The 448,381-nt window shown below is 68.0% G+C and carries 443 protein-coding genes and 4 tRNA genes (2 of these 447 only partly in view); 216 read left to right on the top strand and 231 right to left on the bottom strand.

Going from position 1 to position 448,381, the window contains the following annotated elements:
- A protein-coding gene (locus tag GO308_RS11440; protein WP_240885511.1) for an FAD-dependent monooxygenase crosses the window boundary here: on the top strand, window positions 1–515 show its 3' portion. The gene continues 703 nt to the left of window position 1, outside the view; 515 of the gene's 1,218 nt are visible here — the last part of the coding sequence; its start codon lies beyond the left edge, outside the window; the stop codon is at window positions 513–515.
- Between the two features lie 509 nt (window positions 516–1,024).
- Here GO308_RS11440 and GO308_RS11435 read toward each other — a convergent pair.
- From GO308_RS11435 to GO308_RS11425, 3 genes are read right to left on the bottom strand one after another with little or no spacing between them, the layout of a single operon-like run.
- On the bottom strand, window positions 1,025–1,228 hold the full coding sequence (locus GO308_RS11435) for a Trm112 family protein (RefSeq protein ID WP_240885510.1): 204 nt from the start codon (window positions 1,226–1,228) through the stop codon (window positions 1,025–1,027).
- Entirely contained in the window at window positions 1,225–1,833 is a 609-nt protein-coding gene (locus GO308_RS11430; protein WP_066477209.1) for an LON peptidase substrate-binding domain-containing protein, read from the bottom strand. Before GO308_RS11430 ends, GO308_RS11435 begins: the two co-directional genes overlap by 4 nt.
- Window positions 1,830–2,726, bottom strand: a complete 897-nt coding sequence (locus GO308_RS11425) for a tetratricopeptide repeat protein (protein WP_066477207.1) — start codon at window positions 2,724–2,726, stop codon at window positions 1,830–1,832. The genes GO308_RS11430 and GO308_RS11425 overlap by 4 nt, the downstream gene beginning before the upstream one ends.
- A gap of 198 nt (window positions 2,727–2,924) precedes the next feature.
- On the opposite strand from GO308_RS11425, the gene GO308_RS11420 reads away from it, so the two are divergent.
- A tRNA-Gly gene (locus GO308_RS11420) sits at window positions 2,925–2,999 on the top strand.
- 122 nt (window positions 3,000–3,121) lie between these two features.
- On the opposite strand, the gene GO308_RS11415 is transcribed toward GO308_RS11420, so the two are convergent.
- From GO308_RS11415 to GO308_RS11385, 7 genes are read right to left on the bottom strand one after another with little or no spacing between them, the layout of a single operon-like run.
- On the bottom strand, window positions 3,122–4,456 hold the full coding sequence (locus tag GO308_RS11415) for a sugar porter family MFS transporter (protein WP_240885509.1): 1,335 nt from the start codon (window positions 4,454–4,456) through the stop codon (window positions 3,122–3,124).
- Entirely contained in the window at window positions 4,453–5,523 is a 1,071-nt protein-coding gene (locus tag GO308_RS11410) for an SGNH/GDSL hydrolase family protein (protein WP_240885508.1), read from the bottom strand. The genes GO308_RS11415 and GO308_RS11410 overlap by 4 nt, the downstream gene beginning before the upstream one ends.
- On the bottom strand, window positions 5,520–8,978 hold the full coding sequence (locus GO308_RS11405) for a glycoside hydrolase family 2 protein (protein ID WP_240885507.1): 3,459 nt from the start codon (window positions 8,976–8,978) through the stop codon (window positions 5,520–5,522). The genes GO308_RS11410 and GO308_RS11405 overlap by 4 nt, the downstream gene beginning before the upstream one ends.
- 48 nt (window positions 8,979–9,026) lie before the next feature.
- Window positions 9,027–9,884 (bottom strand): SMP-30/gluconolactonase/LRE family protein, encoded by an 858-nt coding sequence (locus tag GO308_RS11400; protein ID WP_240885506.1) that lies wholly within the window; start codon window positions 9,882–9,884, stop codon window positions 9,027–9,029.
- On the bottom strand, window positions 9,881–11,098 hold the full coding sequence (locus tag GO308_RS11395; protein ID WP_240885505.1) for an MFS transporter: 1,218 nt from the start codon (window positions 11,096–11,098) through the stop codon (window positions 9,881–9,883). Before GO308_RS11395 ends, GO308_RS11400 begins: the two co-directional genes overlap by 4 nt.
- Window positions 11,099–11,121: 23 nt before the next feature.
- Window positions 11,122–12,312 carry an enolase C-terminal domain-like protein gene (locus GO308_RS11390; protein WP_240885504.1) on the bottom strand — a complete coding sequence of 397 codons (1,191 nt, stop codon included), beginning with the start codon at window positions 12,310–12,312 and terminating at the stop codon, window positions 11,122–11,124.
- A 16-nt stretch (window positions 12,313–12,328) separates the two neighbouring features.
- Entirely contained in the window at window positions 12,329–13,072 is a 744-nt protein-coding gene (locus GO308_RS11385; RefSeq protein ID WP_240885503.1) for an SDR family oxidoreductase, read from the bottom strand.
- A gap of 134 nt (window positions 13,073–13,206) precedes the next feature.
- Between GO308_RS11385 and GO308_RS11380 the strand changes: the two genes are divergently transcribed.
- Entirely contained in the window at window positions 13,207–14,619 is a 1,413-nt protein-coding gene (locus GO308_RS11380) for an endo-1,4-beta-xylanase (RefSeq protein WP_240885502.1), read from the top strand.
- Between the two features lie 70 nt (window positions 14,620–14,689).
- On the opposite strand, the gene GO308_RS11375 is transcribed toward GO308_RS11380, so the two are convergent.
- Window positions 14,690–15,430, bottom strand: a complete 741-nt coding sequence (locus GO308_RS11375) for an RraA family protein (protein WP_066477180.1) — start codon at window positions 15,428–15,430, stop codon at window positions 14,690–14,692.
- A gap of 152 nt (window positions 15,431–15,582) precedes the next feature.
- Here GO308_RS11375 and GO308_RS11370 point away from each other — a divergent pair, with 152 nt between their 5' ends.
- The 6 genes from GO308_RS11370 to GO308_RS11345 all read left to right on the top strand — a co-directional run bounded on the left by GO308_RS11370 (window position 15,583) and on the right by GO308_RS11345 (window position 24,937).
- Complete coding sequence (locus GO308_RS11370) at window positions 15,583–16,395, top strand: IclR family transcriptional regulator (RefSeq protein WP_240885501.1); 813 nt, start codon at window positions 15,583–15,585, stop codon at window positions 16,393–16,395.
- A 136-nt stretch (window positions 16,396–16,531) separates the two neighbouring features.
- Window positions 16,532–19,252: a TonB-dependent receptor gene (locus tag GO308_RS11365; protein WP_240885500.1), complete on the top strand. Its 2,721-nt coding sequence runs from the start codon at window positions 16,532–16,534 to the stop codon at window positions 19,250–19,252.
- A gap of 55 nt (window positions 19,253–19,307) precedes the next feature.
- Window positions 19,308–21,110: a glycoside hydrolase family 55 protein gene (locus GO308_RS11360; RefSeq protein WP_240885499.1), complete on the top strand. Its 1,803-nt coding sequence runs from the start codon at window positions 19,308–19,310 to the stop codon at window positions 21,108–21,110.
- Between the two features lie 90 nt (window positions 21,111–21,200).
- Window positions 21,201–23,012 carry a hypothetical protein gene (locus GO308_RS11355; RefSeq protein WP_156454293.1) on the top strand — a complete coding sequence of 604 codons (1,812 nt, stop codon included), beginning with the start codon at window positions 21,201–21,203 and terminating at the stop codon, window positions 23,010–23,012.
- Window positions 23,013–23,033: 21 nt separating this feature from the next.
- Complete coding sequence (locus tag GO308_RS11350; RefSeq protein ID WP_240885498.1) at window positions 23,034–24,128, top strand: hypothetical protein; 1,095 nt, start codon at window positions 23,034–23,036, stop codon at window positions 24,126–24,128.
- Window positions 24,129–24,229: 101 nt separating this feature from the next.
- Window positions 24,230–24,937, top strand: coding sequence for an RraA family protein (locus GO308_RS11345; RefSeq protein ID WP_240885497.1), 708 nt, complete (start codon window positions 24,230–24,232; stop codon window positions 24,935–24,937).
- On the opposite strand, the gene GO308_RS11340 is transcribed toward GO308_RS11345, so the two are convergent.
- Window positions 24,934–25,656, bottom strand: coding sequence for a FadR/GntR family transcriptional regulator (locus GO308_RS11340; RefSeq protein ID WP_066544126.1), 723 nt, complete (start codon window positions 25,654–25,656; stop codon window positions 24,934–24,936). The genes GO308_RS11345 and GO308_RS11340 overlap by 4 nt on opposite strands.
- A 131-nt stretch (window positions 25,657–25,787) precedes the next feature.
- On the opposite strand from GO308_RS11340, the gene GO308_RS11335 reads away from it, so the two are divergent.
- From GO308_RS11335 to GO308_RS11320, 4 genes are all read left to right on the top strand, one after another.
- Window positions 25,788–28,439, top strand: a complete 2,652-nt coding sequence (locus GO308_RS11335) for a TonB-dependent receptor (RefSeq protein ID WP_240885496.1) — start codon at window positions 25,788–25,790, stop codon at window positions 28,437–28,439.
- A gap of 100 nt (window positions 28,440–28,539) precedes the next feature.
- The gene (locus GO308_RS11330; protein WP_240885495.1) at window positions 28,540–30,156 is read left to right on the top strand and encodes a hypothetical protein; all 1,617 of its coding nucleotides are present in this window, start codon (window positions 28,540–28,542) and stop codon (window positions 30,154–30,156) included.
- Window positions 30,157–30,173: 17 nt separating this feature from the next.
- On the top strand, window positions 30,174–30,695 hold the full coding sequence (locus tag GO308_RS11325) for a hypothetical protein (RefSeq protein WP_240885494.1): 522 nt from the start codon (window positions 30,174–30,176) through the stop codon (window positions 30,693–30,695).
- A gap of 88 nt (window positions 30,696–30,783) precedes the next feature.
- A complete protein-coding gene (locus GO308_RS11320; protein ID WP_240885493.1) occupies window positions 30,784–33,009 on the top strand; it encodes an alpha-galactosidase in 2,226 nt (741 codons plus the stop codon).
- An 84-nt stretch (window positions 33,010–33,093) separates the two neighbouring features.
- Here GO308_RS11320 and GO308_RS11315 read toward each other — a convergent pair.
- Together GO308_RS11315 and GO308_RS11310 are read right to left on the bottom strand one after the other, a co-directional pair.
- Window positions 33,094–33,168: transfer RNA gene (locus GO308_RS11315), tRNA-Val, on the bottom strand.
- A gap of 163 nt (window positions 33,169–33,331) precedes the next feature.
- Window positions 33,332–33,709, bottom strand: coding sequence for a response regulator (locus GO308_RS11310; protein WP_066550626.1), 378 nt, complete (start codon window positions 33,707–33,709; stop codon window positions 33,332–33,334).
- Between the two features lie 98 nt (window positions 33,710–33,807).
- On the opposite strand from GO308_RS11310, the gene GO308_RS11305 reads away from it, so the two are divergent.
- The gene (locus GO308_RS11305) at window positions 33,808–34,665 is read left to right on the top strand and encodes an N-formylglutamate amidohydrolase (protein WP_240885492.1); all 858 of its coding nucleotides are present in this window, start codon (window positions 33,808–33,810) and stop codon (window positions 34,663–34,665) included.
- Between the two features lie 234 nt (window positions 34,666–34,899).
- Here GO308_RS11305 and GO308_RS11300 read toward each other — a convergent pair whose 3' ends face one another.
- Both GO308_RS11300 and GO308_RS11295 read right to left on the bottom strand, forming a co-directional pair.
- Window positions 34,900–35,673, bottom strand: coding sequence for a SapC family protein (locus GO308_RS11300; RefSeq protein ID WP_066477337.1), 774 nt, complete (start codon window positions 35,671–35,673; stop codon window positions 34,900–34,902).
- Window positions 35,674–35,708: 35 nt separating this feature from the next.
- Window positions 35,709–37,187 (bottom strand): FAD-binding oxidoreductase, encoded by a 1,479-nt coding sequence (locus GO308_RS11295; RefSeq protein ID WP_240885491.1) that lies wholly within the window; start codon window positions 37,185–37,187, stop codon window positions 35,709–35,711.
- A gap of 79 nt (window positions 37,188–37,266) precedes the next feature.
- Here GO308_RS11295 and GO308_RS11290 point away from each other — a divergent pair, with 79 nt between their 5' ends.
- The 3 genes from GO308_RS11290 (at window position 37,267) to GO308_RS11280 (ending at window position 39,528) form a co-directional block, all read left to right on the top strand.
- The gene (locus GO308_RS11290; protein WP_240885490.1) at window positions 37,267–37,758 is read left to right on the top strand and encodes a hypothetical protein; all 492 of its coding nucleotides are present in this window, start codon (window positions 37,267–37,269) and stop codon (window positions 37,756–37,758) included.
- Between the two features lie 118 nt (window positions 37,759–37,876).
- Window positions 37,877–39,322, top strand: coding sequence for a DEAD/DEAH box helicase (locus GO308_RS11285; RefSeq protein ID WP_240885489.1), 1,446 nt, complete (start codon window positions 37,877–37,879; stop codon window positions 39,320–39,322).
- 8 nt (window positions 39,323–39,330) lie between these two features.
- Window positions 39,331–39,528, top strand: coding sequence for a DUF1289 domain-containing protein (locus GO308_RS11280; RefSeq protein ID WP_066477138.1), 198 nt, complete (start codon window positions 39,331–39,333; stop codon window positions 39,526–39,528).
- A gap of 169 nt (window positions 39,529–39,697) precedes the next feature.
- Here GO308_RS11280 and GO308_RS11275 read toward each other — a convergent pair whose 3' ends face one another.
- The 6 genes from GO308_RS11275 to hisS form a co-directional block, all read right to left on the bottom strand.
- A complete protein-coding gene (locus tag GO308_RS11275; protein ID WP_240885488.1) occupies window positions 39,698–41,206 on the bottom strand; it encodes a hypothetical protein in 1,509 nt (502 codons plus the stop codon).
- A gap of 10 nt (window positions 41,207–41,216) precedes the next feature.
- Entirely contained in the window at window positions 41,217–42,653 is a 1,437-nt protein-coding gene (locus tag GO308_RS11270) for a DUF4139 domain-containing protein (RefSeq protein WP_240885487.1), read from the bottom strand.
- Between the two features lie 158 nt (window positions 42,654–42,811).
- Entirely contained in the window at window positions 42,812–43,546 is a 735-nt protein-coding gene (locus tag GO308_RS11265) for a DUF4167 domain-containing protein (protein WP_346769087.1), read from the bottom strand.
- A gap of 266 nt (window positions 43,547–43,812) precedes the next feature.
- Window positions 43,813–44,622, bottom strand: coding sequence for a peptide chain release factor N(5)-glutamine methyltransferase (gene prmC, locus GO308_RS11260; RefSeq protein WP_240885815.1), 810 nt, complete (start codon window positions 44,620–44,622; stop codon window positions 43,813–43,815).
- Entirely contained in the window at window positions 44,622–45,698 is a 1,077-nt protein-coding gene (gene prfA / locus GO308_RS11255) for a peptide chain release factor 1 (protein WP_066477127.1), read from the bottom strand. The genes prmC and prfA overlap by 1 nt, the downstream gene beginning before the upstream one ends.
- Complete coding sequence (hisS, locus tag GO308_RS11250) at window positions 45,695–46,942, bottom strand: histidine--tRNA ligase (protein WP_240885485.1); 1,248 nt, start codon at window positions 46,940–46,942, stop codon at window positions 45,695–45,697. The genes prfA and hisS overlap by 4 nt, the downstream gene beginning before the upstream one ends.
- Window positions 46,943–47,027: 85 nt before the next feature.
- Between hisS and pcaF the strand changes: the two genes are divergently transcribed.
- On the top strand, window positions 47,028–48,230 hold the full coding sequence (gene pcaF / locus GO308_RS11245; protein ID WP_240885484.1) for a 3-oxoadipyl-CoA thiolase: 1,203 nt from the start codon (window positions 47,028–47,030) through the stop codon (window positions 48,228–48,230).
- Between the two features lie 19 nt (window positions 48,231–48,249).
- On the opposite strand, the gene GO308_RS11240 is transcribed toward pcaF, so the two are convergent.
- On the bottom strand, window positions 48,250–48,927 hold the full coding sequence (locus GO308_RS11240) for a peroxiredoxin-like family protein (RefSeq protein WP_240885483.1): 678 nt from the start codon (window positions 48,925–48,927) through the stop codon (window positions 48,250–48,252).
- Between the two features lie 272 nt (window positions 48,928–49,199).
- On the opposite strand from GO308_RS11240, the gene GO308_RS11235 reads away from it, so the two are divergent.
- Window positions 49,200–50,087 (top strand): LysR family transcriptional regulator, encoded by an 888-nt coding sequence (locus tag GO308_RS11235; RefSeq protein WP_240885482.1) that lies wholly within the window; start codon window positions 49,200–49,202, stop codon window positions 50,085–50,087.
- An 11-nt stretch (window positions 50,088–50,098) separates the two neighbouring features.
- Here the strand turns inward: GO308_RS11235 and GO308_RS18720 are convergent, their stop codons facing one another.
- From GO308_RS18720 to GO308_RS11215, 4 genes are all read right to left on the bottom strand, one after another.
- A complete protein-coding gene (locus GO308_RS18720; protein WP_240885481.1) occupies window positions 50,099–50,947 on the bottom strand; it encodes a DMT family transporter in 849 nt (282 codons plus the stop codon).
- The gene (locus GO308_RS11225) at window positions 50,944–52,026 is read right to left on the bottom strand and encodes an alkene reductase (RefSeq protein WP_240885480.1); all 1,083 of its coding nucleotides are present in this window, start codon (window positions 52,024–52,026) and stop codon (window positions 50,944–50,946) included. Before GO308_RS11225 ends, GO308_RS18720 begins: the two co-directional genes overlap by 4 nt.
- A 5-nt stretch (window positions 52,027–52,031) precedes the next feature.
- Entirely contained in the window at window positions 52,032–53,006 is a 975-nt protein-coding gene (locus GO308_RS11220; RefSeq protein ID WP_240885479.1) for a DMT family transporter, read from the bottom strand.
- A gap of 66 nt (window positions 53,007–53,072) precedes the next feature.
- Complete coding sequence (locus tag GO308_RS11215; protein ID WP_240885478.1) at window positions 53,073–53,624, bottom strand: carboxymuconolactone decarboxylase family protein; 552 nt, start codon at window positions 53,622–53,624, stop codon at window positions 53,073–53,075.
- Window positions 53,625–53,857: 233 nt separating this feature from the next.
- Between GO308_RS11215 and GO308_RS11210 the strand changes: the two genes are divergently transcribed.
- Window positions 53,858–55,021 (top strand): acyltransferase, encoded by a 1,164-nt coding sequence (locus tag GO308_RS11210; RefSeq protein ID WP_240885477.1) that lies wholly within the window; start codon window positions 53,858–53,860, stop codon window positions 55,019–55,021.
- A gap of 69 nt (window positions 55,022–55,090) precedes the next feature.
- Here GO308_RS11210 and GO308_RS11205 read toward each other — a convergent pair whose 3' ends face one another.
- The 6 genes from GO308_RS11205 to GO308_RS11180 are packed head-to-tail and all read right to left on the bottom strand — an operon-like array spanning window position 55,091 to window position 60,390.
- Window positions 55,091–55,786: a response regulator transcription factor gene (locus tag GO308_RS11205; protein WP_240885476.1), complete on the bottom strand. Its 696-nt coding sequence runs from the start codon at window positions 55,784–55,786 to the stop codon at window positions 55,091–55,093.
- A gap of 10 nt (window positions 55,787–55,796) precedes the next feature.
- Entirely contained in the window at window positions 55,797–56,378 is a 582-nt protein-coding gene (kdpC, locus tag GO308_RS11200) for a potassium-transporting ATPase subunit KdpC (RefSeq protein ID WP_066483128.1), read from the bottom strand.
- A gap of 11 nt (window positions 56,379–56,389) precedes the next feature.
- Complete coding sequence (kdpB, locus tag GO308_RS11195) at window positions 56,390–58,414, bottom strand: potassium-transporting ATPase subunit KdpB (RefSeq protein WP_240885475.1); 2,025 nt, start codon at window positions 58,412–58,414, stop codon at window positions 56,390–56,392.
- A 10-nt stretch (window positions 58,415–58,424) separates the two neighbouring features.
- A complete protein-coding gene (gene kdpA, locus GO308_RS11190) occupies window positions 58,425–60,128 on the bottom strand; it encodes a potassium-transporting ATPase subunit KdpA (RefSeq protein ID WP_240885474.1) in 1,704 nt (567 codons plus the stop codon).
- Window positions 60,129–60,138: 10 nt separating this feature from the next.
- Window positions 60,139–60,240, bottom strand: coding sequence for a K(+)-transporting ATPase subunit F (gene kdpF, locus GO308_RS11185; RefSeq protein WP_066547786.1), 102 nt, complete (start codon window positions 60,238–60,240; stop codon window positions 60,139–60,141).
- Window positions 60,241–60,243: 3 nt separating this feature from the next.
- Entirely contained in the window at window positions 60,244–60,390 is a 147-nt protein-coding gene (locus GO308_RS11180; RefSeq protein ID WP_156454170.1) for a hypothetical protein, read from the bottom strand.
- A 100-nt stretch (window positions 60,391–60,490) separates the two neighbouring features.
- Here GO308_RS11180 and GO308_RS11175 point away from each other — a divergent pair, with 100 nt between their 5' ends.
- A complete protein-coding gene (locus tag GO308_RS11175) occupies window positions 60,491–63,166 on the top strand; it encodes a sensor histidine kinase KdpD (protein WP_240885473.1) in 2,676 nt (891 codons plus the stop codon).
- Window positions 63,167–63,515: 349 nt separating this feature from the next.
- Here GO308_RS11175 and GO308_RS11170 read toward each other — a convergent pair whose 3' ends face one another.
- From GO308_RS11170 to GO308_RS11120, 11 genes are all read right to left on the bottom strand, one after another.
- The gene (locus GO308_RS11170; RefSeq protein WP_240885472.1) at window positions 63,516–65,111 is read right to left on the bottom strand and encodes an AMP-binding protein; all 1,596 of its coding nucleotides are present in this window, start codon (window positions 65,109–65,111) and stop codon (window positions 63,516–63,518) included.
- Window positions 65,095–66,288, bottom strand: a complete 1,194-nt coding sequence (locus GO308_RS11165) for an acyl-CoA dehydrogenase family protein (RefSeq protein ID WP_240885471.1) — start codon at window positions 66,286–66,288, stop codon at window positions 65,095–65,097. The genes GO308_RS11170 and GO308_RS11165 overlap by 17 nt, the downstream gene beginning before the upstream one ends.
- The gene (locus tag GO308_RS11160) at window positions 66,285–67,055 is read right to left on the bottom strand and encodes an SDR family NAD(P)-dependent oxidoreductase (protein WP_066547778.1); all 771 of its coding nucleotides are present in this window, start codon (window positions 67,053–67,055) and stop codon (window positions 66,285–66,287) included. The genes GO308_RS11165 and GO308_RS11160 overlap by 4 nt, the downstream gene beginning before the upstream one ends.
- A gap of 1 nt (window position 67,056) precedes the next feature.
- Window positions 67,057–68,316 carry a thiolase family protein gene (locus tag GO308_RS11155; protein ID WP_240885470.1) on the bottom strand — a complete coding sequence of 420 codons (1,260 nt, stop codon included), beginning with the start codon at window positions 68,314–68,316 and terminating at the stop codon, window positions 67,057–67,059.
- Complete coding sequence (locus GO308_RS11150; RefSeq protein WP_240885469.1) at window positions 68,313–69,119, bottom strand: enoyl-CoA hydratase-related protein; 807 nt, start codon at window positions 69,117–69,119, stop codon at window positions 68,313–68,315. Before GO308_RS11150 ends, GO308_RS11155 begins: the two co-directional genes overlap by 4 nt.
- Window positions 69,120–69,252: 133 nt before the next feature.
- A complete protein-coding gene (locus GO308_RS11145; protein ID WP_240885468.1) occupies window positions 69,253–69,630 on the bottom strand; it encodes an MAPEG family protein in 378 nt (125 codons plus the stop codon).
- 7 nt (window positions 69,631–69,637) lie between these two features.
- Entirely contained in the window at window positions 69,638–70,099 is a 462-nt protein-coding gene (locus GO308_RS11140; protein WP_066483148.1) for a hypothetical protein, read from the bottom strand.
- A 90-nt stretch (window positions 70,100–70,189) separates the two neighbouring features.
- A complete protein-coding gene (locus GO308_RS11135) occupies window positions 70,190–71,296 on the bottom strand; it encodes an NAD(P)-dependent alcohol dehydrogenase (RefSeq protein ID WP_240885467.1) in 1,107 nt (368 codons plus the stop codon).
- An 18-nt stretch (window positions 71,297–71,314) separates the two neighbouring features.
- Entirely contained in the window at window positions 71,315–72,772 is a 1,458-nt protein-coding gene (locus GO308_RS11130) for an aldehyde dehydrogenase family protein (RefSeq protein WP_240885466.1), read from the bottom strand.
- 30 nt (window positions 72,773–72,802) lie between these two features.
- Window positions 72,803–75,463 (bottom strand): TonB-dependent receptor, encoded by a 2,661-nt coding sequence (locus tag GO308_RS11125; RefSeq protein ID WP_240885465.1) that lies wholly within the window; start codon window positions 75,461–75,463, stop codon window positions 72,803–72,805.
- A gap of 298 nt (window positions 75,464–75,761) precedes the next feature.
- Entirely contained in the window at window positions 75,762–76,379 is a 618-nt protein-coding gene (locus GO308_RS11120) for a TetR/AcrR family transcriptional regulator (RefSeq protein ID WP_066547752.1), read from the bottom strand.
- Between the two features lie 295 nt (window positions 76,380–76,674).
- Between GO308_RS11120 and GO308_RS11115 the strand changes: the two genes are divergently transcribed.
- The 7 genes from GO308_RS11115 (at window position 76,675) to GO308_RS11085 (ending at window position 83,723) form a co-directional block, all read left to right on the top strand.
- The gene (locus GO308_RS11115; RefSeq protein WP_240885464.1) at window positions 76,675–77,346 is read left to right on the top strand and encodes a Crp/Fnr family transcriptional regulator; all 672 of its coding nucleotides are present in this window, start codon (window positions 76,675–76,677) and stop codon (window positions 77,344–77,346) included.
- A 132-nt stretch (window positions 77,347–77,478) separates the two neighbouring features.
- Window positions 77,479–79,023: an AMP-binding protein gene (locus GO308_RS11110; RefSeq protein ID WP_240885463.1), complete on the top strand. Its 1,545-nt coding sequence runs from the start codon at window positions 77,479–77,481 to the stop codon at window positions 79,021–79,023.
- Between the two features lie 31 nt (window positions 79,024–79,054).
- Window positions 79,055–79,840: an enoyl-CoA hydratase/isomerase family protein gene (locus tag GO308_RS11105; protein ID WP_240885462.1), complete on the top strand. Its 786-nt coding sequence runs from the start codon at window positions 79,055–79,057 to the stop codon at window positions 79,838–79,840.
- Window positions 79,841–79,859: 19 nt separating this feature from the next.
- On the top strand, window positions 79,860–81,653 hold the full coding sequence (locus tag GO308_RS11100) for an acyl-CoA dehydrogenase family protein (protein ID WP_240885461.1): 1,794 nt from the start codon (window positions 79,860–79,862) through the stop codon (window positions 81,651–81,653).
- Entirely contained in the window at window positions 81,650–82,426 is a 777-nt protein-coding gene (locus tag GO308_RS11095) for an SDR family oxidoreductase (RefSeq protein ID WP_066671593.1), read from the top strand. The genes GO308_RS11100 and GO308_RS11095 overlap by 4 nt, the downstream gene beginning before the upstream one ends.
- A 41-nt stretch (window positions 82,427–82,467) precedes the next feature.
- A complete protein-coding gene (locus GO308_RS11090; protein WP_240885460.1) occupies window positions 82,468–83,364 on the top strand; it encodes a haloalkane dehalogenase in 897 nt (298 codons plus the stop codon).
- A 56-nt stretch (window positions 83,365–83,420) separates the two neighbouring features.
- Window positions 83,421–83,723: a hypothetical protein gene (locus GO308_RS11085; protein ID WP_156437854.1), complete on the top strand. Its 303-nt coding sequence runs from the start codon at window positions 83,421–83,423 to the stop codon at window positions 83,721–83,723.
- A gap of 36 nt (window positions 83,724–83,759) precedes the next feature.
- On the opposite strand, the gene GO308_RS11080 is transcribed toward GO308_RS11085, so the two are convergent.
- Both GO308_RS11080 and GO308_RS11075 read right to left on the bottom strand, forming a co-directional pair.
- Complete coding sequence (locus tag GO308_RS11080; RefSeq protein WP_066483172.1) at window positions 83,760–84,449, bottom strand: tRNA (guanine(46)-N(7))-methyltransferase TrmB; 690 nt, start codon at window positions 84,447–84,449, stop codon at window positions 83,760–83,762.
- A 75-nt stretch (window positions 84,450–84,524) separates the two neighbouring features.
- The gene (locus GO308_RS11075; RefSeq protein ID WP_240885459.1) at window positions 84,525–84,872 is read right to left on the bottom strand and encodes a hypothetical protein; all 348 of its coding nucleotides are present in this window, start codon (window positions 84,870–84,872) and stop codon (window positions 84,525–84,527) included.
- A 136-nt stretch (window positions 84,873–85,008) separates the two neighbouring features.
- Between GO308_RS11075 and GO308_RS11070 the strand changes: the two genes are divergently transcribed.
- Window positions 85,009–85,617 carry a TetR/AcrR family transcriptional regulator gene (locus GO308_RS11070; protein ID WP_066547692.1) on the top strand — a complete coding sequence of 203 codons (609 nt, stop codon included), beginning with the start codon at window positions 85,009–85,011 and terminating at the stop codon, window positions 85,615–85,617.
- A 52-nt stretch (window positions 85,618–85,669) separates the two neighbouring features.
- On the opposite strand, the gene GO308_RS11065 is transcribed toward GO308_RS11070, so the two are convergent.
- From GO308_RS11065 to lnt, 3 genes are all read right to left on the bottom strand, one after another.
- The gene (locus tag GO308_RS11065) at window positions 85,670–86,785 is read right to left on the bottom strand and encodes a hypothetical protein (protein WP_240885458.1); all 1,116 of its coding nucleotides are present in this window, start codon (window positions 86,783–86,785) and stop codon (window positions 85,670–85,672) included.
- A 104-nt stretch (window positions 86,786–86,889) separates the two neighbouring features.
- Window positions 86,890–88,074, bottom strand: a complete 1,185-nt coding sequence (gene metK / locus GO308_RS11060) for a methionine adenosyltransferase (RefSeq protein ID WP_066547696.1) — start codon at window positions 88,072–88,074, stop codon at window positions 86,890–86,892.
- Between the two features lie 84 nt (window positions 88,075–88,158).
- Window positions 88,159–89,700, bottom strand: a complete 1,542-nt coding sequence (gene lnt, locus GO308_RS11055; protein ID WP_240885457.1) for an apolipoprotein N-acyltransferase — start codon at window positions 89,698–89,700, stop codon at window positions 88,159–88,161.
- Between the two features lie 51 nt (window positions 89,701–89,751).
- Between lnt and GO308_RS11050 the strand changes: the two genes are divergently transcribed.
- Both GO308_RS11050 and GO308_RS11045 read left to right on the top strand, forming a co-directional pair.
- Window positions 89,752–90,168 (top strand): VOC family protein, encoded by a 417-nt coding sequence (locus tag GO308_RS11050; protein ID WP_066547700.1) that lies wholly within the window; start codon window positions 89,752–89,754, stop codon window positions 90,166–90,168.
- Window positions 90,169–90,186: 18 nt separating this feature from the next.
- A complete protein-coding gene (locus GO308_RS11045) occupies window positions 90,187–90,489 on the top strand; it encodes a polyhydroxyalkanoic acid system family protein (RefSeq protein WP_066483184.1) in 303 nt (100 codons plus the stop codon).
- Window positions 90,490–90,623: 134 nt separating this feature from the next.
- Here the strand turns inward: GO308_RS11045 and GO308_RS11040 are convergent, their stop codons facing one another.
- On the bottom strand, window positions 90,624–91,949 hold the full coding sequence (locus GO308_RS11040; RefSeq protein WP_066483675.1) for a sorbosone dehydrogenase family protein: 1,326 nt from the start codon (window positions 91,947–91,949) through the stop codon (window positions 90,624–90,626).
- Window positions 91,950–92,340: 391 nt separating this feature from the next.
- On the opposite strand from GO308_RS11040, the gene GO308_RS11035 reads away from it, so the two are divergent.
- Window positions 92,341–92,664, top strand: a complete 324-nt coding sequence (locus tag GO308_RS11035; protein WP_066483190.1) for a PilZ domain-containing protein — start codon at window positions 92,341–92,343, stop codon at window positions 92,662–92,664.
- 6 nt (window positions 92,665–92,670) lie between these two features.
- On the opposite strand, the gene GO308_RS11030 is transcribed toward GO308_RS11035, so the two are convergent.
- Both GO308_RS11030 and ybeY read right to left on the bottom strand, forming a co-directional pair.
- Window positions 92,671–93,594, bottom strand: a complete 924-nt coding sequence (locus GO308_RS11030; RefSeq protein ID WP_066483192.1) for a hemolysin family protein — start codon at window positions 93,592–93,594, stop codon at window positions 92,671–92,673.
- An 8-nt stretch (window positions 93,595–93,602) separates the two neighbouring features.
- Entirely contained in the window at window positions 93,603–94,130 is a 528-nt protein-coding gene (ybeY, locus tag GO308_RS11025) for an rRNA maturation RNase YbeY (RefSeq protein ID WP_240885456.1), read from the bottom strand.
- Between the two features lie 168 nt (window positions 94,131–94,298).
- On the opposite strand from ybeY, the gene GO308_RS11020 reads away from it, so the two are divergent.
- Window positions 94,299–97,721 carry an AAA family ATPase gene (locus GO308_RS11020; RefSeq protein ID WP_240885455.1) on the top strand — a complete coding sequence of 1,141 codons (3,423 nt, stop codon included), beginning with the start codon at window positions 94,299–94,301 and terminating at the stop codon, window positions 97,719–97,721.
- A 117-nt stretch (window positions 97,722–97,838) separates the two neighbouring features.
- On the opposite strand, the gene GO308_RS11015 is transcribed toward GO308_RS11020, so the two are convergent.
- From GO308_RS11015 to recF, 6 genes are all read right to left on the bottom strand, one after another.
- On the bottom strand, window positions 97,839–99,071 hold the full coding sequence (locus GO308_RS11015) for a cyclopropane-fatty-acyl-phospholipid synthase family protein (protein WP_066547181.1): 1,233 nt from the start codon (window positions 99,069–99,071) through the stop codon (window positions 97,839–97,841).
- Between the two features lie 48 nt (window positions 99,072–99,119).
- Window positions 99,120–99,887 (bottom strand): molybdopterin-dependent oxidoreductase, encoded by a 768-nt coding sequence (locus GO308_RS11010; RefSeq protein WP_240885454.1) that lies wholly within the window; start codon window positions 99,885–99,887, stop codon window positions 99,120–99,122.
- A complete protein-coding gene (locus GO308_RS11005; protein WP_240885453.1) occupies window positions 99,884–100,606 on the bottom strand; it encodes a cytochrome b/b6 domain-containing protein in 723 nt (240 codons plus the stop codon). Before GO308_RS11005 ends, GO308_RS11010 begins: the two co-directional genes overlap by 4 nt.
- Window positions 100,607–100,761: 155 nt before the next feature.
- Complete coding sequence (locus GO308_RS11000) at window positions 100,762–101,538, bottom strand: sulfite exporter TauE/SafE family protein (protein WP_240885452.1); 777 nt, start codon at window positions 101,536–101,538, stop codon at window positions 100,762–100,764.
- Window positions 101,539–101,729: 191 nt separating this feature from the next.
- Window positions 101,730–103,082 carry a DEAD/DEAH box helicase gene (locus GO308_RS10995; RefSeq protein WP_240885451.1) on the bottom strand — a complete coding sequence of 451 codons (1,353 nt, stop codon included), beginning with the start codon at window positions 103,080–103,082 and terminating at the stop codon, window positions 101,730–101,732.
- Between the two features lie 186 nt (window positions 103,083–103,268).
- Window positions 103,269–104,342: a DNA replication/repair protein RecF gene (gene recF / locus GO308_RS10990; protein ID WP_240885450.1), complete on the bottom strand. Its 1,074-nt coding sequence runs from the start codon at window positions 104,340–104,342 to the stop codon at window positions 103,269–103,271.
- Window positions 104,343–104,534: 192 nt separating this feature from the next.
- On the opposite strand from recF, the gene GO308_RS10985 reads away from it, so the two are divergent.
- Entirely contained in the window at window positions 104,535–104,894 is a 360-nt protein-coding gene (locus GO308_RS10985) for a hypothetical protein (protein ID WP_066544024.1), read from the top strand.
- 43 nt (window positions 104,895–104,937) lie between these two features.
- On the opposite strand, the gene GO308_RS10980 is transcribed toward GO308_RS10985, so the two are convergent.
- Window positions 104,938–105,603 carry a cytochrome c family protein gene (locus GO308_RS10980; RefSeq protein WP_240885449.1) on the bottom strand — a complete coding sequence of 222 codons (666 nt, stop codon included), beginning with the start codon at window positions 105,601–105,603 and terminating at the stop codon, window positions 104,938–104,940.
- A gap of 117 nt (window positions 105,604–105,720) precedes the next feature.
- Between GO308_RS10980 and GO308_RS10975 the strand changes: the two genes are divergently transcribed.
- The gene (locus GO308_RS10975) at window positions 105,721–106,635 is read left to right on the top strand and encodes a prephenate dehydratase (RefSeq protein ID WP_066483224.1); all 915 of its coding nucleotides are present in this window, start codon (window positions 105,721–105,723) and stop codon (window positions 106,633–106,635) included.
- 259 nt (window positions 106,636–106,894) lie between these two features.
- Window positions 106,895–108,748 carry a CocE/NonD family hydrolase gene (locus GO308_RS10970; RefSeq protein ID WP_240885448.1) on the top strand — a complete coding sequence of 618 codons (1,854 nt, stop codon included), beginning with the start codon at window positions 106,895–106,897 and terminating at the stop codon, window positions 108,746–108,748.
- Between the two features lie 31 nt (window positions 108,749–108,779).
- On the opposite strand, the gene GO308_RS10965 is transcribed toward GO308_RS10970, so the two are convergent.
- The 6 genes from GO308_RS10965 to GO308_RS10940 are packed head-to-tail and all read right to left on the bottom strand — an operon-like array spanning window position 108,780 to window position 114,527.
- The gene (locus GO308_RS10965; RefSeq protein ID WP_066670352.1) at window positions 108,780–109,694 is read right to left on the bottom strand and encodes a ParB/RepB/Spo0J family partition protein; all 915 of its coding nucleotides are present in this window, start codon (window positions 109,692–109,694) and stop codon (window positions 108,780–108,782) included.
- A complete protein-coding gene (locus GO308_RS10960; protein WP_066483230.1) occupies window positions 109,691–110,470 on the bottom strand; it encodes a ParA family protein in 780 nt (259 codons plus the stop codon). The genes GO308_RS10965 and GO308_RS10960 overlap by 4 nt, the downstream gene beginning before the upstream one ends.
- Complete coding sequence (rsmG, locus tag GO308_RS10955) at window positions 110,461–111,081, bottom strand: 16S rRNA (guanine(527)-N(7))-methyltransferase RsmG (RefSeq protein ID WP_240885447.1); 621 nt, start codon at window positions 111,079–111,081, stop codon at window positions 110,461–110,463. The genes GO308_RS10960 and rsmG overlap by 10 nt, the downstream gene beginning before the upstream one ends.
- A complete protein-coding gene (mnmG, locus tag GO308_RS10950; RefSeq protein WP_240885446.1) occupies window positions 111,078–112,919 on the bottom strand; it encodes a tRNA uridine-5-carboxymethylaminomethyl(34) synthesis enzyme MnmG in 1,842 nt (613 codons plus the stop codon). Before mnmG ends, rsmG begins: the two co-directional genes overlap by 4 nt.
- Window positions 112,920–112,979: 60 nt before the next feature.
- Window positions 112,980–114,281, bottom strand: coding sequence for a tRNA uridine-5-carboxymethylaminomethyl(34) synthesis GTPase MnmE (gene mnmE, locus GO308_RS10945; protein WP_240885445.1), 1,302 nt, complete (start codon window positions 114,279–114,281; stop codon window positions 112,980–112,982).
- Between the two features lie 15 nt (window positions 114,282–114,296).
- Complete coding sequence (locus tag GO308_RS10940) at window positions 114,297–114,527, bottom strand: DUF6489 family protein (protein WP_066483677.1); 231 nt, start codon at window positions 114,525–114,527, stop codon at window positions 114,297–114,299.
- Between the two features lie 105 nt (window positions 114,528–114,632).
- Between GO308_RS10940 and GO308_RS10935 the strand changes: the two genes are divergently transcribed.
- Entirely contained in the window at window positions 114,633–115,331 is a 699-nt protein-coding gene (locus tag GO308_RS10935; RefSeq protein WP_240885444.1) for a dienelactone hydrolase family protein, read from the top strand.
- A 45-nt stretch (window positions 115,332–115,376) separates the two neighbouring features.
- Here GO308_RS10935 and GO308_RS10930 read toward each other — a convergent pair whose 3' ends face one another.
- From GO308_RS10930 to hemE, 4 genes are all read right to left on the bottom strand, one after another.
- Window positions 115,377–116,105 carry a TerC family protein gene (locus GO308_RS10930; RefSeq protein WP_240885443.1) on the bottom strand — a complete coding sequence of 243 codons (729 nt, stop codon included), beginning with the start codon at window positions 116,103–116,105 and terminating at the stop codon, window positions 115,377–115,379.
- 95 nt (window positions 116,106–116,200) lie between these two features.
- A complete protein-coding gene (rho, locus tag GO308_RS10925; RefSeq protein ID WP_066483245.1) occupies window positions 116,201–117,457 on the bottom strand; it encodes a transcription termination factor Rho in 1,257 nt (418 codons plus the stop codon).
- Window positions 117,458–117,645: 188 nt separating this feature from the next.
- Complete coding sequence (locus GO308_RS10920) at window positions 117,646–118,101, bottom strand: CopD family protein (protein WP_066483248.1); 456 nt, start codon at window positions 118,099–118,101, stop codon at window positions 117,646–117,648.
- Window positions 118,098–119,135, bottom strand: coding sequence for a uroporphyrinogen decarboxylase (gene hemE / locus GO308_RS10915; protein ID WP_240885442.1), 1,038 nt, complete (start codon window positions 119,133–119,135; stop codon window positions 118,098–118,100). Before hemE ends, GO308_RS10920 begins: the two co-directional genes overlap by 4 nt.
- A 314-nt stretch (window positions 119,136–119,449) precedes the next feature.
- On the opposite strand from hemE, the gene GO308_RS10910 reads away from it, so the two are divergent.
- From GO308_RS10910 to GO308_RS10860, 11 genes are all read left to right on the top strand, one after another.
- On the top strand, window positions 119,450–120,256 hold the full coding sequence (locus tag GO308_RS10910; RefSeq protein ID WP_066483254.1) for a pyruvate, water dikinase regulatory protein: 807 nt from the start codon (window positions 119,450–119,452) through the stop codon (window positions 120,254–120,256).
- Window positions 120,256–120,846 (top strand): nucleoside triphosphate pyrophosphatase, encoded by a 591-nt coding sequence (locus GO308_RS10905; RefSeq protein WP_082731173.1) that lies wholly within the window; start codon window positions 120,256–120,258, stop codon window positions 120,844–120,846. The genes GO308_RS10910 and GO308_RS10905 overlap by 1 nt, the downstream gene beginning before the upstream one ends.
- On the top strand, window positions 120,843–121,652 hold the full coding sequence (locus tag GO308_RS10900; RefSeq protein WP_240885441.1) for a shikimate dehydrogenase: 810 nt from the start codon (window positions 120,843–120,845) through the stop codon (window positions 121,650–121,652). The genes GO308_RS10905 and GO308_RS10900 overlap by 4 nt, the downstream gene beginning before the upstream one ends.
- Window positions 121,649–122,254: a dephospho-CoA kinase gene (gene coaE, locus GO308_RS10895; protein ID WP_240885440.1), complete on the top strand. Its 606-nt coding sequence runs from the start codon at window positions 121,649–121,651 to the stop codon at window positions 122,252–122,254. Before GO308_RS10900 ends, coaE begins: the two co-directional genes overlap by 4 nt.
- A gap of 7 nt (window positions 122,255–122,261) precedes the next feature.
- A complete protein-coding gene (gene dnaQ, locus GO308_RS10890; RefSeq protein ID WP_066670325.1) occupies window positions 122,262–122,948 on the top strand; it encodes a DNA polymerase III subunit epsilon in 687 nt (228 codons plus the stop codon).
- Window positions 122,949–123,007: 59 nt separating this feature from the next.
- A complete protein-coding gene (gene raiA / locus GO308_RS10885; protein WP_066483261.1) occupies window positions 123,008–123,616 on the top strand; it encodes a ribosome-associated translation inhibitor RaiA in 609 nt (202 codons plus the stop codon).
- Window positions 123,613–124,119, top strand: coding sequence for a PTS IIA-like nitrogen regulatory protein PtsN (gene ptsN, locus GO308_RS10880; protein WP_240885439.1), 507 nt, complete (start codon window positions 123,613–123,615; stop codon window positions 124,117–124,119). Before raiA ends, ptsN begins: the two co-directional genes overlap by 4 nt.
- The gene (locus GO308_RS10875; RefSeq protein ID WP_066483264.1) at window positions 124,100–124,573 is read left to right on the top strand and encodes a PaaI family thioesterase; all 474 of its coding nucleotides are present in this window, start codon (window positions 124,100–124,102) and stop codon (window positions 124,571–124,573) included. The genes ptsN and GO308_RS10875 overlap by 20 nt, the downstream gene beginning before the upstream one ends.
- Window positions 124,570–124,911 (top strand): DUF1491 family protein, encoded by a 342-nt coding sequence (locus GO308_RS10870; RefSeq protein ID WP_240885438.1) that lies wholly within the window; start codon window positions 124,570–124,572, stop codon window positions 124,909–124,911. The genes GO308_RS10875 and GO308_RS10870 overlap by 4 nt, the downstream gene beginning before the upstream one ends.
- Window positions 124,912–125,064: 153 nt before the next feature.
- Window positions 125,065–125,697 (top strand): cell wall hydrolase, encoded by a 633-nt coding sequence (locus GO308_RS10865; protein WP_066549392.1) that lies wholly within the window; start codon window positions 125,065–125,067, stop codon window positions 125,695–125,697.
- 52 nt (window positions 125,698–125,749) lie between these two features.
- Window positions 125,750–126,244, top strand: a complete 495-nt coding sequence (locus GO308_RS10860) for an MmcB family DNA repair protein (protein ID WP_066483268.1) — start codon at window positions 125,750–125,752, stop codon at window positions 126,242–126,244.
- A 32-nt stretch (window positions 126,245–126,276) separates the two neighbouring features.
- On the opposite strand, the gene GO308_RS10855 is transcribed toward GO308_RS10860, so the two are convergent.
- Entirely contained in the window at window positions 126,277–126,879 is a 603-nt protein-coding gene (locus GO308_RS10855; RefSeq protein ID WP_066483270.1) for an ankyrin repeat domain-containing protein, read from the bottom strand.
- A gap of 76 nt (window positions 126,880–126,955) precedes the next feature.
- On the opposite strand from GO308_RS10855, the gene GO308_RS10850 reads away from it, so the two are divergent.
- From GO308_RS10850 to GO308_RS10840, 3 genes are read left to right on the top strand one after another with little or no spacing between them, the layout of a single operon-like run.
- Window positions 126,956–127,546, top strand: coding sequence for an SCO family protein (locus tag GO308_RS10850; RefSeq protein ID WP_240885437.1), 591 nt, complete (start codon window positions 126,956–126,958; stop codon window positions 127,544–127,546).
- Window positions 127,534–127,983: a YcgN family cysteine cluster protein gene (locus GO308_RS10845; RefSeq protein WP_066549389.1), complete on the top strand. Its 450-nt coding sequence runs from the start codon at window positions 127,534–127,536 to the stop codon at window positions 127,981–127,983. Before GO308_RS10850 ends, GO308_RS10845 begins: the two co-directional genes overlap by 13 nt.
- Before the next feature lie 17 nt (window positions 127,984–128,000).
- A complete protein-coding gene (locus tag GO308_RS10840) occupies window positions 128,001–128,666 on the top strand; it encodes a SprT family zinc-dependent metalloprotease (RefSeq protein WP_240885814.1) in 666 nt (221 codons plus the stop codon).
- On the opposite strand, the gene GO308_RS10835 is transcribed toward GO308_RS10840, so the two are convergent.
- From GO308_RS10835 to GO308_RS10825, 3 genes are read right to left on the bottom strand one after another with little or no spacing between them, the layout of a single operon-like run.
- Entirely contained in the window at window positions 128,642–130,873 is a 2,232-nt protein-coding gene (locus GO308_RS10835; protein WP_240885436.1) for a PBP1A family penicillin-binding protein, read from the bottom strand. The genes GO308_RS10840 and GO308_RS10835 overlap by 25 nt on opposite strands.
- Before the next feature lie 43 nt (window positions 130,874–130,916).
- Window positions 130,917–131,336, bottom strand: a complete 420-nt coding sequence (gene msrB / locus GO308_RS10830) for a peptide-methionine (R)-S-oxide reductase MsrB (RefSeq protein ID WP_066483277.1) — start codon at window positions 131,334–131,336, stop codon at window positions 130,917–130,919.
- Between the two features lie 32 nt (window positions 131,337–131,368).
- Window positions 131,369–131,944 carry a methyltransferase gene (locus GO308_RS10825; RefSeq protein ID WP_240885435.1) on the bottom strand — a complete coding sequence of 192 codons (576 nt, stop codon included), beginning with the start codon at window positions 131,942–131,944 and terminating at the stop codon, window positions 131,369–131,371.
- Between the two features lie 233 nt (window positions 131,945–132,177).
- Here GO308_RS10825 and GO308_RS10820 point away from each other — a divergent pair, with 233 nt between their 5' ends.
- Entirely contained in the window at window positions 132,178–132,501 is a 324-nt protein-coding gene (locus GO308_RS10820) for an antibiotic biosynthesis monooxygenase (protein ID WP_240885434.1), read from the top strand.
- Between the two features lie 3 nt (window positions 132,502–132,504).
- A complete protein-coding gene (locus GO308_RS10815; RefSeq protein WP_240885433.1) occupies window positions 132,505–133,809 on the top strand; it encodes an MFS transporter in 1,305 nt (434 codons plus the stop codon).
- Here the strand turns inward: GO308_RS10815 and GO308_RS10810 are convergent.
- Window positions 133,766–136,054, bottom strand: coding sequence for a CDC48 family AAA ATPase (locus GO308_RS10810; RefSeq protein WP_240885432.1), 2,289 nt, complete (start codon window positions 136,052–136,054; stop codon window positions 133,766–133,768). The genes GO308_RS10815 and GO308_RS10810 overlap by 44 nt on opposite strands.
- Window positions 136,055–136,337: 283 nt before the next feature.
- Here GO308_RS10810 and GO308_RS10805 point away from each other — a divergent pair, with 283 nt between their 5' ends.
- The gene (locus tag GO308_RS10805; RefSeq protein ID WP_066483293.1) at window positions 136,338–137,228 is read left to right on the top strand and encodes a LysR substrate-binding domain-containing protein; all 891 of its coding nucleotides are present in this window, start codon (window positions 136,338–136,340) and stop codon (window positions 137,226–137,228) included.
- 227 nt (window positions 137,229–137,455) lie between these two features.
- Here GO308_RS10805 and GO308_RS10800 read toward each other — a convergent pair whose 3' ends face one another.
- On the bottom strand, window positions 137,456–137,908 hold the full coding sequence (locus GO308_RS10800; RefSeq protein WP_066483296.1) for a peptidylprolyl isomerase: 453 nt from the start codon (window positions 137,906–137,908) through the stop codon (window positions 137,456–137,458).
- A gap of 150 nt (window positions 137,909–138,058) precedes the next feature.
- On the opposite strand from GO308_RS10800, the gene mgtE reads away from it, so the two are divergent.
- The 3 genes from mgtE to GO308_RS10785 all read left to right on the top strand — a co-directional run bounded on the left by mgtE (window position 138,059) and on the right by GO308_RS10785 (window position 140,854).
- Window positions 138,059–139,462 (top strand): magnesium transporter, encoded by a 1,404-nt coding sequence (mgtE, locus tag GO308_RS10795; protein ID WP_240885431.1) that lies wholly within the window; start codon window positions 138,059–138,061, stop codon window positions 139,460–139,462.
- A 53-nt stretch (window positions 139,463–139,515) separates the two neighbouring features.
- A complete protein-coding gene (locus GO308_RS10790; protein ID WP_240885430.1) occupies window positions 139,516–139,917 on the top strand; it encodes a DUF1489 domain-containing protein in 402 nt (133 codons plus the stop codon).
- Window positions 139,918–140,020: 103 nt separating this feature from the next.
- Window positions 140,021–140,854 (top strand): TonB family protein, encoded by an 834-nt coding sequence (locus GO308_RS10785; protein WP_240885429.1) that lies wholly within the window; start codon window positions 140,021–140,023, stop codon window positions 140,852–140,854.
- Here the strand turns inward: GO308_RS10785 and rlmN are convergent.
- From rlmN to GO308_RS10770, 3 genes are all read right to left on the bottom strand, one after another.
- Complete coding sequence (gene rlmN, locus GO308_RS10780; RefSeq protein ID WP_082731672.1) at window positions 140,844–142,031, bottom strand: 23S rRNA (adenine(2503)-C(2))-methyltransferase RlmN; 1,188 nt, start codon at window positions 142,029–142,031, stop codon at window positions 140,844–140,846. The two genes, GO308_RS10785 and rlmN, sit on opposite strands and share 11 nt — an antisense overlap.
- Before the next feature lie 93 nt (window positions 142,032–142,124).
- Window positions 142,125–142,646: a hypothetical protein gene (locus GO308_RS10775; RefSeq protein ID WP_240885428.1), complete on the bottom strand. Its 522-nt coding sequence runs from the start codon at window positions 142,644–142,646 to the stop codon at window positions 142,125–142,127.
- Window positions 142,643–143,308, bottom strand: a complete 666-nt coding sequence (locus GO308_RS10770; protein ID WP_066672226.1) for a histidine phosphatase family protein — start codon at window positions 143,306–143,308, stop codon at window positions 142,643–142,645. Before GO308_RS10770 ends, GO308_RS10775 begins: the two co-directional genes overlap by 4 nt.
- A 126-nt stretch (window positions 143,309–143,434) precedes the next feature.
- Here GO308_RS10770 and GO308_RS10765 point away from each other — a divergent pair, with 126 nt between their 5' ends.
- Together GO308_RS10765 and dnaN are read left to right on the top strand one after the other, a co-directional pair.
- Window positions 143,435–144,094 carry an outer membrane beta-barrel protein gene (locus GO308_RS10765; protein ID WP_240885427.1) on the top strand — a complete coding sequence of 220 codons (660 nt, stop codon included), beginning with the start codon at window positions 143,435–143,437 and terminating at the stop codon, window positions 144,092–144,094.
- Between the two features lie 185 nt (window positions 144,095–144,279).
- On the top strand, window positions 144,280–145,404 hold the full coding sequence (gene dnaN, locus GO308_RS10760) for a DNA polymerase III subunit beta (protein WP_066483312.1): 1,125 nt from the start codon (window positions 144,280–144,282) through the stop codon (window positions 145,402–145,404).
- Window positions 145,405–145,623: 219 nt separating this feature from the next.
- Here the strand turns inward: dnaN and GO308_RS10755 are convergent, their stop codons facing one another.
- Both GO308_RS10755 and GO308_RS10750 read right to left on the bottom strand, forming a co-directional pair.
- Window positions 145,624–146,283 (bottom strand): hypothetical protein, encoded by a 660-nt coding sequence (locus GO308_RS10755; protein ID WP_240885426.1) that lies wholly within the window; start codon window positions 146,281–146,283, stop codon window positions 145,624–145,626.
- Window positions 146,276–146,494, bottom strand: a complete 219-nt coding sequence (locus tag GO308_RS10750; RefSeq protein ID WP_240885813.1) for a helix-turn-helix transcriptional regulator — start codon at window positions 146,492–146,494, stop codon at window positions 146,276–146,278. Before GO308_RS10750 ends, GO308_RS10755 begins: the two co-directional genes overlap by 8 nt.
- A 164-nt stretch (window positions 146,495–146,658) precedes the next feature.
- Here GO308_RS10750 and GO308_RS10745 point away from each other — a divergent pair, with 164 nt between their 5' ends.
- Window positions 146,659–147,417, top strand: coding sequence for a Coq4 family protein (locus GO308_RS10745; RefSeq protein ID WP_240885425.1), 759 nt, complete (start codon window positions 146,659–146,661; stop codon window positions 147,415–147,417).
- 33 nt (window positions 147,418–147,450) lie between these two features.
- Here GO308_RS10745 and GO308_RS10740 read toward each other — a convergent pair whose 3' ends face one another.
- From GO308_RS10740 to GO308_RS10730, 3 genes are read right to left on the bottom strand one after another with little or no spacing between them, the layout of a single operon-like run.
- Window positions 147,451–147,816, bottom strand: coding sequence for a VOC family protein (locus GO308_RS10740; RefSeq protein WP_240885424.1), 366 nt, complete (start codon window positions 147,814–147,816; stop codon window positions 147,451–147,453).
- Between the two features lie 55 nt (window positions 147,817–147,871).
- Window positions 147,872–148,756, bottom strand: coding sequence for an LOG family protein (locus GO308_RS10735; RefSeq protein ID WP_066483323.1), 885 nt, complete (start codon window positions 148,754–148,756; stop codon window positions 147,872–147,874).
- A 42-nt stretch (window positions 148,757–148,798) separates the two neighbouring features.
- Window positions 148,799–149,488, bottom strand: a complete 690-nt coding sequence (locus GO308_RS10730) for an extensin family protein (RefSeq protein WP_240885423.1) — start codon at window positions 149,486–149,488, stop codon at window positions 148,799–148,801.
- Window positions 149,489–149,998: 510 nt separating this feature from the next.
- On the opposite strand from GO308_RS10730, the gene GO308_RS10725 reads away from it, so the two are divergent.
- The 4 genes from GO308_RS10725 to GO308_RS10710 all read left to right on the top strand — a co-directional run bounded on the left by GO308_RS10725 (window position 149,999) and on the right by GO308_RS10710 (window position 154,406).
- Window positions 149,999–151,156, top strand: coding sequence for a phosphoserine transaminase (locus tag GO308_RS10725; RefSeq protein WP_240885422.1), 1,158 nt, complete (start codon window positions 149,999–150,001; stop codon window positions 151,154–151,156).
- Between the two features lie 128 nt (window positions 151,157–151,284).
- Window positions 151,285–152,862: a phosphoglycerate dehydrogenase gene (gene serA / locus GO308_RS10720; protein WP_240885421.1), complete on the top strand. Its 1,578-nt coding sequence runs from the start codon at window positions 151,285–151,287 to the stop codon at window positions 152,860–152,862.
- Window positions 152,863–152,913: 51 nt separating this feature from the next.
- Window positions 152,914–153,312: an endonuclease domain-containing protein gene (locus GO308_RS10715; protein ID WP_346769086.1), complete on the top strand. Its 399-nt coding sequence runs from the start codon at window positions 152,914–152,916 to the stop codon at window positions 153,310–153,312.
- Window positions 153,309–154,406 (top strand): ATP phosphoribosyltransferase regulatory subunit, encoded by a 1,098-nt coding sequence (locus GO308_RS10710; protein WP_066546457.1) that lies wholly within the window; start codon window positions 153,309–153,311, stop codon window positions 154,404–154,406. The genes GO308_RS10715 and GO308_RS10710 overlap by 4 nt, the downstream gene beginning before the upstream one ends.
- 225 nt (window positions 154,407–154,631) lie before the next feature.
- Here the strand turns inward: GO308_RS10710 and GO308_RS10705 are convergent, their stop codons facing one another.
- Window positions 154,632–155,657 carry a nitronate monooxygenase gene (locus tag GO308_RS10705; RefSeq protein ID WP_240885420.1) on the bottom strand — a complete coding sequence of 342 codons (1,026 nt, stop codon included), beginning with the start codon at window positions 155,655–155,657 and terminating at the stop codon, window positions 154,632–154,634.
- A gap of 58 nt (window positions 155,658–155,715) precedes the next feature.
- Window positions 155,716–158,655: a M16 family metallopeptidase gene (locus GO308_RS10700; RefSeq protein ID WP_240885419.1), complete on the bottom strand. Its 2,940-nt coding sequence runs from the start codon at window positions 158,653–158,655 to the stop codon at window positions 155,716–155,718.
- A 142-nt stretch (window positions 158,656–158,797) separates the two neighbouring features.
- Here GO308_RS10700 and GO308_RS10695 point away from each other — a divergent pair, with 142 nt between their 5' ends.
- From GO308_RS10695 to GO308_RS10645, 11 genes are all read left to right on the top strand, one after another.
- Entirely contained in the window at window positions 158,798–159,655 is an 858-nt protein-coding gene (locus GO308_RS10695) for an aspartyl/asparaginyl beta-hydroxylase domain-containing protein (protein ID WP_240885418.1), read from the top strand.
- A gap of 54 nt (window positions 159,656–159,709) precedes the next feature.
- Window positions 159,710–160,285: a NifU family protein gene (locus tag GO308_RS10690; protein ID WP_066483696.1), complete on the top strand. Its 576-nt coding sequence runs from the start codon at window positions 159,710–159,712 to the stop codon at window positions 160,283–160,285.
- Window positions 160,286–160,332: 47 nt separating this feature from the next.
- Window positions 160,333–160,932 (top strand): malonic semialdehyde reductase, encoded by a 600-nt coding sequence (locus GO308_RS10685; RefSeq protein ID WP_066483334.1) that lies wholly within the window; start codon window positions 160,333–160,335, stop codon window positions 160,930–160,932.
- Window positions 160,933–160,942: 10 nt separating this feature from the next.
- A complete protein-coding gene (gene tsaB, locus GO308_RS10680; RefSeq protein ID WP_066483337.1) occupies window positions 160,943–161,563 on the top strand; it encodes a tRNA (adenosine(37)-N6)-threonylcarbamoyltransferase complex dimerization subunit type 1 TsaB in 621 nt (206 codons plus the stop codon).
- The gene (locus tag GO308_RS10675) at window positions 161,560–162,042 is read left to right on the top strand and encodes a GNAT family N-acetyltransferase (RefSeq protein WP_066483347.1); all 483 of its coding nucleotides are present in this window, start codon (window positions 161,560–161,562) and stop codon (window positions 162,040–162,042) included. Before tsaB ends, GO308_RS10675 begins: the two co-directional genes overlap by 4 nt.
- A 104-nt stretch (window positions 162,043–162,146) precedes the next feature.
- Window positions 162,147–162,560, top strand: coding sequence for a MucR family transcriptional regulator (locus GO308_RS10670; protein ID WP_066483349.1), 414 nt, complete (start codon window positions 162,147–162,149; stop codon window positions 162,558–162,560).
- 83 nt (window positions 162,561–162,643) lie between these two features.
- Entirely contained in the window at window positions 162,644–163,066 is a 423-nt protein-coding gene (locus GO308_RS10665) for a Fur family transcriptional regulator (protein WP_066483351.1), read from the top strand.
- Window positions 163,067–163,160: 94 nt separating this feature from the next.
- Complete coding sequence (locus GO308_RS10660; protein WP_240885811.1) at window positions 163,161–163,949, top strand: lysophospholipid acyltransferase family protein; 789 nt, start codon at window positions 163,161–163,163, stop codon at window positions 163,947–163,949.
- Window positions 163,950–164,065: 116 nt separating this feature from the next.
- A complete protein-coding gene (gene miaB, locus GO308_RS10655) occupies window positions 164,066–165,379 on the top strand; it encodes a tRNA (N6-isopentenyl adenosine(37)-C2)-methylthiotransferase MiaB (protein WP_240885417.1) in 1,314 nt (437 codons plus the stop codon).
- A 103-nt stretch (window positions 165,380–165,482) separates the two neighbouring features.
- A complete protein-coding gene (locus tag GO308_RS10650; protein ID WP_066483352.1) occupies window positions 165,483–166,550 on the top strand; it encodes an NAD(P)-dependent alcohol dehydrogenase in 1,068 nt (355 codons plus the stop codon).
- Window positions 166,551–166,641: 91 nt separating this feature from the next.
- Window positions 166,642–167,649: a PhoH family protein gene (locus tag GO308_RS10645; RefSeq protein ID WP_066483355.1), complete on the top strand. Its 1,008-nt coding sequence runs from the start codon at window positions 166,642–166,644 to the stop codon at window positions 167,647–167,649.
- A gap of 57 nt (window positions 167,650–167,706) precedes the next feature.
- Here GO308_RS10645 and GO308_RS10640 read toward each other — a convergent pair whose 3' ends face one another.
- The 3 genes from GO308_RS10640 to GO308_RS10630 are packed head-to-tail and all read right to left on the bottom strand — an operon-like array spanning window position 167,707 to window position 169,711.
- On the bottom strand, window positions 167,707–168,429 hold the full coding sequence (locus GO308_RS10640) for a thioredoxin domain-containing protein (RefSeq protein ID WP_066483358.1): 723 nt from the start codon (window positions 168,427–168,429) through the stop codon (window positions 167,707–167,709).
- A gap of 41 nt (window positions 168,430–168,470) precedes the next feature.
- Window positions 168,471–169,175, bottom strand: a complete 705-nt coding sequence (locus GO308_RS10635; RefSeq protein ID WP_066550979.1) for a thioredoxin domain-containing protein — start codon at window positions 169,173–169,175, stop codon at window positions 168,471–168,473.
- Window positions 169,175–169,711 (bottom strand): DUF721 domain-containing protein, encoded by a 537-nt coding sequence (locus tag GO308_RS10630; RefSeq protein WP_240885416.1) that lies wholly within the window; start codon window positions 169,709–169,711, stop codon window positions 169,175–169,177. Before GO308_RS10630 ends, GO308_RS10635 begins: the two co-directional genes overlap by 1 nt.
- Window positions 169,712–169,737: 26 nt before the next feature.
- Between GO308_RS10630 and mutY the strand changes: the two genes are divergently transcribed.
- From mutY to GO308_RS10605, 5 genes are all read left to right on the top strand, one after another.
- Window positions 169,738–170,784: an A/G-specific adenine glycosylase gene (gene mutY / locus GO308_RS10625; protein ID WP_156454308.1), complete on the top strand. Its 1,047-nt coding sequence runs from the start codon at window positions 169,738–169,740 to the stop codon at window positions 170,782–170,784.
- Complete coding sequence (locus GO308_RS10620) at window positions 170,781–172,100, top strand: serine hydrolase domain-containing protein (protein ID WP_066483374.1); 1,320 nt, start codon at window positions 170,781–170,783, stop codon at window positions 172,098–172,100. The genes mutY and GO308_RS10620 overlap by 4 nt, the downstream gene beginning before the upstream one ends.
- A gap of 3 nt (window positions 172,101–172,103) precedes the next feature.
- On the top strand, window positions 172,104–172,970 hold the full coding sequence (nudC, locus tag GO308_RS10615) for an NAD(+) diphosphatase (RefSeq protein ID WP_066673370.1): 867 nt from the start codon (window positions 172,104–172,106) through the stop codon (window positions 172,968–172,970).
- A gap of 180 nt (window positions 172,971–173,150) precedes the next feature.
- A complete protein-coding gene (locus GO308_RS10610; RefSeq protein WP_240885415.1) occupies window positions 173,151–174,227 on the top strand; it encodes a sterol desaturase family protein in 1,077 nt (358 codons plus the stop codon).
- Complete coding sequence (locus GO308_RS10605; RefSeq protein WP_240885414.1) at window positions 174,161–175,744, top strand: GMC family oxidoreductase N-terminal domain-containing protein; 1,584 nt, start codon at window positions 174,161–174,163, stop codon at window positions 175,742–175,744. The genes GO308_RS10610 and GO308_RS10605 overlap by 67 nt, the downstream gene beginning before the upstream one ends.
- A gap of 128 nt (window positions 175,745–175,872) precedes the next feature.
- Here GO308_RS10605 and GO308_RS10600 read toward each other — a convergent pair whose 3' ends face one another.
- The 4 genes from GO308_RS10600 to GO308_RS10585 form a co-directional block, all read right to left on the bottom strand.
- The gene (locus GO308_RS10600; protein WP_240885413.1) at window positions 175,873–177,297 is read right to left on the bottom strand and encodes an ammonium transporter; all 1,425 of its coding nucleotides are present in this window, start codon (window positions 177,295–177,297) and stop codon (window positions 175,873–175,875) included.
- A 14-nt stretch (window positions 177,298–177,311) separates the two neighbouring features.
- Entirely contained in the window at window positions 177,312–177,650 is a 339-nt protein-coding gene (locus tag GO308_RS10595; protein WP_066483382.1) for a P-II family nitrogen regulator, read from the bottom strand.
- 162 nt (window positions 177,651–177,812) lie between these two features.
- Window positions 177,813–178,127, bottom strand: coding sequence for a DUF2007 domain-containing protein (locus tag GO308_RS18715; protein WP_346769085.1), 315 nt, complete (start codon window positions 178,125–178,127; stop codon window positions 177,813–177,815).
- Window positions 178,124–178,690 carry a pyridoxamine 5'-phosphate oxidase family protein gene (locus GO308_RS10585; RefSeq protein WP_240885412.1) on the bottom strand — a complete coding sequence of 189 codons (567 nt, stop codon included), beginning with the start codon at window positions 178,688–178,690 and terminating at the stop codon, window positions 178,124–178,126. The genes GO308_RS18715 and GO308_RS10585 overlap by 4 nt, the downstream gene beginning before the upstream one ends.
- Window positions 178,691–178,759: 69 nt before the next feature.
- Between GO308_RS10585 and GO308_RS10580 the strand changes: the two genes are divergently transcribed.
- Both GO308_RS10580 and GO308_RS10575 read left to right on the top strand, forming a co-directional pair.
- Entirely contained in the window at window positions 178,760–179,005 is a 246-nt protein-coding gene (locus GO308_RS10580; protein WP_066483389.1) for a type II toxin-antitoxin system CcdA family antitoxin, read from the top strand.
- Window positions 179,005–179,301 carry a CcdB family protein gene (locus GO308_RS10575; RefSeq protein ID WP_240885411.1) on the top strand — a complete coding sequence of 99 codons (297 nt, stop codon included), beginning with the start codon at window positions 179,005–179,007 and terminating at the stop codon, window positions 179,299–179,301. The genes GO308_RS10580 and GO308_RS10575 overlap by 1 nt, the downstream gene beginning before the upstream one ends.
- A 4-nt stretch (window positions 179,302–179,305) precedes the next feature.
- Here GO308_RS10575 and tldD read toward each other — a convergent pair whose 3' ends face one another.
- Together tldD and GO308_RS10565 are read right to left on the bottom strand one after the other, a co-directional pair.
- Window positions 179,306–180,733 carry a metalloprotease TldD gene (gene tldD, locus GO308_RS10570; protein WP_066483393.1) on the bottom strand — a complete coding sequence of 476 codons (1,428 nt, stop codon included), beginning with the start codon at window positions 180,731–180,733 and terminating at the stop codon, window positions 179,306–179,308.
- A 58-nt stretch (window positions 180,734–180,791) separates the two neighbouring features.
- Window positions 180,792–181,019, bottom strand: a complete 228-nt coding sequence (locus GO308_RS10565) for a zinc-finger domain-containing protein (RefSeq protein ID WP_240885410.1) — start codon at window positions 181,017–181,019, stop codon at window positions 180,792–180,794.
- Between the two features lie 91 nt (window positions 181,020–181,110).
- On the opposite strand from GO308_RS10565, the gene GO308_RS10560 reads away from it, so the two are divergent.
- The 5 genes from GO308_RS10560 to GO308_RS10540 all read left to right on the top strand — a co-directional run bounded on the left by GO308_RS10560 (window position 181,111) and on the right by GO308_RS10540 (window position 186,265).
- Window positions 181,111–182,034 carry an ABC transporter ATP-binding protein gene (locus GO308_RS10560; protein WP_066549415.1) on the top strand — a complete coding sequence of 308 codons (924 nt, stop codon included), beginning with the start codon at window positions 181,111–181,113 and terminating at the stop codon, window positions 182,032–182,034.
- 37 nt (window positions 182,035–182,071) lie between these two features.
- Window positions 182,072–182,410 carry a hypothetical protein gene (locus tag GO308_RS10555; RefSeq protein ID WP_240885409.1) on the top strand — a complete coding sequence of 113 codons (339 nt, stop codon included), beginning with the start codon at window positions 182,072–182,074 and terminating at the stop codon, window positions 182,408–182,410.
- Window positions 182,411–182,520: 110 nt separating this feature from the next.
- Complete coding sequence (gene lepB / locus GO308_RS10550; protein ID WP_240885408.1) at window positions 182,521–183,348, top strand: signal peptidase I; 828 nt, start codon at window positions 182,521–182,523, stop codon at window positions 183,346–183,348.
- Window positions 183,349–183,428: 80 nt separating this feature from the next.
- Entirely contained in the window at window positions 183,429–185,021 is a 1,593-nt protein-coding gene (nadB, locus tag GO308_RS10545; RefSeq protein ID WP_240885407.1) for an L-aspartate oxidase, read from the top strand.
- A 140-nt stretch (window positions 185,022–185,161) separates the two neighbouring features.
- Window positions 185,162–186,265 (top strand): serine hydrolase, encoded by a 1,104-nt coding sequence (locus GO308_RS10540; RefSeq protein WP_066549420.1) that lies wholly within the window; start codon window positions 185,162–185,164, stop codon window positions 186,263–186,265.
- A gap of 33 nt (window positions 186,266–186,298) precedes the next feature.
- Here the strand turns inward: GO308_RS10540 and GO308_RS10535 are convergent, their stop codons facing one another.
- Window positions 186,299–186,571 carry a metal-sensitive transcriptional regulator gene (locus GO308_RS10535; RefSeq protein ID WP_066483404.1) on the bottom strand — a complete coding sequence of 91 codons (273 nt, stop codon included), beginning with the start codon at window positions 186,569–186,571 and terminating at the stop codon, window positions 186,299–186,301.
- A gap of 65 nt (window positions 186,572–186,636) precedes the next feature.
- On the opposite strand from GO308_RS10535, the gene GO308_RS10530 reads away from it, so the two are divergent.
- Together GO308_RS10530 and GO308_RS10525 are read left to right on the top strand one after the other, a co-directional pair.
- Window positions 186,637–188,496 (top strand): copper resistance system multicopper oxidase, encoded by a 1,860-nt coding sequence (locus GO308_RS10530; RefSeq protein WP_240885406.1) that lies wholly within the window; start codon window positions 186,637–186,639, stop codon window positions 188,494–188,496.
- Complete coding sequence (locus GO308_RS10525; RefSeq protein WP_240885405.1) at window positions 188,493–189,494, top strand: copper resistance protein B; 1,002 nt, start codon at window positions 188,493–188,495, stop codon at window positions 189,492–189,494. The genes GO308_RS10530 and GO308_RS10525 overlap by 4 nt, the downstream gene beginning before the upstream one ends.
- Here the strand turns inward: GO308_RS10525 and GO308_RS10520 are convergent.
- On the bottom strand, window positions 189,491–190,996 hold the full coding sequence (locus GO308_RS10520) for a tryptophan halogenase family protein (RefSeq protein ID WP_240885404.1): 1,506 nt from the start codon (window positions 190,994–190,996) through the stop codon (window positions 189,491–189,493). The two genes, GO308_RS10525 and GO308_RS10520, sit on opposite strands and share 4 nt — an antisense overlap.
- A gap of 250 nt (window positions 190,997–191,246) precedes the next feature.
- Here GO308_RS10520 and GO308_RS10515 point away from each other — a divergent pair, with 250 nt between their 5' ends.
- From GO308_RS10515 to GO308_RS10500, 4 genes are all read left to right on the top strand, one after another.
- Window positions 191,247–194,417, top strand: coding sequence for a TonB-dependent receptor (locus GO308_RS10515; RefSeq protein WP_240885403.1), 3,171 nt, complete (start codon window positions 191,247–191,249; stop codon window positions 194,415–194,417).
- A gap of 121 nt (window positions 194,418–194,538) precedes the next feature.
- The gene (locus tag GO308_RS10510) at window positions 194,539–195,510 is read left to right on the top strand and encodes a glycoside hydrolase family 16 protein (RefSeq protein ID WP_240885402.1); all 972 of its coding nucleotides are present in this window, start codon (window positions 194,539–194,541) and stop codon (window positions 195,508–195,510) included.
- Between the two features lie 6 nt (window positions 195,511–195,516).
- Window positions 195,517–196,578 carry a LacI family DNA-binding transcriptional regulator gene (locus GO308_RS10505; protein ID WP_240885401.1) on the top strand — a complete coding sequence of 354 codons (1,062 nt, stop codon included), beginning with the start codon at window positions 195,517–195,519 and terminating at the stop codon, window positions 196,576–196,578.
- Window positions 196,565–197,800: an MFS transporter gene (locus tag GO308_RS10500; protein WP_240885400.1), complete on the top strand. Its 1,236-nt coding sequence runs from the start codon at window positions 196,565–196,567 to the stop codon at window positions 197,798–197,800. Before GO308_RS10505 ends, GO308_RS10500 begins: the two co-directional genes overlap by 14 nt.
- Here the strand turns inward: GO308_RS10500 and GO308_RS10495 are convergent.
- The 3 genes from GO308_RS10495 to rpiB all read right to left on the bottom strand — a co-directional run bounded on the left by GO308_RS10495 (window position 197,779) and on the right by rpiB (window position 202,083).
- The gene (locus GO308_RS10495) at window positions 197,779–199,056 is read right to left on the bottom strand and encodes a sugar MFS transporter (protein ID WP_066483417.1); all 1,278 of its coding nucleotides are present in this window, start codon (window positions 199,054–199,056) and stop codon (window positions 197,779–197,781) included. The two genes, GO308_RS10500 and GO308_RS10495, sit on opposite strands and share 22 nt — an antisense overlap.
- 3 nt (window positions 199,057–199,059) lie before the next feature.
- A complete protein-coding gene (locus GO308_RS10490) occupies window positions 199,060–201,531 on the bottom strand; it encodes a glycoside hydrolase family 3 N-terminal domain-containing protein (RefSeq protein WP_346769084.1) in 2,472 nt (823 codons plus the stop codon).
- A 108-nt stretch (window positions 201,532–201,639) separates the two neighbouring features.
- Window positions 201,640–202,083 (bottom strand): ribose 5-phosphate isomerase B, encoded by a 444-nt coding sequence (gene rpiB, locus GO308_RS10485; RefSeq protein WP_240885399.1) that lies wholly within the window; start codon window positions 202,081–202,083, stop codon window positions 201,640–201,642.
- Window positions 202,084–202,175: 92 nt separating this feature from the next.
- On the opposite strand from rpiB, the gene GO308_RS10480 reads away from it, so the two are divergent.
- The 3 genes from GO308_RS10480 (at window position 202,176) to GO308_RS10470 (ending at window position 204,747) form a co-directional block, all read left to right on the top strand.
- Window positions 202,176–202,643, top strand: a complete 468-nt coding sequence (locus GO308_RS10480) for a hypothetical protein (RefSeq protein ID WP_156454245.1) — start codon at window positions 202,176–202,178, stop codon at window positions 202,641–202,643.
- 209 nt (window positions 202,644–202,852) lie between these two features.
- Window positions 202,853–204,088, top strand: coding sequence for a DUF3419 family protein (locus GO308_RS10475; protein WP_066483424.1), 1,236 nt, complete (start codon window positions 202,853–202,855; stop codon window positions 204,086–204,088).
- The gene (locus tag GO308_RS10470; protein WP_240885398.1) at window positions 204,085–204,747 is read left to right on the top strand and encodes a class I SAM-dependent methyltransferase; all 663 of its coding nucleotides are present in this window, start codon (window positions 204,085–204,087) and stop codon (window positions 204,745–204,747) included. The genes GO308_RS10475 and GO308_RS10470 overlap by 4 nt, the downstream gene beginning before the upstream one ends.
- A gap of 17 nt (window positions 204,748–204,764) precedes the next feature.
- Here GO308_RS10470 and GO308_RS10465 read toward each other — a convergent pair whose 3' ends face one another.
- Together GO308_RS10465 and hemA are read right to left on the bottom strand one after the other, a co-directional pair.
- Complete coding sequence (locus GO308_RS10465; protein ID WP_240885397.1) at window positions 204,765–205,922, bottom strand: endonuclease/exonuclease/phosphatase family protein; 1,158 nt, start codon at window positions 205,920–205,922, stop codon at window positions 204,765–204,767.
- Between the two features lie 60 nt (window positions 205,923–205,982).
- Window positions 205,983–207,197: a 5-aminolevulinate synthase gene (gene hemA / locus GO308_RS10460; protein WP_156437868.1), complete on the bottom strand. Its 1,215-nt coding sequence runs from the start codon at window positions 207,195–207,197 to the stop codon at window positions 205,983–205,985.
- Between the two features lie 265 nt (window positions 207,198–207,462).
- On the opposite strand from hemA, the gene GO308_RS10455 reads away from it, so the two are divergent.
- Window positions 207,463–207,639 (top strand): hypothetical protein, encoded by a 177-nt coding sequence (locus GO308_RS10455; protein WP_156437861.1) that lies wholly within the window; start codon window positions 207,463–207,465, stop codon window positions 207,637–207,639.
- A gap of 23 nt (window positions 207,640–207,662) precedes the next feature.
- Here GO308_RS10455 and murI read toward each other — a convergent pair whose 3' ends face one another.
- Window positions 207,663–208,481, bottom strand: coding sequence for a glutamate racemase (gene murI / locus GO308_RS10450; protein ID WP_240885396.1), 819 nt, complete (start codon window positions 208,479–208,481; stop codon window positions 207,663–207,665).
- A gap of 81 nt (window positions 208,482–208,562) precedes the next feature.
- Here murI and plsY point away from each other — a divergent pair, with 81 nt between their 5' ends.
- Entirely contained in the window at window positions 208,563–209,171 is a 609-nt protein-coding gene (plsY, locus tag GO308_RS10445) for a glycerol-3-phosphate 1-O-acyltransferase PlsY (RefSeq protein ID WP_240885395.1), read from the top strand.
- Window positions 209,164–210,252 carry a DNA-processing protein DprA gene (gene dprA, locus GO308_RS10440; RefSeq protein WP_240885394.1) on the top strand — a complete coding sequence of 363 codons (1,089 nt, stop codon included), beginning with the start codon at window positions 209,164–209,166 and terminating at the stop codon, window positions 210,250–210,252. Before plsY ends, dprA begins: the two co-directional genes overlap by 8 nt.
- 6 nt (window positions 210,253–210,258) lie before the next feature.
- Here dprA and GO308_RS10435 read toward each other — a convergent pair whose 3' ends face one another.
- Window positions 210,259–210,693: a hemerythrin domain-containing protein gene (locus GO308_RS10435; RefSeq protein WP_066549258.1), complete on the bottom strand. Its 435-nt coding sequence runs from the start codon at window positions 210,691–210,693 to the stop codon at window positions 210,259–210,261.
- Window positions 210,694–210,864: 171 nt separating this feature from the next.
- On the opposite strand from GO308_RS10435, the gene topA reads away from it, so the two are divergent.
- Window positions 210,865–213,432 (top strand): type I DNA topoisomerase, encoded by a 2,568-nt coding sequence (topA, locus tag GO308_RS10430; protein ID WP_240885393.1) that lies wholly within the window; start codon window positions 210,865–210,867, stop codon window positions 213,430–213,432.
- Between the two features lie 44 nt (window positions 213,433–213,476).
- Here topA and GO308_RS10425 read toward each other — a convergent pair whose 3' ends face one another.
- The gene (locus GO308_RS10425) at window positions 213,477–213,773 is read right to left on the bottom strand and encodes a sel1 repeat family protein (protein WP_066549260.1); all 297 of its coding nucleotides are present in this window, start codon (window positions 213,771–213,773) and stop codon (window positions 213,477–213,479) included.
- Between the two features lie 68 nt (window positions 213,774–213,841).
- Window positions 213,842–214,690 (bottom strand): pantoate--beta-alanine ligase, encoded by an 849-nt coding sequence (panC, locus tag GO308_RS10420; RefSeq protein WP_240885392.1) that lies wholly within the window; start codon window positions 214,688–214,690, stop codon window positions 213,842–213,844.
- A 128-nt stretch (window positions 214,691–214,818) separates the two neighbouring features.
- Here panC and GO308_RS10415 point away from each other — a divergent pair, with 128 nt between their 5' ends.
- Genes GO308_RS10415 through GO308_RS10400 form a run of 4 tightly spaced genes read left to right on the top strand, consistent with a single transcriptional unit; the run spans window position 214,819 to window position 218,098 of the window.
- The gene (locus GO308_RS10415; protein WP_066483455.1) at window positions 214,819–215,592 is read left to right on the top strand and encodes a division plane positioning ATPase MipZ; all 774 of its coding nucleotides are present in this window, start codon (window positions 214,819–214,821) and stop codon (window positions 215,590–215,592) included.
- Window positions 215,592–215,852: a J domain-containing protein gene (locus tag GO308_RS10410; RefSeq protein ID WP_066483458.1), complete on the top strand. Its 261-nt coding sequence runs from the start codon at window positions 215,592–215,594 to the stop codon at window positions 215,850–215,852. The genes GO308_RS10415 and GO308_RS10410 overlap by 1 nt, the downstream gene beginning before the upstream one ends.
- A 50-nt stretch (window positions 215,853–215,902) precedes the next feature.
- Entirely contained in the window at window positions 215,903–217,285 is a 1,383-nt protein-coding gene (locus GO308_RS10405; RefSeq protein ID WP_240885391.1) for a phosphomannomutase/phosphoglucomutase, read from the top strand.
- 57 nt (window positions 217,286–217,342) lie between these two features.
- Window positions 217,343–218,098, top strand: a complete 756-nt coding sequence (locus GO308_RS10400) for an exonuclease domain-containing protein (protein ID WP_066483462.1) — start codon at window positions 217,343–217,345, stop codon at window positions 218,096–218,098.
- A gap of 81 nt (window positions 218,099–218,179) precedes the next feature.
- Here GO308_RS10400 and GO308_RS10395 read toward each other — a convergent pair whose 3' ends face one another.
- Genes GO308_RS10395 through GO308_RS10385 form a run of 3 tightly spaced genes read right to left on the bottom strand, consistent with a single transcriptional unit; the run spans window position 218,180 to window position 219,784 of the window.
- On the bottom strand, window positions 218,180–219,109 hold the full coding sequence (locus GO308_RS10395; RefSeq protein ID WP_240885390.1) for a TraB/GumN family protein: 930 nt from the start codon (window positions 219,107–219,109) through the stop codon (window positions 218,180–218,182).
- Window positions 219,110–219,147: 38 nt separating this feature from the next.
- Complete coding sequence (locus tag GO308_RS10390) at window positions 219,148–219,582, bottom strand: hypothetical protein (RefSeq protein ID WP_066483464.1); 435 nt, start codon at window positions 219,580–219,582, stop codon at window positions 219,148–219,150.
- Window positions 219,575–219,784 carry a helix-turn-helix transcriptional regulator gene (locus tag GO308_RS10385; RefSeq protein ID WP_066483466.1) on the bottom strand — a complete coding sequence of 70 codons (210 nt, stop codon included), beginning with the start codon at window positions 219,782–219,784 and terminating at the stop codon, window positions 219,575–219,577. Before GO308_RS10385 ends, GO308_RS10390 begins: the two co-directional genes overlap by 8 nt.
- A gap of 237 nt (window positions 219,785–220,021) precedes the next feature.
- Here GO308_RS10385 and GO308_RS10380 point away from each other — a divergent pair, with 237 nt between their 5' ends.
- Window positions 220,022–221,257, top strand: coding sequence for a bifunctional alpha/beta hydrolase/OsmC family protein (locus GO308_RS10380; RefSeq protein ID WP_066672953.1), 1,236 nt, complete (start codon window positions 220,022–220,024; stop codon window positions 221,255–221,257).
- A gap of 68 nt (window positions 221,258–221,325) precedes the next feature.
- Window positions 221,326–222,024: a hypothetical protein gene (locus GO308_RS10375; RefSeq protein ID WP_066483471.1), complete on the top strand. Its 699-nt coding sequence runs from the start codon at window positions 221,326–221,328 to the stop codon at window positions 222,022–222,024.
- A 10-nt stretch (window positions 222,025–222,034) separates the two neighbouring features.
- On the opposite strand, the gene GO308_RS10370 is transcribed toward GO308_RS10375, so the two are convergent.
- On the bottom strand, window positions 222,035–222,352 hold the full coding sequence (locus tag GO308_RS10370) for a hypothetical protein (RefSeq protein WP_066483473.1): 318 nt from the start codon (window positions 222,350–222,352) through the stop codon (window positions 222,035–222,037).
- A 24-nt stretch (window positions 222,353–222,376) separates the two neighbouring features.
- Between GO308_RS10370 and GO308_RS10365 the strand changes: the two genes are divergently transcribed.
- Window positions 222,377–223,468 carry a serine hydrolase gene (locus GO308_RS10365; RefSeq protein WP_240885389.1) on the top strand — a complete coding sequence of 364 codons (1,092 nt, stop codon included), beginning with the start codon at window positions 222,377–222,379 and terminating at the stop codon, window positions 223,466–223,468.
- A 39-nt stretch (window positions 223,469–223,507) separates the two neighbouring features.
- Here the strand turns inward: GO308_RS10365 and GO308_RS10360 are convergent, their stop codons facing one another.
- From GO308_RS10360 to pdxH, 3 genes are read right to left on the bottom strand one after another with little or no spacing between them, the layout of a single operon-like run.
- Complete coding sequence (locus GO308_RS10360; RefSeq protein WP_240885388.1) at window positions 223,508–224,311, bottom strand: PhzF family phenazine biosynthesis protein; 804 nt, start codon at window positions 224,309–224,311, stop codon at window positions 223,508–223,510.
- Window positions 224,311–225,252 (bottom strand): cation diffusion facilitator family transporter, encoded by a 942-nt coding sequence (locus GO308_RS10355; protein ID WP_066483475.1) that lies wholly within the window; start codon window positions 225,250–225,252, stop codon window positions 224,311–224,313. Before GO308_RS10355 ends, GO308_RS10360 begins: the two co-directional genes overlap by 1 nt.
- Complete coding sequence (gene pdxH, locus GO308_RS10350; protein ID WP_066483478.1) at window positions 225,249–225,833, bottom strand: pyridoxamine 5'-phosphate oxidase; 585 nt, start codon at window positions 225,831–225,833, stop codon at window positions 225,249–225,251. The genes GO308_RS10355 and pdxH overlap by 4 nt, the downstream gene beginning before the upstream one ends.
- A gap of 178 nt (window positions 225,834–226,011) precedes the next feature.
- On the opposite strand from pdxH, the gene GO308_RS10345 reads away from it, so the two are divergent.
- The 9 genes from GO308_RS10345 to GO308_RS10305 all read left to right on the top strand — a co-directional run bounded on the left by GO308_RS10345 (window position 226,012) and on the right by GO308_RS10305 (window position 234,265).
- A complete protein-coding gene (locus GO308_RS10345; protein WP_066483479.1) occupies window positions 226,012–228,495 on the top strand; it encodes a circularly permuted type 2 ATP-grasp protein in 2,484 nt (827 codons plus the stop codon).
- Window positions 228,496–228,499: 4 nt separating this feature from the next.
- On the top strand, window positions 228,500–229,387 hold the full coding sequence (locus GO308_RS10340) for a transglutaminase family protein (RefSeq protein WP_066483480.1): 888 nt from the start codon (window positions 228,500–228,502) through the stop codon (window positions 229,385–229,387).
- 108 nt (window positions 229,388–229,495) lie between these two features.
- Entirely contained in the window at window positions 229,496–230,434 is a 939-nt protein-coding gene (locus tag GO308_RS10335) for a J domain-containing protein (RefSeq protein WP_240885387.1), read from the top strand.
- 49 nt (window positions 230,435–230,483) lie between these two features.
- Window positions 230,484–231,347, top strand: coding sequence for a YihY/virulence factor BrkB family protein (locus GO308_RS10330; protein ID WP_066483484.1), 864 nt, complete (start codon window positions 230,484–230,486; stop codon window positions 231,345–231,347).
- On the top strand, window positions 231,344–232,147 hold the full coding sequence (gene fabI, locus GO308_RS10325) for an enoyl-ACP reductase FabI (RefSeq protein ID WP_346769083.1): 804 nt from the start codon (window positions 231,344–231,346) through the stop codon (window positions 232,145–232,147). Before GO308_RS10330 ends, fabI begins: the two co-directional genes overlap by 4 nt.
- Window positions 232,147–232,548 (top strand): hypothetical protein, encoded by a 402-nt coding sequence (locus GO308_RS10320; RefSeq protein ID WP_066483486.1) that lies wholly within the window; start codon window positions 232,147–232,149, stop codon window positions 232,546–232,548. The genes fabI and GO308_RS10320 overlap by 1 nt, the downstream gene beginning before the upstream one ends.
- Complete coding sequence (aroC, locus tag GO308_RS10315; protein WP_240885386.1) at window positions 232,545–233,615, top strand: chorismate synthase; 1,071 nt, start codon at window positions 232,545–232,547, stop codon at window positions 233,613–233,615. The genes GO308_RS10320 and aroC overlap by 4 nt, the downstream gene beginning before the upstream one ends.
- Window positions 233,616–233,769: 154 nt before the next feature.
- The gene (locus tag GO308_RS10310) at window positions 233,770–234,042 is read left to right on the top strand and encodes a hypothetical protein (protein WP_240885385.1); all 273 of its coding nucleotides are present in this window, start codon (window positions 233,770–233,772) and stop codon (window positions 234,040–234,042) included.
- A gap of 136 nt (window positions 234,043–234,178) precedes the next feature.
- Window positions 234,179–234,265: transfer RNA gene (locus tag GO308_RS10305), tRNA-Leu, on the top strand.
- A gap of 47 nt (window positions 234,266–234,312) precedes the next feature.
- Here the strand turns inward: GO308_RS10305 and GO308_RS18620 are convergent.
- Window positions 234,313–234,441 (bottom strand): hypothetical protein, encoded by a 129-nt coding sequence (locus GO308_RS18620; RefSeq protein WP_276616522.1) that lies wholly within the window; start codon window positions 234,439–234,441, stop codon window positions 234,313–234,315.
- Between the two features lie 98 nt (window positions 234,442–234,539).
- On the opposite strand from GO308_RS18620, the gene GO308_RS10300 reads away from it, so the two are divergent.
- Window positions 234,540–234,614 (top strand) — tRNA-Thr (locus GO308_RS10300).
- Window positions 234,615–234,627: 13 nt separating this feature from the next.
- On the opposite strand, the gene GO308_RS10295 is transcribed toward GO308_RS10300, so the two are convergent.
- A complete protein-coding gene (locus GO308_RS10295) occupies window positions 234,628–237,831 on the bottom strand; it encodes an amidohydrolase family protein (RefSeq protein WP_240885384.1) in 3,204 nt (1,067 codons plus the stop codon).
- 301 nt (window positions 237,832–238,132) lie between these two features.
- Between GO308_RS10295 and GO308_RS10290 the strand changes: the two genes are divergently transcribed.
- Entirely contained in the window at window positions 238,133–239,317 is a 1,185-nt protein-coding gene (locus GO308_RS10290; protein ID WP_240885383.1) for a hypothetical protein, read from the top strand.
- A gap of 55 nt (window positions 239,318–239,372) precedes the next feature.
- Here the strand turns inward: GO308_RS10290 and metW are convergent, their stop codons facing one another.
- A complete protein-coding gene (gene metW, locus GO308_RS10285; protein WP_066544436.1) occupies window positions 239,373–239,963 on the bottom strand; it encodes a methionine biosynthesis protein MetW in 591 nt (196 codons plus the stop codon).
- Window positions 239,960–241,078 (bottom strand): homoserine O-acetyltransferase, encoded by a 1,119-nt coding sequence (locus GO308_RS10280; RefSeq protein ID WP_066551264.1) that lies wholly within the window; start codon window positions 241,076–241,078, stop codon window positions 239,960–239,962. Before GO308_RS10280 ends, metW begins: the two co-directional genes overlap by 4 nt.
- 345 nt (window positions 241,079–241,423) lie before the next feature.
- Here GO308_RS10280 and hisC point away from each other — a divergent pair, with 345 nt between their 5' ends.
- Together hisC and GO308_RS10270 are read left to right on the top strand one after the other, a co-directional pair.
- A complete protein-coding gene (gene hisC, locus GO308_RS10275; protein WP_240885382.1) occupies window positions 241,424–242,518 on the top strand; it encodes a histidinol-phosphate transaminase in 1,095 nt (364 codons plus the stop codon).
- Window positions 242,518–243,426: a prephenate/arogenate dehydrogenase family protein gene (locus tag GO308_RS10270; protein WP_240885381.1), complete on the top strand. Its 909-nt coding sequence runs from the start codon at window positions 242,518–242,520 to the stop codon at window positions 243,424–243,426. The genes hisC and GO308_RS10270 overlap by 1 nt, the downstream gene beginning before the upstream one ends.
- 6 nt (window positions 243,427–243,432) lie before the next feature.
- Here GO308_RS10270 and GO308_RS10265 read toward each other — a convergent pair whose 3' ends face one another.
- The 5 genes from GO308_RS10265 to ftsE form a co-directional block, all read right to left on the bottom strand.
- Entirely contained in the window at window positions 243,433–243,825 is a 393-nt protein-coding gene (locus tag GO308_RS10265) for a hypothetical protein (protein ID WP_066483504.1), read from the bottom strand.
- A 61-nt stretch (window positions 243,826–243,886) separates the two neighbouring features.
- On the bottom strand, window positions 243,887–244,612 hold the full coding sequence (locus tag GO308_RS10260) for a lysophospholipid acyltransferase family protein (RefSeq protein WP_066483506.1): 726 nt from the start codon (window positions 244,610–244,612) through the stop codon (window positions 243,887–243,889).
- Complete coding sequence (locus GO308_RS10255; RefSeq protein WP_197419036.1) at window positions 244,609–245,142, bottom strand: YdcF family protein; 534 nt, start codon at window positions 245,140–245,142, stop codon at window positions 244,609–244,611. The genes GO308_RS10260 and GO308_RS10255 overlap by 4 nt, the downstream gene beginning before the upstream one ends.
- A complete protein-coding gene (locus GO308_RS10250; RefSeq protein WP_240885380.1) occupies window positions 245,142–246,035 on the bottom strand; it encodes an FtsX-like permease family protein in 894 nt (297 codons plus the stop codon). Before GO308_RS10250 ends, GO308_RS10255 begins: the two co-directional genes overlap by 1 nt.
- Window positions 246,032–246,739 carry a cell division ATP-binding protein FtsE gene (ftsE, locus tag GO308_RS10245; protein WP_066483513.1) on the bottom strand — a complete coding sequence of 236 codons (708 nt, stop codon included), beginning with the start codon at window positions 246,737–246,739 and terminating at the stop codon, window positions 246,032–246,034. The genes GO308_RS10250 and ftsE overlap by 4 nt, the downstream gene beginning before the upstream one ends.
- A 164-nt stretch (window positions 246,740–246,903) precedes the next feature.
- On the opposite strand from ftsE, the gene GO308_RS10240 reads away from it, so the two are divergent.
- On the top strand, window positions 246,904–247,644 hold the full coding sequence (locus GO308_RS10240) for a zinc-ribbon domain-containing protein (RefSeq protein ID WP_066483515.1): 741 nt from the start codon (window positions 246,904–246,906) through the stop codon (window positions 247,642–247,644).
- Between the two features lie 148 nt (window positions 247,645–247,792).
- Here GO308_RS10240 and pyrC read toward each other — a convergent pair whose 3' ends face one another.
- Complete coding sequence (pyrC, locus tag GO308_RS10235; RefSeq protein WP_066483516.1) at window positions 247,793–248,827, bottom strand: dihydroorotase; 1,035 nt, start codon at window positions 248,825–248,827, stop codon at window positions 247,793–247,795.
- Window positions 248,828–248,913: 86 nt separating this feature from the next.
- Here pyrC and GO308_RS10230 point away from each other — a divergent pair, with 86 nt between their 5' ends.
- The 3 genes from GO308_RS10230 to GO308_RS10220 all read left to right on the top strand — a co-directional run bounded on the left by GO308_RS10230 (window position 248,914) and on the right by GO308_RS10220 (window position 252,344).
- On the top strand, window positions 248,914–249,702 hold the full coding sequence (locus tag GO308_RS10230) for a folate-binding protein (protein ID WP_240885379.1): 789 nt from the start codon (window positions 248,914–248,916) through the stop codon (window positions 249,700–249,702).
- Window positions 249,703–249,740: 38 nt separating this feature from the next.
- Entirely contained in the window at window positions 249,741–251,534 is a 1,794-nt protein-coding gene (locus GO308_RS10225; protein WP_240885378.1) for an aminopeptidase P family protein, read from the top strand.
- Between the two features lie 84 nt (window positions 251,535–251,618).
- Window positions 251,619–252,344: a CPBP family intramembrane glutamic endopeptidase gene (locus tag GO308_RS10220; RefSeq protein WP_240885377.1), complete on the top strand. Its 726-nt coding sequence runs from the start codon at window positions 251,619–251,621 to the stop codon at window positions 252,342–252,344.
- On the opposite strand, the gene GO308_RS10215 is transcribed toward GO308_RS10220, so the two are convergent.
- The 5 genes from GO308_RS10215 to GO308_RS10195 all read right to left on the bottom strand — a co-directional run bounded on the left by GO308_RS10215 (window position 252,326) and on the right by GO308_RS10195 (window position 259,200).
- Window positions 252,326–253,087 carry an ABC transporter permease gene (locus GO308_RS10215; RefSeq protein WP_066551243.1) on the bottom strand — a complete coding sequence of 254 codons (762 nt, stop codon included), beginning with the start codon at window positions 253,085–253,087 and terminating at the stop codon, window positions 252,326–252,328. The genes GO308_RS10220 and GO308_RS10215 overlap by 19 nt on opposite strands.
- Window positions 253,084–254,022: an ABC transporter ATP-binding protein gene (locus GO308_RS10210; protein WP_240885376.1), complete on the bottom strand. Its 939-nt coding sequence runs from the start codon at window positions 254,020–254,022 to the stop codon at window positions 253,084–253,086. Before GO308_RS10210 ends, GO308_RS10215 begins: the two co-directional genes overlap by 4 nt.
- 223 nt (window positions 254,023–254,245) lie before the next feature.
- Window positions 254,246–254,992: a DsbA family protein gene (locus tag GO308_RS10205; RefSeq protein ID WP_066483528.1), complete on the bottom strand. Its 747-nt coding sequence runs from the start codon at window positions 254,990–254,992 to the stop codon at window positions 254,246–254,248.
- 20 nt (window positions 254,993–255,012) lie between these two features.
- The gene (locus tag GO308_RS10200; protein ID WP_082731156.1) at window positions 255,013–256,371 is read right to left on the bottom strand and encodes a M48 family metalloprotease; all 1,359 of its coding nucleotides are present in this window, start codon (window positions 256,369–256,371) and stop codon (window positions 255,013–255,015) included.
- A gap of 120 nt (window positions 256,372–256,491) precedes the next feature.
- Window positions 256,492–259,200: an Rne/Rng family ribonuclease gene (locus GO308_RS10195; RefSeq protein ID WP_240885375.1), complete on the bottom strand. Its 2,709-nt coding sequence runs from the start codon at window positions 259,198–259,200 to the stop codon at window positions 256,492–256,494.
- 429 nt (window positions 259,201–259,629) lie between these two features.
- Between GO308_RS10195 and GO308_RS10190 the strand changes: the two genes are divergently transcribed.
- The 10 genes from GO308_RS10190 to GO308_RS10145 all read left to right on the top strand — a co-directional run bounded on the left by GO308_RS10190 (window position 259,630) and on the right by GO308_RS10145 (window position 272,077).
- Window positions 259,630–260,715 (top strand): N-acetylmuramoyl-L-alanine amidase, encoded by a 1,086-nt coding sequence (locus tag GO308_RS10190; protein WP_240885374.1) that lies wholly within the window; start codon window positions 259,630–259,632, stop codon window positions 260,713–260,715.
- A 69-nt stretch (window positions 260,716–260,784) separates the two neighbouring features.
- The gene (locus GO308_RS10185) at window positions 260,785–263,301 is read left to right on the top strand and encodes a PBP1A family penicillin-binding protein (protein ID WP_240885373.1); all 2,517 of its coding nucleotides are present in this window, start codon (window positions 260,785–260,787) and stop codon (window positions 263,299–263,301) included.
- A gap of 71 nt (window positions 263,302–263,372) precedes the next feature.
- Window positions 263,373–264,500: a peptide chain release factor 2 gene (gene prfB / locus GO308_RS10180; protein WP_066483534.1), complete on the top strand. Its 1,128-nt coding sequence runs from the start codon at window positions 263,373–263,375 to the stop codon at window positions 264,498–264,500.
- 67 nt (window positions 264,501–264,567) lie between these two features.
- The gene (locus GO308_RS10175) at window positions 264,568–265,275 is read left to right on the top strand and encodes a methyltransferase domain-containing protein (protein ID WP_231726042.1); all 708 of its coding nucleotides are present in this window, start codon (window positions 264,568–264,570) and stop codon (window positions 265,273–265,275) included.
- A 143-nt stretch (window positions 265,276–265,418) separates the two neighbouring features.
- Entirely contained in the window at window positions 265,419–266,213 is a 795-nt protein-coding gene (locus GO308_RS10170) for a thymidylate synthase (RefSeq protein ID WP_240885372.1), read from the top strand.
- Window positions 266,210–266,704: a dihydrofolate reductase gene (locus GO308_RS10165; RefSeq protein WP_240885371.1), complete on the top strand. Its 495-nt coding sequence runs from the start codon at window positions 266,210–266,212 to the stop codon at window positions 266,702–266,704. Before GO308_RS10170 ends, GO308_RS10165 begins: the two co-directional genes overlap by 4 nt.
- Before the next feature lie 52 nt (window positions 266,705–266,756).
- Entirely contained in the window at window positions 266,757–267,686 is a 930-nt protein-coding gene (locus tag GO308_RS10160; RefSeq protein ID WP_240885370.1) for a bifunctional riboflavin kinase/FAD synthetase, read from the top strand.
- Between the two features lie 314 nt (window positions 267,687–268,000).
- Window positions 268,001–271,123, top strand: coding sequence for an isoleucine--tRNA ligase (ileS, locus tag GO308_RS10155; protein ID WP_240885369.1), 3,123 nt, complete (start codon window positions 268,001–268,003; stop codon window positions 271,121–271,123).
- Window positions 271,123–271,656: a signal peptidase II gene (gene lspA, locus GO308_RS10150; protein WP_066550827.1), complete on the top strand. Its 534-nt coding sequence runs from the start codon at window positions 271,123–271,125 to the stop codon at window positions 271,654–271,656. Before ileS ends, lspA begins: the two co-directional genes overlap by 1 nt.
- Window positions 271,649–272,077: a DUF3035 domain-containing protein gene (locus tag GO308_RS10145; RefSeq protein WP_066550828.1), complete on the top strand. Its 429-nt coding sequence runs from the start codon at window positions 271,649–271,651 to the stop codon at window positions 272,075–272,077. Before lspA ends, GO308_RS10145 begins: the two co-directional genes overlap by 8 nt.
- A 66-nt stretch (window positions 272,078–272,143) precedes the next feature.
- On the opposite strand, the gene GO308_RS10140 is transcribed toward GO308_RS10145, so the two are convergent.
- The 4 genes from GO308_RS10140 to GO308_RS10125 all read right to left on the bottom strand — a co-directional run bounded on the left by GO308_RS10140 (window position 272,144) and on the right by GO308_RS10125 (window position 274,592).
- Window positions 272,144–272,992 (bottom strand): TorF family putative porin, encoded by an 849-nt coding sequence (locus GO308_RS10140; RefSeq protein WP_240885368.1) that lies wholly within the window; start codon window positions 272,990–272,992, stop codon window positions 272,144–272,146.
- Window positions 272,993–273,199: 207 nt separating this feature from the next.
- The gene (locus GO308_RS10135; protein ID WP_240885367.1) at window positions 273,200–273,664 is read right to left on the bottom strand and encodes a RidA family protein; all 465 of its coding nucleotides are present in this window, start codon (window positions 273,662–273,664) and stop codon (window positions 273,200–273,202) included.
- Between the two features lie 32 nt (window positions 273,665–273,696).
- The gene (locus tag GO308_RS10130) at window positions 273,697–274,320 is read right to left on the bottom strand and encodes a hypothetical protein (protein ID WP_066483552.1); all 624 of its coding nucleotides are present in this window, start codon (window positions 274,318–274,320) and stop codon (window positions 273,697–273,699) included.
- Window positions 274,305–274,592, bottom strand: coding sequence for a DUF3572 domain-containing protein (locus tag GO308_RS10125; protein WP_240885366.1), 288 nt, complete (start codon window positions 274,590–274,592; stop codon window positions 274,305–274,307). Before GO308_RS10125 ends, GO308_RS10130 begins: the two co-directional genes overlap by 16 nt.
- A gap of 40 nt (window positions 274,593–274,632) precedes the next feature.
- Between GO308_RS10125 and GO308_RS10120 the strand changes: the two genes are divergently transcribed.
- The 3 genes from GO308_RS10120 (at window position 274,633) to GO308_RS10110 (ending at window position 276,107) form a co-directional block, all read left to right on the top strand.
- Entirely contained in the window at window positions 274,633–274,995 is a 363-nt protein-coding gene (locus tag GO308_RS10120) for a response regulator (RefSeq protein WP_066483554.1), read from the top strand.
- Between the two features lie 84 nt (window positions 274,996–275,079).
- Entirely contained in the window at window positions 275,080–275,526 is a 447-nt protein-coding gene (locus GO308_RS10115) for a DUF4442 domain-containing protein (protein ID WP_197417071.1), read from the top strand.
- Window positions 275,523–276,107, top strand: a complete 585-nt coding sequence (locus tag GO308_RS10110; protein ID WP_066483556.1) for a TetR/AcrR family transcriptional regulator — start codon at window positions 275,523–275,525, stop codon at window positions 276,105–276,107. The genes GO308_RS10115 and GO308_RS10110 overlap by 4 nt, the downstream gene beginning before the upstream one ends.
- Window positions 276,108–276,125: 18 nt before the next feature.
- On the opposite strand, the gene rpmG is transcribed toward GO308_RS10110, so the two are convergent.
- Window positions 276,126–276,293 carry a 50S ribosomal protein L33 gene (gene rpmG / locus GO308_RS10105; protein ID WP_066483558.1) on the bottom strand — a complete coding sequence of 56 codons (168 nt, stop codon included), beginning with the start codon at window positions 276,291–276,293 and terminating at the stop codon, window positions 276,126–276,128.
- 301 nt (window positions 276,294–276,594) lie between these two features.
- On the opposite strand from rpmG, the gene GO308_RS10100 reads away from it, so the two are divergent.
- Both GO308_RS10100 and GO308_RS10095 read left to right on the top strand, forming a co-directional pair.
- Window positions 276,595–277,092 carry a DNA starvation/stationary phase protection protein gene (locus tag GO308_RS10100; protein WP_066483561.1) on the top strand — a complete coding sequence of 166 codons (498 nt, stop codon included), beginning with the start codon at window positions 276,595–276,597 and terminating at the stop codon, window positions 277,090–277,092.
- A gap of 31 nt (window positions 277,093–277,123) precedes the next feature.
- Complete coding sequence (locus GO308_RS10095; protein WP_240885807.1) at window positions 277,124–278,716, top strand: cisplatin damage response ATP-dependent DNA ligase; 1,593 nt, start codon at window positions 277,124–277,126, stop codon at window positions 278,714–278,716.
- A gap of 15 nt (window positions 278,717–278,731) precedes the next feature.
- Here GO308_RS10095 and GO308_RS10090 read toward each other — a convergent pair whose 3' ends face one another.
- Window positions 278,732–279,613 carry a glutaminyl-peptide cyclotransferase gene (locus GO308_RS10090; RefSeq protein ID WP_240885365.1) on the bottom strand — a complete coding sequence of 294 codons (882 nt, stop codon included), beginning with the start codon at window positions 279,611–279,613 and terminating at the stop codon, window positions 278,732–278,734.
- 30 nt (window positions 279,614–279,643) lie between these two features.
- Complete coding sequence (locus GO308_RS18615; RefSeq protein ID WP_276616520.1) at window positions 279,644–280,429, bottom strand: cold-shock protein; 786 nt, start codon at window positions 280,427–280,429, stop codon at window positions 279,644–279,646.
- Between the two features lie 204 nt (window positions 280,430–280,633).
- On the opposite strand from GO308_RS18615, the gene GO308_RS10075 reads away from it, so the two are divergent.
- The 8 genes from GO308_RS10075 to GO308_RS10040 all read left to right on the top strand — a co-directional run bounded on the left by GO308_RS10075 (window position 280,634) and on the right by GO308_RS10040 (window position 286,544).
- The gene (locus tag GO308_RS10075) at window positions 280,634–281,437 is read left to right on the top strand and encodes a TerC family protein (protein WP_066483720.1); all 804 of its coding nucleotides are present in this window, start codon (window positions 280,634–280,636) and stop codon (window positions 281,435–281,437) included.
- A gap of 60 nt (window positions 281,438–281,497) precedes the next feature.
- Window positions 281,498–282,118, top strand: coding sequence for a ribonuclease D (locus GO308_RS10070; protein ID WP_240885364.1), 621 nt, complete (start codon window positions 281,498–281,500; stop codon window positions 282,116–282,118).
- On the top strand, window positions 282,111–282,755 hold the full coding sequence (gene lptC / locus GO308_RS10065) for an LPS export ABC transporter periplasmic protein LptC (RefSeq protein WP_066550845.1): 645 nt from the start codon (window positions 282,111–282,113) through the stop codon (window positions 282,753–282,755). Before GO308_RS10070 ends, lptC begins: the two co-directional genes overlap by 8 nt.
- Before the next feature lie 77 nt (window positions 282,756–282,832).
- On the top strand, window positions 282,833–283,312 hold the full coding sequence (locus GO308_RS10060; RefSeq protein WP_231726045.1) for an LptA/OstA family protein: 480 nt from the start codon (window positions 282,833–282,835) through the stop codon (window positions 283,310–283,312).
- 140 nt (window positions 283,313–283,452) lie between these two features.
- Window positions 283,453–284,232, top strand: a complete 780-nt coding sequence (gene lptB / locus GO308_RS10055; protein WP_066483570.1) for an LPS export ABC transporter ATP-binding protein — start codon at window positions 283,453–283,455, stop codon at window positions 284,230–284,232.
- Between the two features lie 103 nt (window positions 284,233–284,335).
- The gene (gene rpoN, locus GO308_RS10050; RefSeq protein WP_066550852.1) at window positions 284,336–285,877 is read left to right on the top strand and encodes an RNA polymerase factor sigma-54; all 1,542 of its coding nucleotides are present in this window, start codon (window positions 284,336–284,338) and stop codon (window positions 285,875–285,877) included.
- A 58-nt stretch (window positions 285,878–285,935) separates the two neighbouring features.
- Window positions 285,936–286,049: an entericidin A/B family lipoprotein gene (locus GO308_RS10045; RefSeq protein WP_066483573.1), complete on the top strand. Its 114-nt coding sequence runs from the start codon at window positions 285,936–285,938 to the stop codon at window positions 286,047–286,049.
- Window positions 286,050–286,172: 123 nt separating this feature from the next.
- Window positions 286,173–286,544: a hypothetical protein gene (locus GO308_RS10040; protein WP_156437863.1), complete on the top strand. Its 372-nt coding sequence runs from the start codon at window positions 286,173–286,175 to the stop codon at window positions 286,542–286,544.
- Between the two features lie 8 nt (window positions 286,545–286,552).
- Here the strand turns inward: GO308_RS10040 and GO308_RS10035 are convergent, their stop codons facing one another.
- Window positions 286,553–287,545, bottom strand: coding sequence for a ligase-associated DNA damage response exonuclease (locus GO308_RS10035; RefSeq protein ID WP_066550858.1), 993 nt, complete (start codon window positions 287,543–287,545; stop codon window positions 286,553–286,555).
- Between the two features lie 29 nt (window positions 287,546–287,574).
- On the opposite strand from GO308_RS10035, the gene GO308_RS10030 reads away from it, so the two are divergent.
- The 3 genes from GO308_RS10030 to pdeM all read left to right on the top strand — a co-directional run bounded on the left by GO308_RS10030 (window position 287,575) and on the right by pdeM (window position 291,815).
- A complete protein-coding gene (locus tag GO308_RS10030; RefSeq protein ID WP_276616539.1) occupies window positions 287,575–290,028 on the top strand; it encodes a ligase-associated DNA damage response DEXH box helicase in 2,454 nt (817 codons plus the stop codon).
- Window positions 290,029–290,079: 51 nt separating this feature from the next.
- Window positions 290,080–291,090, top strand: a complete 1,011-nt coding sequence (locus tag GO308_RS10025; RefSeq protein ID WP_066483581.1) for an aspartyl protease family protein — start codon at window positions 290,080–290,082, stop codon at window positions 291,088–291,090.
- 62 nt (window positions 291,091–291,152) lie between these two features.
- The gene (gene pdeM, locus GO308_RS10020; RefSeq protein WP_240885363.1) at window positions 291,153–291,815 is read left to right on the top strand and encodes a ligase-associated DNA damage response endonuclease PdeM; all 663 of its coding nucleotides are present in this window, start codon (window positions 291,153–291,155) and stop codon (window positions 291,813–291,815) included.
- 12 nt (window positions 291,816–291,827) lie between these two features.
- Here the strand turns inward: pdeM and GO308_RS10015 are convergent, their stop codons facing one another.
- The 5 genes from GO308_RS10015 to GO308_RS09995 form a co-directional block, all read right to left on the bottom strand.
- Window positions 291,828–292,571: a head GIN domain-containing protein gene (locus GO308_RS10015; RefSeq protein WP_240885362.1), complete on the bottom strand. Its 744-nt coding sequence runs from the start codon at window positions 292,569–292,571 to the stop codon at window positions 291,828–291,830.
- A gap of 118 nt (window positions 292,572–292,689) precedes the next feature.
- Window positions 292,690–293,223, bottom strand: coding sequence for a CarD family transcriptional regulator (locus tag GO308_RS10010; protein ID WP_066483588.1), 534 nt, complete (start codon window positions 293,221–293,223; stop codon window positions 292,690–292,692).
- A gap of 271 nt (window positions 293,224–293,494) precedes the next feature.
- Window positions 293,495–293,836: a ferredoxin FdxA gene (fdxA, locus tag GO308_RS10005; RefSeq protein ID WP_066483589.1), complete on the bottom strand. Its 342-nt coding sequence runs from the start codon at window positions 293,834–293,836 to the stop codon at window positions 293,495–293,497.
- Window positions 293,837–293,872: 36 nt separating this feature from the next.
- A complete protein-coding gene (locus GO308_RS10000) occupies window positions 293,873–294,178 on the bottom strand; it encodes a S4 domain-containing protein (protein WP_231726035.1) in 306 nt (101 codons plus the stop codon).
- On the bottom strand, window positions 294,171–296,747 hold the full coding sequence (locus tag GO308_RS09995; RefSeq protein ID WP_240885361.1) for a helicase-related protein: 2,577 nt from the start codon (window positions 296,745–296,747) through the stop codon (window positions 294,171–294,173). The genes GO308_RS10000 and GO308_RS09995 overlap by 8 nt, the downstream gene beginning before the upstream one ends.
- A gap of 221 nt (window positions 296,748–296,968) precedes the next feature.
- On the opposite strand from GO308_RS09995, the gene GO308_RS09990 reads away from it, so the two are divergent.
- A complete protein-coding gene (locus GO308_RS09990) occupies window positions 296,969–298,525 on the top strand; it encodes a M23 family metallopeptidase (RefSeq protein WP_240885360.1) in 1,557 nt (518 codons plus the stop codon).
- A gap of 93 nt (window positions 298,526–298,618) precedes the next feature.
- On the opposite strand, the gene GO308_RS09985 is transcribed toward GO308_RS09990, so the two are convergent.
- The 30 genes from GO308_RS09985 to GO308_RS09845 all read right to left on the bottom strand — a co-directional run bounded on the left by GO308_RS09985 (window position 298,619) and on the right by GO308_RS09845 (window position 320,059).
- Window positions 298,619–300,292, bottom strand: coding sequence for an ATP-binding protein (locus GO308_RS09985; protein ID WP_082731151.1), 1,674 nt, complete (start codon window positions 300,290–300,292; stop codon window positions 298,619–298,621).
- Window positions 300,293–300,357: 65 nt separating this feature from the next.
- A complete protein-coding gene (locus GO308_RS09980) occupies window positions 300,358–301,125 on the bottom strand; it encodes a TIGR02186 family protein (RefSeq protein WP_066483594.1) in 768 nt (255 codons plus the stop codon).
- Window positions 301,125–302,039 (bottom strand): sulfite exporter TauE/SafE family protein, encoded by a 915-nt coding sequence (locus GO308_RS09975; protein WP_066483595.1) that lies wholly within the window; start codon window positions 302,037–302,039, stop codon window positions 301,125–301,127. Before GO308_RS09975 ends, GO308_RS09980 begins: the two co-directional genes overlap by 1 nt.
- 88 nt (window positions 302,040–302,127) lie before the next feature.
- On the bottom strand, window positions 302,128–303,261 hold the full coding sequence (locus GO308_RS09970) for a hypothetical protein (protein ID WP_240885359.1): 1,134 nt from the start codon (window positions 303,259–303,261) through the stop codon (window positions 302,128–302,130).
- Between the two features lie 301 nt (window positions 303,262–303,562).
- Window positions 303,563–304,492 carry a DNA adenine methylase gene (locus GO308_RS09965; RefSeq protein WP_240885358.1) on the bottom strand — a complete coding sequence of 310 codons (930 nt, stop codon included), beginning with the start codon at window positions 304,490–304,492 and terminating at the stop codon, window positions 303,563–303,565.
- 194 nt (window positions 304,493–304,686) lie between these two features.
- Window positions 304,687–305,922: a phage minor head protein gene (locus GO308_RS09960; RefSeq protein WP_240885357.1), complete on the bottom strand. Its 1,236-nt coding sequence runs from the start codon at window positions 305,920–305,922 to the stop codon at window positions 304,687–304,689.
- Window positions 305,923–306,096: 174 nt separating this feature from the next.
- Window positions 306,097–306,813: a hypothetical protein gene (locus GO308_RS09955; protein ID WP_240885356.1), complete on the bottom strand. Its 717-nt coding sequence runs from the start codon at window positions 306,811–306,813 to the stop codon at window positions 306,097–306,099.
- Entirely contained in the window at window positions 306,810–307,097 is a 288-nt protein-coding gene (locus GO308_RS09950) for a hypothetical protein (RefSeq protein WP_240885355.1), read from the bottom strand. The genes GO308_RS09955 and GO308_RS09950 overlap by 4 nt, the downstream gene beginning before the upstream one ends.
- The gene (locus tag GO308_RS09945) at window positions 307,094–307,384 is read right to left on the bottom strand and encodes a hypothetical protein (protein ID WP_240885354.1); all 291 of its coding nucleotides are present in this window, start codon (window positions 307,382–307,384) and stop codon (window positions 307,094–307,096) included. The genes GO308_RS09950 and GO308_RS09945 overlap by 4 nt, the downstream gene beginning before the upstream one ends.
- Window positions 307,385–307,395: 11 nt before the next feature.
- Window positions 307,396–309,462, bottom strand: coding sequence for a DUF935 family protein (locus GO308_RS09940; protein WP_240885353.1), 2,067 nt, complete (start codon window positions 309,460–309,462; stop codon window positions 307,396–307,398).
- Window positions 309,462–311,021 (bottom strand): terminase family protein, encoded by a 1,560-nt coding sequence (locus GO308_RS09935; RefSeq protein WP_240885352.1) that lies wholly within the window; start codon window positions 311,019–311,021, stop codon window positions 309,462–309,464. The genes GO308_RS09940 and GO308_RS09935 overlap by 1 nt, the downstream gene beginning before the upstream one ends.
- Window positions 311,021–311,347: a hypothetical protein gene (locus GO308_RS09930; protein ID WP_240885351.1), complete on the bottom strand. Its 327-nt coding sequence runs from the start codon at window positions 311,345–311,347 to the stop codon at window positions 311,021–311,023. Before GO308_RS09930 ends, GO308_RS09935 begins: the two co-directional genes overlap by 1 nt.
- Window positions 311,348–311,376: 29 nt before the next feature.
- Window positions 311,377–311,907, bottom strand: coding sequence for a phage protein Gp27 family protein (locus tag GO308_RS09925; protein WP_240885350.1), 531 nt, complete (start codon window positions 311,905–311,907; stop codon window positions 311,377–311,379).
- Between the two features lies 1 nt (window position 311,908).
- On the bottom strand, window positions 311,909–312,199 hold the full coding sequence (locus tag GO308_RS09920; RefSeq protein ID WP_240885349.1) for a hypothetical protein: 291 nt from the start codon (window positions 312,197–312,199) through the stop codon (window positions 311,909–311,911).
- Window positions 312,196–312,594 carry a hypothetical protein gene (locus GO308_RS09915; RefSeq protein ID WP_240885348.1) on the bottom strand — a complete coding sequence of 133 codons (399 nt, stop codon included), beginning with the start codon at window positions 312,592–312,594 and terminating at the stop codon, window positions 312,196–312,198. The genes GO308_RS09920 and GO308_RS09915 overlap by 4 nt, the downstream gene beginning before the upstream one ends.
- 80 nt (window positions 312,595–312,674) lie before the next feature.
- Window positions 312,675–313,220 (bottom strand): hypothetical protein, encoded by a 546-nt coding sequence (locus GO308_RS09910; protein WP_240885347.1) that lies wholly within the window; start codon window positions 313,218–313,220, stop codon window positions 312,675–312,677.
- Complete coding sequence (locus GO308_RS09905; protein ID WP_240885346.1) at window positions 313,217–313,900, bottom strand: regulatory protein GemA; 684 nt, start codon at window positions 313,898–313,900, stop codon at window positions 313,217–313,219. Before GO308_RS09905 ends, GO308_RS09910 begins: the two co-directional genes overlap by 4 nt.
- Complete coding sequence (locus GO308_RS09900) at window positions 313,893–314,204, bottom strand: MarR family transcriptional regulator (RefSeq protein ID WP_066673017.1); 312 nt, start codon at window positions 314,202–314,204, stop codon at window positions 313,893–313,895. Before GO308_RS09900 ends, GO308_RS09905 begins: the two co-directional genes overlap by 8 nt.
- The gene (locus GO308_RS09895; RefSeq protein ID WP_066673016.1) at window positions 314,201–314,458 is read right to left on the bottom strand and encodes a hypothetical protein; all 258 of its coding nucleotides are present in this window, start codon (window positions 314,456–314,458) and stop codon (window positions 314,201–314,203) included. Before GO308_RS09895 ends, GO308_RS09900 begins: the two co-directional genes overlap by 4 nt.
- 20 nt (window positions 314,459–314,478) lie before the next feature.
- The gene (locus GO308_RS09890) at window positions 314,479–314,742 is read right to left on the bottom strand and encodes a helix-turn-helix domain-containing protein (protein WP_240885345.1); all 264 of its coding nucleotides are present in this window, start codon (window positions 314,740–314,742) and stop codon (window positions 314,479–314,481) included.
- Window positions 314,739–315,005, bottom strand: coding sequence for a hypothetical protein (locus GO308_RS09885; protein WP_240885344.1), 267 nt, complete (start codon window positions 315,003–315,005; stop codon window positions 314,739–314,741). Before GO308_RS09885 ends, GO308_RS09890 begins: the two co-directional genes overlap by 4 nt.
- Window positions 315,002–315,580, bottom strand: a complete 579-nt coding sequence (locus GO308_RS09880; RefSeq protein WP_240885343.1) for a host-nuclease inhibitor Gam family protein — start codon at window positions 315,578–315,580, stop codon at window positions 315,002–315,004. Before GO308_RS09880 ends, GO308_RS09885 begins: the two co-directional genes overlap by 4 nt.
- Before the next feature lie 13 nt (window positions 315,581–315,593).
- Entirely contained in the window at window positions 315,594–315,800 is a 207-nt protein-coding gene (locus tag GO308_RS09875) for a hypothetical protein (protein WP_240885342.1), read from the bottom strand.
- Window positions 315,797–316,135, bottom strand: coding sequence for a helix-turn-helix transcriptional regulator (locus GO308_RS09870; protein ID WP_240885341.1), 339 nt, complete (start codon window positions 316,133–316,135; stop codon window positions 315,797–315,799). Before GO308_RS09870 ends, GO308_RS09875 begins: the two co-directional genes overlap by 4 nt.
- Window positions 316,136–316,197: 62 nt before the next feature.
- Window positions 316,198–316,827 carry a hypothetical protein gene (locus GO308_RS09865; RefSeq protein ID WP_240885340.1) on the bottom strand — a complete coding sequence of 210 codons (630 nt, stop codon included), beginning with the start codon at window positions 316,825–316,827 and terminating at the stop codon, window positions 316,198–316,200.
- 2 nt (window positions 316,828–316,829) lie between these two features.
- Window positions 316,830–317,585, bottom strand: coding sequence for an ATP-binding protein (locus tag GO308_RS09860; protein WP_066673006.1), 756 nt, complete (start codon window positions 317,583–317,585; stop codon window positions 316,830–316,832).
- A complete protein-coding gene (locus GO308_RS09855; protein WP_240885339.1) occupies window positions 317,582–319,453 on the bottom strand; it encodes a DDE-type integrase/transposase/recombinase in 1,872 nt (623 codons plus the stop codon). The genes GO308_RS09860 and GO308_RS09855 overlap by 4 nt, the downstream gene beginning before the upstream one ends.
- Before the next feature lie 47 nt (window positions 319,454–319,500).
- Complete coding sequence (locus tag GO308_RS18610; RefSeq protein ID WP_276616518.1) at window positions 319,501–319,623, bottom strand: hypothetical protein; 123 nt, start codon at window positions 319,621–319,623, stop codon at window positions 319,501–319,503.
- Window positions 319,620–319,799, bottom strand: a complete 180-nt coding sequence (locus tag GO308_RS09850; protein WP_240885338.1) for a hypothetical protein — start codon at window positions 319,797–319,799, stop codon at window positions 319,620–319,622. The genes GO308_RS18610 and GO308_RS09850 overlap by 4 nt, the downstream gene beginning before the upstream one ends.
- Window positions 319,796–320,059: a helix-turn-helix domain-containing protein gene (locus tag GO308_RS09845; protein ID WP_240885337.1), complete on the bottom strand. Its 264-nt coding sequence runs from the start codon at window positions 320,057–320,059 to the stop codon at window positions 319,796–319,798. Before GO308_RS09845 ends, GO308_RS09850 begins: the two co-directional genes overlap by 4 nt.
- Window positions 320,060–320,139: 80 nt before the next feature.
- Here GO308_RS09845 and GO308_RS09840 point away from each other — a divergent pair, with 80 nt between their 5' ends.
- Both GO308_RS09840 and GO308_RS09835 read left to right on the top strand, forming a co-directional pair.
- Entirely contained in the window at window positions 320,140–320,811 is a 672-nt protein-coding gene (locus tag GO308_RS09840) for a S24 family peptidase (protein WP_240885336.1), read from the top strand.
- Window positions 320,808–321,332, top strand: a complete 525-nt coding sequence (locus GO308_RS09835) for a phage head morphogenesis protein (protein ID WP_240885335.1) — start codon at window positions 320,808–320,810, stop codon at window positions 321,330–321,332. The genes GO308_RS09840 and GO308_RS09835 overlap by 4 nt, the downstream gene beginning before the upstream one ends.
- 180 nt (window positions 321,333–321,512) lie before the next feature.
- On the opposite strand, the gene GO308_RS09830 is transcribed toward GO308_RS09835, so the two are convergent.
- From GO308_RS09830 to GO308_RS09815, 4 genes are read right to left on the bottom strand one after another with little or no spacing between them, the layout of a single operon-like run.
- On the bottom strand, window positions 321,513–321,776 hold the full coding sequence (locus GO308_RS09830; protein WP_240885334.1) for a hypothetical protein: 264 nt from the start codon (window positions 321,774–321,776) through the stop codon (window positions 321,513–321,515).
- Window positions 321,773–322,447 carry a DUF2786 domain-containing protein gene (locus GO308_RS09825; RefSeq protein ID WP_240885333.1) on the bottom strand — a complete coding sequence of 225 codons (675 nt, stop codon included), beginning with the start codon at window positions 322,445–322,447 and terminating at the stop codon, window positions 321,773–321,775. The genes GO308_RS09830 and GO308_RS09825 overlap by 4 nt, the downstream gene beginning before the upstream one ends.
- Before the next feature lie 13 nt (window positions 322,448–322,460).
- Window positions 322,461–322,646 carry a hypothetical protein gene (locus GO308_RS09820; protein ID WP_240885332.1) on the bottom strand — a complete coding sequence of 62 codons (186 nt, stop codon included), beginning with the start codon at window positions 322,644–322,646 and terminating at the stop codon, window positions 322,461–322,463.
- Between the two features lies 1 nt (window position 322,647).
- Window positions 322,648–323,082: a hypothetical protein gene (locus tag GO308_RS09815; protein ID WP_240885331.1), complete on the bottom strand. Its 435-nt coding sequence runs from the start codon at window positions 323,080–323,082 to the stop codon at window positions 322,648–322,650.
- 313 nt (window positions 323,083–323,395) lie between these two features.
- Here GO308_RS09815 and GO308_RS09810 point away from each other — a divergent pair, with 313 nt between their 5' ends.
- Complete coding sequence (locus GO308_RS09810; protein ID WP_240885330.1) at window positions 323,396–323,824, top strand: hypothetical protein; 429 nt, start codon at window positions 323,396–323,398, stop codon at window positions 323,822–323,824.
- Here the strand turns inward: GO308_RS09810 and GO308_RS09805 are convergent.
- Genes GO308_RS09805 through GO308_RS09795 form a run of 3 tightly spaced genes read right to left on the bottom strand, consistent with a single transcriptional unit; the run spans window position 323,815 to window position 326,162 of the window.
- Complete coding sequence (locus GO308_RS09805; RefSeq protein ID WP_240885329.1) at window positions 323,815–324,366, bottom strand: hypothetical protein; 552 nt, start codon at window positions 324,364–324,366, stop codon at window positions 323,815–323,817. The two genes, GO308_RS09810 and GO308_RS09805, sit on opposite strands and share 10 nt — an antisense overlap.
- Window positions 324,366–325,898: a hypothetical protein gene (locus GO308_RS09800; protein WP_240885328.1), complete on the bottom strand. Its 1,533-nt coding sequence runs from the start codon at window positions 325,896–325,898 to the stop codon at window positions 324,366–324,368. Before GO308_RS09800 ends, GO308_RS09805 begins: the two co-directional genes overlap by 1 nt.
- Window positions 325,899–326,162: a hypothetical protein gene (locus GO308_RS09795; protein ID WP_240885327.1), complete on the bottom strand. Its 264-nt coding sequence runs from the start codon at window positions 326,160–326,162 to the stop codon at window positions 325,899–325,901. It lies immediately after the preceding gene.
- A 137-nt stretch (window positions 326,163–326,299) separates the two neighbouring features.
- On the opposite strand from GO308_RS09795, the gene GO308_RS09790 reads away from it, so the two are divergent.
- The 19 genes from GO308_RS09790 (at window position 326,300) to GO308_RS09700 (ending at window position 342,363) form a co-directional block, all read left to right on the top strand.
- On the top strand, window positions 326,300–327,265 hold the full coding sequence (locus tag GO308_RS09790; protein WP_240885326.1) for a hypothetical protein: 966 nt from the start codon (window positions 326,300–326,302) through the stop codon (window positions 327,263–327,265).
- Window positions 327,266–327,305: 40 nt separating this feature from the next.
- Complete coding sequence (locus tag GO308_RS09785) at window positions 327,306–327,644, top strand: DUF2190 family protein (RefSeq protein WP_240885325.1); 339 nt, start codon at window positions 327,306–327,308, stop codon at window positions 327,642–327,644.
- A gap of 103 nt (window positions 327,645–327,747) precedes the next feature.
- Window positions 327,748–328,689 (top strand): hypothetical protein, encoded by a 942-nt coding sequence (locus GO308_RS09780; RefSeq protein WP_240885324.1) that lies wholly within the window; start codon window positions 327,748–327,750, stop codon window positions 328,687–328,689.
- Between the two features lie 127 nt (window positions 328,690–328,816).
- On the top strand, window positions 328,817–329,038 hold the full coding sequence (locus GO308_RS09775) for a hypothetical protein (protein WP_240885323.1): 222 nt from the start codon (window positions 328,817–328,819) through the stop codon (window positions 329,036–329,038).
- Window positions 329,038–329,757 carry a DUF1320 domain-containing protein gene (locus GO308_RS09770; protein WP_240885322.1) on the top strand — a complete coding sequence of 240 codons (720 nt, stop codon included), beginning with the start codon at window positions 329,038–329,040 and terminating at the stop codon, window positions 329,755–329,757. The genes GO308_RS09775 and GO308_RS09770 overlap by 1 nt, the downstream gene beginning before the upstream one ends.
- Window positions 329,757–330,290, top strand: a complete 534-nt coding sequence (locus GO308_RS09765; protein ID WP_240885321.1) for a phage virion morphogenesis protein — start codon at window positions 329,757–329,759, stop codon at window positions 330,288–330,290. Before GO308_RS09770 ends, GO308_RS09765 begins: the two co-directional genes overlap by 1 nt.
- Complete coding sequence (locus GO308_RS09760; protein WP_240885320.1) at window positions 330,287–330,697, top strand: hypothetical protein; 411 nt, start codon at window positions 330,287–330,289, stop codon at window positions 330,695–330,697. Before GO308_RS09765 ends, GO308_RS09760 begins: the two co-directional genes overlap by 4 nt.
- A gap of 4 nt (window positions 330,698–330,701) precedes the next feature.
- On the top strand, window positions 330,702–330,944 hold the full coding sequence (locus GO308_RS09755; protein WP_240885319.1) for a hypothetical protein: 243 nt from the start codon (window positions 330,702–330,704) through the stop codon (window positions 330,942–330,944).
- Window positions 330,937–331,875, top strand: coding sequence for a phage tail tube protein (locus GO308_RS09750; RefSeq protein ID WP_240885318.1), 939 nt, complete (start codon window positions 330,937–330,939; stop codon window positions 331,873–331,875). The genes GO308_RS09755 and GO308_RS09750 overlap by 8 nt, the downstream gene beginning before the upstream one ends.
- A 58-nt stretch (window positions 331,876–331,933) precedes the next feature.
- Window positions 331,934–332,356, top strand: coding sequence for a histidine kinase (locus tag GO308_RS09745; protein ID WP_240885317.1), 423 nt, complete (start codon window positions 331,934–331,936; stop codon window positions 332,354–332,356).
- A gap of 59 nt (window positions 332,357–332,415) precedes the next feature.
- A complete protein-coding gene (locus GO308_RS09740; protein WP_240885316.1) occupies window positions 332,416–332,703 on the top strand; it encodes a DUF1799 domain-containing protein in 288 nt (95 codons plus the stop codon).
- Window positions 332,700–336,086: a hypothetical protein gene (locus tag GO308_RS09735; RefSeq protein ID WP_240885315.1), complete on the top strand. Its 3,387-nt coding sequence runs from the start codon at window positions 332,700–332,702 to the stop codon at window positions 336,084–336,086. The genes GO308_RS09740 and GO308_RS09735 overlap by 4 nt, the downstream gene beginning before the upstream one ends.
- Window positions 336,083–339,343: a hypothetical protein gene (locus GO308_RS09730; protein ID WP_240885314.1), complete on the top strand. Its 3,261-nt coding sequence runs from the start codon at window positions 336,083–336,085 to the stop codon at window positions 339,341–339,343. Before GO308_RS09735 ends, GO308_RS09730 begins: the two co-directional genes overlap by 4 nt.
- 16 nt (window positions 339,344–339,359) lie before the next feature.
- Window positions 339,360–339,812 (top strand): hypothetical protein, encoded by a 453-nt coding sequence (locus tag GO308_RS09725; RefSeq protein WP_066483611.1) that lies wholly within the window; start codon window positions 339,360–339,362, stop codon window positions 339,810–339,812.
- Window positions 339,809–340,168 carry a hypothetical protein gene (locus tag GO308_RS09720; RefSeq protein WP_240885313.1) on the top strand — a complete coding sequence of 120 codons (360 nt, stop codon included), beginning with the start codon at window positions 339,809–339,811 and terminating at the stop codon, window positions 340,166–340,168. Before GO308_RS09725 ends, GO308_RS09720 begins: the two co-directional genes overlap by 4 nt.
- The gene (locus tag GO308_RS09715; RefSeq protein ID WP_240885312.1) at window positions 340,165–340,905 is read left to right on the top strand and encodes a hypothetical protein; all 741 of its coding nucleotides are present in this window, start codon (window positions 340,165–340,167) and stop codon (window positions 340,903–340,905) included. Before GO308_RS09720 ends, GO308_RS09715 begins: the two co-directional genes overlap by 4 nt.
- Window positions 340,906–340,962: 57 nt before the next feature.
- Complete coding sequence (locus GO308_RS09710; protein WP_240885311.1) at window positions 340,963–341,601, top strand: glycoside hydrolase family protein; 639 nt, start codon at window positions 340,963–340,965, stop codon at window positions 341,599–341,601.
- Window positions 341,598–342,089 carry a hypothetical protein gene (locus GO308_RS09705; RefSeq protein ID WP_066672993.1) on the top strand — a complete coding sequence of 164 codons (492 nt, stop codon included), beginning with the start codon at window positions 341,598–341,600 and terminating at the stop codon, window positions 342,087–342,089. The genes GO308_RS09710 and GO308_RS09705 overlap by 4 nt, the downstream gene beginning before the upstream one ends.
- Window positions 342,064–342,363 (top strand): hypothetical protein, encoded by a 300-nt coding sequence (locus GO308_RS09700; RefSeq protein WP_240885310.1) that lies wholly within the window; start codon window positions 342,064–342,066, stop codon window positions 342,361–342,363. Before GO308_RS09705 ends, GO308_RS09700 begins: the two co-directional genes overlap by 26 nt.
- Window positions 342,364–342,990: 627 nt before the next feature.
- Here the strand turns inward: GO308_RS09700 and GO308_RS09695 are convergent.
- The 3 genes from GO308_RS09695 to bamE form a co-directional block, all read right to left on the bottom strand.
- On the bottom strand, window positions 342,991–344,385 hold the full coding sequence (locus GO308_RS09695) for a glycosyl transferase family protein (RefSeq protein WP_276616517.1): 1,395 nt from the start codon (window positions 344,383–344,385) through the stop codon (window positions 342,991–342,993).
- A gap of 275 nt (window positions 344,386–344,660) precedes the next feature.
- Complete coding sequence (locus GO308_RS09690) at window positions 344,661–345,170, bottom strand: RcnB family protein (protein WP_066483630.1); 510 nt, start codon at window positions 345,168–345,170, stop codon at window positions 344,661–344,663.
- 119 nt (window positions 345,171–345,289) lie between these two features.
- Window positions 345,290–345,775 carry an outer membrane protein assembly factor BamE gene (bamE, locus tag GO308_RS09685; protein ID WP_066483631.1) on the bottom strand — a complete coding sequence of 162 codons (486 nt, stop codon included), beginning with the start codon at window positions 345,773–345,775 and terminating at the stop codon, window positions 345,290–345,292.
- A gap of 133 nt (window positions 345,776–345,908) precedes the next feature.
- Between bamE and GO308_RS09680 the strand changes: the two genes are divergently transcribed.
- Together GO308_RS09680 and GO308_RS09675 are read left to right on the top strand one after the other, a co-directional pair.
- On the top strand, window positions 345,909–346,424 hold the full coding sequence (locus GO308_RS09680; protein WP_066483632.1) for a ubiquinol-cytochrome C chaperone family protein: 516 nt from the start codon (window positions 345,909–345,911) through the stop codon (window positions 346,422–346,424).
- Window positions 346,421–346,960: a YceD family protein gene (locus GO308_RS09675; protein ID WP_240885309.1), complete on the top strand. Its 540-nt coding sequence runs from the start codon at window positions 346,421–346,423 to the stop codon at window positions 346,958–346,960. The genes GO308_RS09680 and GO308_RS09675 overlap by 4 nt, the downstream gene beginning before the upstream one ends.
- Here GO308_RS09675 and GO308_RS09670 read toward each other — a convergent pair.
- Window positions 346,957–347,625, bottom strand: a complete 669-nt coding sequence (locus GO308_RS09670; protein ID WP_240885308.1) for a TetR/AcrR family transcriptional regulator — start codon at window positions 347,623–347,625, stop codon at window positions 346,957–346,959. The genes GO308_RS09675 and GO308_RS09670 overlap by 4 nt on opposite strands.
- Window positions 347,626–347,783: 158 nt before the next feature.
- Here GO308_RS09670 and GO308_RS09665 point away from each other — a divergent pair, with 158 nt between their 5' ends.
- The gene (locus tag GO308_RS09665) at window positions 347,784–350,117 is read left to right on the top strand and encodes a TonB-dependent receptor (protein ID WP_240885307.1); all 2,334 of its coding nucleotides are present in this window, start codon (window positions 347,784–347,786) and stop codon (window positions 350,115–350,117) included.
- A 153-nt stretch (window positions 350,118–350,270) separates the two neighbouring features.
- On the top strand, window positions 350,271–351,488 hold the full coding sequence (locus GO308_RS09660) for an MFS transporter (protein ID WP_066483727.1): 1,218 nt from the start codon (window positions 350,271–350,273) through the stop codon (window positions 351,486–351,488).
- A gap of 261 nt (window positions 351,489–351,749) precedes the next feature.
- Here the strand turns inward: GO308_RS09660 and GO308_RS09655 are convergent, their stop codons facing one another.
- From GO308_RS09655 to GO308_RS09620, 8 genes are all read right to left on the bottom strand, one after another.
- Entirely contained in the window at window positions 351,750–353,321 is a 1,572-nt protein-coding gene (locus GO308_RS09655) for a peptide chain release factor 3 (RefSeq protein WP_240885306.1), read from the bottom strand.
- Between the two features lie 170 nt (window positions 353,322–353,491).
- Window positions 353,492–354,364: an aldose 1-epimerase family protein gene (locus tag GO308_RS09650; protein ID WP_240885305.1), complete on the bottom strand. Its 873-nt coding sequence runs from the start codon at window positions 354,362–354,364 to the stop codon at window positions 353,492–353,494.
- A gap of 11 nt (window positions 354,365–354,375) precedes the next feature.
- Window positions 354,376–356,754 carry a phenylalanine--tRNA ligase subunit beta gene (gene pheT, locus GO308_RS09645; RefSeq protein WP_240885304.1) on the bottom strand — a complete coding sequence of 793 codons (2,379 nt, stop codon included), beginning with the start codon at window positions 356,752–356,754 and terminating at the stop codon, window positions 354,376–354,378.
- A gap of 124 nt (window positions 356,755–356,878) precedes the next feature.
- On the bottom strand, window positions 356,879–358,048 hold the full coding sequence (gene pheS, locus GO308_RS09640; protein ID WP_240885804.1) for a phenylalanine--tRNA ligase subunit alpha: 1,170 nt from the start codon (window positions 358,046–358,048) through the stop codon (window positions 356,879–356,881).
- Window positions 358,048–358,383 carry a GIY-YIG nuclease family protein gene (locus GO308_RS09635; protein WP_240885303.1) on the bottom strand — a complete coding sequence of 112 codons (336 nt, stop codon included), beginning with the start codon at window positions 358,381–358,383 and terminating at the stop codon, window positions 358,048–358,050. Before GO308_RS09635 ends, pheS begins: the two co-directional genes overlap by 1 nt.
- Window positions 358,384–358,867: 484 nt before the next feature.
- Window positions 358,868–359,233 (bottom strand): 50S ribosomal protein L20, encoded by a 366-nt coding sequence (gene rplT, locus GO308_RS09630; protein WP_066483645.1) that lies wholly within the window; start codon window positions 359,231–359,233, stop codon window positions 358,868–358,870.
- 14 nt (window positions 359,234–359,247) lie between these two features.
- A complete protein-coding gene (gene rpmI / locus GO308_RS09625; protein ID WP_066483647.1) occupies window positions 359,248–359,451 on the bottom strand; it encodes a 50S ribosomal protein L35 in 204 nt (67 codons plus the stop codon).
- Window positions 359,452–359,583: 132 nt separating this feature from the next.
- Complete coding sequence (locus tag GO308_RS09620) at window positions 359,584–360,576, bottom strand: aldo/keto reductase (RefSeq protein WP_240885302.1); 993 nt, start codon at window positions 360,574–360,576, stop codon at window positions 359,584–359,586.
- Window positions 360,577–360,672: 96 nt separating this feature from the next.
- Between GO308_RS09620 and GO308_RS09615 the strand changes: the two genes are divergently transcribed.
- Entirely contained in the window at window positions 360,673–361,575 is a 903-nt protein-coding gene (locus GO308_RS09615) for a LysR family transcriptional regulator (RefSeq protein ID WP_066673248.1), read from the top strand.
- 157 nt (window positions 361,576–361,732) lie between these two features.
- Here GO308_RS09615 and groL read toward each other — a convergent pair whose 3' ends face one another.
- From groL to GO308_RS09600, 3 genes are all read right to left on the bottom strand, one after another.
- Entirely contained in the window at window positions 361,733–363,367 is a 1,635-nt protein-coding gene (gene groL, locus GO308_RS09610; RefSeq protein WP_066483655.1) for a chaperonin GroEL, read from the bottom strand.
- 62 nt (window positions 363,368–363,429) lie between these two features.
- Window positions 363,430–363,717 carry a co-chaperone GroES gene (gene groES, locus GO308_RS09605; RefSeq protein WP_066483657.1) on the bottom strand — a complete coding sequence of 96 codons (288 nt, stop codon included), beginning with the start codon at window positions 363,715–363,717 and terminating at the stop codon, window positions 363,430–363,432.
- Between the two features lie 93 nt (window positions 363,718–363,810).
- On the bottom strand, window positions 363,811–365,253 hold the full coding sequence (locus GO308_RS09600; RefSeq protein WP_240885301.1) for an MATE family efflux transporter: 1,443 nt from the start codon (window positions 365,251–365,253) through the stop codon (window positions 363,811–363,813).
- A gap of 140 nt (window positions 365,254–365,393) precedes the next feature.
- On the opposite strand from GO308_RS09600, the gene sppA reads away from it, so the two are divergent.
- The 3 genes from sppA to GO308_RS09585 are packed head-to-tail and all read left to right on the top strand — an operon-like array spanning window position 365,394 to window position 368,568.
- Window positions 365,394–367,280, top strand: coding sequence for a signal peptide peptidase SppA (gene sppA / locus GO308_RS09595; RefSeq protein WP_066483661.1), 1,887 nt, complete (start codon window positions 365,394–365,396; stop codon window positions 367,278–367,280).
- A complete protein-coding gene (locus GO308_RS09590) occupies window positions 367,280–367,843 on the top strand; it encodes a GNAT family N-acetyltransferase (RefSeq protein ID WP_240885300.1) in 564 nt (187 codons plus the stop codon). The genes sppA and GO308_RS09590 overlap by 1 nt, the downstream gene beginning before the upstream one ends.
- Before the next feature lie 41 nt (window positions 367,844–367,884).
- Window positions 367,885–368,568 (top strand): DUF2490 domain-containing protein, encoded by a 684-nt coding sequence (locus GO308_RS09585; protein ID WP_240885299.1) that lies wholly within the window; start codon window positions 367,885–367,887, stop codon window positions 368,566–368,568.
- On the opposite strand, the gene GO308_RS09580 is transcribed toward GO308_RS09585, so the two are convergent.
- On the bottom strand, window positions 368,569–369,198 hold the full coding sequence (locus GO308_RS09580) for a trimeric intracellular cation channel family protein (RefSeq protein WP_066483666.1): 630 nt from the start codon (window positions 369,196–369,198) through the stop codon (window positions 368,569–368,571).
- An 89-nt stretch (window positions 369,199–369,287) separates the two neighbouring features.
- Between GO308_RS09580 and GO308_RS09575 the strand changes: the two genes are divergently transcribed.
- Entirely contained in the window at window positions 369,288–369,704 is a 417-nt protein-coding gene (locus GO308_RS09575) for a hypothetical protein (RefSeq protein WP_240885298.1), read from the top strand.
- Here GO308_RS09575 and GO308_RS09570 read toward each other — a convergent pair.
- The 11 genes from GO308_RS09570 to GO308_RS09520 form a co-directional block, all read right to left on the bottom strand.
- Window positions 369,691–370,293, bottom strand: coding sequence for a PepSY domain-containing protein (locus tag GO308_RS09570; protein ID WP_082731828.1), 603 nt, complete (start codon window positions 370,291–370,293; stop codon window positions 369,691–369,693). The genes GO308_RS09575 and GO308_RS09570 overlap by 14 nt on opposite strands.
- Window positions 370,294–370,403: 110 nt before the next feature.
- Complete coding sequence (gene lpdA / locus GO308_RS09565) at window positions 370,404–371,798, bottom strand: dihydrolipoyl dehydrogenase (RefSeq protein WP_240885297.1); 1,395 nt, start codon at window positions 371,796–371,798, stop codon at window positions 370,404–370,406.
- Window positions 371,799–371,844: 46 nt separating this feature from the next.
- Window positions 371,845–373,095 (bottom strand): 2-oxoglutarate dehydrogenase complex dihydrolipoyllysine-residue succinyltransferase, encoded by a 1,251-nt coding sequence (gene odhB / locus GO308_RS09560; RefSeq protein ID WP_240885296.1) that lies wholly within the window; start codon window positions 373,093–373,095, stop codon window positions 371,845–371,847.
- Between the two features lie 105 nt (window positions 373,096–373,200).
- Window positions 373,201–376,134, bottom strand: coding sequence for a 2-oxoglutarate dehydrogenase E1 component (locus tag GO308_RS09555; RefSeq protein ID WP_240885295.1), 2,934 nt, complete (start codon window positions 376,132–376,134; stop codon window positions 373,201–373,203).
- Window positions 376,135–376,330: 196 nt separating this feature from the next.
- Entirely contained in the window at window positions 376,331–377,221 is an 891-nt protein-coding gene (gene sucD / locus GO308_RS09550; protein WP_066483055.1) for a succinate--CoA ligase subunit alpha, read from the bottom strand.
- A 99-nt stretch (window positions 377,222–377,320) separates the two neighbouring features.
- The gene (mdh, locus tag GO308_RS09545) at window positions 377,321–378,283 is read right to left on the bottom strand and encodes a malate dehydrogenase (protein ID WP_066547905.1); all 963 of its coding nucleotides are present in this window, start codon (window positions 378,281–378,283) and stop codon (window positions 377,321–377,323) included.
- Window positions 378,284–378,427: 144 nt separating this feature from the next.
- On the bottom strand, window positions 378,428–379,246 hold the full coding sequence (locus GO308_RS09540) for a shikimate 5-dehydrogenase (protein WP_240885294.1): 819 nt from the start codon (window positions 379,244–379,246) through the stop codon (window positions 378,428–378,430).
- A 226-nt stretch (window positions 379,247–379,472) separates the two neighbouring features.
- Window positions 379,473–380,579: a cell division protein ZapE gene (gene zapE / locus GO308_RS09535; protein WP_066483049.1), complete on the bottom strand. Its 1,107-nt coding sequence runs from the start codon at window positions 380,577–380,579 to the stop codon at window positions 379,473–379,475.
- Entirely contained in the window at window positions 380,576–381,034 is a 459-nt protein-coding gene (locus GO308_RS09530; RefSeq protein WP_066483111.1) for a PaaI family thioesterase, read from the bottom strand. The genes zapE and GO308_RS09530 overlap by 4 nt, the downstream gene beginning before the upstream one ends.
- Window positions 381,035–381,044: 10 nt before the next feature.
- A complete protein-coding gene (locus GO308_RS09525; protein WP_066483046.1) occupies window positions 381,045–381,830 on the bottom strand; it encodes a succinate dehydrogenase iron-sulfur subunit in 786 nt (261 codons plus the stop codon).
- A gap of 144 nt (window positions 381,831–381,974) precedes the next feature.
- Window positions 381,975–382,352, bottom strand: coding sequence for a helix-turn-helix domain-containing protein (locus GO308_RS09520; RefSeq protein ID WP_240885293.1), 378 nt, complete (start codon window positions 382,350–382,352; stop codon window positions 381,975–381,977).
- Window positions 382,353–382,437: 85 nt separating this feature from the next.
- Between GO308_RS09520 and GO308_RS09515 the strand changes: the two genes are divergently transcribed.
- Window positions 382,438–383,439 carry an NAD(P)-dependent alcohol dehydrogenase gene (locus tag GO308_RS09515; RefSeq protein WP_240885292.1) on the top strand — a complete coding sequence of 334 codons (1,002 nt, stop codon included), beginning with the start codon at window positions 382,438–382,440 and terminating at the stop codon, window positions 383,437–383,439.
- A gap of 159 nt (window positions 383,440–383,598) precedes the next feature.
- Window positions 383,599–384,339 (top strand): SDR family oxidoreductase, encoded by a 741-nt coding sequence (locus GO308_RS09510; RefSeq protein WP_240885291.1) that lies wholly within the window; start codon window positions 383,599–383,601, stop codon window positions 384,337–384,339.
- A 30-nt stretch (window positions 384,340–384,369) separates the two neighbouring features.
- Here GO308_RS09510 and GO308_RS09505 read toward each other — a convergent pair whose 3' ends face one another.
- From GO308_RS09505 to GO308_RS09495, 3 genes are all read right to left on the bottom strand, one after another.
- The gene (locus GO308_RS09505) at window positions 384,370–384,954 is read right to left on the bottom strand and encodes a peptidase S14 (RefSeq protein ID WP_066483037.1); all 585 of its coding nucleotides are present in this window, start codon (window positions 384,952–384,954) and stop codon (window positions 384,370–384,372) included.
- A gap of 76 nt (window positions 384,955–385,030) precedes the next feature.
- Window positions 385,031–386,062, bottom strand: coding sequence for a C13 family peptidase (locus tag GO308_RS09500; RefSeq protein ID WP_240885290.1), 1,032 nt, complete (start codon window positions 386,060–386,062; stop codon window positions 385,031–385,033).
- 71 nt (window positions 386,063–386,133) lie between these two features.
- Window positions 386,134–387,150 (bottom strand): alpha/beta hydrolase, encoded by a 1,017-nt coding sequence (locus GO308_RS09495; RefSeq protein ID WP_240885289.1) that lies wholly within the window; start codon window positions 387,148–387,150, stop codon window positions 386,134–386,136.
- Between the two features lie 74 nt (window positions 387,151–387,224).
- Here GO308_RS09495 and GO308_RS09490 point away from each other — a divergent pair, with 74 nt between their 5' ends.
- The gene (locus GO308_RS09490) at window positions 387,225–387,500 is read left to right on the top strand and encodes a BrnT family toxin (protein WP_066483034.1); all 276 of its coding nucleotides are present in this window, start codon (window positions 387,225–387,227) and stop codon (window positions 387,498–387,500) included.
- Complete coding sequence (locus tag GO308_RS09485) at window positions 387,475–387,720, top strand: hypothetical protein (protein WP_197417157.1); 246 nt, start codon at window positions 387,475–387,477, stop codon at window positions 387,718–387,720. The genes GO308_RS09490 and GO308_RS09485 overlap by 26 nt, the downstream gene beginning before the upstream one ends.
- 50 nt (window positions 387,721–387,770) lie before the next feature.
- On the opposite strand, the gene sdhA is transcribed toward GO308_RS09485, so the two are convergent.
- The 3 genes from sdhA to sdhC are packed head-to-tail and all read right to left on the bottom strand — an operon-like array spanning window position 387,771 to window position 390,377.
- Window positions 387,771–389,573: a succinate dehydrogenase flavoprotein subunit gene (sdhA, locus tag GO308_RS09480; protein ID WP_066547878.1), complete on the bottom strand. Its 1,803-nt coding sequence runs from the start codon at window positions 389,571–389,573 to the stop codon at window positions 387,771–387,773.
- Window positions 389,570–389,959, bottom strand: a complete 390-nt coding sequence (gene sdhD, locus GO308_RS09475; RefSeq protein ID WP_066547875.1) for a succinate dehydrogenase, hydrophobic membrane anchor protein — start codon at window positions 389,957–389,959, stop codon at window positions 389,570–389,572. The genes sdhA and sdhD overlap by 4 nt, the downstream gene beginning before the upstream one ends.
- Before the next feature lies 1 nt (window position 389,960).
- A complete protein-coding gene (gene sdhC / locus GO308_RS09470) occupies window positions 389,961–390,377 on the bottom strand; it encodes a succinate dehydrogenase, cytochrome b556 subunit (protein ID WP_066483022.1) in 417 nt (138 codons plus the stop codon).
- A 257-nt stretch (window positions 390,378–390,634) separates the two neighbouring features.
- Here sdhC and GO308_RS09465 point away from each other — a divergent pair, with 257 nt between their 5' ends.
- The 5 genes from GO308_RS09465 to GO308_RS09445 are packed head-to-tail and all read left to right on the top strand — an operon-like array spanning window position 390,635 to window position 395,909.
- Complete coding sequence (locus GO308_RS09465; protein WP_082730854.1) at window positions 390,635–391,903, top strand: methyl-accepting chemotaxis protein; 1,269 nt, start codon at window positions 390,635–390,637, stop codon at window positions 391,901–391,903.
- Window positions 391,904–391,916: 13 nt separating this feature from the next.
- Window positions 391,917–393,293: a methyl-accepting chemotaxis protein gene (locus GO308_RS09460; RefSeq protein ID WP_240885288.1), complete on the top strand. Its 1,377-nt coding sequence runs from the start codon at window positions 391,917–391,919 to the stop codon at window positions 393,291–393,293.
- Window positions 393,294–393,335: 42 nt separating this feature from the next.
- Window positions 393,336–394,037 carry an SDR family oxidoreductase gene (locus tag GO308_RS09455; protein WP_240885287.1) on the top strand — a complete coding sequence of 234 codons (702 nt, stop codon included), beginning with the start codon at window positions 393,336–393,338 and terminating at the stop codon, window positions 394,035–394,037.
- Window positions 394,027–394,944: a subclass B3 metallo-beta-lactamase gene (gene bla, locus GO308_RS09450; RefSeq protein ID WP_240885286.1), complete on the top strand. Its 918-nt coding sequence runs from the start codon at window positions 394,027–394,029 to the stop codon at window positions 394,942–394,944. The genes GO308_RS09455 and bla overlap by 11 nt, the downstream gene beginning before the upstream one ends.
- Window positions 394,941–395,909 (top strand): 50S ribosomal protein L11 methyltransferase, encoded by a 969-nt coding sequence (locus GO308_RS09445; RefSeq protein ID WP_066483097.1) that lies wholly within the window; start codon window positions 394,941–394,943, stop codon window positions 395,907–395,909. The genes bla and GO308_RS09445 overlap by 4 nt, the downstream gene beginning before the upstream one ends.
- 108 nt (window positions 395,910–396,017) lie before the next feature.
- Here GO308_RS09445 and phhA read toward each other — a convergent pair whose 3' ends face one another.
- Window positions 396,018–396,890: a phenylalanine 4-monooxygenase gene (gene phhA, locus GO308_RS09440; RefSeq protein WP_066673218.1), complete on the bottom strand. Its 873-nt coding sequence runs from the start codon at window positions 396,888–396,890 to the stop codon at window positions 396,018–396,020.
- Window positions 396,891–396,914: 24 nt separating this feature from the next.
- Here phhA and GO308_RS09435 point away from each other — a divergent pair, with 24 nt between their 5' ends.
- A complete protein-coding gene (locus tag GO308_RS09435) occupies window positions 396,915–397,577 on the top strand; it encodes a TIGR02117 family protein (RefSeq protein WP_240885285.1) in 663 nt (220 codons plus the stop codon).
- A complete protein-coding gene (locus GO308_RS09430) occupies window positions 397,568–398,260 on the top strand; it encodes an alpha/beta fold hydrolase (protein WP_231726131.1) in 693 nt (230 codons plus the stop codon). The genes GO308_RS09435 and GO308_RS09430 overlap by 10 nt, the downstream gene beginning before the upstream one ends.
- A 27-nt stretch (window positions 398,261–398,287) precedes the next feature.
- Here the strand turns inward: GO308_RS09430 and pepN are convergent, their stop codons facing one another.
- Window positions 398,288–400,891, bottom strand: coding sequence for an aminopeptidase N (pepN, locus tag GO308_RS09425; RefSeq protein WP_240885284.1), 2,604 nt, complete (start codon window positions 400,889–400,891; stop codon window positions 398,288–398,290).
- 127 nt (window positions 400,892–401,018) lie between these two features.
- Between pepN and GO308_RS09420 the strand changes: the two genes are divergently transcribed.
- The gene (locus GO308_RS09420) at window positions 401,019–402,674 is read left to right on the top strand and encodes a M28 family metallopeptidase (protein WP_240885283.1); all 1,656 of its coding nucleotides are present in this window, start codon (window positions 401,019–401,021) and stop codon (window positions 402,672–402,674) included.
- 21 nt (window positions 402,675–402,695) lie between these two features.
- The gene (locus GO308_RS09415) at window positions 402,696–403,535 is read left to right on the top strand and encodes an NAD(P)-dependent oxidoreductase (RefSeq protein WP_240885282.1); all 840 of its coding nucleotides are present in this window, start codon (window positions 402,696–402,698) and stop codon (window positions 403,533–403,535) included.
- Here GO308_RS09415 and GO308_RS09410 read toward each other — a convergent pair.
- The 4 genes from GO308_RS09410 to GO308_RS09395 all read right to left on the bottom strand — a co-directional run bounded on the left by GO308_RS09410 (window position 403,445) and on the right by GO308_RS09395 (window position 408,298).
- Window positions 403,445–404,377 carry an EamA family transporter gene (locus GO308_RS09410; protein WP_066483005.1) on the bottom strand — a complete coding sequence of 311 codons (933 nt, stop codon included), beginning with the start codon at window positions 404,375–404,377 and terminating at the stop codon, window positions 403,445–403,447. The genes GO308_RS09415 and GO308_RS09410 overlap by 91 nt on opposite strands.
- Complete coding sequence (locus tag GO308_RS09405; RefSeq protein WP_066483003.1) at window positions 404,374–405,375, bottom strand: beta-eliminating lyase-related protein; 1,002 nt, start codon at window positions 405,373–405,375, stop codon at window positions 404,374–404,376. The genes GO308_RS09410 and GO308_RS09405 overlap by 4 nt, the downstream gene beginning before the upstream one ends.
- 51 nt (window positions 405,376–405,426) lie before the next feature.
- Window positions 405,427–407,616 carry a PBP1A family penicillin-binding protein gene (locus tag GO308_RS09400; RefSeq protein WP_240885281.1) on the bottom strand — a complete coding sequence of 730 codons (2,190 nt, stop codon included), beginning with the start codon at window positions 407,614–407,616 and terminating at the stop codon, window positions 405,427–405,429.
- Window positions 407,617–407,731: 115 nt separating this feature from the next.
- The gene (locus GO308_RS09395) at window positions 407,732–408,298 is read right to left on the bottom strand and encodes an HNH endonuclease (RefSeq protein ID WP_066482995.1); all 567 of its coding nucleotides are present in this window, start codon (window positions 408,296–408,298) and stop codon (window positions 407,732–407,734) included.
- A gap of 102 nt (window positions 408,299–408,400) precedes the next feature.
- Here GO308_RS09395 and gluQRS point away from each other — a divergent pair, with 102 nt between their 5' ends.
- From gluQRS to egtD, 5 genes are all read left to right on the top strand, one after another.
- Window positions 408,401–409,276, top strand: a complete 876-nt coding sequence (gluQRS, locus tag GO308_RS09390; protein WP_240885280.1) for a tRNA glutamyl-Q(34) synthetase GluQRS — start codon at window positions 408,401–408,403, stop codon at window positions 409,274–409,276.
- Between the two features lie 9 nt (window positions 409,277–409,285).
- A complete protein-coding gene (locus GO308_RS09385) occupies window positions 409,286–409,513 on the top strand; it encodes a twin transmembrane helix small protein (protein ID WP_066482991.1) in 228 nt (75 codons plus the stop codon).
- 15 nt (window positions 409,514–409,528) lie between these two features.
- Entirely contained in the window at window positions 409,529–410,095 is a 567-nt protein-coding gene (locus tag GO308_RS09380; RefSeq protein ID WP_066482988.1) for a cob(I)yrinic acid a,c-diamide adenosyltransferase, read from the top strand.
- A gap of 72 nt (window positions 410,096–410,167) precedes the next feature.
- The gene (gene egtB, locus GO308_RS09375) at window positions 410,168–411,424 is read left to right on the top strand and encodes an ergothioneine biosynthesis protein EgtB (RefSeq protein WP_240885279.1); all 1,257 of its coding nucleotides are present in this window, start codon (window positions 410,168–410,170) and stop codon (window positions 411,422–411,424) included.
- Between the two features lies 1 nt (window position 411,425).
- A complete protein-coding gene (egtD, locus tag GO308_RS09370; RefSeq protein ID WP_240885278.1) occupies window positions 411,426–412,403 on the top strand; it encodes an L-histidine N(alpha)-methyltransferase in 978 nt (325 codons plus the stop codon).
- Window positions 412,404–412,433: 30 nt separating this feature from the next.
- Here the strand turns inward: egtD and GO308_RS09365 are convergent, their stop codons facing one another.
- Window positions 412,434–413,423, bottom strand: a complete 990-nt coding sequence (locus GO308_RS09365) for a DUF1176 domain-containing protein (protein ID WP_240885277.1) — start codon at window positions 413,421–413,423, stop codon at window positions 412,434–412,436.
- A gap of 68 nt (window positions 413,424–413,491) precedes the next feature.
- Here GO308_RS09365 and GO308_RS09360 point away from each other — a divergent pair, with 68 nt between their 5' ends.
- Window positions 413,492–414,361, top strand: coding sequence for a 3-hydroxyacyl-CoA dehydrogenase NAD-binding domain-containing protein (locus tag GO308_RS09360; RefSeq protein ID WP_066482980.1), 870 nt, complete (start codon window positions 413,492–413,494; stop codon window positions 414,359–414,361).
- An 18-nt stretch (window positions 414,362–414,379) separates the two neighbouring features.
- Here the strand turns inward: GO308_RS09360 and GO308_RS09355 are convergent, their stop codons facing one another.
- The 3 genes from GO308_RS09355 to GO308_RS09345 all read right to left on the bottom strand — a co-directional run bounded on the left by GO308_RS09355 (window position 414,380) and on the right by GO308_RS09345 (window position 416,916).
- Entirely contained in the window at window positions 414,380–415,648 is a 1,269-nt protein-coding gene (locus GO308_RS09355; protein ID WP_066483086.1) for a nucleoside transporter C-terminal domain-containing protein, read from the bottom strand.
- A gap of 106 nt (window positions 415,649–415,754) precedes the next feature.
- Window positions 415,755–416,120 carry a bleomycin resistance protein gene (locus GO308_RS09350; protein ID WP_066673208.1) on the bottom strand — a complete coding sequence of 122 codons (366 nt, stop codon included), beginning with the start codon at window positions 416,118–416,120 and terminating at the stop codon, window positions 415,755–415,757.
- Window positions 416,121–416,130: 10 nt separating this feature from the next.
- Entirely contained in the window at window positions 416,131–416,916 is a 786-nt protein-coding gene (locus GO308_RS09345; protein ID WP_240885276.1) for an SDR family oxidoreductase, read from the bottom strand.
- A 52-nt stretch (window positions 416,917–416,968) separates the two neighbouring features.
- Between GO308_RS09345 and GO308_RS09340 the strand changes: the two genes are divergently transcribed.
- Genes GO308_RS09340 through GO308_RS09330 form a run of 3 tightly spaced genes read left to right on the top strand, consistent with a single transcriptional unit; the run spans window position 416,969 to window position 420,245 of the window.
- A complete protein-coding gene (locus tag GO308_RS09340; protein ID WP_240885275.1) occupies window positions 416,969–417,754 on the top strand; it encodes an ATP-binding cassette domain-containing protein in 786 nt (261 codons plus the stop codon).
- Complete coding sequence (locus GO308_RS09335; RefSeq protein WP_240885274.1) at window positions 417,751–419,274, top strand: ABC transporter permease/substrate-binding protein; 1,524 nt, start codon at window positions 417,751–417,753, stop codon at window positions 419,272–419,274. The genes GO308_RS09340 and GO308_RS09335 overlap by 4 nt, the downstream gene beginning before the upstream one ends.
- Complete coding sequence (locus GO308_RS09330; RefSeq protein ID WP_240885273.1) at window positions 419,247–420,245, top strand: M15 family metallopeptidase; 999 nt, start codon at window positions 419,247–419,249, stop codon at window positions 420,243–420,245. Before GO308_RS09335 ends, GO308_RS09330 begins: the two co-directional genes overlap by 28 nt.
- A 24-nt stretch (window positions 420,246–420,269) precedes the next feature.
- Here GO308_RS09330 and GO308_RS09325 read toward each other — a convergent pair whose 3' ends face one another.
- The gene (locus tag GO308_RS09325; protein WP_240885803.1) at window positions 420,270–422,282 is read right to left on the bottom strand and encodes a protein-disulfide reductase DsbD domain-containing protein; all 2,013 of its coding nucleotides are present in this window, start codon (window positions 422,280–422,282) and stop codon (window positions 420,270–420,272) included.
- A 164-nt stretch (window positions 422,283–422,446) separates the two neighbouring features.
- Between GO308_RS09325 and GO308_RS09320 the strand changes: the two genes are divergently transcribed.
- Together GO308_RS09320 and GO308_RS09315 are read left to right on the top strand one after the other, a co-directional pair.
- Window positions 422,447–424,153 carry an alkaline phosphatase family protein gene (locus GO308_RS09320; protein ID WP_240885272.1) on the top strand — a complete coding sequence of 569 codons (1,707 nt, stop codon included), beginning with the start codon at window positions 422,447–422,449 and terminating at the stop codon, window positions 424,151–424,153.
- Window positions 424,154–424,310: 157 nt separating this feature from the next.
- A complete protein-coding gene (locus GO308_RS09315) occupies window positions 424,311–425,264 on the top strand; it encodes a beta-lactamase family protein (protein WP_240885271.1) in 954 nt (317 codons plus the stop codon).
- On the opposite strand, the gene GO308_RS09310 is transcribed toward GO308_RS09315, so the two are convergent.
- The gene (locus GO308_RS09310; protein WP_066546042.1) at window positions 425,261–426,199 is read right to left on the bottom strand and encodes a right-handed parallel beta-helix repeat-containing protein; all 939 of its coding nucleotides are present in this window, start codon (window positions 426,197–426,199) and stop codon (window positions 425,261–425,263) included. The two genes, GO308_RS09315 and GO308_RS09310, sit on opposite strands and share 4 nt — an antisense overlap.
- Before the next feature lie 259 nt (window positions 426,200–426,458).
- Here GO308_RS09310 and GO308_RS09305 point away from each other — a divergent pair, with 259 nt between their 5' ends.
- A complete protein-coding gene (locus GO308_RS09305; RefSeq protein ID WP_066673203.1) occupies window positions 426,459–427,724 on the top strand; it encodes a methyl-accepting chemotaxis protein in 1,266 nt (421 codons plus the stop codon).
- 17 nt (window positions 427,725–427,741) lie between these two features.
- Here the strand turns inward: GO308_RS09305 and GO308_RS09300 are convergent, their stop codons facing one another.
- The 3 genes from GO308_RS09300 to GO308_RS09290 are packed head-to-tail and all read right to left on the bottom strand — an operon-like array spanning window position 427,742 to window position 432,037.
- Window positions 427,742–428,017, bottom strand: coding sequence for a hypothetical protein (locus GO308_RS09300; RefSeq protein WP_066482963.1), 276 nt, complete (start codon window positions 428,015–428,017; stop codon window positions 427,742–427,744).
- Window position 428,018: 1 nt separating this feature from the next.
- Entirely contained in the window at window positions 428,019–430,436 is a 2,418-nt protein-coding gene (locus tag GO308_RS09295; protein ID WP_240885270.1) for a DUF2309 domain-containing protein, read from the bottom strand.
- Between the two features lie 23 nt (window positions 430,437–430,459).
- Complete coding sequence (locus tag GO308_RS09290) at window positions 430,460–432,037, bottom strand: proton-conducting transporter membrane subunit (protein ID WP_240885269.1); 1,578 nt, start codon at window positions 432,035–432,037, stop codon at window positions 430,460–430,462.
- Window positions 432,038–432,134: 97 nt separating this feature from the next.
- Here GO308_RS09290 and GO308_RS09285 point away from each other — a divergent pair, with 97 nt between their 5' ends.
- From GO308_RS09285 to nagA, 8 genes are all read left to right on the top strand, one after another.
- Window positions 432,135–433,004 (top strand): LysR family transcriptional regulator, encoded by an 870-nt coding sequence (locus tag GO308_RS09285; RefSeq protein WP_066482958.1) that lies wholly within the window; start codon window positions 432,135–432,137, stop codon window positions 433,002–433,004.
- A 71-nt stretch (window positions 433,005–433,075) separates the two neighbouring features.
- Window positions 433,076–435,817 (top strand): TonB-dependent receptor plug domain-containing protein, encoded by a 2,742-nt coding sequence (locus GO308_RS09280; protein ID WP_240885268.1) that lies wholly within the window; start codon window positions 433,076–433,078, stop codon window positions 435,815–435,817.
- Between the two features lie 54 nt (window positions 435,818–435,871).
- Window positions 435,872–437,437, top strand: coding sequence for a sodium:solute symporter (locus tag GO308_RS09275; RefSeq protein ID WP_240885267.1), 1,566 nt, complete (start codon window positions 435,872–435,874; stop codon window positions 437,435–437,437).
- Window positions 437,430–438,329, top strand: a complete 900-nt coding sequence (locus tag GO308_RS09270; RefSeq protein WP_240885266.1) for an N-acetylmuramic acid 6-phosphate etherase — start codon at window positions 437,430–437,432, stop codon at window positions 438,327–438,329. Before GO308_RS09275 ends, GO308_RS09270 begins: the two co-directional genes overlap by 8 nt.
- Window positions 438,326–439,066, top strand: coding sequence for a GntR family transcriptional regulator (locus GO308_RS09265; protein ID WP_066546010.1), 741 nt, complete (start codon window positions 438,326–438,328; stop codon window positions 439,064–439,066). Before GO308_RS09270 ends, GO308_RS09265 begins: the two co-directional genes overlap by 4 nt.
- The gene (locus GO308_RS09260; RefSeq protein WP_240885265.1) at window positions 439,063–440,142 is read left to right on the top strand and encodes a heparan-alpha-glucosaminide N-acetyltransferase domain-containing protein; all 1,080 of its coding nucleotides are present in this window, start codon (window positions 439,063–439,065) and stop codon (window positions 440,140–440,142) included. Before GO308_RS09265 ends, GO308_RS09260 begins: the two co-directional genes overlap by 4 nt.
- A 63-nt stretch (window positions 440,143–440,205) precedes the next feature.
- Window positions 440,206–441,228, top strand: a complete 1,023-nt coding sequence (locus GO308_RS09255; protein ID WP_240885264.1) for an SIS domain-containing protein — start codon at window positions 440,206–440,208, stop codon at window positions 441,226–441,228.
- Window positions 441,225–442,367, top strand: coding sequence for an N-acetylglucosamine-6-phosphate deacetylase (gene nagA, locus GO308_RS09250; RefSeq protein ID WP_240885263.1), 1,143 nt, complete (start codon window positions 441,225–441,227; stop codon window positions 442,365–442,367). Before GO308_RS09255 ends, nagA begins: the two co-directional genes overlap by 4 nt.
- 48 nt (window positions 442,368–442,415) lie before the next feature.
- Here nagA and GO308_RS09245 read toward each other — a convergent pair whose 3' ends face one another.
- From GO308_RS09245 to GO308_RS09220, 6 genes are all read right to left on the bottom strand, one after another.
- A complete protein-coding gene (locus tag GO308_RS09245; protein ID WP_066482941.1) occupies window positions 442,416–443,291 on the bottom strand; it encodes a BadF/BadG/BcrA/BcrD ATPase family protein in 876 nt (291 codons plus the stop codon).
- Between the two features lie 114 nt (window positions 443,292–443,405).
- The gene (locus tag GO308_RS09240; protein WP_240885262.1) at window positions 443,406–444,125 is read right to left on the bottom strand and encodes an FCD domain-containing protein; all 720 of its coding nucleotides are present in this window, start codon (window positions 444,123–444,125) and stop codon (window positions 443,406–443,408) included.
- 28 nt (window positions 444,126–444,153) lie between these two features.
- A complete protein-coding gene (locus GO308_RS09235; protein ID WP_240885261.1) occupies window positions 444,154–444,798 on the bottom strand; it encodes a 2-dehydro-3-deoxy-6-phosphogalactonate aldolase in 645 nt (214 codons plus the stop codon).
- Complete coding sequence (locus GO308_RS09230; RefSeq protein WP_240885260.1) at window positions 444,798–445,709, bottom strand: 2-dehydro-3-deoxygalactonokinase; 912 nt, start codon at window positions 445,707–445,709, stop codon at window positions 444,798–444,800. Before GO308_RS09230 ends, GO308_RS09235 begins: the two co-directional genes overlap by 1 nt.
- Window positions 445,706–446,578 carry an SMP-30/gluconolactonase/LRE family protein gene (locus GO308_RS09225; protein WP_066482931.1) on the bottom strand — a complete coding sequence of 291 codons (873 nt, stop codon included), beginning with the start codon at window positions 446,576–446,578 and terminating at the stop codon, window positions 445,706–445,708. The genes GO308_RS09230 and GO308_RS09225 overlap by 4 nt, the downstream gene beginning before the upstream one ends.
- Entirely contained in the window at window positions 446,575–447,495 is a 921-nt protein-coding gene (locus tag GO308_RS09220) for a Gfo/Idh/MocA family oxidoreductase (protein WP_066673194.1), read from the bottom strand. The genes GO308_RS09225 and GO308_RS09220 overlap by 4 nt, the downstream gene beginning before the upstream one ends.
- 95 nt (window positions 447,496–447,590) lie before the next feature.
- Here GO308_RS09220 and GO308_RS09215 point away from each other — a divergent pair, with 95 nt between their 5' ends.
- Window positions 447,591–448,381, top strand: partial view of an IlvD/Edd family dehydratase gene (locus GO308_RS09215; RefSeq protein WP_240885259.1) — the start only. Its footprint extends 1,009 nt past the window's final position; only the first 791 of its 1,800 coding nucleotides appear in the window; the start codon lies at window positions 447,591–447,593; its stop codon lies off the right edge, out of view.

Raw genomic sequence — 448,381 nt, 5'->3', positions numbered from 1 at the left:
CCGGCATGTTCAAGCTGTCCGACCGCGCCTGGCTGGCCGAAGCCGAGAAGCGCATGGGCGGCGTGCTCGGCCGGCTCGACCGGCTGGCGCCGCGGTCGAGCTATCCGCTCGGCTTTCACCATACCGCGCGCCTGACCGCAGAGCGGCTGGCGCTGGTGGGCGACGCCGGCCACGGCATCCACCCGATCGCGGGCCAGGGCGTCAATCTGGGCTTTCGCGATGCCGCGGCACTGGTCGAGGTGCTGGTGGAGGGCATGCGCATCGGCCTGGACCCCGGCGATGCCGAGCTGCTCAAGCGGTATGAACGCTGGCGCAGCCTCGACACCTTCATGGTCGCGCTCGCCACCGACAGCCTCAACCGCATCTATGGCGTACCGGGCCGCGCGGCGTCGGCGATCCGCCGGTTCGGCATGTCCGCGATCCAGCGCATGCCGCCGGTCAAGCAGCGGCTGATGGCCGAAGCCCGCGGCGAATCGGGCGCGCTGCCGCGGCTTTTGCAGGGCATGAACGTCTGAACGCCACACGTCGCGGCGGGCGAAGTTGCGGAAGTTGCGGGCTGTGCGATGTTCGTTCGGGGTGCGCGCAGAGCGTGGGCGCGCTTCGACTTCGATCGGAGCGAACGTGGATCCATTGACGCCGAAGGATCGCTGGGCCGGGGCATTGCGACGGGTCTGGCTGACGACGGGCGAGTAGGACAGCCTTTCACGGGCAGGATGACGGCTGATTAAGGCGCGCTCCAGAGAGTCTGTGTGGCCGCACCGATTTGGTTGCCGAAAGCCCGGAATTTCCCGTCACCCCGGCCCTGTGCCGGGGTCTACCGCGCCGCGAGGCGCCGTCGCGCGCCAGTTGGAGCCGAACCAATGCGCGGTGCAAGGGAAGCGCGCCGATCGTGGACCGTGCGGGTCGCACGGTGGACCCCGGCACGAGGCCGGGATGACGACTAGAAAGGTGGCTGGGCCTTCCGATCATTCCCGTTCCCGGTCAGCCGCTCGGGATGAGCGGGACCGGAAAACAGGATCGCACGCTAATCCCCCAGGGCCCGCGCTTCCTCGACCAGCATCACCGGCACGCCATGGTGGATCGGGAAAGCGAGGCCCGCGGCGTCGGACACCAGTTCGTCGCGCGCGGCATCGTGGCGCAGCGGGGTGCGGGTCACCGGGCAGACCAGGATCGACAGCAGCCAGGGATCAAGCGGCGCATCCGTCCCCGGCGCGGCGCCCCCGTTCATTGCAGCGTCGCGGCGCCGTCGTCGCCGTAACGACCGAAGAACTGCATGAGCTGGACGATCAGCTCGGCGCGCGCCGACAGCGAGTGGGCCTCCAGCAGTGCCTGTTTCGACGCGATGTCGAATGGTGCGATCTGGGCAATGCCGTTGACCAGTGCCTCGTCGTCGAGCCGCCCGACCGCTTCCCAGTCGACCGCATAGCCCTGGGCCTCCGCGAATCGGCGCGATTCGAGCTCGAGCGACGACCGCTCGCCCAGCGCCAGCGATTCATCGGCACCGACCGGCTCCAGCTCGGCCTCGACCTGGCGAAAGGGGGTCGCAACGTCGAGCTCGCGCAGGATGCGGAAGCGCGCGGTGCCCTGGAGCACGATGTCGTAGCGGCCGTCGGCCAGCGCCTCGACATCGATGATCTGGCCGAGGCAGCCGACCTCGAACAGCGGCGGCGGCTCGCCCGGTCCGCGCGGCTGGACCATCCCGATGCGCCGGTCGCGGGCGAGCGCGTCGCTGACCAGCGCGCGATAGCGCGGTTCGAAGATATGCAGCGGCAGGTGCATGCGCGGGAACAGGAGCGCGCCGCCCAGCGGAAAGACCGAGATGCGCTGGCTCATCCGAACAGGATCGCCGACAGGCGACGGCGCTGGGCGGAAACCCACGGATCCTCGAGCCCGACGACTTCGAACAGCTTGAGCAGCCGCTGGCGGGCGGCGCCATCATTCCATTCGCGCTCGGCAGCGATGATCGCGAGCAACGTGTCGGCCGCGGCCTCGCGGTCGCCCGCCGCCATGTAACCGCCGGCCAGTTCATAACGCAGCGCGAGATCGTCGGGCGCGGCCGCCGAACGCCGGGCGAGCGCGGCAAGGTCGTCGACCGGCTGCGCCTCACGCGCCAGCGACAATGCGGCACGCGCGCGATCGACCTCGGGTGCCCTGGCGGCTTCGTCGGGAAGCTCGGCGAGCGCGGCCTCCGCCTCATCGAACCGGCCGAGCAGCACCAGCGCGCGCGCCCGGCCCGATGCGACCGCGGGGTCGGCGGGTGCCATGTCGGCGATCTGGTCGAAGATCGCGAGCGCACGTTCGCCGTCGCCGCCGGCCAGCACATCCTCCCCCATCGCGATCAGCGGCTCGATCTCGGCCTCGACCGACGCGGCCTCGCTTTGCACGGGCAGCTGGCGCAGCAGCTGGTCAAGCATCGCCTTCAGCTGCGATTCGGTGCGCGCGGGCGTCAGGTCGGCGACGAGCTGGCCCTGGAACATCGCATAGACGGTCGGAATCGAGCGGATCTGGAATTGCGCGGCGATGAACTGGTTCTTGTCGGTATCGATCTTGGCGAGCACGACGCCCTTGCCGGCATAGTCGGCGGCGACCTTCTCCAGCACGGGGGCGAGCGCCTTGCACGGCCCGCACCATTCCGCCCAGAAATCGATGATGACGAGTTGCGTCATCGACGGTTCGACGACGTCGCGGCGGAAATTCTCGACCGCCTCGCGTTCGGCGGCGGACATGCCCAGCGTAGCCAAGAGACACTCCCTTGCGGATGATTGCGGTGAATTGCGGCAACGCCCCATGTGGGCGCATCGCCGCGCCAAGCCAAGCCCTTTTGCCGAATCGCACCGGGGGGTTGCGGACCCCGGCGACCGATGCTAGAGGCCGCCGCCTTGACGGAGCCGGTCGGCCACGCCACCGGACACCCAAGCGCCAGAGCGGGCGTAGCTCAGGGGTAGAGCACAACCTTGCCAAGGTTGGGGTCGAGGGTTCGAATCCCTTCGCCCGCTCCAGGATTTTTCATGACTTGTCGGATAAAGTCTTGCCCGCCCGGGCGCGGCCACCCGCGTGCCGGTCGGCGCATTGGTGCACGGCGGATTGCGGTGCCTGGCCGGGCAGCAGCGCCCGGCCGCGGTCACGCCCCCTGATCGATCGTCCGGCCCTTGGTTTCCGGAAACAGGCGCGCGACGAGCAGCGACTGGAGCAGCATGAAGCCGGCAAAGGCGAAGAAGGGCGCGGCGGCCGAGGCGGCGGCGATCGGCGGATAGACCCAGGCGATCAGCGCGTTGAGCAGCCAGTGCGTCCCCGCACCCAGCGCCGCACCCTGGGCGCGCACCGGTTGCGGGAAGATTTCGGACAGATAGACCCAGATCACCGCGCCCTGGCTGAGCCCGAACGACAGGATGAACAGGACCAGCGACGGCAGCAGCAGCGCCGGGCCGAGCCACCCGGCCTGGACGAGGCCGGTCAGCAGCAGCGCCACCGCGCAGCCCAGCCCGCCTGCGACGAGCAGCGCCTTGCGCCCCGCCCGGTCGATCAGCGCCATGCCGAGCAGCGTGGCGACCAGGTTGCACAGCCCGATCGCCACCGCCTGACGATCGGCCGACAGGCTGCTGAATCCCGCCGCGGTGAAGACGTCGTTCAGATAATAGAGGATCGCGTTGATCCCCGAGAGCTGGTTGAAGCTGGCGAGCCCGATCGCGAGCAGGATCGGGCGGCGATGCCGCCGGAAGCTCAACGGCTCGCGCGCCGGGCTCGCCGGCGCGTCCTGCCGGGTGGCGATCTCGATACCGAGGCGTGCGGCATGGGCATGCCCCTCCTCGACCCGGCCGCGGCCGATCAGCCAGCGCGGGCTGGTCGGCATCACCAGGGTCATCGCCAGCAGCAATGCCGCGGGGGCGACCGCGACCCCGAGCTTCCACCGCCAGACCGTCTCGGCCCCCGTCTGCGCCAGCAGCGCGTTCGACGCGTAGGCGGCAAGGATGCCGATGACGATGCAGAGCTGAAATGTCCCGACCAGCCGGCCGCGCAGCCGAGCGGGCGCCAGTTCGCTGATATAGACCGGTGCCAGCACCGAGGACGCGCCGATGGCGAGCCCGCCGATCAGGCGGGCGGCGGCAAAGGTGCGCTCGTCCCCCGCCAGGGCGGACGCAAGCGCGGAACCGAGATAGAGCAGCGCGGTGACCGCAAGCATCGCCCGGCTGCCGAAGCGATCGCCCAGCGGGCCGGCGACGAACGCGCCGACCAGCGTACCCCACAGCGCGATCGACACCGCGAACCCCAGCGCCGCGGGCGTCAGCTCGAACACGCGCACAAGGTCCTTGGTCACCCCGGCGATGACCGCGGTGTCGAAGCCGAACAGCAGTCCCGAAATCGCGGCGGCGGCGATGCCGAGCTTCACGCGCAGCGATATTGGCCCGGCCGGCGCCGCATCGGTCGGGGCAGCGGGGTGGACGGGATCGACAATCATGAATCGCCTTTCAGCGCGAGGGCGGTGGTGACGACCGTTTCGGCAAGCGCCTGATGGTCGCTAGCGGACGGATGGCGGTTGCAGCCGGCGAGCGTGAGGTCCGGAAAGCGCACGACGGCCCGCCGCAACGGGCGAAGCGCCTCGGCGATCTGGTCGACATCGGCCGCGAAGCGGGGACCGGCCATCAGGATGAAGCGCGCGCGGGGATGGGCGGCGTGCAGCCGTCCGACGAACGCGACATAACGCGCGCGATAGGCGCGGCGCAGGGCGGCCTCGTCGGCCCACGCCTCCCCCGCGCGCAGCGGGGTCGAGAAATCGTTGGTGCCCAGATTGACGACGATGAGCGCGGGGGAGGGTCGCGGCGCACCACGGTCGCCGGCCACGCCGGGCACAGCCCGGTCGTACAGGTCGGGCATCGCTTGAAACGGATGCCCGCCGTCGTAATTGCGCACCATGCCGCGACCGGAGACCGCGACGATGCGATAATCCATGTCGAGCCGGGCGGCGGCGAGCGGACCGAAGGCCAGGCCGGTGTCGGTGGCGGCGAACACCTCGGCATCGTTGCAGCGCGCCTGTTCCAGCCGGTTGCCGTAGCCGACGGTGAACGAATCGCCGATGAATTCCACGACCGGGCGGGCGGCGCGCGGCGCCAGCGGCACCGTCGCGCCGCTTGCGAAGAACCCGCCGAACCGCGAGCCCGCGCCGCGCGCTTCGGTAACCTGTTCCAGCCGGATGACGTGATCGCCCGCCGGCAAGCCGCGCAGCCGCGCGACATGCCGCCCGGGGGCCTTCAGCAGCCCGACCTCGGCCCCGTCGACGCGCAGGCGCAGCCACTGCGTCGGCGCGTCGACTCGGAGGTCGATCGCCGTGCCGCGAAAGCGCCCCTCGAACCACGCCCCCGGCCAGCCAAAGGCGCGCCAGCCGGCAGCGTCGGCCCGCTCGCCCCCGATCGCATATGCGGGGACAGCGCGGCCGGGCGCATCGGCACCGCCGAGAAGCAGCGCGGCGAAGGCCAGCGACAGCGCGGCCCTGCCGAGCGCGCGATCAGGCCCCCGCGCGCCGGTCATTGCTCGCCCGGACGGGTCGTGCCGTCGGTTCGCGCGGGAAGCGACAGGTCGACGGCCGCATCGGCCACGTTCCAGCCCCGGACGCGAACCGCGGCGGGCGGCGCGCCGCTTTCGGGCCAGGCGATGCCGACCGTCCGCGTCTCGCCCGGAAACAGGGTCAGGTAATTGTCGTCATAATAGGCGGGCAGGATCCGCCCGCCATCGGCATCGACGAGCGTCAGCTTTACCTGGAGCGCGGGAACGGTCGACTCGTTGCGGATCGCCACGACGGCCCGCGCCGCGCCGGGCGCGGGCGGCGGCGCATCGAACGACAGGTGCGCGCGCGGCATGTCGTTGAGCGATCGAAGCGCCGCATCGGAGCCAGTGCGCCAGTAATCGTTGCGCGACACGATCCGCGGATCCCCGGCCCGTCGCAGTTCGAGGCGAACCAGCTCCACCTCGCCCGCCGCGAGCTTCGGCAGCGTGGCGTCGGCGAGCGGCCGGGTCGCCGACGCGGGGACGTCGGTCGCGAACTGGCGCTCCGACAACGGCCGCCCGTCGAGGCCCAAGCGCCGGACGGTCACCTGTGCCCCCGCAAGCGCAGTCGGCAGGCTGTTGACGACCGCCACCGCATCCTCGGGCTGGTTCAGCTGGACATGGACGGGCTCCGCCGCCGACTTGATCGCGTAGAAGCTGGCGTGCGTATCATAGTCATGGCTCAGCATCTGCCACTCGGTGCTCGGCCACGCCGGCTGGGTCATCCACAGGAGCCGCCCGGAATTGCGGGTGAACAGGCGCGCGTTCATCCCCTCGAAAATCGCGCGATGCGATTCGAAGTTGAGCAGCTGGGCCTTGCGCTCGAAGTCCTCGAGATCGGCGGGCGCGCCCAGCCGCTCGGTCATCGCGGCCATGAAGCCCGCGACGCTGCCGCCCCGCGCACTATGCCAGTCGTGATAGGCCCAGCTGTCGTTCGGCGGCCACTGGTCGGCCGCGGGCACCATCGCCCGGAACGCCTCCAGCGTCGGGAAGGAGGGGGTGCCGACCTCGGTCGAGAAGCCCTGTGCGAGATCGGTGAAATAGCGTTCCGGGCGCTGATAGTCCCACGGGCCGCTGTCCGCCATGTTCACCGAACGCGAGTTGCCGGTGTAATATCGCGTGCCGTCGATCGTGCGGACCAGCGCCTCGAGCCCCTCGTTCAGGACCGGCGGCGGCACGCCTTCGTTGCGGCCTAGCCACAGGACGATCGACGGATGATGGCGAAAGCGGCGGATCGTATCTTCCGCATTGGCCAGGAACAGCGCGGCGTCGCCGGGTTCGCCGTTATAATCCTGGGTGGAGATCCAGAAATCGTTGACGACCATGAGGCCATATTCGTCGGCGAGCGCGAACAGCGCCTCTTCCGTATTCTGCCCCACCCAGTTGCGGATCGTGTTGAGGTTGGCGTCGCGGTGCAGCCGGACATAGGGCTCGAGCCGCGCGCGATCGACCCGCTTCATCAGGTCGTCCATGCCCCAGTTCCCGCCCCGTACCGGGATTCGCACGCCGTTGACCCGCAGGATGAGATGCGGCGCGATGCCGTCCGCGGGCAACGCGCGCACCGCGGGCGACATCGCCGCATCGGGGCGCAACGACGCCGCCCAGCCGCCCGCGACCTTTCGGATGCCGCCATGACTGACATCGACGACGGCGCGATGATCGGCGCGCGTCGGGTGGAAGAGCACGCGCTGCAGCGCGCCGTCCGGCGCGACCAGCGACAGTTCGTACCCTACCTCGCGGATCCCGAAGCGGAGCTGCTTGCGATCGCTGCGCGTCGAACCGGCGGGCGTCACCGCGACCGTCAGGTCGTGCAGGGTCGGCGCGCCGAAGCCGTTCGGCCACCACAGCGCGGGGTTGCGGATGCGCAGCGCGGGATGCGATGCCGGCGTCAGCGTCACGACCTGGTGTCCCGGCGCGACGGTGACGTCGGCCTCGATCCGCACGGTGCCCGCCTGCACCTGCAGCTGCGCCGGCACCGGCGAGGCGGTACGGTTTTCCAGCGGGACCTCGACCGTCAGCTCGGCGACGCTGTTGTCGGGGAGCGGCAGGACGGTGCTGACGCTGGGATCGCCGATCGCGACGGGGCCCTGCGCCGCGATCACCACATTCTGCCAGATGCCGGTATTGCGGTCGCGAACCGTGGGAATCCAGTCCCACCCTTCGCTGGCGACGAAAGTCGGCCCGTCGATCGTCATCGCCCCGCCATTTTCGCCTGGGCCGGCCAGGACCGACTCCTCGTGCGGCAAACCGGGATGCGGTGGCGGCGAGATCCGGACCGCGAGCGCGTTGCGCCCCGCGCGTAGCACATCCGAGACATCGAACTGCCCGCGCCGGAACGCGCCCTTCACGGTGCCGAGCCGCACCCCGTTGAGCCAGATTTCGGCGGCGTAGTTGATTCCGTTGAAGGTGAGCGTCCTGAACGCCCCGCCGGTCAATGCCGACGCGTCGAATTCGGTGCGATACCAATAGTCCTGCCGCGCGAGATGCTCGGGAATGGCGAGGTTGTTGAGGCCGATCGTCGGGTCGGGATAGATGCCCGCCGCGACCATCGCGGTCAGGACGGTGCCGGGCACCTGTGCGGGAATCCAGCCCCCCGCGTCGAACCCGACGCGTGCGATCGACGCCCCGCCGGCGGCGACATCGGGTGCAGGACGCAGCCTCCAGCCGTCCAGCTCCCACCGGTCGTCGCCGAGCGCGCGGATCGCCCCGCGCGCATCCGTGGCGGTGGCCGCAACACGCGTTACGGCGGGCGCCGGCGGCGCGCCGGCCGGTCGGGTCGCGGGCGGCTGGGGCACGGTCTGACCCATTTGCTGCCGGGTCTGGAGGGGCCAGGCGGGGCTGCCCGATTCATATTGCCAGTCCTCGTCGGGCGCTGCGGTTTGCGCCGGCGCCGTGGCGGGTTCGCGGACACCACCGTGCAGGCTGAGCTGCGCCAGCCGCCCGGCAAAGCCCGAACCGTCGCGCGCGCGCGGGGCCGCCTGGATCACGCCGCTGATCGGCACCGACGCGCCGATCACGGCCGCCTCGCGCCCGTCGACGTGGAGCCGGACCGAATGGCCATCCGACGCGAGCGCCAGCGCGTGCCAGTGCCCCGGCCGCACCCTGGCGCCGGACCGGTGCAGCGTGTCGCCGATGCGCACGCCGAATACCGTACCGTCGATCACGATCGCGGCCGCCGGCGATGGCGACGCGCCCGGCAGGCGCACGACGGTGGCGTCATTCGCGCCCGGCGCTTCGGCGCGAAGCTGCATTGTGAGCGTCCACGCCGCCAGCGGGGCGATCGCGGGCGCGGGCTGCGTCTCGATCCCGTCCGACGCCGGCGGAAAGCGGAGGTTGAACGGTCCGGCGACAACCCCGTCCGGCGCGCCGGAAGCGGGAATTGCGGTGCCCGCCAATGCCAGCGCCAAGAGCATCACCGTCAGCCGTGCACCCATCAACATTGTCCTGATCCCTGGTCGAAAGTCGCGGTGTGGCGGGCCCGGGCGGCGCTAGCCGGCATAGCGGTTCGCCGGGACGCCGCGAACGCCGGGGTCGGCACGGAAGATCGCGCCCGCCAGCGGCTCGTCGGGGCGGTCCTTGGCCGCGGTCGTGATGTAGAGCTGGTCGAGATCGGCCCCGCCGAACGCGCAGTTGGTCACCCGCGACGCCGGCACCTCGATCGATCGCATCAGCCCGCCCGACGGATCGAAGCGGCTGACCCGGCCGCCATCCCAGTGGCACACCCACAGACAGTCGTCGGCATCGACGGTCATGCCGTCCGGTTTTCCCCAGCTCGGGTCGAAAGCGATGTGGACGGCGCAGGACGCGATCCGCTGCGGACCGTCCAGCCGCAGCCGATAGACGAGGCCCAGCGGCGAGTCGGCATGGTACAGTAGCTGGCCGTCGCGACTGATCGCGGGGCCGTTGGGCACGGTATACCCCGTGTCGACCCGGACCGCATCCCCCGCCGGATCGAAGCGATACAGCGCGCCGACGGGACGGTCCGCGGCGATGCGCATCGTCCCTGCCCAGATGTTGCCGTGCGCGTCGGCGCAGGCGTCGTTCAGCCGCATCTCCGGTTCATCGAGGCCGAACGCAGCGAGCGGCGTGCACCGGAACGGGTCGAGATCGATCACATGGACCCCCGACTGCAGTCCCGCGACGAAGCCGGGCGTGCCCTGGCGTTCGATCACCCAGCCGATCATTTCGGGCACATCCCAGGACGCGAGCGGGGGCGACGACGCGGCGCGCCAGCGGTTGAGCCGCCGCCCGAGGATGTCGACCCAGTAGAAGGCGTCGTCACGCGCGGACCACCAGGCGCCCTCGCCCAGCAGGCTGCGCACCTCGCCCGAGACGACCTCGATCATCGGGACAGCCCCCGCCAGCGGTGCGCGCGCCAGGCAAAGAAGGCGACGCCGGCAAAGCCGATCACGGGCACTACGAAGGCGCTCGCGATGCCGCCGCGATCGGCGAGCATACCGGCAATCAGCGGCAGGAACGCGCCGCCGGTGATCCCCATGACCAGCAGGCCCGACACCGCCGCGCGCGGTGCCGTCGCGCGTTCCAGCGCCAGGGTGAACACGGCGGGAAAGGTGATCGAGGTGAACAGGCCGATGGTCAGCGTCACATAACCGACCCATGCGCCCTCGAGCGTCAACGGGATGAGGCACAGCGCCGCGGCGGTCCCGGCGGTCGCTGTCAACAGCGCGCCGACCGGCACGCGCGTCATCACCGCGCTGCCGACGAAGCGGCCCGTCATCCGCCCGATCCCGTAGAGCGCGAGCAGCTTGCCCGCCGCTTCATGGCTGATGCCCAGGATCACGGGTTCGGACAGGAAATTGATGAGCAGGCTGAGGATCGAGATTTCCGCGCCGACATAGAGGAAGATCGCGGCCGAGCCCGCCAGCGACCAGCGGTCGCCGATCGCCGCGGTCGGGGGGGCCGACCCCCGGGGCGATGCGGCGGCACCGTCGATGATCCGCCGGCTCAGCCAGGCGCCGAGGATCAGGCCGGCGACGACGATCCCGAGCGCGCCGAACAGCGTCTCGATCTTGGCCAGCGACGCGGCGCGGCCGCCCCCGGTGTCGCCGCCCGCCGCGAACATGCCGCCTTCGAGCAGGATGAGCGCGCCGATATAGGGCCCGGCGATCGAGCCCATCGAGTTGAACGCCTGAACCAGCGTCAGCCGGAAATGCGACCGTTCGGGCGCACCGAGCCCGGCGACCAGGGGATTGGCCGCGACCTGGAGCAGGGTGACGCCGCTGGCGATCACGAACAGCGCCGCCAGCACCGCGGGATAGCTGTCGCCACGGCTGGCCAGCGCCATGCCGACGCAGCCCGCGAGCATCGCCGACAGCGCCACCGCGATCGCCGCGGCGTAGCCGATGCGCGCCAGCAGCGCCGCCGCCGGCAGCGAGATCAGCGCATAGGCGATGAAGAAGGCGAACTGGGTGGTGACCGCCTCGAGATAGGTCAGATCGAAGATTGACCGGACCGACGGGATGAGCGTGTCGACCGTCGACGTCGCGAAGCCCCAGATGAAGAACAGCGTGGCCACCAGCGCAAACGCCAAGGCGACCATGCCCTGCCCCCGCGGCATCATGGTCAGAGCGCGCCGACCATCGGCATCCAGTCCGGCCGCTTCGGATCGACGTGGAAGCGGGCGTAATAGTCGCCGACCTGTTCGTAATAGCGCTCGTAATGCGCCATCTTGTCCTCATCGAGCGTGACGCCCAGGCCTGGACCGGTGGGCACGCGGATCGCGCCGTCCGCATACCGCATCGGCCCGCCCTCGATGATGTCGTCGGTCAGGTAATGATAATGCGCATCGCCGGCGAAGCGCATTTCGGGGATGGTCGACGCGGTATGGATCATCGCCGCCAGCTCGATGCCGAACTCCGCGCCCGAATGCATCGCGACGCCGAGGTTGAAGGTCCGGCACACCGCCGCCAGCTCCTTCACGCCGCGTGGCCCCTCCCAATAATGGATGTCGGTCAGCACGATATCGACCGCGCCCAGCCGGATCGCCGGACCCAGATCGTCGAACTTGGCGGGATACATGTTGGTGGCGATCGGCATCCGCACCGCGCGGCGCACGGCGGCATTGCCCTCCAGCCCCCAGGCCGGATCCTCGAAATACTCGATGCCGAGCGGTTCCAGCCGCTGGCCGATCCGGGTCGCGGTCGCGACGGACCAGACGCCGTTGGGATCGATGCGCAGCCCGAAGTCGGGACCGAGCCGTTCGCGGCACAGCTCGAGCACGCGCGCTTCCTCACCGGGGTCCATCACGCCGGCCTTGAGCTTCATCGCGCGCACGCCCAGCGTCTCGGCCAGTTCCTCGCAGTGATCGGCAAGGTCCTCGGCACGCGTGTCGTCGCCGCCGCCCGGCCGGTCATAGCGCCAGAACAGATAGGCGATGAAGGGAACGGCGTCGCGGACCGATCCGCCGAGCAGGTCGGACAGCGGCCGCCCCAGCACCTTGCCCTGAATGTCGAGGCAGGCCATCTCGATGGCCGCATAAAGCCGGGCGTTCGACATGTAATAGATGTTGCGCAGCACCTTGAGCTTGATCGTTTCCAGCTGGAACGGATCCATGCCGATGATGCGCGGCGCAAGCTTGGTCAGCGCGCTGCGCTGGTCGCCGCCGCCGACCTCGCCCAGGCCCACCACGCCCTCGTCGGTGAAGATTTCGAGGATGGTCCGCATCAGGTAACCGGGGTGGACGCCGGTGTTGTGGCGGAGCATGCAATTCATCGGAATCGCCACGCAACGGACGCGGATGTCGGTGATCTTCATACAAGGTTCCTGTCGGTCAGAAGCTCATCAGGCCGTCGACGAAGATCGTCTGGCCGTTGATATAGGCCCCGGCGTCGCCGGCGAGCATCAACGCGGCGCCGGTCATGTCGTCGGGCGTGCCGAACCGCCCCGCCGGAATGGCGGCAAGGACACGGTCGGCATATGCGCGATCGGCCAGCACCGACGCGGTTCGCGGCGTCAGCGTCGCACCGGGCGCGATGATGTTGGCGGTGATCCCGTCGCCCGCGACCTGCCGCGCGATGTTGCGGACGGCATTGGCGAGCGCGGCCTTGCTGGCGGCATAGGCCAGCATGTCGGGATGCGGCTTCACCTGCTGGACGCTGCCGATCGCGATGATCCGGCCCCAGCCGCGCGCAGCCATGGCCGGCAACACTCCGGTCATCAGCTCGACGCCCGCCCAGAGGTTGATCGCCATCTGGCGCTCCGCCTCGACACGGTCGAACGCGACCAGCGGCCGGCGCATTTCGGCCGAGGCGCAATGTACCAGCAAGTCGGGATCGCCCAGCACCGCACGCGTCTGGTTGAGCAGCCCGATGGCCGCGCCCGGATTGGCGAGATCGGCGGCGAGGATCGGGACGCCGGGCAAGCGCGCCGCGGCGGCGTCGCACGCGGCGGGATCGTCAAGGCCGTGAATCGCGACCCGCCACCCCGCGCCAACCAGCGCCGCGGCGATTGCCAGGCCAATGCCCTGGGTCCCCCCGGTAACCAGGGCGGCCCGGCATTCTGCACCCCCGCTCAATACCCTCTCCTCATGAATTATGCTCTTAGCTTGTCAAAAGAGAATTTGAGCGTCAACTATTCATATACGAAAGCATGGCGTTAGTATCACATATCCGATATGTTGGTGCGGAACAAGCACTGGAGTTGGGCAGGATGACAATCGAGGCGATCGCGATGGACAGGCGCGCGATGATGGCGCTGATGGGCGGGGGAATGGCCGGCGGGGGGCTGGTCGCGCCCGGCATCGCGGCCGCGCCGGAAAGCACATCACCCGAAGCCTGGACGCGCCTGTGGAGCGACCCTGAGGTCGAGCGACGGATCGCCGACGGCATCCGGGCCAACCGGATGGGCAACATCCGGCTGCAGTTGCGCGATCGTGCCGGGAGACCTGTCCAGGGGCGGGTCCGGGTCAGGCAGACGCGCCACCAGTTCAACTTCGGGGCGAACGGCTTCATGGTCGGCGGCTTTGCCGACCCTGCGCGCAATGCAGCGTGGGAAGCGGCCTTTGCCCGGCTGTTCAACATCGTCACGGTGCCCTTTTACTGGCGCGATTTCGAACCGACGCCGGGAGCGTACCGCATCGACGAGACAAGCGCCCCCCTGTATCGCCGCCCGCCGGCCGAGCGGGTGCTGGCATTCGCCGAACGCTGGGGCCTGCGCACCAAGGGGCACGTCCTGGTGTGGAACCAGCCCGACCTGTCGATCCCGGCCTATTGGCCGCGCGACGACGCCGAGCGGATTGCGCTGATCGAACGGCGGGCACGGATGCTCGCCGATCGCTTCGGCGGCCGGATCGGCGTGTGGGACGTCGTCAACGAGGTGCTGCACAGCAGCCGGCGCTTCCCGGCCGATGCGATGCCGCCCGACTATCCGGCGATCGCGCTCGATGCGGCCGACACTGCATTTCCCGACGATACGACGCTGCTGGTCAACGAAGCGACGCCCGAGGCATGGGACGAGATCGGTGGCGATGGCACGCCCTATTATCTGTTGCTGCGCAGCCTGATCGCGCGCGGCAAGCGGGTCGACGCGGTCGGGCTGCAGATGCATTACTTCGCCGAAGCCGAGGTTGCCGACAGCCTGGCGGGGAAGCTGCGCACGCCGCGCCAGCTCTTTGCCGCGCTCGACCTCTATGCGCGGCTCGAGCGGCCGCTGCATGTCACGGAGATCACCATTCCCACCCTGCCGCAGTTCGGCGGGGCCGAAATGCAGGCGGCGTGGACGCGCAATCTGTATCGCCTGTGGTTCTCGCATCCGAAGGTCGAGGCGATCACGTGGTGGAACCTGGCAGACGGCACCGCCTATGCCGGCGAGGACCGCTGGAACGGCGGGCTGCTCGAAAAGGACAGCCTGCGGCCGAAGCCCGCCTATCTGGCGCTCGACCGGCTGATCAACACCGAATGGAAAAGCGACGTGCGCGCCACGACCGATGCCGCCGGTCAGGCCGACATGCGGCTGTTCCACGGCGACTACCGGATCGAGGTGGAGACGAACGCCGGCGGATGGGTCGATGCGCGCGCACTCGCGCCCGGAGAAGACGCCAACTGGCTCGTATCGCTGCCATGACCCCGCCTCCACCGGCGGGGGGAGCAATGCCGCCGGACGACGCCCCGGGGGGAGCCCCGGGGCCGCCGCATCAGAAATAGCCGCCGCGTGCGGTAATCTGTTCGACGCTATCGCCGTTCTCGACCCAGTCGAAAATCTGCTCCTCCGACCGGCGCAGTGCCTCCGAGCGTTCCAGCACGGCCACCGCCTGGGCACGGGGCACCACGACGACGCCGTCGATATCGCCCAGCACGACGTCGCCGGGCTTGATCAGCACGTCGCCGATCTTGATCGGGATCTGATAATGGGTGATCTGGCACCGGCCGAGCGACCCGTTGGGGCTGCGATAGCGGTAGAAGACCGGAAAATCCTTTTGCAGCACCTGGTGCGTGTCGCGAATGCCCCCGTCGACGCAGGCGGCCCGGACGCCCAGGCCGCTGGCGGTCGCAGTCATCACCCCGCCCCACAGCGTCGCGCGCTCGTCGCCCGACGAATCCCACAGGATGAACGCGTCCGGGGTCAGCGCCGACAGCATTTCGGTGCGGGTTTCCATCTCGCCGGTAATCTTGACGTTGGGCGCGCTCTTGACGGTGAACGCGATGCCGGCGACGGTCTTTTCGGGCCGCAAGGGAATGAGCGCACCGGGCAACGCCTGGTCGAGCATGAGCATTTCGCGCAGCACGTCGCTGACCAGGCCGGTGTAAAGTTTCTCATACCGAGCCAGCAGTTCGGTCTGGTCGACCGAGAGCGGATCGGCGGACACCCCTTCGCGCTGTTCGATCAGCGCGTCGATGTCCATCATCGCCGCTTCGCGGCGCAACTGCTCACTCATATCCCCTCCGCAGAGAAATGTTCACCAATGAAGTTGCGCGATTGATGTTCCAGTAATGAACTGATGTCAATCGAGTTATAATGGTGACGGGGCAGCCGCTTGCGTGTCGGGTTCAGATGCTGAATATGCCGCGATCAGCGAAGGGCCTGAGCATGCTGAACGAGACCATGAACGCGGATGGAAGCGATCAAGACCGGGGAAAGTCCGTCCACCGCATTCCGGTCATCGACAAGATGCTGGATATTCTGGACCTGTTGCACGGGTCCGAAGAGGGGGAAAGCATCGGCGCGATCTGTGACGCGACGGGCGTCCCGCGATCGACCGTATACCGCATTCTCAACACGCTTGCCGCCCGCGGCATCGTCGGCAAGCTCGCGGACGGGCGCTTTCGCCTCGGTTTTCGGCTGATCACGCTGGCCCAGGGCGTCCGGCGCGACATGAGTCGGGCGGACTTGCTGAAGGCGGCGCATCCGGTGCTTGCGGAACTCGCCGCGCAGACGGGCGAGACGTGCAAGCTCAGCGTCGTGAGCGATGATCGCGCCGAGGTCGTCGACGTCGTGCAAAGCAGCCGCGATATGGCGCCGACGTCGCGGGTCGGCAGCACCTTTGCCATGCATGCAGGTGCGGCCTCGAAGCTGCTGCTCGCCTTTGCGCCGCCGGCACTGGTCGAGCGTGTCCTTTCGGGCGAGCTGGAGCGCTTCACCGCAGCGACCATGGCCGATCCCGCGGTCATCCGCGCGGCGCTCGCGGACATCCGGGCGGAGGGCATCAGCCGCGATCGCGGCGAATGGAATGTGGCCGTCCACGCGCTGGCAGCCCCGGTATTCGGGTTCGACGGCGCGGCGATCGCCGCAATCAGCGTGACCTATTTCGCGCAGCCCGACAGCATGGCGCAGGAGCGGCGACTCATGCCCTTGCTGATCGCCGCATCCCAGAATCTGTCGAAATCGCTCGGCGCGCTCTGAACTTTATTATTTGTGTTCAAATAGGAATGAATAAGGACTTGAGGTCCAAAACAGAACCGCATATGACCTCCACCCATATTGGAACGATCGGTGAGATTCGGCGTAAGCCGGACCGCCGCGATAGGGGAGGAAAAATATGCGAACGGTCCGTACGCGCCTGATTCGACTCGCGCCCAGCCTGCTGGCGATGTCGACGGCAAGCCTGTTCTGGTCGGCATCGGCAGCCGCGCAGGATACACCCGACCAGACCAATGAGGCACCGCCCGCGGAATCCGACGACATCGTCGTCACCGGCATCCGCGCCAGCATCGCCGATGCGCTGAACACCAAGCGCAACGCCGCCAACATCCTGGACAGCATCTCGGCGCAGGATATCGGCAAGCTGCCCGACCAGAACGTGTCCGAAACGCTGAGCCGCATTCCGGGCGTCCAGATCACCCGGCTGGAGGGCGAGGGATCGCGGATCAACGTGCGCGGCATCGACCTGAACCGCACGCTCCTGAACGGCCGCAACTTCATCGGCGCGTCGTCGAACGGCGACCCCAATCTGAACGACTTTCCGTCAGAAATCCTGGCGTCGGTCGACGTGATCAAATCACCGTCGGCTGACATCATCGAGGGCTGGCTGGGTGCGGCGATCAATCTCAAGACCCGCCGCCCGCTCGACCTGAAGGACATGCTGTTCGCCGGGCGGATCAACGGATCCTATGGCGACCAGTCGGAGCGGTTCGGTGCCAAGGGCGCGCTCGCGGTCGGTGGCCAGCTGCTCGACGGGCGGTTGGGCGTGCTGGTCAGCACCACCGGGTCGGTGTTCAACGGCCGCACCTATGGGCTGTTCACCCGCGGCTATTCACAGGTCAACGGCCTGACCGCCACCGGTCCGGGCGCGAGCGCACCGCGGCTGTTCCGCCCGAACCGGATCGAGACCTATGATCTGCGCTACCAGATGGAGCGGTTCGGCCTCAACGGCACAGTCCAGTTCCGGCCGATCGATTCGCTGACCTTCACCTACGACGGCTTCTATTCGCGGTCGGAAACCGACCGCACGCGCAACGCCAACCAGATCCTGTTCACCAATAACCTGACCAATGTCGTCGCGCTCGCCGACGGCACGATCGACCAGGCGACGGTGAACGGCGTGACGATCCGCCCGATCATCTTCAGCGGCCCCAGCCTGACCGAAACCAACGCGCACCAGCTGAACGTCAATTTCGAATCTGGTCCGCTGACGCTGAACGTCAACGGCAGCATCTCGCTCGGCGACGCCGATGGCGCGAACGACGGCACGTCGGGCAGCGCCAACTATTATGCCGGCAACGACTTCGTCGTCGTGCTGCGCCAGGCCGCGGGCCAGACCGCGAGCGTCACCTATGACTGGTCGACCGCCGACGCGCCGATGCCCAACTACAACATCTCGTCGAACTTTGACGTCACCAACCCGCGCAACTTCGAGGGCTTCACCGTCGTCGACAATAATTACCTGACGACCAACCGCGGGCGCGATGTCGATTTCGACGCCACCTATGAAGTCGACTGGGGCTTCATCAAATCGTTCAAGGTCGGCGGACGCTACGAGCGCCAGACGCTCGAGCAGCGCGTCGTCGGCCGGACGCATACCCCGGCGGAGCTGGCGGCGGGCGACCCGACGCCGGGCGACACGCTGCGCGGCAACGAAATTGCGGGCCTCGCCTATAACGGCCAGTCCAACACGCTGTTCGAGGGATATGACGGCGCTTTTCCCCGCACGATCCTGGTCGGCAGCTTCGACATCAACGCCTTTGTCGCGCGCTTCGGCCGCAACCGCACCGCCCAGGACCTGGCGCTCGAGCAGCAGACGCTGTTCGACGTCGAGCAGGATACCTATGCCGGCTTCGCGATGACGACGTTCGGCGGCGAGATCGCGGGGATCGAGCTCAACGGCAATGCCGGCGTCCGCTATGTCCGCAGCGAGCGGTTGTCGCGGGGGTTCAGCCTGGTCAACGCGACGACCACCCTGCCGGTGGAGCAGGGCGCGACCTTCAACAACTGGCTCCCCTCGGCCAACCTGTCGGCCCGGTTCACGCCTGACTTCCAGGTCCGCCTTGCCGCCGCGAAGGTGATCGCCCGCCCGCCGCTGTCGCTCACCGGCGTGGGCATTTCGTTCAACCCGACATCGAACACCGGCAGCGCGGGTAACCCGCTGCTCGATCCCTATGCCGCGACGCAGTACGACCTGTCGGCGGAATGGTATTTCGCCAAGGCCAGCCTGTTGTCGGTCGCGCTGTTCAAGAAGGACGTGTCCGCCTTTACCCGCACCATCCAGGTCGAGGAGGATCATCCGGAGATCATCGCGCCGGGCACGACCAACTCGCTCTACATCATCAGCCGGCCCGCCAACGGCAGCGACGGCAAGATCGAGGGCGTGGAGTTCAACTATTTCCACGCCTTCACCTTCCTGCCCGCGCCGCTCGACGGGCTCGGGCTCAACCTCAGCTACACCTACGCCAACGGCTCGACCCCCAATATCGACGAGTTCAGCGGCGAACGGCTGTCGTTGCCCAACCTGTCGAAGCACAGCTACAATCTCGTCGGCTATTACGAACGCGACGGGGTCAACCTGCGTGTCGCATATAATTATCGCAGCAAGTTCCTGTCCGTGCAGCAATCGGCATCGCAGGGGGGCAGCGTGTTCCAGAACGATTACGGCCAGCTCGACGCCTCGGCCTCGTACAAGATCTCGCCCAACTTCACGCTGACGGTCGACGCGATCAACCTGACCCGATCGACCCGCACCCTGTTCATCGGCACCGAGAACAGGCTGGCGACGGCATGGCGCGACGACCGGCGCTTCTATTTCGGCGCATCCTTCAACTTCTGACCTCTCTCCCACTTGGAGCCCGCTTCGGCGGGCTCTTTTTTTACAGGAGTTCACGATGAAGCACGCGCATTCGCTCGGCGCCGTTGTCGGCGGGACCTGCCTCCTGGCGCTCGGTGCGCTCGCGTTTACGGCGAGCGCACCGTCGGGCACGCTCACCAGTCCGCAGCCGGAGGCCGCCGCTCCGCTGGCCCTGCCGACCTTCGCAAACCAGGTCACTTCGCTCATCCGGTCGGCGCTCTATCCCGACAGCTGGCTGCCGGTGGGCGAAGGCGGCAGCAAGGACGCGGCCGGCCGCTTCCTCCAGGACTTTTCCTATGCGGGCTACGCCAATGGCGACAAGCCGATCCCGACGGGCTTCGGCAACAACCGCATGGTCAACGCGGTCACGCAATATGGCGCTGACAACACATATAACGCGACGACCAACCCCAATTCGGTCGACGCCACCAACGCGATCCAGGCCGCGATCAACGCGATCTGCACCCAGGGCGGCGGCACCGTCTTCCTGCCGGCGGGCACCTATCGCATCCGGCCGCAGGGGACGAACACCGCCGCGCTGAACCTGAATTGCAACAACCTGATCCTGCGCGGCGCGGTCGATGCCCAGGGCAGGCCGGCGACGTTCCTGTTCAACGACCTGGCCAATATGCGCGCGCGGCGGGTCATCTTCGTCGGCACGGTCGACGACCGGTTCATCTGGTACACGTCGCAGGTGTCCACCCCGACGCCGGTGACCCAGGCGGTGACCGATCCGACGCGGATCATCACCGTCGGCAGCACCAGCGCCTTTCAGGTCGGCGCGCCGATCGTCATCCGCACCGACACGACCGAGGCGTTCAAGGCGCAGCATGGCATGACCGCGGGCATCAACGGTTGCACCGCCAATGGCTGCTGGTGGGACGGATCGGGCCAGGGCCTGCTCTATTACCGCACGGTACAGGCGATCCTGTCGGGCAACCGCATCCGCCTCGACGCGCCGATCCGCTACCTGCTCAATCCCGATCCCAGCACGGGCAACAACCCGCGCGCCTATCGCACGACGCCGGCGACCTATAATGTCGGGATCGAGAACATCGCGATCGGAATGCGGGAAAATCCCAATCCGGGCCTGACCGATTCGGTGATCAACACGCCCGGCACCGCCGCGTACGAGACGAGCGGCGCGCAGGCGATCCGCTTTGCCGGGGCCAAGGACAGCTGGGTCCGCAACGTCCACAGTTTCCGGCCCGCGGTGAACACCCAGAATTTCCACCTGTCCTCGATCGGCATCGCGCTGTCTGCGTCGACGCGGGGCATCTCGGTGCTCAACAGCTCGATGTCTTTCCCGCAGAACCGCCTGGGCGGCGGCAACGGCTATCTGATGGTCGTTGCCGGTCAGGATCACCTGATCCGCGACAGCGTGACCGAAGGGGGCCGGCACAATTTCCAGATCACCGACATGAGCGCGTCGGGCAACGTCATCCTGGGCGGCAGCACGATCAATTCGGAGGGCACCAACGACTTCCACGTCGCCTTGTCGCACGCCAACCTGATCGACGGCGTGACCACGATCGGCAACAGCTGGCAGACGATCAACCGCGGCTCGACGAGCAACGGCGCGGGCATCACCGGCACCCAGAATGTGTTCTGGAACGTGATCAAGGGCGACACCGCCAGCGGTATCTTCATCCAGTCGGAGCAGTTCGCGTGGGGCTACATCATCGGCACGCGGGGCAACACCGCGTCGGTCGATGTGGGGGGGCCGACGATCTCGGCACCTTCGGACTGGGTGGAGGCGCTCAACAACGGCGTCAACCTGGCCCCCACCTCGCTCTACCTCGACCAGAAGGCAAAGCGTGACGCCAATCCGAACTACTGAACCCCTGCCATTGGCAAGCCGTCACCTATCGGATATCTTAAGTCTGATACCGGCGTGCACAAAGCACGTGCGGGCACTGGGAGAGGCGAGATGGCAAGACGATATGTGGCGTTGGTGCTAGGCGGGCTGGCGCTGGCCGGCGCGGCGCTGGCGAGTAGCAGTGGGTGGCTCGGAACAGCGACAACCTCCGCGGGTGCCGTGCGGCTGCCGGCGACCGGAGACGGGCTTTCGGCCCTGTCGACGGTCGCCGCCCAGTCGGCCAGCACCGTTCGCAGCGTGCTCTATCCCGCCAACTGGCTTCCGCTCTATGAGGGCGGGAACAAGGATTCGTCCGGCCGTTTCCTTCAGGACTTCTCATACGCCGGCTATGCGATGGGCGACGCGCCGATCCCGACCAGCTTCAACAACGGCCATCAGGTGAACGTCGTCACCCAGTTCGGGGCCGACAATAGCTATAGCGCGAACAGCAACCCCAATGCTGCCGACGCCACAACCCCGATCCAGAACGCGATCAATGCGGTCTGCGCGGCGGGCGGGGGCGTCGTGTTCCTGCCCGGCGGCGGCTATCGCATCCGCCCGGTCGGCACCGCGCCCTATGCGCTGCGGCTGCCGTGCAGCAACGTGATCCTGCGCGGCCAGACCAACGCATCCGGCACGCCCCAGGCCTACGTCTTCAACGACGATCCGGTGATGCGCGCCAAGCGCATGATCGATATGGGGCCGACCGACAATCGCGACATCTGGTTCACCGACCAGGCGACGACGCCCGTCGCGGTCACCAGCGCGACCAACGATCCGACGCGCACGATCACCGTCGCATCGACCGCGGGGCTGGCGGTCGGCCAGTCGATCATCGTGCGGACCGATTTGACCCCGGCGTTCCGCGATCTGCACGGCATGGGGCCAAACCAGAACGGCTGCAACGCCAATGGCTGCTGGGGGTCGGCGAACTGGGCGCAGGGCCAGGTGGCGATGCGGCGGATCGAGGCGATCCTGCCCGGCAACCAGCTGCGCCTCGACATCCCGGTGCGCTACATCCTCAATCCCGATGCGACGACCGGCAACAACCCGCGCATCTACCGGACCGGCACGGTATCGACCAATGTCGGGATCGAGAACCTGTATCTCGCGATGCGCGAGAACACCCAGCCCGGCCTGACCGATGCGGACATCAACACCCGCGGCACCGCCGCCTATGAAACGAGCAACGCGGTGATGATCCGGGTGACCGGGGTGATGGACGGGTGGATCCGCAATGTCCGCACGTTCAAGCCGCAGGCGAACGCAACCTATCACATCCAGTCGCTGGGCATCGCGATCACGCGGTCGGCGCGCGGCATTTCGGTGCTCGACTGCTCGATTTCGTTTCCACAGAATCGGCTGGGCAGCGGCAACGGCTATCTGTTCTTTGTGTCGGCGCAGGAGAATTTGATCCGCAACGCCTATGCCGAGGGCGGGCGGCACAATTTCCAGATGTCTGACTTGACCGCATCGGGCAACGTGCTCCTGGGCGGCGCGTCGATCAACCCGGTTTCGGTTTCAGACTATCACGGCAGCCTGGCGCACGCCAATCTGGTCGACGGCATGCGCATCGTCGGTCCGGGCTGGGAAAGCCAGAACCGCGGCACCACCAGCAACGGCGGGGGCGTGACGGGAACCCAGAATGTCTTCTGGAACCTGATCAAGGACGATTTGGGGACGAACGTGTTCGTGCGTTCTCACCAGTTCGGGTTCGGCTATGTCATCGGGACGCGGGGCAATACGGCCAGCCTCAACCTGAACGGCGCGGCGTTCCTCGCCCCGGCCGACTTTGCCGAGCTGATCAACCAGGGCGCCACGCTCGAGCCGCAGTCGCTGTATCTCGACCAGAAGGCGCGGCGTGACGCCAGCCCCAGTTACTGAACGACGAAGGAGTAGGCGGAAATGAACCGGCGAGACATTTTGACGGGTGCAATGGCCTTGCCGGTCGTTCCGGGGATCATCGCCGGGACGGCGCGCGCCGCCCCCGGCGATGACCATGGGCTGTTCTTTCACGGCATGAACTATGGCTATCTCGCCAAGCAGGGCTATTTCCGCGCCAAGGGCGCGGCCGATGTCGATGCGATGGCCGATATCGGGGTCAAGTGGGTATCGCTGATCGTCATGCTGATGCAGGACACGATCGGCAGCCTGCGGATGTACCGCGATTTCACCTACACCGCCGACGACCTTGAGCTCGCCGCGGTGATCGACCGTTTCCACAAGCGCGGGATCAAGGTGCTGCTCAAGCCGCTGCTCGACATCCAGGACAGCAGCTGGCGCGGGCGGATCAATTTCCCGCCGCTCGACGACCAGCAGATCCTGGGGCGGACCAACAACTACTGGCCGACCTGGTTCGCCAGCATGAACGAGGCGATGCTCTACTATGCGCGCATGGCGACGATGCTGGATGTCGAGGCGTTCGCGGTCGGTGCCGAGCTGGTCGGCACCTATCCGCAGACCGACCTGTGGCGGCAGACCGTGGCCAAGGTGCGCGACGTCTATCGCGGGCCGCTGTGCGTCGCGGCGCATCAGGATTCGATGAAGGATCCGGCGGTGCAGGCATGGATGCGCGAGGTCGATTATGTCGGCCTGAGCTTCTACCCCGACCTGCCCGAGCCCGAATCGCCGACGCCGGACGACGTGGTCCGCGTCCTGTCCCCGCTGCGGGCGCAGTATCGCGAAATCGCGACCGCGATCGGCAAGCCGCTGTTCTGGTCGGAGGCCGGCATCCGGTCGGTCAAGGGCGGGATGAAGTCGACGGGCCAGTATCGCAACGCCGCCCCCTATGACGGCATGGTCCAGGCCAATTATCTGGAGGGCATGTTCCGCACCTTCTGGAACGAGCCGTGGTGGGCGGGTTGCCAGCTGTGGAAATGGGACGAGCAGCAGCAGCGCCCGCATTACGCCCAACCCGGCGGCGACACGGGTTTCACCGTGCAGGGCAAACCCGCGGAAGCCGTCATTCGGCGCTGGTCGACGGTCGGTCGCGCACGCTGAGCCCATCCGCTCGGCATCCTGCATCCTTCACCGCCTGCTCCGGCTTGAATGCCAATAACATATCCGATATGTGATTGGTAATATGCGCGAGGGGAGTGAAAATGACAGGCGTGCGGGATGACGGGCAATCGATGGATGTAGCGGCGGTCGAGGACCTGCGTGTCCGCTATATCCGGCTTTACGGTGGCGCGATCTATGATGTGCTCGACGAAATGGGGTATCCCAACCAGGTGCTAGCGACCGACCTGGTGCCGATCGAGCCCGGATCGGTGGTCGTCGGCCCCGCCTTCACCATCCAGGGCGTGTCCGACCCGATGGGCGACGAAGAGCTGAGCCAGCGTCGCATCCGGCTGTTCAGCGAGATGCGTTACCCGTGCGTCGACGTGCGCGACTGCGGCTTCGACGTCCGGGTCGCCCATTATGGCGAGATGAACGCGACGCTTGGCGTGAAGCACGGCGCGGTGGGCGCGATCGTCGACGGCGGCGTCCGCGATGTCCGCCTGCTCCGCGAAATGGGGTTCCCGGTCTTCGCGCGCTATCGTTCGCCGGTCGAGGCGAAGAAGCGGTGGTCCTATTATCGCTGGCAGGTGCCGATCACGCTGCGCGGGGCGATGAGCGCGACGGTGACCGTGCATCCGGGCGATTTCATGTTCGCCGATCAGGACGGCGTCCTTGCGATCCCGAAGGCCCTGACGGTCGCAGTGCTGGAAGCTGCCGAACGTCTGGCGGGACTGGAGAATTCGGCGCGGACCGAATTCGCGGAAAATCCGGATACCGAGGCGGTATACCAGAAATACGGACGCCTCTAGCGCCCCGATCGTTCCGCCATGATCGCCTCGATCACGGGGCGGGTGGCGGCGAAATGATCGCGCATCGCCGCTTCGGCCGCCGCCGGGTCGCGCGCGGCGATCGCGGTTGCGACGGCGCGGTGACGTTCGATCGTCCGGTCGTCGCGCACCTTGATCTGGGCATGCAGCGTCGAGATCACCTCGCGCATCGAATCCGACAGCGCGTTGATCATGAACGCGATCAGCGAATTGTGCGACGCGCGCGCGATCAGCTGATGAAATTCGAGGTCGAGCGCCACCCACCGGTCATGGTCGGCCAGCGCACCCTCCATCTGCGCCAGCACCTGCTTGAGCCGGTCGATCTCCTCATCGGTGATGTACTCCGCTGCGCGCACCGCGGCATGGGTTTCGATCGCGCGGCGCAGGTCGACCGCCTCGTTCAGCCCGTCGGGATTGATGTGCATCGCAAAGCGCAGCATCTGACGCACGGGTTCGGGCGCCAGCTCGCCGATCGTGCTGGCCTTGCCCTGGCGGATCTCGACGATGCCGAGCGCCGCGAGCTTGCGCACCGCTTCGCGAACCACGGGCTTGCTGACCCCCATCGCGCGACAGATGTCGCCTTCCGAAGGCAGGGTGTCGCCCGGCATCATCGCGCCCGCGATGATCTGCTGGGTCAGGCGCTGGGCGACAATGTCGGACAGAAGCGCTTTGTCCGGATTGATCCGTTCCATTTCAAGCATTTTTGGCCTCGCCCACGTCATCGGTCGCCCATCTCACATATGAGATAAGAATCCGACAGGGCAAGCATTGACCGACGACAAGCTTTAACATATCAGATAGGTTATAAGCATAATCGTCGGGGAGAGGATTGATGATGAGAGGTTCGGTTCGTGTTGCCATGGGCCTGATGGCGAGCTCGGCGCTGTGGCAGATGCCCGCGCTGGCGCAGGATGCGCCCCCGGCCGAGCCGGCGGCCCAGCCGGAAACGCAGGACGAGATCGTCGTGGTCGGGCTGCGCCGCTCGATCGCCGAGGCGATCGAGACCAAACGCAATGCCGTCGCGATCGTCGATTCGATTTCCGCCCAGGATATCGGCAAGCTGCCCGACCAGAATGTCGTCGAAACGCTGAGCCGCATTCCCGGCGTGCAGATCACCCGCCGCAACGGCGAGGGCCAGAATTTCACCATTCGCGGCATCTCGCTCAACACCGTCCTCGTCAACGACCGGCCCTTTGTCGGGCCGACGCCGGACAGCTCGGCCGCGCTCGACGTGCTGAGCCCCGACATCATTGCCGCGATCGACGTGTTCAAATCGCCGACCGCCGACCAGATCGAGGGTGGCCTGGGCGGCACCGTCAATCTGCGCACCAAAAGGCCGCTCGACCTGCCCGCCGGCACCTTCGCGCTGCGCGCCCAGGGGCAATATGCCGACATCGCCGAGAAATACGGCTTTCGCGGGTCGGCGCTGGCGTCGACCCGGCTGTTCGACGACCGGGTCGGCGTGCTGTTCAACGTCGCGTTCCAGAAGATCTACAACGAGCAGCAGACGCAGGAGCTGTCCAACTATGTGCTGACCGGCGGCGTCGACGGCAATGGCGACGGCGTCAACGATCCCGGGCTGTACCGCCCGGCCCGGTTCGCGATGATCCGCCTGCCGCGCCGTGCCGATCGCCTGACGATCGGCGGCGCGGTGCAGTATCGCCCGGTCGAAACGCTCGAGGTGAACATCGAGGGCACGTACAACCAGTTCGACGCGTTCGCCGGCGCGCAGCGGTTCCAGACGCTGCTGAACGATAACGACGTCGGTGCCCGCGTGGGGACGGGCAACACGGTCACTTCCGGCCGGTTCGCCGGCATCATCCAGCGGCCGCTGATCTATTACGAACAGGACCGCTCCGAACTCTACGTACTGGGCGGCAACGTGACTTGGACGCCCGACAACTGGCGCATCTCGGCTGACGTTTCGCTGAGCTCGGGCACGTCGCCGGTCACCGGCAACAGCGCGACGCCGATCGTCGTCCCGCGCGCCGGGCGGACCGTCGACGTGACCTATGACCTGCTGTCGCCGACCGACGTGCCTTCCTATGCGCTGACCGGCAATTTCGACGTCAACGATCCGACCAACTACCAGCTGTCGGGCCTGGTCGACGGCTTCAACACCATCGACAACGATGCCAAGGCGGCGCGCGTCGACCTGGTGCGCGATATCGGCGCAGGGCTGCTCAAGGCGGTGGCGGTCGGCTATCGCTATGAGGATCGCGGCTTCAACACCGAGCGATTTGATGCGCCGCTGACGCTCGCCGGCGCGGTCGCCATCGCCGACACCAATCGCGACGGCATCGTCACCGCCAACGAGATTCCCGGACTTCGCTACACCGGGCTCGGCGACACCAACCTGCTCGAGGGGCTGAGCGGGCTGTTCCCGAACAACTTCCTGGGCGGGTCGGTCGACCTGGCGGCGCTGCGCGCCGGGTTCGGCTATACGCCGCAGCGTTCGGTGGGCCAGAGCAACAATGTCCAGCAGCGCACCCATGCCCTGTATGGCCGCGTCGACCTGGACGGCACGCTGTTCGGCATCGACATTCGCGGCAATGCAGGCGTCCGCTGGATCAGCACCAACCGCGAGGCGCTGGGCTTCACCGCCAACCAGGGCGGCTTCCTGCCGATCCGGTACGACCGCAGCTATGACGAGTTCCTGCCGAGCGCGACGCTGATCTTCGAGTTGCGCGATGACCTCCTGCTCCGCGTCGCGGGCGCGCGCGTGCTCGCCACGCCGCCGCTCAGCGACCTGGCGCCCGGGGTCAACATCAACATCGTCAACCTGACCGGGACGGGGGGCAATCCGCTGCTCAACCCGTATCAGGCCGACCAGGCGGACGTGTCGCTCGAATGGTATTTCGGGCGCGCCAACCTGCTCGCGGTCACCGCCTTTACCAAGAGCGTCAAGTCCTTCACCTCGCTGGTTTCGACGGTCGAGACGATCGACGGGTTCATCAACGCCAACGGCACCGGCAACACGTTTCTGATCACCCGGCCCCAGAACGGCTCGGACGGGCGGGTACGCGGCGTCGAGTTCAACTATCAGCACCAGCTGAGCTTCCTGCCCGCGCCGTTCGACGGGCTGGGCGTGCAGGCCAATTATACCTATGCCAGCAGCCGGACGCCGATCGTCGACCCGCTGACCCGGCGAACCCTGCCGCTGCCGCTCCTGTCCAAGCACAGCTTCAGCCTCATCGGCTATTACGAAAAGGGCCCGGTCACCGCGCGCCTCGCCTATACCCAGCGCAGCGGCTACCTCCTCAACGTCCAGTCCGTTGCCGCCGGCGGCAGCCGCTATATCGACGACCAGAACCAGCTCGACGGGTCGTTCCAGCTCGACCTGCGCCGCGGCCTCCGGCTGACCTTCGATGCCCAGAACCTGCTGAAGCGGCCCGAAATCCGTTACGACGGCATCGCGGCGCGGCGGGTCACGACGATCCTCGACGATCGCCGCTACTTTCTGGGATTTGCCTTTAGTTTGTGATGCGATGCCCGGAATGAACTTCTGAGATTGATCTCAAATCGGAACTGTCATAACGATCCGTTCAAATAGAGCGGCATTCCGCCGCCGACAGGAGGCGAGGATGATGAAACGGATCGCGGCAATGCTGTGCCTGTTGCTGGCCGGACTGGGCATGAGCTGGTCCGGCGGCGCGAACGCCCAGATCAGCTATGGCGAGGTGCCGACCGACTATCTGCCCACCTTTGGCGGCTGGAACCCGCGTTCGACCTTCAGCAGCACCTATTGGACGGTGCGTGACGTCACCAACGCATCGCTGGTCGGTGCGGCGAATGTCATCGTCCCCAACGACGGCAGCGACGTCGCCGACCGGATCATGGCCATTGCCGCCTCCAGCCCCAACCCGATGGTGATCTATTTCCCCGCCGGCCAGTATGAGCTGAAAAAGTCGGTGACGATCAGCCGGTCGAACATCGTCATCCGCGGTGCGGGCAAGGGGCTGACGACCTTCGTCATCTCCGCGCCCAGCAGTGCCAATGCCCAGTTCACGCTGTTGGGCGGCGGCTTTTCGACCGAAATCGGTACCATCACCAACGTGCCGATGCGCGGCGACGACTATATGATCGCCGCCGACGTGTCGGGCATCGCGGTGAACGACATCCTGCGCGTCTATGACAATTCGCGGTCGAACGGCTTTAGCGGCCACAACTGGCAACAGTTCCTGCGCGTTACCGCGATCGACCCGGCGACGCGCCGCGTCACCTTCGCCAGCCGGCTTGGGCTCAATTACAACGGCACCGCGACCGTTCCCGGCCAGCCGCGTTTCGTCAAAGTGAATATGATCCAGAATGTGGCGTTCGAGAATTTCACGATCACGCGGACCCGCAATGCCGCCGCGGGAACTCATAATCTGTTCATCCGCTACGCCTGGAACGCGCATGTCCGCGGCACGGAGGTCAAGAACCTTGTGTCCGGCGGGATTTCACTTGGCTCCGTCTACAACGCGCTCGTCACCGACAACGACGTTCACAATTCGGTGGATCCGGTCGCCGGCTATGGGGACGGGGGCAAGGCCTATGGCATCAACGTCGGCGCCGTGTCGATCTGCGAGGTGTCGAACAACAAGCTGTGGAACCTGCGCCACCACATCATCCTGCACATCGGCACCAATTTCTGCGTCGTGGCATATAACAGCGCGGAGCCGGGCTATTTCGGCACCTCGGGCGACCTCGACATGCATGGCTATACCGCGCACAACAACCTGTATGAGGGCAACCAGGGCGCGGTGCTGATCTTTGACGGGCGGTCGGACACCGGGATGCTGGAGACGCAGGGCCTCTACAACACCATGTACCGCAACCAGCTGCGCCGGCCCGGGATCAACGGTGCAAACGGCATCGCGCTCCAGGGGCCGGCATCCTCCGGCAACTTCACGCATTTCGGGATCACCATTGTCGGCAACGACCAGATCGACACCAAGATCGATTACACCTCCACCGGATCGCAGGGTCCGTACAACGGTGCCAATATCGTGAAGAAGGTTGGCGCCAACCGGCTAGGCGAAACCGTCGTGACGCCCGATGTCGAAATCGATCCCAACGGCACCTTCCCGGCATCGCTCTATGCGCCGGGCAAGCCGGCTTATCTGGGGAGCAAGCCTTGGCCGCTGTTCGGTCCGGGCGTGGCCGACTGGGGCCGGAACAACATGCTGCCCGCGGCTGACCGGCCGCAGACCCCCTGAGCCGACACCACGACGCCATGGCCGGTCGCCCACGACGCGGCCAACCGCGGTGGCGCTGGATCCTGGCCGGCGTCGTCTTCTCCGGGCTGGTCGGCGCTGCGGTCTGGACAGGAAACGACTGGGGCGACGACGCGCCGGGCCGGGTGATTACCGGCCCGGCCGTGCCGCCACCCCCGCCGCGGGTCGTGCCGGACGCCGTGGTGCAGCCGCTGGCCGCGGTCGAGCCCCCTTCCCTGCCGCTGACCGAGCCGCCGCTGGCCGTCGATGCGCGCGTCGTGCTGCCGGGCGACGAACGCCTGGCCTTCGAGCTTGTCGCCATCACGCAGGCCGGCGACCCCGGCCGCATCCGCTATCGCCTGAACGGCGGCACGACGCGCGACGCCGGGCGCGGCGATCCGATCGGCGCGGGTTTCCGCGTGCTGGCCATCGACCCGGCGTCGGTTACGATCAGCAATGGGCGCGCCGGCTTTGAAGTGCGCCCGCCCGGCGTGACATTGACCCAGGAAGACAATGTCCCCGATGCTGGCGTGCCGTTCTGAACATGGCAGCCAGGGGGTAGTTCGACGCATGGTCCGACGCATTTGGGGGGAGCGGGTGCAAGGGGTTGCGCGCCGGATTGGCGGCCATGTGGCGGTACTGCTGGTCGCGGCATTTGCATCGGCTTTTTGGCCGGCGACGACGTCGGCCCGGATCAGCGTCGGCGATGACGGGCGCAGCTTTCGCCTCGATGGCGGCGGGGTCACCTATGCCTTTGGGGTGACGGGCGATGGCGCGGTCCAGCACATCTATTGGGGACCGGCGCTGCGCCGCGACGACCGGCTCGCGCCCCGGGCGCTGACCAACCTGTCCGGGCTCGATCCGGTCAGCTCGATCGCGCCGCTCGAGTTTCCCGCCTGGGGCGGGCGTCTGTACACCGAACCGGCGGTGAAGATCGCCTGGCCCGACGGGGTGCGCGATCTGGTCCTGCGCTATCACGCGCACCGGGTGGAGGGCGGCCGGCTGATCGTCGAACTGCGCGACATCGATCGCCCGGTCAGTGTCAGCCTGTCCTACCGGATCGATGAGGACACGGGCATCGTGACCCGATCCGCCAGCCTGCGCAACGCGGGGCGGACGCCGCTGCGTGTCGACCAGTTCGCCGCCGCCGCCTGGACGCTGCCGCAGGGCGACGATTACCGGCTCCATTCGCTGTCGGGCCGCTGGGGCGCCGAATGGCAGCGTCAGCTGCGCGCGGTGAGCGGCGGCACGACCGTGCTGGAAAGCCGCCGGGGGGTGACGAGCAACCAGGCCAATCCCTGGTTCGCGATCGACCGCGCGGGGTCGGCGAGCGAGAGCGGCGGGCCCGTATGGTTCGGCGCGCTGGCGTGGAGCGGGTCGTGGCGCATCAGCGTGGACCGCAACGCGATGGGCGATGTGCGCGTCGTCGGCGGATTCAACCCGTTCGATTTCGGGTACCGGCTCCAACCCGGCGAGACCCTGGCCTCGCCCGACTTTCATGGCGGCTATTCGGCGGACGGCATGGGCGGCGCCTCGCGGCTGCTGCACCGGTTCCAGCGCCGCCATGTCCTGCCCGGCGGGCCGGACGCGCGGCCCCGCCCGGTCCTCTACAACAGCTGGGAAGCCACCCAGTTCGCAGTGTCCGCCGACCAGCAGGTTGCGCTCGCCGAGCGCGCCGCCCGGCTGGGCGTCGAGCGGTTCGTGATGGACGATGGCTGGTTCGGCGCGCGCAACAGCGACAAGGCGGGGCTGGGCGACTGGGTCGTCAACCCGGCCAAGTTTCCGGCCGGCCTCGACCCGCTGATCGCGCGGGTCCGGGCGCTGGGGATGGATTTCGGCCTGTGGGTCGAACCCGAAATGGTCAACCCCGACAGCGACCTGTATCGCGCGCATCCCGACTGGGTCATCGCCATGCCCGGACGGCCGCGCACCGAATCGCGCAACCAGCTGATCCTCAACCTGGCGCGCGCGGATGTGCGCCAGCACCTGCTCGATGCGATCGACGCGCTGGTCAGCCGGCACGACATCGCGTTCCTCAAATGGGACCATAATCGCCACTGGTCCGAGCCGGGCTGGATCGGCGCCCCGCCCGAAGACCAGCAGCGGCTGTATGTCGACTATGTTCACGGCCTCTACTGGATCCTGGCCGAGCTGAAGCGGCGGCACCCCAAGCTCGAGATCGAAAGCTGTGCGGGCGGCGGCGGGCGGGTCGACCTGGGCATCCTGCGCTTTGCCGACGGGGTGTGGCCGTCGGACAATACCGACCCGTTCGACCGCCTGTTCATCCAGGACGGCTTTACCCAGGCCTATGCCCCCCAGATCATGACCGCCTGGGTGACCGAAAGTCCGCACTGGGCCAACGACCGCCGCACCAGCCTGGCGTTCCGGTTCCTGTCCGCGATGCAGGGCGCGCTCGGCATCGGCGTCGACCTGCGCAAATGGACGGAAGCGGAAGCGGCCGAGGCGGCGAAGTGGGTCGCCGCCTATAAGAGCGTGCGCGCGACCATCCAGCACGGCGACCTGTTCCGCCTGGAGCGCCCCGCCCCCGAAAGCACGCGGTCCGCCGTCGCCTATCGCAGCGCGGACGGCAAACAGATGGTCGTGCTCGCCTATCTCCATCGCAGTTCCAGGCTGGAGCCGCTGGCGAACGTGCGCGCCGCCGGCCTGGTACCGGACCGGCTTTACCGGCTCAGCCGGCTCGGCGCGGATGCCGGCACCGCGGCGACGGTGCGGAGCGGCGCCTATTGGATGAACATCGGCTGGGAAGGGCCGATGCGGGGGGATTATGTCGCTCAGGGCTGGGTGCTCGACCAGATCGCGGACAGCACCGACGCGACCGGCCGTGCCGCGCCCTGACGCCCGGCCGCCCCGGAAATCACGCACATCAGCGCCGGATATCAAAAACCCCGCCGTCTCTTGCCGAGAAAGCGGGGTTTTCGATGGTGGGCGTGGCAAGGATTGAACTTGCGACCCCTGCGATGTCAACACAGTGCTCTACCACTGAGCTACACGCCCGCCGGGGAGTGAGGCCCATAACGGGCCGCGTGCGCGCTGGCAAGACGCTTGGCGCGATTCGGTGCGACGGCGCCGCCACGCCGCGGTCGTACGCCAGACTCGTTTTCAGCTTTGCGAAATCAGTGCCGGTAAAGCGCCTGGCTCAGCCCGGCTGAAACAGCCCCTAGTTGCGCGACGGAATGCTCTCGCGTTCGAACATCCGGTCGACCTCCATCACCAAATCGCGCAGGTGGAACGGCTTGGACAGGACGCGCGCCTGCGGCAGCGTCTGGCCCGCGCGCAGCGTTACCGCGGCAAAGCCGGTGATGAACATGACGCGCATCGCCGGCACGATTTCCGACGCGCGCTGGGCGAGTTCGATCCCGTCCATTTCGGGCATGACGATGTCGGTGAGCAGCAGGTCGAACGGCTCGCTTTCGATCAGCGGCAGCGCGGCGGTGCCGCGATCGACCGCGGTCACCGCATAGCCCGAGCGTTCGAGCGCCCGCGTCAGATATTCGCGCATGGCGGTATCGTCTTCCGCCAGCAAGATTCGGATCATCGTCAACCTCCGCGACCGCACCGTTTATGCGGCAACCGGTAAAGATTTTCCAGACGCGCCCGATTGTCGGTCGACGGACCAGTCCCTATTCCGGACCAGTGGCCAGTCCAGCGGCGATTCCCTCGTTCGATATCATCGGTCCGGCGGAGCCGGCGACCCCGGTCATCGTGTCGGTGCCCCATGCCGGGCGCGATTACCCCCCGGCGCTGACCGCGGCGCTGCGCGTGCCCGTCGACGCCATCCGCGCGCTGGAGGACCGGCATGTCGACGCCGTCGCGCGCGCCGCGCGCGGTACGGAAACGATGCTGATCCAGCGCAGGCCGCGCGCGTGGATCGACCTGAACCGTGCCGAGCGCGACCGTGATCCCCGCGTCGAGGCCGGCGGCGCGAGCGCGCTTGCAATGCTGTCGGCCAAGGCGAAGAGCGGGCTGGGACTGATCCCGCGCCGGGTGAGCCCGGTCGGCGACATCTGGAAATGGCCGATCGAGGCCGACGATGTCCGCGACCGGATCGCGCGCGACCATCGGCCCTATCACGCGATGCTGACGCGGCTGCTGGCCGCGGCGCGGGCGCGGTTCGGCGTCGCGGTGCTGATCGACCTCCATTCCATGCCGCCGCTCGCGCCCCCGCATCACCTGACCCGGCTGGTCATCGGCGACCGGTTCGGCACGTCGGCGGGCGCGCGCATCGTCGCGCAGGTGGAGGGTGCGGCGGCCGGCCATGGCATGCGCGCGGCGCTCAACGCGCCCTATGCCGGCGGGCACATCCTGGACCGGCACGGCGATCCCGCACGCGGCATCCACGCGATCCAGATCGAGCTCGACCGGCGGCTGTATCTCGATCCCGCGCTCGACCGCCCCGACCCCGAGGGTGTCGCGGCCAGCGCGCGGCTGGTCCGCCGGCTGATCGACGCGATCGGCGACGCGATCACCGTCCTGCCCGCCGCCGCCGAGTAGCGGGCGCGACGCACATAAAAAACCACCTCGTGCACGAAGCACGAGGTGGCCAAGGTTCAGGGAGGAGACACATCCGAGGATGTGCCGCACGGGCCCGCGAAAGGGGGGAACGCGGGCGCGCCGTGCCTGATCTACATAAGGAAGACGTCCCGCGCTTTCAAGCGGCGGGCTGTCGAAAATCGCAAGAAGGCAACAACCCGCCGGGCTGTGCCTTCCCGCAAATCACATTCCGGCTCAGGCGTTTACGGTAATTCCGGGCACTTTGCCCTGCCGCGCCTGGCGCTCGAACAGGTCGCGCATCAGCCCCATCGAGAACAGATGGGCATGGATGAGCGGCAGCATCCCGTTCTGGACGATCTTGCGCAGCTGGTCGCCGCGCAGCTCGGCCAGCTTCTTTTCGTCGACCATCTGGAAGCCGCGATAGATGAACGGCTGGGGTGCGCCGTCCGGCTGGATCGAGATTTCGCCGTCGATCAGCAGCTTGAGGTCGCGCAGCTCCTTCATGAACAACGCGGTGCGCTGGCCGGCCTGCTCGAACTGCTCGTTGAACTGCAGGATGCCCTTGGTCAGCTCGCTCGGCTCGCCATCGACGAACAGCGGCTCGCCGTCGTCGAACGATCCGATCGTGTCCGACGTCGGATCGAAGCACAGCGACAATTCGTCGCTGTCGGGGCGCAGCCGGGCGAGGAGATAGGGATAACGGCGGATATAGGCCGGGATGTACAGCCCGTCGTCGAGCAGCTTGCCGGTCTCGTCGAAAAAGACGTTGACCCCCTCGTTGAGGCCCATCAGGCCGAGCGGAACGCCGTCGTCACCGATCGAGAACACGATCGGCATCCGGCGCTGGACCATCGGGAATTCCTCGACCGTGACCGGCACCGCGTGCGCATTGACCAGGAACGGCGCCAGCCGCGCCGCGCGCACGCGGTAATCGGCGTGCGACTGGCTCGAAAGCGGTTCGAGCTGGTTGTAGAACAAGGGAAGCTGCTGCTGCGGCGCGCTGGCCATCATCGTCTCCTGATTTGGGGAAATTTGCAGCGCGTCTATGGCGTCGCATCGCCGGGCGCAAGCGCGACGAGCTTGCCCGGATTGAACAGGCCGAGCGGGTCGAGCGCCCGCTTGATCGCGGTCAGCGCCGCGATGCGCCCGGGCGGGGCCAGCCGGGCGAGTTCGTCGCGCTTCATCTGGCCGATGCCGTGCTCGGCGGAAATCGTGCCGCCCGCCGCCGTCACCAGATCATGGACGAAGGCGGTGATGACCGGCGCGTCGTCGCGATACCAGGCGGTGGCATCGACGCCGGCCGGGGCGCGGACGTGGAAATGGACATTGCCGTCGCCCAGATGACCAAAGGCGGTCGCATGCGTGCCGGGAAAGCGCGCCTCCGCCGCGCGCGCGGCGTCGATCATGAAACCGGGCATCGCATCGACCGCGACCGCGATGTCGTGCTGGACGGCCGGGCCGGCGCGGCGTTCGGCGTCGGACAGCGAATCGCGCAGCCGCCAGAACGCGTCCGCCTGCGCCTCGCTCGCCGCGATGACGGCGTCGTCCACCATGCCGTCGGCGATCGCGGCGGCGAGCATAGGTTCGATCAGCGCGGCCGGGCCGTCGGGCGACGCGCCGGCGGGGGCGACCGCCTCGATCAACACGTGCCAGGGGTGGCGACCCGCCAGCGGCGCGCGCGCGCCGGGCAGCTGCGCGAGCACCCGGTCGAGCGAGTCGCCGGGAATGATCTCGAAGCTCTCGACCGCGTCGCCCGCGCGCTCGATCCGGCGCAGCAGTTGCAGCGCGGCAGCCGGCGATGCCAGTCCCGCCCAGGCGACCGCGCGCGCGCCGATCGCCGGCACCAGGCGGAGCGTGGCGGCGGTGACGATGCCCAGCGTTCCCTCCGCGCCGATCAGCAACTGGTTGAGGTCGTAGCCGCGATTGTCCTTTCTGAGCGCGGCGAGGCCGTCATGCACCTGGCCGTCGGGCAGCACGGCCTCCACCCCCGCCACCAGCTGGCGCATCGTGCCGTGGCGCAGCACCTGGGTGCCGCCGGCATTGGTCGAGACGAGCCCGCCGATCGTCGCGCTGCCCCGCGCGCCCAGCGTCAACGGAAAGCGGCGACCGACGCCGCCGGCGGCGTCGTGCAGCGTCGCCAGGATGACGCCGGCCTCCGCGACCGCCAGCCCCGCCTCGCCCGAGATCTGGCGGATCCGGTCCATCCGGCGCAGCGACACGATCAGGGCCGATCCGTCGGACGGCGGCGTTGCCCCCCCGACCATCGACGTATTGCCGCCCTGGGGCACCAGCGCGACCCGGTGGTGCGCAGCCAGCCGGACGATCGCCGCGACCTCGTTCGTGTCGGCGGGACTGAGCAGCGCCGCGGCGCGCCCGTGCCAGCGGCCGCGCCAGTCGGTCGTCCACGGCGCGATCTCGCCGGGATCGGTGGTCACCGCGCGTGCGCCGAGCATGGCCCGCACGTCGGCGATCAGCGCGCGCTGGGCCGGCGTCGCCGCCGGATCGGGCAGGGTCGCGTCCATTGCGGGACGGCGCTATCATGCAACGTCGCTTGCGGCCAGTTCATCGCGGGTTAAATTCGCCAACCACAATAGGGTGAAGATGGCACGGCCTTTGACATATCTGACGCTGCTCGCCGCCGCCGCCTGTCCCAGCCCGGTGCCCGCGCAGGTCGCGCCCCCTGCCGATCAGCCCCGTAACGACACCGGTCGGGTGGTGACGCGCACGATGCGCGTGCAGCAGCGGATCATCATTCGCGTGCCCCGCGCACCGGTGACGCCGGCGGCAATGGCGGGATCGACCGCGCTGCCGCCGATGAACTGGGTCGAGCAGCGGTCGGCCAAATGCGTGCCGCTCGCGCGGCTGGCGGCGGCAACGATTTCACAGAGCGGCAGCATCGACCTGTTGCTGACCGGCGGCAGCCGGCTGCGCGCGCGGCTGGAAAGCGAATGCCCGGCGCTCGATTTCTACTCGGGCGTCTATCTGAAGGGCACGAGCGACGGACAGATCTGTGCCCAGCGCGACACGATCCGGTCGCGTTCGGGCGGCCAGTGTCGCATCACCGCGCTGCGCGCGCTGGTGCCGGGACGCTGAAACTGCGCCCGCCGACCGGGCCTGTCGGGGGCCGCGCGCTTGACAAATGCGGCCAAATCCGCGAGCGCCGGGGGCTGAACGCAGGCCCAATACCGGACGCCCGTTCCCCGGAAACTCCATGACCTTTGCCGATCTCGGCCTCTCCGACGAACTGCTGCGGGCTGTAACCGAATCCGGCTATAGCGAGCCGACCCCGATTCAGGCGAGCGCGATCCCGTCCGTGCTGATGATGCGCGACCTGATCGGCATCGCCCAGACCGGCACCGGCAAGACCGCCAGCTTCGTGCTGCCGATGATCGACATCCTCGCGCATGGCCGCAGCCGCGCGCGGATGCCGCGCTCGCTGATCCTCGAGCCGACGCGCGAACTTGCCGCGCAGGTCGCCGAGAATTTCGAGAAGTACGGCAAGTATCACAAGCTTTCGATGGCGCTGCTGATCGGCGGCGTGTCGATGGGCGATCAGGTCAAGGCGCTGGAAAAGGGCGTCGACGTGCTGATCGCCACGCCGGGGCGGCTGATGGACCTGTTCGGGCGCGGCAACATCCTGCTGACCGGATGTTCGCTGCTGGTGATCGACGAGGCCGACCGGATGCTCGACATGGGGTTCATCCCCGATATCGAGGAAATCTGCACCAAGCTGCCCAAGCAGCGCCAGACGCTGCTGTTTTCCGCGACGATGCCGCCGCCGATCAAGAAGCTGGCCGACAAATTCCTCGACAACCCCAAGACGATCGAGGTGTCGCGCCCGGCATCGACCAACCTCAACATCGCCCAGCGCGTCGTGCCGGTGAAGGCCGACCAGAAGAAGGACGTGCTGCGCCACCTGCTCCGCGAGGAGGACGTCCGCACCGCGATCATCTTCTGCAACCGCAAGACGATGGTGCGCGAGCTCAACAAGGCGTTGCAGCGCCAGGGGTTCCGATCGGCGGAAATCCACGGCGACATGGACCAGTCGGCACGGCTCGCCGAGCTCGACCGGTTCAAGAAAGGTGACGTCAACATCCTGGTCGCCTCCGACGTCGCCGCGCGCGGGCTCGACATCAAGGGCGTGAGTCACGTCTTCAACTATGACGCGCCGTGGCATCCCGACGATTACGTCCATCGCATCGGCCGCACCGGCCGCGCGGGCGCGACCGGCACCGCCTATACCTTCGTCACCAGCGACGATGCCGAGAACATCGCCAATATCGAGAAGCTGACCGGCCAGCAGATCGAGCGCGTCAAGTTCAGCGCGCTGACCGGGCGCGATACCAGCGATGCGCCAGCGCCCGCGGTCGAAGATGCCGAAGACAAGCCGGCCAAGCGCCGGACACGCGGCAGCAAGGGACGGGGCAAGGACAAGGCGGTCGAGCCGCGCGAAACCGCATCCGAAACGGTGGTGGCCGCGCCGGCACCGCCCGCGCCGTCCCGTCGCCCGGCACCGTTCAGCGCGCCCGAGGCCGAACGCGCCGCCGACAAGTCGCCACGTCGCGACATCCGCCGCGAGGCCAATCGGGTCGACGGACCCGACGAAGGCTGGAACGGCCCGGTGCCGGCGTTCCTGGACGTGACGCTCGCGCGCTGAACGTCGGCATGGTCCCCCAGCCGGACTCTCGGGATTTCATCGCCAGTCCCTGTATCAACGTCTGCCGCATCGACGACGCGACCGGATGGTGCGCCGGCTGTGGCCGCACACTGACCGAGATCGCGGGCTGGGTACGGTCCGACCCGGCGGCGCGGCGCGCGATCCTGGCTGAGCTGCCCGCGCGGCTGGCGATGCTGGGAAGTTGATCCAATAAGCGACGCATCATTGCTCGTCTCGCATTCCGCGTCACCCCGGACTTGATCCGGGGTCTCCTTGCCTGCTCTGACGCGAGAAGCAGCGGGGCCCCGGGTCAAGCCCGGGGTGACGGGGAAATGGGGTAAGCGTGCCCCCGAATGCCGACGTGCGGTCTGATGGTCAGCGTGCGGTGACGCGATAGCTGAGCGCGCGAGTCGCGTTGCCGGGCACCTCGACGATCCAGATGGCATCGCCATCCTTGCGCCCGAGCCGGGCCGACGTCCGTGACAGCGCATCGTCCCCGATCCGAAAACGGGCTTCGACCCGGACCGGATCGGGCGTCGCATTGCGCAGGGTCAGGCGATGGTCGGTCCAGTCGCCGTCCGACCTCACCGCCTCGACCTCCTGTGTCACCTGCGTTGCCGGGGCGACGCCGATCTCGACGGGTTCGCCCACCGCCTTGTCCTCGACGCTGCCCTCCCCCAGCAGCAGCCGGCGCGTGCCCTCGGTCGCGAACACCGCGACCTGACCGGCGGGCAGCGCGACGCCAAGTCCCCGGTCGGTGCGATTCTGCACGCGCAGCATCGTCATCGGTGCGGATGCGCCACCGCCGAACACGTCAATCGCGACATAGCGTTCGACCGGCACCGCCGACTTTTCCAGCAGCGCGACCTGCTTCTGCGCGTTGGCGGCGACGGTCGTGGCGAAGGGGACCCGATAGAATTTGAGGTCGCCCAGCTCCTCCTGAACCACCTTACGGCTCACCCGGTTGGCCGTGACGACGATTTCCTGCGCATAATCGGCGATCGGCGGCGCCGCGACTGGCAGCGGCAGAGGCGGCGACGGCGGCGGAGGCGGGGGCGGCGGCGCCACGCCGCAGGTGATCTGCAGGGGCGCGGCGGCGGCTTCGCGATAGGGGCGACGATCCTCGCGGTTCACCCGACCCGCGACCACGCCGGTCTCGGCGGCCACGAAGCTGGTCGGATCGCCGCTCGCCAGCGTCACCCAGGCGGTGAGGTCGAGGCTGCGGCCATCGGGGGCGAGGGTCGCGACATAATCCGCCTGCCAGTCGAACCCCCAGGCGAGATAGGACAGGCCGATCGTCACGCGCTGTGCCACGGGCGAGTCGAGTTCCACCGACAGGGTCGGGCGCGCGGACAGGCCCGGCAGCACGCCGTCATAGACGATGTCGTCGTCGGTCGGCCCGCAGTCCGCGGCGAAAAAGCCATCGCGCGTCTGGACGATCGCCGCGCCGTCCGGCCCCGACCGGATGATCGCCGGCTCCTCGACCACCCGGCCCGATTTCAGATGTGTGCGCCGGATCGTCACCGGCCGGCCGAGCGCGCGGGCATAGAGGCTGCGCGGCGACAACAGGTCGGCATCGAGATTCTTTTCGCGCACCCCGCCAGGCAACCCGGTCAGGATCGCGCTTTCGGCGAACATGCCGCCCGCCACCCCTTCGAAACGCACCACTGCGCGCCCGGCGGGCAGGTCGATCGTGCGGCGTTCGGTGATCAGCGCGTAACCGGCCAGCCAGTTTGCGTCGATCGGCTGGTCCGCACCTCGGTCGGGCGCACGATAGACGGTCACCTGCACGCCATCCGGCGCGGGCGAGGTCATCACCTGCTGCGCCGCCGCGGGCAGCACGGTGGCGACCAGCGCCGCCATCGCCAGGATACGCCGCATCATCGCCGGCCGGTCAGTAGCGCGTGTCGAAGGTCGCGGTCACGCTCGCCTCGCCATTGGCGGGCACCTCGACGCGCCAGCGCACGCGGTCGGCATCGACGCGTTCGCTCTTCTGGCTTTCGCTCAGGATGCGGCTGTCGTCCCAATAGCTGTCGAGCCCCGCCTGTTCGAGCTCGACCACCGACGCTTGCGCGCGCGCATTGGTCAGCGTGTAACGCATCGTCGTGCGCCAGCGGTCGCGCCCGATCCGCTCGCGCGTTTCGACCGTGGGCTTGACCTTCACGTCGAACGCCTCGCCGGTCTTGAGCGCCAGCGCCGATCCCATCGGGGTGTGGCCGATGCCGTTCTCGCCGATGAACTGCGGCGCGCCGCGCTGGTCGCGCATATAGACGCGGACCGTGCCGGCGGGCATCGCATCGCCCAGCCCCCCCTGGCGCGAAGTGGAAAAGCGCAGCACCGTGTCGACGCTGCGCGCGTCGTCGCTGCTGCCCAGCCAGTCGTTGCGGAAATAATAGGCCTTGGCCGCGGGCGCGCCGGCGACGTCGAGGAAGCTGACCTGTTTCTGCTGCGCCTGCGCGATCGTCGTGCGCCCGGCGATCGGATAGACGTAGAAGTCGCCCAGCCGCTCGCGATCAGCGGTTTCGGTGCCCGGCCGGTTGCCGGGCGGCGGCGGCGGCGGGGATGGCGGGCGCGAATAGCGCCGCACCGGTTGCGCCTCGCCGACCGCGCCGGCGACGAGCAGCGTCCTGGCATCGACAAAGCTGGTGCCGCTATTGTTGGTCAGCGTCACCCATCCCTGGACGTCGATCTTGCCCGCCTGTTCATCGAACAGCGCGACATAATCGGCCTTCCAGCCAAAGCCGCGCGAGAGATAGGTGAGCGTGCCGGGCCGCGTGCCCGCGCTGTCGGCGTCGAGCGTCACCGACAGGGTCGGCCGCGCACGCAGGCCGGCGGGCAGCGCGGGGAAGACGATGCGCTGCTGGCCGGGATTGAGCACTTCGATCCGGCGGCCGATCTGGACGACGATGCCGCCATTATTGGCGAGCACGCGCGCGGTTTCGCTGGTTTCCGCGCCCGTCGCGGGATTGGTGCGCACCAGCGTCACGTCCTGCCCGACCGCCTTTTGCAGCAGGCGCTGCGGGCTGAGCAGGTCGTAATCGAAATTCTGTTCGACGATGCTGACGCCGTCGGCGGCGAAGGTCACGGTTTCCGGGCGGATCGCGGCGGAGACATCGGCGAACTCCTGGGCAGAGACGCCGCGCGGCAGGTTGAGCTGTCGCCGGTCCTGAATCAGCGCGAGATCGTTGTTGTAGATGGTGACCGCAACGTCACCCTGCGCGCCCTTGTCGATCGGTGCGCCATTGCCCGGGACCTGCTGAGCGGCCGCCGCGCCCGCCGCGGCGATGCATCCGGCAACCGTCCAGATCACCGTCGAAACCCGCTGCCGCATCGCCATCCTCCTTTTGCACCCGCCGCCAGGATGGCGGGTCGGATCGCCACATGCCACGGAAATCATTGCGGCAACATGACTGACGCCCGGCTGGAACGACAACGGCCGATGCCCAGGGGGCACCGGCCGTCACGCTATTTAATCAAGCGGACCAGGGTTCAGGCGACCGCGTCTTCCTCCGCAGTGCGCGTGCGGCGGCGGCGGCGCGGCTTGGCCTCGTCCGCATCGTCGGCGCGCGCATCGACGGGCTCCGCGCCGAGCGAGGGCGGCAGCCGGTCGGCTTCGATCCCGGCCGGTGCCGCATCGCTCATCTCGACCGCCGGCATTTCGCGGCGGGGGCGACGGCCGCGGCGCGGCGCTTCGGCATCACCGGCGGCGGGGGCTTCGCCCCGTGCGCCCTCATCGACGCCGTGACCTGCGCCATTGCCGTTGAAGCGGGCGGGACGATCCTCGCGCACCTGACGGTCCTCGCGCGGCTGGCGCTCCTCACGCGGCTGGCGTTCGGCGCGTTGCGCGCGCGCGGGCTGCCGCGACGATTCGCGCTCCTCGTCCTGGCCGTCGCCGTCGAATTCGATGTCGTCATCCTCATCGTCGAAGGACGAATTGTCGTCGCGCTCCTCGCGGCCACGACGATTTTCCTCGAAGCGCGAGCGCGATTCGTTGAGCACGCGGAAATAGTGATCGGCGAACTGGAGATAATATTCGGCGTTGACCCGGTCGCCCTGCATCTGTGCATCGCGCGCCAGATTCTTGTATTTTTCCAGCAACTGCGCGGCGTTGCCCCGGGCACGATTGTCGATGCGGTTGCCGTTGTCGGGACGATTGGGGTTCCCGCCACCCTGCGAGCGTTGCCCGCCACGACCGCGACGGCGGCCGGCCTGACGATTGTTCATCAAGATAATCTGGTCCTGTCCTAAAGCCTGTTCGCTGATCCACTCGATCCAGGATTGCGTGGTTCGTCACGAGACGCGGCGGCGAGCCGACGCGATCCGCTAGCCATGGCCGCCGGACTGCAGCGACTGTCATGACGTGGGGTGGAGCGGCGATCATTTCGTTCAACCGCCGACAGCCGGCGTGGTCGAAACTCGTTAGCCCCGCCCCTGCTCTAGCCGGGCGCGCACCGATCGCCAAGTGAAATATGGTATTGGCCGCAACCGTTTCAACGCACGATCACCGCGCGCGGTCGCCCGGCCAGGTCGTGGCGCAGCGCGGCCGCCAGCCCCGTCGCGCGCACCAGCGCGGTCACCGCGTCCGCCTGGCGATGTCCGATCTCGAGCGCGGCCATCCCGCCGGGCGCGATCAGGCGCGGCAGTTCGGGGACGATCCGCCGATAGGCATCGAGCCCGTCCGGTCCGGCGAACAGCGCCTCGCGCGGCTCGTGCGCGCGGACCTGATCGGGCAGCGGCTCGTCCACCCCGATATAGGGCGGGTTGGCGAGCACGAGGTCGAACCGGTCGTCAATGCCCTCCGCCCAGTCGCCCCAGCCGAAGCGGGCGCGGCCAGACATCCCCAGCATCGCCGCGTTACGGCGCGCATAGTCCAATGCGACGTCCGACGTGTCGCGACCGAATCCGACCGCATCGGGCCATTGGGCAAGTGCGGCGAGCAGCAGCGTCCCGGGTCCGGTGCCCAGATCGAGCACGCGTGCGGGTGCCGCAGCGCCGAAATGGTCGACCGCCGCCTCGATCAGCGTTTCGCTGTCCGGGCGCGGGATCAGCACGCCCGGCCCGACCGCCAGCGTGATCGTCCAGAAATCGCGCGATCCGGTCAGATAGGCGACCGGCTCGTGCGCCAGTCGACGCTCGACCAACTCGGCAAAGCCCGCGGGTTCGGGCGCGTCGAGATGGCGCAGCAGCAGATCCTGCCGCGCGCAGCCCAGCGCGTGGGCCATCAGCAGTTCGGCATCGAGCCGGGGTGTGTCGCTGACCGATGCCAGCCGCGCCGTCGCCGCGTTCAGCGCCGCGCGGATCACGCCGCGTCGAGCTGCGCCAGCCGCTCGGCCTCGTCCTCGGCGATCAGCGCGTCGAGCAGCTCGTCCATCTCGCCCTGCAGGATTTCGGGCAGGCGGTGCAGCGTCAGGTTGATGCGGTGATCGGTCACGCGGCCCTGGGGGAAATTATAGGTGCGGATGCGTTCCGACCGGTCGCCCGATCCGACCATCGACTTGCGCGCGCCCGCCCGCGCGCTCGCCAGCCGCTCGCGCTCCGCCTCGTACAGGCGGGTGCGCAGGACCTTCAGCGCCTTTGCCTTGTTCTTGTGCTGCGACTTCTCGTCCTGCTGGATCACGACCAGCCCGGTCGGAAGATGGGTGATGCGCACCGCCGAATCGGTGGTGTTGACCGACTGCCCGCCCGGCCCCGACGACCGGTAGACGTCGATGCGCAGATCCTTGTCGTCGATCTGGACGTCGACATCCTCCGCCTCGGGCAGCACCGCGACGGTCGCGGCACTGGTGTGGATGCGCCCGCCGCTTTCGGTGACCGGCACGCGCTGGACGCGGTGAACGCCGCTTTCGAACTTCAGCCGGGCGAACACGCCCTGGCCGGTGACCGACGCGACGATTTCCTTGTAGCCGCCGGCTTCGGACGCGCTGGCGGAGATCAGCTCGACCCGCCAGGCGCGGGCGTCGGCGTAACGCTGGTACATGCGGAACAGGTCGCCGGCGAACAGCGCGGCTTCGTCGCCGCCGGTGCCGGCGCGGATTTCCAGCATCGCGGGGCGTTCGTCGGCGGCGTCGCGCGGCAGCAGCGCGAGTGCCAGGTGCCGCTCCGCCGTCTCCAGCGCGACGCGGTTGGCGTGCAGCTCGTCGGCCGCCATCGCGCGCAGCTCCTCATCGCCGTCGCGCGTCATCGCCTCCAGCGACCGCGCCTCGGCGCGCAGCCGCCGCACCGCGCCCGCGGCGGTCGCGACCGGCTCCAGCTCGGCATATTCCTTGGACACCGCGACGAAGCGTTCGCCCGCCAGGTCGCCGGTCGCCATCAGCGCCTGCAACTCATCGCGCCGCGCCTCGATCGCGGCGATGCGGTCGGGGGGGATGCGGGTCATTGCGCGTTCATTATCCCCGCGATGATCGCGCGGATTGGCGCAACTTCTTCGTGGGCCAGTTTGGTGTTGAACGAGTAGCTTGGATTGCCGCCGTCACGCCGAAGGCTGATCAGGATGCGTCCGTTCAATCGCGCGGCCTTGTCGAACCGCTTGCGGGGAGACCCCGATGTTACCGCCTCGGCAGAGTAACCCGCATCGCGAACCTTCCGAAGAAGTGTCGGCATAATCGTCAGCAGCGTGTCGTCCTCGAGCGCGATCACAAGGTCATTTGATGCGCTCTCCGGCTCCGCAATCAGCATAGCCAGCCGTTCGACCCCGGCCGCCCAGCCGACGCCCGGTGTGCTCGGGCCCCCCAGGCTCTCGATCAGCCCGTCATAGCGCCCGCCGGCCAGCACCGTGCCCTGCGCGCCCAGCCGGTCGGTGACGAACTCGAACGCGGTGTGGCGGTAGTAATCGAGCCCGCGCACCAGCCGGGCGTTGCGGGTCCAGGCGACGCCCGCCGCGTCCAGTCCCGCCGTCACCGCGCCGAAGAAATCGGCCGCCGCCCCCGTCAGGAACTGGTCGATGTCGGGCGCGCTGTCCGCGATCGGGCGGTCGCGCGGGTCCTTGCTGTCGAGGATGCGCAGCGGGTTCTTGTCGAGCCGCGCCAGGCTGTCCTCCGACAAGTCCGCGCGGTGGCTCTGAAAATGCTCGACCAGTGCCGCGCGCCATGCGTCGCGCGTCTCGGCGTCGCCCAGCGTGTTGAGCTGCAATGTCACGCCGTCGCTGATCCCCAGCGTGCGCAGCAACTGGTCGGCGAACGCCAGCAATTCGGTATCGGCGGCGGGTTCAGCCGCGCCGATCACTTCGGCGTCGATCTGGTGGAACTGGCGGAACCGGCCCTTTTGCGGGCGCTCGTAGCGGAACACCGGGCCCGACGTGGCGAGTTTCAGCGGCGCATATTGCTGCCACCCCTCGGTCAGATAGGCGCGCGCGATGCCGGCGGTGAACTCCGGCCGCAGCGTGATCGAATCGCCGCCGCGATCCTCGAAGGTATACATTTCCTTCGACACGACATCGGTGGTCTCGCCCAGCGAGCGTGCGAAAACCGCGGTCGATTCGAACACCGGAATGTCGACGCGCTGAAAGCAATAGAGCGCGCGCACGCGCTCGAACGCGGCGAGCACCGTTGCGAAGCGGCGCTGCTCGGGTCCGAAAATGTCCTGAGTGCCGCGAATACGGCCCGGGGTCTGTATCTTCGCCATTTGCGCGCGTTCCTTAATTGCGTCAGGGGACAAACGCCAGTGGCGGCGGTGTGAAACCGCAATCGATATTAAGGGGCTTTCGACCATGACCGACGCGCTGATCTGTGACGCGGTGCGCACCCCGATCGGGCGCTATGGCGGCGCGCTGGCCGGCGTGCGCCCCGACGATCTGGCCGCGGTGCCGATCGCGGCGCTGGCGGCGCGCAATCCGGGGCTCGACTGGCGCGCGGTCGACGACGTGATCCTGGGCTGCGCCAACCAGGCGGGGGAGGACAATCGCAACGTCGCGCGCATGGCCGCGTTGCTTGCGGGCGTCGGCACCGATGTGCCGGGCACGACGATCAACCGGCTGTGCGGATCGGGGATGGACGCGGTCGCGATGGCGGCGCGCACGATTCGCGCGGGCGACGGGGAACTGATCGTCGCGGGCGGGGTCGAGAGCATGACCCGCGCGCCCTTCGTGATGGGCAAGGCGGACAGCGCCTTTTCCCGCAGCGCCGACATCCATGACACGACGATCGGCTGGCGCTTCGTCAATGCGCGGATGAAGGCCGAATTCGGGATCGACTCGATGCCCGAGACGGCGGAGAACGTCGCCGCCGAGTTCGGGGTCAGCCGTGAGGACCAGGATCGGTTCGCGGTCGAAAGCCAGCGCCGCGCCGCCGCCGCGCAAGCCTCGGGTCGTCTCGCCGCCGAGATCGTCCCCGTCACCATTCCCCAGCGCAAGGGCGACGCGGTGATCGTCGACCGCGACGAGCATCCGCGCGAAACCAGCCTGGAGGCGCTCGCCCGGTTAAGGCCGATCGTGCGCGCCGATGGCACCGTCACCGCGGGCAACGCGTCGGGCGTCAATGACGGCGCGGCGGCGCTGATCGTCGCCAGCGAGGCAGCGGCCGCGCGTCACGGCCTGACCCCGCGCGCGCGCATCCTGGGCTGCGCAGTCGCGGGCGTGCCGCCGCGCATCATGGGGATCGGCCCGGCGCCGGCATCGCGCAAGCTGCTCGACCGGCTGGGGCTGGCGATCGGCGACATCGACGTGATCGAACTGAACGAAGCCTTTGCCGCACAGGGGCTGGCGGTGCTGCGCCAGCTGGGCGTCGCGGACGATGCGGCCCATGTGAACCCCAATGGCGGCGCGATCGCGCTCGGCCATCCGCTCGGCATGTCGGGCGCGCGCCTCGTGCTGACCGCGACCGAGGAACTGCATCGTCGCGGTGCCCGCCGGGCGCTGTGCACCATGTGCATCGGCGTCGGCCAGGGCATCGCAATGGTGATCGAGCGGGTCTGACACCCCCGCCCGATGCGGGTCAGGCCAGCGCCGGGGCGGCGGCACGGCGGATCGCCGGCAGCATGTCGGCGGGTTCGGGGCGCCGGGTATAGTCGGGATTGACCTCGGCATAGGTGATGATCCCGTCGCTGCCGATCACGAAGCGCGCGGGCATCGGCAGCGTCCAGCTGTCATCGCCGTTGAACGCGGGCAGCTGGTTACCGAGCGACTTGTAGAGATCGACCAGATAATCGGGCAGCGCGAAACGCAGGCCGAACGCGGCGGCGACGTCGTTGTGCGGGTCCGACAGGATCGGGAAATCGAGCGCATTCTCGCGCACCGACTTGCGGCTGTTGACGCGGGTCTGGGGCGAAATCGCGACCAGGCCGGCCCCAGCCGCCTGAAACGCGGGCAGCGCATCCTGAAGCGCCTGCAACTCCATGTTGCAATAGGGGCACCACACGCCGCGATAGAAGCTGAGGACCAGCGGGCCGCGCGCCAGCAGCGCGGCCGACGACACCGCTGTGCCGTCGGGTGCGGCAAGCGTGAAGTCGGGCGCGCGGTCGCCCGCCCTGCGGGCGCGTCCCGCCGCGCCCGAAGCGATCAGCTCGGCGGTCGCACGCGCCATGATCGGATGGATATGGGCGGGCGCGTTGAACGGCGGCCTGCCGGATTTGAAATCGGCCTTGAAGGCGTCGAGGCGGTCCTGAAGCGTCATGTCATGGTTCCCTGGGGTAAGGCGAAAGCGAAGGTCAGCGTCGAAAGGCGTGGCGCGCGAGCGGTGCGGCGGCGACCATGATCGCGGTGGCGAGGCTGCCGGTGACCTGCAGCGTGAACATCGCGTCCCGAACCATCTGTCGCAGCATCATCGTCGCTCCTGCCGGCGTGCCGACGGGCGATCCGCCGGCTTGGTGAAAGACGGATGCGCGATTGCGGCGCGACAGGGCAGCCGGGTTGGGGCAATAGTATTCATTCCAAGGGGGAATGGTGATGGACCGATTCCAGGCAATGACCACGTTCATCCGCGTCGTCGACACCGGCTCGTTCTCGGCGGCGGCGCGACAGACCAATGTCGGCCAGCCGGCCGTGTCGAAGCTGATCGCTCAGCTCGAGGACCGGCTCGGCGTCCGGCTGATCACGCGCACCACGCGCGGGCTGTCGCCGACCGAGGCCGGGCAGCGTTACTACGAACGCGCCCGCCGCGCGCTGGAGGAAGCCGACGAGGCCGAACTCGCCGCGCGCGGGGCCGGGCGGGGCCTGAGCGGACGGCTGCGCATCTCGGCGGCGACGACCTTTGCCCGAATCCACGTGGTGCCCCGGCTGCCCGCATTCCTGACCGAACATCCCGAACTCGATCTGGAGGTCGTCATGGACGATCGGGTGATCGACATGGTCGAGGAAGGGATCGACGTGTCGCTGCGCATGGGCGAGCTGCCCGATTCGACCGCCACCGCGCGGAAAATCGCGACGGGCCGGCGGTCGCTGCTCGCCACCCCGGCCTATCTGGCGCGGGCCGGCGCGCCGCAAAGCCCGGCCGATGTCGCCGATCACAATGCGGTCGTGTACACGCATTACGACACGCACCACTGGACCTTTCGCAACGCCGCCGGCGGCGAGGCGTCGGTCAAGGTCGGCGGGCGGCTGCACGTGACCGCGGCAGAGGGGCTGCGCGCCGCGGTGCTCGCCGATATCGGCATCGCGGTCGCGTCCGACTGGATGTTCGCGCCCGAACTGGCGAGCGGCCACGTCGTGCGCCTGCTGGACGGCTGGGCATTGCCGCCGATCGACCTGTGGGCGGTGTTCCCGACCGGCCGGCTGGCGAGCGCGAAAGCGCGGACCTTTGCCGATTTCATCACCGCGGCAATGCGCGAAGCCTGACCCGGGCGGGCTCAGGCGCGACGAAGCGTCGCCGCGATGCCACCGAGGATCAGCGCCGCCGCAACCGCGAGCCGCACCGTCAGCGGCTCGCCGAGCAGCACCGCGGCGGCGAGCGCCGCGACGACCGGCGTCGCCAGCTGGGCCGCACCGACGGTCGCGTGGGGCAGGCGCGGGACCACACGATACCACGCGACGTAACCGAGGCCGGACGCGAATGCGCCCGAGGCGATGGCGAGCGCAACGCCGCCAAAGGCCGGGGCGGGACCGGCATCGAGCAGCGGCAACGGCGCCGCCACCAGCGCGGCGACCAGGAAGTTACCCGCCGTCCGCCGCGCGGGATCCGCTGCCGACCGGCCCAGCACGGAATAGAGCCCCCACGCAATGCCCGCGACGACCATGCCGAGCATTGCCAGCACCGGCCCGGCTTCCGCACGGCCGCCGATCAGGACGACGACCCCGGTCATGGCCATTGCCACCCCGGCCAGGTCGATGGCCCGAACCCGATTGCCCGACAGCGCGCCGGCGACAAGGATGGTGGCCTGGACCGCGGCAAACAGGACCATCGCGCCGGTCGCGGCGTTCAGGCGGACATAGGCAAAGGAAAACGCGCCGCAATAGACAAGCAACGCCAGCGCGCCCCGCCCGCTGGGGCGTTCGCGCGGGCCACGCAGCAACCAGGGCAGCAGGATCGCCGCGCCGGCGGCAAGCCGGATTGCGGTGAAGCTGCCCCAGCCGATCTGGCCGGTGCCGAGCGCGGCGCGCGCCAGCAGCGAATTGCCCGCAAACGCCAGGATGGCGAGCGCGACCAGCACGACCGTGGTGCCGCGCACCCGCGCCGCCGATCCCCCCGGTTCGATCACGCGGCGAACGGATAGTCGATATAGCCGTCCGCGCCGCCGCCATAGATGCGCGCGGCGTTGAGCGGGTTCATCGGCAACCCCTCGGCCAGGCGACGGGGCAGGTCGGGGTTGGCGATGAACAAGCGGCCGAACGATGCCGCATCGATCTCGCCCGCTTCCAGCGCGGCGCGGGCGCGATCGCCGGTATAGCTGCCATTGGCGATGTAATTGCCGCCGAACGCGCGCCGCACCACTTGGGGGTCGACGATCCGGTCGAACGGGTCGCCGCGCGGATCGCTGGGCTCCACGCAGTGGAGATAGGCGAGCCCGCGCTTGCCGAGCTGTTCGGCGAGATAGCCGAACAAGGGCGCGGGATCGCTGTCGCTCATGCCGTTGATGGTGAGCGAGGGCGACAAGCGGATGCCGACCCGGTCCGCGCCCCACACGCCGATCACCGCGTCGGTAACCTCAAGCGTCAGGCGGGTGCGGTTCTCGATGCTGCCGCCATAATCGTCGGTGCGGTGATTGGTGCCGTCGCGCAGGAACTGGTCGAGCAGATAGGCATTGGCGCTGTGCACCTCGACCCCGTCGAATCCGGCCGCCTTGGCATTGATCGCGGCGCGGCGATAATCCTCGATGATGCCGGGGATCTCGTCGCGTTCGAGCGCGCGCGGGACGACGAAATCCTGCGGGCCGTCATAGGTAAAGGCGTGACCCGCCAGCCCGACCGCGCTCGGCGCGACGGGGAGGCCGCCGCCCGGCTGGAGCGAGGGGTGCGATAGCCGGCCGACATGCCAGAGCTGGAGCATCATCCGCCCGCCGGCCGCATGGACCGCATCGGTGACGCCGCGCCACGCCTCGACCTGGGTCTGGCTGTGAATACCCGGCGCGCCGGCATAGCCCTTGCCCTGCTGCGAGATGTGCGTCGCTTCGGACACGATCAGCCCGGCGGTGGCGCGCTGGGTGTAATAGGTCTGCTGCAATTCGTGCGGGGCGTCGTCGGCATTGGCGCGGGTGCGCGTCAGCGGGGCCATGACGATGCGGTTGGGGGCCTGGATCGCGCCATAACGGATCGGCTGGAACAGGGGATCGTCGGTCATCGTGATTATCCTTCGACGGGCGTTGACGAACGCGGGTGCGTGAAAAGCGGGCGGAAAAGGCCGATTGCGGTCACCAGACCAAGGGTCGCCAGCCCGGCCCCGGTCCATTCCGGCACGGTCGGCACCGCGCCGGTGACGACGATGCCGACGACCAGCGTCGCGGCCGGGACGATCGCGGGGAACAGCCCGGCCTTCGCCGCGCCGAGGTGACGCACGGCGACCCCGAAGGCGATCACGGCGAGGACGCCGGACAGCAGACCTTGCACGGCGAGTTGCGCGACCAGCGTCCCCGCCGGCAGCGCGGTGATCCGGGCGGTATCGCCCCAGGCCAGCGTCGCGGGCACGACGACGATCGCCGAGACGGTCGATACCGCGGCGGTGACCGCCAACGCGCCGAGCTGCCAGCGTTTGATCAGGACGGTGAAGCCGGCCCAGCTCAGCCCGGCGGCAATGAACAGAAGGTCGCCGATCCACACATGGCCGCCGCCCATGGCGCTGGCGTGGCTGGCGATGACGGCAAGCCCCGCGACGATCAGGCCGACGCCGACCAGCTTGTCGCGCGTCAGCCGCTCCTTCAGGAGCAGCGCGGCCGCGAACATCGATGCTAGCGTGATGGTTGAGGGCTGGATGACGGCGCCATGCGCGAGCGGCGCGAAGACATAGCCGCCGGTGCCGAGCAGGATGAAGGGCGGGCCGGCGAGCAGGGCGAGGATGATCGCGCGCCGCCAGCCGACCCCGCCCAGCGTGCGCGGATCGTTGCGCAGCAGCCACGGCAGCATGACGAGCGCGGCGGTGCCGAACCGGAGCAGGACGAAATCCTGCGGCAACAGCCCGATCGCGGTGCCCGACTTGGCAGCCACGAGATAGGTTGCCCAGATCACCGCGGCGGTGACGCCGGCCGCGATGCCGGCCAGGACGGGCGAAGGGACAAGGGAAGCCCCGCCATGCCGCACGTTCCGGGAGGAAAGGAAGAGGGCCATGGCGGGGCTCCGAAGGATCGGCCCGGCGTCGAGGAGGAAAGGCGACGCCGGGCCCGGGGAAGGTCTTCAGGCGGCGAGCGCGACATCCAGCGCCGGCGCGGCGGGGAAGTCGACCGGCACGCGGGTGGTGGCGTGCAGATAGTTGGTGACGGTCTTGTCGCCGATGGTGACGATCACGTCGACCAGGTTTTCCTTGGTCCAGCCGGCGGCGAAGAAGGCATCGACCAGCGCCGGATCGGCATGGCCGCGATTGATCGCGATCGAGCGGGTCAGCTTGGCAAGCGCGTCGAGCTTGGCGTCGAACGCGGCGCCACCGGCGCGGATCTCGAGGATCTGGCTGTCGGTGAAGCCGTTCATCTTGCCGAGCGCGGTGTGCGCGGCGAGGCAATATTCGCAGTCGTTCACCTGGCTGACGACCAGATTGACGACTTCGCGCGCCTTGGCGCTGATCGACGACTTGGCCGACTGCAGCGCGAGATAGGTGCCGAGCGCATTTTCGGAATGGGCGAGCGTCGCATAGAGGTTGGGGACGAAGCCCAGCTGGCCCTGCAGCGCGTCGAACAACGCCTGGTTCGAGGGGCTGACGCTGTCGCGGGTCGGAACGGTGATGGCGGTCATGGGGCAAATCCTTTGGCGGGGCGGCGAAAGTGCCGTGAGCTCCAGATGCCCCGTCGAGGCCGCGCGCGGCAGCCCGGCCGTGGCAATAGCATCCATGCCTGAGCGGAATGAGCGCGCGCCCGGCCCGGCATCTGGATGGCGGCCCGGACGTCGCCGGTCCGGTGACACATACGTATGCCGACCGGTCTCGTGGTCGCATCGCATGCTAGCCCTCGCCGGGACGGGGGAATGCGATGCGCGATACGAACATGGACGAGCACGCCGGAACCGGCGCGAATGCCGACCGATATTATCGGCCGGAACTCGACGCGTTGCGCTTTTTCGCGTTCCTGCTCACCTTCGTCTGGCATCGGATGGCGCATCTCCCGACGGATCGCGTGGCCGATGCCTGGGCATGGCGGCTGGGCACGATCGGCGCTTTCGGATTGCCGGTCTTCTTTCTGCTCAGCGCCTTCCTGATCACCGAATTGTTGCTGCGCGAGCGCGACCGGATGGGCGGGGTCGATATCGGTGCCTTCTACATCCGCCGTATCCTGCGTATCTGGCCGCTTTATTTCGCTGCCTTCTATTTCCTTGTGATCCTCGATTTCGCAGTGCCTGGTGTCGGCACGCGCGACCCGCTGGCATGGCTGGCGTTCAGCCTCTTCGCGGGCAACTGGTACGTCACGATCCAGGGCTGGATCGCCGCGCCGATCGACCCGCTGTGGAGCATTTCCGTCGAGGAGCAGTTCTACCTGGTCATTCCCGTGCTGATCGCGAAGGGGGGCCGCCGCGCATTGATGGCGGCGGCCGTGCTGATGCTGATCGGCGCCTATGTCACCATCGGCATCTATGCCTGGCGCCCGTTACCCGGCGACCAGGGTCAATGGACGAACAGCTTTTTCCAGTTCCAGTTCTTCGCCGCCGGGGTCGTGCTGGCGGTGCGGTTGCGCGGGCAGCTGCCGCGGCTGGCCGCGTGGATGCGCCGGGGGGCGTTCATCCTCGGCTTCGCCTGCTGGCTGGTCGCCGTGGCAGTGTTCGACGTGCGCAGCTGGGACCCCCAGCCGAGCTTTGCCGGCGCATTTGCGGGCTGGCTGCTGGTGCTGGTCGGCACGCTCCTCTTTTTCTGCGGCACGCTCGGGATCGACGCGCAGGCGGTTCCGAAATGGCTGACCTATCTGGGGCGCATCTCGTTCGGGCTCTACGTGATCCATTCGCTGCTCTTCGTGCTGATCTTCGACAAGGCGCTGCCGTGGCTGGCGCTAAGCACGCGGAGCCTGCCCGTGAACGCCGGTGCGACAGCCGCCGTGCTGCTGCTGAGCATCGGCGCGGCACATCTGTCGTTCCGCTATTTCGAACGGCCGATCATCCGCCTCAAATCCCGGTTCACCTATGTGCGGGCGCGCGAGGACGCGTGAACCCCAGATGGATCGCGGAGCGGAACCTGGTGCCGGCGCACGGCAGGCCGATCTGGCCGAGACCCCGCGTCAGGGCGTGTCGGGCGCGCTGAGGCGATAGCCGACGCCGGGTTCGTTGGTGATGAGCAGCGGCGCGGAAGGATCGGCCTCGAGCTTCTGGCGCAGGTTGCGGACGACGATGCGGAGATAATCGAGCTGCCGCTCATGCGCCGGGCCCCACACCTCGCGCAACAGGCGGCCATGGGGAATGACGCGATCGGGCTGCGCGGCGAGGCGGGCAAGGACCCCATATTCCTTGGGCGTCAGATGCACCTCGCTGCCCGCGCGGCGGACGCGGCGATGCACCAGGTCGATCGCCACGTCACCGACGGTCACATGTTCGCGCTCGGCACTGGCGGACAGGCGGTGGCGCAGGGCGGCGCGAATGCGCGCCAGCAATTCCTCGGTATCGAAGGGCTTGGTCAGATAGTCGTCGGCACCCAGATCGAGCGCGGCAACCTTTTCGGCGGTGTCGTTGCGGGCCGAGACGACCAGCGCCGCAGCGCCCGCGCGCTTGACCAGCTGGACGAGCTCGAGCCCGTCGCGATCGGGCAGACCGAGATCGAGCAGCACGGCATCGGGCTTGTCGATTGCCAGCGCCGACAACCCCTCGCGCGCGGATGCGGCCTCGACAACGACGTGGCCCCCGCGCATCAGCGCGGCGCGCACGAGCCGGCGGATCGCCGCATCGTCCTCGATCACCAGAATGCGTGTGGTCTGCCCCATGCCGCCGGGATTAGGGTCGCCGCCGGCCTGCGTCGAGGGCGAGGTTGAGTTCGAGCACGTTGACCACGGGTTCGCCCAGCACGCCGAGCAAAGGGGATTCGACGTGCGCCATGACCAACGCGCGCACTTCCCCGACCGGCAAGCCCCGCGCCGCGGCCACGCGCGGTGCCTGGAACAAGGCCGCCTCGGGACTGATATGGGGGTCGAGCCCCGAGGCGGAAGTGGTCACCAGATCGGCAGGAACGGATGAACCTGGTGATGGCTGAAGCGTGGCGACGTCGGCGCGGACCCGGTCGGCAAGCGTCCTGCTGGCCGGGCCGAGGTTGGACCCGGACGAGGCGGTCGGGTCGTAGCCCTTGCCCGCAGCGGACGGGCGGCCATGGAAATAGCGCGCGCCGGTGAAGGCCTGGCCGATCCGCGCGGAGCCGACGACCCGGCCACCGTCGCGGATCAGGCTGCCGTTTGCCTGCGCGGGGAACAGCGCCTGGCCGATGCCGGTGACCGCCAGCGGATAGGCCAGCCCGAGGAGCAGCACGAACAGGAGGGTGAGGACGAGCGCGGGACGCAGCGCGGTCTTCATATCGGTGAGCATGACAGGGTTCCTCAGGCGAGGTGAAGGGCGCTGACCGCGAGGTCGATCAGCTTGATGCCGATAAAGGGCGCGACGAGCCCGCCCAGGCCGTAGATCGCGAGGTTGCGGGCGAGCAGCGGGCCCGCCGCCATCGGCCGGTAGGTGACGCCGCGCAGCGCGAGCGGCACGAGCAGCGGGATGATGACCGCGTTGAAGATGACCGCCGACAGGATCGCCGAGCGCGGGCTGGCCAGCCCCATGACATTGAGCACGCCGAGCGCGGGATAGAGCGCGACGAACATCGCCGGGATGATCGCGAAATATTTCGCGACGTCGTTCGCGACCGAGAAGGTAGTCAGCGCCCCGCGCGTCATCAGCAGCTGCTTGCCGAGCCCGACGATCTCGATCAGCTTGGTCGGATCGCTGTCGAGGTCGACCATGTTGCCCGCCTCGCGCGCGGCCTGGGTGCCGGTGTTCATCGCCACGCCGACATCGGCCTGCGCCAGTGCCGGGGCATCGTTGGTGCCGTCGCCGCACATGGCGACCAGCCGCCCGTCCTGCTGCTCGCGGCGGATCAGCGCGAGCTTGTCCTCGGGTGTCGCCTCGGCGAGGAAATCGTCGACCCCCGCCTCCGCGGCGATGGCTGCGGCGGTCAGCGGATTGTCGCCGGTGATCATCACCGTTCGGATGCCCATCTGGCGCAATTCGGCGAAGCGGTCGCGCACCCCGGCCTTGACGATGTCCTTGAGCGCGACAGCACCTAGCAGGCGGCCATTCTCGACCACGGCGAGCGGTGTCTGTCCCGCGCGCGCGACTTCTTGCGTGATCCGCTTGAGCTCGCCGGCCCCCGCCGCGTCGGCGGGCAGCGCCTTCAGGATCGAATCGACCGCGCCCTTGAGGACGGTGCGATCGCCGATCCGCACGCCCGAACTGCGCGTCTGAGCGGTGAAGGCGATCACCTCCGCATCGGCGGACAGCGTGGCGGACAGGCCGTGCCGGTCGCGCGCGAGAACGACGATCGACCGACCCTCCGGCGTTTCGTCGGCAAGGCTGGCGCGCAAGGCCGCGTCGGCAAGCTCGGCCTCGGTCACCCCGCCCAGCGGTCGGAACGCGTTCGCCTGGCGGTCGCCGATGGTGATGGTGCCGGTCTTGTCGAGCAGCAGCACGTCGATATCGCCCGCCGCCTCGACCGCGCGGCCCGACTTGGCGAGCACGTTGAACCGCACCAGCCGGTCCATCCCCGCGACCCCGATCGCCGACAACAGGGCGGCGATCGTCGTCGGTATGAGCGTGATGAGCAGCGCGCACAAGAGCGCGACCGGCACCGCGCCGCCGGCATAGGCGGCGAAGGCCGGGATCGTTCCGACCGCGATCAGGAAGATGATCGTCAGGCCGACGAGCAGGATGGTCAGCGCGATCTCGTTGGGCGTCTTCTGCCGCTCGGCGCCCTCGACCAGGGCGATCATGCGATCGAGAAAGCCCCGTCCGGGATCCTGGGTGACGCGCACCTTGATCCGGTCGGAAATGACGCGGGTGCCGGCGGTGACGGCGGAACGGTCGCCGCCCGCTTCGCGGATGACGGGCGCGCTTTCACCGGTGATCGCGGCCTCGTTGACGCTTGCCACCCCCTCGATCACCTCGCCGTCGGCGGGGATCAGGTCGCCGGCCTCGACCAGCACGACATCGCCGCGCTCGAGCCGTTGGGCGCCGACGAGGCTCCAGGTCTCGCCGACCCCGGTGAGCCGCTTGGCCTGGAGGTCCGCCTTGGTCGCGCGCAGCGATGCCGCCTGCGCCCGCCCGCGCCCTTCGGCCAGCGCCTCGGCAAAGGTGCCGAACAATACGGTCAGCCAGAGCCAGACGATCAGCTGGACCTGAAACCCGACGGGGACAGGCTCGCCGCCGATGGCGAGCAGGACGGTGAGCAGCAGCGCGACGCCGGCCGTCACGAACATCACCGGATTGCGGACGAGCTGGCGCGGATCCAGCTTGCGAACGGCGTCGCGGCCCGCCGGGAGCAACAGCTGCGCCGAGAAGATCGAGGTCGGGGCGGTGGTCATGATATCCCCCTCAGAAAAGCTGGCCGCGGATCATCGCGAGGTGATCGGCGACGGGACCGAGCGCGAGGCCCGGCAGGAAGGTCAGCCCGCCAAGGATCAGGATGACGCCGACGAGCAGCCCGACCCACAGGCCGCCCGTCGTCGGAAACGATCCCGGCCCGGCCGGCATGTGCTTTTTCGCCGCGAGGCTGCCGGCGACGGCGAGCGCGGGCACGATGACGAAGAACCGCCCCAGCCACATCGCGATGCCGAGCAGGGCGTTGTAGAAGGGCGTCCCCGCGCTGAGGCCGGCAAAGGCGGAGCCGTTGTTGCCCGCGGCCGAGCTGAACGCATAGAGGATTTCGGCAAAGCCGTGCGGACCCCGGTTGAGCGGCCCGGCGAGCCCGGCCCCGGTCACGCTGGCGACCGCCGTCAGGCCAAGGATGCACAGCGGCAGCACCGCGATCGCCAGCACGGCCAGCTTCACCTCGCGCGCCTCGATCTTCTTGCCGACATATTCGGGCGTGCGGCCGACCATCAACCCCGCGACGAACACCGACAGGATCGCGAACAGGAGGAAGCCATAGATGCCGGCACCGACGCCCCCGACCACGATCTCGCCCAGCTGGATGTTGAACAGCGGGACCAGCCCGCCCAGCGGCGTGAAGCTGTCGTGCATCGCGTTGACCGCGCCGCAAGAGGCCGCGGTGGTGACGACCGCGAACAGCGCCGAGGCGGCGATGCCGAACCGCGTCTCCTTGCCCTCCATGTTGCCGCCCGGCACGCCGAGCTGGTGCAACACGGGATTGCCGTTGCTTTCCGCCCAATAGGCGGCGGTCACGCCGGCCAGGAACAGCACCGCCATCGCGCCGAGGATCGCCCAGCCCTGACGCGTATCACCGACCGCCTTGCCGAAGGTCCAGGTCAGGCCGACGCCGATCGCGAAGATCGACAGCATCTGGACGAGGTTGGTCAGCGCGGTCGGATTCTCGAACGGGTGCGCCGAATTGGCATTGAAGAAGCCGCCGCCATTGGTGCCGAGCATCTTGATCGCTTCCTGGCTGGCGACAGGGCCTACGATCAGCGTCTGGCGCGCGCCCTCCAGCGTCGTCGCGTCGATCGCGGTGGCAAAGGTCTGCGGCACGCCGCTGGCGATCAGGAACACCGCGTAGACGACCGAAACCGGCAGCAGCAGGTAGAGCGTGACGCGCGTGATGTCGGCCCAGACATTGCCGACGCTTTTGGCCTCGCGGCGCGCAAAGCCGCGGAACAGCGCGAAGGCGACCGCGATGCCGGTCGCGGCGCTCAGGAAATTGTGGAGGGTGAGGCCGAGCATCTGGCTGAGGTTCGACAGCGCCGCCTCGCCCGAATACCATTGCCAGTTGGTGTTGGTGGTGAAGCTGATCGCGGTGTTCATCGCGCCGTCCGACCCGAGCCCGGGCAGGCCGCGCGGGTTCATCGGCAGCACGCCCTGCAGCCGCAGCACCGCATAGGTGAACAGCAGCAGGACGAGGTTGAACAAGACGAGGTGCAGCGCATAGCGCCGCCAGTCCTGCTCGGCATCCGGGTCGATGCCCGCCAGCCGGTAGAAGCCCTGCTCGACCGGCCCGAGCACGCGGTGGAGCGGAGTCCGCCGCCCTTCGTAGAGCGCGAACAGCCATTGCCCGACCGGTTTGGCCGACAGCGCGAGGACGACGACGAAAAGCGCGATCAGCGCCCAGCCCTGGAGGGTCATGTGCGGCCTTTCAGAAACGCTCGGGCCGGATCAGCACGGCGACGAGATAGATGAGCAGCGCAAGCGCGGTGAACCCGGCGATGATCAGCGGCAGCGGATCGGTCTGGGGCATCGGTCAGGCCTCGTCGCACAGCCGGACGAAGGCGAAGGTGAGCAGGCTGAGCCCGCCCAGCAGAGCGAGCCAGAAGATGTCGGCCATGGGGCGTCCTCGCGTCAGCCGCCCGTGGGTGGCGGCATCCGGGGAGCTAGACCCGCCTGGCATTAAGTTTCGCGGGCGAAAGCGCGCCGACCGCATTAAGATTCCATAGCGTCGGCGGGTTGGCGTGGACGCCGCCCCCAGGCCGCCGCTAGACCGGCGAACGATGGCCGATCCCGAACGCCCCGATCCCGATGCGCTGTTGCGGCTGGCGCGGCGCGAGCAACGCGGGCGGCTGAAGATCTTTCTCGGTGCGGCGCCCGGTGTCGGCAAGACCTATGAGATGCTGCTGGAGGGTGCGGCGCGCCTGCGCAGCGGCGTGGATGTCGTCGTCGCGGTCGTCGAGACGCACGGGCGGGCGGAAACCGAGGCGCTGCTCGCGCCGTTCGAGGTGATCGCCCGCCGCACGATCGCCTATCAGGGCCACGCGCTCGCGGAGATGGACCTCGATGCGGTGCTCGCCCGGCGGCCGGCGCTCGCGCTGGTCGATGAATATGCGCACACCAATGTCGAGGGCAGCCGCCACCCGAAACGGTGGCAGGATGTCGAGGAACTGCTCGACGCCGGCATCGACGTCTTCGCCACGCTCAACATCCAGCATGTCGAGAGCCTCAACGACGTCGTCGCCAGTTTTACGCGCGTGCGCGTGCGCGAAACCGTGCCCGATCGCGTGTTCGACGATGCAGAGATCGAGATCGTCGACCTGCCGCCCGACGAGCTGATCGAGCGGCTGAAGGACGGCAAGGTCTATGTCCCCGCCGAGGCGAGCCGCGCGCTCGGCCATTTCTTTTCAAAGGCGAACCTGTCGGCACTTCGCGAGCTGGCGCTGCGCCGTGCCGCGCAGAATGTCGATCGCGCCATGCTCGACCATCTCGACGCGCAGGCGCTGCCGGGCAAGTTCGCCGCGGGCGAGCGCGTCCTGGTCGCGGTCAACGAGCTGCCCGGTGGCGACGCCATCGTGCGCGCCGGCAAGCGGCTCGCCGACGCGCTGCGTGCCCCGTGGCAGGCGGTCCATATCGAAACGCCGCGCAGCAGCCATTTCGCCGATGCCGACAAGCGCCGCGTGGCAGAGGCGCTTGCGCTCGCCGCGAGCCTGGGCGCGACCGCCGTCACCGTTCCGGCCGAAACGGTGGCGGAGGGGCTGCGCGCCCAGATCGACGGGATGCGCGCGACGCAGCTGGTCATCGGCAAGTCGACGCGCAGCTGGTGGTTCACGCTGCGCCACGGATCGGTCGTCGAACGGATGCTGCGCGAACATGCCGGTCTGGCGGCGCACGTCATCCCGGTCGCGACCGACCCGGTTGCCCGGCCGTCCCGCGTGCGAACGGCGGACATCGGCCGCGGCCGCGACTATCTGATCGCCGCGCTCACCGTTGCGGCGACGGTGCTGTTCGGCCGGCTCGCCGTGCCGATGATCGGCGTCGAGGGGGTCGACCTGCTCTTTCTGCCCACGATCGTGATGGTCGCCGCACGGACATCGCTCGGCCCGGGCATTTTCGCGGCCTTCGCAGCGGGGCTGGCCTATAATTTCTTCTTCCTGCCGCCGCTCTACACCTTCACCATCGCCAATCCGCAGAGCGTGCTGACCCAGTTCGTGCTGATCGGCGTCGCGTTGTTCACCGCCAACCTGTCCTGGCGGCTGCGGCGGCGCGCGACGCTCGGCACGCGCAGCGCGCAGGAGAATGCGGCGATCGCCGCGTTCGGCCAGTCGCTCGCCCGCGCGTCGGATTGGCAGACGACCAGCACGGTGATCGCCGACGAGATTGCGCAGCTGCTCGGCCTCGCCGTCGTCGTGCTGGCGCGGGTCGAGGGCGAGATCGTCCGCCGCGCGGCATCGCCGGAGAGCGTCGGCGCGCTGACGCCGCTCGACCGCGCCGCGGCCGCCTGGGCGTTCGACCGCGGCGAGCCCGCCGGGATCGGCACCTCGACCCTCGTGGCGTCCGACTGGCAGTTCCACCCGCTCAAGACCAGCCTGGGCGTCCTCGCGGTGGTCGGCATCGCCAGCCCGGAGGGCGGCGCGCCGCTGACCGCGGATCGCGCGGTCCTGCTCGCGACGCTGCTGGGGCAAGCCGCGCTGGCGCACGAGCGGCTGAAGCTCGAGGACCAGGTGCGCGAAGTGACCGTGCTCAAGGAGCGCGACCGGCTTCGCGCGGCGCTGCTGTCGTCGATCGGCCATGATCTGCGCACGCCGCTCACCTCGGTCACCGCCGCCGTCGATGCGATCGGGGCAGCGCATCCCGGCGCGCCCGAGGTCGCGACCGCGCGCACCGAAGTCGCCCGGCTGCGGCGGGTCCTCGACAACCTGCTCGACATGGTGCGGATCGATACCGGCGCGCTCGAGGTGCATCCCGAACCGCTCGACCTGACCGATGCGGTCGCCGCCGCGGTGCACGACCTGAAGAGCGTGCTCGACGGCCACCCCATCGACCTGCAGGTGCCGCCCGACCTGCCCCTGGTCCGCGCCGATCCGGGGCTGCTTCACCATGTGCTGATCAACCTGCTGGCCAACGCCGCCGTCCACGGCGCCGAGCAAGGGCGGATCAGCGTCATCGGCCGACGCACGCCCGATGCCATCATGCTGATCGTGCGGGACGAGGGGACGGGCCTGCCGCAAAGCCCGCCCGACGCCATTTTCCAGACCTTCGTGCGCGGGACGGGGTCGGACCGAAAGGGCGGCAGCGGCCTGGGCCTTGCGATCGCGAAGGGGTTCGCGGACGCAATGCAGGTCGGGATCGAGGCGCGCAACGCGCAGGGCGGCGGGGCCGAATTCGGATTGCGGTTTGAGGTCGCAGCACCCGGCGAGCCGGCCGAGGTGCCAGGGGAGCGGTCGAGCGGGGCGTGATGGTGCCGCCGGGCATTAGCGGCGGCCGCCCGGCACCCAAGGGCGGATGCCGCCGCCCCTCTGCGCGCGGCGTGTCGACTACCGCTTCGGCTTGCACGTTCCGGCCCGATTCGAGGCACGTCATCGGCAAGGCCAGTCTCGCGCGCCGGCGCCGGCGTCGACGCCGGCGGGAACGGCGCGCCGGGCGCCGGGGCGTGGAATGAGCCCTGCGCCGCCGGCGACGCGCCCCTGGGCAAATCGGCCGAGGGCCATCGGCCTTCGGCGCCCCCGGTCAGCCGCAACGTCCAGTTGCTGCGATTGCAGGTGAACCAAGCAGCAGGGACGTGGCGGGAAAGATGATTTGATGCCGTTAATTGCTTCCCGGTGTCATTTCAGACCGGTATCGCGCACGCACCTCACGTCTCAGCACCTTGCCCACCGGCGACAGCGGCAATTGATCGACGATTTTCAGGCTCTTGGGTGCCTTGTACGGCCCGATATCGTTGCTTACCGCTCGAAGAAGTGCGGCATGATCGATCGTACTGCCCGGTCGCGCCACGATTTCGGCATGGATGGCTTCACCCCATTCTGCATCAGGCAGACCGACAACTGCGGCCATCACCACGTCCGCCTGCTTCAGAAGTGCGGCTTCCACTTCGACTGCATAGACGTTGAAGCCGCCGGTGATGATCATGTCCTTCTTGCGGTCGACCAGATAGACAAAGCCTTCATGGTCCATCCGGCACAGATCGCCCGATTTCCACCAGCCGTCGATGATCTCCGCCGCGCTGGCATCCGGATTGGCATAATAGCCCGCAATCACGCCCGGATGGCGAATCCACAACTCGCCGACTTCGCCTGTCGCAACGTCGCGGCCATCGTCGCTGACCAGCCGGATTTCCACACCGGGACAGACCAGGCCCGCGGAGGACAATCGCTCGCAATCGCGCTCGGTGTCCGCGCGATGCCACTCGCGCGGCAGCCACAGCCCAGGGCCGATCGCTTCGGTCGCGGCATAGAATTGGACGAGGATCTGTCCGAATGCGCGGTGCAGATCGGCCAGCTTCGCCGCCGCCATCGGTGCCGCGCCGTAAATCAGCGTCCGCAGCGAACCGAGGTCGCGGGGATGCGCCGCCTGCATCTCGGCCAGGCGATACAGCAACGTCGGCACCAGAAAGCTGAGCGTCGCGCGATATTTCTCGACATTGGCGAGCCACAGCGTCAGGTCGGCGCTGTTTTGAGTGATGTTGCAGCCGCCGGCCATGAAGGTGGGCAACAGCACCATCATCGTGCCGTGACTGAGCGGCGTGACATGGATCGCGCGGGTGGCGCTGTCGAAGGGTGGCGAGGACAATGCCGCCATCCCCTCCCACGTAAAGGCGAGGTTCGCCCAGTCATACATCGCGCATTTCGGCACGCCGGTGGTGCCACCCGTGAAGCGGCAGAAGACCGCCTCGCCCCGCGCCGCAATGGTGCGGCGGGTCGGCGTCGCCGGCATCGCTTGCACTTCGGGCCAGAAACCGATGACGCCGTTCGCCGCATCGCCCGGATGATCGAAGACGATCACGGCGACGTCGCGGGCGCGCAGCGCGTCGCTGTACCGGGGCAGCATCGCCGCCTCGATGAACACCGCGCGCGGCGCGACATAATCGACGATGCGAAGATGCTCGTCGGGCGTATCCCGGAAATTGCAGAACACCGGCGTCGATGCCGCCTTCAGGAACGTCCAGACATGCATCAGGCTGAGATTGTCGTTGTCGAGGATCAGCAGGTAACGATCGTCGCGGCCCAGCCCCAGCCTTTGATCGAGGAAATTGGCGATGCGATTGGAGAGCAGGTCAAGCTCGGCAAAGCTGTAGCGACGGTCGCGCTCGCTGTGGATCAGGGCGTCCGCGTCGCCGCGCGGTTCAAACACGCCGGCCATCAATGCCGCGACATCGATCTGCGCGTCAGAAAGCTCGGACACCGGTCAATCCCCTGCCAATGATGAGTTGCTGCAATTCGGTGGTGCCTTCCGGCATCGTCGCCATGCGTGCGTTGCGAAACAGCCGCTCGATCCCGGTATCGACGGCGATCCCGTTGCTGCCGTGAATCTGGACCGCGTCGCTGGTCACGCGCACGCCGGCTTCGGTGGCGTAAAGCTTGGCCATCGCCGCTTCCACTTCGCCACGCCCGCCCGCGTCGATGATGGCGAGCGCGCGCCAGCACAGCAGCCGCGCCGCGTCGACCTCCACGGCCATGTTGGCGATCTTCGCCTGGATCAGCTGATGCGCAGCGATCGGCTTGCCGTGCTGGACCCGAGTCTGTCCGTAGCTGATCGCGCGATCGAGTGCCGCGCGCGCCACCCCGACCGATGCCAGGCCCACCAGTGGACGGGCCGCCGCGAAAAGCGTGGCAAAGGTGCGCAGTCCTTGGCTGCCGTGAGTCAGGCGGCGTGCCTCCGGAACCCAGGCTCGATCGAAAGTCAGTTGCGCCGTCGACGTTGCGCGCCAGCCCAGCGTCGCAATCTCCCGCGCGGAAAACCCGTCGGCGCGTTCGACCAGGAACAGGTCGAGATCGTTCGCCGCCGGCCCGACCCGGGCGAGGCACAGGTTCAGATCGGCATGGCCGCCGTTGGTGATCCAGATTTTTTCGCCCGTCAGGCGATAGCCGCCGGCGCAGGGCTCGGCCCGACACGCGATCTCGGCGATGTTCGATCCCGCACCGGGTTCGCTGATGCCGATCGACGCGATCCGGCGCGCGGTGATCAGGTCAGGCAGATAGGCGCGCCGTAAGGGCTCGGGTGCGATCGCATCGATCAGGTTCGCCGCCATCGACTGGATGAACGCGGCTCCCGCAAAATCCATCGACACCGCCGCCAGTTCCTCGAACAGCAAGCCGAAACTCAGCCAGTCGAGACCGTCGCCCCCATGATCGGGCCGCACCTTGCCGCCGCACATGCCAAAGGCCGAACAGGCACCGAGCCAGTGCGCGAGCGCGTCGCGCGTGACCAGCCGGTCGCCGGCATCCGTCACGAACGCCGCGAATTCGCTGCTCAGGAACCGCCGGAAACTGTCGACGGCAAGCCGCTGCTCCGCATTTGGCGCAAAGCCGATCCCGTCACCGGTCACATGGGACAGCGGCGCGGCCGGGGCGTCGATCATCGCGGCGTCAGGCGGGCCGCGGCATCGACGCGAAGCGTGGTGCCGTTGATATAGGGGTTGTCGATCACGTGACAGGCCAGCCGCGCAAATTCCTCGGCATGGCCCATGCGCTTGGGGAACACGATCATGCGGTCGATCATCGCCTGGCGCACCGGATCGGGCAGCCCCGCGACCATCGGCGTGTCGAACAGGCCGGGCGCGATCGCGACACAGCGGATGCCGATGTCATGCAGGTCGCGCGCGATCGGCAGCACCATGCCGACCACGCCCGCCTTGCTGGCGGCATAGGCGGCCTGACCGATCTGCCCTTCGAACGCCGCGCCGGACGCGCAGCAGACGATGACGCCGCGCTCGCCATTCGCATCCGGCGAATGCGCTGCCATCTGTTCGGCGGCAAGCCGCAGGACGTTGAACGTGCCGGTCAGGTTGACGTCGATCACGCGTTGCCAGCGATCGATCGGATGCGCCACCCCCTTGCTCAGCGTCTTTGCCGAATCGCCGACGCCGGCGCAGGTAACGACCGCCGAACAGGGGCCGAGCCGGTCGAGACTGAGCGCGAGCGCGGCCGCGACCTCGGCCTCATCCGCGACATTGCAGGCGATACCGATCGCATCGCCACCAATACCCGCCGCGGCGGCCTCTGCAGCACGACCATCGCGATCGAGCAACGCCACCTTAGCCCCCGCCCGGGCGAGCGCCGTCGCCGTCGCCAGGCCAAGGCCCGATGCGCCGCCGCTGACCACTGCCACGCGTCCGGCGATGTCCATGTCAAAGCCCTTTTGCTGGTGCGGAAAGGATGGTGACGGCGCACACCGCTTCTTCGGCACCCAGGACGCCGCCGCCATTTTCGGCGATGCCGAACCGCGCCTGAGCAACCTGGCGTGCGCCCGCCTCACCGCGTAGCTGCGTCGCCAGCTCATAAATCTGGCCCAATCCGGTGGCCCCGATCGGATGCCCCTTTGCCTCGAGCCCGCCAGAGGGATTTACCGGGATGCGGCCGTCAATCCGTGTCGCGCCGCGCGCCGAATATGGCCCGCCCTCGCCGCGCGGACAAAAGCCGAGATGCTCGATCTGCATGATTTCGCCGACCGCGGTCGCATCATGCACCTCCGCAAGCGACATGTCGCCCGGCCCCATGCCGGCGGCGGCGTAGGCGTCATGCGCGGTCAGCGCGGAGATATGCCGGTCGAGGTCGCGCGGATCGCGATCCACGCCGCTGCGCAGCGCCGTCCCCTCAATCGCCAGCGCCCGGCCGCAAAGCCCCCGCCGCCGTGCGACGGCGGGGGAACAGACGATCGCCGCGGCCGCCCCGTCGCTGACCGGCGCGCACATCGCCACCGTCAACGGATAGGTGACACCGCGCGCATTCAGCACCTCCTCGACGGTCATGCCTCGCCGGTACTGCGCGTGCGGGTTCAGCACGCTGTTCTGGTGGTTCTTCGCGGCGACGGCGGCGATCTGTTCGATCGTGGTGCCATATTCGCGCATGTGCATCCGGCCCAGCCCGGCATAGACATCCATGAACGGGCTGTATTGCGCCATGCCGGTGAAGTCGTCCGGCACCGTCACGCCATTGCCCAGCGCGGCCATATCGGCAATGGTCTGGTCGATGCGCGTCACGTCCATGCCGCCTTCGAACACGCCGGCCATTTTGCCGCGGTCCTCGAACACCATCTTCTCGACCCCGACCGCCAGCGCGATGTCGCATGCGCCGGCACGCACGGCCTTGGCCGCTTCGATCAGCGCGGTCGCCCCGGTCGCACAGGCGTTTTCGACATTGACGACGCCGATGCCCTCGAAGCCCAAATGGCGCAGCACCACCTGGCCGCGAATGCTGCCCTGGCCCTCGGTCGCGCCCTGGGTCGCGTTGCCGAAATAGACCATCTGGATGTCACCGATCGACAGCGCCGCATCCGCCAGCGCCAGCCGGATCGCCTCGCCCGCCAGATCGCGCACCGGGCGGGTAAGGTGCCGGCCGAACTCGGTCATGCCGACTCCGATGATCATCGGCTTTGACGCAGCGTTCATCGCGCAACTCGCCGATTTGCCGCGGCGTTGAACCGAGGTGCGCGCTTCTCGGCAAAGGCTTGCAGGCCTTCGGCAAAATCGTCCGAATCCAGATGCGCGGCGAACGCCTCATATTCGGCGTCCAGCATCGCCTCATCGCCCGCACAGCTTGCGTGGCGCGCCAACCGTTTGATCGCGGCGAGGGCCGTTGCGCTTTTTGATGCGACGTCGTGCTCGATGCGTGCGAGCAGCCCGGGAAAATCGGCGGCCGGGGCGATCTGCTGGATCAGGCCGAGTTCCATCATGCGCGCCGCCGGCATCAGCGCGCCCGTGCACAACAGGTGCATCGCGGCATGATAACCGATCCGCGTCGGCAGCAACGCGGCGCCGCCGGCACCCGGGAACATACCGAAATTGGCATGCCCATCGCCGATCATCGCGCCATCGACCGCAACGATGATGTCGCACGCAAGCGCCAGTTCCAATCCCCCCGCGATCGTCAGCCCGTTCAAGGCCGCGACCACCGGCTTGGGAAAGTTGCGGATGGCGTTGTAGACCCGGCCCGCGCGGTCAACGAACGCGGCGATGCCCTCCGGGCCCGCCTGCATCGCGTGGTGAAGGTCGGCACCCGCACAAAATGCGGCTCCGGCGCCGGTGATCGTGACCACCCGGACGGCGGGGTCTGTCGCTGCCGCGCGAAACGCCTGGTCGAGCAGGTCGAGCATCGCTTCATCCACGGCGTTGCGCCGCCCCGGCCGGTTGAGGGTGAGGCGCACGCCGCCGTCAAACTCGGTCACCAACACCGGGGGAGCAACGTCTGCCATGGTCACGCCTCCCTCCTCTACGTCAGCACATTATATCTACCTAAGCATATAATTATGGTTCGCTACAAGCTTATTGTCGGCGCGTGTCGGGTTCAGCCGCTGCGGACGGATCAGCGCGCGGTGCGTGTCGGGATCAAGGGGCCAGCGGCAACTGGATGGCGATGGCAATTGTCGATCCGACCCCGACATAGAAGGCAGCCGACCGCAAAACGCGAACGCCCGCCAGATAGAGGGCCGCATGGGCAATCCGCGCCGCGAGGAATATCGCCGAGGCCTCGACCGTGACCGGATTGGAAATGCCGGCAAGCTGGGCGGCGACCACCACGGCCGCGAACGGAACCAGCGCCTCGATCAGATTATGGTGCGTTCGCACCGTGCGACCGACCAGCCCCGGCAGCGGCCCGTCGCCCTCACGATTATCGCGCAATGCCGCGCCGCCAAACCTGAAGAAATAGGCGACGATCGTCAGCAACGACAGGCCGAGCGTCAGCAGCCCGGCCAGCGCCAGCATTTTGAGCTCAATCGCCACGCTTGACGCTCGGCCGGAGTGACATGGCGACCGAGATGAACAGGCCCACGCCGATGCCCCACAGCAGCCAGCCGCCACCCAGCGCGACGATTGCGGGGTCCGGGCCGTAGATCGCCGACTGGAACCAGGCGATGGCGATGCCGTCGCAAAGGGTGGCAGTCGCGGAAACGATCGCGACCGGCACGACCGTCGCGGCCTTCGGATAGCCGACCGACCAGCGCGCGAGCAGCACCGCCGGCAGGATGAACGGAACCGCGAGGCCGTAAAGGAGCGGCAGCCACACCCCCTCGAACACACCCATCGGACCGAGATGCTTGATGAACAGTGCGGCGAGATACCATTCCACCACACCCTGGAACAGCAACACACAAGTCGCCACAGGCGTCAGCGCGAGGCCGCGCGCGTCCCAAACGCCGCCCCGGCCGGTCGTTTCCTTATCCTGCGTCTGCATCTGAACTCGCCCCCCAATAATGTAGCACACGCTACATAAAGCATCTGGCGGCGGTCATCAATGCGTTCGGGCGATATCTCACCGCGCGGATCAGGCGGTGTCGAACAACAGGATCGGCTTGATCGCCGAGCCGTCGCACGATGCCGTGGCGGCAGCATTGATTTCGTGGAACGGAAAATGCGTGACCAGCCGCTCGACCGGGAAGCGTCCTGCCGCGTGCAGCGCGATCAGGCGCGGGATCAGCAGGTCGGGTTCGGCGATGCCGGTGGGAAAGCCGCGTACCGCCACCCCCATCAGGGCGAGCTGCAGATGGTCGAAGCGAACTTCCTGTCCCATCGGCCCGATGCCTAGCAAGCCGCAGGTGCCGCCCGCGCACAGGCAGTCCGCGGCTGCCCGGGCGACATCGGCAACGCCCGTTGCTTCGATGCTGAAATCAACCCCCGTCGGCACGATGGCGCGAACCGCCTGCGCCAGCGGCACATCGCCCGCCTGGACGACATGGGTCGCACCCAGCTCGCGCGCGAGCGCCAGTCGCTGCGCGTTGCGATCGATGGCGATGATCGTGGTGCAACCCACCGCGACCGCGGCCAGCAGCGCCGCAAGTCCCACTGCGCCGGCACCGAAAATGGCGATCGAGCTGCCGATTTCGGGCTTGAGCCCGTTGAGCACCGCGCCCGCGCCGGTCAGCGTGCCGCAGGCAAATGCCGGAGCCAGCCGCAGGTCGAACCCGGGATCGATCGGCGTCGCATTGCGCTCATGCGCCAGGGCGTGCGTGGCAAAGCTCGATTGCCCGAAGAAGCGCCCGTTCAGCCGTTCGCCCGCCGCGCACAGCCCCGTTGACCCGTCCGGTCGGCATCCGCCCAGATTGAGCCCGGTGATATGCACGCAGAAGTTCGATCGCCCGGCCGCGCATTCGCCGCACTGGCCGCAGCTCAACCGGCTGAGCACGACATGATCCCCGACGCTGAGCTTGGTCACCGCCGTGCCGACGGCCTCGACCACGCCGGCGCCCTCATGGCCCAGCACGATCGGCAGCGGGATCGGCAGGATCTGGTCGCGCGCGCCGATGTCGGAATGGCAGATACCCGATGCGACCATGCGCACCAGGACTTCATTCGCCCGCGGCGCTTCCAGCTCGACCTGCTCGATCTGGAAGGGGGCCGATTTCGCGCGGGTGACTGCCGCCGTGATTTCCATGTGAAGAACCTTTCCCGCTCAGGGCGCGCCGACCTGCGGACAGATCACCACCTGCGTTTCAAGATATTCGTTGAGTCCCTCCGGCCCCAGTTCGCGGCCCACGCCCGATTGGCCGAACCCGCCGAACGGCACGTTCGCATGCAGCCCCAGCGACGCGTTGACATAGACCGATCCGACGCGAAGCCGGCGCGCGAGCGCGGTGCCGCGCGCGGGATCGGCGGTCCAGACCGAACTCGACAATCCAAATTCGGTATCCTGCGCAATCGCGATTGCTTCGGCTTCGCTGTCATAGGGGATCACGCAAATGGCCGGGCCGAAAATCTCCTCACGCGCGATCCGCATGGCGTTGGTCGCCCGGGCATAGACGGTCGGCTCAACGAAATAACCGATGTCGCGATCGCGAACCCTGCCGCCGCCGGTCGCGACGACCGCGCCTTCGCGTGATGCGATGTCGCTGTACGCGAGCACCCGGTCGCGATGCGCGGCGTTGATCATCGGCCCCAATGCCGTCGCCGGATCGTCGGGATCGCCGATCGGCAACGCCCGCGCGCCGGCGACCAGCAGCTCGACGATTTCATCATGGCGACGGCGGGGCACCAGGACACGGCGCTGCGCGATGCACGCCTCGCCATTGTTGAGCGCCAGCCCGATTACGGTCAGGCCCGCCGCCAGCAACTCAGCGGGCGCGTCATCGAGCACGATCGCCGCGGCATTGCCGCCGAGTTCCAGTGCGTAACGCCGCATCGCCGGCGCACAGGCGGCAGCGATCGACTGCCCAATCCGGGTGCTGCCGGTAAACGCGACCATGTCGATATCCGGGTGCGCGCACAGATGCGCACTGCCGGGGGTATCGGCGACCACCAGGTTGAACACGCCGGCCGGCAGGCCCGCGGCTGCAAAGGCTTCGGCAACCAGAAATGCGTGCAGCGGGGTTTCCGGCGATGGCTTGAACACGACCGAAGATCCCGCCGCCAGCGCGGGCCCGATCTTGCTGAAGGCGGCGAGCAAGGGCACGTTCCACGGCGCGATCGCCGCGACGACCCCGACCGGCAGCCGCTGCACCGTCGCGGTTCCGCCCGGAATCGCGCGGTCTTCGACAAAGGCGGTCGTGCGGATCAGATCGGCGTAATAGCGAACGAACCCGATCGCGTGATCGACATGCAGGATGGGGACGATCTGTCGTGGCAGCCCGGTTTCGGCGATCAGCAGATCGGCGATGGCGTCGCGCCGATCCACCAATTCGTCGCAGACGCGATCAAGCGCGGCTGCCCGCTCGACGGCCGGCAGCATCCGCCACGCGCCACTGACGAAGCTCCGCCGGGCGGCGGCAACGGCACGATCCACGTCGCGCGCGTCACCGATCGCAACCGATCCGACCGGCCTTTCGGTCGCCGGATTGATGACGTCGATAGAGTTCGTCTCGACCGCATCCGCCCACGCGCCGTCAACATAGAACTGCGTGCAATCGCGCGTCATTCTCTGCCCCTCCGACCCATCGGTCCCACCTCACATTTTCGCCACGACGCGAAGGCCGTAGAAACGCGGCGGCGACGGGTAATTGGCGAAACTGGAGCCTTGTTCGGGAACCGGCAGCGCGGTGATGTTGAAATAGGTGTCGAACAGATTCTCGACATACCCCTCGACGGTGTATTTGCCGTCGTTGAAGCTGACCCCGGCGCGCAGATTGACGATCACGAAGTCGCCGTTGCGCGTGAAGGGCCGCGCGGCCAGATCGTTGAGCGGGAACGTCTCGCTTTGATAGCGCGCATCGATATGGGCGAGGCCGTCGATGCCGTCGGCGATCGGCGGCGTCCAGGTCACCGACCCTGTGATCGTATGTTCGGGGGTATTGGCCCCCTGCTGCCCGTCGTCGGGACCCGCCCGGGGATCGGTGACCTCGGAGTCGATATAGGTGTAGCCTGCCTCGATGTTCAGGTCCGGCGTCACCCGGACCGAGCTCTCAAGCTCGATGCCCTGCGAGATGAACTGCGCATAGTTCAGCACGACGAAGTTGCTGCCCAGAAAGCGGTTCGACTGATAACCGGCAAAATCCTGGTAGAACAATGTCGCGTTCAGCCGGACGCGCTGCCCGATCGTCGTCTTTACCCCGACTTCATAGGCGTTGACGGTTTCATTGCCGAACTCGAGATCCGTGGCCTGCGGTCCGTTCCCGCCCAGAAAGACCGAGTCGTAACTGCCGCGATCGAGATTATAGCCGCCGGATTTGTAGCCCCGGTCATAGCCGCCATAGAGCAGCACGTCGTCGGTCAGCTTGAACGACAGCTTCGCGGTTCCCGTGAACTCGTTTTCCGTCCGGCTGTCCGACCGCACGCCGTTGAACTCCGAGTTGATGACCGGATTGCACCCAAGCAGATAGGCGGGCGCAAACAGGCCGAGCGGATTGGTCGCCGACTGGGCGACCGAAATCAGCGCGGCACGGTATGCCGCCCCGCGCGGGTCGGTGCGCTGCAGGAAATCGCAGGTCGGCGTCACCGCGTTCTGGTTCGCGTTCAGCGTCTTGCGCTCGTAATTGTAGCGCAGGCCCAGGGTCAGCGACAGCCGGTCGGTCAACTCGATGATATTGTGGGTGAACACCGCAAAGGCATCGGTATTGACGCGATAGGCTTCGCTTTGGTGGCCCGAACCCGATGGATTTCCCGGCACCGGGCTGTTGAACAGGTTGAACAGCACCGGATCGGCCAATGCCTGCGCGCGCAGCGCGGGGTTGGACGCCAGCGCGACTTGCCCGAACAGCGGCACCGTCGGGCCCAATGTGCCGTGCAGCTGCAGGCCGTTGGGCAAGGTCGCGGGATTGCGGGTCAGGCCGTTGATGATCGTGTCGACATATTGGTTGGCCTGCGCGCCGAGCTGGATGCGGTCGTTCACGAACAGCCGCTCGTTCAGGTAAAACGCACCGACCAGCCAGTCGAGCTTGTCGTCGAACGCAGACCCGCGCAGGCGGACCTCCTGGGTGAAATCCGAAAGGCCCGTCTGGTAGCCGTCACGATAGGCGCGGTCGATGCCGCTGAAATCGATGTCCTGACCGCGCCGCGCTTCCCAGTCGCGATAAGCGGTGATCGAACTGATCGCGACGCCTCCAAGATCCCAGGTCAACTCACCCGACACGCCCCATTCATCGACCTGTTCCAACAGGCTGCGCCCGGGCGAGACCGCCATCAGCCGGCTGCCGCGCTCATAGGCCGGCAGACCGATGCGGCGCGGCACCCCGTTGAGCGCCGGCGTGCTGGCTATGGGGTTGAGCGATGACGTGGCGATACGCCCGATGATCGCATTTGTGTTGTCCAACGGCAGGCTCAGGCCGCTGAGCGTGTTGATCGCGCCACAGCATCGCTCGTCGGTGGCGGCATAGTCGGCGATCAGCCTGAAGGTGACGTCGCTGGTGTCATACAGGGCCTGCGCACGCAGGAAATAGCGGTCGATATTGTTGATGTCGTTGCCGCTGTTGACGTCGGTGATGAAGCCGTCGCGGCGGTGATAACCGCCGTCGAACCGCAACGCCACCTGCTGCGACACCGGGCCGGTGACCCCCGCCTTGATTTCCACCTCGTCAAAATTGCCGTAGCTGGCATCGACATAGCCGCCCAGATCGAAGGCCGGACCGGCCGTGACGATATTGAGTGCGCCGGCCGAGGTATTGCGCCCGAACAGGGTGCCCTGCGGCCCGCGCAGCACCTCGACACGATCGAGCGGCGGCAGTTCGGAAAGCGCCGACCCGGCGCGCGCGCGAAACACGCCGTCGACGAACACGCCGACCGCAGGCTCGAACCCCGGATTATCCCCGGCGGTGCCGATGCCGCGAATGGTCAGCACCACGCCGGTGGCCGAGGACTGGCCGGTGGTCGTCTTGAGCGACGGCGCGAGCTGCTGGATGCCGCGGATGTCGACGACGCCGGCATTGACGATCTGATCGCCGCTGACCACGTTCACCGCGACCGGAATTTCCTGCACCGCTTGCTGTCGGCCGGTGGCAGTGACGACGATCTCCTCAATGTCACCCTCGTCTTCGGCAGCAGGCGGCGTGTCCTGGGCGAGTGCGCCGGTCGACCACCCCAGTGCCGCCAGCCCGAGCGTCGAAAGCAACCAGGCGCGCGACCGACGGCGACGCGAGTCGCCCAAATGGAAATGACGGCGGCTTGCTGCGGTCATGATCGTGATCCCCTCTTGCATATCGTTTTCTGGTTGCTGCTGTTTTTGAGGAATGGCGGATCGGCACCTCCGGCGATTGCATGCGGATCGGCCCCTGCCGTCGTCGCGCTTTCCCTCCCTGGCGCGGCACATCTCGGTGCGTCCGCGCAGATAAAGCTTAACCCAGCTCTATTATTTAAGCTATCAATATTTTGTCGCGCGGATGCCCGTCAGTCGGCACGCGTGAACACACCACGCGCGTGGCGCGCCGCGCGCTTTATCCGGGTTGGAACGTGATTGGGCGGCAGCGGGGCCGGCGTCAGCCGGCCTGCGCGGTACCGAACAGGGCGGATGCCAGCCAGCGAAGCTGCTGGAACATCGTGGCCAGTGCGGCTTCCTTGTCGTGATGCGAGATGCCGATATAGGCGTAAAAGCCCGCTTTTCCGATGGCGTAGAACGCTCTGCCCAGCTCGTGCGGCGTCGCGGTCAGGGCGGGCCCGACGGCCACGATGTCACCGCGTTCCCGCGCGATCATCTCGCCGATCCGCACGGTCAGGTGATCCTCCACCACCAGCCACCGCTTCACGAACGTCTCAGGCGCCAGCAGCACTTCGGCAACGACATGCCGCCACAGCACGGGCTCGATATGGCTGATGGCTGAAAAGGCCTGTTCGAACGTGCCGACGATCTGATCCTCGAGCGTGCCGCGAAGCGGCATTTTCGTGACCGTGTCAGCCAGATCGCGGGCTTCGGCTTCAAACAGCGAAAAAAGCAGCTCGGACTTGGTTGGAAAATAATTGTAGACGGTGCCGACCGACACATCGGCGGCAAGCGCGATATCGTCGAACAGCACCGACGCATAGCCGTGGCGCACAAACAGGCTTTTCGCACATCGCATGATTTCCTGGCGGCGTTGCGCCTTCTTGCGCTCCCTCATCCCGCCGCTTTGCATACGCACGCTGGTTTTCCCCGTCCGACTACCCGGTGCTGCCGTTTCGCCGCGCCTGACCGCGCAGACTGCGCCATTTGCGCCGCCGCGTGCAACGCGTGCAACCCCTTTTCAATCCTCGGTCGACGCCCGGTCCGGCGGCGGTCGGTTCGATGGTGTCCAACCATCCTCTGGCCACCCAGGGCATTTTCGCGCGATGGACGCGGGACGTGAATGTCGTATCGGTTTGCGCCGGTGGCCTGCGGCCGACCTTCGCAGGACAAGGGAGCGTGATTGCGGGGCCATGATGAAACCGGGCTTCAACTGGCTATCCGAGCTTTCGCCGATGGCTGCAAGCGCGGTCACTGACGCGGCCCAGACCCGCACGCTTGCGCCTGCGACAATGCTGTATCAGCAGGGCGACCACACCCGCGAATTCTTCCAGATCGTCTCGGGCGAAGTCCGCCAGTTCCTGCTGAACGAGGATGGGCGCGAGGTGCTGCTCTACATCAACCGCGCCGGCGACGTCGTGGCGGACAGCTCGGCGCTCGACGGTGAGCCCTATCCCGTGTTCATCGAAACCCGCGGCGAAACCGTGTTGCGGGTCTGGTCGGTCGACACGCTCGCCCGGCTGCGTGCCGCATTTCCCGAAATCGACGCGGCGCTGGCACGACAAATGTCGAAACGGATGCGCGCCTTCCTGATGCTGATCGAGGAGCTTTGCACGTTGCCGATGCCGGCGCGGGTCGCCGGTCGCATCCTGGCGCTGGCTGAAGCAAGCGGGCAGACGCGGCTGCAGGTTTCCCAGGCCGACCTCGCAATGATGTCCGGCGTGACGCGGGCGAGCGTCAATGAAATCGTCGCCGCGCTTCGCGCACGCGGCCTGATTGCCACGCAATACGGCCGCGTCACCATTCTCGACCGGCCGGGGCTGGTCGCATTCCGAGCAAGTCATCGGCGCGCCAGGTCACGCTGACGTGCCGGGCTGCCCCGCGGGCTCCGGAAATTTTCCAACTTTGTCGTCTGGCCGACAGTCGTATCGCCGGAAAAAGGGTCTCATCCGTTCGGGCCGCGCCGTCAGAGCCAAAAAGCGGTCCGGAGACGGATCATGGCACAGGCAACGCTTGCCGGCTTGGGTCGCGCCGAGGCGCAGCAGGACCCTGCACGTAACGCACTGATCGACGCTGCCGGCGCCCTCAGCTACGCCGAGCTTGACCGGCGCGCCAACCAGGTCGCCGCCGCCCTCGTCGCTGCCGGAGTCCAGCGGGCCGATCGCATCGCCATCCTTGCCGACAGTTCGGCGCAATTCTACGAAATCTGTATCGGCGCGGCGCGGGCGGGGGTGGTGCCGGTGCCGATCAATGCCCGGCTGTCGCTGACGGAGGTGGCGGCGATCATCGCGGATTGCGACGCGCGCTGCCTGTTCTTCGATGCCCGCTTCGCGCCGATCGCGACGGCACTGCAGGCCGATCACGGCTTTGCATGCGTCATTGAAACCGGCGCGGCGCTGGCGGCGTGGCGTGCACCTCACGCGCCGGTTGACCCAGGCGGCGGCGGCGATGCCGACGCCGTCTGCGTTCAACTTTATACCAGCGGGACCAGCGGCGTCGCCAAGGGCGTACAGCTGACCAACCGCAACCTGTTTGCCTTCGGCGCTGCGGGCGACGCCGACGCCGACTCGCCATGGGACGCGGTCACCGGCGACACCGTGTCGCTCGTGACCTTGCCGCATGGCCATATCGCCGGGCTTGGCCTCGTCCTGCTCGGGCTGGCACGCGGGGCCTGCCACATCCTCCTGCGCGAATTCAGCCCCGCCGAGGTCGGTCGCGCGCTCGACGTGCATCGTCCCGACTTCATCCTGGTCGTGCCGGCCATGATTCCGCTGCTGCTGGCGCTTGAAGCGGAAACGCCCGGACGCACGGCGTGCCTGCGCGCGCTAACTTATGCCGGTGCGCCGATCCCCGCCGAACTGCTGGCCCGGACGATCGCCGAATTGCCCCATCTGCGACTGACCCAGCTCTATGGTCTCACGGAGACGAGCGGACCGATCACCTGGCTGCGGCCGGAGGATCATCGTGATCCGACATTGCTTGGCTCGTGCGGACGACCCGTGCCGGGCGCGGAACTGATCGTCGCAGACTCGCGCGGCGATCCGTGCGCCGACGGGGTGGTGGGCGAGTTCTGGTGCCGGTCGGCCCAGGTCATGCGCGGCTATTGGCGGCGCGACGACGAGAACGCCGCTGTCCTGACCAACGGGTGGTTCCGCACCGGCGATGTCGGATTGCGCGACGCACGCGGCTATTTCTTCATCGTCGACCGCAAACGCGACATGATCATCTCGGGCGGCGAGAACATCTTTCCTGGCGAAATCGAGCACGTGTTGCGCGACCATCCCGCGATCGCCGACGCGGCGGTGTTCGGCGTCCCCGACGCCCGTTGGGGCGAAGCGGTTCGCGCCGCGATCGTCACGCGGCCAGGCGCCAGCATCACGTTCGACGGCCTGATCGACTTTCTCCGCCCGCGCCTAGCCGGTTTCAAATTGCCCAAGGCGATCGACATCGTCGCCGACCTGCCACGCAATCCGACGGGCAAAATCCTCCGCCGCCAACTCCGCGAGCCGTTCTGGCGCGGGATGGAACGGCAGGTTTCATGACGTCGTCCCCTTCAACGCCAGGAGCAATCTGATGACCGTAAAGTTCGAAATGGACGGTGCGCTCGCCATCGCCACGTTCAGCGACCCGCCGATGAACCTGTTCGCACTCGAAGGGCTGGAGGGGTTTGAAGCCGCAATCAATTCGGCCCTGGATGCCAAGGCGCGCGCGTTCCTGACGCTGGCGGAAGGCGATCATTTCTGTGCCGGCGCCGACGTGGTGCGAAACTTCGTCGGCAGCAACGGCGCGCAGGGTCGCCGCGGGCTTTCGCGGGCGCTCGCGGTGCTGCAAAGGTTTGAGCAGCTCCCCATTCCGACGGTGGTCGCGGTGCGCGGATTCTGCTTCGGCGCGGGCTGCGAAATCCTTCAGGTCCATGACATCGCCTTTGCCGGCGAAGGCGCGGCGATCGGTCAGGTCGAGGCGCTGATCGGCACGACCACGCTGCTCGGCGGCGCGCAGCGGCTCGTTTCGCGCATTGGCGTCGCACGGGCCAAGGAATTCGTTTTCTCGGCTCAGCCGCTCGACGCAAAAACACTGCATCGTTGGGGACTGGTCAACCAGGTCGCGCCCGACGACGAGGTCGAAACCAAGGCCCGCGCCTATGCCCAGAAGCTTTCCGAAGGGCCGACCACCGCGCTGCGCTGGTCGAAGGCGCTGATCAACGCGGCGGTTTCGCACGGCGTGAGTGCGGCAGATTCGCTGGTGCTCGAAGGTGGCAGCGCGACCTTCGACAGCCGCGACATGCAGGAAGCGGTGACCCGCTTCGCGCGCGACGGTGCGCGCCGCTTCGCGGACGGCCTGGTCTTTACCGGCGAGTGAAGCGGGAGGAACGCCGACAATGCGTGACTATACCCCGCCCGTCGATGAGTACCGGTTTCTGTTCGGGCATGTCCTGGCGCCGGAGTTTCGCGGCCTGGCCGCCCATGAACGGGTCGATGACGCGACGCTTGCCGCGATCCTCGACGGCATCGGCACCTTTGCCCGAGATCACGTGCTTCCGCTCGCCGACCGGGCCGATGCGCAGGGTGCGCGGATCGAAAACGGCCTTGCGCGCGCGCCGGATGGGTATCGCGACGCCTATCAGGCGTATGTCCGCGATGGCTGGGCCACGCTGGGGGTCGCCGAACGTCATGGCGGACAGGGATTGCCATTGACCCTGTCGATGTGTGCCGACGAGTTTTTGAGCAGCGGATCGATCGCGTTTGCGCTGTACGCGTCGCTGCGCGTCGGGGTGTACGAAGTGCTGGCAGCCGAAGGCGACCCCAGCCCGGGTGCGGCGTTCCTCCATCATCTGGCGAGCGGCGAATGGACCGGCACGATGTGCCTGACCGAGCCGCAATGCGGCACCGACCTCGCGCTGATCCGCACCATCGCGCGTCCCGATCCGGCGGGCGACGGCACCTATCGGCTCGACGGCACCAAGATCTTCATCACCGGCGGCGACCACGACCTGACCGACAATATCGTCCATCTGGTTCTGGCGCGTGTGGCGGACGGGCCGCCCGGACTCGCCGGGCTCGGGTTGTTCGTGACCGCAAAATACCTGGCCGATGCCGATGGACAGTGGCGCACGCCCAACGGCGTCGAATGCGCGCGACTGGAGGCCAAGATGGGTATCCATGCCTCCGCAACCGCCGAACTGCGGTTCGAGAACAGCCGGGCGTGGATGATCGGCGAACCCGGCAAGGGGCTGGCCGGCATGTTCGCGATGATGAAGCTGGCGCGGATCGGCACGCCGTTTCAGGCGATCGGGGTCGCCGAACTCGCGACCCAGAACGCCCATGCCTATGCGATGGAGCGCATTCAGGGGCGCGACGCGGTCGACACGGCTGAGCGCGCTTCCATTCCGATATACCGGCATCCCAACGTCAAGCGCGAATTGGCGAGGATGCGGGTGTGGACAACCAGCGTGCGGATGCTCGCGACCTTTACCGCACTGATCAACGATCAGAGCGTTTCCGGCGCGCCCGAGGTGCGCGCGCGCGCGACCGCGCTGCTGCCGCTGCTGATGCCGGTATCCAAGGCCGCCGTGACCGAGACCGGCGTCGACGTCGTCACCGCGGCGATGCAGTCCTATGGCGGTCACGGCTACATCCGTGACAATGGCGTCGAACGCTTGCTGCGCGACGTGCAGATCCTGCCGATCTACGAGGGAACGAACGACATACAGGCGCTCGACCTCGTGCTGCGGCGGTTGCCGGCGGCGGGTGGGGCGGTGATGGCGGCGCTTCTCGACTGGCTCGATGCCGAGGCAACGGCACTTTCTGCGCAAGTGGGCAACCGGTCCGTGGGCGATCAGACGATCGCACTGCTGGCCACGCTGCGTGGCATCACCGCGGAGCTCGGCGACCTGCTGGTGCACGACCGCTTCGCGGCGCTTCAGTCGGCGCGCGACTATCTGTGGCTGGTCGCGCATGGCGTAATGTCGGTGCTGTGGCTGCGCGCGCTGGCGGCGCTCGAGAAACCGTTGGAAATCGCGGTGGATGCTGACGCCAAACGTGCCGAAGCGACATTCTATTTCAGCTATCTCGCCCCGGACGCACAGCTGCGCGCCGCACGGCTTCGCAACCACGCATCGCTCAAGGATGCGTTGAACGCCCTGATCCCAAACGGAAGGGAACCCGCCGAATGAATACAGAGTTGCTCTTTTCGGTGCGCGGCAAGGTGGCCTTGGTCACCGGCGGCACACGCGGCATCGGCTATATGATTGCCGATGGCCTGGTTCGCGCCGGTGCGCGCGTCTATATCTCGTCGCGCAAGGCGGAAGCTTGCGCACAGGCAGCGGCCGAGCTTTCAGCGCACGGCGAAGCGATCGCAATTCCCGCAGACCTGGGCGATCCCGCGGGCGTGGCGGCGGTGTCGACCGAACTGGCGGCGCGCGAGCCCAAGCTCGATATTCTGGTCAACAATGCCGGCGCCAATTGGGGGGCGCCGTTTGAAAGCTTTCCGCAATCGGGCTGGGACAAGGTCATGGACCTCAATGTCCGGTCGATCTTCTTTCTGACCCAGCAACTGGCGCCGCTGCTCAAGGCGGCGGCCACGCCCGAAGATCCGGCCCGGGTCATCAATATCGGATCGGTCGATGGCATGACCTGTCCCGATTATGGCAATTATTCCTATGCGGCGAGCAAGGCCGCGGTCCATCACCTCACCCGGCATCTCGCCAAGCATCTGGCCGCAGCCGACATCAATGTGAATGCGATCGCGCCCGGCCCGTTCCCGACCAAGATGACCGAAGTGATGTTGCGCGACGCCGGGGAACGCATCTTCTCCGTCATCCCGCGTCGGCGAACCGGATTGCCGTCGGATATCGCGGGGAGCGTCATTTTCCTGGCATCGGCGGCGTCCGCCTACATCACCGGTGCCGTCATTCCGGTGGACGGCGGCTTTTCGACGACCCGCTAGCCCGGCTTCACCATCCGTCCAGCGCCCAAAAAGGATTTGCCATGACCGATCTCGCCAACGCCCAGCCGTTCCACTCGCTCGCCACGCGCGAGATCCTGGGTCGGCGCATGGCTTACATCGATTACGGCGCCGGCCGACCGATCGTCTTTCAGCACGGCAATCCCACTTCGAGCTATTTGTGGCGCAACGTCATGCGCGGCTGCGATGGTCTGGGCCGGCTGATCGCGTGCGACCTGATCGGGATGGGCGGTTCCGACAAGATCGAGGGCGAAGGCGACGCGCGCTATGGCTGGGATGTCCATTATGCGCATCTCGATGCGCTGTGGCAGTCGCTCGACCTTGGCGACGGGATCGTGCTGGTGCTCCACGATTGGGGGTCGGCGCTGGGCTTTCAATGGGCGATGGACCATCCCGAGCGCGTCGCCGGCATCGTCTATATGGAGGCGATCGTCGGCCCGATGACGTGGTCGGAATGGCCGGAAGGCGGTCGGCGGATGTTCCAGGGCTTTCGCTCCGAAGCCGGCGAATCGCTCATCCTCGATCGCAATCTGTTCATCGACCGGGTGTTGCCCGGCTCCATCCTGCGCGCGCTCAGCGATGACGAGATGGCGCATTATCGCGCGCCCTATCCCGATCCCGGCGAAGCTCGGCGACCCATGCTCGCATGGCCCCGATTGCTGCCGGTCGATGGCGAACCGGCGGATTTCGTGGAACGTGCACGCAACTATGGTGAATTCCTTCGGACCAGTTCCATCCCGAAACTGTTCATCAATGCCGATCCGGGCTCGATACTGGTCGGTTCAGCCCGAGAATATTGCCGCAGCTGGGCCAATCAGCGCGAAATCACCGTGCCGGGATTGCATTTCATCCAGGAAGACAGCGCGGCGGAGATCGCGACCGGAATCCGCGCGTTGGTGCGGGAATTGAACGCGGAATAAGGACCGATCATCGACCATCGGAAAGCCGGCGCGGGGACTCAATCCATGATTTTCTGGTGGCCTGGGATGTTGAGCGGGCCGTCTCGGTCACGAGCCTTTTGCGACCGTCTGCAAGCCGCTCGGTCATTTTCGACCATCTTCCTGCTATTTTCCAATGGGTGCTGCCAGCACTGCCGAACGATGCTGTCATAGCGGCCTGTCTGGATCAGCGGCCGTTGGCAACGCGCCGGTCGATCGAAGAGACATGGCCGCCGATAGGTGAATCAGCCATCAAGTCGTTGATTGATGAGAGGCGAAGCAAAAAACCTCGTGCCCTCAAGCAGCGATCGAGTAATCACCGTGCGGAGATCATGAGATGATCAAGTAGATTGTGAGCGGGAAAGGAAACCTTCTGCCTATTTTGCATCGGCGCGCCGATATCTCATGTACCACACTTCATGCCCCTTGCGCCGCGCCTTGCGTTCGTAGCGTGTCTCGGGCCAGTCGGCGGGCCGCGTGAGAAAGTCCGCAGGGGTCTGTGCCATCCAGGTGAAATCGCGGCGCTGATCGAGGATCATCATCGCCCAGCGGCAATAGGTCGGGTCGTCGGTGCCGAGGCGGAACTCGCAGCCGGGTCGGAGCTTTGCGGCGATCAGGTCGAGCGGCCCGTGATTGATCATCCGCCGCTTGGCATGGCGCGCCTTGGGCCACGGATCGGGGTGCAGCAAATAGACGCGGCTCAGGCTCGCATCGGGCAGCCGGTCGAGAACTTCCAGCGCGTCGCCCATATGCAGCCGGACATTGGCGAGCGCGCCGTCGCGGATATGGCCCAGCGCGCCGACGACGCCGTTCAGGAACGGCTCGCAGCCGATGAAACCATGATCGGGCCGCATCGCCGCCTGACCGGCGAGATGCTCGCCCGCGCCGAAGCCGATTTCGAGCTCGAGCGGGCGCTCCGCCCCGAACAGTGCCGCGGCGTCGAGTGGACCGGCCTCGGGCACGCTGATCCGGGGCAACAGGTCCTCGAGCAGCGCCGATTGGCCACTGCGCAGCTTATGCCCCTGCCGGCGACCATAGAGACGGCGGATGGTGGTGGGATCGTTCATCGTCCGGTCGCTGTGAGGGCAAGCGCACGATCGGGCAAGAGGCCGCGCGGTGTCGCCGGCACGATCGAGCCCGGATCACGCCACCGGCATGATGCCGCCGGGCAGCCCGTCGGCACAGTCGTCGATCAGGTCGAACAGCGCGCCGAGCCTGTCGTCCGGCCCGGCATCCTTGCCCGGCCCGTCCAGCAGTTCCGCCATGAACGCAACCAGCCGGCCGCTGCGATCGACGAAGTTCACACCGCTCAGCGGAGCGTCTGCCGGCCCGATCAGAAAGTGCAGCAACTCGGGCGCAAGCCGGTCGGCGACGCCGGCCGTGCTCCCGTCGTCCAGATAAAAGCGGAGCATCGGGACAAAGCCCGCGCGCGTCCACGCGTCGACGCGCACGCAGCGTCGGTCGACGCCCGGATCACAATCATCGGTCATTTGCAAACCATCGCTTGCGTGCTCGTCGAACCTTCGACAAAGCCTTGTTTCGGATATTTGTACCGATACATATATAATTCGGCGCGGGCAATGTAGCGACTGCAACATCGCCGCAAGCTTCGGAAAAGGGGGATGGATGAAGCGCGGTCGACCACGGCAATATGACGCCACAGAGGTACTCAGGCGCGCCCGCGACTGTTTCTGGGCAAAGGGCTATTCCGGGACCACCGTCGATGCGCTGTGCGAAGCGACGAAACTGAGCAAGCCCAGCCTTTATGCGGGATTCGGCAGCAAGCTGAACCTGTATCTGATGGTGCTGCGCGACTACGAGATCGAGGGGCAGGCAGCGCTTGCCGAATCGCTCGCCAGCCGGCCCGACCTTCGCGGTGCGCTGCGCGTGGCGGCGGCAGGCGCGGTACGCAACTTTACCGGCGACGGCGAGGTTCAGCGCGGCTGCCTGCTGATCGGCACCGCCGCCGTCGAAGCCATGTCCGAAACCGCAGTCCGCGACTTTCTGCACGAATCGATGTCCGCGATGACGGAACTGTTCGCCGCACGGATCGCGCGCGCGGTGGAGGAGGAGGGACTGGTGCTCGGCGCCGGCCCGCTGCTGCTCGGCCGGGTGATGTGCGATGCGGTTTACGGGGCGGCGCTGCGCGCGCGCGCGGGTGAGCCCGCCGCGGCGCTGCTCGCTTCGCTGGAGCCGACGATCGATTTCGTCTGCGACAGCGCGACGTCGCGATAGCTGCCGCCGGATCGGCGCGAATGCCCTTTCGGGCGGGCCCTGCCTCCCGCGGTCACGGGGTGATGATGTCGATCGCGCGCTTCTTGCCAAAGGTCGTCGTGCTCACGATCGGCGCGCCGTTGATCGAGTCGATCGCCTGCGCCGTTGTCGGCATCGCCGAATATGGCGCGAAGCCCAGCGTCCGGTCGAGCAGCAACAGGTTGGCGCTCCACCAGCGTTGCGGCGGGGTCTTTATCTCGCCTGATAGATCGGGGCTTACGACGATGCCCCGACCGGCATCGGACAACGCGATCAGATAGCGTTCGGTCGACGCATCCGGACGGTACACTGCGCCCACCGGCGATTGGGCCGGGTCACGGCACCAGCGCGCGGGCTGTGCGGCCTCCTCCTTCGCCCCGTCCTTAGCCTTGTCCTTCGTGTCGTCAGCCTTGTCCTTCGTGTCGTCGCGAAGGCCCGCGGCCGCGCTGATCACACCCGACGCCAACGCCGACGCCATGCGGTCCTCCTCGCTCAGCACCACCCGCTCGGCCTTGTCGGCAAAGACGAGCGGTTCGGGACAGGCCGCAACCGGCTCGGCCGGCCGATCGGCGCGCGTCATCTTCGGCCATTTGATCGCCGCCAGCGCCGATTGCATCCGTTCGCCCATCGCTTCGGGCGCGATCGTGCGGGACGAGTAGCGCAGCTTGACCAGCCACTCGCCGACGGTGAACATCGCGAGGCCGGTACTCCGGTAGTTTTGCTCGGCGCGCCACGCCGCGATCAGTCCGCTTTGCCGCTCGCGCTCGGGCGGCGTGAAGGGCTGCGGGGCGACGACCGGCGTCACGGCACCGAACGAGGCCGACCGGCCTTCGACTGCCCCGATGGCACGGTCGAACCATACCGGCAGTGCGTCCAGCACGTCGCGATAGACGAAGACGGAGATCACCTCGTCGTGATCCGGCGTTTCGTAATTGGTGATCGTATCAAGCTCGCCGGTGCCGAGCTGCTCGACCCCGACGCGGGGCAGCCGATCGATCACGACCGGCAGCTCGATCTTCGAATGCGGATGACGATAGGGCGCGCTGCGCGATACCTTGACGACGCTTTTCTGCTGCGCCTGCGCGGGCATGACGACCGCAGCTGCCGTCAGGAACACCGCAACCGCGCGACTCAGGAATCCGCTCCGCACCCCTCGCCTCCTCGCCTTTCGCTTTGATTCGTCGACCTTTTCACGTCGGCGTCAAAAGCGCAATGCGCCGGTTAAGCGGATCGGCGCGGGCGGGAGCCAGGCGCTCAGCCCAGCTCGGCCTTCAGCGCGTCGACCAGGTCGGTCCGTTCCCAGGTGAACAGGTCGCCTTCCGCCTTGCGGCCGAAATGGCCATAGGCGGCGGTCGGCTGATAGATCGGCTTGTTCATGCCGAGATGCGTGCGGATGCCCTTGGGGGTCAGGCGCACCAGCTTGGGCAGCACCGCTTCGATCTTCGCTTCGTCAACGCTGCCGGTGCCGTGCGTGTCGACATAGAGCGACAGCGGCTCGGCGATGCCGATCGCGTAGGAAAGCTGGATGGTGCACCGCTTGGCCAATCCGGCGGCAACGACATTCTTGGCGAGATAGCGGCTGATATAGGCGGCCGAGCGGTCGACCTTGGTCGGATCCTTGCCGCTGAACGCGCCGCCGCCATGCGGGGCAGCGCCGCCATAGGTGTCGACGATGATCTTGCGCCCGGTCAGCCCGGCGTCGCCGTCGGGTCCGCCGATTTCGAACATGCCGGTCGGATTCACATAGATCTGGCTCTGGTCGGCGGGCATCCAGCCCTGGGGCAGGATTTCCTCGAACACCGTCATCACATAGTCGCGCAGCCGCTGTTGCCCGGCGTCGTTCGACAGCGCCTTGGTATGCTGGGTCGACACGACCAGTGCAGTCGCACCGGTCGGCACGCCGTTTTCATACTTCAGCGTCACCTGGCTCTTGGCGTCGGGCTCCAGGAAGTCGACGATACGGGCGTGGCGGTCCTGCGCCAGCTTTTCGAGGATGCGGTGCGAATAATAAAGCGTCGCGGGCATCAGGTCGGGCGTCTCGTCACAGGCGAAACCGAACATGATGCCCTGGTCGCCGGCGCCCTCGTCCTTGTTGCCGCTTTCGTCGACGCCTTGGGCGATGTGCGCGGACTGGCCGTGCAGGTGGCAGGCGAAATCGGCGGTCTGCCAGTGAAAGCCGTGCTGCTCGTAGCCGATGCGGCGCACGGTGTCGCGCGCCGCCTTCTCGATCTCGGCCAGCGTCGGAAAGCTGTCCTCGGCGCAGCGCACTTCGCCGGCCAGCACGATGCGCTGGGTCGTCACCATCGTCTCGCACGCCACGCGCGCGACCGGATCGCGCGACAGGAACAGATCGACGACCGCGTCGGAAATCTGGTCGGCGACCTTGTCGGGATGGCCTTCGGACACCGATTCGGACGTGAAGAGATAGTTGGCGCGCATGGAGAACCCTTGGGCTGGCGTGGCGGGGCGGTCGGCCGGATCCGGACTTGCGACCGGATATAAAGCTTTCCTTATATCGCGCCCCTAGCGGCTGTGCGGGCGAATGGCAATCGCGAGCGCCACCAGCAACAGCACGATCAGCGCCGCCATGAGATTGCCGAAGCGCGCAAACGGCGTCGGCGGATGCGGCAGCGGCAGCGGCAGCTCGACCGCACCGGCGGTCAGGCGCGGCACGGTGCCGAGCAGGCGGCCGTCCGCGTCGATCACCGCCGAAATGCCGGTTGGGGTCGATCGCAGCACCGGCACCCCTTCCTCGATCGCGCGCAGCCGCGCCTGCGCCAGATGTTGCGGCGGCCCCCACGCGCCGAACCACGCGTCATTGGACGGATTGAAGATCATGTCGGGGCGCTCGGCGCGATCGACGACCTCGCCCGAAAAGATGATCTCGTAGCAGATCTGCATCCCCACGCGGCCAAAGCCCGGCACCGCGATCGTCCGCGGGCCGGGGCCGGGAATGGTATCGATCTCGCTGTTGACCAGACGGGACAGGCCGATGGCCGACAGGATCGGCCGCATCGGCAGATATTCGCCATAGGGCACCAGATGCGCCTTGTCGTACCGGCGCGGGCCGAGCGTCGCATCGGGGTGCACGACGAACACCGAATTGCTCGCGCCGTCGATGATCGGGTCGCCCCCGAAGAGCAACGCGTTTCCGCCGACCAGCGCCACGTCGTCGGGACCGAGCAACCCGGCGATCCGGCGGCGCGTATCGGCGGGCCACGCCTCGAAATACCAGCCGCCGGGATAACCGCTTTCCAGATAATAGTTGACGGCACCTTCCGGCCAGACGAGCAGCCGCGGGCGATATCCCGGCGTGCCGCTCTGCGCGACCAGTGCCTGGAACACGCGCTCCGAATAGCCGGGTTCGCGCACGCCCTCCTGCCCGACATTGGGCTGGACGACGCGGACGAGGGGCTGGTTGGGGCGGAGGTCCGCCGGCGGTTCGCCCGCATTCAGCACGATCGCGCCGCCGATGATCGCCGCGAGCAGCATGGCGAAGCGCCAGCCGCCCCGCGCAATCAGCAACAGCGCACCCGCAGCCAGCACCATCAGCCCCGACATCGCATAGGTACCGATCATGGCGGCGATCCGGGCCACGTCACCCGCCGGCAGCCACGCGACGCCCAGCGGGTTCCACGCATAGCCGGTGAACATCCGCGCGCGCAGCCATTCGGTGACGATCCAGGCGGCGGCGGCAATCAGCACGAACGGCGCGTCGGGCCGGGTGCCGGCGATGCGCCCGAACTTCCACGCCAGCCCGCCCGCGAGCATCGGATAGACCGCGAGATAGAGCGCCAGCAGGACAACCGCGACGTAGCCGAGCTCGGGCGGCATCTTGTCCTGATAGTCGAAGGCGTGCTGGATCCAGTTGTTGCCGACGGTGAAATGCCCCACCCCGAACAGCCATGACCGCAGCAACGCGGTGCGCAGCGACGGTGCCGAATGCACCAGCGCCAGCCAGACCGCGAGCGCGGCGAGCAGGACCGGCCACAGATCGAGCGGGGCGAATCCGGTCGCGGAAAGCGATCCGGCGACCAGAGCGACGATCAGGGGAGCGGGGCGCATGCACGCACGCTATCGGGTGGATCGATGCCGAAAACAAGCTATTAGCCGGTGATGCTGCGCCCCTTTCACCTCGCCTTTCCGGTCCATGACCTTGCCGCCGCGCGTGCCTTTTACGGCGGCGTGCTGGGCTGTGCGGAAGGACGATCGGCGGCGCACTGGGTCGATTTCGACCTGTTCGGGCATCAGATCGTCGCGCATCTGGATCCGGCGGCCAGGCCGGTTGCGGTCGCGAATGCGGTCGACGGCCACGACGTGCCGGTGCCGCATTTCGGCGTCGTCCTGACGATGGCGGCATGGGAGGCGCTGGCCGAGCGGGTCCGCGCGGCGGGGATTGCGTTCGGCATCGCGCCGCATGTCCGTTTCAAGGGCGAGGTCGGCGAGCAGGCGACGATGTTCTTTCGCGATCCCAGCGGCAACGCGCTCGAGTTCAAGGCGTTCGCCGACGACGCCATGCTGTTCGCGCGCTAGCGCCGGGGAAACGCGATCATGACCGAACCGATCCGCATCGACCTGCCCCACCAGCTCGGCACCGCGGGTGCCCGCGCGCGCATCGACGGCGCGATGGCGGACATCGAACGCCGCCTGCCCGCCGCAAAACTCGCCGATCGCCGCTGGGCGGGCGACACGCTGTTCGTGACGGTCGAGATGATGGGCCAGAAGCTGGCGACGCGCGCCGACATTCACGACAGCCGGGTGCACCTGGAGATCGAGCTCCCCGCGATCCTTGCGCTGTTCGCGTCACGCATCCGCGAGAAGATCGCGAAGGAAGGCCCGAAGCTGCTGGCGTGACCGGCCAATTTGACACGGCCACATCGGTGCGGACGTTGCTGAATTCCCTTCGTCACCCCGGCCTTGTGCCGGGTGACGGGCAAAGAGCCGACCGTGTTACGTGCACAAGGGCTTTGGGTGTCGGTGCCTGAGCCTCAGCGCGCGGCGCTGACCCGCCAGATGACGTTGCCGACATCGTCGGCGACCAGCAGGCCGCCCGCCCGGTCGATCGTCACGCCGACCGGTCGCCCGCGCGCCTTGTCGCCGTCCAGAAAGCCGGTCAGCACGTCGATCGGCGCCGCGCCCTTCAGCGGGAAGCCATTGTCGCCGAACGGCACATACAGCACCTTGTAGCCGGAAAAAGGCTTGCGGTTCCACGATCCGTGCTGGCCGATGAACGCGCCATTGGCAAAGCGTTCGCCCAGCCGCGCGCCATTGGCGAAGCTCAGCCCCAGCGATGCGGTATGCGCGCCCAGCGCATAATCGGGCCGCGCGGTATATTCGAGCAGGTCGGGGCGCGCGGGTTCGACCCGGCGGTCAACATAGCCGCCCCAATAGCTGTACGGCCAGCCGAAGAAGCTGCCCAGCTGCACCTTGGTCAGATAATCGGGCGGCACGTCGGAGCCCAGCATGTCGCGTTCGTTGACGACGGTCCACAGGCCCTGCGTCACCGGCTCGATCGCCATGCCGACCGGGTTGCGCAGACCGGTGCCGAACGGCCGGAACGACTTGGTCGCCGGGTCGACCTCCAGGATCGCGGCGCGGTTGCGTTCCAGCTCGAGCCCGCGTTCGGCGATGTTGGTGGCCGAACCGACGCTGACGAACAGCGTGTCGCCCTCCGGATTGGCGACGACGTTGCGGGTCCAGTGATTCTCGCCGGCGGGCAGGTCGATGATCTTTTCGGGCCTGGCGTCGATCCGGGTCTGGCCGACCTGGAAGGGGAAACGAACCAGCGCATCGGTGTTGGCAACGTAGAGCCAGCCGCCGACGACCGCCATGCCCAGGGGCGAATTGAGCCCGTCGACCAGCACGTTGCGCTGATCCGCCGCGCCGTCGCCGTCGGTGTCGCGCAACAGCGTGATGCGGTTCGCCGACGGCACCGCCGCCCCCGCCTTGCCGAGCAGATAGCGCATCACCATCCCCTCGATCCCGCCGCCCTTTCGCGGGGGCGAGTTGGTCTCGGCGACCAGGACGTCGCCATTGGCCAGCACGTAAAGCCAGCGCGGATGGTCGAGCCCCTCGGCAAACCGCGCGACCTTCAGCCCTGCCGCGGGGGTCGGCGCGGTCCCGGCGGGCCAGCCCACGGGTTCGGCGATGGCGATGGTCGGAAGGGTCTGGACGCGCGCGGGCACGATTTCCGGGCGGGGGCCCATCACCCGGTCGATCGCGATTTGAGCCACGTCGGGCCGTGTCGCCCAGATGCCGCCGCCGACCAGCGCGATAGCGCCGATCACCAGGAAGTTGCGCAGATGCTTGTTCATGCGCGCAGACATAGGCGGTGCCACCGGCCGAGCGCAACGCATCGTGACGATGAAATGGTCGGGAAGGCCCCCTCTCCGGGAGAGGCCGCCGGCGCGGATGCGCCGGCGACCTCGGCCACCTGGCTGAGGGTTAGCCAAGTGGTTTGGGGAACTGGCGTGAAAGGGGGAAACACGCCAATGGGCGCCCGCACGCTGCGTGGAGGGGAAAGCAGCATGCGATCGCGTGACCGCCCAATGCCAAAAACCGAGTGATCGATAAAACGGATTAGTTTGCACACACTGATCGATTACGCCGCTTATTCACCGGGTAATAAGCTTGGGGCGGTTTGCGTCACCGCCGCGGGGACCCTAATCGGGGGATCGAGTCCGCGGACGCATGGAAGATACGGGAATGAGCGATCCATTTGAACATCATGACGAAATCCATGGCGAGTCGCGTTCCCAGCTGCGCGTTCCGGTCGCCATCGAAGGCGGCGTGGCCAATTCGACGATCGGACGCCGCCCGGCGACGCTGGTCGACCTGTCGAGTCGCGGGTGCCGGATCGACTGGCCGTTCGGCGCGACCGTCGGCATGGTCGTGGTGCTGAAGATTCCCGAACTCGCCCCGATCGGCGCGCGCGTGCGCTGGCGGACCGCCACGCATATCGGCCTGTCGTTCAACACGCCGCTGCATCAATCGGTGCTGGACCGGATCGTCGCCGCGCACCGCCCCTGACGCGGGCTATTTCGCGGCGTCGTAATTCCCGGGTCCGGGATGGAGCCTGAGGCGCTGGACCCTGCGCCCGTCGGCGGCGACGATCTCCAGTTTCCAGCCGCTGTCGTGGACCAGCTGCTCCCCCGCCTTGGGCACCCGTCCGGCGAGCACGAAGGCGAGGCCGCCGAGCGTTTCGACATCCTCCTCCACCTCCGCCAGCCGCGGATCGATCGCTTCGGCGACATCCTCCAGCTCGGCGCGCGCATCGGCTTCCCAGCTGCCGTCGTCGAGCGGGATCAGCAGCGCCTCCGGCGCCTCGTCATGCTCGTCCTCGATCTCGCCGACGATTTCCTCGATCAGGTCCTCGATCGTCACCAGCCCTTCGGTGCCCGAATATTCGTCGAGCACGACCGCCAGATGCGTGCGGCTGGCGCGCATCTGGGCCAGCAGGTCGAGCACGCCCATCGCCTGGGGCACGTAAATGGGCTGGCGCAACAGCACGGTGATCGACTCCGGCGGCGGTTCGCCGCGCGCCAGGATCGCGAACACGTCCTTGACGTGGATCATCCCGATCACATGGTCCAGACGCTCGCGATAGACCGGCAGGCGGCTGTGTCCGGCCTCGGCAAAGATCCGGACGAGGTCGGCGAACGGGGTCTGCGCCTCCACCGCGATGATGTCGGCGCGCGGCACGCCGACGTCGCCGGCGTCGCGTTCACCGAAATGCAGCAGGTTGCGGAGCATCTGCCGCTCGATCGGGGCAAGGTCGCCGGCGACGGGCGTCCCCTCCTCCTCCTCGTGATCGGTGATGACTTCCTCGATCCGGTCGCGCAGCGTCTCGGCCGATTCCTCGCCGAAGATCAACGCCCGCAATCCCCGCCAGATGCCGCCGCTTTCGGGCGGCCTGCTAGAGTCGCCGTTGCCGGCGCCGCTACTGGAACCTTCTGACATGAATCGGGTCAGTCCTCGCTGATGGGATAGGGGTCGTGCAGGCCAAGCGCCGCCATCACGTCACGCTCGATCGCTTCCATCGCCCCGGCTTCCGCTTCGCCCATATGGTCATAGCCTAGCAGATGGAGGCAGCCATGGACAATCAGATGCGCGGCATGGTCGCGCACCGCGACGCCGCGCTCGGCCGCCTCGCGCGTGCAGACGCCGTATGCGAGCACGATGTCGCCCAGAATGACCTCGCCATCCCCCGCATTGACGGTGACGGTGTCGAGCAGATCGGGCTGGATCATCGGAAAGGACAGCACGTTGGTCGGCTTGTCCTTGTGCCGATACTGCCGGTTGAGCGCCTGGACCTCTTCGTCGGAGGTCAGCCGCACCGCCAGCTCGATCACCGGCGCGTCGCCCCCGGTCCATCCGGCAAAGGGCGTGCGCGAGATCGCCGAAACCGCGGCCGTGTGGGCCAGCACCTCCCAGTCGCCGTCTTGCCCCGGCGTATCGGGCCAGGGTGATTCGACCAGGGCAGCGACGTCCAGCATCCATTCGGCTCCGCATCCTCGGGGCGGGTCGATCCCGTCCGGCCGCGCCGCAACCACGGGCGCACCGAGCGCCATAGGCGAAAGCGCCGCGGATGTTGAGACGCGAGAAGCCGATTGCTTCCCCCGGCCAAGCCGATAGCTTGGTCATCCGGGGGTGATGTTCGGCCAGTGCAGATCAAGCGGCTCAGACTGTCGGGGTTCAAGAGTTTCGTCGATCCGGCCGAATTGCGGATCGAGCCGGGGCTGACCGGGATCGTCGGGCCCAATGGCTGCGGCAAGTCCAACCTGCTCGAGGCGCTGCGCTGGACGATGGGCGAGAACAGCGCCCGGTCGCTGCGCGGATCGGGCATGGACGACGTGATCTTTGCCGGCACCGCGACGCGGCCCGCCCGCAGCTTCGCCGAAGTATCGATGCTGGTCGAAAGCGAAGGCGATGCCGACGGCACGGGGACGGGCGAGACCGAGGTCGTCCGCCGCATCGAACGTGGCACCGGATCGGCCTATCGCATCAACGGCCGCGACGTGCGCGCGAAGGACGTCGCGCTGCTGTTCGCCGACGCCGCGACCGGCGCGCATTCGCCCGCGCTGGTCAGCCAGGGGCGGATCGGCGCGGTGATCGCCGCCAAGCCCGCCGAACGCCGCCAGATGCTGGAGGAAGCCGCCGGCATCTCCGGCCTGCACGTCCGCCGCCGCGACGCCGAACAGCGCCTGCGCGCGACCGAGGCCAATCTGGCGCGGCTGGGCGAGGTGATCGCCGACCAGGACGCGCGCATCGCCGCGCTCAAGCGCCAGGCGCGGCAGGCCGAGCGTTATCGCGCGCTGTCCGACGACATTCGGATCGCGGAGGCGCGGATGATCTTCGCCCGCTGGCGCGATGCCGCGCGCGCGGCCGACGCCGCCAAGGCCGAAGCCGCCGCCGCCGAAGCGCAGGTCGCGCAGCGTCAGGCGGCGCTCAACGACTGCGAGGCCGCCCAGCTTGCCGCCGTGGCAGCACTGGCCCGCCTGCGCGCTGCGGCGCTGAGCGCGCACGACGCCGCGACGGAGGCGCGCCACCGGCTCGACACGCTGCGCGCCGAGCAGGCCGATGTCGCGCGCCGGATCGCCGAAGCCGCCGCGGCGCGCGAACGGGTGGCCGAGGACCGGGCGCGCGAAGGATCGCTGGCCAGCGACGCCGCCGAGGCGATCGCGCGGCTGGGTGGCGAGGCGAAGGAGATCGACGCGCGGCTGAAGCAATCGGCCGGCGGCCTGCCGCTGATCGACGCGGCGCTGGGCGTCGCCGAACGCGAGGCGCGCGACGCCGAAGTGGCGCTGGCCCAGGCGCTGGCGGCACAGGCGCGCGATGCCGCGGAGATTCGTGTCGCCGAAGCCGCGCGCGCCGCCGCACGCGCGCGGGTCGAGCGGGCCGAGCGCGAGGTGCAGCGGATCGACGCCGAACGCCGCGCGCTGCCCGCCGCCGAACCGATGGTCGCGGCGCGCGACGCGGCACGCACCGCGCGGGCGAACGCGGCGCAATCGGGGGACGCCGCCGCCCGGCAGCTGGACGACGCCCAAACCCGCGAACAGGCCGCCACCGATGCGCGGCAACGCGCGCAGGCCGCTCAGGCCGCCGCCGCCGCACAGCTCGCCGCCGCCGATGGCGAGGCCGCCGCGCTGCGCCGCGATCTGGCGACGGGGGACCGCGACCGCCTGATCGATCGCGTGCGCGCCGAGGCGGGGTTCGAGCGCGCGCTGGCAGCGGCACTGGGCGACGACCTGGATGCCGGGCTGGATCCGGCGTCGCCGCGCTATTGGGCCGGCGCGACCGCCGCCCCCGACGACCCGCCGCCGCCGCCGGGCACCGCCCCGCTGTCCGCGCATGTCGAGGCACCGGCGGCACTGGCCCGGCGGCTGGCGCAGATCTTCGTCGCCCCCGGCGATGTCGGCCAGCCCCTTGCCCCCGGCCAGCGTCTCGTCACGCCCGACGGCGTATTGCGGCGCTGGGACGGTTATGTCGCGCGCGCGAGCAGTGCGGCGGCGGCCGAGCGGCTCGAACGCGCCAACCGGCTGCGCGCGATCGAGGCCGGGCGGCCGGACCTCGCGGACGCGGTCGCACAGGCGGCGGCGGCACTCGGCACGGCGGACACCGAATTGGCACGCGCGCGTCAGGACATTGCCGAGGCGCGCCGCGCAATCGACGCCGCCGAAACCGCTGCCCGCGCCGCCGCCCGTGACGAGGACCGCGCCGCCGCGCAGATCGAGCGCGGCGAGGCACAGCGGGTCGACCTGTCGGCCCGGCAGGCGCGCGCGACGACCGAACTGGAAGATGCGCGCGCCGAGCATGCGCGTGCCGTCGAACAGGTCGCCGGGCTTCCCGATGGTCGCGACGCGGCGGCACAGGTCGACGCGCTGACCGGCCAGGCGCAGGCGCGGCGCGGCGCGGTTGCCGCCGCCCGCGCCGAACGCGCGGCTGCCGATGCCGCGATTGCCCGCGACCGCGAACGGCTGGCCGCCGCGCAGGCCGAGCAGCGCGGCTGGAACCAGCGGGCGGGCGAAGCGGCGCGGCGGATCGCCGAGATCGACCGGCGCGCCGCCGCGCTGACCGATGCCGAGGCAAGCCTGGCGACACGGCCCGACCAACTCGAGCAGGCGCTGGCGAAGGCGGAGGCACAGGCGCGCGCCGCGATCGACGCCGCCGATGCGGCCCGCGCCGCCGAAGCGGTGGCCGACGCCGATGTGCGGCGCACCGAGACCGCGCTGCGCGCCGCGGCCGAGGCCGCATCCCAGGCGCGCGAGGCGCGGGCGGGCGCAGTGGCGCGCGCCGAGAACCAGGAGCTGCGCCGCGTCGAGATGGGTCGGCTGTCGGGCGAACGCTTCGAATGTCCGCCGCCGCTGCTGCCCGAACGCGTCGGCTTCGCGGCGGACACGGTACGCACGCCGGGCGACGAATCGGCGCGGCACGAACGGCTGGTGGCCGAGCGCGAGCGGATCGGCCCGGTCAATCTGGTTGCCGAGCGCGAGCTCATCGAGCTGGAGGAAGCCCGGGCCAGCCAGGCGCGCGAGCAGGCGGAGCTGACCCAGGCGGTCAACCGGCTGCGCGGGTCGATCGGCACCCTGAACCGTGAGGGGCGCCAGCGGCTGCTGGCGGCGTTCGAGGCGGTCAACGGGCATTTCGAGCGGCTGTACGCGACGCTGTTCGGCGGCGGGGCGGCGCACCTGGCGCTGATCGACGCCGACGACCCGCTCGAGGCGGGGCTGGAGATCATGGCGCAACCGCCGGGCAAGAAGCTGCAGTCGCTGACGCTGTTGTCCGGCGGCGAACAGGCGCTGACCGCGGTGGCGCTGATCTTTGCGCTGTTCCTGACCAACCCGGCGCCGATCTGCGTGCTCGACGAGGTCGACGCGCCGCTCGACGACGCCAATATCGACCGTTTCTGCGACCTGCTCGACCATATGGTGGCGGTCACGCGCACCCGTTACCTGATCGTCACCCACAATGCCGCGACGATGAGCCGGATGCATCGCCTGTTCGGCGTGACGATGGTCGAGCGCGGCGTCAGCCGGCTGGTGTCGGTCGATCTGGGCGGTGCGGAGACGCTGCTGGCGGCGGAGTAGGCGCGAGTCGACTGGGTTCGACGCGCCGAGAGGGATTGTCCGCCACGCTTGCCAAAAAGGGTCTCGTCACCCCGGCCTTGTGGTCCAGCCCGCCAGGCGCGCTGGGGCGCGCCCCCGTCAATTTCCCGCGCGGTAACGCTGCTCGGCTTCGATCATGTAATCGCGGGTCAGCGGCAATGCGGTGCGCGAGCGCGAATATTGCAGCTGGTAGTTGACGATGCGGCCGTGGCGAAAGCTGACGCACGAGCCCGCCAGATAATATTGCCACATGCGCAGGAAACGCTCGTCATAGAGCGCGATGATCTGGTCCTTGGCGGCGGCGACGCGATCATACCAGGCCTGGAGGGTATGCGCGTAATGGAGACGCAGCACCTCGATATCCGTCGTGAACATGCGGTTGTCCTCGTTCGCGCGGACGATTTCGGACAGGGCCGGGATGTAGCCGCCGGGAAAGATGTACTTCGCGGTGAAATGGTCGGTGACGCCGGGGCCGTCGAGGCGGCCGATGGTGTGGAGGAGCATCACGCCATCCGGCGTCAGCAGTTCGCGGCACTTGTTGAAGAAGGTCCGGTAATGCGGCGGGCCGACATGTTCGAACATGCCGACCGAGACGATGCGGTCGAAGGGCCCGGCGACCGCGCGATAGTCGATCAGCTCGAACGTCACCTGGTCGGCCACCCCGGCTTCGGCGGCGCGGCGCTGTGCGACCTTGAGCTGTTCCTCCGAGAGGGTGATGCCGTGGACGCGCGCGCCCGTCTTGGCATTGAGATACAGCGCCATGCCGCCCCAGCCGCAGCCGATGTCGAGCACGCGCATGCCCGGTTCGAGCGCCAGCTTGGCCGCGATATGCGCCTTCTTGTCCGATTGCGCCTGTTCGAGGCTGTTGGCCGGATCGGTGTAGTAGGCGCAGCTATACTGGCGGTCGGCGTCGAGGAAGAGGTCGTAGAGCCGGTCGGACAGGTCGTAGTGATGCGCGACGTTGCGCTTCGACCGGCGTTCCCAGTTGATCCGGTCGAGCCGGCGGACGATGTTGGCGCGCGCCTGGCTGATCGCGCCGGGGCGCAGCACGACGCGGCCGTCCTCCCACGGATTGTTCGCGCTGACCAGGTTCAGGAGCGCCATGATGTCGCCCTGTTCGATGATCAGCCGTCCGTCCATAAACGCTTCGGACGATCCCAGGCTGGGATCGCGCACGATCGCGCCGGCGACGCCCTTGTCGGCGAAGCGGATCGTCACTGCGCCCAGTTCCGGGTCGGGCGTGCCGAACTTCTTGGTCTTGCCGCCGGGATAGATGACGGTCAGTTCGCCGCGCTTGACCGCGCGGGCGAAAAACAAATCGATCAGTGCCATGCCGGGGGTGCTAACCTGTCCAATTCCGTTGCGCCAGCGCAAGCTTTCTCAAATGCCACCGTACCATTCATAGCCGGCGGCATCTTCCCAATAGCCGCCCTTGCCGCGATAGATGCCCGAAAGCGAGGACACGGCCTCGATCCGCTCGATATATTTGGCCTGCTTGTAGCCGAGCTGGCGCTCGACGCGCAGGCGCACGGGCGCGCCGTTGGGCACGCCCAGGAGATGGTCGTTGAGCGCCCAGGCAAGGATCGTCTGGGGGTGGAAGGCATCGACCAGGTCGATCGATTCATAATAGGGTCGCCGCGATGCGCCGTATAAGTCGGCGCAGTGGAAGACGAGATAGCGCGCGCTGTCCTTCAGCCCCGCGACCTGCAGGATCGGCCCCAGCTTTGCGCCATGCCATTTGCCGATCGCGCTCCACCCCTCGACGCAATCGTGCCGGGTGATCTGGGTGCGCGACGGCATCTGGCGCAGCTGCGCCATGCTGAGCGACAAGGGCCGGTTGACCAGCCCGTCGACGCGCACCCGCCAGTCGGCGAAGTTGCCGGCGACATGGGCATTATACGCATCGGTATTGGGGTTGCGCGTTCCGTTGGCACGGAACACCGGCGACATCTGTTCCGGGCGAAATTCCTTGGCCAGCGCGTTGCGCGCGGTCAGCGAACGCTGGATACGGAAATGCGCATCCTCGCCCTCAAACAACAGGTCGCGGAACGTGGGATTGTTGCCGAGCGCGTCGCAGCCGGCGAGCAGCGCACCCGCGCCGGTGGCAAAGCCAGTCAGCATGGTGCGGCGGGTCAGGATACGGCTCATGCCTGCGGCTCCTCATGCGCGATATGCAGCCGGCCGGTGATCATCGACCGCACTTCGTTGAACGCGCCCGCCAGAGTGACCAGCGCCAGATGCACGATGATGAAGCCGATAATGCCGAGCATCGCGATGAAATGGAGCGATCGCGCCGATTGCCGGCCGCCGAACAGGTCGACGAGCCAGGGCCATGCCGCGTTCATCCCCGGCGACATGGCGAGCCCGGTGAAGATGACCAACGGGATCAGGACGAAGATCGCGACGGCATAGGCGATTTTCTGCAGCACGTTGAACGCCGCCGGATTGGCGGGGTCGTGAAAGCGGAACGCCCAGTGTTCCTTGATATCGGCCCACAAATGACCCGGCGTCAGTTCGCGCGCGCGGATCCGCATGTCGCGCTGGAAATGCCGGTTGACCAGGCTGGCGACCATGAAGATCAGCAGCCCGAAGCCGAGGATCAGCGCGAAGCTGAGATGCCAGCGTCGCGCAAGCGCCAGATTGTAGGTGGACGGTATGGTCAGCCAGCCCGGAAAGCGCCCGCCGGCAAACCAGTCGCCGACGCGGAACCACGGCGTGTCGAGATTGGCGCCATATTGGCCCCAGTACAGCTGGGGATGGGCATTGAGGATCATCAGCCCGGTGCCGATCATCACGAAGATCGTCACCGCATTGATCCAGTGCCACAGTCGCGTGGCGAGGCGGTGGCGATAGACGGATACGCGCATGGGCCCCGGTTCGTGTGCGTGGGGGGAAGCGGTTACATCGGAACCCGCCATGGCCGCGTCGTCCGGTGCGGTTTTCGTCGCCATCCCTCCAGTCCCCTTCAGAGGCGAGCCTAGATCAAAATTGCGGTTGCAGCAGGGGGCCCGCCGCAGCGACATCAGAATAGGGCAATATTCGGAAAATAGGCGCGCAAAAAGAAGATCGCGGTGGTCACGCAGGTGACGACGATCGTCCAACCCCGGATCAGCGCCGGGGCCAGCCGCTTGCCCAGTGCCGCGCCGCCATAGCCGCCGGCGGTCGCCCCGATCAGCATCGGGACGCACAGCCCCCAGGAAACGATGCCGGCGAACACGAAGATCAGCGTCGCCGCGGCATTCGCGATCGCGAGCATCAGCGTGCGCGCCGCCATCAGCCGGTGCGGCATCACGCCGGCGAGCAGCCCCCAGGTCGCGGTCATCATCAGGCCGACGCCACCGCCGAAATAGCCGCCATAGGTGCCGAGCAGCGCCTGGGCGACGACCAGCGTGCGCGGTCCGATCGTCAGGCGGGCGTGCAGCGCCGCACTCGCCCGCCGGCCGAAGAGCAGCGCGAGCGTCGCGATCAGCAGCAGCCAGGGGATGAGCAGGTCGAAGACCCGCGTCGGCGTCGCGACGAGCAGCAGGCTGCCGATCAGCCCGCCGGCAAAGGTCACCATGCCCAGCGCACGAACCGACAGGCCGCCGATCGGCTCAAGCCCCGTCCGGTACGACCATGCGCTGGCGATCGCGCCCGGTTGCAGGGCGACGTTGCTCGTTGCGTTGGCGACCGGGGCGGGAAGGCCGAGCGCGACCAGCGTCGGCATGGTGGCAAAGGTGCCGCCCCCGGCCAGCGCGTTCATCGCGCCGCCGAGCAATCCGGCGAGCGCGGCGAGCAGGGAGGCGGTGACCGGGTTCATGCGGGCTCCGATAGCGGATCAGGGCCGCGCGGCAATGGTGCGCGCCCGCGCTGTTTCAACTCCGGGACACCCCAGCCGTCAGGCCAGCGAAGGCTGGCCTCTCGTGCCGTCAGTGCGCGCAAGTGGCATGAGGCCCCAGCTTTCGCTGGGGCAACGTGGCTCTGGATCAGGTTTCGGCGCGGCCGCGCCGGTCAACCCTGGGCGCTGGCCGGACGACGGCCGCCGCCACCGCCACCACCGCGGCCGCGACGATTGCCGCCGCCGCCGCGATTGCCGCCGGGGCGACCGGCACCCGCCGGCTGCGCCGCATGCGTGGCACGCGGACGGCGCGGGCCCTGTTGCTGGCGCGGGCGTTCGGGGCGTTCGGCGGGGATCGGGCCGACCCGGCTCGACTTGATCCGATCCGCCTCCGCCTGGAAGTTGGCGGGCAGCGGCACGACCGAGATCGACTGGCGGGTCAGCTTCTCGATGCTGCGCAGATAGGGGCGCTCATCCTCCGCGCAGAACGCAAAAGCGATGCCGGTCGCGCCGGCACGCGCAGTGCGGCCGATGCGGTGGACATATTGTTCGGCGACATTGGGCAGCTCGAAATTGACGACATGGCTGACCCCCGACACGTCGATGCCGCGCGCGGCGATGTCGGTGGCGACCAGGATCGGCACCTTGCCGGCACGGAACTCCGCCAGCGCCTTTTCGCGCTGCGGCTGGCTCTTGTTGCCGTGGATCGCGTTGGACGCGATGCCGTTCGACGCCAGCAGCTTCACGACGCGGTCGGCACCGTGCTTGGTGCGGGTGAAGACGAGCGCGCGGTCGATCTCGTTCTTCTGGAAGAACAAGGTGAGCAGCGCCTGCTTTTCCGCCTGGTTGACGAAGGTGACATATTGTTCCACCCGCTCGGCGGTGGTGGCGACCGGCGCAACCTTGACCTCGACCGGATCGGTCAGGAACTTGTCGGCGAGGTCCTTGATGTCCTTGGGCATGGTCGCCGAGAAGAACAGCGACTGGCGGTTCTTGGGGAGCATCGCCACGATCTTGCGAAGCGTATGGATGAAGCCCAGGTCGAGCATCTGGTCAGCCTCATCGAGCACCAGGATCTCGAGGTCGCCCAGGCTCATGCAGCGCTGTTCAATGAGGTCCATCAGCCGGCCCGGGGTGGCGACCAGGATGTCGACACCCGCCGACGTGTCGCGGCGGTTGCGCGCGATCGGTACGCCGCCAAACACGGTCGCGACGGTCAGCTTGGTAAATTTGGCATAGGCGCGCGCGCTGTCGGCGATCTGGCTGGCCAGTTCGCGCGTGGGGGCGAGCACCAGCATCCGGCAGCGCATCGGCTTGCGCCGTTCATTGGCCTTGACCAGATTGTCGATCGACGGCGCGATGAAGGCCGCGGTCTTGCCGGTGCCGGTCTGGGCGATGCCGAGCAGGTCGCGGCCGTCGAGCAGCGCGGGGATCGCTTGGCGCTGGATCGGGGTGGGGTCGGTGTAGTTCTTGGACGCAAGCGCGTCGAGCACGGCCTTGGAAAGGCCAAGCGACTGGAATGTCATAAAAGTTCCTGAATATAGGTCGGCTGCGCCGCGCACAGACGCACGACGGCCGGGGTCGAGATTGACGACCCGCGTGACTAGGGAAGCCGGTGGAGCAAAAGGGCCGAGCCGGGGCGAGAATGTCGCCCGATCACGCTGCATGAGGCCGTGCTGCGACGCGGCAAATAGGCGCACGCGCCCGGAAAGTCAAGGTTGACGGGGGAGGATGCCGTCGGGCCCCACGGTGAAATGTGTCACCGCACCGGCGATCGTGTCGAACAGCGCCGGTTCGGTGCCGGTCATCCACACCTGGCCCAGACCCGCCAGCCGATCGAACAGCGCGGCGCGTCGGACGGGGTCGAGATGCGCGGCGACTTCATCGAGCAGCAGCACCGGCGCGCGCGCGGTGCGGCGGGCGACCAGCGCGGCGTGGGCCAGCACGATACCGATCAGCAGCGCCTTCTGCTCGCCGGTCGAGCAGAGATGCGCGGGCTGATCCTTCTCACGATGCGTGACGGCCAGGTCACAGCGATGCGGGCCGGACAGCGCCCGCCCGGCGGCGCGATCGCGCGCGCGACCCCGCGCCAGTTGGTCGAGCAACGCCGCGGCGTCGCCCTGCCAGCCGGTGAGTTCGAGCGCGGCGCTGGGGAAGGGTGCCGCGCCGGCGGCGTCCAATTCGGCCTGAAGCAGCGCCAGCGTCTCGCGCCGCGCCGCATCGATCGCCGCGCCATGTTCGGCCATGCGCCGCTCCAGCGCGGCGAGCCAGGCCGGATCGGCCGGACGATCGTCGGCAAGCAGCCGGTTGCGCTCGCGCATCGCGGCTTCGTAGCGTGTCGACTGCACCCCGTGCCCGGACGCGAGCGCCAGCGTCAGCCGGTCGAGGAAGCGACGACGATCGCCGGCCGCGTCGACGAACAGCCGGTCCATCGCCGGGGTCAGCCAAAGTACCGTCAGCCGCTCGGCAAGCGCGCTGGCCGGCGCCGGCGCGTCGTTGATCCGCACGATCCGTCGTTCGGGCGCGGCGGCTTCCGCCCCGGTGGCGATCGACACGCCGTCGCCCAGCATCGCGGCAACGCCGAAGCCGCCCGGGCCGTGCTGGCGCGCCATGTCGCCAAGTGCGGCGCGCCGCAGGCCGCGACCGGGGGCAAGCAGCGAAATCGCCTCCAGCACATTGGTCTTGCCCGCGCCATTGTCCCCGGTCAGCACCACGCGACCCGGCCCCGGCATCAGCGTGGCGAGCGCGTGGTTGCGAAAATCGGTGAGCCGCAGGCGCGTGAGCATGAATTCGTCCCTAGAGCGTTTCCGCAGCGCGGGGAAACGCGTCACGCGACCGACGTCGCGACAGCCGGACCCGATCGATGCGTCTTTGCGCCGACCATGCCGCGCGGCATCGGCAACGCGATCGTGGCGGGGGCGAAACCAACCGCCCCGCCGCGGGTTTCATGAGGTTACAGCTGAACAGGAAAAGACACGATGCCGATTCGGAACCCCGCCCGTACCGCGATGATCGCGCTTGCGCTCATGCTGGTGGCGGGCGGCTGTACCCCGCCAACCCCGCAGGAACGGCAGGCCGAACAGATTCGCGACACCGCCGAGGCGCAGGCCGACGCGATCGAGGCCGAGGCGGAGGATCGCGCCGCGAAGCTCGAGGCCGAGGCGGAGGCGATGCTCAACCAGGCCGGACAAAGCGGTAATTACGACGCGCGACGCGCCAAGGTCTATGCCGAGGCCAAGCGCGCCGACGCGCGGCTGGTTCGCGAGCAAGCGGAAGCAAAGGCCCGCGCGATCCGTGATGCGGGCCGGGCAAGGGCGAGCGCGCTGCTGGCGAAGTGAAGGCTGTCGACTGCCTGCGCCTGGAGGCGCGTCGAGCCCCGGATCACTCCGCGTCGGCGGCGCGTTCGGCAGCGGCGGGATCGACCGAGGGCGCGCCCGGGGCTGCGGTGGCGTTGTCGGCCAGATCACCGGTCGAGCCCGCGTCGGCGACATTCGCCTCGGCATCGGTCGCCGCGTCGGCGGCCGGCGCCGCGGGCAGCGGCAGGTTCGAGCCCTGGCTGTTCAGATAGGCGATAACGTTGGCGCGTTCCTGCGGGTCGGACAGGCCGGCGAAGCTCATCTTGGTGCCCGACGCATATTTGCGCGGGCTGGTCAGCCAGGCGTTGAGCGCATCGAAATCCCACGGGCCCCCAACCGCCTTGAGCGCGTCGGAATAGGCGAAGCCCGCCACCGCCGCGTGCGGCTTGCCGACAATGCCGTGCAGGTTGGGGCCGATGCCGTTCGCGCCGCCGGCGTTGATCGAGTGGCATGACGCGCATTTCTGAAAGCTCGCCTGGCCCGCAGCGACATCGGCGCTGGCCAGCAGCGTCGCGATCGGCACTTCGGCCTCGCCACCACCCTCGCCGCCCGCCTCGACGCCGGCGATCGGATAGCCCATTTTCTCCGGGCGCTCGGATTCGAACACCATTTCGCTGCCGATCGTCAGGCCGAGTGCCGCGACGCAGCCCGCCAAAACCCATCCAGCGATCGTGTTCGTGCGACTATCCATGTTGTGAGAACGTCCAATCAAAGCCCATCGGGAAAGTGGTGCCCCTTTAGTAAAGGCTTTTGTGCACCGCAAGCCGAGCTTGCGTCCCCCTCCACGGGCCGATAGGCGGTCAGCCCCATGTCCGGACCCTCCGCGCCCGCCGTCCAGAGCTATGCCGCGCCCGCGCGCCCGATCATCGCCGCGATGACCGCCGCCGCCGCCGCCGATCCCGCGCGCGCGGTCGCATTTCAGGGCGCACCGGGCGCGAACAGCCATGTCGCGCAGCAGCTGGCCCTGCCCGACGGGCTGCCGCTCCCCTGTTTCAGCTTCACCGACGCGATCGATGCGGTGCGCGACGGGCGGGCGGGCCGCGCAATCATTCCGATCGAAAATTCGCTCCACGGGCGCGTCGCCGACATCCATTTCCTGCTGCCCGAATCGGACCTGTTCATCACCGGCGAGACCTTTCTGCCGATCCGCCACGCGCTGATGGCGAGCGGGACGATCGACGAGGTGCGCCAGGTGATGAGCCACGAACAGGCGCTGGGCCAATGTCGCCACTGGTTACGCGCCCGCGGGATCGCTCCCCTCGCCTATGCCGACACGGCGGGTGCCGCCGCCCTGGTCGCCGAGCGCGCCGATCCGGCGGTCGGCGCGCTCGCTCCGGCGGCGGCGGCCGCGCTCTACGGCCTCAACCTGCTGGCGGACGATATCGCGGATGCCGGGCACAACACGACGCGCTTCGTCGTGCTGGCCCGTGCCGCGGGGACGATTGAGCCCGCACGCGACCAGATGACGACCTTCATCTTTGAAGTACGCAACATCCCCGCCGCGCTCTACAAGGCGCTGGGTGCCTTTGCCACCAACGGCATCAACATGACCAAGCTGGAAAGCTATCAGACCGGCGGCAGCTTCGCCGCCACGCAATTCTACGCCGATATCGAGGGCGCGCCCGGCGACCCGGCGGTCGACCGCGCGCTGGAAGAACTGGCCTTTCACACCAAATGGGTGCGGCTGCTCGGCACCTATCCGAGCGCGCGCCGACGGGGGTAGCGTTGCGAGGGCGCTTTGGTGGAGAGGCCCCACCCCAACCCCTCCCCTGAAGGGGAGGGGCTTTCAGTTTGTCACCCATTTGCCGTCGCCCCGGGCTTGACCCGGGGTCCCGCTGCCTCAGCCGTCGCAAGAGAAGCGGGGCCCCGGGTCAAGCCCGGGGCGACGAGATTGCATTAGGGCCATTCTGTCTCCTTGGTCCCCCTCGACAAGGCGCTCCCGATCGGCTGATCTGGCAGCCGGGTAATCGAGGGAGCGGGCGATGCGGGTGAGGACAGGTCTGGCGCTGGCATTGCTGCTTGCGGCTTCGAGTGCGCTGGCGCGGCCCCAGCCCCAGCCGGCGCCGCAATCCGCTCCGCAGGCCCAGCCCACCGCCGCCTTCACCTTTGAAGAAGTGATGATCCCGATGCGCGACGGCGCGCGGCTGCAGACGGTGATCATGCGCCCCGTCGGCAAATCGGGGCCACTGCCGATCCTGCTTCAGCGCACCCCTTATGGCGTGCCCGACGCGCCGCCGCCGCAAACCCCGCGCACGATGCAGTTCATGGCCGAGGACGGCTATATCCTGGTGTTCCAGAACATGCGCGGCCGCTTCAAGTCGGACGGCAAGTTCACCATGTCGATGGAATTGGCGCCGGCGGGGTCGAAGGCGGTCGATGAAGCGACCGACGCCTATGACACGATCGACTGGCTGGTGAAGCGCGTGCCCGCAAACAACGGCCGCGTCGGGATGTGGGGGGTCAGCTATCCCGGCTATGCCGCCGCGATCGCGCTCACCCGCCCGCATCCCGCGCTGAAGGCGGTCAGCCCGCAGGCGGCGTGGAACGACTGGTGGCTCAACGACGACCTGCATCGCTATGGCGCGATGCGGCTCACCTATGCGACCGACTGGCTTTACTCGCTGCAGCACAACAAGGAGAATGCCGAATTTCCCTATGGCAGCGGGTTTGTCGACAGTTACGACTTCTTCCTGAAGCTGGGGCCGGTCAGCAACCTCGACAGCCGGTATATGCGCGGCACCGTGCCGATGCTGACCGCGATGATCGCGCATCCCGACTATGACGACCACTGGCGTCGCCAACACTGGACCGACCGGCTTGGACGCACCACGGTGCCGACGCTCCACGTCGCGGGCTTCTGGGATCAGGAGGATCCGAGCGGCAGCTGGAAAATCTATGAGCAGATGGAGCAGGACGATCCCGACGGACTGAACCTGATGGTCGCGGGGCCGTGGAATCACGGCAGCTGGCGCTCGCCGGGCGACCGGCTGGGCAACATCCCGATGGGGGTCGAGAGCGGCACCGAATTCCGCCGTGATGTCGAAGCGCCGTTCTTTCGCTACTGGCTGCATGGCAAGGGCGCGCAGCCGCGATTCGAAGCGAAGATGTTCCAGAGCGGATCGTGGCAATGGCGCGACTATGCGCAATGGCCGCCCAAACCGCGCGAGATGCGCAACCTTTACCTGCACACCGACGGCAGCCTGTCGTTCACCGCGCCGGCCGACACGGCGTGCCGCGATTATGTCTCCGATCCGGCGAGCCCGGTGCCGTTCCGCGCGCGCCCGATCTCACGCACCTATCCCTCGCCCGAATGGCAATGGTGGGAAGCCGCAGACCAGCGGTTCGTCGACGGGCGGCCCGACGTGCTCACCTATGTCAGCGCGCCGCTGGAAAGCGACCTGACCGTCACCGGTGCGATCGCCGCGCGGCTGATGGCGGCGACCAGCGGTACCGACGCCGACATGGTCGTCAAGCTGATCGACGTCTTTCCCGACGACTACGAACCGGTGCCGGCCGACTATCTCAAGACGCTCAACGGCTATCAGCTGCCCGTGGCAATGGAGGTGCGGCGCGGACGCTGGCTCGACGGCAATGCGGTCGCCAAGCCGCTGGTCGCCGATCAGGTGCGCGCCTGGGACGTGCCGCTGCGCGATCATGACCATGTGTTCCGCAGGGGGCATCGACTGATGGTACAGGTCCAGTCGACCTGGTTCCCGGTGATCGACCGCAACCCGCAGACCTTCGTTCCCAATATCTATACGGCGAAGGCGAGCGATTTCCGCAAGGCGACGCATCGCGTGTGCGGCGGGTCCTATGTCGCGTTGCCGGTGATGTAAGGGGCGGGTGGACGCCGGGTGCGCCCGCGCGTCAGATCACGTCCCCGCTCAGCCGCTGACAGACCATGTCGAGCTGGTCGAGCGAGGCGTAACTAATCGTCAGCGTGCCGCCCTTGTCGCCATGCGCGATCCGCACCCCCAGGCCGAGTACGTCGCCAAGTTGTTGTTCCAACGCGGAAATATCGGCATCCGCGGTCGGATTGCGGGTCGTCCGGCGCGATTCGCCAGCACCCTGCCCGCCCGGCTTGGCGTCGCGCGCCAGCTTTTCGGTCTCGCGCACCGACAGGCCACGCGCGATGACGCGCGCCGCCAGCGCCTCCGGGTCCGGCGCGTTGACCAGCGCGCGGGCGTGGCCCATCGTCAGCGTGCCGTCGATGACGTGGCGCTGCACCTCGGGCGGCAGGTCGAGCAGGCGCATCAGATTGGCGACATGGCTGCGCGATTTGTGGACCAGCTTGGCCAGCGCCTCCTGGCTATGCCCATATTCCTTGATCAGCTTGGCATAGGCGTCGGCTTCCTCGATCGCGTTCAGGTCCTCGCGCTGGATATTCTCGAGCAGCGCGATTTCCAGCGTCTCGGCATCGTCGAGATCGCGGACGATCACCGGCACCTCGTGCAGCCGTGCACGCTGGGCGGCGCGCCAGCGGCGTTCGCCGGCAACGATCTGGTATTCCTTGCCGTGCGGACGCACGACGATCGGCTGGATCAGCCCGCGCGCCGCGATCGATGCGGCGAGATCGTCGAGCGCCGCCTCGTCGAAGAAGCGGCGCGGCTGGCCGGGGTGCGGCACCAGCGAGCCGACGGGCAATTGCCGCACGCCGCTCGCCTGAACCTGGCCGGTCGCGCCGGGTTCGTCGACGCGCTGGACATCGCCGAGCAATGCGCTCAGCCCGCGGCCAAGGCCGGGGCGGGGTTTACGGGCGGCGGGGTTGGTGGGCTCGGTCATGCGGCCTGGGCGGTCTTGGGCAGGCGATCGATCACTTCGCGGGCGAGCGCGATATAGGCCTCCGAACCCGCGCAGCGATGGTCGTAAATCAACGCCGGCATGCCATGGCTCGGCGCTTCGGACAGGCGAACGTTGCGCGGAATGACAGTGTCGAACACGACGCGGCCGAGCACCGCGCGGACATCATCGGACACTTGGTCGGTCAGCCGGTTGCGCCGGTCGTACATGGTCAGCACCACGCCCAGAATGGCCAGCCCGGGATTGAAGCGCGAACGAATGCGTTCGACCGTGCTCAACAGCTGACTCAGCCCCTCGAGTGCGAAGAACTCGCATTGCAGCGGCACCAGCAGCGAATGGCTTGCCACCATCGCATTGATCGTCAGCAGGCCCAGCGACGGCGGGCAATCGATCAGGATCACGTCCCAGCGATCGCTGCTGCGCGCGATCGCCTGGTCGAGCCGGTGAGTGCGCTGATCGAACTCGATCAGCTCGATCTCGGCGCCCGACAGGTCGACGGTCGCGGGCACGATGTCGAGGCCGGGCACGCGGCTGCGCACCGCGACGTCGTCGAGACCGACTTCGCCGATCAACAGGTCATAGCTCGACAGCTCGCGGTCGGCACGGCCGATGCCGAAGCCGGTCGAGGCATTGCCCTGGGGATCGAGGTCGATCAGCAGCACGCGCAACCCCGTCGCCGCGAGCGCGGTGCCGACGTTGATCGCGGTCGTCGTCTTGCCGACCCCGCCCTTCTGATTGGCAATGGTGATCACGAACATCGGGCGCTGATCTCCGTCGCGACGACGATCCGGGATTCCGGTTCGGTCAGGCTGGGTTCCACGTGGAACCGACCTTGCCATGTCTGTCGCGCCGCCGCCACCTCCGATTGCGCGCTCCGCCCCTTGGGGAGCAGCCACAAGGTCGCGGCCGTGCTGAGGTGCACCGCGTCGCGGAGCAATTCGGGCAGGCCGGCGACCGCGCGCGCGCTGATCACCGCGACCGGCGGATGCGCCACCTGTGCGATCCGGCGTTGGCTGACCTCGACCTGATCGAGACCCAGGGCGCGCGCCGTGTCGGCCAGGAACTCGGCACGGCGACGACGTGGCTCGACGAGCAGGACGGGCTGATCGCGCAGGATGGCGACGACGATGCCGGGCAGCCCCGCCCCCGATCCGATGTCGATCCAGGTACCGTGGCGATCTGCTGCGAGCGGCACGAGCTGTGCCGAATCGAGGATGTGCCGGCTCCATGCGGTCGCCACCGTGGACGGCGCGATCAGATTCTGGTGCGTATTTTCCGCGATCAGCAGGTCGAGAAACGCCGCCAGCCCTGTTTCACGTGAAACACCGAAACGTGCCCGGATCCACGCGCGCGCTGCCTCCTCTTTCACGCCGCACGTCGCCGATGATGCAGCAAAATCGCGGTCAGCGCAGCCGGGGTGATCCCGCGAACCCGCCCCGCGGCACCCAACGTCGCCGGTCGCGCGGCAGCGAGTCGCTCAACCATTTCCGCCGACAGGCCACGCACTGCGGCGAAGTCGAAATCGGGCGGGAGGCCGATCGCTTCGTTGTCTCGATAGGCGGCGACCTCTTCGTCCTGCCGCTCCAGATAGGGCGCATAGCGCGCATCCTCGATCAGTTCGGCGAGCACGGGATCGCGATCGGGGTCAAGCCCCGGCGCGACGTGCGCGACATCTACGCCCGGAAAGCGCAGCCATGCTGCCGCCGATCGACGCGCGCCATCCAGCGCGATGTCGGCGCCGCGCTGGCGCAGCTCGGACGCGGTGATCGGCCCGGCGAAGTGCGCGTCGAGCGCCCGGCGGTGGTCGAAACGCGCCTGCTGCCAATCCGCGCGCGGTGCGCTCAGACAACCCAGCGCCTGCGCGATCGGGCCAAGGCGGGTGACCGCATTGTCGGCGCGCAGCCGCAGCCGATATTCCGCACGCGCGGTCAGCATGCGATAGGGCTCGGTAACTCCCTGGGTGACGAGATCGTCGATCATCACGCCAAGATAGCTCGTGGCGCGATCGGCATGGAACGGTGCAACGCCGATCGCGTGGGCCGCGGCGTTGATGCCGGCAATCAGCCCCTGGGCGGCGGCTTCCTCATAGCCCGTGGTGCCGTTGATCTGGCCCGCGCAAAACAGGCCGGGCATCGCCAGCACCTCAAGCCCCGGGGTCAACGCGCGCGGATCGATATGGTCATATTCGACCGCATAGCCGGGCGTGACGATTTCGGCGTGCGCGAGCCCATCGATGCTGCGCAGCATCGCCCGCTGGACGTCGGTGGGAAGTGAGGTCGATATGCCGTTGGGATAGACGAGCGGCGTGTCGAGTCCCTCGGGCTCCAGAAAGATCTGATGACCGTCACGGTCGCCGAAGCGGTGGATCTTGTCCTCGATCGAGGGGCAATAGCGCGGGCCCGCCGCACCGATCGCGCCCGTGAAGAGCGGCGACCGGTCGAGCGCCGCGCGGATGATCTCGTGCGTCGCCGCATTGGTCCGCGTGATCGCACAGAATAGCTGCGGCAACGCCCGCCCCGATGTCGTCGGCGACATCGTCCACGGCTCGACGTCGCTCCGTTGCGATTCGAGTATGGCCCAGTCGATCGTCCGCCCATCGATTCGTGGCGGTGTCCCCGTCTTCAGCCGGGCCATCGGCAGACCCAGCGCGCGGAGCTGGAGGCCGAGCACGGTCGCCGCCCGCTCATCGACACGACCGCCCTCCCCGCGCTCCTCGCCACGGAAAATGCGTCCGCCCAGAAAAGTGCCGGTCGCCAGCACCACCGCCGGCGCCGACAGGTGCCGCCCATCACCCAGCTCGAGTCCGGCCACCCTCCCCCGCTCCACGATCAGCGCCGCCGCCTCGCCCTCGATCAGGCTCAGACCCGGCTGCGCGCGCAGCATCGCCTGAATCGCCGCTGCATACCGCACGCGGTCGGCCTGGACGCGTGGACCCTGAACCGCGGTCCCCTTGCTGCGATTGAGCATCCGGTAATGAATCGCCGCCGCATCGGAGGCGCGCGCAATCAGACCGTCGAACGCGTCGACTTCCCGGACCAGATGCCCCTTGCCCAGACCGCCGATCGCGGGATTGCACGACATCGCGCCGACCTTGCTCAGGTCGAAGCTGATCAGGGCGACACGCGCGCCCCGGCGCGCGGCGACCGCGGCCGCCTCGGTCCCGGCATGCCCGCCGCCGACAATGATGATGTCGAAGTTCTGAGTCATCGCCCCGCCCGCTACGCATTGGTCGCGTCGTCGTCAAAGCTGTTCCACGTGGAACATCGCCTATTTGCCGATGCAGAACCGCCCAAACAGCGAATCAAGCATCGATTCGACGCTGGCGCGCCCCGTCATGCGATCGAACGCGACGCGCGCGGCGCGCAGATCCTCCGCGATCAGGACCGGGTCGTCCTGAGCCACCGCTGACCGCAGCGCGAGCTCGACTTCGCTCAGCAAGCCGCGTTGCCGGTGGTTGAGCGCCACGATATCGGGGGCGGGCAACAGCCGGCGGGCGACTTGCTCGATCCGCGCCCATAGCGCACCGATCCCCTCCCCCGTTCGCGCCGACAGCACGAGCCGACCGTCCCTGGTCGGCCCTTGCCGATCCGGCATGTCGCTGCGCGGATGAACGGCGATGACCTCAGACGAGGATGCGGGCGGCGGCGCATCGTCGAGCCACAGGAGAATGTCGGCGCTGGCCATGGCATCGCGCGCGCGTGCAACCCCGATCGCTTCGATCGGATCGGCCGTCGCGGTGACCAGGCCCGCCGTGTCGGTGAGCACATAGGCGATGCCGTTGCGCACCAGCTGCGCCTCGATTCGGTCGCGCGTCGTCCCGGCAATGGGGGAGACGATCGCCGCCTCCCGCTCGGCGAGCGCATTGAGCAAGGTCGACTTGCCCGCATTGGGGGGCCCGGCGAGCACGACGCGTACGCCGTCGCGCAGGCGCTCGACCGGCGGCTGGGCCAGCACCGGCGCGATCGCATCGGCCAGTTCGGCGGCACCCGAACGCACGCCGTCGATCAGGTCGCGCTCGGCCAGGACATCCCCTTCGTCGCCGTGATCGAGCAGCGCTTCGATCATCGCGGCCAGGGTGAGCAGCCGGTCGGTCCATTGCTCGACGCGCTGGCGCAACGCCCCCTCGCTCATCCGCTGGGCCGCGCGCCGCTGGCCCTCGGTCTCTGCGGCAAGGAGGTCGGCGAGTCCCTCTGCTTCGGTCAGGTCGATCCGCCCCGCCGTCAGCGCGCGCCGCGTGAACTCGCCCGGTTCGGCCAGCCGAAATCCGGGCAGGCGCGCAAGCTCCGCCTCGACCGCGCGAATAACCGCGCGACCGCCGTGGAGGTGGAGTTCGAGCAGATCCTCCCCGGTCACCGTCGCCGGGCCCGCGAACCACAACAGGATCGCGCGGTCGAGCACCTCGCCCGCCGACCCGCCACGCCGCAACGTCGCCAGCGTCGCCCGGCGCGGGGTTGGCCGTGTCGTTAAACCCAACGCCGGAAACGCCGCGCCCGCGTCCGGCCCGCTGATCCGCAGCACCGCGATCGCCGCCGGCGGTGCGCCGCTCGACAGCGCATAGATGGTGTCCATCGCGCTAGTCCCGGCTCAACCCGTCTTGCTGCCCATCTCGAACATCTTGCGCCAGAAATTCATGCCTGCCTCGCCCATCGGCGCCCAGCTTTGCATCATCTGTTCAACCAGCTCGGGTGAGACGCCTTTATCCATGGTTTCCAATATGTTATTCACATATTTTTCGTGCACTGGGGTAAAGTCCGGCAGGCCCATCGCGCGCCGCGCCTCTTCCGGCGTGCATTCGATCTCGACGTTGATCTTCATGGTCTCTCCCTGCTTGAGCACGCGTCGCGCGGCCTGCTAGAGCGCAGTGGCATCGTTATGCGCGCGGGGGCGGGTGAACTGCAAATCTTGTCGACAGGAGCGATCATGTCCGAAACCCTCGCCATCCCCACGCTGGACGACAGCGCCCAATTCGATGCCTATGTCGCGCGCCCGGCGGCAACGCCGCGCGCCGCGATCATCGTGATCCAGGAAATTTTCGGCGTGAACGCGGGCATCCGGCGGAAATGCGACCGGCTCGCCGCCGACGGCTATCTCGCGCTCGCCCCCGACCTGTTCTGGCGGATCGAGCCGGGCATCGAGCTCGATCCCGATATCCCCGACCAGCTCCAGCGCGGGCTCGACCTGTTCGGCACCTTCGACCAGGACATGGGCATTCGCGACATCGAGGCGACGATCCGTGCCGCGCGTGCGCAGGTCGGCGGGGGCAGGGTCGGGGCGGTCGGCTACTGTCTGGGCGGACGGCTGGCCTATATGACCGCAACGCGGACCGACATCGACGCCAGCGTCGGCTATTATGCGGTCGCCATCGACCAGCTGCTCCATGAAAGCCATGCGATCGCGCGGCCGCTCATGCTGCATATCGCGGGCGAGGACGGCTTTGTCGACGCGGCGACGCAGGCGGCGATGCACGCCGGGCTCGACGCGCATCCCAAGGTCGTGTTGCACGATTATCCGGGCGAGGATCACGGCTTCGCCACCGAAATGGGCAAACGCCGGTCGGATGCCGCCGCACAGCTGGCCGACCAGCGCACCGCCGATTTCTTTGCCGAACATCTCGGCTGACGATCCGCCCGTCGCGCGCCCGGTCGGGCCGCGGCGGGCATGCCGTCACATGAAGAAGCTGGCGAGGCCCATCGTCTCGTCGGTTCCGACCCAGCCGTCATAGATCATCCGGCCGGCCACGATCACGATCACCGCCAGCCCGATATAGGCGATCCAGCGATAGCGATCGATGATCCGCGCGATCAGGTTGGCGGCCAGCCCCATCAGCGCGACCGACAGCAGCAGCCCGACGACCAGAATGCCCGGATGCTCGCGCGCCGCGCCCGCGACGGCAAGGACGTTGTCCAGGCTCATCGACACGTCGGCAACCGCGACCGCCCAGGCCGCACCGGCAAAGCTGCGTGCGGGGTTCAGCCCCGAATGCTCGTCGCCGCCGATCTCGGCCGAACCCGGATTGGGGGCCGTATGGCGAAGCTCGCGCCAGAATTTCCAGCTGACCCACAGGAGCAAGAGGCCGCCGGCAAAGATCAGCCCGACAATCCCCATCAGCCAGCTGACGACCAGCGCGAACGCGATGCGCAATACCAGCGCCGCGCCGATCCCGATCAGGATGACCTTGCGGCGCTGATCCGCCGGCAGCCCCGCGGCAAGCGCGCCGACCACGATCGCGTTGTCGCCCGCCAGCACGAGATCGATGGCCAGCACCGATCCGAATGCGGCCAGCGCGGCGGGTTCGGTGATGTTGGAAAAATCCTTGAGGATATTCGCCCAGATATCAGCGGGCGAACCAATCCCCTGTGCCCCGGCGGCCATGTGGAAGATCAGGTCGAGCATTCAGATTTCCTGTTGCAGATCGCGCCGTGCGGCGCTTCGACCGCCGTCCAACGCGCCAGATCGGCGATCGATGCGGCCGCGGCGCCGCCGATCGCTCACTGGTTCATCGAATCGAAGAAATCCTCGTTGGTTTTCGAATTCTTCATCTTGTCGAGCAGGAACTCCATCGCGTCGATGGTGCCCATCTGCATGAGGATGCGACGCAACACCCACATCTTGGACAGCGTGTCCTTCTCGACCAGCAGCTCTTCCTTGCGGGTACCCGACTTGCCGACGTCGAGCGCGGGGAAGATGCGCTTGTCCGCCACCTTGCGATCGAGGACGATTTCGGAGTTGCCGGTGCCCTTGAATTCTTCGAAGATCACTTCGTCCATGCGGCTGCCGGTGTCGATCAGCGCGGTCGCGATGATCGAAAGCGATCCGCCTTCCTCGATGTTGCGCGCCGCGCCGAAGAAACGCTTGGGCCGCTGCAGCGCGTTGGCATCGACACCGCCGGTCAGCACCTTGCCCGACGACGGGACCACGGTGTTGTAGGCACGGCCGAGGCGCGTGATCGAATCGAGCAGGATGACGACATCCTTCTTGTGCTCGACCAGGCGCTTGGCCTTTTCGATCACCATTTCGGCGACCTGGACGTGGCGCTGCGCGGGTTCGTCGAAGGTGGAGGAGACGACCTCGCCCTTCACGCTGCGCTGCATGTCGGTGACTTCCTCGGGCCGCTCGTCGATCAGCAGCACGATCAGGAACACTTCGGGATGATTGTCGGTGATCGCCTTGGCGATGTTCTGCAGCATCACCGTCTTGCCGACGCGCGGCGGCGCGACGATCAGCGTGCGCTGGCCCTTGCCCTGGGGCGACACGATGTCGATGACGCGCGCCGACTTGTCCTTCTGGGTCGGGTCGGACGGATCGAGGGTCAGCTTCGAATCGGGATAAAGCGGCGTCAGATTGTCGAAATTGACGCGATGCCGCACCGCATCGGGATCATCGAAATTGACCGAGACGAGCTTGGTCAGCGCGAAATAGCGTTCGCCGTCCTTCGGCGCGCGGATTTCGCCTTCGACGGTATCGCCGGTGCGCAGGCCGAACTTGCGAACCTGGTTGGGCGAGACATAGATGTCGTCGGGACCTGCCAGGTAGTTGGCCTCGGGGCTGCGCAGGAAGCCGAAGCCGTCGGGCAGCACCTCGATCGTGCCGACGCCCATGATCTGGTCGCCGTTTTCGGCCTGGACCTTCAGAATGGCGAACATCAGGTCCTGTTTGCGCATCGTCGACGCGCCTTCGACGCCCAGCGCCTCGGCCATCTCGACCAGCTCGGCGGGCGCTTTCTTCTTCAAATCTTTCAAGTGCATATCTGGAATCCGGGTGGGGATTGGATTGTGTATCGGGGGGAAAGCTTCAGTCGGCGGTACGGTTGCGCGCTGACGATGCTGGAGGAGGGACGCGGAAAACACCCGGGGGGTCCCGGGACGTCATCTACGCCACCGGAGGTAAGTACGCCGCGATTTCAAGTCAAGCGAAAGCAGGCAGCGGGATCGGTTCAGAACGGCTTGACGATGGCCAGGATGACGGCGAGCGAAACGCCGAGCGCCGGCACTTCGTTGAGCATCCGCAGCTGGCGCGGCTTGAGATAGGGTCTGCCTGCCTCGAGCCGCCGCGCATAGCCGACCGCCCAGCCGTGATAACCGCTGAGCAGCACCACGACCAGCAGCTTGGCATGCAGCCAGCCCAGTCCGTCCGCACCCTCGAACAGGCCCAGATTGGCGGCCAGCGCCAGGCCGATCACCCACACCGCGATCAGCGACGGGGTCAGGATCATCTTGCGCAGCTTGGCCTCGCGGGCGATCCAGCGCGGCGCCTCGGCGGGGTCGCCCAGCCCCTCCTGATGATGCACCAGGTAACGCGGCAGGATGAACAGCCCCGCCATCCAGAAGATGACGAAGATGACATGCGCCGCCTTGACCCAGGGATAGGCCGCGCCCAGCCAGCCGATCATCGCGCGCCGCCCCTGATTTTCGCGACCAGCGCCTCGACATGCGCGATGGGCGTGTCGGGCAGGATGCCGTGGCCCAGGTTGAACACATGCGGCCGCGCGGGAAAGGCGGCGAGAATGCGATCGACCGCGCGATCGAGCGCCTCGCCCCCGGCGATCAGCGCCAGCGGGTCGAGATTACCCTGTACCGGCATGTTTTCCGGGACATTCGCATCGGCCCACACCGGATCGACCGTCTCGTCCAGGCCAAGCGCATCGACGCCGGTCTCGCGCGCATAGGCGGGCAATTTGCCCCCGGCGCCCTTGGGAAAGCCGATGATCGGCGTATCTGGCCGCCGCGCCTTCAGCCGGGCGACGATCGCCGCGTTGGGGGCGATCACCCATTGCTCGAATTGCGCAGGGCTCAGGCTGCCGGCCCAGCTGTCGAACAATTGCACCGCCTCGACCCCGCTTTCGATCTGATGGTCGAGATAGTCGACGGTCATGTCGATGATCCGGTCGACCAGCGCCTGCATCAGCCCGGGGTCGCGATAGGCGAGCCGGCGCGCCTCCGCCTGTTCCTTGCTGCCCTGGCCGGCAATCATATAGGTGGCAACCGTCCACGGGCTGCCGGCAAAGCCGAGGAAGGTGGTGGCGGGATCGAGCATCGCGGCGACGTTGCGCACCGTCTGATACACCGGCTCGAGCACCGCATGACCCGGCGCGACCAGCGCGTCCAGGTCCGCGCCCGACTTGATGCACGGTGCCAGCCGGGGCCCCTCGCCGGTTTCGAACCACAGCCGCTGGCCAAGCGCCATCGGCACCATCAGGATGTCCGAAAACAGGATGGCACCATCAAAGCTGAACCGGCGCAGCGGCTGGACGGTGATCTCGGCCGCCGCCTCGGCATCGGTCGCCAGCTCCAGGAACCCGCCCTTGGTTTCCCTCAGCGCACGATATTCGGGCAGGTAGCGTCCGGCCTGGCGCATCAGCCACATCGGCGGGATCGCCTGGCGCGCGCCGTGCAGGACGGCCAGCAGGGGTTTTGCGTTCGTCACGGGGTTCAGCGGACGTCCCTCTTCTTCAAATAAAGGAATCTATGAAAGGATGATGTAGTGGTGGTGGCGTGGAAGGCGGGATGAACTCGGTCGTCCTCATATCGCCAACAGCTTGACTCCGACAAGGTGCGCATTGGCATTGGGAGTCGCCATGCTTCTCCACATCATCCACAGCCGCGGGATGGCTTGTCCACCTGTCGATGGCGATGTGGACAGGGCGCGTGTCGTCGACAGCCATCGTCGCGCTTGGCCGGGCGACCGGGTTGCGCTACCGCTGGCCCCCATGTTGTCCACAGCCTTGTCGCGCTGAGCGAATGCGCCTCCATCTGCACCTGCTGTCGGATTCAACGGGCGAGACGCTGGAAAATATCGCCAAGGCGGCGCTGGCGCAGTTCGACGATGTCGAAACCATGCGCCATTTCTGGCCGATGGTGCGCAGCGAGACGCACCTTGAGCGCATCCTGACCGAAATCGCCCAGAACCCGGGACTGGTGCTGTTCACCCTCGTCAATCCCCAGATCCGCCGGACGCTGGAATCGCGCTGCCGGATCCTGGGTCTGCCCGCGATCGCGCCGCTCGATCCGGTCAACCATGCGCTGTCCAGCCTGCTCGGTCAGGAGATGAAGGCGCGGCCCGGTCGCCAGCACGTCCTCGACGCCGCCTATTTCGCGCGCGTCGATGCGATCCAGTTCACCATCGCGCATGACGACGGCGTCGCCTGGGAGGACTGGGAGGAGGCCGACATCCTGCTTGCCGGCGTGTCGCGATCGTCGAAGACCCCGACCTCGATCTACCTCGCCAACCGCGGCTACAAGACCGCGAACATCCCGATCGTCGTCGAAAGCCCGCCGCCCGCTGCCCTGTTCACGCTCAAGCGCCCGCTGATCGTGGGGCTGACCACAAGCGCGGAGCGGCTGATCCAGGTGCGTCGCAATCGCCTGCTTCTCCTCAACCAGGCGCCCGAGACCGCCTATGTCGATCAGGACGCGGTGGCCCGCGAGGTCGCCTATGCCCGGCGGATGTTCGCCGACAATGGCTGGCCGGTGATCGACGTCACCCGGCGCTCGATCGAGGAAACCGCCGCGGCGATCATCACGCTGGTCAACGAACGCGGCCAGTAGTGGCGCTCGTCCTCGCCTCGACCAGCGCATCGCGCCGCGCGATGCTCGACGCCGCCGGGGTCGGCTTTACCGCCACCGCCAGCGGGGTGGATGAGGACGCGATCAAGGCGGCGATGCCGGACGCTGCGGCACGCGACCTCGCCGATCGCCTGGCCGAAATGAAGGCGCTGCGCGTGTCGGCGCGCGTACCCGGCGCGCTGGTGCTGGGATCGGATTCGGTGGTCGAGCTGGCGGACGGCACGCTGCTCGACAAGCCGGGCAGCCGGGAGGAGGCGGCCGATCACCTCCAACGCATGTCGGGCACTGTCCACAGCCTGTGGAGCGCTGCGGTGATCGCCGAAAACGGCCAGCCGGTCTGGCGTTTTGTCGATCGTGCGCGGATGCATGTCCGCCGCCTGTCCACAGACTTTATCCACAGCTATCTCGACCGCGAATGGCCCGAAATCTCGGGCTGCGTCGGATGCTACCGCATCGAGGGCGCCGGGGCGCAGCTGTTCGGCCGTATCGAGGGCAGCCATTTCACGGTGCTCGGCCTGCCGTTGCTGCCGGTGCTCGATTATCTGCGCGTGCGGGGGGAATTGGCGTCATGACGGTCTATGCCGAAGTGATCGGCGATCCGATCGCACACTCCAAATCGCCGCTGATCCACGGCTTCTGGCTCGACGCGCTGGGGATCGATGCCGCCTATCGCGCGCATCGCGTCAGCGCCGACGCGCTGCCCGGCTATTTCGCCGATCGCGCCGCCGATCCCGACTGGCGCGGGTGCAATGTGACGCTCCCGCACAAGCTCGCCGCGCTCGACCATGTCGCCGATCCCGGCGGGGTACGTGCCTCGATCGGCGCAATCAACACAGTATTCCGCGACGAAGCCGGTACGCTGACCGGCACCAATACCGACGCGGCCGGGTTCTGGTCGCCGATTTCGGCGCTCGATCTCACCGCCCGGCCGGTCGCGGTGGTCGGCGCGGGCGGCGCGGCGCGCGCGGTGCTTTTCGCGCTGGCGCGACTGGGCGTCGGGCCGGTCACGCTGTTCAACCGCACCCCGCTCAAGGCCGCGGCATTGCTCGCGCAATTCGGGCTGAAGGGCGAGGTCAAGCCGCTCGACGCGCCGATTCCCCCGGTCGCCCTCCTGGTCAATGCCAGTACGCTCGGCATGACCGGCCAGCCGTCGCTCGATCTCGACCTTTCGACCCTGCCGGAGGATGCGATCGTCTACGACATCGTCTATTCGCCGCTCGAAACCGGCCTGCTCGCCCGTGCGCGCGATCGCGGGCTCGATACCGTCGATGGGCTCGACATGCTGATCGGCCAGGCGGCGCTCGCGTTCGAGCTGTTCTTCGGCGCCGAACCGCCGCGCGACCGGGATGATGAACTGCGCGCCCGGCTGACCGGATGAGCCGCCGCCCGCTGACCCTTGGCCTGACCGGCTCGATCGGCATGGGCAAATCGACGGTGGCGGCGATGTTCCGCGACGAAGGGATTGCGGTCTTCGATGCCGATGCCGCGGTCCACGCGCTGCAGGGGCCGGACGGTGCGCTGGTCGCCCCGATCGAGGCCGCATTTCCCGGCACCACCGGACCGGGCGGGGTCGACCGTGCGCGACTCGGCGCGCGGGTGCTGAACGACCCCGCGGCGATGCGCCGGCTGGAGGGGATCGTCCACCCCGCGGTCGGTGTGCTGCGCCAGGACTTTCTCGCCGCCAATGCCGATGCGCCGCTGGTCGTGCTCGACGTCCCGCTGTTGTTTGAAACCGGCGGCGCGCAGCTGGTCGACCGGGTGCTCGTCGTCTCCGCCGATCCGGCGGTCCAGCGTGCCCGCGTGCTGGCGCGTGACGGCATGACGCCGGAAAAATTCGCCGCCATTCTGGGCCGACAGCTGCCCGACGCCGAAAAGCGCGCGCGCGCCGACCACATCATCGCCACCGACACGACGATCGCGGAGACGCGCGCGGCGGTGCGTGCGTTGATCGCTTGCCTAACCGCGAGCACGAGCCGATAAGGATTGGATGCGCGAAATCGTGTTTGATACCGAAACGACGGGACTCAGTTTTTCCGGCGGTGACCGGCTCGTCGAAATCGGCTGCGTCGAGATGATCAACCGGTGCGAAACCGGCCGCTTCTTTCACAGCTACGTCAATCCGCAACGGCCGATGTCGCCCGATGCGCAGCGCGTGCACGGCCTGTCCGACGCGTTCCTCGCCGACAAGCCCGTCTTCGTCGACATCGCCGACGCGCTGCTCGACTTCATCGGCGACGCGCCGCTCGTCGCGCACAATGCCGCGTTCGACTTCGGCTTTCTGAACGGCGAGCTCGAACAATGCGGTCGGTCCCCGGTCGCGATCGAACGGATGGTCGACACGCTCGCCATCGCCAAGCGCAGCCATCCCGGTGCCAAGCTGACGCTCGATGCGCTGTGCGTGCGCTTCGGCGTCGACCGCAGCCGCCGTGTCGTCCACGGCGCACTGCTCGATGCGCAGTTGCTGGCGCAGGTCTATGTCGAGCTGACCGGCGGTCGCCAGATCGGGCTGGGCCTGACCGCCGAAGCGATCGTCATCGGCCAGGTCGCGCGCGCGGCACCCGCCGCGATGCGGCCGCCACGGATTTTTTCGATCAGCGATGAAGAACTCGCCCGCCATGCCGCGTTTGTCGACCAGATCACGTCGCCTTTATGGCGTGACGGCGTCGCCGGCTGAGCGACGGGAGCCGCGGCGTCCGACCGCGGATGAACTGGGAATAGAGTGGAGAAAAGCCCATGGAAATTCGCGTTTCAGGCCACCAGGTGGATACCGGTGCGGCGCTCAAGCAGCATGTTTCCGAACGGCTTCAGTCGATCGCCGACAAATATTTTTCGCGCGCGATCTCGGCGCACGTCACGTTCGGCAAGGGGCCGCACGACAATGGCTTCACCTGCGATATCGTCGCCCATGTCATGCAGGGGCTGATCCTCAAGGGATCGAACATGGCGATGGATTCCGCGCAGCTCGCCTTTGACGGTGCCGCCGACAAGATCGAGAAGCAGCTGCGCCGCTACATGCGCCGGCTGAAGGACCGCAACAGCGCGCAGGCCGTGGGCGTCGATCAGCTCAACGGCTATGATGATGCCGGCTACACTGTCTTCAATCCGCCCGCCGCCGACGATGAAGCCGAAGTGGTCGCCGACGCACCGCTGATCGTCGCCGAAACGCGCGTCGACGTTCCCGATGCCAGCGTGTCGGACGCGGTGATGATGCTCGACCTGCGCAACACCAACGCGCTCTTGTTCAAGAACAGCGGGACGGGCGCGTTCAACATGGTCTATCGCCGCGGCGACGGGACGATCGGCTGGGTCGAGCCCAACCGCGCCCAGGGGCCGACGGGATGAGCCAGGGCAAGCTCTCCGCAATGGCGGGGGGGCTGACCGCGGATCTGACCGACCTGATCGCGCCCGAAGCGATTCGCGCCGGGGTTGCCGCGGCCAACCGCAAGTCGCTGTTGCTCATGATCGGCACGATCGCGGCCGAACAGTTCGGGCTGGACGCGCGCGAGGTGACGGACACGCTGATGAAGCGCGAGCGGCTCGGTTCGACCGGGTTCGGCGGCGGCATCGCGATGCCGCACGGCCGGTTTGCTGGCATCGACCGGGTCGTCGGCATCTTCATTCGGCTGGATGCGCCGATCGATTTCGAGGCGGTCGACGATCTGCCGGTCGATCTGGTCTTTGCCCTGTTGTCGCCGGTGACCAGCGGCGCGGCGCATCTGAAAGCGCTGGCGCGGGTCTCGCGATTGCTGCGCGATCGCGATTTCCGGGCCAAGCTGCGCGGCGCGGGATCGCGCGACGCGCTCTATGCCCTGCTGGCCGGGGTCGATGCCCGCGACGCCGCCTGATCGCGCGCTGGCGGGCGAGGCGGCGCATTATCGCGCGCTCGAATCGCTCTATGCCGCGGCGCCGATCAACCGGATGTTCGCCTCGCGCCTAGAGATTCCCGAAGCCGGCGTGGCGCGCATTCATTTCGAGGTGGCGGCGCGCGATTTCCACGCCGCCGGCGCAGCGCATGGCACCATCTACTTCAAGATGCTCGACGACGCGGCCTTTTATGCGGCGAACAGTCGCGTCACCGACCGCTTCCTGCTGACGACCGCCTTCAACCTGTTGCTGACCCGTCCGCTGGGCCCCGGCCCGGTGGTGGCGGAGGGCCGGTGGATCAGCGGGGAGCGCCGGGTGCTGATCGCCGACGCCCGTCTGATCCGCCCGGATGGCGAGGAAGCCGCGCGCGGCACCGGCACGTTCATGCGCTCGCGCATCCCTCTGGCCGGCCTGCCGGGCTATTCGGGCGCGTGAGCGCGGCACGGTTGCCCGCGTCGGTGCTCGTGTCCGCGCTCATCCGCCGGGTCCAGGATGCCGGTGGCCATGCGGTCCTGCTCGCGCGCGGCGATCCCCAGGGTGGCGCGATCCTGGTGTTGGCCGGCGAACGCGGCGCGAACTGGCGCTTCGTTGAGCGGGGGCTCGGTGCCACCGGCGAGATCGCGCTGATCGCCAGCGGCCCGGCGGATCCCGACTCGGCGACCGCCACCGCCTATTGGCAGCGCCGCCGCGCCAGCGACCCGGATCTGTGGGTCGTGGAGGTAGACGTCGCGTCCCCGGAACGGTTCGCCGCTGAAATGATCTTGCCGGGTTGACCCGAACGGCAGGCGGCGCAAAGGGCGCGCACTCTATCTGTCGCGTTGGGTCATTCGAGGTGCGATATCGGATGATGACGCAGTCGGGGGGCCGACCGGGTGGTGCCTGTTCCAAGGCGCACCACGCTCGCTCACCGCATTTGAATTGCGTTCATGAAGCTCGTTTCACGCGCCGCGACCACTGCGGCGGCAATTTCCGGTATTGCACTCCTTGCCGGCACCACCTCTCCGGGTTTCGCTCTGGAACTCGAAACGAGCAAGGTGCCCGTTGTATCCACGCCCCAGCTGCAGGTTGAGCAAACGCTCCCGCCGGGGTCCGACACACCCATCGAAGAACAGGCTCCCGCAGCCGAGGCCGCGGCGCCCGTCGTCTTTTCCAGCCTTGCCGACGCGGTCGCGGCGCAGGCGATGCCCGCCGACATCGACGAAGAGCTGCGTTGCCTGGCGATCGGCGTCTATTTCGAAGCCCGCAGCGAATCGCAGAGCGGCCAGCTCGCCGTCGCCGAAGTCATCCTCAATCGTGTCGATTCGCCGCGCTTCCCCAACACCGTGTGCGGCGTGCTCAAGCAGCCGGGCCAGTTCTCGTTCGTGCGCGGCGGCAAGCTGCCGGCGGTCGACACCACCCGGCCGATGTGGCGCAACGCGGTCGCCATCGCCCAGGTGGCGCGCGACCAGCACTGGCAGAGCCCGGCCGCCGACGCGATGTTCTTTCACGCCCGCCGCGTCGCGCCGGGCTGGCGGCTGGCCAAGGTCGCATCGGTCGGCAACCACGTCTTTTATCGCTGAGCGGCGTTCGCGCCGGCTTGCGATGTTCGTCTAATGTTCCTAGAGGCGGAGGGTGCGCAGCATCCCCGCCTCGATCGAACCGCCCGCGTCGTCGCTGATCGGCGCGGCGGACGTCGCGCGCGGCGTTTGCCGGATGCTGCTGCGCCATGACCTTGTCGCCATGGCCGAAGTGCCGCTGGCCGATGGGCGTCGCGCCGACCTGATGGCGGTCGACACCCGCGGCAACATCACGATCATCGAGATCAAGGTGTCGCGCGCCGACCTGCTCGGCGACACCAAATGGCTCGACTATCTCGCGCATTGCGACCGCTTTTTCTGGGCGGTGCCGGCGGGATTCGACGTGTCGCCGCTGCATGGCGAGGCGTTTCTGCCCGATCGTGCCGGGCTGATCGTGGCTGATCGCTATGACGGTGCGATCGTGCGCGAGGCACGGCTGCATCCGCTCAATCCGGCGACGCGGCGAAAATGCACGCTGGCCTTTGCGCGGCGGGCTGCACGGCGATGGATGGCCGCGCATGACCCCGAAGCGATGATCGAGGGGCTCTAGGCCGAACTCGGTTCGCGGCGAAAGCGAAGCGGCTAGCGCTTGGGCCCGGATGCCTGACCGCTGGTGCCGCGCTTCGGGGCGTCCTCGATCAGCTTGAGCAACGCCGGGCTGCGCGCGTCGCGCCGGGCATAATCGCGCGCGGACATGCCGGCGATGACGTCCGCCTGGTCCGGATTGGCACCGGCGGCGAGCAGGCGGCGGACCATGTCGACATCGCGCAGCTGGACCGCGCGGATCAGCGGCGTCTCGCCGCTCCGGTTGGCGAGGTTCAGGTTGGCCTTGTACAGGATCAGCGTATCGATGCCGTCGGTAAAGCGGGTTTCGACCGCGATGAGCGCAGGGGTGTTGCCGCGCGCATCCTGAAGGTTGGGGTTGGCGCCCTTCTGCAACAGAAAGCGCAGATAGGTGGTGTTGCGGCTGCGCGCGATGATGTGCAGCGCGCCGTCGCCGGTCGACCGGTCACGGGCGTTGACGACGGTGGTGCCGGGTTCGTTGAGGATCTCGGTGACCTTCTGGCCATCCTCGTCGCGGATCGCCTTCAGGAATTCGTAGCTTTGCGAGAATTGCTGGGCGATCGCGGGTGCGGCAACGGCCAGCAGCGCCAGTGGGGCAAGCGAACGGGCAAATCGGGTCATGGTGGTGGGGTCGTCCTGTCCGGGTCGATCGTCGATGTTGCAAGCGGGCTCGTATCAGATCATGGCTGGCGATACCATGAACGTCGTTTTTGTCCGATTGATTGCGCTGTGCGTGCTCCTTGCCCTGGCCGCGTGCGACGCGGGCTCGTCGCCGCGTCCCCCGCTGGAAGGGGCGCGGATCGGCGCGCCCTTCACGCTCACCGACCAGGACGGCCGGCGGTTCAGCGACCGCCAGCTCGCCGGGCGATATCGCATCCTCTATTTCGGCTATACCTATTGCCCCGATATCTGCCCGACCGATGTCCAGAACATCGCCGCCGGACTGCGCCTGTTCGAGCAGGCAGAGCCGGCGCGCGGCGCGCGCGTCACGCCGGTGTTCATCACCATCGATCCCGCGCGCGACCGCCCGGCTGCGCTCAAGCAGTTCGTCGGCGCCTTTCACCCCCGTTTCGTCGCGCTGACGGGCAGCGATGCCGAAATCGCCGCGGTCGCGAAGGCATTCGCGGTCTATTATCGCCGCGCGGACGGCGGCACGGCCGACGCTTATGACATGGATCATAGCCGCCAGGCCTATCTGCTCGATCCCGACGGCAAGCCGCTGGCGCTGTTGCCGCAGGATGAAAGCCCGCAGGCCGTCGCGGCGGAGCTGGCCAAATGGGTGCGCTAGGCGGCGATCGATTCTGGGAAGACCGGCCGCTCGAGGCGCTCGATCGCGCCCAGTGGGAGGCGCTGTGCGACGGGTGCGGCAAATGCTGCCTGCACAAGCTGGAGGATGAGGAGACGGGAGAGCTGTTCCCGACCAATGTCGCCTGCCGCCTGCTCGATCGGCGCGCGGGGCGCTGCACCAATTATCGCGCGCGGCGCGCGTTCGTGCCCGATTGTACCCGGCTGTCGATGGCCAATGTCCGCCGCATCGATTGGCTGCCCAGCACCTGCGCCTATCGGCTGCGCGCCGCGGGCGAGCCGCTGCCCGAATGGCATTACCTGGTCTGCGGCGATCGTGAAGCGGTGCACCGCGCCGGCGAATCGACCCGCGGCTGGACGGTTTCCGAAGTCGAGGCGGGCGACGACCTCGAACATCATCTGACCGATCGCCGCCTGTGACCGGCGCGGATGCGGGCATGATCGAGGTGCGCCGCCACCCGCGGGCGCGCCGTGCGCGCCTTTCGGTCGATCCCGCCGATGGCCGGATCCGGCTGATCCTGCCGCCACGCGCACATCTGCGCCGCGCGCTCGCCTGGGCCGAGAGCCAGCGCGAATGGATCGAGCGCCAGCGTGCGCGCCTGCCCCGGCCGCAGCCCTTTGCCGACGGGGCGACCCTGCCCTTTCGCGGCATCGTCCTCACCATCGCGCATGATTCCGCCGCGCCGCGCGCGCCGGCATGCGACGGCGTGCTCCTGCGGGTCGGCGGGCCGGCGGACACGCTGGCCGGGCGCGTCGATCGCTGGTTGCGGCAGCAGGCCCTGGCGGCGCTTCGGGAGGCGACCGCGCGCTATGCCGCGCGCGCCGGCGTCACCGTTTCGGGCGTTGCGATCGGCGACGCCCGCCGCCGCTGGGGCAGCTGCACGGCGACCGGCGCGATCCGGTACAGCTGGCGGCTGATCCTTGCCCCGCCGTTCGTGCTGGAGGCGACCGCCGCGCATGAAGTCGCGCATCGGGTCCATATGAACCACGGCCCGGCCTTTCACGCGCTGGTCGCGCAGCTGCTGGACGACGATCCGGCCCCGGCCATGGCGTGGTTGCGGCGCCACGGCGCGACGCTTCACTGGATCGGGCGTTCGACCTGACGGTACTGGTTTCGGCTCGATTGTTCGCGCGGCGTGATTTTGACGACGGGGGGCGGCGGGCCGTTATAGGCGCGGGGGGCGGGTACGACGACAGGTGGTCGCTGCTCAGCCGGTCGGCGGCTCGTCTCGCGTCCGGTCGGTTCGCGGGTCGGCTCACGCCGGGGCTCGCGCGGCTCGCGCCCGATCGCCCGGTCTATCCAGCCTTGGTCGAATCGTTCGGGTGCCGGTGCCGTCTCGCCCTCGTCGGCGGGATCGCCGAACTCTCCGCCCGGATAGGGTGCGCCCTCCACCCCCTCGCCCGGCTCGAGGGGATTACCGTCCGGGTCGACCAGCATTGCGCCATTGTCCGGCTCGCCCAGATAGGATTCGGCGTCCGGCTCGAGCTGCCATTCGGGCAGCGTGACCTCTGTGTCGAACGCCTCGACCGGGCGGTTGCGCACGGCCTTGCCCATGAAACTTGCAAAGGCCCGCGCCGGGGCGGTGCCGCCCTGCAATCCGCCGACGGGGCGCGAATCGTCGCGTCCCATCCACACGCCGGTGGTGATCCCGCTCGAAAAGCCGATGAACCAGCCGTCCTTGTTGAGCGTGGTCGTGCCGGTCTTGCCCGCGACCGGCCGGCCGATCTGCGCCGCCCGCCCGGTGCCGGTGGCGACCGCGGTCTGCAGCAGGTCGGTCATCTGCGCCGCCACGAACGGCGCGACCAGCACGCGCGACGTGTCGACCTTGTGCGCATAGATCGTCTCGCCATTGGCGGTCACGCGGGTGATGCCGAACGGGGTCACCGCAACGCCCTTCTGCGCGACCGAGGCAAAGGCGCGGGTCATGTCGATCAGCCGGACGTCCGATGTGCCCAGCACCATTGCCGGCTGGGTATCCACCGGCGTCGTGATGCCGAACCGGCGCGCCATGTCGGCGATGGTGACGAAGCCGATTTCCTGGCCCAGGCGCGCGGCGACCGTGTTGATCGAATAGGCGAAGGCGGTCCGCAGCGTCATTTCGCCGTTGAATCGCCCGGAACTGTTGCGCGGGCTCCACCCGTTGATCGTGATCGGGGCGTCGACGACCATGTCGGTCGGCTTGAAGCCGTTTTCGAGCGCGGCAAGATAGACGAACAGCTTGAACGCCGATCCGGGCTGGCGCGTCGCCTGGGTGGCGCGGTTGTAGATCGACGAAACATAATCCTTGCCGCCGACCATCGCCCGGACCGCGCCGTCGCGGTCGAGCGCGACCAGCGCGCCTTGCGACCCGGCGGGGGCAAAGGCGCGGATCGCGGTGTCGGCGTCGCGCTGCATCGACAGGTCGAGCGTGGTCCACACCTCCAGCGGCGCCTGGGTCTCGTCGATCAGGAGGTCGAGCTGGGGCAAGGCCCAGTCGGTGAAGTAGCGCACGCTGTTCTGCTTGGGCTCGGGGGCGAGCTTGACCGATTGCGGTGCCGCCGCCGCGGCTTCGCCGGCGGTGATCGCGCCGGTCTCGACCATCAGGTCGAGGACGACGCTGGCGCGGTCGATCGCGGCTTGCGCGTCCGCGGTCGGCGAATAGCGCGACGGCGCCTTGACCAGGCCGGCGATGACCGCGGCTTCCGACAGCGACAATTGCGTCGCCGGATGGCCGAAGAAGCGGCGCGATGCCGCGTCGATGCCATAGGCGCCGCCGCCGAAATAGACCTTGTTCAGGTATAGCTCGAGGATCTGGTCCTTGGTGAACTTGCGCTCGATCGCCAGCGCCAGCACCATTTCGCGCAGCTTGCGGCTGACATCGTATTTGTTCGACAGGAAAATCGTGCGCGCGACCTGCTGGGTGATCGTCGATGCCCCCTGCAGCCGGCGGCCGGTGCCGCGATTGTCGATCGCGAACTTGGCGATGCGGGCGAGCGCGATCGGATCGACGCCGGGATGCGCACGGAACCGGCGATCCTCGACCGCGATCATCGCGTCGCGCATCACCGGCGGGATGCGGTCATAGCCGATCCATTCGCCATAGCTTGGGCCGAGCGAGGCGATGATTGTGCCGTCGACCGCGCGCACCTGGATCATCTGGCCATTCTGCGATGATTTGAGCGCGGCGAAGCTGGGCAGCGACGCACGCGCGCTGAACACCGCGACAGTCAGCGCGATCAGTGCGAACAGGCCGACGATCGCGCCGGCCACGACCGTCCAGCCGAGGATGCGGCGCCAGCGGCGCGGTTTGGAAGCGGAACGTGCAGCCATCGAAGCGACGTGGATTAGGGGCTAAGTGCCCTGCCCACAAGCATCACGCGGCGTCGCTCGCCTCCCCCGCGCTCCGCGCCCGGAAATCGAGCGAGGCGGAGTTGATGCAGTAGCGCAGGCCCGTGGGCGGCGGGCCATCGGGAAAGACATGGCCGAGATGCCCGTCGCAGACCGCGCAGCGGACTTCGACGCGCCGCATGCCGTGGCTGTCATCGCCATGCTCGGTGACGTTGGCCGCGTCGGCCGGCTGGGTATAGCTCGGCCAGCCCGAACCCGAATCATATTTGTCGACGCTGTCGAACAACACGGTGCCGCATCCGGCGCAGCGATAGACGCCGTCGGCCTTGTTGTTGTTGTACCGCCCGGTGAACGGCGGCTCCGTCCCGGCTTCACGCAGGATGTGATAGGCCTCCGGCGACAGCTTCTTGCGCCACTCGGACTCGGACAGGTTGATCGTGGTCATGGCGCATGATGTGTGGTGTCGCGCTGCGCCCGTCAATCCACCTTTGCATCGCCTTGCGGTGCCGGTGCGGCCATGGCCCAATAGAGTTGCGCCGGCGGCACGTTACGCCACAGCATGTCGTGGTCGATCCGCGGAAAATGCGGGGCGAGGAACGCGCGGACCTTGGGTGAGAACTGATAGACGAGGAACGCGCCGCCCGGGCCAAGCACCTCCGCCGTCGCTGCCGCGATCTTGTCGCCGACGCCCGGTGGCAGCGTGGAAAAGGGCAGGCCCGACAACACATAGTCGGCGTGCTCGTGACCGTGTTCGCGCATGATGCGCCCGACATCCGCCGCCGATCCGTGCACCGCGATGAAGCGGGGATCGTGGATCGTCGCGCGCAGATAGGCGATGAAATCCGGGTTGGTGTCGATGACCAGCAGCGTCGCGTCGGGCGCCAGCCGGTCCAGCACCGGACGGCAGAACGTACCCACTCCCGGGCCATATTCGACGAACAGCCGCGTCCTCGACCAGTCGACCGGCTCCAGCATGCGACGGATCAGCACGCGCGACGACGGGATGATCGATCCCACCATCACCGGATGCTTCAGGAAACCGCGGAAAAACATCGCGGCCGCCGAGGGGGGCCGTTCGTGCCGTCGGGTCCGCGGCAGCGGGATTGAGGAATCACTATAGGTCATGGGAGCCACAAGAACGCGCAATGATTGGGAAAGTGTCACCGTCAGTCCCAAAATTGCAAAGACTTTGCAAGCTGGCGTATTTTGCCGCCGCGTCTGCCCCTGCTGCGCTTGCGCGTGTCACGCTTGCCATTATCGGCGCGCCGCGTCATGCGCGGGCCGTCATGCGCAACCGCCGCCGCGGCGAGATCGCCGTCATCTTCCAGTCGCGCCGCCGGCCCGGCGACGATGCCGCCTATGCCGCCGCGGCGCACGCGATGGAGGCGCTGGCGCGCGAACAGCCGGGCTATCGCGGCCATGAACATGCGCGCGGCGACGACGGTTTCGGGATCACGATCAGCTATTGGGCGGATGAAGCCAGCGCGATCGCCTGGCGCGACCATCCCGAACATCGTCGCATCCGCGATCTCGGCCGGGCGCACTGGTATGCGGATTATGAGACGATCGTGACGCGGGTCGAGCGTGACTATCGCTGGCAGGCGGAGTGAGGGATGGTCCGGTTCGATCGCACATTCGCGCTGCTTTTCACCGTCATGCTCGCGATCGCCGCGGGCAACACCGCGCTCCAGTCGGTGCTGCCGGCGCTCGGTCGATCACTCGGCGTCGCGGACAGCGCGGTGGCGGCGGCATTCTCGGTGTCGGCGCTGCTATGGGTCATCGCCGCGCCCTTCTGGGCGAACCGGTCGGACCGGACCGGGCGGCGGCTGATGGTCCTGGTCGGCATGACCGGCTTTTCGGTGTCGCTGTTCCTGTGCGGCATCTTCCTGGTCGCGGGCATCAACGGCTGGATCGCACCGTCGGTCGCGTTTCTGCTCTTCATCGGCGGGCGGCTGATCTACGGCACGTTCGGTGCCGCCGCGCCGCCCGCGGTCCAGGCACTGGTCGCCGGGCGGACCAGCCGGGAGGAACGGACGCGCGCCTTGTCGCTGCTCGCGTCCGCATTCGGGCTGGGGACGATCCTGGGCCCGGCCTTCGCGCCCTATCTGGTGCTCGGCCATGCCGGCCGGATCGAGATCGGCCTGGCGGGCCCGGCCTTCGTCTTCTGCGCGTTCGGCGTCCTCGTCACCCTCGCGGCCTGGCGATACCTGCCGCGCGACGGGGCGGTGGCCCATGCCACCGGTGCGGCGGCGAGCTATCCCTCGATCGGCGGCCAGAGCTCGGGCGCATCGGTTACCGCGGCCACCGCCGAACGGGGCGAGGCGGTCGGCTATTTCGATCGCCGCATCCGCACCTGGATCGTCATCGGACTGGCGATGGGCCATGCCCAGGCGATGACCGGCCAGGCGATCGGCTTTCTGGTGATCGACCGGCTCGCGCTCGCGCCCGCCGACGCGCTCCAGCCGACCGGCCTGGTGCTGATCATGGGTGCGGGCTCCGCACTGCTGGCGCAATGGGGGATTATCCCGCTGCTCGACCTGCGGCCGCGCCAGCTCGTGCTATGGGGCGTCACGCTGGCGGCCGCGGGCTCGGTGATGACGGGCCTTGCCACGTCGCTCTATGGCATCGCCACCGGCTTTGCGCTCGCCTCGCTCGGCTTCGGGTTCATCCGGCCGGGGTTTACCGCCGGCGCGTCGCTGGCCGTCGGTGCGGCCGCACAGGGATCGGTGGCGGGCAAGATCACCGCGATCAACGGCGCGGCGTTCGTGCTCGGTCCCTCGATCGGCGTCCTGCTCTACGAATATTGGCGGCCGCTGCCCTATCTGGTGGCGGCGAGCGTCCTCGTCCTGCTGCTCGGCTACGCAGCCGCGCGGCTCAGTCGGGGCGATCGCGCGGCGCCAGCATCCCCGGCGCGATGAAGCCGATCGGCTGCAACGCCACCGCGTCCTGCTTCAGCCGCGCCTGCATCGCTTCATAGTCACGCTCGACTTCCGGCGAGACCGAGGCGCGCGAATCGGCCAGCGCCGCGTCGAAATCGGCGCGGGTCACGTCGTCCGCCCCCATCGACCGGCGCAGCGCGAACAATCCGGCACGCCGGACCACGTCGGCCAGGTCGGCACCGGTGAACCGCTCGGTCCGGGCCGCCAGGTCGTCCAGATCGACGTCGGCGGCGAGCGGCATCTTCGCGGTCTGGATGCCCAGGATGCGCGCACGCCCGGCCGCGTCGGGCAGCCCGACATAGACCAGCTCGTCGAACCGCCCGGGACGCAGCAGCGCCGGGTCGATCAGGTTTGGGCGATTGGTCGCGCCGATCACCACCACCGCCTGCAGGTCCTCCAGCCCGTCCATCTCGGCCAGGATCGTGTTGACGACGCGCTCGGTCACCTGCGGCTCGCCCATGCCGCCGCCGCGCGCCGGCACCAGCGAATCGAGTTCGTCGATGAAGATGACGCACGGTGCCACCTGCCGCGCGCGCGCGAACAGCTTGGCGATCTGCTGCTCGCTCTCGCCATACCATTTGCTCAGCAGGTCGGACGATTTGGTGGCGATGAAATTCGCTTCCGCCTCGCGCGCCACCGCCTTCGCCAGCAACGTCTTGCCGGTGCCCGGCGGGCCATAGAGCAGGAAGCCCTTGGCCGGCCGGATGCCCAGCCGGCGGAAAGCCTGCGGGTTCTTGAGCGGCAGCTCGACGCCTTCCTTCAGCCGGATCTGCGCATCGTCCAGCCCGCCGACATCCTCCCACCGCACGCGCGGCGCCTCCACCATCACCTCGCGCATCGCCGACGGCTGGACGCGCTTCAGCGCCTCCAGGAAATCGCGGCGCGTGACCGACAGCGTGTCGAGCACCTCGGGCGGGATGCCGCCTTCGGCCAGGTTGAGCCGCGGCATGATCCGCCGCACCGCCTCGATCGCCGCCTCGCGGGTCAGCGCGCCCAGATCCGCCCCGACAAAGCCATAGGTCGTCTGCGACAGCTCGTTGAGGTCGACATCCTCGGCCAGCGGCATGCCGCGCGTATGGATGCCCAGGATTTCGCGCCGGCCGCGCTCGTCGGGCACGCCGACGATGATCTCGCGGTCGAAGCGGCCGGGACGGCGCAGCGCCTCGTCGATCGCTTCGGGCCGGTTGGTGGCGGCGATCACCACCACGTTGGCGCGTGCCTCCAGCCCGTCCATCAGCGTCAGCAGCTGCGCGACCAGCCGCTTCTCGGCTTCGCCCGTCACCTGACCGCGCTTGGGCGCGATCGAATCGATCTCGTCGATGAACAGGATCGACGGCGAGGACTTGTTGGCTTCCTCGAACACGTCGCGCAGCCGCTTTTCCGACTCGCCATAGGCCGAACCCATGATCTCGGGCCCGTTGATCAGGAAGAATGCCGCATCGCTTTCGTTGGCGACCGCGCGGGCAAGCCGCGTCTTGCCGGTGCCCGGCGGCCCGTGGAGCAGCACGCCCTTGGGCGGATCGACGCCCAGACGCTGGAACAGCTCGGGATAGCGCAGCGGCAGCTCGACCATCTCGCGCAGCTGGTCGATCGTCGCGCTCATGCCGCCAATGTCGTCATAGGTCACATCGGCGCGGCGGCTGTCCTGCGGCTCCTCATAATCGGCGCGCAGCTCGATCTCGGTGTCGGCATCGATATGGACGACGCCGCGCGGGCTGGTGCCCAGCACGACCATCCGGATTTCCTGCAGCGCATAGGCGGGCGCGCGGGGAAATTGCGCGATGCTCGGGGGAAAATCGTCGACGCGCTGCTGGCCGACGGTGGCGACCACGTCGCCCTGGCACAGCGGCCGGCCGACAAAGGTGCGCTTGAGCGCGGTGCCCGATCCCTGGAGCCGCAGGTTCTTTTGTGCAGGCGCAAAGACGACCCGGGTCGCCGGCTTCGATTCGGCGCGGCGGATTTCGACGAAGTCGCCCGACCCGACGCCCGCATTGGCGCGCTGAAGCCCGTCGATGCGCAGGATCTCGAGCCCCTCGTCTTCGGGATAGGGCAGCACCGCGCGCGCCGGGGTCGCGCGCTTGCCGACGATCTCGATCACATCCCCCTCGGCCAGGCCGAGCGCGGCCATCAACGCGCGGGGCAGGTGGGCGAGGCCGCGGCCGCTGTCCTCGGCACGCGAATGCGCGACCTGAAGCCGGCGGACTTGTTGTTCTTCATCGGCCATGCGCGCCCCCTTGTCGGTCTGGGTTCAAACGCGCCAAGTGGGGTGTCGGTCCCAGCGAGTCGAGGGGGCCTCTTGCGAAAAAAAGGGCCGGTCCCGAAGGACCGGCCTTGAAAGTTTTAGGAGAGGATGCCTGAAAGGCCTCACCTATGTGCGCTGCGTCATCCTTTTGTGCAAGTGCGAAAAGAACAAAGCCGATTGCAAGTTTCGCAATCGGCGACAAACGATCGCAATCGCCGGTTCGGCCGCTTGTCTGTTCCCGCACCGCACCGCACAATGATCTGCCATGCGCCGCCTTCCTCCCCTGACCGCGATCGAAGCGTTCGTCCATGTCGCGCGCCTGGGCTCGCTCAAGGCCGCGGCGAGCGAGCTTGCGCTGTCGTCGCCCGCGCTCAGCCGCCGGGTCCAGGCGCTGGAACGTTTCGTGGGGAAGGCGTTGTTCGAGCGCCGGCATCAGGCAATGGTCCTCAATGCCGACGGGGAACGGCTGCTGGCGCAGATCGCCCCTGCGCTCGATACGCTGGCCGATGCGGTCGAAGCCATGTCGACCGGCGGCGACGTGCTGCGGCTGCGCCTGGCTGTCCTGCCACTCTTTGCCTCGCAGCGGCTGATGCCACGCCTGGGCGACCTGCGTCGCCAGCATCCGCGCCTCCATCTCGATGTCGATACGACGAGCAACGCGCTCGCCCGGCTCGGCGACGGGATCGACGCAGCGATCGTGCTGGCGCCCGCGGTCGATCCGCAATTCCACAGCGTTCGGCTCGACCGCAACCGCGTCTATGCGATCGGCGCGCGCGCGCTGGTCGAGGGGGATGCGCCGGTGCGCCATCCCGCGCAGATGGCGGGCCTGACCGCGCTGGTGCATCGCGACATGCCCAACACCTTTGCCGAATGGCGCGTCGCCATGGGGGTTCCCGACCTCGAGCCGCTGGCGATCGATCATTTCGATTCGGGCGCGTTGATGCTGGAGGCCGCCGCGCTCGGCATCGGCGTCGCGTTCATGCTCGAATCGCATTTCGAGGGCGCGCGCGACGACCGGCTCGTCCGCCTGTTCGACGCCGCGGTCGACAGTGCCTACAGCTACTGGTTCGTCTGTCGCCGGCGCGCGCTCGATCAGCAGCCGGTCCGGCTGTTCCACGACTGGCTGGTCGCGACCGTCGCCACGACCGCGGAGTAATCCGAAAACAGGCGGCTCGGGTCAGACCTGATCGTCACCCCGGGCCTGTGCCGGGGTCCACCGTGCCGCCTTCACCGCGCCGGCAATCATGACATGACCCAAACCGCACACAGCGCCGTTGCCAGCACCGATTGCGCCCTGTCGAGAGGTAGACCCCGGCATAAGGCCGGGGGGACAGGTGAGGTCTGGCGTTCGTTCAGCTCAACCGCGATCGGGGCCAAAAGGCTTCAAGCCGCGCCGGCCTTTACGATCTTGCCCGGATTGCGCGGCGGCTCGCCCTTGGGCAGCGCATCGACATGGTCCATGCCGTCGGTCACTTCGCCCCAGACGGTGTACTGGCCGTCGAGGAAGGTCGCATCGTCCAGGCAGATGAAGAACTGGCTGTTCGCGCTGTGCGGATCGGCGGTACGCGCCATCGAACACACGCCGCGGACATGCGGCTCGCGGCTGAACTCGGCGCGCAGATTGGGCTCGTCGGATCCGCCCATGCCGGTGCCGGTCGGATCGCCCCCCTGCGCCATGAATCCGTCGATCACGCGGTGGAACACCACCCCGTCGTAAAAGCCGCGATTGGCCAGCGTCGCGATCCGGGCGACATGGCCGGGGGCGAGGTCGGGGCGCAGCCGGATGGTGACGTCGCCGGTGTCGAGCGTCAGGGTCAGGGTGGTGAATTCGGACATCGGTGCAGCTCCACGCGGCGAAAGGAATGAACGCCCCCTAGGCGCGGCTGGGCGTCCAGGCAAGGCGGGCCGCGGCCGTCGGTTGTTCGCGCGCCGCCGACGCGCTAGGGCGGGGCTGGAGTGACACGCGCGACCGGGGAGGGGCGGGGGATGAGCGAACGGGAATACGCCCCCGGTGCGATCGCGACCGAAAGCGGGCTGGACGCCGACGATCGCCTGAAACCCGAATTCGTGCGCTCGGTGCTCGACCTCGTCGCCACGGGGGATGAGGAGGGCGCGCGCGACCGCGTCGCGCCCCTCCACCCGGCCGACATCGCCGACCTCGTCGAACTGACCCCCAATGACGATCGCCCCGCGCTGGTCGCGGCGATCGCCCCGCTGATCGACGGCGACGTGCTCGCGGAAATGAACGACTGGGTGCGCGATGTGCTGATCGACGCGCTCGAGCCGCGCCAGCTCGCCGACATGGCGTCAGAGCTCGACACCGACGACGCGGTCGCGATCATCGAGGATCTGGGCGAGGAGGATCAGCGCGCGGTGCTGCGCGCGCTCGACCCCGACGATCGCGCCGCGATCGAGGAGGCGCTGAGCTATCCCGAGGAATCGGCCGGCCGCCTGATGCAGCGCGAGCTCATCGCGGTGCCCGAACATTGGTCGGTCGGCGACGTGCTCGACTATCTGCGCGCCGACGACCAGCTCACCACCGATTTCTGGGAAGTGTTCGTGGTCGATCCGGCGCATCATCCGGTCGGCACCTGCAACCTGTCCTGGATCCTGCGCACCCCGCGCGTCGTCGCGATCAGCGACGTGATGAAGCGCGAGCAGACTCTGATTCCGGTCGATATGGACCAGGAGGAAGTGGCGCTGCGCTTCCAGAAATACGCGCTCATTTCCGCGGCGGTGGTCGATGCCAATGGCCGGCTGGTCGGCATGATCACCGTCGACGACATCGTCCACATTATCCAGGCCGAAGCGGGCGAGGACGCGCTGCTGCTGTCGGGCGCCGGCGATGGCGACATCAACGAACCGGTTCGCGACACCTATCGCGCGCGCGTGCGCTGGCTGATCGCCAACCTGTTCACCGCATTGGTCGCCGCCACGATCATCACCCAGTTCGAGGATACGATCGCGGCGATGGTCGCGCTCGCCGCGCTGATGCCGATCGTCGCGGGTGTCGGCGGCAATGCCGGCACCCAGACGCTGGCGGTGACGGTGCGCGCACTGGCGACCAATCAGCTGACCCCGGCCAACACCTTGTGGGCGGTGCGGCGCGAGGTTGCGATCGCGGTGCTCAACGGCGCGACGGTGGCACTGGTGATCGGGGTGGGGGTCGGCCTGTTCTTCGCCAATCCGCTGCTCGGTCTGGTCATCGGCACCGCGATGCTCGCCAATATCGTCATCGCGGGGCTGGCCGGCGTGGTCGTGCCGCTCACGCTCGAACGTTTCCGCGCCGACCCCGCGATCTCGTCGTCGATCTTCGTGACGATGGTGACCGATTCGATGGGGTTTCTGGTGTTCCTGGGCCTCGCGACCGTCAGCGGCCTGGTCGGATAGCGCCGCCGAAATACCGTCTTGATCGCTGCCGCCGTGCCGCCCAGATCAGTCCGGTGCCGCTTCACCTGACCAAAGTCGCCTATGGCGCCGACTCGCTCGACACGCTCCAATCCTGGTTCGCGGGCCGCGAAGCGGCGGGCGGCGCGTCGCTGACCACCCGCTATCTGCCCAAGCGGCATGCGGAGATCGTCGGCGGCTCGCTCTACTGGATCCTGAAGCACCAGCTCGTCGCTCGCTCCGCCATCCTCGGCTTTGGCGACGCGGAGGGCGGCCGGGTGGCGATCCATATCGACCCGCGCCTCGTGCTCGTCCAGGCCCGCCCGAAGCGCGCGCATCAGGGCTGGCGCTATCTGGAGGCCAAGGATGCGCCCCCCGATCTCGGCTCGGGCACGGCGAGCGTCGCGGAGCTTCCTGCCGATCTCGTCGGCAAGCTGGCGGGACTGGCGTTGATCTGACGCGCACGGCCGCAGGGCCGGTCTTTTGCGCGGACTTGTCGCCACGAAGCGGCTTTCCGCCAAGTTTCTTGCCGGTCGACCGGCATTACGTCATTTTTCGCGGATGCAGTCGGGCTACGCCAGATATGCCTTTGCCCAGCCGACGGCGCGCACCTGGCGCGAGCGGGCCATTTCCGCCTCGCTGTCCGCTGCAATCCTTTTCCTGCTCGGGCTGTTGCTGTTCACGCTCGGTGTCCCGCCCGTCATCGCCCCGGCGGTGGAGGCACCGTTGCTGACCGAGTTTGTCGTGCTGCCCCGCATGCCGGCCCCCGAGCGTCGGGCCCAGGCCGAGCCCGACGTTCCGCGCCGGACCGTAAGCGGCGGCAGCCCGAGGCCGGCGGGTCCGCCGGACGCTGTCCGGCATCCGGCCGCCGCAAGGGGTGCGCCGCCCGATCCGCCGACCGACCCGCCACTGAAGCTGACCGAGGTGCCGCTGGTGCCGCCGCTCCCCTTGCCGCTGCCATCGATCGACGACGGGACCGCGCGCGCTGGCCGCGGCACTGCCGACGGTGCCGGTTCGCTCGGGTCTGGAAACCAGGGCCTTGGTGGCACTGGAAGCGGGCGCGGCCGGCGGGCCGGCGATGGCGATGGCGCCGCGCCGACGATCGTGCCGCCGCGATGGGTGTTCATCCCGACCGAACGGGACCTGGCACCGTTTGTGCCAGCGGCCGCCCGGCGCGCGCGGGCATCGGGGACGGTCTATCTTGCGTGCCAGGTGATGAAGTCGCGGCGCTTGCACAACTGCAGGATATTGTCGGAGCAGCCGTCGGATATGGGATTCGGTTCGGCATCGCTCGCCGCGTCACGCAATTTCCGCGTCTACCCGGAAATCAGGGACGGCAAGGCCGTCAACAATGTCTGGGTGGGCTTTCCGATCGACTGGACGTTCAAGCCCTGACCACCGCCTCGCGATCGCGCTCGGCCCGGCTCTTTTTCGTCGCCGCGGTCTTCAGCTGGCCGCACGCGGCATCGATGTCGCGGCCGCGCGGGGTGCGGACGGGGGCGGAAATGCCGGCTTCGAACACGATGTTGGAGAAGGACTTGATCCGCTCGGGCGTCGAGCATTCGTAATCGGTGCCCGGCCACGGGTTGAACGGGATCAGGTTGACCTTGGCGGGCAGGCGATAGCGGCGCAGCAGGCGGACCAGCTCGTGCGCGTCGGCGTCGCTGTCGTTCTTGTCGCGGATCATCACATATTCGAACGTGATCCGCCGCGCATTGTTGGCGCCGGGATAGTCGGCGCATGCCTGCAGCAGTTCCTCGATCCCGTATTTGCGATTGAGCGGCACGAGCTCGTCGCGCACGTCCTTGGTCACCGCGTGGAGCGACACCGCCAGGTTGACGCCGATCTCCTCGCCCGCGCGTGCCATCATCGGCACGACGCCGCTGGTCGACAGCGTGATCCGCCGCTTGCTCAGCGCCAGCCCGTCGCCGTCCATCACCAGCCGGAGCGCGTCGCGCACCGCGTCGAAATTATAGAGCGGCTCGCCCATTCCCATCATCACGATGTTGGTCAGCATCCGCCCGTCGGGGCTGGACGGCCATTCGCCCAGCGCATCGCGCGCCAGCATCACCTGGCCAACGATCTCGCCCGGCGTCAGGTTGCGGACCAGCCGCATCGTGCCGGTGTGACAGAAGCTGCAATTGAGCGTGCAGCCGACCTGGCTCGATACGCACAACGTGCCCCGATCGGCATCGGGGATGAACACCATCTCGAAATCCTGCGCGCCCTGGCCGTCGCCGGCATCGGCCCGCAACAGCCATTTGCGCGTGCCGTCGCTCGATACCTGTGCCTCGACCACCTCGGGGCGGCCGATCACGAACCGTTCGGCGAGCCAGGGATGCTGGGCCTTGGCGATATCGGTCATCACCGCGAAATCGGTCGCGCCGCGATTATAGATCCAGTGCCACAATTGCTTGGCACGCAGCTTGGCCTGCTTCGCCTCCATCCCCGCGGCGATCAGCGCCTCGCGCACGCCCTCGCGCGGCAGCCCGATCAGGTCGACGCGACCATCGGCGCGCACCGCCGGGCCACGCGGCACGGGCACGGGGTCGATACGCCCGGGGGCGGGCATGGGCACGGTCGATGGGGAAAGCATCGCGGCCATATAGTCGTCTCGCACGACTTTCGCCAGCATGGGCGCCAGCATCGCCGCCAGCCCGCCGGGTCAGCTGCGCGCGACGCTTCCCGAACAGGCCAGCACCGCCGCATCGATCGCCGTCGCCGCGCCGTCGAGCGCATAGACATCGGCAAAGGGCACGCCGGTCGCGGTCACGCTCTCGATGCTCAGGCTGCGCGCGGTGCGCATCGCGGCGATGATCGCGCGGTCGGTCGCGGCATCGGGTGCCCACGCGTCGGTCGGTCCCGCAAGCAGGGCAAAGCGGCGCTCGCCGACCGCCAGGGTGACGCGCGCGCGGCGGTCGACCGCACGGCTCAGCCGGACATGCAGCTGGCCGCGCGCGCCGGTGCCGGGCCAGCGCGCTATGCTCAGGAACGGGCGCCATGCACGGCTGCGCGGCGATCGCACCGGCCGGCTGATCGCAAAGCATCGGCGCGGCGCGTCGTCGCGAAACGCGCCCCAGCGGCCGTGCACGCCGATCGTCTCGCGCGCCGCCTGCGCCGGCATTGCGGTCAGCAACGCGGGAGCGATCAGCAACGCGGGGGCGATCATCAGCGCGCGACCCCTCATGCGTGCCCGCCGCCATCGCCGCGATGGATGACATGCTCGACGCCGCGCGCGATCCGCACGATCGATCCCTGCGGCAATCCGGGGGCGACGGGCGCGCCCAGCGTGGTCGCCGGGGCCAGTCCCGTCATCACGCCGCGCAGCACGCGGCTGGACACGCCGTGCATGATGACCAGCCGGTCGCCGGGGTCGGCGTCGGTCGCCTCGAGCCACGACGTCACGCGGGCCGCGATCTCGGGATAGGTCTCGCCATCTGGCGCGGGGCGCAGCGACCGCGCCTCCGGGTCGATCACCGATCCCGCCTCGGCGATCACCGCGTCATAGCTGCGCCCGCCCCAGCTGCCCATGCCGATCTCGACCAGCCGCGCATCGACCTGCGCGGCGTGCCAGTCGAGCTCAAGGTGCTCGGCGATCACCGCCAGCGTCTGGAGCGCGCGCCCGGTCGGCGACGACCACAGCGTCAATGCGGGCCTCGGCCCCAGCAGCGCGCGCAGCCGTGCGCCCATCGCGTCGGCCTGGGCAAAGCCGGCGCGGGTTAGCGGGGTGTGGAGCTGCTCGCCCTGCAACCGGCGCGTCGCGTTGAACACGGTTTCGCCATGCCGGGCGATGAAGTCGCGGCCCGGCCGGTTCCGGGTCGCCGTCGCGTGATCTGCCATCGCCGCCATTTCAACCCCCTGTGGCGCAAAAGCAACGGAAATCCTTGTTTATCTGGGGTTCATGCAACGCCTTCGCGCGCTCCCTAGTTAGCGCCTCCCACCCCGCGATCGGGGTGTGGAAGTTCAGGAGTATCTATGCGTTACGTATTTCTCGTCGCCCTCGCCGCCACGTCGGCCTTGGCCACGCCCGCTTTTGCCCAGGACGCTGACCCGACCTTCACGGGGCCGCGGATCGCGGTGCTCGGCGGCTATGACGGCATCCGCCCCGGCAGCAGCGAGGACAGCGATCTCGAAGGCGACGACCAGACGGTCGACGGCTTCCTCTATGGGGTCGAGGCCGGCTACGACATCGCGATCGGCTCGCGTGCCGTGATCGGCGCCGACCTGGAATATTCGGATTCGACCGGCAAGGTCGAAACCGACACCGCCGATCCCGAATTTTTCGACTTCGGCCGGGTCAGCACCGGCCGCGACCTCTATGTCGGCCTGCGCGCCGGCCTGCGCGCGGCGCCCAACACGCTGGTCTATGCCAAGGGCGGCTACACCAATGCCCGCCTGAACGTGCGCGCCAATGACGGCACCACCGAATTCCGCGAGAATTTCGAGGTGGACGGCTGGCGTCTGGGTGCGGGGCTGGAGCAGGCGCTGGGCCCCAACGCGTTTGCCAAGGTCGAATACCGCTATTCGAACTACTCGAACGCGAATTTCGAATTTGCCGACGGCGCGGTCAGCGGCGACTTCGACATCGATACCGACCGGCACCAGGTCGTCGCCGGGCTCGGCTGGCGGTTCTGAGGACCGATGCACCGCCCCGGGGAACCATGCCCCGGGGCGGCGTCACAAAATCGTCGGGAAGGGCCGGGGCCGCTTGCTCCGGCCCTTTTTCACGTTAGAGATGAACGGGTGGCGAAGCGCCACGCCCGCGGGCCCACGCCCGCTGGGACAGGAAGAATAGGGCGCGCACCGGGGGTTTTGGGACAATGAAGGCGACGATCGAACGCGCAACCTTGCTCAAGGGGCTGAGCCACGTGCATTCGGTGGTCGAGCGGCGCAACACCATCCCGATCCTGTCCAACGTGCTGATCGATGCGACCGGCCAGGGCGTGATCCGCCTGATGGCGACCGACCTCGATCTCCAGATCGACGAGACGCTGCCCGCCGCGATCGACCAGGCCGGCGCGATCACCGTGCCCGCGCACATGTTGTTCGACATTGCGCGCAAGCTGCCCGAGGGCGCACAGGTCCAGCTGTCCGCCGCGGAGGGCCGGCTGACCGTCGTTGCCGGGCGCGCGCGCTTCAACCTCTCGACGCTGCCGCGCGACGATTTCCCGGTGATCGCCGAGGGTGAACTGCCGACCAGCTTCGAGCTGTCGGCGGAACTGCTCAAGCAGATCATCGACAAGACGCGCTTTGCGATCTCGACCGAGGAGACGCGCTATTATCTGAACGGTATCTTCCTGCACGTCAGCGAGGATGGCGGCGCGGCCGGCCAGCCGGTGCTGAAGGCGGCGGCGACCGACGGCCACCGGCTTGCCCGCGTCACCGTGCCGCGTCCGGACGGCGCGGATGCGATGCCCGACGTCATCGTGCCGCGCAAATGCGTGAACGAACTCAGGAAGCTGCTCGACGAGGTCGACGGTTCGGTCGGCGTGTCGCTGTCGGGATCGAAGATCCGCTTCGATCTCGGCCAGGCGATCCTGACCTCGAAGCTGATCGACGGCACCTTTCCGGACTATAACCGCGTCATCCCGACCGGCAACGACAAGCTGCTCAAGCTCGATCCCAAGAGCTTCATGGCCGGGGTCGACCGCGTGTCGACGATCGCCACCGAAAAGGCGCGCGCGGTCAAGATGGCGCTCGACCGTGACAAGGTGACGCTGTCGGTGACCAGCCCCGAACATGGCGCCGCGGCGGAGGAAGTCCCCGGCGACTATGCGTCGGAATCGTTCGAGATCGGCTTCAACAGCAAATATCTGATGGACATTCTCGGCCAGATCGAAGGCGACACGGTCGAGGTACACCTGGCCGACGCCGGATCGCCGACGCTGATCCGCGAGAATGACAAGTCCGCCGCGCTCTATGTGCTCATGCCCATGCGGGTGTGACGACGCCGATTCGGGGCGTGATGACCTATGATTGACCCGCTCTTTCTGAGCGGCTGACCGAATGCAGATCGTCTCGAAACGGAGTCTGTTTTTTTCGCGTCACCCCGGCCTTGCGCCGCGGTCCCGCTGCCTGATCCAGCGCAGAAGATAGCGGCTCCCGGCGCAATGCCGGGGCGACGCGCAAATCCGCGTATCGCCTCGACCGATATGCATATCGGGTCAGACCCGCGCCAGGCCGAGCCGCACGCCGACGACCATCGACGCGACCAGATAGACCGCCATGGTCACGATCGCGGCGATCCAGGTGCCGAAATCGGGCAGCAGGCCGATCCGCGCCAGCGCTGCCCAGGTGAACAGGGCGAGCTGCAGGCCCCAGAAGCACGCGGCCCCCGTCTGGACGATCATGGTCCGGGTCAGTTCATCGCTCATCCGCCACAGCCGCCCGTTCAGCCAGGTCTGTGCGACGATCAGGGCGAGCAGCGCGATCGCGGTCAGGCTGCGCGCGGTGTCGGTCAGTTCGGCCGCCACCGCCAGCGGAGGCACCGCGAGGACCGCGCCGGCGATGACGCACACCACCGCCTGGATGCGTGCCGACCGGATCGCGGCCGGATCGACCGGATCGGTATCGCCGGGCTCGCGCTGTTCGACCGCGCGCGCGAACCAGGCGCTGCGCGTGGAGACGATCGCGACCCAGACGCCCATCAGGACCAGCAGGAACGCCAGCGCCAGCGCCATCACGTCCGCCGGCGGTATCGGCTCGACCCCGTCGAACAGGCCGTTCTGCGCGATCAGTCGACCGACCGCATAGCCGGCGACACCGCCCAGCGCGGCGAGCAGGGCGATGCGCAGCAGCTTCGCGCGCAGGCTCAATTCACGCATTGGGAGCCCCGGCAGGTTCCCATTCGTCAAGGAAGATGGCATCGACAGGCACTCCGAAAATCTTGGCCATGCGCAGCGCGAGCGGCAGGCTCGGGTCGTATTTGTCGGTCTCGACGGCGTTGATCGTCTGACGCGATACGCCCAGCCGCTGGGCAAGATCGCCCTGACTGATCGCCATCTCCGCCCGCAACACCCGCAACCGGTTCTTCACCCGTCCCTCACCGCATCGATCCGCGCCGAAGGTGACAACCATTGCCGACCTTCTGACAAGAGCTCTTTACATGATTCGCATGAAATGTCCAGAGCTCTTGTCACCCTTTCGACTTGTGTCGGTCGCCATGATCTATTAACAGTTATGTCAGTAACGGGGACGACATGGCAACGACCTTCGATACGAACGTGAATCCCGGCATTCCGACGCGGCGCGACTGGGGGGCGGCGTGGCGCGCGCTGCGCCGGCTGCTCGCCGACGGCAACGACACGGTTCAGGTGTTCCGCATCATGCGCGCGCTCAACAGCGACACCTCGCACCGCAATTATCGCCGGCTGCTGTCGACGCCGCAGGGCGGGCGAATCGCTTATGCCCGGGTCGAACTCGCCCGGCGCTTCGCCGACCGCGAATGGCTCGCGTCGCTGCCTGCGGACAGTGTCGGCGCGGCGTATCTCGCCTTTCTCGACCGCACCGGCTTTTCCCCGGATGGCCTCGCCGATATCGCCAATGCCGACAATGAAGGCTGGCGCGACGCGCCGCATCCCTATGCGTGGTTCGGCCGGCGCGAGCGCGACATCCACGACATCTGGCACGTGCTGACCGGCTATACCGCCGAGGAGCATCTGGGCGAAGCCTGCCTGGTCGCGTTCAGCTATGCGCAGACCGGCGGTCTCGGCTGGGCGTTCATCGGCGCGGGCGCGGCGCTCAAGAGCCTGCGCGTCACCGGCGAACGCCATTTCGCCGCCGCGGTGTGGGAAGGCTATCGCCATGGCAGGCGCGCCGCCTGGCTCCATGCCCAGGATTACGAGGCACTGCTCGCCGAACCCCTTGCCGCCGCGCGCCGACGTCTCGACATCGCCGAACCCGTCAAATACCGGGCCGCCCAGGCGCGGCTGGCCGAACAGGGCACGCCGGGCATCTGAGCCTTCCGCGCGGGCCGGCCGCGCGATCCAGGCTCAGCGTTGCTGGTAGATGATCGTATTGCCGCTCGGGTCGTCAATATAGACCTCGCGCGTGCCCCAGCTCTGGTCCAGCGGACCTGCATGGACCGGCGAATCCGCGCGCGTCGGCACCGCCAGCCCGCGATCGACGAAAGCGGCGAACCGCGCGTCGATATCGTCGCAGACAACGATGAACGACGCGCCGCCCGCCGCGCGGTCGCCATGCGCCAGGTTCAGCTGCACCTCGTCGGCACCCCTGCGCAGCACGGCATGGAATGGCGCGTCATCCGGTGTGGCCACGACCAGCGCGAAGTCGAGCAGGTGCGTGAAGAAGGCGATCGCCTCCGGCACGTCGCGGACGATCAGCACGGGGATCATCATCGCAGGCGCCGAAATCGACCGACCGGGAATTGCACGCCCGCCAATGGCCCCAGGCTCAGCGCGCGTCGCCGTTCGCAGTCTTCTGTTCCCAGAATTTCTGGACGATCGCCCAGCCTTCCTCGGCGGTTTCGACAAAGGTGATGAGGTCGAGGTCGCGCGGGCTGATCACGCCTTCCTCGCACAGCGCCTCGAAATTGACGACGCGCTCCCAGAACTCGCGGCCGTAGAACAGGATGGGGATGCGATCGACCTTGCCGGTCTGAATGAGCGTCAGCAGCTCGAACGATTCGTCGAACGTGCCGAAGCCGCCGGGGAACACCGCGACCGCGCGCGCGCGCAGCAGAAAGTGCATCTTGCGAAGCGCGAAATAGTGGAACTGGAATGACAGACCCGGCGTGACATAGGGGTTGGGTGCCTGTTCATGCGGCAGGACGATGTTGAGTCCGATCGATTCGGCCCCGACATCCTGCGCGCCGCGATTGGCGGCTTCCATGATCGAAGGCCCGCCGCCCGAACAGACGACGAAATGGCGCTGGCCGGCTTCGTCGCAGGCGCACTGACTGCTGATACGGGCAAGCTCGCGGGCGACCTCGTAATAATGCGACTTGGCGATCAATCGCTCGGCGATCCGGCGCGCATTGTCATCGCTGGCGATGTCGCGCAGCGCCTCCGCCTTGGCCGGCTCGGGGATGCGCGCCGAGCCATAGAAGACGAAAGTCGATGCGATCTTCGCCTCGTCGAGCAGCAGCGCGGGCTTGAGCAGCTCGAGCTGAAATCGCACCGGGCGCAAATCCTCGCGCAACAGGAACTCCATGTCCTGGAACGCCAGTCGATAGGCGGGGTGCGCGGTCTGGGGCGTGTCGTGCGGGGCGGCGCGCGCGGCTTCGGCTTCTTCTTCGGCGCGGCGGAACACGCGGCTGGGAACTCGGGTCTCGGTCATGCGCGCGGCTTTATCGCCTGTTCCGGCAAAGCGAAAATGGTTTCAGCGGCAAAACGGCTTGCCGCCCAGGTCGAAATGAAAGTGGTTGTAATGCGCAGCGTTATATTCGGGGCCGAGCACGGTGGTGAAGCGCCGGCACGCCGAGCGGTGGACGATGCGCAGAAACTCCTGTTCTTGAGGGTCGTCGGCGCGCCAGCCCTGTTCGACCGAGACGCGGCGGCCATCGGCCAGCACGAAGGCGGCGACATCCACCGCGTTGGCCAGGCCGTGCTGCGAAATCTTGCCCGCCGTCGCCGGACCGCCGCCATTGATGCCGCGACAGGAATAGGTGCCGAACGTCTCGACGCGCATCACGTCGCTGCCCAGGATCTGGCGCGCCGCCGGGCGGACGCCGTTGAACACCCAGGCGACGAAATGCCGGGCGAGCGGGCAGCGCATCGATTTGAGCCCGACCGTCGGCGTGCCGTAATCGAGCAGCTGGATCGCGCCGGTGACGATGCAGCCGCTGCCATAATCGCGGTCGGGCAAGGGCGAATAGCGGACGCCCAGCGCGGTCAGATCGGCCATGCACGCCCGCGTCGCCGCCGGATCTGGGTCGATCGCGGGAACCGGCCCGCTGGCGCGCGGGCGGATCGCGGGGCGCGGCGGCGGCTCGGGCGAGCGTTCGCCGGCGCAACTGGCGAGGAGGATGGCGAGCGTGACGGCGACGAGGGCCCGTCGTTGCCAACGCATTCTTGAATCGATCATGCCGCCCCGGAACCACAACTCAACACTAACCGCACTTAAACGCCATGAGACCCGTTCGTGTCGAGCGAAGTCGAGACGCGTGGTGCATCGGGCACGTTTCGCGACTTCGCTCGAACCAAAGGGTGTTGACGGGTTGAACCCAGCTCCACGCTATCCGCCACCCGAGCCGACCCCCCTGTCACCCCGGCCTCGTGCCGGGGTCCACCACGCGACAGGCGCGCCCGCCCGACTGGCGCGTGCGCCCGCGCACCATATCCGGGAAAGCTCGCGCGGGTGGGGGTCCGGACCCCGGCACGCGGCCGGGGTGACGATGAGAAGGGGGTTGTCCGTCGTTGCCGCGCTCCCGACGTCGGCACCCCGGCCGCTCGCCCGCGACCGCACCACGACAGAAAATTACTCGAAACGAGCGATTGACTTCGCCGCGCGCGGCTCTAGGGCCGACGGCGGGCCACGCGGTCCCAACGCCGCGCGTGCTCTCTGCAAGGAGAGACTGACATGACTGACCTCGCCACCGCCGGCGCCACCCTTGCGCCTGCCAAGCCCGCCACCCGTCCGGCGCGCCCCTATTTCTCCTCCGGCCCCTGCGCCAAGCCCCCCGGCTGGGATGCCGCCAAGCTCGCCGGCGCCTCGCTCGGCCGTTCGCACCGCTCGAAAATCGGCAAGCAGCGCCTGCAATATGCCATCGACCTGATGCGCGAGCTGCTCAAGCTGCCCGACACCCACCGCATCGGCATCGTTCCCGGCTCCGACACCGGCGCCTATGAAATGGCGATGTGGACGATGCTCGGCGCGCGGCCCGTCACCGCGCTCGCCTGGGAAAGCTTCGGCGAGGGCTGGGTGACCGACGCGGTCAAGCAGCTTAGGCTCGATCCCACCGTCATCCGCGCCGATTACGGCCAACTGCCCGATCTGGGCGCGGTCGACTGGACCCACGACGTCCTGTTCACCTGGAACGGCACGACCAGCGGCGTGCGGGTGCCCGATGGCGACTGGATCGCCGCCGACCGCGAAGGGCTGTCGTTCGCCGATGCGACCAGCGCGGTGTTCGCCTATGACCTGCCCTGGGACCGGATCGATGTCGCGACCTTCAGCTGGCAGAAGGTGCTGGGCGGCGAAGGCGCGCACGGCGTCCTGATCCTCGGCCCCCGCGCGGTCGAACGGCTGGAAAGCTATACCCCCGCCTGGCCGCTGCCCAAGGTGTTCCGCCTGGTTTCCAAGGGCAAGCTGGCCGAAGGCGTGTTCAAGGGCGAGACGATCAACACCCCCTCGATGCTGGCGGTCGAGGATGCGATCTTCGCGCTCGAATGGGCAAAGTCGGTCGGCGGCGCCGACGGACTGATCGCGCGGTCGGATGCCAATGCCGCAGCACTCGACCGGATCGTCGCGGCACGCGACTGGCTCGGCCATCTCGCCGCCGATCCGGCGACCCGGTCGAAGACCAGCGTCTGCCTGACCGTTGCGGGTGCCGACGAAGCGTTCATCAAGAAGATGGCCGGTCTGCTCGAGGCCGAAGGTGCGGCGTTCGACATCGCCGGCTATCGCGATGCCCCTCCGGGCCTGCGCATCTGGTGCGGCGCGACCGTCGACACCGCCGATATCGAAGCGCTCGGCCCCTGGCTCGACTGGGCCTACGAAGCAGCGAAGGCTTCTTAAGCCCTCTCCTCATTGGGGAGAGGGTTGGGAGAGGGGCCGCGCGCCCTGACGCTCCCTCGCCTTTCCCCAACATCCCCTCTCCCCGGCCCTCTCCCCAATGGGGGAGAGGGAGATGAAGGAAGCAAACCATGCCCAAAGTCCTGATTTCCGACAAAATGTCCCCGCTCGCCGCCCAGATCTTCCGCGAACGCGGGGTCGAGGTGGACGAGATCACCGGCAAGACCCCCGATGAGCTGAAGGCGATCATCGGCGATTATGACGGGCTTGCCATCCGCAGCTCGACCAAGGTGACAAAGGACATTCTGGCGCACGCGCCGAACCTCAAGGTCATCGGCCGCGCGGGCATCGGCGTCGACAATGTCGATATCCCCGCGGCGTCTGCCCAGGGCGTGGTGGTGATGAACACGCCGTTCGGCAATTCGATCACCACCGCCGAACACGCGATTGCGCTCATGTTCGCGCTCGCGCGGCAATTGCCCGAGGCGGACGCCTCGACGCAGGCGGGCAAGTGGGAGAAGAACCGCTTCATGGGGGTCGAGCTGACCGCCAAGACGCTGGGGCTGATCGGCGCGGGCAATATCGGATCGATCGTCGCCGATCGCGCCCAGGGGCTCAAGATGAAGGTCATCGCCTTCGACCCGTTCCTCAGCCCCGAACGTGCGGTCGAGATCGGGGTCGAAAAGGTCGAGCTCGACCAGCTGCTCGCCCGCGCCGACTTCATCACGCTGCACACGCCGCTCACCGACCAGACGCGCAACATCCTGTCGGCGGAAAATCTCGCCAAGACCAAGAAGGGCGTGCGGATCATCAATTGCGCGCGTGGCGGGCTGATCGACGAAACGGCGCTCAAGGCCGGGCTGGATTCGGGCCATATCGCCGGCGCCGCGCTCGACGTGTTCGCGACCGAACCCGCGCACGAACATCCGCTGTTCGGCACGCCCAACTTCATCTCGACCCCGCATCTCGGCGCATCGACCAGCGAGGCGCAGGTCAATGTCGCGATTCAGGTCGCCGAGCAGATGGCGGACTTCCTGATCTCGGGCGGCGTCACCAATGCGCTCAACATGCCCAGCCTGTCGGCGGAGGAAGCGCCGCGGCTGAAGCCCTATATGGCGCTCGCCGAAAAGCTCGGCAGCCTCGTCGGGCAATTGTCGCACGGCTCGATCCCGCGCATCTCGATCCACAGCGAGGGTGCGGCCGCCGAATTGAACCAGAAGCCGATCGTCAGCGCGGTGCTCGCCGGCTATCTGCGCGTTCATTCGGACACGGTGAACATGGTCAACGCGCCCTTCCTGGCCAAGGAACGCGGCATGGAAGTGCGCGAGGTGCGCACCGAGCGCGAAGGCGATTACCACACGCTGATCCGCGTCTCGGTCAAGACCGAAGCGGGCGAACGATCTGTCGCGGGCACGCTGTTCGGCAACGAGGCGCCCCGGCTGGTCGAGCTGTTCGGGATCAAGGTCGAAGCCGACCTGGCGGGTCACATGCTCTATGTCGTCAATGAGGACGCGCCCGGTTTCATCGGCCGCATCGGCACGCTGCTCGGCGAATCGGGCGTCAACATCGGCACCTTCCACCTTGGCCGCCGCGATGCGGGCGGCGAAGCGGTGCTGCTGCTCTCGGTCGACGATCCCGTCACCCCCGACCTCATCACCCGCGTCCGCGCGCTGCCCGGCGTGAAGACGGTCATGGCGCTCAAGTTCTGATCGATGCCAAAAAGCCCTCTCCCCTCTGGGGAGAGGGTTGGGAGAGGGGCCGTGCGGCAAAAAACCAACGAAGCCATGCTGGCCCACGCCCGCGCGATGCGAAGCGCACCAACGCCGTTCGAGCAGAAGCGATGGTTCGCCCTCCGCGCCAAACGCTTCAACGGCGTGAAGTTCAGTCGGCAAGTTGTCATTGGCCGCTACATCGTCGATTTCGTCGCCCGCTCGCGCAAACTGGTTATTGAGGTTGATGGCGACACGCACGATAGCGACAACGCCCGGGACGAACGCCGGACGGCATGGCTGAACGAACAGGGATATCAGGTGATACGTCTTACCAACCGGGATGTGGCAGGGAATTTGGAGGGCGTGCTGACCGCGATCGAGCTTGCGCTGGCGGCACGGCCCCTCTCCCAACCCTCTCCCCAAGGCGGAGAGGGCTTGAGCCGATGACCGGTCTGCTGCCCGAGGGATTTCACGACCGCTTGCCCCCCGTTGCCGACGCGGCGGCGCGGCTGGCGCGGCGCATCCTCGATACCGCGCATGGCCATGGCTATGAACAGGTCGACGCACCGCTTGTCGAGTTCGAGGACGCGCTGGCCGGACGATTGAAGGCCGCGTCGGCCAAGGACGCGGTGCGCTTCGTCGATCCGGTGTCGCAGCGCACGCTGGCGATCCGCCCCGACCTGACCGCGCAAGTGGGGCGGATCGCGGCGACGCGCATGGCGCATCATCCGCGCCCGGTGCGGCTCTCCTATGCCGGCCCGGTCATCAAGCTGCGCGCGGGCGAGCTCGACCCGGCGCGCGAGCGGATGCAGATCGGCGCCGAGCTGATCGGCCTAGACAGCGTCGCCGCCGCACGCGAGGTCGTGGGGCTCGCGGTCGAGGCGCTGGCAGCCGCCGGCGTCACCGGCGTCTCGATCGATTTCACCCTTCCCGACCTGATCGACACGATCGCCGGCGACCGACTCAGCCCGGCGGCGCTGGCAAAGCTGCGCGAGCGACTGGATGCCAAGGATGCGGCCGGGGTGGCACAGATCGATGCCGGTTTCCTCCCGCTCATCGAGGCCGCCGGGCCGTTCGATGCGGCGATCGCGCGGTTGCGCGCCTCGCCGCACGGCGCGATCCTCGCTACCCGGCTCGACGGGCTGGCGGAGATCGCCGCCGAACTGAATGGTGGCGTCGCGCTGACGCTCGATCCGACCGAGCGCCACGGCTTCGAATATCAGAGCTGGCTGGGTTTCTCGCTGTTCGCCGGCGGCGTGCGCGGCGAGATCGGGCGTGGCGGTACCTATATGATCGTTCACCCCTCGGGCGTCGAGGAACCCGCGATCGGCTTTTCGCTCTATGCCGATCCGGTGCTCGATGCCGGCCTCGGCCCTGTCGAGCGGCGGCGGCTGTTCCTCCCGGTGGGAAGCGATCCAGCGGCCGCTCGTGATCTGCGCGCGCAGGGCTGGGTAACGGTCGCCGCACTTACCCCTGACGACACGCCCGCGGCACAACTCTGCACCCACCAGCTGACAGCGCACGGCCCGGAACCCCTGTAACCGGCGGTTACACGGGCACGCTCATCCCCTCATCGTCACCCCGGCCTTGTGCCGGGGGATCAGGGGAAACTATCCGTTTTGCGTCCCCGGTCCCGTTTGCTTCGAGCGAAGTCGAGAAGCGCGTCTCGACTTTGACTTTCAAGTCAAAGTTTATCCTGAGCGCCTGCCTTGGCAGGCAGTCGAAGGGCTCGACACGAACGGGTTGATGCGTCGTCGAAGCCCCGCTCACGCGCGCTTGTCGATCGCCTCCGCCGCTTCGGTCATCAGCGTCGCGATGATATCCGCGACGGGTTCCTCGCGCGTCACCATGCCGACCGACTGGCCGGCCATCAGGCTGCCATGCTCGATGTCGCCGTCGATCACCGCGCGGCGCAGCGCGCCCGCCCAGTAATGCTCGATCTGCAGCTGCGCCTCCGCCATCGCCACCTGGCCCTCGTCCAGCAGGGCGGCGACCTCGCGCTGCTTGGCGGTGAACAGCTCGGTCCCCGCGTTCTTGAGCGCGCGCACCGGGATGACCGGCAGGCGCGGATCGACCTGGACGCTGGCGATCGCGTCGCGGGCGGAGGCACGAAAGAACGCCTTCTTGAAATTGGGGTGCGCGATCGATTCGGTCGCGCAGGCAAAGCGCGTGCCGAGCTGGACGCCGGCGGCGCCCATGTCGAGATAACCGGCAATCGCCTCGCCCCGGCCGATCCCGCCGGCGACGAACACGGGCAGCTCGCCCGCGACCACCGGCAGGATTTCCTGCGCCAGCACGCTGGTCGAAACCGGGCCGATGTGACCGCCGGCCTCCATCCCCTCGATCACCAGCGCGTCGACCCCCGATCGCATCAGCTTCTTGGCGAGGCTCAGGGCGGGGGCAAAGCAGATCACCTTCGCCCCCGTCGCCTTGATCGCGTCGAGCGACCCCGCCGGCGGCAATCCGCCCGCCAGCACGATATGGCCGACACCGTGCCGGCCGCACACCGCGATCAGGTCCTGCAGCTGCGGATGCATGGTGATCAGGTTGACGCCGAACGGCCGGTCGGTCAGCGCGCGCGTCGCCGCGATCTCGGCGTCGAGCAAGTCGGGCGACATCGCACCGCAAGCGATGACGCCGAAGCCGCCGGCATTCGACATCGCTGCGACCAGGTTGCGTTCGCTGACCCACGACATCGCGCCGCACAGGATCGCGACGTCGCTGCCCAGAAATTCGGTGCCGCGCGCCATGCGACGGTGTAGGCGCGCCCGTGCGGAGGTGAGGTCGGTCATCCCCGCCGCCTAGACGCGGCTCCGCGCCCGCGCAAGCGGGCCGCAACCGGCGGACGGCTCAGCGCGCGGGTGCCGCTTGCGCTGCCGCCGCCAGCACCGCTTCGTCGGGCAGCACCACCAGGCTCCAGTCGCGTTCGGGGCGCAGGTAGCGCGCCGCCAGCGCCTGCAGCGCCTCGGGCGTCACGTCGCGCAGGTCGGTGCCGAGCGTGCCGATCGCCGCCAGCCGCTTCGGATCGCCCGTTCCGCCCGCGGTCTGCTGCATCCAGAACTGGTTGCCGGTCGCGCTGCGCTGATAGAATTGCAGCACCGGGGCCTGGGCGCGGCGCAATTCGTCCATCTCGACCGGCCGCGCGACCAGGTCGGCCGCGATCTCGCGCGCCAGCGTAAAGAAGTCGCGGGTGCGGTCGGGGGGGATCATGCCGATCGCCAGCATCGTGCCGCCCGCCGACATGCCGACCGGCCATTGGTTGACCACGTTGGGGGTGTAGGACAAGCCCGCCTGCGACCGCAGCCGGTCGAGCAACCGGTCGCGGAAGATCGCGGCCAGGATCTCGAGCCTGCGGCTCTCGCCCAGCGCGTCGCTGCCGCCCCCGGTCGGCCACGCGATGACCGCTGCGGCCTGGTTGGGCTGGCCGGTGTGGCGGCGCACGACGGGCTCGGCGACATGATCGGGAAAGCGGACCGGCGGCGGCGCCAGTGCCACGGACGCGCGGGGCTTCATCGCGCCGATCGTCGCCGCCACCGCCTGCACCGCTGCGTCGGGCGCGACGTCGCCGAACACCTGGACCTCGATCGGCCCGCTCGCCAGCAACGGCGCCCACAGGTCGCGGAAGCTCTTCGCGTCGAGCGCCTCGATCTGCGCGCGGGTCGGCGCGCCCCAGCGCGGGTCGCCGTCATGGAGCAGGCGCTCCAGATCGCGGCTCAGCACCGCGTCGGGCGACGCCGACAGGCTGTCATAGCTGGCCAAGAGCACCGCCTTCACCCGCGCGACCGGCTTCGGATCCCAGGCGGGATAGTCGAGCTTGGTCGCGATCAGCCGGAGCTGATCCTTCAGGTCATCCGCGGTCGTCAGCCCGCCCAGCACGAACGCATCGTCGTCGATCGCGAAGTCGAGGCCCAGCCGCCGCCCCGCGGTGATGCGGTCGAGCTCCTCTTGACCCAGCTTGCCGATGCCGCCCGCGATCAGCGCGAGGTCGGCGGCATAGGCGGGCACCGCGCGGTCGGCGGGCAGCGCGTTGAGCCCGTTGCCAAAACGTACGCGGACATAGACCTTGCCCGTTTCCCCCGCGTTGGGGAACAGCAACAGCTTGGCGCCATTGGCGAAATCGATCTGCTCGATCGCCGGGCTGGTGAGCGCGGTGGTGCGCGCGACCACCTTGCCGGGCCGGCCCAGCCGGGGCAGGTCGTCGATCGACACGTCGCGCACCTTGCCCCGTGTCGCTGCCACGGCGGACACATCGGCGTCGAGCGCGGCGGCAAGCCGGGTGGCGGCGGTGGCGTCCGGCGCGGGCGTGCTGACGATCGCGCGCGTCGCGACGCCGGTAAACGCCTTTTTCGCGGCGGCCTGCACGCGCGCCGGGGTGAAGAAGTTCTGGGCGACCGCGCCCTCGAAGATCTGCAGCGACGTTTGCGGCCCCGCCACGGTTTCGCGGATGTCGACCGCGCTGACCAGATTGTCCGCGATCCGCGCGCCCGCCTCGACCGGCGCGGTGGCGACCGCGTTCTTCATCGCCGATTCGATCACCGCCAGCTCGCGCGCGATCTCGCTCGGGGCGATCGGGGTGCGCACCGCCTCGTCGATCGTCGCGCGCACGTCGCGCAACGCCGCCTCCCAATCGTTGCCGAGCGGCAGGATCGACAGCGACGTGACATTGGCGGAGCGCGAGATGTCGTCCAGCTCCGCCCCCGCGCTGATGTAACTGGCGCCGCCGCGCGCGCGGCTTTCCAGCCGCCGGTTGACCACCTGCACCGCGACCAGCTCGACCATGCGCTCCTGGTTGAACAGAATGGTGTCGTCGCCGACCGTCCATGGCCGCACGATCGCGGCGGACACCAGGGTCGGCAGCGCCGGCTCGACGATCGCGGCGGTCGCCGGCCCGTCGGGGGTCGGCGTGCCGAAATCGGGCTGCGGCACCGCCGCGCCCTCGCCCCGCCAGTCCGAGAAATGCTTGATCACCGCGGCTTCGAGCAGCTTGGGATCGGCGTCGCCAACCACGACGACGACTGCACGCTCCGGCCGGTACCAGCGGCGATGGAATTCCCGCACGCTTTCGGGGGTCGCGGCCTCCAGCGTCGCCACATTGCCGATCGGCGACCGGTCGGCGATCAGCTGGCCGCGAAAGAACAGCGCGCGGCTGGCATCGCCCAGCCGCACCTGCGGCCCCGGCTGCTCGCGCTGCTCGGCCAGCACCACCGGCCGCTCGGCGTTGAGCGCGGTCGCGTCGATCGTCGGCTGTGCCATCATGCCGGCCAGGATCTTCAGGCTGGTGTCCAGCCCCTCCGCGGTCGCGGACGGCAGGTCGAGCTTGTAGCTGGTCTGGGTAAAGCTGGTCGACGCGTTGGTGTCCGATCCGAAGGTGACGCCGAGGCGCTGCCACACCCGCTTCGATTCGCCGTCGGGCACGTGCACCGACCCGCGAAACGCCAGATGCTCGATCAGGTGCGCGAAGCCGCGCTCGTTTTCGCGTTCCATCAGCGACCCGGCGTCGATCGCGACGCGGATCGCGACCTGCCCGGGCGGTACGCCGTTGGCCCGCACCGCATAGCGCACGCCGTTGGGCAGCACGCCGAAGGTCCATGCCCGGTCGGGCGGGATGTCGCTGCCCTTGAACAGCCACGGCGTGTCCGCGGTCTGCGGGACGGGGACCAGCGCGGTCGGTGCGCTCTGCGTCGATGGCGCAGGCGCGGGGGTCGCCTGCGGGCGGCTGAGCGCGGGCATGATGGGGAGGAGGGCGATGAGGGCGCCGGCAAGGGCGGCAGCGCGGGGGAAACTGGACATAAGGTCTCAGCGTAACCGCAATCGCGCGCAGCGGCTAGCCGCAAGCCCTGCGCATTTCCGGCGATTTTTGACAAAGGGCGTCACCGGCCTGTCATCGTCGCGTCCGAAGGGCGGCGCGGCATGTCAGCTGAGTGATTGCGTGATGCACAGCCGATCCGATTCGCAGGTCACCCCGCTCCCCGCCGGTCGCCCCGCCAATCGCGCGGGCCCGCTGCCCGATCTGGGGCGGGTGTCCGGTCTGCCATCTCCCGCACCGGCGCTGCGCGCCGACCCGCATCGTCCGTGGCTGGTGCGATACGGCAAGCATCTGCGCGGGGCGTTCGACTGGGTGATCGCGCGCTCGTCGTGCGTGCCGAACGGTCCGGTGCTGCCCGCCGACCTGTTCGACTGGACCCGGCGATTGCGCGACGAATGGCGGTCGGTCCGTGACGAAGCGGTCGCGGTTGCGCTGAACGGCGATGCCGCGCCGCCGCTCGCCACCATCTCGCCCGACCATCGCGCGATTGCGGAGCCGGGCAAGTGGCGGTCCTTTTTCCTGTGGGGCTATGGCTACCGGATCGACGACAATGCGAATCTGTGCCCACGCACCACCGCGCTGGTCGAATCCATTCCCGGGCTCAACACCGCCTTCTTCTCGATCTTGGCGCCCGGCACCCGCATTCCGCCGCATCGTGGCGTCAGCAAGGGGCTGATCACCTGTCATCTGGGCCTCGTCGTGCCCGATGACGGCGATGTCCGGATGCGCGTCGGCGACCGGATCGTGCGCTGGAGCGAGGGCGAGACGCTGGTTTTCGACGACAGCTATGACCATGAAGTTTGGAATGACAGCGCGCGGACCCGCGTCGTCCTGCTCATCCAGTTCGCCCGCCCGCTGCGCCAGCCGGGGCGGATGTTCGCCGACCTGTTCCTGGGCATTGTGCGCCGTTCGGCCTTCGTCCAGGAAGCGCGCAGCAACCTGGCGCGGTGGAATGCCGCGCTGGGTGCGCTGGACCGGCGCTGATCGCGCCGGTGCGCGGCCCTTGATCCCGGTGCGTGCGCGCGCCACATGTCGGCCATGCTGATCGAAACCGAAGCGACACCGAATCCCGCCACGCTCAAATTCCTGCCGGGCCGCACCGTCATGCCCAGCGGCACGCGCGACTTCGCGTCGCCCGAGGAGGCGGAGGCCTCGCCGCTCGCCGCCGCGCTGTTCGCGCTGGGCGATGTAACCGGCGTTTTCTTCGGCTATAACTTCGTGTCGGTGTCCGCCGCGCCCGGCGTCGACTGGGCCGCGCTCAAGCCCGACGTGCTTGCGGTGCTGCTCGATCATTTCAGCGCCGACATGCCGCTGTTCGCCCCCGCCAGCGCTGCCGGGATCCAGGTGCCCGCGGCCGACACCGCCTTTGCCGAGAATCCCGAGGATGCGGAGATCGTCGCGCAGATCAAGGAACTGATCGACACGCGCGTGCGCCCCGCGGTCGCCAATGACGGCGGCGACATCGTCTATCGCGGGTTCGACCAGGGCAAGGTCTATCTCCAGATGCAGGGGGCGTGTTCGGGGTGCCCGTCGTCGAGCGCGACGCTCAAGAACGGGATCGAACAGCTGCTGCGCTATTATGTGCCCGAAGTGACCGAGGTTCGCGCGGTCTGACCGGCCGGCGCACCGTTGTTCCATATTGCTGACAAAAGAGGAAAAGCATGGCCGATCCGCTGGGCGCCGACGCGCTCGACACGCTGTTCCGCGAGGCGCGGACCTATAACGGGTATCACGACACGCCGGTCGGCGCGGACGATGTCCGCGCGATCTACGACCTGATCAAGATGGGGCCGACCTCGGCCAACCAGCAGCCCGCCCGTTTCGTCTGGTGCCTCAGCCCCGAATCGCGCGAGCTGCTCGCCTCGTGCGTCTCGGCCGGCAATGCGGACAAGGTACGCAAAGCGCCCGCCGCGGTCGTGATCGGCATGGACCTCGACTTCCATGAACAGCTTCCCTGGCTGTTCCCGCACACCGACGCGCGCAGCTGGTTCACGGGCGACGACAAGGCCGAACTGCGCCGCGAAAGCGCGTTCCGCAACTCGACGCTGCAGGGCGGGTGGTTCATCATGGCGGCGCGCGCGCTGGGCTTCGACACCGGGCCGATGTCGGGTTTCGACGCGGACAAGGTCAACGCCGCCTTCTTCGCCGGCCAGCCGCAGGTGCGTGTCAACTTCGTGTCAACTTTCGGCAAGGGCGATCCCGCCACCATCTTCGACCGCAGTCCGCGCCCGGCGTTCGAACGGTTCAACCGGATCGACTGAGCGCCCGGCGTTGCGCACCCTGGTCATCGATACCGCCACCGCCGCCTGTTCGGTCGCGTTGTTCGATGGCCTGACCTGTGTCGATGCCCGGCACGAGGTGGTCGGGCGTGGCCATGCCGAACGGCTGCTGCCGATGATCGCCGAGCTACCGGGACAGGGGCGCGCGCCGCATATCCTGGTCGATTGCGGGCCGGGCAGCTTCACCGGGGTGCGGGTCGGGCTTGCCGCCGCGCTCGGCCTGGCGATCGGCTGGGGCGCGGATGTCGCCGGCTTCTCCTCGCTCGCGCTGGTCGCCGCGATGGCCCAGCGCGGCCGTGGCACGCGCGACGGGCTGGTCGTCGTGCTGGAGGGCGGGCATGGCGAGGTGTTTGCGCAAAGCTTTGGCCCCGCGCCGCTGACTGCGATCTCGCAACCCATGTCGGTCAAGCCGGCGGAGGCGTTCGCGATGCTCAATGGCAAGCCGGCCTATGGTTCGGGCGTGCGCTATCTGGTCGCGCTCGACGATCGGGTCCGCGCGACCGAGCTGCTCCCCGACGCGCGTGAGGCGATGCGCATGCCCGAGGAGTTTCGCCAGCGCCCCGCCAAGCCGGTCTATGGCCGCGCGCCCGACGCAAAGCCCGCGGCGACATGAGCACGACGCTCCACCGCATCGACCTGCGCGCCGGCACCGCGCGCGACCTGAACGTGATCGACCGGATCATGCACGACGCCTTCGACCCGCGCTACGGCGAGGCATGGTCGCTTGCTCAGGCGGGGGGAATGCTGATCCTGCCGGGCATCTGGCTGACGATCGCGGCGGTCGATGGCGAGGATGCGGGGTTCGCGCTGGCGCGCGCGGTGATCGACGATTGCGAGCTGCTGCTGATCGCGACACGCCCCGCCTGGCAGGGTTGCGGCGTCGGCGGCGCGTTGCTGCGTTCGGTGATCGCGGACGCGCGCGCGCGCGGCGTGACCCGACTGCATCTGGAAGTCCGCGCCGGCAACGATGCGGTCCGGCTCTATGAGCGCCATGGCTTCGTCAAGATCGGCGAACGTCGCGATTATTACAGCGGCAATAACCGCCAGATGTTCGACGCCCACACCTATACTCGCACGATTGAGCAGGAATAGAACGGTTACTCGATTTTTCGATCTTGATCCGCGCCGATCATCGTTCGATAGGGACATCAAAAATCACGACCGAATAGGCCGGACATGTTTCGGAAAGGATCGAAATGGACAACTCGACCGATATTCAGGAAACCCTGATCACGCTGACTGCCGATATCGTCGCCGCGCATGTCAGCAACAATAGTGTGGCGGTGTCTGATTTACCCATTCTCATTCAGAATGTGCACGGCGCGCTCGCCAATCTTGGCACGCCGGTGCCGGAGCCCGAGGTCAAGCAGGAGCCGGCGGTTTCGGTGCGCGCGTCGATCCGGCCCGACTATCTGGTTTGTCTGGAGGACGGCAAGAAGCTCAAGATGCTGAAGCGGCACCTGATGACGCATTACCAGATGACGCCCGAACAGTACCGCGCCAAGTGGAACCTGCCCGCCGACTATCCGATGGTCGCGCCCAATTATGCCGAGCAGCGTCGCTCGCTCGCCAAGAAGATCGGGCTGGGCACCAAGCGCCGTCGCCGCTGACCGGCACAAGCGCGCGCTGCGCCCTTCCCCCGCGGCCGGCTTGGCGATAGACCGGACCGGTCGAAGCATGGGAGTGAGCGGCGATGGCGCGCAAGATCGATCTCGAAGCCCTTTGTCAGGAAAAGGGCCTGCGCATCACCGACCAGCGCCGCATCATCGCGCGCGTGCTGTCGGAGGCGGACGATCACCCCGACGTCGAAAAGGTCTATGCGCGTGCCTCCGCCATCGACCCAGGCATCTCGATTGCGACCGTCTATCGGACGGTGCGGCTGTTCGAGGAAGCGGGCATCCTCGACCGGCACGATTTCGGCGACGGGCGTGCGCGCTATGAGCCCGCGCCTGAAGCGCATCACGATCACCTGATCGACGTCGAATCCGGACGGGTGATCGAGTTCGTCGATCCCGAGCTCGAACTGCTGCAGAAGCAGATCGCCGAACGGCTCGGCTTTCGCCTGGTCGATCATCGCATGGAGCTTTATGGCGTTGCCCTCGACCGAAAGGGCTGATCCGCCGGTTCCCGCCGATCCCGGTACGGACGGCACCCCGCCGCCTGCCTTTCCGCTGCCCGTCCTGTCGACCGATCCGCGCGTGCGCGCCGCGATGGGCGAGCCGCCACGTCCCGGAGCGGCGGGCTGGCTGCGGCTGGGCGGACGGGCGCTGCTGCTGGTCCTCGCGCTCTTCCTGTTCGTGCCGCTCCACTATCTGTTCCGCCTGGTCCGCGCCCCGTCGCCCTGGCCGCGACTGTTCCTGGGCACCGCGGCGCGCATTGCCGGCGCGCGGGTCGAGGTGGTCGGCGTGCCGCTGAAGCGCGACGTCTTCTACGTCTCCAACCATTTGAGCTGGATCGATATCCTCGCACTCGGGGGGGCCAGCGGCACCGCCTTCGTCGCCAAGGCTGAGATCGGTACCGCGCCGATCGTCGGCTGGCTGTCGCGGATGAACCGGACCGTCTTCGTCAAGCGCGAGGACCGGATGGGCGTCGCCGAACAGATCAACCAGCTGCGCGACGCGCTCGCCGACAACTGGGCGATCACGGTCTTTCCCGAGGGGACGACGACCGACGGCCGCTCGCTGCTGCCGTTCAAGACGCCGATGCTGCGCGTGCTCGAGCCCCCGCCGCCGGGCGTCCTCGTTCAGCCGGTGCTGCTCGAATATGACCGCCCGGATGGCGAGGACATCGCGTGGGTCGGCGTGGAGTCGGGCAAGGACAATGGCATCCGCGTCCTGTCGCGCCCGGGCAGCTTTCGCCTGCGTTGCCACTTCCTCGAACCCTTCAACCCGCGCGACTTTCCGGGGCGCAAGGCGATCGCCGCCGAAAGCCGCCGCCGGATCGAGGCGGCGCTGGTCCGTGCATTGGGCGAGCCGCTGCGCCCCTTTACCTGGCATTGACCTGCGATGGACGCCGATAAAGCCCCTCCCCTTCAGGGGGAGGGGTCGGGGCGGGGCCAGTCCACCCCCACGCCGCGCAATTGTCCAATCCGCCCCGTTCGGCTATGCGCCCGCCGATGAACGCGCCCCCCAAAACCTTTCACGTCAAATCGTTCGGTTGCCAGATGAACGTCTATGACGGCGAGCGCATGGGCGAGCTGATGACCGCGCAGGGCCTCGCGGTCGCCCCCGATGCCGCGTCGGCGGACCTCGTCATCCTCAACACCTGCCACATCCGCGAGCGCGCGACCGAAAAGGTCTATTCGGACATCGGCCGGCTGAGGCGCGACGACGGCACGCGGCCCATGATTGCAGTCGCGGGCTGCGTCGCCCAAGCCGAGGGCGCAGAGATCGCGCGGCGGACCAAGGTGGACGTCGTCGTCGGCCCGCAGGCCTATCACCGCCTGCCCGAACTGGTCGCCGATGCAGCACGGGGCGGCCTCGCGGTCGATACCGACATGCCCGTCGAATCGAAGTTCGGCCGGCTGCCCGCCCGCCGCCGCGTCGGGCCCAGCGCCTTCCTGACCGTACAGGAGGGTTGCGACAAATTCTGCACCTATTGCGTCGTGCCCTACACCCGCGGGGCCGAAGTCAGCCGGCCGTTCGCGGCGATCGTCGACGAGGCCAACGCACTGGTCGATGCCGGCGCGCGCGAGATCACGCTGCTGGGCCAGAACGTCAACGCCTGGACCGACGGCGACGGGCGCGGGCTCCATGACCTGATCCGCGCGCTCGACCGGATCGCGGGGCTGGCACGCATCCGCTACACCACCAGCCATCCCAACGACATGGCCCAGGGGCTGATCGACGCGCACGCGGACGTCGAAAAGCTGATGCCCTTCCTGCATCTGCCGGTGCAGTCGGGCAATGACCGGGTGCTCAGCGCGATGAACCGCGCGCATAGCCGCGACGGCTATCTGCGCCTGCTCGACCGGGTGCGCGCGGCGCGGCCCGACATTGCGCTGTCGGGCGATTTCATCGTCGGCTTTCCCGGCGAAACCGATGCCGAGTTCGCCGACACGCTCAGCCTGATCGACGCGGTCGGCTATGCCCAGGCGTTCAGCTTCAAATATTCGGCGCGCCCCGGCACGCCGGCGGCCGACATGGCGGGCGCGATCCCCGCCGACGTGATCGACGACCGGCTCCAGCAATTGCAGGCCGCGCTCAACCGCGATCAGGCCGCGTTCAACGCCGCCAGCGTCGGGCGACGTTGCGACGTGCTGCTCGAACGCCCGGGCAAGCGCGTCGGCCAGCTGATCGGCAAGTCGCCCTGGCTGCAATCCGTCCACGTCATCGCCGACGCGAGCATCGGCGACCTGGTGACGGTCGACCTGGTCCATGCCGGCCCCAATTCGCTGGCTGGCGAAGTGGTCGCGCGGGCGGCGGCCTGATTTTTCCGCGTGGCGGGGATGTAACCCAAGCGATCCGCGCTATGTTGCGCATGACCGGTATCCGCCGACGTCGCAGTCCCACCGCCCAACCGACAGGATCGCCATGCCCAGCCCAGCGAAAGCCTATGCCGCGCAAGCCGCCGACGCGCCGTTTGCCCCCTTCGATTTCCAGCGTCGCGACCCCGGCCCGCGCGATGTCGCGATCGACATCCTCTATTGCGGCGTGTGCCATTCCGACCTGCACACTGCGCGCGGCGAATGGGGCGGCACCCTCTATCCGTGCGTGCCCGGGCACGAGATTGTCGGGCGCGTGACGGCGGTGGGATCTGACGTCGACGATTTCGCGGTCGGCGACCTCGCAGGCGTCGGCTGCATGGTCGACAGCTGCCGAACCTGCGCCAGCTGCCAGGCGGGCGAGGAGCAATATTGCGAAGGCACGGGTTTCGTCGGCACCTATAACGGCCCTGATCCGCAGATGGGTGGCCATACCTTCGGCGGCTATTCCGACCATATCGTCGTCGATCGCGATTTCGTGCTGCGCATCGGCCATGGCGAGGATCAGCTGGCGGCGGTTGCCCCGCTGCTCTGCGCGGGCATCACCACCTATTCGCCGCTCAAGCATTGGGGCGTCGGCCCGGGTCAGAAGGTCGGCATCGTCGGCCTGGGCGGGCTGGGCCATATGGGGGTCAAGATCGCTGCCGCGATGGGTGCCGACGTCTATGTCTTCTCCACCTCGCCCGGCAAGCGCGACGACGCGAAACAGCTGGGCGCGACCGACCTGATCGTCTCGCGCGACGCGGACGCGATGGCGGCGCACGCCAACAGCTTCGACTTCATCCTGAACACCGTCGCGGCCAGCCACGACCTCGACCAGTTCACCGCGTTGCTGAAGCGCGACGGCACGATGACGCTGGTCGGCGTGCCCGAGCATCCCCACCCCAGCCCCAGCATCGCCAATCTGGTGTTCCGCCGCCGCACGATCGCCGGCTCGCTGATCGGCGGCATCCGCGAGACGCAGGAGATGCTCGATTTCTGCCGCGACCATGGCCTCGTCTCCGACGTCGAGATGATCGACATCCAGGACATCGACGCCGCCTATGACCGGATGGTGAAAAGCGACGTCAAATATCGCTTCGTCATCGATATGGCGTCGCTGAATCAGGCGGGGTGAGCGCGGCGTCGGGCGCGTCGCGTTTTAGGGCTGGCGGGAACCCATCGCCTCTGCCACGCTTGCCTTGCATGATCCTGACTCCGGGAGCCCGATGAGCCGCAAGCCTGTTCCCGCCCAGCCCGGCGACCGTTCGCGCGTCGAGGTCAATTTCGACAAGCCGCAACTGCTGCCCCAGCTATTCGGTGAGTTCGACAGCAACATCCTCGCGCTCGAGGAGCGGCTGGGCGTCTATATCCACGCGCGCGGCCAGCGGGTGCAGATCGAGGGCACGGCGGAGGCAGTCGCGCATGCGCGCGAAGTGCTGCAGGAGCTGCACACGCGGGTCATCCGGGGCGAGGAGATCGACACCGGCCTGATCGATGCGGTGATTGCGATGTCGGCCGAGCCGACCTTTGCCGGCATCATCCGCACCGAACCGGGCAATGGCGCGCCGCCGCCGTCGATCATGATCCGAACCCGCCGCAAGACGATCGTGCCGCGATCGGTGGCGCAGACGCATTACATGCGCCAGCTGGTGTCGAACGACATCATCTTCGCGCTCGGCCCGGCAGGCACCGGCAAGACCTATCTGGCGGTAGCCCAGGCCGTCGCGCAGCTGATCACCGGCAGCGTCCAGCGCCTCATCCTGTCGCGCCCGGCGGTGGAGGCGGGCGAGCGGCTCGGCTTCCTGCCTGGTGACATGAAGGAAAAGGTCGATCCGTATCTGCGCCCGATCTATGACGCGCTCTATGACTGCCTGCCCGCCGAACAGGTCGAACGGCGGATCAGTTCGGGCGAGATCGAGATCGCGCCCATTGCCTTCATGCGTGGCCGCACCCTTGCCGATGCCTTCGTCATCCTCGACGAGGCGCAGAACACGACGCCTGGGCAGATGAAGATGTTCCTCACCCGCTTCGGCCAGAACAGCCGCATGGTGGTGTGCGGCGACCCCAACCAGACCGACCTGCCCGGCGGGGTCAACGCATCGGGCCTGAACGACGCGGTCGCGCGGCTGGAGGGGATCGAGGGGATGTCGGTCGTCCGCTTCGGCGCGGGCGACGTGGTGCGCCACCCGATCGTCGGGCGCATCGTCCAGGCATATGAGGGCCCCGACGCCTGACGCGACCAGCGCGCCGGGCATCGGGGTCAGGCGCGGTTGCAGTCCGTGCGCCCCGGCTCAGGCCCCGGCGCGGCGGAGTGCGGCCTCGACATCCTTCCAGCTGATCGCGTTTTCCAGCTTGTTGCCGTTGAGCAGGAAGGTCGGCGTGCCCTGGACGACGGTGGCGTTTTCCAGGATCTTGGCGACCTTGTCGATCCGCGCCATGTCGGCGAGGCATGCCTTGGCCTGCCCCTCCGAAATGCCGCGCTGCTTGACGAAGTCGATATAGCCGGCCTGTTCAGCCCATAGCGTGACCTGAGCGGCCGGGCTCGCGCCCTGCGCCTGTTGCTGGACGGCGGGCGCGACCTGCTGGATGCGATCGAGCGTCGCCGGCTGATTGGCGTACATCTGTTCCAGGATCGGGAAGAACGGGCCCGGCCCGGCGCAGCTGCCGACGACCGCGGCGGCGATGTCCGGCGGGCCGTGCAGCACATAATCGCGGAATTCGAAGCTCACCTTGCCCGTCTCGACCAGCTTGGTCAGCGGCTCGAAGCCGTCGCGCGCGAACGCACCGCACGCCGGGCAGGTGCGCGAGCCATATTCGACCAGCTTGATCGGCGCGTTGGGATTGCCCATGCGGAATCCGCCCTCGGCGGTTTCGCTGACCGTTTCGGTCCAGGTGGTGCCCGCCGGCGGCGCGGCGGCGGCGACCGGTGCGGCGGCGGGGCCGCTGTCATTGCCCGTCCCGTCGGCGCCACAGGCGGCGAGGGCGAGGGGAAGCAGGAAAAGGGCTGCACGCATGGTTCGGGTTCACTCCATCGCAAGATCGGGATTGGGCGGGATCAGGCGCCGGCGGCGCGCAACTGCGGTTCGAGCGAGGACCAGCTGCCCGACCCGACGAAATTGCCGTTGATCGCAAAGCTGGGCGTGCCCTCGAGCTGCGCGGCTACGGCCTCGGTCATCTTGATGAGCCGTTCGGTCTCGGCCTGGTTGTTGAGGCACGCGCGCGCCTTGGCATCGCTCAGCCCGAGCGGGCGAAGCAGCGCGATCAGCCCCGATCCCTCGCCCAGCCGGATGAGCTGATCGCCCAGCGTCGCCGCGCCCTTGTACGCGTCTGGCCTCGCCTGGAACGCCTGGGTTCTGGCGAAGGTCGCGGGCTGCGCGGCAAAGATCGCCTTGTTCGCCGCCGCAAAGCCGACCGGGCCCTGGCACCGCGCGAGCAGCGCGGAGGCGAGGTCGAGCCGGTCGCGCACGAAGTGGCGATATTCCACCTGGACGCGGCCCGTCCGGACCATCTGATCCTTCAGCACGGGTTCGGACTGCGCGACGAAATCGGCGCAATGCGGGCAGGTGTAGCTCAGATATTCGGCCAGCTTGACCTTCGCCTGCGGGCTGCCGATCCGCACCGCGCCGTCGGGCGACAGCGTCGCGGTCGCGCGCCAGTCGCGCTGCGCCGCACTGCGCGGTGCCGATGCCTCCTGGGCAGCACCGGGCGGGGTCGCCGCGATGGCAACCCATGCGATCAGCCCAACATGTCGCCACCGCATCAACGCACCTTGCCCATCACCGGCACGATGACCGGGGGTTGTTCGACAATGCCCGCCGCCAGCGCCGCCAGCACCTCACGCAGTTCGGGATCGGCGATCGCGCGGACGCTGTCGCCCAGATCGATCGTTGCCGCTGCAGGCCGCACCGGTGCGGCAGCGGCTGCGCGCGCGGCGAACTGGCCGGGCCTGAACGCGATCCGCGCGACCGCCGCATAGCCGAAGAAGCGGTTCACCCGCTCCATGATCTCGGGCCCGATATGCTGCATCATCGTCGCATGGGCGGGGGCGACCGCCAGCGTCAACAGCCCGCCGCTGCGCGCACCCTGGGGAAAGCGGATCGATTCGGGCGCGGAGACACGCGCGTAACGTTCGCCGACGATTTCGGGCCAGCGACTGACGATCGAGCTTTGCACGAAGCCGAATTTGCGGAACGCGGCGCGGCCGATATCGGGCAGCAGGTCGGCGACGGGCCGGGCCCTGCCGCCGCGCGGCCGATCGCTATCGACGGCCTGGGGCGTACGCGTGGATTTCGTCATCGCGTCTCCCATGCCATAGCCGCCCGGTGTCTGCCAACGTCCCATCTGACATCGCGCCCGCGCTGCTCGCCTGGTACGAAGCGCATGCGCGTGTGCTGCCGTGGCGCGCGCCGCCGGGCACGCCGCCGCCCGACCCCTATCGCGTGTGGCTGTCGGAGGTCATGCTTCAGCAGACTCAGGTCGTGACGGTCATTCCCTATTTCGAACATTTCACCACCCGCTGGCCCGATTTCGCCAGCCTGGCGGCGGCAGATGAGGGTGAGCTGATGGCGGCATGGGCCGGGCTCGGCTATTATGCGCGGGCACGCAACCTGATCGCCTGCGCGCGCGCGGTGGTGCGCGATCATGGCGGACGATTGCCGTCGGACGAGGCAGCGTTGCGCCGGTTGCCCGGCTTCGGCCCCTATACCGCCGCGGCGGTCGCGGCGATCGCCTTTGGCCGGCGCGCGGTCGTCGTCGACGGCAATGTCGAGCGCGTGGTCAGCCGCCTGTTCGCGGTCGAAACGCCGCTTCCCATGGCGCGGGGCGAGCTTCGCGCGCTGGCCGACGCGATGACGCCCGCGACGCGCGCGGGGGACTTCGCCCAGGCGATGATGGATCTGGGCGCAACAATCTGTACCCCGCGCCGCGCCGATTGCGCGTCCTGCCCCATTGCTGTCCATTGTCGCGCTTACGCGCAGGGGGCAGTCGCCACCTATCCGCGCAAGCTGGCCAAGGCGGCCAGACCGGTGCGCCATGGCACGATCTTCTGGCTTACCCGCGAAGATGCGGTGCTGCTGGTCCGGCGCCCGCCGCGCGGATTGCTCGGCGGCATGCGCGCGCTGCCGACCGGGCCATGGGCGGACGCGCCGCCGGGACTGGCCGATGCGCCCGTCGCAGCCGAGTGGCGACGGCACAATGCCGAGCTGCGCCACGTCTTCACCCATTTCGAATTGCGATGCGGCCTTGCGAGCGCGCGGCTGGCGGGGCACATCGCGGTCGAAGGCGAATGGTGGCCGGTCGACCGGCTGGCCGATGCCGGCCTGCCCAGCCTGTTCGCGAAGGCGGCGGCGATAATGGAGGATGCGCGATGAAAACTTTGGGTCTAGCCGCCGGGATCGGCGCCGCGCTGATCGGGATCGGCGGCATCGCGCTCGCCATGCCCCAGGCCGAACGCCGCGCGGCTTCGACGCCAGTCGCTCCGGCGCTGCCCGCGGTCGCACAGGTCGCGGCGTCCTATGTCGAACAGAACCGCACGCCGGGCATCGTCGTCGCGATCGGGCAGGGCGACCAGCCGACCCGCTTCATCGCGGAGGGGCGGCTGGGCCAGGAACCGGGGGCGGGCGCGGCTTCGCCCGACAGCCTGTGGCGCGTCTATTCGATGACCAAGCCGGTGACCGGCATGGCGGCGATGATGCTGATCGAGGACGGCAAGCTGAGCCTTGACCAGCCGATCCATGAGATCATCCCCGCCTTTCGCGAGATGAAGGTGCTGACCGACCCCGACGCCAGCCTGGCGTCGCGCCCGGCGGCGCGGCCGATCACGATCCGCCATCTGCTGACCCACACCGCCGGATTCGGCTATTCGATCGTGACAAAGGGCCCGCTGCTCAAGGAATATGAGCGGCTCGGCATCCTGCCCGCCGCAGTCAACGTCCAGATGGAGGCGCAGATGGCGGCGGTGCGACCGAAATCGCTCGCCGAATTCGCCGACCGCGTCGCCACGCTGCCGCTGATCGCCGATCCGGGCACGAAATGGAGCTATTCGATCAGCCTAGATGTCCTCGCCGCGGTGATCGAGAAGGCATCGGGCATGCCCTATGAACAGTTCCTGCGCACGCGGATGTTCGAACCGCTCGGCATGACCTCGACCTACTTCACCGTGCCGGGATCGGAAGCGGCGCGGCTCGCGAACAATTACATCTTTGTCGGCGACAATCGCGTGCCGGTCGACCCGGCCGCGACCTCGGTCTACCTCCAGCCGCCCAGCTTTCCCTATGGCGGGGCGGGGCTCGTCACCTCGGCGCGCGATTACGACCGTTTCCTCCACATGCTGCAAAATGGCGGCGAGCTCGACGGCAAGCGGGTGATGAAGGCGCAGACGGTGCGCCTCGCCATGTCCAACCTGCTGCCCGACGGCGTGTTCTTCCTGAATGTCGATGCGTCGACCGGGGGTGCGGGCCGCAAGCTCGGCTTTGGGGCCGGGGGGTCGGTCTATCTCGACGACCTGCCCGGCGGCGGTGCGGCGGGCACCTATGGCTGGGGCGGGGCGGCCGGCACCATCGCCTGGGTCGACCCGAAGAATCGGGTGCGCGGCACCGCGATGGTTAATTATTTTCCCGACGACAAATGGCCGCTGCGCACGGATGTGACCCGCGCGGTGTATCGCGACCTCGCGCCGGCGAAGTAACCTGTGACCGGCTTCACCGGCGGCTGGCTCGACCGGGCGGACCGCATCCGTCACGACCAGGCCGCGCTGACCGCGGCGTTCAGCGACCCGCGCGCGCGGCTGCTGCGGCTCGACGCGCTCGATCCCCAGCTGGATGCGGACGGGCGGCTGGTTTGGGGGGCGCTGACCGATGCGCCCGACGACGCCGATTTCCTGTTCCTCGGTTTTCGTGGGCAGGTGCCGCATTTTGCCGCGCTGATTCCCGGCACGAGTCCGCCGGCCGGCCGGTCGCCCGCCCTGTTCCAGATGCTGGGGTTGATGCCCGATGCCGAGGCCGCGACCTATGCCTGCGCGCGCAGCCTGGTCGACTGGCATTTGCGCCACGGTTTCTGCGCCAATTGCGGCCATGCCACGACGATCTTCCGCGCCGGATGGGCACGGCGGTGCGGCCATTGTGGCGCGGAGCATTTCCCGCGCACCGACCCGGTCGTCATCATGCTGGCCGAACGCGGCGACCGCGTCGTACTGGGCCGCCAGCCCGTTTGGCCCGCCGGGCGCTATTCGGCGCTGGCCGGGTTCGTCGAGGTCGGCGAATCGATCGAGGAAGCAGTGGCGCGCGAGACGCTGGAGGAAGTCGGCATCGCGGTCACCGATATCCGCTACGTCGCCAGCCAGCCCTGGCCTTTTGCATCGTCGCTGATGATCGCCGCGATCGGCACCGCGCAATCGGATGACATCGCGATCGACCCGCACGAGCTGGAGGACGCGCAATGGTTCACGCGTGGCGAGGTCCGCGCGGCGCTGGCCGGCGACCCGTCGGCGCCCTTCCTCGGCCCGCCGCGCTACGCGATCGCGCACACGCTGCTCAGCCATTGGGCGGGGCAAGGATAGGCAACCCAAACTCTGTCTTCACCTCTCCCCGGGCTTGACCCGGGGCCCCGCTGCCTTGCCGTGGCGTTGTAAGCGGGACCCCGGGTCAAGCCCGGGGTGACGGCTCCTTACGTATCACGTACAAGCCGGATCCTTATCGATCCGCTGGCGCGATTGCTGACACGAATGTAAGCTCGGCCGATGCCCAGCCTGCCCAACCCCGTCGACCTGGCGATTCCGGCCTTCGTCCTGCTGGTGCTGGCGGAAATGTTCGTGGCGCGGTTGCGCGACCGCAGCCGCTATTGCCCGCGCGACACGCTGACTTCGCTCGCGCTTGGCTTGGGCAGTACCGTCGCGGGGCTGCTGACCGGCGGGCTGGTCGTCGCGATCGCCCTGTGGGTGTATCAGTTCCGCTGGTTCGACATTGGCTGGCAATGGTATTGGTTCGTCGTCGCCTTCGTGCTCGACGACCTGGCCTATTACGTGTTCCACCGCAGCGCTCACCGCGTCCGCTGGTTCTGGGCCAGCCACGTCATCCACCACAGCTCGCAGCACTACAACCTGTCGACCGCGCTTCGCCAGACCTGGACCGGGTTCATCTCCGCCGGCTTCATCTTCCGGCTGCCGCTGTTCCTGATCGGCTTTCCGCCGGCGATGGTGCTGTTCGTCGCGGGGCTCAACCTGGTCTATCAGTTCTGGATCCACACCGAAGTGATCGGGCGCATGCCGCGCTGGTTCGAAGCGGTGATGAACACGCCGTCGCATCATCGCGTCCATCACGCGACCAATCCGCGCTATCTCGACCGCAACTATGCCGGGGTCTTCATTATCTGGGACAAGATGTTCGGCACGTTCGAGCGCGAGCGCGAGGACGATCGCCCGCGCTATGGCCTGATCCGCGATCTCGGCAGCTTCAACCTGATCTGGGCGGCGTTTCACGAATGGGTCGGCATCGCGCGCGACCTTTGGCACGCGCCGGGCTGGCGTGCGCGGCTGGGCTATGCCTTCGGCCCGCCGGGATGGAGCCATGACGCCAGCCGCGCGACATCCGACAGCATCCGCGCGCGTTGGCTTGAAATAGAGCGGTGCCGGCCCTCTCCCCCACCCGGCCACCCACGAGCGTATCCTGATGGGTGGCCGGGTGGGGGAGAGGGCAGGCACCGCGGCGTCGGCAAAGCCGACACCGAACAAAAAAACGAGGAGAGCGAAGCGTGGAGGAAGCCGACATCGTCGTCATCGGCGCCGGATCGGGCGGGAGCGCCGTCGCCGGCCGGCTGAGCGAGGATTCCCGCCTCAAGGTCGCGGTGCTCGAGGCCGGCGGGCGCAATGACAAGGCGCTGACGCTGATGCCGGCCATGCTGGCCAAGCAGACCGACAAGACCAACTGGAAATACGAAACCGTGCCGCAGCCGGGGCTTGGCGGGCGGCGGGGCTATCAGCCGCGCGGGCGGGGGCTTGGCGGATCGAGCGCGATCAACGCGATGCTCTATGTGCGCGGCAATGCCTGGGACTATGACAATTGGGCGGCGATGGGTTGTACCGGCTGGGCCTATGCCGACGTGCTCCCCTATTTCAAACGCGCCGAGCGCAACGTGCGTGGCGCGGATACCTGGCATGGCGACGACGGCCCGCTCTGGGTCAGCGAACAGGTCGCACCGCATCCCGCCAGCCGTGATTTCGTCGAGGCCGCCGCCCAGCTTCAGATTCCCGCCAATCCCGACTTCAACGGCGCGCGCCAGGACGGCGCGGGAATGTATCAGGTGACGCAGCGTGGCGGCGAGCGCTGGTCGTCGGCGCGCGCCTATCTCGACACCTCGCGCGCTAATCTGAACGTGCTGACCGGGTGCGTGGTCGAGCGGGTGCTGTTCGAGGACGGGCGCGCGTGCGGCGTCGCCTATCGGCGCGGCGGTCAGCGCTGGGTGATCCGGGCACGCGCGGGCGTGGTGCTCGCGGGCGGGGTGTTCGCGACGCCGCAGCTGCTCATGCTGTCGGGCATCGGTGAGGGCGCGCATCTTCGCGACAAGGGTGTGGAGGTCCGCGTCGACCGGCCGGTGGTCGGCACCAACCTGCAGGACCATCTCGATTACACCGCGATCTACGAAAGCGCGGCGCCGGGGTTTCTGGGTCAGTCGCTGCTCGGCAATCTGCGCGCGCTGGGCGCGGTGATCGAATGGCACCGGCGGCGCACCGGCGCGATGACGACGCCCCTCGCCGAAAGCGGTGCGTTCGTCACGGTCGATCCGGCCGCACCCGCCCCCGACATCCAATATCATTTCGTCATCGCGCCGGTCGACGATCACGGCCGATCGGCCCGGCGCGGCCATGGCTATTCCTGTCATGCCTGCGTGTTGCGGCCCGAAAGCACGGGCACGGTGCGCCTCGCCTCGGGCGATGTCACCGACATGCCGGTGATCGACCCGGCCTTCCTGTCCGACCCGCGCGACCTCGACCTGCTGATGCGCGGCGTGCGGTTGATGTACCGCATCATGGCGGTGCCGACGATGACGGCGTGGGGCGGGCGCGAACGCTATCCGGTCGATCCCGACGACGATGCCGCGCTTGAAGCCGCGATCCGGGCGCGTTCGGACACCATCTATCACCCGGTCGGCACCGCGCGGATGGGCGCGGATGCGGATGCGGTTTGCGATCCGCAACTGCGCGTGCGTGGGGTGGACGGGCTGTGGGTGGCGGATGCGTCGATCATGCCCAAGCTGGTCAGCGGCAACACCAATGCGCCCTCGATCATGATCGGCGAACGCTGCGCCGATTTCGTTCGCGCGCATCTGGCCGCGTGATAGGGTCGCGATCCCGGGGCTGACGGGCCGATGATAAAAAATGGCCCGGTGCTTTCACACCGGGCCAGGGGTCCGCAGGAGGAACTCGGGACCGGGGCGGGCGGCGGACACCGCCCGCCCCGGCAAACTCAGTAGTTGTAGGCGCGCTCGCCATGTTCGTTGATGTCGAGACCCTCGACTTCGACGTCCTTGGTAGGGCGCAGGCCGATCGTATATTTGAGCGCGAGGAACAGCGCGGCGCTGACCACGCCGGTCCACACGATCGTCGTGCCGACCGCCCAGATCTGCGTCATGATCTGCGCGCCCATGTCATAGACGCCCGCCTTGGCGACCGGCGCGGTGTAGTCGATCCAGCCCTGTCCGCCGAAGTCGGGGTTGGCGACAATGCCGGTCCCGACCGCGCCGACGATGCCGCCCACCGCGTGGATGCCGAATACATCCAGCGTGTCGTCATATTTCAGCTTGTTCTTCACCGTGGTGACGAAGAAGAAGCAGACGACCGAGGCGACTGCGCCGAGCAGGATCGCGGTACCCGGATGGGCAAAGCCCGCCGCCGGGGTGATCGCGACCAGGCCGGCGACGACGCCCGAGGCCGCACCCAGCAGCGACGGCTTCTTGTGGACGATCTGTTCGATGATCGCCCAGGTCGCGCCCGCTGCCGCCGTGGCGGTGAAGGTGTTGATGAAAGCCAGCGCGCCGAACGCATTGGCTTCCAGGCCCGACCCGGCGTTGAAGCCGAACCAGCCGATCCACAGCAGCGACGCGCCGATCATCGTCATCACCAGGCTGTGCGGGGGCATCGGCTCGCTCTTGTAGCCAACGCGCGGGCCGATGATGATGCAGCCGATCAGCCCGGCGACGCCCGCATTGATGTGCACCACGGTGCCCCCTGCGAAATCGAGCGCGCCCCAGCCCCACAGCAGACCGCTGTCATCGGGGGCGGCGTGCAGGAAGTCCGGGCCCGCCCAGTACCAAACCATGTGCGCGATCGGGAAATAGGCGAGCGTCAGCCATGCGACCGTGAACAGGATCAGCGGCGTGAACTTCACCCGCTCGGCGAACGCGCCGACGATCAGCGCGGGCGTGATGCAGGCAAAGGTCATCTGAAAGATGACGAAGACATATTCGGGAAGGTAGACGCTGTTGGAGAAGGTCGCCGCCAGCGTGGTCGGATCGACGCCGGCAAGGAAAACCTTGGAGAAGCCGCCGACATATTTGTTCAGGTCGCCGCCATTGGTGAAGGCCATCGAATAGCCCCAGCTGAACCACACCATCGCGGCCACGCAGACGATCGTCAGCACCTGCATCAGCACGCTCAGCATGTTCTTGGTGCGCACCAGGCCGCCATAGAACAGCGCCAGCGCCGGCACCGACATCATCAGCACCAGTGCGGAGGCGACCAGCATCCAGGCGACATCGCCCTTGTTGACCATTTCGGCGGTCGGCGTGAATGGCGTCGCCGGTGCGGCCGCAGCCGCTTCCTGCGCCCAGGCGGGCAGGGCGGCAAACAGCGTCAGGCCGGCCGCGCCGGCATATTTCGTCAATTGCTTCATGGAACCCCCCTGGCTCACAGCGCGGTCTCGTTGGTTTCGCCGGTGCGGATGCGCACCGCCTGGCCGACGTCGAGGACGAAGATCTTGCCGTCACCGATCGCGCCGGTGTTGGCAGCGGCCTGGATCGCCTCCACCGCACGGCTGGCGAGATCGTCGGCACAGACCAGCTCGATCTTGATCTTGGGCACCATGTTGGTGCTGTACTCGGCGCCGCGATAGATTTCGGTCTGGCCCTTCTGGCGGCCGAACCCCTTGACCTCGGTGACGGTCATGCCCGCGACGCCGATCGCCATCAGGGCTTCGCGGACGTCATCGAGCTTGAACGGCTTGATGATGGCGATGACGAGTTTCATTCGACCCCCTTATCGTGCTCCCGTCGTGCTGCAGTGCAAAAGACATGCCAAGGCTCGTAAGCCCGCGGTTCCGCGCTGGCCGGGGCGGTCGACACGTTACAAATGTGTTAAAATTGTGCAGCTGCTAAAGCGTGCTCAAAAACAAGGCAGTGCCGCGCGGTTTCAGCGTGCCGCGACGATGCGGCGCGCGGCCATCATGTCATCGGCATCGATCATCACGCGCACCGGGATCAGCAGCGCGCTGCCATCGCCCAGGCTCATTTCGCCGTCGAACGTCACCGCCGGAATGCCTTCCGCCTCCAGCCGGCCGATGATGATATGCGCCTCCATGCGGTCATACCGCCCCAGTTCGGCCAGGCGGGGCGGTTCGTCGCCGGGGGGTGGTGCGGCGCGGCGGCCCGACGTCTCGATCCAGCGAATGATGCGGGGGATCAGCCCGGTCAACGCACCGGGGCGGGGGGTTGCGGGCACGTTCACGCGATCGGGTCGGCGGCGGGCATGACCGTCTGCACCCGCACCGGCAGGCCATCGATGCTGTGCGTGCGGTCGGCAATCCGGGCCAGCCTTACCCCGGCATCCTGGGTCGCGTGGTATTTGACCAGCGTCTTGCGCTCGCGTTCCAGCGCCATATGCGGCACGCCCCAGCCGCAGCTCGTCTGTATGCTGTCGACCGCAATCTCGAAAATCTGCCGCGCGCCGGGCAGGCGCGGGAAATGCGCCGCCATCGCGTCATAGCCGGGGTCGCCCGCCACGGTACAGCCGCCCCGGCCATAGATGCGCAGGATCAGCGCGGGATTGTCGAACGCGCAGAACATGATGGTAATGCGCCCGTCGACGTTCAGATGCGCCTGCGTCTCGTTGCCCGATCCGCCCAGGTCGAGATAGGCGACGCGGCGGTCGTCGAGCACCCGGAAACTGTCCATGCCCTTGGGACTCAAATTGATCCGCGCGCCCTCTGCCGCGGTCGCGACGAAGAACACGGGCTGCCGCGCGATGAAGGCCCGGTGATCGTCGTTCAGACTGTCGAAGAACTCGGCCATTCGCTTTTTCTCCCGCCGTCCGGCAGCGATCATGTTGACGCTATCATCTCGTGCGCATATTCTTTGCGCATGAAGCCTGATCCAGTCTCTTCAGGCAAGCGCAAACCCGTCAACCTGTCGCTTGATACCGGAGTGGTGGCCGCCGCGCGCGAGGTTGGGCTAAATCTGTCACAGGTTTGCGAGGCTGCGCTTCGCGTTGCAAGCCACGAGGAACGTCAGAAGCGCTGGCGCGATGACAACCGGGAATGGGCGGAAAGTGTCAATACGTGGGTCGAACAGAACGGCCTGCCGCTTGAGCGCTATCGCCTCTTTTGATGGCGCAATTCGACGTCTACGCAAATCGCGACGGGCAGCTGCTGCTTGATTGCCAGGCCGACGCGCTCGCCAACCTCTCCACCAGACTCGTCGCGCCGCTGGTGCCGGTCGAGGACGCTCCGGCGTTACGACCGCGCCTAAACCCGGTTTTCGACCTGGATGGTCGCAACTACGCGCTGATCACCCAGTTTGCTGCGGCGGTTAGTCGGACTGAGCTTCAAGCCCATGTCGCATCGCTTGCTCGGCACCGGTACCAGATCATCTCTGCATACGACATGATGCTGACGGGCGTGTAGTCGCTCACACCGCCGTCCCGCCGACCGTCAGCCCATCGACCAGCAAGGTCGGCTGGCCCACGCCCGCCGGTACGCTCTGCCCGCCCTTGCCGCACATGCCGATGCCTTCGTCGAGCGCGAAATCGTGGCCGATGCCCGACACCTTGGTCAGCACGGTCGGACCGTCGCCGATCAGCGTCGCGCCCTTGATCGGCGCGCCCAGCCGGCCGTCCTCGATTTTATAGGCTTCGGTGCAGGAGAACACGAACTTGCCCGACACGATGTCGACCTGGCCGCCGCCGAACGACTTGGCATAGATGCCCTTCTTCACCCGCGTCATCAGCTCGGCCGGGTCGTCGCGGCCGGCGCGCATGAAGGTGTTGGTCATGCGCGGCATCGGCGCATGGGCAAAGCTTTCGCGCCGGCCGTTGCCGGTCGGCTCGACCCCCATCAACCGCGCGTTGAGCCGGTCGTGGATATAGCCCTTTAGGATGCCGTCCTCGATCAGGATGTTCTCGCGCGTCGGCGTGCCTTCATCGTCGATGGTCAGTGACCCGCGCCGGTCGAGGATCGATCCGTCATCGACCACGGTCACGCCCGGCGCGGCGACGCGCTGGCCGATACGGCCGGAAAAGGCGCTCGTCCCCTTGCGATTGAAATCGCCCTCCAGCCCGTGGCCGACCGCTTCGTGGAGCAGCACGCCGCACCAGCCGGGGCCGAGCAGCACCGGCATGTCGCCCGCCGGCGCATCGACCGCTTCCAGGTTGACCAGCGCCTGGGCCAGCGCCTCGTCGATCGCGCGGTTCCAGGTCTCCGGCGTCAGCAGCCGGTCATACAGCGCGCGGCCGCCGGTGCCGAAGCTGCCGGTTTCGCGCCGGCCATTCTGCTCGACGACGATCGAGACGTTGAGGCGGGTAAGCGGGCGGATGTCGGTGGCGGTGAAGCCGTCGGGGCGGACGATCTCGACCACGCTCCAGCTGCCGAGCAGGCTGACCGAAACCTGGACGACGCGCGGGTCGCGCGCCCGCGCCGCCGCGTCGATCGTCTGGCAGATCGCGACCTTGTCGGCGAAGGGGATCAGGTCGATCGGATCGGCGTCGGTATAGAGGTGGCGGTTGGTGCGCGGCGGCGGCGCGGCGCGCGGACCGCTCGCGGGATCGATCAGCGCCATCGTCTCGCCCGCCCGCGCGATCGCCGCGGCCGACAGCTCGTTGGCATGGGCAAATGCGGTGGTTTCGCCCGACACCGCGCGCAGCCCGAACCCGGCATCGGTATTGTAAGACGCGGTCTTCAGCCGCCCATCGTCGAACCCGAATGCTTCGGACTTGCGATATTGCAGGTACAGCTCGCCATCATCGGCGCGCGCCAGCAACTGGGCGGTCAATTTCTGCGCGGTGTCGGGGTCAAGGCCGTCGCGGTAGAGGAAGGCGCGGGGGTCGGGGGCGTGGATCATCGCCCGAATATAGGCAGCAATCGCGCCCTGTCATCCGGGCTGTCATCCGCAGCAGCGGCTAGAGGCTTGCACCCGATGAGATATCGGGCAGCTTGCCCTGGTCCGCGCCGTCTGCGGGGCCGCCGATCAGCACGAAGCGCCGGTCGCAATAGCCGCAATCGACATAGCCTTGCTCGTCGATCTGCAGGAACACGCGCGGATGGCCAAGCGCGGGCGCGATGTCGCCAGCGCCGTCACAGCTGACGCGGGGGGTGGTGACGCGGATCACTTCGGGCGGCGGGATCATGGCTCGCCGCGTTAGCAAGGCAAAAGCCGCGCGACAATTGCCGAATCGATTCCGCTTGGCTCCGGCGGGACGGCGGCTTAGGTCGCGGAGCATGCAGGACGCGGCAATCGAAATCGACGGTCTGTCCAAGACCTACAAGGGCGGCAAGCAGGCGCTGAGCGATGTCAGCTTCAGCGTCCGGCGCGGGTCGATCTTCGGCCTGCTCGGTCCCAATGGCGCGGGCAAGTCGACGTTGATCAATGTGCTGGCGGGGCTGGTCAACAAGACCGCCGGGCGCGCCTCGATCTGGGGCTTCGACATCGACCAGCACCCCCGCAACGCCAAGGCGTCGATCGGCATCGTCAATCAGGAAATCACCTTCGACCCCTTCTTCACCCCCGCCGAAACGCTGGAGAACCAGGCCGGCCTCTATGGCGTGCCCAAGGGCAGGCGCCGCACGATGGAGCTGCTGCGCGCGATGCGGCTGGAGGACAAGGCCAACGCCTATTCGCGCACGCTGTCGGGCGGGATGAAGCGGCGGCTGATGGTGGCCAAGGCAATGGTGCATTCGCCGCCGGTGCTGGTGCTCGACGAACCGACCGCGGGCGTCGATATCGAGCTTCGCCAGCAGCTCTGGGCATTCGTGCGCGAGTTGAACCAGGGCGGGGTGACCGTGGTGCTGACCACCCATTATCTCGAGGAGGCCGAGGAGCTGTGCGACCGCATCGCCATCATCAACCATGGCCGGCTGATCGCCAATGAACCGACCCGCGCGCTGGTCGGCATGGCGCGCGAGAAGCAGGTCGAGGTGACCGTCGACCGCGACGTCGCTGCGCCGCCCGAGGCCGCATGCTTCCAGAAGATCACGCTGAAGGGCGACCGCGTGCTGGCGATCACTTATTCAAAGGACGAAGTGAACGCCGGCGACGTCCTCGCCGCCGTCCAGGCTAGCGGCTACGGCATCGTCGACGTCGTGACCCGCGACCCCGACCTGGAGGACGTGTTCCTCAATTTGACGCGGGCGACGATTGCGTGAGCGCCGCTGCTTCGGCCCGTCAAGGAGAACGCAGGTGATGTCGAGCGACCTCAAGAAGAATGTGACGATCGAAATCCGATTGCCTGATCAGGTCAAATCGGCGTTCATCGCACAGTGCCAGCTGGAAGACCGCACCGCCAGCGGCGCGCTGCGCGATCTGATCGACCGGCATCTCGCGGGTGAGCTGGCGCGTCCGGCGCGCCGTCAGTCGGCGGCATGGCGGATCGCCGCCGCGTGGATGGTCGGCGCGGTGCTCGGTGCCGGTGTTGCCGCGCCGTCGCTGGCGCAGTCGGCACGACCGCCGCTCCCCAGCTTTGACCAGCTCGATCGCAATCACGACGGCGTCGTCAGCCGAAGCGAGTATCGCGCGGGTTAGCACCCGACCCTCCTGATTGCGCCCGTCACCGCATTGTCCGGACACGAAAGGCGCGGCGTCCGGACGGCTTCAGGCTGGACCGTCGCGACGGCGGCGCACAGTCCGTCGCGATGGTCGCCCCCGACACTTCCCTGCCCGCCGCGTCGAAATGGCGTTCGGAGCTTCGTTTCTTCGCCGTGCTGATGCTGGGCACGTTTGCGCTGAACAGCCTGATCGTGAAGCCGTTCTACATCCCATCTGAATCGATGCTTCCGGGGCTGATGACCGGCGACAACATTGTCGTCTCGAAATTTCGCTATGGCTGGTCATTCATCTCGCCCAGTTTTCACTTGCTGCCGCCCCTGCCGGGGCGGCTGTTCGGACGGGTGCCTCGACGAGGGGATGTCGTGGTCTTCACGCCGCCCGATCGCGACCGGCGCAGCGAGGATTGGATCAAGCGCGTCATTGGCTTGCCCGGCGACCAGGTGCAGATGGTCAATGGACGGCTCTGGTTGAACGGTCGTCGCGTCCATACAACCGACTTGGGTCGACGTGCTTTCCCGGTCGATCCCAACTTCGCATGTCGCGGCGGCGGTCAGCTGTCGCGCGGCGGGCGATCGTGCAGCCTGCACATCATTCGCGAAACGCTGCCCGACGGAACCTCCTATGACACGATAGAAAATGGCATCGGTGCCGCCGATGACACGCCACCCTATGTCGTGCCGGCCGGCCACGTTTTCGTCATGGGCGACAATCGCGACAACAGCGCCGACAGCCGCGTACCGATTGCGCAAACCGGCTTGGGTGGCGCTATTCCGGTAGAGAACATCGCGGGGCGCGCCGAGTTCATCAGCTTCTCGGTGGATGGCAGCGCCGGGTGGAATCCGTTGCGCTGGCCCTGGTCACTGCGCACCGAACGCGCCGGGGTGTCGCTGCGCCCGAAACGCGCCATGCCATAGCCCCCCATCTCGCAGACCCTTGCCAAGCCCCACGCAACCGCCTTCATAAGCGCACTGTTCCATCCTCAGGGGCGATGCGCTTGACCCACGACCCGAATTCCACCGACATTCTCGTCATCGGCTCGGGCGCGGCCGGGCTTACCGCCGCGCTCAACCTGGCCGGCCGGTTCCGCGTCACCGTGCTGGCGAAGGGGGCGATGAACGAAGGGTCGACTGCCTGGGCACAGGGCGGCATCGCCGCGGTGCTCGAACCCGGCGACACGTTCGACAATCATGTCGAGGACACGATGATAGCCGGCGCGGGCCTCAACGATCGCGCCACCGTCGAGTTCGTGGTCGAGGGCGCGCCCGCCGCCATCGCGCGGCTCGTCGAGCTGGGCGTGCCGTTCAACATGGACGGCAACACGCTGCACCTGACGCGCGAGGGCGGGCACAGCCACCGCCGCATCGTCCATGTCGACGACGCGACGGGCTGGGCGGTGCAGGAAGCGTTGCTGAAGGCCGCGCATGCCAATCCCAACATCACGCTTGTCCCCGACATGATCTGCATCGACCTGGCCACCAGCCGGCACGAGCTGCGCTATTCGGGCGCGGGCCATGTCCACGGCGTCTATGCGGTCAACCGCGCCACCGGGCGGGTCGAGCTGTTCACCGCGCGCGCGACGGTGCTGGCGACCGGCGGGGCGGGGCGCACCTATCAGTTCTCCACCGCGCCCCGCGGCGCGACCGGTGACGGCATCGCCATGGCGTGGCGGGCGGGCGCGCGCGTTTCCAACATGGAGTTCATGCAGTTCCATCCGACCTGCCTGTTCCACCTCGAGGTCAAGAATTTCCTGATCACCGAGGCGGTGCGGGGCGAGGGCGGGCATTTGATCAACCCGGTCACGCATAAGCGCTTCATGGCCTATTACGATCCCGAGCGGCTGGAACTGGCACCCCGCGATGTGGTGGCGCGCGCGATCGACGCGGAGATCAAGCGGTTCGGGCTCGATTACGTCCATCTCGACATCAGCCATCGCGGCGCGGACTTCGTCGCCGCGCATTTCCCGACCATTCATGCCAAGCTGACCGGACTTGGCATCGACATGACGCACGAGCCGATCCCGGTGGTGCCGGCCCAGCATTATACCTGTGGCGGCGTCGTCGTCGACCGCGACGGGCGCACCGACCTGCCCGGGCTGTATGCGGCGGGCGAAGTCACGCAGTCCGGCCTGCACGGCGCCAATCGCCTGGCGTCGAACAGCCTGCTCGAATGCTTCGTGTTCGGGGAAGCCGCCGCTGCGCACATCGCGGCCAACTGGGACGCCCTGCCGCCGCCGCCCGCCATTCGCCCCTGGGACGAGAGCCGGGTCACCGATTCCGACGAGGAAGTCGTCATCAAGCAGAACTGGACCGAAATCCGCCGCTTCATGTGGAACTATGTCGGCATCGTCCGCACCACCAAGCGGCTGGAGCGCGCGGCGCACCGCATCCGCCTGCTGACCGAGGAAGTGAACGACTATTACGGCCATTTCCGCGTTACGCCCGACCTGATCGAGCTGCGCAATCTGCTGCAATCGGCCGAACTGATCGTCCGCTGCGCGCTCCAGCGGCGCGAAAGCCGGGGCCTCCACTACACGCTCGACTACCCCGATCGGCTTGAAACCGCCGTCGATACCGTCCTCCTCCCCTGAAGGGCCGAAGGTTCCGCGGCTCGACTCGCCGAAAACACGGCTCGTCGCTGCTTTCTTGCGGCCTGTCGCAAGCTGTGTCTGCCTACATTTGGTGTTCACGCGGAAGCAGGCATGGTCCCGGCAATGAGCGAGCGAGGGAAATGACGGGGTTTCAGCCCTTTACGAAACGCCAGCGTGCGACGACGGTGGCCGGGCTCGCGCCGTTCATTCTGCTCAGCTGTGTCGCCCCCTCCACCCCCGCCCCGACGCTCAGCGCGGCCCCGGCCCCGCGGGCGGTGATGCCGGTGCCTGCCGCGGTGCGCCCCGCGCCGCCGCCTCCCGTGGCCCCCGCGGCATTGGTGACGGGCATCGACGCGATCGCGACCGAATTCGGGGGCAAGGTCGGCATCGCGGTCAAGAGCATCGATGAAGGCTGGATGGTCGCCAAGAACGGCGACCAGCGCATGCCGCAGCAAAGCGTCAGCAAGCTGTGGGTGGCGATGACGATGCTCGATGCGCGCGACAAGGGTCGCGTGCGGCTCGAGGATTCGGTGACGATCACCCGCAACGACCTGACGCTGTTCCATCAGCCGATCGCCGGCTTGATGAAGGACGGCAGCTATCGGACGACGGTGGGCGAACTGTTCCGCCGCGCCATGACGATGAGCGACAATACCGCCAATGACCGGCTGCTCCAGCTGGTCGGCGGGCCGCAGGCGGTGCGCGGCTTCATCGCCGACCGCAATCTCGGCAATATCCGCTTCGGCCCCGGCGAACGGCTGCTCCAGTCGCGCACCGCCGGGCTGGAATGGAAGCAGGATTATGCGATGGGCCGCGCGTTCGAGGCGGCCCGTGCCAAGCTGCCGCGCGAAGTGCGTCAGGCGGCGTTCGACAGCTATGTCGCCGAACCGATCGACGGGGCGGGGGCGGCGGCGATCGCCAACGCGCTTGCCCGGCTGAAGCGGGGCGAGCTGTTGTCGGCGGGATCGACGACGTTGCTCATCTCCACCATGCAGGAATCGCGCACCGGCCGCGCGCGGCTGAAGGGTGCGGTGCCTGCCGGCTGGGTGCTGGGGCACAAGACCGGGACCGGCCAGGATTTCTTTGGCCGCACCGCGGGCTTCAACGATGTCGGCATTCTGACCGCACCCGACGGCAAGAGCTATGCGATCGCGGTCCTGATCGGCGACACGCGCCGGCCGATTCCCGAGCGCCAGCAGCTGATGCAGACCGTCGTCGCGAGCGTCGTCGCCAATCACCGCTGATCGCCGTTGCCGGCCGCCCGGCCGTCGGTTCGTTCAGCGCTTCACTTTTTCGAACAGCTCGATCAGCTCGTTGAACTTGGCACGCTGTTCATTGGCGTCGCCCGCGGCGATCGCCTCGCCGACGCAGCAGGCGGCGTGGTCCTTCAGGATCTCGCTCTCGGCCTTGCCGAGCGCCGCCTTGATCGCCTGGACCTGATGGAGGATGTCGATGCAATAGCGATCGTCCTCCACCATCTGGATGACGCCGCGCACCTGCCCCTCGATTCGCTTCAGCCGATTGCGGATTTCCGCCTTGTGCCTACCCATCTCGCCGACCCGCTTGAATACCCAAGGGGGGTATAGTATCGGCGCGGCGAAGGACAGGCAACACCATGGTGCATTCACGTTCACGGCGATCGGTGCTGGCCGGCATGGGTGCCGGCGCATCGTTGCTGACGATGCCGGCCTGGGCGCAGGGGCATTCGATGCACCGCGCGCCGCGCCGCGGCGGCCCGATCCCGGCCGGCTTCGACGAGGTGTCAGGCGAGGTGATCGACCTGACGATCGGCAGCGGCCATCGCGTGGTCGAGGGGCGGCGCGGTCCCGGCGTCGCGGTGAACGGCAGCGTGCCCGGCCCGCTCATCCGCCTGGTCGAGGGCCAGCGCGTCCGCCTGAACGTCACGAACAGGCTCGACGTCGACAGTTCGGTGCATTGGCACGGCCTGCTGGTGCCGTTCCAGTATGACGGCGTGCCCGGCATCAGCTTTCCCGGCATCCGCCCGGGCGAGACCTTCACCTATGATTTTCCCGTTCGCCAGGCCGGGACCTACTGGTACCACAGTCATTCCGGCCTGCAGGAACAGTCCGGCCATTACGGGCCGATGATCATCGCGCCGCGCGGCGGCGATCCCCTGCGTGTCGATCGCGACTACATCCTGCTGCTCAGCGAGTTCACCACGCTCGACCCGCATTTCATCATGAACCGGCTGCGCACCGGCGGCGGCTATTTCAACTATCGCCAGAACACGTTGACCGACGATTATCAGATGTCGGCGGAAGAAAGGCGGATGTGGGGCCGGATGCGCATGATGCCGACCGACATTGCGGACATCGGCGCACCGACGTACACCTTTCTCGCCAATGGCCGGGGGCCGGGCGAGGGGATGGAATATCTGTTCCGCGCCGGCGAGCGGATCCGCCTGCGCGTCATCAACGGGTCGGCGCAGAGCTTCTTCAACGTGCGCATCCCGGGCCTGGCGATGCAGGTCGTCGCCACCGACGGCCAGCCGGTGCGGCCGGTCGAGGTCGACGAGTTCCAGATCGGCACCGCCGAAACCTATGACGTGATCGTCGAGCCGGGTTCGGCGCCCGCCTATACCATCGTGGCGGAATCGATGGAGCGATCGGGCATGGCGGTCGCCACGCTGGCCAGCGCCCCGGGATTGCGCGCCGACGTGCCGCCGCTGCGCGATCCGCCGGTGCTGACGATGGGCGACATGGGCATGAACCATGGCGCGGCGAATCACGGTGCCACCGGTGAAGGCGGCATGGATCATGCGAACATGGGTCATGGCACGATGGACCATGGCACGATGAACCACGGCGCGCTGGACCATGGTGCGATGGGCCATGGCATGACCGCCGATGATGCGAAGCCAAGGTCCGATCCCGCGATGGACATGGCCGGCATGAAGATGCGCGACACGTCACTGCTGCCGCCCGACGTGGCGGTGGGGCCGGGGATCGACATGGTGGCGATGGCGCCGGTCGACAAAATGGGCGACCCCGGGCTCGGCCTGCGCGACGTGCCGCACCGCGTGCTCAATTACCGGATGCTCGCCGCTCGCGATCCGCGCCCCGAGGTTCGCGCGCCGACGCGACTGATCGAGCTTCACCTGACCGGCAACATGGAACGCTATATGTGGTCGTTCGACGGCCGGATGTATTCGGCGGTCAGCGACGTGCCGATCCGCTTTGCCTGGAACGAGCGGGTACGCGTCAAGCTGGTGAACAACACGATGATGGCGCACCCCATCCATCTGCACGGGATGTTCTTTGAACTGGTCAACGGCCAGCCTGCCGAAAGCCAGCCGCGCAAGAACACGATGATCGTCCAGCCGGGCGCCAGCGCGACGTTCGACCTGACCGCCGACGAACCCGGCGACTGGGCGTTTCACTGCCACCTGCTCTATCACATGCATGGCGGCATGATGCAGACGGTGACCGTGATGGGGCCGGAGCAGCCGGCGTGACGCTCGCCCATGGCCCAGTGCTGGCGCTCGCCGTCGCGGTGGCGGCCACGCCTGCCGAGGCCCAGGATCATGGCGGCCATGGCGGCCATGGCAGCCACAGCGCGCATCAAGCCTCACCTGCGCCGACACCCAAACCGACGCTTCCGCCGGTTCAGGCCGACCCGCACGTCGGGCACCAGATGGCCGATCCGCACGCGGGACATGCAATGCCGGCCCCGCCAAGCCCGCCAAGCCCGCCGGCTGAGGCCCCCAGCGTCGAGACGCCACCCCCGCCCGGGGCCGGCAGCGGCCCGCCGCGCGCCGCCGATGCGATCTGGGGCGCCGAGGCGATGCGGGCGTCGCGGCGCGCGTTGCAGCAGATGCACGGCGATTATCCGCTGTTCTGGTTCCAGGTCGATCGGGCGGAAGTCCAGATGCGCGATGGCCGCGACGGCTATCTGTGGGACATACAGGGCTATTATGGCGGACCGACCGAGCGGCTGTGGTTCAAGAGCGAAGGCGAAGGGGCGTTCGGCGGCGCCCCCGACGATGCCGAGGTGCAGGCGCTCTATGCGCGCGCGATCGCGCCGTTCTTCGATGTGCAGGCCGGCATTCGCCACGACATCGCCGGGCCGGACACGACCCATGCGGTCGTCGGCATCCAGGGGCTCGCGCCCTATCTGTTCGAGATCGACGCAGCCCTGTTACTGTCGCATCGCGGCGACCTGACCGCGCGGATCGAGGCTGAGCTCGACCAGCGCATCACTCAGCGCCTGATCGTTCAACCCCGTATCGAAGCCAATCTCGCCGCCCAGGATATCCCGATGCTGGGCGTGGGGGCCGGGCTCGACCAGTTCGATTTCGGCGTGCGGTTACGCTATGAATTCGTGCGCGAGTTCGCCCCCTATATCGGCGTCGAGCAAAGCTGGCGCACCGGTCGCGGCGCGGACTTCGCGCGCGCGGCCGGCACCGACCCCAGCGTTACCCAGTTCGTCGCCGGCATCCGCCTCTGGTTCTAGGCCGCCGCCGGGCAGTATCGGCTGAGATAGTCGGCATGGCTCGGCATGTGCTGGACGACATATTGGATGGATTGTTCGATGGCGTCATACTCCTGGCGCGTCGTCGGTTCGGGCAGGCTGTCGGCCATCGCGTTGTGGCCCTGCATCGCAATGCCCTGACCCATCATCACCGCCGCCCAGCTCGTCTCGGTGAACAGTTCGTCATCCTCGCGGAAGATCTGGCCATTGTGGCGGAACAGCTCGATCTTCTCGACCAGACTGTCGGGAACCGCCATCGTCCGGCAATGATTCCAGAAGTCGCTGTCGTCACGCGCCGTGGACTTATAATGCAGGATCAGGAAGTCGCGGATGCGCGCATATTCCTTGCCCGTCAGCCGGTTGAAGGCTGCCTCCTGCACCGGCGTCACCCCGTCTAGCGAGAGGAGCGCGATCAGCTTGTTGATGCCGGTGTTGATGAGGTGGATCGACGTGGATTCGAGTGGCTCCATGAACCCCGCCGCCAGGCCGAGCGCGACGACATTCTTGTTCCAGAACTTCTTGCGCCGCCCGGTGACGAAGCGCAGCCAGTTGGGATCGGCGGCCGGCTTGCCCGCGATGTTCCCGACCAGGATGTCGAGCGCGGTATCGTCGGCCATGAAGCTGCTGCAATAGACGTGGCCATTGCCGTTGCGGTGCTGGAGCGGCACCTGCCACTGCCAGCCGGCACTGTGCGCAGTGGCGCGGGTATAGGGCAGCGGCGGGCTGCCATCCTCACGCAGGCAGGGAAGCGCGACGGCGCGGTCGCACGGCAGATAATGCGACCAGTCCTCATAGCCGGTGTGCAGCGCCTGCTCGATCAGCAGGCCGCGGAAGCCCGAGCAGTCGATGAACAGGTCGCCGGCGATGATCGTCGCGTCATCGAGCGTTACCGACGTGACGAAGCCGGTTTCGCCGTCGATCGCGACATCGCCCACCTTGCCCTCGCGCCGCACCACGCCGCGCTGCTCGGCATAGGTGCGCAGGAAGCGGGCATAGCGCCCCGCGTCGATATGATAGGCGTAGTTGACCGGCGGCAGATCGTCGCGCTGATAATCGGCGGTGCGGGCAAAACGGCCGAAATGCGCCGCCATGGTTTCCATGTTGAACAGCTGGATCGGGCGGTTGTCTCCGGCGACGTGATATCGGTGCCAGACATGGTGGAACGAAATACCGTCCATCTCATAGCCGTAATTGCCGAACGGATGGATGTAGCTGTCGCCGATCCGGCCCCAGTTGACGAACTGGATGCCCAGCTTGAAGCTGCCCTGCACGCACGACATCATCTCGCGCTCGTCGATTTCGAGCAGGCGGTTGAAATCGACAAAGGGCGGTATGGTCGCCTCACCGACGCCGACAGTGCCGATCTGTTCGGATTCGATGAGCGTGATCGAAACGGGACGGCCCGCACGCAGCCGCGATAGCGCCGCCGCTGCCATCCAGCCTGCGGTGCCCCCGCCGACGATGACGATATGCTCGATGGCCATGTCCCCGATCCTCTCCTGCGTGCGCGCGTCCCGGCTGGTCTTGCTGCCCCGGTTGATGCGGCAGGGCGAAACATAGCGCAAATCACCAACATGTGAACGTTCATATTTCGCGCTTGTGAACGCTCTCAATTGCCGATATTATCCGTGGCGAGGCCAGCAGTCATAGCCGGCACGAAACAGGTTTTGAGGGGAGGTTGGTTTGGCACGCAAACCCATGAGCGGCATCGCGCGCGCATCGCGCCTGGCGGCAATGTCCACGGCATCTGGCCTCGCGCTCGCCGCGTTCACCGCACCACCGGCATTGGCGCAGACCGCCGCCGAACCGCAGGACGGCACTGCCCAGCCCGCGCCTGCCGACGACGGGACCGCAACGCCCGCCGACGACGAGATTGTCGTCACCGGTTTCCGCCGGTCGCTCGCCAGCGCCCAGACGATCAAGCGCAACGCCGACACCGTCGTCGACGTCATCACGGCCGAAGATATCGGCGCATTGCCGGACCGATCGGTGGCGGAGGCGCTGCAGCGCGTGCCCGGCATCAACATCTCGCGCTTCGAACAACGCAACGACCCCGACCGCTTTTCGGTCGAGGGGTCGGGCGTCATCATCCGCGGCCTGCCCTTCGTCCGCTCCGAGCTGAACGGCCGCGACATCTTCTCCGCCAATGGCGGCCGCGAATTGTCGTTCAACGACGTGTCGCCCGAACTGCTCGGCCGGGTCGAAGTATTCAAGAACGGCACCGCCGACATGATCGACGGCGGCATTTCCGGCACCGTCAACCTGGTCACGCGCAAGCCGCTGGACAAGCGCGGCTTCAGCATCGCCGGCACGGTCGAGGGCAATTATGGCGATCTGGCCAAGGAATGGTCGCCCGGCTTTTCGATCCTGGCGTCGAACACCTTTGAAACCGGGATCGGCACCTTCGGGCTTCAGCTCGCTTATGCCCAGTCGGAACTGGTGACGCGCACCGATGCGTCACAGATCACCGACCCCTGTTATCGTGCGCGCACGCTCGATGCCGGCTGCATCCGCGTCCGCGCGGTGGGATCGGGGGGGTTTTCGGGCGATCCGCTGGACCCCTCCGCCTTCCCGCCCGCCGGCGCGGTGTTCGTGCCCAAGGGTGCCGGGGTGCGCACCACCGATTTGACCCGCGACCGCAATGCCTATTCGGCGGTCGGCCAGTGGCAGAGCAGCGACGGCCGCGCCACGCTGACGCTGGAATATCTGCGCGCGGAGACCGAAGCGACGCTGGACGAATTCGCGATTCTGGCGCTGGTCAATGACGACGCACTGTTTCCGGTGCCCGCGCCCGGCACGACGCCGGTGTTCCAGGGCAACCAGTTCGTCACCGGCACGCTGACCCAGGCGCAGCCGTTCAACGGCGGGCGCGGCATCCCGACCGAGCTGCTTCGCTTCCAGCGCGAAGACGAGGCGATGACCGAGGACTATTCGCTGACGCTCAAGCTGGAGCCGACCGACCGGCTGCGCTTCAACATCGAATTGCAGAAGATCAATTCGGACCGGACCGAGGAAGGCTTCATCGGCACGATGCAGACCTATACCGACGTCTTCATCGACAATTCGGGCACGACGCCGCAGGTCCAGTTTCTCCAGCCCGGCGCGACCAATTCGCCGGCGGGCTATTTCAACGATCCCGCCAACACCTTCTACTGGTTCCTGATCGACAATCAGGTGCGCAACGAAGGCGAGCTGACCACGATGCGCTTCGACGCGGAGTATGACGTCAGCGAGGACGGGTTCTTCAAGAAGGCGCGGTTCGGTGCGCGCTGGGGCGACCGCAACCGGGTGACCCGCAACGCCAATTTTTCCAACTGGGGCAATCTGGGGGCGCCATGGACCGGGCGCGGCGGCAACTGGAACGGCGCGGATCCACAGGTTTTCGGACCTGGCGGTGCCTATGTCCGCGACTTCCCCGGTTCGTCGACGCTGCGCGACCCGTTCGGCAGCAATTTCCAGCGCGGCAACGCCCCCGTGCCGCTGGGCGACGGATCTGCGTTCTTCTTTGGCGGCGACAATCTGGTCGCCGACTATCTCAGCGGATCGATCCGCGACCAGGCGCGCGCGATCACCGATTTCACGCTGACCCCGAATGCGTGGATTCCGCTCGCCGCGCGCTCCAATGTCGTGGCGGGCGGGCCGTGGACGGCGGGCGAGATTTCCGACGTCGATGAAAGCACTTTCGGCGTCTATGCGCGTGCCGATTTCGGTGCCGACCTGGGTGGCGACGTGACGCTCGCCGGCAATGTCGGTCTGCGCTATGTCAAGACGACGGTGCGCAGCGGCGGGCAGATCAATTTCCCGGCCGGCGACTTTTTCGATGCACCGCCGGGCGGCAATGGCGACGGCCGGGTGAGCGTCGCCGAGCTTCAGCAAGCGTGCGGCAACTTGCAGCCCGGCCAGGTGGCACCGGGCTATTGCAGCCTGTCGCCGCAGCGGCTGGCGCAATTTGCCTCGGTCTTCACCAGCGAAATCATCGACGACAGTTCCAACATCGATTTCGACAACTGGCTGCCCAGTTTCAACGCGCGGATCGACTTCGGCAACGGGATGCTGGTGCGCGGCGCGGTGTCGCGGGGGATTTTCCGGCCCGACCTGTCATCCTTCGCCACCGGGGGCGCGATTTCGGACAATACCACGAACCTGCGCTCCGCCGGCACGCTCGACACCGGGCCGTTGTTCCAGATTTTCACGGGCAACCGCCTGCTTCGACCGACCCAGGCGTGGAACTACGACCTGTCGTTCGAATGGTATTTCGATCGCGTCGGCTCCATCACGCTCGCCGGGTTCGTCAAGGACATCAGCGGGATCGTCAATGGCGGCGCGGTGGTGCGCAACTTCACCAGCGGCAGCGGCGTGTCGACCGACGTGCTGGTCAACGGCCCCGTCAACAGCGACGGCGGCACGTTGAAGGGCGTGGAGCTGGCCTATCAGCAGACCTATACTTTCCTGCCCGGCCCGTTGAGCGGCTTTGGTTCGCAGATCACCTATACCTATGTCGATGCGGGTGATTTCAACAACAGCAACCTGGGTGCCGAACAAAGCCCGTTCACCGGCAATCTGCCGCTGGCGGGCGTGTCGAAACACACGGTCAACGCGACCCTGTTCTATGAAAAGTCGTTCCTGTCGGCGCGCGTCGCCTATAACTGGCGCTCCGACTTCCTCCAGACGCCGCGCGACGTCATCTTCCCGTTCTCGCCCATCTATGGCGAAGCGACCGGTCAGCTTGACGGTTCGATCTTCGTCACGGTGAACAAGAATCTGAAGGTCGGCGTCCAGGGCGTGAACCTGCTCGACGAAGTCACCCAGACCAGCCAGGTCATCGATTTCGACGGCACCCGCGTGACGCGATCGGCGTTCCGCAACGACCGGCGCTTTACCTTCCTCGCGCGCTTCAATTTCTGATCGCGCGGCGCCGGTCGGGCGGGTTTCGGGGCGGGTCCGGGCATGGCCCAGGCCCGCCCTTTTTTGGCTCGACAGACGCGCGGCCGGGTAAAGCCCGCCGGGATCGCAAGAGGAGAAACGCATGAAGTGGCTGCCCCACCTTTCGATCGTCCTGCTGGCCCTGGCCGGCCCGGCGGCTGCGCAGACCAAGACCGCGGCTCCGGCACCCGACTGGAAAATGGTCTGGTCCGACGAATTTGACGGGACCGCGCTTGATCCGACCAAATGGCGGCCGGAAGTGTCGTGCTGGGGCGGCGGCAACAACGAGCAGCAATGCTATACCGACCGCGATGCCAACATCCGGGTTGCCGACGGGATGCTGCACCTGATGGCGCGCAAGGAACGCTTCACCGGCCCCGACCGGCCGCCGGAGATCGCCGCGACGCCCAACCCGACCGTCACCCAACCCTATAGCTCGGGCAAAATCCGTACCCTGGGCCTGGCGAGCTGGCGATACGGCCGGATCGAGTTCCGCGCCAAGGTGCCCAAGGGGCAGGGCACCTGGCCTGCGGTGTGGATGATGCCGGCCGACAACGTCTATGGCGGCTGGCCGTTGTCGGGCGAGATCGACATTCTGGAAGCGGTCAACATGGGCGCCACCTGCACCGTCTGCGCGGGCGATCGGGGCGAGAACCGCACGCTCAGCGCGCTGCATTTCGGCGATTCGCCGCCGCGCAACACGCATATCGAGCGTCGCGTCGCACTGCCCGACCTCGCGCTGCCCTCGGATGATTTCCACGTCTGGACGCTGGAATGGGGCAAGGGGCGGATGCGCTTCTTCCTCGACGGGCGGCTCTATTGGGACGTCACCGCCGACCAGTGGCGCACCGCATCGCCGCGCGCGGCGGGAAATCCGGTTGCGCCGTTCGACCAGCCCTTCTACCTGATGGCCAATCTGGCGATCGGGGGGCGATTGGCGGAGGACAATAACGACAAGGGCATCGGCAAGGACACGCTGCCCGCCGCTTTCGTGATAGACTGGATCCGGGTCTATCAGTGCAAGCAGGATGAGGAGACGGGACTGGCCTGTATGAAAGGCGTCGAAAAGGACTGAACACGCATGGCCAGACGCCGCCAGGCCGTAACCATCAAGCATGTCGCCGCCGACGCCGGTGTTTCGCTCCAGACCGTCAGCCGCGTCATCAACAACGAACCCAATGTCCGCCCGGCCATGAAGGCGCGGGTGCAGGCGGCGATCAACAAGCTGGGCTATGTCCCCTCGATCGCGGCCCAGCGGATGAGCGGATCGCGATCCTATCTGATCCTGGCGATCAACGATCGCGACCGCACCATCGCCGAATGGCAGGCGCGGCAGGGCAATGACTGGGTCGACCAGATGCTGCTCGGCGGGATGCTGAAATCCGCCGAACATGGCTACCGCATGATCTTCGAGCTGATCGACACGCATAGCGACCATGTCGAGCGCGAGCTGGGCGCGGCGCTGGCTGCCCTGCAGCCCGACGGCGTCATCCTGACCCCGCCGCATTCGGAAAACGCCCAGATCACGCGCCTGCTGTCTGATCGCCGCATCCCCTTTGCCCGCATCGGATCACAGGCGCGCGGTCCCGGCATCGCAATGACCCTGGGCGACGCAAATTCCGCGCGGCTCGCGACCGAACATCTGATCGCGCTCGGCCATCGCCGCATCGGTTTCATCGCCGGACCGGACGACTACAGCCTGTCGCAATGGCGCATCGACGGCTGGTGCGCGGCAATGGCGGGGGCGGGACTTGCCACCGCCGGCTATTGCGAGCGCGGCGATTTCGGTCATGCCAGCGGCGTGACCGCGACGGATCGGCTGCTGGCGCACCCACTGCCCCCGACCGCCATCATCGCCAGCAGCGACCAGATGGCGCTGGCGGTGCTGGACGTGGCCAAGGCGCGCGGCATGGCGGTGCCCCGCGACCTGTCGCTGATCAGTTTCGACAACACGCCGGTCGTGCGCTTCACCCGCCCCCGGCTCTGCGCGATCGATCAGCCGATCGCCGGCGCATTTTCCCGCGCGGTGGAGTTGCTGATCCGGGCCACGGGCGACGAACAGTCGGAACTGCCGGTCGAACTGGCCAGCGAACTGGTGGTGCGCGAAAGCACCGCCCCGCCGCCGGCCGATGACCGTGGCTGACCCTGCGGGTCCCGCCGCCCAGCATTCGCGCTTCCTGTCGCTTTACGCGCTGGCCTTTGCCGGCGGTGCGGTGGCCTATGTGCCGTTTCTCACCCTGTTGCTGCCGTTGCAGGCGACCGCGATCAGCGGCGACGACCCCGGGCGCGCGCTCACTTTGATCGCCCATTGCACCTTTGCCGGCGCGTTGACCGCCAGCTTCGCCAATATCGGCTTTGGCTGGATCAGCGATGCGCTGCGCGTGCGGCGGCCGCTGATCGCGTTGGGGATGATCGGATCGTCGGCACTGATGGTGACCATGCCGCTGGCGACGGGTCCGGGCGAACTGATCCTGCGCATCATCGGCTGGCAGCTTTGCCTGAACGCCATGCTCGCGCCGCTCGCAGCGTGGGCGGGCGATGCGGTGCCCGACGCGCAAAAGGGGCTGCTGGGCGGGCTGCTCGCCTTCGCCCCGGCGCTCGGCGCGCTGGCCGGGGTGGTCGTGACCGCCGATCCGCTTGATCCAGCCCGCTGGGGCACGACCATCGTCGCGATCCTGGTGCTGGCGATGGTCACGCCGGGGCTGGTCGCGGCGCGCGCGCGGGCGATGCCGCATTTGGCCACGTCCGCGCCCGCCGCACCCGACCCGCGCGATCCCGCACCGAGCGGGCCGCGTGCGGTGATCGGCATGTGGCTGGCGCGGCTGCTCGTCCAGATTGCCGAGGCGTCGCTGTTCGCGTTCCTGTTGCTGTGGCTGCGCAGCCTTGCGCCCGGCTTTCCCGCGCATCGCACCGCACAGATCTTCATGACCGTGTTGTGCGCCGCGGTGATCGTCGCCCTCGCGCTGGGGCGATGGTCGGACCGTACCGGCCGCCCGCTGGCACCGCTGGCCGGATTGGCGGCACTCTGTGCGGCCGGGCTGGGGATGATGGCGCTCGCGACCACCCTGCCAATGGCGATCGCGGCTTATGCGCTGTTCGGGCTGGCCAGCACGGTCTTTCTGTCGCTCCACGCCAGCCAGACCCTGCGCGTCCTGCCGTCGGCGCGCCATCGCGGCCGCGACCTGGGCCTGTTCAACCTGACCAATACGATGCCGTCGCTGGTCATGCCATGGCTGACGCTGGCGCTGGTGCCGCTCTATGGCTTTGCGGCGCTGTTCCTCGTGCTCGCGTTGTTGACGGCAAGTGCAGTGCTGTTGCTTGTCGTGCTGGGCCGGGGTCCGGGTCAGGCCGGCCGGCGGGCATAGACGCCGAAGGCAGCGATCACCGCATAGCACAGGGCCGGCAGCACCAGCGCGACCGCCAGGCTGGCCGAGACATCGGCGATGACCCCGGTCAACAGCGGCACGATCGCCCCGCCGACGATCGCGACGTTGATGATGCCCGAACCGTCCGCCGCACGCGCGCCCAGCTTTTCGCACGCCAGCGTAAAGATCGTCGGGAACATGATCGCGTTGGCGAGGCCGATCGCCAGCAGGCTGTAGGCCGAGACCGTGCCGGTCGTCTGCGTCGACAGCGCGATCAGCAGGATCGCGGCAACGCCGACCGTTGCCAGCACCTTGCCCGGGCTGACCACGCGCAGCACCGCCGACCCGATGAAGCGGCCGATCATCGCCCCGCCCCAATAGACGCCGATCAGCTTGCCCGCCGCCTGTTCGCCCAGGCCCAGGACCTGAGGCTGCATCAGATAGTTGACGATCAGCGATCCGATCGAGACTTCGGCGCCGACATAGAGGAAGATGCACAGCGCGCCGAAGCCGAAGCGCGGCCGCTTGAGCAGGTCCAGCCCGGCCAGTCCGCTGCTTGCCTCATGCCGTTCGCCCTTCAGCGCGTTACGGAACAGCCACACCACCGCCGCGACGATGGCGAGTGCGACCGCGATGCCCAGATAGCCGTTGACGATCGCCTGGCTTTCCGCGGTGCGATAGGCGTCGAGTTGCGCCCCCGTCAATTGATCGGCGCTGACCGTCGCCAGACTGCCGAGGATCAGGATCGACCCGACGATCGGAAAAACGGTGGTGCCCACCGAATTGAACGCCTGGGCAAAGGTCAGCCGGCTGCTCGCGGTTTCGGGCTTGCCGAGCAGCGTGATCAGCGGGTTCGCGACGACCTGAACGATCACCACGCCGCTGGCCAGCACGAACAGCGCGAACAGGAACAGGCCATAGGTTGCGGTCTGGCTGGCCGGGATGAACAGAATGCACCCGACCATCATCGTCAACAGGCCCGCCACCGCGCCGCGCATATAGCCGATGCGCTTGACCAGCCGGGCACCGGGAATGCCGATCACCGCATAGGCGGCGAAGAAACAGAATTGCACCAGCATCGCCTGGGTGAAGTTGAGGGTGAACAGCTCCTTCAGCTTGGGGATGATGACGTCGTTCAGGCTGGTGATGCCACCGAAGATGAAAAACAGCCCCAGGACGAACAGCTGAAGTTGCGGCGCATCGATATGGGATGCGTCGTCACGCGCGGCGTTCGATGCGCCGGGTTGCAGGGCCATGATTCACTCCCGATGGCTGGGTTGGTTCGATGTGCCGGGGCAGGCGGCAACGCCCGATCCGGCCTCGATCCGCACCGATCGCAACGTGGCGACGAAGCCCTTGGGCGCCTGCACGCGGAACGGTGAACCGACCGATGCGATCTTGGTGCCCGCTTTTTCAAAGCAGTGCAACGGCACCCGGGTCTCCACGACCGTGCCGGGGGTGCTGGCGGCAAGCGCGGCGGTGAGGTCGATCGCGCCTTCGCCGATTGCGACCCGCACGAGCCCAGCCGCGCGGCGGTCGATTCGCCATTCGATGAACAAGGCGAGGCCGCCATTCGATTGGCGGGTCAAATCGATTGCGGGGCCGTTGATCGTCAGCACGGCGTCGGCAAGCCAGGTGAGCTGGCGCGCATCCTCCTGTGCCTTCAGGTCGATCGCGCGCGTGGCGATTGCACCGTCGTCGGCGAGGCGCCAAGGTGCCGGCACCTTGCCGCGCACGACGAAGTTGGTCGCGACCTCCTCGGCCGCAAGATCGACGCGCGGATCTTCGTTGACCCGCGCAAGCGACCCGCCGCGCGTGTAGTCCAGGCCATAGCCGACCGGGAACAGCGGCTGCTTGACCGGCGCGCGCGCGTCGTCGGGCCAGGCAAAGGGCAGCCGGCCGGTAAAGTCGCGCGCCGGCCGGCCATTTGCGCCGGCGATTAGCACATCGGCCACGCCTTCGCCCTGGGTGCCGGGCAGCCAGCCGGCGACAAAGGCATCGGCCTGGTTGAGCAGGCCGCCGACGAACATCGGCCGGCCCGACAGGAACAGGATGACGACACGTTTGCCCGCCGCCTTCAGCCGCGCGACCAGCGCCGCATCGGTGGCGGCGGGGCGAAAGGCCAGACTGGGCACATCGCCCTCGAACTCGGCATAGGGTTTTTCGCCCAGCACGACGATGGCGGTATCGGCACCCGCCACCTCTGCATCGCTCGGCATCGGGGCCAGCGTCGCGGTGCCGCCGCTGGCGGTCACGCCGTCGACGATCGCGCGGCCGATGGTGCGCCCGCGCGGAAAATCCTGCGCGCGGGTGTCGGTGCCCTGCCAGCTGATCGTCCAGCCGCCCGCCTGCATCGCCATGTCGTCTGCGCCGCTGCCCGCGATCAACACGCGGCTGCGCGGCCGGACCGGCAGGACATTGCCCTGGTTCTTGAGCAGGACGAGCGACTTCGCGACGGCCTCGCGGGCGAGTGCCAGGTGATCGGGCGCGCCGATGCTGGCCACATCACCGCGCGCCACGGGCGTGGTCCCCATCAGGCCCAGCTTAAACTTGACCCGCAGGATGCGGCGTACCGCATCGTCGATCCGCGCGGCCGGAATGCGGCCGGACTGCGCCGCCTCCAACGTGCTGGCGAACAGCCCCTTCCAGCTGTCAGGTGCCATATAGAGGTCGAGGCCGGCATTCACCGCGGCCGGGCAATCGGTGGGCCTGCAGCCGGGGATCTGGCCATGGCCGTTCCAGTCGCCGACGACCAGGCCGGCAAAGCCCATCCGCTGTTTCAGCACGTCCGTGAGCAGCGTTTTGTTGCCGTGGTGCTTGACTCCGTTCCAGCTCGAAAAGCTGGCCATCACGGTCAGCGCGCCTGCGTCGATCGCCGGCGGATAGCCGCGGGCGTGGACGTCGATCAGTTCGGCCTCGCCGATCACGGCGTCGCCCTGGTCGCGGCCGTCCTGGGTGCCGCCATCCGCCAGGAAATGCTTGGCCGTCGCCGCGACCCGGTGGGCGTCGAGCGGCCTGCCGGCAACCAGCGTGCCCTGCAGCCCCAGGGTCATCGCCCGCGCATAATCGGCGACCAGCGCCGGATCGGACGAATAGCCTTCATAGGTGCGGCCCCAGCGCGGGTCCTGCGGCACCGCCAATGTCGGCGCGAAGGTCCATTCGATGCCGCTGCCGGCGATTTCCGCCGCGGTTGCCGCGCCGATCCGCTGGATCAGTTCGGGGTCACGCGCCGCGCCCAAGCCGATATTGTGCGGAAAGATGGTGGCGCCGGGCAGGTTGGAATGGCCGTGCACCGCATCGACCCCGAACAGGATCGGCACGCCCGCCCCCGCCTTGCGCGAGGCGTCGCGAAAGGCGGCGACCAGCTCGGCCCATTTGGCAGGGCTGGCGCGTTCATCGCCGAACGGACCGGAATTGCCGCCGGCCAGGATCGAGCCAAGCGGATATTTGGCAAGGTCGGCAGGCGTGATCGACGCGATGTCCGCCTGGATCAACTGGCCGACCTTTTGGCGCAGCGTCATGCGCGCGATCAATCGGTCGATCTCGGCCTCGGTCGCGGGTGTGGTGATCGTGGCCGGGCTGGCGGCGCGCGGCCACTTTCCAGGATCGGCCACGCCCGTTTCGGCGGGTGCGGGCTGTGCGCGACCCTGATGCGCAAGGCCGACGCTGGCTCCCGCCGCCGCCACCATCGACCCAAGCATGATCCATGCTGCACCGACCGTTCTACGCACCCGTGCCTCCGTCTTTCCGTTCGATTATTGTGAACGTTCTCACACGGGTGATGACAGGGTGTGGTGGTCAAATCAAGGGGCTGGACAGTGTCGGGATGCGATCAGCGCTCAGCCGGTTGGCGCGCTCAGCTTGTCGACGCGACGCTGGTGACGTCCGCCGGCAAAGGATGTGCTCAGGAATGCCTCCACACACGCCTTCGCCTGGTCGAGGCCGATCAGCCGCGCGCCCATGGCCAGGACGTTGGCGTCATTATGCTCACGCGCCAGCCGCGCCGACAGCGGCTCGTCAACGCGCGCGCAGCGGCACGCCGGGTTGCGATTGACCGCGATCGAGATGCCGATCCCCGATCCGCACAGCGCGATGCCGAATGTCGCCTTTCCGGCCGCGACATGCCCGGCGAGCGCATAGCCATAATCGGGATAGTCGACGCTGGTCGTATCCTGCGGGCCAAGGTCGGTGACGTCATGCCCGGCTTCACGCAACCATTGCGCGAGCGCCGCCTTCAGCTCGATGGCGGCATGGTCGGAGGCGAGGACGATCTGGTGCGGCATGGGCTGGCTCTCCGGTTGCACGAAACGCCCTAGCCCGCCGGCGCGCCTCGGGCTAGCCTTGGTGCACCGCTCATGGGCATCAGGAAACGATCATGGCACGCACCGCAGGATGGATGATGTTGGCCGGCACGCTGATGCTGGTCGGCGGATGCAACGACACGCGCGAACCGGCGACGGTCGAGAGCAATGTGACGATGCCCCTCGATGCCGGCGATAACGACGCCGACGCTGCTGTCGAAAACACCGTGGCCGCCAATGACAGCGCCGCCGAACCGGACTTCGCCGGCCGCTGGATCGGCCCCGAGGGCATGTTCCTCGACATCGCAGCCGATTCCGAAGTCGGGCCCGGCCATTATACCATCCGCAACCGCTGGGGCCTGGACGCCGATGCCGAAGGGTCGTTCAAGGGATCGGTGACCGGGGGCGTGCTGCGCTTTACCCGCCCGGACGGCGACCAGACGCTGACGCCCGGCAACGGGGAGGCGACCGGCATGAAGTATCTGCTCGACAAGTCGGATTGCCTGATCGTGCGCACCGGCGAGGGCTATTGCCGCGCCTGACGGCCGCGGATGCCGGGGTGAAGCGCGCGTGGCAGCGTCCGCCGCGCGTGACGGCGGGGGCGCAGACGCCCGCGCGTGCGCGCCGGATTTGCCGGCCGCGCGCGCAACCCGACCCGGCCCGTCACGCACTTGCAACGCAAGCGTCATAATGTCAGCCTAACGCGCACGGCATTCACCGGCGCGGCGTGCGCTTGAGGGGATTTCACGACATGGCGCTGGTTGAAAATGCTCCCCGGAATGTGGCCGTGCGCGGCGCGGTGCACCGGCATGACCATCTCTCGAAGCAGGGGCTGCTCGAACGGACCTTCACCTTCGCCTTCCGGGGGCTGGTCTATGCCCAGATCTGGGAGGATCCGGTCGTCGACCTGGAGGCGTTGGCGATCACGCCCGATTGCCATGTCGTGACGATCGCGTCGGGCGGCTGCAACGTGCTCAGCTACCTGACCGCCGATCCCGCCGCGATCACCGCGGTCGACCTCAACACCGCGCATATCGCGCTCAACAAGCTCAAGCTGGCGGCGGCGCGGCACCTGCCCGACCATGCCGCCTTCCACCGCTTTTTCGGCCAGGCCAACCGGCGCGAGAATGTCGAAGCCTATATGGCGTATGTCCGTCCGCATCTCGACGATGTGTCGCGGCGCTATTGGGAAGGGCGCGGGCTGATCGGGCGCAAGCGGATCACCGGCTTTTCCAAGGGATTCTACAAGCGCGGACTGCTCGGCGGTTTCATCGGCGCCGCGCATCTGGTCGCCAAGCTCTATGGCATCGATCCGCGCGTGATGCTGGAAGCGCGCACGATCGAGGAGCAGCGCGAGATCTTCGAGACCAAGCTCGCCCCGGTGTTCGACAAGAAGTTCGTCCGCTGGCTGGTCGATCAACCCGCGTCGCTTTTCGGGCTGGGCATTCCGCCCGCGCAGTATGAGGCGCTGGCGTCCGATGATCCGCAGGGCATTTCGGCGGTGCTCAAGCAGCGGCTGGAAAAGCTTGCCTGCGATTTCGACCTCTCGCAGAATTATTTCGCGTGGCAGGCCTTCGGGCGCGGCTATGGCGAGGGGCCGGCGGCGCCGCTACCCCCCTATCTCGAACCCGCCAATTACCAGGCGGTGGTCGAGCGGGTCGACCGGGTCGAGGTGCGCCACGCCAACATGTGCGATTATCTCGACGCGATGCCCGATGCGTCGCTCGATCGCTATATCCTGCTCGATGCCCAGGACTGGATGACCGACGCGGTGCTGACCCGGCTGTGGACCGGCATCACGCGGACCGCGAAGCCCGGCGCGCGGGTGCTGTTCCGCACCGCGGCCCAGCCCAGCCTGCTGCCCGGCCGCGTGCCCGACGCGATCCTCGACCGCTGGGATTATCGTGCGGACGAATCGCTCGACTATACCCGCCGCGACCGCTCTGCGATCTATGGCGGCGTGCATCTCTATGTGCTGAAAGGATGACCGACGGCGCGCGCGATCATGCGCGGCGGATGGACGCGGTCTATGCGACCCAGCGCCACATCTACGACCTGACGCGCAAATATTATCTGCTCGGTCGCGACGCCTTGCTGCGCGACCTTGCCCCGCCCGCGGGCGGGGCGGTGCTCGAGGTCGGCTGCGGGACCGCGCGCAACCTGATCGCGGCGGCGCGGCGCTACCGCCACGCGCAATTCTTTGGCTTCGACATTTCCGAAGCGATGCTGGCGACCGCGCGGGCGAATGTCGCGCGCGCGGGGTTGAGCGCACGCATCACGTTGGCCCAGGGCGACGCGACCGGCTTCGATGCCGCCGCCATGTTCGGCCGTGACCAGTTCGACCGGGTGTTCATGAGCTACACCATCTCGATGATTCCCGGCTGGGAGGATGCGATCGCCGCCGCCGCCGCGGTCGTGGCGCCCGGCGGCACGCTGCAGATCGTCGATTTCGGCCAGCAGGAGCAGCTGCCCCGCCCGTGGCGCAGGCTGCTGTTCGCCTGGCTCGCCAAATTCCATGTCAGCCCGCGCGCCGATCTGGATCGCGTCATCGCCCGCGTCGCGCGCGCGGCGGGGCTGGAGGCGCGTTTCCAGCCGCTCTATCGTGGCTATGCCTGGCGCGCGACGTTGGCCGCCGGCCGGGACTGACGCCGCCGGGGCAACGGTCATGCCCCGGCTATTTCGGCCAGATAGGCGTCGGCATAGTCGATCGCGATCTCGCACCACAACAGCTTGTGGTCGGACATCTGATGTCGCCGGTAGTAACGCCGGAAATAGTCGACCTGACGATCGCGTGGGCGCAAATTGCCGTCGCCGTCGACCGCAATACGCTCCGGCTTCAGGTGGTCGACGTAGAAGGCCGCATCCTCGTCGCGATACACGTGCCCGAGCATGTCGAACACGCCCGAATTGCGCACTGCAAAGCCGGGATGCGCGGCCTTGACCGCGATCTGGTCGTAATGATGGTCATTGCCCAGATTGGTGGTGTGCAGCGCGGTCGGCACGGTGAATCCCGCAGCCTCCAGCGCCTGCATCGTCTCGTGCGCGGGCGAGACGATGTTGAAATCGCCGAGCAGGATATAGTTTGCGTCGCGCCCGGCATCTTCGGGACGGACCCAGCCGTCCTCCCGCGCGCGGCGGACGGCGGCGCGCGCCTCGTCCGCCTGCCGATCGGCAAGGAAGCGGGCGATCTGTGCGATCTCCGCACGGCGCTGCGCCATTTCCGGCGAGCCTTCGCGTGCGTCGCCATAGAAGATGTGGACGGTGCAGAGCTTGAACTTGAGCCAGCCGGCGCGGAACGCGACGGTGAACGGCGTGCGCGCGAACTGGACATGGCGGGTGACGCCGTCGGCGCCGGGCGCGGCGATCTCCTGACCCTCGGGCAAGACGATCTCGCCGGTTTCGCGAGCAAAATGCACCTTGCCCCGGCGATAGAGAAAGGCCAGCCGCTCGTGATTGCCCGGCCCCCCTTCACGCGAGGTGCCGCCCGCCGCGTCGGTGACCAGATAGTCCCAGTCGGTGCCGAGATGATCGTTGACCAGCGTGTCGAGCGCGGTCAGGTCGCGATTGACCTCCTGCACCGTGACCAGATCGAAATGGTCGATGATCTCGGCGATGTAGAGCATCGATTCGGGCGTGCGGCGATACCCGCCGCCATTGCCGAAATGCATCAGGTTCCAGGTGGCGAGCCGCAGGCTGCGCTCGCTCGTGCCCTGCGTGATCTCGCGCTGCAGCGCCGCCTTGAGCGCGGCCAGCCGTTCGGCAACGAAGCGGCGGTGGAGCGGATCGGTAAAGCGCCAGCGCAGCGAATGGATCATCGTCATCGGCCATCCCCCCGAGCGCGATCATGCGCGCGGGAGGTGACGCGGCGATGACCGCGGGCGTCAGGCGGCCTTGCGCAGCTCGAGCCGTTCCCAGATTTCGACCAGCGCGTCGGTCAGCTCGCGCATCATCTCCGGCGTGTGGCTCGGCCCGGGGGTGAAACGCAGCCGTTCGGTGCCGCGCGGCACGGTCGGGTAGTTGATCGGCTGGACGTAGACGCCGTATTCGGCGAGCAGGATGTCGCTGATCCGCTTGGCGCGGACCGGGTCGCCGACCATCAGCGGCACGATGTGCGTCGTCGTCGCCATGACCGGCAGGCCCGCTGCGGCCAGCATCGCCTTCAGCGTCGCCGCCGCCGCCTGTTGCCCGTCGCGCTCCACGCTCGACGCCTTCAGGTGGCGCACGCTCGCCAGCGCGCCGGCGACGAGCACCGGCGACAACGACGTGGTGAAGATGAAGCCCGGTGCATAGCTGCGGATGACGTCGATGATGGTCTGGTCCGCGGTGATATAGCCGCCCATCACCCCGAACGCCTTGCCCAGCGTCCCCTCGATGATCGTCAACCGGCCGGCGACGTCGTCGCGCTCCGAAATGCCGCCGCCGCGCGCGCCGTACATGCCAACGGCATGAACCTCGTCGAGATAGGTGAGCGCGTTATACTTGTCGGCAAGGTCGCAGATCGCCGCGATCGGCGCGACGTCGCCGTCCATCGAGTAGACGCTCTCGAACGCGATCAGCTTGGGCGCGGCGGGATCGGCCTCGGCCAGCAGTTCCTCGAGATGCGCGAGGTCATTGTGGCGGAATACCCGCTTCTCACAGCCCGAATTGCGGATGCCGGCGATCATGCTGGCATGGTTGAGGGCGTCCGAAAACACGATGCAGCCGGGCAGGATCTTTGCCAGCGTCGACAGCGTCGCTTCGTTCGAGACATAGCCCGACGTGAACAGCAGCGCCGCCTGCTTGCCGTGCAGGTCGGCCAGTTCGCGCTCAAGGTCGACATGATAATGCGTGTTGCCGCCGATATTGCGGGTCCCGCCCGATCCCGCGCCGACATTGTGCAGCGCCTCCTCCATCGCCGCGATGACGTCGGCGTGCTGGCCCATCGCCAGATAGTCGTTGGAGCACCACACCGTGATCGGCTTGGGGCCGTTATGGCCGGCGAAGCAGCGCGCGTTGGGAAAGGCGCCCTTGTTGCGCAGAATGTCGATGAAGACGCGGTAGCGCCCCTCGGCGTGCAGCCGGTCGATCGCCTGGGTGAAGGCGCGCTGATAGTCCATGACCGGTCCCACGTCCGCAATTCGTGTCATGCGCGCGTATCTAGACGCGACGCCTGCGTTTTTCCAGCCGCCAAAGGACCCGGTTGACAGGCGGACGAGATAGCGCATCTGACTGATATTGCGCAAAGTTTCGACATTGCTCTCGATCAAGGACGCGACCTGCGCGCTGTGCTACCCCCCCCGATATCGCACTCCCTTCCCCGAGTCGCACGCATCGACGCGATCGATATTCGCCGCGCGCCAATGAAATGCAGGAGGCTGAGACATGGCTTCGTCCAACACCGAATATTATGCGCGCCGTGCGGAACAGGCGCGCTTGCTCGCCGATCGCGCCGCGGATCAATGTGCCCGTTCGGCGCATCTGACCATGGCGAAACGCTATGGCGAACTTGCCGCGCGCGATGCGCAGTCGGCGGCTGGGGAGACCGCGCCGACCAATTGAGCGCAGCACGCGCCGCCCGGCGATCAGAGCGTTTCGATCCGGCTCAGGCCATAGCCGGCCAAAGCGGGCTCAAGCCGCGCGGTCACGGCGTCGCGTCGCGTGAATACGGCGACATTGGCGCGCGGCGACGCTGGCCAGGCCTGGTCCGCCGTCAATGCCTGGACGCGTCGCGCGATTCCGGCTGATCCATCGACAAAATGCAGCGGGCGGGGGGCGGCGCGCTTCAGCTGCGCCTCGACCAGCGGAAAATGGGTGCAGGCGTTGACGACGACGTCGATCCGGTCGCCGCCGGGCTGGTCGAGCAGCCCGGCAAGCACGTCGGCATAGGCCGCGTCGGGGACGTCCTCGCCGCGCAGCACGGCCTCGGCCATCTCGACCAGCGCCGCCGAGCCGTGGCGCAGAACGCGGCAATCCGCGGCAAAGGCACGCGCGAGTTCGTCGACATAGGGCTGGCGCACCGTCGCCTCGGTACCGAGCACGCCGATCACGCGGGTACGGCTGAGCGCGGCGGCGGGCTTGATCGCGGGCACGGTGCCGACCACGGGCAGGTCGAGCGCGGAACGGACGGCGGCGAGCGCGATCGTCGACGCGGTATTGCACGCGACCACGATCAGGCGCGGATCATAGCGTTCGGCCAGCCGGCCGAGCAGCGCGGGCACGCGCGCGGCAATGTCGGCCTCGCTTCGCGTGCCATAGGGAAATCCCGCCGAGTCGGCGGCATAGACGATCGGCGCCTGCGGCAGCAGCGATCGGGTGGCGGCGAGCACCGACAGACCGCCGATCCCCGAATCGAAGAACAGCAGCGGCCGGTCCGCCGGCGACAGCGTTTCGCGCGCGATCATTGGCGCGCCATGCGGCGGTTGCGCGCGCCAAATCAAGGCCGTATTCGATCGGACGGAACCGGATAAGGGGTCGAGGGCGCGGTGCCGACCGAAATTCTATGGCAGGCACCGGCGCTCGCGCTGCTGATCGGCTATCTGCTGGGATCGATCCCGTTCGGCGTGCTGCTCACCCGCGCGGCGGGTGCGGGCGATCTTCGCCAGATCGGATCGGGCAATATCGGCGCGACCAACGTCCTGCGCACCGGGCGCAAGGGGCTGGCCGCGGCCACGCTGGCGCTCGACGTCGCCAAGGGCTGGGCGGCGGTGGCGCTGGCCGATGCGATCGTGCCCGGCCACGCTCCGCTCGCCGCGGCGGCGGCATTCATCGGACATTGCTACCCCGTGTGGTTGCGCTTCTTGGGTGGCAAGGGCGTCGCCACCCTGATGGGCGTGGTGCTGGCGCTGCACGCGCCTGCCGCGTTCGTCTATGCGGGGGTGTGGCTGGGCCTGCTGGCGGCGCTGCGCATTTCGTCGGTCGCGGGGCTTGCCGCGGCGTTTTCCGCCCCGGTTTCGCTGGCGTTGATGGGGCGCGGCGACCTGGTCCCGCTGTCGCTCGCGCTCGCGCTGATCGTCGGATGGAAGCATCGCGGCAACATCGCGCGCCTGGTCGCGGGCACGGAGCCGCGGGTGGGCGCAGGTCCGCGTGCCTGATCCGACCGGTCGGGCCGACCGGCTGCGGCTGATCCGCGCGCACGGCATCGGGCCGGTCACCTATGCCCAGCTGATCGCGCGGTTCGGCGATGCCGCGCGCGCGATCGAGGCGTTGCCGATGCTGGCCGCGCGCGGTGGCGGACGCCCGCCGACCCTCGCCGATCCGGCCATGATCGCGCGGGAGATCGCGACCGTCGACCGGCTGGGCGCGCGCCACGTCTTCATCGACGATCCCGACTATCCCGCGCTGCTCGCCGAGCTGGAGAGCGCGCCGCCGGTGCTGACCGTGCGCGGCGACACCGCGCTGCTGGCGCGGCCCGCCATCGCGATGGTCGGTGCGCGCAACGCGTCGGCGGCGGGTTGCCGGTTCGCGCGCGAACTGGCGATCGGGTTGGGACGACAGGGGGTGAGCGTCGTGTCGGGGCTGGCGCGCGGGGTCGATACCGCCGCGCATCAGGGATCGATCGACACCGGCACCGTGGCGGTCATCGCGTGCGGCATCGACCGCGTTTTCCCGCCGGAAAATGCCGCCCTGCAGGAGGATGTCGCCGGGCGCGGGCTGCTGCTGGCCGAACAGCCGCCGGGCACCGAGCCGCTGGCGCGCCATTTCCCCACCCGCAACCGCATCATCGCAGGCGCCGCACAGGGCACCGTGGTGGTCGAGGCCGCCCCGCGATCGGGATCGCTGATCACCGCGCGGATCGCCGCGGACGCCGGCCGTGAGGTGATGGCGGTGCCCGGCTCGCCGCTCGATCCGCGCGCGCAGGGCTGCAATCTGCTGATCCGCGAGGGGGCGACCCTGGTCCAGTCGGTCGACGACATTCTGGAGGCGGTTCGGCCGATCGATCCCCGCGCGGTCCGCTCGCCGGGATCGACCTATCACCCCGCGCCGGTGACGGCCGATGTCGATGCCAGCGAACGCCGGCGCGTCACCGATCTGCTCGGTCCCGTGCCGGTCGCGGTCGACGAACTGATCCGTCAGGCCGCGATCGCCCCGGCCATTGTCCAGACGGTGCTGCTCGAGCTCGAGCTTGCCGGCCGGCTCGAACGCCATGCCGGGGCCCGGGTGAGCCTGGTCTGATCGGCGTCAGGCGCGCAGACGAATCGCGGAGGCCTGCAGCGCGAGCGGATAGAGTAGCTCGTTTTCGCTGCGCATGCGCGCATGCAGCTGGTCGATCAGCTGCGCGGTCGCCTCCGCAAAGCCCGCGCGGTCGCGCATGATCGCTTCTTCGTGCCAGTGCGCGCCATAGCCCAGCCAGTCGACCGCCGCGCCTTCGAAGCGGCGGATCGCGTCGTGCGCCGCGCGGGCATCGGGGTCGTCGTTGCAGGCGAGCAGTCGCGGATAGATGTCGCGATCGCCATTGGCGAGATGCGGGATCACCGCTTCGAGCAGCCCGTCGACCGCGTCGCGCAGCTGGTGCGGTCGCTGGTCGGGATCCACCGCCGCGTCGGCAAGCGCCGTCGCCAGCGCAACGATGCGCCGGTGATCGCCGATCAGCCGTTCAAGCGAGTGGTGAGACAAGGACAGGTGTCACCTCGAGACGTAGCTGTCACGATCTAGCCGCAAGACCCTTAACAAACCGTCCGCATCGCGCCATGAGCGGCACCGCGTCATCGGGCGGGCAACGCCGCTTGACGCCACCGCGTGCCGCTCTCCATCCTCGCGCGTACACGTAAGGAACCGTCGCACCCCATGCAGCTTGTCATCGTCGAATCGCCCGCCAAGGCGAAAACCATCGAGAAATATCTGGGCAAGGACTATCGCGTGCTCGCCTCCTACGGGCACGTCCGCGATTTGCCGCCCAAGGACGGATCGGTGAACCCCGATGAAGATTTCGCGATGGCGTGGGAAACCTATGCCGACAAGTCGAAGCAGCTGAAGGCGATCACCGACGAGGCGAAAAAGGCCGACCGGCTGATCCTGGCCACCGACCCCGACCGCGAGGGCGAGGCGATTTCGTGGCACGTTCAGGAAGTGCTGAAGCACCGCAAGGCGTTGCCGGGCGAGGTCGAGCGCGTCACCTTCAATGCGATCACCAAGGCGGCGGTGCTGCAGGCGATGGCCCAGCCGCGCCAGCTCGATACCGACCTGATCGATGCCTATCGGGCGCGGCGCGCGCTCGATTATCTGGTCGGTTTCACCTTGTCGCCGGTGTTGTGGCGCAAGCTGCCCGGCGCCAAGTCGGCGGGGCGCGTGCAGTCGGTCGCGCTGCGCCTGATCGTCGAGCGCGAGCGCGAGATCGAGGGGTTCCGGCCGCAGGAATATTGGTCGGTCATCGCCGAGTTCGAACAGGACGGCACGCCGTTCCAGGCGCGGCTGGTGCGCTTTGACGGCACCAAGCTCGACCGGCTGTCGATCGGCGACGAAGGCACCGCCCTGCGCGCCAAGGCCGCGGTCGAAGCAGGGCGTTTCAGCGTCGCGTCGGTCGAAACCAAGCCTGCGACGCGCAACCCGCCGCCGCCGTTCACCACCTCGACCCTGCAACAGGAAGCCGCGCGCAAGCTCGGCTTTTCGGCCAGCCACACGATGCGTGTCGCTCAGGGCCTCTACGAGGACGGCGCGATCACCTATATGCGCACCGACGGCGTCCAGATGGACGGCAGCGCCATCGACGCCGCCCGGCTGGCGATCGCGACGCGCTATGACGGCGGCTATGTCCCCGACAAGCCGCGCCAGTACCAGACCAAGGCGAAGAACGCGCAGGAAGCGCATGAAGCGATCCGCCCAACCGATTTCAGCCGCGACCGGATGGGATCGGGCGATCATGCGCGGCTCTATGAGCTGATCTGGAAGCGCGCGCTGGCCAGCCAGATGGCATCGGCGCGGCTGGAGCGTACCACCGTTGAGCTGGAGGAGGGCACCGGCCGCCACGCGCTGCGCGCGACTGGCCAGGTGGTGCTCTTTCCCGGCTTCATGGCGCTGTACGAGGAAGGCCGGGATGAGGAGGGTGACGAGGATTCACGCCGCCTGCCGCTGATCCGCGAGGGCGACGCCCCCGCGCGCAAGAACGTGACCGCCGAACAGCATTTCACCCAGCCGCCGCCGCGCTTTTCCGAAGCGTCGCTGGTCAAGCGGCTGGAGGAACTGGGCATCGGCCGCCCGTCGACCTATGCCTCGATCATTCAGGTGCTCAAGGACCGCGCCTATGTGCGCGTCGAGAAGAACCGCTTCTTTGCCGAGGAGTCGGGCCGGCTGCTGACCGCGTTTCTCGAGCGATTCTTCGAGAAATATGTCAGCTACGATTTCACCGCCGGCCTGGAGGAAGAGCTGGACGACGTGTCCGGCGGCCGGGCGGCGTGGCAGGCGGTGCTCGACGCCTTCTGGCGCGATTTCAAGCCGCGCACCGCCGAGGTGATGGAGCAGAAGCCCTCCGACATCACCGCGGCGCTCGACCAGTTTCTCGAGCCCTATCTGTTCCCGCCCAAGGCCGACGGATCGGACCCGCGGCTGTGCCCCAATTGCGGTGCGGGTCGGCTGGCGCTGCGCGGCGGCCGGTTCGGCGCCTTCGTTGCGTGCTCGAACTATCCCGAATGCAAATATACTCGCCGCTTCGCCCAGGGCGGCGGCGAGGCGGGCGAGGACACCGGGCCCGAGGTGCTGGGTCAGGATCCCGAAACCGGGCTCGACGTCTCGCGACGGTCGGGGCGCTTCGGCCCCTATCTGCAGCTGGGCGACGGCAAGGATGCCAAGCGCGCGTCGATCCCCAAGGATGTGCCCGAACCTGATCTGGAATGGGCGCTCAAGCTGTTGTCGCTGCCGCGCACCGTCGGCCTGCATCCGGAGAGCGGCGAGCCGATCACTGCGGCAATCGGCCGCTATGGGCCTTATCTGGCGCATAACGGCAAATATGCGCGGCTGACCTCGACGATGGAGGTGTTCGATACCGGCATGAATGCGGCGGTCGTCAAGCTCGCCGAAGCCGCTGCCGGTGGCGGCCGGCCCCAGCGCGGGGCAGCGCGCGAACCGCTGCGCAGCTTCGGCGCGCATCCGGTTTCGGGCGCGGAGATCAAGCTGATGGAGGGGCGCTATGGCGCCTATCTGTCCGACGGCACGACCAATGCGACGCTGCCCAAATCGGCGGACAAGGACGCGCTCACGCCCGAGGAGGCGGTGGCGCTGATCGATGCGAAGGCCGCAGCGGCTCCGGCCAAGGGCAGGAAGAAGGCGGCGTCCAGGAAGCCGGCGGGGTCCAGCAAGGCCCCGGCGAAGAAGGCGCCGCCGAAGAAAGCGGCTGCGAAGAAAGCGGTGACGAAGAGCTGACCGCGCCGGGCGATGCGTCGCTTGGGCGGGGCCAGCGGATCATGTCACGCCGCCTTGAGGCTGGTCATCTGAAGCCAGGCGCGTGCCTGCTTCTGCGCCAGCGCGATTTCACGTGCGGTCATTTCATCGGCCACTTCGGCGCGGCAGAGCTGAGCCCGCGTGTCCCCGGTCATCGCGGCGAGATTGAACCATTTGTGCGCTTCGATCAGGTCGATGCCGACGCCGCCCGATCCGCTCGAATAAACCATGCCGAGATCGAAATAGGCGTCGGTGTCGCCGCGCGCGGCGTCCTCCAGACGGCTTTCGATCAGAAACCGCGCACTCTTCAGACTGTTGGCCATGATGCCCCCATCCCCTTCTTTGCCAGGGGAAGGATTGCCGTCACAGTTTCAACAAATGGTTAACGCGATTAACCAGAAGTGATCGGGGCCACCGCGACATTGTCGAGCAGCCGGGTGCCGCCCATTCGCGCGGCGGCGAGCAGGCGCATCGGGCGTGCCGCGTCGAACGCGCCCAGCGTCACCGCGTCGACCAGCTCGACATAATCGACCTCGAACCCGGCCTGGGTCAGGGTATCGCGCGCCTGGGCGAGCGCCGCCGCCACTTCGCCGCCGCGTTCGATCGTGCGGGCGGCGACGCCGAGCGCGCGGGGCAGCGCCACCGCCTGGGCGCGGTGGTCCTCCGCCAGATAGATGTTGCGCGAAGACCGGGCCAGGCCATCGTCCTCGCGCTGGGTGGGCACGCCGATGATGTCGATGGGCAGGTCGAGATCGGTGACCATGCGGCGGATCACCGCCAGCTGCTGGTAATCCTTTTCCCCGAACAGCGCGACGTCGGGGCGCACCTGGTTGAACAGCTTGGCGACAACGGTGGCGACCCCGTCGAAATGACCCGGGCGCTGATCGGCCTCCAGCCCCTCGCTCACCCCGGTCATCGTGACGCGGGTGGCAAAGCCCGCCGGATACATCACCTCGACCGGGGGCAGCCAGAGCAGATCGGCCTTGGCGTCGGCCAGCATCCGCGCGTCCGCCTGTTCCCGGCGGGGATAGCGCGACAGGTCCTCGCCCGCCCCGAACTGCATCGGATTGACGAAGATCGACACGACCACCCGGTCGGCTGCACGCCGCGCCGCCTCGACCAGCGCCAGATGCCCCTCGTGCAGTGCGCCCATGGTCGGGACCAGCGCCACACGCTCCCCGGCCGTCCGGAACGCGGCGGTCGCGTCGCGCAAAGCGGGCAGGTCACGGATGGTTTGCACGGGCGTCGGGCCTCCGATAAGGACTTTCGAGGGGCGGCCTTCTATGGGCGGCGTGGCAGCGGATCAACAAAGGATTTCCGGGGTTGGGCGAAGTTTCGAGCGGCGGTTTGGCGACGGGGCTCGGGCGGATGCACGTCATTGTGTTCGCCAATGAAAAGGGCGGCACCGGCAAGTCGACCACGGCGGTCCATGTCGCCATCGCACTCGCTGCCAAGGGGCATCGCGTCGCCGCATTCGACCTGGATCACCGCCAGCGCACGCTGGGCCGCTATCTCGACAACCGCGCCGCGACGATCAAGCGGACCGGTCGCGCGCTGCCGATGCCCGAACATCTGACCCATGACGGCGAAAGCCTGGCCTTCTTCACCGAGGCGATCGACACGCTCAGCCGCAACGCCGATTATCTGGTCATCGACACGCCGGGCCGCGACGATCGTTTCGCGCGCATCGCGGTGACCAACGCCGACACGCTGGTGACGCCGATGAACGACAGCTTTGTCGACCTCGACCTGATCGGCCAGGTCGATCCCGACACGTTCAAGGTGACGCGGCCGAGCTTCTACTCCGAACAGATCTGGGAATCGCGTAAGCACCGCGCCAAGGCGGACGGATCGACGATCGACTGGGTGGTGCTGCGCAACCGGATGCAGCACATCGAGGCGCGCAACATGAAGCGCGTGGCGAGCGCGATCGAGCAGCTCGCCAAGCGCGTCGGCTTTCGCGTCATCTCGGGCCTGTCGGAGCGCGTCATCTATCGCGAGCTGTTTCCCCAGGGGCTGACCATGCTCGATTCGCGCGAATTCGGGGAAATGGCGCTCGCGCATGTCGCCGCGCGCCAGGAACTGCGCGAGATGATGGCGGGCCTTGCGCTGCCCGAAACGACGCTGCCGATGTTCGCCTGATGGCCAAGCTGGTGCTGGTGGCGGCGGTGGCCGCCGCGATCTGGTGGTTTTTCCTGCGCAAGCCGCCGCGGCCGGCCCTGCCCGAGGAAGCCGAGGCGCGCGAAATCCTGGGCGTCGGGCGCAATGCCGACGCGGACGAGATCCGCGCCGCACACCGCCGGCTGGTCCAGGCGGTCCATCCCGACCGCGGCGGATCGGAAGCGTTGACCCGACGGATCAATGCGGCACGTGACGTGTTGTTGAGACGCCTGCGCCATTGAGTTTTGTCGCCGGCTCGCCGAAGAGGCGCGCGTCACTCAGGGAGGCCCGCATGACCCATCGTTTCGACCCCACTTCGCTCCGAGAATACGACATTCGCGGCGTCGTCGGAAAAACCTTGGGAGAGGATGACGCGCGCGCGATCGGGCGCGGATTCGCCACGCTGTTGCGCCGCGCGGGTGGCACGCGGGTGGCGGTCGGACGGGACGGGCGCGCATCGTCGCCGGTGCTCGAGGCCGCACTGATCGACGGGCTGACGTCGAGCGGGGTCGACGTCGTCCGCGTGGGGCTCGGCCCGACGCCGATGCTCTATTACGCCGAAGCCACGCTAGAAGTGGATGGCGGCATCCAGATAACCGGCAGCCATAATCCCGCCGATTACAATGGCTTCAAGATGGTGTTTCAGCACCGCCCGTTTTTCGGCGCGGACATCCAGACGCTGGGCCGCATGGCCGCCGACGTCGACTGGGAGGACGGCAGCGGCACCGTCACCGACGTCGACATCATGGACGATTATGTCGGCCGGCTGATGGCCGGCTATGCCGGGGGCAGCTACCGGATCGGCTGGGACGCGGGCAACGGCGTGTCCGGCCCGGTGATCGAGCGGCTGGTCAAGCTGCTGCCCGGCGAGCACCACCTGCTCTACACCGATGTCGACGGCAATTTCCCCAACCATCATCCCGATCCCACCGAGGAAAAGAATCTGGCCGATCTGAAGCGGCTGGTCGCGGAAAAGCAGCTCGATTTCGGACTGGCGTTCGACGGCGACGGCGACCGGATCGGCGCGATCGACGGCGAAGGCCGGGTGATCTGGGGCGATCAGCTTCTGTCCATTCTGGCCGAGCCGGTGCTGCGCGAGGTGCCAGGTGCCACGATCATCGCCGATGTGAAGGCCAGCCAGGCACTGTACGACCGCATCGCCGAGCTGGGGGGCAACCCGGTGATGTGGAAGACCGGCCACAGCCTGATCAAGACCAAGATGAAGGAAACCGGCGCGCCGCTGGCGGGCGAGATGAGCGGCCACATCTTTTTCGCGCACGACTATTACGGCTTTGACGATGCGCAATATGCCGCCGTGCGCCTGATCCGCGCCGTCCACATGATCGGCAAGTCGATGACCCAGCTGCGCAGCGAGATGCCCGCGATGGTCAACACGCCCGAGATGCGTTTCCAGGTCGACGAGAGCCGCAAGTTCGCGATCGTCGATGAAGTGCTCGCGCGGCTGAAGGACGAAGGCGCGCAGGTCAACGACACCGACGGCGCCCGGGTCAACACCCCCGACGGCTGGTGGCTGCTGCGCGCGTCCAACACCCAGGATGTGCTGGTCGCGCGCGCGGAATCGCTCGATCAGGCCGGGCTGGACCGGCTGGTGGCGATGATCGACGCGCAACTGGCCGCAAGCGGGGTCGAGCGGGGGCCGCAAGCGGGGCACTGAAAACGATCCCGCGTCGGAGGGGTAGCGCCTCCGGCCGATCGCGCCCACATAGCGGCGATGCCCGCGCCCCAGATCGTCCGTGTCATCGACCTTGAAACCACCGGGGCGGCACCGCCGACCCACGCGGTGTGCGAAATCGGCTGGCAGGACGTGGCGCTCGGTTCGGACGGACGCTGGGCACTGACGGGCGAGGGCGGATCGACGCTGGTCAATCCCGGCCGGCCGATCCCGCCGGTGACGATGGCGGTGCATCACATCCTGGACGAACATGTCGCGGACGCGCCGTGGTGGCACGACGTCGCACGCCCGATCCTCGACCCGTGGCCCCGCCGAGTGGCGCTGGCGGCGCATCGCGCGTCGTTCGAGGCGCAATTCTGCACGCCTGCGCTCACCCACGGCGCGGACTGGATCTGCACCTGGAAATGCGCGCTCAGGCTGTGGCCCGAATCGCCGGGCTTCTCTAACCAGATGCTGCGCTATTGGCGGCGCCCGGAGGGGATGGAGCACGAACGCGGCCTGCCCGCACACCGCGCCTTTCCCGATGCCTATGTCACCGCTTTCCATCTGCGCGACATGCTCAACCTGGCCAGTGTCGAGCAGCTGATCGCCTGGTCGAAGGTGCCGGGGCTGCTGCCGCGCGTGCGCTACGGCCCCTATCGCGGGCGCGAATGGAGCGAGATCGACGACGACGCCCTCGCCGCGTTTCTGACGGATCGTGACGAGGACATCCGCTTCACCGCCGAGCATGAATATGCGCGTCGCCAGGGTGGTGGCGCGATCGGCCGCGAGTCGCGCCAGCAGCAGCTCCTATAGGTTACGCCAAGGCCACCACTGGCAAAAAAGCGGGCGCCGACACCGTCGACGCCCAGGTTGCCAGTTGCACGCTGGAAGAGGTCAGTATTTGATGCGCTCGGCCTTCACCTTGTAGGGGCTGAGCTTCACCTGGACGCTGTCGGGGCCGGCCAGGTGCCCCGCGCCGACCGCGATGAACACGGTGCCGGGCTTTTCAAGGCGCGTGTTGATCCAGCTTGCCCAGCGTTCGTTGCGGTCGTTCAGAATGGCCTTCGACACTTCAGGCGATTCGCGCAGCGCGTCATTGATGATGGTGCCGAGCGTTTCTGCATCCCCCGCAGCCCATTTGCTGACCAGGTTTTCGGTAAACGTAGCGATTTCGGGCAGCTGCTCGACGGTCGCGTTCAGCAATTCGATCTGCGCCGCTTCCGGCAGCGAGTCGAAGAAGCCGAGCTGTTCGTCGAGCGTTTCGAGACCAACGACGGGCTTGTTCGCTTGCTTGGCAGCCGCCGAGATGACCATTTCGGCCCCGGCGTTGGGCTGATAGCCGCTCTTCATCGTCGAGACCATCGACAAGGTGGTCGCCGCGAACCATGGGTCGACGCGATCCAGCCCGGCGGCCGGGATTCCCAATGACGCCAGCGCCTTGACGAACGCTTCCCGCTTGTCAGCAGGGATTTTCTCGGTCAGCGACGGGCCCGTCGGGTTCACCGCCCGGGCTGCCACAGCCTGCTGCGCTTCCTGTTCGGTCGGCATGACGAGTTCGAGCACGACCTCGTCGCTCTTGTCGAACGAGGTCTTCACCGCCTCGTCGAACCAGCTCAGCCCCGGCTTCAGCACATGGACGGTGCCGAACAGGTAGATGGTGGTGTCCTCGTCCTTGACCACCCACAGCGCCGGGTCGGCATCGACCGTGGCCGGGGCGGCCGGGGCGGTCGCCGCCGACTGCGCCTGGGGCGCGGGCTGGGCGGCGGAGGGCGGGAAGTAGGCGAGCGTCATCGCCGCGCCGACATAGAGGATTGTCCGCAACATTTTGTTTCTCCAGTCAAAAGAGGTTGGTTTAGGTCAGTTCAGGGTCGAAACTTCTTCCAGCCATAGGCTGCCATCAACACGAAGTAGAGCACTACGAAGATAATTTCATGGCTCGGCTCGGGGACCAGCCCGCCTTTCCAGAGCAGGAACCAGATCGGGTAGCCGACCAGGTAGACGTTGAACGCCATCATCATCGCCCAGCTGTTGTCGCGGCGTTCGAATTCGTCGACGGCCTTGAAATACCGCCACGTCCCGACCGTGCAGGTCAAAAGGAAGACCAGCGACGCGATGATCGCCCATGCTGCCGGAATGCCTTCAAGGAATTCACCGTCCTCGCGTTCGAAATGGGCGCTCAGAAAGCCGATGACGAAGCCGCTGGCTGCAAGCGTGCCGATGATGACGAAGATTCGCCGACGCCGCGCCTTCAACGCCGCCTCACCCGCGCCCTTCGGCAGATCGGCGGGATTAGCCATGATCATTTCCTTCCCCGTCATCGAAAATCTCCTCGATCCTGAGATCGAACAATCGGCCGATCTTGAACGCCAGCGGCAGCGAGGGATCGTATTTGCCCGTTTCGATCGCGTTCACCGCCTGGCGCGACACGCCCAGGCGGCCGCCAAGCTCCGCCTGGCTCCAGTCCCGCTCGGCACGCAATACCTTGAGACGGTTTTTCATGAACACTCCGGCGATCCTTCCCGACTGTCACTATCGCATGACGTTATGTCATGCAACGCTGACTAAATGACACCGTCATCTGACTATGTCAAGTCTCCATGACCAAAGGTCGCCCGACCATGACATCATGTCAGGGCCGCGTGACGCTAATTGTATCGGATTGCTCCGGTTTTCCGCGCATTTGGTCACTGCGCGGCGGGTCATGCTAGAGAGCGTTCGGTCAGCGATTTTCGCGCAATGATCGGGGAGAAGAGCAAGGTGCCCAGCGAATCGTTCAAGTTCACCGGCGCCGCCGGCCATGCCTTGGCAGCGCGACTCGAACGGCCGATCGGCCCGATTCGCGCGGTCGCGGTGTTCGCGCACTGTTTCACCTGCACGATGCAGAGCCACGCCGCGACCCGCCTGACCGCCGCGCTGGCGCGCACCGGAATCGCGACGCTGCGATTCGACTTCACCGGCTTGGGGGGCAGCGACGGCGATTTCGGCAATGCCGGTTTTGCCGCCGACGTCGCCGACATCATCGCCGCGGCCGATCACCTGCGCGCGACGATCGAGGCGCCTTCGATCCTGATCGGCCACAGTCTGGGCGGTGCCGCGGTGCTCGCAGCCGCGGCGGGCGTGCCGGAAGCCAAGGCGGTCGTGACGATCGGCGCGCCGTTCGATGCCGCGCATGTGCTGCATCAGATCGATGGCGACTGGGATCGGATCGAGCGCGAGGGCGAGGGCGACGTCCGCATCGCCAGCCGCCCGTTCAAGGTCAGCCGCAACTTCCTCCACGCGGTCCAGGGCGTGGAGCCGGAGCGGCGCATCGCGGCGCTCGGCCGCGCGCTGCTCGTGCTTCACGCGCCGCGCGACGCGACCGTCGGGATCGAGAATGCGCGTCTCATCTATGACGCGGCCAGGCATCCCAAGAGCTTCGTGTCGCTCGACGACGCCGATCACCTGCTGACGCGGCTGGCCGATGCCGAATATGCCGCCAACCTGATCGCGGCCTGGGTGGCGCGCTATCTGCCGCCGCTCGCCGCGCCGGTGCTGGACGAGGGCGCGGTGCGCGTGTCGAACGGTGCGGGCAAGTGGGGCACCCTGATCGAGGCGGGCGCGCATCGCTGGATCGCCGACGAGCCGCGCAAGCTCGCCGGCGAGGACGCGGGGCCGAGCCCCTATGACCTGCTGCTTGCGTCGCTGGGGGCGTGCACGTCGATGACGCTCAAATTCTATGCCGAGCGCGAGGGCATCGCGCTGGACAAGGTGACGGTGATGCTCAGCCATAACCGCAACCACGCGCAGGATTGCGATCATTGCGAGGAGGGCGGGACCCGGATCGAGGCAATCGACCGTACCGTTTCGCTAACCGGCGACCTGAGTGCCGAAGATCGTGCACGGCTGATGGTCATCGCGGACAAATGCCCGGTCCACAAGACATTGACCGGCGACCTGCATATTCACACGCGCGCCGCCGAACCCGGCGAATAGTCGCGAAAGCGAAACGAAATGCATGCACGTTCCGAACAGGTTCAACCGGAGCAGCAGGAGCTCGAGTGATGGCGGTTTTCCGCAACCTCAAAAATCACGGTCAAAAGATCATCAAGTTCAAGCAGGGCAAGGTGCTCGATAACGAGCTGGCATTCTGGGAAAACGTCAATGCTTCCCTGACCGGTGACGGCGCGTTCAATTACGGCAAGGGCGTCTGCGCCGCGATTTCGCTCAGGTTCATCGGCGAACTGCTGGGTAACCGGTTGCTGATGGACTTGGACAACTTTTCCTTCAATCGCGACGAGGGTGTATCATCGAAAAACACGCACAACGAAGGCCTCTACAACGAGGCCGTCCGGTTCCAGTCGGCCTATGTGAAGCGGTTTGAGACGGTGGGAAACCGCGACGCCGTTGCTGAAATGGCGAACCGCATGGGTCTGGAGGTTGCGGTCATGGGCAGGGACCTGATGTCGTTCGATTCAAGCCTGGTCGATTTCGCCACCTATTGGAGTGGCAAGGTCACCGATAGCGTCGCCGCCTATCTCTCCTACAATTTCAAGACCGCGGCGAACGAGCCGGGCTCGCACGCCATCGCGATCGGACGCCGGTTCGGCAAGATCTACATCTTCGATTCAAACATCGGCGGATATCATGTCGTTCCGGCCAATGTTGAGGCGTTCATGACCACCTATGTACAGGCTTACGCGGCCTATTGGACGATCGGCGCGGACGGGTTGTTCGCGCTGCCGTTGAAGAAGACGGCCTGAGCCCAGGCGGCTAGAGCGGTGCGGGCTGACAGCCGAGCAGCGGGTCGAAGCGGACCGAACGGCTGGCGATCAGGGGTACCGACGCGGTGACGGTGCGGGTGCGCGGATTTTCGGCCAGGCGGATCGGCTCCATGCCGGGTTCGAAATCCTTGCGGCAATCGGTCAGGCTGCGATTGCCGATATAGCGGCACGCGCAGGCGACCCGCGCGCCATAGCCGACGCCCAGTGCCAGCTGCGGCTGCATCGCGCGAATGTAAAGCCATAGCCCGACGCCGGTCAGCGCCACCACCGCCAGCGTTCCCCAGATCGCGATGCGCCTTGCCATCATCGCTGCCGAGCCTAGGCTGGCGCGATGCGATTGCAAGCGATCCTCGCGCTGGGCCTGGCGCTCGCGCTGCCGGCGGCATCGGCCGTGTCGCGAGACGCGCCGGCTTCCGCACCGGCCATGTTCGACACCCTGTTCGATCCCACGCTGGCGGAAACCCGCGCGGCGATACTGATCGTCGACGGGCGCGTGGTCGCGCGTCGTTATGCGCCCGGTTATTCGGACGCCAACCGCTTCATCAGCTGGTCGATGGCCAAGACGGTCACGGCAATGCTGATCGGGGAACTGGTCACCGATGGCCGGCTGAAGCTCGATGCACCCGCACCGATTGCCGAGTGGCGGCGGCCCGGCGATCCGCGCGGCGCGATCACCTTGCGTCACCTGCTCAACATGGCGTCGGGGCTGCGCCACGTCGAAGTCGGCGAACCGATCGAAGCGTCGGACACGAACCAGGTGCTGTTCGTCGGCGGGACGCAGGACATGGCGGCGCGCGCGATCGCCGCCCCGCTCGCCGATCCGCCGGGCAAGCGCTTTCGCTACAGCTCGCTCACCTCGATCATCCTGGCGGAGATCATCACGAGGACGCTGACCGACAGCCGCGATCCCCGCGTGCGCGCAAAGGCCTATCGCGACTTTGCCGAACAGCGGCTGTTCGCACCCGCCGCGATGCGTCGCGTGTTCCTCGAGTTCGACGGTGCCGGCACGCAGGTCGGCGGATCGATCCTGCACATGCCGCTCGACGACTGGGCGCGCTTTGGCCGGCTGCTGCTCGACGGACGCGGTGCCGACGGCCGCCAGGTGATCGCGCCCGAATGGCTGGCGTTCATGAAATCGCCGTCGCCTGCCGATCCCATCTATGGCGGCCAGACCTGGCGCAATGTGTCCGGTGGTGAGGAGACGCTGTTCCCCGGCAAGGGTCCGCCGGGAACGGTCAGCGCAATCGGCCATCTGGGCCAATATGTCGTCGCGGCGTCCGCCCCTGTCGCGCCGGGTGGCCCGGCGCGGACGATGATCCTGGTGCGCCTCGGCAAGACCCAGGACGATCAGCTGCCGCCGCTGCGTGCCCGGCTGGGGGACATCACCGCGGCGGTCTTCGCGCACCAGGGCCCTTTGCCCTGACGTCGGACTGGCTCGATTGAACCCTGTCCCAAGGGTGGATCAGAGCAGGAAGCTGCCCTCGATCACCGACACGCACCCGCCCCCTAACATGACTCGGTCGCCGGCATCGGTACAGGCGATCCGCCCGCCGCGCGCGCTCGCCTGAAAGGCGGTGAACTGCGCGCGACCGAGCCGCTTTGCCCAATAGGGGGTCAGCACCGCATGCGCTGCGCCCGTCACCGGGTCCTCGTCGATCCCGGCACCCGGTGCGAATACCCGGCTCATCACGTCACTGTCGGTGCCCGGTGCGGTGGCGATGACCAGCACGTCGCCATGGGTCGCCAGCGCGCGGAAATCGGGCGTCAGCGCCATTACCTGGTCGGCATGGTCGAAGACGATCAGGCTGTTGCCCGCATCGTGCCACAGCGTGTCGCGGACCGCACCCGCATCGACGCCCAGCGCCGCGACGATGTGCGGCAAGGCGCGCGGGGCGGGCGTCCATGCGGGCAGTGCCATCGCATAGCCATCGCCGTCGCGCCGCACCTCCAGGATGCCGGCCCGGCGGGTCCGGAACCGGACCTGGTCGCGCGCCTGGTCGAGCCCGAGCACGACATGGCCCGACGCGAGCGTCGCATGGCCGCACATGATGACCTCGGTCGTCGGGGTGAACCAGCGCAGCTCGAAATCGGCGTCGCCGTCGCTATCCGGAATATAGAAGGCGGTTTCCGACAGGTTGTTTTCGGCCGCGATCGCCTGAAGCACTTCGTCGTCGAGCCATTGGTCGAGCGGCATGACCGCAGCCGGGTTGCCGGCAAAGGCGCGATCGGCAAATGCGTCGACCTGGAAAAAGCGCAGTCGGGTCATCATGGCTCCTTGGGCAGGCGGGCGAGTTCGTCGGCTTCGATCAGGTCGTTGCCGGGATGATCCACCTGCCCCTCGGGGTCGATATGGATCAGGATCTCGGTATTGGGAAACGCTTCCGACAGCTGGCGCTCCAGCGCCTCGACCACGTCATGCGCCCGGGCGACCGTCATGTCGGGGTCCATCCACATGTGGAACTGCACAAAATCGCGCGCGCCGCTGGTGCGGGTGCGCAGGTCGTGGAGGTTGCGCAGCTCGGGGTGGCGGCTGGCGACTTCGACGAAGCGCCGCCGCTTCTCGTCCGGCCATTCGCGGTCCATCAGCTGGTTGATCGCCGCGACCGATGCGCGCCACGCGCCGAACAACAGCCACAGCCCGATCGCCACGCCGAACATCGGGTCGATGCCACGCCATCCAAGCCCGCGCTCGAGCGTCAGCGCGGCGATGACCGACAGGTTGAGCCACAGGTCGGATTCGTAATGCAGCCGGTCGGTGCCGATCGCGAGTGACCCCGTCGCGGCGACGACCCGGCGCTGATAGCGGGTCAGCAGCAGCGTAACGACGATCGCCACCGCCGACGCGCCGATGCCGATTTCGGCATGCGCGGTCGCCGCGCCGGCCGAAAAGCGCCGCAGTGCCTGAATCAGGATCGCGATCGCCGACGCGGTGATGATCGCGACCTGGAACAGCGCGGCCAGCGCCTCCGCCTTGCCGTGGCCGAAACGGTGGTCGGCATCCGCCGGGCGCGCCGCCATGTGCACGCCGAACAGCGTCACGAGCGAGGCGACGAGGTCGAGCAGCGAATCGGCGAGCGAGCCAAGCATCGCCACCGACCCGGTTTCGATCGCGGCGGCGAGCTTGATCGCGCCAAGCAGGATCGCGGTCGCCACGCTCGCCAGCGCCGCGTTGCGGGTCAGCCGGGCCAGGGCGGCGGCGTCGGTCATGGAAACAGCATCGTCATGCGCCACGCATTGCCGGCATCGCGGGTGAACACGTGGCGCTCGTGCAGGCGATGGTCGCGATCGGTCCAGAATTCGATCCGTTCGGGCGTCAGGACATAGCCGCCCCAGTGCGGCGGGCGGGGCACGTCGCCCCCGGCGAAGCGCGCTTCCACGGCGGCCAGCTTCGCCTCGAACGTTTCACGGCGGTCGAGCGTGCGCGACTGGTCTGACGCCCAGGCGCCAAGCCGGGACTCGCGCGGCCGGGTCGCGAAATACGCGTCCGACGTCGCGTCGTCGGCCATTTGCACCGACCCCTCGATGCGCACCTGGCGGCGCAGCGTTTTCCAGTGGAACAGCAGCGCCGCATGTCCCGTCGCCGCGAGCTCGCCCGCCTTGCGGCTCTCGCGATTGGTGTAGAAGACGAAGCCGTCGGGCCCATGCCCCTTCAACAACACCATGCGGACCGAGGGGCGCCCCACGCCGTCGGTCGTCGCCAGTGCCATCGCATTCGGATCGTTGGGTTCGCTGGCGCTGGCTTCGGCCAGCCAGGCGTCGAACCGCGCAAGGGGATCGGCATCGTTCATCCGGGCGATCTAGGCCCCCGTCCGAAGGCTGTCGAGACACGTGCCACACCGGCGTTTCGATTTGCATGCGCCGCCGTGCGCAACGCGGTTGCGCTGTCATGGCCTTTGTGGTCACGTCACCCGGCCCGGTCGCCCGGCGGGGCGACACCGGGATTGAAGGCGCCACTCATGGACTGCGATGGCTAGCGCATCGGCGACACCCCCTGAATCAAGCGACAATGCGCGCGCATGGGAACGCGCCTATTGCGCCGCCGATTCGGGCGTGGATGCCCTGTGCGCCGCAACCGGCGCGTCGCGCGCGGCCTGGTCGACGATGATCGAGGAACTGGCCGGCGCGGCGCCCACGCTGGATCAGGCACGCGAGCGCGCGCAGCGCCACGCCGACGATATCGGCACCGGCTACCGCATTCCCGGCGAGCGCGAGGAGCGGCCCTGGCCGCTGTCGCCGGTGCCGCTGATGATCGATCGCGACGATTGGCGGCAGGTCGAAGCCGGCATCGTCGAGCGCGCGGAACTGATGGAAACCGTGCTGGCCGACCTGTATGGCCCGGCGACGCTGATGGCCGATGGCGCGCTGCCCGCGGCGCTTGCCACCGGCAGCCCCTATTTCCTGCGTGCGATGGCGGGAATGTCGCCGCCGGGCGGCCGCCACCTGCATTTCTACGCCGCCGATCTGGCGCGCGATCCCGATGGCGGCTGGCGCGTGCTGGCCGATCATCTGCGCTCGCCGGCGGGTGCGGGCTATGCGCTGGAAAACCGGCTGGCGATCGCGCGCACGATCAGCGGGCTGCAGCTTCGCCTCAACATCGAGCGTCACGCACCCTTTTTCGCGGCGATGCGCGAGGGGCTGGCCGCGTCGTGCCGTCGCACCGATCCGCGCATCGGGCTGCTGACTCCCGGCCGGTTCAACCCGAGCTATGCCGAACAGGCGCATCTGGCGCGCTATCTCGGCTTCCTCCTGGTCGAAGGTGCCGATCTCGCCGCGATCGACGGCAAGGTCTATGTCCGCACCATTGCCGGGCTGAAGCGCATCGATGCGCTGTGGCGGCGGATCGATCCCCAGTTCCTCGACCCGCTGGTGTTCGATTCCGCCTCGCAGATCGGGGTCGCCGGCCTGGTCGACGCCATGGCGGCGGGCAATGTCGTCATCGCCAATGCCCCCGGCGTCGGCGTGCTCGAGGCACCGGCGTTCATGGCCTTTCTGCCCCAGCTTGCCCGGCGCATGCTTGGCCGCCCGCTCACTCTGCCCAATATCGCGACCTGGTGGTGCGGCGATCCGGCCGCGGCGGATGATATGCTCGCCCATCTTGACGAGCGGTTGATCGGGCCGGCCTTTGGCCCCGCGCCGCTCGGCCTGCCGGGTGCGGAGCCGGTGATGGGCGCATCGCTCGGCCGTTCCGAGCGCGCGGCGCTGGCCGCTGACCTGAAGCGCCGGCCCCAGGATTATGCGGGGCGGGAGGTCGTACGGCTGTCGACGATGCCGGTGGTGATCGAAGGTGCGCTGGCGGCGCGGCCGTTCACGCTGCGGGTCTTCGCTGCGCGCGGTGCCGACGGCCAATGGGTGGTGATGCCCGGCGGTCTGGCGCGGATCGGCACCGGGCCCGACACGCGCGCGGCGGTGATGGGGGAGGGCAGCTGGTCGGCCGATGTCTGCGTCCATGGCCCCGATCCGGTGCCGGCCATCTCGCTATTGCCGACGGCGGGCGCCATCGAGATCCGCCGCAACCCCGGCACGCTGCCCAGCCGGGTCGCCGACAACCTGTTCTGGCTCGGCCGCTATCTGGAGCGTGGCGAGGCATTGCTCGGCGTCATCCGCGTCCTGCTCGGCCATTCGATCAGCGCGGACACCGGTGCCGCACTCGCGGCGGACACCGTCACACGGCTCGTCGACCTGATCCGTGCCGCCGGCGCCGCGCCCGCCCCGCCGACGCGGTCGCGCACCGACCTCGCCGAGTTTGCCGAAGCGGCATTGGACGGGCATCGCGGCTGGTATGGCGTGCGCGCGATCATCGGCCAGGCGCGCACCATCGGATCGGTATCGCGCGAGCGCTTGTCGGCGGACATGATCCGCCTGCTCGACGCGCCCTTTCCCCAGGGCGGCACGCTGCTCGACCGCGCGGGCTCGCTCCAGCGCCGCTACGCCGCGATGGCGGGGCTGGCCGCCGAACACATGGCGCGCACCGATGCGTGGCGTTTCCACGACCTCGGCCGCCGCATCGAGCGCGCGGCGACGATCCTGCGCATCGTTAGCGCATTCATGGCGGAGGACGCGAGCGGCGACGACCTGTCGACGCTCCTCGACCTGGCCGACAGCCAGATCAGCTATCGCCAGCGCTATCTGGGCGCGATCGCGCGCCGTCCCATCCTCGATCTCGTGCTGCTCGATCCCGGCAACCCCCGCAGCCTGGCCTTCCAGACCGCGACGATCCTCGATCATCTCCGCCGGCTGCCCGTCCTGTCCGACCATGGGCTGGCCGAACCGCAACAGGCGCTGGCGGAGGCGTTGCAGGCCGCGGTGCAGATCGCGCGGGTCGAACAGATCGATGCCGGCACGCTCGACGACTGGGCGAACCAGGTCGGGCAGGTCTCGGACGCGATTGCGCGGCGCTATTTCCTGCATGGCGCGGAGCCTCTGCGCGCCGGCGGCCTGACGCTCGCCTGACGCGATGCGTTACGCCATCCGCCATGTGACCCGCTTCGACTATGCCGAGCCGGCGGCGTTCGCGCGCTGCAACCTCCGGCTGCGCCCGATCGCCTGGGACGGTCAGCGCCTGGAACGTCACCATCTGTCGGTCGAGCCGGGCGGCGAGATGACCGCGGCGAGCTTCAATACCGGCCTGGCCAACGTCACCCGGCTGGTGATCACCCAGCCAACCCGGACGCTGACGATCGAAAGCCTGGCCTGCGTCGCGGTCGACCGTGCGGTACCGATGCCGGCGCCCGACGATCCGAGCGTCGCGGCGGTCGCGGCGGCGGCGCGATCGAGCGGCGACATGCGCGCCGCCGGCCCGGCCGCCTATCTCTTCCCCTCGCCCCGCATCCCACTCGACGTCGACATCGCGCAATGGTGCGCCAGCGACCTCGATCCCGATCGCGGCGTCCTTGAGGCCGGCATCGCGCTGGCGCAGCGGATCCAGCGCGAATTCGCGTTCGACCCCACCGCGACGCTCGTCGACACCCCGCCGGCGGAGGCCTTTGCCAAGCGCGGCGGGGTTTGCCAGGATTTCGCCCAGATCATGCTGAGCGGGCTGCGCGCGGCCGGTCTGCCCGCCGCCTATGCCTCCGGCTATATCCGCACGCTGCCGCCGCCGGGACAGCCGCGGCTGGTCGGTGCGGACGCCACCCATGCGTGGGTGCTGATCTGGTGCGGGGCCGAACGCGGCTGGATCGGGGTCGATCCGACCAACGGCATCTGGATGGCGGGCGACCATATCGTCATGGCGGTCGGGCGCGACTATGGCGATGTCGCGCCGATCGACGGCGTCGTGCTGGGGTCGGGCGCGCAGGCGATGCAGGTGTCGGTCGATGTCGAGCCGCTGGCCGACCCGGCCTGATCGGCACCGCCGGAAGGCCCACCGTCTTTAATCGGGCGCCCCCGGCGACTAAGTGCTATGCCGCATCAACGCACCCCTTGGGGGTGCCAGGAACGGTTCGGAGACCAGATGGCTGATCCCTATGCGACGCTTGGCGTGGCGCGCACCGCGAGCGAGGGCGAGATCAAGAAGGCTTATCGCAAGCTCGCCAAGGAGCTGCATCCCGATTACAACAAGGACAATCCCCGGGCTTCGGAGCGGTTTGCCAAGGTCACGCAGGCCTATGACCTGCTGACCGACAAGGACAAGCGCGCCCGTTTCGACCGCGGCGAGATCGACGGCGAGGGCAATCCGACCGCGCCCTATGGCTTCGGTGCGGGGAATGGCGGCGGCTTTCGCCCCGGCGGCGGCCAGTTCGATTTTTCCAGCGAGGGCGGCGACTTTAGCGACATTTTCGAGGGGCTGTTCGGCCAGGGCGGCGGATCGCGCCCCGGCGGCGGTTTCGCCAGCGGTTTCGGCGGCTTCGGACGTCGTGCCCAGCCGAAGGGCGCGAACACCCCCTATCGCCTGGCGGTGCCGTTCGTCGATGCGGCGACGCTCGCGCCCCAGCGCATCACGCTGGGCGACGGCAAGACGATCGACCTCAAGCTCGCGCCGGGCGTCGACAGCGGCACCCAGTTGCGTCTGGCGGGCAAGGGCCAGTCGGGGCCGGGCGGGCCGGGCGATGCGATCGTGACGATCGAGGTGCAGCCGCACCGCTACTTCACCCGCGACGGCGACGATGTCCGGCTCGACCTGCCGATCACGCTGGCCGAAGCGGTGCTGGGCGCGCAGGTCCGCGTGCCGACCGTCGAGGGCACCGTGATGCTCACCGTTCCCAAGGGCGCGACGTCGGGCAAGGTGCTGCGCCTGAAGGGCCGCGGCTTTCACAAAAAGGGCGGTGGGCGCGGCGACCAGCTGGTCACGCTAATGATCGACCTGCCGGTCGAGGATGACGCACTGGTCGAATTCGTCCGCGGCTGGCCGGGGCGCGACCGCCATGATCCGCGACGGCGATTGGATCCTTGAGCGCGGGCCGACCGTTTCCCGGTGACAGGCGGCACGAAGGGGGACGACGATGTCCGAAATCTGGTCGGTAACCAAACAGGTGGCGGTCAAGTCGGTCGAGCGCGGCTTCACCCATTCGGGCAACCTCGCCTATCTGTCGCTGCTGACCTTGTTCCCCTTCTTCATCGTTGCCGCCGCGGTCGCCGGCCTGTTCGGGCGCACCGGCGACGGTGAGCGTGCGCTGGTCGCTTTCCTGCGCACCGTGCCGCCCGATGTCGCCGACGTTCTGGCCGGGCCGGTCACCGACGTCATCGCGGCGCGGTCTGGCGCGCTGTTGTGGATCGGCGCGCTGGTCGGGCTGTGGACCACCGCGGGCTTCATCGAAACGATCCGCTCGATCCTGCGCCAAGCCTATGGCACGTCGATGAGCCGGCCGTTCTGGGAATATCGATTGACCTCGATGGGGCTGATCATCCTCAGCGTCGTCATGGTCCTCGTCGCGTTCGCGCTGCAGGTGATCCTGACCGCGGTCGAGGCATTCATCGTCCGCGTCCTGCCCTTTGCCCAGGATGCCGCCGATCTCGTCTCGCTGTCGCGGATCGCGCCGGCGGTCGCGCTGTTCGTGGCGATGTATTTCCTGTTCTACAGCCTGACGCCGGGCCGTTACCGTCGGGGATGTCCGAAATGGCCGGGTGCCCTGTTGACGACCCTGTGGTGGCTGGGCACCACCGCGCTGCTGCCGGTCGTGCTGGGGACGCTCGCCAATTACGACCTCACTTACGGCAGCTTGGCCGGAGTGATGATCGCCTTGGTGTTCTTTCAGCTGATCGGGCTGGGCGTGGTGATCGGCGCCGAATTGAACGCGGCGCTGGCGCAACGCAGCGCGACCGGGCTAGAAGGCGCGCCGGACGAAGACGCGAAGAGGGCGACGTGACGGGATTGATGGCGGGAAAGCGCGGGCTGATCATGGGGCTGGCCAATGATCGTTCGCTGGCATGGGGTATCGCGAAGAAACTGGCGGAACAGGGTGCCGAACTGGCGTTCACCTATCAGGGCGAGGCGCTCGAACGTCGGGTCCGCCCGCTCGCCGAACAGCTGGGCGCCCCGATCCTGATCGATTGCGACGTTTCGGACATGGCCAAGCTGGACGCGACCTTCGCGATGCTGGCCGAACACTGGCCGACGATCGATTTCGTCGTCCATGCCATCGGCTTTTCGGACAAGACCGAGCTGCGCGGACGCTATTACGACACCAGCCTCGACAATTTCCTGATGACGATGAACATCAGCGTCTATTCGTTCACCGCGATCGCGCGGCGCGCGCGCGCGATGATGCCGAACGGCGGCAGCCTGCTGACTCTGACTTACTATGGCTCGGAAAAGGTCGTACCCCATTACAATGTGATGGGCGTTGCGAAGTCCGCGCTCGACACCTCGGTCAAATATCTCGCCGCCGACCTGGGCCGCGACAATATCCGCGTCAACGCCATCTCCGCCGGGCCGATCAAGACGCTGGCGGCGAGCGGCATCGGCGATTTCCGCTACATCCTCAAATGGAACGAACTGAACGCGCCGATGAAGCGCAATGTCACGATCGAGGATGTCGGCGGCGCGGGACTTTATCTGCTGAGCGACCTGGCGAGCGGCGTGACCGGCGAAATCCACCACGTCGATGCCGGTTACAACGTAATCGGCATGAAGGCGGAGGACGCGCCGGACATCGCGCTCGCCTGATGGGCGCGGTGCTTGCCAAGCTCGGCTTCAAGCCCGGAATGACAGGCTGTGCGATCGGCCGACCGGATGCGCTGGCGGACGTGCTGCCGCTGCCGTCGGGGCCGGCCGACGACGCCGACCTGACCATCGCGTTCGTGACCGGTTCGGCGGATGTCGAGCCGCTTGCGGCGCGGCTCCTGCCCGCGCATCGGCCCGGTGCGCGCTTGTGGTTCGCCTATCCCAAGAAATCGGGTGCGATCCGCAGCGACATGTCGCGCGATACGGGTTGGCAGCCGCTGGCGGCGCGCGATTTTCTTCCCGTCACCCAGGTCGCGATCGACGCCGACTGGTCGGCGCTGCGCTTTCGCCCGCGCGCCGAAATCCCCAGGCTGACCCGCCAGTCGGAGATCGGGGCGCAATGAGCTTCAACAGCTTCGGCCGGGTATTCCGCTTCACCACCTGGGGGGAGAGCCATGGGCCCGCGCTCGGCGTGGTGATCGACGGCTGCCCGCCGGGCATCGCGCTGGGCGAAGCCGATATCCAGCCCTTTCTCGATCGCCGCCGGCCGGGGCAATCGCGCTTCACCACCCAGCGCCGGGAGCCCGATCAGATCCGCATCCTGTCCGGCGTGTTCGAAGGGCGCACGACCGGCACGCCGATCAGCCTGATGATCGAGAATGTCGACCAGCGTTCAAAGGATTATGGCGAGGTCGCCCAGGCCTATCGTCCCGGCCACGCCGACTATGCCTATGACGTCAAATACGGCTTTCGCGATTATCGCGGCGGCGGGCGGTCTTCGGCGCGTGAAACCGCCGCGCGCGTCGCCGCCGGTGCGGTGGCGCGTCTGGTCATCCCCGAGGTGACGCTGACCGCCTGGGTCGAGGCGATCGGCGGCGACACCATCGATGCGACCCGCTTCGACCCCGCGGAGATCGATCGCAATCCGTTCTTCTGCCCCGACCCCGTCGCCGCCGCGCGGTGGGAGGCCCGGATCGACGAGGCGCGCAAGGCGGGCTCGTCGCTGGGCGCGGTCGTTGCGTGCGAAGCGACGGGGGTGCCAGGCGGCTGGGGGGCGCCGCTCTATGCCAAGCTCGACGCCGAGCTTGCCGCCGCGCTCATGTCGATCAACGCGGTCAAGGGGGTCGAGATCGGCGACGGTTTTGCGGCCGCATCGCTGAGCGGCGAGGCCAATGCCGACGCGATGCGCCCCGGCGCGGCGGGGCAGCCGGATTTCCTGTCCAACCATGCCGGCGGGATCGCCGGGGGCATTTCGACCGGCCAGCCGATCCGGGTGCGCGCCGCGTTCAAGCCGACCAGCTCGATCCTGACCCCGGTCGAAACCATCACCCGCGCGGGCGACGCGACCGAAATCGTCACGCGCGGCCGCCACGATCCGTGCGTCGGCATCCGCGGCACCCCGGTGGTCGAGGCGATGGTCGCGCTCGTGCTGGCCGACCAGAAGCTGCTCCACCGCGCGCAATGCGGGTGAACAACGCTGGCCGCGCCCGACGGCCAGTCGCGGCGTTCGGGCACTTCGCGGGTCAGCGGCCCCGATCGCGCGGCCAGCGGTTCGCCGCGCTATGGACCTCTGCGGCGTGACGCCCATTGTCCGGATGACCCCTTGGTCATCAGGAGTTTAGTTCATGCGTACCCGTACCCTCGCCAGCCTGCTCATCCTGTGCGGCTCGACCGCCGCGCTCGCCCAGGTGTCCCCGCCCCCCGGCGATCCGGATGCCGGCAACAACACCGTGATCACCAACGATGCGACCGAATCGGATCACGGCATGACGCCCGAAACGACGAAGCCGACCGATCCGACGCCGGCGGACCCGACCACCGGCAACCCGACGCCCGCCGAGCCGTCGACCGACAACACCACCGACGACGCCGCGCCGTCGCCCGATCCGACGCGCTGAGTCATGCCGCGTGCCGGGATTGCCGGGGTCCGGCAATCCCGGCGCGTGGCGTTGCAATCGCCGGTTGCCACGCTGTCGGTGCTTTGCTAGGGGCAGCCGCCTGCCAGCAGCCGGGGAAGCCCGGCCATCAGGATGTGCGGTCGTGGCGGAACTGGTAGACGCGCAACGTTGAGGTCGTTGTGGCCGAAAGGCCGTGGAAGTTCGAGTCTTCTCGACCGCACCATCCTTTCCCGGCCTGGCCGGTGATCGCCGCCGCTGCGGCGTCAACTCTCAATCCAAAGCGCCATCGCGCGAAGGCTTTTCGACCGGCGTCGCGCGCGCCTGCGCCTTGCGGCGGCGCAGGTTTTCGCGCAGCGCCCGGGCCAGCCTTTCTTTGCGCGTCTGGTCCTCGTTCGTCATCGGCCCTTTGCTATCGCAGGCGGGTGCGCCTTGACAATCGGCCCGTCACCTGCACATAGGCCGCTCCCCGCCAAGCGGGGCGTCCCGAACGGGCGAGTGCTGCCGTAGCTCAGTGGTAGAGCGCATCCTTGGTAAGGCTGAGGTCGTGAGTTCAATCCTCACCGGCAGCACCATTTTCGTTCCGCGTCACTCCCACCAATAGGGCAGGCGCTTCGCGGTGCCGGTGGCGACTTCGTTCATCGTCACCGGATCGTACATCCGCCCGCCCAGCATGACGCGATGGACCTTGTCCGAATTGCGGATGTCCTGGGTCGGATCGGCATCGAGCACGACCAGGTCGGCGAGCTTGCCCGCCTCGATCGAGCCGATGTCGCGGGCCATGCCCAGCGACTTCGCCGCGGTGATCGTGCCCGCGGCAAGCGCCTGCACAGGGGTCATCCCGCCGCGCACGAACGACCAGAGTTCCCAATGGGTGCCGATCCCGGCCTGTTGCCCGTGCGCACCGATCGACACCGGCACGCCGCGCGCGGCAAGCTTCGCGGCTTCGCGGGCATTGTCGTCATCGACGAAATTGCTGTCGGGCGCCTTGGTCACGCGCGCGCCTTCGGCGAGCAGCTGGGCGGGCGGGGTATGCGCCTTGAGCAGCGGATGTTCGTAGATGTTGGTCGCCTGGCGCCAATAGGGGTCGCCGGCCAGCCCGCCATAGCTGACCACCAGCGTCGGCGTGTAATAAGTCTGTGAGGCGGCGAAGAAGTCGACGACGTCCTTGTAGAAATATTCGAGCGGGACGTTGTGCTCGAGCGTCGAATTGCCGTCGGCGATCAGGTTCATGTCCATGCCGAACAGCGATCCGCCCTCGGCCACCACCTGCATTCCCTCCGCACGCGCGGCGGCGACGACCTGCTGGCGCTGTTCGCGGCGCGGCTGGTTGTAGTTCTTGACCGAATGCGCGCCCTGCGCCTTCAGCCGGCGCAGATGCGCGAGCGCGTCGTCATAGCTGTTGATCTCCGCATAGACATCGGCCGCCTTGGCCCCATAGATGATCTCGCCGGTCGAAAAGATGCGCGGGCCGAGCAGCGTGCCGGCACGCTGGCGCTCCTGGGCCACGAAGATGTGGCTGGCCTGGCTCGACGGGTCGTGGATCGTCGTGGTGCCGAGCGCAAGGTTCTGGACCAGCGACCAGTTCTGTTGCGGGACCAGATCGTCGTCGCCCTGTGGCCCGTGCGCATGCGCGTCGACGAAGCCGGGCACGATCGTCTTGCCGGCCAGGTCGATCGTGGTCGCGCCGGCGGGCAGCGTCATCGCGGCGAGCTGGCCGACCGCGACGATGCGGTCGCCCTCGATCACGATCGCGCCGTCGTCGATGATCCCGCCATCCGCCGCCGACATCGTCACGATGCGCGCATTGGTGAGCACCACCGTCCCGCGCGGTTTGGCGGCGTCGACCGGCATCGACAGGTCGACGCCCGTCGTCGGCGGGGTGAAGCGTGGCGCGTCCTTGGCCGGCGGGGCGGCGGCGAACAAGGCGGCGCGGTCGGCGCCGAGCAGCATCGGCCCCATGCTCCAGTGGAGCCGCGCGCCATTGCCCGACCAGTTGAGATAATCCGCACCGCCCGAGCTGACCCGGGTCACCGGCAGGCCGTCGGCCTTGGGCGCGACCGCCACGGCCTGGCCACCGGGCATCAGCGGCATGACAAAGGCTTCGTAATTCTGGCGGAACGCCACCGACTGGCCGTCGGGCGACACGACGAAGTCGCTCGCGAGCTCGCCGGTCGCGTGGGTGCGCCGCGCCTGGCCCGAAAGGTCGGCGGAGACGAGCTGGAGCTTGCCTTCCTTGCGCTCGACCCAGAACAACCGGTCGTTGGCGCTCCCGAATTGCGGCCGGGTGCCGTCGCTGGCGACGAGCGCCGGGGTGCCGCCGCTGACGCCGACGCGATAGATGCCGGCATTTTGCGACCATCCGGGCGACGTCAGCCCGCCGCCTTCGCCTCGTTCGAACACGATGGTGCGGCCGTCAGGCGAAAAGGCCGGGCGGCGATAATGGCCGGGCTGGCTGGTGATGGTGCGCGGGGCGCCGCCGCCTGCCGGGACGATGCGCACGCTGCCCAGCTTCGCGTCGGTCCAGCCGACGAATACGATCGACTTGCCGTCGCGCGACCATGCGGGAAACAGTTCCAGTTCGTCGCCGCCGCGGGTCAGCCGCCTGGCCGTGCCGCCGGCGGTCGGCTTCACCCACAATTTGCCGAGCGATTCGAACACCACCTGTGCGCCGTCGGGCGACACGCTGGCGAAACGCACCATGCGGGTTGCGAAGCGATCCGGCGCAACGGTGATTTGCGGGTGCGGCGCGTCGGCGACGGCGCGGGTGTCGTTGACCCGGAAGGGGATGACCGCCGCCTTCGATCCGTCCGCGTCGACGCGGTTGATCTTGCCCTTGGCCCAGAACAGCAGCGACTTGCCGTCGGGCGTCCACGCCATGTTGGGATAGACGCCGGTGACCGCCCAGGTTTCCTGCACGTCCTGGTCGAGCAGGTCGGAAACCTTGCGCTCCGCGCCCGACACCATGTCCTTGATGTAGAGCTTGGACCGCGTCGCCTCGCGCCGGACGAATGCCAGCTTGGTCCCGTCGGGCGACGGGGTCGGCCGCACCGATCCGCCCAGCCCCGCGACCGCGGTCGTCGTCTCGCCGCTCGCCAGGTCATAGCGTTCGATATGGAACAGGTCGGTGTTCGAATCCTGCGCATATTCAAAGATCGGGCCCGGCGTCACATTGCGGGTGAAGAACACCGATTTACCGTCGCGCGCATAGACGGGCTCGCCCAGTTCCTTCTGGTGCTGCTCATTGGGCCGCTTGACCAGCTGAACCCCGCCGCCGCCCGACACATGGTAGAGCCAGACCTCGCCCGTGCCGAGCGACCGACCGGTGGTGAAGTGCTTCTTGGCGACGATGAACTGGCCGTCGGGCGACCAGCTCGGCTGGTTCAAGAGGCGGAAATCCTCCTTCGTCACCTGGCGCTTGTCGCTGCCGTCGACGTTCATCACCCAGATATTGTCGCCGCCGCCCCGGTCGGAGGTGAACGCGATGCGCCGCCCGTTGGGCGAGAAGCGCGGCTGCACTTCCCACGCCAGCCCGTCGGCGATCCGCGTCGCCGCGCCGCCGGCGATCGGCATGGTGTAGATGTCGCCCAGCAGCGTGAACGCGACCGTCCGTCCGTCCGGGCTGACGTCCAGGTCCATCCAGCTGCCCTCGTCGGTGTCGATCGGCACCTGGCGCAACGTCGCCCCCGTGGGGGCGTTGACGTCCCATTTCGGCTTGTCGTCCTGGGCATTCGCGGCGGGGGCGGCGAGCGCGAGGGTTAGCGCGAGCGCGCTGACGGTGGTGCGGATCATGGGGGTGCTCCCTGGGACGACGTGGCTTGTGCCGGAAGCTATCGGTCGGCGAGCGAAGTGCAAGCGTTGATCGCCGCGACCGGGCGGCGGACGCGCCCGGCCTGGTCATCGCCTTCGTCGCGTCGTGCAGATGAAGGCTGGATTTGCGGATGCCTAATTCGTCCTGTCTTAAGAACGACTTGCCGCGGCAAGAAACGAATAGCGCAATTATAGAAAAATCGCTTGATACGATGTATAGACCCAGTAATGGATGAGGATAGATTAGACGGGCCACCATAAAAAGAGAGGGGCTCGCAAGCATATGTTTAATAATACTGTCATCACATTTGACGATATCGTGCTCGGTTCGGGACAGGAGGCCCGGATCGGCGACGGTTACGCTGGCTTCAATTGGTTGCAGACGGCGATCCTGTCCGTTGATGGGACGTTGCCGGGCTATACCGCGACATCTGGGTCGAACATCGCGTTCATCGCGGAAGCGGGCGGCACGGAAATTGGCGGCTACGAGGATGCGGCCGCCGGATCGGCGCTCGTCTTTACCCGCGATCGCCCCTTCGATCTGATCTCGGCCGACCTGTCGGCGGCATTCCGCAGCGGGCTGAACATCGGCGTCACCGCCTTTGCCGATGAAGCGGGCACAATTCCGCTCGGCACGGTCACGCTGGTCGTCAATCAGGGTGCAACGACGTTCAGCTTCGACCCCGCGCTGTTCGGCGGGGCGCGTCGCGTCGAGATCAACGCCAATGACGGCGATAGCAGCACGCTCGACTATTTCGGTATCGACAACCTTACCGTCCGCGATACCGTCACCGTCATCACCTTCGACGATATCGCGCTCGCAGCCGGCCAGGAAGCGCGGATCGGCGACGGCTATGCCGGGTTCAACTGGTCGCAGACCGCGGTTCTGTCCGTCGACGGGTCGCTGCCGGGCTATACCGCGACTTCGGGGTCGAACATCGCGTTCATCGCGGAAGCGGGCGGCACGGAAATCGCCGGCTACGAGGACGCGGCCGCCGGATCGGCGCTGGTCTTCAGCCGCGAAGCGCCCTTCGACCTGCTTTCGGCGGACCTGTCGGCGGCGTTCCGCAACGGCCTGAACATCAGCGTCACCGCCTTTTCCGACGAAGCGGGCACAATTCCGCTCGGCACGGTCAATCTGTCGGTCGACCAGGGTGCGGAAACGTTCAGCTTTGATCCGGCGCTGCTCGGCGGAGCGCGCCGTGTCGAGATCAATGCCAATGACGGCGACGGCAGCACGCTCGATTATTTCGGCATCGACAACCTCACCTTCCGCGACGCTGCCCCCGCATCGGGCGCACCGACCAATGTCGGCACGCGCGACGCCGGGCGGGTCATCTTCGCGTCGGACGAGTCGATCGCGGCGGGTCCCGAGCTGCTCGGACCAGGCGCGTCGCTCGAACTCGCGGTTGGACTGTCGGTGCCGGCGTCGACCGCCACCGAACTTCTCGGCACCGGGTCGCTATAAGCTGACGGCCCGACGAATGAGGTGCCGGCCCGATCGCAACGGGTCGGCACCTCGATCAGCGTCGCAACAGGAACACCGCGTGCTCGGCCAGTACGTTCGCCCAGGACGAACGCGTGGCGCCGCCATTGGCGAGGAACCAGCGCCCCTCCACCCGGATGCCGCGCGCGCGCACGAACGCGTGAAAGTCCTCGATCGTCAGATGGTGGATGTTGGGGGTGTCGTACCAGCGCATCGGCAGCAGGCGGGTCACCGGCATCCGCCCGCCGGTCAGCAGCGACACGCGGTTGCGCCAGTGCGCGAAATTGGGAAACGACACGAACGCCCGCTCGCCGATGCGCAGCAGATGGTCGAGCACCAGGTCGGGCCGACGCGTCGTCTGCAGCGTCTGGCTCAGGATCGCATAGTCGAAGCTCTTGTCGGGATAGCCCGCCAGATCGGTGTCGGCATCGCCCTGGACGACCGACAGCCCGCGCGCGACGGCGGCGGCGACGTTTTCCGCGTCGATCTCCAGCCCGCGCGCATCGACGCCGCGGTCGTCGCGCAGCGCCGCCATCAGCTGGCCGTCGCCGCAGCCGATGTCGAGCGCGCGTGCGCCGGTGGCGACATTGGCGGCGATGATCGCCAGGTCCGGGCGCAGCGCGGTCACTCCCCCGCCCTCAGGAACCCGTCGATCACGCGGTTCAGTTCGGGACTTTCCAGCAGGAAGGCGTCGTGACCGAACGGGGAATGCAGCTCGACGAAGCTTGCGCGCGCGCCCGCGGCGTTGAGCGCGTGGACGATCGCGCGCGATTCGCTGGTCGGATAGAGCCAGTCGGTATCGAAGCTGACGATGCAGAAGCGCGCGCGGCTGTCCCGGAACGCATTGGCGAGCAGCCCGCCATGCTCCTCCGCCAGGTCGAAATAGTCGAGCGCGCGGGTGATGTAGAGATAGGCGTTGGCGTCGAACCGGTCGACGAAGCTCAACCCCTGGTGGCGCAAATAGCTCTCCACCTGAAAATCCGCGTCGAAACCGAACGACTTGGCGTCGCGCCCCTGCAGCCGGCGGCCGAACTTGGCGGTTAGGCCAGCCTCCGACAGATAGGTGATGTGCGCGGCCATCCGTGCGACCGCCAGGCCCGCGGCAGGCGGATCGTTGTCGGCATAATAATCGCCGCCGCGCCAGCGCGGATCGGCCATGATCGCCTGGCGCCCGACTTCGTGAAAGGCGATGTTCTGGGCCGAATGGCGCGCGGTGGCGGCGATGACCACGGCGGCTTCCACGCGATCGGGAAAGGTCGCCGCCCAGCCGAGCGCCTGCATCCCGCCCATCGACCCGCCGACCACGGCGCGCAGCCGGGGGATGCCGAGATGGTCGAGCAGCATCGCCTGCGCCTTCACCATGTCGCGGATGGTGATGACCGGAAAGCCCATGGCCCAGGGCGCGCCGGTCGCCGGGTTGACCGTCGCCGGGCCGGAGGATCCCATGCAGCTGCCGATGACATTGGCACAGATGACGAAATGCCGCGCCGGGTCGATCGGCTTGCCCGGTCCCACCATGCGCGTCCACCAGCCGGGCTTGCCCGTCACCGGATGCTCGGATGCCACGAACTGGTCGCCGGTCAGCGCGTGACAGATCAGGATCGCGTTGGCGGCGTTTTCGTCGAGCGTGCCATAGGTTTCATAGGCGATGTCGACCGGCGAGAAGAGCACCCCGCTGTCCAGCCGCAACGGGCCGGGCAGCGTGACAGTGCGGCGCAGGCCGAAACGGTCGTCATCGGGCATGGCGCGCAGTTACGGTGCGGCAACGGCCGGTGCAAGCGGAGTGCATGAAGCATGCTTTGATCCCGCATTTTGTAGGCAGACGGTTCACGTCACCCCGAACTTGATCCGGCATCCCGTTGCCTGATCCCGACGAAGAAAAGCGGGACCCGGGCGCAAGGCGGGGGTGACGTTAATCGCTGGTCAGTCTTCCGGGCTCCCCGCAGGCGCGGGGAGGCGTGAGGTTGCCTGGTTCAATCTCCAGCGACACGGACGGAAGGGGAGGGAGAACGGACGGGAAGCCGGGAAGGCTGGGGCACCCACCCCCCCGCTTGCCAATCCAGCCCGCTTGCGCCAATCGGCTGGGCCATGAACGCACCCACGCCCAAGCCCTGGATCATGGCGATCGCCCCCTATGTCCCCGGTCGATCGAAGATCGACGGCGTCACCGTCCGTGCCAAGCTGTCGTCGAACGAAAATCCGCTCGGCTGCTCGCCGCACGCCGATGCCGCGTTTCGCGCTGCGAACGATACGCTCGCGCGCTATCCCGACGCGGCGGCCGGCGACCTTCGCGACGCGATCGCCGCCGTCCATGATCTCGATCCCGCGCGCATCATCTATGGCACCGGATCGGACGAGGTGCTTCACCTCGTCGCCGGGGCCTATGCCGGGGCCGGCGACGAAGTGGTGTTCGTGCGTTACGGCTTTTCGGTCTATGAGATCGCCGCGCGGCGGGTGGGCGCGACACCGGTGATCGCCCCCGATCGCGACTATGCGACCGATGTCGATGCGATCCTGGCGGCGGTGACGCCCCGCACCCGCATCGTCTATGTCGCCAATCCCAACAATCCGACGGGCACCTTCACCCCGCGCGCGGAAATCGCGCGGCTTCATGCGGCCCTGCCCGCCGACGTCATGCTGGTGATCGATCAGGCCTATGCCGAATATATCGACGCGGACGAGGACGATCACGCGCTCGAACTGGCGCGCACCCAGCCCAATGTGATCGTCACGCGCACCTTTTCGAAAATCTACGGTCTGGCCGCCGAACGGATCGGCTGGGGCTATGGGTCGGCCGACGCGGTCGCGGCGATGCATCGCATCCGCGCGCCGTTCAACATCACCACGGCGGGTCAGAAGGCCGCGATCGCCGCGCTGGCCGATCAGCAATTCGTCGCGGACACCCGCGCGCATAACGCCAAGTGGCGTGCCTGGCTCGAGGACGAGGTAAAGGCGCTCGGCAATGCCGGTCTGCGCAGCGTGCCGTCGCGCGCCAATTTCCTGCTGGTGCTGTTCGAAGGCGCGGTGAGCGCGGAGGCCGCCTATCACGCGCTGATGGCGCGCGGCTATATCGTGCGCTGGCTGCCCGGGCAGGGGCTGCCCCACGGCCTGCGCATCACCATCGGCACCGAGGAGGAGACGCGCGGGCTCGCGCAGGCGCTGCGCGAGATTGTCGGCGGCTGATGGACGGCATCACCCGTTTCGCCATCATCGGCCTGGGGCTGATCGGATCGTCGATCGCGCGCGCGGTCGCCACCGACCTGCCCGATTGCCCGGTCAGCGGCTATGATGCCGACCCGAAGGTGCGCGACACCGCCCGTCGGCTGGACCTGTGCGCGCGGATCGACGAAGATCCCGCCGCCGCCGTCGCCGATGCCGATCTGGTCATCCTGTGCGTGCCGGTGGGCGCGATGGCGGCCGCTGCCCGCGCCATCGCGCCGGGGGTGCGCACGGGCACGATCATCAGCGATGTCGGATCATGCAAAAGTAGCGTCGTCGAGGCGCTGCAGAACGCGCTGCCGGGTCATGTTGTCATCCCCGCCCATCCGGTCGCCGGCACCGAGCGCAGCGGCCCGGAGGCGGGCTTTGCCACGCTGTTCCGCAACCGCTGGTGCATCCTGACCCCGCCCGATGGCACCGACCCGGCGAATGTCGCCCGCCTGTCGGCCTTCTGGCAGGCGCTGGGCGCGCAGATCGAAGTGATGGCGCCCGACCATCATGACCGCGTGCTGGCCGTCACCAGCCATCTGCCTCACCTGATCGCCTATACCATCGTCGGCACCGCGTCGGACCTGGAGGAAGTCACCCAGTCCGAAGTCATCAAATATTCGGCCGGCGGCTTTCGCGATTTCACCCGCATCGCCGCGTCCGACCCGACGATGTGGCGCGACGTGTTCCTGGGCAATCGCGAGGCGGTGCTCGACATGCTCCAGCGCTTTTCAGAGGATCTGAGCGCGCTGCAACGCGCGATCCGCTGGGGCAAGGGCGACGAACTGTTCGATCTGTTCAGCCGCACCCGCGACGTGCGCCGGTCGATCGTCGAGCAGGGTCAGGACGACCCGCGCGAGGATTTTGGGCGCACCCATGACTGAGCGCGTTCAGGCGCGTCGCTGCGCTGCCTCCAGCCACATCAGCCGCGCCACCATCGGCAGCAAGGCGATGCACGCGGTCGCGAACACCGCAATGCCCCAGGGCAACAGTTTCATGCCCACCGCACGCGCGCGCGGCGCGATCAGGTAGAATGAAATCGTGACGGCCGACAGCAGGTCGAACCACACCTGGTTCCCGGCCAGATTGGTGGTGTGGTTGACCCAGAACTGGATCAGCCCTTCGCCAACAAATGTGACCGCCGAAAAGGCGATGAACGCCGCAGCGATCAGCGCGGGGAACAGCCAGGACGACGCGGCCGCTTCGCGTCGCGTCGCGACCAGCAGGATCACGACGACCGCCAGAACATAGGCCAGGATCGGCAATATCTCGAGCGTTGACATGGACGGGCTTCTCCGGGCCTGCGTGTAGCGGGTGCTACACTTCCGCCCGTTGTAACGCAAGCTACACGCCCGGGTTCCCGTCGGTGGCCGGCATTTCCAGCAGATTGATCGCGGCATGGACCCGCGCCTCGATTTCCTCGCGTGGCAGTCCGGCGGGGATCATCTCGCCCAGGCGCATCGTCACGATGCCGGGGTGCATCGGCCCGCTGCGCGGCCACACCCGACCGCTGTCGAGTGCGATCGGCACCACCGGTAGCCCCAGCATCTTGTAGAGCCCGGCAAAGCCCGACTGGAGCGGCGGCTGTTCGCCCGGGCGCACGCGCGTTCCTTCGGGAAAGATCAGGATCGAACGGCCCTCCGCCACGATCGCCTTGCCCTCGCGCAGCATGCGCCGCAGCGCCGCCGCCGAAGCCTGGCGGTTGACGATGATCGAGCCATAGCGCCGCGCGGTCCAGCCCCAGACCGGGATGCGGCTCAGCTCTTCCTTCATCACCGGCGCGGGCATGCCGAGCCGCGAGGTCAGCTCGAAGGTTTCCAGAAACGCCTGATGCTTCGCGGCGAACAGCACGGGGCGATCGGGCGGCGTGCCCTCCATCCGGATCTCGATCCCCATGACGATGCGCGCGATCCAGTGATACATGCGCATCCAGGCCCGCGCATGTGCCCGTACCGCCGGGCGACCGAACAGCGCGCTGACCGGGGCGGCGAGCACCACCGGCACCGAAAGCCCGTAGAAGAGCGCCCGGAACGCCCAGGTGCGCGCGATATCGCCCGCCCGCGCGCTCATGGTCCCACCCCCAGCCACAGCGCGACACGGCGGATCAGGAACTTGTGATACTCGCTGAACAGCATCGACAGACGCGGCTGGGTCGGAACGGGATCGCCCAGGATCTCGACCCCAGGGCCGAGCGCGGCGTGCAGCTCCATGCGCGCACGGGCCATGTGCCAGTCGGCGGTGACCAGGCGTACGCTGCGCACGCGGTTGGCAGCGACCCATGCGGCGGTTTCGTCGGCATTGGAGCGCGTATCGACTGCCTCCTGGCCCAGGTCGATACAGCAATCGAACAGCGCGACCGGGGCGTCATAGGCCTTGGCCAGCTCGTGCGGGCGGACATCGGGATCGACGCCGGTGACCAGCATGCGCCGCGCCATCCCACGCCGCATCAACGCGATGCCCCGGTCGATCCGGCCCGGCCCGCCCGTCGGCACCACGATCGCATCGGTGCGCATGCCAGCGACGGGCCGGCCCAGCGACAGCATGAACGCCGCGAAGCCGAGCGCCCAGACCAGCACCAGCAGGGCGAGCGCGCGCAGCATCACAGTTGCTGGCGCAAGGTGGCGACGACGGACAGGCGCGCCGCGATCATCGCCATGACCGAGAACGCCACCGGCAGCAGCGCGAGCAGCCCCCATTCGCCCGGGCCGAGCGCGGCGCTGCCGAGCAGTTCGGACCCCAGCGTCATCAGCCGCCATTGCAGCCCCGCGATGACCGCCAGCGCCGCCACCGCGCCGATCAGCCCGCCGACCAGCGTCTGGCCGGCGATGCGGCGCTGGAACAGGCGCGCCACCTGGCGATCGGTCGCCCCCAGCATGTGCAGCACGTCGATCGTCGCGCGGTGCGTGTCCAGCCCCGCGCGCGCCGCCAGCAGCACGACGATCGCGGTCGCCAGCGCCATCAGCACGATCATGCCCAGCGCCAGCCAGCCCAGCGTCGCGATGAATCCGCGTACCGGAGCCAGCCAGCGGGCATGGCGGTCGACGCGCGCATCGGGAACGCGGGCACGGATCGCCGCCTCAACCTGGTCGACAATCGCGCGGTCGCCGCTGGCCAGGTCGACATCGACCATCGCGGGGATTGGCAGCTCGCCGTCCAGCCCCGCCTCGCCCAGCCAGGGGCGCAGCAGCTCGCCCAGTCGCCGGCGATCGACCTCGGCCGCCCGCACGACCTCGGGCATGCGCCCGAGCTCGCGCACGAGCAGCGCGGTGGCGCGGTCGCGCGCCTCGGCGCGGGGCTCGACGATCTGGATGGTCAGCCGCCCGGCAAGCTGGCGGTCGAGCCCGCGCGCCGCACCGGCCATGCCCAGCCCCAGCGCCCCGGCGAGCACGGTCAGGAAAACCATAATCGCCATGATCCACGTCATCGCGCGCGTCTGCTTGCCCGCGTCGAGCAGGCGGCGGTCATGCGGTGGCGCGGTGAGCGGCAATTTCATGCGTCGGCCTGTTGCGGCGGAAAGCGCAGCGATCCAGTGGGATCGGCCAGCCGCCCGCGGTCGATCCGCATCATGTGCGCATTGGGAATACGGCTCAACAGGTGCAGGTCGTGGGTCGCGACGACCACTGTCGTTCCCAGCCGGTTGAGGCTGTCGAACAGGTGCAGCAGGCGTTCGGCCATGTCGGGATCGACGTTGCCGGTGGGCTCGTCGGCGACCAGGATCTCGGGGCGGACGATCACCGCGCGCGCGATGGCGATGCGCTGCTGCTCGCCGCCCGACAGCATCGGCGGACGATCGTCGGCACGGTCGAGCAGCCCGACCCAGGCCAGCATCTCGCGCACGGGCGCTTCGATCTCCTGTTCGGCCATCCCTGCGACGCGCAGCGGCAGCGCGATGTTGTCATAGACCGACAGATGCGGGATCAGCCGGAAATCCTGGAATACCACGCCGATGCGGCGGCGAAAGCCCGGCAGCCGGCTGCGCGGCAGCTGGCCCATTTCCTCGCCGAACAGCCGGACGACGCCGCGGGTCGGCCGCTGCGCGAGATAGAGCAGCTTGAGCAGCGACGTCTTGCCCGCACCGGACGCGCCGGTCACGAAATAAAAGGCGCCGGTGGCGAGCGTGAAGCTGACGTCGGACAGCGTTTCCGCGCCGGTGCCATAGCGCAGGCCGACATTTTCGAACTGGACGATATTGGCCATTCGCGCGCGGGGTCCACTCCAGCATCAGGCGTTGGAGTCCGCGCCATCGCACGTCGCCGCGCCACGCTCAAGCGCGCCAAACCACCCCCTTGCCAGCAACCCTCTTGACATGCGAAGATTCATCAATCGGTGCGATTGCCCAGTGCCAGCGAAAAGCCTGTCCCATGATTCTCGAATGCACGGAGTGCAAGACCCGCTACCTGGTGCCAGACTCCGCGATCGGGCTGGAGGGGCGGACCGTTCGTTGCGCCAATTGCCGGCACAGTTGGTTCCAGACCCCGGCGGGCTTCGTGGCCCCGGACGTCGCACCGCCGGTCGCGCCCGCACCGCCCAAGCCCACCGCGCCCAAGGCGGAGCCGCCCAGCGTTGCGCCCGTCGCCCCAGTGGCGGTGGAGGAACCCGTTGCGGCTGCGCCCGCCTGGCACAATGCCGTCCCTGATCCGGCGATCGGCGATAGCGAAGCACCCGTCCGGCGACCGCGTCGCAACCCCGCGACGCGGTGGACGATCGCCGCAGCGGTCGCGGGCGTGTCGATGCTGCTCGGCACCGCGGCAATCCTCTATTCGGGGGCGCCCGGCATCGCCGCGCAACTCGGCCTTGCGATCGGCAGCGACGAAACCCCGCTCAAATTCACCGACCGCTCGGTGGAACGGCGCAACCTGGCCAGCGGCAGCGAATTGTTCGCGGTGTCTGGCCGGCTGAGCAATCCGACCGCGACCCGCCAGCGTGTGCCCGACATCCGCGCCGACCTGCGCGATGCGCAGGGCCGGCTGGTCTATAGCTGGACGATCACGCCGCCGCAGCGCGTGATCGGGCCCAGCGGAGTCGTCGAATTCAACAGCGCCAAGCTCGACGTGCCCGCCAATTCCAAAATCCTCGAGCTGAGCTTCGTTTCGGGAATCTAGGTTCTGTTTCGGCTCCGCTGAAACAGCGCGGCACCGGCCCGCTCCCCCACCCGGTCACTCACGAGCCTATCCTGGCGGGTGCCGGTCGGGGGAGCGGGCCGGTGCCGATTCAGCAAGGCAGAAAACGAGTCCAGCGCCGGGACAGGGTTCAGTCGTTCGCCAGCCGCCAGTTCAACCGCGTGCCCGCGTGAAACGGGACGAGCGCGCTGCCGGCCGCGGCGATGCGATCGGGTACGTCGCAGCCGTCGCGCACCAGCGTGATCACGTCGTCATTGACCGACAGACGGTAAAAGGCCGGACCCGCGAGCGATGCGAAGGTTTCGAGCCGGTCGAGCGCGCCTTCCTCCTCGAACACCTGTGCATAGCTTTCGATCGCATGGGGCGCATTGAAGATGCCGGCGCAGCCGCAGGCGCTTTCCTTGCGTTCGACGACATGGGGTGCGCTGTCGGTGCCCAGGAAGAACTTCATCGATCCCGATGTCGCCGCCGCGCGCAGCGCCAGCCGGTGGCGCTCGCGCTTGGCGACGGGCAGGCAATAGGCATGCGGGCGGATACCGCCGTCGAACATCGCGTTGCGGCTGAGGTGAAGGTGCTGCGGCGTGATCGTCGCGGCGATCCGCGCGTCGCCATCGGTCACGAACGCGACCGCATCGGCCGTGGTGATATGTTCGAACACGATGCGGAGCGCCGGGAAATCCGCCATCAATCCGGTCAGCACGCGGTCGATGAACACCGCCTCGCGGTCAAAGATATCGATGTCGCCATCGGTAACTTCGCCATGGATCAGCAATGGCATGCCCACGCGTTGCATCGCCTCGAACACGCGCGCCAGCCGGGTGATGTCGGTCACCCCGTGCGCGGAATTGGTCGTCGCATGCGCGGGATAGAGCTTGCACGCGGTGAACACCCCCTGCTCGAACCCGCCGACGATCTCGTCCGCATCGGCATCGTCGGTCAGGTAGCACGTCATCAGCGGGGTGAAGCCGGGCCCGGCGGCGGCGCGGATGCGGTCGCGATAGGCCCGTGCGTCGGCGATGCGCACGACCGGTGGCGACAAATTGGGCATGACGATCGCGCGCGCGAACTGGCGCGCGCTAAATGGCGCGACCGCGGCGAGCATGTCGCCATCGCGCAGGTGCACATGCCAGTCGTCGGGGCGGCGGATGGTCAGGCGTTCGGTCATCCCGCCGCTTTAGCTCGCCACCCTCCCGCCCGCCAGTCCGCGCAAGGCGGCTTGGGTTCGGCCCCGCCGCTGCCTATGTAGATGCGATGGATAATTTCGACGCAGCAGCGGCGACCCGGCTCGACGATCGCGCCGTCGTGCGCATGGCCGGCGATGACGTTCGCGGGTTTCTGCAGGGGCTGGTGACCAATGACGTCATGGCGGTCGCCCCGGACCGGCCGGTCTGGGCCGGTCTGCTGAGTCCGCAGGGCAAGGCGCTGTTCGACTTCATCCTGTGGGACGGCGGCGATGGCGCGATCCTGATCGACTGCGAGGCAGCCGAGGCGCCCGCGCTGACCCAGCGGCTCACCCTTTATCGCCTGCGCCGCGCGATCACGCTGACACCGGCACCAACGGGCGTGCACTGGTCGCGCGAGCCCATACCGGGCGCGGCGGCCGATCCGCGGCTCGCAGCGCTCGGCTACCGCTGGCTCGGGCCTGCCGCCGGCGATTCGGCGTCGGACGAATGGCGCCGCCACCGGCTGGCGCTTGGTGTCGCCGAGGGCGCGGGCGAGCTGGGCCGGGGCGAGACGCTGTGGCTCGAGGCGAACGCGCGTGAGCTGAACGGCGTCAGCTTCGCCAAGGGTTGCTATGTCGGTCAGGAAAACACCGCGCGCATGCACCATCGCGCCAAGGTCAATCGGCGGCTGGTCGTCGCGCCGATCGCCGCGGAAGGGCCGCGCACGCGATGCCGCTATCCCGATCTCGGCCTGATGATCGAGCTGCGCCGCGTCGACGACCTCGGCGATGCGCACATCCCCGCCTGGCTGGCGGCGGCGCTGGCCACCGACCGGGCGGAAGAACAGGCTATGGGCAATCCGGCCCCGGCCGCCTAATCTTGCGACCTGAACCGTCTTTTGCTGGAACCCTGCCGATGTCCGACCATGCCTCCCGCCTCGCGGCGCTTCGCCAGCAGCTCGCCGCCGACCGGCTCGACGGGTTTGTCGTGCCGCTGACCGATGAACATATGAGCGAATATGTCGGCGACTATGCCCAGCGTCTTGCCTGGCTCACCGGCTTTCAGGGGTCGGCGGGCGCGGCGGTGGTGCTGCCCGCCGAAGCTGCGATCTTCACCGACGGCCGCTACACGCTCCAGGTCCGCGAGCAGGTCGATCCCGCCAGCTGGAGCTATGTGTCGGTGCCGGCGACCAGCATCGCCCAATGGCTGGGCGAGCATGCACCGCAGGGTGGGCGGATCGGTTATGATCCGTGGCTGCACACCCGCGCCTGGGTTGACGAGGCGCGACGCGCGCTCGCGGACAAGGGGGCGGAGCTGGTCGCCGTCGATCGCAACCCTGTCGACGCGATCTGGGATGGCCGCCCCGCGCCGTCGGACGCGGTCCTGACCCCTTATGACGACGCGCTGGCCGGGCGCAGTTCTGCGGACAAACGCACCGAGGTCGCCGACTGGCTCGCCGATCGCGGTGCCGATGCGGTGGTCTTGTCCGCGCTCGATTCGATCGCGTGGATGTTCAACGTGCGTGGGCAGGACGTCAGCCACACCCCGGTCGCGCTGGCCTATGCGCTGGTCAATGCCGATGCCACCGCCGACCTGTTCGTCGCCCCCGAAAAGATCACCGATACGGTGCGCCAGCATCTCGGCAACGGGGTGCGGCTGCATGACCGCAGCCAGTTCGCCCAGGCGCTGCGCGGCCTGGCGGGCAGGCGCATCGCCGCCGATCCGGAGCGTGCGGTCGCCGCGATCTTCGACGCGCTCGATTCGGGCGGGGCGCGCATCCTTTCGGTGCGCGATCCGGCCGTGCTGGCAAAGGCAGTGAAGAACCCGGCGGAGATCGGCGGCCATCGCGCCGCGCAGGCGCGCGACGGCGCGGCGCTGTCACGCTTCCTGCGCTGGTTCGAGGGCGAAGCGCCCAAAGGCGCATTGACCGAGCTCGACGCGGCGGCGCGGCTTCAGCAGTTCCGCGCCGAAACCGGCCTGCTGCGCGACCTGTCGTTCGACACGATTTCGGCGACCGGCCCGCACGGGGCCATCCCGCATTACAAGGTAACGGCGGAATCGAACCTCCGCATCATGCCCGGCACGCTCTATCTGGTCGATTCGGGCGGGCAATATGCCGACGGCACCACCGACGTGACGCGGGTGATGCCGGTCGGCACCCCCACCGCCGAGATGCGCGACCGCTTCACCCGCGTGCTCAAGGGGCATATCGCGATCGCGACGGCGATCTTTCCCGCCGGCACGACCGGTGGCCAGCTCGACAGCTTCGCGCGGCGGCCCTTGTGGGAAGTGGGGCTCGATTACCCGCACGGCACCGGGCACGGCGTGGGCGCCTATCTTTCGGTGCATGAAGGGCCGCAGCGGATCGCCGCGCCCAACTATCCCGGCGGCGGGCCCGCGGAGCCGCTGCGCGCGGGCATGATCCTGTCCAACGAGCCCGGCTATTACAAGGCGGGCGACTATGGCATCCGCATCGAGAATCTGGTGTTGACCGTCGAACGTGAGGTCCCGGGCGCGGAAGCCCCGATGCTGGGGTTCGAGACGCTGACCTTCGCTCCGATCGAGCGCACGCTGATCGACCCTGCGCTGCTGACGCCCGCCGAGCGCGACTGGCTCGACGCCTATCATCGCGACGTGATCGCGCGGATCGCGCCGCAGCTCGACGGTGCCGATCGTGCCTGGCTGGAGGCGAAGTGCGCGCCGATCTGATCCGCGGCCTTGGCTGAAATGACCGCGTCGCCTCGCTGCGGCCGCAGCGCGGGTGCGGCCGCAGCCTGCGCCTGACGCTGCGCCGTGCTGCCCGCCGTATCGCTCCTGCTGCTCCTCGCCATCTATGGCGCGCTGATCCGACGGTCGCCGCGGCCGCGACTATTCGGGGCGGGGCCGCACGCGGTCTATCGTCGATGGCTCGCGCGCATGCCGGTGCTGCTTGGCGGCGGGACCGTGCTTGCGCTGATCCTGCTCGGCCGTACCGACGCGCTTGACGCCATGCCGCCGGAGTTCCTGCCCGCCGCCGATCTGGTCGTCTACACGATCGGCGGCTACCTCGACGCGCCGTCCTTCGCGCCGATGATCGTCGTCGCGCTCGTCGCCGGCGGCGGGCTCGGCGCGATCCTCGACGCGTGGCGACGCCGGCGCGGCAAGGGCCCGGTGATGCTGGGCGACATCAGTGCGATCCAGCCCCGGGCCTGGCACGACTATGCCCCCGCGGCGCTGGTCGGCAGCATTGCCGGTGTGGTTGAGGAAGCCTTCTTCCGCCTCGCCCTGCCGCTCGCGATCGCGCTGGCAAGCGGATCGGTGCTGGTCGCGCACGCCGTCGCGCTCGGCCTGTTTGCCGCCGCGCACCGTTATCAGGGCTGGGGCGGCATCGCCGGCTCGCTGGTGATGGGGCTAGTCATGGCCGTGCTCTATCTGGCGAGCGGCGCGCTGTGGCTTGCCATGCTCGTCCATGCGCTGGTCAACCTCAACGCGCTCATCCTGCGCCCGGCGCTGGCGCGGGTTCAGCTCTTCAGGCGATAGCCGGTCCGGAAGATCCAGGTGATCACGCCCAGGCACAGGGCGAGGAAGCCCAGCGTGAAGGCGAGGCTCCAGCCGATCTCGACATCGCCCTGGTCGAAAAAGCTCCAGCGAAAGCCGCTGACCAGATAGACGACGGGGTTGAACAGACTGACCGTCCGCCACGGCTGGGGCAGCATGTCGATCGAGTAAAAGGCCCCGCCCAGAAAGGTCAGCGGGGTGATCAGCAGCGCCGGCACGAAATTCAGCTGCTCGAACCCCTTCGCCCAGATGCCGATGATGAAGCCCGCCAGGCTGAACGCGACGGCGGTCAGCACGAGGAACAGGATCATCGCGACCGGGTGGCGGATGGGCAGTTCGGTGAACAGGCTGGCGGTCGCCAGGATGATCAGCCCGATGATCACCGACTTGGTCGCCGCCGCACCGACATAGCCGATGACCAGTTCGACGGGCGAGATCGGCGCGGACAGGAGCTCGTAGATCGTGCCGGTGAATTTGGGGAAATAGATGCCGAACGACGCGTTGGTTAGCGACTGGGTCAGCAGCGTCAGCATGATCAGCCCGGGGACGATGAACGCGCCATAGCTGACCCCGTCGACCGACTGCATCCGCGATCCGATCGCACCGCCGAACACGATGAAATAGAGCGACGTGGTGATGACCGGGGTGACGAGCGACTGCCACAAGGTGCGCTGCGCCCGCGCCATTTCGAAGCGATAGATCGCAATTACGCCGCGCGGATTCATGGGCGCGCCTCCCGCTGTTCGGCGACAAGGCCGACAAAAATGTCCTCGAGCGAGCTCTTCGACGTTTCGAGATCGGTGAAAGCGATGTCCAGATCGCTCATCCGCCGCAGCAGCGACGGGATGCCGGTGCGTTCGGCGCGCGCATCGAAGCGATAGCGCAGGCGATGGCCGTCATCGGCGAGCGCGAGCTGCCATTCGCCGAGCTCGGGCGGCACCGTCTGCATCGGCTCGCTCAGCGCGATGTTCAGCTCGCGCGTGCCGAGCTTCGCCATCAGCTCGGCCTTGTCCTCGACCAGCAGCAACTCGCCGTGATTGATCACGCCGATACGGTCGGCCATTTCCTCTGCCTCCTCGATATAATGGGTGGTGAGGATGATCGTGGTGCCCTTCTCGCGCAGCCGGTGGACCAGCCGCCACATGTCGCGGCGCAGCGCCACGTCGACGCCTGCGGTGGGTTCGTCGAGGAACAGCAGCTCGGGTTCGTGCGAGAGCGCCTTGGCGATCAGCACGCGGCGCTTCATGCCGCCCGACAGCTCCATGATCTTCGACTTGCGCTTGTCCCACAGCGACAGGTCCCTGAGCACCTGTTCGAGATAGGTGTCGTCGGGTGCCTTGCCGAACAGTCCGCGGCTGAAGCGGATCGTCGACCAGACCGTTTCGAACATGTCGACGGACAGTTCCTGGGGCACGAGGCCGATCATTGCGCGCGCCCGGCGATAGTCGCTGAGCGCATCGACGTCGCCGACCCGGATCGTCCCCGACGTCGGCGTGACGATGCCGCAGGTGATGCTGATCAGCGTCGTCTTGCCCGCACCATTGGGGCCGAGCAGCGCGAAGATCTCGCCGCGCCGGATGTCGAGATCGACGGCGGCCAGCGCGCGATGGCCCGAGGCATAGGTCTTGCCGACCCCGGCGAGCGACAAAATGGGTGGCATAAGCGGGGTCCCTGGGGAAAATGGGTGGGGACGAGATGGCTGGGCCAAACCCGCTCATCCTGAGTAGCCATTGAGCTTGTCGAAATGGCGTATCGAAGGACGCGCGCGCCGTCCGTCCTTCGATACGGGCCTTCGCCAGTCTCAGTCCCTACTCAGGAAGAGCGGTTCGGGTTTGAACTCGAGCAATATAGCTAGGGTAACCCAACCACGATCGCAATGACACTCAGCGCGGCGCGCGCGCCGCCGCGACGGCGTCGCGAAGTCCCTCAAAGGTCTGGACGCCGGAAAGCACGCGGTCGCCGACGACCCAGGCCGGGGTGCCCGAGACGCCGAGCTGGCGCGCGATCGCGAGGTTGTTGGTGAGCTCGTTCTCGACCGCGGGGGACAGGCGCACGCGCTCTGCGCGCGCCAGGTCGAGGCCGGCGGTGCGCGCGGCCGCGGCAACCGATCCCTCGCTGACCTGGCCGGCGGCGAACACCGCATCGTGAAAGCCGCGATATCTGCCCTGCTCGGCTGCGGCCAGCGCCCATTCGGCGGCGACGCGGCTCTGCGCGCTCAGCACCGGCAGTTCGCGATAGACGATGCGAACCTTGGGATCGGTCGCGATCAGCTGCGCGATCGCGGGCAGGCTGGCGCGGCAGAAGCCGCAGGCATAATCCATGAATACCGCGACGGTGACGTCGCCCTGCTTCGCGCCCGCTGCGGCACCGGCGAAGGCGGTAGTGATCGCCCCGCGATTCGCCGCGACCTGACGCGCGGTCTCGCGCGCCTGGAGGCGCTCCAGCGCCTCGGGTATGACTTCGGGATTGGCGAGGAGATAGCTGCGCACCGCCGCGCCGTCGGTCGCCCCGGAAGCAGCGGTTGCGCCGCCGATCCAGGGGCGCGCGGCGGCAAACAGCCCGGCGCCGACCGCGCCGGACAGGATCATCAGGGCAATGAGCACCAGCGGGTTGCGCATCAGGCGTTCCATTCGATCGGCGCTTTCATCGATTACCGGCGCAGCAGTTCAGGGCGATCCGCGAGCACGGACCGCGTGGTGATCAGGATGTCCTGGGCACGCAGCCAGTCGTTCGACCCCTGGGGCAGGCCGGCGACCGCGGCGCTGGCACTGCGCATCGCGGTCGCGAAGTCGCCGGTGATGCTCGCCCGCTCGGCGGTGGCGAGCGCGGTCCGCGCGGTATCGCCCTTGCGCGCATAGACGGTGCCGAGCTGAAACCAGGCAAAGGGGTTTTCATTGTCGCGGTTGACCGCCAGGCGCAGGACCGCCTCGGCCTCGTCAAGGTTCGCCGGGTTCTCCGTCGCGATCAGCGCATGTCCGAAGGTCGTCGCGATCAGCGGGTTGCTGCGCGTTCCGTCGGTCGCGGCGCGCAGCGGGACGAGCGCCTGCACGGGCTTGCCCGATTCGAGCAGGATCTGGCCCTCGAGCTCGAGGAAATAGGGATCGTTGGGGGCGAGCGCGATCAGGGCGTCGGTCTCCGCCTCCGCCTGCTTGGGATAGCCCGACTTGTGCCAGGCATAAGCGCGGGCGTAGCGCGCCGGCACGCTCGTGTCGCTGGCGGGATACATGCGCAGCGTGTCCTGGGGATCGTTGACATAGCCGCGCAGCTTCGCCTGGACGCGGCGAAAGCGCAGCTCGAGCGCGGGATCGCTCGGCTTGTTGAAATTGGGCGAGGCGGTCAGCTCGTCGGTCAGGAAAGCGAGGCGCTGGCCGGTGAGCGGGTGGGTGCGCTCATAAGCGTTGTTCTGCGGAATCGCGAGGCGATATTCGAGGTTCTGGAGCCGCTTGAAGAATTCCAGCATTCCCCGGCCGCTGATCCCCGCACCGTTCAGGAAGCGCACGCCGGCGGCGTCGGTCTGCGCCTCCTGCTGACGCGAATAGGCCAGGTAGCTGCCGATCGCGGCGCGCTGGCCCGCCGCCAGGATACCCGCGCCCGCCTCGCCCGCGCCGGCTGCGATCGCGGCCACGCCTAGCGCCAGGCTGAGCAGTGAAATGCCGGTCGCACCCTTGGCGATCTGGCCCTGCAACGGCACGTGACCGCCGACGACATGGCCCAGTTCGTGGGCGATGACGCCCTGGATCTCGTTGCTGCTTCCCGCCGCGTCGATCAGTCCGCTGTGGATGTAGACCGCCTGTCCGCCCGCGACGAACGCGTTGATCTCCTTTGAATTGATCAGGATGATCCGGACATTCTGGGGCGACAGTCCCGCCGCCTCGATCAGCGGGCGGGAAATGTCGTTCAGATAGGCTTCGGTTTCCGCATCGCGCAGGATCGACTGCGCCCGCGCCGGCAGCGCCGCCACCAGGCACGCCATCATCAGCATCAGGGCGAAACGCTTGAACCAGGCCATCGACCGCTACCTTATCGTGCGGGGCTGCGCACGTCACGCCCGCGTTCGGCGCGGCGGCATGAACGGGCGCTGAAGCCCGTCAATGCCGCCCGATCGCACGCGTTCGAGCGCCCGCGGCGATCACGCACCAAAGGTGCGCTGCCACCAGCCGCGCCGGGGCGGGCCGCTCGCCATGGCCGCTTCGACCGTTTCACCCGCACCGTCGGCGGCTTCCGCATCGACCGGCGCGGGATCCGTCGCCGGTTCGGTCGTCGCCGGCTCCGGTTCCGCCGGGGCGTCGGCAACGGGCGCGGCATCCGCCTTGCGGCGCGTGCGCCGCGCCTTGGGCTTCGCGGCGGCTTCCGCCTCGGCCACCGGCGTTTCGGCTGCCGGCACCGCCGGCTCGACCGATTCGGCGGGTTCCGCTGCCTTGCGCCGGGTACGACGCGCCTTGACCGGTTCGGCCGGCGGGTCGAGCGTCGTCGGTTCGGCCGTTGCCGGCGCTTCCGATACAGGTGCCGCGGCGACCGTCTCGACCGGCACCGTCTCATCGGCGATGTCGGCGATGTCGGCCTTGGCGGTCCGGCGGCGGCTGCGCTTGGGCTTGGCCGGCGCGTCCATCGGCGCGATCGGCGCTTCCGCGTCCACCTCGGCTTCGTCGGCTTCGTCGGTCTCCGCGGCGATCATCGGTGCGGGCGCATTGTCGGTGTCGGCGACGATCGCGTCGCCGCCCTCCGGTCGCCGTCCGCCGCGACGACCGCGACGACGGCGCTTGCGACGCTCGCCGGCTTCGGCGCTTTCGGCCTGGCCCGTCGCCTCGCGCTCGTCGCGGGGCGTCTCATCGCCGGCATCCGCGTCTTCGGCATCGTCACGATCGCCGGACCCGCGATCGTCGGACGTGCCGTCCGTTTCGAGCTCGCCATCCTCCCGATTGCGGCCGCGCCGTCCCCGGCGGCGGCGGCGGCGACGGCGCGCGCCGTCGGCCTCGCTCTCCCCGGCGTCGCGTCGCGGCTGCGCCTCGCGCGCGGCGGGTTCGTCCTCTTCCTCGAAATCCTCCTCGACCTCGGGATAGTCGTCATCCTCGACATCGTCCGCGATCGGCTCGAACTTCGGCGTAAAGGCGGGCGGCGGGCCCGACGCCTCGACCGACATCCGCGCGCCTTCCAGCTCGCCGTCGGTCGCAACCTCGATCGACACGCCATAGCGCAGCTCGATCTCCGCCAGCTCGCCGCGCTTCTTGTTGAGCACGTAGAGCGCGGCTTCCTGGCTGGCGCGCAGCGTCAGCTGGCTGCCGCGGCCGCGCGCCGCCTCGTCCTCGATCAGCCTCAGCGCCGACAGCCCGGCCGACGACGCGGTGCGGACCAGGCCGGTGCCCTCGCAATGCGGACACTGGCGGGTCGATGCTTCGAGCACGCCGGTGCGCAGCCGCTGGCGGCTCATCTCCATCAGCCCGAACGAGCTGATCCGGCCGACCTGGATGCGGGCGCGATCGTTCTTCAGCGCCTCCTTCATCGCCTTTTCGACCTTCCGGACGTTCGATCCGTGGTCCATGTCGATGAAGTCGATGACGACCAGGCCCGCCATGTCGCGCAGGCGCAACTGGCGCGCGATTTCCTGCGCGGCTTCCAGATTGGTCTGGGTCGCGGTCTGCTCGATATTGTGCTCGCGCGTCGAACGGCCCGAGTTGATGTCGATCGACACCAGCGCCTCGGTCGGGTTGATCACCAGGTATCCGCCCGATTTCAGCTGGACGACCGGATGGTACATCGCCGCCAGCTGGTCCTCGACATGGTGACGCTGGAACAGCGGCACCGCGTCGGCATATTGCTTCACCCGCCGCGCGTGGCTCGGCATCAGGAGCTTCATGAACTCCTTGGCCTGGCGATAGCCCTCCTCGCCCTCGACGATCACCTCGTCGATGTCGCGGTTGTAGATGTCGCGGATGGCGCGCTTGATCAGGTCGCTGTCGCCATAGACCAGCGCGGGCGCGGAGGATTGCAGCGTGGTTTCGCGGATGCCGTCCCACAGCCGCGCCAGATAATCGAAATCGCGCTTGATCTCGACCTTGGTGCGCTGAAGCCCGGCGGTGCGGACGATGCAGCCCATCGTCGGCGGCAGCTGCAGGTCGGCCATGATCGACTTCAGCCGCTTGCGGTCGCCGGCGTTGCTGATCTTGCGGCTGATGCCGCCGCCATGCGCGGTGTTGGGCATCAGCACGCAATAACGCCCGGCAAGGCTCAGATAGGTGGTCAGCGCCGCGCCCTTGTTGCCGCGCTCCTCCTTGACGACCTGGACCAGCAGCACCTGGCGGCGGCGGATCACGTCCTGGATCTTGTAGCGACGGCGCAGGTTCATGCGCCGCTGGCGCAGCGCCTCCACCGCGTCATCGCCGCCGTTGCGGCCGCGCCGGCGGGGTCCGCCCTCGTCGCCCGCTTCGCCATGTTCGTCGTCGTGGTCGGCATCGTCATGGTCGTGATCGGCATCGGCGCGCTCGTCGTCGTCGCCGTCGTGATCGTCGTCGTCGCCTTCCTCGGCCGCGCGCAGCGCCGCTTCCTCGGCGGCGTGCTCGGCCTCCTCGCGCAGCAACGCTTCGCGGTCTTCCTTGGGGATCTGGTAATAATCGGGATGGATTTCACTGAACGCCAGGAAACCGTGGCGATTGCCGCCATAATCGACGAACGCCGCCTGCAGCGAGGGTTCGACGCGGGTTACCTTGGCGAGATAGATATTGCCCTTGAGCTGTTTGCGCTCGGCGGATTCGAAGTCAAACTCCTCGATCCGGTTTCCCTTGACGACCGCGACCCGGGTTTCCTCCCGGTGGCGAGCGTCGATCAGCATACGCGTGGTCATTATGATGTCTCCGGCCGCGCCGGTCCGCGATACGCGCGGACGCGCGGCGATAAAGGCGGGTCGAGCGGGCCGGATTGGCACCGCCGCCGCGGATTTCGCTAATTGCTTCTGCGCGCCCGGCACGGCCGGACCAGTGGTCCGGCGCCTCCACCATCGCCTGCTCCCGGCCGGATAGGGCCGTTTCGAGCAGATCGAGGGAAAATTGCCACATGCGCGCGTCAACCTGATGAACCGGGAACTAAGGTGCGCGATCGCGCGGCCCCGGCGAAACGACCGGGATCATCCCCAGTCGGTCACCTAGGTAGCATCGCGTCGCGCACGCGGCAACACCGCTGGCACGGCAAGTTTTCCGCGCCATTCGCATGCCCCACGGGCATCGTTACGCAATAAAGCTGGACCGGTGCGGGATCGCCCGGCCATATCGCCCGGGTGAGCGCGCTGATGGCACTGATCGCCGCCTGGTGCTGGGGCATTCCGGGCTGGGCGGGGTTGATCGACGGGATGGAAATCGCGCCCGGCCGGCTGATCGTGCGTGCCGATGCGCGACTGGGCGTCGGCCCGGCGATCGCGATCGACATCGATGCGGGGGCCGGGGCGATCCGCGCCCGGCCGCCCGGCCTCGCGCCGCGCACCGAGCTGCGCGTCACCGTCGTCCCGACCGCGGATGCGCGCTTCGCCCGTGCGCTGGCGGAACGGCGCGCCGGCTTGCTGCCGCCGTTCAGCTATGTCGCCGCCGCCGCGGCGCCGCCGGAGCGGGTGCGCATCGCGCTGCCGCCCGCGCGGCCCACGCCGCCGCTGCCCCCGGTCGCGGGTGGCGATCCGACCCGGCCGCTCGTCGTGATCGATCCCGGCCATGGCGGCCACGATCCCGGCGCGGTTTCCGATGGCCTGCGCGAAAAGGACCTGACGCTGGCGATCGCGCGCGCGATCCGCGACCGGCTGGTCGCGGACGGGCGGGTGCGCGTGGCGTTGACGCGCGACGACGACCGCTTCCTCGTGCTTCAGGAACGTTATGGCATCGCACGGCGCCTGCGCGCCGACCTGTTCGTCTCGATCCATTGCGACAGCGCGCAGTCGACCGCCGCCAGCGGCGCGAGCGCCTACACGCTGTCCGAAGTCGCCTCCGACAAGGAGGCTGCACGGCTGGCCGCGCGCGAGAACCGCGCCGACCTGCTCGCCGGCGTCGATCTCGACGGGGCGCAGGCGGATGTGTCCTCGATCCTGATCGACCTCGCCCAGCGCGAGACGATGACCGCGTCGGCCGGTTTCGTCGACCTGCTTGCGCGCGCGCTGGCCGACCGGGTGCCGATGCGCGCCCGTTTTCACCGCATGGCTTCGCTGGTCGTGCTCAAGGCGCCCGACCTGCCCTCCGTCCTGTTCGAGGCGGGCTATGTCTCCAATCCCGCCGATGCCGAACGGCTGGCGTCGCGGGCCGGACAGGACGGAATTGCCGCCGGCATGGCCCGGGCGGTCGAGGTGCATTTCGCGCGGCGGCTCGCGTCGCAACCCCGCTGAGCGGCGATCCGGCCGGTCGGGCCGGCTTGACGCTGGCACCGGAAATGAATCCTGCTAGAACGCGCGGCGATGACCGTTCGTGATGCGTCCGCCGAAGAATTGCTGCTGAGGCCCGATGCCGGTTCCGCCGGCGGGTGGCGCGCGACGTTGGGCCGGTGGCGCGGGCGCTGGTGGTTTCGCCTGATCGCCTGGGTGGCGCTGGTCGCGGGGCTGGGCGTGCTGGCGCTGTGGCTGCTGATCGGCCGCGACCTGCCGTCGGTCGATGCGCTGCGCACCTATGAACCGCCGCTGCCCACTAATGTGCGCGACATCGCCGGCGAGCCGATCCACTCCTATGCGCGCGAACGGCGCGTCGAGCTGGCGTTCGACGAATATCCCGACCTGCTGGTCAAGGCCTATCTGGCGGCGGAGGACCGAACCTTTTTCGAGCATGGCGGGGTCGACTATCCGGGCATCGTCGCCGCGCTGATCACCAATCTGCGCAGCGACGGCCGTCCCGTTGGCGCGTCGACGATCACGCAACAGGTGGCCAAGAACCTGCTGCTCACCAACGAGGTAAGCTATGTCCGCAAGGCGCGCGAGGCGCTGCTCGCCTATCGGATCGAAGACACGCTGACCAAGCAACAGATCCTCGAGCTTTATCTCAACCAGATCTTCCTCGGCCGCAACGCCTATGGCGTCGAAGCTGCGGCCGATGCCTATTTCGGCAAGCCGCTGTCCGAGCTCACCCTCCCACAGTTCGCCTATCTGGCGATCCTGCCAAAGGGGCCGTCCAACTACGATCCGGTGCGCAACCATGATCGCGCGCTCGCCCGGCGCAACTGGGTGCTGGGCGAAATGCGGCGCAACGACTTCATCACCGAGGCGCAGTATCGCGAGGCGGTGGCGACACCGCTCGTCACCTTTCAGCGCGGCGCGCGCCCGCCGCTGCCATCGGGCGGCTATTTCATCGAGGAAGTGCGTCGCGAGCTGCTCGAACGCTTCGGACAGGACAGCAAGGACGGTCCGCACAGCGTCTATGCGGGCGGGCTGTGGGTGCGCACGTCGCTCGATCCGGCGCTTCAGGAATATGCCGCGCAGGCGATGCGCGACGGGCTGATCCGGTTCGAACGCGGGCGCGGCTGGTCCGGGCCGATCGCGACGGTCGATTTTGCGGGCGACGACTGGCGGGGGCCTTTCGCGGCGACCAACATTGCGCTGACCTATCAGGACTGGCGCGCCGCCGTGGTGGTGGCAAGGGACGCAGGGGCAGCGACGATCGGCTTCACCGACGGGCGGACGGCCACACTGGCGCGCAGCGACGCGGCGATGCCGGTGCGCGGCCGCGGCGGGGCGGCCTTTGATGCGCTGAAGCCAGGCGATGTCATCGCGGTGGCGCCCGCCGGCGGCGGCTTTGCCCTGCGCTCGGTTCCGCGCGTGTCGGGCGGGATGGTCGTCGAACAGCCCGCGACCGGCCGCGTGCTGGCGATGCAGGGCGGGTTCGATTCGCGCATCCAGGCATTCAACCGCGCGACCCAGGCGATGCGTCAGCCGGGATCGACGATCAAGCCGGTGGTCTATACCGCCGCGCTTGAAGCGGGGCTGACCCCGGCGTCGATCATCGTCGACGGGCCGTTCTGCGTCGACCAGGGCGCAGGGCTGGGGGTCAAATGCTTCCGCAACTTCGGCAATGCGCGCTCGGCGGGGCCGCGCACGCTGCGCTGGGGTATCGAACAGTCGCGCAACCAGATGACGGTGCGCCTGGCCGCGCAGACCGGCATGGACCGCGTGACCCAGGTGATGAAAACGCTGGGGGTCGGGGAATATCCCCGCTATCTCTCCTTTGCCCTGGGCGCGGGCGAGACGACCGTCATGCGCATGGTCAACGCCTATGCGATCCTGGCCAATCAGGGCCGGGCGCTGCGACCGACGCTGATCGATTATGTCCAGGACCGGCGTGGCCGGGTGATCTGGCCCGAAAATTGGCGGCCCTGCGCGCGCTGCAACGCGGACGACTGGGATGGCGGCCCGATGCCGCGTCCGCGCACCCGCGCGCGCCAGCTGGTCGATCCGGTCAGCGCCTACCAGATGGTGCATGTGATGGAGGGTGTGATCGAACGCGGCACCGCGACGACGCTGCGCGACCTGAAACGCCCGATCATGGGCAAGACCGGCACGTCGAACGGCCCGCGCGACGTGTGGTTCATCGGCGGCACGCCCCAGATGATCGCGGGGCTGTATCTCGGTTACGATTCGCCCGCCAATCTCGGTGGCTATGCCCAGGGCGGGACGATCGCTGCGCCGATTTTCAAGGCGTTCGCGCAAAAGGCCTATGCCGGGTTGCCGGTGCTTCCCTTCCGCGCGCCGGCGGGCACGCGCATCTCGCGCGTCGACCGGGCGAGCGGGCGGCCGGTGACCGGCTCGTGGCCGGCCACCGGCGATCCAAAGCCGGCGGTGATCTGGGAAGCGTTCAAGCCGGAAAGCGAGCCGCTGCGCACCGCGCGTCGCACCGAACGCGCGGCGCGCCCGGTCGAGAAGGCCGCCGAAACGCCCGCCGCGCGGGCCCGCGACAGCGACTTCTTGCAAAGAGAGGGCGGAATCTACTAGCCCGCGCCGGTTCCGGGCATGCGTCCGCCATGGCCACCATCCGGACCGTGGCGGTTTTTTGGAGACAGTGAATGCGCGCCGAAGCGCAGGGACATATCGAGACGATCCGGGACGCCTTGGCCTTGTTGCGCCGCTTCCTCGACTGGGACCGTGCGTTGCGCCGGCTGGACGAGCTCAACGCGCGGGTCGAGGACCAGAGCCTGTGGGACAATCCCAAGCTCGCCCAGGACGTGATGCGCGAACGCCGCCGGCTCGACGAGGCAATCGGCGCGACGCGGGCGATCGAGCAGGAACTGTCCGACACGGTCGAACTGATCGAAATGGCCGAGGCCGAGGGTGACGACGCGATGGTCGACGAGGGCGTCGCCGCGCTCGGCCAGTTGGCGGTGCGCGCCGATGCCGACAAGGTGAAGGCGCTGCTGAACGGCGAGGCCGACGCCAACGACACCTATATCGAGATCAATTCGGGCGCGGGCGGCACCGAAAGCCAGGACTGGGCCGAAATGCTCCAGCGCATGTACACGCGCTGGGCCGAGCGGCGCGGGATGAAGGTCGAGCTGATCGACTATCATGCCGGCGAGCAGGCCGGGATCAAGTCGGCGACGCTGCTGGTCAAGGGCGAGAACGCCTATGGCTATGCCAAGACCGAAAGCGGCGTTCACCGCCTGGTGCGGATCAGCCCCTATGACAGCTCGGCGCGGCGCCACACCAGTTTCTCGTCGGTGTGGGTCTATCCGGTGATTGACGACAATATCGAGGTCGAGATCAACGAAAGCGAGCTGCGCATCGACACCTATCGCGCGTCGGGTGCGGGCGGGCAGCACATCAACACGACCGACTCGGCGGTGCGCATCACCCACCTGCCGACCGGCATCGTCGTCCAGTGCCAGAACCAGCGCAGCCAGCACAAGAACAAGGCGGAGGCTTATAACCAGCTGCGCGCGCGCCTTTATGAGCGCGAGCTGGCGGAGCGCGAGGCGGTGGCCAATGCCCAGAACGCGACCAAGACCGACATCGGCTGGGGCCACCAGATCCGCTCCTATGTCCTCCAGCCCTATCAGCTGGTGAAAGACCTGCGCACGGGCATGACCTCGACCAGCCCGGGCGACGTGCTCGATGGCGATCTCGACCCGTTCATGGCCGCCGCGCTGTCGCAGCGCGTGACCGGCGAGAAGGTCGAAGTCGAGGATGTCGACTAGCGTGCGCCGCGGTCCGCCCGGCCCGGCCGCCGTCGCCCGCCTTGTCGGGCTCGCGGCGCTGTGCCTGGTGGCGGGGTGCGAGGCGCGGACCAACGCCGCCGATGAGCTCAAGGCGGACGATGCCGGTCCCTTTCCTGCCGCCGACCGTCCGGTCGCCTCGATCGTCTCGACCCGCTGGTCGACCGAGGAAGCGCGCGACCGGGTCAACGAAGCCGACCGAGTGATGGACCGCGCGGGCATCCGCCCCGGCATGACGGTGGCGGATATCGGCGCGGGCGAAGGCTATTACACCATCCGCCTGGCGCAGCGCGTCGGCGCGGACGGGCGCGTGCTGGCGGAGGACATCATTCCTGCCACCCGCGACGCGCTGGCCGAACGCGTGACGCGCGAGCGGCTCGACAATGTCAGCGTGCGCCTGGGCCTGCCCGCGGATCCGCGCCTGCCCGAGAACAGTTTCGACCGCATCCTGATGGTCCACATGTACCATGAGATCGAGGAACCCTATGCGTTCCTGTGGCGGATGCGCCCGTCGCTGCGCCCCGACGGTCGCGTGATCGTGGTCGATGCCGACCGCCCGACCCAGAATCACGGCACGCCGCCCGCGCTGCTGCGCTGCGAATTCGCGGCGGTCGGCTATGCGCTGGTCGACCTTCAGCCGATGGCGTCGGCGGGCGGATACATGGCGACGTTCCGCGTTGCGGGCCCGCGTCCCGACCCCGCCGCGATCAAGGCATGCCGGATGCCGGGGCAGGGCAGGGTGCCGCAGGGGAGCTGATCCTGCCAGCGGCTCCGGCCTTCGGGGGCCCCCTGCGCCGGGGCGACGGGATGGAGCAGCGTCGTCCCGGCGGAGGCCGGGACCTCTCACCAACTGAGAGCCCCCCTTGGCGCGCCAGCCCTGCCCCGCTACCGTCCTGACCCATGCGGCAATATCATGAGCTGATGCAGCGCGCGCTCGATCACGGCGCGGAGACGATGGATCGAACGGGCGTCGGCACGCGGTCGGTGTTCGGGCACCAGATGCGCTTCGACCTGGCGGAGGGCTTTCCGCTGGTCACGACCAAGAAGCTGCATCTGCGATCGATCATCATCGAATTGCTGTGGTTCCTGCGCGGCGACACCAATGTCCGCTGGCTGCAGGAACGCAGGGTCAGCATCTGGAACGAATGGGCGGACGAGGCGGGCGAGCTCGGCCCGGTCTATGGCAAGCAGTGGCGGCACTGGGAAACCGCCGACCACCGCGAGGTGGATCAGATCGCCCAGCTGATCGACATGATCCGCACCAACCCCGCGTCGCGCCGCCAGATCGTCAGCGCATGGAACCCGGGCGAGCTCGACCGCATGGCGCTGGCACCCTGCCACTGCCTGTTCCAGACTTATGTCGCCAACGGCCGGCTGTCGCTCCAGCTCTATCAGCGTTCCGCCGACATCTTCCTGGGCGTGCCGTTCAACATCGCGTCCTATGCGCTGCTGACCCACATGATCGCCCAGCAATGCGACCTGGAGCCGGGCGAGTTCATCTGGACCGGCGGCGATTGCCACCTTTACGCCAATCATCTGGATCAGGCGCGGCTGCAATTGTCGCGCACGCCGGGGCCGCTGCCGCGGCTGGAGATCACGCGCCGCCCCGACGCGATCGACGGCTATGCGTTCGAGGATTTCGTGATCCACGATTACGTCGCCGACCCGCATATCGCCGCCCCGGTGGCGGTTTGATCACGCTCATCCTGGCGCGCGCGCGCAATGGGGTGATCGGGTGCGACAACCGCCTGCCCTGGCACCTGCCGGCCGACCTCAAGCGGTTCAAGGCGCTGACCATGGGCAAGCCGATGGTGATGGGGCGCAAGACGTTCGAGGGCTTTCCAGCGCCACTGCCCGGCCGCCGCCATATCGTGCTGACCCGCGATGCAGCCTGGCAGGCACCGGGCGCGGAGGTGACGTACGATGTCGATGCGGCGCTGGCGCTGGCCGGCGACGTGCCCGAAATCGCGGTGATCGGCGGGGCGCAGGTCTTTGCCCTGTTCCTGGGCCGCGCCGACCGGGTCGAGTTGACCGAAGTGCACCTGGACGCGGTCGGCGACGCGGTCGTCCCGCCCTTTGGCCCCGACTGGCGCGAGGTCGCGCGTGTGTCCAACGCCGCAGCCCACGGCCGACCGGCGTTCGATTACGTCACGCTCGCGCGCGATCCGCCGCCGCCCGCGGCATGATCTGCGGACCACGCCCTTTCCCAGCACCGCCCGACCCCCTATAGCCGCGCGCATGGAGCGGCTGGACGGCGGCTCGGCGGTGCCGGCGGCGTTTCGCGGCGGCATCGTCGCGCTCGGCAATTTCGATGGCTTTCATCTGGGGCACCAGGCAGTGGTGGGCCGCGCGGTCGCGATGGCACGCGCGGCCGGCCGCCCGGCGATCGTCGCGACCTTCGATCCGCATCCGGTGCGCTATTTCCGGCCCGACGCGCCACCCTTCCGCCTGACCACGCTCGACCAGCGCCAGCGACTGTTCGGCGCGGCGGGGGCGGACGCGATGCTGGTCTTCGCCTTCAACGCCGACCTCGCCAGCCTGTCGGCGGCCGAGTTCGCACAGGCGCGGCTGGTCGAACGGGTCGGTGCGGCGGGGGTGGTGACGGGCGCGGACTTCACCTTCGGCAAGGGGCGCGACGGCGATGTCGATGTGCTGGCGCGGCTGGGCGATGCGATGGGCTTTGCGACCGCCACCGTCGCCCCGGTCGCCGATGGTGGCGACATCGTGTCGTCGAGCCGCATCCGCGAGGCGCTGAAGGCCGGCCGCCCGCGCGAGGCCGCCGCGCTGCTGACCCGGCCGTTCGCGATCGAGGGGATGGTGGAGCCGGGGGCGAAACTGGGGCGCGAGCTCGGCTATCCGACCGCCAATCTGCGGCTGGGCAGTTACCTCCGGCCCGCGTACGGCATCTATGCGGTGCGCGGGCGGATCGCCGACGGGCGCGTGCTCGACGGGGTCGCGAACCTGGGCATCCGGCCGTCCTTCGACCCGCCGATCGAGCTGCTCGAACCCTATTTCTTCGACTTTTCCGGCGATCTCTATGACCAGCGGATCGAAGTGGAGCTGATCGAGTATCTGCGGCCTGAGGCGAAGTTCGACGATCTGGAGGCGCTAAAGGCCCAGATGGCGCGCGATTGTGACGCGGCGCGTGCGGCTTTGGCGGTGGAGTGAATCCCGCGAAGGCGCGAAGGCGCGAAGAGGGTGGTTTTCACGCAGAGGCGCGGAGGACGCGGAGGTGTTTCACAGGCTGCCAGGGTCCGATGCGATAGCGGCCTTTATGCCTTCTGAGCGGTGCGATTAAGGTCTCGCTGGCGCGAGTCGGTTCCACCCGCACACCCCCTCCGCGCCCTCTGCCCTCTGCGTGAACCCCCTTTCCCTCTCCCTTTGCGCCTTCGCGCCTTCGCGCGAACCAAAATCCTTCCTCATCCCGCCCGCACGAAACGGATTTGTTCCGCCGCGCCCTATTCGCTAAGGCGCGCTTTCCTATGACCGACACGACCGATCCGAAGCGCGATTATCGCGACACCGTATTCCTGCCGACCACCGACTTTCCGATGAAGGCCGGCCTGGCGCAGAAGGAGCCCGCGATCCTGGAACGCTGGGCGCGGATCGGCGTCTATGATCGCCTGCGCGAGCAACGCGCGGGGCGCGAGCGCTTCATCCTGCATGATGGCCCCCCCTATGCGAATGGCGACATTCACATGGGCCATGCGATGAACAAGGTGCTGAAGGACATCGTGGTGCGCAGCCAGTCCCTGCTCGGCAAGGACGCGCCCTATGTGCCCGGCTGGGATTGCCACGGCCTGCCGATCGAATGGAAGATCGAGGAAGCCTATCGCAAGAAGAAGCAGAACAAGGACGAGGTGCCGCCGGCCGAGTTCCGCGCCGAATGCCGCGCCTATGCCCAGCATTGGGTGGGGGTGCAGGCCGCGCAGTTCCAGCGGCTGGGGGTGATGGGCGACTGGGCCGACCCGTACCTCACCATGAAGTTCGACGCCGAAGCGACGATCGCGGGTGAATTGCTCAAGTTTGCGGAAAGCGGCCAGCTCTATCGCGGCGCCAAGCCGGTGATGTGGTCGCCGGTCGAAAAGACCGCGCTGGCCGAAGCCGAGGTCGAATATGAGGATGTGACGTCGACGCAGATCGACGTGGCGTTCGAGATCGTCGAGGCGCCCAACGCGCCCGAGCTGGTCGGGGCCTATGCGGTGATCTGGACGACGACGCCGTGGACGATCCCGGTGAACCAGGCTTTGGCTTATGGGGAGGAGGTTGAGTATGTCCTTCTTGAGATGGCCCCAACCATGTTCAGCTTCGAAGGCACCGAGCCCGAGGTTGATGGCCCGAGTCTGGCTGGCAGGAAGTTCCTAGTCGCTGAAGCCCTCATGGAAGAGTTCTATGAGCGGATCGAGGAGGGAGTGGTTGCTCCTCAAGGGGTCGGCGTTACCGCATCTGGTGTTGTAAAGTGGCGTGGCAAAGGCACCGCCCTCGCCGGGGCCAAGGTGCGCCATCCGATGGCCAGCCCCCTTCGTCATTCCCGCGAAGGCGGGAATCCATACTCATTGGGTTCGGCGACTATGGACCCCCGCCTTCGCGGGGGTGACGAAACTGGGGAAGCGGGTGCAGGGAAGGTGGCCTCTTTCTTTGAGCGCCTCCGTCCCATGCTCCCCGGCGATTTCGTCACCACCGATGCCGGCACCGGCCTGGTCCACATGTCGCCCGATCATGGCGAAGACGACTTTGCCCTGTGCAAGGCGCATGGCATCGATCCCGTCTTCGCGGTGATGGACGATGGCCGCTATCGCGACGACTGGGCGTGGCTGGGCGGCAGCGACGAGCGGCGGTTGAGCGTCATCAACCCGAAGCTCAACGCGCCCGAGGGGCCGATCTGTTCGGACCTGCGCGACGCGGGGGCATTGCTGTCGGCGGGGCCGTTCCAGCACAGCTATCCGCACAGCTGGCGGTCGAAGGCGCGGGTCATTTTCCGCTGCACGCCGCAATGGTTTATCCCGATGGATGGGAAACGTGTCTCGACTTCGCTCGACACGAACGGTGTTGAGGGCTCAAGCAATTCCCCGCTCGTTTCGAGCGAAGTCGAGAAACGTGTCGCGGGCGCGGCCGCCGACGAACTGCCCGGCTTCGCCCAGGCGGCGGGGTTCGGGCCGGTGGTCGATCCCGCCGGCAATGCGGCCACCCTGCGCGAGCTGGCGCTCGACGCGATCGATCGCACGCGGTTCGTGCCGGAAAAGGGCCGCAACCGCATCCGCGCGATGGTGGAGGGGCGGCCCGACTGGGTGATCAGCCGCCAGCGCGCCTGGGGCGTGCCGATCGCGCTCTATGTCAATCGTCACACCGGCGATTTTCTGCGCGACCCGGCGGTCAATGCCCGCATCCTGGAGGCGTTCCGCACCGGCGGCGCGGATGCCTGGTACGTCGCCGATCACCAGGCGCTGCTTGGGCCGGACCACAGCCTTGCCGATTATGAGGTCGTGACCGACATTCTCGACGTGTGGTTCGATTCAGGCTCGACCCACAGCTTCGTGATCGAGCAGCGCTATGGCGCGGGCGTGCGCGCCAACCTGTATCTCGAAGGTTCCGATCAGCATCGCGGCTGGTTCCAGTCGTCGTTGCTGGAAAGCGCGGGCACGCGCGGGCGCGCGCCTTATGACGCGGTGCTGACCCACGGTTTCGCGCTCGACGGCAATGGCCGCAAGATGTCGAAGTCGCTCGGCAATGTCGTCGATCCGCTGAAGGTGATCGACGAAAGCGGTGCCGACATCCTGCGGCTATGGGTCGCGCAGACCGATTATTTCGAGGATGTGCGGATCGGCAAGGAAGTGCTTGCCGGCACCGGCGACGCCTATCGCAAGCTGCGCAATACCTTCCGCTACCTGCTCGGCGCGCTCGCCGGCTTCGACGACTCCGAGCGCGTGGCGGTCGAGCGGATGCCCGAGCTGGAGCGCTATATCCTCAACCGGCTGGGCGTGCTTGATGCCGAGCTGCGCGCGGCGGCGGAGGCGTACGAGTTCAACCGCTATGCCCGCGCGCTCACTGATTTCGCCAATGAGGATCTGTCGGCGTTCTTCTTCGATATCCGCAAGGACAGCCTGTATTGCGATGCGCCGGACAGCATCAAGCGCCGCGCGTGCCGCACCGTTCTCGACATCCTGTTCCACGCATTGGTCCGCTATGCCGCGCCGATCCTGTGCTTCACCGCCGAGGAAGTGTGGCAGGCGCGCTTCCCGAGCGACGACGGCTCGGTCCATTTCCTGGAATGGCCCGACTTGCCCGCGCTGCCCGGCGACGATGCGATCGGGACCAACTGGGCCGATGTCCGTCGCCTGCGCGAACAGGTGACCGAGGCGATCGAACCCTATCGCCGCGACAAGCTGATCCGCTCCAGCCTGGAAGCCGACGTGACCGTCCCGGACCTGCCGCTGCCCGCGGACGAACTGGCCGAGCTGTTCATCGTCGCCGCGGTCCGTAAAGCCGACGGGCCGATCACCGTCGCCCGCACGGCGCATCACAAATGCGGTCGCTGCTGGCGGCTGCTGCCCGAAGTGACGCAGGATGGCGCGTTGTGCGATCGCTGCGCCGGGGTGCTGGCGTGATGTTGCCGGTGCGTCGCCTCGCGCTCATGGTGGCCGCTGCGGTCGTCATCGTCGATCAGCTGGTCAAATATTGGGTGACGGGGCCGCTGGGCCTCGATCATCTCGGCGCGGCGATTCCGGTCGTGCCGATCTTCACTTTGCGCTTCGTCGCCAATGACGGCGTGTCGCTCGGCCTGTTCCAGGCGCAAAGCGACATGGCGCGCTGGTTGCTGGTGCTGATGACCGGGGCGATCGCTTCGGGCGTCGCGTTCTGGATCTTCCGTGAGCGCAACCGCTGGGACCTGATCGCGCTCGGTCTGGTGCTGGGCGGCGCGGTCGGCAACATCATCGACCGGGTGCGGCTGGGCTATGTCATCGACTATGCCGACCTGCATTTCGGCGAGTGGAGCCCGTTTTTGGTCTTCAATGTCGCCGATGCCGCGATTAGCATCGGCGTCGCGATCCTGTTGCTGCGCGCGTTGCTGGTGCGCGAGCCGAAAGCGGCGCCCGGTGGCGCCGATGATGAATTGTCCGTGGAGAAACCGAATGCGTGAGCGTGCCGTCCCCGCCCTTCTGCCGGCGCTTTTGTCTGGCGGCCTGATTCTGTCGCTCGGTGCCTGCGGGTCTTCCGGGCTGAACCGCGAGCGTCCCGATGAATTCGCGGTCGCGCGTCAGGCGCCGCTGGTCATCCCGCCCGATTATTCGCTGGTCCCGCCCCAGCCCGGTGTCGCCCGGCCGCAGGACAACAGCCCGGCCAGCCAGGCGCTCGACGCGCTGTTCGGTGGCGAGGCACCGCGCAGCGAGACCGAGCGTGCGGCCCTGCGCGAAGCGGGCGCGGACACCGCCGATGCCGGGGTGCGGTCGGCGGTCGGCGACCCGTCGACGCTGGTCCTCAACAAGGGGCCGACGACGCGCGACATCATCGCCGCACCCGAAGGCGACGGCCAGACCGCGCGCGTCGCGATCGGCGGCTGAGCAGGTCAAGAATTGGCGGGGAGGGGCCGCGCGAGATCATCGCAGCCCCGTCCCGTACCGTTGTGATCAGAAGGACTTGCTGATCGAGAATACGAGGGTCGCATCGGCGATCGATCCGACGCCGTCATTCCCCTCCGAAAAATTCGGCTGGAGGTACAGCGACTCGCCGTTGGAAATGTCGGTATCGACATAGGCGATGCCGAGCGTCAGGCCCGCGACGACCACGTCCGCACCCAGCGACCAGTCGACATAGCTGCCGGTCGGCGCCACGCTGGTGCCGTTGGGGCCGAGGCCGGGATTGCCGTCCGAGGCGCCGATATGCGCCTTCAGCGTGACCGGCGTGTTGGGGATGCCGACCGCGGCATCGCCGGAGACATAGAAATTGTCTTCCTTGTCGCCCGGATCGTCGGGCAGGCCCGCCGCCGACGCCGCGCCGGTGAAGAACACATTGCCCAGGGCGCGCTGGCTGGGCGCATAGGCGACGCCCGCGGTCAGCGAAACCGGACCGACCGTGCCCGACAGCTTTGCATAAAGTTCGGCGAAGTCGGTGGTGTCGGCACCGCCGGGATACATGTACCACACAAGGCCGGCGTCCAGCGTGCCACCGCCGCCGACCGGCAGCTTGTAGCCCGCAAACAGGTCGAGTTCGGTATTCGACCCGCCAAAGGTGCCCCATCCGGCCAGGTTCGACCCCCAGAAGCCGCCATAGAGGCCGCTTTCATGGTTGAGCGTCACGCCGCCCTGCACCGCAATTTCCTTGTCGGTCTGCGAAACACCGCGAAAGCGATAATCGGTGAACAGGCCGACGCTGCCCGAGACGGTGACGGGGGGTGCGGGTTCGGTTTCGTCCTGAGCGAACGCGGGAGTTGCCGCGGTGAGCGCGAGCGCACCGGCCAGAAGTGTCGAGAAACGCATCGTGTTTTTCCTTTATGAAGACGATGGTTCCGCCTGCGCCGCGCCCCGCCAGGTCTGTTTGAATGGAGTCAATGCTCCGCATGGTCCGGCCGCAACGCAACAAGATTGCACGCTACCGCAGCTGCGAGCAATAACGCGCAAGGTCAAAATAATGCGATTGCGAAATGCTGTTGCAGTGCAGCAACACATTCCCGCGGATGCGACAGGTCAGTCGATCGCGACGACCGCGTCGATTTCGACGACGACGCCCAGCGGCAATGCCGGCACGCCGACGGCACTGCGGGCATGGCGCCCGGCGTCGCCGAACAGGGCCACCATCAATTCGGAGGCGCCGTTGGCGACCTTGGGCTGATCGGTGAAGTCGGCGGCGCTGTTGACGAACACCCCGAGCTTGACGACGCGGCGGACGCGGCCGAGGTCGCCGAGCGCCGCCTTCAACTGCGCGAGGATCATCAGCGCGCAACGCTGGGCGGCCGCCTGGGCATAATCGAGGTCGCGATTCTCGCCGGCGCGGCCCTTCATCAGCTCGCCGCCGGCGTCGAACGGGACCTGGCCCGACACATGGGCGAGGCCGCCCGCGACGACCACCGGGACATAGGCCGCGACGGGCGCGGCAGCGGCGGGCAGGTCAAGGCCGAGTTCGGCCAGCTTCGCTTCGATCGGATCGCTCATGGCCCGAGCCAAATCATCCCCGGCTGCCAGCGTCAAGCCGAAGCCGGCTGTCCGTGCGCAAAACGATCGGCGATCCATGCCCGTGCCTCCTGCCAGTCGTCGATGCGCGCGTGCGCCGCCGGCGCCGCCGGGATCGCGCGCGCCAGCACCGGCTCCGCGACCATGTGCAGCCGGTGGACCTCCGGCGCGTGGCGGGCGACCGAATCATGGTGGACGCCAAGGTCGTCGACGAAAACCGTGACCGGCGCGCGATATTCCGCGACCAGCGCGGCGACCGGCCCGCCCTTGCCGCCCTGGTTGCATTCGACGCGATGGGCGATGCCGTGGGCGGCGAGCTGTTCGATTCGATGGGGGCGGCAGTTATCGGCAAGGTTGGTGAGGATGACGATGTCGGCATCCCTTGCCAGAGCGGTCAGCGCGTCGAGCGCGCCGGGCACCAGCGTCTGCCTGGCCATCTGGGCGGGAAAGAAGCCGTCGAGATAGGTCCATATTTCGCCCGGCGCGACCGGTTCGCCGTCGCGGCGACGCAGCGATTGGGCGAAGTTGCCGTTCGCAAGGTCGAGATCGATCGCGTGATCCTCGGCAAGCCAGCTGCCGAAATGGCGGACCATGTGCAAAAGCACCTCGTCGCAGTCGCAGATCAGCAGGGGCCGCATGACGACTCCAGCACGTCGCGCGCACGCACCAGGGCGGGCGGGTCGATCGCCAATGCGGTCGCGCACGCGACCAGGTCGGGTTCATGCGCGGCGATATGGTCGATGACGGCGCGCAGGATGACCGGATCGCCGGCACGCGCACGCAACGTCGCGACATCCAGCCCGGTCAGCGCCAGGAAGCGTTCGGCGCGCGCAGGTTCGCCGATCAGCCAGCCCAGCGCGCGGAGCGCGAGCAGCTCGGCGTCATCGGCAGCATTTGTCACATCGTGCATCATCGCTTAAGGATTCGCTCCAACCGGACGGGATACGCGCGTGACAAAACGGGTGCTCGTTGTCGAGGACAACGAACTCAACCTCAAGCTGTTTTGCGATTTGTTGCGTGCCCACGGGTTCGTCGCGGAGCCGATCCGCGACGGGCGGGAGGCGATGGTCCGCGCGCAGCAGTTCGACCCGCATCTGGTGATCATGGACATCCAGATGCCGCATGTGACCGGGCTGGAACTGATCACGCTGATGCGCGCCGACCCCGAGCTTGCGCAGGTGCCGATCATGGCGGTCACCGCCTATTCGGGGCGCGAGGACGAGGAGCGTATCCGCGCGGCCGGCGCCAGCGCCTATGTGTCCAAGCCGATTTCGCTCGCCCGTTTCATCGAGGAGGTCCGTCAGCTGCTGTGATGGTCCGCCATCGTTCGTATGGCTTGCCCGTTCACGCATGCCGGGATATGTATCCACTGGACACATGGGCGGGAGGAAGCGGCGATGGACGTGCTCGAGATGATCCGCGCCGGGATGACGCGCTCGGTCCCGTTCGCGCAGCTGACCGGCATCGAACTGATGTCGGTCGAACCCGGACGCGCCATCGCGCAGCTCGTCCAGCGCGCCGACGTCAGCAACCATATCGGCACCCTGCATGCCGGGGCCCTGTTCACACTGGGCGAAACCGTCTCCGGCGCGGCGATGAGCGGTCTGTTCGCGGAACAGCTCGCGCGGCTCCGGCCGGTCGCCACCGGGGCGACGATCGGTTATCTTCGCTCGGCGCGCGGCACGGTGCGCGCCGTGGCGACGGTCGATGGCGATGCCGACGGCCTGCGCGACACGCTGGCGCGGGAGGGCAAGGTGGCGTTCGACGCCATGGTCGCGATCACCGATGAACAGGCGGTTGAGGTGGCGTCGATGACCGTCGGCTGGCAGGTCCGCCGGACATGAACGCCGGGACGCACACCCGGCCGGAGGGCGCCTATCACCACGGCGAGCTCGAACGCGCGGCGCGCGACCTCGCGATCGATATGGTTCGCGAACAGGGCGCGGCTGGGGTGTCGATGCGGGCGCTCGCCGCGCGCGTCGGGGTGACGCACGGCGCGCTGTACCGACATTTCCCGGATCGCGCGGCGCTGATGGCGTCGGTAGCGGCGCATGGCTATCGCCTGCTGGCGGCGTGTCTCGTCGGGGTGACCGAAACAGCCGCGGGTGTCGGCGACCCGTCGCGCGCCTTCGTGCGCGCCTATGCCGGATTCGCGCTGGTCGAACCGCGATTGCATGATGTGATGATGGCGCATGATGCCGCCGCGATTCGCGCGCATGACGAGCTGTCCGGCGCGGTCGACGCTGTCACCAATCTGTGTCTGTCGGCATTCAGCGGGATCGACCCGGTCGATGCCCGCGACCGCGTGATCGCGGCCTGGTCGCTGGCGACGGGCGCGATCAGCCTGTGGCGCGCCGGGCTGATCCACGCGGCGGACGAGGCGGGATTCCTCGCCTATCTCGATCGGCTGGCCGACGGCGCCTAGGCCGCGGCCAGACGGGACTTACTTGATCTTCGCTTCCTTGAACTCGACGTGCTTGCGCACGACGGGGTCATATTTGCGGAACGACATCTTTTCGGTCTGGTTGCGCGGGTTCTTCTTGGTGACATAGAAGAATCCGGTGTCAGCGGTGCTGACCAGCTTGATCTTGACGGTGGTCGGCTTTGCCATGACCCAAATCCCTTGGCGCTACAACGCGTTCGCGTGAAAAGAAGAACAGCGGCGCGCACAGGCGGCCGCTGACAGACGGCAGCCCATGCGGCGACGGCCGCGAAAAGTCAAGCGCGCCCGCGCGCGTGCCCGGCGCGATCAAACGCACGACCGCAATTCCGCCCGCTTGAAGTGTGGCGATCGCCCGCCACATTGGAGTGGACGGGCGGCGCGACGATCTCCGAACGGACCCTTTCACGGAATCATTCGTTGCCAGATCGAACCGACATCAACGGACGCAAACAATCGGAGAAGCTTTCCCATGGCCGACACCAACGCCGCGCTGCGCACCCCGACCGACCTCACGTCCAATGCCGCGAAGACCGTGGCTCAGGCGCTGAACGGCATTCTTGCCGACAGCTATGCGCTCTACCTCAAGACCAAGAATTTTCACTGGCACGTCTCGGGCCCGCATTTCCGCGACTATCACCTGATGCTCGATGATCAGGCCGCCCAGATCCTGGCGACGACCGACGCGATCGCGGAGCGCGTGCGCAAGACCGGCAACACGACCCTGCGGTCGATCGGCGACATTGCGCGCCACCAAACGATCAAGGACAATGACGACGACTATGTCGCCCCGGACAAGATGCTGGCCGAACTGCGCGAGGACAATCTGAAGCTCGTCGAATTGCTCCGGGAAGCCAAGGATATCGTCGACGAGGCCAAGGACAACGCGACGAGTGGCATCCTCGATGAGTGGACCGACCAGGCCGAGGAGCGCGCCTGGTTCCTGTTTGAAGCCAGCCGCAAGGGCTGACCACGAACGGCCGGGGCAGGGGGTCGCAAACATTCACGCCTTTGCGACCCTGCTCGACCGGCTGACCTATACGCGTTCGCGCAACGCCAAGCTGCGCCTGATTGCCGATTATCTGCGCGCCACGCCCGACCCCGACCGGGGTTGGGCGATGGCGGCGCTGACGGGTGATCTCGATCTGCCGGGGGTCAAACCCGTGGCGATTCGCGCGCTGATCGGCGAGCGGACCGATCCGATCCTGTTTGCGATGAGCCGCGATTTCGTCGGCGATACGGCTGAAACGGTCGCGCTGCTGTGGCCCGAACCGCCCCCGGGCAACGGCGCTGGCATGTCGCCGCCTTCATTGGCTCAGGCCGTCGACGAGCTGCGCGAATCGCCCCGCGCCGAGGCGCCGGCGCGACTGGCGGCAATGCTCGACCGCCTCGATGCCGATGCGCGATTCGCGCTGCTGAAGCTCGCGACCGGCGGTCTGCGCGTCGGCGTGTCGGCGCGTCTCGCCAAGACCGCGCTCGCCCAGGCGTTCGGCCTCGACGTCGATGCGGTCGAAGAGGTCTGGCACGCGCTTGCTCCGCCCTATCTCGCGCTTTTCGACTGGGGCGAGGGGCGCGCGGCGCAGCCACATGCGGTGGCCATGCCGGTGTTCCGCCCCTTCATGCTCGCACATCCCCTGGAGGACGGCGAAGTCGACCTGGCCGACTATGCGGCCGAATGGAAATGGGACGGCATCCGCGTCCAGATCGTTCATGTCGGCGGCGAGACCCGGCTGTACAGCCGCGCGGGCGACGACATCACCGCATCCTTTCCCGACATTGCGCGCGCGGTCACCTTTCCCGGCGTGCTTGATGGGGAGCTGCTGGTGCGTGGACAGGCGCAGGGCGGTGAGGCGGCAAGTTTCAATGCGTTGCAGCAGCGGCTGGGGCGCAAGCAGGTCTCGGCGCGGATGCTGGCGGACTATCCCGCATTCGTCCGAGTCTATGACCTGTTGTTCGACGGGGCGGAGGATCTGCGCGAACAGCCCTGGGTGGCGCGGCGTGCGCGGCTGGAGGCAGTGGCCTCGCAACTCGACCCTGCGCGCTTCGACCTAAGTACGCTGATCGACACAGCCGATTTCGCCGCGCTCGCCGATATCCGCGCCGGCGCGCGCGACGCGGCGATCGAGGGCGTGATGCTCAAGCATCGCCAGTCGCCCTATGTCGCCGGCCGCCGCGCGGGGCTGTGGTACAAATGGAAGCGCGATCCGCTGACCGCCGACTGCGTGATGATGTATGCCCAGCGCGGCAACGGCCGGCGGTCCTCTTTCTATTCCGACTATACTTTCGGCTGCTGGACGGGCGATCCGGCGGCTGGCGGCGAGCTGCTGCCGGTGGGCAAGGCCTATTCGGGCTTCACCGACGAGGAATTGAAGATGCTCGACCGGTTCGTGCGCAATCACACGGTCCAGCGGTTCGGACCGGTGCGCGAGGTCGAAAAGACGCTGGTGCTCGAGGTCGCGTTCGATTCGATCCACGAATCGCGTCGCCACAAATCGGGGATTGCGATGCGTTTCCCGCGAATCGCGCGCATCCGCACCGACAAGCCCGCGGCGGAGGCCGACATGATCGCAACGTTGCGGCGGATGATCGGCTGAGCGCGCGCTGCCCGATCAGGGCGCGGCGTCGTCCAGCCGGATTTCGAACAGGGTCGGCCAGTATTTGCCGGTGACGAACAGCCGCCGTCGCTCGCCATCCCAGGCGATGCCGTTCAGTACCGCGTCGCGATCCGCCGGCGCGACCTCGCGGACGACCGGGCTCAGGTCGATCGCACGCGTGACCTGACCCGTCGCCGGGTCGATCGCGATGATCAGGTTGCTGAACCAGATATTGGCGAAGATCAGCCCGTCGATGACCTCCAGCTCGTTGAGCCGGTCGACGGGGGTGTCGCCCAGCCGCACGGGGATGCGGCGGCGCTCGGCAAAGTTTGTCGGGTCGAGCACGCGCAGATCGGAAGTGCCGTCGGACAGGATGAGCGAGTCGCCGAGCGTCGTCAGGCCCCAGCCTTCGCCGGGATAGCGGAACTGTCCGCGCGACTTCAGCGTGCGCGCGTCCCACCGGTGCGCGATGCCGCTGGTCCAGGTCAGGCTGATCAGCTCGCCCTGCCAGCGCGCCAGCCCCTCGCCGAATTGCGGGGCGGGGATACGCGCGCGCCTGCGCACCCTGCCCGTCGTCAGGTCGACGCGGCGTACTTCCGACACACCGGGTTGGCCGACGCTTTCGTAGAGCGCGCCGTCGTACCAGATCAGCCCCTGGGTGAACGCACCCGCATCATGCGGGTAGCGCGCGACGATCGTCGCCGATTCGGCGCGAAGCCGCGGCCGGGGCGTGCCGGTCGCAGGTGCGGGCTCGGCAGCTTCCTGGGCGGCGATCGGGGCGGGACCCACGGCAGCGGGCCGTGCAAACAGGATCGGCGCGGTGACCATCGCCACCGCGCCGATTCCAATCATGCTCAGATACCGGGTCGCCATCACGTCGGAACGCAAAGCGTCCACCCCGGGTCCCTCGCCGTCACAAGCTGGCGCTTATTGCGGCGCCTGCAGGTTGACGGCCGCCATTTTGCCGCGCCGATCGACTTCCAGCTCGAATTCGAGCCGGTCGCCCTCGTTGAGCGTCACCATGCCGGCGCGCTCGACCGCGGAGATGTGGACAAAGGCATCGGGCTGTCCGTCGTCGCGCTGGATAAAGCCGAAACCCTTCATCGCGTTGAAGAACTTGACCGTGCCCGACGCGCGCTCGCCGGTCAGCTGGCGCTGCGGGCCACCACGCGGCGCGCCACCGGCCGCGTCGCGCGGGGGCGCGCGATCGGTCACCGGCATCGGTTCGCCGTCGATCTTGAGGTCGGTCGCCGAAATGCGGCCACCGCGATCGACCAGGGTAAAGCCGAGCGGCTGACCCTCGGCCAGCCCGGCCAGCCCGGCCTGCTCCACCGCCGAAATGTGCACGAAGACATCCTCGCCGCCATCGTCGCGGACGATGAAGCCGAAGCCCTTCTGGCCATTGAAGAACTTCACGACGCCCGTAGCTTCGCCGACCACCTGGGGCGGCATGCCGCGACCGCCGCCGGCACCGCCGCCGCGGAACCCACCGCCGCCGCCGCCGCCACCAAAGCCGCCGCCACCGCCGCCGAACCGATCACCGCCGCCGCCAAAGCCGCCGCCGCCAAATCGGTCGCCGCCGCCGCCGCCGAACCGGTCGCCACCACCACCGAAGCGGTCGCCGCCACCAAATCCGCCTTCGTCGCCAAAGAAATCGCGCTTGTCCCTGCCGCGCCCGCCGCGATCACCGCGGCGCCCTCTATCGAAACTCATTGCCCTGTTCGTCTTCCCGGTTCGCCCTTTACAGTCATAATCCCTGGCGCCGGACGATACACGCAGGTCTTCCGGCGCTTTTACACAAGCGCCTCGTGCAAGGTTATACACAGATTTTTTCAGGGCGGCGAACGAAAACTTGAGCCGCACCGCGGCGCGCGGCCGCCTCTTGCCGAATCGCGGGCGGACCGGCATTTGGACGAAATGTCCGATATCATCAGTCTGATCGGCGACCCTGCCGCGTGGGCCGCGCTGCTGACGCTTGTCGTGCTCGAGGTCGTGCTCGGCATCGACAATCTGATCTTCATCTCGATCCTGACCAACAAGTTGCCCCCCGAACGGCAACAGGCCGCGCGGCGAATCGGCATCGGCCTCGCGCTGGTGATGCGCCTCGTCCTGCTGTCGATGATCGCGGTGATCATTTCGCTCAAGGCGCCGGTCTTCGATCTCGGGATCACCGGCGCGCCCGGCGAACATGGCGAACCGACGTTCGAGACGCAGTTTTCGTGGCGCGACCTGATCCTCATCGCCGGCGGTCTGTTCCTGGTGTGGAAGGCGACCAAGGAAATCCATCACACGATGGACGCCGACGAATCGGGTGAGACGCTCGACAAGAAGGGCAAGGGCACGATCGGTTTCGGCCCCGCGATCATCCAGATCATCGCGCTCGACATGGTCTTCTCGATCGATTCGATTCTGACCGCGGTGGGCCTGACCGACATCGTGCCGATCATGATGGCGGCGGTGATCATCACCGTCGGGATCATGCTGGTCGCGGCGGACCCGTTGGCGCGCTTCATCCACCACAACCCGACCGTGGTGATGCTGGCGCTCGGCTTCCTGCTGATGATCGGCGCGGTGCTGATCGCCGACGGCTTCGGCGTGCACGTGCCCAAAGGGTACATCTATGCCGCCATGGCCTTCTCGGCGGGGGTCGAGACGCTCAACATCGTCGCGAGACGGTCGCGGGCGCGCAGGGCGAAGGCGCGCCTCGACCCCGCCAACTGAACCGGGCCGGCACGCGCAGTTTCGATTGAGCGCGCGGGCGGACGCGCCTATGCGGACGCCATGACCGTCCATTTTCACGAAGAAGACCTTCCCCTCGACGTCTTTGCACCCGGTGCCGACATTGCCGTCGATACCGAGACGATGGGCCTGATCACCCCGCGTGACCGACTGTGCGTGGTCCAGCTGTCCGACGGATCGGCCGATGCGCACCTCGTACGCTTCAATCCCGGCAGCGATTATGCCGCGCCCAATCTGCGCGCGGTGCTCGCCGACCGGGCGCGCGTGAAGCTGTATCACTTCGCGCGCTTCGACCTGGCCGCGATCCAGCACTATCTGGGCGTGGTCGCCGCGCCGGTCTATTGCACCAAGATCGCGTCGCGGCTGGTGCGCACCTATACCGACCGGCACGGCCTGAAGGACCTGGTGCGCGAGCTGCTGGGGGTCGAGCTGTCGAAGGCGCAGCAATCGTCCGACTGGGGCGGCCAGGACCTGTCCGATGCGCAGCGCGAATATGCCGCCTCCGACGTGCGCCATCTCCACGCGCTGCGTGCCGAGCTGGACCGGCGGCTGGACCGCGAGGGGCGGACCGCGCTGGCGCGTGCGTGCTTTGAATTCCTGCCGCACCGCGCCGCGCTCGATCTGGCCGGCTGGCCGGAAACCGACCTGTTCGCGCATGTCTGAATGGGCGCGCCAGGATGTCTCGCGCCGGCAGGCGTGGGCGGCACCCGGCGGGTCACATGACCGGATCATCGGCCTGTTGCGCGTGGCGCTCCCCATGGCGATCGGGGTGCTCGCAGCGTTCCTCGTCATGGCGCCGCTGTTCGATGTGGGGGAGATGAGCTTCGTGCTCGACAAGCGCAAGGTCGACGTCGCGGTCGAACGCCTGCGGATCGAGCGCGCGCAATATCGCGGCACCGACACCCGCGGGCGTCCGTTTCAGCTCACCGCGGGCTCGGCTGTGCAGAAGAGCTCGGCCGAACGGATCGTCCAGCTCCAGATGCTCGCCGCCCAGCTTCAGATGGAGGACGGTCCGGCGCGGCTGCGCGCCAATCGCGGCCGCTACGATCTCGATGCCGAGCAGGTCGCGATCGACGGGCCGATCGCGTTCCGTGCCGCCAGCGGCTACACGCTCGACACCCGCGACGCGACGGTCGACCTTCGCAACCGCCGGCTGCGCGGCACCGGCGCGGTGACCGGGACGACGCCGATGGGCCGGTTCAGCGGCGACCGGATGGAGGCCGATCTCGAATCGCGGACCGTCAAGCTCAGCGGCAACGCCCACTTGCGTATCGTGCCGAAGCGATCAAATAGGCCGTGATGAAACCAACCCTGCGCCTCGCCGCCGTCCTGCTCGCGCCGACATTGCCGTTCGGCGGCGTCGCCTCGGGTCCCGCCATGGCCCAGGTGCGGCACAATTCGGCGGCGCCGATCGATTTCGACGCGGCCTATATCGAGCTGCAGGACCGGGCGAACCGCGCCATCCTGTCGGGCGGCGTCGCGATCCGCCAGGCGAACATGACGCTCAACGCCGATCGCGTAACCGTCGCCTATACCGGCGCGGTGATCGACGGCAGCCCACAGGTGTCGCGTCTCGACGCGGCCGGGGGCGTGACGGTGGCCCGCCCGGATCAGAATGCGCGCTCGCGCTATGCGGTCTATGACCTCAACCGCCGGGTCATCACGATGATTGGCGACGTGACGCTGATCCAGGGCAGCAACACCGTGCGCGGCGGCCGGCTGTCGATCAATCTCGACACCGGGCGCGCGACGATCGACGGGTCGGGCGTGGCCAGCGGCGGCCCTGCCGAAGGCGGGGTGACCAACCAGGGCGGTCGGGTCACGGGTCGCTTTTCGGTACCGAAGCGCGGCCAATAGCCGTCTCGCCGACGCGACTCGCGCCGGAACGCGATGAAATCGGTGCCAAAGTGCCAGACAGGCCTTTCCCGGCAAGGGAATATGAGGCAGGAATCATGCCAGTCCGGTAAGGGGCACCGCAACGGTGACGGAGCAGGCCGATGAATGAAGTAGCGACCCTCGCCGAACCGGCCGTGTCCCCGCCGCCGAGCGACGGCGGAGTCGGCCTGTCGGTGGTGTCGATCGCCAAGGCGTACGACAAGCGCAGCGTGCTGTCCGACGTGTCGCTGACCGTCGGGCGGGGCGAGGTGATCGGCCTGCTCGGCCCGAACGGCGCGGGCAAGACGACCTGCTTCTATTCGGTGATGGGGCTGGTGAAGCCCGATTCGGGCCGCATCATGCTGGACGGCGAGGATATCACCGCGCTGCCCATGTATCGCCGCGCGATCCTGGGTCTGGGCTATCTGCCCCAGGAAACCTCGATTTTTCGTGGGCTCAGCGTCGAAAAGAACATCCTGGCGGTGCTTGAGCTGTCCGAACCGGATCCGCATGTCCGCCGCGCGCGCCTCGACACCCTGCTCGACGAATTCGGCCTGACGCGGCTGCGTGATTCGGCCGCCATGGCACTGTCTGGCGGCGAACGGCGGCGTGCCGAAATTGCGCGCGCGCTGGCCGCCAATCCGACGATCATCCTGCTCGACGAGCCCTTCGCCGGCATCGATCCCATCTCGATCTCCGACATTCGCGACCTGGTGTGCCAGCTCAAGCGGCGCGGGATCGGCGTGCTCATCACCGATCACAATGTCCGTGAGACGCTCGACATCGTCGATCGCGCCTACATCATCTACGACGGCCGCGTGCTGTTCACCGGATCGCCGGCAGAACTGGTCGCCGACGCCAATGTCCGCCGCCTTTATCTGGGCGAGGGCTTCTCGCTTTAGGCATGACCGCGTGCCCCATCTTGCGCGTTTCCGCTGCGCTGACCGGCATCGCGGCCCTGCATCGCGCGACCGGCGATGCCCGGCGCGCGGGCGATGACGTGACATGAGCCTCGCGCCGCGCCTCGACCTGCGCCAGTCGCAGTCGCTGGTGATGACGCCTCAGTTGCAGCAGGCGATTCGCCTGCTCGCGCTTTCCAACCTGGAAGTCGAAGCCTTCATCGCCGAGGAGATCGAGAAAAACCCCCTGCTCGAGGCCAATTCGCCGGGTGCGGGCGAGGAGGATGGCGGGCGCGACATCGGCGAGGGCGAGGGCGCGTTCGACCCCGACGATCCGCCGCGCGACGGGCCGGCCGACGCGGCCGAACTGCTGCAATCGGGCGGCGATGCGGGCGAGGCACAGCTCGATGTCGACTTTGCGGCCGACACCTTCCACCACGACAGCCCGTCGGATGCGATCGGCGGGCTGGACGGCGGACTGGGCCTCGCGGGCGGCGCAAGCGGGGGCGCGAGCGAGGACGGGCCGGATTTCGACAGTTTCGCCCAGTCCGACCTGAGCCTCGCCGATCATCTGCTGGCCCAGGCGGGCGCGGCGATCGCCGGGCCCGACCTGTTCATCGCCGCGCACCTGATCGACCAGATCGACGAGACCGGATATCTGACCGAGCCGTTGCTCGACATCGCCAACCGCCTGAGCGTGCCGCTGGCGCGGGTGGAGGCGGTGCTGGCCATCATCCAGACCTTCGACCCCACCGGGGTGGGCGCGCGCGACCTCGCCGAATGCCTCGCCCTGCAGGCGAAGGAGGCCGATCGCTATGATCCGTGCATGGCGCGGCTGATCGACAATCTCGACCTCGTCGCCCGCGGGCAACTCGCGCAATTGAAGCGCATCTGCGGCGTCGATGACGAGGACATGGCCGACATGATCCGCGAGCTGCGCAATTACGATCCCAAACCCGGGTGCCGTTATGGCGGCGAGCCAAGCCAGGCGGTCGTCCCGGACCTGTTCGTCGCGCGGCGTGGCGATGGCTGGGCGATCGAGATCAATTCGGCGACGCTGCCCCGCGTGCTGGTCAACCGCACCTACTATGCCGAGCTGTCGGGCACCGCGCGGCGCGACAAGGCGTCGCGGGCATGGCTCAGCGACTGCCTCGCCAGCGCCAACTGGCTGGTCAAGGCGCTCGACCAGCGCCAGCGCACGATCATCAAGGTCGCGACCGAGATCGTGAAGCAGCAGGAGGCGTTTTTTCTGCACGGCGTCGCGCATCTGCGCCCGCTGACCCTTGCCCGGGTGGCCGAAGCGATCGAGATGCACGAATCGACGGTCAGCCGCGTGACCAGCAACAAATATCTGAGCTGCGCGCGCGGGCTGTTCGAGCTCAAATATTTCTTCACCAGCGCGATCCAGTCCGCCGATGGCGGCGACGCGGTCTCGGCGGAGGCGGTCAAGAACGCGATCCGCAGCCTGATCGCGGCGGAGGACGCGAAAGCGATCCTGTCCGACGACACGCTCGTCGATCTGCTGCGCGGCAAGGGCTTCGATATTGCCCGGCGCACCGTCGCCAAATATCGTGAGGCGATGGGTATCGGCAGTTCGGTCCAGCGTCGCCGGCAAAAGGCGCTGCAGGGCGCGGGCCATTCCGCCTGACCCGTCCGGACCGGGGGGCGCATTTGTGAGAAACGGGAGCTTGACGATGGTGCGACGAATGATCCTGGTGCTGCTGGCGGTCAATTGCCTCGCCCTGTCGGCGTGCAATACGGTTCGTGGTGTGGGGCGCGATCTCGAATCGGCCGCCGACAGCGTCGATCGCGCGACCTGATCCCGCGCTGCGCGGATGCGAGTGCAGCGGGCAACGATCGGATTTTTTGCCGAATCTTGCGCCCGGGTTACGCTTTGCTAAGCTTTCACCCGCTAATCTACGGGAATGAACGGACATTTCTCAGTGGACGTTGACCCCGCGCGTCGCCTGATCAAGGTCAAAATGGGGGGATTCTTCTCGCTCGACGATGTGGCCGGCTATCATGACGCCGTGCACCGCGCGACCGCTCGCGCGGGCGGCCTGCCCAGCCAGCAGCGGATGATCTGCGACATCAGTGACATGCGGATCCAGACCCAGGATGTCGTCGACGCGTTTCGCCGCGTGATGGGCGATCCCAAATATCGTCAGCGCAAGGTCGGCTTCGTCGTCGCGTCTTCGCTCGCGCGGATGCAGCTGCTGCGCGTGATCGGCAGCCGCAACGCCCAGTGCTTCGCCACCGAAGCCGAGGCGGAGGACTGGGTCTTCCAGGTCGAGGACAGCGTCAGCGCCGCGTGATCGCGGCGTCAGTCGTCCTCGTCCTCGAAACCGTTCAGTTCGAGCGCGCGAGCCCGAATCTGGCGCGTCATGCACCAATGGACCAGCGCCTCCTCGCGGCCATGGGTCACCCATAGCTCGCGTGGACGCACCTCCTCGATCGTGCGGGTCAGCTCGTCCCAATCGGCATGGTCGGACAGGATGATCGGCAGCTCGACATTACGCTGGCGCGCACGCCCGCGCACCCGCATCCACCCCGACGCCATCGCCGTGACCGGATCGGGCAGGCGGCGCGACCAGCGATCGTTGAGCGCGCCGGGCGGGCACATCACGATACGGCCGCGCAGTTCGCGGCCTGGCACCCCCGTCGCCGCGCGCAGCTCGCCCAGGTCGACGCCATGCGCGACGTACAGGTCGCATAATCGCTGCAGCGCGCCGTGAAGATAGATGGGGTCGTCGAACCCCATGTCGCGCAGCTCGCGGATCACGCGCTGGGCCTTGCCGAGCGCATAGGCACCGACCAGCACGCAGCGTTCGGGCTCGGCGCGCAAGGCGACCAGCAGCTTGTCGAGCTCGTCGCGCGTTTCGGGGTGGCGGAACACCGGCAGGCCGAAGGTCGCTTCGGTGATGAAGACGTCGCACGGCACGACGCGGAACGGCGCACAGGTGGGATCGGGTCGCCGCTTATAGTCGCCCGAGACGACGACGCGCTCGCCGCGATGTTCGAGCACGATCTGCGCGCTGCCCAGCACATGGCCGGCGGGAACGAAGCTGATGCCGACCTCGCCCAGTCGCATGGGCGCGTCGTAATCGACCGGATGCCCCGCCTGGGGCCCATAGCGGACCCCCATGATCGCCAGCGTCTCGGCTGTCGCCCACACCGCGCCATGCCCGCCGCGGGCGTGGTCCGCGTGGCCGTGCGTGACCAGCGCGCGCGGTTTGGGCACCGACGGATCGACCCACGCGTCGGCGGCGGGGATGTAGATGCCTTCGGGCCGCGGAACGATCCAGTCGCCAAGCATCGGCGCGATATGGGGTCGCGATGCGCGCGATGCCACTATGTCCGCGTCGCCGTCCGCCCCATATAGCGCCCGTGGATCAATTGCTTCCCCCCGCACTGGCCGGCTGGTTCGCGGCAAAGGGCTGGACGCCGCGCCGGCATCAGCTCGACATGCTCACCGCCGCGCGCGCGGGCGATCATGCGCTGCTGGTCGCGCCGACCGGTGCGGGCAAGACGCTGGCGGGCTTCCTGCCGACGCTGTGCGAGCTGATCGAGCGGCCGGCCGAGGGTTTGCACACGCTCTATGTCTCGCCGCTGAAGGCGCTGGCGGTCGATGTCCAGCGCAACCTGCTGACCCCGATTGAAGAAATGGGCGTCGACATCCGCGTGGAGACGCGCACCGGCGACACGCCGTCGGATCGCAAGGCGCGGCAGCGCGCGCGGCCGCCCCAGATCCTGCTTACCACGCCCGAATCGCTCAGCCTGCTGATTTCCTATCCCGATGCCGCACCGCTTTTCGCCGGGTTGCGGACGATCGTGATCGACGAGGTCCATGCCTTTGCCACCGGCAAGCGCGGCGACCTGCTCGCGCTGGCGATGAGCCGGCTGCAGGCGCTCGCGCCCGCGCTGCGCCGGGTCGCGCTGTCCGCGACGGTCGCCGATGCCGACGGCTATCGCGCCTGGCTCGCCCCCGATGGCGATATCGACCGCGTGACGAAGGTGCTGGGGGAAGCGGGTGCCGCACCGGTGATCCACATCGCCCTGCCGCAGGACCGGGTCCCGTGGTCGGGCCATTCGGGCCGCTATGCCGCGCCGCAGGTGATGGCGGAGATCGAGACGCACCGGACCACGCTCGTCTTCTGCAACACGCGCGGGCTCGCCGAACTGATCTTCCAGGATTTGTGGAAGGCCAATGAGCTCAAGCTGCCGATCGGCATCCACCACGGCAGCCTGGCGCGCGAGGCGCGGCGCAAGGTCGAGCAGGCGATGGCCGACGGCAAGCTGCGTGCGCTGGTCGCGACCGCCAGCCTCGATCTCGGCGTCGACTGGGGCGATGTCGATTGCGTGATCCAGATGGGCGCGCCCAAGGGCTCGTCGCGCCTCCTGCAGCGTATCGGGCGCGCCAACCACCGGCTGGACGAGCCGTCGGAGGCGATCCTGGTGCCGGGCAACCGGTTCGAATATCTCGAGGCACGCGCCGCGCTCGACGCGGTGGAAGCGGGCGAGCTCGACCCCGACATCTTCCGCCCCGGCAGCCTCGACGTGCTCGCCCAGCACCTGATGGCGTGCGCGTGCGCGGAACCGTTCGCGGCGGACGCGATGCTGCGCGAGGTCCAGTCGGCACTGCCCTATTCGGCGCTCGATGCGGCAACCTTCGACCGGGTGCTCGGCTTCATCGCGGATGGCGGCTATGCGCTGAAGGCCTATGACCGCTTCAAGCGGCTGACACGCGGCCCCGACGGGCTGTGGCGGGTCAGCCACCCCAAGTTCGTTGCGCAACATCGCCTGAATGCCGGCATTATCGTCGACGCCCCGACGCTCGACGTCAGGTTCAGGAACGGGCGCAAGCTGGGCACGGTCGAGGAATATTTCGCGGCCACGCTGTCACCCGGTGACACCTTTTTCTTCTCGGGCATCAGCCTGGAGGTCGAGCGGATGGACACAACCGACCTGGTGGTGCGTGCCACCCACCGGCCGGCGCGCATCCCGACCTATGTCGGCGCGCGGATGCCGCTGTCGACCAATCTCGCGCGGCGGGTGCGCCACTTCCTGCACGATCCCGCCGAATGGGCGCGCTTTCCCCACGATGTCCGCGAATGGCTGGAGGTGCAGCAGCGCCGGTCGCGCCTGCCGGCGCCCGGGCAGCTGCTGGTCGAAACCTTCCCCCGCGAGGGGCGGCACTACATGGTCGCCTACAGCTTTGAAGGGTGGAACGCGCACCAGTCGCTCGGCATGCTGGTGACGCGGCGGATGGAGGCGCTGGGGCTGAAGCCGATCGGCTTCGTGTCTAATGATTACGCCCTGGCGTGCTACGGGCTGGAGCCGGTCACTGATCCCGCCGCCTTGTTCTCCCCGGACATTCTGGAACATGAGTTCGTCGAATGGGTGCAGGGATCGGCGCTGCTCAAGCGCGCGTTCCGCGAAGTCGCGGTGATCGGCGGGCTGGTCGAGCGGCAATTGCCGGGCAAGCGCAAGACCGGCAAGCAGGTGACCTTCTCGACCGACCTGATTTACGACGTGCTGCGCCGCTATGAGCCCGGGCATCTGCTGCTCGAGGCGGCCTGGGCGGATGCGCGGGCGCGAATGACCGACGTCGGGCGCCTTGCGGACCTGCTCGACCGCGCCGCCGACACGATGCTGCACGTCGATCTCGACCGGGTCAGCCCGCTCGCCGTGCCGGTGCTGGTGCTGATCGGGCGGGAAAGCGTGGCGCAGGCCAGCGTCGACGACGCGTTGCTGGTTGAGGCCGAAGCCCTGGCGACCGAGGCCATGCGCCTCGACTGACCGTGACGATCGTCGATTGCCGGGATGCCGGGTCGGGTATATGCTGCGTCCATGTTGCGGGGTCCATCACTGCTCGGTTTCGCGGCGCTGATCGCCGCCGCGCCGCTGCTCGCACGCTCGGACGTCCCGCAACAGCTGCCAACGCTCCCGCCCGCATCGCCGATCGACCCGGCGATCGATCCGGCAACCTCGATGGGATCGGTCGAGTTCGCGCATGTCGACAGCCGGATGACCGTGCCCGTATCGGTGTCGGGCAAGGGTCCGTTTCCCTTCTTCGTCGACACCGGGGCCGAACGCACGGTCATCTCGCGCCAGCTCGCCGAACAGCTTGGTCTGCCCGCCGGGCCGCGGGTCAATCTGACCGCGCTCGGCGGCACATCGAGCGTCGCGACGGTCGTCATTCCCGAGCTTGAGGTGACGCCGCTCGCCGCCAGCCGCAATATCGCGGCTCCGGCGCTGGAGGCGCAGCATCTGGGCGGATCGGGGCTGCTCGGCGTCGACGCGCTGGACGGCCGCGCGGTGACCATCGACTTCGACCGTGGCGAGATGCGGGTCCGCAAGGCCGAGGTCGCCCGTGCGCCGCGGCCCAAGCCGGACGAGATCATCGTCACCGCACGCAACAAGTTCGGCCAGCTGATCGTCACCAACGCGGCCTATCGCGAGCGGCGCATTCGCGTGATCGTCGATACGGGGGCGGCGGTCAGCGTCGGCAATCTGGCGCTGTATCGCCAGGTCGCGCGCACCCGCGTCGCGATCGGTCCGATGTCGTTCACCAGCGTCACGGGCGAGCATCTGGAGATTCCGGCCGCCACCGTCGACGAAGTGCGGATCGGCACGATGACGATGTCGGGCCTGCCGATCGCCTTTGCCGATCTCGCTCCGTTCGAGAAGCTCGGGCTGAAGGAAGAGCCGACGCTGCTGCTCGGCATGAACGCGCTACGCTATTTCCGGCGCGTCGACATCGACTTCTCCAATCGCCGCATCCAGTTCCTGCTACCGCGCTATCGCGCGCGACCCTCGTCGCTGCCGATCACCTATGACGCGCAGCCGTCGCGGATCTGACGCGCGCGCGGCGTTGCGTTTTCCCGATTGTCGGAACGCCGCCGGCGGGGCATAGCGGAGCCATGGTTCCCTTTTCGTTCGCTGGGCACGCCCTGGTCGCGGGTGCCGATGGTGCGCTGTTCTGGCCGCAACGCCGCGCGCTGCTCGTCGCCGATCTGCATTTTGAAAAGGCAAGCTGGTTTGCCGTGCATGGCCAGATGCTGCCCCCCTATGACAGCCTGGCGACGCTCGCCGCGCTCGAGGCGGCAGTGGCGCGGACGGGGGCGGTCGCGCTTTATTGCCTGGGCGACAGCTTTCATGACGCGGCCGGCAGCACGCGGCTGTGCGATGAAGCGCGCGCGCGGCTACGGGCGCTGACCGCCCGGGTCGACTGGCATTGGGTGACCGGCAACCATGATGCCGGGCTTGGCGATGCACTGGGCGGGCGGATCGTCGCCGAGGCGCGCGTCGACGGGCTGGTGCTGCGCCACGAAGCCGAGCCGGGGGAGGCCCAGCCCGAACTGTCGGGGCATTTCCATCCCAAGTTCCGGGTGACGGTGCGCGGACGCAGCGTCGCGCGGCGCTGCTTCGTCGCGACCCCGACCAAGCTGATCCTGCCGGCGTTCGGCGCACTGACCGGTGGGCTCGATGCGCGCCATCCCGAAATCTGTCGCGCGGTCGGCGGTCAGGCCGAGGCGCTGGTCGCGCTCGAGGACCGTCTGCTGCGCTTCCCGCTCGCCGCCTGACGGCGACCGCGATCAGCTGCCGCAGCGCGCCTCGCCCGACCCGATCTTGCTGACCGAACAGCGCGCCGCCGGGCCCAGATCGACATCACCCGATCCGAGCAGCGCGACCTTCGCATCGCCGACGACCGCCGCCGCGACGTTGCCCGCTCCGGCGATCGACACGTCGGCGCTGCTCGCCTTTAGCGCCCTGGCCTGGACATCGCCCGACCCGGCAAGCTCGACGGTCAGCGAGCGGACCTCCCCCGACGCGGCGATGCTGCCCGATCCGGCAATCGACAGGCGCGCCTTGTCCCCGCGGATCATGCCGATCGTCATGTCGCCGCTCCCCGCGATCGCGCCGGCGAAGTCGTTGGCGACGCGGTCGACGGTCATGTCGCCCGATCCGGCGATGGAGCCGGCACGCAGCACCGGCATCGAAATCGCGATGCGCGCCGCGCCGTCCTCGCTGTTCCAGCGGAAGCTGCCGTCGCGCTTGCGCGTGACGACGAGCTGTCCGTCCTCGAGCATAATCTTGAGCTGGTCGAGGATCTTCGGATCGCCGCTCGCGCGCACGCTGAACTCGCCGCCGGTCGTGATCTCGACATCGTCGACGCCGGCCAGCTCGACGCGGTCGAAGCCGGTGGCGGCAAAGCTGCGCTCGGCGCCGCTGCCGCTCGCCGCGATGGCGGGACGATTGTCGACGGCGGCGCGACGCTCGCCATCATCGCCGCTGCACGCCGCCAGCGGCAGTAGGATGATGAGACCAGACCAGTGCATATCGCCCTCCTGTGTATTGCAATACTAATACACTATTTGCGTGGGCGATCAACGCAAAAAGGGCGGGGGCGACCGTTACCGCCGCCCCCGCCCGGGATTTTGCCGACTTGTGCCGCGGTCAGGCCGCGACCTTGTCCTTGTTATGGATCGCCGCGGCCTTGCGCAGGATGTCGAGAATCTTCTCGAGCGCGCCCGGCTCGTCGAGCTCCTCCATCGCGGCAAGCTCGCGCGCCAGCCGGCTGGCGGCGGCCTCGAAAATCTGGCGCTCGGAATAGCTCTGCTCGGGCTGGTCGTCCGCGCGGAACAGGTCGCGGACCACTTCGGCGATCGACACCAGGTCGCCGGAATTGATCTTCGCCTCATATTCCTGCGCGCGGCGCGACCACATCGTCCGCTTGACCCGCGGCTTGCCCTTCAACGTGTCGAGCGCTTCCTTCAGCGTCTTGTCCGACGACAATTTGCGCATCCCCACGCTTTCCGCCTTGTTGGTCGGCACGCGGAGCGTCATCCGCTCCTTCTCGAAGCGCAGCACGTAGAGTTCGAGCTGCATGCCCGCGATTTCCTGTTTCTGCAGCTCAATGACACGGCCCACTCCGTGCTTGGGGTAAACGACATAATCGCCGACATCGAAGGACAGCGCCTTGACAGCCATGTGTGTGAAGCCTTTCCGTGAACAGACACCCGTGCGGCCAGACGAAACATCACGCCAGCGGGTGGCGGAGCCATTCGGGCCGGGGCAATTTCCAATCGTCTCCGGGCGACGCGGTCAATGACGACCGCATCGCGAGCCTTTTAACATAGTCGTAATAAAATTGCCAGCGTCTGTTGCGCGGCACCATGCGCACCGGCGCCGTGCCGGCGAGGCAGGACGCCGGGCATCCCGGCGCGCTGCGCCGCGATCGCGCGACGCCGTTCCGCCCTGATCAGTCGCCCGCGCCGGGTTCGGGGCTGAAATACTTCTCGAACTTGCCTTCCTGGCCCTTGTACTCGTCCGCGTCAGGGGGGGTCTGCCCGCGGTTGCTCGTCACGTTGGGCCATTGCGCCGAAAAGGTGGTGTTGACCTCAAGCCATTTTTCAAGCCCGCTTTCGGTGTCCGGCAGGATGGCTTCGGCCGGGCATTCGGGCTCGCACACGCCACAATCGATGCATTCGCTGGGATTGATGACCAGCATGTTCTCGCCCTCGTAGAAACAGTCTACCGGGCAAACCTCGACGCAGTCCATGTATTTGCAGCGGATGCAGGCGTCGGTGACGACGTAGGTCATGGGGCATTGGGCTCCAGCGAAGGGGTCGCCCTCCTGCTATGCGCGGGACTCGGCGGCGTCAATTGCCTTCGCCGACCCCGTCGACAGCTCCTCGTACAGTGCCGCCGCTTCTCCCGGTGGACCCCTGCGGGTCGGCAGCGCGGCGACGCGCAGCACGCGCACCCGGCCATGCTGTGGAAAGGCGATGATGCACCCCGCGCGCACCGGTGCGTGCGACCGGTCGATGCGCCGGCCGTCGATGCGCAGCGTTCCCGCCTCGGCAATGGTCTGGGCGGTGCTGCGCGACCGGGTCAGCCGCGCGAACCACAAAAAGCGGTCCAGCCGCATCGTTGGCTCAGTCATGTTGCCGCTTCCGTCGGTGCGCAGGCACCCGTGCGGGGACGGGTGCAAGGTCGGCCAGCGCGGCAAAGGCATTGCCGGGCCGCGGCGCAACCGACGTCGCGCGCGGACGCTGGCGACCCTGCCAGCGCCATTGTTGGGCCGGGGGTGCCTCCCCCGCGCCGGTCGCGACGGGCACCGGGCGAAAACCGAGCGTGGTCAGCAGTCGCGCGATCGTTGGCGGAGTCAGCCCGATCGAGGTCGCCAGCGCCAGGTCGGCAGCAAAGGGCTGGCGTCCGTCGCGCGCACCGTGCAGCGCGAGGGCAAGACGCTCGACCATGTCGATCCGCACCGCCTGGTCGCCGAAGCGGCGAAAGCCATGGCCGGGACGCGCGGCGGGATGGTCGCCCGGCAGCACGGTGGCCCCCGCCGGCGCGATCGCGTCGCCCGGGTCGTCGCGGCCGGACTCGCGTGCCGCCAGCAGCGCCAGGCGCCAGCGCGCGGCCGCGGGCTTGAGCAGGCGCGCGTCGAACAGGTCGATCGCGCCGAACGTCACGCCCGCGCGCCGCAGCCGTCGCCGCCCGGCCGCATCGAGTTGTGCGACGGCATCCGCCACCATGTCGCGCGCGACAAAGCCCGCCCCGTCGTCGAGCGCGGCGGCGATGCTGCGCTCGGCGGGCGTGGCTTCGGGATCGCTCAGGATGGCAGCGAGCGCCTCAAACAACGGCGTATGGCGCTTGAGCATGGCTGCGAGCCACGTCCGCAGCCGCACCGTGATCGCGGAGCGGGCGGGCGCGGCCAGCGTGTCGAGCGCGCGGTCGAGCCGCAATTGCGGCGCGCCGATCCGCTTGCCGGGACCAAGCATCGCGACCGGCGCGCCGTGCCAGCCGATCGCAGGCGCACCGCCGGGCACGGCCTGGAGCGCGAAGGCGTCATCGGTCGCGGCGGCCAGCGCCTCGGCACGACGCTGAAGCTCGCGCCCCAACCGCTTTTCGGCCGCCGATAGCAGCATGCGCTTGTCGGCGGCGCGCGCGTCCGGTGCGACGACGAAGCGAAACCCCTCCAGCCGTCCGATCGGCTGGTCCTCGACGCTGACCGCACCGTCGGGATCGACCGTGACAGGCAACGCGCCCGCGTCCGCGCCGATCTGGCGCAGCAGCACGGTGGTGCGGCGGTCGACGAACCGCTGGGTCAGCCGGTCGTGCAGCGTGTCGGACAGCCGCGTTTCGACCGCGCGGGTTCGCTCGGCCCAATACGCCGGATCGGCCAGCCAGTCGGCGCGGTGCGCGATATAGGCCCAGCTGCGTGCCGCCGCGATGCGGCCGGCGATCGTCTCGACATCGCCGTTCAGATGGTCGAGCCGCGCGATTTCCTCGGCGAACCATTCGTGCGGGACGTGCCCGCGCCCCTCGCTCAGGTGGCGGAACACCCGGCCGACGAAACGCGCATGCGGATCCGCCCCCAGCTTGCGGAAATCGGGCAGGCTGCACGCCGCCCAGAGTCGCGCGACCATCGCGGGCGACCGCACCCGCACGCGCACCCAATCCTCCTCCGCCAGTCGTTTCAGCACGGCCAGGTCGATCGCCTGCGGCGCGGCGCGCAGCACGCCGGCTGGCGGCCGCGCTTCGAGGCTCTCGATCAGCGCATCGATGCTGGCAAGGTCGGGCGCGCCGTCGCGCCAATAGAGATGCTCGAGCCGGGGGATTTCATGCGCCTCGATCGCCAGCACCTCCTCCGGCCGGAACGCGGCCGGACCTTCCTCGTGCAATGCGCCAAAGGTGCCGTCGCGCTGGTGCCGGCCGGCGCGCCCCGCAATCTGGGCCATTTCGGCGACGGTCAGACGGCGCTGCCGGTGCCCGTCGAACTTGGTCATGCTGGCAAAGGCGACATGGGCGACGTCCATGTTGAGCCCCATACCGATCGCGTCGGTGGCGACGAGGTAATCGACCTCGCCTGCCTGAAACATCGCGACCTGCGCATTGCGGGTCCGCGGCGACAGCGCCCCCATCACCACCGCCGCGCCGCCGCGCAGCCGGCGGATCGCCTCCGCAACCGCATAGACTTCCTCGGCGGAGAAGGCGACGATCGCGCTGCGCCGTGGCAGCCGCGACAATTTGCGCGCGCCGGCATAGCTGAGCGTCGAAAAGCGCGGGCGGCCGATGATTTCGGCCTCGGGCACCAGCGCCTTCAGCATCGGGCGCAGCGCGTCCGATCCCAGGATCATCGTCTCGTCGCGCCCGCGTGCGCGGAGCAGCCGGTCGGTGAACACGTGCCCGCGCTCCGGGTCGGCGCCCAGCTGCGCCTCGTCGATCGCGACGAAGCCCAGCTCGCGCTCCAGCGGCATGCTCTCGGCGGTGCACAGGAACCATCGCGCATCGGGCGGGACGATCTTTTCCTCGCCGGTGATTAGCGCCACCCGGCCGGCACCCTTGATCGCGACGACGCGCTCATAGACCTCGCGCGCGAGCAGGCGCAGCGGAAAGCCGATCATCCCGCTCGAATGGCCGCACAGCCGCTCGATCGCGAGGTGCGTCTTGCCGGTATTGGTCGGGCCCAGCACCGCGGTGACCGGGCGTTGCGCAAACTCGCTCATCGCCCGACCAACATCGTCGCGCCGGGGCGGGGGCGCAAGCGGGAAGGCGCGTTCTTTGTCGCGTCCGGAGCCGCATTGACACCGTTCATCGGCGGACCGCCACGATTCGGCGCAACGCGACCGGGTGGCGAAGCGGGTTAATTTGACTTCAACCTGTTTGTTCCACAGGAAAACGGGAAGTCGATCCAAATCAAACCGGATCGGCAGGGGAGCGGGGCGCATTGTTTCTGCGCGGTGAAATCGGGTTGGACCAGGCCGGCGGGACCAGTGCGCGTTCCACCGACCGCGCGACCTCGGCTGCCGGGACCCCCGCCGCCCCCGTCACGGCGATCGACCGACTGCGCGCGCGCTTCCCGGATTTTGAGCTGGTCCCCGATCTCGGTAGCGATATCGGCAGCCGGGTGTGGCTGCGCGGTGTCGCGACCTGTGCGGGATTGCTGACTTTCGTGGCGCTGCTCTCGCCAGGGATCGAGCCCGTTTATGGTGCGGTGACGCCGGTCGTCAGCGACGCGTCGCTCGATGAAGTGCGCAGCCTGTCGATCAGCCCGCTCGGCCTGGGCGCGACGACGGGGATGCGCCTGGGCGCGACCGCGCGTGTCGCGCCGCTCACCGATACGCCCGAACGTCCGATCATCGAACTGGCCGCCACGCTGGCACAGGGCACCGCGTTCGAACGCGTACTCACCCGGTCGGGTGTCGGCAGCGACGATGCCGAGCGCGCCGCCGCGCTGGTCGCCAATGCGGTCAGCCTGGGCGAGATCGCGCCGGGGACGCGGCTCAACCTGACGCTCGGCCGGCGCGCGGCCAAGACCGAGCCGCGCCCGCTCGAAAAGCTCGCCTTTCGCGCCCGCTTCGATCTGGCGCTCGAGCTCAAGCGTGCGGCGACGGGGCTTGCGCTCAACGAAATTCCGATCGCGATCGACCGGACGCCGCTGCGTATCCGCGGGACGGTCGGCAGCAGCCTCTATCGGTCGGCCCGTGCCGCCGGCGCGCCTGCGAAGGCGGTGGAAGCCTATATCCGGTCGCTTGCGACCCGCGTCCCGATCGGCCGGGTCGGTTCGGACGACGAATTCGACATCATCATCGAACAGGCGCGCGCCGAAACTGGCGAGGTCCAGCTGGGCAAGCTGCTGTTCGCCGGGCTTGATCAGGGCAAGCGCGAAATCCAGCTCGTCCGCTGGGAACAGAATGGCCGGACCGAATGGTTCGACGCCAAGGGGGTCGGTGAGCGGCGCGGGCTGATGAACCGCCCGGTGCCCGGCCGGGTGACCTCGGGCTTCGGCTATCGCCGCCACCCGGTGCTCGGCTATCAGCGGCTGCACAAGGGGCTCGACCTCGCCGCGCCGCACGGCACGCCGATCCGCGCTGCCGATGACGGCGTGGTGGCGATGGCCGGATGGAACGGCGGCTATGGCAAGTTCGTCAAGCTCAGCCATGGCGGCGGCATGGCGACCGGCTATGGCCATATGAGCCGCATCGCGGTGAGCGCCGGCGAGCGCGTGCGCGCGGGCGAGGTGATCGGCTATGTCGGCTCGACCGGCCTGTCGACCGGTCCCCACCTGCATTACGAGCTGTGGAAGAACGGCGGCGCGGTCAATCCGTCCAGCGTGTCCTTCTCGACCGTGCTCCAGCTGGGTGGGGAGGAGCTTCGCCGCTTCAAGGCACAGCTGAATCGGCTGATGGCGGTGCCGGCGGCGGGCACGACCGCGTCGCGCGCCACTGCCGCGTCGAAGGTCACGGCGAGCGTGCAGGACCCGGCGGCGCGACCGCGCGGTTGAGGCATCTGGTCCGCACGGCGACGGACGGTTTCATCTGAAGGGCGGGAGCGGGACGGCGCGGCGCGCGGGAGGCGAGCGCGCGATCCCGATCCGTTATTTCCCCTGCGAGCGCCAGCGCCGGACGGTGCGTTCGATCGCCTGTTCCTCGCCGCCGGACTTGCGCCACAGCTCGGTGAACACCGGGTCGCTCGATGCCGGCCGCTTATGCTCCTCCAGCGTGTCGAGATTGACGCGGATCGGCGTCGATACGCCCTCGCCGCAGATCACGCACTCGCGATTGCGAAGCGCGGGGATCGAATCGAGGAAGCCGCGCGAGCCTTCCGGCATCGCAGCGCGGACGAATGCCTGGTCGCGATCGTTGTTGAGGCGCATCGTGATGATCGTGCCGCACTGCGACAGCACGCCTTCGGCCAGGTCCGACGGCCGCTGGGTGATGAGGCCAAGCGAGACGCCGTATTTGCGGCCTTCCTTGGCGATGCGGCTGAGGATGCGGCCGACCGACGATGCGTCCGCGTTGCGCTCGTTGGGGACATAGCGGTGCGCTTCCTCGCAGATCAGCAGCACCGGCTGCTTTTCCTCGTCGCGCGACCAGATCGCGAAGTCGAACACCAGTCGCGCCAGCACCGACACCACGACCGACGTGATTTCGGACGGCACACCCGACACGTCGATGATCGAAATCGGCTTGCCGTCGCTCGGCATGCGGAACATGCGGGCAAGGAACGTCGTCATGTTGTCGGCGACCAGCATGCCCGAGAACATGAAGGCGAAGCGCGGATCGCTGCGGACTTCCTCGACCTTGGTCTTCAGGCGCAGATAGGGGGCAGTGTCGCCCGCGCGGTCCATCTTGCCCATTTCCTGCTGCAGGATGTTGGTCAGGTCAGACAGCAGATAGGGGATCGGCGCGTCGACGGTCAGCTTGGTGATCTCCTGTGCGGCGCGGCTCTTCGCCTTGGCCGCCAGCAGGCACTTCGCCAGGATGTCGGTGTCGATCAGCCGCTGGTCGCCCTGCGACGTCAGCAGCACCTCGCAATGTTCCTCGAAATTCATCAGCCAATAGGGCATTTGCAGGTTCGACACGTCGAACAGCTCGCCCGAATGCTTGAACGCGGCGCCATATTCGCCGTGCGGGTCGATCATCACGACATGGCCCTGCGGTGCAAGCTGGCAGATGCGGTGCAGGATCAGTGCGGCGCTGGTCGACTTGCCGGTACCGGTCGATCCCAGGAGCGCGAAATGCTTGCCGAGCAGCGCATCGACATAAAGCGCCGCGCGGATGTTGCGCGTCGGATAGACGCTGCCGATTTCGATGTGCGGGCGATCGTCGGCGGAATAGATCTGCTTCATGTCGGCGGCCGACACCGGGTAGACATTGGCCCCCGGCAGCGGATAGCGGGTGACGCCGCGACGGAACCGATAGAGCTTTCCGGTGAGCTTTTCCTCGTCCGCTTCGCCCAGATAGTCGATCTGTGCGACGATCATGCCGTCGATGCGGTCGTCGAAGCGTACCGAACGGATGCTGGCGACCAGCCAGCTGCTGCCGACGCGGATCTTGATCTGGCTGCCGATCTGGCCCGCCATCGCGATCGCGGTGTCCGCATGGCCGGCCAACGCTTCGAGCGCGGTGCGATCCAGCCCCACCTGGCTGTTGGCGCCCGTGATATTGGTCACCACACCGATCGGGAGCGCGGCGACGTCGCCGCCGATCACGCCCGTGCCGACCGACTCTGCGTGGTCGAACGCCTTTGCACCCTCAAACTCTGCCATGGCCGCTCCCCGGATCTCCACCCGCGGTGATGCCACCAAATCCTGAAGAAGTGGTTCGCGCCCGATCAGAGACGACGCCAGATCGCCCCCGCGCCCCAGCCCATCGCGAGCGACAGCAACACCGCCGACAGCCCGTAGAGCACCGAGCTGTTCTGAGCCGCCGCGGCCACGAAGCGTTCGAACCCCGACTTTCGGATGTTGATTTCGCGCACCGCCGCCGCCAGCACCCGCCCGTCGCGGATCAGGAAGGTTTCCGCGGTGAAGCGCCCGACGGGTACGCGCGCGGGGATGGCGATGCGCGCGCGGTAGAGCACGTCGTCGGTGATCTCGACCGCGCTTGGCGCCTCATAATACAGGCCCGCGCGCCGGCGCAGGTCGACGAGCCCCGCGGTGAAACGCGCCTGTTCCTCGGTGCTGGTGGCACCGATCGGGGACAATTGCAGGCTGTCGAGGCCGAGTTCGTAGATGGCACGGGTGCGATCGTCGACCAGCTCGCGGATCGGCCGGGACGATGCGATGGCGTAGAAGGAGGGGGCCGATCGCCAGCGCACCTGGTCGGCGTTGACCCAGATGCCGGCGACCTTCTCCTTTTCGCGCATCCGCACCGACTGGGCCGGTCCCTTGACCACCACCACGATGTCGGCGGGGGTGTCGCCACTCGGCACGCGCCCGCCGGGGTAGAGGATCGCGCCGAACAGCAGGAGCTCCGCGCCGGTGAAGCTGTAGATGATCTCGATGTCGCGCTGCGACACGTCGGGGACGAGCACCGGCTTGGTCGTCGCCATCAGCATCGGTGCCAGCAGCGCGGCGGCGAGGGCGGGGCGGAGGCGCATCAGGCGAGCTCGACCGTGAAGATCTCGTCCGGGCGCCAGGCGAGACCGAGCAGCATCCGGGTTGCGACGGCGAGCACCATCAGCGCCAGCGCGAGCCGGAGATATTCGGGCTTCACCCGCTGCGCGAACCGCACGCCGATCTGCGCGCCGCTCACCGATCCGATCAGCAACAGCCCGGCCAGCACGATGTCGACCGCCCGGGTGGTCAGGGCGTGCACCATCGTCGCCGCCGCGGTGACGAACAGGATCTGGAACAGCGACGTGCCGACGACCACGCGGGTCGCCATGCCGAGCAGATACAGCATGGCCGGCACCAGGAAAAAGCCGCCGCCGACGCCCAGCAGCATCGTCAGCACGCCGGTCAGCAACCCCAGGATCAGCGGTGCGAGCGGCGAGATGTACAGGCCGGATCGATAGAAGCGCCAGCGCATCGGCAGGGCGGCGACGATCGGGTGATGCCGCCGCCGGCGTGCGGGCACCGGCGCGCCCGTCCGGCTCGCGCGAATGCTGACGATCGCCTCGCGAAGCATCAGCCCGCCGATCGATCCCAGCATCAGGACATAGAGGATGGCGATGACCGTATCGATCTGCCCCGACGATTGCAGTAGCCGGAACAGTCCCGCCCCCAGCAGCGATCCGACGATGCCGCCCACGACCAGGACGGAGCCCATGGTCAGGTCGACGCCGTCGCGGCGCAGATGCGCGAAGACCCCCGACACGCTTGCCCCCGTCACCTGCGATGCCGCCGACGCGGCGGCGACCGTCGGGGGGATGCCATAGAAAATGAGCAGCGGCGTGGTCAGAAAGCCGCCGCCGACCCCGAACATGCCCGACAGGAACCCGACGCCGCCGCCCAGCAGGATGATGACCAGCGCGTTGACCGACAGGTTGGCGATCGGGAGGTAAAGGTCCATGGGCGGGACGGCATTCCGGTTGGTGGCGTGGGCGGCGTGCGCTCGCCATAGCGCGCGCGCGGATCGGGTGCCACCGTCGGAAGTGACGTCAGAAATCGGTGCCGATCGAGAGCGCCGGCCCCGAATCGGGCCGGGCGCCGCCGGCCACGCGCTCGCGCCAGTCGATCGCGACGCGGAACCGCTGGCCGGCGATCGGCAATGTCGCACTGAGCGCCGGGCCGACATCGACGCGATGGGCGTCGCGTTGCGCGCTCGCCCACAGCCCGGCACCGACCTCGAATCGCGTCCCGCGCGCGCTGGCCACCGGCCGAGCGACGCGGGCGCCGCCCTCGACATAGGGTTCGAGCCGCGCGCGTGCGACCGCGCCCGCCTGGCCAAAGCCTTCCAGGTCGAAGCCCAGGCCGATGTCGGTCGGGCCGACGCCTGCCACCGCGCCGACGCCGGGGCCGCCGCTGATGCTGTCGTCCAGGGGTATGCGCTGCTCCGCCACCAGCCGGATCGGACTGGCCTGGGGCTGCCATTCGAGCGCGACCATCGCCTCACGCCCGCGCGACGCGAGCGGGATCGCTGCGCCCGCGGCGGCGCTCAACCCTTCGTCGTCGAGCCGGTAACGGACGCGCCCGCCGGCCTGCGCCCCGCCCAGTTGGCCGGCACCCGCGGCGGCCGGCACGCCGTTGCTCCGCGCGAACAGCCATGCGCTGCCCGACCAGCGCGGATCGCCGGCCGCGGGCGCGCGCAGCCGCGGCGCGTCGGCGAAATAGCGGTCGACCAGCTGGGTGCTGCTCGCCACATGGACCGCCGCCAGCATCGCCAGCTGGACGCGTTCCGCCCTGACCGCGCGGCCGGGCTCGCGCACGTCGATCAGCCGCGCGCCGATCGCTGTACGGTGATGGCCGGGGTGTTCCGACGCGTGCGGCGTCGAACCGGCCGCGCGCAGGCGGGCCATTGCCGCCGCCAGCGCGGGTGTCATGCGCACACCGCCGCCCTCCATCGGGAGCGGTGCGGGCAGCGCGATCGCCGACCGGCCCGCCCCTGCCATCGGGTGCGTTATCGGCCCGACAACGCGCGCGTCCGGCGCATCCTGGTCGAACCAGACAAAGGCCGCGCGCGACATCGCCCACAGGCTGAGCAGGATCGCGGCAAAGCGCAGCGGCCGTCCGTGTGCCGCGACATTAAATACGGTTGCAGGAGAGGCGGGATATGGCGGGCCTTTTCGGGACATAGTGGGACGATAATGCCCATAAATCGGGGGTTTCGGCCATTTTGGCGCGGTTGAGGGAATTATTGTCGTTTTCCCGGTCCTTCGCGTGAAAAATGGCGCTCCAGCGCGAACAAGGGGCGCAAAAACCGCAGAAATGCGTGGGTGGGGTGCCGGCACGTCCCAGTTCCGACGACAATAATTTCCCACTTCGACAAAAGGCCGATGCGGCCAGGGTTTCCGGGTCATGCAAGGGTTCTCAACCGGGCAAAACGTCCCAGATAGAACTGGGAAAAGAAGTGGGAAAAACTCGGACGCTGGCGGCTCATGTCGGCCGACTCGAAATGATCAGCTCGGTAACCGGTTTGGGGCGGTCGTTGCCGCCGATCGAGTAGCTGGTCTGAACCTCCTCGATGGCGAAGCCGGCGAAGATGCGGCGCACCTCGGAGTGGGCGTTCAGACTGAGCAGGAAGCGGCCTTTCAGGCCCGCGAGCAGCTCGGCCATTTGCTCAAACTCGGCGCGGTCGAACATTGCCTGGCCATAGTCGTTTTCGCAGCCGTAGTAGGGCGGGTCGAGGTAGAAGAGCGTGCCCGGCCGGTCGTAGCGCGTGAGGAAATCCTGCCACCGCATCCGCTCGATCACGACGCCGGCCAGGCGCTCCCAGATCGCCTCAAGCATCGGCTGCAGGCGGGTGACATCGAACCGCGCGGAGTTGACCGGGCTGACCCCGAAATGGCGGCCGGCGACCTTGCCGCCGAAGGCCAGGCGCTGGACGTAGAGGAAGCGCGCGGCGCGTTCCAGATCGGTCAGTGACGACGGCTCCTGGCGCAGCAGCTTTTCGAAGTTCGCGCGCGAGGTGACCTGGAACCGGAGCATTTCGAGGAACAGCACATAGTGGCGCTGGAGGATGCGGAAGAGCGTCGAGACGTCTTCCGACCAGTCGTTGATCACCTCGACCTGGGAGCGGACATCGCGGCGCAGGAACACGCCGCCCATGCCAACAAAGACCTCTGCATAGGTGAGGTGCGGCACCTTCGCGATGCGGGCGATGATCCGCTTCGCCAATCGGCGCTTGCCGCCGATATAGGGCGCGACCGGCAGCACCGGATCGATCGGCGAAAGGGCAATTTCAGAGGTGTTGAAAGGCGGCTGCAGCGCCGCTGAAATCGGACTCGACTCCGTCATGATGTTCCCACTATGTTCCCTGCCTCCGGGCCGGAGGGCGGGATGGCCAGACCTGGCCAGGATGGTCATGACGGGTCGAGACCGTCGGCATGGGGCGTTGGCGCGCCCCGTCCCCCGCCTCTCGGCGCGGAATTGCTTGTTAAGGTGGCGCGCGCTATATGCGCGGAGCGGTGCACGCGACGCGGTAAATCTTCCCTCCGTAGTGCTAGGTTTCTGGCCGTTGATCACTTTGTGGGGGACAGGAAGTCCCCACCGTGCGCCGCTCATGTTCCCCTCCGATCGAGCAGGATCGTCAGAGTGCGTGTCTCGGCCGTCATGTTGCGCGGTCGGCTGGCGTGGAAACTGACGACGGCCGGCAAAGGCTCGCCGGCGTCCTGGCGCACCACCACCTTCCACAACCGCCCACCTTCATCGGCGAAGTAGATTAAGCGGCTGTCGCCCTGCTGGGCGATCACGATCGCGCGATCGACGATGTCGGGAAGCAGGCGATAGTTGGCAACGGTGAGTTCGGGGTGTCCGCGTGAAATCTCCGGGGCCTCACCGCGCTGCTTGCGGTAGACGGCGGTCGGCAGCACGACCAGGCGGGCCTTGGCCGAGATCAGCGCCTGTTGGTCGACAGTCAGCAGCGCCACCGGAAAGCTCGCCTCGGGCAGCGCCAGAAACTGTTCGAACGCGGCATCATCGACGATCTCGCGCAGCGTCTGGCGTGCAGCGGCATCCAGGCCGGCGTCGGCCGCCGCGATGATCGATGCTGCCGCCTTGTCGGCCATCACGCGCAGGTGCGCCGTGCCGGGATTGTAACTGAAGCCGGGGTCGATGCCCTGCGGCACATCGAAAGCCTGTCCGGTCGCGGCGACGAAGATGGTCGGATTGCCGGGCGGGAGCTGATCGTCGGGGGTGACGGACCAGCCCATGCGCTCAAGCCGGCGCTGCGTCACCTGTTCGAAGCCGCATTTGCAGCCCCAGCCATTGGGCGGGAAATGGGTCTGCCACCACGGGTGATCGACCGGGAGCACGATGCCATACCAGGGGATATGGAGCTGGCGCTTGCGCTCCGAGGTCGACGGCACATAGCGCAGGTAGGGAAAAGCGGCTTTCTGGCGCTGGATGCGCGCCCAATGACCCGCCGCCAGGCTCATGCGGATGTTGGTGTTGTAGATGACGCGCAGCCGGCGCTCGTTGACCACGATGCGCTCGTCCGTGCCGGTCAGCTCGCGGTTCTGGACTGCGCCCCACCATCCGGCGCGCTGCAGCTCGGGCAGGATCGCGGTTTTCCACCGATCGAAGCTGCCGCCGTCGCGGATCTGTTCGTCGAGCGATGCCTGGATGGTGCGGAGCAGGTCGAGGCGGGCGATCTTGGCGACAGTGAAGGCGGACGCATGGTTCTCATGCATCATTTCGGACCAGCGGACGGTCGGCTTCAGCTCGCCGCGCGCCTGGAATGCGCGCACGGCGTCGGTCGGCTCAAGGAAGATGGAATAGCCGAGCGGATCAGGCATCAGTCGGCGGTGCCGGGTCGGCGTGTTTCACGACGCGGGTGCGGCGACAAAGGGCGGCCGAGAAGCGAAACCCCGCCCAGCAAAGCTCGACCTCGACGCCTTCGAACTCACCATCGTGATCGCAGTGCATCGTCTCATACGCTGAGAGGCGAGGAAGCCAAGCCCAAAGGGACCTCATGCGTCGATGTTGCCGAGCTGGAGGCGGAAAGTCAGCGCAACCACCCAAGGGTTCGCTGCCCAGGCACCGGGGCCATGAAGACTGTTCCACAATCGCTTGAACGCCGAGCTAGCCGTGTAATCCTGCCCCTCGCTCCATGTGATTGGCGTCATGTTCACCCGCCCGGGCGCTGTCTGAGCCAGCTTGGGAGGATCGGCCCGGACACCTTCCGCAGCGATGTCCGCCTCGCTGATGTCCTGCAGCCGCTGCACCCGTACGTCGTCGACGAGCAGCGTGATGCGGCTGGCCCAGCGCGGCATGAAGATTGAAGGCCGCCACCTATCTGGAAGACAATCCCAATCGGCATCGACCCTCTTTCCGAAGGCGTCCAAGACATGGCTGAACGATGGCGCGCGAACCTGTGCTTCCCCACCGGCGCGATAGTCGATCCAGCCAACGCAGGGCACAGCGTCAGGCGCCCAGCCTTCGCAGGCGTCGGGCGCAACTCGCCACGTCTCGCGCACCCACAAGCGATCGCCGGCGGCGTAGCCCGCTTCTTTGGCCGACAATGCCACCATCGCTGCATTGCACTCTGACTGCCGATCGTGCGGGCAATCGCCGGTCGGACAACCATAGTATTCCGGGTTGCGAAGGAGCCTGCGCGTCTGCGTCTTTCGGCCGGCAAGCAGCGCGCGCACCATCGGTGCGGAGAAGATGATGGGGCGGTCGGTCATTCGCCCGCCCTCCGGCTATTCTGGCAGGCGACCAGGCCGGTGAGCCAGTCGCGCTTGACGTTGAGGCCGCCGGCGAAGGCGTTGGCGTTCGCGACGCTGGTGCCGTCACTGACCGCATGAAGGACAGAGCCTAGGCTTCGGACCTGGTCGTGCGCCATGACAACCACCATCACCTTGAGATCGCCGCGTTCCAGCAGAGAGACGAGTGTGGACGCCTCATCTTCCGCAAGGCGGCACCACGCCTCGCCGAATGCGTCATGGGGTGTCGTTGCAGAGGAGCTCATTGCTCCTTGTCCAATAGCTCGGGGTGTTCAACCTCAAGCATCGCTAGCGTCGCTGCCACTAGGGCGGCGAGCTCAAAAAGGCTGGAATGCAGCCGCTCCGCCTGAGCAGCATCGATGACCGTGCCGTCAGGAACTTCGTCGAAGAGGTCCTCAATTTCATTGAACGGAACGGTCATCCGCCCGAGAAGGTCTCTGCCACCATAGCCAATGTATCGCTTAGCTTCGACCTCCACATGGCCCAGCACCGCCGGCAAGTGGTTGTTCGCTGTAAACTCGTCATCGCTCATGCAAGCCTCCTTCAGCTCAGTTTCTCAGTCGTGCCGTCCTGGGTCGCGGCCTTGAGCCGGGCGGCGAAGCCGGCGCGTTCCAGCGCCTGGGCGAGCGGGGCTTCGTCCATGGTCCCGAGCGCGGATGCGATCAGCGCACGGGCGGCTTCTTCGGTCTCGGCAGCGAGGATGCGCTCAATGAGCGTGCCGGTGATCGCGTCGGCGGCCCGGTAACCGCTGTCGGCGATCATCCGGTCGACGATGCTGTCTGCGTCGTCGCCCTCGTCCTCGGCGAAGCTGGTGGCGGGCGTATTTGCCGGAGCGGAGCCGCTTGCCGACTGGTCAGCCGAGCGCTGGGCAATGCGGTCCTGCCAGCCCTCGTCGATCGCTTCGAACACCTCCGGGCCGAACACGAGACGGCCGCGATAGGGTTCGACCTGGTCGAGGTCGATTGCCTGGCCCTGGTAGCTGATCGTGACGTGCGGCAGGTAGCTCGGGTGGTCCCAGCTCGCGCCGGCGTCGCGCATCTCCTGATGCCGCCATTGCAGCGATGCGTCCTGAAACAGTAGCGCGATTGCCTCGCCCTCACCCAGGCGCCGGACCAGGCGCGGGCCGCCGGGCTCCACGACCAGCTCAGCCGGGCCACCCCACCCCGTCATCGCAAACCAGTTCACCGGGCGCTTCGAATACGTGACGGTTACATGGAGATCGTCCGGCTCCAGCGTCGTGGCGAAGCCCTGCGACCGCGCCCATTCGAGCAGCTCGGTCGCATTAATCAGCTTGCGATAGACATAGAGCGGCGCTGGATCGTCGGCCGCGAAGCTGGCGGCGTCGGGCATCTGCCGGGATGGCAGCCGGCGCGCCGGATCAGCGTCGTTTGCGTCTTGTGCTGTCGGAGTGGGATCAGCGGCCCCGGCGGGTGCGTCGGGATCGGTCTTGCGGACGAAGCCCTCGCCATATTTCTCGTTGAAGCTGTCGGCGGTGCGGACCCAGCCACCGCGCGCGTGGATTTCGTCGGTCTTGGCGCTTTCGGCCAGGTCCTCCTCTTCCTCGACGATCCGGCGAACGACCGGCGCGGCGACGTCCGGCCCGTATTTGAAGTCGGTCCACCAGCGCGCCGGGCCGGCGGTGAAGCTGTCGGTCTGCAAATCCGCGTCGGACTTGATGACCTCCAGCTTGACGCCCTCATGCACCTGCCCCTGGGCGCGCGATGCGCCGTCATCGGTGGTCATGGTTTGCGACAGCACGACCTTGGCGATCGCGCCGTCCATGTAGCGGCACAGCTCCGCATAATCGCCGACGCCGGCGCGAGCGGCGGTCAGCAGCTCGACCGCCATCCCTTCCGGCACCACGAAGCCGCTGTCGGTGGCGATCGCGCTCAATGCATTGAGCAGGTTGCGGATGTCGGTCGGGCTCGATCCGCGCGGATAGGTGCCCTTCGCGGTCGGGGTGCCGAACTTGTCCAGGAAGATGTTCCAGAAGCGGATGCCGTTGCGCTTGAACAGCACCGGCCAATAGAGCCAGTGGGCCAGGCCGACGCCGTAGACCTCGTCGTCGTTCGATCCGCCGACCGCGTGGACCCAGAATTTGCGCTCCGGCAGCACCTCACCGCGCGGCGAGGCGGTGGTCAGCATCCGCAGCCGATCCTCCGCATCATAGCGGAAGCGGCGGGCATGGCGGACCTTGATCGCGGCGAAGTCGAAGTCGTTGGTCCACATGACCTCGGCGACCGCGTAGCCGTAGAAGGTGGCGAACAGCATCTTGCGGGTGATGTTGTCCCACCCGATCCGGCGCAGCATCCGGCTGAACTCTTCGGCCGCCGCCTTGGACCGCGGATCGTCCTCATCGCCGGGCACGACCTCCCAGTCGCGCGACACGACCGCGCCGATGCGCTGCTGCAGCGTCGAATAGACCTGATCGTCGCGCAGGATCTGATCATAGGCCCCCCAGCCCACCGAGCCGAGCAGGATCGGGTCGGCGGCCTCGCGCAGCTCGCGGACCCAGGGCTGGGTGATGTCGCGGCCGTCAAGCGTCGTCGCGATCTCGGAGCGCAGATTGGCCGGCAGGCGCGAATTACGGGTGGAAGGTGTCTTGGCCATCAGAATGCAAGTCCGTTGTTGCGCGGGCCGACGCTGCCGAAGCCGCGCATCGACACGCTCATTTCAGGGGCGCTGGGGCGCGGCGTGCCGGTGGTGTGGACCTCCATCGGCCCCACATCCTCGTCGGCGGCGGCGCGCAGGTGCATTAGCGCGATCGCGTTGTCGCCGTGGCGCTGGCCCTTGGCCCCGTCGGCCTTCGACACGACGGAGCGGTCCGGGATCTTGGGCACGCCATCGACCAGCTTGATCATGCGCAGATCTTCGAGCGTCGCCTCGTCGAGCGGGATCAGCATGGTGCGGTCCTGGATCGAAGCCTTCAGCTTCGGCATGAAGGCCAGATAGGTCTTGTCGGTCGCCTGGACGGCTTCGATGCGGGTCGCGCCCCATTTCTGCTGGGCATATTCGGCCAGGGCCGAGCCGTTGCCGCGCGCATCCATCTTGCCGGCGCAGAAATTGGGCACGCGCGCGAGGATCCAGTTGAGCACGAACTCCTGCTCGCGGAACGGCACGTTGCGCATTTCCAGGATGAAGCGGACGATCAGATTGAGGTGCTCGTCATGCTGGCCGAACGCCATCGGCGACACGTCGCCGACGCGCGCAAAATCCTGGCCGAAATAGGTGCGGCGGAGCGGATCGAAGTCGCGCAGATAGGGCAGCAGCTCTTCTTCGAGCAGCTCGCGGACGAAGTCGGTGCGATACTCGTCCGGTTGCAGCTCGAAGCCCTGGGGGCATTCAATCCGGATGACCGGCAGGTTGGGCGACATGGCGGCGACGATCGACGCGCGGGGCAGATAGACGCCTGTGCCGCGCGACGGGATGACGTCCAGCTCCTCCTCCGCCGCCGAGCCGTAACGCTTGCGGAGCTTCGCCTCCCATTCCGCCTCGGCCTCCGGCGACCAGGCCTTGCCGGTGCGCAGGCAGATGCGCTTGAACAGGCCGTCGGCCAGCGCATCCTTGAGCGTGAGGCGCATGACATGACCCTCGCGCTTGCCGGCGCGGATTTCCTCGATCAGTTCGTTGAAGGCGTTGTCCGCGCCGTCGTGGGTCGAGATGACGATGACGTGGCTGCCCCACATGGTCAGCGCCAGCGCGGCGGTCAGCAGGGCGGAGAGCTGATCGTGGAACGCGGCCTCGTCGATGATGACCTTGCCCTGCATCCCGCGCAGCGAGCGCGGCTTGGACGACAGCGCGATCACCGCCTTGCCGGAGGGGAAGTCGACGCGGAACGCCTTGATCCCCTCATCCGACCCGTCGTCGAACAGGAACTCAGCCGCGTCGGTCGCCACCTCGTTGAACGCCTTGGCGAAGTCACCGACATAGCCGATGAACTCGCGCGTCATGTCGAGATTGTAGGCGATGTAATAGACGTTGTCGGGCCGCTCCGCCGGGGCGGCGGTCAGCACCGCATCGGCGGCGAAGCCGTAGGTGATACCGGTGCGCCGCGACTTCTCGATGACCAGCAGCTCGTGCTGGGCGCTCAGCGCGATCGCCGACGCCTGATATTTGAGCAGGATCTTCAGGTCATCATGGGCGCTGGCGGCGGCACTGGCAGACGTCATTAGCGGCGTCCCCCTGCCTTGAGCGGACGCCAGGCAACCTGACCGTCGCAGATGCGGGTGAGCAGGTCGGCGAGCTGCAGTGTGCCCGCCTGGCCGTCCAGGGACACGAAATCGATATGCGGTGCCGGCTGTCGCGTCCGCTCGGGTCGGCGATGGTTGGAGATGCGGACCAGCCAGTCATGGCCGCGCGGGCAGGTGAGCGTAAGGTAGCGCGACGCGCTACCCGGGCAGTGGCTGGACTTCACCCCGCCCGCGCGAAAGCCGAGCGAGACGGCCAAGTCGCGCACGCGCAGGGTGAGAGGCAGGACTACGCGTCCTTCAGCCATGCCCTGTCCGGCGACGATCCGGAACGTCGTCACAGCTCAATGCCCAGGATCTGTTCCTTCACCTTCCGGATGGTGTCGGCCGACGCGCCTTCGCGGCGCAGCTCCTTCTCGGCCTCTTCGGCCGCCAACTTCTTGGTCGCCTCGCGAATTTGGCGGTCGCGATCGGCGTCGATCTTGGCGGCGGACAGCAGGTCCTTGGCGGCGCGCGCCAGGAAATGAAGCTCCTTGCCGTCAATGTCCGGTTCTTCGCCCGAGGCGAGCGGGATCATGGCGCGGACCGCCACGCTGTTGATCAGCTGGATCAGCAGCTTGCCGGCATCGTTGTTGCTGTCGCCGAAATCCTCGCCGAACGCCTTGGCGATCGCCATGACGTTGCGCTGCTGGTCCGCCATCTCGCGATAGCGGATCGAGTAGCGGCCGATCGCGCTGCGCGACACGTCGCCGCCCAGACTGTCGACCAGCTCGACGATCTCGTCGATGCTGGCACCACGCCCGATCGCGCGGTCCACGCTGGCGCGGATCGCCGGGTCGAGCTTTTCGACGGAAGAACGGCGCGGCACGTCAGATCGCCGATTTGAAGGGGGAAATGCCTTCAAAGGTGACACTGCCGTCGGCGATGTCACGCCCGCGCATGGTGATCTCGCCGACGACGAACACGCCGAGCAGCTCGACGGCCATCATACCGTGATCGGCAAGCCAGCACATCTGATCGGCAACCTCGTCGCGCGACACCGGGTGCCCCTTGCCCTTCAGCACGACGGCGAGAGCATCGTGGTTGTGCGTGCCGCCGATCGCGGCCAGCTCGTCGAGGATGGCGCGGCGGATCACGACCGCCTTGCTCGGCGGGGTCATTCGCGCAGCCCCTTGTCGATCAGGATCTTGAGATAGTCGTTGGTGGTGCGCAGCTGACGGTCGACCGACTCGGTGCGCTCCTCAGCCGCGCTCATCTTGGTCGAGAGCTGGGCGATCGCCTGCATCAGCTCCATGCGCGTGGGCGGGGTTTCGATGTCCTTCTCGATCTGGTCGAGCCGGGCGTTCTGCGCGGCTTGATCCGTCACGAGCGTTGCGACGGTGTCCTGGACATCCTCGACCTTGGCGGTGAGGATGGCGACATTGTCGGTCAGGCCGGACACGTCGGCCTTGGTCGGGAACTGCGACCGAAGCCACAGCACGACCGCGCCCAGGACGATCGAGATGAAGAGGGTGAGGATCGGCCAAAGGTCGATGGCGAGTTGCAGCCAGGCCATAATCAGGCGGCCAGACTGCGGTGGCGAAGAACGGACAAGACGCACCCCCGATGAACAACGGACGGCGTCTGCGTAACTGGCTACGGTCGGGCGGGCGGGTTATCGCCCTCAGCTACCGGCGATGCGGCTTGCTCGATCATGTCGAAGATGCTGATCTGGCGCGGGTCGTGCGCGCGCCGCCTGGCCAGGGCAGCGATCGGCGGGCCATCCTCGTCCCGGCACGCCAGGAGCTGGATCACATAGTTGCGCGACGTGCCCAGGATGACGGCGGCATCGCGCTTCGACAATTCACCCTTGCGGACGAGCGCGAGGACGCCGCCGCGCCGCGCACGATCGACCGCGTGACGGGCGACTGGCACGAAGAACTTGTAGGGGCCATAGACCCGGCTGACAATCGCCGCCTTGGCGGGGCCGATCAGGTCGCGGAACGGGTTCCGCTCGGCATCGATCGGGATGTAGACCGACTGGCCGCCATAGGCCGCGACGATGCGCAGGGTGTCGTAAGCGCCGATATGGTCCGCGAGCTCCAGCATCTGGCCGGTCCAGCCCTTGCCGGGCCGCACGTCGGCCGGGATCGGCAGATCGGCGAGGCGCGGCAGGGTCGCGGGATCGACGGCCGCGCTCATGGCGTCAGCAGCGCACGATAGCGCCGTCCCAGAAGCTTGATGCAGGCGTCGAGCTGCTGGGGGGTGGCGGCCAGCTTCGGATCGATGCCGATGTGCCTTTGGCAGAACTCCCAGTTGCCGGTGGCGTCGCCGCGATCGAGCAGGCGCACGATGAGCGCGGCGATGACCGCGCCCCGCTCACCCTGGCCGTCCGATCCGGCCTGCGCCGCCGGCCAGGTGACCCCGGCGCGCGTCGCCCAGCTCTTTAGCGCCTCAATCACCGACATGGCCTGGCGATGGTCGAGGAAGCGAAGTGCGTTGACGCCAGTCTGGCGCTTGACGAAGGCGTCGAGCTGACGATCGCCGGGTTCGTGGATCTCGCCCAGCCAATAGAGGCTCCACCACAGCGCCTTGATCTTGGCGAAATGCGGCCGATGGGCCATTGGTGCAGCGCGATCCTTGTTGAGCAGGTCGAGCAGCTTGCCGAGCTCCGCGATCGACATGTCGGACAGGCTGGCGCGGCCGATCTCGCGCTGCTGAAAGGCGCGGCGATCGTCGTCGTCCATGCCGCGACGGCGGCAGGCGGCGCGGACCGCACGGATCATCTTGACCTGCACCTCGCGCTTAGCGCTGTCGGGGCGCTTGGCGCTGTCGGGGCGCTGGGCGGCCGAGCGCGGCGGTTTGCGGGCGGGGTCAGCCATGTTGCCCCTCCTGGACGCCCAGCATGGCGAACACGCCCCCGCGCCGCTTGATCTCGTCGAGCAGCTCGCCATCGGTCAACTCGGCCGCCGCCGGTTTCGACGGCAGCGCATAATTGCGCTGCGCGTAGGGGCTGCCGTCCCGGACCAGATGGCCCTGGTCGATCAGCCGTTGCACGGTGCAGTGCGTGGTCGATACGGATGAACGACCGAGCAGCCGGGACAGCTCGCGGATCGTCGGCACCAGGCGGTGTTCGGCGTGGTAGGCGCGGATCGCGTCCAGCGCGCGCAGCTCGACGCGGGTCATTGCATCGTCTCCCCACCCTGGCCGGCGTGCGCCAGGTTACGATTGGCGGCGAAGACAGCATTGGCGAGCTTCGTGCAGAAGCGATCGACCTGATCGCCAGAGAGGCGCACGGCGAGGCCGCCGGAGCCGCCGGCCATGATGGTGATGTAGAGATCGGGGCCATCGGCTGCGACGCCGATGCCGGTAACCTGGCTTGGACTAGGTTCGGCGCGGCGGACGTCGCCGAAAATTCCGTCTAACTTAAGCTCGGTCATCGTGGTTTCCTCCAGGGTGGTCAGGGGTGCTTCGCGCGCAGCGCGTTGATGGCGGCGAGCAGTTGGGCGGTGCTGCGGGTGGTGGCTTCGCGGAACCGGGTGGCGCTGTCCGAGCCGCCGTCGAACTTCGAGATGATCGACTGAACGGTGCGGGCATCGATGCCGAGCTTGGCCGCGATGCCCCGATAGCCGACGCCCTGGTCCCACAGGTCGAGCACCTGGCGCTCGGTGCGGTGCAGGGCATCGCTGCCGACCTCGCGGCGCGGGACGACGAGGTTGCTCATGGCTGCGGCTCCGGCATGTCCGGCAGCAGGTGCGGCGCGTCCGGCATCGCCGCGATCTGGGCCAGGAACTCGACGACATCGTCGCCATAAGCCTCCTGCGCGCCGACCAGCGCGCCGTCGCACGGGGCTTCGGTATGGGCCGGCCATGCGATCAGCGAGGCGATGCCATAGCGGCCGATCGGCAGGATCGAAGCGGTCCACCCGTTGGGCAGATGGAGCCGGATGATCGCTTCGCCGGCGTCGTTGCGATCGAGCCGGATCATTCGCCCTGCTCCTCGGTATCGACCAGCTCGACGCTGGCCGGCTTGGCCTGGGCGAGGTCGATGAAGAACTCGTCGGTCTGGCTGGCGCGGAAGCCTTCCACCGTGAGCAGCGGCCCGGTGAAGCCAGGTTCGCCGACCGCCTTGATCAGCGCCGGCTTGTCCAGGCTTTCCTTCACGCGGATGAAGGCGTCGCCAATGCCGTTGGCCAGAGCCCGCAGCCACTTGATGGCGGCGGCTTCGTTCATCCCCTTGGGCAGCTTGAGCTTCGGCGTCGTGGTGCGGACGCCGATGACGCAGCCGGCGAGCGGCAGCGACTTGCGCTTGCCCTCGGTCAGCTGGGGGCCGGCGACCGCCCACCAGGCGCGGAGCTGGCGGAACAAACCCTCCGCCTGTTCCTTGACCGGAGCGATCGCCTCGTCCCGTTCGGCCTGGATCGCGGCGATCGCGGCCTTGGCGGTGGCGTCGAGCCGCTCGATTTCGAGCTGCAGCTGGGCATAGTCGCCCAGCATCCGGGTCGCCTCCTCGATGGTGACCGGGGCGTCCTGTTTGGGTGCCTTTCGGCGCGTCGTGGCCATGAGCGTCGGCTCCTTAAGCGTGGGCGTTAAAGTCTGGGGTGAGCGGCTGGTCGGGGCGGTCGCTGACCAGCGGCAGCGCGGTGTGACAGCCGGCGCATTCGGCGGTGACGCGGCCGACGAGCCAGTGGGTGCCGCCGCAGCGCGGGCGGTGATTGGTGCTGGCGCGGTGGTAGACGACGACGTCGCCGCGATCGGCGAGCAGGGCGATGAACTGGGTCATGCCGCGTCCCTCCGCCCGCTGCCCACGGCATCGGTGTTGAATGCGCAGCTGGGACAGGTCGCCGCGAAGTGGTGCTGGATCGAGTTGACGAACGGCGGCTTGCGCCTGCGATTATGGACGCAGCTGGCGAGCGGGATTTCGCCGAACAGCGGGCAGTCGACCTCATCGGCCCCGTAGGCCGCGCGGATCAGCGTTTCCGCCTCAACATAGCTGCCGGCGTAACGGCGGTTGATGATGCGGCTCACGTAGCCGCTGGACTTGCCCAGGCGCTCCGCGACGGCGCGTTGATTGCTACGGTCGCAAGCGATCGCCAGCAGCCGAATATACTCCGGCATCGGCGTCCCCCAAGCTGACGCTGCAGCCTCAAGGTTGGCGGGGTTATGGTTAGCAGGCATGGTTAACCCTCCGGGTCAAAAAAAGGGGCGGTGCGGCGCGGTGAGATGTCGATCGCGCGGCCGGTGTTCTGATCGATGACGTGGCGCCAGCGCCCGTCCGGACCCGTCCCGTGGGCAACGCGCGGCGGCAGCGGGCCGGGCGCTCCGACGAGAGCGTAGATCGACCACTCGCGCGTGCGGCTGTTGCCGCGCCGCGCACGCTCGATTAGGCCGGCGCGCAGCAGGCAATTGACGTAGTCTTCTGCCGAACGTCGGGTCACCTCGGCGGTCATCTGCAACGTCGGAAGGTCGAACCGGCGCAGGATGCGCATCGCGTGCCACATCCGCGCACGGCCCCCGCGCGGGGTTGCGGGCGATCCGTCGAGCCGGATGCGCGGCGGGCCTTCGGCCGCGCCGACATGTTCGGGGCGATGGTCGGGGTTCAGCATGAACTTCTTCGGGCTCCCGTCGATGGCCTGGACGATCCCCGCCTGCGTCCAGATGCGCAGGCGGAACTGGATGGCGTTGGGGTGGGCACGGCAGGCCATGTGGAGCTCGCGCACGGAGGCCGGCGCACTGGCGGCGACGAGCGCGCGCCAGAGCGGTTCGGTCACGGCACGCTGAGGTTCGACCTGAAGGGCGTAGCCAGGCATGATCAGGCCACCAAGCGGCGGGTCGGCACGTCGCCGGTGACGATGGCGCGTCCGCCCCACCAATCGCGATCGACGGCGCCGATGCCTTCCTCCAGCGCCTCGCGCTCAACCGCCTTGAGGTTGTTGACGATCCGTCGCGTGACCCCGTGGCAGCGATCGACGATCAGTTCGACCAGATCGTCCGCCACCTGAACGGCGGTGCAATAATGGTCGCGCAGCTTCGTCCCGTCCTCGACGCTGGCTGGCTGGGCCTGCGTGAACTCGACGATTCGATTGTGGAACTGCTCCCAGGCGCGCAGCTTGCTGGGCAGGCTCTCCATGCCGATCATCATGATGCCGACGCGGGTCGCGTCGTGGATGTCGCGGATCAGGTCGACGGCCTGGCGCTTCACCAGATAGTCCATCTCGTCGATGATCAGCGGGGACGGGTTGGCAATGAGGTGATCGACGATCTGCTGGAACAGGCCCGGTGCTGTGCGCTCAAGCCGGGCGATGCCCAGCTCCTTGGCGATCGCTTCGAGGATCGAACGCTGGGTCCAGACGCTCTTCGCCTCGACATAGACGGCGCGGGTGCGCACGGCGGTGAAGGCGGCGGCGACCGACTTGCCGTAGCCGGACGGGCCGAACAGGACCGACAGGCGCGGGCTGTTGTCACCGGCGTTGTGGCATCGCGCCATGGTCCGCAGCGCCAGCGACATGTTGGTCAGCTGGGCGCCGAGCGCCGGTGCGCGGGGTGGCTGGACTGATGTAAGGGTCATTTGCGCTCCTGTTGCAGCGGGGTTGAAAAGGGGGTGGCAGGCGCGCCGAACTCGGCCTGCAGGATCTTTTCCACCTGGTAGGTGGTCGATTGGGCAAAGAGCTGGGCGCGGCGCAGCGCGGCAGGATCGACGGCCTCGCCAGCGGCGTGCGCGCGGATCACTGCATCGGCCTCGGCAACCTTCTGCGCGTCCGTCTTGGTCGGCGGTGCAAGCTTGGGCTCGGTAGCCGCCATTACGGCGTCGAGCTGGGCCTGGCTGGGCAGGTGCGGGTCGGGACGCGCCGTCATGCTTTGCATTGCCGGGGTTGCCGACGGGCGCGACGGCATTGGCAGATGGACAAGCTTGCCCGCGCGTTCGGCCTCCTGGCGGAGCAGGCGGTCGCGGGCGACTTCGGGCGAGAACCGCTTGCGACGTTCCTTGAACTCGGCCTTCTGCTCGGCGAGGAACCGAGCCATGTCGGCGCGCGCGGCCATGGCAAAGGCTTGTTCGGACAGGCCCGCCCGTTCCCAATTGACTGCGGTGTCGATGTAGTTGCCGTCGACGTCGAAAACGAAGATCGCGCCCAGGTCATCCTCGTCACGGCGAAGCTGGACCGGACGGCCCATCCACGACACGAGTGCGTCGGACCAGTAGCGCCCGCTGCGCCAGCGGATGCCGCGCTTGCCAACGACGGCCTGGCCGACATAGGCGCTGAGTGCGAGCTTGAGCACGGCCTCGGCCGGGGCGGCGATCGCAGGCACTGGCGACGATTGCCAGCGCTCCATCGGCGTCATGCCGATCGTCGAGTGCCGGCGCAGGTGGTATTTGCCGTCGATCCAGGCGTCGATGATGTCCTGAAGCTGCTGGGCGGTCAGCGTGGGGACGACGACGGCGCGGCCGGTGCGCTTCTTCGCGGCCGAGCGAAGCGCCTGGGCTTGAGCGACATTGTGGCCCGCGAAGCCGTCGAGCATCGCCGCGCGGTCATGGTTGAACGTCTTGAACAGCCGCTCGACATAGGGCTTGTCTTCCGGGTGGCCGGGCAAGCAGGGATCAAGCTCGATCCCGAGCGTTTCGAGCGCGGTGCGGATCGAGGCGTTGATGAAGCCTGAGCCGTTGTCGACCTTCAGCCGGGCCGGCATGACGCCCCAGGCGCGGATCGTGTCGACCAGGATGCGGCGAACCGACTGGGCGCTTTCGCTGTCGACCACCTGGTAGCGCGCCCGGCGCGACCAGCGGTCGATGATGCCAAGGATCGATTTGCGGCCTTCGACGCACAGGACGTCGGCCTTGGTGGTGTCGATTTCCCACACTTCGTGGGCGTAGGTGACGGTCGCGTCCATGCGGCCGAGCGCGGGGCGCATTGCGCTCTTGAACCGGTCGGGGTCGCGCTGGGCGGCGAAGAACACGCGGTTTTCCCGCTCGGCGCGGCGGATGAAGCGCTGGATGGTGCGCAGCGTCGGCAGGGTGACGGGTTGGGCGTCATTTGCCGCCGCAAGGCCGGGAGTGGCATCGCCGCCATACATCGCCTGCAGCAGCTCAAGCACTTCGGTGGCGGGGCGACGGCGCTCCTCAAGCAGCACCAGGATCGCGTCGGCGATGGCGGGATGTCGATCGAAGAAACAGGTGCCGTCGGGGCGACCGCGCCGCGTTCCCGACGGGCGAGCCTGCGACAGGAAGCGCGACATGTAATCGGCGCGTGCCTCGTCCGGCAGGTCGGCGACGCAATAGAGCCGTCCGCCGCCGGGGCCGGAGCGGTCGCGATGGGGCCAGTTGTCCTGGATGGCGCGATAGGTGACGCCGCGCTTCGTCCAGGGCAGGCCCGCCAGGCGCATGTCGGCGATCTGGGCGGCGGTCAGCCACCGGTTCTCAAACGGGCGCGGCGTTGCCACCGGTTCGCCGGTCGCCGCCAGCCTGGCTGTGTTCCCCCCCGACGCGATCATGCAAGCAGCGCCCAGATGATCAGGATGGCTAGGCAAAGCGCGACAGCGGCCAGCGCTCCGACGGCGATCAGGCAGCCAGCGATCATGTCGAGCTCGTCGGACGGAGGGTCGCCAATCATGACCACAGGCCCTGGCTGAAGATGGCGAGCGCCAGGCCGATCAGCCCCGGGACGACCCGGTTGCTCATGACCCATTCAAGACGGCGGGCGTGCTCGCGCCACCCGACAATCCGTGCGTCTCTCGACGATACAGATTGAGAACATGACTCGGCCGAATTGCCGTGATAGGCGCTCATGCTGCGGCTCCCTCAAGGTGGGTCGGGCGGCGCATCCACTTGCGTTTGCCGTTAGGTTCGTAGCGGGAGGGCCAGATTTCGTGGGGCGGCGTGCCAATGCACTCAGCGATGATCCGCTCACTGCGGGCGGATACCCTTGCGCCCATCGACGCCGTCAGAACCGGCGGCTTCATGCCGTTCAGTCGCGCCAGGGCCGAAAGCGTCATCCCTCGCTTTCGGATAGCAGCTTTGATGTCTTCGGGGTGCCAATCGCTGATCATTATATGCCGACCTCGGGTTTGTGGCCGGAATAGTAAGTATCAACGTATAATTTTACGTCAATAGGCTTTGTGAGGCTCGCTTGAAGGATCGTGCGTCATTCGGGTTGTCGGAGACGGTTCGCGCGCTGCTCAATGCGCGCGTGAAAGAGTTCGGCACTCAACAGTCCGTGGCTGATGCGGCGGGGATTTCGAAAGCCACCCTTCAGAAGATCCTCGCTGGCGACAGCGAGCCGTCGTTTTCGAGGCTGGTGAGCCTGGCCGATGTCCTTGACATCTCGCTCGATGAAATTGCGCATGGCCGACCCAGCAGATCGATCGACGGGGCTGCGCCCGAAATCGTGTCAATTCCGATGGACGACGTATTCGCCTCTGCCGGACCGGGCGCGCTGGCCCTCGAAGAGGGTAAAACTGCCGAGTTTATTGGCTTCCCCAAGCCGTGGCTGTCACGGGTATTCGGCAATCACGATCAGTTGCGCCTCATCGGCATCAAAGGCGACAGTATGGAGCCGACGCTTAGCGACGGTGACTTGGCGATGATTGACCTGGGGCGGCGCGAGCCGTCGGACGGCGTCTATGCGCTGGTAATGGACGGCATGTTGCTGGTGAAACGGCTCGCGCCGGCTGGTTCAGGGATCGTGCGCGTCATCAGCGACAACAAATTGACCGGCGTGCAGCGCGACATTGACGTCGAGGCGGAGGCGGATAGCTTCCGGGTGGTCGGCCGGGTGGTCTGGGCAGGCGGGAAGCTGTGACGATGCCCCGCGATTTGACGGAGGCAGAAGCCCGCCACGTCGAGACGCTGATCGAAATCTATGAGTTTACGGTCGCGGACGTGGCGGCCATCGTCCTGGCATATCGCGACCCGGCGCGGTCGATCGGAACGATCGAGCATGTGGTCAACAGGCTATACAATGGCGCTCATGCGCAGGAACGCATAGGTCGGCAGTCTAGCGCGTTCCCGATGATCATGTTCGGAATAACGACCTATCCACCATATCAGTGTCACGAACCGACCTGCCTCGCGCTCGACGGGCTCGTGGTCGAAGTCCATGACCCGCTTTGGGATTATGCGTTTCCGCCGAACGGCCCCGATTGCCTGTGCCGTCCAGAGCAGGTCACGCATCGCCGGCTAAAGCGGCTGGGCCTCCGCCTAAGTTTTCCGTCGAACGTGCCTCGACCGACCTTGGGCTACGATCGAGCCTGGGCGGCCTTTTCAGACCGGACAGAGCCGCCGGGCTTTGTCGATATGACCCGAGTGGAAGTGCGCCTTTGATCCAGCACCGCTACGTCACTCCGACCCGGAAGGGTCGCTGGTTTGCCACCATCGAGCAGGCGATGGACGCCGCGGTGCGCGCGCGAGCTGGCTGGCGCGACCCGTTGAACGGGCGCTTCTATGCGGACGTGTTCACCAGCTTCGAGCGCCGCGAGCTGGTCGACGTTGCAACAGTTGTGGCTAGCGCTGGAACCAACGCAGCCCCTCGTCGCTGTCATCGACGATCGTGAACGGTGCAACGGTGATGCAGCGTTCCGGCATCGTTGGCAAAGAGGCAACCGCGTCTGCGCGACCGAGGCGGCGATCGGCGGCTTGCCATCGCTCCTGGGCGATGCGGCGGCGGGCCTCCTCCATCGACACGTTGTCGCGCATCGCACGTTCGAAGGCGGCGCGGCAGCGGCGCAGGCGCTCCGCTTCGGCCTGGTCGTGAGGCGGGCGGCTCACGAAACAAGTCGCGCCGGCTCCGCACCAGCGCCCATTGGGCGATGCAGATCGGCTGCACGGCCGCTTGCAACGCCGTTCAAATAATCTTTCCAGTCGGTCGCCTTGTCGATCTTGCCCGGATCTCGCCCCGCTATCGTCTGCAGCTGAAACTTAGCGGTGACATGCTGGATCAGCGCATCATCCCGATCGGCGGGTGGCGCCATGGCCTCGATCTTGCGCGTGACGGTCTGGACCCAGCCTTCGCAGAAAATGTCGGCGCGCGCCGTTTTGCGGCCAGGGCGAACGCGCCGCAGCTTCGTTTCGATATACTCGGATCGAGCGCGCTTCAGCTGCCGGTGCAGAACGGTGAACGCATAGGCCGCCAGCTCTGCCGAAGGCGAGCGGCCGACGAAACGATACTGCTTCCCGTCCAGGAACGCTTCGCAAGGGATGGCGCGCGTGACGGCCCATAGCAAGTTGGCCTCCCAGGCCGGCGGGCGCTGGCACCGGTTGCCGCAGGCCGTCGCCTCATCAAAGGCGACGTCAGCCTTGTCGATGCCATGCTCGCGCATCAGCGCCTGGGCTTTCGCTAGAGCGGCGGCGGCCTCGTGCTCGTTGGAGCTTCGACTGAGCGCCAGGCATTTACGGATCCGTTCGATCAGGAGCCGGCGGCGATCGTCGTCCTTGGCCATAACAATCTCCCGTTCAAAGCAGGCTGGGCTGCGCCTGGTCCGTTGCGGCCACGCCGCGTGCCTGCATTTCCAGTCTGAGGTAGGCGCGCGCCCAGTCGGGGCGGATGCCAAGGCGCCGGGCCTCGGCATCTGGATCGACGCGGTTCAAGTGCCGGCAGCCGCGCAGCTCGATCAGATAGGTGGTCAGCGAGCGAACCATGTCACTGGTCGGCGAGCGCCTGGCGGGTCAGCAGGAAGCTGAACATGCGGGGCTGGCCGTTCACCGGCTTGATGACCTCGATCCCGGGCCGGTCAAAGCCGGGGAACTCGGTTGCCAGACCCGCCTGGGCGGCACTGCGCAGGCCCATCGCGATGCGATAGCCCTTGCCGGGCTTGCCTTTCGCCACGAACCCGCCGGTCGGGTCGAGCACGACCGCAAGGCGGCCGGCGTTGTTGTCGCTGCCCAGCATCAGGCGAACGCTCACGCTCTCAGTGGCGAAACCGGCGCGCCGGGCAAGATCCGCACCGATCTGGATAGCGAGATAGCCGCGCGTGCCCGCGCCATCCTTGCCCATTCCCCGCAAGCTGACGCGCACCCCATCGGCGGGGCAGGTATTGGCGACGGGATCGACCCGCGCGATGGTGTTCCAGGACATGATCGTGATCCTTGCGCTCATGGTCTGGCCGGGCCATCATGGGCCAGTCGGCCGCGTCGTCGGTGACGCCGCCTGAAGAAAGTAGATCGATCCCCAGCCGGGGGGGGGGGTAACCGATAGCGGTTATCGGCCCGGCTCGGGAAAATGCGTGCGGGCGATTTTAAGGCCCGTAGAGCGGGGTCGAGGGCGAAGTGGCCCCCAACTACCCAAAAGCGTTTCGATGTGCCCTGGTGGCCGTGTGCATGATGCACACGGCCTATTTGTCTGGCGCTACGTGTGACGCCGTGCGAGGCTCTGACGGAAGGAGATCGAGATGATTCTAACAGCGAGAAGGGGCAAGGGCGCGACCTGCATTCCGCTTTCGTCAATTGTGAGGGCGGAAAGCCGGGACAATATGTGGCAGGTTACGGACTTGCTTGGTAATACTCATGATGTGGGGCGTACCGACTGGGAGTTGGCATTAGACGCTGCACCGTCAGTCGCCTTCCCTGCAGCGCCCGGAACATACCTGCTTGAAGCTTACGACGACGATGAAGACGGGGTGAAAGTGACCAGCAGAGCAACCGTGCTTGGCTGGGCGCTCGACGAGGAAGGCTCAGTTCGGCCGATAGTGGTCGATCCAGATTTCGATTATCGCCAAGGATGGTGCGTGCTGCAGCCCGATGGGCGTGTTGAAAAGTCAAATGGTGTCCAGTGGGAGACGCTTGCTGATTGGCAGGGGTTTGTTGCCGCTCAGTCTTGACGTGCGAACGAGACCGACAGGCGACCCTCATCATAGTGACGGGCGAGCGGCACCATCCTGGCCGCGATCCAGCACGCGACCGGTTCCCGGCGGCGCAGCGCGCGGATGATCTCCGGCAGCGTCATGTGATCGAACAGCCCGCGATAGGCCGGTGCGCGCCACAGTGCCTCGGCTTCGCGCGCGCGGACCTGGTCGATATCGTCGCAATATAGCAGCGCGGATGCCTGGACCTCGACCTCGTGCCCGAGCAGTTCGCGCCAGCGGCGCACCGGCGGCGCGAACAGCCAGGCCATGATTGGCAGAAGAGCGGCGACCGCCGCGATCGGCGCGAGCTGGTAGAGCACCGCACCGATCGCGGCCGAGGCGAGATAGACGAGCTGGGCAAGCAGCTGCTCGGTGCGCTCGTGCGCCAGGACTGCGCCGGTCGCGGCGGGCTTGCGCCAGTGCATCGTGATCCAGGCCAGACTGTTCGACGCGTTCTTCGAAGGTGTTGCGTCAGACAGCTTGACCAGTGTCAGCAGCGGAAGCCGGCGCCACGGCATCAGACGAACAGCGCCGCCTTGCGCACAGCTGCGCGCGCCGCGACCCAGGCCGCCAGCTCGCTCGACGGGTGGAGGCCGTCGATGACGCCGACGCCGCGCACTGGCGCGCCGGATGCGATGATCGTCGGGATCACAGGAAAGACGGTGCAGGTCACATTGCCCACCCCGCTTACGCCGGTGACAGTCGTCAGAAACGCGTCGGCTTGCCCCGCGTTGATGGCGATCGCCGCGCCGATCGGCACCGGACCGCGCACCACGATTGATCCCGCGTTCACCGTAGTCGCGGCCTGCAAAGTGGTATTGATGGTCGAGAAGTCCGCCCGCCATTTACCCTCGGCCGCCGCGCCGAGTGTCTCGCGCCCATCAAAAAAATGCCCGATGAACTCGAAAGCGTCGACGCCGGAGGGCAGTCCCGCCAGGGCGTTCTGCGTTTGCTGGGTAAATCCGCCCGGCCAGTCATGCGAGGTGACGAATGTCTGTCCCGCCGTCGTCGTGAAACGGCTGACATCTGTGGTCGTATAGGGCGTGAACCCCAGCTGCAGCAGCGGCACCGGCCAGATCGCCTTGGCCAGGTTGTTGCTCACCGTGACGCGGTCGCGCCAGGTGGTGAGTGAGCCGGTGCCGTCGTTCAATCCCATCTGGTTGATGATGCGGGTGAAGGGCAGGTTCGGCAGGGCCGCCATCATCTCACCGCGCCGCGCGAAATGGGTCGCCAGCGTGTTCTGGCGGTTCGCGGCCGACGGCGCCGCCAGCTTGGCATAGGGCACGCGCCGCGCCCCGTCGGCAGTGCTGTCCAGCCAGCGCGCCACCCAGCCACGATTGTTGCGCGCGTCTGCGGTGTTGTTGGCCTCACCGGTGCCGGCGGCGATGCTGTCGCCCAGTACCAGGACGACATCGCGTCCGTCGCCGCCCTGCGCCACCGCCGCATTCGGACCATAAGCATAAAGGTCCGCAGGAGCATTGTTCGGAATGATGCCGCCGGTGAGGAACGCCGCGCGCGACGTGTTGCCCAGCGTCCAGGCATCGCCGTTGGCGGGCACCGGAAAGAAGCTGCCGAGCATGGCCGCCGAGCCGACCACCGCGCGCCAGGCGGTGATGATCTGAAGCCGCCGACGCGGAGTGACCAGAAGGTCGACCGGATCGCTCCACACGCCCGCACCGGGCGCAAGCGTGACGCCGACCTGGCCATTAAAGGTCAGCTGCCGGCGATCGCTACCGACGAGCAGCGCCGCCCCCTCGATCACGATGGGCTGATTGCCATCGACTTCCTGGGTCAGTGCGCCTGCGTTGCCCCGGATCGTCCAGTTGGAAAAGTAGAAGCGATAGGCGTTGACCGGATAGTCGGGCGACCAGGCGCTGCGGATTGAGGCGCCATATTCCTGAGCTGCGCTGGTCGTGTAGATGCCCAGGTGCTGATTGGCCTCCAGCCCTGTCGCAGCAAAGAGCCAGGGCGTGGTGGCTGCGATCGCCGGCACGCCCAGGCGAGCCAGGGCGCGCGCGCTGGCGCCGCCGCCATTTCCGGACGTGCGCATTCAGGCCTCCGCGATCAAGTTGCTGGCGGTCGTGCCCGTGGCGCGCACGAAGCGGGCACGCACCGCGATGTAGCTGCCGTCGCCCAGGTTACGATAGGTGACGTCGGCCGTCGCATCCTTGCCGCGCAGGACAACGTCGCCGCCGGTGCCGACGTAGATGCCCTTCGGGATCGGGCTAAGCTCGACCGCGTCGCTCGGGATGATCAGGTAGGGCGCGGTCGACGGCGCGACCAGGTCGTCGGGCTCGTCGGCGAACTTGTCCATTCGGGCTGATCCTTCAGCTGGGGTGCTTGCTTTCGGCCTTTCGGCCTGCGATGCAGCCAATCGCAGCGACCCGTGCAGCTGCCGGTAACTGACATCGGTTACCCGGCGCTCGTCTCCGCCGATCCTACCGGGTCGGCATGGATCAGAAGAAACCCCGCATCCGGCTGTTCCGCCCCGGCACGTTCACGTCGAACGAAGGTCGGGTCGTGTCGCTGACCGAAGCCGACCTGGCGGCGATCGCCGCCGCCTATGATCCGTCCGCCGACCCCGCGCCGCTGGTGATCGGCCATCCCCGCCTCAACGATCCCGCCTATGGCTGGGTCGGCCGCCTGGCGGTTGAGGATGGCGAGCTGGTCGCCGACGAGCTGGACCGGGTCGAGCCGAGCTTCGCCGAAACCGTCCGCGAAGGCCGCTACGCCAAGGTCAGCGCGCAATTCTACATGCCCGGCGACCCCAACAGCCCCAAGCCCGACACCTGGTATCTGCGCCACATCGGCTTCCTGGGCGCGAAAGCGCCGGGCGTGAAGGGTCTCGGCACCGTCCAGTTCGACGATCAGGCCGACGGCCTGGCCACCCTCGATTTTCCCAACCCACCCGCACCAAAGGAACCTGGAATGTCCGACAAGGATCTGGCGAGCTTCGCCGAGAAGGAAAAGGCTCTGGGCGAGCGCGAAGCCGCGATCGCCGCGCGCGAAAAGGCCGCCCGCGACGCCGAAATCAAGGCGCGCCACGACGCGCATGTCAGCTTCGCCGAGAGCCTGGTCAAGGAAGCGAAGCTCGCCCCGGCCGGCAAGCCGCTGCTGGTCGGCGTGCTCGACGCGCTCGATGCCGACGGCAAGGTGAGCTTTGGCGAGGCGGGCGAGCTGACGCCGGCCGATGCGCTGAAGAAGCTGCTCGACGGTGCGCAGCCGCTGGTCAGCCTGGCCGAGATCGGCAAGCCCGAAAAGGATGCGACGGAAGCGGCGGTCGCCAGCTTTGCCGCGCCGGACGGCTATGACGTCGATCCCAAGCAGGCGGCGCTGTTCGCCAAGGCTCGCGCGATGCAGGCCGAGCATCCCGAGCTGGCGTGGATGGACGCGGTCCGCCGCGCACAAGCCGCCTGATCCCCGCCCCTTCCGCACCCTCTAGGCAAGGTAAAGACCCATGCAATCCACCCCCATTTTCAAGATGACGGTCATCGCGACCGCCGCGATCTCCAACAACCGCTTTCTCGGGATGCTGACCGGCGCGCACTGCGCCGCCAACGCCAAGGCCCAGGGTGTCGCCAACTTCGATGCGGCCGCCGGTGAGGCGGTCGCGGTGACCGTGCTCGGCACCGAAAAGGTCGAGAGCGGCGCGGCGGTGAATGCCGGCGTCGCGGTGAAATCGGACGCCACCGGCCGCGCGATCGCCCAGGCCGGTGCCGGCGAAATCACCGGCTATGCGGTCACGCCGGCCACCGCCGCCGGGCAGCTCATTGAGGTGCTGCTCGCCGCGCCCTGATCGCTGAACCGCGGTCTTTCCAGCCCGGGGAGGCGGCCTGATCCCAAGCAGGCGGCGCAACGGCCTCCCACCCCTTTCTTTTCGTCATGAAGGATGAAGTCCAATGGCCACCGGCGATCAAATGAACCTGGCGCAAGTCCGCGTCGTCGACCCGATCCTGTCCACCCATGCGCGCGGTTACATGAACGCCGACATGGTCGGATCGGCGCTGTTCCCCACCGTTGAAATGCCGACGCGCGGTGCCAAGCGCATCGAGTTCGGCCGCGACGCGTTCCGCCGCCGCCGCACCCGCCGCGCCCCCGGCACGCCGATCGCGCAGATGACCGTCGGCTACGAAGGCAAGCCGGTCCTGCTGCATCAGGAAGCGCTGCAGGCGATCACGCCGACCGAGTATCAGGAAGAAGCGCGCGCGGTGCCGAATATCGACCTGCAGCGCGAAAGCGTTGACGTGGTGCTGGCGGTGATCGCGCTGGAAAAGGAAATCCAGCAGGCCGAAGTCGCGCGCAACGCGGCGAGCTATGCCGCGACCAACAAGGTCGCACTGGCCGGCGATTTCAAGTGGTCGGACCCGGACAGCGACCCGAAGACGCAGGTGTTCGACGCCAAGGAAGTGATCCGCAAGCGGATCGGCCGTCGCCCGAACACGCTGCTGGTCGCAGGTGGCGTCGGGTCGGCGCTGGGCAAGCACCCGAAGATCCTGGACCATTTCAAGCACACCAATTCGTCGGCGATTAGCCTGGCGATGCTGGCCAGCTATTTCGACATCGCCAATGTCGTGTCGGGCGATGCGATCTATGACACTGACGACGCGACCAGCGTTGATGTCTGGGGCGGCGACGCGATCCTGGCCTATGTGCCGGCCGCCGGCCAGCGCAACATGCGCCTGCCCAGCTATGGCTACACCTATCAGCTTCGCGGTCACCCGGCGGTCGGCGCGATCGACTGGGACAAGGACCTGCTGTCCTGGACCAACAACGTGATCGACGAATTCTCGGCCGAGCTGGTCGGCGCGGACGCCGGCTTCCTGTTCCAGGGCGCGATCTGATCGCGACCTGACCCCGACGTCCGCGCCGCCTGATCCAGGCGCGGCGTCCGGGCGGGTGGCGGTGCGTGTCAAGGGCAGTGCCTTACGCCGCCACCCGCCTGGCTTTCTTCAGTCTCGGAGACCTGCAATGCCCCGTTACATTGTCTTGACGTCGATGCCGACCCGCGATGGCCTGCTGCCGCCGGGCGAGCTCGTCGAGCTCGAAGCCGACGAGGCCGATTATCTGTTGAGCGTCAACGCGATCGCGGTCCCGGCCGCGCCCGAAACGCCTGTCGCTGTCGAGCCTGTCCCGCCCCCCGCGCGGGCCACGAAAGCTCCGCGCGCCAAGGCAAAGCCCAAGCCCGAATAATGGGCGATGCAACGCTCCTGAAGCGCCCGGCCGAGGCGATTTCCACGCCGGTGGCGTTTGCCGCCGGCGTCCAGTCGGTCGCGCTGGTCGATGTCGTCCCGCGCGGCCTGGTGACGGGCGGCGCGGCGCTGGATGCGCAGGTGGCGGTCAACCAGGCCGGCGTGCGCCTGGATCTGGCCGGCGGCGCGGATGGCGAGCGGTATCGCGTCGTGCTGCTCGGCACGACCGCCAGCGCGCAGGAGCTGCAGATCGAGGTCGAGGTGCTGGTCATCGACCCCGACTGGATCATGCCGGACGGCGGCGCGCCCTGGCTGAGCATCGACGCCTTTGTCCGCCGCTTCGGCCTGGACGAGGTCGTGCGGATGACCGACGGCCGGGGCGATGGCCGCATCGATCGCGATCTGCTGGTCGCAACCCTGATCGACGCCCAGGCGATCGCCGAGGCCTCGCTGGCCACCAAATACGCGCTGCCGCTGGCGGTCGTGCCGCCGATCGTCCAGACGATCGTCGCCGACCTGGCGCGCGCCCGCCTCTATCCCGGCGGCGCGCCGGAGGGCGTGACCGAACAGGCCAAGGCGGCGATGCGGATGCTGGAGCGCATCCAGTCGGGCGCAATGACCCTGGCGGTCGAGGCGCGGCCCGCCGACGCGATCAGCGAGACGCCGGTCATGATCGCGCCCGGCCGACGCGCCTATCCCGACGGACTGGCCGGTTACTGATGGCTGGCGGGATCAACTTGGAGATCGAGCTCGACGATGCGCTGGAGCTAGGTCTGCGCCGCGCGATCGCAGCGGCCGAGGATCTGACTGAGCCGATGCGGTCGATCGCGGCCATAATGCTTGACGCTACTCAGACGCGGTTCGATCAGGAAGTTGATCCGCTGGGCGTCCCCTGGAAGCGCAGCCAGCGCGCCATCGAGGACGGGGGCAAGACACTCGTTGACCAGCGGCAGCTTTTGGGCGCGATCGTCGATCAGTTTGGTCGCGATTTCGCAGCGGTCGGCGTGCAGAGAGAGGCTGCCTCCAAACGCGACACACCCGTTGGCGACTATGCGCGCATCCACCAGGAGGGCGGCACGATCCGCCCGCGCACCAAGCGCGCGCTGAGCTTCGCCGGCCGCGTCGTCGCCAGCGTCACCATACCTCGCCGCACCTATATCGGCCTTGGGGCAAAAGAGCGCGACGAAATCCCCGTCGTCCTGGTCGGCCATCTCGACCGCGCATTCCGCGGTGGATCGGCGGGTGCGCCATGATCGCGCTGCAGCCGATCGTCGATCGCCTGAAGGCAGCGGGCTTCGCCCAGGTCGAGGGCGTGATCGAGTTTGCCGGCCTGAAGGACCCGCCGCGCATCGTGCCGGCGCTGTATGTCGTGCCGGAGACCGAAAGCGCGAGCGCCAATCGCATGGCCGGCATCGTCGACCAGCGGGTGTCCGCGACCTTCCTGATCGTGCTGGTCCTGGGCGGCCAGGCGCGTGCGGATAGCAAGGTCAGCGCCGAGCTGGAAGCGCAATCGGACCGGGTGCGCGACGCGCTGATCGCGTGGCGACATCCAGATGCCAGCGGCCCGTTCGAATATGCGGGCGGCCGGCTGCTGTCCGTTGACGGTTACCGTCTCGCCTGGGGCGTGCGCCTTACCGCCCCCTATCATCTGAGGAAATGAGCTGATGTCCAAGCGAAATAACCGGGCGGCGGATGTCGTCAGCACCAAGCCTCGGCCGCGCGACGCGCAGGGCCGTGAGCTCGACGAATACGGCCTGCCGCTGATCGGCCCGGCGCGCCAGCGCGCGCTGGCCGAGCTGGGTAAGCCCGATCCGAACACGGACCCCAAGGCGTGGCGCGAAACGGGGCGCGATGTCGTGACCGACACGCCGGCTGCAATCGAACAGGAGACCCCGAGCGATGGTTGACGCAACCAAGGTCGTGCTGGCCAAGAAGGAAGTCACCTATGGCACCGACAGCGTCCCGACCGCTGCCGCCAACGCCATCCTGACCCGCAATTATTCGGCCAAGCCGATCGAGCTCGACCGGGTCGAGCGCAACCTGGACACGCGCATCTATGGCGCGGAGGCGACCGTGCCGGGCGCGAAGCGCCAGACGCTGGCCTATGAGGTCGAGATCGCCGGGTCGGGCGCGGCGGGCACCGCCCCGGCCTGGATGGAGCTGCTGGAAGGCTGTGGCATGACGGCGGCCGTCCTTGCGGCGGGCGAGAGCGCGACCCAAGGCTTTGCCCTGCCGGGCGTCGAGCCGACGTCGCTCACCCATCATCACTACATGTCGGACCAGCGCCGCCGCACGATCGGGTCGGTCGGCACCTTCACCATGGACTTCACCGCCGGGGCCTATCCGTTCATCGGCTTCAACTGGATCGGCCTGCTGCCGGTCGCCACGCCGTTCGACAAATCGGCCCCGGCGGCGGTCAACCTGGCGCGCTGGCGGCAGCCGGTCGAGGTGTCGACCGAGCAGACCGAGATGACGCTGGACGGCTATGTGCCGATCTTTCGCTCATTCAACCTGGACGCCGCCGTCACCACCGCGTTCCGCAACCTGGTCGGCCGACGCTATGTCCGTCGCGGCGGGCACGCGATCAGCGCAACGGCGGTGGTCGAAGCGCCGGACATCGCGGTCAAGGACTATCTCCAGCGGCTGTCGAGCGGCGACCTGGTCACGTTCGATCTGACGCACGGCACCGTCGCGGGCAACATCATCGAGCTGGCGGCCCCGAAGGTCCAGATCACCGACATCACGGAGAGCGAAGAGGACGAAATCCTCATGTGGACGATCCAGATGGCGTTCACCGTCGACGGCGGCTCACCCGACCTCACCATCATTGCGAAGTGACGGCCTGCAGGCCGGCTCCGCGCTGGCCTGCAGCGCCCCTGAAACGAAGGATCAGACGATGTTCAAGGTTATTGCGGATCGGCGCGCCTGGTGGCCGGTGATCTTCGCCGGGGTGAGCGAGGAAGGCGGCGTCGTCGCCAACGAAATCGAGCTGCGCTTTCGCCTGGTCGACGAAGACCAGATGCGCGAGCTGGTCGGCAAGTTCGCCGAGCTGGCCGAGGATGATGCCGGCCTGGCCGCTTACCTGAAGCTGGGCGAGCTGTTTCCCGGCGCGCCGATCAGCCTGTCGACGATGCGCGCGGCGCTGGTGATGCGCATCGCGGACGACTGGCGGAAGGTCGGGGCCGAAAATGGCGAGCCGCTGAAGTTCCTGCCCGAAAACATCCTGGCGCTGGTCAAGGTGCCCAACGCCTTCGACGGCATCGCCCGCGCCTTCATCGCGTGCTGGAAGGCGACGCCGGAGATCCGCGCGGGAAACTGAGCGCCGCTGCGCGCGCCTGGGCAAGCGGGCGTGGCGGACGCCGAGCAAAGGCCGATGACGTGCTGACCCAAGCCGCGACCCTGCCCGACTGGATGACCGAGCGCGCCGCGCGCGAGGTGGTCGAGCTGGCGCCAGACGAAGCCCAGGCATTCGCGCTGTTCGTCGCGCTCGATACGCAATGGCGGCGGCATCCGATGACCGGCACCCGCCTGGGCCTGGACTATGCCGCCATCCCGGTCACCGCCGCCATGCTCGACATCCCGATGTCACCGGCGATGCTGACTGACCTGCGCGCCATGGAAGCCGCCGCGATCGGCGAGATGGCGAAGCGGGAGCGCCGCGCATGACGGACCTGATCGTCGCGGTCCGCCTGAAGGCCGACGGATCGGGCCTGGTCGGCCAGCTCCAGGCATCCAAGGCCGAGCTGGACGGTCTGGCCGGCGCGGAGAAGCGCGCGGCGACCGAGGCCAAAGGGCTATCGACCGCGACCGAGGGCGTGGCAGCCAGCGCCAAGTCGGCCGAGCGCGCGAACGAGGGGCTGCGCCAATCCCAGACGCGCGTGACGGCGGGTGCGGGCGCGCAGCGCGCCGCAGCCCAGCAGCTCGGCTTCCAGCTCCAGGATGTGGCTGTCCAGTATCAGGCGGGCACCGCCGCCGGGGTTATCTTCGCGCAACAGGGCGGGCAAATCATCCAGGCGCTTGGCCTGATGAGCGGCGGTGCCGCCGGCGCGACCGGTCGGTTCGCGGCTTTCGCGCGGTTCATGTCTGGGCCGTGGGGCGCGGCGATCGGCGTCGCGGTGACGCTGGCCGGAGTGTTCGGCCAGAAGCTGTTCGAAGTCGGGGAAGCGGCGAAGGCGGCCGAGCTGGGATCGAGCGGGCTTGCCCAGGCGCAGTCGGTCCTGGGCGATGTGTTCGGGAAGGCGAGCAGCAAGATCGCAGCGCAAAACGAGCTGCTGCGCATCAATGCCCGCCTGACCGCAATCAACCTTCGTGCCGACGCTCTGAAGGAGCGCCAGAATTTCGAGAGCGTCGTTGGCGGCAGGGTTCAAACCTCGCTGAGCGAGCGGGCACTTGGCGCGCTGCAGTATGTAGTTCGTCGGCCGTTCCAGGGACGTGATGCGGCCGTGCGCGCGCTGGATGGCTCGGAAGCGGCGGTGCGCAATGCCCGAAGCCTGCAGGGGCTGTTCGATGGCGTGAACAACGGGTCGATCAGCCGCGAGAGAGCGATCCGGCTCGCCGAGCTCAAAGACTTCACCGGCTTGAACCTCACCAAGGAAGAGGTTCTGAATGCGATTAAGGATGGTGTTTCGGCCGACGCCAAAGACGAGATCGCCAAGCTTACTGACAGCTCGCTCGACAACGGCGCGGTCGATCCGGCGCTGCGCCGCGAAGGGCGCGCGAAAAAGCCCAAGGCAGATCGGTCGGCCGAGCGCGCCGCCAAGGAAGCCGAGCGGCTCGCGGGCTTCGGCGATCGCGCCGCTGACACCATCGCGCGCCTGGGCGATCAGTTCGGCGGGTTGTCGAGCGAGCTGGTCCGCGCCAATGAGGCGAGCCGTGACCTCGACAACCTGATCGCCGAGCTGGAGAAGCGCAAGCCGCCCAACTACCAGCAGCTGGTCGACCAGGCCAAGGCGCTTAAGCCGCTGATCCAGGACAGCCTGGTCCGGCCGTTCCGCGACGCGCTGGTCGAGCAGGAGCGCCAGATCGAGCTGGCGACGCTGGCCGCCCAGGGCCGCGACGCCGAGGCGGCCGATCGCCAGCTGATTTATCAGATCATGCGCGAGATCGGCGTGGAGAGCGAGGACCAGCTCGCGATCGAGCTGGCCAAGCGCGGCGTCACGGCCGACGAGGTGCGCCAGCGGTTCGCGAACCTCGGCGTGATGCGCCAGACGTCGCGCGAGATCGACGTCCAGCGTGAAAAGCAACAAGCCTATCTCGGCCTGATCGACGATGCGCGGGCCGCGACCGAGCAGCTGTTCGCGACGCTGCGCACCGACGGCACCCGCGCGATCGGCGACTATTTCAACAACCTTCTGTCGTCGTTCGACCAGCTGTTCGCCCGCCAGCTCACCGAGAGCCTGTTCGGCGATTTCTTCCGCGACCTGCAGGACCAGGTCACCGGGGCGGACAAGGTCAGTGCAGCGGGCGACCGGATCGCCGACGAGATGGACGATGCCGGCGCGGCCGTTCGCAATTTCGCGACCGTCGTCACCAAGGCGGCCGACCAGATCGCCAGCGGCGGCGCGGCGGCCGATGACGGCGGCGATATCACCGTGGTCGGGCGCAAGCCCGGCGGCGTCGGCAATCCGTTTCTGGCCGGCTTCACCGAGATCACCGACGGGCTGGGCAAGAGCCTGAAGAGCACCTTCACGTCAATCTTTGGCGACAAGGGCATTTTCAGCGACGCCACCCAGAAGGCAGTCGGCAAGGCGTTCGGCGGTGCCCAGGTGGGCGCGACGTTCGGCAATGCGCTGACCGATGCGTTCGGGATCAAGGGAAGCAGCACCGGCGGCGCGATCGGCGGTGCGATCGGCCAGGCGGTCGGGTCGAGCGTGGGCAAGGCGCTGGGGTCGGCCGCCGGGCCGATCGGCGCGATTGCAGGCGGCTTGCTCGGCTCCGTCGTTGGCGGGTTGCTCAAATCGAGCAAGCGCGCCAGCGCCACCGTCACCTCGGTCGATGGTCCCGCCACGGTCACCGGCAACAGCGGGTCGCGCGAGCGCGCGGCCAGCGGCCTGGCGACCAACATCCAGGACGGGTTGCGCCAGGTTGCCGAGCAGCTCGGCGGCGGCCTCGGCAATTTCAACGTGTCGATCGGCGTGCGCAACGATGATTTCCGGGTCGATACGACCGGATCGGGCCGGACCAAGGGACCGACCAAGAGCGAGAGCCGCAACGAGCAGCTTGGCCTGTTCAACTTCCGCGACGACGCTCAGGCGGCGGTCAATTTCGCTATTGCCGATGCGATCAAGGATGGCGCGATCACCGGGTTGTCGGCGGCGGTCAGCAAGGCGCTGCAATCGTCGACCGACCTCAACAAGGCGATCAGCGAAGCGCTGAAGGTGCAGGAGGTCGAGATCCTGGCGGGCGGCCCCGGAGCCGCGATCCGCCAGGAGCTGGCCGAGTTCGACCGCACCGCGAAGGAGCGGCTGCGCATCGCGCGCGACTATGGCCTGGACGTGATCGCGATCGAGCGCGTGAACGCCGAGCAGCGCACCAAGCTGGTCGATGACCTGTTGAAGCAACGGGTCAGTGGGCTGAAGGCGTTCCTGGATGACACGCGGTTCGGCAGCTTGGCCGAAGGATCGCTGATCGACCAGCGCACGACGCTGCAGGCGGAAATCGCGCGGGTGCGCGCCGACGCGGAGGCCGGCGTGGACGGCGCGGCCGACCAGCTCGCGGAATTGAGCCGCCGGCTGCTGGAGGTGTCGCGGGATGCGTTCGGGACGGCGGGCGGCGAGTTCGCGGCCGACCGCAGCAACGCGATCAGCACTGCCGAGGCGATCATCAAGGCCGAGAACGACCGCATCCGCGCCGCCCAGGATGCGACCGGCGCGACCAATGCGAAGCTGGACACCGCCAATGCGCTGGCCAACGAGCAGAACGACCTGCTCGCCCAAATTAATGCCGGCATTGCCCAGCTCGGCACCCTCGGCGGTGGCATCGCAGCTGCGCCCGGCGTCGGCCTGCAGGATTATAGCCGCAGTTTCCTAACCCGTGAGGCGCTGCTGTGAGCCGCGTCTACTATCTGCGCGCCTGGCCACGAAATCCGGCGACTGGTGCTGTCGTCCCCGTGCGCCTGGCCGGCGGCGGACGCACTAAGCCCTATCGCCTGGGCGGCCAGGGCTATCGCGCCGGCATCATGAGCGAGCCGAAATTCTCGGCCCAGTTCGGCTATGAGCAGCGCGGCTTTTCCGGCAGCACCAGCCCGGTGTCGGCCGCGATCGGCTTTGCGCCCGCCCGGCCCGAGCAGCTCCACGAGCTCGCGCAATATTACTGGCCGGACGCGGCGATCGAGATCGATGCCGGCGACGAGGCCGGTGCGCTGGCGCGTGTGCTGACCGGGACGATCGCGCGCGACGAAATCCGCGAAGGCCGCCTGATCCTGACCGCCGCCGACCCGTCGGTCCGCCTCAACAAGCCGCTGACCGACCGGTTCTTCGCCGGCACCGGCGGTATCGAGGGGCCGGCGACGATCACCGGCGCGCTGAAGCGCCGGGCGTTCGGCCGCGTGTTCAACGTCGAGGGTCGCGTGCTCGACCCGGCGAACAATATCTATGAGTTCGCCGATCCGGCGCGTCCGCTGCAGGGCTTTGCCGCCCTGCGTGACAAGGGGCGTGAAGGCCCGATGCAGGTCGTTGCCTGGCAGGGCAGCGCCGATGCGACCTTCGCCACGTTGCAGGGCGTCGTGGTCGAACCGGGTGGCGGTGCGGTCGCCCCGTCGATCGCGTGCGCGAAATGGTGGACCCAGCCGGCGGGGCCGTTGACCGCCGACCTGTTGGGCGAGATCGGCGCGGGCTATGCCGAGGCCGCCGCAGATATCGGCGCGGCAATCCTGGCGAGCGCGGGCGGCCCGGCGCTGGCCGATATCGCCGCCGCACGCCTGCTCCGCCCGGCCGCCGCCGGCATCTACATCGACAGCGACGAGACCGCCGCCCAGGCGCTCGATCGGCTGTTCCTGGGCGTCTCGCTGTTGTGGGTGATCGAGCCGAACAACACCGTGTCGCTGCGTCCCTGGACCTTCGCTCCGGTCGAGACGCTGCGCGGCGAGTATCTGGGCCGGCAACAGACGATCGCGCCGATGAAGGCGCGCCGCCTGGGCTATCGCCGAAATCAGCGCATCCACCAGGATGGCGAAATCTCCGCGATCGTGCCGGCAGGCGAGATCGGCTATGAGGACGGCACGTCGCTGGAGCAGGCGCGCGCCGATCTGCTGGCCCGGATGGACGAGGTCGAGCAGGAGGTTGCCGACGCGATCACCGAGGTGGCGGCGGCCGCGCAGGCGCTGCTGGAGATTTCGGGGGACGGCAAGCTCGACCCGTTCGAAAAGAAGTCGGTCCTGGTCCCGAACGCTCGCCGCCTGCAGGCGATCTATCTGCTGCTGACTGCCCAGGCGGCGGGGATCAGCGACCCCGATGTCACGACGGCCGTGTCGGCGGCCAACTCGACCCGGAACGACTGGGTCGCGATGCTGGGCGCGATCACGCCGCCTTGGGACGACACGAGCCAGAGCTCCAACATCAACAGGACGTTCTACAACGACGTCCTGGCGGCCTATGAGGCCGCGCTCAACGCGTTGACCCAGGCGCTGCGCCGTTTTGCCCAGACGATCGCCTCGGCGGCGCTGACGCGGGCGGAGCGGATTTCGTCCGATGGCTGGATCACCGCCGGCAAGGAAAAGGCCGAGGTCCTCCAGGACTATAACGAGCTGGTCGACCGGTTGAACGCGCTGGTCATCAAGCATGACAATCTGGGCAACCCGGCCAGCGCGACGCCGGCGCGCCAGGCCGCCGGGGCGGCGGTCTATGTCGATCAGCCGGGCAGCCTGGGCGTGCTGCTGTTCAACCTCAACCCGCCCTTAAGCAGCAGCACGACCGACACGGCCGTTGACCCGATCGTCTATCGCAACCGGTGGCAGGTGGCGCTGGCCCGCGTCGCCGAATTCGAAGTGGCGATGCTGGGCCTGGTGCCGGCGACGGTCCAGAATTCGATCAATCAAATCCTGGTGCTGACCGAGGACGGCAAATGGTCGGCCTATGAAAAGCGCACCATCCTCTATCGTGAGAACGCCACGCTGGAGAGCACCTGGTCGCTGCTCGATGCGAAGGCGGCGGGGATCGTCGGCAGCGCGGGGCTGAACACGGTTCGAAACGCGGCGACGACGGCCCGGAACAACTGGCAGAACTTCATCAGCATCCAGCCGACATGGCCCGATCCCAACGTCGATACCCCGATCAACGTCGCCCAGGGCCGGACGCTCCTGGTCGCCTATGAGGTGGCGTTGAACGACCTGGCGGAGGCGTTGCGGGTCTATACCGACACGCGCGTCGATACCCTGCAGCAGCGGGTCGCGGCGATTGACAGCGACGGGGTGATCAGCTCGGGCGAGAAATGGCTCTACGTCCGCGAATGGCGCGCGCTGAACAACAAATATCAGCGTTACGTCGATCGCTATATCGAGCTGGGCTTTCCGGCCGTGGTGCAACCGATCCAGGCGGCGGCCTATAACGCGCTCGGCCCCGACAGCGGCGCGCCCGCCACGTCGTTGGGCGGTCGGCTCGGCGCACTGCCCCCGCCGAGCTGGGACCTGGGCGGCACCGACACGCAGGTGCCCGACCCGGTGGCCCTGCGAACCGCATGGGAGCTGGCGGAGGATGCGGTCGACCGCCTGGGCGCGGCGATGATGGCGCAGCCCAATGCGGACAACACCAGCGCGGTCATCAATGGCGGGTCGGTCAACGGCGCGATCGGCACCGTGGTCAACGCCAACCCCAAGCTGTCGCAGCTCGACGCCAATGGGCGCGGCACGTCGCGGCGCATCAACTCGATGTATACGGTCGGCGGCGCGCAGCAGGTCTATATCCCGACGGTCGGCAATACGCAGGTCGGCGGGACGATCGTTGCCAACGAGCCAGGCTCGCCGATCTGGGCCTATTATGACGGCGGCGGCGGCGGCACGACGATCCAGATCCTGCCCCACAACCTCCTCGATGATGCGGGCACGCTGAGTTTTGGCGGCGGCATCTACTTCGGCTTCGCGTTTCGGACGATCTACTGGATCTATGACGACAGCGGCTACAACAGCGGCAACCCTTCCTATGGGATCACCACGAACGCCAGCTTGCTCAACACGCCCGGCCGACGCCTGGTCGGATCAGTCGTAACGCCGCCCGTGGGGACGCCAGCCGGTGGTGGCGTTTCGGGCGGCGGCGGCGGCGGCGGCGGTATCCGCGAGCGCTATTACGACAATCAGGCGACGGCGATCCCATGATCAGAGGAGCAGACCAATGACCGAAGTTGTTCAGATGACCGCCATGCCGGGCGATAGCGTCACATTGACGCACCTGCCTGATTATCCCGGGCTGCACCCCGCGTGGACGCCAGAGCGGCCCTATTTTGAGCGGGCGTATGAGACCCAGGACGGAGAGGTTATCCGCGTGCGCTATGCCCCGGCCTATCGCGACCCGGGCATGGACGTCAGCATTGCCATTGCGCCGCGCGACATCGCGTTGATGGTCAGCGCATCCTTGGTCGATGAACAAGGCCAGGTTGTGAAGATCAACGGGCGTGGGCTTGTGCGGCCCGCCGAAGGCACCGGGGTTCCGCCGAACGCCAATGTCGAGCTGGAGCCGTTCCTCATTAAAGTGGCCCGCGTTCGTGCCGAGGAGCTGCTGCAGTTCCGCGAGCAGATGGTCAATCTGGCTGTGCTCATCCCGCCGCCGCCGGAGCCTGATCAATGAGCGTCGATGCGGTCACTGCCGCTTATCTCAAGTCCGAGGCGATGTTCGTCACGCGGTCGCCAGGCGCTGCGATCGACTGGGCGGGCAGCGACCGCGTGGGCGAGATCGTGTCGCCGCTCGCGGCCCAGGCGGACGCGCAGGCCGAGGCGGATCGCCAGCTCGCCTTCCTGGCCGCGCCGAGATCGATCGAGCGGATCGAGGTGCCGGGCAACCGCGCCGACCTGCTCGGCCGCGCGGTGACGATCGCGGCCAAGGGCGGCGGCTATGACGCCGGCGTCGCGGTGTTCGTCATCGGGGTCGAGGAGCTGGCCGAGGTGGATCGCACCATCCTCACCGTCCTGCGGCGGCTCGCATGAGCGGGGTGCTGATCGTGCCGCCGGTGCCGATCGCGGCGATCGCCGTCTCGGCGGGCGTGGATGGTGCCAATCTGCTCACCCCCGATCCACGCGAGGTGTGGACGGTCGGCGGTTCCGCGACGGTGGACCTTGACCTGGGCGCGGCGACGGCGATCGACAGCATCTATCTCGGCTATACCGACCTGTCGGCGGCCGCGACCTGGACGATTTCATCGGCAACCGGCATGGGCGTGGGCCTTGTGGTGATCAGCCCGGCCGCGCCGGCCCGCGCGGCCGATGGCGAAGGCTGGCAGCATTGCTTCGTCCGCCTGGCCGCGCCGGTGGTGACCCGATATCTGCGCATCGCGATCGACGCGGCGGGCGCACCGTTCCACGCCGGCGTCGTCGCGACTGGCCTGGCGTTCGAAAAGCATCGCGAGCTGGGCGGCGGGCGCGGCCTGATCGACACGGGCGGGCGCACCGACCTGCCCAGCGGCGGCTTCGGGACCAGCAGCGGGGTTACCAAGGCGAGCTTCAGCTTCAGCTTCGTCGATCTGACCGACGCGGAGACCGCGCGGCTGTGGCGGATCGCCAGGGACTTCGGCACGCGCCGGCCGCTGGTGGTGATCGAGGATGCCGACTTGCCGGCCGAACGAAACGACGCCATCCATTACGGGGTCTTCGCCCGCTTCAGCGACTATGAGCGACGCGAGGCCAACGCCACCCGCTGGCAGCTCAGCCATGTGGAGTGGGTCTGATGCCTCACCGCCAGCGGCTACCCGCCCCGCTTCGCCGCCGCGCGCAAAGCAGCGGCCATGGACGTCTCCTCCAGACCCGCCAGCACCGCGCGCACGAAGGGCTATTATGCCCGCCTCGTCGCGCTGATGGGCGCGGGCACGGCGGCGGCGTTCACCGCCTCTACCCTGAAATGGGAGGGCAATGAGTTGCTCGGCTATCGCGACATCGCCGGCATCGCCACCGCGTGCGGCGGGGTCACCGGGCATGGGATCGAGGTCAACCGCCGCTATTCGCCGGCCGAGTGTGACGAAATGAACGCCCGCGAGGCCGTGCGGCATGTCGAGGGCGTCCTGGCGTGCGCGCCGGCCGCGCAGGGCTATCAGTTGAGGGCCTTTGCCGATCTGGCCTACAATGCCGGCATCGGCGGCTTTTGCGGGTCGAGCGTCCGGCGCAACTTCAATGCGGGCCAGGCCGTCGCCGCGTGTCGGGGGCTGCTCGCGTGGAACAAGGCGACTTTCGACGCAGCGGGGGCAGCCCGGCAGCGTCGCCAGGGGCAGGCCTGCGTGCCTTCCAAGACCCGCCCTGGCAAGTTCCTGTGCACGGTGCGCGGGCTGACCCGTCGGCGCGCCTATTACACCGAAATCTGCCTCACCGGCTTGCTGCCCGATCGCACGCCGGAGAACCTGCCGGCGCGGCTTGAGGGGGTGCTGAAATGATCGGCAAGCTGCGCGCGATCGCCGGGATGACCGGCCTGTTCCGATACGTCTCGATCGCGCTCGGCATCGCCCTGGTCGCGGCCGTGATCTGGGGCTGGAACGAGCGCAGCCTCCATCACTATTTCCGGGGGATCGTCGAGCGCACGATCCTGGTGATCCCCGAGGCCGAGCGGCCGAAGCCGGGCGAGCTGCACATTACGGTCAAGGACATCCTGTCCGATCGTTCGATCGCGCGTGAGGAGAGCCGGCAGCGCGGCGAGCGCATCCAGACGCTGTCGGATGCCAACCGGCAGCTCAAGGATGAGGGCCTCGCCGCCCGGGGCATCGCCGAGCGCAACTGGCAGCTCTACCAGTCGGCCAAGGCGCAGCGTGACCAGGTGATCGCCCGGTCCAAACAGGCCGCCACGCGCACCGAGCGAAAGTCGTGCGAGCAGGAACTCAAGGAGCTTGAGGAGGTGATGGATGCGCTACGCGCTGATGGCTTCTAGCGTGCTGCTGGCGCTCGCCGGCTGCACCAAGGCGGTGACCAAGGAGCGCACCGTCGACCGCGACGTTTATGTGCCCGTGCCGGTAGGTTGCGTGCTCAATCGGCCCGCGTCGGTGACGCCGCTTCGCCAGCTCTATACCGAACCGCAATGGGCCGCGCTGGCACCGGGCGCGCGGGGGCAAGCGCTGCGCGCTCAGGGCAACGAGCGGCTCAATCACGAGCAGGCTCAGGAGGCCGCCCTGAGCGGCTGCAAGGACGCCCCGGCACCGCCCTGACAGGCCCGTTGCAACGATGATTAGGGGACCTGGAAACGCTCTTTGAAATGTTGATTATTCTGCTGCAGCTGGCTCGCTGAGCGAAAGCCAGACCTCCCAGCGCGCGCCGTGCATAATTGCGCGCCCTGCCTCCCACCTCAGCCATAGATCCTCGCCCGCACCCACCAGGCGCGCCGCGTGCCGCTGCGAGAGCCCTCTTGCTATTCGGCTTGATCTTATCTGTTCGGGTGTGGGCGGAGCGGGCGGCTCCGACGGGGCCGTGGGGGTTTCATTCGCTTCATCGTTCCAGCGCCGCCATGCGAACGCTGGCATCGCGGCGACGCCGCTTTCCCACCGCTGCCAAGTGCGCGTCGTCACCCCGGCTCGCCAGGCTGCCTCAGCCTGCGAGAGATCGGCTCGCAGACCAGCCGCTTTGACCTCTTCGGCCGTCGGGCAGCCAGGGGTCTCCGCGTTAAAACGGCGACCTTTTCGAGCGGGCATCTTCACGTCCTTTCGCTGTCGAGAAGGCGACAATAGAACGCGACAACATACCGCTCAACCATTTCAATATCTGTCGCTCATTCTTGTCGTTTGCGAGCGGTTCGCAGCGGGAATTATTGTCGCGCTACAGTCCGACGTCGCCAGACATCATGCGGTCAGCCGAGCCGTTTCGGGAAAGCGGTGCGCGGTCTTGTCCCAGGTCAGCGCCCCGCCGCGCAGCAGCGCGACATAGCTGAACAGCGCGCGTCGGGTCGCGAGCAGCGCGATGATGTTGGCGACGATGGCGCGCGGCAGCGACCATAGCGCCTCCGTCGCGCCATAGGCATGACCGACGAAGCAGGCGCGCAACGCCAGACGCCATGCCAGCAGCACCGCGTTCGCCGCGAGCAGGCTCGACACGACGGGGCCGACGGGCGCGATCGGCCGATCGACCAATGCATGCCCCAGCACCCCGAGCGCCCAGCCGATCAGCCCCAGATAGGCGGCCGCCAGCACCAGCATCGCGACCAGCCCACGACGGTCGCGCATGCGCATCCAGTGGTCGCCCAGTGCCGCCGGTCGCGCCCAGCCGGTGCGGTCCCAGCCGACAAGCGCGATGCCCGTCATCCACCGCGCCTTTTGCCGGACGGCGGCATCGAGCGACCCCGGGAAGAAGGCACGTACGGCGACCAGGTCGGACGCGTCCCTCGCGTTCGTGGTGCGGATGCGCGCGAAGCGCGCCGTGCCGCCCAGCCGGGCGACCGTCAGGCCAAGCTCGTAATCCTCGGTCAGGCTGCCGGCATCGAAGGGCTCGCCGTTCCGCAAAGCGGCGATCCGCGCCAGCATGTCGGTACGGATCGCGCAGCCGACCCCGGCGAACGGCAACGCCGCGCCCAGCGACTGACGCACCGGCAGATGCTTGCCATGGGCGATGGCGAATTCGTCGCAATAATGACCCGAAACCAGCCGCGATCCCTTGTCGACCAGCGGCAGTACCGGCAACTGCACCGCATCGTAGCGCCGGGTCAGCGCGTCGAACACGCGAAGCTCGTCGCGGTGCACGACGTCCTCCGCATCGTGCAGGACGACCGCGTGGACGTGCCGGGATCGGCGGGTGTCGGCCTGCAGCGCGTGCCACAGCGTGTTCAGGCATGCCGCCTTGGTCGTCGGGCCGGGCGTGTCGCCGATCACCAGCCTGACGCGGGCGTCGCGGTCGGCGATCGCACGAACCGCGTCGATCGTTGCCGTATCGTTGGGATAGGTGCCGACATAGATGTCGAAATCGGGATGATCGAACCGGGCGAGCGCGGTCTGCAGCATTGCGCCGATGACCGCCGCCTCGTCCCAGGCGGGCACGAACACCGCCAGACGATGTTCGGGCCCGGGCAACCGTTCAAGGCGCTCGCCGTTCCCGTGCCGGCGATGGCGCAGCGCCTGCCATCCGAACACCAGGTCGACCGCCACGTCGTCGATCCCGCCGACCAGGAAACCGATCGCCGCGAACAACATCAATTCATGATTGAATATGTCGAGCGCGTTCAGCGCGACGTCGCCCCACGCCAACGCAAGTTCCCCCTCTGGTTCCCCGGCGAGGGACTACGCGTTTTGCGCAATCAATTCAAAGCGGAATTGTGGCGCCTGGTCGCAGGCGCGCGCGTTTTCCGGCGGCCGGTGGAACCGAAAAGGTTCGCCAGCGTTGCGGCGACTGGTCCCGTTGACACGGGCACTGGTGCCGTACGCACCGGCCGCGCCGCAGCGTATCCGCGGCGCGGCCCACCTTTTCATTTTCCTTTCGCGCTCAGGCGGAGCGGGTTTGCCGCCCCGCCTGCACGGCCCGGTTACCAGTAGAAGCCGGGAAGGGTGCGCAGCACATAGCCGCGGCGCGTGTCGACCAGCAGCACGTCGTCATAGTGCCGCACCCAGCGATTGTAACGGCCCGGGGGCGGGAGCCGGTAACGGCCGGGATTGCTGATGAAATACCGGTCGCCATAATAGCGCGGCGCGATCCGCGCCCCGGTGCGGAAACGCTGGTAGGCGAACGGTGCCCGCCAGTTGCCGCGCGCATAGACTGTGCGGTTGCGGCCGCGATAATCGCGCCAGTCATTGTCGCCCCAGCGCCGCTCGCGCACGCTTTCGTTCAGGTCGCGGCGGGCTTCACGCACGTCGCGGCGCTCGCGCCGGACGTCGCGCGGCGACCCGAAGCGTTCGGCGCGCCGCAATTCGCGCTGCTCTTCGCGCAGGTCGCGCGCGTCGCGACGGATTTCACCGCGCGACTGGGCGGCCGCCGGCGCGACGACCGTCGGGACCGCCAGCGCGGTGACCAGCGCGGTCAGGATCAGTTTACGCATCTTCTACCTCCATGTTCGCGGGACTCGCTCCCGATGGAGGGGGTTATGCCGATGGCACGCTGAACGGGTGTCGAACGCGTTGGTCAGGAACGCGAAAGGCGCGCGGCGGGTGCGCCGCGTCAGTTCGGCCCGCCGGGCCCGCCGCCGCCGGGGCCCGCGCCCGGCGCGCCGACCGTGCCGATATTGCCGAACAGGTCCTGGAAAAAGCCGCGCCGCCGGCCCAGCGTCGGGGTCGAATCGTCGCTCGGCTGGATCGATGCGACCAGTTCCGCGCCGGTCTTGTCGACCGAGGTGACGTTGCCCGCCTGGTCGAAGGTCAGCTTCAGCGTCGTCTGGGTTTCGGGGCGCGGGCGGTTGAACGCCAGGTTGCGGCTGTCGCGTGCAATATAGTACCAGACGTTGTCCGAAAACTGCCCGGAAAAGCTCGGCGTGCCGAGCGTCTTGAGCACCGAATCCTTGTTGTCGACGCCCGGCTGGACCGAATTGACCAGGTCGGCATCGACGATATAGCCCTGATGGCTGCGCAGCCGGGTGCAGCCGCCCGCCGCCGCGGCAAGGCCGATCAGAGCGATCGAGGCGATCAGGCGTTTGGGAAGCGGTGACATTCGAAACTCTCCAGGGGACGCCGACACACGGCTGACGGGCGTGAAGCCGCATTGCATCATCGGCCACGCCAATCAATATGCGTCCCGGCGTGGCCAGACAAGGCGACGCGGGATGCAAGGGAGTTGACGCGCGATGGGCCTATTCGACCGGTGGCTGGGCAAGCCCCGCGACGTGCCGGCGCTGACGCTTTATCGCGCGGTGGTCGAACGTGCCCGCCAGCCGCACTGGTATCTCGACGGCGGCGTGCCCGACACTGTCGATGGCCGGTTCGACATGATCGCCGCGGTCCTGTCGATGCTGCTGCTTCGGCTGGAGCACGAGCCTGCAGGTGCGGCTCCGGCCGCGCATCTGGCGGAACGGTTCATCGACGACATGGACGGCCAGCTGCGCCAGATCGGCTTTGGCGACATCGTCGTCGGCAAGCAGGTCGGCCGGATGATGGGGATGCTCGGCGGCCGGCTGGGCGCCTATCGCGACGGGCTGGCGGCCGGCCCGGACGGGCTCGACGCGCCGCTTCGCCGCAATCTCTATCGCGGCGAAACGCCGGGCGCGGCACAGGTCGCCCATGTCCGCGACCAGCTCGTCGCATTGCGTGCGCGGCTGGACGACGTGACCGTGGAAACGCTGCTGGCGGGCAGGCTGCCATGACCGCCGCGCCCGAATTCAGCCGCCCGGTGCGGCTCGATCAGGTCGGTGCGGGCGAGAGCACGCTGGCGATTTCAGCCGAGCCCGTCGAGCGCGCGGCGCTGGCGCGGCGGTTCGATCTGATCGCGATCGACCGGCTGGAGGCACAGTTCCGCCTGCGCCGCGACGCCATCGGCATCCTGGCGAGCGGCAGCGTTACCGGCGACGTGGTCCAGGCGTGCGTCGCCACCGGCGCGCCGGTGCCGGACACGATCGACGAGCCGTTCCTGATCCGCTTCCTGCCCGAAACCGAAGCCGGCGACGCCGACGAGATCGAGCTGAGCGACGACGATTGCGACACGGTTTTCTATGCGGGCGGCGCGATCGATCTGGGCGAGGCGGCGGCCGAGACGCTGGCGCTCGCGCTCGACCCCTATCCGCGCGTGCCCGACGCGGATGCCCAGTTGCGCGCGGCGGGCGTGCTGCGCGAGGAAGAGGCCGGCCCCTTCGGTCCGCTTGCGGGGCTGCGCGACAAGCTGGCCGGAAGGCGCGGCGATTAGCGCGCCTGTCGATTGCCGATGCCGCGCGCCAGCATCTCCGCGATCTGGTCGGCGATGAGGTCCGGCGCCTCGGTGTCGCTCCAGACGCCGTAGCGCAGCCCCAGAAAGACGTTCATCCCCATCAGCGCCCAGGCGTGCACCTCCGACACGTCGGCGCGCACTTCGCCGCGTTCCGCTGCGGCGCGCAGCCGGGCGTGGATGCGGTCGGCGGTGTTCGCATAATGCAGCCGAAAGCTTTCGGGATCGACGAATTCGGCCTCGTCGATAATGCGATAGATCTCCTTGTGCGCGCGCACGAAACGGATGAATTCATGCAGGCCCGCCCGCTCGGCTGAAATCTGGTCGGGCGCACCGCGGATCGCGGGGGCGACATGGTCGCGCACCTGGTCCGACATGTCGCGCACCAGCGCCCGGAACACATCGTCCTTTGAATCGAAATAGGTGTAGAAGCTGCCGAGCGCCACGCCCGCGCGGCGCGTGATCGCGCTGATCGACCCTTCGTGAAAACCCTTCTCGCCGAACTCGGCGGCGGCAGCGTCCAGGATGGCGCGCAACGTCCGCTGGCCACGCGCGGTTCGCGGCGCCTTGCCCGCGCTCGCGGGGGATGACGGGATCGCTGGCGCGCGTTCGGTCGCCGACGCGTTCGCATCGGCACCGGCCCGCATCGTCGCGCGCCGCCTTGCCGGTCGTTCAGTCGCCAAACCGCATCATCCCTGTCGCCTTTCACTGCAAAGTTGAAAACCGGTTCACCTTTCATTATAGCCGCCGACATGCGCTTACAAGCCGGGCCAACCGGCGCATCCGTCAGGGAAGGGGATCAGACATGAAAAGCCGCATCGCGTCATTATCATTCGCGCTTTCGCTGGGCACCGCGCTCGCCGCGGCGCTCGCGGCGCCGGCCCAGGCGCAGGAAGCCTCGGCCGATAGGGCTCAGGCCGACGAAACCGCTGCCGGCGACATCATCGTCACCGCACGGCGACGTGAGGAAACGCTGCTCGACGTACCGATCGCGATCACCGCGTTCAGCGGCGATCAGTTGGCCGCTGCCGGCGCGATCGACGTGACCGACCTTGCTCAGGTGACGCCCAACGTGACGCTGGAAGTCTCGCGCGGGACCAACTCGACGCTCAGCGCCTTCATTCGCGGCGTCGGCCAGCAGGACCCGGTCGCCGGGTTCGAAGCCGGCGTCGGCATCTACCTCGACGATGTCTATCTCAACCGCCCCCAGGCGGCGGTGCTCGACATCTATGACGTCGAACGGATCGAGATCCTGCGCGGGCCGCAGGGGACGCTCTATGGCCGCAACACGATCGGCGGCGCGGTCAAATATGTGACCCGCCGGCTGGGCGACGATCCCGAGCTGCGCGTACGTGCCACTTATGGCACCTATGACCAGGCCGATGGCGTGATCTCCGCCAGCGCGCCGATCGGCGACGGCACGTTCAAGATCGGTGGCGCGTTCGCGCGCCTGTCGCGCGGCGGTTTCGGCGACAATCTCACCACCGGTGACGAGAATTACAACAAGGATATCTGGGCGGGCCGCGCGACGCTGCAGTTCGAGCCGAGCGACGCGCTGTTCGTCCGCCTGTCGGGGGATTACACCCGTGACGACAGCAATCCGCGCGGCGGCCATCGCCTGATCCCCGGCATCGCGACCGGTGCCCCGGTGCTGGCCGACGTGTTCGACAGCCGTGGCGGCCTGCGCGATCCGCAACAGAAGGTCGAAGCCTATGGCGGTTCGCTGTTCGTCGAGGCCAGGCCCGCCGAATGGCTGACCTTCCGCTCGATCACCGGCTGGCGTCAGGACGAAAGCGGCACGCCGATCGACTTCGACGCGCTGCCCGCCGTCCAGGTCGACGTGCCCGCGATCTATGAGAACGAACAGTTCAGCCAGGAAGTACAGTTCCTGGTCGATACCGGCCGCTTCAACGGCTTGATCGGGCTTTATTATCTGGATGCCAGCGCGCGCACCGTGTTCGACGTGCGCCTGCCCGGCGGCGTCACCGCGCTGACCTTTGGCGATGTCGAAACCGATACGACGGCGATCTTCGGCGATTTCACCTATGATTTGACCGACCAGTTCAGCCTGTCGGTCGGCGGTCGCTATACCTGGGACACCCGCCAGTCGACGATCCTGCGCCAGACCTTCCTGGGCGGCGGATCGCCCTTCTTCAACGGCGCGGGCACGTTGTTCGCCACCACGTCGAATTTCCGCGGCAGCGCCGATTTCGGCGAGTTCACGCCGCGCGCGTCGATCCAGTTCCAGCCCAACGACAACCACAATTTCTACGCCAGCTATTCGCGCGGCTTCAAGGGCGGCGGCTTCGACCCGCGCGGCCAGTCGACCGCGTGCCGCACGCCGACCGGCGGGGTGTGCAACGCCGCCCAGGTGTTCGATTTCCTGTCGTTCGATCCCGAAACCGTCGACACCTATGAAATCGGCTGGAAGGGCGCGGTGTTCGACCGCCGCCTGACCTTCGCGCTGGCCGCGTTCCGCACCGACTATACAGATGTCCAGGTGCCCGGATCGATCGGCACCGTCGTCAACGGGCAACAGACCTTCATCGGCGTCACCACCAATGCCGGCGGCGCGCGGATCGACGGCATCGAGGGCGAGTTCAATCTGGTCGCGGCGCGCGACTTCGCTGCCGGCGGCGACCGGCTGACGCTGTCGGGCAATTTCGGCTATCTCGACGCGCGCTACACCCAGTTCATCGACGGTCGCGGGATCGACGTGGCGGACCGCCGTTCGTTCCAGAATACCCCCGACTGGACCGCCAGCGGCACGATCGCCTATTCGGTCCCGGTCGGTGACGGGTCAGTCGATTTCGGCACCACCGTCGCCTATCGCGGCGACAGCCAGCAGTTCGAGCTGCGCACGCCGCTGCTCGACCAGCCGGCCTATGCGCTGTGGGACGTCAACATCGCCTGGAACATCAATGATCGCTACACGGTCAGCGTCCATGGCCGCAATCTGACCGACAAGCAGTATATCGTGTCGGGCTATAACTTCCTGCTCCAGAACCCGGACACCGGCGAGTTCGTCCGCAATGCGACGACCGGCAATCTGGTGCCGACGCTGGGCACCGAAGGGGTGCTCACCGCCTATTACGGCAACCCGCGTCAGGTGTTCGCCACCTTCTCCGCCCGTTTTTGAACGATCGGCGCGTGTCCCGGGTCGGATGTCCGTTTGACGGGCGTCCGGCCCATGCCCCATGACGGGACCCGATAAGCAACTGGAGAGGCACAGGTGGAGCAATTGGCCAGCGCGCGGACGGCGAGTCCGGGCTATCGCCGGCTGGTGCTGGCGATGCTGCTGCTCGTCTACACCTTCAACTTTCTCGACCGCCAGATCCTCGGCATCCTTGCCCAGCCGATCAAGGCGGACCTGGGGCTGAGCGACACCCAACTGGGGGCGCTGGGCGGCATTGCCTTTGCGCTCCTCTATTCCACGCTCGCAATTCCGCTGGCGCTGGTCGCCGATCGCACCAGTCGCAGCTGGGTCATCACCATTTCGCTGACCGTGTGGAGCGGGTTCACCGCGCTGTGCGGGCTTGCCACCGGCTTCTGGCAGCTGTTCCTGTTTCGCCTGGGCGTCGGGGTGGGGGAGGCCGGCGGCGTGGCACCTTCCTATGCGATGATCGCCGATTATTTCCCGCCCGCCGAACGTGCCCGCGCGCTGGCGATCTATTCGCTTGGCATCCCGATCGGGCTGGCCGGGGGCGCGCTGCTGGGGGGCTATATCGCCGCGATGGTCGAATGGCGCACGGCGTTCATCGTCGTCGGCTTGCTGGGCGTCGCCATCGCGCCGGTGTTTCGCCTGCTGGTCAAGGAGCCGCCGCGCGGCATGGCCGATGGCGGCACCGCGCCGCAGCTCGCCGCGGCGCCGGTCGGCCAGGTATTCGGCATCCTGGCGCGCAAGCCCAGCTTCTGGCTGATGGCGTTCGCCGCGTCGTTCAGCTCGATCTGCGGCTATGGCCTGGCATTCTGGACGCCGTCGATCCTGATCCGCAGCTTCGGCTTCGACTTGCTCGGCGTCTCGCAGTTCTTCGGCACGGTGCTGCTGGTCGGCGGCACGGCGGGGGTGTTCCTGGGTGGCTGGCTCGCCGATCGGCTGGGGCCGGCGGATCGCGGTGCCTATGCGCGGCTGCCCGCCATCGCCTGGGTCATCACCATCCCCTTCTTTGCCGCCGCGTTGCTGTCGCCTTCGCCGGTGCTGGCCTGGTTCCTGTTCCTGATCCCCAACGGGCTCAACATCCTGTGGCTGGGGCCGGTCAACACTGCGATGCAGAACCTGGTGCCCGCGCACATGCGCGCGACGGCCAGTGCCAGCTTCCTGTTCATCAACAATCTGATCGGGCTTGGGCTAGGATCGTGGATCCTGGGCGCGATGTCGGACGCGATGACCGCGCGATTCGGGGATGAAGCGCTGCGTTATGCTGCGGTCGGCGCGCTCGGCTTCTATGCGGTGGCGGCGACGTTGATGTTCCTGGCGGTCCGCCCGCTCCGGCGCGACTGGATCGCGTGAGCGGTGGATCGCGAAACATCGCGCCAGTTGTAACGGAAATCTCTCGTCACCCCGGCCCTGTGCCGGGGTCCACCAAGCAGCTTGGTGCCTCACAAGCCGATTGAGCGCCCTGCCAAGCCGGTAGCAACGCAGCACCTTACCACCACCGACCAACGTCTGTTGCGCGGTGGACCCCGGCACAAGGCCGGGGTGACGATCAATGTGTGTCGAGGTTCATCGATCCGGTTAAGCGGGCAGGCCGTATTAAACTGACGTCGAAACCTAACGCTCCCGCGTCGCCGCGAACCTGACCTTGGGATAGCGATCCGCGATATAGCCCACTTCCCACGCGGACTTGGCCAGGAATACCGGATTGTCGTCGCGGTCCTTGGCCATCGCGCCGCGGTTGAGGTCGGTGAACGCCTTCAGCTCCGCCGGGTCTTCCGCCGAAATCCAGCGCGCGGTCTCGTAAGGTGCCATTTCAAGCCCCGCCGCCACCTTGTATTCGGCATCGAGCCGGCTCAGCAGCACTTCGAGCTGGAGCTGCCCGACCACGCCGATGATCCAGTTCGACCCGATTTCGGGATAGAAGACCTGCGTCACGCCTTCTTCCGCCATGTCGTCCAGCGCCTTGCGCAACTGCTTGGTCTTGGTCGGATCCTTGAGCGCGACGCGGCGCAGGATTTCGGGCGCGAAATTGGGCAGGCCGGTGAAACGCACGTCGGCGCGCTCGCTCAGCGTATCGCCGACCCGCAGCGTGCCGTGATTGGGAATGCCGATGATGTCGCCGGGATACGCTTCGTCGGCCAGTTCGCGTTCGCGCGCGAAGAACAGGATCGGCGAATGGATCGCGATCGGCTTGCCGTGCCCGGTCGGCGTCAGCTTCATGCCGCGGCGGAAGGTGCCCGAGCACAGCCGCATGAAGGCGATACGGTCGCGGTGATTGGGGTCCATGTTCGCCTGGACCTTGAAGACGAAGCCGGTCACGTCCTCGCGCGCGGGATCGACCGGCGCGGGTTCGGCCGGCTGCGGGCGCGGCGGCGGCGCGTGGCGGGCGATCGCGTCGATCAGCGAATCGACCCCGAACTCCTTGAGCGCCGATCCGAAATAAACCGGCGTCAGGTCGCCGTGGCGATAGGCGGCCGTATCAAAGCTCGCATAGCCGCCCATCGCCAGCTCGGCCTCCTCGCGCAGCCGCGCGACCCCTTCCGCCGACAGCGCGCCGTCGAGCGCGGGATCGTTCAGGCCGGTGAAGCGCGCGACCTTGCCCTGATATTCACGGCTGCCGCCCTCGGGCTGGAGCAGGCGATTGTCGACCAGGTCGTAAATCCCCTCAAACTGCCCGCCCATGCCGGCGGGCCAGGTCATCGGGCATACGTCGAGCGCCAGCATGTCGGCGACTTCGTCGAGCAGCTCGAACGGGTCGCGGCCCTCGCGGTCGACCTTGTTGACGAAGGTGATGATCGGGACGGAACGCAGCCGGCATACTTCGAACAGCTTGCGCGTCTGCGGCTCGATGCCCTTGGCTGCGTCGATCACCATGACGGCGGAATCGACCGCGGTCAGCGTGCGATAGGTGTCCTCGCTGAAATCCTCGTGCCCCGGCGTGTCGAGCAGGTTGAAGGTGATGCCGTCGCGCTCGAAGGTCATCACGCTGGAGGTGACCGAGATGCCCCGCTGCTGCTCGATCTTCATCCAGTCCGACCGCGCGCGCCGCGCCGCGCCGCGTGCCTTGACCTCGCCCGCCAGATGGATCGCGCCGCCGAACAGCAGCAGCTTTTCGGTCAGCGTGGTCTTGCCGGCGTCGGGGTGGGAAATGATCGCGAAGGTGCGGCGTTCAAACGGTTGTGCCATCGCGCGCCCCTAGCCGTGTCGGGGGGGTGGTGTCGAGCGGCCCATCGCTGAATCGCTCCGTCACCCCGGGCTTGACCCGGGGTCCCGCTTCTTCTCGCGCCGGATCAGGCAGCGGGACCCCGGCGCAAGGCCGGGGTGACGATTATCCCGCAGTTACCCGTGAGTCGATGTCACCCCTCCAGCGTCACCTGGATCGCAAATTCCCGCGTCTCGCCCGGTGCGAACCGCAGGATGCCCGGCTTGTCCCAGATATCGCCCGCAAACCCTTGCGGGTCGGCGATGCCGTGCCAGGGTTCGATGCAGACGAAGCGCGCGCCGGGCTTGGTCCAGATGCCCAGCATCGGCAGGTCGGCGAAATCGACGCGCAGCTGCGGCCCCCCGCTCGCCGCGCCGTAGCGGACCGAGCGGCTTGCGAGCGCGCGCCAGATCAGGGCGTCGTGCTCGAACAGATCGTCGCGCAACGTCAGCACGCGATCTTCGATGGGCGTCGGCCGCACCACCGGCCCGATCACGCCGGTTTCGTCCAGGATCTGCGCGAGCGACCCCGGCTCGTCCTGGTCGAACAGGATGCGATGCTCGGCCCGCAGCGCGCCATAGGGCAGCGGCCAGGCAAAGGCGGGGTGGAAGCCGAGGCTGGCCGGCATGTCGCGGTCGTCGCGGTTGGTCACGCGCACCGTCGTCGCCAGCGTCGCGCCATCGATCGCGTGCTCGACCTCAAGTCCGAACGCAAAGGGATAGCTCGCCCGCGTCTCGGCATCGTCGGTCAGGCGCAGGACGACGCGGGTCGCCGCCTGCTCGACCACCGAAAAGGTCCGCCGGCGCACAATGCCGTGCTTCGGCATCGACCAGCTTTGCCCGTCCATCCGCCACTGATCGCCGTTCAGCGCGCCGACGATCGGAAACAGGATCGGCGCTCGCCCGCGCCAGAACGCCGGATCGGCGTCGGTCATCAGCTCGCGACCCTCGGCATCGCGCAGCGACCACAGCTCCGCGCCCACCGGGTTGATCGTCGCCGCCAGGGCGTCACTCGCAATCTCGATCATCACAGGCTCCGTCATCCGCGCAGATGCGCATCGAGTTTGGTGGCGGCGGCGACCACCTTGTCGGCCACTGCCTTCAGCTCGGCATCGGTGAAGCTCTTGTCGCCGGGCTGGAGCGTGACTTCGACGGCTAGGCTCTTGCGCCCGTCCTCGACGCCCGCGCCGGTGAACAGGTCGAACACGCGCGCGTCGGTGATCGCCGCCTTGTCCGCGCCGCGTACCGCCCGCACCAGCGCGTCGGCGGCAAGGTCGGCGGGGGCCAGGAAGGCGAAGTCGCGCGTCACCGCGTGCAGCGCGGGCGGGGCGTAGGGGGCGCGCATGAATCCACTGGCGCGCTTGGCCGGCAGCGCGTCGAGAAACAGCTCGACCACTGCAACGTCGCCCGACAAGTCGAACGCCCTGGCGATCGAGGGATGGACCATCCCGAAGCTGGCGAGCACCGTCTTCGGCCCCAGCCGCAGCGTCGCCGACTGGCCGGGATGATAGGCGGGGCCTGCCTCGCCCATGACCTGCAAATTGCCGACCGGCGCGCCGGCGGCTTCCAGCAGCGCCAGCGCCTCACCCTTGGCGTCGAACGCATCGAACGGCTGCGCCTTGCCGCGCTGCCAGTTGCGCGGCGTGCGCTCGCCCGCCAGCACGACGGTCAGCGTCGGCCGCTCGTCGGGCGCGCCGTCGGCGGTGGCCAGATAGCGGCGGCCCAGCTCGAACAATCGCACGCTGGCCGCGCCGCGCTTCAGGTTGCGTGCCGCCGCCGACAACAGCCCGGGCAGCAGCGAGGGGCGCATGACCTTCATGTCCTCGCTGATCGGATTGGCGAGCGTCCACGCGCCGCCGCCGAACAGCTCGGCCTGCGCGGGCGGAATGAAGCTCCAGTTGATCGCTTCGTTGAGGCCCCTTGTAGCCGCCGTGCGGCGCAGGCGGCGCTCGAGCTTCTGCTCGGGCGTCGCCGTCGGCCGCGCCACGCCGGGCGTGCGTTCGAGCGGAGTCGAGGGCACATGATCGATACCCGCGATCCGCACCACTTCCTCGACCAGGTCGGCTACGCCGTCGATGTCGCGCCGCCAGGTCGGCGGCGTGACCCGCCAGTCGGGTCCGACGTCAAAGCCAAGCCCGGTCAGGATCTCGCGCTGGCGATCGGGCGCGACGTCCAGCCCGCCCAGCGTCAGCGCGCGCGCGGGATCATAGGCGATCACCGGCATGGCGACCGGCGGTTGCCCCGCGCGGGTCACGCCGCTGGCGGTGCCGCCGCACAGGTCGAGCACCAGCCGCGTCGCGATCGCCAGGCCATCCTCCAGGAACGCGGGGTCGACGCCACGCTCGAACCGGCTGCGTGCATCGCTGGTCAGCAACAATTTCTGCCCGGTTCGCGCGATATGCTCGGGGGTGAAATAGGCGCATTCGATCAGCACCTCGGTCGTCGTCTCCGATACGCCGGAGTGCTCGCCGCCCATGATGCCGCCAATGTCGTGGACGGCGCTGTCGTCGGCGATCACCGTCATGCCCGCATCCAGCGTGTAGGTGCGCCCGTTGAGCGCCACCACCTGCTCGCCCGCTTGTGCAGCCCGCGCGACCAGCGCGCCGGTGAGCGTCGCGCGGTCATAGACGTGGAGCGGCCGGCCCAGGTCGAACATGATATAATTGGTGATGTCGACCAGCGCGCTGATCGGCTTCTGCCCGATCGCCTTCAACCGGCGCTGCATCCATTCGGGCGACGCGCCGTTGGTGACCCCGCTGACCGCTTGCGCGAAAAAGGCCGGGCAACCGGCAGGATCGTCGGTGCGGACGTCTGGCCCGGGCCCGGTGCCCGCCACAGGATCTACCGCCAGCGGCTTCAGCGTGCCGAGGCCAGCGGCGGCGAGGTCACGGGCAATGCCGCGCACGCCCATGCAGTCCTGGCGGTTGGGGGTAATCGACAGGTCGATGACCGGATCGTTCAGCCCGGCATAGTCGGGGAAAGCGGTGCCCACCGGGGCGTCGGCGGGCAGCTCGATGATGCCGTCATGCTCCTCGCCCAGCTCCAGCTCGCGGGTCGAGCACATCATGCCGCTCGATTCGACGCCGCGGATCGCCGCGACCTTCAGCGTGATACCGCTGCCCGGCACATGGGCGCCCGGGGGACCGAACACGCCGACCAGCCCCGCACGCGCATTGGGGGCGCCGCATACGACCTGGACGGGACCGTCGCCGGCGTCCACCGTCAGCACCTGCAGCTTGTCGGCCTGGGGATGGCGATCGGCGGTCAGCACGCGCGCCACGCGGAACGAGGACAGCTTCTCGCCCGGATTGTCGACGCCTTCGACCTCCAGCCCGATCCGGGTCAGCGCGACCAGAATGGTGTCGAGATCGGCATCGGTGTCGAGATGCGCGCGCAGCCAGCTGAGCGTGAACTTCATGCAAACTTACCTTCAAGGATCCCGTTCGTGTCGAGCGCAGTCGAGACACGTTGGCTTGGGGCGATACGGTTCTCGACTTCGCTCGAACCGAACGGGCGAACAGATAATTGGGCGGCGATTCGCATCACGCCCCCACGCCGCCGCTCAGCGTCGGCACGTCGAACGCCGAAAACCCGTAATGCTTGAGCCAGCGGAGGTCGCCGTCGAAGAACGCGCGCAGATCGTCCATGGCGTATTTCAGCATCGCCAGCCGGTCGACCCCGGTGCCGAAGGCAAAGCCCTGCCATTCGTCGGGGTCCAGCCCGCACGCGGCGATTACCTTGGGATGGACCATCCCGCTGCCCAGCACTTCCATCCAGCCGCCATCGGCCGCGTCGCCGCTGCCGCCGATCACCCGCTTGCCGTTGACGAGCGTGTAGCCGACATCGACTTCGGCCGAGGGTTCGGTGAACGGGAAATAGCTGGGGCGCAGGCGCAGCACGATGTCGTCGCGCTCGAAAAACGCCTTCAGGAACGTCTCCAGCGTCCATTTCAGGTGGCCGAGCGTGATGCCGCGGTCGATCACCAGCCCCTCGATCTGGTGGAACATCGGTGTGTGCGTTGCGTCGCTGTCGCTGCGATAGACGCGGCCGGGCGCGATGATGCGGATCGGCGGGGTCTGCGACATCATGGTGCGGATCTGGACGGGCGACGTGTGCGTGCGAAGCAGGAAGCGGCGACGTCCGCTTCCCCCCTGCTTCGCACCGGCCGGCGACGCGCCACGCGTGTCGTCCGACGGCGGGCTTTGCCCGTCGTCATCCCCCGGTTGCTCGCAGTAGAACGTATCATGCATCGCCCGCGCCGGATGCGTTTCCGGAATGTTGAGCGCGGTGAAATTGTGCCAGTCGTCCTCGATCTCGGGCCCGGTCGCCACCGCGAAGCCCAGGTCGGCAAAGATTTCGGCAAGTTCGTCCATGACCTGGCTCACCGGATGCACCGATCCTGGGGCCAGGCGGTCGGCGGGCAACGTCATGTCGATCCGCTCGCTTGCCAGTCGGGCATCGAGCGCGGCCTGTTCGAGCATGCTCTTGCGCGCCGCCAGTGCCTCGCTCACCGCCTCGCGCAGCGCATGGATGCGCGGCCCTTCGACCTGGCGCTGCTCGGGGCTCATCGTGCCCAGCGTCTTGAGCAGCCCGGTGACCGCCCCCGCCTTGCCCAGCGCGTGAACGCGGATCGCTTCAAGCGCATCCAGCCCCGCCGCCGCGTCGATCGATGCAAGCAGGTCGGTGCGAAGGTGGTCGAGATCGGTGGTCATCATGATCCAGTCATCGGAAGTCGCGTTGCGACGGGTTCGAAGCCCAGGCCAAGCGCAAGGTCAACCCATTCCGGGTTCGAGCGCTCGACCAGATTGAGTTTCCAGTCACGATTCCATCGCTTGAGCCGCTTCTCGCGCAGAATGGCCTGTTCCATAGTGGCGTGCAGTTCGTACCAGACAAGGTGGTGGACGCTGTATCGCGCCGTGAAGCCGGGTAGCGCGTTGGTCCGGTGCTGGTGCAGTCGTTTCACCAGATCAGACGTGACACCGATATAAAGGGTGCCGCATTTGCCGCTGGCCAGCATGTACACGCAAGGCTGGAAGTTTTCGTGCATTGCGACCCGCCCCATGTCCTGAACTCCAGTATCGTCACCCCCGCGGAGGCGGGGGTCTATAGCGGCACTCGACGGAAATCGAAGTCAAGCGTCTGGCCTATGGATCCCCGCTTTCGCGGGGATGACGAAGCCGAACAAAGGGAGATGACGAGGCTGAACAACGCGTCCTCAGCAAGGCTTCGTCTGGCCAGGACGTAGGAGCAAGACTGGACGTTTTCGTGCTCCCGGACCTCCTATCCCGTCACCCCCGCGAAGGCGGGGGTCCGTACGCGGCGCCCGATGACATTCGCCTCGGCACTTTCCTTATATGGATCCCCGCCTTCGCGGGGATGACGAGACTCTACAAGTGGGATGACAAAGCTGGCTTGGGGGGACGTCGAAGCTGGCTTCGGGAATGACGACTCCGAAGAAGCAGGCGCGGAAACGAAAAGAGGCGCGGATGGCATCCCATCCGCGCCCCGATTTCCGGTCGCACCAGGCCGTGTCAGGCGGCCTGGGGCAGTGCCGCCTTCGCCTGTGCGACGATGGCGCTAAACGCTTCACCTTCGTGCATCGCGATGTCGGCCAGCACCTTGCGGTCGAGTTCGATGCCGGCGAGCTTCAGCCCGTGCATGAACTGCGAATAGGTGAGGCCCTCGGCGCGAACGCCGGCGTTGATGCGCTGGATCCACAGGCCGCGAAAGGCCCGCTTCTTAACCTTGCGGTCGCGATAGGCGTACTGGCCGGCCTTTTCGACGGCCTGGCGCGCGATGCGGATCGTGTTCTTGCGACGGCCATAATAGCCCTTCGCCTGATCCAGAATCCGCTTGTGCTTCGCCTTGGTGGTCGTGCCGCGCTTTACTCGTGCCATGGTTCAGCCCTCCCTCAACGCAAGCCGTACGGTGCCCACTGGCGCACATGCGCCGTGTCGGCATCGGCGAGCACGGAAGTGCCGCGGTTCTGGCGGATATATTTCGCATTGTGCGAGATGAGCCGGTGGCGCTTGCCGGCGACGCCGTGCTTCACCTTGCCGGTGGCGGTGAATTTGAAGCGCTTCTTCACACCGCTCTTGGTCTTCAGCTTGGGCATTTTCGTCTCCTTGTTCGGACGATCTCGAACAGCCATGGCAGCCCACACTGGCCAGGCGGTTCCCTCAATTGATCGCGGAAGCGCACGCCGATAGCCAAGCGGGGTCGCAAATGCAACCGATTCCCCGCGGCGTCAGCGTTCGCTGTCCAGGAACGCCATCTGCTGTGCCGGGTATCGGTCGCCCGCCGCCGATCCGCGCGGGATCGCCGTCTCGATCCGCCCGAGCTGATCGGGGGTCAGCGCCAGTCGGTCGGCGTCCAGCGATTCGGCCAGCCGATCGGGCGTGCGCGCGCCGACCAGCGCCACGATATCCTCGCCCTGCGCCAGCACCCAGGCGATCGCCGACTGCGCCGGCGTTGCGCCCAGTTCCGCCGCGACGGCCGCCAGCGCATCGGCCAGCGCCAGATTGTGCGCCAGTTGCTCGCCCTGGAAACGCGGGCTGACGCCGCGGAAATCGCCGGCCAGGCTGCGGTCCGCCCGCCAGCCGCCGCTCAGCAGGCCGCGCGCCAGCACGCCATAGGCGGTGACGCCGATGCCCAGCTCGCGCGCCTTCGGCAGGATCGCGTCCTCGATCCCGCGCGACATCAGCGAATACTCGATCTGCAGGTCGCTGATCGGGCGTTCGGCGGCGGCGCGCGCCAGCGTCTCGGCACCCATTTCGCTCAGGCCGATATGGCGGACATAGCCCTTGTCGACCATCTCGCCGATCGCACCCACCGTCTCGGCGATCGGCACGTCGGGGTCGAGCCGTGAGGGGCGATAGATGTCGATATAGTCGGTGCCGAGCCGCTGGAGCGAATAAGCGAGCATCGTCTTGGCCGCCCGCGGGCTGGCGTCATAGCCGAGCCAGTTGCCGTCGGGGCCGCGCAGCGCGCCGAACTTGACGCTCAATTGATAACGGTCGCGCGGCACGCCCCTCAGCGCCTCGGCAATCAACAGCTCGTTGTGCCCCATGCCGTAAAAATCGCCGGTGTCGATCAGCGTCACGCCGCGTTCGATCGCGGCATGGAGCGTCGCGATGCTCGCGGCGCGGTCAGCCTCGCCATACATGCCCGACATGCCCATCGCGCCCAGCGAAATGCGGGTTACGTCGGGGCCTTGCTTGCCAAGTTTGCGCAGTTCCATCGTCAGTCTCCTTCGGGGCGATGCGCGCAAGATGGCGGCTGGCATGACCGTCGATAAGACGGCACAATCCGCACGGGCTGTACGGCAGGATGCACAATGGACGATCTCGACATCGCCGATCTGGCGGCGTTCGCACTGGTGAGCGAGCAGCGCAGCTTTCGCGGCGCGGCGGCGCTGCGCGGCGTCTCCGCCTCGACGATGAGCGCGGCGGTACGACGGCTGGAAGCGCGGCTGGGCGTGCGCCTGCTCACCCGCACCACGCGCAGCGTCGCCCCGACCGAGGCCGGGGCCGAGCTGCTGGCCGGGCTGAAGCCGGCGCTGGCGGAGGTCGCGCGGGTGATCGACGGGGTCAACCGCCATCGCGACACGCCGCGCGGATTGCTTCGCCTCAACGTGCCGGGTGTCGTCGCCGATCTGATCCTGCCATCGCTGCTGACCCGCTTTCTTGCCCGTTATCCCGACATCCGGGTCGAGGTGATCGCCGACGACAATTTCGTCGATGTGCTGGGCAGCGGCTTCGACGCGGGCGTGCGCTATGACGAGCGGCTGGAGCAGGACATGATCGCGGTGCCGATCGGGCCGCGAACCGATCGCTATATGGTTGCGGGGTCGCCCGACTATCTGGCGCGCCACGGCGTGCCGCTGCATCCGTCCGATCTCGTCCGGCATCAGGCGGTGCGCTATCGCTTCGCCAGCGGCCGCCTGTCCGAATGGGAATTCGAGCGTGACGGCCAGCTGCTCAAGGTCGAACCGGTGACGCGTTTCGTCGGATCGCGCACGCCGTTGCTCGTCGCAGCGGCGGAGGCGGGGCTGGGGCTGATCGGCACCTTTCAGGGTTATCTCCAGCCCTCGGTCGATGCCGGGCGGCTGGTGCCGGTGCTGGAGGACTGGTCGACGCCGTTTCCGGGGCCGTTTCTTTATTTCGCCGAGCGCCGGCTGATGCCGACGCCGCTCAGGGCATTTGTCGACTTTCTGCGCCGCGAGGCGGCGGGGGCATAAGAGAAGGGCCGGGGATTGCGCCCCGGCCCTTCCTGTTTGGTCCTGGATGGCCGGCATGGCCTTCGCCATGCCGTGGGTCGGAGCGGGTGGCGAGGCCACCCGTCCGCCGTCCGGCCTGACGCAGCTGGGGCTGGACGCAGCCAGCCCCGCGTCAGGCTCAGAAATCCATGCCGCCCATGCCGCCCGGCATCGCCGGCGCCGCCGACTTGTCGTCGGGCAGCTCGGCCACGGTCGCTTCCGTGGTGATGAGCAGGCCAGCGACCGACGCCGCGTTCTGCAGCGCGGTGCGCACCACCTTGGTCGGGTCGATCACGCCGGCCGCCACCAGGTTTTCATAGGTGTCGGTCGCCGCGTTGAAGCCGAACGAGGTGTCATTCTGGTCGAGCAGCTTGCCCGAGACCACCGCGCCGTCATGTCCGGCGTTCGAAGCGATCTGACGCACCAGCGCGGTCAACGACTTGCGAACGATGTCGATGCCGCGGGTCTGGTCTTCATTCTCGCCCTTCAGGCCTTCCAGCGCCTTGGTGGCATAGAGCAGCGCGGTGCCGCCGCCGGGGACGATGCCTTCCTCGACCGCCGCGCGGGTCGCGTGCAGCGCGTCGTCGACGCGATCCTTGCGCTCCTTCACCTCGACTTCGGTCGCACCGCCGACCTTGATGACGGCGACGCCGCCGGCCAGCTTGGCAAGGCGCTCCTGCAGCTTCTCGCGGTCATAGTCGCTGGTGGTGACTTCGATCTGCTGGCGGATCGCTTCGGTGCGGCCCTTGATCGCGTCCGCATCACCCGCGCCATCGACGATGGTGGTGTTGTCCTTGTCGATGGTCACGCGCTTGGCGGTGCCGAGCATGCCGAGCGTCACGTTCTCGAGCTTGATGCCCAGGTCTTCGCTGACGACTTCGCCCTTGGTCAGGACGGCGATGTCTTCCAGCATCGCCTTGCGACGATCGCCGAAGCCCGGCGCCTTGACCGCCGCGACCTTCAGGCCACCGCGCAGCTTGTTGACGACCAGCGTCGCCAGCGCTTCGCCTTCGATGTCCTCGGCGATGATCAGCAGCGGACGGCCCGACTGCACCACTGCTTCGAGGATCGGCAGCATCGCCTGCAGCGACGACAGCTTCTTCTCATGGATCAGGATGTACGGATCGGTGAGTTCGACCGCCATCTTTTCCGGGTTGGTGATGAAATAGGGCGACAGGTAGCCGCGGTCGAACTGCATGCCTTCGACGACGTCGAGCTCGAACTCGAGGCCCTTGGCTTCCTCGACGGTGATGACGCCTTCCTTGCCGACCTTTTCCATGGCTTCGGCGATCTTCTCGCCGACTTCACGGTCGCCATTGGCCGAGATGATGCCGACCTGGGCGATCTCGTTCGAGCCGGAAACGGCCTTCGAACGCGACTTCACGTCTTCGACGACCTTGGTGACGGCGATGTCGATGCCGCGCTTCAGGTCCATCGGGTTCATGCCGGCGGCGACCGACTTCATGCCTTCGCGCACGATCGCCTGGGCGAGCACGGTCGCGGTGGTAGTGCCGTCACCGGCGATGTCGTTGGTCTTCGACGCCACTTCGCGCACCATCTGTGCGCCCATATTCTCGAACTTGTCCTTGAGTTCGATTTCCTTGGCGACGGTCACGCCGTCCTTGGTGATGCGAGGCGCACCGAACGACTTGTCGATCACGACGTTGCGGCCCTTCGGGCCCAGCGTGACCTTGACCGCGTCGGCCAGGATGTCGACGCCCTTCAGAATGCGCTCACGCGCATCGCGCGAGAATTTTACGTCCTTGGCTGCCATGATGGCTACTCCTCAAAAAATCAAAGTTGCGGAAGTTGCGGGGTATGGCCCGGGTTTTCGGCTCAGCCGACGATGCCCAGGATGTCGCTTTCCTTCATGATCAGCAGGTCTTCGCCATTGACCTTGACCTCGGTGCCGGACCACTTGCCGAACAGGATGCGGTCGCCGGCCTTGACGTCGAGCGGGGTCACCTTGCCCTCTTCCGACTTGGCGCCCGAACCGGCGGCGACGACTTCGCCTTCCTGCGGCTTTTCCTTGGCGGTGTCGGGAATGATGATCCCGCCGGCGGTCTTCTCTTCCGCTTCGACGCGGCGGACGAGCACGCGATCGTGCAACGGACGAAAGTTCATGCGAACATTCCTTTCTGAATGTGAAATGCGGGTTTAGCACTCACCACCGGCGAGTGCTAACGAACGGGCATATGTGATCGCCCGCGTGAGTCGTCAAGCCGCGCCGGTGGCTATTTCGTCGGTCGGCGCGGCAAGGTTACCCGGCAGCAGGCCGAGCCGTGCGCGTGCGCGCCAACGCCAGATCAACAATAGCGCGACCGCCAGCAGACCCACTGCGAGACCCGTCCAGACGCCGACCCCTTCCCAGCCCAGGCCAAAGCCCAGCAGGATCGCGGTGCCGAACCCGGCGATCCAGTAGCCCGACGCCGCGATCAGCATCGGCACCCGCGTGTCCTGGAGCCCGCGCAGCACCCCGGCGGCGACCGCCTGTGCGCCATCGGCGAGCTGGAACATCGCCGCGATCGCCAGATACTGGACCGCCAGCGCGATGACGGTCGCGTTCGCGCGATCGCCGGTGTCGATGTAGATGCCGATGATCCACATCGGCGCCAGCCACATCGTGACGGCGGTCAGCGCCATGAAACCGATGCCGAGCGCATAGGCGGCCAGTCCCGCGCGGGCGATCCAGCGCGCATCGCCCGCGCCATAGCCCATGCCCACCCGGATCGTCGCCGCCTGGGCGACGCCGAACGGAACCTGGAAAGCGAAGGCGGCGATGTTGAGCGCGATGGCGTGCGCCGCGACCTCCGCCACGCCGAACAGCCCCATCAGGAAGGCCGCGCCGCCGAACAACGCGCCTTCAAATGTCATCGTCAGCGCGATCGGCAGGCCCAGTCTGACGAGTTCCGCCAGTCGCGACCATTCGCTGCGCCACCACCGCCCGAACAGGCGATAGCGCCGCAATCGGGGATCGGCCGTCAGGATGACGGCATAAGCGAGCATCATCGCGATCGTGGTGATCACGCTGGCGAGCGCCGATCCCTCCAGTCCGAGCGCCGGAAAACCGAGATTGCCGAAGACGAGCGTCCAGTTCGCGAACAGGCTGATCACCAGGCCGAGCATCGCGACGACCATCACCCAGCCCTGGCGCCCCAGCGCCGACGCGGTGATCCGCATCACGCCCGCCGCGGTCGACGGGATGAGCGCGACGAGCAGAATGTCCAGGAACGCGCCCGAACGCCGCGCCACCGCCGGGTCCTGTCCCAGCGCGAGCAGGATGGATTCGCCGAACAGCATCAGCGCGATCATCGGCAGCGCAGCGAGCACCGTCAGCCACAATCCCATCCGGAAGCTGCGCCGCACCTCGCGCACCGCATGGCGGCGCGCGCCGAGTTCGGCGGCGATGATCGGCGCGACCGCGCTGGTCAGTCCGGCAAGTGCAAACGCGATCGTGCCATAGAAATAGACGCCGAGCGTCGCGGCGGCGAATTCGACGGTGCCCAATCGCGCGACAAAGATCACATCGACCGCATAGACCGCAACCTGAAGCAGATTGGCCGCGACCAGCGGCGACGCGAGCCGCAGCAGCGCGGCGAATTCGGCGCGCTGGCTGGCCGGCGGTGCCCCGGTCGGCAAGGTGAGGCTGGCGGCGTGCATGGCCGGCGCGGCGTGACCGAAAGGCGCGCCAAAAGCAACCGATCGCATCAGACACCCCAACGGGCGTATTGCCCCCATATCACACAAGCCGCTATCAGGGGCGGCGAGCACGCGGTTGGGCGGCGCAGGAGATCGAAGACGTGAAATTGGTTCGGGGCGCCTGGAAACTGCTGGTCGGGATCAAGGACGGGCTTGTCCTGTTGTTCATGCTGCTGTTTTTCGGGCTGCTGTTCGCGGCATTGTCGGCCCGCCCCAACCCCGCGGCAATCACCGACGGCGCGCTGGTGATGGACCTGAGCGGTACCGTCGTCGAACAGCCCGACGAGGTCGACCCCTTTGCCGCGCTGGGCGGCGGCGAAGTGCTGACCCAGCACCGGCTGCGCGATCTGGTCCGTGCACTCGACAAGGCGAAGGACGATGGCCGGGTCAAGGCGGTCGTCCTCGACCTCGACCGTTTTCTCGGCGGTTATCCCGCCACGGTCGGCACGCTGGGCGAGGCGATCGGCCGGGTGCGCGCCAGCGGCAAGCCCGTGCTCGCCTTTGCGACCGCCTATTCGGACTCCAGCTATGCGCTCGCCGCGCATGCGAGCGAAATCTGGGTCGATCCATTCGGCGGCGCGCTGTTTGCCGGGCCGGGCGGGTCGCGCCTCTATTACAAGGGGCTGCTCGACCGGCTGGGCGTCAACGCCCATGTCTACCGCGTCGGCACCTACAAGTCGGCGGTCGAGCCCTACGTGCTGAACGAAGCGTCGCCGGCGGCGAAGCAAGCCGACACCGCGCTGTACGGCGCGCTGTTCGGCCAGTGGGTCGAGATGGTGAAGAAGGCCCGGCCGAAGGCCGACCTGGCGCGCTATGTCGCGCAGCCCGACACTGCCGTGCTCGCTGCCGACGGCGATATCGCCAAGGCCAATCTGGCCGCCGGGATCGTCGACCAGCTCGGCGATCGGCTGGCGTTCGGCAAGCGCGTCGCGGCGATCGCGGGCGCATCGACGAAGAAGGGCGCGCTGCCCGGCAGCTATCGCGAGATCCGGCTGAAGAACTGGATCGCCGCCAATCCGGCGCCGACCACGGGCGATGCGATCGGCGTCATCACCATTGCCGGCGAAATCGTCGGGGGCGAGAGCGGGCAGGGCACGGCCGGCGGCGACACCGTCAGCCAGCTGCTGCTCAAGGGGCTCGCCGAAAAGAAGCTCAAGGCATTGGTCGTGCGCGTCGATTCGCCCGGCGGATCGGTGCTCGCGTCCGAACAGATGCGCCAGGCGATCCTGGAGGCCAAGCGTCGCGGCTTGCCGGTCGTCGTGTCGATGGGCGGGCTGGCGGCGAGCGGCGGCTATTGGGTGTCGACGCCCGGCGACGTGATCTTTGCCGAACCCAACACGATCACCGGATCGATCGGGATTTTCGGCGTGCTGCCGACCTTTGAAGGGACGCTCGCCAAGATCGGCGTCAATGCCGACGGCGTGCAGACGACGCCGCTCACCGGCCAGCCCGACGTGCTCGACGGGACCAACGCGACGATCGATCGCATCCTGCAATCCTCGATCGAGCAGGGCTATCGCCGGTTCGTCGGCCTGGTCGCGCAGTCGCGCAAGCTGCCGGTCGAGCGGGTCGATGAAATCGGCCAGGGCCGGGTATGGGATGGCGGCACCGCACGCCAGTTGAAGCTGGTCGACCGCTTCGGCGGCATCGACGACGCGATCGCCGAGGCCGCCCGCCGCGCCAAGCTGGACCCGGCCAAGGTCCACGCGCTCTATCTGGAAAAGGAACCCGGCTGGGAGGCGCAGTTCGCCGAACTGCTCGCCCGCGACGACGACGAGAAGACCGACGAGACCGAAACCGACCTGATGTCGCGGCTGGCCGCCGAACGCCGCGCGGTGTTCGCGCGCGCGCTCGGCGACATGCGCGGCCTGCTCAACGCGCGCGGCGCGGTGCAGGCGCGCTGCCTGGAATGCGCGGCGCTGGCGCCTGCGGTTCCGCGTGCCGAGGACCGGGCGCTGGCGCGCATGATCATCGAAAAGGGCCTGTAATGCTCGACATTCGCGTCGCGACGCCCGCCGATGCCGCGGCGATCGCGGGCATCTACGCCCCGTTCGTGCTGGGCGGACATGTGTCGTTCGAAACCCAGCCGCCCGATGCCGACACGATGCGCCAGCGCATGACGGTGAGCGAGGGCTTCTATCCGTGGCTGGTCGTGACCCATGGCGACGGCGCGGAAAGCAATATCGTGGGCTATGCCTTTGCCTGCCGGTTCCGCGACCGTCCGGCCTATCGCTACATCGTCGAGACGTCGATCTACGTGCTCGGCGACCATCAGAGGCGCGGGGCGGGCCGCATCCTGTTCGACGCGCTGATCGACACGCTGCGCGCGCAGGGCTTTACCCAGGCGGTGGCGGTGCTGTCGCTGCCCAATGATTCGGCGATCACGCTGCACGAATCGGTCGGCTATCGCCGCGCGGGCGTGATCCGCGAAATCGGCTTCAAGCTGGGCCAGTGGATCGATGTCGGCTTCTGGCAGCGCGAACTGAACGACGCGACGATTCCGCCGGTCGAGCCACGGCCGTTTCGCGAGGTCGGGCTGGTCCGCGCCTGATCGACTGGCGTAGGAGAGACGCCGTGCCTCGCGCCCGTCTTATGAGTCACCGCCTGTGTACCGCCGCTGCATGTGTCGGTGCCTTCGGCATCGCCAGCCCGGCCCTGGCGGACGACGACGGCCAGCTGTGGACCACGGTGCTGGCTCAGGGGCCGGTGCGCGGCGACCTGTTTCTGTGGCTGGAGGCTCAGGGGCGGCTGACCGATGATTTTGGCGGCGGCAGCCAGATCATCGTGCGCCCCGGCATCGGCGCCCGGATCGCGCCCGATGCCCATGCGATCGCCGGCTATACCTATATCCGCACCGATCCCGAGGGCGGACGGGTGAGCAACGAGCACCGGTTGTGGCAGCAGATCCAGTTCGCGGCGTTGCGCGGCGCGGACGGATCGGTGCGGCTGTTGTCGCGCAGCCGGCTGGAACAGCGGATGCGGGAAGGCGCGGATCGCACGGGATGGCGGTTTCGCCAGCTAATCCGCGGCCAGATCCCGCTGGCAGCCGGCCGTTCGACCTTTGCGGTCGTGCAGGCGGAGGGCTTCGTCAATCTGAACGCGACCGATTGGGGCGTGCGCGACGGCATCGACCAGCTGCGCGGCTTTGCCGGCGTCAACTTCCCGCTGTCGCCGCGCCTGCGGGTTGAGCCGGGCTATCTCGTCCAGCACGTGTTCCGGCCCGGGCGCGACCGGACCAACCATGTCATCAGCGCGACGTTGCTCGTTCGGCTGTGATCAGCGCTTGCCGCGATAGGCGGGCAGGCGCAGGCGATAGCGGATCGCCGCACCACGCAGGGCGAACCCCGCCAGTGCGGCGACCGGCGCGGCCAGCGCCCCCGGCGCGCCGAGCGCGCTCAGCCCGACGAACAACGCGGACGCAAGCGCGGCGGCGGTCACATAGAGCTCGGGGCGCATCAGGATCGACGGCTGGCCGGCCAGCACGTCGCGGATGATCCCGCCGACGCATGCAGTGATGACCCCCATCAGCATCGCGGGAACCGGCGGTACCCCCATGCCCAGCGATTTCGCTGCGCCGAAGACCGCATAGGCGGCAAGGCCGAAGGCATCGAGCCAGTCGAGCACCTGGCCCGCCCACCAGCGTTCGGGCGTCACCCAGATGAGCAGCGCGACGCCCAGGCAGATCGCGGCAATCGCCGGATCCTGCACCCAGAACACCGGCGCACCGATCAACAGGTCGCGCACCGTGCCGCCGCCGACCCCGGTGACGAGGGCAAAGAAGCTGGCGGTGACCAGGGTCTGCCCCTGGCGCGCGGCGGCCAGCGCGCCGGTGGCGGCGAACATCGCGATCCCAAAGGCGTCGAGCCAGGGCAGGAAGGGCGCGATGGGCAGCTCGGTCGGGGTCATCGCCAGGGCTCTAGCCCGTTTCGCGCAACGCCGAAACGGACGTGCATCGCGTCAACCGTCGATTTACCGGGCGGGCGTATCCGCAACGCATGGCCGCTGACGGGGACTTCCGGTTTCGTCGCAACGGGCGATCGCCGTTGGCGGGCATCGCGCTCGTCGCATCGCTGGGCGCGATCGCATTGACTGCGGCGACCCGCGCGCCGTGGTTCCTCTATTTGCCGATGGTGGCCGCCGCGGCCGAGGCGCTGCGCATGCTGATCGTCAACCCGGTGACGGGGATCGACATCGACGCGGCCGGGCTGGCCCTGATCGACCGCCGAAGCCGGGAGACGATCCGGCTGGCGACAATCGACCATGTGGCGTTGACCCGCTGGACCGACGGCGTCGACGTCACGCTGGTGCTGCGCGATGCGCGCCGGATCGCGGTGTCGAGCCGCCTGCTGCCCGAAAGCGCGGTGCTGCGCCGCGAGCTCGAACGCCGCGGCGTGCCGGTCAGGGCGGACTGATCGGGCGCGGCGCCGCGCGCCGCCGCCGGAACATCAGCGCCGTGCCGAGCAGCGATCCGGCCAACCCCAGCGCGGCAAAACCGATCAGCAGCGGATGGCTCGAATTTTCGCGCCCCTGCAGGTCCATGATGTGCAGGCCCCACATCAGGTCGAACCAGCGCCACTGCGCGCTGCGGACCGCCAGCACCTCGCCGCTGTCCGCGTCGACATAGACATGGATGCCGTCGGCGAAGCGCACCCGCCATGCCGGCCGGGCGCGGCGAAGTTCGAGCGGCGCATCGCTGGCGGCAAAGCGCGTCACGTCCCGGACCAGCGCGGGTGCGCGCAGCGCCGCGATCGCGATCGCGCGCGCGTCGTCGCCAGCGACCCGTTGCAGGACTGTGCCGGTGCGCGGATCGACGGTGCGGAGCCGCCCGTCGGCAAAGCGCATGATCCAGACCGGCCGCCGATCGGCGCGCATGACTAGGTCGACCCGGGACACGTCGCCGCCATTCATCCGCGGCGCGATCGGGCGCAGATCGGCGGGAAGCGCGGGCGGACCGCGGCGCAGATGCGCGCCGCGGACCTCGTCGATCGTTCGCGCGACCATAAACAGTCCGGTCGCGGTCCACAGGATCAGCGGAACGCCCGTCAGCCAGCCGAGCCGGACCAGCGCGCGAGTTGCCGCATGCTCGACCCCCCCCGGCCCGTCCGCCGAGATCAGATGTGGATCGGCTTGCCCGTCACCGCCATCGCCGCTTCCTTCAGCGCCTCCGGATGGGTCGGGTGGGCGTGACACGTGAGCGCGATGTCCTCGGCGGTCGCGCCGAATTCCATCGCCTGGGTCGCCTGGGCGATCATCGTGCCGGCAACGCTGGTGATGATCCACACGCCCAGCACCTTGTCGGTGGCGGCGTCGGCGATCACCTTCACGAAACCGTCGGGCTCGTGATTGGTCTTGGCGCGGCTGTTGCCCGCCATCGGGAACTTGCCGACCTTGATCTCGCCGCGCTCGCGCGCCGCTTCCTCGGTCAGGCCGACGCCTGCGATTTCGGGCATGGTATAGACGACCGAGGGAATGAGGTCGTGGTTCACGATGCCGTGCAGCCCGGCGATGTTCTCGGCGACCGCGATCCCCTCATCCTCCGCCTTGTGCGCAAGCATCGGGCCGGGCACGACATCGCCGATCGCCCAGATGCCGTCGACGGCGGTCTTGAAATGGTGATCGACCTCGACCTGGCCGCGCGCGTTGACGCTCAGCCCGGCCCTCTCGAGCGCCAGGCCATCCGTGTTCGGACGGCGGCCGATCGACACGAGGACATTGTCGGCGGTCAGCGTTTCCGCCGCGCCACCGGCAGCGGGCTCGACGGTCACGGTCGCCTTGCCGTCGTTCACCTCGACCCCGGTCACCTTGGTGCCGGTCTTGAACTCGATGCCCTGTTTCTTGAACAGCTTGAGCGATTCCTTGCGCACGTCGCCGTCGAAGCCGGGCAGGATCTGGTCGAGATATTCGACGACCGTCACCCTGGCACCCAGCCGCTTCCACACGCTGCCCAGCTCGAGCCCGATCACGCCGCCGCCGATGACGACCAGATGTTCGGGCACCTTGGGCAATTCGAGCGCGCCGGTCGAATCGACCACGACCTGCTGGTCGACGGTGACGCCGGGCAGCGGGGTGACGCTGGACCCGGTGGCGATGACGATGTGCTTCGCCGTTACCGTCTGGTCGGCCACCTTCACCGTGTGCGCATCCTCGAATGCGGCGCGGCCCTTGAGCCAGGTGACCTTGTTCTTCTTGAACAGAAATTCGATGCCGCCGGTCAGGCCCTTGACCGCCTCCAGCCGCTGCGCATGCATCGCGTCGAGGTCGAGGCTGACCTTGTCGAACTTCACCCCCAGCTTGGCGAGCTTGCCGCCCGCCGCTTCCTCGAACAGCTCGGAAGCGTGGAGCAGCGCCTTCGACGGAATGCAGCCGACATTCAGGCAGGTGCCGCCCAGCGTCTCCCGCGATTCCGCGCACGCGGTCCTGAGGCCCAGCTGCGCCGCCCGGATCGCCGCGACATAACCGCCGGGGCCTGAGCCGATTACCAGGACGTCATAGTCATACTCAGCCATTTTCAGCTCCATTCGTCGCCCGGAACATGGGGACGGCGCGGGACGATTACAGGTCGATCAGCAGACGGGTCGGATCCTCGATCGCGTTCTTCAGCGCGACCAGGAACGTCACGGCTTCGCGGCCGTCGATCAGGCGATGGTCATAGCTGAGCGCGAGATACATCATCGGGCGCACCACCACCTGGCCGTCGCGGACCACTGGGCGGTCCTCGATGCGGTGGAGGCCCAGCACGGCGCTCTGCGGCGGGTTGATGATCGGGGTCGACATCAGCGATCCGAAGACCCCGCCGTTGGAGATGGTGAAGGTGCCGCCCTTCATCTCCTCCATCTTGAGCGTGCCGTCCTTGGCGCGCTTGCCGAAGTCGCCGATCGTGCGCTCGACCTCGGCGACCGACATCCGGTCGGCATTGCGGATCACCGGCACGACCAGGCCCTGCGGCGCACTGACCGCGACCGAGATGTCGGCATAGTCGTGATAGACGATCTCTTCGCCGTCGATCCGTGCGTTGACGGCGGGAATGTCCTTGAGCGCCTGGCACGCCGCCTTCACGAAAAAGCCCATGAAGCCGAGCCGCACGCCGTGTTTCTTCTCGAACAGATCCTTGTAGCGGCTGCGCGCCTCCATGACCGCGGTCATGTCGACATCGTTGAAGGTGGTGAGCAGCGCGGCGGTGTCCTGCGCATCCTTCAGTCGCTTGGCGACGGTCTGGCGCAGCCGCGTCATGCGCACGCGCTCCTCGCGGCGGTCGCCGGCAGCGGCGGGTGCCGGCGCGGGCGACGGGCTGGGCGCGGGGGCGGGTGCGTCCGCCTTGCCCGACGCGGCGGCAACCACGTCTTCCTTGGTGATCCGGCCGTCCTTGCCGGTGCCCTTCACCGTCGCGGGGTCGACGCCGAATTCGAGCACCGCGCGGCGCACCGACGGTGACAGCGCGGCGGCTTCGACGTCGGGGGCGGGTTGCGCGGGCGCCTGCTGCGCCGGGGCGGCGGGGGCTGGGGTCGGCGTCGGGGCTGGCGCAGGCGCAGGCGCCGCTGCCGGAGCCTGGGTCGCCGCCGCGCCGTCGCCGGCATCGACCATCGCGATCACCGCGCCGACCTGAACCGTATCGCCGGGCTGGACGAGCTGCTGGCCCATCACGCCGGCGACGGGGGCGGGCACCTCGACCGACACTTTGTCGGTCTCCAGGCTGGCGATCGGTTCATCGGCCTTTACCGCCTCGCCCGGCCGCTTCAGCCATTCGCCCAGCGTCGCTTCGGTGATCGATTCGCCCAGCACGGGCACTTTGACTTCGGTTGCCATCTCTTCAGGCCCTTCTTCTCATCTCGTCGCCCCGGCGCAGGCCGGGGCCGCTATCCATTTCGCGCATCGCTGCCAGCGGCCCCGGCCTGCGCGACGACATCGGACTTATCCCTTGCGGGTTCGGCGAATTTCCTCGCGCACATTGTGTCCCAGCGCGTCGGCGATCAGCGCGCCCTGTTCAGCGGTGTGCCGCTTCATCAACCCGGTCGCGGGCGACGCCGCGGGACCCCGGCCGGCATAGCGCGGGCGCATCGGTGCCCTGCCCGCATCGGCCAGCGCCTGCTCGATGAACGGCTCGACGAAGAACCAGTAGCCGTTGTTCTTCGGCTCTTCCTGCGCCCAGACGACTTCCTCGAGCCCCGTCATCCGCTTCAGCCGCACGGTCAGCGGCTCGCCGGGGAAGGGATAGAGCTGTTCGATCCGCACGATCGCCGTGTTCTTGTCGCCCGCGGCATCGCGCGCCTCGATCAGGTCATAGGCGACCTTGCCGCTGCACAGCACCAGCCGCTTGACGTCGGTGTCCGCAGGCGGGGTGGGATCGGACAGGATGCGCATGAAATGCGATTCGCCCAGGAAATCGTCGACCCGCGACACCGCCATCTTGTGCCGCAGCAGCGATTTCGGCGTCATCACCACCAAAGGCTTGCGGAAGTTGCGGTGCATCTGGCGGCGCAGCAGGTGGAAATAATTCGCCGGCGTCGTGCAGTTCGCGACCTGCATATTGTCCTGCGCACACAGCTGCAGAAAGCGTTCGGGCCGTGCCGAAGAATGTTCGGGCCCCTGGCCTTCATAGCCGTGCGGCAGCAGCATCACGAGGCCGTTGGCGCGCAGCCACTTGGCTTCGCCGGCCGCGATGAACTGGTCGATCATGATCTGCGCGCCATTGGCGAAATCGCCGAACTGCGCTTCCCAAAGCACCAGCGTCTTGGGGTCGGCTAGCGCATAGCCATATTCGAAGCCGAGCACGCCATATTCGCTCAAGGGGCTGTCGAGCACCTCGAACCGGCCATGCGGGATTTCGTTGAGCGGCACGAACTTGTGCTCGTCGCCCTGGTCGACCCAGACGGCATGACGGTGGCTGAAGGTGCCGCGCCCCGAATCCTGGCCCGATAGGCGGACGCCATAGCCCTCCGACAGCAGCGACCCGAACGCCAGCGCCTCGCCGGTCGCCCAGTCGAAGCCGCTGCCGCTGGCGAACATCTCCTTCTTGGCATCCAGCACGCGGCCCAGCGTCTTGTGGATCGCCAGCCCCTCGGGCACCTGCGTGAGCGTGCGGCCGAGCGAATCGAGCAACTTGCGGTCGATGCCCGTCGGCACGCTGCGCCGCGCGGTTTCGGGGTCGGCGGGAACGTGCAGCCCCGACCAGCGCCCGGCGAACCAGTCGACCTTGTTGGGCTTGTAGCTCTTGGCGCTTTCGAACTCGCCTTCGAGCAGCGCGGTGAACTGGTCGACCTTGGCGGCGGCGAAATCGGCCGCGATCACGCCCTGTTCGACCAAGCGCCTGCCATAGACTTCGCTGACCGGCGGATGCTGCTTGATCCGGGCGTACATCAGCGGCTGGGTAAAGCTCGGCTCGTCGCCCTCATTATGGCCGAAGCGCCGGTAGCACCACATGTCGATGACGATGTCGCGCTTGAACTTCTGGCGGAACTCGATCGCCATCTTGCAGGCGAAGGTGACCGCTTCGGGGTCGTCACCATTGACGTGGAAGATCGGTGCCTGCACCCCCTTCGCCACGTCCGACGGATAGGGCGACGAGCGCGCGAATTGCGGGCTGGTGGTGAAGCCGATCTGGTTGTTAATGACGAAATGGATGCAGCCGCCGGTATTGTACCCGCGGATGCCCGAAAAACCGAGGCACTCCCACACGATCCCCTGGCCCGCGAACGCCGCGTCGCCATGGATCAGCACCGGCAGCACCTGCTCATGCTCTTCCAGGTCGTCGCGGAAGGTCTGGAGCGCGCGCACCTTGCCGAGCACCACGGGATCGACGGCCTCGAGGTGGCTGGGATTGGCGACCAGCGACATGTGGACGCTGACCCCGTCAAACTCGCGGTCGGTGGAGGTGCCGAGGTGATATTTCACGTCGCCCGACCCGCCGACATCGTCGGGATTGGCCGATCCGCCCGAAAATTCGTGGAAGATCACGCGATACGGCTTGGCCATCACGTTCGCGAGCATGTTGAGCCGGCCGCGATGCGCCATGCCGTACACGATCTCGCGTACGCCCATCGCGCCGCCATATTTGATGATCGATTCCATTGCCGGGATCATCGCTTCGCCGCCGTCGAGGCCGAAGCGCTTGGTGCCGACATATTTCTTGCCGAGGAATTTCTCCCACTGCTCGGCCTCGATCACCTTGGACAGGATCGCCTTCTTGCCCTCGGGCGTGAACTCGATCGCCTTGTCCTTGCCCTCCATGCGCTCCTGGAGGAAGCGGCGCTCCTCGACATCGGCGATGTGCATATATTCCAGGCCGACATTGCCGCAGTAATTGCGGCGCAGCACATCGACCAGTTCGCGCACCGTCGCGGTCTCAAGGCCAAGCGCACCGCCCAGATAGATCGGCCGATCGATCTCGCTGTCGGGAAAGCCGTGATATTCGGTCTTCAGATCCTCGGGCATCTCGTGCTTGGCGAGACCGAGCGGATCGAGATTGGCGGCGAGGTGCCCGCGCACGCGATAGGTGCGGATCAGCATCATCGCACGGATCGAATCGCCGGCCGCGCGCGCGACCTCGTCCGCCGATGGCTTGGGGGCAGAGGCGGTGGGCGCGGGGGCGGCGCCGCTCTTGGCGGGCTTGGCCGCCGGTTCCATCTGGGTCGGGTCGAGGGCTGCGGTCAGCGCGTCGGTATCGGCGAGCGGCCAGCCCTTTCGCTGCCAGCTCGGGCCTTGCATCGCGCCTTCGAGCCCGTCGAACCACGCCTGCCAGCCGGGTTCGACCGAGCCCGGGTCCTGGCGATACTTCGCGTAGAGCGATTCGATGAATGCCGGACTCACCCCGGCGGCCGCGTCGAAATCCTGGCCTTCGTAACCCATGGTCCCATCCTCGCTCCCCTCTCCCCTTGTGGGAGAGGGTTGCGCAGACTTGGCAGCTTGCTGCCTAGTCGAAGCTGGGTGAGGGGGCGGATACCGGGCGCTGCGCCCGGCCAATCTCCCTCATCCAACTCCGCCTAGGTGCCTTGCGGCACCAAGGCTGCGTATCCTTCTCCCCTCAAGGGAGAAGGAAAACTCCTTACCCCTTCAACACCTCGACCAGCGTTTCGCCCAACAGGCTCGGGCTGGGCGATACGCGGATGCCGGCTTCTTCCATCGCCGCGATCTTGTCTTCCGCACCGCCCTGACCGCCCGAGACGATTGCGCCGGCATGGCCCATGCGGCGTCCCGGCGGCGCGGTGCGGCCGGCGATAAAGCCGACCATCGGCTTCTTGCGCCCGCGTTTCGCTTCGTCTTTCAGGAACTGCGCGGCTTCCTCTTCGGCCGATCCGCCGATCTCGCCGATCATGATGATGCTTGTCGTCGCGTCATCGGCCAGGAACAGCTCGAGCACGTCGATGAAGTTGGTGCCGTTGACCGGATCGCCGCCGATTCCGACCGCGGTGGTCTGGCCGAGGCCCGCATTGGTCGTCTGGAACACGGCTTCATAGGTGAGCGTGCCCGAACGCGACACGACGCCGACCGAGCCCTTGGAGAAAATGCTGCCCGGCATGATGCCGATCTTGCACTCGCCGGGCGTCAGCACGCCGGGGCAGTTGGGGCCGATCAGCCGCGACTTGCTGCCCGACAGCGCGCGCTTGACCTTGACCATGTCGAGCACCGGAATGCCCTCGGTAATGCACACGATCAGCGGCACTTCGGCGTCGATCGCCTCCAGGATCGAATCGGCGGCGAACGGCGGCGGCACGTAGATGACGGATGCGGTCGCGCCGGTCTTCTCGACCGCTTCGGCGACGGTGTCGAAATTGGGCAGGCCCAGCTCCTCATGCACCGTGCCGCCCTTGCCCGGCGTTACCCCCCCGACCATCTGCGTGCCGTAATCCAGCGCCGCCTTGGTATGGAAAGTCCCGGTCTTGCCGGTCATCCCCTGGGTGATGACCTTGGTATTCTTGTCGACGAGGATGCTCATTCGGTCTCTCTTTCGTCGTCCCGGCGAAGGCCGGGACCGCTATCCATCTGGCGGCGCAAGGGCATCAAGCGGTCCCGGCCTCCGCCGGGACGACGCGCTTCACACCAGCGACCCGTCGATCGCCTTGCACGCAACCAGCAATTCCTTGACCGCGTCGACGCTGACCTGGAGGTTGGCCTTGGCCTCATCCGACAGGTTGATCTCGATGATCTTCTCGACGCCGCCCGCGCCGATGACGATCGGCACGCCGACATAGAGGTCGTCGACGCCATACTGGCCGGTCAGGTGCGCGGCACCCGGCAACACGCGCTTCTGGTCGAACAGATAGCTTTCAGCCATCGCGATGCCGCTGGTCGCAGGGGCGTAGAAGGCCGAGCCGGTCTTGAGCAGCGCGACGATCTCGCCGCCGCCAGAACGGGTGCGCTGCACGATCGCGTCGATGCGCTCCTTCGTCGAAAAGCCCATCGCGATCAGGTCGCTGACCGGGATGCCGCTGACGGTCGAATATTCGAGCACCGGCACCATCGTGTCGCCATGGCCGCCCAGCACGAAGCTGTTCACGTCCTTGACCGACACCTTGAACTCGTCCGCCAGGAAATGGCTGAAGCGCGCCGAATCGAGCACACCCGCCATGCCGACCACCTTCTGGTGAGGCAGACCGGAAAACTCGCGCAGCGCCCACACCATCGCGTCGAGCGGATTGGTGATGCAGATGACAAAGGCGTCGGGGGCGTTGGCGGCGATCCCTTCGCCGACCGCCTTCATCACCTTCAAATTGATGCCGAGCAGGTCGTCGCGGCTCATCCCCGGCTTGCGGGCGACGCCAGCGGTGACGATGATCACGTCGGCGCCGGCGATGTCCTTATAGTCATTGGTGCCGATGATCGTCGCGTCGAAGCCCTCGACCGGGCCGCACTGGCTCAGGTCCAGCGCCTTGCCCTGCGGCACGCCCTCGACCACGTCGAAAAGCACGATGTCGCCGAGCCCCTTGAGCGCGGCGAGATGCGCGAGCGTGCCCCCGATATTGCCAGCGCCGATCAACGCGATCTTCTTGCGAGCCATACAACCTCCCTCGAAATGGGTCAGCAGGCGGCCCGTCGGGCCGGGAAACGGTGGCGGCTTAGGCCGTTTGACGCGCGCTGACAAGCACGGAGCCTAGCCAAAACAAGGGTTTCTTTGCACATCATTCGCAAGTGCAAGAACGTGTCAGCCCAGCGCGAAACGCGCGGCGCGTGCCACGTGATCCGCCGACGGGCGGCAACCGGTATAGAGAACGAACTGTTCAAGCCCCTGCCGCACCAACACCTCATCGCCGATGATGACCGGCTTGCCCAGGCGGCGTGCCAGACGCACCAGCGGAGTTTCTACCGGAATAGCGACGACGTCGAACAGCATCGTCGCGGCCCGTACTGCCGCTTCGTCGAAGGCAAGCGCGTCGGCCTCCGGCCCGCCCGCCATCCCGATCGGCGTCACGTTGATCAACAATCCGGGTCCGGGCGTCACCGCGCGCGCCCAGCGATACCCCAATCGGTCGGCGAGCGCGCGGCCCGACGCCTCGTCACGGGTCACGATCGTGCCGTTGGCATAGCCATGATCGGCGAGCGCACTCGCCACCGCCTTGCCCATGCCGCCCGACCCGCGCAGCACGAAGTCGATATCCTGCGGCACGCGATGTTCGGTCATCAACGCCGCGACCGCGGTATAGTCGGTATTATAACCGGTCAGCTTTCCGTCCTCATTGACGATGGTGTTGACCGCGCCGATCGCCGCCGCCGACGGGTCGAGCGCGTCGATCAGCGGGATCACCGCCTCCTTGAACGGCATCGAGATCGCGCAGCCCCGCACGCCCAGCGCGCGGATGCCGCCGATCGCGGCCGCGATGTCCGCGGTGGTGAAGGACTTATAGACGAAGTCGAGGCCCAGCGCGTCGTAGAGATGGTTCTGGAACCGCGTCCCGAAATTGCCGGGCCGCGCGGACAGCGACATGCACAATTGGGTATCGCGGTTGATGCTGAGCTTGGACATGGGGGGTGGACTCCGGCCTGCGCTAATCAAGGTGAGGTGCCTCTCCAACCTGCTCCTTCCGTCACCCCGGCCTTGAGCCGGGGTCCCGCTGCCTTATCCCGCGCGAGAAAACGCGGGACCCCGGGTCAAGCCCGGGGTGACGGGGGCAGTGGGGTTGCGCCTCGGTTAGGGATCTCCGGTCAGCCCTTCAGGACAAGCGGGAAGGACGACCAACGCGGCATTGCGCCTAATGATGCCCCAGCGCCAGATACGCTTCCGAACGCATCTCGTTCAACCGGCTGACGGTGCGTTCGAACTCGAAACGGCCGTCGCCTGTCTCATACAGCGCCTCCGGCACCGCATCGGCGGCGGCGATCAGCTTGACCTTGTGTTCGTATAGGGCGTCGATGAGCGTGACGAAGCGCGCGGCTTCGTTACGGTTCTCCGGCCCTAGCCTGGGGATGCCGACGAGGAACACCGTGTGGAAACGCCGCGCGATCGCCAGATAGTCGGCTGCGCCGCGCGCCTCGCCGCACAGCCGCTTGAAGCTGAATACCGCAACACCCTTCAGCGACTTGGGCACGTGCAAAGTCCGCCCGCCGCGCACCGCCAGTTCCTCGGTCGGCACCATCGCGCGATCCTCGACCGGATAGTCGGTCAGCCGGAAGAAGGCGGCCGACATCTCCGCCGTCGCTTCCGGCCCGTTGGGCACCAGCCAGGTGTCGATCCGCCCCAGCCGGTCGCGGCGGTAATCGACCGGGCCGTTGAGCGCGACGACGTCGCAGCGTTCGCGGATCAGGTCGATGAAGGGCAGGAACAGGGGGCGGTTGATCCCGTCCTTGTAAAGCTCGTCCGGCGCGCGGTTGGAGGTTGCGACGACCGTCACCCCGCGCCGGAACATCTCGGTGAACAGCCGCGACAGGATCGCGGCGTCCGCGGGATTGTTGACGATCAGCTCGTCAAAGGCGAGCAGGCGGACATCCTCGCTCATGGCGGCGGCAACCGGCAGGATCGGATCGTCAACCTCCTGCTTGCGCGCATCGTTCAGCCGCTCGTGCACGTCGATCATGAAGTCGTGGAAATGCGCACGGCGCTTCCGACGGATCGCGAGCTGATTGAAGAACAGGTCCATCAGCATCGACTTGCCGCGTCCGACCCCGCCCCACAGATAGACGCCGCGCGGCGGTTCGGGCAGGCGTCCCAGCGCGCGCCACAGGATGCTGCCGCGTTTCGGCACCGCTTCCAGCGCGTCGGCAAGCGCGTCGAGCCGTTCGGCCGCCGCTGCCTGGGTCGCATCGGTGCGCAGCTCCCCGGCAGCGACCAGCCGGCGATATTCGGCGATCACCCGGCTCATCGCGCACTCGGCTTGCGGATCGTGGCGGTGAAGCTTGCGATCGTCTGCGCCGCCTGGACGACCAGACCGCGCATGAACAGCAGCCGCCCGGTCTCGCGAAGCAGCTCGACCTGCGCCTCGACGGGCACATCCATGCGTCCTGCCGCAATGAACTGGGTCGACAGGTCGAGCGTGACTGCCGTGCCCGCGGTCAGCACGCCCAGCGCGCGCCCCGCCCCGAACAGCGCGCAGTCGATGAAGCCGAGCAGCGCGCCGCCGTGCAGATGGTTCGACAGGTTGGAATGCTGGTGCGCCGGCACCATCGCGACCCGCGCGATGCCGTCCTCCACCCTGACACGCAACGGCCCCAGCGTCGCGTTGAAGCGCGTCGTGTCGCTCAGCGTCCAGCGTTTCCAGCCCGGCCAGTCGGGATCGTCGTGATAGTGGAACGCGGGCCCGTCCGCGTCGGGGCGCATCGTCACGCGATCAGAGCACGCGGTCCATTTCCAGCTTCTTGATCTCGGCGATCGCCTTGGCCGGGTTCAGCCCCTTGGGGCAGACATTGGCGCAGTTCATGATCGTGTGGCAGCGATAGAGCCGGAACGGATCCTCGAGCTGGTCGAGCCGCTCGCCCGTCGTCTCGTCGCGGCTGTCGGCGAGCCAGCGATAGGCCTGAAGCAGGATCGCGGGGCCCAGGAACTTGTCGCTGTTCCACCAGTAGCTGGGGCAGCTGGTCGAGCAGCAGGCGCACAGGATGCACTCGTAGAGGCCGTCGAGCTTGGCGCGGTCCTCGGGCGACTGGAAGCGCTCCTTGCCCGAGGGCGGCGGCGTCACCGTTTCCAGCCACGGCTTGATCGACGCATATTGCGCGTAGAAATGGGTGAAGTCAGGGACGAGGTCCTTGATCACGTCCATGTGGGGCAGCGGCGTGATGCGGATGTCGCCCTTGATGTCCTCGATCGCGGTCGTGCAAGCCAGGCCGTTCTTGCCGTCGATGTTCATCGAGCACGAGCCGCAAATCCCCTCGCGGCACGAGCGGCGGAAGGTGAGCGAAGGGTCCTGCTCCGCCTTGATCTTGATGATCGCATCCAGGACCATCGGGCCGGTATCGTCCAGGTCGAGCTCGAATGTGTCGTAGCGCGGATTCTCGCCCGCATCGGGATCATAGCGATAGACCTTGAAGCGCTTCACCCGCTTGGCACCAGCGGGCGCCTTGTGAACCTTGCCGTTGTTCCGGATCTTGCTGTTCTTGGGCAGGGTGAATTCGGCCATGGCGATGCACTACTCCTTCGCCTCGCGATGTGGCGCTTTTGTGCGCTGCGATCAAGTTCGGAACGGCGGATATCGCAGTCGCGCGCGGCCCGCAAACGGAACAAGGGCCATATTGCTGCGGCGTGATCGCATCGACCTATCAGCTCAACGGTCGCGCGCGTCATCCGCTCCTGCTTGGTGACCCTGTCTTTGGAACGCTTCGCCCCAGTCGCGCAGACTGACCAGCACGGGTTCGAGCGTGCGGCCGAAATCGGTCAGCTCATATTCGACGCGCGGCGGCACTTCGGGATAGACGATCCGGCGAATGATGCCGTCGGCTTCCAGCTCGCGCAGCTGGAGCGTGATCATCCGCGGCGTCGCATTGGGGGTCAGCCGGCACAGCGCGTTGAAGCGCAAGCGGCCCGACAGCAGGTGGAACACCAGTACCGGCTTCCACACCCCGCCCATCACGCTCATCGTCGCTTCGACCGCGCAGCCGGTCTTGGTCGCGCGCCGGCGCGGACCCCTGATACTATCATCCATGTACGTACATGTTGTTTTTGTACGTACTGCAATCAAGCGCGACGAGCGATTAGTTGGCGTGCTCCACCACAAAAGGAGCTTGACCATGCGTGCATATCGACTTGACCCAGCCGGCGGGGCCATCAAGCTGAGCGATGAGGCCGATCCGGTACCGGGGGCCGGCGAAGTCCTGATCGACCTGAAAGCGGCGACGCTCAACTATCGCGACCTGATCGTCCGCGACGGGCGCTATGGCGGCGAGCAACGCGCCGACCTGATTCCCTTGTCCGACGGCGCGGGTGTCATCGCCGCAGTGGGCGATCGCGTGGCCGCGGACCGGATCGGCCAACGCGTCGCGATCGGCTTCATGCCGCACTGGACGGAAGGGCCGTTCAGCGCCGCCAAGCAGGCCAGCGCGCTGGGCGGCGGCGTTGTCGATGGCGTGCTCGCCGAACGGATCGTCGTGCCGGCAAGCGCCGTCGCGGTCCTGCCCGACGACTGGTCGTTCGTCGAAGGGGCGGCTTACCCTTGCGCGGGCGTTACCGCCTGGGCCTGCCTGTTCGGCGGCGGCGGCATTCGGCCGGGCGACTGGGTGCTGGTCGAGGGGACGGGTGGCGTTTCCACCTTCGCGCTGCAATTCGCCAAGCGGGTGGGCGCGCGGGTGATCGTGACCTCCAGCAGCGACGACAAGCTCGGCCATGCCCGCGCGCTGGGTGCGGACGCGACGATCAACTATCGCGAAACACCGGATTGGGGCGCGGTGGCGGCGCGGATCGCGGGCGGTGCGGGCGTCGACCATGTCGTCGAGGTCGGCGGGCCGGGCACGCTCAACCAGGCGCTGGCGGCGGTGCGGCCGGGCGGCGAAGTCGCATTGGTCGGCGTGCTGACCGGCTTTGCCGGTGAGGTGAACACCGGCGCGATCCTGATGAACGCGATCAACCTGCGCGGCGTCTATGTCGGGTCCGTCGCCGACTTGTCGACCGCGCTTGCATCCGGCGTCCGCCCGGTCATCGACGAGGTGTTCGCCTTTGACCACGCAGAAGCTGCGTTCGATCGGCTGCGCAGCGGCAGCCATCGCGGCAAGGTGGCGATCCGCATCGCCGATTGAGCGCTGGCAATAGCCGGAGCACGCCGTCCTTGCGCAAAGCGTTCACCTCCCGGTGTCGGGCGCGTCGCAATCGGTTGAATGATCGTGCGGCGCGCCCATAGTCGTTCCGGGCCGGCAACCGATCAGGGTTGCCGTGCCGGATCACATGGGAGCGGCAAGATGGCGGACCTTTCGGGCAAGCGGGCGATCGTGACGGGCGGTTCGCGCGGCATTGGTGCGGCGATCGCAAAGCGGCTGGCCGCCGACGGTGCCGACGTCGTCATCACCTATGCCGGCAATCACGACGCGGCCCAGCAGGTCGCCGCCGCGATCACGGGCGCGGGCCGGCGCACCGAGGCGATCCAGGCCGACGCGGCCGATGTCGCCGCGGTCGAGGCGGCGGTCGTGCGCGCCGTCGACACGCTGGGGGGACTCGACATCCTGGTCCACAATGCCGGCGTGTTCGGGCTGGGCACGATCGACAGCGACACGATCGAGAATTACCGCCGCCAGTTCGGTGTCAATGTCGACGGGGTGTTCGCCGGCACCCGCGCCGCGATCGGCCATATGACGGACGGCGGCCGCATCCTCGTGATCGGCAGCGTCAATGCGCACACCGTGCCCGTACCGGGGGCCGCGGTCTACAGCGCGACCAAGGCCGCCGTCGCCGGAATGGTGCGTGGCTGGGCGCGCGACCTGGGTCCGCGAAACATCTTGGTCAACGCGATCCAGCCCGGTCCGATCGATACCGACATGAACCCGGCCGATGGCGATTTCGCCGCGATGCTGGCCCAGCACGTCGCGCTCGGGCGTTATGGCCGGGCGGAGGAAGTGGCCGCGCTGGCCGCATTCCTCGCCAGTGACGAGGCGAGCTACATCACCGGGACGACGATCGACATCGACGGCGGATTTTCGGTCTGACGTCGCCGCGCCGGCAGGCGGCGCCGGGGTTCAGATGACGTCGAGCACGAGGCCGAGATCGCGTGCCTCTTCGGCTTCGATATACCAGTTTTCGGGCGCGCGGCGGCGCAACTCCTCGAAATCGATCCGCGTGCCGGCGACGAGATCGCGAAACCCCTCCTCCTCGATGCGGATCGAATGCTCGATTTCGTGGAGGCTCGCCTTCAGGCTGGCGACACAGGTGCGCAGCGGGCCATTGACGTCGATCTGCTTCGCCAGGATGCGCTCATGCACCATGATCCGCGTGCCGCGCGTCAGGAAGCGGCGGTCGGCGGGAAAGGCCGACATGAAGGTCGCGCCGGCCGAATAGACCGCGACCTTGCCGAGAAACAGCGCTTCACGGCCCTGATATTCGTGCAGCAGCCTCACTTCGTCGCCCATCAGCCGCGCGACTTCGGGGTCACCGCCCAGCGTCGACAGCGCGATGACCAGCGGCCCGCCGGCGGGGGCGGCGGCGACCTGTTCGCGGAACTGCGCGTACATGGCGTGATCGACCGGCCCCGCCAGCGCGACATGCGGCCGGGCGAGCAGCGGATAGCGGTGGATGGTGGCGTCGGCTTCGGTGTTGTCGGTCATGGCCCCCCAAGCGCGCGACGACGGCCAAGGTTCCGCGTGCGCAACAATTGCGAGGGTCGCTGCGGGTTGTCGCCGCTCAGCGCGGGTCCCTGGCGCGCGCCTCGCGCTGGAGCGCGACCAGCGCGCCGATGTCGGTCGGTCGCCCGACCGGGGCGCTGGCCGTGGTCGGCACGGCATCGTCGATCGCGGCGAGCCAGCGGTGCGCGGCGGCACCGATGCTCACCTGGGGCCGCGACGGGGTCAGCGTCGCTTCGGTTTCCCACACGGCCACCTGGTTGCGCGCCTCGGTAAAGGCCGCCTCGATCGGCTGGGCTTTCCGCAGCGCGCGATTGACGAAGGCGTCGCCGAAAAACGTCCAGTCGTTCTCGGCGAAGCAGCCGAAGGACGACCGGTCGGTCGCCGCGGCGGTGACGATCACGCTGTCGTCGCTCGCCAGCGGGCCGATGAACACCCCCGAATAGCAGGCATTGACGATCAGCAGCCGCCGTGTGAAGCCAAGTTCGCCCAGCATCGCGCGCAGCTTCATCGGCGAAATCCCGCCATAGCCGCTGTCGCCGTCGTGATAAACGATGCCGAACGGCCCGCCATGGCTGGTGGTGAACAGGACCAGCACGTCCTCGCGCACATCCATGCGCTCGGCGACCGCGGCGAGCGCGGCACCAAGCGCCTGGGGCGATCCGATCGGCAATTCGCTCGCGCGTGTGCCGTCCGAACCGGCGAGCACCAGCGTGCGGCGATCAGCCCCGTAGCGGCGGGCGAGCACGCGTGCGGCCTCGCGCGCCTCACGCCCGAAGACGGGGTCGCTGTCGAGCGCCACCGACAGCACATAGGTGTCGAGCACGCCCGGGCGCTGCGGCTCGAGCTGCCCAAGTGCTGCGGCCAGCCGGCGATGTTCGGCCAGCGCGTCGCGCGCGCCGCGATCCCGCTCGACCTGCATTCCGGCATCGGCAAAGGCGGCGACCGCCCCGTCGCCGGCGCGATAGAGGAAATCGGGCGGCGGCGCGCGATGCTGGACGGGGACAAAGGCGGCCTGTTGCGCGTCGGCGGCGGTCATCAGCGCCATCATCGCCAGCACCGCCGCGCGCCCGCCCTGCCACCTGTTCCGCACGTCCGCGCGTCTCCCCTTGATCCCGCAGCGCACGATGGCGCGGCGACGCGGCCGCGTCCAGTGGTCGCGGGTCACGCCATCAGGCGATAGGCGCGCTCGGGCCGGATCGTCTCGCGGTTGCCGATCCGCGCGTCTTCCTCGCCCGCAAGCACCGCGGCGACGTCGGCGGCGACCGACGCGCTGCGGACGTGATAGCTGTGCATGACCAGACGGTCGGCCATGCCTGCGACCTTGCTCGCGTCGACGATCTTCACCTTGGCGGGCAGCAGGTCGAGCATCCGCGGGCCATCCGACCCCAGCCGGTCGGGATTGGCCTTGGTCTTGTCCGACACCAGCAGCGCACGATCGAAACGGTTGTGATAGAGGGTGATGCGCCGCGACAGGCTGGGCAGCATGCGCAGCTTGTCGTCGCGCTCGAACGCGTCGTCATCCTCGTCGGCGGCGATCATCAGCACCTGGTCGAACAGCCGCACCATGCGCGTCGGCTGCTTGGCATGCAGCGCCTGGATGCCCTGGCGCAGCACATAGTTGCCCATTGAATGCGCCAGGATGTGGAGGTTGCGCAGGCAATAATCGTCCGCCGGCAGCTCGCAGACATAATCGAGCAGCTTGAGATAGGTGCGTGCCAGCGCCGGGCCGGAGGCGCGGGCATCCTCGCGGTCGCTGTAATAGGACATGAAGGGCACCGCTTCGCCGTCGGACGGCCAGCTGAACACCATGATGTTGACGTCCTGCGGCAGCGTCACCGCGATCCGCGCGCCATCGGCCAGCGCCTCCAGAAAAGTGACGTTGAAGCCGTGGATGTAAACCAGCGTGTCGACCCGGCCCTTGGCCATCCGGCCGTGCAGCGCATCCATCAGCTGCGCACTGCCCGTTTTGGTAAAGCCGCCCGCGGGCGCGCCCGCCATCGTTTCGTCGAACACGGTGATGCCGGTCATCACCGGCCCGTCGTCACCCGCGCGGAACGTCGCGCGACCAAAGCGCAGTGCGGCGACGCCATCCGGATTGAACCGGCCGCCGAACACTGCCCGCTTGTTGTCGGACAGGTGATTGCGATTGGTCGCGAAATAGACGTTGATCTCGGCCATCGGACGTCTTCCTGCGCCGGGTAGTGCGCGCTTTTGGGGGTGTGTTTCTATACCAAAATGGTATATCAAGAGCCATGTTCGAATTCGATCCGGCGAAGAGCGCGGCGAACAGAGCCAAGCATGGGATCGATTTTGAGGAAGCGCAGGCGATCTGGCTGGACGCATCGGCCAAGCGGCTCAGATCTGCCGTGCCGACAGATGAGGAGCGCTGGCTGGTGATCGGCCGGATCGGCACGCGGCTGTGGACGGCGATCATGACCTACCGGAACGGCAAGGTTCGCATCATCTCGGCCCGGCGCGCGCGCGATTATGAGGAAGAGCTATATGGACGTGGCACGCAAGAAGATTAGCGCCGAAGAGCTGGACCGGCTGTTCGATGAGGGTGCCGACATGCGCCCCTATTTCAATTTCGACAACGCCGAGGCGCTTCACGGTCCGACCAAGCGGGTGAATGTCGATTTTCCCGCCTTGATGGTGTTGCGGCTGGATCGCGAAGCAAAGAAGCGCGGCGTCACGCGACAGGCGCTCATCAAGATGTGGCTGGCGGATAGGTTGGAGGCGACGGGTTAGCCCACTCGCTTTCGCCAATCCACGCGACTGCGAAGGTTAACCGTCGGCCCTTAATACACCCGCTTCTTCGGCTGGATGTACTCGATCTCGTCGGTCAGCGTATAGTCGTGGACCGGGCGATAGTCGATTTCGGTCGTGCCGCCCTTGCCGCCCCAGCCGTCGAAGGTGGCGACGGTGTGCTTCATCCAGTTGGCGTCGTCGCGCTCCGGATAATCCTCGTTCACGTGCGCGCCGCGCGATTCCTTGCGGTTGAGCGCGGAACGGATCGTCACCATCGCCTGGCCCATCAGATTGTCGAGCTCGAGCGTCTCGACCAGGTCGGTGTTCCAGATCAGCGATTTGTCGACGACGCGGACGTCCTGCATCCCCTGATAGAGCGCGGTCATCGCCGCAATCCCCTCATTGAGCAGTTCGTCGTTGCGGAACACGGCGGCGTGGCGCTGCATCGTCTTCTGCATGTCGGTGCGCAGCTTCGCGGTGGCGGTGCTGCCGCTCGCATTGCGGAAATGGTCGAGCCGCCCGATCGCGAGTTCGGCCGAATCCTTGGGCAGCGGGTTGTGCGCCGTACCGGGCTTCAGCGTTTCCTTGATCCGCAGGCCCGTCGCGCGGCCGAACACCACCAGGTCGATCAGCGAGTTGGAGCCCAGCCGGTTGGCCCCGTGCACCGAAACGCACGCCGCTTCGCCCACCGCATACAGGCCGGGGACAACCGCGTCGGGGTTGCCGTCGCGGATATGCACGACTTCGCCATGATAATTGGTCGGGATGCCGCCCATATTATAGTGGACGGTCGGCACCACCGGCAGCGGCTGGCGGGTCAGGTCGACGCCGGCGAAGATCTTGCCGGTCTCGGTGATCCCGGGCAGCCGTTCGGCCAGCACCTTGGGGTCGATATGGTTGAGGTGGAGATAGATGTGGTCGGCTTCCTTGCCGACGCCGCGGCCTTCGCGGATCTCCATCGCCATCGACCGCGACACGACGTCGCGCGACGCAAGGTCCTTGGCCGAAGGGGCATAGCGTTCCATGAACCGCTCGCCCTCGCTATTGGTCAGGTAGCCGCCCTCGCCGCGCGCGCCTTCGGTGATCAGCACGCCCGCGCCATAGATGCCGGTCGGGTGGAACTGCACGAACTCCATGTCCTGCAGCGGCAGGCCGGCGCGCAGCACCATCGCATTGCCGTCGCCGGTGCAGGTGTGCGCCGACGTCGCCGACTGATAGACGCGGCCATAGCCGCCGGTCGCCAGCACGACGGCATGCGAACGAAAACGGTGGATCGAGCCGTCCTCCATGCAGAGCGCGACGACGCCCCGGCACGCGCCGTTTTCCATGATCAGGTCGAGCGCGAAATACTCGATGAAGAAGTCGGCGTCGTACTTCAGGCTCTGCTGATACAGCGTATGCAGCATCGCATGGCCGGTGCGGTCGGCGGCTGCACAGGTGCGCTGCGCCGGCGGGCCAGCACCCATATTCTGCATCATGCCGCCGAACGGGCGCTGATAGATCTTGCCCTCGTCGGTGCGGCTGAACGGCAGCCCGGCATGTTCCAGCTCATAGACCGCCGCCGGGGCCTCGCGGCAAAGATATTCGATCGCGTCCTGGTCGCCCAGCCAGTCCGATCCCTTGACGGTATCGTACATGTGCCAGGTCCAGTGGTCGGGACCCATATTGCCCAGGCTGGCGGCGATCCCGCCCTGCGCCGCGACGGTGTGGCTGCGCGTCGGAAAAACCTTGGTGATGCACGCGGTCTTCAGCCCCGCCTCGGCGATGCCCATCGTCGCGCGCAGCCCGGCGCCGCCCGCGCCGACGACGACGGCGTCATAGCTGTGGTCGATGATCTTGTACGCGTCGGTCATGCCGTGGCGGCTCCGCTAAAGGCGATTTTCAGGATGGCGAAGGCGGCGATCGCCCAGCCGAGCAGCGCGGCGCCGTTGAGCAGGACGAGCAGCACGACGCGGCTCTCCTCGCGCTGATAATCCTCGATCAGCACCTGAAGCCCCAGACGCGCATGATAGAACAGGCTGCTGACCAGCAGGATCAGCGGCACCGCGACCCAAGCGGATGCCATCCAGGTGACCAGGGTCTGATGGTCATAGGCCGGCAGCCGCGCGATCGAGACGAGGAACCACGCCATCAGCGCCAGGTTCGACCCCGCGGTCAGCCGCTGATGCCACCAGTGATGCGTGCCCTCGTTCGCGGGGCCGAGGCCGCGGACCCGGCCGATGCTCGTTCCGTTACCCATCTTATTTCCCCACCGTCAGCCAGGCCCAGAAGGCCAGGGTCGCGACGATCGAAAAGACCATGGTCGAAATCGCGCCGCGCTTGTTGCCCTTGAGTTCGTAGCCAGCGCCCGTGTCGAGCACGAAGTGACGGATGCCCGACGCCGTGTGCTGAAAGAAGGACAGGGTCAATCCGATCCCGAAGACATAGCCGACGATGTTGAGCGCGCCCGATTTGACCGTGAACAGGTCGACGAACGCGGCGTAGCTGTCAGGCCCGCCGGCAAGTGCCGCCAGCCACCAGGTGATCAGACCCAGTCCGACCAGCGCCATCCCGTCGCCGGTGGCGCGGTGGAGGATCGAGACCAGCATGTGCGGGCCCCATTTCCAGATGCCGAGATGGGGGGAAAGCGGGCGGGTCGACGTTTTTGCGGTGGCCAAGGTGCATCCTTTCGCTGCGGTCTAATTAGTCGCGGTGCAGCATGATGCAAGCTGGTTCGACGGCACCCGGGACTAACCCGGCCTTAACCATTCACCACCTATCTCTGGCCGGGCGAATGTCGTGCGTGACCCCGCAGTGAGAATGAGGACCGGTCGTGACAAGTGGCTCAAATTCAATCGCTTCCGCCCCGAGCAACCGGTTCGCTGCGTCGATCGACCTGTCGTCCCGCCTGCGCGTCTTCGATTTCGACAGCCAGATGACCGAGGCCAGCCGCACCGTGTGGCAGGTTTTGGAGCCGGAAATCCGGGGGATCGCGGAGGCCTATTGGCACCAGTGGCTGCGCTGTTTCGCCGACCAGCGCGATTGGGCACCGCACGAAACCGAAAAAATGATCGACCTGGGCGTCGAATTCCTGCGCAACCGCTTTCTCAACGTCCGCGCGATGGGGTGGGTCGAATCGATCGAGCGATCGGTCGCGGCGGCCTATACGTCCGGCGTCCCGCCGATGGCGCTGCTGTCGATGATCAACGCCAGCGACCGCGCCGCACTCGAAGTGCTGATGCGGCGCGTCGATCGCGGCGATCAGGGATTGCCCGGCATGATCGACACGCTGATGCGCCTCTCCGCGCTGGAAAGCGACATCACCGTCGCGCTGTACAATTGCTATCGCGAGCATTCCGCCGCGCAGGCGCGCGACGCGCTCGCCGCACAGTTCCGCAACGATATCGGGCAAACGGTCGAGCGGGCGTCGCGCGAGGGCGATGCGCTTCGCCGCCAGGCAGAGCATACGTCGGTGTCGGCGCGCGGGATGCTGGGCAAGGCGTCCGAAGTGGCGGCCGCCGCCGAACAGTCTGCCGTGGCGATGCGCGAGGCCGCGCAGACCGCTGCCGGGCTGATCCGCGCGATCGAGGACGCGCGCTCCGAAGTCGAGGCCGCCGCCGATATCGCGACGCGCGCCTCGAGCCAGGCGGGCAATGCGGTCGGAATGTCGGCCGCGCTGTCCGACCATGCGAAGTCGATCGAATCGATCCTGGGTCTGATCCGCGACATTGCCGGCCAGACCAACCTGCTTGCGCTCAACGCGACGATCGAGGCGGCGCGCGCGGGCGATGCCGGGCGCGGTTTCGCGGTCGTCGCGCAGGAAGTGAAGAGCCTGGCCAACCAGACGGCGCGCGCGACCGACGACATTGCCGCCAAGATCGCGACGATCCAGCAGGCGACCCAGTCGACGGTCGAAACCAACGCGTCGATCCGCGACACGGTGGCCGAGGTTCAGGAAAGCGCGATCCGCATCCGGCGCGCGATGGAAGTGCAGGCGCAGACCGTCACCGCGATCACCGCGGCAGTCGATGAAACCGCGCTCGCCGCCGATTCGATGTCGACCACGATCGCGGCGATTCGCGAGGATACCGAAAGCGTCGCCTCGGAGATCGAACAGGTCGGCCGCGGATTCGAGGCGCTCGACAACGAAATCGGGTCATTGAAGGCAGGCGCCGGCGAGTTCGTCGCAAAGGTCGCCGCATAAGGGAGCGGACAGGATGGCGCAGATACGACATGCGGACGTCGGCGGATGGGGCGGCGACACCCGCGCCGCACGCGAACGTATCCGCTCGTTCGATTGGGATGACGGTATCCGCGAAGGCTGTGCAATCATCACCGAAACGGTTTCGGACGCGGACTGGACCCAACTGGCTACCGCGTTCTGGGCCTATTTCGGCTCGATCATGAAAAACGCGGGCAAGGACCTCAATCTCGATCAGCGCCAGCTGCAGGTCCGGATCGCCGGTAGCGCGGGCTTTGCGAAACTGAAGTTCAGTAACCCCTATGACGAGGCATGGATGGAGATCGCGTTCCGCAACGCGATCGACACGCACCAGGCCGGCGTCCCGCTGCAGCTGCTGTTCGCGGCCATGTCGCTGGCGCATAGCGAGACATTCAAGCTGATCGAGAGTCGCATCGGTCACGATCCGGCGCGGCTGCGTTCCGCCGGCGATGCGCTGATGCGCCTGGTGCTGGTGGAGGCCGACCTGATCGCTTCGCGGCTGGGCGAAAGCGACGCGGCACTTGCCAACGCCGAACGCTTCGCGCGCGCGCAGGCGTTCCGCAACGATATCGCCGAATCGATCGAAGGCGTCACCACGCTGGGCTCCGGCATCCGGGTCCAGGCGCACGAGGCCTCGGTTTCGGCGCGGGGCATGGTCAGCAAGACGTCGGAAGTCGCCGTTGCCGCCGAACAGTCCGCCGTGGCGATGCGCGAGGCCGCGCAGACTGCCGCCGGGCTGATCCGCGCGATCGAGGACGCGCGTATCGAGGTCGAGGCCGCCGCCGACATCGCGACGCGCGCGTCGGGCCAGGCGGGCGTGGCGGTGAGCATTTCGGACACGCTGTCGGTCCATGCGAAGTCGATCGAATCGATCCTGGGTCTCATCCGCGACATCGCCGGCCAGACCAATCTGCTCGCGCTCAACGCGACGATCGAGGCGGCGCGCGCCGGCGATGCCGGACGCGGCTTCGCCGTCGTGGCTCAGGAAGTGAAGAGCCTGGCGAGCCAGACCGCGCGGGCGACCGACGACATCGCCGCCCAGATCGCCGCGATCCAGGACGCGACCCAGTCGACCGTCAACATCAACGCGTCGATCCGCGACATCGTCGGCGAGGTGCAGGACAGCGCCAATCGCATCCGCAGCGTCATGGAATTGCAGGCCCGCACCGTCACCGCGATCACCGCCGCGGTCGATGAAACCGCGCTCGCGGCCGATTCGATGTCGCAGACGATCAGCGCGATCCGCGAGGACACCGACCGGGTATCGAGCGAACTCGAATCGCTCGAGCGCGATTCGACCGACGTCGATGAGCGCCTGAACTCGCTGCAGCGCGCGGCCGAGAACTTCTCCGCCGCGGTCGCCGCCGCCTGAGCGGGCTTTCGCGCCGCGGTGCCGCGGGCTAAGCCCCGCGGCATGAGCCTCAAGATTCTCGTCACTGGCACCAGTCGCGGCATCGGTTCCGCGATCCTCGCAGCGCTGGACCGCGCCGGCGCGACCGTGGTCGGACACGGCACCGCGAGCGGCATCGCCGCCGACCTGGCCGACCCGGCCGCCCCCCGCGACCTGTGGGCGCGTGCCATCGACGCGCTCGGCGGCGACATCGATGTGTTGGTCAACAACGCCGGCGTGTTCGAAGCCGCGGCGATCGACCTCGACCATGACGACTGGGTGGCGGGGTGGGAACGCACGATGCGGATCAACCTGACCGCGTCGGCCGAGCTGTGCCGGCTGGCGGTGCGGCACTGGCAGGCGCGCGGGCGGGGCGGGCGGATCGTCAACATCGCCAGCCGCGCCGCCTATCGCGGCGACAGCCCGGCGCACTGGCATTATGCGGCGTCGAAAGCGGGGATGGTGGCGATGACCAAGTCGATCGCGCGCGCCTATTCGGGCGAGGGCATCCTTGCCTTCGCCATCTGCCCCGGCTTCACGATGACGGGGATGGCCGAGGAGTATCTGGCCAGCCGCGGCGGCGACAAATTGCTCGCCGATATCCCGCTCGGCCGCGTCGCGACCCCCGACGAAATTGCCGCGATCGCGCGCTTCTGTGCGCTCGACGCGCCCGAGTCGATGACCGGCGCGGTGCTCGACGCCAACGGGGCGAGCTATGTCCGTTAGGGGGCTGCTGGCGGGTCTGGCGCTCGCCGGCTGCGCGCCTGCGGACGCGCCCGTTTCTCCGCCCGCGCCCGCACAGGCGGCAAGCCCCTTTACCGGCGCCGCGCTCGCGGCCGCGTGCCGGGATCGCGATGGCTGGAGCGACCCGGCCCCGCCGGCGCGCGTCCACGCCAATGTCTATCTGGTCGGGACGTGCGGCATCGTCGCGCTGCTCGTCACCTCCGACGCCGGCCATGTCCTGATCGACGGGGCAACCGATCGCGCCGCCGTCGGCATCGCCGACAATATCGCGCGTCTGGGCTTCCGCCCCGGCGACGTGCGCATCCTGTTGAACGGCCATGAGCATAACGACCATGCCGGCGGGCTTGCCGAGCTGCGCCGGCTGACCGGGGCGCAGCTGCGGGTGCGCGCGCCCGCGCGTGCCGCGATCGAAACCGGGCGCGCTCAGCCGGGCGACCCGCAGCTCGGCCTCAACGATCCCTTTCCCGGCACGCCGGTCGACGGCACGATCGCTGACGGCGATGTCGTCCGGGTCGGCCCGATCGCGCTGACCGCGCACGCGACGCCGGGGCATACGCCGGGATCGACGAGCTGGTCGTGGCGCAGCTGCGACGGTGCGCGTTGCCTCGACTTCGTCTATGCCGACAGCCTGACCGCCTACGCCGCCGACGATTACCGGTATTCGGACCATCCGGAGGTGGTCGCCGCGTTCCGTGCCGCGATCGACCGTGTCGCCGGGCTGCCGTGCGACGTGCTGATCACCCCGCATCCGAGCGCAAGCGACCTCTACCCCCGGCTGGCGGGAAGCGCGCCGCTCGTCGATCGCGGCGCATGCGCCCGCTATGCCGACGCTGCGCGCCAGCGGCTCGCGGCGCGACTGGCGACCGAGGCGCAGGCGCGCGCGCGATGAGCTGGAAGCTCACTTTGGGATGTACGCGCGCGGAGGCGGAGGCGATCGATCTGGAGGCGGTGGCGCTGATCGACCCGGTGCCCGTGCTGATGACCAGCGAGCGCGTCGTCGACGATCCCATGGCGTGGCAGATCGACGCCTATTTCGAGACCAGGCCCGGCCGCACCGCGATCGCGGCGGTCCGCGCGCTCGCCCCAAGCTCGGCCACGGCGCCCCCGGCGCTGGAGCGGGTCGAGGAGACCGACTGGGTGACGCTGAGCCAGGCGGGGATCGAACCGGTCCATACCGGGCGATTCTATGTCCACACCGAAACCAATCGCGGCACCGTCCCGCCGGGTGCGGTCGCGTTGCGCATCGACGCCGGCCTCGCCTTCGGCACCGGCGGGCATGCGACGACCGCGGGGTGCCTGGCCGAGCTCGACCGACTCAAACGCCGGGGCTGCGTGTTCCGCAACATCGTCGATGTCGGCACCGGGACGGGCCTGCTCGCCTTTGCCGCGCGGCATTTGTGGCCGGCGGCCTATGTCGCGGCGTCGGACATCGATCCCGTTTCGATCGGCGTGGTGCGCGACAATGCCGCGATCAACCGCGTGCCGCTGGGAAGCGAGCGCGGGCGGATCGCGCTCGCCGTCGCGCCGGGGATCGACCATGCCATGCTGGTGGCGCGTGCGCCCTATGATCTGATCATCGCCAATATCCTGGCGGGTCCGCTGATCGACCTTGCGCCAGCGCTGGCGGCCGCGCTGGCGCCCGGCGGGACGCTGATCCTCGCCGGGTTGCTCGATGCGCAGGCCGGTGCGGTGGCGCACGCCTATCGCCGCCAGGGGCTGCGGCTGGCGGCACGGCGCGGCGATGGCGACTGGCCGGTGCTGCGACTGGTCAAGCGCCCGCGCCACGGCTGGCGCGCCGCGACCCGGCTGGGGCCGGCGGTGCCGAGCGAAGCGCCGGGCTATGGGAGCTGGTGAGCGGGCGGATCGGGTTACGTAAGCAGTTCAATTTACCCGACACCCATGCCTCGTGCCGGGGTGTCGGCCGAATCTGCCCGATGGCATTGGCCCGCCCTTGACGCGCGTTCATTCCGCCGCGCGGGCCAGCGCATATTCCTGGGTCCCGCGGGTGATGACGCGGTCTTCGGCCAGGATGTCGGCGATGGCGATGTCGGGCAGGGTGGCGAGTTCGGCATAGAGCGGCGCGAAATCGGTCTCGACCGTCACGCGGAGCAATTCGTCGAAGCTTGGGATGACGAAGTAATTCTGCTGGAAATCGTCGATCCGATAGTCGGTGCGCATCACCCGCTTCAGGTCGAAGCCGATGCGGTTGGGGCTCGGATCCTCCAGCGCGAAGCGGCTTTCCGACGCGCTCGACACGATACCCGCGCCATAGATGCGCAGGGCACCCGCCTCCTCAATCAGTCCGAATTCGACCGTGTACCAGTATAGCCGCGCCAGCTGTTTCAGCGACCCGTATTCCAGCGCGCGCAGGCCGCCGCGCCCATAGGCCGCCATATAGTCGGCGAACACCGGATCGGCGAGCATCGGCACATGGCCGAACACGTCGTGGAACACGTCGGGTTCCTGGAGATAGTCGAGCTGGTCGGCGCGGCGGATGAAGTTGCCCGCGACAAAACGGCGGTTGGCGAGGTGATCGAAAAACACGTCATCGGGGACGAGCCCGGGCACCGCCACCACCTGCCACCCGGTCAGGTCCATCAACCGCGCGGACAGTTCGGCGAAATCCGGGATGCCCGGACGCGACAGGCGCAGCACGTCGATGCCGCGCAGGAACGCGTCGGACGCACGGCCCGGCAACAGCGCCGATTGGCGTTCGAACAGCGTGTCCCACACGCCATGTTCGGCGTCGCTGAAACGATCCCAGTCCTGCGGGATCGTCCAGTCGGCGGCCGCGCCCGGCGGCGGCGCGGCAAAGACGTGTGTATCGCTGGCCATGCGAACGGGATAGCATGGCCGGGAATGAAACGAAATCGGACGATGTTGCGCGGACTGGCGCGCGGGTTCGGCCTGATCGCGCTGCTGCCGCTCGCCTATCTGATCGCCGCGCTGGGCGGATCGATCCTGCCCGCCAATGCCGGGTGGCGCGCGCCCGCGACCGGGGTGCGCATCTTCATCGAGGACAATGGCGTGCACACCGGCATCGCGGTGCCGAAGGCCGCGCTAGGCCCCGAATGGCGCGTGATCCTGGCGGGCCAGGGGGTGCGCGATCGCCGTCATCTCGCCCATCCCTGGCTGGCGATCGGCTGGGGCGACCGCGCCTTCTATATCGACACGCCGACCTGGCGCGATCTCAGCCCCGCAACCGCGCTCGCGGCGCTGGTCGGCAGCGACCGCACCGTGCTCCATGTCGAACATATCGCCGCGCCGGTCGCGGGGCGTTCGGTGCGTGCGGTCACGTTGCGGCCGGCCGAGTTCGCCCGCTTGCAGGCGGCGCTGCGCGACCAGTTCGCGCCGGGCGCGGCGGCATCGGGCTATGCGGGCCATGACGTGTTCCACCCGGCGCGCGGCCATTATGACGCGATCCGCACCTGCAACGCCTGGACGGCCGGAATGCTGCGCAGGGCGGGCGTGCGCGTCGGCCGCTGGACGCCGCTTTCCTTCGGGGTGATGTGGTGGTTCTAGGGCCGCCGCCGCTGCGCCTCCTGGCGGGCGAGCTGCCGCGCGCGGCGGGACAGATGGCACGGCTGCCCTTTGCCTGGCGCGACCTGAAGCGCGTGCCCCCGGGCGACGGGCGTCCGGTGCTGATCCTGCCCGGCCTGTTCAATTCCGATCGGTCGAATGTGGCCTTGCGGCGCTATCTGTGCGCGATCGGCTATGATGCGCGCGGGTGGGGGCTGGGGCGCAACCTTGGCCAGCGCACGATCGGCGCGCAGGGTGACCGCTTGTTCGCGCGCGTTGCCGACGTCCACCGTGAAACCGGCCGGCCGGTGACCCTGATCGGCGTCTCGCTCGGCGGGATCATGGCGCGGATCGTCGCGCATCGGCATCCGGACGAGGTGCGCGGCGTGGTGACGATCAGCGCGCCCTTCGCTGGCCCGCCGACCGCGACCAATGTCTGGCGCGCCTATGAAATGCTGTCGGGGGCACGGATCGATGATCCGGCGGTCCGTGCGTTCGGCGAACAGGCCGCGCGGGTGCCGCCGGTGCCGACGCTGGCGATCTGGAGCGCGCGCGACGGCCTGGTCAACGGCGCCATCTGCCACGATCCCGCCCAGCCGCACGCCGAAATCGCGAGCAGCCATATCTGGGTCCAGTTCAACCCGGCGACGCTGCGCGCGGTCGCGCGCGGGCTGGCGGCGCTGTAACGGCCCGCAGTCGTTCAGCGCCCCGCGTCAGTCGGCGAGGCTCTTGCTCGCCTGCTCGATCATGTCCTTGCTCAGCCCCGGCGTCGCCAGGATGCGCGCCAGTTCCGCGCGCATCAGCTGCGCGCGCGCAGGATCGAAGCGCCGCCACCGGCCGAGTGGGGGCAGCAGCTTGGCCGCGGTCTGGGGATTGAGCTTGTCGAGCGCGAGCAGCTGGTCGGCGACGAAGCGATAGCCGCGCCCGTCGGCCGCATGGAAGGCGCGCTGATTGACCCCGAACGCGCCGACCAGTGCGCGGGCGCGATTGGGGTTGGCCAGCGTGAAATCGCGGTGGCGGGCAAGTTCGAGCACCAGGTCGAGCGTGTCGTCGCGCGTCGACAGCGCCTGGGTCGAGAACCATTTGTCGAGCACCAGCGCATTGTCGCGATAGCGCTGGTAGAAGATGTCGAGCGCGGCGACGCGCTTGTCCGACAGGCTGCTCGCCAGCGTGGTCAGCGCGCCCTGGCGGTCGGTCATGTTGTCCGCCTGCTCGAACTGCACAAAGGCCAGGCTGGCGGCGTCGGGCGCGCCCGCGGCACTGATATAGCCGAGCGCCACCGAGCGCAGCCGCCGTGCGCCCTTCGCCGCGGGCGAATATTCGAAGCGATCGGCGCGCGTTGCGGCATAGGCGTCGCGCCACTGGCCCTCGAGCTGGCGACCGATATCGCGCCGCAACGCCTCGCGCGCGCGAAAGATCGCATCGGGATCGACCACCTCCAGCTGATCGCCGATAAAGCTGTCCGACGGCAGCAGCACCGCCTCCGCGATGAAGGCCGGATCGAGCGCGGGGTCGGCCAGCGTCTTGGCGATCGCGTCGATCACCGGCTGATGCCCGGCCTGGCCGCGCGTCACCGCCGCGACCAGCGTGTCGAGCATCAGCTGCTGCATCGCTTCATAGCGGGCGAACGGATCGTCGTCGTGCGCGGACAGGAACACGAGGTCGTCGGCGGTGCGATTGGTCTCGACGATGATCGGCGCGGAAAAACCGCGATTGATCGACAGCACCGGCGGCTCGCCGACGTCGTCGAAGGCGAGATCGAGCGTGGCTTCGTCCATCAGCACCAGCTGCTCGTCGGCCAGCGTCGCGCCGCTCCGGGCCCCGAACAGCTTCAGCCGGAGCGGCAGCAGCATGGGTTGCTTGACCGGCTGGCCCGGTGTCGGCGGCACCGTCTGTTCAAGCGTCAACGTCGCGCGCCGGGCGTCGGGATCATGCGCGATCCGTGCCTTCAGCCGCGGGGTCCCGGCCTGCGAATACCACAGGCGAAAGCGGCTCAGGTCGATGCCGCTCGCTTCCTCCATGCAGGCGACGAAATCCTCGCACGTCGCGGCGGTGCCGTCGAAACGGTCGAAATACAGGTCGGTGGCGGCACGGAATTTCTCCGGTCCCAGGATGGTCGCCATCATCCGGATGACTTCCGCGCCCTTGCCATAGATCGTCGCGGTGTAGAAATTCGAGATCTCGATATAGGATTCCGGGCGCACTGGATGGGCGAGCGGCCCGGCATCCTCGGGAAACTGCGCCGCGCGCAACGATCGGACATCCTCGATCCGCTTGACCGCGGCCGAACCCTGGTCGGCGGAAAAGCTCTGGTCGCGAAAGACGGTGAAGCCTTCCTTGAGGCTGAGCTGGAACCAGTCGCGGCAGGTGACCCGGTTGCCCGACCAGTTGTGGAAATATTCGTGCGCGACCACCGCCGACACCGCGTCATAATCGTAATCGGTCGCGGTGTCGGGATCGGCGAGGATGTAGCGGCTGTTGAAGATATTCAGCCCCTTGTTCTCCATCGCCCCGAAATTGAAGTCGTCGACCGCGACGATGTTGAACACGTCCAAGTCGTATTCGCGGCCATAGACGCGCTCGTCCCACGCCATCGCAGTCCTGAGCGCGTGGAGCGCGTGATCGGTCTTGCCCAGGTCCTTTTCGCGCACCCAGATGGCGAGCTGGACCTCGCGCCCGCGCATTGTCGTGAACGTCGCCCGGTTGGCGGCAAGGTCGCCGGCGACCATCGCGAACAGATAGCTCGGCTTGGGGAAGGGGTCGTTCCATTCGGCGAAGTGGCGACCGTCGGGCAGGTCGCCCGCCGCGACCGGATCGCCATTGGCGAGCAGGATCGGGTAGCGGCGCTTGTCGGCTTCCATCCGCACGCGGTAGCGGCTGAGCACGTCGGGCCGATCGGGGAAGAAGGTGATGCGGCGGAACCCCTCGGCCTCGCATTGCGTGCACAGGATGCCGCCCGAGGCATAGAGGCCCATCAGCTGGGTGTTGCGCCCCGGGGCCAGTTCGACACGGGTTTCGACGACGTGCGCCGCGCCCGGCAGGCGGATGGTCAGCTGAGTCGCGTCCAGCGTCCACGCCGCCGCGTCGCACGCGACGCCGTCGACCGCGATCGCAAGCGGCGTCAGGCCGTCATGGTCGAGGCGCAGCGGCCGGTCGTGCGTGCCCGCGCGCTCGACCGAAAGCCGTGCGGTGACGACGGTGCGATCGGCGGCCAGCTCGAACGCCAGATCGACCATGGTCACCTGCCAGTCGGGCGGGCGATAGGCATCGAGCCGCGTCACTTCGGGGGGCGTTGCGGCATATTGGACATCGAGCATGATCTGGGGTCCGGATCGAACAGCACTGGGCCGATAGTGCGGAATGCATGAATTTGCGTTCGACCGTTTGCGAAAACCGGCCGGACGCTGCTAGCAGTCCTTTATGCCCGCTTTGATGAGGATGCCAATGTTCCGTTTCTCGATTGCTGCCGTGTTGCTCGCGTCGTCCGCGCCGCTGCTTGCCCAGGAAACGGCGCCCGCGCCGGCCGCGACCGCCGCGGCGGAGGCCGAGCTGACGCCCGAACAGGCGCTGATGCGCAGCCATGTGATGTTTCTGGCGTCCGACGCGCTCAAGGGCCGCGAAGCGGGGACGCCCGAATATGAGATCGCGGCCGAATATGTCGCATCGCAATTCTATGCCCAGGGGCTGAAGCCCGCGGGCGACAAGGGCAGCTTCCTGCAAAAGGTGCCGCTGCTCAGCTACACGCCGGTCGACAAGGGCAGCTTCGTCCTGACCCGTGGGGGGAAGAGCGAGACCCTTGAGTTCGGCACCGATTACCTGCCGGGTGCCGACCCCAGCCGCGACGTGACCCGCGTCGACGCGCCGGTCGTCTTTGTCGGTTACGGCATCGACGCGCCGCAGTTCGGCCGCAAGGATTATGGATCGGTCGACGTGAAGGGCAAGATCGTCGCCTTTTTCGGTGGCGCGCCGCGGGCCTTTCCCGGCGAGGAGCGCGCCCATTTCGGCAACAACGGCAACAAGATCGCCTATGCCGCGACCAAGGGGGCGGTGGGCGTCATCATCCTCGAGTCGCCGATCACCGCGAAGGTGCGCCCGTTCAGCCGCTCGGTCGACAGCTGGGACAGCGCGCGCATGACCTGGGCGCACCCGGATGGCACGGGCTACGTGCCCGCGCCCCGCACCCCGGGGGTCGGGGCGCTCAGCCTGGCGGGTGCGGAGAAGCTGTTCGCCGGTGCCAAGGTCAAATGGGCCGACCTCGCCAAGCGTGCCGAGACCGACGGGGCCAAGTTCACGCCGGTCGAGCTGCCGACGCGCCTTGCCGTGACGCTCAAGACGGCGCGCAAGCCGATCACGAGCTATAATGTCGCCGCGCTGCTGCCGGGCAGCGACCCCGCGGTGAAGGACGAAATCGTCGTCCTGTCCGCGCATCTCGACCATGTCGGCATCGGCAAGGGCAAGGATGGCGACACCATCTATAACGGCGCGATGGACAATTCGGTCGGCATCGCTTCGCTGATCGAGGAAGCGCGACGGTTCAAGATGTCGGGCACGCCGCCACGGCGCTCGATCCTGTTCCTGGCGGTGACCGCCGAGGAAAAGGGCCTGGTCGGCTCCGACTATTTCGCGCGCAATCCGTCGGTGCCCAAGGAGGACATCGTCGCCGACGTCAATCTTGACATGCCGATCCTGACCTATGCGTTCGAGGATATGATCGCGTTCGGCGCGGACCGTTCGACGCTGGGGCCGATCGTGCGCAAGGCAGTCGGCGATCTGGGCGTGCCCTTCTCGCCCGATCCGATGCCCGACCAGGGCATCTTCACGCGTTCGGACCATTATCGCTTCGTCCAGCAGGGCGTGCCGTCGGTCTTCCTGTGGCCGGGGCAGAAGGGCGCCGGCAAGGCGGCGGTCGAGGAGTTCTTTGCCAAGCATTACCACCAGGCGTCGGACGAGGTCTCGCTGCCGATCAACTGGCAGTCGGGCGTTCGCTTCATCGAGGCGAACTACGCGATTGCGCGCGCGATCGCCGATGCCGATCAGCGCCCGGCCTGGAACAAGGGCGACTTTTTCGGCACGCTCTACGGCGGTTACGGCGCGCAATAGCCGCGTCGGGGCGGGCGCGTCGTGCGGCTGCTGATCTTCGGGCTCGGCTACGCGGCGAAGCGTATCGCCGCCCTGGCCGAAGCCCAGGGTGCGCGCGTCGTCGGGACGAGCCGCTCGCAGCGTGACGGCACGATCGCGTTCGACGATCGCGACCGGGTCGCCTTCGAACTGGCGAATGCGACGCACGTCCTTTCTTCGGTACCTCCGGAGGGCGAGGATCCCGTGCTGACGCGCCATGGCGACGCGCTGCGCGAGCATCCGGGCTGGGTCGGCTATCTGTCGGCGACGGGCGTTTATGGCGACACCGGCGGTGCCTGGGTCGACGAGACCGCGCCGACCGGCGGCGGGCGGCGGACCGAGCGCGCGGCGGCCGACGCGGCGTGGCGCGCGATCGGGGCGCGGGTGTTCCGGCTGCCCGGCATCTATGGCCCCGGCCGCTCCGCGCTCGACCGGGTGCGCGACGGCCGGGCGACGCGCATCGACCTGCCCGGACAGGTGTTCAGCCGCATCCATGTCGACGATATCGCGCGCGGCGTGGTCGCCGGGTTCGCTGCACCCGCCGGCGTCTACAACCTCGCGGACGACCTGCCCGCCAGCCAGAACGACGTGATCGCCTATGCCTGTCGCCTGCTGGGCGCGCCGTTGCCGCCGCTCCAGACGCTGGAGGCGGCGCAGCTCGGGCCGATGGCACGCGATTTCTATGCCGAGAATCGCCGGATCGCCAACGGGCGTGCACGGCGGGTGCTGGGCTGGCGGCCGCTTTACCCGGACTACCGGTTCGGCCTGCGCGCCCTCAACGCAATGACCAGCCCGATCATCGCCAGCGCGCCGCCCGCGACGGCAAGCGCCGACCAGCGATAGCCCTCGAACACGGTCGACAGCAGCATCGCGATCACCGGGATGATCACGCTCGAATAGGCCGCCTTGGCCGGGCCGATCGTGCGGATGAGGCCGAAATAGAGCGTGAAGGCCAGCGCCGAGGCGACGATGCCGAGATAGAGCACGCCGAGGATGTAGCTGGGCCGCCAGTCGAATACAGGCGCGCCGACGGTCATCAGCGCGAAGAGCACGTTGACCCCCGCGCCCACCAGCATCGCGACGCTGACGATCAGCGACATCGGATAGGCGCGCGACAGCCGGGTGGCCTGCATCACATTGGCGGTCGAGGCGGACAGGACGCCCATCAGCGTCAAGCCAACCCCGGTCACGACCGCGCCGGTCGCGGTCGGATCGACGCGCGCTTCATGGATGAACAGCAGGGCGACGCCCGCCATCGCGACGACCGATCCGGCGAGCAGCTGCCCGCCCATGCGCTGACCCAGAAAGAGTCGCGCCAGGATGGCATTGGGGACGAGCAGCAGCGCGAACACCACCGCGACCAGTCCCGACGTGACATATTGTTCGGCGCGGTAGACGAAGTTGAAATTGAGCACGAACTGCGCGGTGCCCAGCGTCGACGCGAACGCCCAGCCGCGGGCGTCGAGCCGCACGAGCTCGCCGCGCCACGCCGCCCAGACCAGCATCACCGCGCCGCCGATGCCGAAGCGATACGCGACCGACCAGCTGGGCGGCACGGTGCCGAGCTGGTCGCGGATGACGATCCAGGTCGAACCCCAGATCAGCGTGATGACCGCGAACGGGATCAGGACCGCCAGCCGCGTCGATTGCGGCGGCGGCGCGACCGGCGGCCCGGGCGCGGTCATAATCGCGCCAGCGCGTCGGCGAGCGGCCGGATGGCGTCTTCGCGATGGTGCCAGCTGAACACGAAGCGTGCCTCGTCCGGTCCCCAGTCGTAGAAATCGAAACCGTCGCGGCGCAGCGCGGCCGCTTCGTCGGGCGTCATCCGCACGAACACCTCGTTCGCCTCGACCGGGTGGACCAGGCGGTCGGGAACCGCGGTCGCCAGCATCGCGGCGGCGGCATTGGCGGTGCGCGCGTTGGCGAGCCACAGATCGTCGTCGAGCAGCGCCAGGATCTGCGCGGCCAGATAGCGGCCCTTGGACAACAGGTGCCCGGCGCGCTTGCGGCGATAGCGCGTCGCGTCGGCGAGGCCCTCGCGAAAGAAGACCAGCGCCTCCGCCGACATGCCGCCATTCTTGACGAAGCCGAAGCTGAGCGCGTCGACGCCGCTTTTCCATGTCATTTCCGCGGGCGTGCAGCCGGCAAAGGCGAGCGCATTGGCGAAGCGCGCACCGTCCATGTGCAGCGACAGGCCGCGCGCGCGGGCGAGCGTGCCGATCGCGGCCACTTCATCGGGGCGATAGGTCAGGCCATATTCGGTCGCGTTGGTGATCGACACCGCGTGCGGCTGAACCTGATGCACGTCGTCGCGGATCGTCGCCAGCCGGTCGGCCAGCGTCGCCGCGGTCATCTTGGCACCGACCCCGTCGACCAGCATCAGCTTCGCGCCGTGCATGTAGAATTCGGGCGCGCCGCATTCGTCGTTCTGGATATGCGCGTCGTGGTGGCACAGAACCGCGCCGTGGGGCGGGCACAATGCGGCGAGCGCGAGTGCGTTGGCAGCGGTGCCGGTGGCCACCCACAGCACCTCGACCCGCGTTTCGAACAGTTCGGAAAAGCGATGGTCGAGCTGGCGGCTCCAGCCGTCACCGTCATAGGCGGTATCGAGCCGGTCGGCATCGGCCAATGCCGCCATCACCTGCGGTGACACCGGCGCAGCATTATCTGAAAAGAAGCGCATCGGCCGCCGCCTTACGCCCTGCGCGCGCAGCGTCAATGCTGGCGGGTTGCGCTATTGCGGCGGGTTGCTGTCGTCGGGTTCGGGCGGTGGATCGCCGCGCCGCTCGCCGGGTCCGGAAAAACGCTCGAGACGCAATGGATTGCCTTCGCGCGATGGCGGCACGATCGGAATCTCCCCGTCGCCGTTGCGCAGCGTCACGCCGCCTTCGCTGGTGATCGTGATCCCGGTGCCGTCGTCCAGTTCGGCGTCGAACAGCGTGCCGTTGTCGATGCCCGCGTCGATCGCATTTTCGATCGCCTCGTCGACCTCGATCGCCTCCTCGGGATACGCGCCGACATCGATCACGTCGGACATGAATGCCCGCCAGATGCGCGCAGGCAGGCCGCCGCCGGTCAGCCCGGCATTGGGGGTGTTGTCGTCATTCCCCAGCCAAACGCCGGTGACGATGCCGCCGGCATAGCCGACGAACAGCGCGTCGCGACTGTCCTGGGTCGTGCCGGTCTTGCCATAGACCTGGATGGGCAGCGCCGCCTGGCGGCTCGTCCCGCCGGACACCGATGCGGCGAGAAGCTCGCGCATCTGCGCCAGCTCGCGCTCGCCCAACCGCCGCGTGCCGCCGCCCAGCCGCTCCAGCCAGCCTGGTTCGTCGACCTGTTTCAACCCGCGCGGGCGGACCGGCGCCTCGCCCGCGGCAATCGCGGCATAGGCGGCGGTCAGCTCCAGCAGCGACACCGACGGCGTGCCAAGCGCGATCGACGCCTCCGGATCGATCGGGGTCGAGATGCCCAGGTCGCGCGCGGCGCGGATCACCGCGCGCGGACCGACCTGCTGGGTCAGGCGCGCGGCGACGACGTTGCTCGACACCGCGAAGGCGGTGCGCAGGGTGATGTCGCCGCGATAGCGCCCGTCATTGTTGCGCGGTGCCCAGCCCGCGATCTCGACCGGCGAATCGTCGACGATCGTATCGGGCGTCATGCCTGCGCGCAGGGCGGCCAGATAGACGAACAGCTTGAAGGTCGATCCCGGCTGACGCGAGGCCGACGTCGCGCGGTTGAACTGGTTCTTCGCATAATCCTTGCCGCCGACCATGGCGATCACCCGCCCGTCGGGGCGCATCGCGACGATCGCGACCTGTGCCTCGCGCAGGCCCGCACCGCGCACCGCGCGCTCGGCGGCGCGCTGCGCCTTGATCTCCAAAGTGGTTTCGATGCGCCCGTCATTGTCGATGCCGCCCGCGCGGTCGCGCGCGGCGGGCATCACCCAGTCGGCGAAATAGGTGCCCGACGGCAGCGCCTTGATCCGGTTGACCTTCAGCCGGGCGGGGCGGACATCCTCGGCCTCGTCCGCGCCCAGGAAACCGGCATCGACCATTGCGGCAACCACCAGCTTCTGGCGGTCGCGCGCGCCCTTCAGGTTGCCGGTCGGGGCGAGCCGCGACGGCGCCTTGACCAGCCCGGCGAGCATCGCCGCCTGCGCGATCGTCAGCTCTTCGGGATCGCGGCTGAAATAATGGTCGGCGGCGGCATCGAGGCCATAGACATTGTCGCCGAAATAGACGTTCGACAGATAGCGCGACAGGATCGCGTTCTTGCTCAGCCACGCCTCCAGCCAGAAGGCGATCGCCACTTCGCGCAGCTTGCGGCCGAAGGTGCGGTCGGAATTGAGGAACGCGTTCTTCGCCAGCTGCTGGGTGATGGTACTGCCGCCCTGCGAACGTCCGTCGCTGACCATGTTGTGAAAGGCGGCGCGCGCGATGCCGCGTGGGTCGACCCCCCAATGTCCGTAGAAGCGGCGGTCCTCGATCGCCAGAAAGGCATCGCGGACATGCGCGGGCAGGGTTTCGGCGTCGACGGGATCGCCGATGATCGCGCCGTTGCGCGCGATCGGCGTGCCTTCGGCTGATACGAGCGTGATGGACGGCGATGCCGGCGGCTCGAGCGACTTGGAAAGCGGAGCGGTCAGCGCCAGCCACGCGACCAGCACGACGAACAGCACCGCCACCGCGCCCAGCCCGCGCGCAATCCAGCGCATCCGGCTGGGCCGCCAGCGCGCGGGAAGCGGCGGCGGCTCGTCGGACGGCGGCGGGGGCGGTGTCCCGCCGGACCGAGGTGGCGACGGGGGCGGCGGCGCGGACGGCGGCGGCGCTTCGGGACGCTCATCGCCCAGCGTGCGCAGGATCTTCGCGACGCCCTCGCGCGCGCCCTTCACATTGTCCAACGGGTGATCCAGCGTCGCTTTCATCGGGCTGCTGTATTAACCCGATAGGACAGTGCCGACAAGCACCGTGGCCTCGCGCGTTGAACGGGATCAGCGTGCCCGCATCGCAAATGCCGGCAGGCGCGCCCGACAGCCGGTTTCAAGCCTCCAGCTCGACGTCCCAGTAGAGCCAGTCGCGCCAGGTTTCGTGGAGGTGGTTGGGCGGGAAGCGCCGGCCATGTTCCTGAAGCTGCCAGCTGGTCGGGCGGATGGGCGCGATGTGGAGCGGCATGGCGGCCTGTTTGGGGGTGCGGCCGCCCTTCTTCAGGTTGCACGGCGCGCAGGCGGTGACGACGTTTTCCCAGGTGGTGCGGCCCCCCTGGGCGCGCGGGACGACGTGGTCGAAGGTCAGTTCCTTGGGATGGCCACAATATTGGCAGGCGAACTTGTCGCGAAGGAACAGGTTGAAGCGGGTGAAGGCGGGGAATTGGGAAGGTTTGACATATTGCTTGAGCGCGATGACTGAAGGCAGCTTCAGCCTCGCGGTGGGACTTCGGACCTCGCGTTCATAGTAGGACACGATGTCGACACGATCCAGGAACACCGCCTTGATCGCGGTCTGCCACGGCCACACGCTCAGCGGATAGTAGCTGAGCGGTGTATAGTCCGCGTTCAGGACGAGCGCGGGGCACCCGTCGGGGTGCCGGATCAGATCGGGATGATACATCGGGCTCCCTTCCCTTATCCTCCCCGCCTTTCGCCAAGAAGGATGACGCGCGTATGACAGCATGTGCAGCGACTCGCGGTCAAGGGCCATGTTGAGCGACAGATGAGCGAACCGATCGTCAGCCGCTTCGCGCCGTCGCCGACCGGGCGGCTGCATCTCGGCCACGCCTTGTCGGCGGTGCGCGCGCACGATCTGGCGCGCGCGGCGGGGGGGCGCTTCCTTGTCCGGATCGAGGATATCGACGCGACGCGCAGCCGGCCGGAACATGTCGACGCGATCCTCGCCGACCTCGCCGCGCTCGGGCTCGGCTGGGACGGGCCGGTCTGGCATCAGTCGCGCCGGCTCGATGCCTACGCGGCCGCGCTCGACCAGCTGCGCGATGCGGGGCTGCTCTATCCCTGTTTCTGCACCCGCGCCGACATCGCGCGCGAGGTGGCGGCCAGCCTGAGCGCGCCGCACGGGCCCGACGGACCGGTCTATCCCGGCACCTGCCGCGCGCTGCCGCCCGGATTGCGCGCCGAACGGCTGGCGCGCGATCCGCATAGCTGGCGGCTGGACATGGCGGCCGCGGTCGCCCGCGTGGGGCCGCTCGACTGGCACGACGCGACTGCCGGCACGATCCGCGCCGATCCGCTCGGGCATGGCGACGTGGTGCTGGCGCGCAAGGACGCGCCGGCCAGCTATCACCTGGCCGTGACCGTCGACGATGCCGCACAGGGCGTGAGCGACGTGGTGCGCGGGCGTGACCTGTTCGCCGCCACGCATGTCCACCGCCTGCTCCAGGCGCTGCTCGGGCTGGCCGTGCCGCGCTATCACCATCACCCGCTGATCGTCTCGGCCGACGGTCGGCGGCTCGCCAAGCGCGACGGCGCGCCGACGCTCGACCGCTTCCGCGATGCGGACGGTCGCTTGGACGATCTTGCCCAAAAGCTGCGCGCGGGGCGACTTCCGCTTGGTTTCGCGCTGGCGACGGCCTAGATAGGGGGCATGCAGACCTTCCTCATCATCCTGCTGATTGCAGCGATGCTCGCGACGGTGGTGGCGCTGGTGCGCGGCATCATCTCGTTCCTGCGCACCACCGAGGCGGAGCTGAAGGGCGAGGGCCCGGCGCGCTCGAGCATCCAGTCGAACAAGATGATGCAGCAGCGCATCTTTTTTCAGGCGCTGGCGATTGTCGTCGTCGTGCTGATCCTGTTCGCCAGCGGCCGGAGCTGATCGGCCCGGGCGCGCATGGTCAGGCTGAACCGCATCTATACGCGCACCGGCGACGACGGCTCGACCGGGCTGGTCGACGGCAGCCGCGTGTCGAAGGCCGATCCGCGCATTGCGGTGATCGGCGATGTCGACGAGGTCAATTCGCTGATCGGCGTCGCGTCGACCCTGCTGGCCGGGGACGACCTCGCGCTGCTCCGCCGCATCCAGAACGACCTGTTCGATCTGGGCGCCGATCTGGCGACGCCGGGCGACGATTACACCCCCGGCGACATGGTGCTGCGGATCGTGGCGGGCCAGATCGCGTGGCTGGAATCGACGATCGATCGCGTCAATGGCGGCCTGGCCCCGCTGACCAGCTTCATCCTGCCCGGCGGAAGCCCGGCGGCGGCGGCGCTGCATGTCGCGCGGGCGACGGCGCGACGGGCCGAGCGTACGGCGGTCGCCGCGTCGGCGACGGTCCCGCTCAATCCGCTGGCGCTGACCTATCTCAACCGGCTGTCCGACTTTCTGTTCGTTTTCGCCCGTCATGTGAACCAATTGGCGGACGGCGACGTTCTGTGGGTGCCCGGGGCGTCACAATAGCAATGTAGCGACAGATTTCCGCCGCCCGGATTGACACACAGACAGTGAACACGCGGAGCGAAGGAGGCGTGAATGGCCAAGACCATAGCCAGGCCAAGGGCCGCCCCGATCGCGGAACGCTATCTGGCGGTGCGGCGGCTGAGCGACCAGCTGGTCGCGCCGTTGAGCGATGCGGATGCCACCGCCCAGTCGATGGACGACGCGTCACCCGCCAAATGGCACCTCGCGCATACCACCTGGTTCTTCGAAACCTTTGTGCTGCGTGATTTCGTCACGGGCTATCGCCTGCACGACGATCGCTTCCCCTATCTGTTCAACAGCTATTACGATGCAGAGGGCGCGCGCCATGCCCGGCCGTCCAGGGGCCTGTTGACGCGCCCGACGCTGGATGAGGTCAAGGGCTATCGTGCCGCGGTGGATGCGGCGCTGGTCGCCGCGCTTCCCGACCTGCCGCCGGCGGCGCGCCACCTGGTCGAGCTCGGCTGCCATCACGAGCAGCAGCATCAGGAGCTGCTGGTCACTGATCTTCTCCACCTGTTCGCGCGCAATCCGATCGAGCCGGCAGTGTGGCCGGGCGCGCGCAAGGTTCCGGTGGCGATGCCGGGGCCGATCCGCTGGATCGAGGGGCCGGCGGGCATCGCGTCGGTCGGGCACGGCGGCGATGGTTTCAGCTTTGATTGCGAAGGCCCGCGCCATCCGGTGCTCCTCCACGCGCATGCGATCGCCGACCGCACGGTCACCAACGGCGAATGGGCGGCATTCATCGCCGATGGCGGCTATGCCGACCCCCGGCACTGGCTGTCCGACGGCTGGGCGTGGGTGCGCGCGGAGGGCGTTGAGGCGCCGCTCTATTGGGAACGGCGCGACGACGCGTGGACGCGTTTCGGGCTGGACGGGCGGCGCGCCATCGACCCGGCAGCCCCGGTCACACATGTCAGCTTCTACGAAGCCGATGCCTATGCGCGCTGGGCCGGCGCGCGGCTGCCGACCGAGGCGGAATGGGAAGCCGCCGTCGCCGACGAGGACCCGCTGGGCGGCAATCAGCTCGATACGGCCGGGCCGGTCGAACCGCGGCCGTCGACCGGCGGACCGGCATTTTTCGGCGATGTCTGGGAATGGACCGGCAGTGCCTTTCGCCCCTATCCCGGCTTCACGGCGGCGGCGGGGGCAGTCGGCGAATATAACGGCAAGTTCATGAGCGGGCAGTTCGTGCTGAAGGGCGGATCGTGCGCGACGCCGCGGGGGCACCTGCGCGCCAGCTACCGCAATTTCTTCTACCCCCACCAACGCTGGCAGTTCACCGGCGTGCGGCTCGCCAAGGACCTGTGACATGCTGAAGCCCGAAATCGAGGACGGTCAGGCCTCGCTCGCCGATCCCGCCTTTCGCGCCGACGTGCTCAATGGACTGGCGGCGCGCCCGCGCGCCATTCCCGCCCGCTGGTTCTACGACCGGCGGGGTTCGGAACTGTTCGAGGCAATCACGACGCTCGACGAATATTATCCGACCCGGACCGAAACGGCGATCTTGGACGCGGCGTGCGCCGACATCGGCGACCGCGTCGGCACCGGGCGCGCCGTGATCGAATTCGGATCGGGATCGTCGACCAAGACGCCGATCCTGCTGCGCTGCATCGCTCCCGCGGCTTATGTCCCGATCGACATTTCGGGCGACTTCCTGCGTGAATCGGCCGCCGGCCTCGCCGACGCGTTTCCGGCGATCGAGGTCTACCCGGTTGAGGCGAACTTCATGCAGCCGGTGCGGCTGCCCGCCCCGGTCGCCGACCTGCCCAAGCTCGGCTTCTTTCCCGGTTCGACGATCGGCAACCTGACCGCGTTCGGCGCGGTCGACCTGTTGCGCACGATGCGCGCCTCGCTGGGCGAGGGGTCGATGCTGCTGATCGGGATCGACCGGATCAAGCCCGCCGACATACTGGTCCCGGCCTATGACGATGCGCGCGGGGTGACGGCGGCGTTCAACCTCAACCTGATCGAGCGGATCAACCGCGAACTCGACGGCGACCTGCCCGTCGACGCGTTTCGCCATCGCGCGATCTGGAATGACGATGCCGCACGCATTGAGATGCATCTGGAGGCGCTGCGCGACGTGTCGTTCCACGTCGATGGCCGGGCGTTCAGCATCGCTGCGGGCGAGTCGATCCATACCGAAAACAGCCACAAATACGGTCCGCGCGATGCCCGCGCGCTGCTGCGTGCAGGGGGCTGGACCCCGGTTGCCGAATGGACCGACGCGCGCGACTGGTTCGGGTTGATCCTGGCCGAAGCGCAACCGCGCCCGATGGCGCCGTGAGGGGTTAGGCGTTCAAACCGCGCGACCCGTTCACCGGATCGTCGCTGCGCGCCACACCGTGATCCAGTCGATCGACCCGCGGCATTCGCTCATCGCGGCCTGCTCGACCAGGCGGAAACGGTCGCCGTCCCAGGCATATTCGCTCGACGTGCCGCAATCGCCGAGCCCGCGGCCCTTGGAATATTCGGTCAGACGGGCGCGATCGGCGTCCCAGTCGGCGTTGACCAGCAGCGTGGCATCGGGGCTGAAACCGACCTGCACGTCGAACGGCGCGACGCTGAACTTGCCGCCGCGCACCAGCACCGGCACGCTGCTGAAATTATACGCCCCCGCGCCGCACGGGATCAGCACCAACGTCGTCTTGGCATCCAGCCGGACGGGATCGGGATTCAGGTCGGGCCCGCCCTGTTCGTCGGCACAGCCGGTCTGCGCCTCGATCGCGCGGCGCAGCGTCGGGCCGATCGCCTCGGGCGGCCTGCGGGGCGCGCGTACCTGAACGACCACCGGCAGCGGGCGTGAGCTGGGTACATTGCTGGCCGGGCGACTGCCGCGCGCCACGACCGCGGTCACCGTGCCCACCCGGCTCTGTTCGGCGTCGATATAGCGCAGCGTCGCCGACGCGCCGGTCAGCGAGACGCGGGTGAACACCCGACCATCGACCAGGCGCTCGACGGTCAGCTGCTTGCCATTGACCATGCGCCGGACGATCGCGTCGGCGCTCGCCCCGGTAATCGTCAGCCCGGCATCGGCGACCTCGCCGCGGGCCAGCGTCGCGCCGTCCAGCCGCACCGCGACGCGGCCGATCTTTGCCGCGTCCGGGGTCAGCGTCACGGTCCAATCGCCCAGGGGGCCGGGCTCGCGCTCGATCCGCATCGTCGCGTCGCCGACGCCGTTGTCGACGGTCAGCGATACCGCCGCACATCGCTTCGCATTGTCGCAGCCGACGACCCAGTCGCCGAATGTCTTGAGGTCGCCGGGCGTGGGACCGGCGGCGAGCAGCATCAGCAAGAGCGCGATCATGGCTTCGATCCTAGCCGAAGCGCATCCGCCGCGATAGGAGGGCCGCGAAGCGAACGGGAGAGACGGACATGAAGACCATCGGCGTGATCGGCGCGGGCCAGATGGGGGCGGGGATCGCCCAGGTATCGGCGGCGGCGGGTTATCGCACGCTGTTGTCGGATGTCGCGCTCGACCGTGCGGAAGCGGGGAAGGCGGGGATCGCCAAATCGCTCGACCGGCTGGTGGCGAAGGAGAAGCTGACGAGTGCCGATGCACAGGCGCTGCTCGCCCGGATCGAGCCGGTCGCCAGCGCCGACGCGATGGCCCCCGCCGATCTGGTGATCGAAGCGGCGACCGAGCGTGAGGAGATCAAGCGCCGAATCTTCGAAAGCGTCGGCAAGGTGCTGGGCGCGGACGCGATCCTGGCCAGCAACACATCGTCGATCCCGATCACGCGGCTGGCGCAGGCCTCGCCTGATCCGGCGCGGTTCATCGGCGTACATTTCTTCAACCCCGTGCCGGTCATGGGGCTGATCGAGGTGATCCGGGGCCTGGCAACCAGCGACGCGACGGTCGCGGCGGTCGAGGCGTTCGGCACGTCGCTTGGCAAGGCGATCGTCCATGCCAACGACGCGCCGGGATTCATCGTCAACCGCGTGCTGATGCCGATGCTCAATGAAGCGTGCTTCGCGCTGGGCGAAGGCGTGGCGACGATCCCCGACATCGATACCGCGTGCAAGCTGGGGCTCAATCACCCGATGGGGCCGTTCACGCTGGCCGATTTCATCGGGCTCGACACCTGCCTCGAAATCACCCGCGTGCTGTTCGAGGGCACGGGCGATCCCAAGTTCCGCCCGGCACCGCTGCTCGTCAAATATGTCGAGGCCGGCTGGTACGGGCGCAAGACCGGGCGCGGCTTCTATGACTATTCGGGCGCGGAGCCGGTGCCGACGCGCTGACCGGATGAAGCGCGGCGTTCAGCCCGGCAGCAGCATCCCGGCGAGCGCCGCCGACATCAGGTTGGCGAGCGTGCCCGCGATCAGCGCGCGGATGCCCAGCTTTGCGATCACGGGGCGTTGATTGGGGGCCAGGCTGCCCGCGGACGCCATCTGGATCGCGATCGAACTGAAATTGGCGAAGCCGCACAGCGCAAAGGTAATGATGCCGGCGGTGCGCGGGCTCAGCCCCTCGGTCGCGCCGAGCTGGGCGAAGGCGACGAACTCGTTGAGCACGACCTTGGTACCGAGCAGGCCGCCCGCTGCCTGCGCCTCGCTCCAGGGGATGTTGAGGAGGAAGGTCACGGGCGACAGGATGACGCCCAGGATCGCCTGAAAGGTGAGATCGGGCTGGCCGAACCAGCCGCCGACCGCGCCGAGCAGCCCGTTGGCGAGCGCGACGAGCGAGACGAAGGCAAGCACCATCGCGGCGACCGCGACCGCGATCTTGACGCCGGTCTGCGCGCCGATCGCGGCGGCCATGATGATGTTGGCGGCGCGCTCTTCCTCCGCGACATGTTCGGCCGCCACGATCACCTGCGCCTCGCGGTCGTCGCCCAGCGGCAGCTCGCCGGTCGGCGCGAGCGGATCGTCGGGCATCAGCATCTTGGCCATCAGCAGCCCGCCCGGCGCCGACATGAACGACGCCGCGAGCAGATAGGGCAGCGCGGTGGGGCCCAGCAGCGCGGCATAGGCCGCCAGGATGGTGCCCGCGACGCCCGCCATGCCGACCGACATCACCGCGAACATCTGCGGCTGGGTGAGCGAGGCGAGATAGGGGCGGATCACCAGCGGCGATTCGGATTGTCCGACGAAGATATTGGCGGCCGCGCACAGCGATTCGACCTTCGATACGCCGATCACCTTTTCGATCGCGCCGCCGATCCAGCGCACGACCATCTGCATGATGCCGACATGATAAAGCACGGCCACCAGCGCGGCGAAGAAGATGATGACCGGCAGGGCGGAGACGGCGAAGGCGGTGCCGAAGGTCGCGTCGGTGGCGATAGGGCCGAAAATGACCTTGGTCCCCTCGCTCGCATAGCCGAGCAGCGCCGACACGCCGCCGGCCATTCCCGCGATCACCGCCTTGCCGGCGGGCACGTAGAGGACGAGCAGCGCGATGCCGGCCTGGAGCGCGAACGCCGCGCCGACGACGCGCAGGCGGATCGCACGGCGGTTGGCGGACAGGGCATAGGCGATGGCGAGGATGACGATGATGCCGGCGATGCCGATCAGGAACCTGGTCATTCGGGTGAAATTGTCCCCTGGCGTGACGAAAGCGCGCGTGCCCCGGCCCGCGTGCGCGGCGACCATAGCGCGATTTGCGCGCGCGGCCAGAGGGGACGCGGCCCGGTCAGGCGTTGGCCACCAGCCGCAGCAGCGTGCCGTCGGGATCGACCAGATAGCCGATGCGCAGCCCGGCCGCCGGATCGCGCACGGGCGGGCTGACGCGCGGCATGCCGGTGCGGGCGTGCGGGACCCCCGCCGCGACACAGGCGGCATGGAGCCCGTCGACGTCGTCGACGCGCAGGCAGCAGCCGAATGAACTGCCGGACGGATCGAGGTCGGGATAGGGAAAGAATTCGAGCATGAGATCGCCGCGCGTCAGGATCATCCAGTGCGACGCGCGGAACTGCGTCGCAAAGCCGATCGCGGCGTAGAAGGCTTCGGTCGCGTCGAAGTCGCGCGACGGCAGGTTGGGGGTGGCGCGGTCGCTCATCGGTCCCGGCTCACAGGCCGCGCGAGGCCTGGCGGCGCAATTGCTTGGGCATCCAGCGCGCGGCGAACCGCATCCGCTTCGCGGTCTTGCCAACGACGGTATGCACGTCGTCGCCATGCACCGCGCGCCATGCGGCCTCGGCCACTTCCTCGACCGGGGTGAGCTCGAGCCCCGCCGACGTCACCCGCTCGCGGATGTTGAGGTTCGATCCGACGATGCCGCCGTCGAGCAGCGGGGTTTCGATGAAGCTGGGCATCAGCGAGCGCACCTTGATTCCCTCGCGCCGCCACTCGGCCTCGAGCGATTCGGTCAGTCCGCGCACCGCGAACTTGGTCGCCGAATAGATCGCCGCGCCGGCGGTGCCGTAGATCCCGGCCGCCGACGCGGTGTTGAGCAGACAGGATCCGGGCGACAGCCTGAGATAATGATAGCCGATATGCGCGCCATGGACGACGCCGGTGAAATTGATCGCGATCGTGCGCTCCAGGTCGGTGGCGTTGGTATCCGCAAACGGTCCGCCCATCGGAATGCCGGCATTGTTGAACAACAGGTCCAGCCCCGCACCGCCGGTGAAGGCGTCCAGGCTAGCGCGCCATTGGTCCCGGTCGCGTACGTCCATGATGTAAGTACCCGCCCGGCCTTCGGGCAGCATTGCTACGGTTTCCGTCGCGGCCGCCGCATTGATGTCGGCGACGCCGATCCGCCAGCCCTGCGCGGCGAAATGGCGGGCGACCGCGCGGCCGATGCCCGACCCGCCGCCGGTGATGAATGCCGATTTGCCGACGCTTGCCGCCACGCGATGCTCTCCCCTTTGATTTTCCGTCATCCTTCCCGCACAACCCGCTTCAATGCCAGCGCAAAACCACGATCCCGGCCCGGCGGTGCAATTCGACGGCGCGGCCAAGACCTATCCGGGCGGGGTGACGGCGGTGCGCGGTGTCACGCTGGACATTGCCGGCGGCAGCTTCGTCGCATTGGTGGGCACGTCGGGGTCGGGCAAGTCGACGCTGCTCAAGATGGTCAATCGGCTGGTCGAGCCGAGCGCGGGGGCGGTCCGGATCGATGGGCGCGCGGTCGATGCCGAACCCGCGCATCTGTTGCGCCGACGGATCGGCTATGTGTTTCAGAATGTCGGGCTGTTCCCGCATCTGAGCGTCGGGGAAAATATCGCGATCGGCCTCCGGCTGAGCGGTGAACGCAATCATGCGGCACGCGTCGCCGAACTGCTCGAGCTGGTCGAACTCAGCCCCGACCTCGCCACGCGGATGCCCGATGCGCTGTCGGGAGGCCAGCGCCAGCGCGTCGGCGTCGCGCGTGCAATCGCTTGCGAGCCGCGTCTGATGCTGATGGACGAGCCGTTCGGCGCGCTCGATCCGGTGACGCGCGACGGGCTGGGCAAGGCGATCCGCGCGCTGCACGATCGGATGCGGCTGACGACCTTGATGGTCACGCACGACATGGCCGAAGCGCTGCTGCTCGCCGACCGCGTGCTGGTAATGGCGGATGGTGCAATCGTCGCGGATGCGACGCCCGCCGAGCTGCTGGCCGGCCGCGCGGGTTCCGCCGCCGACGCGCTGGTGGCGGTGCCGCGCGACCAGGCGCACCGGTTGGCCGAGATCGAGGCGCGCGGATGATCGAGGCATTCGCGCGCGTGCCCGAGCTTGCGGCCCGCCACCTGCTGCTCGCGGCGGCCGCGCTCATGCTGGCGCTGGTGGTCAGTGCGCCGTTGATCCTGTGGTCGGCGCGGCGGCCGGCGGTGGCGCGCATCGTGCTGGCGCTCGCGAGCTTGATCCAGACCGTGCCCGCGCTTGCATTGCTGGCGTTGTTCTATCCCGTGCTGCTGTGGCTGTCGGGGCTGGTGGGGGGCGGCATCCCGGCGCTCGGCTTCCTGCCGTCGCTGCTCGCGCTCAGCCTCTATGCGCTGCTGCCGGTCGTCCGCAACGGCGTGACCGGGCTGACCCATCTCGACCCCGCAGTGCTGGAGGCGGCGGATGGCGTAGGCATGACGGCGGGACAGAAATTGCGCCTGGTCGAGCTGCCGCTGGTCGCGCCGGTGCTGATGGCCGGCATCCGCACCGCGGCCGTTTGGACGATCGGGGCGGCGACGCTGTCGACGACGGTCGGCCAGCCGAGCCTGGGCGACCTGATCTTCGCCGGGCTGCAGACGCAGAACTGGTCGCTGGTGCTCGCGGGCTGCATCGCCGCCGCCGCGCTGGCGATCGCGGTCGACGCGCTGCTGGGGCTGGCCGAAGGGGCGATCCGGGCGCGGCGGCGCGGACAATTATGGGCGAGCGTGGCGCTGCTCGGCGCGGGCCTGGCGGTTGCGGTCGCACCGCTGCTCGTCACGCCCCCGCGCGACGTCGTGGTCGGGGCCAAGGGCTTTTCCGAGCAATATATCCTGGCGCGCGTCATCGGCCAGCGGCTTGAAGCGGCGGGATACCGGGTCAGTTATCGCGAGGGGCTGGGATCGGGTGTCGCCTTTGCCGCGCTCGCCGGCGGGGACATCGATGTCTATGTCGACTATTCGGGGACGCTCTGGACCAACCAGATGCGGCGCACGGATGTACCTGGCCGCGCAGCGATCGTCGCGGGCGTGGCGACATGGGCGCGGAAGCGGCACGGCGTCGGGCTGGTCGGCACGCTGGGGTTCGAGAATGCCTATGCCTTCGCGATGCGCGGTGACGATGCAAAGGCGCGCGATATCGCCTCGCTCGATGACCTGACGCGCGCCGCACCGGGGCTGAAGCTGGGCGCAGACCTCGAATTTCTGGAGCGCGGCGAATGGCGGGCGATCCGCGACGCCTACGGGCTGCGTTTCGCCTCGGCGCGGGCGTACAATCCGACCTTCATGTATCGCGCGATCGACAGCGGCGAAGCGGATGTCATCTCCGCCTTTTCCTCCGACGGGCGGATCGCGGCGCAGGGGCTGGCGGTGCTCAGCGATCCCAAGGGCGCGATCCCCGGCTATGACGCGATCCTGCTGGTCGCGCCCAAGCGGACGCAGGACGAACGTTTTCTGGCGGCGCTGCGCCCGCTGGTCGGCGCGATTCCGGTCGAAGCGATGCGCGAGGCGAATTACCGGGTCGACCGCGATACCGACAAGCAGGGTGCAGGCGAGGTGGCGACATGGCTCAATCGGCGGATCGCACGATGATTGCGCGGCGGACAGTGTTGCGTGGCGGGCTGGGTGCGGGGGCGGCGCTGATGCTGGCCACGCCGGGCTGGGCGCAGGACCGGTGCTTTTACGGCATGGACCTGATCGGCGATTATGGCGAACCCGAACGGTTCGTGACGATCGGCGAGGCGGATGGCGCGCTGTTCGCGATCGGTATGGGGCTGGACGGCATGCTGACCCCGGCCGAACCCGGCGTGTGGCGCGCCGTCGACGGGCGGAGGCTGTATTTCAGCGAGGGCGGACAGTCGGTGGTGATCAATGGCCTGCTTAACCCGCGCCGCGATTTCGGGGCGGAGGCGCAGGCGCGCATCCGTGCCGCGGTGCGCGCCGACCCGGCGGCGCTGCGCCAGCGGGCGCTCGCCGCCACCCCGCCCGCGCCGCAGCCCGGCGCGCGTGCGGCCGACCTTGTCGCGCTGACCGGCGCGGGGCTGCGCCTCGACATCCGCTATGCGACCGCGGACAATTTCATGGGGCTGCCGGTCTATGACCGCCCGGGCGCATTTTTGCAGCGGCCGGCGGCCGAGGCGCTGGGCCGCGTGCTGGGGGCGCTGCGTGCGCAGGGCTTCGGGCTGGTCATCTATGACGCGTATCGGCCCTGGTACGCGACCTGGATGTTCTGGGAAGCGACGCCGCCCGAAAGCCGCGAATTCGTGGCCGATCCCGCGCAGGGGTCGCGCCACAATCGCGGTTGCGCGGTCGATCTGGGCTTGACCGAGCTGGCGACCGGGCGCATCGTGCCGATGCCGAGCCGCTATGACGAATTCTCGCACCGCGCGGCGGCCGACTTTCGCGGCGGCACCACCGAGGCGCGCGCGAACCGCGACCTGCTGCGGCGCGCGATGGAAGCGGAGGGCTTTGCGGTCATCCCGGAGGAATGGTGGCATTTCGACCACGCAACCTGGCGCGACTATCCGGTCGGCACCGCGACCTTTGCCGAACTGGGCGGCTGAGCCGGCGCGCGGCCGACACGACGCTCACCCCCCGGCTTTTCCTCCGCCGGCTAGATCGGTCAGCATCGCCTGAGTCAGCACTTGCGGCAGCACCTTGGGTTCATCACTGCCCGGCGCGTACCATAGGTAGAGCGGCACGCCGGCGCGGTTGTGGCGTTCGATGAAGCGGCCGAGCGCGGGGTCGCCATTGGTCCAGTCGCCGACCAGCACCGCGACCCTGCCGTCGCCGAACGCCCTCGCCACCGCCGCGGTTTCGATCGCGGCCTTTTCATTGACCTTGCAAGTCACGCACCAGTCAGCGGTGAAATAGGCGAAAACGGGCCGGTTTTCGGCGCGCAAGGTGGCCAGCTTCGTCTCGCTGAACGCCTGTGCGTCCGGCAGCGCGGCGACCGCATCGGTCGCCTGGGCGGGCGCACGCTGGACGAGCGCGGTCGCGGCAAGCGCGAGGGCGAGCGCGGGGACCGCGGGCAGCCATTGCCGCCCCTTGCCGCCCGCCTGTCGTCGCCCGGTCCACCACAGTCCGATCGCGGCGACCAGCACCGCGCCCAGCCCGAGCGCCATGCCATCGACCCCCGCCTGTCGCCCGAGGATCCAGGCGAGCGCAAGCGCGGTCAGAAACATCGGCACCGACAGCGCCTTGCGGAAATTGTCCATCCACGGTCCCGGTCGCGGCAGCCGCCGCCGGAGCGCGGGGACGAAGCCGAGCAGCAGGAAGGGGAGCGCCAGCCCGAGTCCCAGCCCGATGAAGATCAGCATCGCCGCCCACCAGGGCAGGATCAGCGCCGCGCCGAGCGCCGCGCCCATGAACGGGCCGGTGCACGGTGTCGCGATGAAGGCGGCAAGCGCGCCGGTGGCGAACGCGCCCTTTGTCCCGCCGCCCGTGGCGCGCGCCGCGAATTGCGGGGTCGGCAGCTCGAACAGCCCCGCCAGGTTGAGCGCGATCGCGCTGACCAGCAGCAGCAGGACGAGGATGACGCGCGGGTCCTGAAGCTGGAAGGCCCAGCCGACGGTGGCACCGGCCGCGCGCAGCCCCAGCAGCATCGCGCCCAGCCCGGCGCAGACCAGCACGACGCCGGCGGTATAGGCCAGGCCCTCCGCCCGGGCATGCGCGTCGCTCTCGCCCGCCTTGGCCAGGCTGAGCGCCTTCAGGCTGAGGATCGGAAAGACGCATGGCATGATGTTGAGGATCAGCCCGCCGGCGATCGCGCCGAGCAGGGCAAGCGCGGCGAGCTGCCAGTCGACCGCACCGCCGCCGCCCGCGGTCGTCGGCACCGCGCCGGGGGCCGCGCGCACCTGGAACCCGTCGCCTTCGCCGAGCTTAAGCACGCCTTCGATCGCCGTTGGACTGCCCGCCGCGACGGTGTCGATCAGCAGCCTGTCGCCGTCGCGCGTCACGGTCTGGGCCGCGCCATAATCGATCGCGCCGGTGGTCAGCGGAAAGAAATAGGCGGCGGCGGGGTCGCCCAGCGGCGCGTCGGCCGGGTAGGGGATGGCGATGCGGACGCGCGCATCGGCACCGCTGCCGGTGACCGCGAAGGTCGCGGGCGATCCGATCGGCCTGGGCAGGGCGCGACGCCAGCGGTCGAACTGCGCGCGGCGCGCCGGATCGATCGCGCCGTCGCCGACGGTCAGGACGGTCGACAGTTCCGCGCTTTCGGGGACGCAGATCTCGTCGGTGCAGACCAGGTAATCGGTGCGCACCCGCAGCGGCAGGCGCGTGCCGACCGCCGCGTCGGCGGGAATCCGGACCGTCGCGAATTGCGTGAACGGCCCTTCATAGACATAGTTCATGATGCCCGCGATCAGCAGCTTCTGGGGCACAGGATAGGCCAGCGGGCCGACCGCGACCCCTGTGGGCAGCGTCCAGGCGAGCTGGGTCTCGATGCCAGCCTCGCCCGGATTCTTCCAATAGCCGTGCCAGCCGGGCTGCGGGGTGGAGGCGAAGGCGAGCGTCACTTCCTGCCCCGGCGCGGGACGATCGGTTTCGGCGATCAGGTCGATGGCGATATGCGGGCCGGGCAGCTCCTCCTGCGCCATCGCCGATGCGAACGGCGTGACGAGCAGCAGCGTGACGATCGAAAGCCGGCGCAAGGCGGCCCTTGTCATCGCGCCGAAATATCCAGAACCCATGCGTCATCCTTGCCCAGCCCGGCGCGTTGGAACATAGCGCGGGCGATCCGAAAAAGCAGTTGGGATATTCGATGCGCGTCCTTCGTCACCATGCTCCCGCCCTGTTGTTCGCGCTCGCGGCACCGATGGTTGCACATGCACAGACCGCGCCGCAAAAAAGCGACGCGTCCGCGGCCGAGCCCGCCCGCGCACCGGCAGCCGATCGACCCGCGGCTGCGCCCGCCGCCCCGCCCAGGCTGATCGTCGCGATCTCGGTCGACCAGTTCGCCGCCGACCTGTTCGCGCAATATCGGCCGCATTTCACTGGCGGGCTGGCGCGCATGGCGAGCGGGGTGGTGTTTCCCTCCGGCTACCAGGGGCATGCGGCGACGGAGACCTGTCCCGGCCATTCGACGATCCTGACCGGGGCGCTGCCTTATCGCAGCGGCATCATCGCCAACAACTGGACCGACCTGAACGCCGCGCGTGCCGACAAGAGCGTCTATTGCGCGGAGGACGAAACCGCGCCGGGCAGCACGTCGTCCGACTATACGGTTTCCGCCGTGCATCTGAAGGTGCCGGTGCTCGGCGAGCGGCTGAAGGCGGCGAACCCGCGATCGCGCAACGTCGCCGTCGCGGGCAAGGATCGCGCCGCGGTAATGATGGGCGGCGGCCGCACCGACCAGAGCTGGTGGTGGGACGGCAAGCAGTTCGCGACGTTCAAAGGCCGCGCCACGCTGCCCGTGGTCGATCGCACGAACGCCGCCGTCGCGCGCCTGATCGCGCAGGGCCAGCCGCCGCTCGACCTGCCGCCGGCATGTGCGCGCGTCGATCAGCCGATCGCGATCGGTGGCGGCAACAGCGTCGGTACGGGCCGGTTCCAGCGCGCGCCGGGCGACGCGCGCGGCTTTCGTGCGTCGCCCGCGCTCGACGGCGCAACGCTCGCGCTGGCGGCGGGGCTGGTCCAGGACATGGGGCTGGGCAAAGGCGAGGCGACCGACATCCTGGCGGTCGGCGTGTCGGCGACCGACTATGTCGGCCATACATTCGGCAACCAGGGCACCGAGATGTGCCTGCAGCTCATGTCGCTCGACGAGGATCTCGGCCAGTTCTTCGCGGTGCTCGATGCGGCGGGCATCGACTATCTGGCGGTGCTGACCGCCGATCATGGCGGGCACGACCTGCCCGAACGCATCCGGATCCAGAGCGCGGCCGACGCGACCCGCCTGGACCCGGCGCTGGCGCCGGCGACGATGGGCAAGGCGATTGCCGGCGAGCTGGGCCTGACCGGCCAGTTGATGTGGGGCGGCGCGGGCGGCGATGTCTGGGTCGACCCCGCGCTGAGCCCGGCCGACCGCCGCCGTGTCGTCGATGCCGCCGTGCGTCGCTATGCCGCGCACGAACAGGTCGAGACCGTGTTCACCCGCGCCCAGATTCTGGCGACCGCGCTGCCCCGCCAGCGTTCGCCCGACGCCTGGACACTGATCGAGCGGGCGCGCGCCGCGTTCGATCCGGCCCGGGCGGGCGATTTCGTGGTCGTGCTCAAGCAGCGGGTGACGCCGATCCCCGACGCCTCGCGCGGCTATGTCGCCACGCATGGCAGCATCTGGGACTATGACCGCCGCGTGCCCATCCTGTTCTGGCGCAAGGGGATGGCCGGCTTTGAACAGCCGCTGGCGATCAGCACGACCGACATCGCGCCGACACTGGCCGGCATGCTGAAGCTGCCGCTGCCTGCGAACGAGATCGACGGTCAGTGCCGCGACCTCGACGTGACGACGGCGAGCACCTGTCCCTGACTTGGGTCGGCGCTTTCACCGGACCTTAGCCGTTCGGCGCTAGACCGGCGGAGTGGCACGCACATCGTCCATCCTTTCGTTCGGCCTGCGGCGGCGCGCCGGATTGGTCGCCCTACTGGCGATCCTCGCCCTGATCGGGGCGTTGACCAGGCATGGGATGACCCGGAGCCCCGAGCGCGCGCTGATCGCGGAGGTACGCGGGTTGCTCGCGCGCGAGGGCATTGCCGGGGCGGTGGTGGCGACCGGTCGGGTCGGCGGACAGCCCGTGCTGACCGCGATCGGCATGGCGACGCCCGATCGGCCGATGCGCCCCGATGACCGGTTTCGCCTCGCCAGCCTCGCGAAGCCGCTCACCGCGGCGGCGGTTTTGGGGCTGGTGCGCGCAGGCCGCCTCACCCTCGACACTCCGGTTGCGGAGGCGGGCCCCGGCATCACGGTGCGCCATCTGCTCCAGCACAGCGGCGGATGGGACCGCGTGGCGACCTTCGACCCGATCGGCGATCCCGCGTCGTCGGCGCGCCTCGGCCTGACCGCTGCGGACCGCTGCGAAGCCATCGCCGACCGGATGCCGCCCGCGCAGTTCGCGCCGGGCACGCGCTACGCCTATTCGAATCTGGGCTATTGCCGGCTCGGCCAGGTGATCGCGCGCGTTTCGGGACGATCCTATGCCGACCAGGTGCATCGCACGGTGCTTGCGCCGCGCGGTGCGGCGCTTCGCTATGGCGGCGTGCCGAGCGTCAGGCACCCCTCGTCCTGGACCGCGGCAAATTTTCGGGCACTGGGTCCGGGGGGTGGCTGGAGCGGCAGCGCGGGCGACTATTGGCGATTCGCTGCCGGGCCGGTCGACCCCTATGTCCGGACCCGTCCGGCCTATGCCGTGCCGGGCGATGCCAGCTATTACGGGCTGGGCTGGCGCGTGTGGCGCGGCGGCGTGCTCAGTCATTTCGGTGCGATCGAGGGCGCCTTCGCCCTTGTCGTCCGCGACGGGGACCGGGTGGCGGTGGTGGCGATGAACGGCAGGCCCCGTCGGGACGAACGTGCGGCGGCGCAACTGATCGCCGCGTTCGCACCGGCCGTGCGCCAGCCGGACCGGGCCGACGCGCGGCGCTAGCGTCGTTCCAGCGCGCGGATGCCGGGTGCCAGCCGGTTGTTGGCCAGCACCACCGGTTCATTGCCATAGACCGCGACGAAGGCCGGGCTGCGCGTCTCGCCGGGGGCGAGCGTCGCGACATTGCCCTCGACGCGCAGGCCCGCGGACGAATGCGTGTGCTTTTCCGCACCGACGACGATGAAGCCGGTCCAGTTTTCCTTGTTGCGGCCCTGGACGAAATGATTGCCCGCGATGATGCCGCGCGCGCCCTCGGACAGGTCGATCGCGTAATTGGTCGCGCGCCCGCGGCTGTCGTCGAAGCTCGAATCGCGGATCGTGACGTTGGGCACGCGCATCTTGACGTAATGGCCGCCGCGTCCGCGCTCGAACCGCGACCGCGTGATCGTGACGCTGCCTTCGTTGCCGAGATAGATCGAATGAGCGCAGTCCTCGGTTTCGTGGCACTGGCCCAGTCCGGCAAAGGTCGACTGGTCGATCACGATCTTCTGGCCGCTCGGATGCCCGCCGAGAATGCCTTCCTGGCTGTCGAGAAACATCGAATTGACGACGGTCAGGTCACCGATCTCGGTCCGGATGCCCGCGCCGTTGCCGTCGGGCACGCGCAGGTTGCGAAAGACGATGCCGTCGACGACCGACCCGCGACCGCGCAGGACGAACGCGGCCTTGTCCTCGCACGCCACGCCATCGAAGATCGCGGTGCCCGGCTCGACCGCGCGATAGGTGATGTGCCCGCCGCTCTGGACGGTGCACTCGCGATAGACGCCGGGCGCGATCAGGATCGTCGCGCGCCCGTCGCGGACCGCGCCGACCGCATCGTCGAGCGTGCGGAAGGATTCGCCCGTTTCCGCGATGGTGAACGGACCGGCGGCGCGCGGTTGCGCGATGCCGGGGGCGGCCAGCATCACGGCCAGCATCGGGATCAAGGCGTGTCGCATCTTCGCTCCTTCGCCGTCACCCATCCCTCGCGCGCGGGTGCCGCGAAAGCGCGAAGGAGGGTTAATCGAGTCCCGATCGGGCACGCCCCGCGAATGAAGCGCAAAAACCCGCAAGAAACTGCCGTTTGTCGCTGAACCGTAACATAATCCTAAACTGTCGTTTACGATCCAAACCCTAAGCCTGCCGCGCATGTCGACGCTTCCCGCCCCCGCCCGGATCCCCCCGGCACCATCGCGATCCGACCGGATTTCCGACTGGATGTCCCCGGCCGAGCGCAGCCCGGCGCACGCGACGACCGCGGATACGCTGATCAGCGTCATCGACCGGTTCCAGGCCAATCCCGACCTGCGGCTGCTGCCCGTGCTCGACCCGCTGGGGCGGCCGCGCGGCGCGATTTTCGAGCGCGATGTCCGCCGCCTGCTGCTCAACCCCTTTGGCCACGCGCTGCTGCGCAATCCGGCCTATGGCGGCGATCTCACGCCGCACGTCCGCGATTGCCCGGCGGTCCAGCATGACGTGTCGATCGGCGAAGCGCTGGAGCAATATCGCGTCGGGCGCGGCAGCGAAGGGATGGTGATCCTGCGCGGCGACCGGCTGTTCGGCATCCTCACCAATCGCCGGCTCGCGCTGCTCGCCGCGGAGTGGGAAGTCCACCGCGCCGCAGGGCGGATCGCAAGGGCCGAGCAGATCGAAGCCGCGGCCGACCGTTTCGACCGCGAGGTCGCGGCGCTGGGCGACACGATGGACATGCAGTCCGAAATGCTCGAGCGCGAGGCCGCACGCGTGGCGGACGGCGCCGCAACCGCCAGCACGCGCGCGGCCGCGGTCGCCGCCGCCGCCGCGCAGACCAGCGTCCATATGGAGGAGATTGCCGGGCGCGGCCACGACCTTGCGCAGGCGCTCGAATCGATCGCGGCGCGGACGGGTGAGGCACGGCGGACCGCCGGCGAGGCGGTGGCGCTGGTCGCCGCGGGCAGCGCGCAGACCGCGGAACTCAGGGTGTCCGCCCAGTCGATCGGCTCGGTGATCCTGCTGATCGGCGAGATTTCCCGCCAGGTGAACCTGCTTGCGCTCAACGCGACGATCGAGGCCGCGCGCGCGGGCGAGGCCGGGCGGGGCTTCACCGTCGTGGCGAACGAGGTGAAATCGCTGTCCAACCAGACCGCGATCGCCGCCGAACGGGTCGGCAGCTATATCGCCGAGATCACGCGCGCGGTCGACGAAGTCGCCAAAAGCCATGCCCGCTTCGAGACCGCGATCGGACAGATCGCCGGCCACTCGATCGAGATCGAGCAGGCGGTCGAACAGCAACGGGCCGCCACCCGCACGATCGCGTTCAACGCCGACCAGACCAACGATGCCAGCCGCGCCATCGGCAACGACGCCGAGGCGATCAACGCGACCGCCCGCAGCGCGGCGGAAAAAGCGCAGGCGATGCTGTTGATCGCCAAGCGCGTCTTTGCCGGCGCCCGCCAGCTCGCGGCCGAAAGCGCGCATTTCGCCGAGCAGATCCGCGCCGTCTGACGTCGCGAAGCGGCGTCCTAGGCGTCGTCGATCGGGGTTGCCGGGGCCATTGCGAGCGCAAGCGCGGCGCGGGTGCGCGGCAGGATCAGCTGGCGCAGCAGCTCGACATCGTTTTCCAGCGCCACCGGATCGTGTCCGCGCGCGGAATGCAGCGCTGCCTTCAGCCAGTCGCTCACCTGCGGCTGCGCCAGTGCCCAGCCAATATGTGCGTCCGCGCGGGCGAGCGCCAGCTCGGGCTCGGGGCGGAGCTGGGCGAGGTGCGGCCGCCGCCCGATCGCATCATGACCGGCCATGTCAGGCGAGCTCCGTTTCGCGCGCGGGGGTTGCGGGGGCATCAACTGCTGCCTCCCATGCCAGTCCGGGGCGATAGCGCGCGGTCATCCGCCCCTGGTCGTCGAGCGCGAACAGATGCAGCCAGCCATTGTCAAACAGGGCGCGGACATCGGGATGGCGCTCGAGGACCGCAGTGATCGCGTCGATGGGCGCGGCGATGCAGACGGTGAGCCGCAGCGGCTCGTGCATCAACGCGGTGCCGTCATGCACCGACTGCCAGGGCAGCCCGGCGCGCAGCACGCCGCCATTGCCCTCGACCACGCCCATGCCGCCGATCACATTGTGCAGCAGCTTGTTTCCGCCGCCGAACAGGGCGGGCGCAACCGCCGACCCGTAATATTGCAGGCTGATCCAGCTGGCGACCACCACCGGCGCGGTCAGGATCAGCTCCAGCACCTTGAAGCCGGTATCCCGGTGCCAGTCATAGTCGTGGAGAAAGGCCCGGCCGGCAAGGTCGCGGCCGGCGGTGCGCTCGCGCGGGGCGGCGATGAACGCCTGGCACCCGGCCAGCGCCCATTCGGGTCGCGTCTGTGCCCAGTCGCGGCTGCGGCGGCTGACCGCATCGGCATGGCGTGCGCCGGGCAAGCGCAGCGCGCGCTCGCCACGCGCCAGCGCGCCCGCGCGAGCGAGCCAGGCGCGCGCCTGGTCGATCCGGTCGGAATGCGCGGTTGCCGGCTCGTCGTCGGCGAACAGCTGCACCGCATCGGTCGTCGTGTCGTGCAATGCGGCGACGAAGCGCGTGTCCGCCGGGATCGCGATCCCCTGGTCGGCCAGTCCGTCGCGCACCACCGGGTCGTTTAGCAGCGCCGCCAGCAAACGCGCATTCACGTCGCCGGGATAGCCCCCGCACGCCCCGCAATGCAGCGCGCTTGCGTGCGGATTGTTGACGACATTCGCACCATGCCCGACCAGAAGCACCAGCGGGGCAAAGCCGTCGGTCAACGACATCGCGCGCAGCACCGTCGCCGCCATGGTGACGCGGTCGGCCGGATCGGGCATGGGGTCGAGCCGGGGCGCGGGCGCATCCACGCCAGCACCGCCCCGAACGCCGATTGCGTCGCGGACCAGCTTGACGACATAGGCCGGGCCCGCGGCTTCGACAAAGGCGAAGGACGAGACCGCGGCGAGCTTGAACCGGCCCCAGGCGCGCGCCGCCCGGTGACGGAAGCGGGCCGTCCGGTCGGCATCGATCAGCGCGGTGTCGGTGGCGGTCGATGCCAGCCCCGGGTTGAGCAGCACCGGCAGGCGATGTTCGGCGACATCGGAGGCGAAGCGGCGATGCGATGCGGTCAGCCCGAAAAAGCCGGCAAAGCCCAGCGTGCGGATCGCCGGATCGATCGATTCGAGCGCGCGGCGAAACACCTCCGATCGCACGTCGATGCAGAACGCCGCCTGCATCGCGGGCGCGACCGCGGTGCGCGGTGTCGCCGCCGCCGCCAGCGTTTCGGCCAGCCGGCGCTGCGCCGCACGTTCGCTGGCGTCCTGAAGAATGGCGTCGATCCGCTGATCCATGTCGGGCGCGACCGGGCGCGCATAGTCCGCCAGTGCGGCCGTCCAGTCGGCCGCGATCCGTGGCGCATAATGTTCGAGCAGCGCGTCCTCCCACAGCATGCGGATGCACAGGAAGTCGGTGATCGTATCGTCGCCGCTGCCCGCAAGCTGCGCCTGCCACAGTCGGTAGCGCGCGGTGTGCGCCCAGCCGCCGAGCGTCGTCAGCAGGCGGTGGAAATAGGTCGGCATTGCCGCGCCCCCCAGGCCCAGCCGGGCGGCGGCGCTGATCATCGCGTCGGTCGACGCGTCGGGCAGGTCGGCGACGAAGGCCGCGAAGCCGCGCAAGCCGACGATCTCGGGCGTCAGGTCGTGGGTCGCCACTGCGCGCCAGGCGGCATAGGCGCTCTTGCCGCGCGGGGCCGCCCACAGCGCCTGGCCTTCATCGAAATAGGCGCCGGCCCATGCCCCGAACCGCTCCGCGATCACCGCAGGCCAGTCGATGCCCGACGCCCGCGCCGCCAGGTCGGCGACGGTGGGCAATGCCGCGGGTGCGGGCGTGTCGACGGCGACGGCGGCCCGGAGCCGCGCGAGCGTCGGCGGCGGGCTGTCGCCGGCTGCGGCGGCGTCGATCGCGGCCGCCAGATCGACATCGCGGATCGCGCCGCTGGCGATGCGCGCGCGATACCAGGCGCGCGGCATCGTGATTCGCGCACCGGCGACCCGCGCCAGCAGCGCCGCCGTGTCCGCCAGCGACCGGTCGGCCTGACCCAGGAACGGGTTCACCGCGACGCTGGCGGCCAGCGGCCAGGCCGGCGGGATGGCGCGCGCGGCCGCATCCGCACTGGCGAACAGCCGGTCCAGATCGTGCACCTGATCGGCGATCGACATCGACATCTCCTTATCCTCCATCGTCATTCGGCGGCGCGCACGCGCAGCCGCCAGCCGCCGAGCAGCCGGTCGTGGACCGCATTGGCGTAAAGCCCGTTGGCCAGGTGCACGCGCAGCCCCGCAGCGGCCGGGTGATGCGCCCAGAGCGGGAACATCGCCTGGGCGACCGCGACCAGCCCGAAGCTCGCCACCGCGAGCACGATCAGCGTCCATTCGAGCGCGCCCGGCGGCGGGGCGGCGGGCAGGGTGCCCGCCGTCAGGTCGAGCGCCAGCGCGTGCAGCCCGAAATAGGCGAGCGAGGCGATCAGCGCATAGCCGATCATCCGGCGGGTCAGCGGACGCGGTGCCGCATCGGCCAGCCCCTGCGCGAGCAGATAGGCGACGCCGAAGATCAGGATCGCGCCGAGCGCCAGCGCCTGGGGAGATTTGTCGGCAAAGCCGAAGAGCGCGCCGATCGCGGCATAGATGGCGAGCGCGGCCAGAAAGGCGCGGCCGACCGCGCGCGGGCGCGGGACGGCCACCGGGCCGGGTCGGCGCGCCGCCGCGATCCGGTCGACCGCCCCGCCGGACGCCAGGAACGAATGCGCCTTGTACAGCGAATGCGCGACGATGTGCAGCAGCGCGAGCGGGAACAGCGCCAGGCCGCACTGCATGATCATGAAACCCATTTGCGCGACGGTCGACCAGGCCAGCGACGTCTTGACCGCCGGCTGGGTGAGCATCACCAGCCCGCCGAACAGCGCGGTGAAGCCGCCGACCATGACGAGGATGGCAAGCACGCCGGGGGCCAACAGCATGACGTCGGCGAAGCGGATCAGCAGGAAGCCGCCGGCATTGATCACGCCGGCGTGGAGCAGCGCGGAAACCGGCGTCGGCGCCTCCATCACTTCGGTCAGCCAGCCGTGCAACGGGAACTGCGCCGATTTGAGCATCGCGGCGAGCGCGATCAGCCCGGCGGCCGCGATCGCCCAGCCGCCGCCTTCGCCGCGCGCCGCGGCCGCCGCGATCGCGCCGATGTCGGTTTCGGCATAGGCGCGGATGAGCAGCGCCGCCGCGCCGATCAGTGCGACGTCGGCGGCGCGCGCGGTCACGAACTTCTTGCGCGCCGCGCGGCGCGCGGCGATGCGATCGGGGTAGAACAGCAACAGGCGATGCAGCGCCAGGCTGGTCGCGATCCACGCGAGCACGAGCTGGACCAGATTGCCCGCGGTCACGAGCAGCATGACCATCGCCAGCGTGACGCCCAGCCAGCCCATGAAACGGCCATGCCCGGACTCGCCGTCGAGATAGGTCGCCGCATAACGCAGCACGACCCAGCCGATGAAGCTGACCAGCATCAGCATCGTCGCGCTGACCACGTCGAGCCGCGCCGACAGGCCGATGCCCTGAGCGCCGGTCAGCGCGCCGAGCGTGCCGGTCGTTGCGCCGTCGCGTGCCAGCATGAAAATGGCCGCGGCGGCGATCGCGATCGTCGCCAGCGCGGCGGCTTCGATCATCCCCAGCTCCAGCCGCGAGGGCCGGCCGCGCGCCGCGAAGCCGAACGCCGCCGCAGCGAGGGTCAGCAGCGGTGCGCCGAGAAGGAGGAAGGAAGATGCCGCCATGATCGTCTCCGACAAATTGCTGGCGGCGACCTAGCGCGGGCATGTCGATGATAAAAATTCATTGTAAGCGCCATATCGTTCGATAAAAGCGAACGATATGGCAGAGCTGAATTACAACCATCTGCGCTATTTCTGGGCTGTGGCGCGCGACGGGAACCTGACGCGGTCGGCCGAGCGGCTGAACGTGTCGCAGTCCGCATTGTCGGTGCAGATTCGCAAGCTCGAGGCGCGGCTGGGTCATGCGCTGTTCGAGCGGCGCGGGCGCCAGCTCGTCCTGACCGAGGCGGGGCGGATCGCGCTCGACCATGCCGACGCGATCTTTGCGACGGGCGAGGAGCTGGTGGGGACGCTGCGCGAAGCCGGGCGCACCCGCCACGCGCTGCGGGTCGGCGCGCTCGCCACCTTGTCGCGCAATTTCCAGATCAGTTTCCTGAAGCCGCTGCTGGGGCGCAGCGACATCGAAATCGTGTTGCGATCGGGCAGCATGTCCGAGCTGCTCGTGGCGCTGCAATCGCTCAATCTCGACATGGTGCTGACCAACCTGCCGCCGGCATCGGACGCGCTGACCCCCTTCATCGCGCACAAGGTCGCCGAGCAGCCGGTGAGCCTGGTCGGAGCGCCCGCGCTGCTGGGTGGCGAGCGCGTCGTCGAACGGCTGCTGCGCCGCCATCCCGTCATCCTGCCGACCCTCGACAGCGCGGTGCGCAGCCATGTTGACGCGCTCGCCGACCGGCTCGGCTTGCGGCTCCAGATTGCGGCCGAAGTCGACGATATCGCGATGATGCGTCTGCTCGCGCGCGAAGGCTTCGCACTCGCCGTGCTGCCGCCGATCGCCGTGCGCGACGAGCTGGATGCGGGCATGCTGGTCGAGGCCGACGCGCTGCCCGGGATCAACGAAAGCTTTTACGCGGTGACGGCAGCGCGGCGCTTTCCGAACCCGCTCGTCCGCGCGCTGCTGCCGCAATAAGACCGCGCATGCATTCCCCCTTGACAGGCAAATGGTACTAAGGTGGTATGTAACCACTAGGGGAGGAACATATGACCAAAGCCCGGCCCGCACTCCGTCTGTCCGCCGCTGTCGGCGCGATCGGCATCGCCCTGTTCAGCGCATCCTCGGCCATGGCGCAGGACGCGCCGGACCCGGCGGCACCCGCTGCCGAAGCCGATGATCGCAACGGCGACATCGTCGTCACCGGCACCCGCATCCGCAGCGCCGGGTTGGCATCGACCAGTCCGATCAACACGGTCGACGCCGAACAGATCCAGCTGCTGCGTGCGGTGACGATCGAGGACTTCTCGACCAAGCTGCCCCAGCTCGCCGGCGGCGTGAACTCGACCTCGGTCGGCAGCGACGCGTTCGGCGCACAGACGCTCGATCTGCGCAGCCTGGGCCAGAACCGCACGCTGGTGCTGATCAACGGCACGCGCGCGGTGCCGTTCTCGTTCCGCAACGCCGTTGATGTGAACGCGATTCCGGCACCTTTGCTCAAGCGGGTCGACGTCCTGACCGGCGGCGCTGCCGCCGTCTATGGCGCCGACGCGGTGGCCGGCGTCGTCAACTTCATCATCAATGATGATATCCGCGGGCTGCAGGCGAGCGGCAATTACCGCGCGGTCAGCGACGGCGCGTCGCAGGCCAGCGTCTATGTGAGCGGCGGGCTCGACCTGGGCGGGCGCGGCAGCATCGTCGCCTATTTCGAATACACCGATCGCGATCCGCTGCTCGCCGGTGAGCGGCTGGAAACCCGCACCGGCCCTGCGACCGCGCCGATCGGCGGCAATTTCCGCGATGTCGCCAGCGGCCGGACCTTTTCGTTCGACGCCGCGGGCAATTTCACGCTGACCCCGCAGACGACCGACTACACCTCGCAATTCCTGCTGGTGCAGCCGCTGGAGCGGATCAACGCCAGCGCGTTCTTCAAATACGATCTGACCGACGCGATCCAGGCCTATGGCCGCTTCCTTTATTCGGGCGTCGACACGCGCGGCGGCACGCGCACGGGCCAGAATCCCGCGACGATCGGCGGCGCGGGCGTCAACGTCCAGATCGCTCAGAACAATCCGTTCCTGACCCCGCAGATCCGGTCGCAGCTGACCTTCGTCAACGGCTTTGCGACGGTCAACGTCCAGCGTTCGCTGGGCGAGCTCGGTACCACGGCGGCAATCAACGACCGCGATACGTGGCAGGGCCAGATCGGGCTGCGCGGCGACCTGACCCCCGCGATCCGCTGGGACGCCTACTACCAGATCGGCGAGACGCGCGAGAACATCACCGTCGTCGGCGACGGCCTGCGTGCCAGCTTTGCCGGGCTGGTCAACACGACTGACATTTTCGGGCCGGGGGGTGACTTCACCTCGGTGCTGCGCGACTTCGACTATGGCTCGCGCGTGCGCCGCCAACAGGTCGGGTCGGCCTATGTCTCGGGCGACACCGGCGATTTCTTCAACGGCTGGGCCGGTCCGTTCGGCTTCACCGCCGGCTATGAATACCGGCACGAAAAGGGGCGCTTCAGCTACTCGCCCGACCTCAGCCAGTCGTTCAACCAGGGTGCGGAATCGGCGCCGCCGGTGCCGCCCTTCATCCGGGTGCACGAGCTGTTCGGCGAACTGGTCGTGCCGCTCTTGCGCGACTTCCCGCTGGTCAAGTCGCTGACGGTCGAGGGGGCCTATCGCCGGTCGTGGTATACCCGCTCGGTCGGCGAGGACCGGTCCTACGACACCGACAAGCTCGGCCTGAACTGGGTGGTCAGCGACGATCTGCGTCTGCGCGGAACGCGCCAGACGGTCATCCGCGACGCGAATATCGGCGAGTTCGCCAATCCGGTCTTCTCGATCCCGTTTTCCAGCCTGGTCACCGTCGCGCGCCTGTTCCCGCGCTATGGCGGCGATCCGTGCGCACTGGGCACCGGCAATGTCGAACAGTGCACGCGCCAGGGCTATCGCGGGCCATATGACTCACGGGCGGCGGCCAATCTGACCGGCGGCTATTTCTTTGGCGGCAACGCCAATATCCGCGCGGAAACCGGCCGGACCTATACGGTCGGCGGCGTGCTGACCCCGCGCTTCCTGCCTGGCCTGTCACTTGCGGTCGATTATTACAGTATCTCGATTCGCGATGCGGTCGGCCAGATCCAGCCAGTCGATGCGCTGACCAGCTGCTACATCACCGATCCGAGCGCCGACAATCCGTTGTGTCAGGCGGTGTCGCGCGATCCGGTCACCGGCTTTCTGCGCGATGCGTTCGTCGATGACCGCAACCTGGCGCGGATCAAGCAGCAGGGCGTCGACGTCGATTTCCGCTATGCCCTTGCGCTTCCGGCCAGCCTGCCGGGCCGCCAGCTGGCGTTCGGCTATCAGGCCAATTTCGTCACGTCATACAGCATCCAGCGCAACGCCGCGCTGACCCCGGTGAACTGCAAGGGCAGCTATGGCGCGCGCTGCTCATCCGACCTGGTCACGCTCGTTTCGCCCGATTATCGCCACCGCGCGACGGTGACCTGGGATGCCAAGCCATTGACCGTCCAGTTCGGGTGGAAACGGATCGGCGAGGTGCGCGACAGCACCGTCGGCAGCACCGACACGATCGATGCGTTCGACTATTTCGACCTGAACGTCGCGATCCGGCCGCCGACCACTGGGCTGACGATCACGATCGGTGTCGACAACCTGTTCGACAAGCGGCCGCCGACGCCGCGCAACGCAGGTGCGTTCAACACCTATCCCGACACTTACGACATTCTGGGCCGCACCGTCGGCGGGTCGTTGACGCTGACGCTGTAACCGTCCGGTCACGCCGGAACGCCAATCGATCGCCAAGGCCGGAAAGTGACTGACATGCCGTTGCAGTTTGCGCCGATCGACTGGGCGATCCTGGGAGGATATGTCGGCCTGCTCGCGCTGGCCGGCTATCTCGGCACGCGGCGGGGCGTCGGCACGGCGGACGACTATTTCCTGGCGGGGCATTCGGCGCCGGTGTGGCTGGTCGCGGTGTCGGTGTTGTCGACGGTCCAGTCCGCCGCGACCTTTCTGGGGGTGCCGGACTACAGCTTTCGCGGGGATTTCGCCTATCTGGCGGTGACGATCGCGGCGTGGCTGGCGGCGGTGTTCGTCGGCCGGGTGCTGATCCCGCGCTTCTACCGGCTCGACGTGGCGACGGTCTACGAGTTGCTGGAGCGTCGCTACGACGCGGCGGCGCGGCGGGCGGCGGCGGCGATGTATCTGGTCGGGCGCACGCTGGCGAGCGGCGCGCGGCTCTATCTCGCCGCGATCGCGGTCTCGATGATCATGTTCCTCGATATCGCGCCGCATCACATCGTGATCGCGGCGTTCGTGCTGCTGGTCTTCGGGCTGGTCTTCACCTTTTTCGGTGGGCTCAACGCGGTCATCTGGAGCGACCTTGTCCAGGTCGTGCTCTATATCGGCGCGGCGATCACGGTCCTCGTCATCCTGCTGATCAAGATCCCGGCCCCGATCGACCAGATCGTCGCGTCGCTCCACGACGCGCCCGGCGGGGTCGACAAGCTGCGGCTGGTCGACTGGCGGTTCGATCTTTCCGCGCCCTTCTCGATCTGGGCGATCCTCACTGGCCTGGTGCTGCTCAACATCGGCAATTCGGGGCTCGACCAGGATACGACCCAGCGGCTGCTTGCCTGCCGCAATTCGGGCGAGGGCGCGCGCGCGCTCTACGGGTCGATCTATGCCTCGGTGCCGGTCATCGCGCTGTTCCTGGCGATCGGCGCGCTGCTCCATGTCTTCTACGAGCGTCCGGACCTGATGGGCGCGCCCGCCGGTGCGCTGGCCGGGACGTTTCAGGGCGAGCGGATCACCGTGTTCATGGCGTTCATCCTCAGCGAAATCCCGCCCGGCGTACGCGGGCTGGTGACGGTGGGGGTGATCGCCGCCGCCGCGATCAATTCGGGGCTGATCAGCATGTCGTCGGTCGCGATCAACGATTTCTACCGCCCCTGGGCCGAGCGGAACGGGCGGGTGGACGAGGCGCATTTCGTCCGCGCCGGGCGCTGGACGACCGTGCTGCTCGGCTTCGCGCTGTTCGTGACCGCGATCGCGTGCTCCTACTGGCAGCGCGCCACCGATGCGCCGCTGCTCGAATTCGTGCTGGGGGTGATGGCGTTCGCCTATGCCGGGCTGCTCGGCGTCTATTTCACCGCGGTATTCACCACGCGCGGGTCCAGCCTGTCGGTCCGGCTCGCGCTGGTCGCCGGGTTCGTCACCGTGCTCGCGCTCCAGCCGGCGATCGCTGAGTCGATCGGCCTGCCCGCCGCACTCGCGCAGATCGCGTTTCCGTGGCAGCTTCTGATCGGTACCGGCGTCGCGTTCATCGTCTGTCTGTGCGGCAGCCCCGCTGTCGCCACGACCAGGGAAACGACCGTTCATGCGTAAGACCGAAGGCATCGATCCCCGTTTCGTCGAACTCGACAGCTGGCCGACCGCGACCGCTGTGGAGGCGATGCTGGAGGGCCAGCTGAGCGCGGCGGCGGCCGTACAGGGGCAGGTCGGCGCGATCGCCGCCGCCGCCGACCGCGCCGCCGAACGGCTGGGCAGTGACGGCCGGCTGGTTTTCGCCGGCGCGGGGACCTCCGGCCGCATCGCGGTGCAGGACGGGGTGGAGCTCGGCCCGACCTTTGGCTGGCCGGCCGCGCGCACGGTCTTCCTGCTCGCCGGGGGGATGGATGCGCTGGCGCAAAGCGCGGAGGGCGCGGAGGACGATGGCCCCCGGGCACGCGCCGATGTCGCCGCGCACCGCATCGGCGCGAACGACGTGATGGTCGGCGTCGCCGCGAGCGGGCGTACCCCCTTCACCATCGCCGCGATCGAGGCGGCGCGTACGGCCGGCGCGCTGACGATCGCGATCGCCAACAATCCGGCGACGCCGCTGCTGGCCGCTGCCGAGCTGGCCATCACGCTCGATACCGGCGCGGAGACGATCGCGGGGTCGACGCGGATGAAGGCCGGGACCGCGCAGAAGATCGCGCTCAACCTGCTATCGACCGCGATCATGCTCCGGCTCGGCCGGGTCTATCGCGGCCGGATGGTCGACATGGTGATCTCCAACGCCAAGCTGCGCGATCGTGCCGAGCGCATGGTCGGCGACCTGGCCGATGTACCTGTCGATCGCGCGGCGGCCGCGCTCGACAGGGCGGACAACGACATCAAGCTCGGCGTGCTCGTCGCGCGCGGGCTGGACACCGATGCCGCGCGCGCATTGCTCGCCCGCGCCGGCGGCCGGTTGCGCGACGCGATGGCGTTGCTCGACATGGAGGCGGGGCGGTGAGCGCGCGCGCCGATTTCTCCGCGCCGGCCAACACCCCCATCTATCTGCGGCTCGCCGCCGACCTGCGCGATCGCATCGTCACCGGCGAGATCGCGATCGGCGATGCGCTCCCGTCCGAACGCGACCTGTGCGACCTGATGGGCGCATCGCGCGTGACCGTGCGCCGCGCGATCGAGACGCTGATCGACGAGGGGCTGATCGTCCGCCGCCAGGGTTCGGGAACTTATGTCGCCCCGCGCATCCAGGCCCCCAATTCCTATCTCAGCAGCTTCAGCCAGGACGCCCGCGCGCGGGGCGAGAAGACGCAGACCATCTGGATGATGAAGACGCGCGCCAGCGCGTCGGCGGAGGAAGCCGCGATACTGGAGGTCGCGGCAGGCGCGGCGGTGATCCGGCTGGGGCGCGTCCGTCTGGCCGGGGGCGAGCCGCTGGCGATCGAGAATGCGATCGTCCCGGCGCTGTTCCTGCCCGACCTCGAGCAGCTGGGCGATTCGCTTTATGAAACGCTCGAACGCGGCGGTTTCCGCCCGGTCAGCGGGACCCAGCGCATCCGCGCATCGCTTGCCACCTCGACCGAGGCGGGGCTGCTGTCGATGCAGGAGGGCGCCGAGATCCTGAGGATCGAGCGACTGACGCGGCTGGCTGATGGCCGCGCGGTCGAGTTCACCCGCTCCGCCTATCGCGGCGACCGGTACGAGTTCGTCAGCGAGCTGCGCGGACCCTACGCGCTGCTGTGACCGATGCGCAGCCCCGGCCGCGCGATCCGTCGATCGACGCGTTCCGCGGCCTGACCGTCCTGCTCATGATCCTCGTCAACCTGCAGGTGCCGGGGATGGGCGCCTGGCCGCTGCTCGTCCACGCGCCCTGGCATGGGCTGACCTTTGCCGACCTCGTCTTTCCCTGGTTCCTGCTGATCGTGGGGATTTCGCTGCCGCTCGCGCTCGATGGTCGCGCGGTGGGGTTCGGCGCGATCGGGCGGCGTGCGCTGCTGTTGTTCGCGATCGGGCTGGTGCTCGCCTGGCTGATCCGGCCGACCCTCGATCCCGCGCAGTTTCGCTGGATGGGGGTGCTGCAGCGCATCGCGATCGTCTATCTCGTCTGCGCGCTGATCGTCCGCGGCACGGCCGGCTGGCGCGCGCCGGCGATCGTCGTGGCGCTGTGCCTGATCGGGCACGCGGTGCTTCTGGGCCTGCCGCCGCCGGGCGGCGCGGCATCGCTCGCGCGCGGGATGGGGATGGCCGGGTGGCTCGATCGCGCTGTTCTGCCGGGCCGGCTCTATCCCCCCGGCTTCGATCCCGAAGGCGTGCTGTCGACGCTGGGCGCGATCGCGACCGGGCTGATCGGCGCGGCAGTGATGCGGGGGCCGGGGCTGGCGTCACGGACCGGCCGGGCAGCGACGATCGGCGTGCTGATGCTCCTTGCGGGCGGTGCAGCCGCATGGCTGAGCGGCCAGCCAGTCAACAAGCCGCTCTGGACCCCCGCCTTCGTCCTGGTGACGGCCGGACTGGGCCTGCTGGTCTGGCGCGCGTTGCGGGCCGGATGGCGCTGGATCGGTAACACGTGGGTTGGCCGCGTGCTGGCGCTTGCCGGCCGTACCGCGCTGACCGTCTATGTCGTCCACACCCTGCTGATCGCGCTGCTCGTGCGCCGCCTGGCGGGGGAGGCGCGGCTGTGGGAGCTGGCCGGCGACGCGCTGGTCGGCACCGGCCTCGGCGCGGCCAACGCCTCGCTGGTCTTCGCGCTGGCCGGCACGATCCTGAGCCTCGCAATCACCGCGGCGCTGGCGCGGCGCGGCTGGACGCTGCGGGTATGAATCGCGCTTGCCGAAACTGGTATTAAACAGGTATTGCCTCCGTACCCTCCCCGCGAGTTTCCCATGCCCCTGCCTGCCGAGACCCTGATGTTCGCCGAAGCCGCCGCCGCCGGTGCGGCCGTTGCGCGCCAGGGCGAGGCGGTTGAGCCGGCACTGGCCGCGCTCGTCGACCGGCTGCGCGCGCTCGATCCGCCGCTGGCCTTCACCTGCGCGCGCGGCAGTTCGGACCATGCCGCCACCTATGCCAAGTTCATGTTCGAAACCCGGCTGGGATTGCCGACGGTGTCGCAGCACCCCTCGCTGGCGTCGGTCTATGGCGATCCGGCGAAGGGCGCGCGTGGCTCCGCCTTCTTTGCGATCTCGCAATCGGGGCGCAGTCCCGACCTGATCGCGGCGACGCGCGCGGCGCACCGCGCGGGTGCGCTGGTGACCGCTTTGGTCAATGATCCCGCCGCGCCGCTCGCCGACGAGGCGGACAGCGTGATGCCGCTCACCGCCGGGCCGGAGCGCAGCGTCGCCGCGACCAAGAGCTATATCGCCACGCTGGCGCTCATCGCGCGGCTGGTCGCGGCGTGGACGGCGGACCGCGCGCTGACGGATGCGCTCGCGGCGCTGCCCGACGCGCTGGCCGTCGCGTGGCAGGCCGACTGGAGCGAGGCGCTGGCCCCGCTCGCGGGCGCACGCAGCCTGTTCGTGCTCGGCCGCGGCTCGACGCTCGCCATCGCGCAGGAAGCCGCGCTCAAGCTCAAGGAGACCTGTGCCCTCCATGCCGAGGCGTTCAGTATCGCGGAGGTTGCGCACGGCCCGATGACGCTGGTCGAGCCCGGCTTTCCAGTGCTGGTCTTTCCCCCGCACGATGTCGACCGTGCGCTGATCCGCCCGGTGCTCGACACGCTCGAGGCGGCGGGGGCGCGGCTGCTGATCGCGGGCGAGGGCGCGCTGCCGATGACGGGCGATCCGCATCCCGCGCTTGCCCCGATCGTGATGATCCAGAGCTTTTACCGGCTGGCCAATGCCGTCGCACTGGCGCGCGGGCGCAACCCCGATCAGCCGCCGCTGCTCAACAAGGTGACGCTGACGCGATGAACGGGCGGACGCGACTGACCGGCGCGCGCATCCTGACGCCGCGCGGCTGGCTGGACGATCATGCGGTGGTGATCGATGGTGGCCGGATCACCGCGCTGCTGCCCGCGACGGTGGCGCGGGACGGGCGGGAGGTACGGCTCGACGGTGGCCTGCTCGTGCCGGGCTTCATCGATGTCCAGGTCAATGGCGGCGGCGGGGTCCTGTTCAACGACCAGCCAACGGTCGAGGGTGTGGCGGCGATCGGCGCGGCGCATCGCGCCTTCGGCACGACCGGGTTCCTGCCGACGCTGATCAGCGATACGCTGGATACCGTCGCGCGCGCGATTGCCGCGGTCGATGCCGCGATGGCGCGGGGGGTGCCGGGCGTACTCGGCATCCATATTGAAGGCCCGTTCCTCAACCCCGAGCGGCACGGAATTCACGACCCCGCGCATTTCCGTACCCTTGATGCTGATGCGATCGCGTTGCTCGCCTCGCTCGAACGCGGGGTGACGATGGTCACAATCGCGCCCGAACGCGCCCCGCCGGGCGCGATCGCGGCACTTTGCGAACGCGGCGTGATCGTCATGGCGGGGCACAGCGCCGCCGACTATGCGACGATGCAGGCGGCGAAGCAGGCCGGGCTGCGCGGCGTCACGCATCTGTTCAACGCAATGAGCCAGCTTCAGTCGCGCGAGCCCGGGATCGTCGGCGCGACGCTCGACCTCGGGCTCCACGCCGGGGTGATCGCCGACGGCCACCATGTCCACCCCGCCGCGCTGCGCGTCGCGCATCGGGTGCTGGGCAGCGAACGGATGCTCCTCGTCACCGACGCGATGCCAACGGTCGGGTGGGACTGCGACCGCTTCCGGCTGGGCGAAACCGAGATCATCGCGCGCGACGGCGCGCTGCGCGACGCCGCCGGGACATTGGCGGGATCGCATCTCGACATGGCGGGGGCGGTGCGCAATGCAGCCGCGATGCTCGGCGTGCCGCTGGCGGATGCCTGTGCGATGGCATCGGCGACGCCCGCCGAGCTGATCGGGCTGGGCCGCAGCCATGGCCGGATCGCGCCGGGAATGGTCGCCGACCTGGTGCATCTCGACGAGGAGCTGACCGTCCGCGCGACATGGATCGGCGGCGAGACCGGCATGGACTGAGGCGCGGGGCGGGAAAACGGTGTCGATGCTGCGTCGGCGCAGCGGGCTTCAGGCGTGCAGCGCGACGGGTCCGCCGGCAAAGATGATCGCGCCGTCCACCGCATCGCCCATCGGTTCGACCAGCCGGTCGACGACGCGCGCGCGCAGCCACGGCTTGATCCGCTGGGCAACGCCGCCCATCAGCGCGCAGCGGATCGCGCCTTCGGCGACGATCGTCTCGATGAAGCGTTCGACATGCTGCGCAGCATCGCGAATGATCGACAGCGCGATCTCGTCGCCATTTTCAGCGAAGTCGAACACCATCGGTGCCAGCTGCGCGTAATCGCCCGGCGTCGCATCGTCCATCCAGGCGATCACGTTGGGAATGGCATTGCCGAACTGCTGGGTCACCGCCTGGCTGAGCGGGGTGGGGCGGGTACGCCCGTCGAGCGCGCGCAGCGCGTGGCGGATCGCGCTAAGCCCCAGCGCGGCACCGCTGCCCTCGTCGGAGATCGGGAAGCCGTAGCCGCCGATCGAATACATGTCCTCGCCCCGACGGATCATCGCCACGCTGCCCGTGCCCAGGATCAGGATGGCCCCGTCGCCGCCGCGATGCGCGCCCAGATTGGCGATGACCGAATCGCTGGTCAGCGCGACGCTGGCGAACGGCCAGTCGAGCGCCTGGATGCGCGGCTTCATGCCCGCGCGCGTGATGCCGGCGATGCCCATGCCGGCGCGGATCGCGGCAACCGCGGCACCGTCCAGCCCCGCTTCGGCGATCGCCTGTCCGGTCGCGTCGCTGATCGCGGCGAACAGCCGGTCGATCCCGACATGCGTGTTGGCTGGTCCGCCCGTACCATTGCCCAGCACCCGGCCATCGGCGTCGCACAGCCGGGCGCGACAGCGCGTGCCGCCCGCGTCGATGCCCAGATAGAATGGCTTCATGCAGGTCACTCCGCTGCCCGACCAACCGGCCAAATCGCCAAATTGGTATTAGGGTGGTATTATCGGAGTCGATCGCGTCGATCAATGCCGGATTGGTGCGGTCGAGGTGGCCCGTCAGGCTGGCGCGCCGTCGATCAGGTCGACGACGTCGGTGATGATCGTGCGCATCCGTTCCGCCGCCTCCCGCGGGTCGCGCGCGACGATGGCGTCGCGCACCGCGGCATGCGCGGGCACGCTGGCGGTGCGCCCCTTGATCCGGTTGGTGAAGCGGATCGAGGTGCGCAGCGCGGTCTCGACCAGCCGGCGGAACTGCGCGAAAAACGGATTGCCCGACGCGTTCAGCACCGCGATGTGAAAGGCGATGTCGGCATCGAGCGTATCGTCCTCGCCGCGTTCGGCGGCTTCCATCCGTGCGATCCCCCGGTCGATCCGTTCAAGCTCGGCCGCGCCCGCCGCCTGCGCCGCCAGCGCCGCCGCCGCCGGCTCGATCGCGACGCGCAGCTCGCTGAACTGGCGCAACAGCGTCAGCGACAATTTGCGATCGAGCAGCCAGTCGAGCACGTCGGGATCGAGCAGGTTCCACGCCGAGCTTGGCCGGATCACGGTGCCCTGGCGCGGGCGCGCGGACAAAAGCCCCTTCGCCGTCAGCATCTTGACCGCCTCGCGCGTGACCGAGCGGCTGACACCGTAGCGTTTCGCGAGGTCGGATTCGGTCGGGAAAGGTGCGTCGTCGAATGCGCCGGTCACGATTTCGCGCCCCAGCCGGTCGAGCATGCCATGCGTCAGGTTGCGGCCGAGCGACATCCGCCGGTCAAGTCCGTTGTCCCCGTCCATCATGAGTCGCGCCATTCGTTCCCCCGGGTCAACGTGATGGCGCGAAACCGGCCGAACGCCAAGCGTCGACGAGCGCGTCGGCATTGGCGCGGGTCGTTGCCGCCGGCTGCCCGGGCCGATAGAGCGCGCCGCCGACCCCGATCCCCGCGAACGGTCCGCTCAGCCATTGCGCCAGCGTGTCCGGCCCGGTGCCGCCGACCGCCCAGAGGCGCACGTCGCGCGGCAGCACCTCGACCAGCGCGCGCGCATAGCCCGGGGCCAGGGCACTCGCCGGAAACAGCTTCAGGTGACGCGCGCCCGCGGCGATGGCGGCAAAAGCCTCGGTGGGCGTGACGAAACCCGGCATCGGCTCCAATCCGAGGCCCATGCCACGCGCGATCAGCTCAGGATCGGTGTTGGGCGTGACCATCAGCCGCGCGTCCGTCGCGGCGAGCTGATCGACCAGATCTGCCGTCACCACCGTGCCGCCGCCGATCAGCGCGCGGTCGCCGAACTCGGCCTGGATTGCGGCGATGCTGGCCGCGGGGTCGGGCGAGTTGAACGGCACCTCGATCAGGCGGATGCCCGCTTCGACCAGGACGGCAGCGGTGGCGACCGCCTCTGCGGGCGTGATGCCGCGCAGGATCGCGACGATCGGCGGCGCGCCCGCCGCCAGGATGCTGTCGACGCTCATCATCGTGCCCGTTCCTCATCCAGCGCGCCCAGCCGCGCAAGTCCGGCAATCGCACAGGCATCGCCGTCCAGTACCGTCGTCGCGATCGCCATGCCGTCCAGGACGCTGCGATACCGCGCGACCAGCGCGGGCGCCCCGACCAGCACGACCGCACGCGCATCGCCGACGCCGCCCTGCACCTCCGTGCCGATCAGTAGCCCGGACAGGAATCCCGCGGCCCATCCGGCGCTGCGCCCATCGCGCAGCTGCGCGGCGCGCGTTTCGAACAGCGACCCCGCCAAGTCGCCGCCGCCGATCCGCGCCAGGCCGGCGGCAAAGCCTTCCGCTTCGTCGGCCGGATCGTCGCCGACCCGCAACAGCGTCGACCGATCGCGCAGCAGCGCGAACAATTCGCCGGTCAGGTAGGTGCGAAACGACACGATACGGCCGTCCGCCACCCGCGCCCATTTGCCATGCGTGCCGGGCAGCGCGATCAGATGGCGTCCGCGCGACAGCGCCGGATCGAGCGCCATCGCGCCGAAAATCTGCGTCTCCTCGCCGCGCATCACATCGGCGGCACCATCGTCGCGGCGGCAGGCGACACCCGGCGCGATGGTGATGCGGAAACCGTCAAGCACGATCCGCTGCGCCGCCGCCGCCCAGTCCGCGACGCCGGCGGGCGCGTCGGCATAGCCGGTTTCCACCAATCCGTTGCGCGACCCGACCATGCCGCACAGGGTCACATCCCTCGCACGTTCCGCGCCGCGCCAGCGTGTCAGCACGGTGGCGAGCACGTCCGTCGGCGGGGCGTCCGCCACCCCGATGCCGGGCCCCTCGACCCGGTCGACGATCGCGTCGCCGCGCAGGTGGAACAGCCGCAGCCGGGTCGTCCCCCAGTCACCGACCAGCCGTTCGCGTGTCGCCACGCTCATCGCGCCAGCCGAACGGGAGGGACGGGATGTCCGGGTGCAGGCGCGGCAAAGGTGAACAGCGACCCGGCCAGCGGCTCGCGCGCGAGCGTCGCGGGGTCGAGCTCGATCCGGGCGGTGGTGACAAAGCCGGTGCGCAGGTCCGGCCCGCCGAACGCGACCTTGGTCACGTTGGTGCATGGCAGGGGCAGTTCGAGGAGCAGCACGCCGTCGGGCGAATAACGCTGGATGCAGCCGCCGCCCCAGACGGCCAGCCACACGCAACCCTCGGCATCGGTGCTGACGCCGTCGGGCGTGCCCTTCGCGGGATCGATCGTCACGAAGGTCGTGCCCGCGTCGATGCCGTCATCGTTCAGCCGGTGGCGGCGGATGATGCGCCCCAGCGTATCGACGGTGTAGAGCCATTGCCCGTCGGGGCTGACCGCCGGACCGTTGGTGATCGCGATGGCCTCGCCGAAATCGCGGATGGAGCCGCCGTCGAAGCAATGGAAATGTCCGGTCGGGCGATGGGTGTCGCGGTCCATCGTGCCGAACCACAGGCGGCCCCCGGCATCGACGGTCGCGTCGTTGGTGCGGTTGTTGGCCGCCATCTTCAGCGTTGCGATGGCCTCGCCAAAGGCGCTGTCGGCAAAGCGCATCAGGCGGTGACCGTCGCCGACCAGCAGGTCGCCGTCCGCCAGCGCGGCGACGAAGCTGGGCGAGCCGCCCGTTTCGATGATCCTTTTGTCCCCGGTCGCCGGGTCGTAGCGATGCAGCCGCCCCCGTACGATGTCGACGAACCACAGCGCGCGGTCCGCCTCGATCCAGACCGGACCTTCGCCCAGTTCCGCATCGAGCCGCCACGCGAGCGCGGGTGCCGCGAGGTCGGTCATTCGATGAACGCCTCGACGCGCTCGGTGCGGGCGACCATGAACGCATCCGCCACCAGCCTTAGCGGTGCGGGGTCGGCGTCGCTCACGCCGTTCGCGACCAGCTCGGCAAAGCGTGCGTAGAGCCCGGGATATTCGGCCTCCGCCCCGGAGCGCGGTGCCCCGCCATCGATGGCTAATCGCGCGCCACCCTGGTCGAGCACCATGCGGCCGCCATGGGCGGCGTGCGCCGTGATCGACCAGCATTCGTCGCCCTGTTCGCGAAAGTCGAAATCGGCCGAGATGCGCGTCGCGCCGCTACGCAGATCGAGCGCGGCCGCGATCGGCGTCTGGCAGTTTTCGGGTCGGCTCAGCACCGCGCCCTCGACCCACACCGGATCGGGCAGGATCGCGGTCAGGATCGACAGCGCGTTGATGCCGGGATCGAACACGCCCAGCCCGCCCGGTTGCCACAGCCATTGCTGGCCGGGATGCCATTTGCGCACGTCCTCGCGCCATCGCACCGTCACGTCGCCAACGGGGTTCGCCGCGATCCAGTCGCGCGCCGCCGAGACCATCGCCGCATGGCGGCTGTGCCAGGTGGCGAACAGGACGGTGCCGGCCTGCGCGGCGCGCCGGCGCAGGTCCTCGAACTCCGCCAGCGTCGCGGCCGGTGGCTTTTCGAGCATGACGGCCATCCCCGCATCGATCGACGCGCGCGCGATCGGTCCGCGCACCTGGGGCGGGGTGCAGATCGCGACCGCGTCGACATCCGCCCCCGCCGCGATCATCGCGTCGATGGTGTCGAAGACCGGGACATTGGACATACTTGCGCTGCGGCTGACGATTGCGGCAAGCTCAAAGCCGGGATTGGCGGCAATCGCCGGCAAATGCTGGTCGCGGGCGATTTTGCCCAGACCGATGATCGCCAACCTTATCATCTCACGTCCAATGTTGTTTCCGCGAACTTATTAGTAATATATATCACACGCAAGATGGTGACCTGACCCGCCTGGTCGGGAGAACGGGATATCAAATGAGCGGAGCCGACGACACCGGCCGGAAATTTCGATCGCGCGCGTGGTTCGACAATCCCGAGAATGTCGACATGACCGCGCTCTATATCGAACGCTACCTGAATTTCGGGCTGAGCCAGTCTGAACTGCAGGGCAACCGGCCGATCATCGGCATCGCACAGACCGGCAGCGACCTCAGCCCCTGCAACCGCCATCATCTGGTCCTTGCCGAACGCGTGCGCGAGGGGATCCGCGATGCCGGTGGCGTCGCGATCGAATTTCCCGTCCATCCCATCCAGGAAACGGGCAAGCGCCCGACGCCGGGGCTGGACCGCAACCTCGCCTATCTGTCGCTGGTCGAGGTGCTGCACGGCTATCCGATCGATGCGGTGGTGCTGACCATCGGTTGCGACAAGACGACACCGGCGTGCCTGATGGCGGCGGCGACGGTCAACATCCCGGCGATCGCGCTGTCGGTCGGGCCGATGCTCAACGGCTGGCACGAGGGTAAGCGGACGGGATCGGGGACGATCGTGTGGAAGGCCCGCGAGCTGATGGCGGCAGGCGAGATCGACGCAGCGGGGTTCATCAAACTGGTCGCCAGCTCCGCGCCCTCGACGGGCTATTGCAACACGATGGGCACCGCCACGACAATGAACAGCCTGGCCGAGGCACTGGGCATGCAGCTGCCGGGTTCGGCGGCGATCCCGGCACCCTATCGCGACCGCCAGGAAATGGCGTATCGCACCGGCCTGCGCATCGTCGAACTCGTGCGCGAGGACGTGAAGCCATCGGACATCATGACGCGTGA

The sequence above is a fragment of the Sphingomonas sp. SFZ2018-12 genome (genome assembly GCF_022496715.1).
Classification (GTDB): Bacteria; Pseudomonadota; Alphaproteobacteria; order Sphingomonadales; family Sphingomonadaceae; genus Sphingomonas.
Note: the sequence above shows the minus strand (reverse complement) of the source record. Positions and strands in the feature narration are given on the sequence as shown.

Bases quoted from the DNA above. Each gene is read 5' to 3' on its own strand.
- GO308_RS11435 (WP_240885510.1), bottom strand. From the start codon at position 1,228: ATGAACGGGGGCGCCGCGCCGGGGACGGATGCGCCGCTTGATCCCTGG.
- GO308_RS11430 (WP_066477209.1), bottom strand. From the start codon at position 1,833: ATGAGCCAGCGCATCTCGGTCTTTCCGCTGGGCGGCGCGCTCCTGTTC.
- GO308_RS11425 (WP_066477207.1), bottom strand. From the start codon at position 2,726: ATGTCCGCCGCCGAACGCGAGGCGGTCGAGAATTTCCGCCGCGACGTC.
- GO308_RS11415 (WP_240885509.1), bottom strand. From the start codon at position 4,456: ATGATTGTCGATCCCGTCCACCCCGCTGCCCCGACCGATGCGGCGCCG.
- GO308_RS11410 (WP_240885508.1), bottom strand. From the start codon at position 5,523: ATGACCGGCGCGCGGGGGCCTGATCGCGCGCTCGGCAGGGCCGCGCTG.
- GO308_RS11405 (WP_240885507.1), bottom strand. From the start codon at position 8,978: ATGTTGATGGGTGCACGGCTGACGGTGATGCTCTTGGCGCTGGCATTG.
- GO308_RS11400 (WP_240885506.1), bottom strand. From the start codon at position 9,884: ATGATCGAGGTCGTCTCGGGCGAGGTGCGCAGCCTGCTGGGCGAGGGC.
- GO308_RS11395 (WP_240885505.1), bottom strand. From the start codon at position 11,098: ATGGTCGCCTTGGCGTTTGCGCTGGTGGCCACGCTGTTCTTCATCTGG.
- GO308_RS11390 (WP_240885504.1), bottom strand. From the start codon at position 12,312: ATGAAGATCACCGACATCCGCGTCCGTTGCGTGGCGATTCCGATGAAT.
- GO308_RS11380 (WP_240885502.1), top strand. From the start codon at position 13,207: ATGACAATCGAGGCGATCGCGATGGACAGGCGCGCGATGATGGCGCTG.
- GO308_RS11375 (WP_066477180.1), bottom strand. From the start codon at position 15,430: ATGAGTGAGCAGTTGCGCCGCGAAGCGGCGATGATGGACATCGACGCG.
- GO308_RS11370 (WP_240885501.1), top strand. From the start codon at position 15,583: ATGCTGAACGAGACCATGAACGCGGATGGAAGCGATCAAGACCGGGGA.
- GO308_RS11365 (WP_240885500.1), top strand. From the start codon at position 16,532: ATGCGAACGGTCCGTACGCGCCTGATTCGACTCGCGCCCAGCCTGCTG.
- GO308_RS11360 (WP_240885499.1), top strand. From the start codon at position 19,308: ATGAAGCACGCGCATTCGCTCGGCGCCGTTGTCGGCGGGACCTGCCTC.
- GO308_RS11355 (WP_156454293.1), top strand. From the start codon at position 21,201: ATGGCAAGACGATATGTGGCGTTGGTGCTAGGCGGGCTGGCGCTGGCC.
- GO308_RS11350 (WP_240885498.1), top strand. From the start codon at position 23,034: ATGAACCGGCGAGACATTTTGACGGGTGCAATGGCCTTGCCGGTCGTT.
- GO308_RS11345 (WP_240885497.1), top strand. From the start codon at position 24,230: ATGACAGGCGTGCGGGATGACGGGCAATCGATGGATGTAGCGGCGGTC.
- GO308_RS11340 (WP_066544126.1), bottom strand. From the start codon at position 25,656: ATGCTTGAAATGGAACGGATCAATCCGGACAAAGCGCTTCTGTCCGAC.
- GO308_RS11335 (WP_240885496.1), top strand. From the start codon at position 25,788: ATGATGAGAGGTTCGGTTCGTGTTGCCATGGGCCTGATGGCGAGCTCG.
- GO308_RS11330 (WP_240885495.1), top strand. From the start codon at position 28,540: ATGATGAAACGGATCGCGGCAATGCTGTGCCTGTTGCTGGCCGGACTG.
- GO308_RS11325 (WP_240885494.1), top strand. From the start codon at position 30,174: ATGGCCGGTCGCCCACGACGCGGCCAACCGCGGTGGCGCTGGATCCTG.
- GO308_RS11310 (WP_066550626.1), bottom strand. From the start codon at position 33,709: ATGATCCGAATCTTGCTGGCGGAAGACGATACCGCCATGCGCGAATAT.
- GO308_RS11300 (WP_066477337.1), bottom strand. From the start codon at position 35,673: ATGGCCAGCGCGCCGCAGCAGCAGCTTCCCTTGTTCTACAACCAGCTC.
- GO308_RS11295 (WP_240885491.1), bottom strand. From the start codon at position 37,187: ATGGACGCGACCCTGCCCGATCCGGCGGCGACGCCGGCCCAGCGCGCG.
- GO308_RS11290 (WP_240885490.1), top strand. From the start codon at position 37,267: ATGGCACGGCCTTTGACATATCTGACGCTGCTCGCCGCCGCCGCCTGT.
- GO308_RS11285 (WP_240885489.1), top strand. From the start codon at position 37,877: ATGACCTTTGCCGATCTCGGCCTCTCCGACGAACTGCTGCGGGCTGTA.
- GO308_RS11280 (WP_066477138.1), top strand. From the start codon at position 39,331: ATGGTCCCCCAGCCGGACTCTCGGGATTTCATCGCCAGTCCCTGTATC.
- GO308_RS11275 (WP_240885488.1), bottom strand. From the start codon at position 41,206: ATGATGCGGCGTATCCTGGCGATGGCGGCGCTGGTCGCCACCGTGCTG.
- GO308_RS11270 (WP_240885487.1), bottom strand. From the start codon at position 42,653: ATGCGGCAGCGGGTTTCGACGGTGATCTGGACGGTTGCCGGATGCATC.
- GO308_RS11265 (WP_346769087.1), bottom strand. From the start codon at position 43,546: ATGAACAATCGTCAGGCCGGCCGCCGTCGCGGTCGTGGCGGGCAACGC.
- prfA (WP_066477127.1), bottom strand. From the start codon at position 45,698: ATGACCCGCATCCCCCCCGACCGCATCGCCGCGATCGAGGCGCGGCGC.
- hisS (WP_240885485.1), bottom strand. From the start codon at position 46,942: ATGGCGAAGATACAGACCCCGGGCCGTATTCGCGGCACTCAGGACATT.
- pcaF (WP_240885484.1), top strand. From the start codon at position 47,028: ATGACCGACGCGCTGATCTGTGACGCGGTGCGCACCCCGATCGGGCGC.
- GO308_RS11240 (WP_240885483.1), bottom strand. From the start codon at position 48,927: ATGACGCTTCAGGACCGCCTCGACGCCTTCAAGGCCGATTTCAAATCC.
- GO308_RS11235 (WP_240885482.1), top strand. From the start codon at position 49,200: ATGGACCGATTCCAGGCAATGACCACGTTCATCCGCGTCGTCGACACC.
- GO308_RS11225 (WP_240885480.1), bottom strand. From the start codon at position 52,026: ATGACCGACGATCCCCTGTTCCAGCCGATCCGTTATGGCGCGATCCAG.
- GO308_RS11220 (WP_240885479.1), bottom strand. From the start codon at position 53,006: ATGGCCCTCTTCCTTTCCTCCCGGAACGTGCGGCATGGCGGGGCTTCC.
- GO308_RS11215 (WP_240885478.1), bottom strand. From the start codon at position 53,624: ATGACCGCCATCACCGTTCCGACCCGCGACAGCGTCAGCCCCTCGAAC.
- GO308_RS11210 (WP_240885477.1), top strand. From the start codon at position 53,858: ATGCGCGATACGAACATGGACGAGCACGCCGGAACCGGCGCGAATGCC.
- GO308_RS11205 (WP_240885476.1), bottom strand. From the start codon at position 55,786: ATGGGGCAGACCACACGCATTCTGGTGATCGAGGACGATGCGGCGATC.
- kdpC (WP_066483128.1), bottom strand. From the start codon at position 56,378: ATGCTCACCGATATGAAGACCGCGCTGCGTCCCGCGCTCGTCCTCACC.
- kdpB (WP_240885475.1), bottom strand. From the start codon at position 58,414: ATGACCACCGCCCCGACCTCGATCTTCTCGGCGCAGCTGTTGCTCCCG.
- kdpA (WP_240885474.1), bottom strand. From the start codon at position 60,128: ATGACCCTCCAGGGCTGGGCGCTGATCGCGCTTTTCGTCGTCGTCCTC.
- kdpF (WP_066547786.1), bottom strand. From the start codon at position 60,240: ATGCCCCAGACCGATCCGCTGCCGCTGATCATCGCCGGGTTCACCGCG.
- GO308_RS11180 (WP_156454170.1), bottom strand. From the start codon at position 60,390: ATGCCAGGCGGGTCTAGCTCCCCGGATGCCGCCACCCACGGGCGGCTG.
- GO308_RS11175 (WP_240885473.1), top strand. From the start codon at position 60,491: ATGGCCGATCCCGAACGCCCCGATCCCGATGCGCTGTTGCGGCTGGCG.
- GO308_RS11165 (WP_240885471.1), bottom strand. From the start codon at position 66,288: ATGATCGACGCCCCGGCCGCGCCGCTGTCCCATGTGACCGGTGACGGG.
- GO308_RS11160 (WP_066547778.1), bottom strand. From the start codon at position 67,055: ATGGACATCGCCGGACGCGTGGCAGTGGTCAGCGGCGGCGCATCGGGC.
- GO308_RS11155 (WP_240885470.1), bottom strand. From the start codon at position 68,316: ATGAACGCTGCGTCAAAGCCGATGATCATCGGAGTCGGCATGACCGAG.
- GO308_RS11150 (WP_240885469.1), bottom strand. From the start codon at position 69,119: ATGGCAGACGTTGCTCCCCCGGTGTTGGTGACCGAGTTTGACGGCGGC.
- GO308_RS11145 (WP_240885468.1), bottom strand. From the start codon at position 69,630: ATGCTGGCGCTGGCCGGGCTGCTGACGCTCGGCCTGTCGTTGCTGACG.
- GO308_RS11140 (WP_066483148.1), bottom strand. From the start codon at position 70,099: ATGCAGACGCAGGATAAGGAAACGACCGGCCGGGGCGGCGTTTGGGAC.
- GO308_RS11135 (WP_240885467.1), bottom strand. From the start codon at position 71,296: ATGGAAATCACGGCGGCAGTCACCCGCGCGAAATCGGCCCCCTTCCAG.
- GO308_RS11130 (WP_240885466.1), bottom strand. From the start codon at position 72,772: ATGACGCGCGATTGCACGCAGTTCTATGTTGACGGCGCGTGGGCGGAT.
- GO308_RS11125 (WP_240885465.1), bottom strand. From the start codon at position 75,463: ATGACCGCAGCAAGCCGCCGTCATTTCCATTTGGGCGACTCGCGTCGC.
- GO308_RS11120 (WP_066547752.1), bottom strand. From the start codon at position 76,379: ATGAGGGAGCGCAAGAAGGCGCAACGCCGCCAGGAAATCATGCGATGT.
- GO308_RS11115 (WP_240885464.1), top strand. From the start codon at position 76,675: ATGATGAAACCGGGCTTCAACTGGCTATCCGAGCTTTCGCCGATGGCT.
- GO308_RS11110 (WP_240885463.1), top strand. From the start codon at position 77,479: ATGGCACAGGCAACGCTTGCCGGCTTGGGTCGCGCCGAGGCGCAGCAG.
- GO308_RS11105 (WP_240885462.1), top strand. From the start codon at position 79,055: ATGACCGTAAAGTTCGAAATGGACGGTGCGCTCGCCATCGCCACGTTC.
- GO308_RS11100 (WP_240885461.1), top strand. From the start codon at position 79,860: ATGCGTGACTATACCCCGCCCGTCGATGAGTACCGGTTTCTGTTCGGG.
- GO308_RS11095 (WP_066671593.1), top strand. From the start codon at position 81,650: ATGAATACAGAGTTGCTCTTTTCGGTGCGCGGCAAGGTGGCCTTGGTC.
- GO308_RS11090 (WP_240885460.1), top strand. From the start codon at position 82,468: ATGACCGATCTCGCCAACGCCCAGCCGTTCCACTCGCTCGCCACGCGC.
- GO308_RS11080 (WP_066483172.1), bottom strand. From the start codon at position 84,449: ATGAACGATCCCACCACCATCCGCCGTCTCTATGGTCGCCGGCAGGGG.
- GO308_RS11075 (WP_240885459.1), bottom strand. From the start codon at position 84,872: ATGACCGATGATTGTGATCCGGGCGTCGACCGACGCTGCGTGCGCGTC.
- GO308_RS11070 (WP_066547692.1), top strand. From the start codon at position 85,009: ATGAAGCGCGGTCGACCACGGCAATATGACGCCACAGAGGTACTCAGG.
- metK (WP_066547696.1), bottom strand. From the start codon at position 88,074: ATGCGCGCCAACTATCTCTTCACGTCCGAATCGGTGTCCGAAGGCCAT.
- lnt (WP_240885457.1), bottom strand. From the start codon at position 89,700: ATGCGCCCCGCTCCCCTGATCGTCGCTCTGGTCGCCGGATCGCTTTCC.
- GO308_RS11050 (WP_066547700.1), top strand. From the start codon at position 89,752: ATGCTGCGCCCCTTTCACCTCGCCTTTCCGGTCCATGACCTTGCCGCC.
- GO308_RS11045 (WP_066483184.1), top strand. From the start codon at position 90,187: ATGACCGAACCGATCCGCATCGACCTGCCCCACCAGCTCGGCACCGCG.
- GO308_RS11040 (WP_066483675.1), bottom strand. From the start codon at position 91,949: ATGAACAAGCATCTGCGCAACTTCCTGGTGATCGGCGCTATCGCGCTG.
- GO308_RS11035 (WP_066483190.1), top strand. From the start codon at position 92,341: ATGAGCGATCCATTTGAACATCATGACGAAATCCATGGCGAGTCGCGT.
- GO308_RS11030 (WP_066483192.1), bottom strand. From the start codon at position 93,594: ATGTCAGAAGGTTCCAGTAGCGGCGCCGGCAACGGCGACTCTAGCAGG.
- ybeY (WP_240885456.1), bottom strand. From the start codon at position 94,130: ATGCTGGACGTCGCTGCCCTGGTCGAATCACCCTGGCCCGATACGCCG.
- GO308_RS11015 (WP_066547181.1), bottom strand. From the start codon at position 99,071: ATGGCACTGATCGATTTGTTTTTCGCCCGCGCGGTCAAGCGCGGCGAA.
- GO308_RS11010 (WP_240885454.1), bottom strand. From the start codon at position 99,887: ATGAGCCGTATCCTGACCCGCCGCACCATGCTGACTGGCTTTGCCACC.
- GO308_RS11005 (WP_240885453.1), bottom strand. From the start codon at position 100,606: ATGCGCGTATCCGTCTATCGCCACCGCCTCGCCACGCGACTGTGGCAC.
- GO308_RS11000 (WP_240885452.1), bottom strand. From the start codon at position 101,538: ATGAACCCGGTCACCGCCTCCCTGCTCGCCGCGCTCGCCGGATTGCTC.
- GO308_RS10995 (WP_240885451.1), bottom strand. From the start codon at position 103,082: ATGACATTCCAGTCGCTTGGCCTTTCCAAGGCCGTGCTCGACGCGCTT.
- recF (WP_240885450.1), bottom strand. From the start codon at position 104,342: ATGCTCACGCGCCTGCGGCTCACCGATTTTCGCAACCACGCGCTCGCC.
- GO308_RS10985 (WP_066544024.1), top strand. From the start codon at position 104,535: ATGCCGATTCGGAACCCCGCCCGTACCGCGATGATCGCGCTTGCGCTC.
- GO308_RS10980 (WP_240885449.1), bottom strand. From the start codon at position 105,603: ATGGATAGTCGCACGAACACGATCGCTGGATGGGTTTTGGCGGGCTGC.
- GO308_RS10975 (WP_066483224.1), top strand. From the start codon at position 105,721: ATGTCCGGACCCTCCGCGCCCGCCGTCCAGAGCTATGCCGCGCCCGCG.
- GO308_RS10970 (WP_240885448.1), top strand. From the start codon at position 106,895: ATGCGGGTGAGGACAGGTCTGGCGCTGGCATTGCTGCTTGCGGCTTCG.
- GO308_RS10965 (WP_066670352.1), bottom strand. From the start codon at position 109,694: ATGACCGAGCCCACCAACCCCGCCGCCCGTAAACCCCGCCCCGGCCTT.
- GO308_RS10960 (WP_066483230.1), bottom strand. From the start codon at position 110,470: ATGTTCGTGATCACCATTGCCAATCAGAAGGGCGGGGTCGGCAAGACG.
- mnmG (WP_240885446.1), bottom strand. From the start codon at position 112,919: ATGACTCAGAACTTCGACATCATCATTGTCGGCGGCGGGCATGCCGGG.
- mnmE (WP_240885445.1), bottom strand. From the start codon at position 114,281: ATGGACACCATCTATGCGCTGTCGAGCGGCGCACCGCCGGCGGCGATC.
- GO308_RS10940 (WP_066483677.1), bottom strand. From the start codon at position 114,527: ATGAAGATCAACGTCGAGATCGAATGCACGCCGGAAGAGGCGCGGCGC.
- GO308_RS10935 (WP_240885444.1), top strand. From the start codon at position 114,633: ATGTCCGAAACCCTCGCCATCCCCACGCTGGACGACAGCGCCCAATTC.
- GO308_RS10930 (WP_240885443.1), bottom strand. From the start codon at position 116,105: ATGCTCGACCTGATCTTCCACATGGCCGCCGGGGCACAGGGGATTGGT.
- rho (WP_066483245.1), bottom strand. From the start codon at position 117,457: ATGCACTTGAAAGATTTGAAGAAGAAAGCGCCCGCCGAGCTGGTCGAG.
- GO308_RS10920 (WP_066483248.1), bottom strand. From the start codon at position 118,101: ATGATCGGCTGGCTGGGCGCGGCCTATCCCTGGGTCAAGGCGGCGCAT.
- GO308_RS10910 (WP_066483254.1), top strand. From the start codon at position 119,450: ATGCGCCTCCATCTGCACCTGCTGTCGGATTCAACGGGCGAGACGCTG.
- GO308_RS10900 (WP_240885441.1), top strand. From the start codon at position 120,843: ATGACGGTCTATGCCGAAGTGATCGGCGATCCGATCGCACACTCCAAA.
- coaE (WP_240885440.1), top strand. From the start codon at position 121,649: ATGAGCCGCCGCCCGCTGACCCTTGGCCTGACCGGCTCGATCGGCATG.
- dnaQ (WP_066670325.1), top strand. From the start codon at position 122,262: ATGCGCGAAATCGTGTTTGATACCGAAACGACGGGACTCAGTTTTTCC.
- raiA (WP_066483261.1), top strand. From the start codon at position 123,008: ATGGAAATTCGCGTTTCAGGCCACCAGGTGGATACCGGTGCGGCGCTC.
- ptsN (WP_240885439.1), top strand. From the start codon at position 123,613: ATGAGCCAGGGCAAGCTCTCCGCAATGGCGGGGGGGCTGACCGCGGAT.
- GO308_RS10875 (WP_066483264.1), top strand. From the start codon at position 124,100: ATGCCCGCGACGCCGCCTGATCGCGCGCTGGCGGGCGAGGCGGCGCAT.
- GO308_RS10865 (WP_066549392.1), top strand. From the start codon at position 125,065: ATGAAGCTCGTTTCACGCGCCGCGACCACTGCGGCGGCAATTTCCGGT.
- GO308_RS10855 (WP_066483270.1), bottom strand. From the start codon at position 126,879: ATGACCCGATTTGCCCGTTCGCTTGCCCCACTGGCGCTGCTGGCCGTT.
- GO308_RS10850 (WP_240885437.1), top strand. From the start codon at position 126,956: ATGAACGTCGTTTTTGTCCGATTGATTGCGCTGTGCGTGCTCCTTGCC.
- GO308_RS10845 (WP_066549389.1), top strand. From the start codon at position 127,534: ATGGGTGCGCTAGGCGGCGATCGATTCTGGGAAGACCGGCCGCTCGAG.
- GO308_RS10840 (WP_240885814.1), top strand. From the start codon at position 128,001: ATGATCGAGGTGCGCCGCCACCCGCGGGCGCGCCGTGCGCGCCTTTCG.
- GO308_RS10835 (WP_240885436.1), bottom strand. From the start codon at position 130,873: ATGGCTGCACGTTCCGCTTCCAAACCGCGCCGCTGGCGCCGCATCCTC.
- msrB (WP_066483277.1), bottom strand. From the start codon at position 131,336: ATGACCACGATCAACCTGTCCGAGTCCGAGTGGCGCAAGAAGCTGTCG.
- GO308_RS10825 (WP_240885435.1), bottom strand. From the start codon at position 131,944: ATGTTTTTCCGCGGTTTCCTGAAGCATCCGGTGATGGTGGGATCGATC.
- GO308_RS10820 (WP_240885434.1), top strand. From the start codon at position 132,178: ATGCGCAACCGCCGCCGCGGCGAGATCGCCGTCATCTTCCAGTCGCGC.
- GO308_RS10815 (WP_240885433.1), top strand. From the start codon at position 132,505: ATGGTCCGGTTCGATCGCACATTCGCGCTGCTTTTCACCGTCATGCTC.
- GO308_RS10810 (WP_240885432.1), bottom strand. From the start codon at position 136,054: ATGGCCGATGAAGAACAACAAGTCCGCCGGCTTCAGGTCGCGCATTCG.
- GO308_RS10805 (WP_066483293.1), top strand. From the start codon at position 136,338: ATGCGCCGCCTTCCTCCCCTGACCGCGATCGAAGCGTTCGTCCATGTC.
- GO308_RS10800 (WP_066483296.1), bottom strand. From the start codon at position 137,908: ATGTCCGAATTCACCACCCTGACCCTGACGCTCGACACCGGCGACGTC.
- mgtE (WP_240885431.1), top strand. From the start codon at position 138,059: ATGAGCGAACGGGAATACGCCCCCGGTGCGATCGCGACCGAAAGCGGG.
- GO308_RS10785 (WP_240885429.1), top strand. From the start codon at position 140,021: ATGCAGTCGGGCTACGCCAGATATGCCTTTGCCCAGCCGACGGCGCGC.
- rlmN (WP_082731672.1), bottom strand. From the start codon at position 142,031: ATGCCCGCCCCCGGGCGTATCGACCCCGTGCCCGTGCCGCGTGGCCCG.
- GO308_RS10775 (WP_240885428.1), bottom strand. From the start codon at position 142,646: ATGAGGGGTCGCGCGCTGATGATCGCCCCCGCGTTGCTGATCGCTCCC.
- GO308_RS10770 (WP_066672226.1), bottom strand. From the start codon at position 143,308: ATGGCGGCGATGGCAGATCACGCGACGGCGACCCGGAACCGGCCGGGC.
- GO308_RS10765 (WP_240885427.1), top strand. From the start codon at position 143,435: ATGCGTTACGTATTTCTCGTCGCCCTCGCCGCCACGTCGGCCTTGGCC.
- dnaN (WP_066483312.1), top strand. From the start codon at position 144,280: ATGAAGGCGACGATCGAACGCGCAACCTTGCTCAAGGGGCTGAGCCAC.
- GO308_RS10755 (WP_240885426.1), bottom strand. From the start codon at position 146,283: ATGCGTGAATTGAGCCTGCGCGCGAAGCTGCTGCGCATCGCCCTGCTC.
- GO308_RS10745 (WP_240885425.1), top strand. From the start codon at position 146,659: ATGGCAACGACCTTCGATACGAACGTGAATCCCGGCATTCCGACGCGG.
- GO308_RS10740 (WP_240885424.1), bottom strand. From the start codon at position 147,816: ATGATGATCCCCGTGCTGATCGTCCGCGACGTGCCGGAGGCGATCGCC.
- GO308_RS10735 (WP_066483323.1), bottom strand. From the start codon at position 148,756: ATGACCGAGACCCGAGTTCCCAGCCGCGTGTTCCGCCGCGCCGAAGAA.
- GO308_RS10730 (WP_240885423.1), bottom strand. From the start codon at position 149,488: ATGCGTTGGCAACGACGGGCCCTCGTCGCCGTCACGCTCGCCATCCTC.
- GO308_RS10725 (WP_240885422.1), top strand. From the start codon at position 149,999: ATGACTGACCTCGCCACCGCCGGCGCCACCCTTGCGCCTGCCAAGCCC.
- serA (WP_240885421.1), top strand. From the start codon at position 151,285: ATGCCCAAAGTCCTGATTTCCGACAAAATGTCCCCGCTCGCCGCCCAG.
- GO308_RS10710 (WP_066546457.1), top strand. From the start codon at position 153,309: ATGACCGGTCTGCTGCCCGAGGGATTTCACGACCGCTTGCCCCCCGTT.
- GO308_RS10705 (WP_240885420.1), bottom strand. From the start codon at position 155,657: ATGACCGACCTCACCTCCGCACGGGCGCGCCTACACCGTCGCATGGCG.
- GO308_RS10700 (WP_240885419.1), bottom strand. From the start codon at position 158,655: ATGTCCAGTTTCCCCCGCGCTGCCGCCCTTGCCGGCGCCCTCATCGCC.
- GO308_RS10695 (WP_240885418.1), top strand. From the start codon at position 158,798: ATGCACAGCCGATCCGATTCGCAGGTCACCCCGCTCCCCGCCGGTCGC.
- GO308_RS10690 (WP_066483696.1), top strand. From the start codon at position 159,710: ATGCTGATCGAAACCGAAGCGACACCGAATCCCGCCACGCTCAAATTC.
- GO308_RS10685 (WP_066483334.1), top strand. From the start codon at position 160,333: ATGGCCGATCCGCTGGGCGCCGACGCGCTCGACACGCTGTTCCGCGAG.
- GO308_RS10675 (WP_066483347.1), top strand. From the start codon at position 161,560: ATGAGCACGACGCTCCACCGCATCGACCTGCGCGCCGGCACCGCGCGC.
- GO308_RS10670 (WP_066483349.1), top strand. From the start codon at position 162,147: ATGGACAACTCGACCGATATTCAGGAAACCCTGATCACGCTGACTGCC.
- GO308_RS10665 (WP_066483351.1), top strand. From the start codon at position 162,644: ATGGCGCGCAAGATCGATCTCGAAGCCCTTTGTCAGGAAAAGGGCCTG.
- GO308_RS10660 (WP_240885811.1), top strand. From the start codon at position 163,161: ATGGGCGAGCCGCCACGTCCCGGAGCGGCGGGCTGGCTGCGGCTGGGC.
- miaB (WP_240885417.1), top strand. From the start codon at position 164,066: ATGAACGCGCCCCCCAAAACCTTTCACGTCAAATCGTTCGGTTGCCAG.
- GO308_RS10650 (WP_066483352.1), top strand. From the start codon at position 165,483: ATGCCCAGCCCAGCGAAAGCCTATGCCGCGCAAGCCGCCGACGCGCCG.
- GO308_RS10645 (WP_066483355.1), top strand. From the start codon at position 166,642: ATGAGCCGCAAGCCTGTTCCCGCCCAGCCCGGCGACCGTTCGCGCGTC.
- GO308_RS10640 (WP_066483358.1), bottom strand. From the start codon at position 168,429: ATGCGTGCAGCCCTTTTCCTGCTTCCCCTCGCCCTCGCCGCCTGTGGC.
- GO308_RS10635 (WP_066550979.1), bottom strand. From the start codon at position 169,175: ATGCGGTGGCGACATGTTGGGCTGATCGCATGGGTTGCCATCGCGGCG.
- GO308_RS10630 (WP_240885416.1), bottom strand. From the start codon at position 169,711: ATGACGAAATCCACGCGTACGCCCCAGGCCGTCGATAGCGATCGGCCG.
- GO308_RS10620 (WP_066483374.1), top strand. From the start codon at position 170,781: ATGAAAACTTTGGGTCTAGCCGCCGGGATCGGCGCCGCGCTGATCGGG.
- GO308_RS10610 (WP_240885415.1), top strand. From the start codon at position 173,151: ATGCCCAGCCTGCCCAACCCCGTCGACCTGGCGATTCCGGCCTTCGTC.
- GO308_RS10600 (WP_240885413.1), bottom strand. From the start codon at position 177,297: ATGAAGCAATTGACGAAATATGCCGGCGCGGCCGGCCTGACGCTGTTT.
- GO308_RS10595 (WP_066483382.1), bottom strand. From the start codon at position 177,650: ATGAAACTCGTCATCGCCATCATCAAGCCGTTCAAGCTCGATGACGTC.
- GO308_RS10585 (WP_240885412.1), bottom strand. From the start codon at position 178,690: ATGGCCGAGTTCTTCGACAGTCTGAACGACGATCACCGGGCCTTCATC.
- GO308_RS10580 (WP_066483389.1), top strand. From the start codon at position 178,760: ATGAAGCCTGATCCAGTCTCTTCAGGCAAGCGCAAACCCGTCAACCTG.
- GO308_RS10575 (WP_240885411.1), top strand. From the start codon at position 179,005: ATGGCGCAATTCGACGTCTACGCAAATCGCGACGGGCAGCTGCTGCTT.
- tldD (WP_066483393.1), bottom strand. From the start codon at position 180,733: ATGATCCACGCCCCCGACCCCCGCGCCTTCCTCTACCGCGACGGCCTT.
- GO308_RS10565 (WP_240885410.1), bottom strand. From the start codon at position 181,019: ATGATCCCGCCGCCCGAAGTGATCCGCGTCACCACCCCCCGCGTCAGC.
- GO308_RS10560 (WP_066549415.1), top strand. From the start codon at position 181,111: ATGCAGGACGCGGCAATCGAAATCGACGGTCTGTCCAAGACCTACAAG.
- GO308_RS10555 (WP_240885409.1), top strand. From the start codon at position 182,072: ATGTCGAGCGACCTCAAGAAGAATGTGACGATCGAAATCCGATTGCCT.
- lepB (WP_240885408.1), top strand. From the start codon at position 182,521: ATGGTCGCCCCCGACACTTCCCTGCCCGCCGCGTCGAAATGGCGTTCG.
- GO308_RS10540 (WP_066549420.1), top strand. From the start codon at position 185,162: ATGACGGGGTTTCAGCCCTTTACGAAACGCCAGCGTGCGACGACGGTG.
- GO308_RS10535 (WP_066483404.1), bottom strand. From the start codon at position 186,571: ATGGGTAGGCACAAGGCGGAAATCCGCAATCGGCTGAAGCGAATCGAG.
- GO308_RS10530 (WP_240885406.1), top strand. From the start codon at position 186,637: ATGGTGCATTCACGTTCACGGCGATCGGTGCTGGCCGGCATGGGTGCC.
- GO308_RS10520 (WP_240885404.1), bottom strand. From the start codon at position 190,996: ATGGCCATCGAGCATATCGTCATCGTCGGCGGGGGCACCGCAGGCTGG.
- GO308_RS10515 (WP_240885403.1), top strand. From the start codon at position 191,247: ATGTCCACGGCATCTGGCCTCGCGCTCGCCGCGTTCACCGCACCACCG.
- GO308_RS10510 (WP_240885402.1), top strand. From the start codon at position 194,539: ATGAAGTGGCTGCCCCACCTTTCGATCGTCCTGCTGGCCCTGGCCGGC.
- GO308_RS10505 (WP_240885401.1), top strand. From the start codon at position 195,517: ATGGCCAGACGCCGCCAGGCCGTAACCATCAAGCATGTCGCCGCCGAC.
- GO308_RS10500 (WP_240885400.1), top strand. From the start codon at position 196,565: ATGACCGTGGCTGACCCTGCGGGTCCCGCCGCCCAGCATTCGCGCTTC.
- GO308_RS10495 (WP_066483417.1), bottom strand. From the start codon at position 199,056: ATGGCCCTGCAACCCGGCGCATCGAACGCCGCGCGTGACGACGCATCC.
- rpiB (WP_240885399.1), bottom strand. From the start codon at position 202,083: ATGCCGCACCAGATCGTCCTCGCCTCCGACCATGCCGCCATCGAGCTG.
- GO308_RS10480 (WP_156454245.1), top strand. From the start codon at position 202,176: ATGGCACGCACCGCAGGATGGATGATGTTGGCCGGCACGCTGATGCTG.
- GO308_RS10475 (WP_066483424.1), top strand. From the start codon at position 202,853: ATGGCGCTGGTTGAAAATGCTCCCCGGAATGTGGCCGTGCGCGGCGCG.
- GO308_RS10470 (WP_240885398.1), top strand. From the start codon at position 204,085: ATGACCGACGGCGCGCGCGATCATGCGCGGCGGATGGACGCGGTCTAT.
- GO308_RS10465 (WP_240885397.1), bottom strand. From the start codon at position 205,922: ATGACGATGATCCATTCGCTGCGCTGGCGCTTTACCGATCCGCTCCAC.
- hemA (WP_156437868.1), bottom strand. From the start codon at position 207,197: ATGGACTATCAGCGCGCCTTCACCCAGGCGATCGACCGGCTGCACGCC.
- GO308_RS10455 (WP_156437861.1), top strand. From the start codon at position 207,463: ATGGCTTCGTCCAACACCGAATATTATGCGCGCCGTGCGGAACAGGCG.
- murI (WP_240885396.1), bottom strand. From the start codon at position 208,481: ATGATCGCGCGCGAAACGCTGTCGCCGGCGGACCGGCCGCTGCTGTTC.
- topA (WP_240885393.1), top strand. From the start codon at position 210,865: ATGCAGCTTGTCATCGTCGAATCGCCCGCCAAGGCGAAAACCATCGAG.
- GO308_RS10425 (WP_066549260.1), bottom strand. From the start codon at position 213,773: ATGGCCAACAGTCTGAAGAGTGCGCGGTTTCTGATCGAAAGCCGTCTG.
- GO308_RS10415 (WP_066483455.1), top strand. From the start codon at position 214,819: ATGCACGTCATTGTGTTCGCCAATGAAAAGGGCGGCACCGGCAAGTCG.
- GO308_RS10410 (WP_066483458.1), top strand. From the start codon at position 215,592: ATGGCCAAGCTGGTGCTGGTGGCGGCGGTGGCCGCCGCGATCTGGTGG.
- GO308_RS10405 (WP_240885391.1), top strand. From the start codon at position 215,903: ATGACCCATCGTTTCGACCCCACTTCGCTCCGAGAATACGACATTCGC.
- GO308_RS10400 (WP_066483462.1), top strand. From the start codon at position 217,343: ATGCCCGCGCCCCAGATCGTCCGTGTCATCGACCTTGAAACCACCGGG.
- GO308_RS10395 (WP_240885390.1), bottom strand. From the start codon at position 219,109: ATGTTGCGGACAATCCTCTATGTCGGCGCGGCGATGACGCTCGCCTAC.
- GO308_RS10390 (WP_066483464.1), bottom strand. From the start codon at position 219,582: ATGGCTAATCCCGCCGATCTGCCGAAGGGCGCGGGTGAGGCGGCGTTG.
- GO308_RS10385 (WP_066483466.1), bottom strand. From the start codon at position 219,784: ATGAAAAACCGTCTCAAGGTATTGCGTGCCGAGCGGGACTGGAGCCAG.
- GO308_RS10380 (WP_066672953.1), top strand. From the start codon at position 220,022: ATGATCGGGGAGAAGAGCAAGGTGCCCAGCGAATCGTTCAAGTTCACC.
- GO308_RS10375 (WP_066483471.1), top strand. From the start codon at position 221,326: ATGGCGGTTTTCCGCAACCTCAAAAATCACGGTCAAAAGATCATCAAG.
- GO308_RS10370 (WP_066483473.1), bottom strand. From the start codon at position 222,352: ATGATGGCAAGGCGCATCGCGATCTGGGGAACGCTGGCGGTGGTGGCG.
- GO308_RS10365 (WP_240885389.1), top strand. From the start codon at position 222,377: ATGCGATTGCAAGCGATCCTCGCGCTGGGCCTGGCGCTCGCGCTGCCG.
- GO308_RS10360 (WP_240885388.1), bottom strand. From the start codon at position 224,311: ATGACCCGACTGCGCTTTTTCCAGGTCGACGCATTTGCCGATCGCGCC.
- GO308_RS10355 (WP_066483475.1), bottom strand. From the start codon at position 225,252: ATGACCGACGCCGCCGCCCTGGCCCGGCTGACCCGCAACGCGGCGCTG.
- pdxH (WP_066483478.1), bottom strand. From the start codon at position 225,833: ATGAACGATGCCGATCCCCTTGCGCGGTTCGACGCCTGGCTGGCCGAA.
- GO308_RS10345 (WP_066483479.1), top strand. From the start codon at position 226,012: ATGGCTAGCGCATCGGCGACACCCCCTGAATCAAGCGACAATGCGCGC.
- GO308_RS10340 (WP_066483480.1), top strand. From the start codon at position 228,500: ATGCGTTACGCCATCCGCCATGTGACCCGCTTCGACTATGCCGAGCCG.
- GO308_RS10335 (WP_240885387.1), top strand. From the start codon at position 229,496: ATGGCTGATCCCTATGCGACGCTTGGCGTGGCGCGCACCGCGAGCGAG.
- GO308_RS10330 (WP_066483484.1), top strand. From the start codon at position 230,484: ATGTCCGAAATCTGGTCGGTAACCAAACAGGTGGCGGTCAAGTCGGTC.
- GO308_RS10320 (WP_066483486.1), top strand. From the start codon at position 232,147: ATGGGCGCGGTGCTTGCCAAGCTCGGCTTCAAGCCCGGAATGACAGGC.
- aroC (WP_240885386.1), top strand. From the start codon at position 232,545: ATGAGCTTCAACAGCTTCGGCCGGGTATTCCGCTTCACCACCTGGGGG.
- GO308_RS10310 (WP_240885385.1), top strand. From the start codon at position 233,770: ATGCGTACCCGTACCCTCGCCAGCCTGCTCATCCTGTGCGGCTCGACC.
- GO308_RS18620 (WP_276616522.1), bottom strand. From the start codon at position 234,441: ATGACGAACGAGGACCAGACGCGCAAAGAAAGGCTGGCCCGGGCGCTG.
- GO308_RS10295 (WP_240885384.1), bottom strand. From the start codon at position 237,831: ATGATCCGCACCACCGTCAGCGCGCTCGCGCTAACCCTCGCGCTCGCC.
- GO308_RS10290 (WP_240885383.1), top strand. From the start codon at position 238,133: ATGTTTAATAATACTGTCATCACATTTGACGATATCGTGCTCGGTTCG.
- GO308_RS10280 (WP_066551264.1), bottom strand. From the start codon at position 241,078: ATGCCCGATGACGACCGTTTCGGCCTGCGCCGCACTGTCACGCTGCCC.
- hisC (WP_240885382.1), top strand. From the start codon at position 241,424: ATGAACGCACCCACGCCCAAGCCCTGGATCATGGCGATCGCCCCCTAT.
- GO308_RS10270 (WP_240885381.1), top strand. From the start codon at position 242,518: ATGGACGGCATCACCCGTTTCGCCATCATCGGCCTGGGGCTGATCGGA.
- GO308_RS10265 (WP_066483504.1), bottom strand. From the start codon at position 243,825: ATGTCAACGCTCGAGATATTGCCGATCCTGGCCTATGTTCTGGCGGTC.
- GO308_RS10260 (WP_066483506.1), bottom strand. From the start codon at position 244,612: ATGAGCGCGCGGGCGGGCGATATCGCGCGCACCTGGGCGTTCCGGGCG.
- GO308_RS10255 (WP_197419036.1), bottom strand. From the start codon at position 245,142: ATGCTGCGCGCGCTCGCCCTGCTGGTGCTGGTCTGGGCGCTCGGCTTC.
- GO308_RS10250 (WP_240885380.1), bottom strand. From the start codon at position 246,035: ATGAAATTGCCGCTCACCGCGCCACCGCATGACCGCCGCCTGCTCGAC.
- ftsE (WP_066483513.1), bottom strand. From the start codon at position 246,739: ATGGCCAATATCGTCCAGTTCGAAAATGTCGGCCTGCGCTATGGCACC.
- GO308_RS10240 (WP_066483515.1), top strand. From the start codon at position 246,904: ATGATTCTCGAATGCACGGAGTGCAAGACCCGCTACCTGGTGCCAGAC.
- pyrC (WP_066483516.1), bottom strand. From the start codon at position 248,827: ATGACCGAACGCCTGACCATCCGCCGCCCCGACGACTGGCATGTGCAC.
- GO308_RS10230 (WP_240885379.1), top strand. From the start codon at position 248,914: ATGGATAATTTCGACGCAGCAGCGGCGACCCGGCTCGACGATCGCGCC.
- GO308_RS10225 (WP_240885378.1), top strand. From the start codon at position 249,741: ATGTCCGACCATGCCTCCCGCCTCGCGGCGCTTCGCCAGCAGCTCGCC.
- GO308_RS10215 (WP_066551243.1), bottom strand. From the start codon at position 253,087: ATGAATCCGCGCGGCGTAATTGCGATCTATCGCTTCGAAATGGCGCGG.
- GO308_RS10210 (WP_240885376.1), bottom strand. From the start codon at position 254,022: ATGCCACCCATTTTGTCGCTCGCCGGGGTCGGCAAGACCTATGCCTCG.
- GO308_RS10205 (WP_066483528.1), bottom strand. From the start codon at position 254,992: ATGGAACGCCTGATGCGCAACCCGCTGGTGCTCATTGCCCTGATGATC.
- GO308_RS10200 (WP_082731156.1), bottom strand. From the start codon at position 256,371: ATGGCCTGGTTCAAGCGTTTCGCCCTGATGCTGATGATGGCGTGCCTG.
- GO308_RS10195 (WP_240885375.1), bottom strand. From the start codon at position 259,200: ATGACCACGCGTATGCTGATCGACGCTCGCCACCGGGAGGAAACCCGG.
- GO308_RS10185 (WP_240885373.1), top strand. From the start codon at position 260,785: ATGACCGTTCGTGATGCGTCCGCCGAAGAATTGCTGCTGAGGCCCGAT.
- prfB (WP_066483534.1), top strand. From the start codon at position 263,373: ATGCGCGCCGAAGCGCAGGGACATATCGAGACGATCCGGGACGCCTTG.
- GO308_RS10170 (WP_240885372.1), top strand. From the start codon at position 265,419: ATGCGGCAATATCATGAGCTGATGCAGCGCGCGCTCGATCACGGCGCG.
- GO308_RS10160 (WP_240885370.1), top strand. From the start codon at position 266,757: ATGGAGCGGCTGGACGGCGGCTCGGCGGTGCCGGCGGCGTTTCGCGGC.
- ileS (WP_240885369.1), top strand. From the start codon at position 268,001: ATGACCGACACGACCGATCCGAAGCGCGATTATCGCGACACCGTATTC.
- lspA (WP_066550827.1), top strand. From the start codon at position 271,123: ATGTTGCCGGTGCGTCGCCTCGCGCTCATGGTGGCCGCTGCGGTCGTC.
- GO308_RS10145 (WP_066550828.1), top strand. From the start codon at position 271,649: ATGCGTGAGCGTGCCGTCCCCGCCCTTCTGCCGGCGCTTTTGTCTGGC.
- GO308_RS10140 (WP_240885368.1), bottom strand. From the start codon at position 272,992: ATGCGTTTCTCGACACTTCTGGCCGGTGCGCTCGCGCTCACCGCGGCA.
- GO308_RS10135 (WP_240885367.1), bottom strand. From the start codon at position 273,664: ATGAGCGATCCGATCGAAGCGAAGCTGGCCGAACTCGGCCTTGACCTG.
- GO308_RS10130 (WP_066483552.1), bottom strand. From the start codon at position 274,320: ATGCGGCCCCTGCTGATCTGCGACTGCGACGAGGTGCTTTTGCACATG.
- GO308_RS10125 (WP_240885366.1), bottom strand. From the start codon at position 274,592: ATGCACGATGTGACAAATGCTGCCGATGACGCCGAGCTGCTCGCGCTC.
- GO308_RS10115 (WP_197417071.1), top strand. From the start codon at position 275,080: ATGGACGTGCTCGAGATGATCCGCGCCGGGATGACGCGCTCGGTCCCG.
- GO308_RS10110 (WP_066483556.1), top strand. From the start codon at position 275,523: ATGAACGCCGGGACGCACACCCGGCCGGAGGGCGCCTATCACCACGGC.
- rpmG (WP_066483558.1), bottom strand. From the start codon at position 276,293: ATGGCAAAGCCGACCACCGTCAAGATCAAGCTGGTCAGCACCGCTGAC.
- GO308_RS10100 (WP_066483561.1), top strand. From the start codon at position 276,595: ATGGCCGACACCAACGCCGCGCTGCGCACCCCGACCGACCTCACGTCC.
- GO308_RS18615 (WP_276616520.1), bottom strand. From the start codon at position 280,429: ATGAGTTTCGATAGAGGGCGCCGCGGTGATCGCGGCGGGCGCGGCAGG.
- GO308_RS10075 (WP_066483720.1), top strand. From the start codon at position 280,634: ATGTCCGATATCATCAGTCTGATCGGCGACCCTGCCGCGTGGGCCGCG.
- GO308_RS10070 (WP_240885364.1), top strand. From the start codon at position 281,498: ATGACCGTCCATTTTCACGAAGAAGACCTTCCCCTCGACGTCTTTGCA.
- lptC (WP_066550845.1), top strand. From the start codon at position 282,111: ATGTCTGAATGGGCGCGCCAGGATGTCTCGCGCCGGCAGGCGTGGGCG.
- GO308_RS10060 (WP_231726045.1), top strand. From the start codon at position 282,833: ATGGCCCAGGTGCGGCACAATTCGGCGGCGCCGATCGATTTCGACGCG.
- lptB (WP_066483570.1), top strand. From the start codon at position 283,453: ATGAATGAAGTAGCGACCCTCGCCGAACCGGCCGTGTCCCCGCCGCCG.
- rpoN (WP_066550852.1), top strand. From the start codon at position 284,336: ATGAGCCTCGCGCCGCGCCTCGACCTGCGCCAGTCGCAGTCGCTGGTG.
- GO308_RS10045 (WP_066483573.1), top strand. From the start codon at position 285,936: ATGATCCTGGTGCTGCTGGCGGTCAATTGCCTCGCCCTGTCGGCGTGC.
- GO308_RS10035 (WP_066550858.1), bottom strand. From the start codon at position 287,545: ATGCTTGGCGACTGGATCGTTCCGCGGCCCGAAGGCATCTACATCCCC.
- GO308_RS10030 (WP_276616539.1), top strand. From the start codon at position 287,575: ATGCCACTATGTCCGCGTCGCCGTCCGCCCCATATAGCGCCCGTGGAT.
- GO308_RS10025 (WP_066483581.1), top strand. From the start codon at position 290,080: ATGTTGCGGGGTCCATCACTGCTCGGTTTCGCGGCGCTGATCGCCGCC.
- pdeM (WP_240885363.1), top strand. From the start codon at position 291,153: ATGGTTCCCTTTTCGTTCGCTGGGCACGCCCTGGTCGCGGGTGCCGAT.
- GO308_RS10015 (WP_240885362.1), bottom strand. From the start codon at position 292,571: ATGCACTGGTCTGGTCTCATCATCCTACTGCCGCTGGCGGCGTGCAGC.
- GO308_RS10010 (WP_066483588.1), bottom strand. From the start codon at position 293,223: ATGGCTGTCAAGGCGCTGTCCTTCGATGTCGGCGATTATGTCGTTTAC.
- fdxA (WP_066483589.1), bottom strand. From the start codon at position 293,836: ATGACCTACGTCGTCACCGACGCCTGCATCCGCTGCAAATACATGGAC.
- GO308_RS10000 (WP_231726035.1), bottom strand. From the start codon at position 294,178: ATGACTGAGCCAACGATGCGGCTGGACCGCTTTTTGTGGTTCGCGCGG.
- GO308_RS09995 (WP_240885361.1), bottom strand. From the start codon at position 296,747: ATGAGCGAGTTTGCGCAACGCCCGGTCACCGCGGTGCTGGGCCCGACC.
- GO308_RS09985 (WP_082731151.1), bottom strand. From the start codon at position 300,292: ATGGCAGAGTTTGAGGGTGCAAAGGCGTTCGACCACGCAGAGTCGGTC.
- GO308_RS09980 (WP_066483594.1), bottom strand. From the start codon at position 301,125: ATGCGCCTCCGCCCCGCCCTCGCCGCCGCGCTGCTGGCACCGATGCTG.
- GO308_RS09975 (WP_066483595.1), bottom strand. From the start codon at position 302,039: ATGGACCTTTACCTCCCGATCGCCAACCTGTCGGTCAACGCGCTGGTC.
- GO308_RS09970 (WP_240885359.1), bottom strand. From the start codon at position 303,261: ATGTCCCGAAAAGGCCCGCCATATCCCGCCTCTCCTGCAACCGTATTT.
- GO308_RS09965 (WP_240885358.1), bottom strand. From the start codon at position 304,492: ATGACCATCCTGGCCAGGTCTGGCCATCCCGCCCTCCGGCCCGGAGGC.
- GO308_RS09960 (WP_240885357.1), bottom strand. From the start codon at position 305,922: ATGCCTGATCCGCTCGGCTATTCCATCTTCCTTGAGCCGACCGACGCC.
- GO308_RS09955 (WP_240885356.1), bottom strand. From the start codon at position 306,813: ATGACCGACCGCCCCATCATCTTCTCCGCACCGATGGTGCGCGCGCTG.
- GO308_RS09950 (WP_240885355.1), bottom strand. From the start codon at position 307,097: ATGAGCTCCTCTGCAACGACACCCCATGACGCATTCGGCGAGGCGTGG.
- GO308_RS09945 (WP_240885354.1), bottom strand. From the start codon at position 307,384: ATGAGCGATGACGAGTTTACAGCGAACAACCACTTGCCGGCGGTGCTG.
- GO308_RS09940 (WP_240885353.1), bottom strand. From the start codon at position 309,462: ATGGCCAAGACACCTTCCACCCGTAATTCGCGCCTGCCGGCCAATCTG.
- GO308_RS09935 (WP_240885352.1), bottom strand. From the start codon at position 311,021: ATGACGTCTGCCAGTGCCGCCGCCAGCGCCCATGATGACCTGAAGATC.
- GO308_RS09930 (WP_240885351.1), bottom strand. From the start codon at position 311,347: ATGGCTGAAGGACGCGTAGTCCTGCCTCTCACCCTGCGCGTGCGCGAC.
- GO308_RS09920 (WP_240885349.1), bottom strand. From the start codon at position 312,199: ATGACCCCGCCGAGCAAGGCGGTCGTGATCCGCCGCGCCATCCTCGAC.
- GO308_RS09915 (WP_240885348.1), bottom strand. From the start codon at position 312,594: ATGGCCTGGCTGCAACTCGCCATCGACCTTTGGCCGATCCTCACCCTC.
- GO308_RS09910 (WP_240885347.1), bottom strand. From the start codon at position 313,220: ATGAGCGCGGCCGTCGATCCCGCGACCCTGCCGCGCCTCGCCGATCTG.
- GO308_RS09905 (WP_240885346.1), bottom strand. From the start codon at position 313,900: ATGGCTGACCCCGCCCGCAAACCGCCGCGCTCGGCCGCCCAGCGCCCC.
- GO308_RS09900 (WP_066673017.1), bottom strand. From the start codon at position 314,204: ATGACCCGCGTCGAGCTGCGCGCGCTGGACGCGATCCGCGCCTACCAC.
- GO308_RS09895 (WP_066673016.1), bottom strand. From the start codon at position 314,458: ATGACCGAGCTTAAGTTAGACGGAATTTTCGGCGACGTCCGCCGCGCC.
- GO308_RS09890 (WP_240885345.1), bottom strand. From the start codon at position 314,742: ATGAGCAACCTCGTCGTCCCGCGCCGCGAGGTCGGCAGCGATGCCCTG.
- GO308_RS09885 (WP_240885344.1), bottom strand. From the start codon at position 315,005: ATGATCCGGCTCGATCGCAACGACGCCGGCGAAGCGATCATCCGGCTC.
- GO308_RS09880 (WP_240885343.1), bottom strand. From the start codon at position 315,580: ATGGCCACGACGCGCCGAAAGGCACCCAAACAGGACGCCCCGGTCACC.
- GO308_RS09875 (WP_240885342.1), bottom strand. From the start codon at position 315,800: ATGACCCAGTTCATCGCCCTGCTCGCCGATCGCGGCGACGTCGTCGTC.
- GO308_RS09870 (WP_240885341.1), bottom strand. From the start codon at position 316,135: ATGCCGGAGTATATTCGGCTGCTGGCGATCGCTTGCGACCGTAGCAAT.
- GO308_RS09865 (WP_240885340.1), bottom strand. From the start codon at position 316,827: ATGCCTGGCTACGCCCTTCAGGTCGAACCTCAGCGTGCCGTGACCGAA.
- GO308_RS09860 (WP_066673006.1), bottom strand. From the start codon at position 317,585: ATGACCCTTACATCAGTCCAGCCACCCCGCGCACCGGCGCTCGGCGCC.
- GO308_RS18610 (WP_276616518.1), bottom strand. From the start codon at position 319,623: ATGATTGGCGACCCTCCGTCCGACGAGCTCGACATGATCGCTGGCTGC.
- GO308_RS09850 (WP_240885338.1), bottom strand. From the start codon at position 319,799: ATGAGCGCCTATCACGGCAATTCGGCCGAGTCATGTTCTCAATCTGTA.
- GO308_RS09845 (WP_240885337.1), bottom strand. From the start codon at position 320,059: ATGATCAGCGATTGGCACCCCGAAGACATCAAAGCTGCTATCCGAAAG.
- GO308_RS09825 (WP_240885333.1), bottom strand. From the start codon at position 322,447: ATGGCCAAGGACGACGATCGCCGCCGGCTCCTGATCGAACGGATCCGT.
- GO308_RS09820 (WP_240885332.1), bottom strand. From the start codon at position 322,646: ATGGTTCGCTCGCTGACCACCTATCTGATCGAGCTGCGCGGCTGCCGG.
- GO308_RS09815 (WP_240885331.1), bottom strand. From the start codon at position 323,082: ATGTCCTGGAACACCATCGCGCGGGTCGATCCCGTCGCCAATACCTGC.
- GO308_RS09810 (WP_240885330.1), top strand. From the start codon at position 323,396: ATGATTCTAACAGCGAGAAGGGGCAAGGGCGCGACCTGCATTCCGCTT.
- GO308_RS09805 (WP_240885329.1), bottom strand. From the start codon at position 324,366: ATGCCGTGGCGCCGGCTTCCGCTGCTGACACTGGTCAAGCTGTCTGAC.
- GO308_RS09800 (WP_240885328.1), bottom strand. From the start codon at position 325,898: ATGCGCACGTCCGGAAATGGCGGCGGCGCCAGCGCGCGCGCCCTGGCT.
- GO308_RS09795 (WP_240885327.1), bottom strand. From the start codon at position 326,162: ATGGACAAGTTCGCCGACGAGCCCGACGACCTGGTCGCGCCGTCGACC.
- GO308_RS09790 (WP_240885326.1), top strand. From the start codon at position 326,300: ATGGATCAGAAGAAACCCCGCATCCGGCTGTTCCGCCCCGGCACGTTC.
- GO308_RS09785 (WP_240885325.1), top strand. From the start codon at position 327,306: ATGCAATCCACCCCCATTTTCAAGATGACGGTCATCGCGACCGCCGCG.
- GO308_RS09780 (WP_240885324.1), top strand. From the start codon at position 327,748: ATGGCCACCGGCGATCAAATGAACCTGGCGCAAGTCCGCGTCGTCGAC.
- GO308_RS09775 (WP_240885323.1), top strand. From the start codon at position 328,817: ATGCCCCGTTACATTGTCTTGACGTCGATGCCGACCCGCGATGGCCTG.
- GO308_RS09770 (WP_240885322.1), top strand. From the start codon at position 329,038: ATGGGCGATGCAACGCTCCTGAAGCGCCCGGCCGAGGCGATTTCCACG.
- GO308_RS09765 (WP_240885321.1), top strand. From the start codon at position 329,757: ATGGCTGGCGGGATCAACTTGGAGATCGAGCTCGACGATGCGCTGGAG.
- GO308_RS09760 (WP_240885320.1), top strand. From the start codon at position 330,287: ATGATCGCGCTGCAGCCGATCGTCGATCGCCTGAAGGCAGCGGGCTTC.
- GO308_RS09755 (WP_240885319.1), top strand. From the start codon at position 330,702: ATGTCCAAGCGAAATAACCGGGCGGCGGATGTCGTCAGCACCAAGCCT.
- GO308_RS09750 (WP_240885318.1), top strand. From the start codon at position 330,937: ATGGTTGACGCAACCAAGGTCGTGCTGGCCAAGAAGGAAGTCACCTAT.
- GO308_RS09745 (WP_240885317.1), top strand. From the start codon at position 331,934: ATGTTCAAGGTTATTGCGGATCGGCGCGCCTGGTGGCCGGTGATCTTC.
- GO308_RS09735 (WP_240885315.1), top strand. From the start codon at position 332,700: ATGACGGACCTGATCGTCGCGGTCCGCCTGAAGGCCGACGGATCGGGC.
- GO308_RS09725 (WP_066483611.1), top strand. From the start codon at position 339,360: ATGACCGAAGTTGTTCAGATGACCGCCATGCCGGGCGATAGCGTCACA.
- GO308_RS09720 (WP_240885313.1), top strand. From the start codon at position 339,809: ATGAGCGTCGATGCGGTCACTGCCGCTTATCTCAAGTCCGAGGCGATG.
- GO308_RS09715 (WP_240885312.1), top strand. From the start codon at position 340,165: ATGAGCGGGGTGCTGATCGTGCCGCCGGTGCCGATCGCGGCGATCGCC.
- GO308_RS09710 (WP_240885311.1), top strand. From the start codon at position 340,963: ATGGACGTCTCCTCCAGACCCGCCAGCACCGCGCGCACGAAGGGCTAT.
- GO308_RS09705 (WP_066672993.1), top strand. From the start codon at position 341,598: ATGATCGGCAAGCTGCGCGCGATCGCCGGGATGACCGGCCTGTTCCGA.
- GO308_RS09700 (WP_240885310.1), top strand. From the start codon at position 342,064: ATGCGCTACGCGCTGATGGCTTCTAGCGTGCTGCTGGCGCTCGCCGGC.
- GO308_RS09690 (WP_066483630.1), bottom strand. From the start codon at position 345,170: ATGCGTAAACTGATCCTGACCGCGCTGGTCACCGCGCTGGCGGTCCCG.
- bamE (WP_066483631.1), bottom strand. From the start codon at position 345,775: ATGTCACCGCTTCCCAAACGCCTGATCGCCTCGATCGCTCTGATCGGC.
- GO308_RS09680 (WP_066483632.1), top strand. From the start codon at position 345,909: ATGGGCCTATTCGACCGGTGGCTGGGCAAGCCCCGCGACGTGCCGGCG.
- GO308_RS09675 (WP_240885309.1), top strand. From the start codon at position 346,421: ATGACCGCCGCGCCCGAATTCAGCCGCCCGGTGCGGCTCGATCAGGTC.
- GO308_RS09670 (WP_240885308.1), bottom strand. From the start codon at position 347,625: ATGCGGGCCGGTGCCGATGCGAACGCGTCGGCGACCGAACGCGCGCCA.
- GO308_RS09665 (WP_240885307.1), top strand. From the start codon at position 347,784: ATGAAAAGCCGCATCGCGTCATTATCATTCGCGCTTTCGCTGGGCACC.
- GO308_RS09660 (WP_066483727.1), top strand. From the start codon at position 350,271: ATGCTGCTGCTCGTCTACACCTTCAACTTTCTCGACCGCCAGATCCTC.
- GO308_RS09655 (WP_240885306.1), bottom strand. From the start codon at position 353,321: ATGGCACAACCGTTTGAACGCCGCACCTTCGCGATCATTTCCCACCCC.
- GO308_RS09650 (WP_240885305.1), bottom strand. From the start codon at position 354,364: ATGATCGAGATTGCGAGTGACGCCCTGGCGGCGACGATCAACCCGGTG.
- pheT (WP_240885304.1), bottom strand. From the start codon at position 356,754: ATGAAGTTCACGCTCAGCTGGCTGCGCGCGCATCTCGACACCGATGCC.
- pheS (WP_240885804.1), bottom strand. From the start codon at position 358,048: ATGACCACCGATCTCGACCACCTTCGCACCGACCTGCTTGCATCGATC.
- GO308_RS09635 (WP_240885303.1), bottom strand. From the start codon at position 358,383: ATGCACGAAAACTTCCAGCCTTGCGTGTACATGCTGGCCAGCGGCAAA.
- rplT (WP_066483645.1), bottom strand. From the start codon at position 359,233: ATGGCACGAGTAAAGCGCGGCACGACCACCAAGGCGAAGCACAAGCGG.
- rpmI (WP_066483647.1), bottom strand. From the start codon at position 359,451: ATGCCCAAGCTGAAGACCAAGAGCGGTGTGAAGAAGCGCTTCAAATTC.
- GO308_RS09620 (WP_240885302.1), bottom strand. From the start codon at position 360,576: ATGGAACTGCGCAAACTTGGCAAGCAAGGCCCCGACGTAACCCGCATT.
- GO308_RS09615 (WP_066673248.1), top strand. From the start codon at position 360,673: ATGGACGATCTCGACATCGCCGATCTGGCGGCGTTCGCACTGGTGAGC.
- groL (WP_066483655.1), bottom strand. From the start codon at position 363,367: ATGGCAGCCAAGGACGTAAAATTCTCGCGCGATGCGCGTGAGCGCATT.
- groES (WP_066483657.1), bottom strand. From the start codon at position 363,717: ATGAACTTTCGTCCGTTGCACGATCGCGTGCTCGTCCGCCGCGTCGAA.
- GO308_RS09600 (WP_240885301.1), bottom strand. From the start codon at position 365,253: ATGCACGCCGCCAGCCTCACCTTGCCGACCGGGGCACCGCCGGCCAGC.
- GO308_RS09590 (WP_240885300.1), top strand. From the start codon at position 367,280: ATGCTCGACATTCGCGTCGCGACGCCCGCCGATGCCGCGGCGATCGCG.
- GO308_RS09585 (WP_240885299.1), top strand. From the start codon at position 367,885: ATGAGTCACCGCCTGTGTACCGCCGCTGCATGTGTCGGTGCCTTCGGC.
- GO308_RS09580 (WP_066483666.1), bottom strand. From the start codon at position 369,198: ATGACCCCGACCGAGCTGCCCATCGCGCCCTTCCTGCCCTGGCTCGAC.
- GO308_RS09575 (WP_240885298.1), top strand. From the start codon at position 369,288: ATGGCCGCTGACGGGGACTTCCGGTTTCGTCGCAACGGGCGATCGCCG.
- GO308_RS09570 (WP_082731828.1), bottom strand. From the start codon at position 370,293: ATGGTCGCGCGAACGATCGACGAGGTCCGCGGCGCGCATCTGCGCCGC.
- lpdA (WP_240885297.1), bottom strand. From the start codon at position 371,798: ATGGCTGAGTATGACTATGACGTCCTGGTAATCGGCTCAGGCCCCGGC.
- odhB (WP_240885296.1), bottom strand. From the start codon at position 373,095: ATGGCAACCGAAGTCAAAGTGCCCGTGCTGGGCGAATCGATCACCGAA.
- GO308_RS09555 (WP_240885295.1), bottom strand. From the start codon at position 376,134: ATGGGTTACGAAGGCCAGGATTTCGACGCGGCCGCCGGGGTGAGTCCG.
- sucD (WP_066483055.1), bottom strand. From the start codon at position 377,221: ATGAGCATCCTCGTCGACAAGAATACCAAGGTCATCACCCAGGGGATG.
- mdh (WP_066547905.1), bottom strand. From the start codon at position 378,283: ATGGCTCGCAAGAAGATCGCGTTGATCGGCGCTGGCAATATCGGGGGC.
- GO308_RS09540 (WP_240885294.1), bottom strand. From the start codon at position 379,246: ATGTCCAAGCTCAGCATCAACCGCGATACCCAATTGTGCATGTCGCTG.
- zapE (WP_066483049.1), bottom strand. From the start codon at position 380,579: ATGAGCCGGGTGATCGCCGAATATCGCCGGCTGGTCGCTGCCGGGGAG.
- GO308_RS09530 (WP_066483111.1), bottom strand. From the start codon at position 381,034: ATGCGCCCCGACGCGGACGGGCCCGCGTTCCACTATCACGACGATCCC.
- GO308_RS09525 (WP_066483046.1), bottom strand. From the start codon at position 381,830: ATGGCCGAATTCACCCTGCCCAAGAACAGCAAGATCCGGAACAACGGC.
- GO308_RS09520 (WP_240885293.1), bottom strand. From the start codon at position 382,352: ATGGATGATAGTATCAGGGGTCCGCGCCGGCGCGCGACCAAGACCGGC.
- GO308_RS09515 (WP_240885292.1), top strand. From the start codon at position 382,438: ATGCGTGCATATCGACTTGACCCAGCCGGCGGGGCCATCAAGCTGAGC.
- GO308_RS09510 (WP_240885291.1), top strand. From the start codon at position 383,599: ATGGCGGACCTTTCGGGCAAGCGGGCGATCGTGACGGGCGGTTCGCGC.
- GO308_RS09505 (WP_066483037.1), bottom strand. From the start codon at position 384,954: ATGACCGACAACACCGAAGCCGACGCCACCATCCACCGCTATCCGCTG.
- GO308_RS09495 (WP_240885289.1), bottom strand. From the start codon at position 387,150: ATGGCCGAGATCAACGTCTATTTCGCGACCAATCGCAATCACCTGTCC.
- GO308_RS09490 (WP_066483034.1), top strand. From the start codon at position 387,225: ATGTTCGAATTCGATCCGGCGAAGAGCGCGGCGAACAGAGCCAAGCAT.
- GO308_RS09485 (WP_197417157.1), top strand. From the start codon at position 387,475: ATGGACGTGGCACGCAAGAAGATTAGCGCCGAAGAGCTGGACCGGCTG.
- sdhA (WP_066547878.1), bottom strand. From the start codon at position 389,573: ATGACCGACGCGTACAAGATCATCGACCACAGCTATGACGCCGTCGTC.
- sdhD (WP_066547875.1), bottom strand. From the start codon at position 389,959: ATGGGTAACGGAACGAGCATCGGCCGGGTCCGCGGCCTCGGCCCCGCG.
- GO308_RS09465 (WP_082730854.1), top strand. From the start codon at position 390,635: ATGACCGAGGCCAGCCGCACCGTGTGGCAGGTTTTGGAGCCGGAAATC.
- GO308_RS09460 (WP_240885288.1), top strand. From the start codon at position 391,917: ATGGCGCAGATACGACATGCGGACGTCGGCGGATGGGGCGGCGACACC.
- GO308_RS09455 (WP_240885287.1), top strand. From the start codon at position 393,336: ATGAGCCTCAAGATTCTCGTCACTGGCACCAGTCGCGGCATCGGTTCC.
- bla (WP_240885286.1), top strand. From the start codon at position 394,027: ATGTCCGTTAGGGGGCTGCTGGCGGGTCTGGCGCTCGCCGGCTGCGCG.
- GO308_RS09445 (WP_066483097.1), top strand. From the start codon at position 394,941: ATGAGCTGGAAGCTCACTTTGGGATGTACGCGCGCGGAGGCGGAGGCG.
- phhA (WP_066673218.1), bottom strand. From the start codon at position 396,890: ATGGCCAGCGATACACACGTCTTTGCCGCGCCGCCGCCGGGCGCGGCC.
- GO308_RS09435 (WP_240885285.1), top strand. From the start codon at position 396,915: ATGAAACGAAATCGGACGATGTTGCGCGGACTGGCGCGCGGGTTCGGC.
- pepN (WP_240885284.1), bottom strand. From the start codon at position 400,891: ATGCTCGATGTCCAATATGCCGCAACGCCCCCCGAAGTGACGCGGCTC.
- GO308_RS09420 (WP_240885283.1), top strand. From the start codon at position 401,019: ATGTTCCGTTTCTCGATTGCTGCCGTGTTGCTCGCGTCGTCCGCGCCG.
- GO308_RS09410 (WP_066483005.1), bottom strand. From the start codon at position 404,377: ATGACCGCGCCCGGGCCGCCGGTCGCGCCGCCGCCGCAATCGACGCGG.
- GO308_RS09405 (WP_066483003.1), bottom strand. From the start codon at position 405,375: ATGCGCTTCTTTTCAGATAATGCTGCGCCGGTGTCACCGCAGGTGATG.
- GO308_RS09400 (WP_240885281.1), bottom strand. From the start codon at position 407,616: ATGAAAGCGACGCTGGATCACCCGTTGGACAATGTGAAGGGCGCGCGC.
- GO308_RS09395 (WP_066482995.1), bottom strand. From the start codon at position 408,298: ATGTATCATCCCGATCTGATCCGGCACCCCGACGGGTGCCCCGCGCTC.
- gluQRS (WP_240885280.1), top strand. From the start codon at position 408,401: ATGAGCGAACCGATCGTCAGCCGCTTCGCGCCGTCGCCGACCGGGCGG.
- GO308_RS09385 (WP_066482991.1), top strand. From the start codon at position 409,286: ATGCAGACCTTCCTCATCATCCTGCTGATTGCAGCGATGCTCGCGACG.
- GO308_RS09380 (WP_066482988.1), top strand. From the start codon at position 409,529: ATGGTCAGGCTGAACCGCATCTATACGCGCACCGGCGACGACGGCTCG.
- egtB (WP_240885279.1), top strand. From the start codon at position 410,168: ATGGCCAAGACCATAGCCAGGCCAAGGGCCGCCCCGATCGCGGAACGC.
- egtD (WP_240885278.1), top strand. From the start codon at position 411,426: ATGCTGAAGCCCGAAATCGAGGACGGTCAGGCCTCGCTCGCCGATCCC.
- GO308_RS09365 (WP_240885277.1), bottom strand. From the start codon at position 413,423: ATGATCGCGCTCTTGCTGATGCTGCTCGCCGCCGGTCCCACGCCCGGC.
- GO308_RS09360 (WP_066482980.1), top strand. From the start codon at position 413,492: ATGAAGACCATCGGCGTGATCGGCGCGGGCCAGATGGGGGCGGGGATC.
- GO308_RS09355 (WP_066483086.1), bottom strand. From the start codon at position 415,648: ATGACCAGGTTCCTGATCGGCATCGCCGGCATCATCGTCATCCTCGCC.
- GO308_RS09350 (WP_066673208.1), bottom strand. From the start codon at position 416,120: ATGAGCGACCGCGCCACCCCCAACCTGCCGTCGCGCGACTTCGACGCG.
- GO308_RS09340 (WP_240885275.1), top strand. From the start codon at position 416,969: ATGCCAGCGCAAAACCACGATCCCGGCCCGGCGGTGCAATTCGACGGC.
- GO308_RS09335 (WP_240885274.1), top strand. From the start codon at position 417,751: ATGATCGAGGCATTCGCGCGCGTGCCCGAGCTTGCGGCCCGCCACCTG.
- GO308_RS09330 (WP_240885273.1), top strand. From the start codon at position 419,247: ATGGCTCAATCGGCGGATCGCACGATGATTGCGCGGCGGACAGTGTTG.
- GO308_RS09325 (WP_240885803.1), bottom strand. From the start codon at position 422,282: ATGGCGCAGGAGGAGCTGCCCGGCCCGCATATCGCCATCGACCTGATC.
- GO308_RS09320 (WP_240885272.1), top strand. From the start codon at position 422,447: ATGCGCGTCCTTCGTCACCATGCTCCCGCCCTGTTGTTCGCGCTCGCG.
- GO308_RS09315 (WP_240885271.1), top strand. From the start codon at position 424,311: ATGACCCGGAGCCCCGAGCGCGCGCTGATCGCGGAGGTACGCGGGTTG.
- GO308_RS09310 (WP_066546042.1), bottom strand. From the start codon at position 426,199: ATGCGACACGCCTTGATCCCGATGCTGGCCGTGATGCTGGCCGCCCCC.
- GO308_RS09305 (WP_066673203.1), top strand. From the start codon at position 426,459: ATGTCCCCGGCCGAGCGCAGCCCGGCGCACGCGACGACCGCGGATACG.
- GO308_RS09300 (WP_066482963.1), bottom strand. From the start codon at position 428,017: ATGGCCGGTCATGATGCGATCGGGCGGCGGCCGCACCTCGCCCAGCTC.
- GO308_RS09295 (WP_240885270.1), bottom strand. From the start codon at position 430,436: ATGTCGATCGCCGATCAGGTGCACGATCTGGACCGGCTGTTCGCCAGT.
- GO308_RS09290 (WP_240885269.1), bottom strand. From the start codon at position 432,037: ATGGCGGCATCTTCCTTCCTCCTTCTCGGCGCACCGCTGCTGACCCTC.
- GO308_RS09285 (WP_066482958.1), top strand. From the start codon at position 432,135: ATGGCAGAGCTGAATTACAACCATCTGCGCTATTTCTGGGCTGTGGCG.
- GO308_RS09280 (WP_240885268.1), top strand. From the start codon at position 433,076: ATGACCAAAGCCCGGCCCGCACTCCGTCTGTCCGCCGCTGTCGGCGCG.
- GO308_RS09275 (WP_240885267.1), top strand. From the start codon at position 435,872: ATGCCGTTGCAGTTTGCGCCGATCGACTGGGCGATCCTGGGAGGATAT.
- GO308_RS09270 (WP_240885266.1), top strand. From the start codon at position 437,430: ATGCGTAAGACCGAAGGCATCGATCCCCGTTTCGTCGAACTCGACAGC.
- GO308_RS09255 (WP_240885264.1), top strand. From the start codon at position 440,206: ATGCCCCTGCCTGCCGAGACCCTGATGTTCGCCGAAGCCGCCGCCGCC.
- nagA (WP_240885263.1), top strand. From the start codon at position 441,225: ATGAACGGGCGGACGCGACTGACCGGCGCGCGCATCCTGACGCCGCGC.
- GO308_RS09245 (WP_066482941.1), bottom strand. From the start codon at position 443,291: ATGAAGCCATTCTATCTGGGCATCGACGCGGGCGGCACGCGCTGTCGC.
- GO308_RS09240 (WP_240885262.1), bottom strand. From the start codon at position 444,125: ATGGACGGGGACAACGGACTTGACCGGCGGATGTCGCTCGGCCGCAAC.
- GO308_RS09235 (WP_240885261.1), bottom strand. From the start codon at position 444,798: ATGAGCGTCGACAGCATCCTGGCGGCGGGCGCGCCGCCGATCGTCGCG.
- GO308_RS09230 (WP_240885260.1), bottom strand. From the start codon at position 445,709: ATGAGCGTGGCGACACGCGAACGGCTGGTCGGTGACTGGGGGACGACC.
- GO308_RS09225 (WP_066482931.1), bottom strand. From the start codon at position 446,578: ATGACCGACCTCGCGGCACCCGCGCTCGCGTGGCGGCTCGATGCGGAA.
- GO308_RS09220 (WP_066673194.1), bottom strand. From the start codon at position 447,495: ATGATAAGGTTGGCGATCATCGGTCTGGGCAAAATCGCCCGCGACCAG.